Here is a 454,734-nt window from a genome sequence, read left to right on the forward strand (position 1 = left end):
GCCACCTCCCTCAGGCGCGCGATGCCGTAGCGGGCACTCTCGCGGCACTCTCAAACCAGCCTCAGTGCCGGGCCGTGTCCCCTAAATATCCCCTAAACGATCACTAGGGAACCTGCTGGTCATCCCTGGGAAACGCACAAGCCCCCTCCGATGGGTGGAGGCTTGTGCGGTGCCGGGTGTCCGACTAGGCGGCCACCACAACTGTCGGTCCCGGCCCGCCACACTGGCCTCATGGCGGTCCGCTACGGAGTCCAGGCTGATACATAGCGAGTGCCGCCAGGCGCTAGAACTCCTGTGCGCGCGGCTCGGGTTGGCGCCCGCGCTGCTTCCCCGCCTCCTGGCAGACGACCGGTGGATGGCGCGCGCCGTTCCCAAGCCGAAAGCCCCGGTCCATGATGACCGGGGCTTTGACGGGCCGTCAGGGATGGCTCAACCGCGTGTCGAACGACTGCGTGTCAGGTCGCGATCATGTCGGCAGAAAGTAGACCGAGCGCAGGCACCGCTGGATTGGAAGGAGGCGCGGTGCCGGACCGGTTGGCGCGCAATCGCCACTGACTGCCTCACTCCAATACCGTCACGGCAGCGCCCCCGACAACTGAACCTTGCCGGGGGCGCACTGATGTCGAGGCCCACGCTCAGGCGTCGTTCCAGCCCGCCCTGGGGATGCTCGCCCAAGTGATGGGAGGGTCGCTCCCGGCAGTTGAGAGGACCGGGTTCTTCGTCGTCACCAGTGACGAGGTAGCAGTCGTAGGCGTGTTCTGTGAACTGCTGCCACGTGTGGCGGATGCTGCTCTCGTCGATGATGTAGGGGTACTCGACGCGGTGTTCGGGAGAGATCGCCTAGGGCGTTTCTGATGGCTCTTGCCTGGTCGGTTGGATCACGTGGTCGACGGGGCAGCAGCCTCGTATGGTGCGGCGACATGAGCTGACTGATGCGCAGTGGCACGAGATCGAGCATCTGCTGCCCGCCAACGGCAGGCCCGGTGGGCAGTGGGCGGATCACCGTACGGTGATCGATGGGGTGTTGTTCCGGGCGAGGACGGGGTGCCGTGGCCGGATCTGCCCGAGCGGTATGGGCTCTGGCAGACCGTCTATGAGCGGCATCGCCGCTGGTCGGCCGATGGCACCTGGCAGGCGATCCTTGAGGAGCTGCAGATCGAGGCCGATGCCGGCGACCCGGATGGTCAACTCACCCGTGAGCTTGAGCGCGAGGAGTGGGCGGTGAACATCGACGCCACTTCCTGCCGGGCTCACCAGCATGCCGCCGGGGCACCCAAGCGGGAGGCGGCCGACTTCCCGCGAAAGGGGGCGGGACACGCGAGGAGGCGGATGGGCGTGAGGCGCTGGGGCGCTCGCGGGGCAGACTGACCAGCAAGCTCCATCTGCTGGCCGACGACCGGGCCCGCCCGTTGACCTGGCAGACCTCTCCCGGACAACGTGGTGACAGCCCTATGTTCCAACCAGTGCTCGAGGGGCTGCGACTGCGCAGGCGCGGGCCGGGACGGCCGCGCACCCGGCCGGATCGGGTACGTGGCGACAAGACATCCCACGCGGACAAGAGTCAAGCCGCAGCGGCGGAACCGCCGTCGCCGCGGCCGGGCCGGGGGCCGCCCCCCGGCCTTCGACAAGGCCCAGTACCGGCGCCGCAGCGCGGCCGAACGGTGCGTGAACAAGTAGAAGCAGTACCGCGCGGTGGCCACCCGCTTCGACAAGCGCGACTACATCTTCAACGACACCCTCACCGTCGCAGCGATCCACATCTGCCTCAAGGACACCGTCCAAGAGCCACCAGAAACGCCCTAGTCGTGGGCTGTCTTGCAATAGTAGTCGTGGCTGTTCTTGTACAGGCACACACGAGCGGTGACGGCGAAGACATTATTTGCCCAGCCGCTGCCATAGCTCTTGGTGTGGCCCTTGCCAGCAACGTAGCCACTTTCAATATCGGCGATCCTGCCTGATCCGCAGACGCGTCCGCGGAGGTAGACGATGACGCTGTAGCCGTCGGCCCGCGTGTCGGAGACGTTGCCGTCGATGTGCGCGTTGTAGCAGCCGTGTCCGATGGATGTGTAGGTGACGGAGCCGATGGTGTTCCCGCCGTGGTGACTGTCAGTGGTCTGGATGTTGTAGTACCACTGGGCGGCGGAGGCGGGCGCGCCTGCGAGGGCGACTAGGGCGGCGGCTGAGGGCAGTACGACGAGGCCATATTTGGCGCGTCGGCCCAGTTTCGGTGTTTTCACGATTCCCCCTTGCGGGCCGAGGGGTTCGACCCTGTTGGTCGCTTTGAAGGCTGGCAGGGGATCAGGGCATGGCACATACAGCAGGGGGTTGACATCCGGGGTAAACCCTGGCGGTAGCACCGGGCGTGGGCGCTGTGGTGTTCAGCCGAGGCACTCGGCAGCGTGCAGGCGGACAGGTATACGCCTGCGGAGGGCTCTCCTTCACTCCTCGCGGAGATTTGAGGGGAGCTTAGTTTCGGGAGTGATGATTGCCTGCTTCAGTTGCTCCTGAGTGAGGTTGAGACATTTCTCAAGATTCGCCCCGGCTAGATTCGCTCCGTCAAGATTGGCTCCCGTAAGGTTCACGCCGCTAAGGTCCAAGTCAACCATGTAAGCATCGGTGAGGTTCGCACGCGCGAGGGACACATGAGCCAAGTTCGTCTCAATTAGGTTCACTTCACTGAGATTTGCCTCTTCCAGGTTTGCCTCTTCCAGGTCGGCGTGGTAGAAGTCCACACCCGCCAGATTGGCTCGGCTCAGGTCGGCCTGATATATGGCACCGAGCATCATTTGCACGCCCGCAAGGTTGGCCCCGCGCAGATTCAAATATGGCTCGTCGTCTGGAGCGGGCCTCTCAAGGAGCACGGCCATCGCCGCCTTGACATCCTCTGATGCCTCCTCGCTCCCGTGGCGGTCACGCCATGGCTTTTCGGTCCTTACAAAAGCGCACAGCACCTCAATGCAGGTTGCTCGGTCTTTCTCTGAGTCGCGCATGATGCGCCCCAAGGCGTAGATGCCGCCGAGGCGTTCGGTCAGGTTCGCCGATCCGAGGAGTTTGATTGCTTCGACGTAGCGTTCGGTGACTTGTCCTTCGCGGGTCAGCTCGGCCTGCTCGCGATCTTTCTCACGGGTATGCTCGAAGAGCTTTTCGGTCTGGCGGTGACTCTTGTGCGTGTACCAGAGGCCGACTCCTGCGATGGCGCCGGCCGCGATGGCGACGAGCATGGTGCGGAAGCCGGTGACGATGATCCCTGCGGAGGACGTCAACTCGCCTTGCTTGTCGCGGAGGTGGTGGCCTTCGATGATCCAGGGGCCCCAGATGAGAGCGGACACGAACAGGACCGCGGCGGCGGCCCCGCCCGCCCACATCAGCTTGCGCTTCAACTCCGGCTTCATGCCGCGCATCATCGCCCGGCAGGCGGCGGTGGGTGCAGTGAACGGGGAGGTTCAGAGCAGGAGTTGAGGTTGCCCCGCTGCGGCTTGGCCCCGGTGGGAGAGAGTCGGCCAGTCTGGGGCTGGTTTCAGGAGTTGCCGGGCTCGTTGTGTCGCTAGGATTCCCGGGTTGTGATCTTTGTTCTCGGGGGGTGTGGTTGAGGTTGAGGTGGAAGCCGGGGGCCGTCGTCACGCTCGTTGTAGCGGCTGCGGCGGTGAGTTGCAGTCAGGAGTCAGCTCCCGCGAAACGTCCCGCGGCGAAGGCTCCGTCGTCGCCTGTTGGGCAAGACCGTGTGTTGGGGATGCGCGAGGCTAAGGCTGTCCTGCCGGGTGCTTCCGACGTTCCGCGGGGCTGGAAGAAGTCCGGCAGCCATAGCTATGGGCGCCTTCCCGACAATCCGCAGCTTGCCAGCACTTCTCAGGGGTTTCGGGCGTCGGACCTTGAGGGCTACGTCGGCTTCGGCGTCCATACGTACAAGGACCGGAAGGACGCGACGTCCGAGCTTGCTGACTTCCGGAAGAAATCCAAACCGTCACAGCGGGTGCCGGTACGCATTGCTTCCTCTGACGAGGCGTATGCCGTTCTCTCCTGTTTTCAGCAACCACCCAGCTGCGGCACCATGGTTCTCATTCGCGTGGGCAGCGTCTGGGGGTATGTGAACCTCAACGTGGACACTGACCGCCCGACGGACCCGAAGGTTCTCAACTCTGCTGCCCGTGGGCTCGTCGAGCGCATACGTCAGGCTCAGCGCGGCGAGAGGCCGACTGCCAAGATCTCTTGAGCTGCCACGAATGTCTGCCGGTGACTGCTGTCGGCTGAGTGCGCCTGGTAGCGCCGCCCGGCTGGCCAGGGCTTTGCCATGTGCCCTGTCAGCCGTTCGGGCCGCTGCAGCAATATCACGACGATGCACCGGCTCACTGAGCGTCTTTCAACATCGCGTTGAGGCGCGGTGGAGAGCGAGAACGGATGGGCTTGAAGAGCAGCCCCTACGAGACGCCACGAGCCGGGGCCGAGTGTCGGCCGCCGGACTTTGACCTCGCGACCAAAGAGGCAGAGACGCTCACGAGGATGATGCCGACAAGGGAGCCAAGAGTGTTGAAGAGTACGTCATCGATATCCACAACGCGTCCGGCGTTCATGACGAACTGAACCATTTCGATGAACATGCTCAAGCAGAAGCAACCGAAGAGTGTCCTCACGATTGACGGTCTGCGCACTGCGCTATGCCAGAACATAGCTAGCGGAACGAACATCGCAGCATTGGCGATCGACAGTGCCAGGATCATACGCCGCTCTTCTGGGAACAGGTCGGCACTGCCTGCACCAATGAGGCCATCGCCAGGAATCAGCCAGACGTGCCGTGTTCCAGACCCGATGGGCTCGGTGGGGGCAATCGTCGCCGCTAGAACGACCAGCAAGCATACAACGAAAATTCCCTGGGAAACCTTTTGTTTCCTGTATGGGTCTGCTCTTCCCCATACAGCGAATATGACTGAGGCGATAGCGGAAGCCGCGATGAACAAGGAGACCGTAAGTGGGTTAACGTAAAGAACAATCTGCCACACGGTCTTTCCCTGTTCGGTAGATAGAGGCAACTTCGAGGGGGCACGGCGCGATGCGGCTACTAGAGTAGCCGCATCGCGCACTATGGGAAAATAACTAGCAGCGCCACTTGGTGACGTACTTGTGGCCCGAGTGCTTCATCATGCCACGGATGCAGCCCTCATCACCCATGAGCACATACTTCTTGGCACGTGCGATACTGTTCTTCGTCTTCTTGTTGCCGAGCCAGTGGCCTTCGACGATCTTATTTCGACGTTCAAGCTTGATCTCGTATCCAAGATTGACCGTGATTTCGCCACCCTTGAACCGATAATAGCTAATCGTGTACGTACCCTTATTGGGCACGGGACCCTTGATGCACAGTTGCCCGTTACTCAGGTCGCCGCAGCCCTGCGTGGTTGCGCTTGCAGATGGCGCCATCACAAGGCTCGCGATCAGTATGGAAACAATGGCGCCAACTGCGCCAATAACCCGCTTCATTAAGCTAATCTCTCGAAATCTCTAGGTCGTGCATGAAGAGACCAAAGCGGCAGGATTCGAGAAATAGGGTCTTTGCGGCGCATGCGAAACCACCCCTATTTACCCCCCCCCGCGCGATATCGGGCATGGCCAGTGCGCGACATTCCGATTGAGCTTGGTCAGGGCTCAGCCGGTGTGGCGATCACGTTACGCGGCGGATGATCATGCGTCAAAGAGCGGCATGCACTAAGCATTTAACCTAAGGCGTGAAATAGAAGACATATATCAGAATGCCATAGGAAACCAGGCAAATCGGGCCTCTGTGTTCATGCGGGCGGCTTCGCGAGCCAGGGCGGACGGGCCTGCGGGCAGGCGGACGGGACTGCCCAGCGAGCCAGGGGACGGGCTGCCGGAGGTCGGATAGCCGTACACGACAACGCCCCTGCCCGGTGTCGGGGCGGGGGCGTTCGGGTGGTTGGGGTCCTGTTACCACCAGTTGCTGCAGGATCCGTTCCTGCAGGCCCTCATCTTGAAGACTTTCGCCTGCGTGTAGCTCCCGCTCTTCGCGAGGCTCCCTATGATCTCTAGGTCGCGCATGCCTTCGACCTTCACGCCGGAGAAGCTGCTGCTCCATTTCCAGGTGCCGTAGTAGGCGCCGTGTCCGTCGGCGTTCCAGGTTTTGCAGACGTTGACGAGGGCTCCTCCTGGGGCCGTCCAAAGTTTCGTACAGGCGCTGGCTGCGGAGGCTTCCGGCGCGATGGCGATGGCGCCAGCGAATAGGGCGGCGGCTCCTGCGGCGGAGGCTATCGACCGGGTTAGTGCGGTGCGCATGCTGTTCCCCCCTGATGCTCTGCTGGGTTCGCGGTCGCACGAGAACCTAGAGCGGCTGGGGTTGTGGGGCGTACAACATGCGTTTGATGTATGCCGTCAACTTTCGCGGTAGCCGGGGTCAACCATGGCCGTAGCCGCTTCAGGCTTCGAAGTAGGCGATGGTGATGATGGTTCGCCTGATCGTCATGGTGTAGATGATCCGGACGTTGGTTCCGGGGGCGCGGTACTCCCACATGGGCCCGCCGTGTTCGAGCGTGAGGCGGGTGACGCCGATGGTGGGGTCTGCTGCGATGGCGGAGAGGGCGCGGTCGACGGCGATCTCTTCGGCGGGGGTGAAGTCGTCCGCCTGTCTGGCGGCGGTGGGGCCGAGGATGATGCGGGCTCCGGGCCTGCGGTGCTGGGGCGCCATGCCGCCCGATTATGCCGCGCTGCCGCTTACGTCGATGCCGTGTTTGGCATAGAGCTCGACGCGGAGGTCTTCCCAGTCTGTGGTGGGGGTGCTGCCGTCGCGGATGCTTTCCCAGTGGGCGGCGAGTTCCTCGTTGCCGGACTCGCGGGCGGTGGTGATGGTCTCGTCGAGGTCGGCGAGCTCTTCGCTGGTCCACTGCGGCGCGCTCATCGCGGTCTCCCTGCCTGTCATGGCCTAGGCCACCACGGTAGCGGACTTACTCAGGCTGGGCTGTCCTGTTCGCAATGGCCCGTGACCGATCGGCCTCGGCCCGGGTTGGCCTTGGCATGGATGACCTGACTGGCCTGCATTCCACCGCCGGTATCGCCGTGTCGGACGAGTCCGACGAGCTGCTCCCTCTGCTGACGCTCACCGAGGCGCAGGACGTGGTGGAGGTCCTGGCGCGGGTGGCGGTCGGCGAGCGCGCGGATGCGGTGTGGGCGGGCGAGCTCGCGCCGGAGCTCGCCGCCAGGGTGCCGTCGCGGGGTTGAGCAGCAGGTCACGCTACGTACGGGCGCCGCTCCCACAGGTCAGCGATGAGATCCAGGCCCTTGGCCGTCACGTAGGCGACAGGGAACATCCAGCCGTTCCTCGTCTCCGTCTTCACGACGAACAACCCCGAGTCCTGGTGCGGCTTGCGAGGAAGGTTCCGGGCGCCTCCGGACTGCGAAGTCGACCTCCGGAAAATGTTGATCTCGACGAGCCAGGAAGTCAGCACGCGCACATCCACATTGAACAGGTCGGCCATCTCGCGCATGCCGATCAGCCCGTCGGCCGCGAGGAAGCGGTCCCACTTTCCGGCCTTCGGGGCGAGGATCTTGTTGGCCGCTTCCAGGGCTTCCTTGGCTTCGAGAAAGGCGACGAGTTCGCGTGCCATCTCCAGCCTCGATGGCTCCCGGCGGATGACGGTGCGCTTCGAGACGTACTCGTATAGCGCATCGGCGAGTTCGACCTGGGCGAGCTCTATGCTCCTGCGGGTGTTCTCGTCGGCGATACGGCTGGTGGTGATGTTGGCCAGCCACATCGGGACGATGCGCTCGTGGATGAGGAACTGCGGACGGCGCTGGATGTCGCCCGGGACCTGGACCTCCATTACGGAGGTCTTGCCTCGCGACCAAGACTTCCGCAGGATCGCCTTGCGCTGCGGCTCGGGGTCGAGCGTGAGGTTGCGGCAGAGCTGTCCGAAGACAGCCCAGTTGCCGTCCTGGTTGGACACGATGGTGACCGGGTCGCCGTGGAAGTCGAACGATCCGATCTCGAATCGGTCCCCGGGTTGTCTCCTGGCACGGGCAGGTTAGTGTGGAACTGATCCAAGGGTCTTCCCCTTGATCCGTAGCTCTCGGCGGACTAGACCTCCGCGCGAGGGCTGATTTTTGTCCCGGATCCGATCGACATATGCGGATCGGTTAACCCGGCAGTCTACGCTCCGTCACTGACAAACGCGGGGTATGCCTGGGCCAACGCGCGGACACAGCACGGGTGTTGGTCTTGAGCTAGGCCGCGCTCCGCTCGGCCAGCGGGAGCTTCAAGACCTCGGCCCCGTACTGGGTGCTGCACCGGTTGCAGCGCGCGCCGGCCGCCGCCGGGGTGACCTTGAGGACGCCCGCGCAGCCCGGCGTCGAGCAGCACACCGCGAAGCGGATCGGCTCCTGCTCGTCCGGGAGCAGCCAGCGCGCCCGCCCGACAAGCCGCCGCAGCTCATGAGCGAACTCCCGCACCGCAGGGTGCTCGTCGCAGATGACGGTGAGGTTCAGCCGCAGCAGCTCGGCGTACCCGTCGACGGCGGCCTGGACGTTCCCGTACCGGTGCAGCGGCCAGTCCTCTCGCTCGCACAGATCGGCGGCCCATGAGGCGAGCACCCCTTCGATGCCACCGGAGCCCCGCAGGTCGAGGGCAGCAGCGTTGCGCGGGAGCGGCGCGGCGCGGGTGGCGGTCCGTCCGTCGCCGCCGTGCCGTCCGGGCTGCAGGACGTCCTCCAAGTTCCGGTACAGGCGGGGCAGTTCGGTGAGGTGCTCGTTGATGCGTTCGCGGCAGCCGCGGTGTACGCGATCGCGGGCGGACCGGGCGTAGACGGCGCACGGCGAGGTCTGCGGGTCGGCGTCGAGCATGGTGTTCTCCTTGCTGGCGGTGCGGGTCAGGCGAGGGTGGCGGCGATCAGTGCGGCGACGGTGAGGCAGCCGGTCCCGGCGAGGAGGAGGTGCACGGCGTGGCGGATACCGCGCATCTTGCGGGCGCAGAGCCGAGACAGGCGGCACAGCCGTTCGGCCCGCTGGTCCACCGCGAGGTGCTCCAGGACCTGCTCGGGGGTGCAGGTTGCCCAGCGGGGCCAGCCGGCAGGCGCGCCGCCGCTGGTGTTGGGGCGAACGACGAGCAACAGCGTCACGATCGCCGCGAGGAACGCCGCAACACCAGCCCCGCCGATGACCTGCGAGGCGACGGGTAGCTGGTAGTCCCTGACCGCGGCCGCGACGACGGCAAGTCCCGCGCCCGCCAGGCCGATCAGCAGGGCCGCCTTCTGGTCGGCGCGGGCTATCTCGGTGGAGACGTGCGCGAGGTCGGCGTCGAGGGCTAGGTCGGTGCGGTCGGTCACACGTCCTCCTCGTACCGGCGCTCAGTCCAGTGCTTCGCGTCGTCGGCCTTGCATGCGGCGACGGACGGCCCGTCGTGGCCAGGCTGCAGTTCCCGCAGGTGGTGGTCAACGAAGAACAGGGCGACGGCGAGCCCGGCGGCGAGCCCGTTGTGCGGGTTGATCAACGGTTCAGGGTCAGGCTCCCATTCCGCGTCGGCGCGGCGGTTCTTGGCCTGCTCGGCGGACAGCTGGCCGCGGAGGCGGGTCAGGACGGCCATGGCGTCGGGCGGCTGGTTGGTCATGCTGCGTTCTCCTTCTGCCGGTCGAGGGCTGTGGCGTCGAGGATGTCGAGGGTCGGGCACGGGCAGGTCGTCGCGGGGCCACGCCGACGGGTGCCGTCCCATCGGGAGCACTCGCGGCAGATCTGGATGCCGTCTTGCTGCACCGGGGCGTGCAGTTCGGTGAGGTGTCGGCGCATGGTGTTGAGCCGGGTGAACGCGTTGGTGCGGGAGTTCGCGACGAAGGCGAACCGGTTGATGCCGTCTCGCAGCCGCGCTACCTCGTCCGGGGTGAGCCGCCCTCGGCTGGCCCGGTCCCCAATGATCCGCAGCTGCGCGACCGTCGGAGGGCGCCGGATCACGCTGCCTCCGTCGGGTCGATCTCGGGGTGGGTGAACCGGACGGGTTTGCCCAACTCCCGCGCATAGGCGATCTCCGCGCGAGTGCTGTCGCCGACGTAGTCGCCGACGACTAGCACCTCGTCAGCCAGCCGGATCTTCGCCCGGTGCAGGTCGTCGAGCCGCACCTTCAGCGCCTCGGCTTCGACCGGATCAACCCACAGTTCGTGCGGCTGCTTCATGTTGCAGCCCGGCTTGACGACGATCCTTCCGGCCACGGTCTCGCGGACCTCCGCCTCGACCATCTCCGCCATGAACCGCGTACTGCCACAGATCACAACGATGTTCGGGATGCCCAGCCGCTCTTTCACATCGGCCAGGCGCGTCAGAGCGAGAGTTCGGTCGCTGGTCACGTACTACTCCTTCGGGTCGAGTTGGGGTCGTTCAAGGTCTGGTCGGGGTGGGCGGCGACGCGAGGACCGAGGGGCCGCAAGAAACCCTAGGAGGGTCTGGGTCAAGCGAGCGTCCCAGAACGGCGTTGAGGGCCGCAGAACGGTACTCAGGCGGTCACGCGGGGAATCGGGGGCGTGGTTCAACGTGCGGCATCACGCGGCCTCGCCCCTGTGCTCGTCGGGCAGGTCGGCGCCGCAGTAGAAGCCGATCGACAGCATCGGATAGCCATCCGCACTGACATGCTCCTCGACGACCTTCCACACGGCGGTCGCCTTGCAGGCGGGGCGTCCGTCCTGCTGCCGGTGGAAGTTGGTGGTGCACGCCTCCGGGGTCGGCGCCTGGCCCATCGACCAGCCGGTCGCACGGTGGAACACGCGGACCTCAGGGACTGCATCGATCTCCGGCTCCTCCTCGTCGGCGTCGGGCGCGCAGTCGGCCTGGACGTCGGGCGGGTCGCCGGCCTTGATGCCGCAGGCGCAGCACTCCAGGAAGTCGCCGCTCCCGCCGGTAGCCGGGTCGAACCAGCTGGCGCGGGGTATCGGAGTCGCGCGCCGCACGCCGGGCAGCGGCGCACCCTGGCGTGCTCGACCCAGGTAGTGCGGGCGCAGCCGGAGCAGCAGGTCAGCCAGGAGTTGCGCTGCCGGGTGGATGTCCATCGGATGAAGCCGCCGTGATTGCGGACGAGCTTCGCCTTCGCCGCAGGAGGCCAGTGGCGGTAGGTCTCTTCCGCCCACGGGTCTATCGGCACCGGCCGGTGACCGATGATGACCATTTCGCCGCCAGGCCAGGTGCATGCGCAGGAGAAGGGATCGCAGTCGCAGGCGTGCCGGTACAAGAAGCCGGATGGCACGTGGGGCAGCCAGCCCGGCTTCCCCACCAAGACGACCACGGAGAACTGGGGCGACGAGCAGGAAGCCGCAATCCGCGCCGGCCGGTGAGTCGATCCGGACCTGATGCGCAAGCCCTTCGGCCCGTGGGCGCGCGAGTGGATGGCAGTCCAGTCAACGCGCGGGCGCACGGCCATGAACCGGTGGGAGCGGTTGGAAGCCCACATCCGCCCCAAGTGGGAGCACACCCCGCTGATCGCGTTCAACTGGTTCGAGGTGGAGACGTGGGCGCGCACCCTCACCTGTGCGCACAGCACCACTCGGGACACAGTCAGCCTGATCTCTCGCATCCTGACGGGCGCGGTGGACGCACAGCATCTGGCCGTCAACCCGCTCTACAGGCGGCACCTGACCGGGCTGGCGCCACAGAAGGCGGGCAAGCGGAAGACTGACCACGAGGGCATGTGGGCTCCGCCGGATGTGGTGCTGCGACTCGACCGGCGCATGGGTCCGGTCGGTGTACACAAGGAGGTTGGGGCGTTCGCGCAGTACTTCGTGCGCGACGAGAATGGCAAGCGCCGTGCGCACAGGGCGTTCGAGCCGCCGAAGAACCCTCAGAGCGCGCGGGACATAGACGTGCCGCCGTTCCTGGCGGAGCTGCTGACGCAGCACCTGTCGGACTGGCCCCACGACTATGTGTTGACCTCCCCCGAGGGCAAGATGTGGTGGCGCAGCGCGTGGTGCGACAAGCTGCGTAAGGCGGCCGACGGGCGGCAGCCGCATCCGAATGCGCGTGGGGCTGCCAAGGTCGATCCATGGGAGCCGATCATGCCGGGGCTGACGATCCGGGATCTGCGGCACACGCATGACACGTATCAGGCGGAGACGGCGTCAGTCCGGTGCCGGCTTACGAGCAGGCGGGGCACAAGTACCCTGGTATCAAGGGCACGTACCAGCATCCGACGCCGGAGATGCGGCGGCACCGGCTTGACGGTCTGCAGCGGCTGTACGAGCGGGAATGGCGAGCCTGGGGTGCAAGACCATCTGGGAGAGTTGATCTCCTAAATGTCCCCTAGATGACCAGTTGTCGATCACCCGGGATCACCCGGGATCACCGGCCGAGGCTCCCGCCGCAGGTCAGAAGCATTTCCCCTCCTCCTGGGACCCGTTGTTGGTGCCCTGCTACTGGGAGAACCACGAGCGCGGCATGTCCCCGCAGAAGCTCCGCGACGTGCCCGCCTGGCGCGACAGCGACGCCTACACGCCCCAGGAGCGGGACGTCATGGAGTACGCGGAGGCGATGTCCGCGACGCCGCCCACCGTGGACGACGACCTGGCCGGCCGCCTGCTGTCCGCGCTGGGCGAGGCCGCGTTCGTGGAGCTCACCGAGATGATCGCGGTGGAGAACCTCCGCTCGCGCACGAACGCGGCGCTCGGTCTGACGTCGCAGGGATTCAAGGACTCCTGCGACATCCAGCGCCCGCAGACGACCAAGTGAGGCCCGGCAAGGCCGAGTACGCCCGAGTAGCCGAGCAGGGCCGAGTAGGGCGAAGCGAAGGAGGGCCAACTGGCGCCGCCCGGGCGGCGTGTCAGAGCACGGCGAGCCGGTCCACCAGCAACTTCACCCGCTGCTCGGCGTACTCGGGCGGCAGCCTTCCCTCCCGGGTCAGGGTGGCGACGCCGTGCAGGCACGCCCAGAACACCTCCGTGAACAACTCTGGTGCGAGGTCGTCCCCGGCGACCTCGCCCAGGGTCTCCAGGAGTGAGGCGAAGGCGTCCTTCAGCGGCGCCGGGGTTTCCTCCTGCGCGAAGGCGAGGCCGCCGTCGAGCTGGAACAGGGCGTCGTAGACCGCCGGGTTGGCCGCGGCGAAGTCGAGGTAGGCGCGGGCCAGCGCGGTGACCCGCTCGCGCGGATCCTTGACCGCGGAGGTCGCGGCCCGCACCGCCACGGCCATCTCGGACGCGCCTTGGAGGGCGACGGCTCCGATGATCTCCCGCTTGCCGCGGAAGTGGCTGTAGAGGACGGGCTGGCTGTACTCGATGCGTTCGGCAAGCCGGCGGGTGGTGACGGCGTCCCAGCCCTGCTGCTCGGCGAGTTCGCGGGCCGTGGCCACGATGAGGCGTTCACGCTCCGCCCGCTCGCGCTGCTTTCGTTCCTGTACCGACATGTTTCTACCCTAGCACCGCTAGACAAGCGAGCGGCAGTAGTACTAGCGTTGCCTCACAAGCTAGCAACGCTAGGAACTGGAGGGGTCGTCATGCTCAACGCACTCGAGGTCGTCACCACCGTGGTCGTCGGCGTGATGGTGGGGGTGGAATGCGCCGTCCCCTTCTTCATCAACCCGATCATCAACGCCCTCCCCGAGGACAGCGGCCAACTCGCCCGCGCCCACAGCGGCCGCCTCGGCGGCGCCGTCATGCCGTTCTGGTACATCGGCTCCCTCGTCCTCGTCGCGATCTGGGCCGTCGCCGACCGCCACCACGACGGCACCGGCCTCGTGATCGCCGCCGGCGCGCTCCTGATCGTCAGCGTGCTCCTGTCGGTCCTGGTGCTCGTCCCGATCAACAACCGGGTCAAGGCGTGGACCCCCGAGAACCGGCCCGCCGACTGGAAAGAGCAGATGAACCGCTGGGACCGCTGGCACTACGTCCGCGTCGCCGTCATCGTCGCCGCCTTCACCTCCCTGGTCGCCGCCCTCGCCTGAACCGCCACGGTCGCGAGCGCGAGCAGCGCCACGCCCCCGCCGTACGTCATGACCGCCGCCTCCGAGGTGCGGTCGAGGACGGCACCGCCCGCGAGGGCGCCGAGCGAGAAGGTCGCCTGGAAGGCGGCGGTGAACAGGACGGACGCCGCCTCCGGGGACCGCGGCGCGGCGGCGGCGAAGCAGCGCTGCGAGACGACCGGCACGGCGCCGTAGGCGATGCCCCACACGACGAGCAGCGCCACGGCACCCGCTTGCGCGTGCCCCGCAACGGGCAGCGCGAGGGTCACCGCCGCGATGCCGCCCGCCGCGGCCGCGGCCGTGCCCCGCGGCCACCGCGCCACGGCCGCGCCCCCTGCGAAGTTGCCGAGGACCCCGGCCACCCCGTAGACCAGCAGGAACACGGTGATCCGCCCGGGCCCGACGCCGGTGACCCGCTCCAGGAACGGCGTCACGTACGTGTACGTCCCGAAGTGCGCGAGCACCAGCAGGAACGTGAGCGCCAGCGCGTACCGCGTACGAGCGCCCCTCAACAGCCCGCGCAGCACCCGCAGCCGGGTGCCGCCCCGGGGCGGCAGCGGCGGCACGACGGCCGACATGAGCGCGAGCACCGCCATGGTGAGAACTCCCAGCACCACGAAGGCCGTTCGCCAGCCCGCGAGATCTCCGACGAGGGTCCCCGCGGGCACACCGAGCACCGAGCCGAGCGGCACCGCCGAGAAGATCACCGCGGTGGCGCGGCCCACCGACCGCTCGGGCACGAACCGTTCGGCGAGACCGGCCGCGATCGACCAGAAGCCCCCGATGACGACGCCGACCACGACCCGGGACACCAGTACCAGCCAGAAGCCGGGCGCGGCCGCCGCGAGCAGGTCCGCGAGGGCGAGCAGGGCCATGAACCCGCAGAGCATCCGCCGCCGGTCGACCCGGGCCGTCGCGGCCGTGAGCAGCGGTGCGCAGGCCGCGGCGAGCAGCCCCGGCAGGGTCATCATGAGCCCGGCCGTGCCGTCGGAGACCGTGAAGTCGCCGCCGATGGAGGTGAGCAGCCCGATCGGCAGGATCTCGGCGGTGACGATGACGAAGATCCCGAGGGTCACGGAGCCGACGGCGGCCCAACCGCCCTTACGGGTAAGGCCGTTCGGCGACGCCGCGGCCGGTGCGAGAGTGGGTGTGCGCAACATGCGCCCACTCCAGCACCGCCACGGCGCCCGATCCGGCAGGAATGCGACGACGTAGTCCCGGGACCGGCAGAAATGCGACGCCCTCACCCCCACCGGCCCCGCACAATCAACTCCCATGAGACCAGCGCCCGATGAAGTCCTGCACTTCTCCGAGGACCCCACCATCACGGTGTTCCACCCCCACGTCGCCGCGACGGCCCGCCAGTCCGAGCCCTATGTGTGGGCGGTCGACGCCGAGCAGGCCCCCGCGTACTGGTTTCCCCGGCAGTGCCCGCGCGCCCTGGCCTGGGTGGGGCCGGGCACCAGCGACGAGGACCGGCGGACCGTTCTGGGCGCGGGCCGCGAGCGGCGGGTGCACGCCGTCGAGTACGCCTGGGCCGAGCGGTTCCTGACCGCCCGCCTGTACGCGTACCGGCTGCCCGCCGCCGCGTTCGAGCCGTTCGGCGCCCCCACCCCGAACGCCTGGGTGGCCACGGGGAGCGTCACACCGCTCGGCCCGCCCGAGCCGGTGACCGGGCTGCTCGGCCTGCACGCGGCCGCGGGCATCCAACTGCGGTTCGTCACCGACCTGTGGGAGTTCTGGGACGCCGTCACCCGCAGCACCCTCGAGTTCAGCGGCATCCGCCTGCGCAACGCCGCTCCCGCGCGGTGACCGCGCCGGTCAGCGCAGCTCGTACACCGCCGTGACCGTCACCTGGTCCTCGATCTCGCCGGGCGCGACCGGCACGCTCTCCTTGTCGAAGGCGATCGCGGGGACCGGCACCGGGCGGGGGCGGCCGCCGTCGGTCTCATCGAGGGAGACGAGGGGGCCGAGCTTCTTGCCGGTCAGGCGCGCGTACTGGCGGGCCTTCTCGTGGGCGTCGTCGTGCGCGGCCTCGCGGGCGGCGCTGCGCAGCTTCTCCGGGTGGGCGAGGTCGAAGGTGATGGAGCTGATGCGGCCCGCGTCGCCGGTCGCGTCCATCGCGGACTGCAGCACCGCGCCGGTCTTGGCGAGGTCCCGCACCTTGATGGAGAAGCCCTGCGCGGCCTGGTAACCGGTGAGCTTGGACTGGCCGTTGGTCTCCTGATAGACGGCGGTCAGGGCGAGGCTCTCGGTGCGCACGTCCCGCTCGGCGACGCCCGCCTTGCGGACGGCGGTCAGGAGTGCGTCGGCCGCGGAGTTCTGGGCGGCGAGGGCCTGCTTCGCGGTGGGCCTGGTGACCTCGACGCCCGCGGTGACCACCGCGAGGTCGGGCGCGGCGCTCGCGGCACCCGTGCCGGTGACCGTCACGGTCGCGGGCCGCGGGGCGGACGCCGTGGCGAGCGGGGCCGCGGAGGCGGTGGCGGGGGCCGCGAGCGCCGGGGTGCCGATGGCGGTGACGGCGAGGGCGAGCGCGAGGGCGCTGACGGGGCGGGCGGGCAGCTGGGGCAGCACGGGCATGAGAGCGGGTCCTTCCGTTTCCGCCGCCCTCCGAGGGGGCGGTCCGCGGTCATCCCAGCACCGCCCGCCGACCCGCACGCGCGCGTGCCACCGCGCCACTCCGCCCTGTCACCTCACCGGTCGATTCACCGGGCGCCCCGTAAAGCGGTCCGCGGCAGACCACCATGGACAGCCCTCTCCCCTACGGGAGTTCGCGCGCCGTCTTCCCAAACCGGCCCGTCCATGACGTACTCGTGCCGACACGGAGAACGGAGTCACGGTTGTCCCGCTACCAGACCACCCACCGCGAGAGCCTCCTCGACCCGGCCGCCTTCTGGGGCCGCGCCGCCGAGGCCGTCGACTGGTACGAGCCCCCGCGGCAGGTCCTGGATCCGGCCGCACCCGCCGCGCCCCGCTGGTTCGCGGGCGGCGAGCTGAACACCTGTCACAACGCCCTGGACCGGCACGTCCTGGCCGGGCACGGCGACCGGACGGCGCTCATCCACGACAGCCCCGTCACCGGCACGGTCACCCGCCGCACGTACGCCGAACTGCTCGACGAGGTGGCGCGGACGGCCGGGATGCTCACCGCGCTGGGCGTCGGCAAGGGCGACACCGTCGTGATCTATCTGCCGATGGTGCCGGAGGCGGTCGTGGCGATGCTGGCGTGCGCGCGCGTCGGCGCCGTGCACTCGGTGGTGTTCGGGGGCTTCGCCGCGCCCGAGCTCGCCGCGCGCATCGACCACGCCCGGCCGACCGTGGTGCTCTCCACGTCCTGCGGCATCGAGGCCAGCCGCGTCCTCGCGTACAAGCCGCTCCTCGACCGCGCCCTGGACCTCGCCGAGCACCGCCCCGACGCCTGCGTGATCCTGCAACGACCGCAGGCGGAGGCCGAGTTGCTGCCGGGCCGCGACCTGGACTGGCAGCGCGCGCTGAGCACCTCGCCGGGCGTCGCGTGCGTGCCGGTGGCCGCCACCGACCCGCTGTACGTCCTCTACACCTCCGGCACGACCGGCGCCCCCAAGGGCGTGGTCCGCGACAACGGCGGGCACGCGGTGGCGCTGCGCTGGACCATGGAGCACATCTACGACGCCCGGCCCGGCGAGGTGTTCTGGACCGCGTCCGACGTGGGCTGGGTCGTCGGCCACTCGTACATCGTGTACGCGCCGCTGCTCGCGGGCTGCACCACGCTCCTGTACGAGGGCAAGCCCGTGGGCACCCCCGACGCGGGCGCGTTCTGGCGGGTGGTCGAGGAGCACCGGGTGCGCACCCTGTTCACCGCGCCCACCGCACTGCGGGCCATCAAGCGGGAGGACCCCAAGGGCGGACTGGCCGCGCGCCACGACCTGTCGTCGCTGCGCGCCCTGTTCCTGGCCGGGGAGCGCCTGGACCCGGACACCTACCACTGGGCGCGCGGCCTCCTTGACGTCCCGGTGGTCGACCACTGGTGGCAGACCGAGACGGGCTGGCCGATCGTGGCCAACCCCCTCGGCATCGAGCGCCTCCCGGACCGCCCCGGCTCACCGGGGGTGCCCATGCCCGGCTGGGACCTGCGCGCGCTCGACGACGACGGCCGCCCCTGCCCGCCCGGCACGGACGGCACCCTCGCGCTGAAGCTGCCGCTGCCCCCGGGCGCCCTCACCACCCTGTACCGCGACGACGCCCGCTTCGCCGCCTCCTACCTGGAGCGCTTCCCCGGCCACTACCTCACCGGCGACGGCGGCCGGATCGACGAGGACGGGCACGTCTTTGTGATGGGCCGCCTCGACGACGTCATCAACGTCGCCGGGCACCGCCTCTCGACCGGCGCCATGGAGGAGGCCCTCGCCGACCACCCGGACGTCGCGGAGTGCGCGGTGGTGGGCGTCGCGGACCCGCTCAAGGGCGAACTCCCGCTGGGTCTGGTGGTGTTGCGCCAGGGCGCGGACCGGCCGCCCGCCGACGTCGAGGCCGAACTCCGCTCCCTCGTGCGCGAGCGCATCGGCGCGGTGGCGACGCCCAGCCGGGTGCTCCCGGTGGCCCGCCTGCCCAAGACCCGCTCGGGCAAGATCCTCCGCGCCACGGTCCGGGCGATCGCCGACGGCAGGGAGTTCACGGTCCCGGCCACCATCGAGGACCCGGCCGTGCTCACGGAGATCCGTGACGCGCTGCGGGTCCTCACGGTCACGCAGGACTGACGCTCGGGCGGCTCCGGGGGTGCGCCGCTCAGGCGCGCTCCAGGAGTGCGCCCGCCAACTCCCGTACGGAACGGGTGAACCGCCGCGGCTCCTCCGCCGTCGCGACGTGCCGCACGAGGTCGCCGTCGAAGAGCGCGAGCAGCGCGTGGGCCGCGAACTCCCCGTCGAGTCCCGGGCGTTCCTCGGCCAGCAGCGCGCCGAGGTGGCGGTGCCAGAACCGATAGCTGGGGTCGGCGAACTTGTCCTCGGCGCAGGCCCGTTCATGGGCGGACAGGAGCAGGGCGTTGCCCTCGGCGATGGCGCACAGCTCGTCGAGGAAGACGAAGAGCCGCTCGCGCGCGGGAGCGCCGGGGCCGAGCGGCGGCGGGCCGCCGGTGACCGCTTCGCGCAGCGCCCGCGAGCGCTCTTCGAGGAGCGCCTGCAGCAGCCCGGCACGGCTCCCGAAGCGCCGGAACACGGTGCCCTTGCCGACCCCGGCGAGCGCGGCGACCCGGTCGAGCGAGACATGGTCGCCGCCGCCCTCGGCGAGCAACTGCTCGGTGGCGCGCAGCACCGACTCCCGGTTCCGCACGGCGTCGGCCCGCTCCCCGCGCCGCTCACTCGCCACAACTTCCCCTTCCAAACGGTCCGTTGGTCCGGTTACTGTAGCGCCACGCCAACCGGACTGTCAGTCCGTCTAGCCTTCCGTTCAGCATTCCGTACGCGAGGAGCTCACCCATGCCCATGCACGCTCTCGTCGTCGACCCCGCCGCCCCCGGCGCCCTGCGCCGCGGCGACGCACCCGAGCCGGCCCCCGCCCCGCACCAACTCGTCCTGGACGTACGGCACTTCTCACTGAACCGGGGCGAGGTGGCGTTCGCCGCGCGCAGGCCCGCGGGGACCGTGCACGGGTACGACGCGGCGGGTGTGGTCGTGCGCGCCGCGGCGGACGGCACCGGGCCCGCCGTCGGCGCGCGGGTCGCGGCGTTCGGCGCGGGCGCCTGGGCGCAGCGCATGGCCGTCGACACCACCGCGGTCGCCGAGGTCCCGGACGGGGTCGGCCTCGCCGAGGCGGCCGCCGTGCCGATGGCCGGGATCACCGCGCTGCGCACCCTGCGCAGCCGCTCCGTCCTGGGCCGCCGGGTGCTGATCACCGGCGCGGCGGGCGGCGTCGGCCGGTACGCGGTCCAGCTCGCGGCCCTCGGCGGGGCCCATGTCATCGCCTCGGTGGGATCGCCGGGCCGTGCCGCCGGGCTCGCCGAACTCGGCGCCCACGAAGTGGTCGTCGGCCTCGCCGGGGTCGACCGGCCCGTCGACCTCGTCCTCGACAACGTGGGCGGACCGCAGCTCGCCGCCGCCTGGGACCTGCTGGCCCCGGGCGGCGACGTCCAGGTGATCGGCTGGGCCTCCGACGCGCCGGCCGAGTTCGCCCCGTACTCCCTGTTCCACGTCGGCACCCCCAAGTCGATCACCACCTTCGGCGACGTCCACGAGGTCGGACCCGACCTCGCCACCCTGCTCGGGTTCCTGGCGGACGGGCGGCTCTCGGCGGAGGTGTCGTGGCGGGGCTCCTGGGAGCGGGTGGCCGACGCGGCGCAGGCCCTGCTCGAGCGCAGGGTCGCGGGCAAGGCGGTGCTCGACGTCGACGGTGACGGCGAGCCGTCAGGCCAACCGGCCGCCCGCTGACGTCGAACCGTCGGGCCGACCGGCCGCCCGTCGAAGGGACTTGAACCGGCCCTAGGGCGCCTGCACCGGCCCCGAGACGGCCGAAGCCGACGCCCCGACAGGGGACTCCTCGACCGTGATCACCCCGGCCGGGCAGAGGTCCGCGGCCGCGCACGCCGCCTCCGCCGCCTCCCCCGTCGGCGCCGGGTCGAGCACGAGGACGAGACCGTCCCCGGCGTCCTGGTCGAAGACCGTGGGCGCGGTCAGGGCGCACATCCCGGCGCCGCAGCAGTTCTCCCGGTCGATACGGATCCGCATCGGCTACACCTCGTCCCAGGCGACCGGGAGGCTCCACACCCCGTGGAAGGAGTCGTCGCGCATCCGCACCTCGGCCACGGGGGTGTCGAGGCGGAGGTGCGGGAACCTGCGGAACAGGGCGGGAAAGGCCACCCGCATCTCGACGCGGGCGAGTTGCTGGGCGAGGCACTGGTGGATGCCGTGCCCGAAAGCCAGCTGTCCGCTCGCCTGCCTGCGGATGTCGAGGGTGTCGGGGTCGGGGTACTTCTCCGGGTCGCGGTTGGCGGCGTGCAGGGCGACGGCGACCGTCTCCCCCGCCGCGATCAGGTGCCCGCCGAGCTCGACGTCCTCCAGGGCCGTGCGCACCGTGACGGGGCCGACGGTCAGGAAGCGCATCAGCTCCTCCACGGTCCCGTCGGTGAGCTCCGGATCCGCACGCAGGGCCGCGAGCTGGTCGGGGTGGCCGAGGAGCGTGAACGTACCGAGGCCGATCATGTTGGTGGTGGTGTCGAGGCCGCCGCCGAGCAGCAGGAGGGCGATCTGGACGAGTTCCTGTTCGGTGAGGTCCTCGGTGGCCAGGTCGCCGAGCAGGTCGTCGGTGGGCTCGGCGCGCTTGGCCTTGACCAGCGCGCCCAGGAACTCCCCGGCCTCCGACATGGCCCGCCCCATGTCCTCGGCGGTCGCGTCGGGGTCGCTCATCGTCGCCGTGCGCTCCTGGAAGAACTCCCGGTCGGCGTAGGGGACTCCGAGCAGCTCGCAGATGACCAGGGCGGGGAGGGGGCGGGCGTACGCCGGCACCAGGTCGGCCGCCGTCCCCTGGCGCTCCATGGCGTCGAGTAATTCCTCCGCAAGCTCCTCCACCCGGCCGGTGAGCTGACGCATGCGGCGGACCGTGAACTTGCCCGCGAGCAGCTTCCGGTAGCGGGCGTGCTCTGCGCCGTCGGCCCGGATGAACATGCCGGGGTCGGCGGGCGGCATCCGCTCCATCGCGCCCGCCCCGGGCAGCGGGATGTGCATCAGCTCCTGGCGCGAGCTGAACCGGGGGTCGGCGAGGACCTCGCGGACCAGGGCGTGGCTCGTGGCCAGCCAGCCCAAGTGGCCGTCGGGGTAGGAGAGGCGGCACAGGGGCCGCTCCGCGCGCAGCCGGGCGAACTCCTCCGGGGGGTCCCAGGGGCGGTCGGCAGGGCGGGTCATGGGCAGTTCGGGCACGGCGGCAAGGGCGTCGGGCATCTCTGGTTCCGTTCCGTCAGAAACCTTCAGGACTCTGGAAACGCTAAGTTGCGTTCACTCTGCCGTCAAACAATCACCCTCAATTCAAGCCGTTTGCTTGGCTTTTGAGGGCCCGTATTGCAATGACAATGAAGGTGAATGCACCACGTAATCGCACAGGGATTGCAATGAGCTGACGATGAACGCACACTTGTCCCCCTGGCGGAACGCAACAGGAGGGGACCGTCCATGCCGGGAGGCAGACTCAACGACCAGGACCGACGCGACATCGCCGCGGGCCTGGCCGAGGGACTCACGTACACGGAGATCGCCCGGCGCCTGGGGCGGCCGACCTCGACCGTCAGCCGGGAGGTCACCCGCAACGGCGGCCCCGCGGACTACCGCGCCGGGCGGGCGCAGCGGGCCACCGCGCACCGCGCCCGTCGCGCCAAGCCGTCCGGCGCCCCGGCGGCCCCGAACGCGTCGGAGGCACCGGACGCCCAGGACCGCGACGCCGCGTCGGTGCAGGACTTCGAGGAGCGGTTCACCGCGCTGCTCGTCCGGCAGGGGATGCCCCGGATGACGGCGCGGATCCTCACCTGCCTCTACACCACGGACACCGGCACCCTCACCGCGGCCGAACTCGTACGGCGCCTGCGGGTCAGCCCGGCCTCCGTCTCCAAGGCCATCGGCTATCTGGAGTCCCAGGAGCTGGTGCGGCGCCTGCGCGAGGGCGGGCGGCGGCCCGAGCGGTACGTCATCGACGACGACGTCTGGTACCGCGCCTGGGTGGCCAGCGCACGGACCAACGCGATGCTGGCCGAGGTCGCGCGCGAGGGCGCCACGATTCTCGGCGGGGGCACGCCCGCGGGCGCCCGGCTCGGCGAGGTCGGGAAGTTCCTGCACCACGCGAACCAGGACACGTTCGCGGCGGCCGAGCACTGGCGGCACGTCATCGCGCGCGAACGGCAGGCGGCGGCCGACGCCCCCGAGGAGCCGTAGGACACGAAAACCCGGAGGGAGGGCCACCGGACGACCGGTGACCCTCCCTCAGGGACGCGTATGCGGCACAGCCTTCGGCTCAGGTGGCCGACTCCAGCTGCATCTTGATGGCGGTCGGGTCGACGAAGCCCTTCGCCTCCACGTGGTCGCCCGACGACTCCCCGCGCAGCCGTCGCCCGATCCACGGCACCAGGTACTCGCGCGCCCAGTGGATGTCGTCGCGGCGCACCTCCAGGGTGTTTCGCGGGGGCTGCGGCGGCCACGGCTGGTCCGGGTCGGCGGGCACGTCGAGGCCGAGGACCTGGCCGGCCCGCAGCGCCACCCGGGTGTGCCCCTCGGCGGACAGGTGCAGCCGGTCGCCGTCCCAAGCCCTGCGGTCCTGCACGGTCTTGAGGGACCACAGGTCGAGCACCGGGCAGCCGTACCGGTCGGCCACCGCGCGCACATGGCCGTTGTACGTGGCGATCTTGCCGCGCAGATGCTTGAGGACCGGCACGCCCCGGGTGTCGAAGCCGGTGGTGACCATGACCGTGCCGACCGCCGAGGCGAGGTCCGCGACGGCCCGCTCGAAGCGCTCGGCGACCTCGTCCGGGTCGGTGCCGGGGCGGATGATGTCGTTGCCGCCCGCGCAGAACGTCACCAGGTCGGGGGCGAGCTTCTTCGCCTGCGGCACCTGGTCCGCCACGATCTGGTCGAGGAGCTTGCCGCGCACCGCGAGGTTCGCGTACCGGAAGGTGTGCTCGGGGACCCGGTCGTCGAGCAGCACGGCCAGGCGGTCGGCCCAGCCGACGAAGGTCCCGTCGGGCCCGGGATCCCCCACGCCTTCGGTGAAGCTGTCGCCCACCGCTGCGTAGGAGGTGAATGCGGCGCTGTCCGCGCCCTGGTGGGAGGTTGTCGACTCTGCTGTCACAACGTCACATCCTTCACTCCTCTAAGTGACTTACGCCACCGTAGGGAGGGGTTGACGCGGGGTGAGATAAGCCACCCGTCAAGTTTCTTCCAAGCCGGAATAACCCGGAACGTGCGGGTGCGCCCCGCACACGTCCCCCTCACCGCTCCCCCTCACCCATTCCCCCACTGCTCCCGCTCACCGCTCCCGCTCGCCTACGGCTCCCGCTGCCGCCGCAGCCGGAACACCCCCGCGTCCAGATCCCCCCGCAGCCCCGTGCGCAGCCCGTGGTGGAGCAGCACCGCGCCCCGGTGCACCGTCCCGGTGTCCCGGCAGACGTACGCCGCCCGCGGGTCGAGGCCGCGCAGCCGCAGCGGCGGGGCCTGTTCCCCGTACGACTGGCGGGGCAGCCAGGCGAGCACGACCACGTCGTCCCCGTGGACGTAGCTCACCGCGCTCAGCCCTTCACCGCCCGGCGGCCGCAGCCGGTAGAGGTCGCCGAGCTGCACCACCGGCCTGATCTCCTTGTAGAGATCCACCCAACGCTTCGCCTCGGCGCACTCCTCCTCGCTCCACCGGGCGAGGTCGCCGCCGATGCCGAGCACGCCCGCCATCGCGCTCACGAAGCGGAACCGCAGCGAGCTCACGCGGTCGTTGAGCTGGGTGTTGGGGCTGTCGGTGACCCACGCGGCCATGACGCGCGCCGGGTGCACCTGGCTGAGGCCGTCCTGGATGGCGAGCCGGTCCAGCGGGTCGGTGTTGTCGGAGGTCCACACCTGGTCGGTGCGGGCCAGGATGCCGAGGTCGATCCGCCCGCCGCCGCCCGAGCAGGACTCGAAGGCGACGCCGGGGTGCGCGGCCCGCAGCCGGTCCACCAGTCCGTACAGGGCGTGCACATGGCCGTCCCACAGGTGCTGCGGATACTCGGCCCCCGGCCAGCCGGCGTCGCTGAAGCTGCGGTTGAAGTCCCACTTCACATAGTCGATGGGGGCGGAGGACAGCAGCGCGTGGAGCCTCTTCCACAGGTACTGCTGCACGTCGTCCCGGGCGAGGTTGAGCACCAGCTGGTTCCTGAACTCGGTGCGCCTGCGCCCTGTTTGGTGCTGCACCCAGTCGGGGTGGGCGCCATAGAGCTCACTGTCGGCGTTGACCATCTCGGGCTCGACCCAGATGCCGAAGCCCATGCCGAGGGCGTGCACGCGCTCGGCGAGCGGCCGGAGCCCGTGCGGGAAGCGGTCGCGGTGGGGGGTCCAGTCCCCAAGGCCCGCCCGGTCGTCGACGCGCTGCCCGAACCACCCGTCGTCCACCACGAACAGCTCCGCGCCGAGGGCCGCGGCCCGCTCGGCGAGCTCCGCCTGCCGCTCCTCGGAGATGTCGAACCCGGTCGCCTCCCAGGAGTTGTAGAGGACGGGCCGCGGCGTCCCGGCGTCCGGGATCAGATGCTCGCGCTGGTACGCGTGCCAGGCGCGGCTTGCCCCGCCGAAACCGCCGTCGCTCCACAGCCCCGCGAACACGGGCGTGACGATCGAGTCGCCCGGCTTCAGCAGCGCCTGCCCGGAGTCGTCGTGGCCGCTGCCGCCGGTGATCTGCACGGCCCCGTCCGGCAGTTGCTGCACGGCGATGCGCCACGACCCGGACCAGGCGAGGGCGCAGCCGTAGACCTCGCCGTGCTCCTCGCCCGCGCCACCCTCGCCGCCCTCGCCGCCCGGACCGGCCGCGTCGAGCGCGACCCAGGGCAGGTGCTGGTGGCTGGTGTGCCCCCGGCGGCTGCCGATGACCTTCTCCCCGTACGTGAGCGGGGCGCGCACCAGTCGGGACTCGGCCGCCCACCGGCCGTGCAGCTGCGAGAGCCGCCAGCCCTCCCGCCCCGGGAGCGTCCAGGTGGCGGAGTCGGCGCGCAGCAGCTCCAACTCCGGTGAATCCGGGGGCCCTTCGTGCTTCATGGAGACGAAGCGCTCGATGACGTCCCCGCGCATCCGGTAGTACAGCGTGATCCCCAGCTGGTGCAGGGAGTCGGTGAAGTACAGCCACAGTTCGCCGTGGCGCTCCCCCCAGTCCGCGAACCGCCACTCGCTCCCCCGCACTCCCCCGCCGCGCACCACGAGTGCGGGCCGCACGAAGCGCGGGCCTCCCTCGACGGGGTACTCCTCGCGGCCGTCGAGCGGCGACTCGAAGCCCCGTGCGTCGGGCGGGGGCGCGGCGGCGAGCTCCTCCGCGTCGGCGAGCGCGATGCGCGGGCCCCAGTGGAGGTGCACCAGCTCATCGCGGTCGGTGACGTGCAGCGCGTAACTGCTGTGGGGTCCGGAGAGCACCCACGTACGCCCGCCTTTCGCCGCTTCGACGGCTCCGACCGCCTCGACCGCCTCGACCACCAGGAGCCCCCTCCGTCGCCCTGCGTCGCCTGCGCGCCGCCCATCATCGGGCCGGGTCCACCGCCCGGGCAACGGCCCCGCAGCAGATGATTGCCCGAGGAACCCATGTCGTATGGTCGAAGGCGCAGTCATCCGGCGAGCAGCGCCGACACCCCCACCAGGAGGAGCCCCCGTGACGCAGCAGGTCCCGTCGACCGAGCCCGAGCTGGCCGGAGTGCGCAACTTCCGCGACGTGGGCGGGCTGCCGACGATGGACGGCCGCCGGGTCGCGCCGGGCCGCCTCTTCCGCAGCGGGCACCTCGCGCACGCCACCGCGGCCGACGCGACGTTCCTGTCCTCGCTCGGGCTGCACACGATCTTCGACTTCCGCAACGCCGCCGACCAGCGCCTGGAGGGCCCGGACGTCGAGCTGCCCGGCGTGCGGAACGTGAACCTGCCGCTGAGCGACCCGGCGGACGGCGCCGAGTTCTGGACGATGGTGCGCGACGGGAACACGGATCAGCTGCGCTCGATCCTCGGCGACGGCAAGGCCGCGGGCCGGATGATCGAGTCCTACCGGTCGATCGTCACGGAGCGCACCGCCGAGCACAGCCGCGTGCTGCACTCCCTCGCGGACGACAGCGTCCCCGCCCTGATGCACTGCGCGGCGGGCAAGGACCGCGCGGGCCTCTCGATAGCCGTGACGCTGCTGGCCGTCGGCGTCGAGCGCGACGCCATCGAGGCGGACTACCTGGAGTCCAACGCCGCCCACCGCCGCTACAAGGTGCGCCGCCACAGCGACTCGGCCGAGGCGATGTCCCCCGAGATCATGGAGCTCCTGAGCCCCCTCTTCGACGCCCGCGCCGAGTACCTCGCCGCCGCCTTCGACCAGATCGAGGGCACCTGGGGCGACACGGAGACCTACCTCACCCAGGGCCTCGGCCTCTCCGAGCAGACCCGTGAGCGGCTGCGCGCGCGGCTGCTGGACTGACCGGCCCCGCTTTTCCCGCTCGGCCCTTCCGTCTGTTCGCCACTTCTCCTCTTATGCGCTACTTCTCCTCGGACTCCTCGTCGGTGCGCGCACCGGCGAGGACCGAGTCGAGCAGCCCGGGATAGCGGCGGTCGAGGTCCTCACGGCGCAGCGAGAGGAGATTCTCGCGCCCCGAGGGCCGCTGCCAGATGACCCCGCTGTCCCGCAGGACCCGCCAGTGGTGGGTCATCGTCGACTTCGACACATCGCCGATCAGGCTTCCGCAGGTGTGCTCCCCGCCCCCGTCCAGGACCCGGACGATCGCGAGGCGCTTGGCATTGCCGAGCGCGGTCAGGACGTCCTGGATCCGGATCTGCTCGGGCGTGGGATGACGTGACGACATAGTTCCACTGTACCCGGACAATCGAACCCTCCTCCCAACTGCGCCTGCGCACTTGATTGTACGTATGTTGCCGTACGGTCGCATCGTACGTATGTTTACGTACAGTCGACCCGACGGTGGGCCACCGGCCCACGTACTCAGGAGGGGTGTATTTCCGCATGTCTTCCACCACGGCGCCGCCGCGCCGCCTCGGCCTGGTCCTGGCCCTGCTCGCGCTCGCCCAGATGACCTTCTCGCTGGACCTCAACATCGTCTTCGTCGCGCTGCCGGACATCGGCGCCGACCTCGGATTCCCGGGCCAGACCCAGCAGTTGGTGGTGAGCGCCTATGTCGTGCTCGCCGGCGGATTCCTGCTGCTCGGCGGGCGCGCCTCGGACCTCTTCGGGCGGCGCCGGATCTTCGTCCTCGCCCTGACCCTGTACGCGCTCTCGTCCCTGGCGGGCGGCCTCGCCACCTCACCGGCGACCATCATCGCGGCCCGCGCCGTCCAGGGCATCGGCGGCGCCCTGCTCCTGCCCTCGACCCTCGCGCTGATCAACACCCTCTTCGAGGAAGGACCGAAGCGGAACCGGGCCCTCGCGGTGTGGGGCGGCGCGGGCGCCAGCGGCCTCACCCTCGGCGCCCTGCTCGGCGGCGTCCTCACCGAGGCGTTCGGCTGGCCCGCCGTCTTCTACGTGAACGTTCCGCTGGCCGGACTCGTCGCGCTCGCCGCCGTGTTCGTCATCCCGCGCGACGAACTCCGCACCGAGCGGCGCACGTTCGACCTGCCCGGCGCCCTCACCGCGACCGGCGGCTCGACCCTCCTGGTCTTCGCCCTCGTCGAGGGGCCGGAGCTGGGGTGGGGTTCGGCCGCGGTGATCGGCGCACTCGTCGCCGCCGCCGTCCTGCTCGCCGCGTTCGCGGCCGTCGAGTCGCGCACCGCGGACCCGCTCATGCCGTTCCGGCTGCTGCGCAACCGCAGCCTGAGCGTCGGCAGCGCCATCACGTTCCTCTACATGGCGACGTTCGGCACCCTGCCGTACTTCCTGACCGTGCTGCTGCAGACCGTGCACGGCTTCAGCGCCCTGCAGACCGGTCTCGCCTTCCTCGTGCCCTCCCTCGCCATCGCGGCGGGCACCCAGCTCGCCGAGCGCCTGACCGCCCGGCTCGGCACCCGCACCACGCTCCTGTCGGGCCTGGTCGTCGGCGCCCTCGGCACGGTCGCCCTGGCCTTCGGCTTCGACAGCGACGCGAGCTACCTGGCGCTCGTCCCCGGCCTGATCGTCTCCGGCGTCGGCCAGGGCATCGTCTGGACGGGCATGTGGATCGCCGCGGCCACCGGCACCGCCCCCGAGGAACAGGGCATCGCCAACGGCGTCGCCTCCACCACCATGAACATCGGAAACGCCATCGGCCTCGCCGTCCTCACGGCCCTCGCCGACACGGGCACGGACGGCACGTCCGGCGCCGCACTGCGGGCCGCGACCGCCGACGGGGAGTTCCTGGTGGTCCTGCTGACGGCGGCGGGCATGGCGGTGGCCCTGGCCATCGCGCTCCTGCTGCCGCGCTCCGCCCCGGACCGGGTGCACGCCACGGCCCCGGAGCGCGAGCCCGAGCTCACTGGTTCTGGGCGCCCAGCGTGAACAGCAGGTAGATGAAGGCCGCGAAGAGGTGGCCGACGGCGACGTAGATGATCAGCCGGATCCACAGGCCGCGGGGGAACTTCTCCTGCATCGTGTTCCGCGCGGGCCCCGGCACTGGCTCCGGCACGGGCTCCGGCGTCTGGTCCGTCTCGGCCGTCTCACTCATCTCGCATCTCCCTGTTGCTCGAACTCTGCGGAGCCCCGCCCAGGCACAGCGCCGTGGCGGGGCTCTGCAGCAATGTGTGGACGAAGAGAAGGTCGGCGCCGGCCGCGTCCGCCGCGGCGATGCGGTGCGGGGTCAGCGAGTCGAAGTGCGCGCTGTCGCCCGGGGCGAGGAGGTGCGCGGTGTCCCCGAGCCGTAGCCGGAGGCGTCCGTTGAGGATGTACAGCCACTCCTCGCCCGGGTGCACACGCACGATGTCCCCCTGTGTCCCCGACGGCACATGCACCCGCAGCGCCTGCATCCCCCGCCCCCGCGCCCCCGCCTGCCAGTAGGTCCAGCCCCCGGCCGGACTCGGCTCCATGTCCTCGGCACGCACGACGGCATCCCGTTCGGTGACCGTCTCACCGAGCAGCTCCGAGACCGTCGTACCGTAGGCACGCGCGAGAGAGAGCAGCACCGGCAACGACGGCTGGCGCAGCCCGGTCTCGAGCCGGGAAAGATGGGCGGGCGAGAGTCCGATGGTGCGGGCTGCCGCTTCCAGTGTCAGAGAGGCGCGGCGACGCAGCTCACGCAGCTGCGGCGCGACCGCGGGCAGCTGCGGGTCTGCGTCCGGCTCGGCAGGGCTCATGTATGCGATTGAGCCAGAGCCCTGCCTCAGGGGCAAATTTCTTGCCCCTGAGGCAAAGGGTGCACGTTCAGCGGTTGGCGACGGCCTGCTTCACCAGCGTCTTGCCGAAGTCCCACATGAGCCCGCCACCGCTGTGCGCGTCATCCATCACGGCGGTGAACGCCGTCACGAACCGCTCCACCTCCGCCTCTCCCACGGTCAGCGGCGGAATGAGCTTGATCACTTCCAGGTGGTCGCCGGACACCTGCGTGAGGATCCGGTGCTTCTGCAGCAGCGGCACGACGACCATCTGCGCGAAGAGCCCCTTGCGCGCGGCCTGCAGCATGGTCCAACGGCTGCGCAGCTTCAGCGACTTGGGTCGGCCGAACTCGATGCCCACCATGAGCCCGCGACCGCGCACATCGCTCAACAGCTCGTAGCGGCCGATGAGTTCGGTGAGGCGGGACTTCAGAAGCTCACCCGTCGCGCGGGCGTTCTCCACGATCTTCTCGTCCTCCATCACCGCGAGGACCGCGAGCCCCGCCGCCATGGCCTGCGCGTTGGAGCCGAAGCTCGCCGAGTGCACCAGGACCCGGTCCATCGACGAGTAGACCTTCTTGAAGATCCAGTCCTTGCCGAGCGTCGCGCCCACGGGCACGTACCCGCCCGACAGCGCCTTCGCCACGCACACCAGGTCCGGCTCCACGCCCTCCTCGTGCTGGTAGGCGTAGAAGTCCCCGGTCCGCCCGAGCCCGGTCTGCACCTCGTCGGCGATGAGCAGCGCCTTGTGCTGGTGCAGCAACTCCTGGGCGGCGCGCAGATATCCAGGCGGCGCCTCGTGCACGCCCTTGCCCTGGATCGGCTCCAGGATCAGGCCGGCGACGTCCCCCTTCTTCAACTCCTTGCGCAGGGCGTCGAGATCGCCGAGCGGCACCGGGGTGTCGGGCAGCAGCGGCGCGAAGCCGTCCCGGAAGCCGTCCTCGCCGTTGACGGACAGCGAACCCGTGGTCAGCCCGTGGAAGGCGTGCGAGCAGTACAGCACCCTCGGCTTCCCGGTCGCGTACCGGGCGAACTTCAGCGCCGTCTCGACCGCCTCGGTCCCGCTGTTGCCGAAGAACACCCGGTCCAAGTGCGGGCTGTGGCGCAGCAGTTGCTCGGCGAGCAGTCCCGGCAGGGGCTGGCAGTCGAAGCGCGTCAGGTCCGCGAGCGAGGCGTCGAGGACGTCGTGCAGCGCCTTGCGTACGACGGGGTGGTGGCGGCCGAGGCCCATCACCCCGAAACCGGCGAGCATGTCGAGGTAGTCGTTGCCCTCCGCGTCCCAGAAGTAGGCGCCCTCCGCCCGCTCGTAGACCTTGTCGAAGCCGATGGTGTGCAGCATGCGGGGCAACTGGTGGTTCAGGTGCCGCGCGTGCAGTTCGTAGCGCTCGGCACCGCGCTCGGCGAGCAGCCGGCCGAGGTCGAACTCCTTGCTCATTCCTTCTCCTTGACTGGACCGCCCGACGCCGGGGCGCCCGGGTCCGCTTCCGCCTTGGCCGCCAGCGACGCCCCGATCCGCCCCGCGATCTCGACCGGTGTGAGCCCGAGGTCGGCGAGCACCTCGCCCCGCTTGGCGTGCGCCAGGAACTGGTCGGGGATCCCGAACCGCCGTACGGGCACGTCCACCTCGGCCTCGCCGAGCGCGAGCGCCACCGCCGAGCCGACCCCGGCCTCCTTGCTGTTGTCCTCGACGACGGCGACGATCCGGTGGCGCGCGGCCAGGCCCGGCAGCTCTGTGTCGACCGGCTTGACCCAGCGCGGGTCGACGACGGTGCAGCGCAGACCGCGGGCGGCGAGCAGCTCGGCGGCCTGCAGGCAGACGGGCGCCATCACGCCGACGGACACCAACAGCACGTCGGCGTCCGGCTCTTGGAGGAGGACGTCCATGCCGCCGATCCGGTCGACCGCCGGGACCGGGGCGCCCACCGACTCCTTGGGGAAGCGCAGCATCGTCGGCGCGTCGTCGACGTTGACCGCCTCCCGGAGCTGGAGGCGCAGCTGGTCGGCGTCGCGCGGCGCGGCGATCCGCATGCCGGGCACGACCTGGAGGATCGACATGTCCCACATCCCGTTGTGGGAGGCCCCGTCGGGCCCGGTGACCCCGGCCCGGTCGAGCACGAAGGTGACACCGCAACGGTGCAGCGCGACGTCCATGAGGAGCTGGTCGAAGGCCCGGTTGAGGAACGTGGCGTAGAGCGAGACGACCGGGTGCAGGCCGCCCGTCGCGAGCCCCGCCGCCGTCACGGCCGCGTGCTGCTCCGCGATGCCCACGTCCCAGACCCGCTCGGGGAACTCCTCCGCGAACTTGGTCAGCCCCACCGGGTGCAGCATCGCCGCGGTCAGCGCCACCACGTCCTCGCGCTCCCGCCCGATGCGGACGATCTCGTCGCCGAACACCGAGGTCCAGGAAGGGCCGTTGGAGGGGGCGAGCGGTTCGCAGGTCAGCGGGTCCATGACGCCGACGGTGTGGAAGCGGTCGGCCTCGTCGGCGAGCGCCGGTTCGTAGCCGCGGCCCTTCTCGGTGAGGCAGTGGACGAGGACCGGGCCGTGGAAGCGTTTCGCACGTCGCAGCGCCGACTCGACGGCCGCGGTGTCGTGCCCGTCGATCGGGCCCACGTACTTCAGGCCCAGGTCCTCGAACATGCCCTGCGGCGCGAAGGCGTCCTTGAACCCCTTCTTCGCGCCGTGCAGCGACTCGTACAGCGTCCGGCCCACCACGGGGGTGCGCTGGAGGACGTCCTTGCCCCAGGCCAGGACCCGCTCGTAGCTGTCGGTGGTGCGCAGCGTGGCGAGGTGGTTGGCGAGGCCCCCGATGGTGGGGGCGTAGGAGCGTTCGTTGTCGTTGACGACGATGATCAGCGGCTGGTCCTTGGCGGCCGCGATGTTGTTGAGCGCCTCCCAGGCCATGCCGCCGGTGAGCGCCCCGTCCCCGATGACGGCGACGACGTGCCCGCGCTCGCCCTGCACCCGGCGGGCCTTGGCGAGCCCGTCGGCCCAGCCGAGCGCGGTGGAGGCGTGGCTGTTCTCGACGATGTCGTGCTCGGACTCCTCGCGCGAGGGGTAGCCGGACAGGCCGCCCTTGCCGCGCAGCTTGGAGAAGTCCTGCCGGCCGGTCAGCAGCTTGTGTACGTAACTCTGGTGCCCTGTGTCCCACACGATGCGGTCAACGGGCGACTCGAAGACCCGGTGCAGAGCGATGGAGAGCTCCACCACGCCCAGGTTGGGCCCGAGATGACCGCCGGTCCTGGCCACGGCGTGGACCAGGAACTCCCGGATCTCCTCTGCCAGTTCGTCGAGCTCCGCCTCGGTCAGCGCCTTGAGATCGCGCGGCCCCCGAATGGTTTCCAGAATGGTCATGCTCGGGCCCCCTAGCTGGTTGTCCTCAACTCACGGTGACGTCGGGCGCTCCCGACGCGATGCCCGCGTCCTCCATCTGCGCGGCGATCTTCATCGCCTCTTCGATGAGGGTCTCCACGATCTTCGACTCCGGGACGGTCTTGATGACTTCGCCCTTCACGAAGATCTGGCCCTTGCCGTTGCCGGACGCGACGCCGAGGTCCGCCTCACGGGCCTCCCCCGGCCCGTTCACCACACACCCCATGACGGCGACGCGCAACGGCACCTCCATGCCGTCCAGCCCGGCGGTCACCTCGTCGGCCAACTTGTAGACGTCCACTTGCGCCCGCCCGCAGGAGGGGCACGAGACGATCTCCAGACGGCGTTGGCGCAGGCCGAGCGACTCCAGGATCTGGATGCCGACCTTGACCTCCTCGGCGGGCGGCGCCGAGAGCGAGACCCGGATGGTGTCCCCGATGCCCTCGCTCAGCAACGCCCCGAAGGCGACCGCCGACTTGACGGTCCCTTGGAACGCGGGTCCGGCCTCGGTCACCCCGAGGTGCAGCGGATAGTCGCAGGCCGCGGCGAGCTGCCGGTAGGCGTTGACCATCACCACGGGGTCGTTGTGCTTGACCGAGATCTTGATGTCGCGGAAGTCGTGCTCCTCGAAGAGGGAGGCTTCCCACAGCGCCGATTCCACGAGCGCCTCGGGGGTGGCCTTCCCGTACTTCTTCAGGAGCCGGGCATCCAGCGACCCGGCGTTCACGCCGATGCGGATCGGGGTGCCCGCGTCCTTGGCGGCGCGCGCGATCTCCCTCACCTTGTCGTCGAACTGCTTGATGTTGCCCGGGTTCACGCGGACCGCCGCACAGCCCGCGTCGATCGCCGCGAAGACGTACTTCGGCTGGAAGTGGATGTCCGCGATCACCGGGATCTGCGACTTGCGCGCGATCGTCGCCAGGGCGTCCGCGTCGTCCTGGGTGGGGCACGCCACCCGCACGATCTGACAGCCGGACGCGGTCAGTTCGGCGATCTGCTGCAGCGTGGCCCCGATGTCCGAGGTGCGCGTCGTCGTCATGGACTGCACCGAGACGGGTGCGTCGCCTCCCACGGCCACCGGCCCGACCTGGATGCGCCGCGAGACGCGACGCTCCGCGATCGGCCGGACCGGCAGCTCGGGGAGGCCCAAAGAGACGGGCTCTCCAGAGGTCATGACGTCACCGGTTCCCGGCGACGCTCTCGCGGGCCGCGCGGATCGACTCCTTCAGGGAGCCCATCGTGGCGAGGACGGCGGTCGGCTCGTAGCCGCAGTGCGCCATGCAGTTGTCGCACCGCGGGTCCTTGCCCCGGCCGTACTTGCTCCAGTCGGTCTCCTCGATGAGCTCCCGGTACGTGGGCACGTACCCGTCGCTCATCAGGTAGCAGGGTCGCTGCCAGCCGAAGAGCGAGTAGTTCGGGATCGCCCACGCCGTGCACTGGAAGTCGACCTTGCCCTCGAGGAAGTCCAGGAACAGCGGCGAGTGGTTGAGCCGCCAGCGGCGCCGATTGCCGCCCGCGAACGCCTTCTTGAAGAGCTCGCGGGTCTGCTCCACGCCCAGGAAGTGGTCCTGGTCCGGGGCCTTCTCATAGGCATAGGCGGGCGAGAGCATCATCTCGTCCACCTTCAGGTCGTCATTGAGGAAGTTGAGGACCTCAATGATGGTCTGCGGGGTGTCCGTGTTGAAGAACGTCGAATTGGTGGTGACCCGGAAGCCGCGCCGCTTGGCCTCCTTGATGGCCTCCACCGCCTCGTCGAACACGCCCTCCTTCGCGACGGATTCGTCGTGCCGCTCCCGCATTCCGTCGATGTGCACGGCAAACGCGAAATAGGGAGAGGGCTTGAACTTGTCCATCTTCTTGCGGAGCAGCATCGCGTTGGTGCACAGGAAGACATACTTCTTCTTGGCCACCAACTGCCGCACGATCTCATCGATCTGAGGGTGCATCAGCGGTTCGCCGCCGGCGATGGAGACCATCGGCGCGCCCGATTCCAGGACCGCGCCCACGGCCTGCGCCACCGGCATCCGCTGCTTGAGCACTCCGGCGGGGTGCTGGATCTTTCCGCAGCCCTCGCACTTCAGATTGCACGCGAAAAGCGGCTCCAACTCGACGATCAGCGGGAACTTGTCCCGCTTGCGCAGCTTCTGTTCAAAAAGGTACGTCGCGACCTTGACTGACTGGCGCAGCGGCATAGCCATCTGGCTCACCTCCGGGGGAGCAGCGAAGAACGGTGCCATTCGAAGAAAGCGGGAAGCACGGCACGAAGAACGCGGAAAGCTGATATTCCACCGCGCACTGTGCCGATACGGACGAGTTCGTGCTGTGGGGCGTCCACGACCACCCGGACGGCCGCAACGGGGCGGTGTCCGGCGCGCACGGCGCTGCGCAGCGTCGCTGCGGACTCCATGTCCACCGCGATCGCACCCGTGGCGAGCAGGTCGGCGCGCTCATGGCCGCGCACGACGTGGTCGGAGCCGGTGAGCGGCCCGGTGTGCACGGTGCGGCCGGGCACGGCCCGCACCAGCTCCTTGACGAGCAGGTCGGTGCCCTCGCACGGCGTGCGGCCGTGCGGGTCCCGGGTCTCCTCGGCGACCACGAGGTCACCGGGGTGCATCCCGGGGGCGAGCCCGGCACAGAAGCCGGTGGCCACGACGGCCGCGCCGGACAGGGCGTCCCGGCCGAGCGCCGTGGTGACGGAGCGCTCGGCGTTCTTGGGCCCCATGCCGGTACGCAGCACGGTCACGGCCCCAGGCGAGCCGCTGCGGTCACCGGTGCGCAGGGCGAGGTGCTCGATGCCGAGCGCGCAGGCGATCAGCAGCGGCGCGGAGCCGGCCGAGGTTCCGGCCATCAGCTCCCCTTGCCGGAGCAGCCCGTGAACGGCTCGCCGTTGACGTACCGGCCCAGAGCGGTCAGCGGGAACACCTGCCGGTACAGGTGGTAGTTGATGGAGAAGTCCCAGGGGAAGCCGGTCCCGGTGAAGTACGGCTCGTCCCACGAGCCGTCCTCACGCTGGGTCTCGGCGAGCCAGGCGACGCCCCGCTCCACGGCCTTGGAACCGTGCTCGCCGGCCGCGAGGAGCGCGAGCAGCGCCCAGGCGGTCTGCGACGCGGTCGAGGCGCCGTGCCCGATCCACTTCTCCTCGCGGTAGGAGCGCAGGTCCTCGCCCCAGCCGCCGTCCTCGTTCTGCACCGACTCCAGCCAGCTCACGGCCCGCCGGATCGCCCGGTGCGAGCCGGGAAGCCCGGCCGCGGTCAGGGCGGGCACCACCGACCCCGTCCCGTACACGTAGTTGACGCCCCAGCGCCCGAACCAGGCGCCGTTCGGCTCCTGTTCGGCGAGCAGCCACTCGATGCCGCGCCGGGTGCGCGGGTCGTGGGCCTTGCCCTCGATCGCGAGCATCTCCACGACGTGCCCGGTGACGTCGGCGGACGGCGGGTCGATGACCTCGCCGAAGTCGCAGAACGGCAGCTTGTTGGGGAGCGGGCTGGTGTTGTCGACGTCGAAGGCGCCCCAGGCGCCGTTCTTCGACTGCATGCCGAGGTTCCAGCGCACGCCCCGCGCGATGGCGTTCTCCACCCGGTCCGGGTCCGGGTGCTCGACCCGGCGCAGCGCGAGGACCACCTCGGCGGTGTCGTCGATGTCCGGGTAGTTGTCGTTGTGGAACTCGAACGCCCAGCCGCCGGGCTGCAGTTGGGGCTTGCGCACCGACCAGTCGCCGGGGCGCACGATCTGCTCGCCCAGCATCCAGTCGGCGGCCCTCACCAGCTGCGGGTGGTCGGCGGGCAGGCCCGCGTCGGCGAGCGCGATGGTGGCGAGGCAGGTGTCCCAGACGGGCGACTGGCACGCCTCGATCATCCGCGCCCCGTCCTCGCGCCACACGGCGAACCGGTCGAGGGACTCCAACCCGCTCTTCAGGACGGGGTGCTGGAGGTCGTAACCGAGCAGGTGCAGGGCGATGACCGAGTAGACCGCCGGGGGCTGGATGCCGCCCCAGCAGCCGTCGTTCTCCTGCCGCTCGATGATCCAGCGGGCGGCGCTGTTCATCGCCGCCTTGCGCAGCCGGCGCGGCGCGACCTTGTGGTACATGTGCAGCGCCTTGTCGAGGCGCTCGAAGACGCCGTCCCAACTCGCCACCGGCGAAGGGGCCTTGGGCGGGTTCGGCACGCGTACGTCGGTGTGCAGCTCGTCGAGCGGGAACGGCGCCGGGCGGACCGGGCGCTTCGCGGAGACGATGGTGAGCGGCACGATGGTCTGCCGCGCCCAGCACCCGAAGTCGTAGATGTTGAGCGGGAACCACTTCGGGAAGTAGATGAGCTCCGGCGGCAGTTCGGGCAGGTCGTCCCACTTCCACCAGCCGAAGAGGGCCAGCCAGATGCGGGTGAAGACGCGGCTGGCCGCGATGCCGCCCTGCGCGCGCACCCACGCGGACGCCTTCGCCATGTGCGGGGCGTCCGGGGCGTCACCGGCGAGGCGCAGCGCGACGTACGCCTCGATGGTGGTGGAGAGTTCGCCGGGGCCGCCGTAGAAGGTGGCCCACGTGCCGTCGTCGCGCTGCTCGCCGCGGATGAAGAGCGCAGCGGCGCGCGTGGTCTGCTCGTCCCTGATGCCGAGGAACTGGCGCAGGAGCAGGTCTTCGGCGTCCATCGTCACGTTCGTGTCGAGGTCGCCCTTCCACCAGCCCTGGGCGTCCTGCCGGGAGAGCAGGAAGTCTGTCGAGCGTTGTATGGCTCGCTTGGCGGCGTCCTGTGTCCCGGCCGTCTCGGGGGTCGTGTCGGTTGTTTCGGTGGCCGAGGGCGCAGGGGGCGTCACCGCTCCGGTGCTTCCGTCGGTCGTCGCTGTCATGGCTTCCCCTTCGTGCAGCTGCAGTTGGTACCTCTGCTGTGGGTCGACCGTCGGCCGGCGCGCCCCGAAGACGGGTGCGCTCCGGCCGGCGACTGCGAGTCATATCCGCGCGATAGTGATCATCTCTTTCGTACGACGACGAAGTCGGCGAGCGCGACCAGCTGCGCCCGCACCCGGTCCGGCATCTGGATGCTGTCCAGCGCCTCGATGGCGACGGCGTGCTGGCGCCGGGCCTCCTCGGCGGTCCACTCGCGCCCGCCCGCCTCTTCGATGAGAGCGGCGCGCGCGGCGAACTCCTCCTCGGAGAAGTTGTCGAAGTCATTGCTCTTGGCGTCGGCGGCGAGGAGCTCGCCGAGCCGCTCGGAGGCGGGACCGCCCGCACCGAGCGCGGCCACGACCGGCAGGGACTTCTTGCGCTGCCGCAGGTCGCTCCACGTCTGCTTGCCGGTGGCCTCCGGGTCGCCCCAGATGCCGAGCAGGTCGTCCACGGCCTGGAAGGCGAGGCCGAGGTGGTAGCCGTACTTCTCCAGGGTGTCCGCGGTGTGGTCGTCCGCGCCGCCGAGCACGGCGCCGATGGAGACCGCGCAGGCGAGCAGCGCGCCGGTCTTGTTGCCCTCCATCTCCAGGCACTCGACGACGCTGACGCGCTCCCGGTGCTCGTACGAGATGTCCTGCGCCTGGCCGTCGATGAGGGCGCGGGTCGCGGTGGTGAGGCGGCGGGTGGCGCGGCCCGCCTCGACGGTGCCGAGCTCCAGGAGGATCTCGTTGGCGAGGGCGAACAGGGCGTCGCCCACGAGGATGGCCTGCGCGGGGCCGTGCACCTTCCACACGGTGTCGCGGTGGCGGCGCTGTTCGTCGCCGTCCATCAGGTCGTCGTGCAGGAGCGAGAAGTTGTGGACGAGTTCGACGGCGACCGCGCCGGGCACGCCGACCTCGGGGGCGGCACCGGCGGCCTCGGCGGAGAGCAGGGCGAGCGCGGGGCGCACGGCCTTGCCGCCGTCACCGTCGGACGGGTTGCCCGCGGCGTCGATCCAGCCGAAGTGGTAGGCGGCGACGGTGTCCATGGGGGGCGCGAGGCGGTCCACCGCGGCCCGCAGCACCGGGGTGGCCAGCGTCCTTCCGCGCTCGAGCAGTGAGGTCACGTCCACCGTGTCGGCAGCCGTTTCGGCCGAGGGCACAGTCGGCACAGTCTCTCCTCTTGTTCCGGTGCGGGGTTCCTGGGGACCTGACCCCAGGACGTCGAGCTTCACGCCGCCTCCTCGAAAGCGAAGAGATGATCGCGGGGGCGGTCGAGTGTGGAGAGAGCGGCCCTGGCCGCGCTGATGCCACTGCGCACGGCGCTCTCCATGGTCGCGGGCCAGCCGGTGGCGGTCCACGCGCCGGCCAGGTACAGGCCGGGGGCCCGGGTGCGGGCGCCGGGCCGCAGCCTGCCCACTCCGGGTGTGGGCGCGAACGTCGCGGTGCGCTCGCGCGTGACGAAGAAGTCCCGGATCTCGGCGCCGTGCGCCGCGGGCAGCAGGCGCTCCAGCTCCGGGAGATAGCGCTCTCTCAGTGCGGCGACGGGCGCGTCGATCTCGTCCTGCGCGGCCGACTGGGAGACCGCCAGGTACTGCCCGTCGGCCAGGCCCGATGCCTCGGTCCGGTCGAAGACCCACTGGACGGGGGTGCCGAGCGCGGCGAAGAAGGGCCGCTTGAGCACCTTGCGGTCGTACACCACATGGATGTTGAGGATCGGCGCGGTGTCGATGTCCAGGAGCCGGTCGGGCTCGTCGAGGGCGCCGTCCGGCAGCAGGTCGTGGGTCTCGGCCTGCGGCACGGCGAGCACCACGGTGTCGGCCTCGATCCGCTCGCCGGGAACATCGACGCCCCAACTGCCGTTCTCCATACGGGAGATGGAGGTGACCTTTGTCCTCAGTTCCGTGCGTACGCCCGCGGAGTCGAGCGCCTTGCGGGCGAGCCCGTCGTGCAGGTCACCGAGGGGCACACGGGCCCAGCCGATGTCCGCGGCGCCCGGGTCGGAGAGCAGCCCCGTCTTGAAGACCATCGCGGCGAGAGCGAGCGAGGAGTCGCCCGCGACCGCGTTGAGGGTGGCGACGCCGACGAGGTCCCAGAGCGCCTCGATGGCGCGCGGCGACTGCCCGTGCCTGGCGAGCCAGGTCCCGAAGTCCTGGGTGTCCAGGGCGGGGTCGGCGAGGTCCAGGCCCTTGAGGGCGAGCGAGGCGCGGCCCACCTTGGCGCGCTCGGCGAGCGAGAGGTGCGGGTAGGTGGCGAGGCTGGCGGCGAGGTGCAGCGGCACGGGCAGCGCGGCCCGGCGCAGGCGTCCGAGGCGCTTCTTGTCGGCGTCGAGCACGGGTACGTCGAGACGTTCCTGCAGCGGCGCCAGGTGGCGCCCCTCGACCCGGTCGAGGAACCACTGGTAGGCGGTGCAGCAGCGCAGATAGACGTGCTGGCCGTTGTCGACGGTCAACTCGCCGCGCTGGAAGGAGAAGGCGAGCCCGCCCAGGCGCGGGCGTCCCTCGAGCAGCGTCACCCGCATCCCGGCGTCGGCGAGCGAGAGGGCGGCGGTGATCCCGGCGAGACCACCGCCCACGACTACAGCGGCCGTCCTTCCCGGACGGCCCGCACGATCCTCTTCGACCCCGCCGGGCCGCATGTCCTCGCTGCTCATGCACCCTCCCCTTCGGTCGTTGCAGTCTGGGACGCCGCCTCGGCGCGGAGGGTTGCCTGCCGCTGTCCGCGCATCACGTACGTCTCCTGACGGTCTGCCGGGAGACGGAGCGCGCATCGAGTCCGGACAGGCCGCGCACGGCGACGTACGCCTTCTCGCGACCGGGCAGCGAGACCCGGCCCCGCAGCACCGCCTCGGGCTCCCGCTCGATGCGGTCGAGCAGGCGCCGGTAGATCCCCGCCATCGCCGCGACGCAGGCCCCGCTGCGCCGGTCGAGCAGCGGAAGCAGCCGGTAGCCCTCGGCGAACAGGGCCCGCGCGCGCCGCACCTCGAAGTGCACGAGCCCGGCGAAGTCGGAGCCCGCCGGCGGCTCGGAGCCCGAAAAGCCCGCGGAGCAGCCGAACTTGGCGAGATCGTCGGCGGGCAGGTAGGTGCGCCCGCCCTGGGCGTCCTCGCGAACGTCCCTGAGGATGTTGGTGAGTTGGAGCGCCAGGCCGAGCGTGTCGGCATACTCCGGCGCGCGCTCCGCGTTCAGCGCCCCCCGCTCGGTGCCGAAGACGCCGAGCGAGAGCCGCCCGATCGCCCCGGCCACACAGCGGCAGTAGACCTTGAGGTCCTCCCACGTCTCGTAGGTCTCGCCGCGCACGTCCATCAGGACGCCGTCGATGAGCTCGTCGAAGCCGCCGAGCGGGAGCGGGAAGTTCGCCGCGGCGTGCGCGAGCGCGACGGCCACCGGGTCGGTGTCGTCCTCCGCCACGTCCCCCTCGCGGATGCGGGCGAGCAGCGCCCGGGTCTCGTCGAGCCGCACCGCCTTCACGTCCACGGGGAGCTCCCCGTCACCGATGTCGTCCACGCGCCGTGACAGGGCGTAGAGCGCCGACATCGCGCGGCGTTTGGGCGTCGGCAGCAGTCTGATGCCGTACGCGAAATTACGTGCCTGCTGCCCGGTAACGGCCTCGCAGTAGCTGTACGCGGCGAGTACCGGCGCGGACACGTGCGGGTCTCCCTCCACGGTCCGGCTCACCCCTCTCCTCGCAGAACCGCTCCCACCTCGCGCACCAAACGGAGCTTCGTGGGCTTCGGCGGCCTTGGAAGTACGTCGTATCCGGCGGCGGCGATCGCATGGACCGTCGCCCTCCCCCCTGCCACGAATCCGGCCAAGAGCACCTTCAGCCTGCCGTGGACGCTACCCACCAGGGGGGTGCCTTCATTCAGGAGGCAGTGGGCGCGTTCTGCTTCATATGCAACCAGTGCGCGCACCGACGCGCCTGCCGTGGGGACGGCCAGATCCCGCTCCTGGACGTGGAAGCGCTTCATGTCCTGGGCGGGCAGGTAGATCCGGTCCCGGCCGAGGTCCTCGCTCACGTCCTGGAGGTGCTCCACGATCTGGAGGGCCGTGCACACCGCGTCCGAGCGGCGGATGCGCTCGGGGGTCGCGGTGCCGGTGAGGGCGAGGACGAGGCGGCCGACCGGGTTCGCGGAGAGCTCGCAGTAGGCGAGGAGGTCGTCGTAGGTCTCGTACCGGCTGACGAGCTGGTCCTGGCGGTTGGCCTCGATCAGGGCCAGAAAGGGCTCGGGGGTGAGCTCGCGGCGGCGCACCGTGGGGCGCAGCGCGCGCAGCAGCGGGTGGCCGGGCTCCTCGGTGGCGCTGAAGACGCGGCGCAGATCGGCCTCGAAGGCGTCGAGGAGGACGAGGCGGTCGTCGGCGGCCTGCGGGTCCACGCCGAGGAAGCGGGCGTCGGCGCCGCCGGGGGCGAGGTCGCCGTCACCGATGTCGTCGACGAGCCGGGCGAAGCCGTAGACGGCCATGAGGTCGGCGCGCCACGCCTTGGGGAGGAAGAAGGGGGCCACGGGAAAGTTCTCGTCCGCGGCCTTGTCGAGGACGGCTGACGCAGCGTGGAGCTGGAGATCATCCGTAGCCATTGCCGTCACGACTCCCGTTCTACACTGCCGACCCAATACATCCTATTTCGGACACGCCGCTCGGCACCCCGCCTGGCGCAGCAGGCCCCTCCCCCAGGACCCCGTGCGATATCACCCCACTTGCCGCGAATCAGCACCGGTACAGCTTACGTTGTACAACCAACGGCGCTTCGTCGGGGTGTTCTGCACATCACAACAACGCACCGATTGGCGTCAATCTTCCCTGAACTACTGGGAGTTGAGAGGCGGACGGGGTGAATGTCGGCTGAAAAGACGTCAGGGTCCCGCCGGAGGTGATTCCGGTGGGACCCTGACGCTCGGGAAGGACTGGGGAAGGAACCCCGGGGGCTACTTCCCGGTGAACTTCTCGTACTCCTTGATGACCTCGTCGGTCGGGCCGTCCATGCGGAGCTCGCCGCGCTCCAGCCACAGCACCCGGTCACAGGTGTCGCGGATCGACTTGTTGTTGTGGCTGACGAGGAAGACGGTGCCCGCCTCCTTGCGGAGCTCGCGGATGCGGGCCTCGGAGCGCTTCTGGAACTTCCGGTCGCCGGTGGCGAGGGCCTCGTCGATCATGAGGACGTCGTGGTCCTTGGCGGCCGCGATGGAGAAGCGGAGACGGGCCGCCATACCGGAGGAGTAGGTGCGCATCGGGAGCGTGATGAAGTCGCCCTTTTCGTTGATTCCCGAAAAGTCGACGATTTCCTGGTACCGCTCCCGGATCTGCTCGCGGGACATGCCCATCGCGAGCCCGCCGAGTATGACGTTGCGCTCCCCCGTCAGGTCGTTCATCAGGGCCGCGTTGACGCCCAGGAGCGAGGGCTGGCCGTCGGTGTAGACCTTGCCCTTCTCGGCGGGGAGCAGACCGGCGATGGCCCGCAGCAGCGTCGACTTGCCGGAGCCGTTGGAGCCGATCAGGCCGATGGCCTCGCCGCGGTACGCGGCGAAGCTGACGCCGCGCACGGCGTGCACCTTGCGGACCCCGCGCTCCTCGCCGCGCTTGAACATCCGGCTCAGCGCCGCGGTGGCGCTGCCCTTGCCGGTCTTGGCTCCGTTGACGCGGTAGACGATGTGCAGCTCGTCGGCGATGACGGTGGGGATATGGGCGTCGGCCCTCTGCTCAGCCACGGCCGTACCTCTCCTCAGCCTTCCAGAAGTACACGAAGCCGACGACGCCGGTGACGACGGCCCAGCCGAGCGCGAGCGCCCAGACGTGCGGCGGCAGCTCCTGGTACTTGCCGATGTCGTCGATGAGCGCGTACCGCATCAGGTCCATGTAGACCGCCGCCGGGTTGGCGAGGAGCGCGTCCGCGACCCAGGACGGGGCGCTGGCCTTGTCCAGCATGTGGCTCAGCGGGAACATCACGCCGGACGCGTACATCCAGGTCCGCAGGACGAAGGGCATGAGCTGGGCGAGGTCGGGCGTCTTGGACCCCATCCGCGCCATGATCATGGCCAGGCCGACGTTGAAGAGGAACTGCAGCGCCAGGGCCGGCACGACCAGCAGCCACGACCAGGCCGGGAAGTGCCCGAAGCCGAGGAGCACGACCACCAGGACGATCATGGAGAACAGCAGCTGCTGGAGCTGCTGCAGCGAGAAGGAGATGGGCAGCGAGGCGCGCGGGAAGTGCAGCGCCCGCACCAGACCCAGATTCCCCGAGATCGCCCGCACACCGGCCATCACGGAGCTCTGCGTGAAGGTGAAGACGAAGACACCCGTCACCAGGAACGGGATGTAGACGTCGTTGCCCATGCCGCCCCGGCCGCCGAGCAGCAGGCCGAAGATGAAGAAGTAGACCGCGGCGTTCAGCAGCGGCGTGGCCACCTGCCACAGCTGGCCGAGCTTGGCCTGGCTGTACTGGGCGGTCAGCTTCGCCTGCGAGAAGGCGAGAATGAAGTGGCGCCGTCCCCAGAGCTGGCGGACGTACTCGAAAAGTCCGGGCCGGGCGCCGCTGACGGTCAGACCGTACTTGGCGGCGAGCTCGGCCAGGGAGAGCCCGTCATCGGGCGACGGGGGCGCGGTCACCGCAACCCCGCCGTCATGCGTTGTCTCACTCACGAGTGGAAACTTTCGTCTTCAGAAGCGCAGGCCGGTCGGGCATAGGCATGGAGGGCCAGGGACCGGGGTATGGCCCGCATGCTCTCAGATCCGAGCTTGTCAGATGACAGGAGGTCGGCCCAGTCGGGTCAGGCGCCACACCGTACGCCACTTCATGGGGCGGCGCGGACCGCACGGGGTGGCCCAGCCCTCCTTGAAGCCGCCGAACCACGCCTTGAGGGCGGGGCCCGAGGGGCGCCGGGCCAGCGTGAGCAGCATCCAGACGCCGAGGTAGACCGGCACCAGGAGCGCGGGCAGATTGCGGCGGGCCAGCCAGACGCGGTTGCGGGCGACCATGCGGTGGTAGACCGCGTGCCGGGAGGGGGCGGTCGTCGGGTGGAACAGGACCATGTCGGAGCGGTAGTCGATCATCCAGCCCGCGTCGAGGGCCCGCCAGGCGAGGTCGGTCTCCTCGTGCGCGTAGAAGAACTCACCGGGCAGCCCGCCGACCTCGGCGAGGACCTTCGTGCGGACGGCGTTGGCGCCGCCGAGGAAGGTCGTCACGCGCGAGGAGCGCATCGGGTCGGAGGCGCGCAGGCGCGGCACGTGGCGGCGCTGGGTCTCGCCGGTGTCCGGGTCCGCGATGCGGAAGCTGATGATGCCGAGCTTGGGGTCGGCGGCGAACGCCTCGCGGCACAGCTGGGCCGTGTCCATGTTCGCGAGCAGGCCGTCGTCGTCCAGGAAGAGCAGGACGTCGACGTCGGTGCCGCCGGGGCCGAACGCCTCGATGCCGACGTTGCGGCCGCCGGGGATGCCCAGGTTCTCGGGCAGCTCGACGGTGCGCACCCCGGCGGGCACCTCCGGGACGGGGGCGCCGTTGCCGACCACGACCACCTCGACCGGGTCGCCGTCCTGCTTGGCGACCGAGTCGAGGAGGGCGCGCAGCTCCTGCGGCCGGTTGCCCATCGTGATGATGACCGCGCCGACCTTCATCGTCTTGTCCCCTGCCGTACTCACTTGAGCCTGCTCGAGGCCAGGATGGACACGAGGTGCAGCAGGGTCTGCAGGAGCGCGATCCCGGCGAGGACGGCGACGCCGAGCCGCGAGAAGAACAGGTCGCCCCGGATCTGGTCCACGATCGCCAGGACCAGGATCAGCAGGGACGCCTCGATGCCCAGGATCAGGCGGTGGAACTTCAGTGCGGCGGCGGCCTTGCGGGCCAGGGCCATGCCGGAGCCGCGCATCTCGGACGCGGCTTCCTTCACCTGCTCCTTGCCGCTCTGTGCGCGGGCCACGGCGACCAGGTCCGTCTCGGCCTTGATCAGGATGGCGCCGAGCGCGGCGAGCGTGCCGAGGAACGCCCACAGCCAGTCGATCCGGCCCGAGCCCCACAGGTCGGCGGCGCGCAGGCCGAAGCCGACGAGGACGGCCGCGTCGGTGAGATAGGCGCCGACGCGGTCCATCCAGACACCGGCGAGCGAGTACTGCTTGCGCCACCGGGCGATCTCGCCGTCGACGCAGTCGAGCAGCAGATACAGCTGGACCGCGACGACACCGAGGGCCGCGCCCCAGATGCCCGGAACGAGCAGGGCCGGGGCCGCGAGGACGCCGCAGACGGTCATCAGGTAGGTCAGCTGGTTGGGCGTGACCTTGGTGTTCACCAGGTGGCGGTCGATGCGCAGCGAGATCTCGCGCATGTAGAGCCGTCCGCCCCAGTGCTCGCCGCTCCGCCGGTCCTTCACCCCCGCGGGGTGAACGACCGGGCGGAGCTCAGCTACCGATGGCTTTTGCATAGTCGGCGTATGCGTCCCTGATCTGGTCGGTGGAGAGGTCGAGGTGTTCGAGGATCGTGTAGCGGCCCGGACGGGTCTGCGGAGCGAACTCCACGACCTGGACGAACTCGTCCACGGTGAAGCCGATCTCCTCCGGAAGGACGGGCAGTCCGTGCCTCCGCAGGACCTGCGCCATGAACGCCGACTCCTCGTGGGCCCCGCGCAGGTGCATCGCGAAGGCCGCGCCCAGGCCGCACTGCTCGCCGTGGCTGGCCGCGCGCTTGGGGAAGAGCAGGTCGAAGGCGTGGTTGATCTCGTGGCAGGCGCCGGACGCGGGCCGGGAGTCGCCCGAGATCGACATGGAGATGCCGGTGAGGACCAGGCCCTCCGCCAGGACCTGAAGGAAGCCGTCGTCGCCGACGCCGCCGGGGTGGCGGAGCACGGCCTCGCCGGCCTGCCGGGCCATGGCCGCGGCCAGCCCGTCGATGTCCTCGCCGCGCTCGCGGGCGGCGAGCTCCCAGTCCGCGACCGCGGAGATGTTGGACAGGGCGTCACCGATGCCCGAGCGCACGAAGCGGACCGGGGCCTCACGGATCACGTCGAGGTCGATGACCACGGCGATCGGGTTCGGCACCCCGTACGAGCCGCGGCCCGCGTCGTTGTCGAGGGTCGCGACCGGCGAGCACAGGCCGTCGTGCGACAGGTTCGTCGCGACGGCGACCAGCGGCAGGCCGACGCGCGCCGCGGCGAACTTGGCACAGTCGATGATCTTGCCGCCGCCGAGGCCCACGACCGCGTCGTAGCGACCCTTCTTCATGGCGTCGGCGAGCTTGATGGCGTCGTCGAGCGTGCCGCCGCCCACCTCGAACCACTCGGCGTTGGGCAGCGAGGGCGCCAGGCGCTCACGGAGCACCGCGCCGGAGCCGCCGCTGATGGCGATGGCGAGCTTGCCGGTCGACGAGCAGATCCGCTGGTCGGCGAGGACGGTGGCGAGGTCGTTGAGCGCCCCCGCCCTGATGTCGACGACGACCGGCGAGGGGATGAGCCTCGTCAGTACTGGCACGCGATCTCCCGGCCCTTGGCGAGGTCGTCGTGGTTGTCGATCTCGACCCACGAGACGTCGCCGATCGGCGCGACGTCGATCTTGAAGCCGCGGTTGACGAGCTCCTGGTAGCCGTCCTCGTAGTAGAGGTCGGGGTCGCGCTCGAAGGTGGTCTTCAGGGCGTCGGCGAGCTCGTCGGCGGCCTCGCCCTCGATGAGGGTGACGCCGATGTACTCACCGGTGGCCGTCGCCGGGTCCATCAGCTTCGTGATCTTCTGGACGCCCTTCTCGGGGTCCACGATGACCTTCATCTCCTCGTCGGCCAGGTTCTTCACCGTGTCCAGGGCGAGGATGATCTTCTTGCCGTCGCCGCGGGCGGCGAGCAGGGTCTTCTCGACGGAGACCGGGTGCACGGTGTCGCCGTTGGCGAGGATCACGCTGTGCTTGATCGCGTCACGGCCGCACCACAGGGAGTAGGCGTTGTTCCACTCCTCGGCCTTGTCGTTGTCGATCAGCGTCAGCTTGAGGTTGTACTTCGCCTCCAGGGCGGCCTTGCGGTCGTACACGGCCTCCTTGCGGTAGCCGACGATGATGGCGACCTCGGTCAGGCCGATCTCGGCGAAGTTCTTGAGGGTGAGGTCGAGCACAGCCAGCTCGTTCTCGGTCCCCTCGCCCACGACGGGCACCAGCGCCTTGGGCAGCGTTTCGGTGTAGGGACGCAGACGCCGTCCGGCGCCTGCCGCAAGGACGAGGCCGATCATGCGGGTTCTCCTTCATCGTGTACGGCGGGTGCTCCGGAGGACACCCAGAAGCGGATGCTCTCGATGAGCACCACGAGTGCGACGGCCACGGCGAGAGCCGTGAGCGCGACGCGGAAATCTGTGTCGGTCAGCAGGACGGCGGCCAGTGCGACCACCAGGGTCCTGCCCTCTTGCCCGCCGATCGCCCGCACCAGCCAGTGCGGGGGCGCGCCGGCGTTGCCGCGGATGCGGTACACCGTGTCGTAGTGATGGTAGGCGACCGCGGACACCAGGCCGAAAGCCGCGGGCAGCGCCCCGTTCACATCGGCTTTGGCCGCCAGTACCAGTACCGTCCCGTATTCGGCGGCGCGGAAGAACGGCGGAACCAGCCAGTCGAGGGGGCCCTTGAGGGGCCGGGCGAGGGCGAGGCCGGAGAAGGCGACATACACCGCGGCGCCCACCACGACGACGATGCTGCCGTAGGAGTTGGCGAGCGCCGTGCCGATGAGCGCGGCGCCGCCCGCGAAGGCGAACACCGGCGCCCCCTGCATCCGGGGGCCGAGCACGAAGCGCGAGAAGAGCCCGGCCAGCGGGCCGTTGTCGGCGAGGTCGCGCAGTGCCTCGGCGGCCCGGTCGGTGCGGGTCGCCTTGCGGGTCAGCGAGCGCAGGACGCGCCCCGCCGTGGTGTAGCAGGCGGCGATCGCACAGCCGACGAGGAGCACGACGAGGGTGATCCGCGGGGTGGTCAGCGCCGTCAGTACGGCGATCATGGCCCAGCGCTCACCGATCGGCAGCACTATCATCCGGCGCACCCAGACCGTCCAGCCGACGCTGTCGAGCTTGTCCGAAAGGGCCGCGGTGGGGCTGGTGTTGGCGGTCGCGTCGTGGTTCGCCTCGTTGAAGGAGAAGTCCACGACGTGGCGGCAGGTCTGCAGGATCATCGCGCCGAGCGCGAGCGCCCACACGTCGTCGCCGCCGCGGGCCGCGCCGAGCGCGAGGCCCGCGTAGTAGGCGTACTCCTTGGCCCGGTCGAAGGTCGCGTCGAGCCAGGCGCCGAGCGTCGAGTACTGCAGGGAGTAGCGGGCCAGCTGCCCGTCCGTGCAGTCCAGGACGAAGGAGAACAGGAGCAGCAGGCCGGCCGCGACGAAGCCGCCGCGGGTGCCGGTGGCCGCGCAGCCCGCCGCGATCAGGGCGGTGATCAGGGACGCGGTCGTGACCTGGTTCGGGGTCAGGCCGCGCCGGGCGCACCAGCGGGCGATGTAGCGGGAGTAGGGAGAGATGAAGTGCGTGGTGAAGAAGCCGTCGCGCGACTTGACCGCCGTGCGCAGCCGTACGGCCTCCTCGTCGACGGCGTCCACGGCCTGCCGGGCCTCGTTGCGGGCCTGCGGGTCGGAGGGGACGGCGGCGACGAGGGTACCGAGGTCGGGCCGGTGCACGGCGTCGCCCTCGGCCTCCATGGCGGCGGCGAGGTGGTCCGGCAGCGCGGCCTGCGTGGTGACGGTGGTGCCGCTCTCGGCGGGGGCGGCCGCCGCCGCGCGCAGGGCACGCGTCAGCTGACCGCGCGCCTGCGGCTGTACGGAGACGGCGCCGGGCACCGCGGAGGCGTCGAAGCGCGGGTCGGTGAGGCCGAGGCGCAGCGCGTGGACATGGCCCACGAAGCGGGTGTCGACGACCGCGACGCGCTCACCGGCCGGGACGGCGGCGAGCAGGGCCTCGGTGTCCGCCGCGTCCGAGGCGCCACGCACGTCGAAGCCGAGGGACCGCAGATCGCCTTCGAGTGACGAGCCAGGGACCGGCTGACCGGTGAGAATGGCGGTCGACAGACGAACTCACTCCTTGGATCACGGCGCGGCTCGCGCCGGGCACGACCGCGTACGGGGGCACCCCTGGCCGGACACGGCCTGGCGGCATGTCGGCAGAGGCTATCGGATGAATGGAAGCGGGCGTTCATCGCCCGTTCACGGCCCGATCAGCGCGGTCTGCGTGTGCCGCGACCGCCGAGATCATCATTGTCGATCGGGGCCCGACCTCACAAACCGCGGGCGGAACCGCCCCATAGAGGCGCCATAGAGGCCCCATAGGGTGGGCTTCCATGACATGGCTGATCACAGGCGGAGCGGGTTATATCGGGGCACATGTGGCGCGGGTGATGGCCGGTGCGGGAGAGCGCGTGGTCGTGCTCGACGACATCTCGTCGGGGGTGCCGCAGCGGCTGCCGGAGGGCATCCCCCTCGTACGGGGCTCCTCGCTCGACGGGGAGCTGCTGCGGCGGGTGTTCGCCGAGCACGAGGTGACGGGGGTGGTGCACCTCGCGGCGCGCAAGCAGGTCGGCGAGTCCGTGGAGGAGCCGCTGCGCTACTACCGCGAGAACGTGGGCGGCCTGACCACGCTCCTGGAGGCGGTGGCCGAGGCCGGGGTGCGGCGGTTCGTCTTCTCGTCGTCGGCTGCGGTGTACGGCAATCCGCCGGAGGCCGACCTGGTCACGGAGGCCACGCCGTGCGCGCCCGTCTCCCCGTACGGCGAGACGAAGCTGGCCGGGGAGTGGCTGGTGCGGGCCGCCGGGCGGGCGCACGGCATCTCGACGGTGTGCCTGCGGTACTTCAACGTGGCGGGGGCGGCGAGCCCGGAACTCGCGGACACCGGGGTCTTCAACGTGATCCCGATGGTCTTCGACCGGCTCACCCGGGGCGAGGCCCCGCGGATCTTCGGCGCCGACCACCCGACACCGGACGGCACCTGCGTGCGCGACTACATCCACGTCGCCGATCTCGCCGAGGCGCACCTGGCCGCGGCCCGGCGCCTCGCGGAGGACGGCATCGACGGCGATCTGACCGTCAACATCGGCCGGGGTGAAGGCGTTTCCGTACGCGAACTCGTCACCCTCATCGGTGAGGTGACCGGTGACGCCCGTACTCCTCTGGTCGAGCCCGCCCGCGCCGGGGACGCCCCGCGCGCCGTCGCGGACGCGGGCCTGGCCGCCAAGGAGCTCGGCTGGACGGCCCGGCGCGGGGTGCGCGACATGGTCGAGTCGGCGTGGGACGGGTGGCTGCTGCACCACCCGGAGGCGGCGCGCGGCTGAACGCGCCCCGGGCCTCATCCGGGTCGCTCCACTCCCCTGACCTGCAGGGTGTTTCCGCAGGTCAGGGGAGATGACAACGGTGTTCAGTGCCGCGTTGCCAGATACCCCCCACCAGTAGTTCACTGATCCCTCGACCGGCACGGAACAGCGATCGGGAGGAGCTTTCCCATGGGGGCTGGGCACGACCACGGGCATACGCACGGAGGGCCACCGCCCACCGGGACCGCGGCCGCGGCGTACGTGGGGAGACTGCGCGTCGCGCTGTGCATCACGCTCTCCGTGATGGTCGCGCAGATCATCGGCGGCTTCATGGCCGACTCCCTCGCGCTGCTCGCCGACTCGGCCCACATGGCGACGGACGCGCTCGGCCTCGGCATGGCCCTGCTCGCGATCCGGTTCGCGAACCGCCCGGCCACCGGCAACCACACCTTCGGCTACGCCCGCGCCGAGATCCTGGCGGCGCTCGCCAACTGTCTGCTCCTGTTCGGCGTCGGCGGCTACGTCCTCTACGAGGCCGTCCAGCGCTTCTTCCACCCGGCAGAGACGGACGGCGCCCTGGCGATCGGCTTCGCGCTCTTCGGTCTGTTCGCGAACATGGTGTCGCTGTCGCTGCTGATGCGCGGCCAGAAGGAGAGCCTCAACGTGCGGGGCGCCTTCCTTGAGGTCCTCGCGGACACCCTGGGCTCGCTGACGGTCCTGGTGTCGGCGACGCTCATCCTGACGACGGGCTGGCAGGCGGCCGACCCGGTCGCCTCGCTCGTGATCGGCTTCATGATCGTCCCGCGCACCGTGAAGCTGCTGCGCGAGACCCTCAACGTCCTCCTGGAGGCGGCCCCCAAGGGCGTCGACGTGGCGGAGGTCCGCACCCACATACTCGATCTCCCGGGCGTCGAGGACGTCCACGACCTGCACGCCTGGACGATCACCTCGGGGCTGCCGGTGCTCTCCGCCCACGTGGTGGTGAGCTCGGAGACGCTGAACGCGATCGGCAACGAGAAGATGCTGCACGAACTCCAGGGCTGCCTCGGCGACCACTTCGACGTCGAGCACTGCACGTTCCAGCTCGAGCCGAGCGGCCATGCGGAGCACGAGGCGAAGGTCTGCCACTGAGCCCTTTCGCGCTCCTGTCGGACTCCCTCCCCGGGGTCGGCAGCGGGACCACTCTGTGAAGCCAGTGGCCTCGGACCCAAGGGAGTTCCCATGCGTCAGCTCAAGGCCCAGAAGCCCGTGGGCAAGCGCACCTCGCGACGTGCGGACCAGGAGAGCGAGCAGGAGCGGGCGGAGCGCCCCGAAGTCCGGGCGGACATCCGCAGGACGTGGTGGCCGTCGTCCGCCTGACCCGGGACGTACCAGACGTGGCCGTCACCGTGCGTGGTACGGTGGCCAGAGATCTTGAGATGTATGAGGAGGTGGGTTGATGACTGTCGCGACAAGCGCTGCTCCGTGCAGCGGCGACGCACGCATCCCCACTCTCCGGGCTCGCGGCTGACCCTCTCCTTTTTTCCTTGCGTACGTTCTCGTACGCCGTCAGGCCGGGCCCCTCATCTCAAGGGTTTCCCACGTTGACTGAGCACAACGACGACATCACCCACGCCTTCTTCTCCCTGCACCACGGGCTGCCGCGGCAGGGTCCGGGCTCGGACGCCACCACCCGGCACCTCCTCGGGCTCGCCGGACCGCTGCCGAGCCGCCCGCGCGTGCTGGACCTGGGCTGCGGCCCGGGCCGCTCCGCCCTGCTCCTCGCCGCCGAGGCGGGAGCCGAGGTGACCGCGGTCGATCTGCACGAGCCGTTCCTCGACGAGCTGCGGGCGGCCGCACGGGCCCGCGGGCTCGACGGATCGGTCCACGCGGTCAAGGCGGACATGGCCGAACTCCCCTATCAGGATGGTTCGTTCGACCTGATCTGGGCCGAGAGCTCGGCCTACAGCATCGGCTTCGACACGGCCCTGCGCGCATGGCGGCGGCTGCTCGCGCCCGGCGGCACGCTCGTGCTCACCGAGTGCGAGTGGACCGGCCCCGACCCGTCCCCGGCGGCCCGCGCCTTCTGGGACCGGCACTACCGGCTGCGTACGGGGGACGAGAACCTCCGCGCCGCCACGGCCGCCGGGTACAGCGTGCTCGGCGTCCACCACCAGCCGGAGTCCGACTGGGACGAGTACTACGGCCCGCTGCGGGCCCGCGCCGAGGCGGCCGACCCCGGCGCCCCTGGCATGGCCGAGGCACTCGCCGCCACCCGCGAGGAGCTGGCCATGCGGCGGGACCACGGCGGCGAGTACGGCTACAGCGGGTACGTGCTGCGCCCGGCCGACCCCAGCGGCTGGCGCACCCGGCCCGAGACCGGCGCGGACATCTCCGCCGTGCACGCGGTGAACGCCGCCGCGTTCCCCACCGAGGCCGAGGCCGACCTCGTGGACGCGCTGCGGCTCGACGGAGACGCGTGGCTGCCCGGCCTTTCGTACGTCGCGGAGGCGGCGGACGGCCAGGTCGTGGCGCACGCGCTGATCACCCGGTGCCGGGTGGACGGTGCTCCGGCGCTCGCCCTCGCGCCCTGCGCCGTGCTCCCGGACCAGCAGCGCTCGGGGGCCGGTTCGGCCGTCGTGCACGCCGTGCTGGCCGCGGCCCGCGCGCGGGGCGAGGAGCTGGTCCTGGTGCTCGGACACCCCGAGTACTACCCGAAGTTCGGCTTCGTGCCCGCCTCCCGATACGGGATCAGGGCGCCCTTCGACGTGCCGGACGAGGCCATGATGGCGCTCGTGTGGGACGGCGCCGACGGTTCCCCGGCCGTGCCGCAGGGCACGATCAGGTATCCGGCGGCATTCGGCGTCTGACGGTGCGCCGCATGTCCCCCGCGTCCCTTTCGGGGCGCGGGGGACATGCGGCCCCGCAGTGCCCGGAGCGCCGGATACGTACGGCAGACTTGAGGCTCGAAGACCGAAGCGAAGGATGGGTATGCCGATCACACCTGCCACCGCGGCGAACAGCTCGTCGAACGGCACCGGAGAAGCGATCTTGCTCGAACTGGTCGACGAGGACGGCAAGACGATCGGCACAGCGGAGAAACTCGCCGCGCACCAGGCACCAGGGCAGTTGCACCGGGCCTTCTCCGTGTTCCTCTTCGACGAGCAGGGGCGGCTGCTGCTCCAGCAGCGGGCCCTCGGCAAGTACCACTCCCCCGGGGTCTGGTCCAACACCTGCTGCGGCCACCCCTACCCGGGAGAGGCCCCGTTCGCCGCGGCCGCCCGCCGGACGTACGAGGAGCTGGGCGTCTCGCCCTCGCTGCTCGCCGAGGCGGGCACGGTGCGCTACAACCACCCGGACCCGGACTCCGGTCTGGTGGAGCAGGAGTTCAACCACCTCTTCGTGGGGATGGTGCAGTCCCAGTTGCAGCCGGACCCGGAGGAGGTCGGGGCGACGGCCTTCGTGACGGCGCGTGAGCTCGCGGCCCGGCACGAACAGGACCCGTTCTCCGCGTGGTTCATGACGGTCCTGGACGCGGCGCGGCCCGCCATCAAGGAGCTGACCGGCACCTCGGCGGGCTGGTAGCCGCCACCGGGCACCGTACGGGGGTCGTCGACTCCCGTACGGTCAGAGCACGTTGGGCTTGAGGGGCAGGGCCGCCCAGATGACCTTGCCCCCGCTCGCGGTGTGCTCGACGTCGCAGGCGCCGCCCGCCTCGCGGGTGATCTCGCGCACGAGGAGCAGCCCGCGGCCGCCCGTCTGTCCGTGGTCGGCCACCAGGGCGGTCGGGCGGTACGGGTGGTTGTCCTCGACGGAGACGCGCACCCACTCGGCGCCGACCGCCACCTCCACGGCGAGCATCGGCGAGAGCAGGGCCGCGTGCCGCACCGCGTTGGTGACCAGCTCCGAGACGATCAGCAGCAGCCCCTGGACGAGGTCGTCCGCCGCGGGCACGCCCTGCCGGGCCAGCAAGTCCCGTACCGCGTGCCGGGCTTGGGGCACCGATGCGTCGACGGCGGGGGCGGTGAACCGCCACACTCCCTCGTACGGCACCTCTCCGCCGGCCCGAGGGAGTGGGCCGGCGCCCCTCCCGTCGTTCTCCATCGTCCGGTCGCCGCCCTTGCGCTCGATTGTCACCACACGACGAGTGTTGAGAACGCGCTGGTCCGTACCGGAGAACTGACCAGAAGTCAGCGACTATCGACGGCTTTTGATCGCCGGAGTATGACGGCGTCAGTTGTGCGACTGCTCCTGCCCTTCTTGTTCCGCCTTCGCGGTTTTTTCGGTTTGTACGGCCGTGTCCCCCGCGACGAGGCTGACGATGCGGCGCCCGCCGAGGCCGGCCGCGAACAGGCCCAGCCCGTCGAAGAGCAGCGCCAGCGAGAAGAAGCAGCCGATCACGTACTGGCTGCTGCTCGGCCACTCCGCGAGCACCAGGACGCCCAGGAGCAGCCCGAAGGCGCCCTGCAGCAGCGTCACGGGGAACTGCGGGCCGCGCACCACGAGGCTGCCGATGAGCCGGAACACGCCGCCGGTCAGGAACAGCAGCGCGGCGAACATGGTCAGCGCCTCCGCCGCCACGTGGGGCCGCGTGACGACCACGACGCCCGCCGCGATGTCCAGCGCGGCCACGACCACGCCGAGCCAGAAGAAGTTGGTGCCACGGGCCTGGACCGCGTGCAGCAGGCCGACGGTGCCGCCGATGAGCAGCAGCCAGCCGAACAGGAGCATCGAGGTCAGGGTGACGATGCCGGTGTAGAACAGGCCGACGATCCCGGCGAGGACCAGGATCGAGCCGAGGAAGGCGAGCCAGCCGAAGCTGCGCTTGAGCTTGGCGCCCCGGGGGCCCGGGTCCGCGGCGGGGCGCGGGGGCTCCGCCGGGCGGCTGTCGGGTGCCGGTGGACCGTCGGCCTTCGGGTCGGATGCCGGGCCCGCTGTCCGGGCCGCTGTCGGACCCGTTTCCAGGTCCGTACTCGGGTCCGTTCTCGGGTCCGTTCTCGGGTCCGGTCGGTCGTCGGTTTGCTTGGGGTGCTTGTGCAAGAGGGCCATCAACGTCTCCGTCCGTCCGCGTGCGCGTCGCAGAGTCGCCCCCTTCTTGATCGTACGTTCGAGGCGGGCGGATAGCATCCGGCGCATGGAACCGCAGCTGAGGCATGCCGTCACGGGCGGTGTCGCCACCGTCGTCATCGACCACCCGGCCAAGCGCAACGCGATGACCGCGGACATGTGGCGCTCGCTGCCGCCGCTGCTCGACGGGCTCGCCGCGGACCCCGAGGTGCGGGTGCTCGTGCTGACGGGCGAGGGCGGCACGTTCTGTGCGGGTGCCGACATCTCCTCGCTGCGGGGCTCGGCGGGCGAGGCGCAGGAGCTCGCGGTGCGGGCCGAGGACGCGCTCGCCGCCTTCCCCAAACCGACGCTGGCCTCGGTGCGGGGGTTCTGCGTGGGCGGGGGCAGTCAGCTGGCGGGGGCGTGCGATCTGCGGTTCGCCGCCGAGGACGCCTCGTTCGGGGTCACTCCGGCGAAGCTCGGGATCGTCTACCCCGCGTCGTCCACGCGCCGCCTCGTGTCCCTCGTCGGTCCCTCGACCGCCAAGTACCTGCTCTTTTCAGGTGAGTTGATCGGGTCCGAGCGGGCGCTGCGCTCGGGGTTCGTGGACGAGGTGCTGGCAGGGGACCAACTCGACAAGCGGGTGGCGGAGTTCACCCGCACCCTGGTCTCACGCTCCCAGCTGACGCAGGCGGCGGCGAAGGAGTTCGCCGCGGGGCGCCAGGACCGGGACGCGTACTGGGGGGAGCAGGCGCGCGGCAGCGGCGACACCGCGGAGGGTGTCGCCGCCTTCCTGGAGCGCAGGCAGCCGCGCTTCACGTGGACGGTGCCTGCCTCGTCCGGCTGAGCCGTCGGCTCAGCCCTGGGCTCCGTCCTCGCTGAAGCGGCTCTGCTCGCGGAACTTCTCGACGAGGTGCGCGGGCGCCTTCTCGGGGGAGCCCGCGTCGTAGGGCGGCTGCGGGTCGTACTCGGTGAGCAGCTGGACGGTCTGCGCGGTCTCGTCGCCCGCGATCCTGCCGAGCAGGGTCAGACCCATGTCGATGCCGGAGGAGACACCGGCCGCCGTCACGTACTTGCCGTCGAAGACGACCCGCTCCCCCGTCGACTGCGCCCCGAACTCCGCCAGCGCGTCGAGGGCCAGCCAATGGGAGGTCGCGCGGCGGCCCTTGAGCAGTCCGGCGGCGGCGAGGAGCAGCGAGCCGGTGCACACCGAGGTCGTCCACGTGCTGGTGGCGTCGGCGCTGCGCAGCCAGCCCAGGATCGCCTCGTTCTTCATCTGGGGGGTCTGCCCCGGGCCACCGGGGACGACCACGATGTCGGGGTTCGGCACCTCGTCGAAGGTCTTGTCGGCGACGAGCGCGAGGGTGTCGGTGTCCGCGCGGACGGGACCCTTCTGTTCGGCGACGAAGACGAGGTCGGCGCCGGGGAGGCGGCCGAGGGTCTCGTAGGGGCCGACGGCGTCGAGGGCCGTGAAGTGCGGGAACAGGGCGATGGCGATCTGCATGGGGCGGGTTCCTCTCCATGGGTGGCTGGGTGTACCGATGGCTGGCCGGCTTCAGGCGCCGGTGGGGCTGGATGTGGGGCTGGGCTGGAAGCGGCGGCGGTACTCCGCCGGGGCGGCGCCCAGGGTCTTGAGGAAGGCCCGGCGCATCGCCTCGGGGGTGCCGTAGCCGCAGGCGCGGGAGATCTCCTCGACGCCGTCGTGGCTGTCCTCCAGGAGGCGCCGGGCGTGCTCGACGCGGACGCGCTCGACGTATTTGCCGGGTGTCATGCCGGTCTCGGCCTGGAAGGCGCGGGCGAAGTGGCGGGGCGAGAGCCGGGCGCGGGCGGCGAGGGTCTCCACGGAGAGGTCGTCGCCGGGGTGCTCGGTGATCCACTGCTGGACCTCGCGCAGGGGTGCGCGCCGGGCGGTCTGCGCGGACAGCTGGGCGCTGAACTGCGCCTGGTTTCCCGGGCGTCGGAGAAACACGACGAGGTACCGGGCGACGCTGAGGGCCACGTCCCTGCCGTGGTCCTCCTCGACGAGGGCCAGGGCGAGGTCGATGCCCGCGGTGACGCCCGCGGAGGTGGCGATCTTCCCGTCGCGTACGTAGATGGGGTCCGGCTCGACGGTGATGGCCGGGTGCCGGCGGGCGAGGGTCTCGCAGTACGCCCAGTGGGTCGTCGCCCGCCGCCCGTCGAGGAGCCCCGCCTCGGCAAGCAGGATCGCGCCGGTGCACACCGAGACGATGCGCTGCACGTGCGGGGCGTTGGCGCGCAGCCACGCGATCAGGTGCGGATCGGGCTCCCGGCTCCCCGGGCCGCCGGGCACCAGGAGGGTGTGCGGCACGGGGGCGTCGGCGAGCGCGTGGTCCGGGACGAGGGTGAGCCCGCTGGACGCGCGCACGGGTGCGCCGTCGAGGGAGGCGGTGCGGATGCGGTACGTGGCGTCCGGGTCGTCGAAGTGGGCGGCGGCCCCGGCGAACACCTCGACCGGACCGGTGACGTCGAGGCTCTGCACGTCGTCGAAGAGGAGGACGAGGACGGTGCGGGGAGTGTCGCTTCGGCCTCGGCCGTCGGCCGCGCCGTCCTTCCGTCCCTGGCCCTGGCCCTGGCCCTCGCGGCTCTGCTCCATGGCTTCGATTCTTCGCCGGGCCGACGGTGTCTGCAATGACGAGTACCCCACCTTTCCTGCCATCGCGGCAGCCGCGCCACGGTCCGGGGAACGAACGTCAGGGCCCTGCCCGCCCTTCACGTCATACCAACCAGTCGGTAACGTGCAGCCATGACCACCACCACGTCCTCGCCCCAGGCCGAAGCACTGCCCCCGCGCGCGGGGCGGCGCTGTCACAACGTGCTCAACTCCCTGCACTCCACCCACTACTTCTGCCCCGAGGTGGGCGAGGAGCTGGGGGCCCTCGGGGTGAGTGATCCCCGGGCCGTCAACTTCGCCATCCGTGGTGCGGCTCTCGGTGCCGTCGGTCCGGGCACCGTGGCCGCCACCTTCTTCAACTACAAGTACGAGCTCATCGCCCGCCACGTGCCCGCGGTGTGGCAGGTCGCGGCACCGCAGGACGTGCTCGCCGCCCGGCTGCGGGGTGCCGACCGGGCGCTGCGCCGGCTCCTCGGTGACGAGGCCGTCTCCTCACCGGAGATGACGGAGGCCGCCCACCTCGCGCTGCGGGCGACCGAGGCGTGCTCGCGGGCCGGGCGCCCTCTGTACGCGGCCCACGCCGACCTGCCCGTACCGGAGGAGCCGCACCTCGCCTACTGGCACGCCGCGACCCTGCTGCGCGAGCACCGGGGCGACGGGCACCTGGTCGCCCTCATGGACGCGGGGCTCGACGGCATCGAGGCGCTGGTGACGCACACCGCGACCGGCAAGGGCATGACTCCGAAGTGGGTGTTCGGCACGCGGGGCTGGGCCCAGGAGGACTGGGACGCCGCCGAGGAGCGGCTCCGCGCGCGTGGAGTGCTGGACGCGGAGGGCGAGTTGACCGAGGCGGGTGTCGAGCTGCGACAGCGCATCGAGCTGGCCACGGACCGGCTGGACCTGGCCCCGTACGAGCACCTGGGTGCGGCGGGCGTCGAGCGCCTCACCGAGCTCGGGACCGCTTTCGTGGGGGCGGCCCTTCAGGCGGGTGCCTTCCCCGCGGATCTGCTGGGCAAGAAGAGCGCTTCTCAGTAGAGCGGGTGCGAGGAGAGCGGCCGTGAGTTGAGCGGCTGTGAGTTGAGCGGCCGTGAGTTGGGCGGCTGTGAGGAGAGCTGCTCCGAGTTCCGAGTAAGGGCCTTGTCGGGCAAGGCTCCTGCATGAGGTGGCCGCCGCGCGGTACCCGTCCGTCTCCCGGCCGGACCCGATCGGCCGGGAGACGGAGGGAGATTCACGTGTTCCGTGCCATCGCGGACGTACTGCGGCAGATCGGCGGCGCAGTCGCCACCGTCGTGACCCTGCCCTTCCGGGCCCTGGCCCGGATCTTCGGCGGAGCCTCCCGCTCCGGTGGGCGCGCGGGGCGGGCTCGCCGGGTCTGATCCCCCGCTGTCGGTGCCACCTGCCACAATTGCCCGGCAACCTCTGTGAGAAGGCGGTACCGGAACGTGTCGACGACAACGTCAAGTCCTGCGTCCATCGAAGGCAGGATCGCCGAGGAACTCGGCGTACGCGAGCGGCAGGTGAAGGCCGCGGTCGACCTGCTCGACGGCGGCTCGACGGTGCCCTTCATCGCGCGCTACCGCAAGGAAGCGACCGAGATGCTCGACGACGCGCAGCTGCGCACGCTCGAGGAGCGGCTGCGCTACCTGCGCGAGCTGGAGGAGCGCCGCACGGCCGTCCTGGACTCCGTAAGGGAGCAGGGCAAGCTCACCGAAGAGCTGGAGGCGCAGATCCGCGCGGCCGAGACGAAGGCGCGGCTGGAGGACATCTACCTGCCGTTCAAGCCGAAGCGGCGCACCAAGGCCCAGATCGCCCGCGAGGCCGGGCTGGAGCCGCTGGCCGACGGGCTGCTCGGCGACCCGTCGGTGGAGCCGCTCGCGGCGGCCGCCGCGTTCGTGGACGCCGACAAGGGCGTCGCCGACCCGCAGGCCGCCCTGGACGGCGCCCGCGCCATCCTCGCGGAGCGGTTCTCCGAGGACGCCGACCTGATCGGTGAGCTGCGCGAGCGCATGTGGGGGCGCGGGCGGCTGGCCGCGAAGGTCCGCGAGGGCAAGGAGGAGGCGGGCGCCAAGTTCGCCGACTACTTCGACTTCGCCGAGCCCTTCACCGAGCTGCCCTCGCACCGCATCCTGGCGATGCTGCGCGGCGAGAAGGAGGACGTCCTCGACCTCGTCATGGAGCCCGAGGACACCGACCCCACCCCTGGGGTCCCGTCCTCGTACGAAGGCATCGTCGCCCACCGCTTCGGGGTCTCCGACCAGGGGCGCCCCGCCGACAAGTGGCTGCAGGAGACGGTCCGTTGGGCGTGGCGCACGCGCATCCTCGTGCACCTCGGCATCGACCTGCGGCTCCGGCTGCGGACGGCCGCGGAGGACGAGGCGGTGCGCGTCTTCGCGTCGAACCTGCGCGACCTGCTGCTCGCCGCCCCCGCGGGCACCCGCGCGACCCTCGGGCTCGACCCCGGTTTCCGTACGGGCGTGAAGGTCGCCGTCGTGGACGCGACCGGCAAGGTCGTGGCGACGGACACGATCTACCCGCACGTCCCGGCCAACAAGTGGGACGCCGCCCTCGCCAAGCTGGCCGCGCTCGCCAAGGAGCACCAGGTCGACCTGATCGCGATCGGGAACGGCACGGCGTCGCGCGAGACGGACAAGCTCGCCGGTGAACTCATCAGCAAGCACCCGGAGTTGAAGCTCACCAAGGTGATGGTCTCCGAGGCGGGCGCCTCGGTGTACTCGGCCTCGGCCTTCGCCTCCCAGGAACTGCCGGACCTGGACGTGTCCATCCGAGGCGCCGTCTCCATCGCGCGCCGCCTCCAGGACCCGCTGGCCGAGCTCGTGAAGATCGACCCGAAGTCCATCGGCGTCGGCCAGTACCAGCACGACCTCAGCGAGGTGAAGCTCTCCCGCTCGCTGGACGCGGTGGTCGAGGACTGTGTGAACGGCGTCGGGGTGGACGTGAACACGGCCTCCGCGCCGCTGCTCGCGCGCGTCTCCGGCATCGGCTCCGGGCTCGCGGAGAACATCGTCGCGCACCGGGACGCGAACGGCCCGTTCACCAACCGCAAGGGCCTCAAGGACGTGGCGCGGCTCGGCCCGAAGGCGTACGAGCAGTGCGCGGGCTTCCTGCGGATCCGCGGCGGCGACGACCCGCTGGACGCCTCCAGCGTGCACCCGGAGGCGTACCCCGTGGTGCGTCGCATGGCGACGACGGCGGGCGGCGAGGTCGGCTCGCTCATCGGGGACACGGCGACGCTGCGCTCCCTGAAGCCCGCCGAGTTCGTGGACGACGTCTTCGGTCTGCCGACCGTGACGGACATCCTCAAGGAGCTGGAGAAGCCGGGGCGCGACCCGCGTCCGGCGTTCAAGACGGCCACCTTCAAGGAGGGCGTCGAGAAGATCGGCGACCTGGCGCCGGGGATGGTCCTGGAGGGCGTCGTGACGAACGTCGCGGCCTTCGGGGCGTTCGTGGACGTCGGCGTGCACCAGGACGGCCTCGTGCACGTCTCCGCGATGTCCAAGACGTTCGTCAAGGACCCGCGTGACGTCGTGAAGCCGGGCGACATCGTCAAGGTGAAGGTCCAGGACGTGGACATCCCGCGCAAGCGGATCTCGCTGACGCTGCGCCTGGACGACGACGCGTCGGGCGCGGGCGGCGGCGGCTCCAAGCGCGAGCGCGGCGGCCAGGGCGGTGACCAGGGCGGCCGTCCGCCGCGGCAGCGCGGCCAGGGACAGGGGCAGGGCCAGGGCAAGGGCCGTGGCAGCGGCGGCGGTTCGGGCGAGCGCCGCGGTGGCGGTGACCGCCGGGGCGGGCGTGGCTCGGCTCCCGCCCCCGCCAACAGCGCGATGGCGGACGCCCTGCGCAAGGCGGGCCTGGTGGACCCGAAGAGGCGCTGAGCGCACGGCAGTTGGGGGGGTACGCGACCGGCGCGTACCCCCCTTGCTCATACCTCCAGCGCCGTCGGCCCGTCCGTGACCGACTCCGCGTTGCGCCGCGTCTTGGCCCAGCCCGTGCGCCCGCGCAGGATCCGGACGAAGGCGCGGGGCGCCACCGCGAACAGGTGGTACGCGTACAGCCACAGGGCGAAGCCCCACAGGAGGCCGGTCAGGCGGGAGGCGTCCGGGGCGTGGTCGCGGCGGTAGAGCGGGCCCCAGGCCACGAACGGGCCGATGGAGAGCGCCGCGAGGATCAGCGCGAGCGGCCAGGCGCCGAGCGTGCCGAGGCCGCCGAGCACCAGCATGGCCACGCACAGGGCGAGCGTGAGCAGGTGCGCGAGGGGCTGGCCGAAGGTGTAGAGGGTCTCCAGGACGCCGCGCCCGCTGTAGTGGCGCGAGGAGATGATGCGCGAGGCGTAGCGCACGCACTGCAGGTTGCCCTGGGCCCAGCGGGTGCGCTGGGTGAGGAGGCGGCGGGCGTGCGGCAGGCCCTCCTGGGAGACCCAGGTGTCGGCGACGTGGGTGACGCGGTAGCCCGCGAGGATCATGTGCAGGCCGAGTTCGTAGTCCTCCAGGAGGGCGCCGCGCTGCCAGGGGCGGCGCTCGGCGTCGGCGATCCGGTCGAGTGCGGAGAGCCGGGTGAACTGGCCGTTGCCGCCGAGGCCGACCGAGCCGGTGCGGCCGCGCAGCAGCTGCATGCCCGCGTTCGAGACGGCGAACTCCATGTCCTGGACGCGCACCAGGAGCCGGGCGAAGGCGTTGCGGACCCGGCCGTGGTCGGGGAGCGGACGCGGGTCGTCGACGTTGCGCATACGGACGCCGATCTGGACGCCGCCGATCTCCGGGTCGCCGAACGCGGCCTGCCCCGAGACGAGTTCGAGGGCGCGCGGGTCGAGCCGTCCGTCCGCGTCGACGACGCAGACCACGACCCGCTCGCGGTCGGCATCCTCGGGCAGGAACTCGTTCAGCTGCTCGTAGGCGGCGTTCAGGGCCGCGCCCTTGCCGACGCGCGCGTCCGGGCGCACCCGGCGGACCAGGTGGATGCGCCGGTCGTCCTCGGCGAGCTCCGCGACGATCTCGCCGGTGCGGTCGTCGCTGTCGTCGTCGATCACCCAGACGTGGGCGGCCGGGAAGCGCTCGCGCAGCTGCCCGACGGTGGCCCACACGACGGCCTCCTCGTCGCGGCAGGGCACGAAGAAGTGCCAGTCGAAGGCGGCGGGTTCACCGGCTTCGGCGGCAGCGCGGCGCACGTAGGCGTGGCGGGCGCCCGCCCAGTAGAGGAGGAAGCAGGCGAGGAGGGCGAAGGGGAAGAGGAAGATCAGCGGGCTGTCGAGCATGGGGGCCTCGGAGGGGGTGGGAGGGGCGGCAGGGCGGCCTTGGGACGGGGAGGGAGAGGGAGGGGAGGGACTGGACGGGGTGGTCAGGCCCTCCGGCGCCGGGACGGGCAGAGCAGAGGAGACAGGCAGAAGACGTCCACGGGCCCGGTGCTCCGGCGCTCCGGCACTCCGGCGCGCGGCCAGGAGGGGCTGACGGGACGGGCCCCGCGCAAGCGGAAAGGCGTGCTCCGGTACGCAGCACCCGGCACCGCCACCGGCACCCAGCACCCAGCACCCAGCACCCAGCACCCAGCCGGAAACGCCTCGGTCAGGCCGCCTCGGCGTGGGCCGTCTCCGGGGTCGCCTCCGTGGCCATGTGCGTGAGCAGCGCCGCGATGCGCGCCGAGGCGAGGCCGTCGCCGAAGGGGCTGGGCAGGGACTGCAGACGGGCCCGCTCGGCGGGGCCCTGGCGCAGGCGGTGGCGGACGGCCTCGCCGAGCTGTGGGCCCGGGGAGACGAGGGTCGCGAACTCGGCCATGGCTTCGGGGCGTTCGGTGGAGTTGCGCACGACGACCAGGGGGCGGCCGAGCACGGTGACCTCTTCCTGGACGCCGCCGGAGTCGGAGACGAGCAGCGCCGCGTGCCGGGCGAGGGCGAGGAAGTCGCGGTAGCCGAGGGGGCGCGTGATCGTGAGCGGGGCGAGCAGGCCCGCCAGCCCGGCGCGCTCGATGCGGGCGCGGGTGCGCGGGTGCAGCGGGACGACGACCGGCAACGTCCGTGCCAGGGCGGCGAGTTCACTGAGGATGGCGTGCAGGGCGGCCGGGTCGTCGGTGTTCTCCGGGCGGTGCACGGTGGCCAGGACGTAGCCGTCCTCGACCAGGCCGAGCCGGTCCAGGTGCGCGAACCGCTCGGCGGGCTCCGGGAGTTGGCGGTGTACGGCCTCGACGACGGTGTTGCCGGTCAGCTCGACGCGGGACAGCGGGACGCCCTCGGTGAGGAGGTTGGCGCGGTTCTCGGGGGTGGCCGCGCACAGGACGTCGGCGAGCCGGTCGATGAGGACGCGGTTGTGCTCCTCGGGCATGGCGCGGTCGTGGCTGCGCAGGCCCGCCTCGACGTGCACGAGCGGGATGCCGTGGGCGTTGGCGGCGAGGGCTCCGGCGAGGGCCGCGTTGGTGTCGCCCTGGACGACGACGGCGCTCGGCGGCACGTCGGTGAAGAGCGAGTCGAGCTGCTCCAGGGAGCGGGCCAGCTGCACGGCGCGGGGCTCGCCGCCGACTCCGGTGAGGTAGGTGGGCTCGGGCAGGCCCATCTCGGCGATGAAGCGGCCGGAGAGGTCGTCGTCGTAGTGCTGTCCGGTGTGCACGACGTGGGCGGCGGGGCCGAGGAGGCGGATCAGCTCGGTGAGCTTGATGAGCTCGGGGCGGGTGCCGAGGACGACGGCGATGCTGCGGGGAGGCAGGGCGGACACTCACTACTCCTGGGGGCCTTGGGCGGGTATGTCCAAGAGCGTGCCGGGGGTGCGTTGCCGGGTCGGAGGCCCTTCGGTTGCCCGACGGTTGCGGTCGTCCGTCCCGTACGGGATCGGGACCTTCGACCCTGCGAGGGGCGGGGCTTTCGTCCCGGGCGGTCCCAGGCAGTCCACATCCGTCCCGAGCAGCCCGAGCGGTCCCGAGCGATCCCGAGTGATCCCGAGTGATCCCGGGCCATCCCGAGTGATCCCGGGCGGAGTGGGGCCCGTGTCAGGGGCCCCGGCCCCCGCGGGGATCAGGCGTCCTGGTCCCCTCGGTAGCGGTAGCCGAGGCCGCGGACCGCCTCGATCGGGTCGGAGGCGAGGCTGCCGGTGGCCTGCTGGAGCTTGCGGCGGACCCGCAGGACGGCGAACTTCACCCGCTCCTTGCCGATGCCCTGCGGGTCGTCCCACACCTGGTCCAGGAGCTGGTCGGTGGTGACGACGCGGCCGCGGTTGCGGACGAGGACCTGGAGCAGCCGGTACTCGATGTCGCTGAGCCGCACCTCTTCGCCGCGCCAGACCGCGGAGCGCCGCTCGGGCACCAGGCGCAGCGACTCGTCCAGGGCGGCGCCCGCCCAGCGGGCCGGTGCGGCGCGGCGCAGCAGGGCCTCGATGCGGGCGAGCAGCTCGTCGTTGCCGAAGGGCTTGGGGAGGTAGTCGTCGGCGCCCGCGCGCAGGCCGCGCACCCGGTCGCTCTCGGCGCCGCGCGCGGTGAGCAGGAGGACCGGCAGGTCGGTCATGTCGCGGGTGCGCTCAAGGACCTGCCAGCCGTCGAGCTCGGGCAGGCCGATGTCGAGGACGAGGAGGTCGGGGGCGTCGGCGAAGAGGCGGCGCAGCCCCTCGCGGCCGTCGGCCGCGTGCGCCACCTCGTAGCCGGCGCGGGTGAGCAGGACGCGCAGGGCGAGGGCCACGTCGGGGTCGTCCTCGACGAGCAGGATCCGGGTCATCGGTCGCCCTCGGTGGACGGGGCCGTGGGCGAGGCGGTGGACGAGGCGGTGGACGGTGGCCCGGCGACCGGCAGGGTCAGGGTGAAGACCGTGCCGCCGCCGGGCGCGTCCGCGACGGTGAGGTCGCCGCCGTGCCGGCGCACGATCTCCCGGCTGAGCATCAGGCCGAGGCCGGTGCCGGGGTAGCCGCCGCGCTCGGCGTTGGGGGCGCGCACGAAGCCGGAGAAGATCTCCTCGCGGAAGGACTCGGGGACGCCGATGCCGGTGTCGGCCACGTCGACGCGCCAGTGCGGGCCGTCCACGGCGGCGTCGATCTCCACGCGGCCGCCGGGCGGGGTGTACTTGGCGGCGTTGTCGAGGAGGTTGGCGAAGGCGTGCTCCAGGCGGTGCTCGTCACCGCGCAGGGGCGGCCCCTCGGCGCAGCGCAGCACGACGAAGACACCGGCTTCGGCGGTGGCGGACTCCTGGTCGAGGACCGCGTGGGTGAGCATGCGCGGGACGTCCACCGTGCCGAATTCCAGGGGGAGTTCGGAGATCCGCATGCGGGTGGCGTTCATGAGGGTGGTCATGACGCGCTCCATCCGTTCGGCGTTGCGGCGGATCGCGGCGAGGAAGTCGCGCTGGTCGTCGGTGAGGGGGCCGGAGGCCGGGTCGGTGAGGAGGTCGCAGAAGCTGAGGACGGAGGTGAGCGGGGTGCGCAGGCTGTGCGAGGCGGAGGCGAGGAATTCGCTGCGCTGGCGCACGAGCTCTTCCAGTTCGATGTTGTCGCGGTGCAGCGCGTGTTCGCGGCGCCGCTCCTCGGTGATGTCCTCGGCGGTCCACAGCGAGCCGAAGGGCGAGCCGTCCGGCCCGTACAGCGGCTCGACGTCGCGCCGGATGACGCGGCCGTCGGTCAGCGGGATCTCGGCGGCGCGGTGGATCAGGCGGGCGGCGATGGCGTGGGTGGTGTCGACGATCCAGTCGGGGCGTTCGGCGAAGGTCTCCACCACGGCGTCGACGACCGGGCCCAGCGGGGCGCCCGCGGCGTAGTCGACGCGCCCTTCGAGGCCGAACATCTCGACGAAGCGGCGGTTGACGTTGACCACGACGTCGTCGCCGCCCTGGACGATGGCCGCTCTGGGCAGGGCTTCCAGGACGGCTTGAAGCCGGTCGCGCGCACGCTGCATTCACCCACAGTACGCCCGGTTCATCCCGATATCACCGTAAGTCTGACCGCACGGGTCAGTGCTCGGTCACCTTCCCGCCGGCGACCTCCCAGCGCCGCGTCACGCTCACCGCGTCCAGCATCCGCCGGTCGTGCGTGACCAGGAGCAGCGTGCCGGTGTACGCGTCCAGGGCGGACTCCAGCTGTTCGATCGCGGGCAGGTCGAGGTGGTTCGTGGGCTCGTCCAGGACGAGGAGGTTGACGCCCCGGCCCTGGAGCAGGGCGAGGGCCGCCCGGGTGCGCTCGCCGGGTGACAGGGTCACGGCGGAGCGCAGCACGTGGTCCGCCTTCAGGCCGAACTTGGCGAGCAGCGTGCGCACCTCGGCGGGCTCGGTGTCCGGCACCGCCGCGCAGAAGGCGTCGAGCAGCGTCTCCTCGCCGTGGAAGAGGGCGCGCGCCTGGTCGACCTCGCCGACGACGACGCCGGAGCCGAGCGCCGCGTGCCCGGCGTCCAGCGGGACACGTTCCAGGAGGGCGCCGAGCAGGGTGGACTTCCCGGCGCCGTTCGCCCCGGTGATGGCGACGCGGTCGGCCCAGTCGAGCTGGAGGGTGACCGGGCCCAGGGTGAAGGCGCCGCGCCGCACCTCGGCGTCGCGCAGGGCGGCCACGACGGCGCCGGAGCGGGGCGCCGCCGCGATCTCCATGCGCAGCTCCCACTCCTTGCGGGGCTCCTCGACCACGTCGAGCCGCTCGATCATGCGCTGCGTCTGGCGGGCCTTCGCGGCCTGCTTCTCGCTGGCGTCGCTGCGGAAGTTCCGGCCGACCTTGTCGTTGTCCCCGCCGGAGCCGGCCTTGCGGCGGGCGTTCTTGACGCCCTTGTCCATCCAGGCCCGCTGCATCTGGGCGCGCCCTTCGAGGGCGGCCTTCTTGTCGGCGTACTCCTCGTAGTCGTCGCGGGCGTGCCGCCGGGCGACCTCGCGCTCCTCCAGGTAGGCCGCGTAGCCGCCGCCGTAGAGGTTGATCTGCTGCTGGGCGAGGTCGAGTTCGAGGATCTTGGTGGCGGTGCGGGTGAGGAACTCGCGGTCGTGGCTGACCACGACGGTGCCCGCGCGCAGCCCGCGCACGAAGTCCTCCAGGCGCTCCAGGCCCGCGAGGTCGAGGTCGTTGGTCGGCTCGTCGAGGAGGAAGACGTCGTAGCGGGACAGGAGCAGCGAGGCGAGCGAGGCGCGGGCGGCCTGGCCGCCGGAGAGCGCGGTCATGAGCTGGTCGAGGCCGACGCCGAGGCCCAGCGAGCCGGCCGTCTCCTCGGCCCGCTCGTCCAGGTCGGCGCCGCCGAGGGCGAGCCAGCGCTCCAGGCTCTCGGCGTACGCGTCGTCGGCGCCGGGCGCCCCGTCGACGAGGCCCTGGGTGGCCTCGTCCATGGCGAGCTGGGCCGCGGCGACGCCGGTGCGGCGCGCCAGGAACTCCCGTACGGTCTCGCCCTCCCTGCGCTCCGGCTCCTGCGGCAGGTGCCCCACGGCGGCGCCGGGCGGCGACAGCCGCAGCTCGCCGCTCTCGGGGTGGTCGAGCCCGGCGAGCAGGCGCAGCAGGGTCGACTTGCCCGCTCCGTTGGCGCCCACGAGGCCGATGACGTCGCCGGGCGCGACGACGAGTTCGAGCCCGGAGAAGAGGGTGCGGGGGCCGTGGCCTGCGGCGAGGTTCTTGGCGACGAGGGTGGCGGTCACAGGGGGCGATCCTATGCGAGCCGCTGCGCGGGGCAGGGCGCGGTCTCCCGGGGCACCCCGCTGGGGCTGCGCCCCTCCCCCGCATCGGCGCTGACGCGCCTCGTCCTCAAACTCCCCCAAGCTCTCGGCTTCGCTCGAGCAGGGGGGACCCCCTTGACGGGCTACACACCCCCTACCGGCGCCACCAGCACGCTCCCCGTCGTCCGCGCCACCACGAACGACTCCCCCTTCGTCGCCTTCCTGTCGACCACGATGCGGTGCTCGCCGGGTTCCAGGACGCCGTCGTAGAGCTCGTGGACGTGGGTGCGGTAGAGGCGGTCGACGCGGTACGCGGTGAGGGTGACCAGGCAGGTGGAGGTGATCTCGACGTGGGCGGCGCCGGGGGCCGCGGTCAGGGCGGTGAGGCGGCGCTGGGCCACCGGGCTGCGGTCGAGGGCGTATTCGATCTGGGCGACCAGGAGCGGGATGACCGGCGCGAGCCCGTCGACGTAGGCGACGGAGACGCCCGCGGCGTCGAACGCGTCGCGCACCGCCTCGCGCCCGGCCGCCGGGACGGAGCGCCCGAAGGCCACCGCCCCGTACGTGCGCAGCTCCTCCGGCGGCACCCCGGCCGCGTCGTGGGTGATCTCGGCGCCGATTCCGATGGTGCGCAGGGCGGCGGCGAGCTTGGCGAGGACGGCGACGCGGGCGCCGATGAGCAGGACGCGGCGGCGGGCGGCGGGCTCCTCCTCGGTCAGGAGCTGGCCGAGGGCGGAACGGTACGCCTCGCCCTGGAAGCGGAACGGCCCTATGCCGTGGTAGCCGTTGAGCTCCAGATCGGCGCGCTCGCCGGTCTGCCAGGCGAAGTCGCGCCACACGAAGTCGTCGCTGCCGTCGGCGGCCCGCTCGATGACCGCGGTGACGGCGCCGCAGTCAAGGCCCTCGCACTCGGGGCAGCCGTATATGACGTACCGGCCGTCGGCGAGCGGGGCCTCGGCCTCCAGCAGGAGTCTGCGCACATGCGCCGTGAAGATGGCAGGCGGGATGTCGGAGGCGAGCGGGGAGACCGCGTCGAGGTCGGAGAGCTGGAACAGCAGCGGGCGGCCGTTGACGATGAAGTCGACGAAGTCCCGGTGCACTTGGTACTCACCGTTGGCGAGGACTCCACCGGCGCGCATCGCCGGTGCCAGGCCGAAGGTCGCGTACTCGGCAGACATGCTGTGAGTATCCCCACCTCTGGCGTGATGTGAGCACGGCATTCAGGATTCGGCTACGTTCCGGGCATGGACGCGACCGAAGTGATCGTGGTGGGCAGCGGTGTCATCGGCCTGACGACGGCGGTCGTCCTCGCCGAGGCGGGGCGCCGCGTGCGCGTGTGGACGCGGGCGCCCGCCGAGCGCACGACCTCGGCCGTTGCGGGCGCGCTGTGGTGGCCGTACCGCGTCGAGCCGGAGGCGCGGGCCGGAGAATGGTCACTTCAATCCCTTTCCGTGTACGAGGAGTTGGCCTCCTGTGACGCCGCGAGCGGCGTACGCATGGTCGAGGGCGTACACGCCGACACCCGGCTGGACGGGCTCGGACCGTGGGCGGCGCGGGTGCCCGGACTGCGCACGGCGGCGCCGGACGAGTACGCGGGACCGGGCCTGTGGGCGCGCCTGCCGCTGCTCGACATGCCGGTCCATCTCGGCTGGCTGCGGCGGCGGTTGGAGACGGCGGGCGGGATCGTCGAGGAGCACGGGATCGCCCGCCTCGACGAGGCCCTCGCGGCGGCGCCCGTGGTGGTCAACTGTTCCGGCCTCGGCGCCCGCGCCCTCGTACCGGACGGGCACGTGCGCCCGGTGCGCGGGCAGTTGGTGGTCGTGGAGAACCCGGGGCTCACGACGTGGTTCACGGCCGCCGACGCCACCTCGGACGCGACGACCTACTTCTTCCCGCACGGGGAGCGGCTGCTGCTCGGCGGGACCGCGGAGGACGGTGACTGGTCGACGGAACCGGACCCGGCGGTGGCCGACGCCATCGTGAAGCGGTGTGCGGCGGTGCGCCCGGAGATCGCGGGGGCGCGGGTCCTGGAGCACCGGGTGGGGCTGCGGCCCGCGCGGCCCGCCGTCCGCCTGGAGCGTGAAAAGACAGGCGGCGAGGGTGTGTTGGTGCACAACTACGGGCACGGCGGCGGTGGTGTGACGGTCGCGTGGGGATGTGCCCAGGAGGCGGCGCGGCTGGCCGGCGCCGCCTCCTGAAGGCGCGGGCGGTCAGGCCCGTGGACCGGTGGACTCCACCGTCTCCCCTTCGTCCTCCGTCTCGTCCGTGACGGGGCCGATCTGGATCTCGAACTCGCCGTCGTACTGGGCGTGTCCGGCGATCACGGCCTTCTCCACGGCCTCCGTGCCGTGTTCGCCGCGCACGATCAGCGGGTCGCTGCGCAGGTCCCGCATCAGGGCCACGCACATGCCGATCATCACGAGCGTGAACGGGGCCGCGACGAGGATCGTCAGGTTCTGCAGGCCCTGCAGGGCGTTGTCCTCGCCGTCACCGATGAGCAGCATGATCGCGCCGACGGCTCCGGTCACGACGCCCCAGAACACCACGACGAGCCTGCCCGGTTCGAGCGCGCCCTTCTGCGAGAGCGTGCCCATGACGATGGACGCCGCGTCGGCGCCCGACACGAAGAAGATGCCGACCAGGATCATCACGAGGAGGCTCGTGGCCGTGGCGATCGGGTATTCGTGCAGCAGGCCGAAGAGCTGGCCCTCGGGCGTCGTCTCGTCGGCGAGGCCGCCGCGCTCCTTGACCTTCATCGCTGTGCCGCCGAAGACCGCGAACCAGATGAGGCTGACCGTCGAGGGCACGAGGATCACGCCGCCCACGAACTGCCGGATGGTGCGCCCCCTGCTGATGCGGGCGATGAACATGCCGACGAAGGGCGTCCAGGAGATCCACCAGGCCCAGTAGAAGACCGTCCAGCTGCCCAGCCAGTCGGAGACGCCCTTGCCGCTGGACGCCTCGGTGCGCCCGATGAGCTGGGGCAGGTCGCCGAGGTAGGAGCCGAGGGAGGTGGGCAGCAGGTCGAGGACGATGACGGTCGGGCCCGCGATGAACACGAAGACCACGAGCAGCAGCGCCAGGACCATGTTGATGTTCGACAGCCACTGCACGCCCTTCTCCACACCGGAGATGGCGGAGGCGACGAACGCGACGGTCAGGACGGCGATGATGGCGACGAGGAGGCTCGTCGGCACGTCGTCCGCCCAGTCCAGCACCTCGAAGCCGCTGCCGATCTGCAGGGCGCCGAGGCCGAGCGAGGCGGCGGAGCCGAACAGCGTCGCGAAGATCGCGATGATGTCGATGACGCGGCCCCAGGCGCCGTGGGCGTGCTTCTCGCCGATGAGCGGCTCGAAGACGGCACTGATGGTCTGGCGGCGGCCGCGGCGGAAGGTGCTGTAGGCGATGGCGAGGCCCACGACCGCGTAGATCGCCCACGGGTGCAGCGTCCAGTGGAAGAGCGTCGTCGCCATCGACGTCTCCATCTTGGCGGCGGAGTCCGCGGGGTCGGTCCCGGGCGGCGGCGAGCTGTAGTGGGCGAGCGGCTCGCTCACGCCGTAGAACATCAGGCCGATGCCCATGCCGGCGCTGAACATCATCGCTACCCAGGAGACGGTGCGGAACTCCGGCTCCTCCCCCTCCTTGCCGAGGGTGATCTTGCCGTAGCGGCTCATGGCGAGCCACAGCGCGAAGACGACGAAGCCGGTGGCGGCGAGCATGAAGGCCCAACCGCCGTTGTGGATGAGGCCGTTGAGCATCTTCTTGGAGACGCTCTCCAGCGAGTCCGTGGCGGTGGCGCCCCACACCACGAAGGCCAGAGTCAGCACGGCGGTCACGCCGAACACGATCCGGTCGGTCTGGGGCGGCCCTTCGCCCAGGGGGCCCGCGGGTGTGGGCGGGCCCCCTTCGGTGGACGTCTTCTGTGGTTCCTGCGTCACAAAGCGCACCTTTCACGGAGTTAACAGTCAGCTAATCGGTGGTGAATCCATCGACTCTCTGTTCTCCGTTACCCCCTACCACATGTGACGCTCCTCTCACCCCCTCAACAGCCGGTGTCGGGGCGCCCGGTGACGAGGTGATAGGGCGCGCGCTCGTCCAGGAGCAGCGGCACGAGGGCGCGCGCGGACTGCCGCAGCGGCACGTAGGCGGTGCCGTCCTTGCCCCGGTGACGCACCGTCACGCCGTGCAGGGCGAGTTCGTCCTTGACGTCGGCGTACTGGGCGGCGTCCAGCCGGTAGCCGCAGGGCGGGTCCTGAAGGATCTCGGCGGGCTCGGCGGGGTCGTTGTCGGCGCCGCCGAGGTAGACGGGTCCGCGGTCGCGGAACCCGGCGAGCCGGGCCGCCGTCGTGGCCCGCTCCAGGCGGTCGCGGCGGGCGTCGGTGTAGCCGACCAGGCCCCCCAGCGCGGCGAGTTGGGAGTCGACGCGGCGCCGGTTGTTGAGGGCCGGGTCGTTCTTCTCGGCTTCCGTCTTCGGGTCGACGCGGCTCTCGATGAGCAGCCCCGCGGCGTGCTTGATGCCGGAGACGTTGCGCAGGATGCGCTCCTGGCCGTCGCCCGCGGTCTGCTTGATCGGGTCGCCGGTGACGGGGTCGGTCCAGATCCCGTACGTGCCGGTGGTGTACCCGGAGTCGCCCGCGGCCGGGCGGACGTACCCCTGGGAGAGGGTCTGCGCCTCGCGGTGGACGGCCGCGTCGGTGTTCAGGTTGCGGGGCCAGAGGTCGAACAGGTCCTTGTCGTAGTACTGGGGCGTGGCGCCGTACTCGTGCAGGTCGTAGATGACGTCGGGCCGCCGGTCGCGGATCACGGCGGCGACGGCGCGGGCCTCGGCGGTCTTGAGGGCGATGTGGTCGCGGTTGATGTCGACGCCGTCGGAGTTCCCGCGGGTGTCTGCGGCGCGGCCGTCCGGGTTGGCGGTGGGGACGACGAGGAGCGTGGTGCGGCTGAGGAAGCGCCGTGTCTTCTTGTCCGTCGCGTACGCGAGGTCGCGCACCGTCGTCAGACACGCCTCGCGGCCGGACGGCTCGTCGCCGTGCTGGCTGCAGATCAGCAACACCGTGTTGGCGGTGGGCCGTTCACCGATGCGGACCAGCTGGACGGGGCGGTCCTGCTTCGTGGTGCCGATGCGGGCGACGGAGACGCGGTCGCTCGCCTTGTCGATGGTGGCGAGCAGCCGCTGTTCCTCGGGCTGACTGGTCCAGCGGGCGCCGTGGGACTCCTCGAATCCGGTACGGGGCGGGGTCGCCGCCGCCTGGGCGGGCACCGTCAGCAGGGGCGCGGCGAGGGCGACGGCGACGCAGCCCAGGGTGAGGGCGCGGGTGCGGCGTCGCGCCGCTCTGAGCGGGTTCAGGGGTCTCATGCGGTGCTGCCTCCCGGGACATGGCGGAACGGACGCGGCGGGGCCACGCCGTCGAGACGGGACTCGCGGGGGGTGGTGCCGTGCGGGGTGCTCTTGGTGGTGCGGAACGCGTCGGCGCCGCCGACGAGCGGGACCTGCGCGGAGGTACGGGACAGGTCGAGGGTGAGGGTCGGGGTGTCGGCCGGGGGTTCGATGAGGTTCTGGTCGGTGCCCGCGACGATCAGGGCGAGGCGGTGGCCCTTGGGCACGACGTGGTCGCTCGCGGCCAGGTCGAGGGTGATCGTATAGGGCTTGCCGGGGGTGAGGGGGCGGCCCTTGCGGGGGTCGGCGTAGGTGCCGAGGTCGGCCCAGCCGCGGCTGAAGACGGTGTAGTCGACGGCTGCCTTCTTGGCCTCGGTGCGCTTGAAGCAGGAGCTGTCGCCGGTGGTGGAGGCGCCCCAGCAGGTGCGGTCGGGGAGGGTCGTGATGCCCTCGTGGTCATCGGCGTAGTCCCGGATGGTGTCGGGGCCGAGGTCGACCAGGACCGCCGAGAGGTGGGCGGTGCGGGTGGTCGGGGTGGCCGTGACGGTCACCTTCGAGGAGCCGGACAGGCGCAGGTCGCGGGCGAGGGGGCGGGTGGTGAACCCGGCCTTGTCGGGCGTCGACGTGTCGATGGCCGCGGCCCAGTCGGTCTCGCTCCGCTTCGGGTCGTCGGTGAAGCGCTCGGTGCCCTTGCCGCGCTCGGTGCCGAGCGTGCCCACGCCGGGTGAGGTGCCCTTGCCGGGGCGGAGGCCGACGCTCTCGGTGGCGCGCGGCGGCCAGACGCGGTCGGTGGACCACCGGTCGGGGGCTCGCTCGATGTCGGCCATGGGCTCGCGGTCGATGCCGTTGTCGTAGCCGAGGAGTTCGTGGTCGAACCAGCGGTGCAGGGTGTCCACCCAGGCGGTGCGGCGGAAGTCGAAGGGGTCGACGTGGCCGGTCTGGGAGAGCCAGAGCTTGCGCTGGACGCCGTTCTCGGCGAGGGCGTCCCACCACTGGCCGAAGTGCTTGGTGCGGACGTTGAGGTCCTGCATGCCGTGCACGGCGAAGACGCTGGCGCGCACCTTGCCGGCGTCCGGCACGTGGTCGCGCTCGGTCCACAGCGGGGTCCAGTCGCCGCTGCGGGGCGCTCCCTCGACGAGCCTCTTCTGCACGGCGCCGCAGCGGGCGCGGGCCTCGGGGCTCTCCACGGCGTTGGCGAGGCCGTCGGGGCCGCCGTCGTAGAGCGGGGCGCCCTGGGCGAAGTAGTAGTCGTACCAGGAGGAGATGGCGCCGATCGGGACGATGGTCTTGAGGCCCTTGACGCCGGTCGCTGCCACGCCGTTGGCGACGGTGCCGTCGTAGCTCTTGCCGATCATTCCGGTGCTGCCGTCGGTCCAGCCCGTCGCCGTGGCGCGCGCCGTGCCGGTACGGCTGGTGTAGCCCTTCGCCCGCCCGTTCAGCCAGTCCACGACGGCCTTGGCGGACTCGACGTCGGAGCGGCCGCCGACGTCGACACAGCCGTCGGACCGATTGGTTCCGGCCAGGTCGACGCCGACGAACGCGTAGCCCCGGGGCACGAAGTAGTTGTCGTAGAACAGCGGCATCTGGACGACGTGGCCGTCCGCGTCGTAGGTCTTCTTCTGGCTCTCGTTGCCGCGCCCGCAGCAGGAGTAGTACGGGCTGGCGTCCATGATCACGGGTATCTTCCGCCCCTGCTCGGCGGGTTCGCGCGGCCGGACGATGTCGACGGCGACGCGGTCGGTCCGCCCGTCGCCGTCCCCGTCGAGCCGGGTGTCGACCCAGACGGACTCGCGTATCGCCTTCTCGTACGAGTAGACGGGCTGGCTCTCGCGCGGGGCGCGCGGGGCGCCGAGTGCGGCGCCCGGGGACATGAGCGTCGCCATCAGGGCGGCGAGTGCCGCCGTCACCAGGGATCTCCAGATGAAGCGCGTGCGTCGCGCACGTATCGGCATGCGCGGAAGCTACACCGGTCAACTCCCGTGCGACAGAGGGCGAGAAGGGGCGAGAACGGACGCCGGACGGCTCTTGGGACGAAGGGACACATGTCGGCTGAATGGCAATCGTGTGTCATCCGGGGCCATGGACATGACGCGCGCACAGGGGGCTGAATAGGCTCCCAGCAGTCCCAACAGATCTTGTGACCCTAAGACTTGGAGCTTCCGTGTACCGCAGACTCATCGCCCCGGGCGCGTTCGCGGCCGCGCTGCTGCTGGCGATCCCGGCATCGGCCGCAGACTTCACCCCTGGGGCTCCGGGCGCCGGCGACCCCTACTACCCGGCCAGCGGCAACGGCGGATACGACGTCTCGCACTACGACCTGCGCCTGAAGTACCAGCCCGCCACCGACCTCCTGGAGGGCACGGCGACGATCTCCGCCAAGGCCACCCAGGACCTGTCGCGCTTCAACCTCGACTTCGGCCTGAAGGTCAGCGAGGTGCGCGTCAACGGCAAGAAGGCCGCGTTCGCGAAGACCGGCGAGCAGGAGCTGGAGATCACCCCGGCGGCCGGGCTGCCCAAGGGCACGCCGATCACGGTCGTCGTCCGCTACGCGGGCAAGCCCTCCGAGGTGAAGATCAACGGCTACACCGCGTGGGCGCGCACCCCGGACGGCGGCGTGGCCGCGCAGGAGCCGGAGTCCGCCGCGTGGTGGTTCCCCTCCAACGACCACCCGCGCGACAAGGCCACCTACGACGTCTCGGTCTCGGTGCCCGACGGCCACCAGGCGATCTCCAACGGCGTGCTGCAGTCGCAGAGTTCGAAGCTCGGCTGGACCCGCTTCAACTACCGCTCCAACAAGCCGCAGGCCAGCTATCTGACGACGCTGGCCGTCGGCAAGTTCGACATCACGACGGACAAGACGGCCGACGGCCTGCCGGTCCTCAACGCCTACAGCAAGGACCTCGGCGACAACGACGGTGCGGCGCGCGCCAGCATCGAGCGCACCACCGAGGTCGCGGAGTGGCTCGAGACGGTCTTCGGCAAGTACCCCTTCAACGCGCTCGGCGGCTATGTCCCGAACGTGACGAGCGGCTTCGCCCTGGAGACCCAGACCCGCCCCTTCTACAGCCCGAAGCAGTTCGCGAACGGCGCCAACGTCTCGGTCGTCGTCCATGAGCTGGCCCACCAGTGGTACGGCGACAGCGTCTCCGTGGACAACTGGAAGGACATCTGGGTCAACGAGGGCTTCGCCCGCTACAGCCAGTGGCTCTGGTCGGAGAAGGAGGGCGAGGGCACGGCGCAGGAGCTCGCGGACTACGTGTACGCGCAGCACCCCGCGGACGACGCCTTCTGGACCGTCAAGCCGGGCGACCCTGGCGCGGACAAGCAGTTCGACATCGCGGTCTACGACCGGGGCGCGCTCGCCATCCAGGCGCTGCGCAACGCGGTCGGCGAGGATGCGTTCTTCCAGATCCTCAAGGGCTGGCCGAAGGAGCACGCGTACGGGAACGCGAAGGTCGGGGACTTCGTGAAGTACGCGGAGAAGGTGTCGGGCAAGCCGCTGGCCGAGCTGTTCGACACGTGGCTGTACCAGCCGTCGAAGCCGGCGGCGCCCGCCGCGAAGACGGCGGGCGTGCTGCGCTCCCCGGCGAAGGGCGCCGCGGCGAAGGCGCCGGCTCGGCCGAAGTCGTGGAAGCAGATCGCCGCGACGAACGAGGTGCACGCGCACTGAGCCACTGAGCCCACTGAGTCCGCTGAGTCCGCTGAGTCCGCTCGGCTCTCGGTGTGCGGGCCCCGCGTCCGGCGTGTGTGCGCCGGGTGCGGGGCCCTTCGGGGCCAGAACCCCTTCTGATCGGATCATGGGCACCGTTGCCCACTTCTGACCGATTGCTCGATGCCGCTCCCCCCGCTCCATCGGGCTCGTCACACTGAGCGCGCGTGGGTGACCACGCGCGGAGTGACCAGTCCGCGGGGAGAAAGCATGTCTGCACCATCCGGCCTCAGCAGGGGGAACCTCCCCGCCGAGACCACCAGCTTTGTGGGGCGTGGTCCCGAACTCACCGTCGTGGACGGGGCGTTGCGGGACGCACGGGTCGTCACGGTCACCGGTCCCGGAGGTGTCGGCAAGACCCGGCTCGCGCTGCGGGCCGCGGCCGCCGCCCGCGAGCGCTGGCCCGACGGCGTCTGGCTCGCCGACCTGTCGGCGCTGCACAGCCCCGAGCTGCTCGCCCTCACCCTGTCGGAGTCCCTGCGCATCGTGGACCAGACGGTGCGGCCCATGGCGGTGGTGCTCGCCGAGTGGCTCGCGGACAAGGAGCTGCTGCTCGTCCTGGACACCTGCGAGCACCTGGTGGAGGCGTGCACGTCGCTGGTCACCGAACTGGCCGCCGTGGCACCGAAGGTGACCCTCCTGTGCACCTCGCGCCAGCCGCTGCCGGTGCGCGGGGCACAGGTGCTGGAACTGCGCCCGCTCACGGTGCCGGATGGCGGGGACCGGGACGCGGGCAAGGACGGGGACCCACACGGGGCCCGGGACGGGGACAGGGACGGGGGCGGGGGCAAGCCGATGGACACCGACGGACCGTGCGAGGCGCTGGAGCTGTTCACGGAGCGGGCCGCGGCCGCGGTGCCGGGCCTGCGCTTCGCGGGGGCCGACATGGCGGCCGCCGAGGAGGTGTGCCGCCGTCTCGACGGCATCCCGCTGGCCCTGGAACTGGCGGCGGCGCGGCTGCGCCAGCTCTCGGTGACGCGCCTCGCGGCCGAACTGCGCCTGCGCTTCGAGACCCTGGACCAGCAGTACGGCGAGGACACGGCAGGTGCAGAGGGTGGGGAGGACGTGGCCGGTACGGACGCCGGGCTCGACCGGCACCGGACGCTGCGCACCGCCATCGGCTGGAGCCATGAACTCTGCACGCCCCTGGAGCGGTTGCTGTGGGCGCGGCTCGCGGTCTTCCCCGGCAGCTTCGACCCGGCCTTCGTGCGCGAGGTGTGCGCGGGCGGGCCGCTCGGCGCCGACCAGGTGGGACCGGTGCTCGCCGGGCTCGTCGACAAGTCGGTGGTCACGCGCGTGGGCGACCGCTACCGGATGCTCGACACCATCCGCGAGTACGGAGGTCAGTGGCTGGCCGGGCTCGGGGAGGAGCCGGGGGTGCGGCGCCGCCACGCGGAGGCGTTCCTGCGGCTCGCGCGGGAGGCGGACGCCGAGTGGATCGGCCCCCGGCAACGGCAGTGGTACGGGCGTCTGGCCGTCGAACACGCCAACCTGCGGGCCGCGTTGGACTTCCACCTGGCCCGGGGCGACGCGGCCGCGGCGGTGGGGATGGCGGGTGCGCTGTGGTGCTTCTGGTTCTGCTGCGGGGTGCAGCGGGAGGGCTGCGACTACTTGGACCGGGCCCTGGCCCTCGACCCGTCGCCCGGCTTCCTGCGGGGTGAGACCGGGCCGGTGCGGGACCGGGTGCGGGCGGTGTGGGTGCGCGGGTACCTCGCCAACGTCCAGGGGGACTCGACCTTTCCGGAGGAGGCGGCCCGGCAATGCGCCGCGATGGCGCGGCCCGGCGACCGCACGGGTGCCGCGCTGGCCGCCGCGCAGCTGACGGCGGCCCGGCTGACGCTGTACGGGGACCAGCGGGCCACGGTGGCGGCGCTGGAGGGCTGGTCGGCCGAGCCACCCGAGGACTACGCGTTCCCGTTCTGGGTGATGGGCCGCCTCACCCTCGGCTACGCCCTGGCCCAGCTCGGCGAGTTCGACACGGTGAGCGAGCTGATGAGCCGGGTGCGGCAGCAGTGCGGGGCGCGGGGCGACCTGTGGGCGTCGTCGATCGCGCAGTACCTGTGCGCGATCGCGGAGGCGGGCAACGGCCGCTTCGGCCAGGCCCAGGCCCACGCCGAACGGGCTCTCGCGGGCCCGCAGGTCCTCGGCGACACCCTGATGAGCGCGGTCATCCTGGACGTCCTCGCCCCGGCGACCCTGGCCCTCGGCCGGGCGGAACGGGCGGCCTGCTTCCAGGGCGTGGCGGACAGCCTGTGGCAACGCGTCGGCGGCAGCCCGCACTCCAAGTCCCCGCACTTCCAACAGGCCCGCCAGGCATGCGAGGAGGGCGCGCGGCAGGCGCTCGGCGATCCCGCGTACGAGCGGGCGTTCCGGGACGGGGCGGCGCTGGGGATGAGCCGGGGACTGGCGTATGCGCGGGGGGCCGAACTCCCGTCACCGGAAGGCTGATCACCACAGCCCCGCCTTCCCCTCTACGCCTTCCCTTCTCCGACTTCCCTCTTCCCTTCTACGGACCCCACGGGCGCGGGGCGGACGAACTCCCGCCTCCGGACGCCTGATCGCAGCCCGCCTCGGGCGGCGGGCACGGTACGTCGACGGGTGCCGCACGCGGCTCGCAGATCAACAGGGCCAGGTCGTCGGTGAGGGGGCCCGCCGTATGGGCCGCGACGAGGGTGTGGAGGGCGTCGAGGCAGTCGTGCAGAAGCGGTCCGCCGAGCGCCTTCCTGACGCGGGCGTCGAGCGGGAACATCACGCCCTGGGCGTCGCGCGCCTCGCTGAGCCCATCGGTGTAGAGCAACAGCCGCTCGCCGGCCGCGAGGCGGTAGCGCTGCTGGCGCGGGACGGGGTGGAGGCCCAACGGCGGTACGGGCTCCGCCGGTTCAAGGGCTTCGAACCGCGCCCCGAGGCGCAGCGGCGCGGGATGCCCGCAGTTGACCAGGCGCACCTCGCCGGGGGCGAACTCGGCGAGGACGACGGTGACGAAGTCCTCGGCGCCGAGACGGCTGCCGATCGCGGCGTCCACGCGGGCGGCCAGGTCCGGCAGCCGTGGCGTACCGGGGGCCAGGGTCCGGAAGGCGGCGACGGTGGCCGCCGCGAGCCGGACCGCCACGGCCCCATGACCGCGTGCGTCCCCGACGATCACGCGGAGCCCGTACGGCGAGTCGACGATGTCGAAGAGATCACCGCCGAGCACGGCGTCCGGGGAGGCGGAGAGGTAGCGGGTGGCGATGCGGTGGCGACCGATGTGGAGGTCGAGGGGGGCCGGGGGGACGGGTGCGGCTGGGGCGGTGACGTCGGCGGCTGCGAGGGCTGCGGCGGTGGCGCTGGTGGCGGTGCCCTCGGCTGCGGCGGTGATGTCGGTGGCGCCGGTGGCGGTGCCCTCGGCTGCGGCCACGGCAGTTGCTTCGGCGCCGCTCGCGGCCGTGGCACTGTCCCGGGCAGCGGTCACTGCTGCGTCACGGGCTTCTGCGTCGCCTATGGAGTCGACCGGCCGCCTTCCGATGTGACGGCGCCGCGCCAGGCACCCGACAGCGGCGCCCGTGGCCAAGGCCAGCACCACCGCCCCCACCACGAGCCCGAACCCGAACACCACCGCGCCGCCCGCGAAGCCCACACCGACGACAACGAGCCCGACAGGAATCAGGGAGAGCACCGATTCCGACACGACGCGGCGCCGCGCGAGGCACCCGACGACCACGGCGGCCACCGCCAGCACGACCGCACCCGCGACCTTGCCGAACCCCGACACGACCACACCCACCACAACACCCACAGCGACAACAACAACGACAACAACAACGCCGGTGGCGAGCAGGGCACGCTTTCCCGCAGCAGGCACCCGACCCGCCTCCCCCACCGTTGCTCGTCCGGCCTTCACCCCCTGGCCCGCGGCGCGACACCACGGGCCGAACGGCCACTGTCCCGCACGGCCGGGTGCGACAGTCGTCGATGCGTGAAGGTGACGGAAGCTGACCGCAGCTGTCCGGAAGCTTCACTTCCGAGGTGAGGGGCCCGGCTCAGCGGTGTGCGCGGTGTTCCGCCCTGGCCGCCCGCGCGAGCGGCAAGTACCGCGCCCGTTCAGGCAACAGCGGCACCACCACGCGCACCACCCGGCCGAACCGGCGCAGCGCCCGCTCCTGGCGGGCCGTCCACTCCAGACCGATCGCCTCCCGCGCGTCGGGCGGCAGCAGCCCGATCGTGAGGAAGCGGCGGAGACGGGCGAGCGGGGGCAGCAGGAGAGGCCACAGCGCCCGGAGGGCCCACCGCACCGGGCGGGGGCCGAAGTCCGGTGCGGGGATGGCCGGTTCGGGGCTCGTCAGCTCGCGGACCACGGCGTTCGACCGCACCTCGTGCGCGAGCATCTCGCGGTAGTACGGCCAGAACTCCTCGACCGTGCCCGGCATGTCGCGGTCCCGAAGGCCGAGGATCCGGCCGACCTGGAGCCACTCCGCGTACAACTGCCGCTCCTCGCCCGGCGTGAAGGGCCGCCGGCCGACGTAGCGCTGCGCGTGCCGGTAGACGGGGAAGCCGGTGGCGTGCACCCAGGCGTACGCGGCGGGGTCGAGCGCCCGGTAGGGGCGACCGCGGGTGTCGGTGCCCCGGATGGAGCGGTGCAGGACCCGGAGCCTGCGCCCTTCCTCGGCGGCACTCTCACCCCCGTACACCCAGAGGGCCAGCGATCGCAGCGAGCGTTCGCCGCGTCCCCAGGGGTCGGTGCGGAAGACCGAGTACGCGTCCACCCCGGCGCCGACCGCCGGGTGTGCCACCTGCAGGGTCATCGCGGCGGGCAGGGCCAGAAGCATGCGGACGTCGCCCGCGATGCTCCAGAGGATGCCGCCGGGCGGGGGCGGGGCGGGGTTCGAGGGGGCGTCGTGCGACGCGGCGTGAGAGGTCATGGCGCCGTGGGGGTCGGGGGGGGATGGCCGTGGTCCTGATTCCAGTATGCGGCGGTCCGGGCCCGCCCGGCGGCGACGAGGGCGCTAAGCATGGCGAGGACGCTGAGCATGGCGAGAACGGCGAGGACGGCGAAGGTGATGGGGGGCGGCGGGGGTGGTGCGGGCTCAGGGAACGGGCGGGGGCGCCACCGCCGGGAGCGGGTCGTCGACGGCGCGGGACGCCAGCTCCGAGGCCACCTCCGCCACCTGGCAACGCAGTTCGGCCTCGGCGGAGGCGCGCTCGGCCTCGACGCGGGCCTGTCCGGCGGTGCTCACGGCGTCCCGCTCGCGCCGCTCCTCGACGCGGGCGGGCTCGGGCAGCGCGGTGCTCTGTTCCCGGCTCGACCCGGTGGTTTCGGACGCCTCGTACACCTCGGGCGTCTCGAACGCCTCAGGCGCTTCGTAGGGTTCGGGCGCTTCGTAGGGTTCGGGCGTCTCGGCTCCCTCCGCGCGGCACAGCACCTTGCGGAGCAGGAAGTAGCAGAGGGCGAGCAGCGGCAAGGCGTAGGCCCAGTCCTGCACCCTGGGGTTCACCGGGCCCATGTCGGCCGGAACTAAGTGCATGGGGAGTCATTACCCGCTCATCGGCGCGAAGCAACGCACACATGTCACTGACCGTGCGGGGTTTCCGTGCCGGGATTCCTTACGGGGATGGGGAGTTGGGCGCTCCGCCAGAAATACGTGGACGGGCTCGGCAGCCCCTCGTTAGGGTACTGATCGTGAACAGCCCCGAGTCCGACAGACGCTAGCCACCGGCCGTCCGGTGGCTCTCGCGGTGTCGCCGCCCGCGCTCGCGGGTGCGCTGTTCCCTTTCTGCGTGTTCCGCCCCGGACCGCCGCCTCACGGGTTCTCTCACTTTCTCCCGATGTGGTTGCGGAGTTCTGCTGTGCCATTCGCTCTCTACATGCTCGGACTCGCCGTGTTCGCCCAAGGCACCTCCGAGTTCATGCTGTCCGGGCTCATCCCGGACATCGCCGCCGACCTGGACGTGTCCGTCGCGGCGGCCGGTTCGCTGACCTCGGCGTTCGCCGTGGGCATGGTCGTCGGCGCGCCCCTGATGGCGGCCCTGAGTCTGAGCTGGCCGCGCCGCCGCGCGCTGCTCGCGTTCCTGATCACCTTCCTGTGCGTGCACGTCCTCGGCGCCCTCACCACGAGCTATGCGGTCCTGGTGGGCACGCGGGTCGTGGGGGCGCTCGCCAACGCCGGGTTCCTGGCCGTCGCCCTCGCGGCCGCCACCTCGATGGTCGCCCCGGACGCCAAGGGACGCGCCACGTCGGTGCTCCTCGGGGGCGTCACGCTCGCCTGTGTCGCGGGGGTGCCCGCGGGCGCGCTGCTCGGCACGGTGTGGGGGTGGCGGTCGGCGTTCTGGGCCGTGGCCGTCGTCTCGGTTCCGGCGGTCGTCGCGATCGTGCGGTCGGTGCCGGACGGGGATTCCGTGCCCGGGTCCGGGTTCGGCACGTCGTCCGGGGCGGGGTCCGGTGGTGCCGGGCGGGGCGCGGCAGCCGCTGCCCTCCGGGCCGAGCTCGGCGTGCTGCGGCGGCCCCGGCTCCTGGTGACCCTGCTGCTGGGGGCGCTGGTCAACGGCGCGACCTTCTGCACGTTCACGTATCTGGCGACGCTGGCCACGGACGTCAGCGAGTTCGGCGACGCGTGGGTGCCGGGGGTGCTCGCGCTGTTCGGCGCGGGGTCGTTCCTCGGGGTCACGGCCGCCGGGCGGCTCGCGGACACCAGGCCGGTCGCGGTCCTGACGGTGGGCGGTACGGCGCTCCTTACCGGGTGGGTGCTCTTCGCGCTCACAGCGGGAAACCCCGTGGCCGCGGCAGTGCTCGTCCTGGTCCAGGGCACGCTCTCGTTCGCGGTCGGCACGACGCTCATCACGCGCGCGCTGTACGCGGGCTCGGACGCCCCCACCCTCGCCGGCGGCTTCGCGACGGCCGCCCTGAACGTGGGCGCCGCCCTCGGCCCCACCCTCGGCGGCCTGACCCTCGACACGTCCCTCGGCCACCGCGCACCGCTGTGGGTCAGCGCGCTCCTCGTGGGGCTCGCGGTCGTGGTCGGCGGGGCGGCGGAGGCGGTCGGACGCCGTTCGGCGGCGAAGGGCCCGGCGGGCGCGGGCGGGATCGCGGAGCAGGGGGTGACGCGGGTGTCCTGATGGGGCGGTGCGTCGGGGGGGGCTGGCTTGTGGGTATCGGGGGCCGACTAGCCCATAGCCCCCCCGAGGGCGGCTCCCCGGACCCCGGGAACCCGGAACCCGGGTTCCGGGACCCGGACCCCGGGACCCAAGGGGGTCACCCGAAGTCGTACACCGTCACCGCGATCCCCCGCCCGACAAGGCGCTCGGATATCAGCGGCTCGACCCTCGACCACTTGCCGCCCGCGAGGCCGCAGCCGATGCGCGGCATGTGCACGGAGGCGCCGAGCTCGGTCGCCTTGTCCGCGAGCGCGGTGAGGGCGGTGTCGATCGCCTCGTACCGCACGGGGACGCCCTTGCTGCCGGTCTTGATGCCGCGCTGGCCGACCATGTTGGCCACCCAGATGTGGCGGCTCACCTCGACGAACTGGACCGCGCCCAGGCCGAAGTCGTTCTTCGCGCGCTCCCTGTGCCAGCGGCGGAAGGCGGCCTCCGGCTCCGGCCAGCGGCGGGAGACGGCGAGCACGAAGCCCTTTCCCCAGCCTCCCAGGTCGTTGCAGACATGGGCGATCACCTTGACGCCCTTGCCCAACGGCGCGGTGGCGTCACCCCGGACATACGTGATCTCCGACATGACGCCACCGTAAGGGCAGGCACTGACAGCGGGACCGGCCCGCCGTCGCCCATGGCTACTCCTGCGTCAGGCTCTGCGCCTCGCGGTCGACCCGCTTGCGGACGCCGAACCAGCCCACGACCAGGGCCGCGCCCACGATCGGGATCAGGAACAGGGTCTTGCGGCCGATCTCCGCGTCCTTCCACATGAGGCCGAGCACGGCGAGCAGGAACGCGATCGTCACGTACTCCGTGACCCCGCTGCCGGGCAGGCGGAACTTCGGGCGGCTGATCCGGCCGGCCTTGGCGGCGCGCACGAAGGCCAGGTGGCAGACCATGATCGTGATCCAGGTGCCGATGATGCCGAGCGAGGCCACGTTCAGGACGATCTCGAACGCCTTCTCCGGGACGATGCTGTTCAGGCCGACGCCGAGCACACCGATCGAGGCGGTGAGCAGGATGCCGCCGTACGGGACCTGGTTGCGGTTCATCTTCGCCGTGAACTTGGGCGCCGAGCCCGCCATCGCCATCGAGCGCAGGATGCGGCCGGTGGAGTACAGGCCGGAGTTGAGCGAGGACATGGCGGCCGTGAGGACCACGAAGTTCATGACGTCGCCCGCGGCCGGGACGCCGATCTTGGAGAGCACCGTCACGAAGGGGCTCTGGTCGGCCGAGTACATGGCGCCCGGGAGCAGCAGGGCGAGCAGGACGACCGAGCCGACGTAGAAGAGGCCGACGCGCCACATGATCGAGTTCACCGCGCGCGGGACGATCTTCTGCGGGTCCTTGGTCTCGCCGGCCGCGACGCCGACCAGCTCCAGGGACGCGTACGCGAAGACGACGCCCTGCATCACGATCACGACCGGCATCATGCCGTTGGGCAGGAAGCCGCCGTGGTCGGTGATCATGTTCAGGCCCGGCGTCTCGCCGCCCACCTTGTGCTGGGTGCTCAGCAGGAAGATGCCGATGATCATGAAGGCGGTGAGCGCCGCGACCTTGATGATCGCGAACCAGAACTCCATCTCACCGAAGTACTTCACCGAGATGAGGTTCACGGAGAGGACCACCGCGAGGGCGATCAGCGCGAGCACCCACTGGGGTATGTCGGTGAAGAAGCTCCAGTAGTGGGTGTAGAGGGCGATCGCCGTGATGTCGGCGATGCAGGTCGTCGACCAGTTGAGGAAGTACATCCAGCCGGCGAAGTAGGCGCCCTTCTCGCCGAGGAACTCGCGCGCGTACGAGACGAACGAGCCGGACGACGGACGGTAGAGCACCATCTCGCCGAGGGCGCGTACGACGAAGAAGGCGAAGATGCCGCACACGAGGTACGCGAGGGCGAGTGCGGGGCCCGCCGAGTTGAGGCGGCCGCCCGCCCCGAGGAAGAGGCCCGTGCCGATCGCGCCACCGATCGCGATCATGTTGACGTGACGGGCCTTGAGGTCCTTGCTGTATCCGGCGTCGCCCGCGTCCGCGGGGGCCTGGGAGGCGTCGTTGCGGGACGCGTCCACGGCGGCCGTGTCTACGGCTTCCTTGCTCACGTGGTGGATCTACTCTCTGGTCGCCCGGAAGAGCTCCGGGGTCCGGATGTGCTCCGGTCCGCGACACCCCTGACGTGGCGCGGACCGATTGGACACCTTCCCCCAGAGATCACCCACTACGCGGTGGCGCACGTCACATAGCGGTACTTCTCACATGGTGATCAAGGGATGTACAACCGCTGATCAAGGGGTGTACAGGTCGTCGATCGCCTGCTGGTAGCGGTCCCTGATGACCCGTCGGCGCAGCTTCAGGGAGGGCGTGAGCTCGCCGGTCTCGGGGCCCCACTCCTCGCCGAGCAGGCGGTAGCGCTTGACCTGCTCGGTGCGGTTGAGGCGGGAGTTGGCGGCCTCGACGGCGCGGTCGACCTCCGCGCGCACGGCCTCGCTCGCGGTCAGGTCGCCGGTGACGCCGTGCGCGGCGGCCCACGCGGGGGCCATCTCGGAGTCGAGGACGAGCAGGGCCACCAGGTAGGAGCGGCCGTCGCCGTGGACGAGGGCCTGGCCGATGAGGGGGTGCTCCTTGAGGGCGTTCTCGACGAGGGCGGGCGAGACGTTCTTGCCCGTCGAGGTCACGATCATTTCCTTCTTGCGGTCGGTGAGCCAGAGGTAGCCGTCCTCGTCGAGCCGCCCGATGTCGCCGGTCGGGAACCAGCCGTCGGCGTCGACCATGCCGTCCACGGTGCCGTCGGCGCGTACGTAGCCGTCGCAGACCGTCGCACCGCGCACCAAGATCTCGCCGTCCTCGGCGATGCGGACCTCGACGCCGTCCAGGGGGCGGCCCACCGAGCCGAGCCGGAAGCCGGACGGGCAGTTCGTCGTGACGACGCCCGTCGTCTCGCTCAGCCCCCACGCGTCCATGATCGTGATGCCGAAGCCCGCCCAGAACCTCACCACGTCCAGGGGCATGGGCGCCGACGCGCTCGACGTCCACACGAGCCGGTCGAACCCGGCGAGCGCGAGCAGCGGGTCGAGCACCTTCTCCTTGGCCTCCCGGTACGCGGACTCGACCGCGGCGGGCGGCTCCTCGCCCCGTTCCCGGTACTCCACGCGCGCGCGTGCCGAGGCGTTCGCCGCCTCGATCGCGGTGCGCTGCTCCTCGGGGAGGCCCGCGAGCACGGCCTTCACGGAGGCGGCGAGCTTCTCCCACACGCGCGGGACACCGAAGAACTGCGCCGGGTGCAGCTCGCGCACGGTCGCCGCGACCGCCGCCGGGTCCGGGCACAGGTAGACGTGCGCGGCGCGGAACACCGACAGGTAGAGGCCCAGCATGCGCTCGGCTATGTGCGCGAACGGCAGGTAGCAGATGTGCTCGACGTGGTCGGGCAGCTCGATGACGGAGTCCAGGGCGACCGCGTTCAGGAGGACGTTGCGGTGCGTGATGCGCACGCCCTTGGGGTCGCCGGTGGTGCCCGAGGTGTAGACGACGGTGAGCGCGTCCTCGGGGCGGGCCTCGCGCCAGCCCTTCTCGAATCCGTCCGGGTCGTACAGACGGGCGCCGGTCGCGTGCAGCGAGCCGTACGTGCGGTGCGGGCCCGCCTCGGCGGCCTCGGCCACGACGAGGCGCTCCAGGGGCACCGTCCCGTCCGCCAACAGCGGCTCCCAGCGCGCCAGTTCACGGGCGCCCTCGACGATCGCGAAGCGGGCGCGGCTGTGCCGGGCGATGTGCGCGACCTGTTCGGGCGCCGCGGTGCCGTACACAGTGACGGGCACGGCGCCGAGGTGGACCAGGGCGAGGTCGCTCAGCCAGTGCTCGGCGCGGTTGGACATCATCATCAGGACGTGCTCGCCGCGTGCGACGCCGAGCGCGGTGTAGCCGGCGGCGAGCACGGCGACCTTGCGGCGGACCTCGCGCCAGGTGAGGGTCGTCCACTCGGCGGCGCCCTCGTGCTTCCAGGAGAGGGCGGGGCGGTCGCCGTGGTCCTCGGCGTTGCGGAGCAGCAGGGCGGGCAGCGTGAGGTCGGCGGGGTCTCCGGGGAGTCGCAGGATCGTGCTCATGACCGTCTCCTGGTGCCATCGACGATGGGGGTGACAGGTGCGTGACGGAGCGTGTGACAGGCGGGTCCGGGGAAGCAGGGGTGCGTTCCCGCGTCGTTCGGTGCGTGCTCTCGGCGTGCCGGACGAAGGCCCTTGTAGCGGAGCTACTTGGGCCTTTGGCCGGTGCGGCGAGAGTGCGTGCCGGGCGGCGTGGGGATGTGCCCCTGCTTCCCCGGACCCGCCTGGTCCCGGAGGGTTTCACAACTCAGCTGTGCCAGCAATACTGTTACACCGCATTGGTGCACAACCGGGGAGGCGATGCGCCGCCATGACGACGGACACCGAGGAGCCGACGCTCACTGTCGACGAGCTGGCCGCGCGCGCGGGCGTCACGGTCCGCACGATCCGCTTCTACGGCACGAAGGGCCTGCTGCCCCCTCCGGCGATCGGCCCGCGCCGCGTCGGCCACTACGGCCAGGAGCACCTCTCCCGGCTCGCCCTCATAGAGGAGCTCCAGCACCAGGGCATGACGCTGGCGGCGATCGAGCGCTATCTGGAACAGCTGCCGCCCGACCTGAGCGCCCACGACCTCGCCATCCACCGCGCCGTGGTGGCCTCCTGGGCCCCCGACTCGGCCGAGGACATGGCGCTGCCCGACCTCGAGCGCAGGGCGGGGCGCGCGCTGTCGGAGGAGGACCTGGACCGGCTCGCGGCAATGGGGGTGCTCGCGTGGACGGAGGCCCCGGAGACGTTCCGCGTGGACCCGGGCCTGCTGCGGCTCGGCGTGCAGCTCCTGGACGTGCCGATCGCGCACGAGACGATCCTCGCGGCCCGCACGGTCCTCATGGAGCACACTCGCTCGGCCGCTCACGAACTGTCGCGGCTCTTCCGCGACGAGGTGTGGGGGCCCTACCGGGAGCGCGAGTCGGACCCGGAGCACGTGGCGGCGATGCGCTCGCTCTCGGCCCATATGCAGCCGATGGTGGTGCAGGCACTGGTGACCGCTTTCCAGCGGTCGCTGAAGGAGGAGCTGCGGGTGTGGCTCAAGGAGAGCTGAGCCACACCCGTCGGGCCAACAGGGTCACGCCACCTTGACGTTGGCGGCGGAGGCCGTCGGCGTCTCACCGCGCGCGGCCTGCCCGAGGCGCTGCGCGTACACCTTGGCGAGGTCCGCCAGGAGGGGCCGCACGCCGCCCACCGGGTCGTGCCGGCCGCGTTGGGTCAGGGTGCCGATGTACTTGTCGTCGAGGATCACCGTCTCCTGGGTGCCCTTGTGCGCCACGTCCTTGTACGCGAACGTGAGGCTGTCCTGCCCGTATCCGCTGTCCAGGACCTCGCGCAGCTCGCGCTTGTTGTTGCTGACGTACGCTTCCCAGGCCGTGAAGGCGCGCTGCGCGGACCGCGCGTCGCGGTACACGATCACGTCGTAACTCGCGCCCTGCGCCTTGTCGTTGGTGCTGTACCCGGCGGCGCCGTTGGCCACGGCGTTCTTGCACTTGCCGCCGGGGTCCTTGCACAGGGTCGGCGCCTTGGCGCGGCTGTGCGGCTCCGTGGTGACCGTGCGCAGCGCGGCCGGCATGGCCGTCGCGGGCGGCAGGACCGCCTGGGCGCTCCGGGCCCCGGCGAGCGAACCGCCGCCCTTCTTGCGGTGGTTGGCGGCGGACCCGCCGGTCGTCCCGCCGATGGTGCGGGAGTGCGAGGAGGACGACTTCCGCTTCTTGCTCTTCTTGTTCTTCTTGCCCGCGCAACCCGTGAGGGCGAGCGACAGCGCGAGGACTCCGATGCCGAGTCCTCGCGCAGCGCGCGCCGTCCCCCGATGTGTGAACCGCACTGCGGCCCCTTCGTTTGTCGTGATCATGGCTTGCGCAGGATACGACGGTGAAAGGGGGCAGCCGCACGGTCGGCCGGGGTTACCGGGTGTTCGTCACACGCTCCTCACGCGTCGCTGAACTTCTCCCCGCGCTCGGCCTTCTCGACCAGCAGCGCGGGCGGTGCGAACCGCTCTCCGTACGTCGCGGCGAGCTCCCGCGCGCGGGCGACGAATCCGGGCAGCCCGCCTTCGTAGCCGTTCATGTACTGCACGACGCCGCCGGTCCAGCCGGGGAAGCCGATGCCGAAGATGGAGCCGATGTTGGCGTCGGCGACCGAGGTGAGGACGCCCTCCTCGAAGAGGCGGACCGTGTCGAGCGCCTCCGAGAACAGCATCCGCTCCTGCATGTCGCGGAAGGGGATCTCGTACCCGGGCTTGGTGAAGTGCTCGCGCAGGCCCGGCCAGAGACCGGCGCGCTTGCCGTTCTCGTCGTAGTCGTAGAAGCCCGCTCCCCCGCTGCGCCCGGTCCGCTCGAAGTCGTCGATCATGCGGTCGATGACGCCCTCGGCCGGGTGCGACGGCCAGGTGCCGCCCGCCTCCTCGATGGCGCGCTTCGACTCGTTGCGGATCTTGCGGGGCAGGGTGAGGGTCAGCTCATCCATCAGGGAGAGGACCTTCGCGGGGTAGCCCGCCTGGCCCGCCGCCTGCTCGACCGAGGCGGGCTCGATGCCCTCGCCGACCATCGCGACGCCCTCGTTGATGAAGTGGCCGATGACGCGCGAGGTGAAGAAGCCGCGCGAGTCGTTCACGACGATCGGGGTCTTGTTGATCTGGCGGACCAGGTCGAAGGCGCGGGCCAGGGCCTCGGCGCCGGTCTGCTCCCCCTTGATGATCTCGACGAGCGGCATCTTGTCGACGGGCGAGAAGAAGTGCAGGCCGATGAAGTCGACCGGCCGGGCCACGCCCTCGGCCAGCGAAGTGATCGGCAGCGTCGAGGTGTTGGAGCACAGCAGCGCGTCCGGCTCGATGATGTCCTGGATCTCCTGGAACACCTTGTGCTTGAGCGCGGGGTCCTCGAAGACCGCCTCGATCACCGCGTCACAGCCCGCGACGCCCTGCGGGTCCGCGGTGGGCGTGATGCGGGCGAGCAGCGCGTCCGCCTTCTCCTGGCTGGTGCGGCCCCGCTGGACGGCCTTCTCGCAGAGCTTGACCGAGTAGCCCTTGCCCTTGTCGGCGGCCTCCTGGGAGACGTCCTTGAGGACGACGTCGATGCCCGCGCGGGCGCACGAGTAGGCGATGCCCGCGCCCATCATCCCGGCGCCGAGGACGGCGACCTTGCGGACCTGGCGCGGCTCGATGCCCCCCGGGCGGTTGGCGCCGGAGTTGACGGCCTGGAGGTCGAAGAAGAACGCCTGGATCATGTTCTTCGAGATCTGCCCGGCGGCCAGCTCCACGAAGTAGCGGGCCTCGATGGTCTGGGCGGTCTCGAAGTCGACCTGGGAGCCCTCGACGGCCGCCGCGAGGATGTTGCGCGGGGCCGGGTACGGGGCGCCGTTCAGCTGCTTCTTGAGGTTGGCCGGGAAGGCGGGCAGGTTCGCGGCGAACTTCGGGTTCGACGGGGTGCCGCCGGGGATCTTGTAGCCGGGCCTGTCCCAGGGCTGCGCCGACTCGGGGTTGGCGTCGATGAAGGCACGGGCCTTGGCCAGCAGCTCGTCGCGGTCGGCGGCCACTTCGTGGATGAGGCCGTTCTGCAGGGCGCGCTGCGGGTTGTACTGGGTGCCCTGGAGCAGCACCTTCAGGAGGGCGTCGGCGATGCCCATGAGGCGCACGGTGCGGGTGACGCCGCCGCCCGCGGGGAGCAGGCCGAGGGTGACCTCGGGCAGGCCGATCTTGGTCTTGGAGCCGTCGAGGGCGACGCGGTGGTGGCAGGCGAGCGCGATCTCGTAACCGCCGCCCAGGGCCGCTCCGTTGATGGCGGCGACGACGGGCTTGCCGAGGGTCTCGATGCGGCGCAGGTCGCGCTTGATGCCCTGGCCCGCCTCGAAGGCGAGCTGAGCGGTCTCGGGGGTGACGGCGATGAGGTCGCGCAGGTCGCCGCCCGCGAAGAAGGTCTTCTTGGCGGAGGTGAAGATGACGCCCCGGACGCCGTCCTTCTCGGCCTCGAGGCGGTCGGCGACCGCGGTGAGGGACTCCTTGAACGCCTGGTTCATGGTGTTCGCGGACTGGTTGGGGTCGTCCAGGACGAGGGTGACGACGCCGGTCTCGTCCTGTTCCCAGCGGATGGTCGTGCTCTCGGTCATTGCTGATACTCCGTAAAGGGGTGTGCCGGGATGGACGGTCAGAGACGCTCGACGATGGTGGCGATGCCCATGCCGCCGCCGACGCACAGCGTGGCGAGGCCGAACCGCTTGTCCTGGCGCTCCAGTTCGTCGACGAGGATGCCGAGGATCATCGCGCCGGTCGCGCCGAGCGGGTGGCCCATGGCGATGGCGCCGCCGTTCACGTTGACCTTGTCCAGGGACAGGCCCATGTCCTTGACGAAGCGCAGCACGACGGCCGCGAACGCCTCGTTGATCTCGACGAGGTCGATGTCGTCGATGGTCAGGCCCGCCTTGGCGAGGGCCTTGCGGGCCGCGGGCGCGGGACCGGTGAGCATGATGGTGGGCTCGGAGCCGGACACGGCCACGGAGACGACCCGCGCGCGCGGGGTGAGGCCGTAGCGCTCGCCGACCTCCTTGTTGCCGATGGCGACGAGGGCGGAGCCGTCCACGATGCCGGAGGAGTTGCCCGCGTGGTGGACGTGGTCGATCTTCTCGACCCAGTGGTACTTCTGCAGCGCGACCGCGTCGAAGCCGCCGAGGTCGCCGATGTCCTTGAAGGACGGCTTCAGCTTGGCGAGCGAGTCGGCGGTGGTGCCGGGGCGCATGAACTCGTCGTGGTCGAGCACGACGAGGCCGTTGCGGTCCTTCACGGGCACGACGGACCTCTTGAAGCGGCCGTCCTTCCACGCCTCGGCCGCGCGCTCCTGGGACAGCGCCGCGTACTCGTCCACGTCGCGCCGCGAGTAGCCCTCGATGGTGGCGATGAGGTCGGCGCCGATGCCCTGCGGCACGAAGCCGGTGTCGAAGTTGGTCATCGGGTCGGCGAACCAGGCGCCGCCGTCGGAGGCCATGGGCACGCGCGACATCGACTCGACGCCACCGGCGAGGACGAGGTCCTCCCAGCCCGAACGGACCTTCATCGCGGCCAGGTTGACCGCTTCGAGCCCGGAGGCACAGAAGCGGTTCTCCTGGACGCCCGCGACGGTGTCCGGAAGTCCGGCCGCGATGGCGGCGATCCGCGCGATGTCGGAGCCCTGGTCGCCGACGGGGCCGACGACGCCGAGCACGATGTCGTCGATGGCCGCCGGGTCGAGGGTCGGGAAGCGGGCCTGGATCTCGTGGATCAGGCCGACCACGAGGTCGATCGGCTTGGTGCCGTGCAGGGCGCCGTTGGCCTTGCCGCGTCCGCGCGGGGTGCGGATCGCGTCGTATACGTACGCTTCGGTGGTCACGCGAGAGCCTTTCAGGGTGTTCTGGGGGTGGGCCGGAGGGTGGCCGAGGGGTGGCCGGGGGCCGTGGGTCAGCCGAGGAGGGAACGTCCGATGATCTCCTTCATGATCTCGGTCGTGCCGCCGTAGATGGTCTGGATGCGGCCGTCGGTGAAGGCTTTCGCCACGCGGTACTCGGTCATGTAGCCGTAGCCGCCGTGCAGTTGGAGACAGCGGTCCGCGACCCGCTTCTGCAGCTCCGTGGCCCACCACTTGGCCATGGAGGCGTGCACCGCGTCGAGTTCCCCGTTCGAGTGGTCCTCGATGCAGCGGTCGAGGAACGTTCGGGTGACGGCGCACTCGGTGGCCATCTCCGCGATCTCGAAGCGGATGTGCTGGAGCTTGGCGAGCGGCCGCCCGAACGCCTCGCGCTCCTTCACGTACTGGGTGGTGATCTCCAGGAGGTGCTCGGCGGCGGCGATCCCGGCGACGGCGATGCCCATGCGCTCCTGGGCGAGGTTCGTCATCAGGTGGATGAAGGCGCCGTCGAGCTCGCCGAGGAGGTTCTCCTTGGGGACGCGTACGTCGTTGAAGAACAGCTCGGCGGTGTCCTGGGACTTCTGGCCGATCTTGTCGAGGTTGCGGCCGCGCTCGAAGCCCTCCATGCCGCGCTCGACGACCAGGAGGGACAGCCCGTGGGCGCCGCCTTCGGCGGTGGTCTTGGCGACGACGATGACGAGGTCGGCGAGGATCCCGTTCGAGATGAACGTCTTGGAGCCGTTGAGCAGCCAGTGGTCGCCCTTGTCCTCGGCGGAGGTGCGGATGCCCTGGAGGTCGGAGCCCGCGCCCGGCTCGGTCATGGCGATGGCGGTGATGATCTCGCCGGAGCAGAAGCCGGGCAGCCAGCGCCGCTTCTGCTCGTCGGTGGCGAGCGAGGTCAGATAGGGCCCGATGATGTCGTTGTGCAGACCGACGGCGAGGCCGGCGGCGCCCGCGCGCGTGAACTCCTCGGCGAGCACGGCGCTGTAGCGGAAGTCGGCGTTGCCGCCGCCCCCGTACTCCTCGGGCACGGCGAGGCCGAGGAGGCCCTGCTTGCCGGCCGCGAGCCACGCGTCCCGGGAGACGATGCCGTCCTTCTCCCACTGCTCGTAGTGCGGCAGGACCTCCTTGGCGAGGAAGGTGCGGACGGTCTCGCGGAACGCGTCGTGCTCGGCGGAGAAGAGCTGCCGTTTCATCGGTACGTGGCCTCCTGGGACCTGGGGTGCGCGGGACGGTGCGGACGCTAGAGCCAGCTCTTGACGGTGGCGATGAGCCGGGCGGGGTCGGGGCCGACCGGGATGACGTTGAGCATCGTGACGCCCGCCGCGCGGAACGCCTCGACGCGCTCGCGGACGTAACTCTCGGGCCCGCACAGCGACATGAGTTCGCAGAACTCGGCCGGGACGGCGGCCTCGGCCTCCTTCTTCTTCCCGGAGAGGTAGAGCTCCTGGATGCGGGTGGCCTCCTTCTCGTAGCCGTAGGCCACCGCCAGGTCGTTGTAGAAGTTCTTCCCCTTGGCGCCCATGCCGCCTACGTAGAGGGCGATCTGGGGGCGGGCGAGGTCGCGCGCGGCCGCCGCGTCGTCGCCGATGGCCAGCAGTCCGCCCGCGACGGTCTGCAGCGGCCCGCGCGCGGGGTCACGCTTCGCGGTGCCTTCCGCGAGGGCGCCGCCCCACACCTGCCCGGCCTTCTCGGGGATGAAGAGCGTGGGCAGCCAGCCGTCGGCGATCTCGGCGGTCATCCGGACGTTGGCGGGCCCCAAGGAGGCCACGTACAGGGGCACTTCGGGGCGTACGGGCCTGGTGAGGATCTTCAGGGGCTTGCCGAGGCCGAGGCCCTGGTCCGCGGGGAGCGGCATGTCGGTGATGCCGTGGTGGTCGATGACCTCGCGGCGCAGGATGCGCCGGGTCAGCTCGATAGCCTCGCGGGTGCGGCCCAGGGGCTTGTCGTACGCCGTTCCGTGCCAGCCCTCGACGACCTGGGGCCCGGAGGCGCCGAGCCCCATGATGGCCCGCCCGCCGGAGATCGCGTCGAGCCCGGCGGCGGTCTGGGCGATGAGGGCGGGGGTGCGCGAGTAGACGTTGAGGATCCCGGCGCCGATCTTCATGCGCTCGGTGCGGGCCGCCAAATAGCCCATGATCGTGGGCGAGTCGAAGCCGTACGCCTCGGCGACCCAGACGGCGTCCAGGCCCGCGGGCTCCAGGGCGGCGACCGCGTCGGCGGCGGCGCGCGGGTCGCCTGCGTAGGCGAGCGGGGTGGAGAGCTCCATCAGCTGCCGTCCTTCTTGGTGGGGCCGTCGGCTTCCTTGGTGTGACGGTCGCCTTCCTCGCGGTGCCCGTCGGCTTCCTCGGCGAGGCCCGGCACGCCCCAGTCGCGGGCCACCTCTTCGGTGTCGGCGCCGGGCTGGGCGGGTCCGGTGCGTACGGCCGTGGGCGTCGCGGAGAAGCGGGGCGCGGGCGCCGGCTGGGTGATGCCGCCGTGGTCGGTGAAGGTGGCGCGGGCGGCGAGGTGCGGGTGCCCGGGGGCCTCGCGCAGCGACAGGACGGGGGCGACGCAGGCGTCCGAGCCCTCGAAGACCTCCGTCCACTCTTCGCGCGTACGGGACTTGAAGCGGGCGGCGACGGCCTCGCGCAGGTCGCCCCAGGCGGCCAGGTCCTTGCGGGCGGGCGCGGTGTCCGTGAGGTCGAGGAGGGCGATGAACTCGTCGTAGAACTGCTGCTCAAGGGCGCCGACCGCCATGTACTGGCCGTCGGCCGTCTCGTAGGTGCCGTAGAACGGGCAGCCGCCGTCGAGGAGGTTGGCGCCGCGCCGGTCCTGCCAGCCGCCGGCCGCGAGCATGCCGTGGATCATCGCGGACAGATGGGCGGCACCGTCGACGATCGCGGCGTCCACGACCTGGCCGCGGCCGCTCTCGCGCGCGTGGTGCAGCGCGGCGAGGATGCCGACGACCAGATAGAGCGAGCCGCCCGCGTAGTCCCCGACGAGGTTGGCGGGGATCGCGGGCGGCTCACCGGGGTTGCCGATCATGCCGAGGGTGCCGGTGACGGCGATGTAGGCGATGTCGTGCCCGGCGCTCTGGGCGAGCGGGCCCTGTTGGCCCCAGCCGGTCATCCGGCCGTAGACGAGGCGGGGGTTGCGGGCGGCGCACTCCTCGGGGCCGACGCCGAGGCGCTCGGCGACCCCGGGGCGGTAGCCCTCGATGAGGACGTCGGCGCGCTCCACCAGGTCGAGGACGCGGGCGGGCCCTCCGGGCGCCTTCAGGTCGACGATCACGGAGCGTTTGTTGCGGTTGGTGACGTCGTACTGCGGGTTGATGGCGAGCCCGCCGCCACCGGGGCGGTCGACGCGCACCACGTCCGCGCCGAGGTCGGCGAGGAGCATCGCCGCGAACGGGCCGGGCCCGATCCCCGCGAGCTCCACCACGCGCACCCCGGCGAGCGGACCGTGACCGCCACCTTGAACGCCCTTGCCTGGCACTGCCATTGAGCCCCCAGCGCTGCGACCGTCTCCGGCATCTGTGACACAACTGATGTAACACCAGTGATGCTAAGAACGCGTTCCACTCCGCACAAGCCCCTGGCGAGCAAGCGCTTAGACAATTCTCGTACAGCCGTGCGTGCGGATAGCCTCGGCGCATGGGTTCCGTACTGGTCAGCGCGTGTCTTCGCGGGGTGCCGTGCCGTTACGACGGCCGCGACAAGGAGTCGGCTCAGCTGGACGAGGCCGTGGCGGGCCGGGAGGTGGTCTCCTTCTGCCCGGAGGCGGCGGGCGGCCTGCCCACGCCGCGCCGCCCCGCCGAACTGGTCGACGGCGACGGGCACGACGTCCTGGACGGCCGCGCGCGGGTCGTCGACGACACGGGGTGCGATGTCACCGCCGCGTTCGTGGCGGGCGCGGAGCGCGCCCTCGCGGCGGCGCGCAACGGGGGCTGCGGGGAAGCCCTGTTGATGCCGCGCAGTCCGTCGTGCGGGCGTGGGGCGGTGCACGACGGGTCGTTCGGCGGGGTGCTGGTCGCCGGGGACGGGGTGACGGCGGCGCTTCTTGAGCGCAACGGGATCAGAGTGCGGCCGGCACCGGGGGTGTGACAGGAGGTGTGAGCGGGTCGCCGTGCGACGCGCTCTTTGAGACGGCCATGGGTACCTCCTGGTGTCCGGCTCCGCCTCTCACGCTAGCCTCGGCCACCGACAACGGCGCGGCGTACCACGGAGAGGTGCCATGAGCAGTCAGAACGGCAGCGACAAGGGCGAAGCGGGCGCGACGGAGCGCACGTACGACGTGGTCCTCTTCGGAGCGACCGGGTTCGTCGGGAAGCTCACCGCGGAGTATCTCGCCGCGCATGCCCCCGAGGGGTTGACCTGGGCGATCGCGGGGCGGGACACGGCGAAGCTGGAGCGGCTCCGGGAGGGGCTCGCCCGCATCTCGCCCGCCTGCGCGGACCTCCCGCTCGTCCGCGCGGACGTCGGGGACGAGGACTCCTTGCGTGAACTGGCCGCCCACGCGCGCGTGGTGGCCACGACGGTCGGCCCGTATCTGACGTACGGGGAGAAGCTGGTGGCCGCGTGCGCGGACGCGGGCACCGACTACCTGGACCTCACGGGCGAGACCGAGTTCGTCGACCTCATGTATGTGCGCTACGACGCCCGCGCGCGGGAGACCGGGGCGCGGCTCGTGCACGCCTGCGGCTTCGACTCGGTGCCGCACGACCTGGGCGCGTACTTCACGGTCCAGCAGCTTCCCGAGGACGTGCCGCTGCGCGTGGACGGCTTCGTGCGCACCAACGGCCGCTTCTCCGGTGGCACGTTCGCCTCCGCGCTCACCCAGGCGTCGCGCGGGCGGCAGATGATGGCGGCCGCGCGCGACCGGCGCCGTCATGAGCCGCGCGTGGTGGGCCGCAAGGTGTCCGCCCCCGCGGGCACCCCGCGGTTCGCGGCCGAGGTCGGCACCTGGGCGCTGCCGCTGCCGACCATCGACCCCCAGGTGGTGGCGCGCTCGGCGCGCGCCCTGGAGCGCTACGGCCCCGACTTCCGCTACCGGCACTACGCCTCCGTGAAGTCGCTGCCGGTCGCCCTCGGCGCCCCCGCCGCGCTCGGCACCGTCCTCGCGGCGGCCCAAGTGCCCCCGGTGCGGCGCTGGTTGTCCGGGCGGCTCAAGCCGGGCGAGGGGCCGAGCGCGGAGCGCCGGGCGCGCACCTGGTTCTCGGTCCGGTTCGTCGGCGAGGGCGGCGGCCAGCGGGTGTTCACCGAGGTGTCGGGCGGCGACCCCGGCTACGACGAGACGGCGAAGATCCTCGCCGAGGCCGCACTCTCCCTGGCCCTCGACAAACTGCCGCCCACGGCGGGCCAGCTGACCCCGGCGGTGGCGATGGGCGACGCGCTCCTGGAGCGGCTCAGGGCGGCGGGGATGCAGTTCCGGGTGGCATCGGTCCGCTGACCCCTGGTCGGCCTGACCTCTGGTCGGCTTGGCCTCCGGTCGATCTGACGCCTGGTCGTAGGCCCAGCGGAGGTTGCCGTTCCAGGCTCTGGACCGACGTGGGGCCCGGTCTCTTCTCCGTACGGTCGTGATCAAGCGACCCACGAGGATCGACCGCCCCCAGGACCACGCAGCCCGGGCTGTTGACGTGCCGTCGCCCGGCTGCGTGTGTTCCTTCGTCGGAGTTTCCCCATGCTTGTGATGACGGCGGCCCTCGTGCTGCTCTCGTTCGTGATGCCGCTGGCCACGGACATGTACCTGCCCGCCTTCCCCCAGATGACGGGAGACCTCGGCACCGACGCCTCCGGTGTCCAGCTGACTCTCACCACGTTCCTGGTCGGCATGGGCCTCGGCCAGCTGGTTCTCGGGCCGCTCTCGGACCGGCTCGGGCGGCGCCTGCCGATCCTGGTGGGCTCGGCCGCCTGCGTCGTCGCCACCGCCTCGTGCGCGCTCGCGCCCTCGCTCGGCGTGCTGGTGGCCCTGCGCTTTCTGCAGGGTTTCACCGGCGCCGCCGGGGTCGTCATCGGCCGCGCCGTCGTCTCCGACGTGGCGACCGGTGAGAAGGCGGCCAGGCTCCTGGGAATCCTGATGTCCCTGCTCGGTGTCGCCCCGGCCGTCGCGCCGGTGCTGGGCGGCGTCGTGATCGAGAGCGCCGGCTGGCGCGCGGTGTTCTGGGTTCTGGCCGCCACCACGTTGCTCGCCCTGCTCGGGGCGGTGTTCGCGATACCCGAGACACTCCCGCGCGAGCGACGCCGGACCGGCGGCGCCGAAGCAACGATCCACGCCGTACGCGACGTCCTCACCAACCGCCCCTACCTGGGCTACACGCTCTGCTTCGGCATGGCTTTGGCCGTGCTCTTCTGCTATCTGGGCGGGGCGGCCTTCCTCTTCCAGAACCTCCTCGGCCTGAGCGTCGGCCGGACCTCCGCCGCCTTCGCCTCCGTCGGCGCCGTCAGTGTCGTCTCCGGCCTCGGCGTCACCCGCCTCGTCGGCCGCTTCACGCCCAGGGCCTTGCTGCGCACCGGCCTCGTGGTGATGCTGGCAGGCTCCGCCGCCCTGCTGGCCCTCACCCTGGCCGACCGCCTCGCCCTCCCCCTGGTACTGGCCCTGCTCTACGTCACCTTCGTCGGCATCAGCCTGGTCACCATCAACGCCGCCGCGCTCGCCCTGGAACGCATCCCGCACGCCGCCGGAACCGGCTCCGCCCTGCTGGGCACCGTCCAGAGCATCCTGAGCGCCATCGCCGCCCCACTCGTCGGCCTCGGCGGCGACCACAGCGCACTGCCCATGTTCGCGGGCATGACGCTCTCCGCTGCGCTGGCCTTTGTCCTGCTGGGCCTGACGAGGGCGAGCGACCGTGCGGCCACGGTCGCGACCGCACCCTGAACAACCCCTGCCTAGACGGTGATCCAGTAACGCCGCACCGGGCCGTGTTCGGTGTCCTCGATGCCTTCGAAGACACCACCGTGGTGCTCGATCGTCTTCACCGACGCGAGGTTGTCCACTTCGCAGACGAGCAGCACCCGGTCCAGACCGAGCTCCCGCGCCTGGTCGAGCATCCGGCCCAGGGCCCAGGTGGCCAGCCCGCGCCGGCGGGAGGACGGCCGGATCCCGTAGCCGATGTGGCCGAACTGGCGGACGTGGTCGCCGGGCCCGTGGCGCAGCGCGATCCCGCCGTGCACCCGGCCGCCCTCGACGATCCACCGATACGTACACCCCTGGCCGCTCGCCACCGCTTCGGGAGCCGCCGCGCCTGCCAGTCTCGCCACCCAGGCCGCGAACCCGTCCGCCGAGTCGACCTCGTCGCACGGTCCGAGGCCGAATCCGTCCTCGTGGAGGCCGGGACCCCAGTCGGCACGCGCCTCCAGCCAGGCGGAGTGCAAGTCGGTGGTGGGCGCGGTCAGTTCAGGCATCGGCCCGCCCGGTCGCTTCCCGCAGCGCCTCCCTGCACAGCGCGTCCGCCCTCCGCGTCGACTCCGGAAGCCGGTAGCGCGGGGTCAGACGGAGCGTGTGGGCCACCGCGTTGTCCAGGGCGACGCGGTGGCCGACCGACACGAACACCGGCTTCACGCCCTCGCGGGTGCGCACCGCGCGGCCGACCTCCTCGCCCGAGTCCACCAAGGGCGCCGCACTCCCCCGCGCGGCGCCCAACTCCCCGTACGTGAAAGTGAAGGGGTTCTTTGCGACCCCGATCGTGGGCAGGCCCGTGAGCACGCCGAGGTGGCTCGCGAGGCCGAAGCGGCGGGGGTGGGCGAGGCCGTAGCCGTCGCACACGACAAGGCCGGGGTCCGCCGTGAGGGAGCCGAGCGCGGCCAGCACCGTGGGGATCTCGCGGAACGCCAACAGGCCCGGCACGTAAGGGAACGCGACCCGGCCGACCGCGGTCGCCTCCTCGACGACGTCGAGGCTCGCCCCGTCCAGGACCACCACCGCGGCGGCCACCACGTCGCGCTCGTCGTCGTAGGCCACGTCGACCCCGGTGACCGTGCCGGCGCCGGGCAGCGGCCCCGTCTCGTCGCGGATCACGTCCCCGCGCAGTTCGTCCTGGACCACGCGCGCGCGTGCCTCGTCGGTGGGCCAGCCCTCGGGGATCGTCGTGATCGCCGTGATCGTCGTCGCCATGCCGCCCACCCTAGACACGGGCTTCTCTGGACAGGTACGGGGATCATGCCTCTATCATGTAAGTCATGAATAGCATGACTGACCATTACGGCGGCCGTGACTCCTACGAGCTGCGCCCGGGCGTCCCCTCCGTGGAGACCTTCCGCCGCCTGCGCACCGTGGCCGGGCTCTCCGACCGCTCCGCCGAGGCCGTGGCGCTCGCGCTGCCAGGGACCTGGTACGGCGTGGTCGTCCACCACGAGGGCGAGCCCATCGGGATGGGGCGGGTCATCGGTGACGGGGGCACCGCCTTCCAGATCGTCGACATCTGCGTGCACCCGGATCATCAGGGGCACGGCCTCGGCAAGCGCGTCATGGCCGCACTCACCGAGGAGTTGGAGCGCCGGGCGCCCAGGACCGCGTATGTCTCGCTGATCGCGGACGGCGACGCGCGGTTCCTCTACGAGAAGTTCGGGTTCAGGGACACGGCGCCCGAGTCGATCGGCATGGCCCGCTCTCTGTAGCCCACAACCGTGCAGCTCACAGCCGTGCAGCTCACAGCCGTCCCCCGCTCGCCGTGTCCGAGGACAGCCGGTGCGCCGCGTACACCGGCAGGACCGACAGAAGGACGAGGACCACGGCCACCACGTTGACCACGGGGGCCTGCTGGGGGCGGGACATGTTGGAGAAGATCCAGACGGGCAGCGTCTGGACGCCGGGGCCCGCCGTGAACGTCGTCACGACGATCTCGTCGAAGGACAGCGCGAAGGACAGCAGCCCGCCCGCCGCGAGCGCCGACCGCATCAGCGGGAACGTGATGTCGCGGAACGTGCGGAAGGTGTCGGCGCCGAGGTCCATGGCCGCCTCCTCGTAGGACCCGCTCAGCCGGCGCAGGCGCGCCGCGACGTTGTTGAAGACCACGACGACGCAGAACGTGGCGTGGCCGACCACGACGGTGAAGAGGCCGAGACCGATCCCGAGGGGCTCGAGCACTGTGCGGAACGCGGTGTTCAGGGCGACGCCGGTGACGATGCCGGGCAGCGCGATGGGCAGCACCACCGCGAACGACACCGCCTCGCGCCCGAAGAAGCGGTACCGCGCCACGGCGAAGGCGATGAGCGTGCCGAGCACGAGGGCGATCGCCGTCGCACCGAGGCCCGCCTTCACCGAGGTCCACAGCGCGTCCCTGGCCCCGCTGCTGCGCCAGGCGTCGCGCCACCAGCGGAAGGTGAGACCGGAGGGCGGCCACCCCGAACTGCGGTCCTTGTTGAGGGAGTTCACGAGGACCAGGAGCAGCGGCAGGTAGATCACCGCGAAGCCGAGGGCCGCGGCCACGCGCAGCGCGATGCGGGCCGTTCTGGAAAGGTGCATGGGTTGCCGAACCCCTCCGTCACAGGCTGCTGAGCGCGCCCGTACGGCGCACCGCCAGCAGGTAGAGCACGATGATCACGACGGGGACCGTGCCGAGCGCGGCGGCCATCGGCAGGTCCAGCGTGATGTTGGAGTAGACGAGGTTTCCTATGAGTTGGGATTTCCCACCGACTATCTGCACCGCTATGTAGTCACCGAGACTGAGCGAGAACGTGAAGACGGACCCGGCCGCGAGGGACGGCAGCGCGAGCGGCAGCAGCACGGTCCGGAACGTCCGCCAGCTGCGTGCGCCCAGGTCCGCCGAGGCGTCGAGGAGGCTGTCCGGGATGCGTTCGAGGCCCGCGTGCAGCGGCAGGATCATGTACGGCAGCCAGAGGTACGTCAGGACGACGACGGTCGCGGTGAGGCCGTAGCCGGGGCCGCTGAGGCCGAACGGGCCCAACGCCCAGTCCAGCGGCCCCCCTTCGGCGAGCATGACCCGCCAGGCGTACGCCTTGACGAGGTAACTCGCCCACAGGGGCGTGAGGATGGCGACGACGAGCAGCGGCCGCCACCGGGGGCGGGCGACGCGGGCCGTGTAGAACGCGACGGGGAAGGCGATGACGGCGCACAGCAGGGTCACGGCGAGCGCGACGCCGACACTGCGCAGCGCCACCCGCCGGTAGACCTCCGTCGTGAACAGCGCCCGGAAGTTCTCCGCCGACCAGGACCTGACGACATCCGACGTGAACGGGTCGGTGGTCCAGAAGCCGGATGCGAACAGCACCGCGAGCGAGCCGAGGTAGGCGACGACGAGCCAGGTCAGCGGGGCGCCGAGGAGCAGGGCCAGGCGCAGCCGGGGGCGCCGGTGCAGCGTCCCTGCGGCCCGCGCGCGCCCGGCACGGACCGCCCCGCCCCTACGGGCCACGCGTCAGCCCTTGATCTCGGTCCACGCCTGGACCCACTTGGCGTACGGGACGCACTTCACGTCCGTGCGGCCGTCCAGGCACTGCGGAATGGGCGTCGTCCAGAAGTGCACGCGCTTCCAGTAGGCGGCGTCGTCGGCGTGGAAGACGGCGCAGTGCTTCTTGTCGGCGGTCTCGGCGCACGCCTTCTTGTTCGAGGGGGCCTCTCCGAAGTACTCGGCGACCTGGGCGTTGACCTTGGGCGAGACGATCCAGTCGAGCCATTTGTAGGCGCAGTTGGGGTGCTTCGCCCCGGCGGAGACCATCCAGGTGTCGGACCAGCCGGTGGCGCCCTCCTTGGGCAGGACCGCCTTGACGGGGGCCTTCTCTCCTTGTGCGGTGTTCACGATGACCTGCCAGCTGGTGCCCACCACGGAGTCGCCGCTCTTGAAGGCGGACACTTCCTTGAGGTAGTCGCTCCAGTACTCCCCCACATCGGCGTTCTGCTTCTTCAACAGGCCGACGGCGGCGTCGAACTGCTTCTGGTCGAGGGCGTAGGGGTTCTTGATGCCGAGCGCCGGCTCGGTCTTCATCAGGTAGAGGGCGGCGTCGGCGATGTAGATGGGCGAGTCGTACGCGGTGACCTTGCCCTTGTGCTTCGAGGCGTCGTCGAAGACGGCGGACCAGGAGTCGGGGGCCGGGGAGACCTTGTCGGTGCGGTACATGAGGAGGTTGGCGCCGCGCCCGTGCGGGATCCCGTAGGGGACGCCCTTCACGGAGTTGAAGCTCTGCCCCTTCAACCCCGGGAAGATGTCCTTGTAGTGGGGGACGAGTTCGGTGTTGACGGGGGCGGCGTCGCCGGACGCGATGAGGCGCAGGGAGGCGTCTCCGGAGGCCGAGACCGCGTCGTACTGGCCGGTCTTCATGAGGTTGACCATCTCGTCGGAGGTGCCCGCGACCTTGGTGCTGACCTGGCAGCCCGTCTTCTTCTCGAACGGGCTGACCCAGTCCACCTTCGGGTCGTTGGAGCCGTCCTCGGCGTAACCGGCCCAGGCGATGAGATTGACCTTGCCCTCGCCCTTGCCGAGGGACTTCTTGGCGGCGAGCTTCGGCGGCGTGAAGCCCTGGCCGCCGGGCTGCTTGCCGCCGTCCCCGTCGTCGGAGGAGCCGCAGGCGGTGGCGAGGGCCAGGGCGCTCAGCGCCGCCGCGGCCAGGAGGGTGGTACGGGTGAGACGCACGTGAACTCCCGAGGGGTGGAGGGTCAGGGCGCTTGCGTCAGTGCGAAGGTGTGCCGCCGGTGCCAGCGGAGCCGTACCCGCGAGCCGCGCAGGGCGGCCAGGTCCTCGAAGGACGTCTCCAGGTTCTGCCGTACGACGGTGAGGCGGGGCCCGGCGTCGAGGTCGACGAGGATGCGGGTGAGGTCGCCCAGGTAGACGGTGTCGGCGACGCTGCCGGTGGCCGTGCAGACGTCGGCGGCCGCGCCCAGGGGGTCGGTCCCCGTCGCGGCGTCGAGGCTGATCTTCTCCGGCCGGACGCTGTAGGTGCCGGGCTTGCCGACGATCCGCTCGGCGGCCGCCCCGGTCAGCAGGTTCGAGGTGCCGACGAAGCCCGCGACGAAAGGGCTGGCCGGGCGCTCGTAGATCTCGGCGGGCGTGCCCGTCTGTTCGATGCGGCCCCGGTGGAGGACGGCGATGCGGTCGCTGAGGGTGAGGGCCTCCTCCTGGTCGTGGGTGACGAGGACGAAGGTGATGCCCACCTGCCGCTGGAGCGCGGCGAGTTCGGTCTGCATCTGCTCGCGCAGCTTGAGGTCGAGGGCGCCGAGCGGCTCGTCGAGGAGCAGCACGCGCGGCCGTACGGCGAGGGCACGGGCGAGGGCGACGCGCTGACGCTGACCGCCCGAGAGCTCACCGGGCCGCCGCCCACCGAGCCCTTCGAGCCGCACACCCGCAAGCAACTCATCGACCCGCGCGGCCCGTTCACGCCGCGAGACGCCGCGGACGCGCAGCCCGTACGCGATGTTCTGCGCCACGCTGAGGTGCGGGAAGAGCGCGTAGTCCTGGAAGACGGTGGTGACGTCCCGCTCGAAGGGCGCGCTCCGGGTGACGTCGCGGCCGCCGAGCGAGACGGTGCCCGCGGTCGGCGGCTCGAAGCCCGCGATCAGCCGCAGGACCGTGGTCTTGCCGGAGCCCGAGGGACCGAGGAGCGAGAAGAACTCGCCGCCCGCGATGTCGAGATCGATCCCGTCGACGGCGTCGAGGCTCCCGAAGGTCTTGCGCAAGCCCCGTAACGCGATGGCGCTCTCCCCCTTGCCGCCACCCGATGTGCCGTCCTCCGGCTTGCCACCACCCGCTCTGCCGTCACCCGGCTTGTCGCCGCCCGGCTTGTCGCCGCCCGACTTGTCGGCACCTGGCTCGGCACGCTCCATGGGCGCCCCCTTCCACCCCGTAGATCATGCACACTTCAAAGTGACCCACAAGACCCCCGAGGCAACCCCGACAGGACCCACCCACGCCGTTCTCTAGTTCCCACCCCCGCCCTCGTTCTCTTCCTTGCCCTGGTCCGAGGTTCCGGAGCCGTCCTGGTGGACGTGCAGATCGCCCTTCATGACGGTGAAGAGGGTGCCGTGGTCCTTGGCCGTGTTGTTCTGCGTCGGCCCGCTCTCGGCCGGTGCGGGCTCGGGTGCCGCGTGATGGATCTCGACGTGGTTGCCGTCACCGGCCACGACCGGGCCCGACGCCTTGCCGATGCGGACGTTGTTGTGACTCATGGAGGCTCCTTCGCGTTCCGGCGGGCTATGACTGGCGAGTCAGGGTGGTCGTCCCGCAGTTTTCGCACGGTCCCTGGTCGTCGCTGCCGGGCGGCAGCTCGTTGGAGAGCTCGGCGGTGTCTCCTCCGGAGTCGAGCGTGATCGTCACGGTGACCTTGCCGATGAGCGACCCGCAGGAGCCGCTGCTCAAGTCGTACAGGGGCCCGTCACCGGTGTAGGTGCCGTCGCTGCCGGTGAACTCCTCGTTGTAGTCGTTGCCGCAGATGTCCTTGCTGTTCAGCGAGTAGGCCCCCGTGCCGGTCTCCTTGAACTCGTACGTGCCGCCGTTGCCGTCCCGCCACACCCCGGCGAGACCGGTTCCCGAGGACGACGTCGACCCGTTGGAGTCGTCGGAGTCCTGCGCCTGTTGGACGGCGATTCCGCCGATGACGACGGCGACGATGACCGCGACCACCTTCAGCACCGCGGCGGCCGCGACGGACGTCCCCGCGGCGGCCGTTCCCGCCGCTCCGGCGGTGCCGGTGGCCGCCGCGGCACTCATGTGCGGCGCAGCCGCGTGGGCGGCGGCGTGGTGGACACCGGCGGAGTGCACCGCCGTTCCGGGGTCGACCGGTGTCCCGATACTGTGCGCCGCCGTACCCGGGTCGACGGGCGTCCCCACGCTCTGCGCCGCCGTCCCCGGATCCACCGGCGACCCCGCACCATGCACCGCCGTCCCCGGATCCACCGGCGACCCCACACCGTGTGCCGCCGCACTCGGATCCACCGGCGACCCCGCACCATGCACCGCACTGCCCGGATCCACCGGTGCGCCTGCGCCGTGTGCCGCCGTCCCCGGATCCACCGGTGTACCTGCGCCGTGTGCCGACCCGGCGTGCGCCGACCCTGCGTGCGCAGAAGCCGGGTCGGGTCCTCCGCCGCCCGGGGACAGGCTCTGTGCCGCCCCTCCGTCCGTGTGGGGCGCCGTGGGCGGCGAGGCCCCGGAGGGCGGCGGCGCGTACTGCTGGGCACTCGTCGCGGCATGCGCTCCGTGCAGATCGCCGAGCTGGCGCCACAGGACGACGGCCTGCCCCAGCAGGACGGCCGCGATGACCCGGTTGCCGGTGAGCAGCTTGCGGATGCCCTGCTCATGGGTGAAGTACGCCGCGGCCTGCCGGTCGCCGGACCGCTGGGCGGCGGGCAGCCCGAGATCGAGGAGACGGCCCCAGACACCGAAGCGCAGCGAGCGGGCCAGGGCGGGGGATGCGGCTCGGACGATCCGTACCGCGAGTTCGGGCCGCCCGGCCTGCTCGGCCAGTTCGGCGACCAGTTCCAGGGCGCGCGCGTGCTGCGCGACCTGGGCGGCCGTCGTGGCGGGACGGGCGATCCACTCGGTGAAGTGGTCGGAGATCCGCTCGAGATCAAAGGGTTCGAGGCCGCGCTCCTGCAACGCGGGAACGACGTCGGGCACGACGCGGTAGCCCTCCTCCGTGCGCTCGGCCAGGCCGAGTCCGGCGAGCCGGGCGCACAGGGCCGCCGCGTCGGGTGCGGCGCTCAGCGCACCGACGTGGACGGGGTCGAGCACCGCGTCCCGGAAGGTCGCGAGAAGGTACAGCGCACGCAGCGGATCGCCGTCCAGCCGGTCGAAGAGCAGCGGAAGCAGGTCCGCGACCTCGCCGGGACGCGGCAGGACCGCCTCGCCCGCCGGGTCGAGCCGGGACAGGGCCGCGGCGCGCAGCAGCAGCAGCGGGCGGCCGGACGCGGTCTCCCACAGCGCGGCCGCCGTGTCCCGCTCGCCCTCCGGCCCCAGCGCGCGGCCCAACTCCCGTGCCAGCAGCTCCAGTCCGGCCTCCCGGCCGATCCCTGCCAGGCGCAGCGCACTGCCGTCGCCGAGCAGCGTCCTGCGCCGGCCGCCGAGGACGAAGGTGGCGTCGGGGGCCGCGTCCATCAGGGTGCACAGCCCTTCGGCGGTGAGATCGGCGTTGTCGATGTACGCCGTCACCGTGATCCCGCTCATGAGGTGCCGCAGTTCGGGCCCGGACGGGGCGTAACCCCGGGTCTCGTAGCACGCCTCGAAGATGTCCTGGGCGAGGTCCTCCGGTTCCCGCCGGGCGGCGTCGAGGAAGAGCACTCCGTCCGGTCCGGGTTCGAGAGTGCGGGCGGCGTGCCGCAGGAGGGCGCTCTTGCCGACCCCCGCAGGACCCCACACCTGTACGACACCGCCGTCCCGGACACCGGCCGCGAGCCGTTCCAGTTCCGCGTCCCGGCCGAGGGGTGCGGTCTGGCGCCGGGGCAGCAGGGCCACGTGGGGGCGGCGCACCGGCCGGGGCCGCTCGCCCTCCACGAGCAGTGTCACCGTCGACCCGCGGTCGGCGTCCACGACCACGTTGTGGTTGCCGGCGATCACCGGGCCCGAGGCGTCTCCGTCGATGTCGATCCGGTTGCCGGAACGTCCTTCACCGTGCCGCGGCGAGGACGGCGTTCCCCGCCCCTCGTCCGCCGTCTCCTCGTCCGCCGTCTCCTCGTCCGTCGTCGCTGCCGCTCTGTTCTCGTCCTCGTGTGACATCGGGACCCCCCGTCGTGGCGGTCGGGCCGTACGTCCGGCCTCGCGGTGTCACGCTAGCCACGGGCGCGTGCCGGGATTTCATCAAAGTACGGCTTCCGGAATGCTGGTGGATCGTCAACACAGCTTCTGCACAAGCGGGTTCACATGTCGGGGTGGGCGGCGGCGCGCAGCAGGGAGAGGTCGTCGACCCGCACGCTGCGGTAGCCGGTGGACACGGCGCCGAGGGCACGCAGCCTGCGCAGGGCCTTGTGCACGCTCGGTTCCGCCGCACCGCACAGGGTGGCCAGTTCCGGCTGGGTGATCGGCCAGCGGATCACCGCTCCTGCCCCGGCTCGCTCCCCGTAGGTCATCGCCAAGTGGTGCAGTACCCGGGCCAGCCGGGTCGCGACGTCGCATCCGGTGAAGTTGACCCGGTGGGCGTTGGCCGTCCGCAGCTTGGCCACGATGGACCGGTTCACCGCGTCCGAGGCGCGCGGGTCGCGTCGCACGCGGTCGAGGAAGTCCGCGCGGGTCAAGCGGCGGGCCATGACGGGCCCGCAGGTCGTGACCGTGGCGGAACGGGGCCGGGCGTCCATCGCGGCGAACTCGCCCACCAGGTCACCGCCCATCCGGACGGCGAGAAGCGCGTCGCGGCCGTCCTCGGTGCGTCCGGTGGCCTTCACGACGCCGTCGAGCAGGATCAGGACGAAGTCGGTCTCGTCCGCCTCCCGCATGAGGATCCGGTCCGCGGGATAGCGGGCCAACACGCCTGGCTCCCACAGCCGTTCGCGGGCGTCCTGGCCGAGCCCGCCGAGCAGACTCGCCGGCGGCCAGGCCCACTCCTGACGCGGTCGCCGCCCGGCCGGTGCGCGCACAGCACGTTTCGTGTCCATGGCCGAGCCCTCCCTCGCGCAGGCGACACACCCGGCTCTCAGTGTGCGCTGCGGCTCCTCGTGCCGCACCGGCTTCACCGGCCTCAATTTCCGCCGGACCCTGTATTCCTACGGTTTGTGCGCCCCGTGCGTGGTGGACACTGAACTCAGGTCCGGGCTGATCCGGTTGCCCTCCGCCGAGCCGAAGAGGGGCGCATGGAAGCTGAGTTGGAGTACCGAGCGATCCTGGCCGTGGACATCGAGCGGTCGGCGGAGCGCGGCGACGCGGCCCTGATGGAGATCCGCGCGAAGCTGGCGGAGATGCTCCGTGCGGCGTTCCTCGCGAGCGGCATCGACTGGGAGGCGTGCCGGCGGCACGACCTGGGTGACGGCCTACGGGTGACGGCCCCGGCCGGGACCCGTAAGGCGGCGCTGATCCACCCCCTGGTCCATGAACTCGCGCTGCGTCTGCGCACGCACAACCGGGGCGCGGCACCGCGGACGAGGATCCGGGTCCGCATCGCGCTGCACGCGGGCGACGTGCACCTCGCACCGAACGGGGAGGTGGCCGGCAGCACCCTGGAGGCGCTGGCCCGGCTGCTCGACGCTCCGCCCGCGAGGCAGGCCCTGGCCGCCGCGCCCCGGACGGCGCCCGCCGCGCTGCTGCTGTCCCGCCACTTCTACGAGGAGACGGTGCGCAACGGCTATCACGGCCTGTACCCCGAGGACTTCCGCAAGGTCACCTTCACAGTGAAGGAACACACCGCCGACGCATGGCTCCACCTGCCCGGCCGGCCCGCGCCTCAGGAAGAGCAAGAGGAACAGGCACCTGCGCAGGAACCGGCACCGGCACCGGCACCGGCCGGGGACTCCCCCGCGGCCCAGGAACCGCCCGTCGGCGCCAGGATGATCAACAAGTCTTCGGGCCACGGCGTCATCTACGCGACACAGAACGGCACTCAGCACATCAGCATCACCGGCAAGAGGTGAGGGGAAGCCCGTGAGCGACGAACTGGCCGTGCTGGCCGAGGCGGGTGCCGCCGCCGTGGTCGCGGCGATGGCCACCGACATGTGGCAGGAGACCCGGAACGCGTTCGTCGGACTGTTCCGCCGGTCCGGCCGCGAACGCCGGGCCGCCCTTGAGGTCCAGCTCGACGCCAACGCCGCGCTGGTGCGGGGCTCCGAGACTCCGGAGGACGTAGAACGCGCGCTGTTCGCCTACTGGACCCAGGAGTTGGCGGAGCTGCTGCGGCACGACCCCGCCGGCCGCGAGGCCGTCGCGCGGCTGGCCGCCGCCGTCGACACCGGCCGCGGCCCGGGCCGGGCGACCGCGCCCGCACAGACGAACACGGCCCGGGACTCCGCGACCGTGTACGCGGTGCAGTACGGAACCCAGTACGCCTGCGGACCCGGGCATCCCGCGCCGCAGGACCGGGAGTGACCCCGAGCCGACACCGACAGTCGGACCGACGGCCGTGCCGCATGCGGGCCTGGACCTTGCGCGGTTCGAGGCCGGAGGCGATCAGCGCCGCGTCGACGAAGTGCCGCAGATCGTGAGACGCGGCCTCCCGCGGAAGCGCGATCCCCCGCGACCCAGACCTTCTCCTTGGCCGGGTTGAACGCGTGACACAGCGAGCACCCCCGCACCGGCGTCCGGTACTTGGTCACGGTGACCACGTGGTCGTACTCCTGCGGGAACGGGGCCGGCCAGGAGCGAAGCCATGCTTGCCGTCAGCAGTTCATAGCGCGGGGAGATCTCCTCGGCCAGGGCGACGACGGCTCCCCGATCGTGGGCATCCCTGGCAAACGGTCCTCGCGCCACAGGAGTGGCGTGCGGTGTGCGCGACATTCGAAGACGGGCGCGACGCCCACTCGCCCCCAGTGACCCTCGACGCCGTACACCGACTGACCCACCCCCCAGATGGACCGTTGACGCATGCACGCCCTGGCACCTAATGCTCTCCTTACGGAGAGTGGTCGAAGGCTTGGGTTCGGTCACCCTCCGCGAGAAGGGACTGGAAGGCCCATGGCACCTATGGCCGCGTGCGCCGCACGACATTTCCGGCGGCGCGGCGGCGGCCACGTCTCCCTCGCCGGGCAGAGCGTCATCGACGACCCCGACCTGTGGCCCACCAGCTTCGGCATCCGTGTCTCCGCCGACTACAGCCGGCAGCCCAACGCGCTCACCACCACGCATTCGACCCGAAGGCCGCCAGCGGCCATGCGAACGCGTTCCCCTCTTGCTGCTCGGCACCGAGGCCGCTGATGTGACCGCCGGCCGCGCCGCCGTGCTGCGCTCCGCCTGAGACGGCGCCCCTCGCCTCCAGCCCTTCAACTTTCCTCGTGCACAAGGAGATTCCCTCAATGACAGCCAGGACTTCACGGCACGGTTCCCGCGTGCTGCGCGCGTTCTGCGTGTCGGGCCTCGCGGCCACGGTCGCCCTTGGCGCGGCCCAGCCGGCCGAGGCCCATGTGCCCCCGGGCTTCGACTCCGTCGAGGACACCTGGGGCGGCATCGATCCCGCCGTCGATGCGTTCGGCAAGCCCCTCCCGCCGAAGTTGCGGGCCGACTCGTGGCTGCTGCGCGTCAATGGCATCAAGAAGCTGCCCAAGACCCCGCTCATCGAGGCCCGGTATCCCGCGCGCAAGGATGTCCCCGGCCTACGCAGGGCGGGCGACAAGGTGCTCGGCATCAAGACCAGCGGCGTCCCCGTCGGTAAGGTCTCCTCGCACTTCGCCCGCGCCCTCGGCGGCAAGCTGCCCAGCACCAAGCGCCGAAACATCGAACTGGCCGCGCCCGGCGCCTCGTACGCGGACGTAGGCGGCGGCACCCTCGACGTGCGCATCCCGCAAGACACGGGCAAGGACAAGAAGCCCGTGGTCATCGGCGTCCACCTGGAGCGCGCCACGTCGTCGGCGCTGTCCAAGCCGGGGCAGCCGGTGAAGTTCACCAGCAGCATGAAGAGCGGTGCGATCTACGTCGGCCAGAAGAAGGTCGTCGACCTCACCAAGAAGGTGAAGCCGAACACCCGGGTCGTCATCCCCGGCACGGACAAGCGGTCCCCATACGCCGTCGCGACCATCAACGAGATGAAGACGACGACGCAGAACGGCGAGCCCACGAAGACGTGGGACGAGAAGGCCACGAGCGGTTACGCCAACGCCGTGCACCTGACCATCTTCGGCTCGACGGTCACCGACGTCACGATCGGCCACTCCGCCGTCATCGGCGGCGGCGAGGCCGCGGCACCGGCTGGGAAGACGCCCGCCGAGGAGCCGGTGGACAAGACGAAGCCCGCCGCCGGAGAGCACCGCGCCCAGGAGTTCGTCGTCCCGCGGCCCCCGGCCTGTCCCCCGGACGACGCCATCAAGGACGGGTCAGTCGTCCGCGCCCCCCAGGCGCAGTCGTTCAAGGTCGGTATGCTGCCGCCCTTCCCGCCGCCGGAGTGCGTCCCCGTCGACCCCAAGACCCACATGATCAAGGGCAAGCCGATCGACACCACCTGGTGGATCGTCAGGGCCTTCGCAGACGCGTGGAACACCGTGTGGGGCTGGGCCGGCGATGCCGTCAGCTGGGTCGCGCAGGGCGCCTCGGACGTGTGGGACGGCTTCTGGGGCCTGTTCGGTCTATGACCGCCTCCCCACGTCAGCTCACGCACTCCTCCTACGGGCCCGGCCGTAAGTCGCCCGCCGTGGCCGACGTGGCGACCGGGCATGCGGCGGTCCTGCACAAACCGCCCGCCGAGGACTGAGCTCCGCACCGAACGGCCGCCGGGACCGCCGCTCCTCCTACGAAGGTGTCAGCGGTCCTGGCGGTCGAGTACGTCCACCATGTACATCACCGAGGCCCCGGGCGGCTGCACGAGACCACCCCGGGTCATCTTGAAGCCGGGCACGTAGTTCGCCGGAACCGAGATCTGTAGCCGGCTTCCGACACGTACACCCTTGAGCGCCTCGTACATGCCGGGCAGCATCGCCTCCTTCTTCACCACCATGCCGTTGGGCCCGGTGACGCCGTACGTGTACCGGAACGGCTTCGCCTTCCCCCACTCCCAGCCCGAGTACTGCACCACGGCGACGTCCCCGTCCCGCACGACAGGCCCCTTGCCCTCGGTGACCGTGCGTACGTGCAGCTTCTGCGGTTTGGCGGCGCCGGCCCAGCTCACCCGGGCCAGCTTGCCCGCGGGGAAGTCGACGGTCGGCGCGCCCTCGGGCGCACCCGTCGCACCCCCATTGCTCGCGGCCACCCGCTGGTCGATGTCGTAGCCGCCGATCAGGTCGAAGACGAGCACCATGTGGTCGCTGGGCCTGACCTGTGCGGGCGCCATGCCGTTCGGCCCGAAGCCGCTGGTGGCCGGCGTGACCATGAGGACACGGCTGCCGCCCTCGCGGCCGATGAGGGCCTGGTCCCAGGTGCGCGAGACGTGCTCGCCGTCGAAGGAGACCGTCGTCGGCTGGGTCAGTCCCCACGACGACATGAGCTTCTTCTTGCCCTCCCAGATCTTCATCTCGACGTCGGTGACGGCGACTTGGCCCTTCTTCACCGCGGCCCCCGTACCTTCTCTGAGGACCTTCACGCGCGCGTCCTTGGGGGCGGGCCGGTCCGGGATGGTGATGGTGGGGCGGGTGCCGGGCGCACCCGTGACCTCGGGGATGTTCTGGGGCTTGGGGGCGGCGCAGGCCGCGGCCGCCACCGCGGCGAGGGCCAGGGCGGCGCCGGTGCGCACGACGGATGTGGGGTGCACGGGTGATCTCCTGTGGGGTGGGTGTCGTCATGGAGCGTCCCCGTACGACCCTTCGGCGCGGCGGATCCGCGGCCCGACACACCGGTTGCCGTACACCCCACGGGTGTACGGCAACCGGTCACGCGACCTGACGGACTACCAGCAGTTCATGCCTGCGCCGCGCAGCTTGCGGCTGATCTGGCCCTTGGCCTCCTTCGGCGGCGCGAACGGGGCGCAGGACGTGCGCCGGACCGGGTCCGCCGAGGGGTTGGCCTCCTTCCAGATCGTGTCGGCCCGGCGGTCGATCACCCGCTCCGGCCGGGAGGCGTCGCCGGGCTTGCGCAGGGGCGCCCAGCCGCGCTTGCCGCCCTTGCTCGGGAACTTGCTGAGGTCGGTCTTGACCGTGGGCACCGACACCGAGCGCTCGGCCTGCCCGTCCCCGGGGTTGACCGGGTTGAGCTTGTCCTTCACGGCGTACTTGTCGGTGCGCTTGGGGTCGCGGATGACGGCCGCGTGGCCGAGTGAGACGTCGGCGACGTTGCCGCCGAGGACACTGGCGTGGATCGCGTTGACGAACCCGCTGGTGGCCTTGCCGTCGTACCTGTAGTGCTTGTCCTTGCCGACCGTGACGTGCCCGGTCTCGTCCGTGGTGACCTGCTCGTTGGTGAACGCGAGGAGCAGCGGGTCCGAGGTGTAGTCGGACGGGATGCGGGCGCCGAAGTTCGAGGCCCACAGGTCGGGGATGTCGAGGATGTCGAAGCCCAGCACCGAGAAGTAGCCCGAGGCGAGGCCACCCGTGAAGGAGACCGGCTTGCCCGGGCGGGACCAGGCCGAGACCTGGATGGCGTCGACGTGCGCGCCGATCGGCGACAGCTGCGTACCCCCGAAGGGGCTGGCGATGTACGGGATGCCGACGTCGATGGCGCCGAGCCCGGCGTCCGAGTAGACCTCGCCGCGGGCCTCGACGTCCTTGCCGCCCGCGCGGGTCGGTGGCCGGGCGTGGCCCAGCGAACGCGAGTACAGCGCCGAGACCTTGCCGACACCGATGCCGCCGGGGGCCAGGTCGAGGACGCTGTCACCCCCCGCGTGCTGCTTGGGGGCACGCGCGCTGGCCGGGTAGTGCGACTCGAACAGGGCGGTGTTGATCAGGCCGCCGATTCCGCTGACCCGGGCGACCCAGGCGTTGGCCTGGACGCAGTCATCGGTCTTGATGACCTGGCCCCACTGGTCGTCCTTGGTGTACAGGACGTTGTCGTCGACGTCGTAGGCCGCCGCCGGGAGGGCGGCGGAGAACAGTGCGGTCAGGCCCATGCCTGCCGCGATCACGGTCCGCGATCTCTTGATGCGCCACGAAGCCATGGCCATCGTCTCCTTCAATGGTGTCGCTGAGTGGTCTTGGGAGCGGCAGCGGGCGGTCGCGCACCGCTGCCGCTGGGCGGCCGGTTCAGCCGACGGCCGGCTGGCTCCGCTGCGCGCAGAGGGCCCGGTTCTTGATGTAGGCGCCGCAGGCGGCGTCCGCCTTCGGGTCCTTGACGACGACGGTGGTGTCACGGACGACCTGTTCGTTGCGGTCGGAGCCCTGCGTGGTCACCTTGGTCTCGCCCGGGACCGTGGCGGCGGGGCCGTTCTTCGTCTCCACGGTGATCGGCGGGTACGCCTTGCCCGGTTCGAGGGCGTCCTTGCCGGTGCCGGGCCGGGTGCACCGCACGTTCTGGCCGTTGACGGTGCACTTCCAGCCGTCGCCGGAGGCTGCGGTCGGCGTGACGCCGTCGCCGAAGTCACGGGAGACGGTGACCGTGCCGTGGGTCGGGCCCGCGTTCTTGTCGTTGTCCACGGCGATCTTCGCCTTGCCCGGCTGCTTCTCTGCCTGGGCGCCGACCGGCGTGACGTTCACGGCGAGGTTCGGCTCCTCCACCGCGGCCCGGCCGACCGGCAGGATCTCGTTGGTCTTGGTGTTCTTGGCCCTGTTGTTCGGCGTCTCCACGGAGCCGGGGACCTTCATCTCGTGCCCCTTGTAGGTCTTGGGGACGATGGCGCCGATGTGGATGTCCGGGAAGCTGTCGCCCGGGTTGGCGATGTCGGCGCCGGTGCCGGGACGGGTGCAGGTGACGGCCTGCTTGGCGATCTTGCAGCGCCAGTTCGGGCCGTCGGCGGAGACGATCTCGACGCCCTCGGGGAAGGTGCGGGTCACGGTGACCGGGCCGTTGGTGGCGCCCGTCGCCTTGGCATCGTTCTTCGTCTTGATCGTCCAGGCCGCGTTGTCACCGGCCCTCAGCCGGGCATCGTTCGTCATGACCGCGGTGACGCTCGGCTTCTCGTCGAGGTTGACGCGGACGGTGGTCTCCATGGTCGGACCGGGCTTGCCGTCGGGACCGGTCACGTTGCTGGTGATCTTCTGCTCACCCTTGGTGCCCGGCTTGATCTTCGTCTTGATGTGGACCGGCGGCCACTGCTTGCCCGGGCCCAGCTCGTTCTTGCCGGTGCCGGGGTTCGTGCAGGTCACCGCCTGACCGTTGACCTTGCACTTCCAGCCGTCACCCGACGCATCGGTCGGCGTGATCCCCTGGGGGAACTCGGCCCTCGACGTGCGCGGCCCGTCCGTCGGCCCGGCCGCCGGATCGTTGCCGGCCTTGAGGTCGAAGGACGTCCTGCGGTCCGCGGTGATCGGGCCTGCCGGGTCGACCGTGCTGGTCAGCCGGTCGGGGAGGGTCGCTGCCCTGAGGTTCCACACGTCGTGGTACTCGACGCTCGCACCGGTGGAGGCGGCGAGGCCGAAACGGAGGTTCTTCGGCAGCTTCGGCTGTCCTGGCACGTTGTTGAGATCGAAGTTGTCGATCTTGTTCTGGAAGCCCTGCTTGTCGTGGAAGTCCACGGCGACCGAGAGACGCCCGGCGGTCGACAGCCGGACCCGGACCGAACGCACCGCGCTGTTGCGGTCCTTGGCCTTCGGGGCATCGAGGCTGCGGTCCGACGGGTAGGTGTCGACGACCTGGTTGCTCTGCTCCGTCGTGCCGCGCACGGTGACCGAGTTCGCCTTGCGCTTCGCCTGGCCGGGGAAGCCGTCCTGGTTCTTCAGGAAGTTGCCGTAGTTGTCGATGCCGACGCCCAGGTAACCGCCCTTGATGCCGTTGTAGCCGAGCCCGGCGCCGTACGCGCCGGCGCCCTTGGGCAGCGGCACGCCCCCGTCGAGCAGCATGACCGCGATGCCGTCGGCACCGGGGCCGCCCTTCGAGTCGTACGACGCGTAGTCGAGGGTGAGTTCCAGGCCGCGGTCGGCGGGGAACGGGTTCCGCGACACGACGAAACCGTTCTGGTTGAGGTCGTTCGACGTGAGCCGCAGGGCGCCGTGGCCGTCCCGGTCCGGGGTCCCGCCCGGGCACGCCTTGAGCGGGCCCTTCTGGCCCGTGGCCGCCGTCAGACAGGCGTAACCGGTGCCCTTGCTGCCAGCGGAGCTGTACCACTGGCTCGCGTCGATTGAGGTTCCGTTGAACTTTTCCTCGTGGTCGTAGTCCCCTCGCGCCACGGCCGTCGCCGAGGTCAGTGAAGTCGCCATGGTCAGGCCGATCGCTGCGGCGGTGACCAGGCCGAGGGGGGCAGCGAGGCGCGAACGCAGCAGCCCGGCCCTCCGCCCCCGTGCCTGTCTGGTGTCGGTCATTTTCAGGAGCCTTTCCCGGGCGCACCACGCCTGTCGGATGTCGTGCGTGTCGTTGGCTTGCTACGCCCATTCAATTGCGTAGAGTGACCGGTTTCCTCGGAAGCACAACACTGCGTGACGGCAGGCGCGATACAGGAAGGCTAAGCAGGTGACGGGAACATGCGAGTGGACGTGCCGCTCAGGGCCTGGCCACGGGGTGGCAGTGAAGCGCGCTCCCGCGGACCTGCGCCGACTGGGACGTCCAACTCGCCGTCTTCCCTGACCGGGCGGCCGGGCAAGAAGATCACGTACGGCGGTCTCGGAGCTGGTCACCGCACTCGCTCGGCTTCGCGACGACCTCTGGGTCCGGCTGCTGCCGTTTCACATGGCTCCGCCCGTTGTCAAGGACTCCTCGCCGCATGAGGAGGCCGGGCGAGAGAACCGGTGTTCTCATGCATGCGGCGGTCTCCACGAAAGGGAGGCCGCCGCATGTCACGCCGTACGGCGTGGGGTGTGCCGTCTACTTCTTGTCGGCGTCATCGCGCGGGTTGTAGAGGGTGGCTTCGATCCGTTTGGTCTTCTCGGTGATGCGGTACGGCCCGGACACGCGCTTCTCGGGCAACCTGTATCCCTCGGGGACGGCCGTCTCGTAGAGGTAGTACATGCCGTTGGGGACCGTGAAACGGCACTCACCGCGCAGGTCGGTCGCGCAGCCGGAACCGACCTGGGTGTCGCGGCGCGTGCCGGTCCGCTGCAGGCCCGGGCGCCCGTTGGTCTCCCGCCAGATCTGGAAGACCGCGCCGGGCAGGGCCTTGCGGGTCTCGGCGTCCTTCTTGAGCAGGACGATCCGGCCCGGCTTCGGCGGGACAGGCTGGTTCTCCGCAGTGGCGGACACACCCGCGCCCGCGTTTTCTCGGGTCAGGACCAGGGGGCCGAAGACGGCCGGCCTGGGCAGCCTGTACCTGCTCGGCGCCTTGGTCTCCTGCCAGTAGTAGGTGCCCAGTGGCACCGAGACCGTGATGAGGCCCTTGCCGTCGGTGGTGCGGGTGGCGCCGACCTTGGTGTCGGCCGTACCGGTCCGCTGCAGTCCGGCGGTGCCATTGGTCTCGCGCCACAGCTGGAAGTCCGCGCCCGCGAGCGGCTTCTTCGTCTTGGCGTCGACCTTGAGCACCCGTACCGAACCGGAGACCCGCGTTTCCAGGGGCTCGTCCTCGGCGGTGACCTCGACGCCCCCGCGGTAGTTGTCGACGTCCAGCTCCAGGGGGCCGAAGATCGCGGGGTCGGGCAGCCGGTATCCGACCGGGGCCTTGGTCTCCTGCCAGTAATAGGTGCCCAAGGGCTGGCGGACCGCCTTGGCGAGGCCGTCGGCGCCCGTGGTGATGACGCCGTTGACCTTGGTGTCGGGGGTGTCCCCGCCGGTCTGGAGGTCGTCTTCGCCGTTGGTCTCGCGCCACAGCTGGAACTCGGCCCCGGCGACCGGCCTCGTGCTCTTCGCGTCCACCTTCAGGACCCGCACCTCGCCGAAGGGGATGGGCGGATCCTCGGCCGTCGTCTGGACGCCCTTGCGGTAGTTGTCGAAGTCGAGTTCCAGGGGGCCGAAGACCGCGGGGTCGGGCAGCTGGTATCCGGCCGGGGCCTTGGTCTCCTGCCAGTAGTACGTGCCCAAGGGCTGGCGGACCCTCTTGGCGAGGCCGTCGGCGCCCGTGGTGATGGCGGCGCTGACCTTGGTGTCGGGGGTGTCCCCGCCGGTCTGGAGGTCGTCTTCGCCGTTGGTCTCGCGCCACAGCTGGAACTCGGCCCCGGCGACCGGCTTCTTGGTGTCCGCGTCCACCTTCAGGATCCGCACCTCGCCGTCCGGCTGGTTGTATCCGAAGTCGTAGGTGTGGTTGTCCTGGCCCGCGCTGCCGGTGGTGATGGTGTGCTCGGGATACTCACCGCCGGCCGGGACCTTGCCGTCGCTGTCGATGAAGTCGTTGCTGCCGGCGTCGTTCTGGGTGACGGCCCAGCGGTAGAGCGGTCCGCCCTCCGCGTAGTCGTCGGGGTTGTCGATCTTGATCGTGTACTTGGTGTTGAACTTCAGGCCGTCCTTGACGCTGTCGAAGTAGTACTCGCCACGGCTGGTGGTCGTCGTGGTGGCGACGACAGCGCCGTCCTCGTCGTACAGGTTGACCGTCACGCCCGGAACCGGCTTCTCACCCGGGTCCTGGATACCGTCCTTGTCCACGTCGTACCAGACACGGTTGCCGATCTGGATCGGCGCCTCGTCGCACAGAACCTCCAGGTCGGCCATCGCGCCGCCCTTGCCGAAGCTGCTGTTCTGCACGTTGCCCAGGCCCGGTGCCGCGCCGCCGCCCACCCGGTTCACGAAGAGCGTGCCGCTGACGTAGGTGGTTTCGATCGGGTCGATGCCGGAGGAGGCGATGGTGTCCTCGACCTTGGACAGCGCCACACCGGCGAACGCGGCCTCCCGGTGCCAGGTGGTCCGCCGGTCGCCGGGGTAGAACTCCTTGATCCCGGCGACCGTGGAGTTGTTGGTGCAGCCACCGTTGCCGTCCATCACGAACTTGCCGTCCGCACCCGGGCACGCCCGGTTCAGATCACCGCCCGACATGGCCCGGACGAGGAAGGACCCGGTCGCGTCCCGGTGCGTGATGTCCATGCCCGACTGGTCGGCGAAGCGGTCCCTGAAGCCCAGGATCAGGTCTCCGTCGGTGTCCACGATGATGTCGGCGAGCACCGGCTGCGGGTAGCCGATGCGCCCTCCCCTGCAGGTCTTGGTGCCGTCCTGCTTGTTGCGCCAGTCATCCGACCACGGGTACCAGGTGCTGCCCCCGCAGCCGCCAGTGGCGATGGTGTCGGTGGTCTCACGGGGAAAGTGCAGCGGCTGGTCCATCACGGTGCCGGTGAACGCGCCGCCCGCCGGGTCGAACGTCTTGATGACCGCTCGCATGTCGCCCTGCTTCTGGCTCGACTCGCCCGAGCAGACACCGCCGACGTAGACGACGCCGTCCTGGACGCCAAGGCCGAAGGGGCGCCAGTCACCGGCAGCCGCACACCCCGGGTCGGGAATCGGGTACGACGCCTTGGGGGCGGCCGCGGTGGGCTGGGTGGCGTCGTAGCGGTAGAGCTTGCGGTCCTTCAGATTGACTGTGTACAGGTCCTTGCCGTCCTCGGACACCTCCACGTCGCCCAGCGACTCCTTGGTGACCGCCGGGTTGAACCCGAGGTCCATGTCGGTGTCCATCTGGTGCGGGGTGGTGCCGGCGCCGGGGACGGTCGTGAACGGGGCGGTGTCCCCGCTTTCCGGGTCGGTCACATAGATCGCACCCTGCCCGCCGGGGCCGTAGGCGGAGCCGCGCCGCGCCATCGCGCCCGAGAAGATCCGCTTCTTCTGCTTGCTGTAGCCGATGCCGTACACCGCGCCCGTGGTGGCCTTGTCCGACAGGTCCGTCGTCTGATTCCTGTTCCCGCGCGCGTTGTACGGGAACTTGATGAGGGTTCGTGTGTCGCTGTCCGCCGGACCGCCCTTGTGGTCCTTGCGGAAGCAGGCGGTGACCAGCGTGGCGTTCTTCTGGCAGTAATCCGCCGGGTTCCAGAACGCCGTGGTGACCTCGGCGTCGTGGCCGCCCGAGAGATCGACGAACTCCTCGGTGCTGGACAGATACTCCGGGTCGCCGCCCAGCAGGCCCTCGCGCGAGGCGTGCGCCGAGTACAGCACGCCCGGCTTGGGGTTCATCACCTGGACGCGGTACTTATGGCCCTTGAGCGCCGTGGAGGCCGGCGAGAGGGTGACGGTGCCGTCCGTCCCGGTCGTCCCGGAGATGGTGGTGCCCGCGTCGTCGGTGAGGTTCACCTTCACCTTTCTCATACCGGGCTCAAGGACACGGTCCCAACGGCCGTTCGCGTTGACCTCGCGGACCACTCTGATCTTGACGCTGCCGTCACCGGCCTCGGCAGCCCGCGCCACCGGTGCGGCGCCCATGACCACGCCGGAAGCCAGCAGGGGCAACACCACGCCGAGGGCGCCGGCGCGCAAGGGCATCTGTCTGCTGCGCGAGGCAGCAGGAAGGGCCGTCATCAAAATGTCTCCTGTTCGGGGATACAGGCGGGCGGCTCGCTCCACATGCATGTGGAGTGCTCAGGTTCCTGATTACCCGTCAGATATGTGCGGGGTTCGTTCAGGAGTCGATAAGCACTCACCGAGAGGAGCCTTTTCCTCTGTTCGGCGGCGTTTCCGCGCCACCCGCCACGCTGTACCGCTTAACGCCCAGGTCAATGAGGTGCGGTCAGCCACGGCAGCCATCGCCAGGACCCCTGAGACAACCCCGACAGGCCCCTGACTTCCCCCTGAGATGTGTCAGAACAGTGCAGGCACGCCGTGGAACGGGCCCTGAACTGCGGTCATGGGCAGGACGGCCGCCACCCGTGCACATCGCGTGCACTTCCTGGAGGGCGCGGTGAACCGCGGTGGCACCGCCCAGCGCGAGGGACCTGAACCCTTCGTCCGCTCGGACGGCGACGCAGCCATCACCCGCTGCGCCCTCGTCGACAGCGCGAAGAAGCGGGCGGCTGCCGAGTTGTCAGGCTCGTACGGCAAGTTCGCACAGAGCCAGTCCCACTGCAGGGGCTGCACCACCCTCAAGCCGCCGGGCAGCACCGTCTATCCGATGGCCGACTGGCGGCTCCCCCGGCCGCGCACCGGGCTTCGTGGGTCACACCGCCTCACCCGTGTCCCGCAGGCTCAGGGCCAGGTCGTTGGTGACGGTGAAGAAGGGTTTGGCGCGCGTCTCGCCGCGCACTTCGTGCGGCAGCAGGACAGCAGGGACGACATCGGTCTTCTTGCGGTCGACGATGTCGCCACCGATGCGACCGATCGGAATAGGTGGATTGGTAGGCCCTATCTGGAGGCGCAGGTCCCACAAGTCGTGAGGGTTGCTCCGCCGCGCGAGGGCCCGTGAGTAGGGCAGCCTGAAGGTGAAGTGCTGAGGGCCCTCGGCGAATTGAGTGACGGGGACCGCGAAATCGTATGCCTCTCCCTGTCGCGAGACCGCGACCACCGTCGCAGCGCCCAGAGAGCCAGGGGCTCGGGCCGAGAAGAGCCGTGCGGTGACAGTGGCATGGTCGTCACCGACCAAGACGCTTTCCACTTCCGCGTGTGCGGCGCGCTGCCAGGTACGAAGGGCCAGGAACCCGTCGGTGGTGACATAAGGAAGCCATGCTTTCACCTCACCGTCGGCCATGACGGGGGCCCGGCCGACACTGCGCGACCGTTCTGCCAGCGCACCTACGATGCGCGCCTTCTTGCCCGCCGTCCCGGCTGCGCCCACCACGTAACAGTCCCATCGCCCCTCCACCAGGGCATGCTCGGTCGCACTGAGCGTGATGTGGATGTCGTCCGCATGAGGCGCGGTATCGCTGTCGGGGAGGGGAACACGGATGTGTCGGCCCTTGGGGTCACGGCGCAGGCGGGCCAGGAATTCGAGACGTCCAGGCGGCAGGGACGACCGGTCAAGGCGAATACTGATGCCGCCGTCGGCAGCGGCACGGGCGAAGGCGAGGGGGCGCGCGCCGGGCTTCTGTTCAGGAGACAGCGCCGGTGCGGCCGACGGCTCGCTCGACTCGGTGGCCCTGCCCGGAAGTGCGGACCGAAGGCGACTCCACAGGAGGCCGGGGCGCGTGGCCTTCGCCCAGCGGCGGCGACGTGGGGCGGCGCATTCCTCGAACAAGGTCTCGTAGCGCCGGGCGATGGCCGCAGGTGCGTAGGCCATGGCCCGCTGACGCCCAGCGGCGCCCATACGCGCGCGGAGCGACGCGTCGGCCATGAGCCGATCAAGGGCTACGGCATATCCGTCCACCCCGTCTTCCAGGGGCACCAGAACGCCGTTGGTGTCATCGATGATTTCCGCGGGCCCGTGGGGGCAGTTGGTTGCGACCACAGGGACACCGCAGTGCATGGCCTCGACCATGGTCATGCCGAAGGACTCCATGTCGGAGGAGACGGCGGCGATGGCCCCCTTGGCCCACTCGGTCTCGATCGGGGCGACCGGCCCCATGAGGGATACGCGGTCGTACAGGCCGAGTTCGTCGATCTGGCGTCGCAGCTTGGGCCGCTCCGCGCCACGTCCGTAGAGGCGCAGTGTCCAGGTGGGGTGAACGTGAGCGACTTTCGCGAAGGCGTCGATCAGTCGGTCATAACGCTTGACGCCGGTGAGGCGGCCCGCAGCGACGATGATGTCGGAACTGTGGTCGGAGGGTTCAACAGCGGGCTCGGGCACGCTGTTTGGAATGCACAGGATCCGGCTCGGCACGTCAGGCAGAGCCTGACGGTACTGCGCGGCGTCGGCTTCGGACACGGTCACGAACGCGTCCAGGCGCGCGACCGCCGCATTCTGATGCGCGCGCAGGATGGGGTTGTGCGCGTCCAGACTCAGGTGTTCCTGCCCGATGCGCAGGTAGCGGTCCTGGCCGTCACGGGCAAGGTAGCCGTTGAGGTCGGGGCGGGTGGCGATCACCACGTCGGCGTCGGTCTCGCGCAGCCACTGGCCGATGCGCTCGTCCTGGAGCGCCGTGTAGGGCAGGCGTGCGGAGATCGCTGCGGCACCGGTGTCGGGGAACATCGTGCACGGCCTGCGGGTCAGCGGGTGATCGCCCTCGTAGGTGGGGCTGTCCTCGCGCATGTCGATCAGCGAGGTCAGCCGTATCCGCTCGTCGAAGGAGAGGTCGGGTTCATCCTTCAGCCGGTGAACGCTCACGACTTCGACGTCGTGCCTTGCCACCAGCGCGCGGGACAGGTTCGCGGTGGCGCGGATCGTGCCGCCGATGCCATAGGCATTGTTGATCAGGAAAGCAATTTTCATTCGGGTGCCACGCAAGGAGATTTCTTAACTGTTCTTGTGCTTAAGTTCTTTCGCTTCGGACAACGTGAAAGCGCATCGTCCGTGCAGGCATGCCACAGGAGAGCAGATCAATTCACGCGGTCTCGTATCCGGGTTACGCCGCGGTACTGCGAGTGCATGCTCAAGATCCGGCTCAAGGACCGCGGCGCCGCGAGATTCGTGAGCAGTGTCCAGCACTACTCCCCGCACGCGGCCTGAGGTTTCCTCGGTGGGAGAGAACCTCAGGCCGCACGCTCAGGACCTCCGGGTCGGGCGGGCTGCTACTCCGCCGCCAGCCGCAGGAGGTGGGCCATCATCCGGTGCAGCGTCTCGACATACGTCCGGTACTCCTCCTTGAGTTGCACGTCCCGGTCCGTCGGCGCGGGAACCGCGGCCAGGGTGTCCCGGAGAGTGCCGACCTGGCATGCGAGGGCTTCCAATTTCGGGATGTCGTGGGCGCATAGCTCGCCGCTGTCGACACGTTCCGCATACCCCGCCACATGGGTATCGAGCGAAAGCAACTCGGAACCCCATTCCTGGAATTCCTTGGTCTGTGGGCGGCTGGGATAAGGCATGGCACGGAAGATACTGAAGGCGCGCTTGTACTCAAGCGTGCCGTGCCATCTCATACATGAACTCCCGAAATATCTAGAACCGCTGGTGGAACGTCGCAGCCCGAAGGACCTCGTGACAGGCATGGCCGAGCGCCCGCGGAAAAGGGAGCACCCGGTCCGGACGCACTTCTGAGGACCGCTCACGGGCGTCAACTCGGTTGCCTGTGCGGGCGGGTGGGCATCTGAAGGCACTCGCGCCGTCGATAGCAGAACGGATTACGTCTGCGTACGGAGGTGCCTTCTACATACCCCACCCCTAAGAACTGGCAACCGAGAAAAGCCCTCAAAAAGTATGAACCGCCTTAGAAACATATGAGGCGAAGGTGAGGAAATCCAGGCGTCAAAATGCGCTAACTGCCTATATAGGTCATAGCTACTGTGGGGTGACGCACGGTTGTGCCGCCGGAGATCTCGATCATGCAACGACCGCAGTTGCAAACGTGCAGTGCGAGAGTCATGGAGGGTGAGCCGGAGCTGATGGTGGCTCAACTGTTCAGCTGGGCCCGCAGCCACGCATCGACCTCGCCCCCATGCGCGACCACCATGGCGCGTGCCGTGTCCGCGGCACGGCACCATGAGGACGCGGAAGAAGCGAGTGCGCTCGAAGGTGTCCTCTTCCTGATAGTCACGCCAAGCCGGCGCGCGGAACGTCCGTGACGACGGGCCCTCCAAGAATCACCGCCACCGTGTCGTTGCCTGCAGCGAAAGCGAGGTCGCGAGGGATGACCTCCTCGGGGTCGCCCGGCGTCTGAATGGCAACCAAGTACTCACCGAGGCACGCCAGTTGATCGGCTGTGATCCGGATGTGGGCAGCGCCGGTCGGCGCGCGGCCGGACGAGTTGAACCCCGATCTGCCGCAACCGGCCGATTCCACCGCCGCCGTCAACACCAGTCGCACACCGCCCGCGGCTACTTCGGCGGCCCCCACACGTCAGCTACACCGTCGGACGAGACCCTCGGGTATAGCTCCTGGCTCGACACACGCTGAGAGTGTGGTGGGGGACGTAGCGCGGATGGAGCCGTAACCCCTCTCTTCCAATGGATCGGATCTGATCAGTACTCAGCATCCATGCCTGCTCTGGGAGCATCGGCCCCATTGCAACTGGCTCGAACCAGGGCCGCCAACTGCCTCGGCCGACTCGCGCCGACCCTCAGCTCACGACGCAACGACTCAGCCGACACCGGGCGCTGGTGCAACTCGCGATGCCGAGCATCCACTTGACGGGCCCGCACTAGCAATGGATCACTGCCGAAATCCCGCTCACCGCCACCAGCCCCACCACGGTCTTCCTGACATTTGGCGGTGCCCCCCGTCCCTGACACCGGCCGGTGGGCCAGCAACTCGACGGCAAGCAGAAGAGCGACCGGCGGCCACCCCGCCACCAAAACTGACCTCCAGGCGAGCTCCGGTGCAGCGGCGATGTTGGCCGCCAGGGACGCGGCAATGCCCAGCAGGAAACTCAGCCACATCATGACATTGGTCCGTCGCCCACGGCTTCCGCCTGGATGCTTCAGCAGACCCGCCGTCGCCAAGAGAAGCAGCCCGTCGACCGACAACGGCCACAACGTAGCGCTCACCGGATCCGCCCCGCCCTGCCGGGCGAACTCACGCTGATGCACATACGACGCGTACGCCGCCACAGCTGCGACGACCACGCCGCCGATTCGGCGGATCCACAGGTCGGATGCCGACGTGCGGTGCGGTTGAACTTGCGCGGCGCCCCCGGGAAACGCGCCCGTCACAGCCACCCCCTCCCCCGCGCTGCTCGGTGCGCGCCGACGGCCCAGGGCAGGTGATCCGGCAGCCAGGCCAGTGCACATCCCGTGCACACTTGCGCGGGAATTCCCGGGAACTTCCAGGCAGATGCGGGAAGTACGACCAGACCGGTGTTCTCCGCGCCAGAAGGGATGCCCAGGTCAGTGAGGTGCGGCCAGCCACGGCAGTCATCGCCAGGACCCCTGAGACAACCCCGACAGGCCCCTGACTTCCCCCTGAGATGTGTCAGGTTTCTTTGACAGGGCCCGCGCGGGAGCTGTCAGCTATTCATGACAGGTAAGCGAACGGGAGCGGGCAGGAGGCTGCGGCGACGTGACTGAAGAGATGGTGACGGTGGCCGCCGGGGGCGCCGAAGACCTGGTGGGGGCCGTCGGGGCGGGCGGGTTCTTCCTGCTGTCGATCGTGGTCGTGTGGCAGATCGCCGCCACCTGGCGGGCCCGGCTGCTCGCGGCACGCGAGGAGCAGTACAAGAAGCTCGCCCTGAAGTACGCGCAACTCCTGGAGGACAACGTGGAGTTGCACCGGCGCTCGGTCGAGGACCTGAAGCAGACCCGCGAGGAGCTGGCACGAACCCGGCACTCTGTGGGCGCGATGGAGAAGATGATGCGGGAGATCGACTAGGGGCTGCCCGGTGGGTCACACTCGGCCAGGCCCCGATCACGCGGCCGGAACCTCTCCCCTGAACTCGTCCGGCAAGGCTCTTGCCCCTGGCTCATGCCTGCGGTGAAGTGGTCCTGGTGGGAGCGGGAGAAAACGGGACGGAGGGAGGAGGCGGGGCCGACGTGTCCGACGCCAGAATCCTCATCGTCGACGACCACGAGGACAACCTCTTCGCCCTGGAGAGCACCCTCGCGCCGCTCGGCTGCCGCATGGAGCGGGCGAGCAGCGGCGACCAGGCCCTCAAGGCGGTGCTCCGGGGCGGACTGCAGCTCGTCCTGCTCGACGTGGTGATGCCCCAGGTCAGCGGCTTGGACGTGGTGCGCTACATGAACCGTCTGGAGCAGACCCAGGACATCCCGGTCGTCTTGCTCACCGGTCTCGGCCATGACATCGGCCTGGCCGCGACCGCCTACGACCTCGGCGTGGCCGACTTCATCGTGAAGCCGATCGACCCGTGGCTGCTGCGCACGAAGGTCCGCTATCTGCTGCGCGTCCAGGAGCGACTGCGCTGTCTGGAGGGCCAGTTGCTCGCCCTGCGCTCGGACGCCGCCGCGCAGCACGAGCACCACGTGCCCGAACAGCGCCCCCGCGCGCGCCGCCCCCGGCGCCCGGAGGAGACACCGACGTAAGCGGTGTGAGTGGCGGCCGCCGCCGGGGGAGAACCCACCGCCGACGACGGCCGCGGGCGCGTAGCCGCGGTTCCCCTTCACGCGGCCCTCGCGCACACCGTCCCCTCCGGCACTCGAGGCTGCGGGAGTGCCCCGATGACCAGGCCGGGAGGACGAAGGGCCGGAGCCGTGCCGTCGGCGTATGCACGACTCCGGCCGCCCGGAAAGCGGGCTGCCTCGTCGGCCCGGGGTCCGGGGGCCACGTCCGCGTCCCGCGCGTGCCCCGCGCGGGATCGCGTCAACTGCGTTTGCTGTCAGCTACGTTCACTACGGTCCTGTGTTCGAAGCGTACGGCCTGGCGGGAGCGGGTGAAAGACCGTGTGTTCCGGCCACGGCGGCCTGTGCCCGCCGCTCCGTGGCCGGACGGTAGCCTCGCGCTCATGTTCGTTATGGAATTGACCTACACCGCACCCGTCGAGCGCGTGGACGCCGCGCTCGCCGCCCATGTCGCCTGGCTCGACGAGCTCTACGCGAACGGGACCGTCCTCGCCTCCGGCCGCAAGAACCCCCGCGACGGCGGGATCATCCTGGCCGTCGGGGACGACCGCGCGGCCATCGAGAAGATCGCCGCGGGCGACCCCTTCGTGACCGCCGGGGTCTGCGAGTACCGCATCACGGAGTTCATCGCGACGAAGACCGCCCCCGAACTGGCCGGGTACCGGCAGCAGTTGCCCGCGTAGGGGCGCCCTCGGCGGAGGCGGGGCGGGGTCAGCGCGTACCGTCGGCCTCCAGGCGCGCGACCCGGCCCTTCTCGCCGGCCGCCCAGCAGCCCCGCCCACGCGGGCCCGCGCAGTCGGCCGTGTCGTACGAGCCGGTGTCGACGGTCCGCCAGGTGCGGCCGCCGTCGGCGGTGACGTCCGTACCGGTCGGTCCGACCGCGAGGGCCGTGGCCCGGGTGCCGGGGAGCCAGACGACGCCGGAGCGGTAGGCGGGCGGGGGGTGCGCGGCCGTGTGCCAGGTGCGGCCGCCGTCCCGGCTCAGCGCCGCCGCGTCCGGGGACGCCTGGTCGGGCCGGTAGTCGCCGCCGACCGCGAGCCCCTGCACGGCGCGGCCCCGCTCGCGGAAGGCGAGGGCGAAGACGCCGCGAGCCGGGTCGCCCGCCGGGATCGGCGCTTTCGCGGCGCTCCAGGTCAGCCCCCGGTCGGCGGAGTGCAGCACGCGCGCGTGCGCGGCTCCCCCGGTGGCCAGCCAGACGTCACGCGGTCCGGAGCTGACCAGGCACTGGCCGCTCGCCGCGAAGCTCGCCTCGCCCTCCTGCGCGGCCGGCATGCCCTTGTTCGGCAGCACCTTCCAGGAGCGGCCGCCGTCCGCGGTGGCCAGGATGCGGTACTTGCCGTCGACGGGATCGCTCATCGCCAGGCCGTGGCGGCGGTCGAAGAAGGTCATGCAGTCGTAGAACGCCTTCGGGTCGGCGTTGCGGAAGGACTCCGTCCAGGTCTTGCCGCCGTCCGCCGTGCGGTAGATCCGGGACGCCTCGCCCTCGCCGATCGACAGCGCCACCGCATGGCGCGCGTCGTACGCCTCGATGTCGCGGAATTCCACGTTCGAGGCACCCGGGGGCGACACATCACGCCAGTTGGTGCCGCCGTCCGTGGTCCGCAGGACCGTGCCCTTCGTCCCGGCGAGCCACGCCGTGGAGCGGCCCACCGCGGCCAGCCCCCGGAAGCGGGCGTCGGTACCGGTCTTCTTGAGGGCCCAGTGCGCCCCGTGGTGTCCGTGGGCGGACCCCTGGTGTTCCTGGCCGGCCCCCCGCGCCTCCCCCGGCCCACCGGCCGCGCCAGGCGCCGCCTGCGCGGGGAGCGCCGCCGCGAGGGCCACCGCCCCGAACGCCGCCGCCCACAGTCCCACCCGTACCTTGCGTCGCGTCTTCCCCATGCCCCTCATGGCGCGCGAAGCTAGCCCACCCGGCGGGCCGCGTCCAGATGGCCGGATGGCACCCGGGCGCGAACCGTCCGGCCCCTGGCGGCGTCTGTCGGTATGTGCCCGGGGGGAGGGTGCGGCAGCACTGTTTCACCATCGGTGACACAGGTCACTCGGTTCTCGCGTGCACGGATTCCGCTTTTCCTACGTCTATGAAAGTGCCAGGTCCAGCCGTCACCTAAGGGAGCAGGCGTTGTCCACCGTCATTGAGCAAGCCGTTGAGGCCCGCCTGGTCGCCGCCGCGCCACGGATGCCCACCATTCCCGCGACCCTGCACTACGCGCAGTCGGACCCGTACGCGGTCCGCATGAGCTTCCCCGCTCCCGCCACCCTCGAGGGCATCGAGGTGTACTGGACCTTCGCCCGCGAACTGCTCGTCCACGGGGTGGAGCAGCCGGTCGGCGACGGGGACGTGCGCGTGCGCCCGTACGGATTCGACCGCACGGTCGTGGAGTTCCACGCCCCCGAGGGCACGGCCATCGTGCACATCCGCACCGGCGACCTGCGCCGCTTCCTGCACCGCACCCTGGCCCTCGTTCCGGGGGGCCAGGAGCATCTGCACGTGGACCTGGACGGGCACCTGGCCGACCTGATGCGGGACGCGTGCTGAGGCACGCCCGGACGACGACCGCGCACGACCGCTGAGGCACGCCCGGACCACGACCGCGCACGACCGCTGAGGCACGGCTGACACACGGCACCCGCCGCGGGGGGTCAGCCGCCCCCTCCGCCGCCGGAGTCCCGAGCCGCCGACCGCGCCGCAAGTGCCCGCTTCAGCGCCTTGCGCAGATTCGCCAGCGCCTCCGGCAGCCCGGCCCGCTCCGCACCCGCGCGGGCGGCGAGCTCCTCGAGCCGCTCCTTGTACCGCCAGTGGTCCAGGCCCCGCACGAGCGTCCGGATCGCTCCCGTGGACGCGATGACCACGAGTGCCGCGTCGTCCACCGGCACCGCGTCGACCCCTTCGGAGCCCCCTTCGGACCGGCGCAGGACGGCGAGCGCCTCCCCCTGCAGCAGTTCCACGTAGCCCGCCCGCTCCAGCTCGTGGCGGCGCCCGGGGAAGACGCCGAGCCGCTTCACTCGGACCACCCGCAGATATCCCCCGGCCACCAGGCCGTCGCGGACCGCCTCCAGCGTCGCCCTGGACCGATGGGTCATCCAGGGCCGCCATCCCTTCGGGCGTGACTCCTCGATGAGCTCCATCAGCTCGTCGAGCACCGGGTCTCCCGTGCGGGCGCCGAGGACCGGAGTGACGATGCCGTTCACCTCCGCTATGAAGCCGCGCTGGGCGAGCTCCGCGAGAGCGCAGGCGCGCACCACCACGTCGAGGTCCATGCTCGCGCTGACCCTCCCCTTCGCCGGGTTCGCGGCGAGCAGATAGAGCCGCGCGGGCAGCGAGAGCGAGCCGTAGGGCATGGAACCTCCTGCGTGGGCCGGTGGTCAGGACCGGCGGCCACACTATTGCGTTGACGGCGGCGGCCGGTCCCCCCTACGCTGTACAGCGGTTCTGTTGCCGTCGATAGGAGAAGGACGTTGCTCGTCTGAGGTCAGTGGACACCGCGTTGCGCAGCCCTCTTCGCTGCGTGCGTTGCGTGTGACCTCGGCATTCGAGCCGTCCCCCGGCGCAGGGCCTTCTTTCTTTTCCCGGATCCTCCGGCCCCTGCCCGCGGTGTCCCCACGCGTTGCCCTTGATCGCACCGACGCAACCGCGAGGCCCGTATGTCTACCCACCCCACCTCTCTCTCCTGCACGTCGCTCGACTTCTCCTGGCCGGACGGCACCCCTGTCTTCGAGGGGCTGCAGGTCGCCTTCGGCCCCGGCAGGACCGGTCTCATCGGTGTCAACGGCTCAGGGAAGTCAACCCTGTTGAAGCTGCTCGCCGGGGAGCTCGTGCCCGCCGAGGGCGCCGTGAAGGCCATGGGCGAGGTCGGCCATCTGCCGCAGAACGTCACGCTCGACACGGCCGTACGCGTGGACGAGGCGCTCGGCATCGCCGGGGCCCGCGCCGCGCTGCACGCCATCGAGGCGGGCGACGCGAGCGAGGCGAACTTCACCGCCGTCGGCGACGACTGGGACGTCGAGGAGCGCGCGCTCGCGACCCTCGGCGAACTCGGCCTCGGCGCCCTGGACCTGGACCGCACCATCGGCGAGGTCTCGGGCGGCGAGTCGGTGCTGCTCCGCCTGGCCGCGCTGCTGCTGCGGCGGCCCGACGTGCTCCTGCTCGACGAGCCGACCAACAACCTCGACCTGTACGCGCGCCGGCACCTGTACGCCGCCGTCGAAGCCTTCCCGGGCATCCTGGTCGTGGTCAGCCACGACCGTGAACTCCTGGACCGGGTCGACCACATCGCCGATCTCCGCGACGGCGAGGTCACCTGGTACGGCGGGAACTTCTCCGCGTACGAGGAGGTGCTCGCCGCCGAACAGGAGGCGGCCGAGCGGATGGTGCGGGTCGCCGAGTCCGATCTGAAGAAGCAGAAGCGCGAACTGGCCGATGCCCAGGTCAAGTTGGCCCGCCGCAAGCGGTACGGCCAGAAGATGTGGGACCAGAAGCGCGAGCCGAAGATCGTCATGGGTGCCCGCAAGCGGGCCGCCCAGGAGTCGGCGGGCAAGCACCGCATCATGCACCAGGAGAAGCTCGCCGAGGCGAAGGAGCGATTGGACGACGCCGTCGAGGCGGTGCGGGACGACGACGAGATCCGCGTCGACCTGCCGCACACGCTGGTCCACCCGGGCCGCCACGTGCTCACCCTCAGGGAGCTCTCGCTGCGCTACGGGGCGCGCGTGGACGGCGAGTTCTGGCTGCGCGGACCCGAGCGGGTCGCGCTGATCGGCCGCAACGGAGCGGGCAAGACGACGCTCCTGCGCACCATCGCGGGCGAGCTCGAACCGGTCGAGGGCGTGGCCGAGGCACATGTGCCCCTGCGGTTCCTGCCGCAGCGGCTCGATGTGCTCGACCCGGAGCTGACCGTCGCCGAGAACGTGGCGCGGTTCGCCCCCGAGGCCACCTACAACCGGATCCGGGCGCGCCTGGCCCGCTTCCTGTTCAAGGGGGCGCGGGCCGACCAGCGGGCCGGGACCCTGTCGGGCGGCGAGCGGTTCCGCGCGGCGCTGGCGGCGCTGCTGCTCGCGGAGCCCGCGCCGCAGCTGCTCATGCTCGACGAGCCGACGAACAACCTCGACATGGCCAGCGTGAAGCAGCTGTCGTCCGCCCTGGAGTCCTACGAGGGCGCACTGATCGTGGCCAGCCACGACATGCCGTTCCTGGAGTCCATCGGCATCACGCGGTGGCTGCTGCTCGACGGGGAGGTGAAGGAGATCAGCCAGGAGGAGACGAGGGAGATCACTCGGTAAAACACGACAGAAGCTGTCTGGTATGCCGGTTAGCTTCGCGTGTATGCACCAGGACATCCATGGATACATCACCCTCGCCGGAGCCCGGGAGAACAACCTCCAAGAAGTGAGCCTGCGCATCCCGAAGGGCCGTCTCACGGTCTTCACCGGGGTGTCGGGCTCGGGGAAGTCGTCGGTCGTCTTCGACACGATCGCGGTCGAGTCGCAGCGCCAGCTCAACGAGACGTTCACGTGGTTCGTGCGCAACAGGCTGCCCAAGTACGAGCGGCCGCACGCGGACGCCATCGAGGACCTGGCGCCCGCGATCGTCGTCGACCAGAAGCCGATCGGCGGCCACTCCCGCTCCACGGTCGGCACGATGACCGACATCTACGGAGTGATCCGGGTGCTGTTCTCGCGGTACGGAACGCCGAGCGCGGGCGGGGCGACGGCGTACTCGTTCAACGACCCGAGCGGCATGTGCCCGGAGTGCGACGGGCTCGGCAGGACGGTCCGGCCCGACTACGACCGCATCCTCGACCCCGCCAGGTCCCTGGCGGACGGCGCGATCCTGTTCCCGCCGTTCGCCGCGGGGACCTGGCAGGGCCAGACGTACACCAACACCACCGACCTGGACACCCACAAGCCGGTGGGTGAATTCACCGCCGCGGAGCGGGAGTTCCTGCTCCGCGGCGGCGGAAGGGGAAAGGCGGCCGGCAAGGTCAACGTCGACAACACCGGCGGCTCCCGGGACATCGACTACGAGGGGCTCGCCGACCGCTTCGAGCGGCTCTACCTCAACCGCGACCTGTCGACGCTCGCGCAGAGGACCCGGGACATGGTGCACGGCTTCCTGGTGGAGGGCCGCTGCCCGGCGTGCGGGGGCGCGCGCCTGAACGCCGCCGCGCTCGCCGCGCGCATCGACGGGCTCGGCATCGCCGACCACTCGCGGATGGAGGTCACCGACCTCATCCGGGTGCTCGGGCGGATCGACGACCCGGTGGCGGGCCCGATCGCGGCCGCCGCCGTGACCGCTCTCGAACGCATCGAGGCCATCGGGCTCGGCTATCTCAGCCTGGACCGGGAGACGTCCACGCTCTCCGGCGGCGAGGGCCAACGGCTCAAGATGGTGCGGCACCTGGGCTCCAGCCTGACCGGCATGACGTACATCTTCGACGAGCCGAGCGTCGGGCTGCACCCGCGCGACGTGGGCCGCCTGAACGACCTGCTGCTGCGCCTGCGCGACAAGGGCAACACCGTGCTGGTCGTCGAGCACGACCCGGATGTGATCGCGGTGGCCGACCACGTCGTGGACATGGGTCCGGCGGCGGGCGCGGGCGGCGGGCACGTCGTCTTCGAGGGCACGCCGGACGAGCTGCGCGGCGCGGACACGCTCACCGGGCGCGGGCTGCGGCGCACCACGGGCGTCAAGGCCCGCCCGCGCGAGGCCACCGGCGGCCGCTGGGTGAAGGGCGCGGATCTGCACAACCTCAAGGAGGTGAGCGTCCGGGTGCCGACCGGCGTGCTCACGGCGGTGACGGGCGTCGCGGGCTCCGGCAAGAGCACCCTCGTGTCCCGCGCCTTCGTCGGGGCCCACCCGGACGCGGTGGTGGTCGACCAGTCGTCGATCGGCATCTCGGGCCGGTCCACCCCGGCGACGTATCTCGGAATCATGGACACCGTGCGGAAGGTGTTCGCGAAGGAGACCGGCACGCGGGCGGGGCTGTTCAGCTTCAACTCCCATGGCGCGTGCGAGCGTTGCCAGGGGCGCGGGATCATCTACAGCGACCTGGCGTTCATGGACCCGGTCACCACGACCTGCGAGGCGTGCGAGGGCCGCCGCTTCAAGGAGGAGGTGCGCGCGCTGACCGTGCGCGGGCGCTCCGTCGTGGACGTCCTGGAGATGACGGCCGGGCAGGCGCTCGACTTCTTCGCCGAGCTGGGCGACGCGTCCGTACGGCGGCGGCTGCGCGCGCTGCGGGACGTGGGCCTGACGTACCTCACGCTCGGCCAGCCCCTGAGCACCCTCTCCGGCGGCGAGCGCCAGCGCATCAAGCTCGCCACCCAACTGCACCGCACGGGCGCGACGTACGTCCTGGACGAGCCGACCACGGGGCTGCACATGACGGACGTGGACGGGCTGCTCGCGATGCTGGACCGGCTGGTCGACGCGGGCAACACGGTGCTCGTCGTCGAGCACAACCTGGAGGTCGTCAAGCACGCGGACTGGGTGATCGACCTGGGTCCGGAGGGCGGCAGGGACGGCGGCCGGATCGTGTTCGAGGGGACCCCGGCCCAACTGGCCGAGGCGGAGGGCTCGTTCACGGCGGAGCATCTACGGCGCGATCTCGGCCGGGGCACGGCGCGCGCCGCGTGACCGGGGCGTCGCGCTCCGCATGAAGCGCGGGCCGACGGGGTACGGGCGTGCCCGTACGCCCCGCTCCTCCCCTCGCTCACATCGCCCCCATCGCCCCCGTCGAGACGGAGACCGCCCGTGCCCAGTCAGAAGGCCCTCGTCCGCCGCCCGGGACCCCGTCTCCCCGAGGGCCTGGTGACCCACCTCGAACGCACTCCCGTCGACGTCGGCCGGGCGTTCACCCAATGGGAGGGTTACGTCGGGGCGTTGCGGGCGCACGGCTGGGAGACCGTCGAGGTGGAGCCCGCCGACGACTGCCCGGACGCCGTGTTCGTGGAGGACGCGGTGGTGATGTTCCGGAACGTGGCGCTCATCGCCCGCTCCGGCGCCGAACCCCGGCGGGGCGAGGCGGCGGCGGTGGAGGAGACCGTGGGCCGTCTCGGCTGCTCGGTCAACTGGATCTGGGAGCCCGGGACGCTGGACGGCGGCGACGTCCTGAAGATCGGCGACACCCTGTACGTCGGGCAGGGCGGCCGGACGAACGGCGCCGGGATCCGCCAGCTCCGCGCCGTCTTCGAGCCGCTCGGCGCCCGGATCGTGACCGTACCCGTGAGTACGGTCCTGCACCTGAAGTCGGCGGTGACGGCGCTGCCGGACGGGACGGTGATCGGCTACGCACCCCTCGTCGACGCCCCGTCCCTGTTCCCCCGCTTCCTGCCGGTCCCGGAGGAGGCGGGCTCGCACGTGGTGCTGCTCGGCGGCGGCCGGCTGCTGCTCTCGGCGAGCGCGCCGAAGAGCGCGGAGCTGTTCGCGGACCTCGGATATGAGCCGGTTGTGGTGGACATCGGCGAGTTCGAGAAGCTCGAAGGCTGTGTGACCTGTCTCTCAGTCCGGCTCAGAGAGCTCTACGTGTGACCGGGACCCTTTATCGGGGGCTTAACCTACGGCAACGTAACCTACGTGGCCGTAGGTAAGCCGTGCGTACCCGCTCGTGCGCGCGGCGGCGCTCCTGCGCCTGCCGAGCAAGAACTCCCGTCCCCCTGGAGCCCCCGTGACGATCACCTCCGCCCATCTCTCCGCCGCGGACAGCTGGACCGACGCCCGGTTGCTGTACGCGCTGGAAGAAGTGGTCGAGAAGGAGCTCAACCGGCATCTGAAGATCGCCAAGGACTGGATGCCGCACGAGTACGTTCCGTTCTCCGACGCCCGTAACTTCCCCGGCCAGTTCGAGGACGGTGTCGCCTGGGAGAAGGAGCAGTCCCAGGTCACCGAGATCGGCCGGGTCGCCCTCGTCGTCAACCTCCTGACCGAGGACAACCTGCCCAGCTACCACCACGAGATCGCCACGCTCTTCGGGCGCGACGGCGCCTGGGGCACGTGGGTGCACCGCTGGACGGCCGAGGAGGGCCGCCACGGCATCGTGATGCGCGACTACCTGCTCGCCTCGCGCGCGGTCGACCCCGACAAGCTCGAAGCCTTCCGCATGTCGCACATGAGCGAGGGCTTCGAGTCGGACAACCGCCACTCGATGCTGCACTCGATCGCGTACGTCGCCTTCCAGGAGCTCGCGACCCGCATCTCGCACCGCAACACCGGTCACCAGTCGGGCGACCCCGTCTGCGACCGGATGCTGGCGCGCATCGCGACCGACGAGAACCTGCACATGGTCTTCTACCGGAACCTCCTGAAGTCCGCCTTCGAGCTCGCGCCCGACCTCACGATGCAGGCCGTGCGCGACGTGGTCGTCGACTTCCGCATGCCGGGCCACGGCATACCGGGATTCGAGCGGGCGGCGGCGCAGATGGCGATCGGCGAGGTCTACAACCTCCGCATCCACCACGACGACGTGCTGCAGCCGGTTCTCCGCTTCCTGAAGGTCATGGAGATCGACGGCCTGGGTCCCGAGGGGCGGCAGGCCCAGGAGGAACTCGGCCTCTTCATGGGTGGCTTGGACGCCGAGGCGTCGAAGTTCGACGAGCGTCTCGCGGCGCGGAAGGCGCGGATGGCCGCGCGCAAGGCGTAGAGCGCAGCCCTTTCCCCGGCCCCGCCCCTTCTCGGAGGGGTGGGGCTGTCGCCTTGTCGAGGGGGCGGGGCTGCCGCCTTGTCGAGGGGGGCGGGGCGGCTGGATTCGAACCAGCGTGTTCCGGTTTTGGAGACCGGCGCGCCTGCCTCTGCGCTACGGCCCCGCCCTTGCCGCAGACCCTAACCGGTCGGTCCTGGCCGGTCGTTGCCGGCCGGTCGTTGCCGACCGGTCTTTCCTGGCCGCTCAGCGGTGGACGCTGCGCACGGCCGCCACGTCCGCGGGGACCGCCGGAGCCGGGACGTCCGCGCTGAAGGCGGCCAGGCGGCGCTTGATGCTGGCCGCGACGCCCTGCCCGAGCACGAACCGGGTGGGTGTGACGGCCCGTTCCGCCGTGTCGAGGAGCCGGTGCGCCCCGCGACTGCGCAGGCCGGTGTGCGTGAGGACCAGGTGCGCCAGGCGGTGCTCACCGGCGGCGAGCGCCTCGGCGACGGCGGCGGCCGCCCCCGCGTCGACGTGGTTGTCGCGGGCGCCGAGCACCTGGGCGGCGCGGACCCGCCCCAGGTCGAGGAGTTCGGCCCCCGCCGCCGTGGCGGCCTGGGTGAGGCGGGCGGCGGCGCGCGGCCCGATGCCGTTGCTCGCGACGGAGAGGCGGCCGAGCGCGGCGTGCGGCGCACGCGCCAGCCCCTCGGCGAGCAGCAGCGCCCCGCCGTCCCCCAACTGCGCCGCCGATACGTAGAGTTCGGACACCGCGCCCGCGGCGATCAGCTCCGCGAGCGGCGCGGCCCCGGCCACGCCGAGCGGGTTGCCGCCGAGGAAGAGCCGCTCCACGCGCCGCCCGCCGTCGGCGGCGGCGAGCAGCGCGTCGGCGAGGACGGCGAGCCCGGCCGCGTCGAGGCCCGTCTGGACGAGGTCGAGCGTGCGCAACGTCCGTGCGGCGTCGACGAGTCGGGCCGCCGCCCGGCCGCCGTCCGCGCCCAAGGGGTTGCGCTTGAGCCAGACGCCGGTGACAACCTGCGGGGAGGCCCGCAGCTGGTCCGCGATGCGGCAGGCGCCGCCCGCCGTGATGTTGTTGCAGCCGAGGTAGAGCGTCTCGACGCCCCGCACGCCGGTGACCGCGGCGGCGCCCTCGTCGCCGAGGGCGTCGGTGCCGAGCAGCAAGTGCCGTACGGCGAAGTGCTCTTCGGGCTTCCTCCGCCCTGATTCAGGCCCCTGCCCCGCGTCAGGACCACGCCCCGCGCCATGCCCCCGCCCCGCGTCACGCTCCCGCCCCGCGTCACGGAGCGCGGCGGCGACCCGCGCGGCCCCCTCCGCGCCGAGGGCCTGCTTGCACAGGTCGAGCCGCCCGTCCGGCAGGGCGGTGCCCGCGGTGAAGTCGAGCCGCTCCCCCACCGGCCGGCCCCCGCGCAGCCAGTCGAGCAGCGGCTCCAGGTCGGCACCCGGGCGGGGCACGACGCGGGGCACCCCGGCGAAGCCCCCGCCCTGCGGCGATCCATCGTTCACCACGCCGCCTCCCGATAGTCCTTGAGGAACACTCCCGACACCGGCGCCCCCGCCTCGCCCCGCACGATCGGGTCGTACACGCGGGCCGCGCCGTCCACGACGTCGAGGGGGGTGCGGAAGCCCGCCCGCGCGATCCGGTCGCGCCTTGGCTCCGGGTTCTCGTCGGTGATCCAGCCCGTGTCGACGGCGCACATGTGGACCCCCTGTGCGGCGAGTTCGGCGGCGCTGGTGCGGGTCAGCATGTTCAGGGCGGCCTTGGCCATGTTCGTGTGCGGGTGTCCGGCCGTCTTGTTGCGCACCGCGAAGCGGCCCTCCACGGCGGTCACGTTCACGACGTAGCGGCGGGGGTGCGGGGACGCCAGCAGGAGCGGGAGGAGGCGGTCGCAGAGCAGTGCGGGGGCGAGCGCGTTGACGAGCTGGGTCTCCAGGACCTCCGCCGGGTCGAGCTCGCCGAGCCGGGCCGACCAGGAGTTCCGCGGTGCGGGGTCGGGCAGCAGGCCCGCCTCGTCGGCCTCGCGCAGGACGAGGGCGAGCGCTCCCTGGTGGGCGGCGGGTGCCGTGCCCGTGAGCTCGGCCATGGGGCGGAAGCCCGGCGCGCCGCGCGCCCCGGCGGGCAGTTCGCGTGCCTCTCCGGAGGCCAGGAGCGCATAGGACTCGGGCGGCCGTCGCACCGTCTGCGCCGCGTTGTTCACGAGAATGTCCAGCGGTTCGCCCGAGCTCCTCAACTCGGCGCACAAGCCGAGGACTTGGCGGGGGTCGCGCAGGTCCACCGCCAGGATCGTCAGGCGGTGCAGCCAGCGCTCGCTGCCCGGCTCCGCGCGGAAGCGGCGCAGCGTGTCGTGCGGGAAGCGGCTGGTCACGAGGAGCTCCGCGCCGTCGCGCAGCATCATCAGGGCGAGCTGGAAGCCGATCTTGACGCGGCCGCCGGTGAGCAGGGCTCGGCGCCCGGTGAGGTCGGTCGTCAGGGCGCGCATGGCACGGTTGTCGCTCGCACAGTCGGGACAGAGCCGGTGGTAGAAGGCGTCGACCTGTCGATAGGAGGACTTGCAGACATAGCAGGGGCGGGGGCGGCGGAACTCGCGCCCGGGTGGGGCTCCGGGCCCGCTCCCGGCTCCGCCTCCGCGCTCGCCGTCGATGCTCGCCCCCGACGTCGGGGGCGGCGTCGGGGGCGGCACCTGAAGCGGCGCGTCCGGGCGGCGGTCGTGCGCTCCCGTCGCGGTCGCGGCCATCACCGCCGCGTCGGCCGCCGACAGTTCGGCTCCCCGCGCCTTGCGCCGTCGCAGACGCCCGTCCCGGGCGAAGGACGCGGCGACCTGCTCGGCGCGCAGCCGCACGGGGTCGTCGACGGGCAGCGCCCGCAAGGCGCCGACGGTGCGGTGGAAGGCGGCGAGCTCCTCGTCGGTGACACGGCCGGTGTGTACGGCCCCATCGGGCACGGCGGCCCCGGCGCCCGCGTCGGCCTTCGAGCCCGCGCCACCTTCGACGCCCGCGTCGTCCCGCAAGCCCGCCCCGGACTCGACGGCCGCCCCCGCCTCGACTCGCACGCCGGCCCTCTCGACTCCTCCGGCCCTGCCCGACTCGCCGATCCCGCCCATGAGTTACCCGTACGTCCCCGTGTTCCGACTTCTCCGTGCCCAGCGCGCCCGCGCCCCGCACGCTCCGTGGTCCCGACCGGATTCGAACCGGCGTATCCGCCCTGGCAAGGCGGCGAGTCTGCCTCTGCTCTACGGGACACCCACACGCACCACGAGGGCGCGCCCCCGGATCGTATACGTCGTCCGCCCGTCCGGTCGCACCGATTTACGAGCGGTGCCCCCGGTGCCATGTTGGGCCCAGGGGGTGGAACCCATGGCGCAGACCCACGAGTGGATGTTCTACGAGGTCATGTGGCGCGGCTGGGCGGGCAGGGCGCGGGTGCCCTATCCGGTTCCGTGGTGGGCCCAGCAGGCGTTCCGGCGGTGGAGCGACGACTTCGACGCCGGCACGTACGACTCCAAGGAGGCGGCGTTCGCCTCGAACGCGCTGTACCGGTACTGGCACATGGTCGGGGTGAAGGACCACCGGCAGGAGTCCCTGATCGGGCAGGCGGGCGAGATCGAGCCGGTCTACGACAAGTACTGTCTGTCCTTCTTCCTCTTCGACCCGGCGACGGGCGCCCTGCATCTGCCGCAGCTCCTGGACGGCGGTGAGGTCGCCCAGCGCGTGGAGGCGGCGCATCTGCCCGTGGTCCTGACGACGTTCCGCACCGCGGACGGCGTGGAGTTCGTGCAGCGCACCTTCGGGACCGCGATCGGGGCGCGGCAGCGGGACCTCGTGGTGACGCGGCTCACCGTGGGCAGCCCGAGCGGGCAGCCGCGCGAGGGCCTGCTGTGTGCGGCCGTCATGCCCGCGGGGCCGAGCGGCTTCCAGCGGCACGACCGCAACGGGCGGGAGATCACCGACCGGCGGCTCACCTATCTGCGGCATCTGACGCAGGAGGCGCGGGTGGAGACCAACAGTGGCTGGGGCCCGGTCTTCGACACCCCGCCGGAGAGCTTCGGGGTGTACGGGAACGGCGAGTTCGGCACCGACCCGGAGCTATATCTGGCGCACAGCCCGTTCCACGACCTCGTCATGAGCGGCAAGCTGAACGGTGCCGTGGAGGCACAGGACCAGGTCGCGGGGCTGTGCAGCGCGGCGTTCGCGTGGCCGTACCGGGTCGTGGGCGACGAGGTGTTCTCGCTGGACGTGCGGCTGCCCGTCGATCTGTACAGCGGCGCCGCCGACCTGGCCGAGCTGCGCGGAACCCCGGCCGATGAACTGGAGTCCGCCAACCGGGCGTTCTGGACGGACAAGCTTCTCGGGCAGGGCGTACAGCCCGAATTCCCGCCTCCCGTCCAGCACTTGGCGGACCACTTCCGGCAGGCCCGCTCGCAGCTGCTCATCCTCTCCGACAATGGTGAGATCCACCCGGGTCCGACCGTGTACGACTCGTTCTGGATCCGGGACTCCTCGGTGGAGGCCACCGCCTGCTCCCTCGTGGGCGACCAGGCGCTCGCCGAGCACCAGTTGGGCACGCACTACCCGCTGAAGTTCAACCGGGGCGGCGGCCGGATCGGGCCGTGCGCCGAGTACGGCTTCTACGGCGGCCCGCACGAGAAGGACGACCGCGAGTGGGACAGCAACGGCCAGGCCCTGTGGGCCATCGGCCGCTTCGACCGCACGCGGGGCCGGGGCGCGGCCTTCGGCGCGAAGATGTACTCGCCGTACGTCGTGGACGCGGCCCGCTGGCTGCGCGACAACCGCGACCCGTACGGGCTGCTGCACAGCGGCTGGAGCGCGGAGCACCTCGGGGAGCGCGACAAGCCGCACTACTGGGACGACTTCTGGGGGCTCGCCGGGCTGTACGAGGCGGCGCGGCTCGCGGAGCGCATCGGCTCCCCCGACGTGCCCGAACTGTGGGGCGCCTTCGACGACTTGAAGGCCGCGACAGCGGCGAGCGTGCGGTGGGTGCTCGACGAGCAGCGCCGGCGCGGGTCGTGGGAGACGTACATCCCGACCGGACCCGGCGACGTCGGGCGGCTCGACTCGACGATGATCGGCACGGCCGCGTACTTCCATCCGCTGCGGCTGCACATGGGCAGCAAGCTGGGCCCCGATGTGGAGCGGGCGGCGCGGTACACGCTCGACACGATGTACGCGCACTTCGTGACCGGCGGTTTCCGCCACGAGGCGGCCTGGAACGCGTACGGCCCCTACCTCACGATGCAGTTGGCGCACGCGTATCTGCTGGCCGGGAACCCGGCGCGGATGGACGCGCTGCTCGGCTGGACCGTCGCGGCCTCGCTGCCGCGCACCGAGGACCGGGCGGTGGCGCTCGGCGCGTGGAACGAGCAGCACGCGTTCCCGATCGCCTCGGACTTCCACGAAGTGCCCGCGCACCACTGGTACATGGGCGACATCCCGCACGGCTGGGCGGCCGCCGAGTATCTGCTCCTGATCCGCGACATCCTGTTCTTCGAGGCGGACGAGGACCACGACCCGCATCTGTACGTGGCCCCGGGCGTCCGCCCGCACTGGGTGCCGGACGGCGAGTCGGTGGCGGTGGCCGGGGCCCCGACCCTGTTCGGCTCGCCGTTCGGCTACCGGCTGCGGCACGACGCGGGCCGGCGGCGCGTCACCGTCGAGATCGGCGAGGCGCCCGGCCAGGTCCGTTACGTGTATCCGTGCCGCTTCGGCACGGTGCGGGCCGCGACGGCGGACGGACGCGCGCTGCCGGTCTCCGGCGACGACGTCCATGTGCCCGCCGGGACGCGGCAGTTCACGGTGGAGTACGACTGACCCCGATGCTCCTCGCGCTGATCCCTACAGCGACGGCCGGCGTCTGAGGGCGTACCGCTCCTTCTCGGAGAGGCCGCCCCAGACGCCGAACCGCTCGTCGTTGGCGAGCGCGTACTCGAGGCAGGCCGTGCGCATCTCGCACAGCTCGCAGATGAGCTTGGCCTCGCGCACCGAGCTGCCGGGCTCGGGGAAGAAGAAGTCGGGGCCGGTCTGCGCGCACAGCGCCTGCTCCTGCCAGGCGGCTTCGGTCACGGTGGTGATGTCGGTCTGCATGCGGCCGATGCTGACAGGGCGGGAAAAACAATCGATCAACGAACGATCAACGCCGCACCGGCTGCCCGAACGGGCCCGCCCCGCTGACCGTACGGGGCCCGCATCGGCGCCCTCGTGCCCGAGTCGGCTCGGGCTTCGCGTCAGGCGCCATGGTGCCCTTGGCAGCCACAGCCCCGCGAGGCGGCGCGCGGAAGATTTTCCGTGAACTCGCTCTGGGAGAACACCGCGAGGAGGGTCGCCTCCTCGGATCCCTGGTTGGTCAGGGTGAGCTCCTTGCCCGCGGGCAGCATCGCGAAGCTGCCGGGCGTCACCGTCTTCGTACCACAGGCACAGGCCGCCTCGACGGTCCCGCTGACGCCGGTCAGGAGCAGCTCGGAGGCGCCGTGGCTGTGCGCGGGTATCACGCCGTCCGCCGGGACGGTGATGCGGACGGCGGCGAGCTCCTTGAAGGGACCGCTCTCCGGGTCGAGGCGCAGCGCGTGGCCGGACTCGCCGGTCGGCCGGGTGGTGTCGAGGGTCATGCCGAACATGGGTGTTCCTTAGGGGAGTTGAGAGGGGTGAGCCTTCGGGAGGGGGACGGGGGGCGGCTCAGGCGGCGACCGCGTGGGCGCGGCGCCGGAGGCGGTTCAGCGGGGTCACGGAGGCGACGGGCTCCGTGGGGGTGGCGCGCGGCCGGGGGAGGTTGTCGACGAAGTCGCTCCGGGTGAGGACGGCGAGGACCGTGGCGGGGCGGTCGGTGCGGTTGGCGAGCGTGAACATCTCGCCGCGCGGCACCATCACGCAGGCGCCGGGCCCGACGCGGACGGTGCCCCGGCCCGGGTCGCCGACCTCCACCTCGCCGGCGACCGAGGTGAGCAGCACCTCCGACTCGTCGTAGGCGTGGGCCTCCAGGTCGGTCTCGGCCAGGAGCTGGATGCGGGCGGCGGCGAGCTCCTTGAAGGGGCCGCCCTGCGGGTCGATGCGGACGACGGGCATGTCGCCGCGGATGTACTGCGTGCCGATGCTGATGGGGAACACGGCGGTCCTCCTTGTGCGGTGCGGGGGGGGGTGGTTCGGGTGTGGTCGTGCGGTTCTGCTGTGGGTCAGGTGGTGGTGCGGAGGTCCGCGCGGCAGAGCTCGGGGCCCACGAAGGGGCGCAGCTCCGCTTCGGTTCCGGTGCCGTCCAGGAGCCCGTCGAGGACGCCCTGGTGGACGGAGCAGATGACCTCGGGGCGGGCGCGGGCCAGGTCGCGGTAGGGGCAGCCGCGCAACAGGACCCTGCGTGTGCCGTCGGGCGCCGGGGCCTCTTCGGGCTCGAAGCCGCTGCGTGCCGCGTGGGCGAAGACGCGGCCCCAGGTGGTGGCGGGGGTGTCGGCCTGTGCCGGTGCCGGTGCGCCCGACGCCACGAGCGCGTGGCCCCAGTCGCGGCCCGCCGCGCGCGCCGCGGGCTTCGCGTCCGCGTGCGCGGCGAGGGCCTCGGCGAGCGCGGCCGCGAGGTCGTGGTCGGCGTGCTCCGCGGGGGCGACGGGTGCGGCAGGTGCGCCGGGGGCGGCGCGGACGGCCACGTAGCGAAGTTTCGGCCGTCCGCGCCCCGGGCCCGCCACCGTGGTGGCCCTGACCAGTCCGGCATCGGCCAGGGAGGCCAGGTGATGCCGGACGGTCGCGGCCGAAAGACCGGTGGCAGCCGCCAGCTCGTCCACGCCGAGCAGGCCGTCCGCCTCCCGCAGCTGGGACATCAGACGCCGTCTGGAAGGAACGGCGAGCGCACGGTGAACGCGCTCGGCGGCTTCGCTGCCCTTACCGGTCATTTCGGTCATGTCATGAATATACGCGACCCCCATCACGTAAATTCCAGAGTCAAAGGTCAGGGACCAAGGGCCCGGGGGCACCCGAGCCCGAAGCCGGGGGCCTGAGCCGGGGCCCACTGCCGGTCCGCGGACCCCAGTGCTCCCTCAGCCCGCGGGCGCTCCCGACGGGTCCGGCTTGATCAGCGCGAAGCGCGCGCCCTGCGGGTCGGCGAGCTTGGCGATGTCGCCCGCCCCGGGGACGCTCATCGGCTCCGCCCGGACCGTGGCCCCGAGCTCCCGGGCCCTGGCCACGGCCGCCGCGCAGTCGTCGACCGCGAAGTACGGCAGCCAATAGGCGCCCGCCTGCTGCTCGATGGGGTCGTCCGCCACGTCGGCGACGCCGCCGAACATGTCGTCCTGGGTGCCCTCGCCCGGATTCACCGTGGTGTACGTGTACTCCTCGCTCATGCGGACCTCGTACGCGTTCCACCCGAAGACCGAGCGGTAGAAGGCGAGCGCCGCCGGGACGTCCGGGGTGTAGAGCTCGCTCCAGGTGAGGGCGCCGGTCTGCTTGATGACGCCGAGGCCGTGGTTGGTGCCGGGCTGCCAGACGGAGAACGGGACGCCCGTCGCGTCCGTGAAACCGGCCATGCGGCCGAGGTCCGCGACGTCCATGATCCCGAACGTGCCGCCGCCACCGGCCTGTTCGACCGCCTTGGCCGTCGCGTCGGCGTCCGGCGTCTTGAAGTACGTCGACCAGGCGGGGGCGCCTTCCTCCGGGGGAACCGTCATGGCGCCCGCGACCGACTGGCCCTCCAGCTTGAACAGGCTGTAGCCGCCGAACTCGGGGGCGCCCTGCTCGAATTCCCAGCCGAGCAGGCCGCCGTAGAACACCGCCGCCGCCTGGAGGTCAGGTGTGCCCAGATCCACCCAGACCGGGGCGCCCGTGAGGTACGTGGGATTGAGCATGATCGACTCCTTTGTCGCATCTCACTTCCGTGCTGAAGAGTCTGGCACTCGGCACTGACAATGGCGTGACCCGCCATTTTGTAAAGGCTCGAAGTTTCTGAGAGCGCTCTCAGTCACAACTCTTGACGGCACTGCGGGCCCTCGGAACAGTGGGGCACCGCAATCCCCACCCCCCCACATCCCCCCACACTCTTCAGGAGTCCTCCGTGATATCGCGCCGCGCATTCCTGACCGCAACGGCCGCCACCGCGGGCGCCCTCTCCTACCCGGCCTGGGGCAGCGCCCTCAGCCCCGGCGCCCAGGCCGCCCCCGCCACCTGTGAACTCGCCCTGCGCAACGCCTCGTTGCCCGGCCAGGTGCACGCCTATGTCACCGGGCACGAACAGGGCACCGACCGCTGGGTGCTGCTCAAGCCCGACGGCGGCGTCTACCGGCCCGACTCCCCCTCGGCCCCGCAGACCCCGCTGCCCGTCGACTGCGCCATCCCGCTCGGCGCCGCGGGCTCGGACCCGAAGGTCCTGACCCTCCCTCAGATGTACGGCGCCCGCGTCTACTTCGTCCGGGACGACAAGCTCGACTTCTTCCTCAACCCCGGCCCGGCCCTCGTGGAGCCCGCCTTCGCCACACCCGAGGACCCCAACTACAAGCGCACGTGGTCGTTCTGCGAGTTCACCTTCAACCCGCAGCAGCTGTACGCCAACATCAGCTACGTCGACCTGGTCACCGCCCTGCCCATCGGGCTGACCCTGGAGGGCGACGCCACGCACACCGTGAAGGCGCTCCCGGACGGCGCCGTCGACAAGATCGCGAGCGACCTCGCCGCGCAGGCCGCGAAGGACGGCCAGCCCTGGGACAAGCTCGTCATCAAGGGCGACGGCGGCGTGCTGCGCGTCATCTCCCCGCAGAACCTCATGGCGCCCTACTTCGGCGACCCCGACCGCATGCCGTTCCGCGACTACTGGAACGCGTACATCGACCAGGTCTGGGAGAAGTACCGCGGCACCGACCTGAAGATCGACCTCCAGGGCGGGCGCGGCGTGCGCACGGGCCGGGTCAGCGGCGACACGCTCACCTTCGACGGCGGCCACACCTTCGCCAAGCCCACCTCGAAGGACATCTTCACCTGCAACCACGGGCCGTTCGCCAACAACCCGAACGACCCCGACGACAAAAAGGGCCTGCTCGCCCGCCTCGCCGCCGGGTTCAACCGGAGCATCATGCTCACCCACCCCGAGCAGCCGAACGGGACGACGTCCGGCGACTACTACAAGGACGCCGTCACCAACCACTGGTCGCGCGTCGTGCACGCCAACTCCCCGATCGGGTACGCATTCCCGTACGACGACGTGCGCCCGGACGGCCAGCCGGACGTGTCGGGGGCGGCGTTCGACGGCAACCCGCGGCGGTTCACGGTGAGCGTGGGCTCGTAAGAGCCCTCGCTACGCGGAGGCGCGGCGCACCAGCGCCGTCGGCAGCACGACGCCTGCGGGTCCGGCACCTTCCTCCGTGCCGGTCCCCCGGCCCCGCCGCAGCAGTTGGGCGGCCATCAACCGGCCCATCTCCTCGATGTCCTGACGGACCGTCGTCAGTGGCGGGTCGGTCTGCTCGGCGACCGGCAGCATGTCGTCGAAGCCGACCACCGCCACGTCCTGCGGCACCCGCCGCCCGTGCTCCCGCAGCACCCGCAGGGCCCCGGCGGCCGAGAGGTCGTTGGCCGCGAACACGGCGTCCAACTCGGGTGCGCGGGCGAGGAGTTCCCGCATCGCGCGCTCGCCGCCCGCCGGGGTGAAGTCGCCGTGCGCGACGAGTCCGGCGGCCGCGTCCCCGACCACGTCGCGGTACCCGTCGAGCCGGTCGGCCGCCGACGTCTGGTCGAGGGCGCCGGTGATGTGGGCGACGCGGGTGCGGCCGAGGGAGACGAGGTGGCGCACGGCCTCGCGGGCGCCGCCGCGGTTGTCGACGTCCACGTAGGAGGGGCCGGCGGCGCCCGTGGCCCCCGTGGCGGTCCCGGTCTCCGTCGTCCAGCCGGGGCGCCCGCCGAACACAGTGGGCACCCCCGCGGCCTCGATGATGGCCGGAAGCGGGTCGTCGAGGTGCAGCGAGAAGACCAGGGCGCCGTCCACGTGGCCGCCCGCGAGATAGCGCCCGACCCGCTCGTGGTCGGCCCTGCCCTCGGTGAGCAGCAGCACAAGCTGGACGTCGCGGGCCGTCAACTCCTTGCTGATGCCGCGCAGTTGGAGAGCGAAGAACGGATCGGCGAAGACCCGGGTCTCCGGCTCCGCGATGACGACGGCGACCGCGTCGTGGCGCCGGGTGACGAGGCTGCGGGCGGCGCGGTTGGGCACGTATCCGAGCTCCTTGACCGCGGCTCTGACCTTTTCCGCGAGCGACTCGCGCACCCCTTCGTCGCCGTTGACGACGCGGGACACGGTGGCCCGGGACACGCCCGCGCGGACGGCCACGGCCTCCAGAGTGGGTCGCTCCTGCGGCACCTGCGGCTCCTCGGCGGCCGGGGACACGGTCGGGCGCCAGCGTAGCGGCAGGAGGCGGACGCCGAGATCGCCCGGCCCGGAGCCGATCGCCGATCCGGGCCCTGGGCCAGGGCCCGCACGCGATCGACGGGGGACCGGCGCGGGACCGGCGCGACGGCGGGAATCGGACAGCGGGGGCGGCGGAGGGTGTCCGGAACGGACATTGTTGCCGGGGCGGGCGTCATGGAGGATTCATGGGGACATTCCGGGGGACGGCGCGGCTGGTGAGGCCGGGGCCCGTGGGCGCGCGCGGGAGCGTGCCCACGAGTGCAGGATCACGGGGAGTGCGACCACGGGGAGTACGAACGGCATGACGCAAGCAGCGCGGATACCGGAGAGCGTCGCACCGGGCCGGGCCCCCGCGGGATCCCAGGCGGTCCAGCGCGCCCTGGACGTCCTGCACTCCTTCCACGACAACGGCCCCGACCTGAGCGCGTCCGAACTGGCCCGCCGCCTCGGCCTGTCCACGTCGACGGCGCACCGGCTCGCCCGCACGCTCGTGAGCGCCGGGTTCCTGGAGCAGGACGCGCGCACGGCCCGCTACCGCCTCGGCCCCACCGTGACCGAGCTGGGCCGCCTCTCGTACCACCAGCGCGGTCTGCATCTGGCCGCTCCCGAACTCGCCGACCTGGCCGAGCGCACCCGCGCGGCGGCCGAACTGGCGCTGCGCAGCGGGCCGCACGCGGTGATCGTGGCGGGCGGCCCGGTCACCCCCGAGGTGGGGCTGCGCCGCCCGCTGCGCTCGACGGCCCTCGGCAAAATCCTGCTGGCCTGGCCGCGCCCGGGTGACGGCGATGCCGCGCCCGTCGCCGAACCGGGCGCCCTGGAGGCGGAGTTGGACGACATCCGTACGGAGGGCCATGCCCACGCCGTCGGTGAGTCGACCCCAGAGACGCGCACCCTCGCGGTCCCCGTGCTCGACCGCAGCGGCCACGCCCGCTTCGCCCTCGCGGTCCGCGCGGCCCCCGAGCTGCTCACCGACGCCAACACCCCGTGGTTCCTGGCCCAGGCCCGCGCCTGCGCCCGCGCCCTGGAGGTGCTGCTCCTGCCGCCGGCGGAGCGCCGGGCCCCGGAGGCGTGAGCACCGCTCCCCGCACCGATCCGCTCACGGCCGCGCGTCGTCGCGCCACCTTTCCGCCTGGTCGCATTCCTTCAGGCGTACGAAGGGAATCCGCCGCCCCGCGGCCCGGAAGCTCTCGGTCGTGCCGTCCGTCTCGAACCCCATGTAGCCGCACAGGACGCGGGCGGCGCGCGGGTGCCGGGGCGCGTAGGCCGCCATGACCTCGCCGCCCTCCTCCGGGGAGAGGAAGCGGGCGGTGACCGCGCGATAGCGGCGCCCCGTCTGGATGGTGGCCCGTGGGGTGTGCCGCAGGTTCTGGTACCACTGGGCCCGGGGCCCGAAGCCGGAGGCGACCGTCCAGGTGCGGTGCTCCGCGTCGTGGGCCACGACCTCGATGACCACGCGCCGCGGCGCACCGGAGCGGCGCCCGGTGTGCACCAGGAGCAGCAGCCGCTTCCCGAACAGCGGCCCGAGCCCCAGCCGGTACGCGTGGACGGGCAGGCGCGCCACGGCCCGCTTCCATCCGGTGAGCGGTTCGGGCCGCCGTACACCGTCATCCGTGCCTGTCGCGGGCTGCTGCGGTTCCTCTGCCATGCCGGCCTCCTCGCCCATGTCGGCCCCCCTCGCCGAAATCCTCGCCGAAAGTCACCCGGGCGCGCCCGGGGAAGGCCCCGTCCCGCCCCTCGGCGGACCCGGGAGCGGCGCGCGGGGAGCGTGGGGGCGGCCCCCTTCGGCCCCGGGCCCGCGCTCCCCGCAGCGGCCCGTCGAAGCCTTCCGGGCATCCGCCCTGACCTGGGCTTTCACCGGATTCCGGTCTACCTTTCGAGGACTGTTCGAGGACTGTTCAAGGACCGCTCGAGGACTGCGAAAGGGGGCCGGATGGACCGGAACATCCGTACGGTCGACGACGTACTGAAGCTCATGGACGAGCTGTTCGCACCGGAGGCCGACCGGTGGACGGACGCGGGGTCCGACTGGTGGGACGCGTTCTACGCGGACCGCTCCAAGGAGGTCCCGTTCTTCGTGGCGAAGCCCGACGAGAGCCTGGTCTCGTACGGGGAGCGCGGGCTCCTGCCCCGAGGGGGACGCGCCCTCGATCTGGGGTGCGGTCCCGGCCGCAACTCCCTCCACCTGGCCGCCCAGGGCTTCGAGGTCGACGCCGTGGACCTGTCCGCCACGGCGGTGGCGTGGGCGCGGGAGCGTGCGGCGGAGGCGGGTGTTCCGGGCGCAGGGGCGGGCGGGATCCGGTTCCTGCACGGGGACGCCTTCGCGATGTCGGCGAGCGGCGCGCCGTCCGGCGACGGCACGCCGTCCGAGGCCGAGCTGGCCGGGCCGTACGACGTGATCTGTGACTCCGGCTGCTTCCACCATCTGCCGCCGCACCGCCGCGTCAGCTATCTCGCCCTGCTGGAGCGGGTCCTGGCACCCGGCGGGGTCCTTGCCCTGAGCTGCTTCGCTGCCGGGGGAATGGGGTCCGAGCTGCCCGACGCCGCCTTCTACGGCGACGCCCGCCTGCACGGAGGGCTCGCCTACACGCCCGAGTCGCTGCGCTGGATCTTCTCCGGCCTGAGCGAGGTGGAGCTGCGCCGCATGCGCGACGAGGGGCCCGCGTCGGAGCGGTTCGGCGAGCCCTTCCTCTGGGCGGCTCTCTTCCGGCGCGAAAGCCCTCAAGGACGCTGACGTTCCACGGGGGGCCTGCCTTCAGTCGTCGTGGCGCGCCCTGCTCGGCTGGACCCGCTTCGGCTCCCCCGGCATCTTCGGGTACTCCGGGGGATACGGCAGATCGCCGAGGCCCCGGTCGTGCTCGTCGCGGTCGGCGAGTGCAAGGAGGGCGTCGAGGTCGTACGCCTTCTTCTCCATGTCGGCGTGCACGTCGCCGAGCCGGGCGTAGCGGGCGGGCATCGTGGCGATGTCGAAGTCCTCCGGCACGGCGTCGTCGAGCTCGTCCCAGCGCAGCGGGGCCGAGACGGGGGCGTGCGGGCGGGCGCGCACCGAGTACGCGGAGGCGATGGTGCGGTCGCGGGCCGTCTGGTTGTAGTCGACGAAGATGCGTCTCCCCCGCTCCTCCTTCCACCACGCGGTCGTCACCGCGTCCGGCATGCGCCGCTCCAGCTCCCGGCCGCAGGCGATCGCCGCGCGCCGCACCTCGGTGAAGGTCCAGCGCGGCGCGATGGGCACGAAGACGTGCAGTCCGCGCCCGCCGGACGTCTTCGGCCAGCCCTTGAGGCCGCCGAACTCCTCCAGTACGGCGGCGAGTTCATGGGCCGCGCGGACCGCGTCGGCGTAGTCGGTGCCCGGCTGCGGATCGAGGTCGAGGCGGAGCTCGTCGGGGTGGTCGGGGTCGTCGCGCCGGACCGGCCAGGGGTGGAAGGTGAGGGTGCCGTACTGGGCGGCCCAGATGACGGCGGCCACCTCGGTGGGGCAGATCTCGTCGGCGGTGCGGCCGCTGGGGAAGGCGATGGTGCCGGTGGGGATCCAGTCGGGGAGGTTCTTGGGGGCGCGCTTCTGGTAGAAGGACTCGCCGCTCACTCCGTCCGGGTAGCGCTCCAGGGTCGTGGGCCGGTCCTTCAGGGCGCGCACGATGCCGTCGCCGACCGCCAGGTAGTACTGGGCGAGGTCGAGCTTGGTGAACCCGCGCTCCGGAAAGAAGACCTTGTCCGGGCTGGACAGGCGCACCGTCCGCTCCCCCGCCTCCAGCTCCACCGCAGCACCCATGCGCACCACGCTAGGCGCAACGAACAGACAGCGCATACCGGGACAGAGCAGCCCAAGAAATCGGGCGATACCTACCGATACGACAGAGAATCAGAGCATGGATCTGCCGGTGATGCCGCCCGTGAAGCCCATGCTCGCCAAGCCCGTGGCGAAGATCCCGCCGGACATGCAGTACGAGGCGAAGTGGGACGGGTTCCGGGCGGTCGTCTTCCGTGACGGCGACGAGATCGAGCTCGGCAGCCGCACGGGCAAGCCCCTGACCCGCTACTTCCCCGAGCTGGTCGCGGCCCTGCGGGAGCGGCTGCCCACGCGCTGTGTGCTGGACGGCGAGATCGTGATCGCCCGGGACGGACGGCTCGACTTCGACGCGCTCACCGAACGCATCCACCCCGCCGAGTCCCGCGTGACCCTGCTCGCCGAGCGCACCCCGGCGTCCTTCGTCGCCTTCGACCTGCTGGCCCTCGGCGACGCGTCCCTGCTCGACGTCCCCCTGGGCGACCGCCGCGCCCGCCTGGTGACGGCCCTCTCCGACGCCACGGCGCCCGTCCACGTCGCCCCGGCGACCACCGACCGCGACGTGGCGCAGCGGTGGTTCGAGGAGTTCGAGGGCGCGGGCCTCGACGGGGTCATCGCCAAGCCGCTCGACCTGCTGTACCGGCAGAACGAACGCCTCATGTTCAAGATCAAGCACGAGCGCACCGCGGACTGCGTGGTGGCGGGCTACCGCTTCCACAAGAGCGGCCCCGTCGTGGGCTCGCTGCTGCTCGGCCTCCACGACGACCGGGGCACCCTCCAACACGTGGGCGTCTGCGCGGCGTTCCCGATGAAGCGCCGCGCGGAGCTGGTGGCGGAGCTGGAGCCGCTGCGCATGGAGTCGGCGGCGGGCCACCCCTGGGCGGCGTGGACGGACGAGTCCGCGCACGCCTCGGCCCGCATGCCCGGCGCGCCCAGCCGCTGGTCCGGCAAGAAGGACCTGTCATGGGTGCCGCTGAAGCCGGAGCGGGTCTGCGAGGTGGCCTACGACCACATGGAGGGCGGGCAGCGCTTCCGGCACACCGCCCGCTTCCGCACCTGGCGCCCGGACCGGACTCCGGAGAGCTGCACGTACGCGCAGCTGGAGGAGCCGGTCCGGTACGACCTCGGCGAGATCCTCGGCTGAGCCCGTCCGCCGGATCCGGTCAGGGGCTCAGCGGTTCAGCGGCTCTGGGGCTCTGGGGCTCTGGGGCTCTGGGGCTCAGCGGGGCACCTTCTCCCAGCTCTCGTCCGGCTTTCCGTTGCAGGTGTACTGGATCAGCTGCGTGCCCTTCGTGGCCGTCGAGCCGATGGCCAGGCACTTGCCGGAGTAGACGTTGCGCAGAGTCTTGGCGCCGTCGTCGTACCACCACTTCTCGTCGACCGCGCCGTTGCAGGTGTACTGGATCACCTTGGCGCTGTTCGTGAGCTTGGAGCCGACGCCCATGCACTTGCCCGAGTATTCGTTCCGTACGAAATAGGCCGTCTTCCCGTTCGCGTCCTTCGTGTTCTCGAACACCCAGCGCTCGTCACGGGCGTTGGTGCAGCCCCACTGGATGACCGGTGCGCCGTTCCCGATCTTGCTGGCGCCGCCCGCGCACAGGGCGCTGTAGGAGTTGCGCAGGTAGACGCTGTGGTCGGCGGCCCTGGGCTTGAGCGAGAAGACGACGTTGTTGCCGATGTCCTCGTTGATGCCCCAGAGGCGGCCGGAGGACGGCGCGTACGACAGGTTCTGCGTCAGGCTCGGCGAGCGGGTCAGGACGGTGGGGACCTCGCCGGGCTTCGCCTGGTAGATGCAGGAGTACGAGTGGCGGTCGGTCGGGTCGGCGTCGCCCATGTAGCCGGCGGGGCACTGCGCCGACAGGTAGTAGTGGGTGCCGTCCGTGGCGACGCCCTGCAACTGCCGTACGGGCGCCTTGAATCCACCGGTCGCGGTGGTCGAGCCGATCGTGTCGCCGTTGTCCGCGCGCGGCAGGGCGGTGTCCGGGTTCAGCGGCCACCTGGCCACCTGGGCGACCGGGCCCGTGTCGGCCTTGTAGTACTCGCCGGACACGAGGTGGTCCACGCCGCCGCTGCGGTCCAGGCTCAAGGAGCCGAGGCACGCGCGCTTGTCGCTGGGCCCGGGAGGGCAGTAGCGCGCGTTCTTGCCGGGCTCGATCTGGTAGCGGCCGACCATGGGCAGCGCCCACTGGTGCCAACGGGCCGAGGCGACACCGTCCTTGATGCCGGTCCGCCCCTCGCTCGTGCCCATCTTCCACAAGTACTGGAAGTCGTAGACCTGCAGTTCGTTGCCGTTGGCCACGAAGAGCTTGTTGCCGTACCAGACCATGCCGTCGCCGTGGACGTTGGTGACCGGCTTGAAGTCGGCGCCGGCCCCGGAGCCCGTCGGCTGCACCAGCAGCACGTGGCCGTAGCTCCAGTCCTTGCCGGTCGAGTCGAGGAGGGAGATCCTGCCGAACTGGTCCTGCGCCGTCGCATCTCCGTAGAGCCAGCTCGCCACGTACAGGTGACGGCCGTCGACCGTGCCGCCCGGCTGTGCGTCGTGCGAGGCGGTCAGGCCCTGGGGCCGCCAACCGCCCTTGTCCGAGTAGGAGTTGGTGGTGCTGTCGGTCTCGTCCCAGCAGAAGCCGTTGTACTGGAACGTGCCGTTGATGCCCGTGGTGTGGCACAGGGGGCGGCCCGCGTGCTGCCGCGAGAGCGCGACGGACGCGGGCGTCACCTTCTTCACCGCGCCGGACTTCTCCACGCCGCGGATCGCGTCGCCGTACGCGTCGTAGTCCTTGGCGCGGTCGATCTTGAGGTGGAAGTTGCCGTACGTGCTCTTGGACAGCGGGGTCAGCGGGCCCTCCGCGGCGTCCCCTCCGGCCGCCGCGGCGGGTCCCGCGGCGACCAGCGCGAGCGCGGCCGCGACAAGGGCCATCAGCGCGGCGAGCACCGCACGGGGAGCTCCGGCCCATTTCCTCGATTTCACAGATTCCACGATCAAAGACCCTAACTTGCCCCACTGACAGCCAGGCCGAGCCCCAGACCCCGGCGCACCTCACGCCCCCACGCCCCCGCACCCCATCGGACGCTTTCGCGCCAACCTTGGCCGGTGATCGCGTCCGCCTTCCGCCCCATCGGCGCCGACCGTAAGCTCCGCGCCTGATACGGCAGTTACCTCGGGTAAGGGGACGGGAGCATGGGTCGTACGGAGCAGGGGAGCACCACGCGGCGGAGCTTCGTCGCGGGTGCGGCCGCGGTCGGGGGGGCGGCGGCACTCGGGGTGGGAGCGGGGGCGCAGCCGGCGACGGCGGCGACACGGGAGAGCGCCCGACAGGCGGGCGGCGGGCGGCAGTCGGTGGCCGTCCTCGGCGGCGGCGTGGCCGGACTCACGGCCGCGCACGAGCTCGTCGAGCGCGGCTTCGCCGTCACCGTCTACGAGCGCCGGGCGCTCGGCGGCAAGGCGCGCAGCATGGACGTGCCGGAGAGCGCCAGGGGCAACCGCAAGCCGCTGCCCGGTGAGCACGGGTTCCGGTTCATCCCGGGGATCTACCACAACCTCCCCGACACGATGCGCCGCATCCCCTTCCCGGGGAACGCCCACGGCGTCTGGGACAACCTGATCGCGCCGCCGGAGATGATGTTCGCGCGGACCGGGCGCGAGGACCTGCGCGCCCCGATCCCCTGGAAGGACGGCACGCCGCCCGATCTGACGCCGGACGACATCGCCCGCGCGCTCACCGGGTTCATCCAGACCCTCACCAACCTCCCGGCGCACGAGACCGCGTACTTCGTCAATCGCGGCCTGGTCTTCCTCACCAGCTGCGACGAGCGCCGCAACGACCAGTGGGAGTCGACTCCTTGGTGGGACTTCACCAAGGCGGCGAAGATGTCGCAGGACTACCAGCGCATCCTCGCCATCGGCGTCACCCGCAACATCGTGGCGACCAAGGCGGAGGAGGCCAGCACCCGCACGGTGGGCACACTCGGCGAGGCGTTCGTCTTCAACCTGCTCGGCCAGGGCGCGGACGGACCGCCCGACCGGATCCTCAACCTGCCCACCAACGAGGCGTGGATCGACCCGTGGGTGACCCATCTGAAGTCGCTCGGCGTGGAGTTCAGGATCGGGTGGACCGTGCGCGAACTGGGCTTCGGCGGGGGCCGGATCACCAAGACCGTGATCGAGGACCCCGACGGCGTACGCCGGGACGTCGTCGCCGACCACTATGTGCAGGCCATGCCGGTGGAGCACGCGCGCGAGACGTGGAGCGCCGAACTGAAGGCGGCGGACCCGCAGTTGGCGCGCTGCGACAAGCTGGAGACGGACTGGATGACCGGCATCCAGTTCTATCTCACCGAGTCGCCGGACACCGTGGACGGCCACTTCAACTGCATCGACTCGCCGTGGTCGCTCACCGCCATCGCACAGGCGAGGCACTGGAAGGGCCGCGACTTCCCCAAGGACTACGGCGACGGCACCGCCGTGGACTGCCTGTCGGTGGACATCTCCGAGTGGGACAAGAAGGGGATCCTGTACGGCAAGACGGCCAAGCAGTGCACGCGCGAGGAAGTCGCCAAGGAGGTGTGGGCGCAGCTGAAGGCCGCGCTCAACGACACCGGAAAGACGGTCCTGCGCGACAGCACGCTGCACTCCTGGTTCCTGGACCCTGGCGTGGACGGCATCGGCACCCCGCACCCCACCAACGAGGACCAGCTCCTGATCCACCCGGTGGGCACTCTCCACAACCGCCCCTCCTCCGCCACGAAGATCCCGAACCTCTTCCTGTCAGGTGACTACGTGGCCGTCGACATCGACCTGGCGACCATGGAGGGCGCCAACGCCTCGGCCCGCCAGGCGGTCAACGCCCTGCTCGACCAAGTGGGTTCGGACGCGGCGCGGTGCACGGTGACGCCGCTGCACCGGATCCCCGCGATCGAGGCCCTCAAGCGCCACGACCGCGTCCGCTACAAGCTGGGCCTGCCGAACGCCCTCGACCTGGGCTGAACCGACGTGCGGGGCCGGGGCCGAGGCCGGGCCGCACGCATGGGCAGGGCTGAACCAACCGCCTTTCGGGGTAAGCCACTTCCCATGAGGCTTCGCAGCACGGCTCTGGCGACGGTGGCGGCCCTCGCCTTCCTGGCACCCGCCTGCACGCTGAGCGGCGGCACGCACCCGGACGGGGACGTGCCGCCGACCGGCCCCGGGCAGCGCGGCCGGGTGCTCGCCGTGAAGATCGACAACGTCGGCCCGGCGCGCCCCCAGACCGGGCTCGGCGCCGCGGACGTGGTGTACGCGGAGCAGGTGGAGGCGGGTCTCAGCCGCCTGATGGCGGTGTACGCGACGCGCGTGCCGCCCGTCGTGGGCCCGGTGCGCAGCGCGCGCGAGACGGACCTGGAGCTGCTGCGCCAGTTCGGGAGTCCGACGCTCGCCTACTCCGGCGCCCAGTCGAAGCTGCACCCCCTGATCGAGTCGGCGCCCTTGCGCGCGCTGCCGCCCGGCAAGGCCCCCGCCGACGCCTACTACCGCGGCACGGCCAAGCCCGCGCCGCACAACCTCTTCCTGCGTCCTGCCGCCCTGAAGTCCGACCCGGGCGCGGGCGGCCTCGCCGACACCGGCTTCCGCTTCGGCCCGCGCCCGGCCGGCGGCACCCCGAAGACCCGGGCCACGGTCCGCTTCCCCGCGGCCCGCTTCACATTCGACTGGGTGGAGTACGAAGGGCGTTGGCGGGTCTCGATGGACGGGCGGCGAGCGCGCACGACGGACAGCGGCGAACTCGCCCCGGCGACCGTCGTCATCCAGTACGTGACGGTGCGCCAGTCCCGCTTCCACGACCGCTCGGGCAACAACTCCCCCTTCTCCCAGACGGTCGGCTCGGGCCGGGCCCAGGTGCTGCGCGACGGCCGCGCCTACGACGCCCGCTGGGACCGTCCCGCGCCGGACGACGGCACCAGCTTCACGACGCGGGACGGCGAGCCGCTGCCGTTCGCGAAGGGGCAGGTGTGGGTGGTGTTCGCGAAGGCGTGACGCGGCGCGGACTCCGTCGGTGAGGGCGGACTCGGCCGGTGAAGGGTGGACTCGGCCGGTGAAGGGCGGGCTCAGCCGGTGAGGGCCGTGGTGTCGGGGTCGCGCAGCCCCTCCGCCGCGTCGGCCACCCGCTGGATCAGCTCGAAGAACACGGTCTGTTCGGCGGTGGAGAGCGGAGCGAGGAAGATCTGGTTCATCCGGGCGGTGCGCACCGTCAGCCTGCGGTGGGTGCGCCTGCCCTCGGCGGTGAGCCGCAGCGAGAAGCGGCGGCCGTCGTCCGGGTCGCGCACCTTGTCGAGCAGCTCGCGCCGGGTGAGGCGGCCGACGACCTCGGCGACGGTCGAGCGGTCCAGGCCCACGCGCTCGCCGACCGTGCGCTGATCGAGGCCCGGCTCGGCCACGAGGGTGTTCAGGACGGCGAACTGCGGCGAGGTGATCTCCTCGGAGACCATCGTGTTCCACAGCAGGTAGTGCGCCTGCTGCAGTCGCCGGGCCAGGTGCCCGGGGTGGGTGCTGAGGTCCACGGCGGCGGCCACGACGGCCCTCCTTTTCGTTGGTGCACGGAACGATACCCCCTCTTGACGGGCCAACTATCAAGTGACAGCGTGCTGAACGGTTCAATCAAATCGTCAGTGCACTGACTACTTATTGAGGTGCTGCACGGATGGACAAGGTGGTGTCCACGGCCGCGGAGGCGGTGGCCGACATCGGCGAGGGAGCCACGCTCGCGGTCGGCGGGTTCGGCCTCAGCGGCGTCCCCGACGTACTGATCGCGGCGCTGCACGCGCGCGGCGTCGGCGGCCTCGGCGTGGTGTCGAACAACTGCGGGGCCATGGACGCGGGTCTCGCGGTGCTCCTGTCCGCGGGCCGCATCGCGCGCGTGACCGGCTCGTACATCGGCGCCAACAAGGAGTTCGCCCGCCAGTACCTGGCCGGGGAGCTGGAGGTCGAGCTGATCCCGCAGGGCACGCTCGCGGAGCGGCTGCGGGCCGGGGGCTGCGGGATCCCCGCGTTCTACACCCCGGCCGGGGTCGGCACACAGGTCGCCGAGGGCGGACTGCCCTGGCGGTACGACGGCCAAGGCGAGGTCGCGCTCGCCTCACCGCCCAAGGAGGTGCGGGAGTTCGACGGCACCGAGTACGTGCTCGAGCACGGCATCCGCACCGACTTCGCCCTGGTGCGCGCGGCGCGGGGCGACCGGCACGGCAACCTCGTCTTCGCCAGGTCGAGCCGCAACTTCAACCCCCTTGCGGCGATGGCGGGCCGGGTCACCCTCGCGGAGGTGGAGGAGCTGGTCGAGCCCGGCGTCCTCGACCCGGACGAAGTGCATCTGCCGGGGATCTTCGTGCAGCGGGTGCTTGCGCTGACGCCCGAGCAGGCGGCGGACAAGCGGATCGAGCGGCGGACGGTCTCGGCGGTTCCCGCCGCGGCGCCCCCGGCCGGGACGGCTGCGGCGCCCACGAAGGAGAGGACGGTGAGGGCCTGATGGCCTGGACCCGCGAGGAGATGGCCGCGCGCGCGGCGCGGGAGCTGCGCGACGGCCAGTACGTGAACCTGGGCATCGGCCTGCCCACCCTCATCCCCAACCACCTGCCCCCGGGCGTCGAGGTGGTCCTGGAGTCGGAGAACGGCATCCTCGGCGTGGGCCCCTACCCCACCGAGGACCAGGTGGACCCCGACCTGATCAACGCGGGCAAGGAGACCGTCACGGCCCTGCCCGGCGCTTCCTGTTTCGACTCGGCGCTCTCCTTCGGGATGATCCGCGGCGGCCACATCGACGTCGCCGTGCTGGGCGCGATGCAGGTCTCCGCGCGCGGGGACCTCGCCAACTGGGCCGTACCGGGAAAGCTCGTCACCGGGATCGGCGGCGCGATGGACCTGGTGCACGGGGCCCGCACGGTCATCGTGACGATGACGCACACCGCGAAGGACGGCTCTCCGAAGCTGGTCGAGGAGTGCGACCTGCCGCTGACCGGACGCGCGTGCGTGGACCGGGTCATCACCGACCTCGGCGTCCTGGACGTGGTCGCGGGCGAGGGGCTGGTGCTCGTGGAGTGTGCGCCGGGGGTGAGCGTGGCGGATGTCCTCGCGAGGACGGCGGCTCGGGTGCGGGTCTCCGTAGAGGGCGATTTCGGGGGTGATTTCGGGGGCGGCGCCTCCGTGGAGGACGTATTCGGCGGCGATGTCTCCGAAGAGAACGGCTCCCGGGGTGCCGCCTCCGAAGAGGGCGGCTCCCGCGATGCCACCTCCGAAGAGAACGGCTCCCGCGATGCCACCTCCGAAGAGAACGGCTCCCGCGATGCCACCTCCGAAGAGAACGGCTCCCGGGGTGCCGCCTCCGAAGAAGCCCGCCACTCATCCTCCGTCCACGAAGGGAGCCCCCAGCTGTGACCGTTCCCACCACTCCCCTGCCCGAGGGCCTGGGCCAGCAGGCGATCGACGACGAGGTGGCCAAGGTGGAGGCCGCCGCCCCGGCCGGGCGCCCGCACCCGCCGCGCGACTACCCGCCGTACCGCAGCAGCCACTTGCGCCACCCCCACCAGCCCCTCGTTCCGCTGCGGGACCCCGAGGCGGTGGAGCTGACGGGACCCGCCTTCGGGGTCACGGACGTCACCGCCCTGGACCGGGACCTGACGCGCCAGCACCCGGGCGAGCCGCTCGGGGAGCGCATCACCGTGTCCGGGCGGGTCCTGGACCGCCAAGGACGCCCGGTGCGCGGCCAGTTGGTGGAGCTGTGGCAGGCCAACGCCTCCGGCCGGTACGCCCACCAGCTCGACCAGCACCCCGCGCCCCTCGACCCGAACTTCACCGGGTTCGGCCGCTGCCTCACCGACGACGAGGGCCACTACGCCTTCACCACGATCAAGCCGGGCGCCTACCCGTGGCGCAACCACGTCAACGCCTGGCGGCCCGCGCACATCCACTTCTCGCTCTTCGGCTCGGCGTTCACGCAGCGCCTCGTCACGCAGATGTACTTCCCCGGGGACCCGCTCTTCCCGTACGACCCGGTGCTGCGCTCCGTCACCGACGCCTCCGCGCGCGAGCGCCTCGTCGCCGCCTACGACCACGACCTGTCCGTCCCGGAGTGGTCGCTCGGCTACCGCTGGGACATCGTCCTCGACGGCCCGTCCGCGACCCTCTTCGAGGAAGGCGAGCACCACTGATGCCGTACGTCCCCGCTCCCCCCACCCCCTCCCAGACCGTCGGCCCCTTCTACGGGTACGCGCTGCCCTTCCCGCGCGGCGGTGAGGTCGCCCCGGCCGGCCACCCGGACACCATCACGCTGCACGGGTACGTGTACGACGGCGCCGGAACTCCCGTACCGGACGCGCTCATAGAGACCTGGCAGCCGGGCCCCGACGGCTCGCGTGCGGGGGCGCCCGGCTCGCTGCGGCACGACCCCGTCACGGGGCGGGTCGTCGGCCGGGACGGCGTCGCGTTCACCGGCTTCGGCCGGGTGCCCACGGACGCGGACGGGCACTGGGCGGTGCGCACACTGCCCCCGGGCGGCTGCTCGTACATCGCGGTGGCCGTCTTCGCACGCGGGCTGCTGCATCACCTGTACACGCGCGCGTACGTGGTGGACGAACCAGGAGACGCGCTGCTGGCCTCCCTCCCTCCGGAGCGCCGCGCGACGCTCGTCACCCGCCCGGAGCCGCTGCGCGCGTACCGCTTCGACATCCGCCTCCAGGGTGCGGACGAGACGGTCTTCCTGGAGTTCCCGTGAGCACCGGGGCGGTGATGAGCGGCGGGCTCCTCGGCCCCGGCTGGGCGGGGTCGGCAGCCGACGCCGCGACGGCCGATCCCGCCTTCCTCCAGGCCCTGTTGGACGCGGAGGCGGCCCTGACGCGCGCCCAGGCGGCGGTCGGGAGCGCCCCCGCGCAGGCCGCGCGGGCGGTCACCGAGGCGGCCGACGCCACCCGCTTCGACGCCCGCGACCTCGCGCTCCGCGCGCGGGACGGCGGCAACCCGGTGATCCCGCTGGTCGCCGACCTCACGACGGCGGTCCCGGCCGAGGCGGCCCCGTATGTGCACCGGGGGGCGACGAGCCAGGACATCGTCGACACGGCCCTGATGCTCGTCGCGCACCGTGTCCTCGGCCCGGTCCTCGCGGACCTGGCCCGCACGGAACAGGCCCTGGCCCGGCTCGCCGCCCGCCACCGGGACACCCCGATGCCCGGCCGCACGCTCACGCAGCACGCGGTGCCCACGACCTTCGGGCTGAAGGCGGCGGGCTGGCGCTCCCTGGTCCTGGACGCCCGGGACCGGCTGACGGCGGTGCGGGACGCTCTGCCGGTGCAACTGGGGGGTGCGGCAGGGACGTTGGCGGCCTTCGAGGCGTACGGGACGTCCGCGGCGCACCGAATTTCCGAGGGGCACGGGAGTCTTGAGGCAGACGAGAGTCTTGAGGTGCACGGGAGCCTTGAGGCAGACGAGTGCCTTGAGGTATCCGGGAGTACCGTGCCCGACGGCGGCGGCGTGCGCGGCACGGACCTCCTCGCCGCCTACGCCCGCGAACTCCCCCTCGCCGAGCCCGCCCTGCCCTGGCACACGCTCCGTACGCCCGTCGCGGACCTCGCCGCCGCTCTGGCGTTCACCGCGGGCGCCCTCGGCAAGACGGCCGCGGACGTGCTCACCCTCTCCCGTACGGAGATCGCGGAACTGTCCGAGGGCACCGGCGGCGGCTCCTCCGCGATGCCGCACAAGGCGAACCCCGTCGGCGCCGCCCTCATCGCCGCGGCCGCGCGCCGGGCCCCGCTCCTGGCCGCCATCCTCCAGGGCTCGCTCGTCGCGGAGGACGAACGCCCGCCGGGTGCCTGGCACGCCGAGTGGGAGCCGCTGCGCGACCTGCTGCGCCTCGTCGGCGGCGCGGCGCAGACGGCCGCGGGACTCGCCGAGGGCCTCCAGGTGCACGCCGACGTGATGCGCGAACACCTGGACCTCACCCACGGGCTGATCGTCTCGGAGCGGCTGGTGGCGGAGCTCGCGCCGGTCCTCGGCCGGGCGCGGGCCAAGGACGTGGTGGCCACGGCCGCGCGCAGGGTGCGCGCCGAGGGCACGCCGCTGATGGAGGCGCTCACCGGTGCGCCGGAGCTCGCGCACGAGGACCTCACACACCTGGACCTCGCCGCACTCACCGACCCCACCCACTACACCGGCGCGGCGGGAGCACTCACCGACCGCGCCCTGGAGCGACGTTGACCGTGCTGCCCCGTCTGCCCTGCCTGCCCCACCACCACGCCCAGGGCCCGGCCACGGCCCCGCCCCTGCTCCTCGGCCCCTCGCTGGGCACCTCCACGGCCCTCTGGGACGCCGTCGCACCCCAACTGGCCCCCGCCCACCGGGTGGTGTGCTGGGACCTCCCCGGCCACGGCGGGTCGCGGGCGGACCTGATCACCGCCGGGGCGACGGTCGCCGACCTCGCCGCCCTGGTTCTCGCGCTCGCCGACGACCTGGGCCTGGCGCGCTTCGTGTACGCGGGGGTCTCGCTGGGCGGTGCCGTGGGCCTGTACCTGGCCGCCCACCACCCCGAGCGCGTCACCCGGCTCGCGGTGCTCTGCTCGTCGGCGCACTTCGGCGGCGAGGCGCCCTGGCGGGACCGTGCCGCGACCGTACGCGCCGAGGGCCTGGACGCCCTCGCGGACTCGGCGCCCACGCGCTGGTTCACGCCCGGCTTCCCCGAGGAGCAACCCGCGCGCGTGGAGCGCCTGGTGGCGGACACCCGCTCAGCCGACCCCGGGGCCTACGCGGCCTGTTGCGACGCCCTGGCCGCGTACGACATCAGGAAGTCGCTGCCGACGATCACCGCGCCGACGCTCGTCGTCGGTGGCGACCAGGACCCCGCGACGCCCCCCGCCCACGCGCGCGAGCTCGCCGCCGAGATCCCCGGCGCCCGCCTCACCCGCCTCCCGGACGCGGCACATCTGGCCCCGGCGGAACGCCCCGAGGCGGTGGCGGCGGCGCTGCGCGCCCACTTCACGATCACGCCCTGATCCGGACGGACGATCACGAACTGATGCGGACGGACAATCACGCACTGATCCAGGAGGCGATCTCGTCGGCCGTCGCGACGCGCGCGAAACCCTTGCGCAGGACGGCGAGTTCGGGCTCCTGCCGGGACTCGTCGTCGGTGGCGGTGACGTCGGAGCCGACCACGACGTGGTAGCCGCGCTCGTACGCCTGGCGGGCCGTGGTGCCGCAGCAGTAGTTGGTGAGCGTGCCCGTGACGACGACGGTGTCGCGGCCCAGGTTGCGCAGGATGGTGTCCAGCGGAGTGTCGTAGAAGGCTCCGTAGGACGGCTTGCGGATGAGCACCTCGTCGGGCCGGTGCCCCAACTCGCTCCACACCCGGGCGGCTTCAGGGCGCCGCCAGTCCGTGTCCCCGTGGGGGAGGTGGCGCAGCGCGTGCGGCCGGTCGAGCCCGAGGTGGGTGTCGTCGAAGACGGTCCAGACGACGGGGACGCCCGCCGCCCGGCAGGCGTCGACGAGCCGCCGCAGCCGGGGCACCATGCGCGTCGCACCCGGCACCCAGAAGGGGCTCCAGCCGGGCCGGACGAACTCGTCCTGCATGTCGACGACAAGGAGCGCCGTGCGCCCGGCGTCCACTTCGAAGTCCGCGCATCCGCCCTCATACGCGGCACGCGCGCGTGCCGTCACCCACTCCTCGGTGTAGCGCATGACCGACCCCTTCCCCTGACCACTCTTCGAGTCACCTCTATTCGAGGCATGAGAAGGCAGAGAGTAGCAGGAGGGAATGATCAAGGCTGAGCGGGGAGTTGAGGGATCATGACGACGGACCAGCGCACGATCACCAACCCGCGGACCCTGCACGACCCGACGCCCTTCGGCTACAGCCACGCGGTGTCGGCACCGGGCGAACTCGTCTTCATCGGCGGCCAGTACGCCTCCGACGCCGACGGCTCCCCCGTCCCCGGCGACTTCGCCGCCCAGGTGGAACTGGCCCTGGACCGACTGCGGTCGGCACTGGAGGGGGTGGGTCTCGGCTATGAACACGTGGTCCGCCTGGGCACCTTCATCGTCGAGCACGACCACGACAAGCTGGTGGCGCTCGGCAAGGTCCTGCACGAGCGCTTCGGCGGCCGCCTCCCGGCCCAGACCCTGAGCGGCGTGGCCTCGCTGGCGCTGCCGGGGATGCTGTTCGAGGTGGACGCGGTGGCGGTGCGCCCCTGACGACCCCGCCCCGCCCCCGCCTCCTCGCCGCTCGATCCTCCGGCCGCCGACCCCGGCACGCTGCCCGCTGCCCGACGCCCGCCGCCCTCTGCCCGCCGCCCGCCGCCCGCCGCCCGCCGCAGTCCCGCTTCCCACCATGCGTGATACTGCACTCCAGCCGGGCCGACGAGGCGGCCCACGCGACAGGGGGTGTCGGTGCGACCGCTGGCAGCGGATGATCCGCGACAGATCGGCCCGTTCCAGATCATCGGGGTGCTGGGCGGCGGCGGCATGGGGCGCGTCTACCTGGGCCGTACGGCGGGCGGGCGGACCGTCGCGGTGAAGACGGCGCACCGCGAGCTGGCCGACGACCCGCACTTCCGCACCCGGTTCGCCCGCGAGGTGGCCGCCGCACGCCAGGTGGGCGGGCCCTTCGTCGCCCCGGTCGTGGACGCGGAACCGCATGGACCGGCCCCGTGGATGGCGACCGACTACGTCCCCGGCCTCTCGCTCACCGATGCGGTCAGCGGCGAAGGGCCGCTCCCGGAGCCGTCGTTGCGGCTCCTCGCGACGGGCCTCGCCGAGGCGCTGTCCGCCATCCACGCCCAGGGCCTGGTCCACCGCGACCTGAAGCCGTCGAACGTCCTGCTGACCGCCGACGGCCCCCGCGTCATCGACTTCGGCATCGCCCACTCGGCCGTGCACACGGCGCTCACCCAGACCGGTGCGGCGCTCGGCACCCCGGGCTACATGGCACCGGAACAGGTCAGCGCGGCGGGCCCGGCGGTCACGGGCGCGGCGGACGTCTTCGCGCTCGGCGGCGTGCTCTTCTACGCGGCGACGGGCGGGGGCCCGTACGGCGCGGCTGACCCGCAGATCCTCCTGTACCGCACGGTCCACGAGGAGCCGCGCCTGGACCGGCTCCCCTCCTCCATGCGCACGTTCACGTCCGAGTGCCTGGCGAAGAACCCGGCCGACCGCCCCACAGTGCCCAGCATCCTGGCCGCGCTCGGCCCCGCGGGCCCGTACGACGGCTGGCTGCCGGCGGCGGTGACCAACCGCCTCCTGCGGCTCTCGGCGACGATCCTCGGCTCGGAGCACACGGCGACGGCCCCCGGCACACCGGCCGCTCCCCCTGCTCCCCCCACTCCCCCGCCCACGACCGCACACACGGAGCGGCCCCCGTCGCCGGGCAGCCCTTCCGCTCCGTTCCCACCCCCGGCCCAGGCCCCGACCCCGGCCCCTGCCCCGGTATCGACCCCGACCCCCGTCCCGGACCCGGTCGACAAGACGCAGACGGCCGCCGCCGCCCCGCCCCCGCTCCGTCAACCACCGCCCGCCGCCTACCCGTTCCCGACCACCCCGTCCGCAGCCCCTTCACCCGCACCTCCACGCCCCGCCCCGCGCGGCCTCTCTCGGCGGCGCGCGTTGATAGCCCTGTCCGTGACGGGAGTCGTCGGCGGGGGCGGCGCGCTGGCCTGGGCCATGCGCCCCGACGACGACCCGAAGGGTGACCCCAAGACCCCGGCGGGCAGCGGCAAGGGCTCCGGCTCCGGCGGCTCCGGGTCGCTCTTCGCGAGCCTCCCGGAGCACGTCCGCGAGAAGAGGCGCATCGCGGTGGGCTCCGACATCGCGTACGCACCCATGGAGTTCACCGGCAAGAACGGCAAGGTCACCGGCTTCGACGTCGACCTCGCGAACGCCCTCGGCAAGCACCTGGGCGTGCGCTTCGAGTTCGCCACGTCAGCCTTCGACTCCCTCATCCCCTCCCTCAACGCGCGCAGGTTCGACGTGGTCCTGTCGGCGATGGTCGACACGGAGGAGCGTCGGCGGGGCATGTCCAGCGGCAAGAAGACGGGTCCGGGAGTCGACTTCGTCGACTACCTCAACGCGGGTGTCGGGATCCTCGTCATGAAGGGCAACCCCGAGAAGATCTCCACCCTGGAGAGCCTGTGCGGCAAGAAGGTCGTGGTGCAGCGCGGCACCACCGGCCAGGACGTCGCCACCAGCGCGAAGGAGTCCTGCGGCAAGCCCCTCACGGTGACGGTCCGCGAGCTGGCGGACGAGGCCGTGAAGATACTCCAGTCGGGCGCCGCCTCCGCCTTCCTCTGCGACTACTTGTCCGCCGCTCACCTGGCTTCCACGACGAGCCCGGCCGGTGAACTCCAGGCGCTCCGGCAGCAGTTCACCCCCGAGCCCGTCGGCATGGCGGTCCGCAAGGACGACACGGCCCTGCGCGACGCCCTCAAGACCGCGCTGGCCCGCGTCATCAAGGACGGCACGTACGCGAAGCTGCTGGACCGCTGGGGGATCGAGGCGGCGGGAGTGGAGCGCGCGGCGATCAACGGCGGCTAGGGCGCGGTCAGCCTCTCGCCACCGCGACGATCACCAGGAGGAGCAGGAGGAACAGGAGGAGCGGCAGCCGGAGGTTCGGCAGCAGGAAAAGCACGATCTCCTCAAGGGCGCTCAGCGGCACGGGTGTTCCCCGAGCCATGCGGCCGCCGCGGCGGACCGCTCGGCGTGCCGTAGCCCGAGCCTCTTGAGCTTTCGACGGACCCGCTCACCGTACGGCGCCGGGAGTCCGGCCTCGGCCGCGGCGTGTGCCCAGGCGTCCCCGGTGCGAGCCCACAGGAGAGCCACGGCCTCCTCCGGCGCCCTCAACTGCCGTAACACCGTGACGATCCGCGGGTCGAAGAGCTCGGCCGCCAGCACGACGTCCTCGGGACTGTCGGCGCCCACGAGCAGATCGCTGAGGATCAGTCCCTCGCCGACGGCGCTGCCGAGGAGCGCGGTGCGCTGTCCGCGGATCCTCCGCTCCCACAACGGCTGTTGCAGCCGGTGCTCGGTCTGGATGTCGCGCCTCAACAGGCCGACCAGGGTGGGGGTGTCGGCCACGCCGCCCCCGAGGACGTGCACCCACTCCCCCAGCAGGGCCATCTCCACGGCCGCCCGCCATGCGACGGGGCGGGCCAGGCCCAGCCAGCTGCCGGCGAAGGTGTCCACGAGGGCCGCATCGCCCTCGATGGCGGCGTTGCGGGCCCGCAGGGCTTCCCTCATGGCGGAGCGGTCCGGCCAGGTCGGGCAGTGCCGCAGCGTCTCGGCCAGGTCCAGGAGGATCCCGGCGAGGCCGCTCGCACCGAGGAGCAGGCACTCCTGGCAGTCGGCCGCCCCCGACTCCTCCATCGCGTCCCGCACGCTCTCCACCGCACCCAGGGCTCGGGCCATCGCGGAGCTGAAGGCTTCCCCCTGGGTCTGGTGCCAGAAGTGGAGCAACCCGTGCACGTGCCTCTCACGGTCCTCGTGGGAGGGGCGCTGACGGGCGGCCTCGCAGGCACACAGGAGACACAGGCGGGCCGACTGCAGGTTGATCACGGGCGTTCCCCTCACGTGGCGACGAGCCTTCTCTCCTTGGGCCCGGCCAGGCAGCGGAACGGCAAGAAATCTCAGACCGGTTCTACCGCGCCCCGTACACCCTCCCCGGCGCCTCCGCCCCCGCCAACAGCTTCAGCGTCGTCTCGCCCGCCTCCGCCGGGGTCCAGCGGGCGCCCTTGTCGGCCGTGGGGCCGGGGCGCCAGCCCTCCATGACCGTGATGCGGCCCGCCTCCGCCTCGAAGACGCGGCCCGTGACGCCCGTCGATGCCTCGGAGCCGAGCCAGACGACCAGGGGGGAGACGTTCTCGGGGGCCATCGCGTCGAAGGCGCCCTCTTCAGGGGCGGCCATCGTCTCGGCGAAGGTGTCCTCCGTCATGCGGGTGCGGGCGGCGGGGGCGATGGCGTTGACGCGCACTCCGTAGGCGCCCAGTTCGGCCGACGCGACCATCGTGAGGCCCAGGATTCCGGCCTTGGCCGCGCTGTAGTTGCCCTGCCCGACGCTGCCCAACAGGCCCGCCCCGGAGCTGGTGTTGATCACACACGCGCGCGGGGTGCGGCCCGCCTTGGACTCGGTCCTCCAGTACGCGCCCGCGTGCTTCAGCGGCAGGAAGTGGCCCTTCAAGTGGACGCGCATCACGGCGTCCCACGCGTCCTCGTCGAGGTTGACCAGCATGCGGTCGCGCAGGAATCCCGCGTTGTTCACCAGGGTGTCCAGGCGGCCGTAGGTGTCGAGTGCCGTCCCGATCAGGCTCGCGGCACCCTCGGTCGTGGCGATGTCGCCGCCGTGGGCCACCGCCTCGCCGCCCGCCGCGCGGATCTCGGCCACCACGTCGTGCGCGGGGCCGCCGGACTCCCCCGAGCCGTCCGGCCCCACCCCCAGGTCATTGACGACGACGCGGGCGCCCTCGGCCGCGTACGCGCGCGCGTGCGCCCGCCCCAGCCCTCGGCCCGCCCCGGTGACGATCACGACCCGGCCTTCACAGATGCCCGGCATGGGGGAACTCCTTTGCTGTAGTCAGTGGTTGGCCGTCGCCGCGTCCAAGAACGCGGGGCGCTCTCCGCCGCCGTGCAGGTGCAGGGACGCGCCGCTGATGTAGCCCGCGGCGGCGGACGCCAGGAACACGCAGGCGTCGCCCACCTCTTCGGGGGTCGCGAGACGGCCCAGCGGGACCGTCCTCGCGACGGCCGCCACGCCCTCCTCGTCGCCGTAGTGGAGGTGCGCGCTCTCCGTGCGGGCCAGGCCGAGGACGACGGTGTTCACGCGCACCTCGGGGGCCCATTCGACGGCCATGGTGCGGGCCAGGTTCTCCAGGCCCGCCTTGGCCGCTCCGTACGGGCCGGAGCCCGGTGAGGGGCGGGTGCCGCTGACGCTGCCGATCATGGTGATGCTGCCGCCCGCCTCCTGTGCGCGCATCACCTCGCGGGCGGCGAGCGAGGCGTACAGCGGGGCCAGCAGGTTCAGTTCGACGATCTTGGCCTGGCGTGCGGGCGGGGTGTCGGCGAGGAGGCCGAAGGGGGTGCCGCCCGCGTTGTTGACGAGCGCGTCCAACCGGCCGTGATCCGCGGCCACTTGCGCGAAGAAGGCGTGTGTCGCGTCGGCGTCACGCAGGTCCAGTGCCCGGAACTCGGCCTCGGCGCCCGCCGCTTCGACCGGCTTGTCGGGCGGTCTGCGGGCACAGACGACGACGTGCGCGCCCGCGGCGAGGAAGCGCCGGGCAATGCCGGCGCCGACGCCGCGGGTGCCGCCGGTGACAACGGCCACCTGTTGCGTGTCAGTCATCGCTGCTACCTTTCCGAGTACCCAACTAACAAATGTTTGGTTGATGGCGCTCGGTTGAAAGGTAGCGGATCCGCTGATGTCTGTCTCCACCTCGACCCCGGACAAGGGCGTCGCCGTCGTCACCGTCGACTACCCACCCGTCAACGCCCTTCCCGTACAAGGGTGGTTCGACCTCGCGGACGCGGTGCGCGCCGCAGGCCGCGACCCAGACGTGCGCTGCGTGGTCCTCGCCGCCGAGGGGCGCGGGTTCAACGCGGGCGTGGACATCAAGGAGATGCAGCGCGACACCGGGCACCAGGCCCTGATCGGCGCCAACAGGGGCTGCTACGAAGCGTTTTCGGCGGTCTACGAGTGCCAGGTCCCGGTCATCGCAGCCGTCAATGGGTTCTGCCTGGGCGGCGGCATCGGCCTGGCGGGGAACGCGGACGCGATCGTGGCGAGCGACGACGCCACCTTCGGCCTCCCGGAGCTGGACCGCGGCGCCCTGGGCGCCGCGACGCACCTCGCGCGCCTCGTCCCGCAGCACCTGATGCGCGCCCTGTACTACACCTCGCGCACCGCGACCGCCGTCGAGCTGCACCAGCACGGATCGGTGTGGCGCGTCGTGCCGCGCGCCGAACTGCGCGCCGCGGCACTGGAGTTGGCCCGCGAGATAGCCCGCAAGGACGGGACGCTGCTGCGCTTCGCGAAGGCCGCGATCAACGGCATCGACCCGGTGGACGTGCACCGCAGCTACCGCTTCGAGCAGGGCTTCACCTTCGAGGCCAACCTGAGCGGCCTCGCGGACCGCATCCGTGACGGCTTCGGCAAGGAGGCGGAGGAGAAATGACCACCGACAAGACGATGTCACCCGAGGAGATCGTCGGGCGCCTGGAGAGCGGGATGACGCTCGGCATCGGCGGCTGGGGCGCGCGCCGCAAGCCGATGGCCCTGGTCCGCGCCCTGCTCCGCTCGGACGTCACCGACCTCACCGTGGTGTCGTACGGCGGCCCTGACGTGGGCCTGCTCAGCGCCGCCGGAAAGATCCGCAAGCTCGTCACGGCCTTCACCACGCTCGACTCGATCCCCCTGGAGCCGCACTTCAGGGCAGCGCGCGAACGGGGCGCCTTCGAGCTGGTCGAGCTGGACGAGGCGATGTTCATGCAGGGCCTCACCGCGGGCGCGCAGCGACTGCCGTTCCTGCCGATCCGCGCGGGCCTCGGCTCGGACGTCCTGCGGGTCAACCCGCAGCTGCGCACGGTCACTTCGCCGTACGCGGACGGGGAGGAGCTGCTCGCCGTGCCCGCCCTGCGCATGGACGCCACCCTGGTCCACCTCAACCGCGCCGACCGCCGGGGCAACGGCCAGTATCTGGGGCCCGACCCCTACTTCGACGACCTGTTCTGCGAGGCCGCGAGCGCCGCGTACGTTTCCTGTGAGCGTCTGGTCGAGTCCTGGTCCGACGAACCGGCCGCGGCGCCCCAGACGATGCTGGTGTCGCGGCACGCGGTGACGGGGGTGACCGAGACGCCGGGGGGCGCCCACTTCACCTCCTGCGTCCCGGACTACGGGCGTGACGAGCCCTTCCAGAAGGCGTACGCCACCGCGGCGGCCGACCCGGAGGCGTGGGCGGCCTTCCACGAGCGCTTCCTCGGCGGCAGCGAGCGGGACTACCAACTGGCCGTCCAGACCTGGCAGAAGGAGGACCACTCATGACCACTCCCGCCACCACCCCCTCCGGCGGTCTCTCCGGCGGCCCCTCCAGCGCTCCCTCCCCCGCCTCCCCCACGCCGACGCGCGCCGAGTACTGCGTGATCGCCTGCGCCGAGGCATGGCGGGACAACGGCGAGGTCCTGGCCTCGCCCATGGGCACGGTCCCCTCGATCGGCGCCCGGCTCGCCCGGCTCACCTTCGCGCCCGACCTCCTTCTGACGGACGGCGAGGCAATGCTCATCGGGGACGTGCCGGCCGTCGGGGCGCCCTCGGAGATGACGGAGGGCTGGCTCCCGTACCGCCGTCATCTCACGATGGTGATGGGCGGGCGGCGGCACGTGATGATGGGTGCGAGCCAGATCGACCGCTTCGGCAACCAGAACATCTCGTGCATCGGCGACTGGCGGCGCCCCAAGCGGCAGCTGCTCGGTGTGCGCGGGGCGCCCGTCAACACCCTCAACAATCCGGTGAGTTACTGGATCCCCCGGCATTCGACGCGGGTCTTCGTGGAGAAGGTCGACATGATCAGCGGGGTCGGCTACGACAGCGCGGCCGCCGCCGGTCCTTCGGCGACCCGCTTCCACGATCTGCGCCGGGTCGTCTCGGACCTCGGCGTCTTCGACTTCGCGACACCGGACCACGCGATGCGCGTGGTGTCCCTGCATCCCGGCGTGACGCTCGACCAGGTGCGGGAGGCCACGGGCTTCGCGCTCGTCGCGCCGGACGGCGAGGTCCCGGCCACGCGCGAGCCCACCGCCGAGGAGCTGCGGCTGATCCGCGAGGTGGTGGACCCGCGCGGCCTGCGCGACCGCGAGGTGCGGACATGACACCGCCCGCGCCGGACATCGAGCCGGACATCGAGCCAGGCATCGAGACGGCGCTCACCCGGCTCGTCGGGGTGCGGCACCCGATCATGCAGACCGGCATGGGCTGGGTCGCGGGCCCCCGGCTGGTCTCCGCGACGGCCGAGGCGGGCGCGCTCGGCATCCTCGCGTCGGCGACGATGACGCTCGATCAGCTGCGCTCGGCGGTACGTGAGGTCAAGTCCCGTACGGACGCGCCGTTCGGCGTCAATCTGCGGGCGGACGCCGGGGACGCCCGGGACCGGGTCCGGGTGATCATCGAGGAGGGGGTGCGGGTCGCGTCGTTCGCGCTCGCGCCGTCGAAGGAGCTGATCGCCGAGCTCAAGGACGCGGGGGTCGTCGTGATCCCCTCGATCGGCGCGCGGCGCCATGCCGAGAAGGTCGCGGCGTGGGGCGCGGACGCCGTCGTCGTGCAGGGCGGCGAGGGCGGCGGCCACACGGGCGAGGTGGCGACGACGGTGCTGCTGCCGCAGGTCGTGGACGCCGTCGACATTCCGGTGATCGCGGCGGGCGGCTTCCACGACGGCCGGGGCCTGGTCGCGGCGCTCGCCTACGGAGCGGCGGGCGTCGCGATGGGCACCCGCTTCCTGCTGACCTCGGACTCGACGGTGCCGGACCCGGTGAAGGCCCGCTACCTGGCGGCGACGGTCAAGGACATCACGGTCACCACGCGCGTGGACGGCCTCCCGCACCGCATGCTGCGCACCGAACTCGTCGCGTCCCTGGAGAAGTCGGGCCGGGCGGCGTCGCTGGCCCGCGCGGTCCGCCACGCGGCGGCGTTCCGCCGGATCTCGGGCCTCAGCTGGCTCCGCATGGCCCGCGACGGCCTCGCCATGAAGCACGGCAAGGACCTCACCTGGAGCCAGGTCCTGCTGGCCGCGAACACCCCGATGATGCTCAAGTCCGCGATGGTGGACGGCCGTCCGGACCTGGGAGTGATGGCGTCGGGCCAGGTGGCGGGCCTCTTGGAGGACGTGCCGTCGTGCGCGGAGCTGATCGGGCGGATCATGCGGGAGGCGGGTGAGACGAGGGAGCGGCTGTGCGGGCTCGCCGCGCCCGGGAGCTGAGGGGACGGCCCGGGAGAGAGCGGCCGTACGCGGGGGCCGCGGGTTCTGCGGGTTCTGCGGGTTCTGCGGGTCCTGCGCGGCTGCCGCGTCCCAGAGCCGAGAGCGCACCCCACGACTCAGCGCGCATCGGTCCCGGGTACGCCCCCGGCAGTGCGGCAGCCCCCCGGCAGTGCGGCAGCCCCCGGAAGCACGGCGCGCCCCGGTGCCAAGGCCCGCCTCGCAGCCGACGCCCCGGGCCAAGTCGGCCCTGGACGACCGGCCGCGTGCCTCTCAGCCGTCGAGGAACTCCCGTGCCCGTGCCGCCAGTCCGTCCGCCCCGCACGCCTCCGCGAGCGCGAGGCCCCGGCCGACCTCCGGTTCCGAGCGTGCCGCGATGCCGTATTCGACGCGGGCCACCGCGTGTTCGTACGCGCAGGGTGATGCCTCCAGGTAGGCGGCGGCTCGGGCGTAGAGGGCGACCGAGCGGGCGCCCGTGTCGAGGGCGGCGGCGCAGCGCAGGGCCTCGCCGATCGCCGTGTCCGTGCCGAATCGTTCGGCCTGGATGCGGGCGTCGGCGACGAGTTCGGCCGCGCGGCGCGGGTCCTCGTGGGCGAGGGCGCGGGCGAGGTCGTAGGGCCAGGGGGCGAGCACGGTGTTGTACTGGCCGCGGGCGGTCAACGCCTTGGCGGTGGCTTCGAGTTCGTTCAGGCCCTCCTCGGTGCGGCCCAGGGTGAGGAGGAGGCGGCCGCGTACCGATGCGGCGTCCGGGACGTAGATCGTGGACGCGGACGGCGGGGCGAAGCCGTAGCGGTCGGCGATCTCGCTGGCCGCCTCGGCGTGGCCGCGGGCCAGGAGCGTGTCGATGAGCATGCTCGCGGCCTCCCAGTGCATGGGCAGGCCCTGACCGACGCGGTCGGCGAGGCGCAGGCTCTCGCGCAGGGAGCGCTCGGCCTCGACCAGGCGGCCGCGGCGGCGGTTCACATAGCCGACGAGGGCGTGCGAGAGGGCGAGGTGGCCGCCGCTCCAGCCCGCCGTCTCGTAGGCCCGCACCGCCTCGGTGAAGAGGCTCTCCGCGCGGTCGAGGCGGTCCGTGAAGGCGTACGAGAAGCCGAGCATCAGACGGAGTTCGAAGGTCCACTCCGTGTCGGTCCAGCCGAGGCCGGGTGCGAGGCGGCCGTTGACGAGGGCGCGGTCGCAGAACTCGACGACCTCTTCCGCGTTCTCCCCGCGGGTCATGGCGTCGAAGGCGCGGAGGATGAGCAGGGCGCGCTCCGCGTTGTCCCGGCCGGTGAGGGGGCCGGCGAGCGCGGCCAGGCGGCGGGACCTGCCGGGCGAGTCCTCCTCGCCCGCGTGGATGCCCTCCCACATGTAGCGGACGGCCTGGAGGCGCATCCGGTCGGGCCCCTGGGCGAGGCGGGCGGCCTCGTCGTCGATGGCCTTGAGGCCCTCCTCCAACTGGTCGTTGTGGACGAGCGCCTGGGAGAGGCGGCAGACGGCGTCGACGCGCAGCGACGGGTCGAGGCCGCGCATGGACAGGGCCTCGCGCAGGTGCCCGACGGTGGTGGCGGGCGAGGTGAGGAGGGTGGCGCAGCCGAGTTCGTAGAGCACGCGCGCGTGGGTCTCGGGCAGGGGCGGTTCGCGCAGGGCCCGCTCCAGGCAGCGGCGGGCCGCGTCCGGGGCGCCCACCGCGAGGTGTTCGGCGGCGGCCGCGCGCAGCTGGCTGACCAGATCGGGGTCGTCGTCCGGGTGGACTTCGAGGAGGTGGCGGGACGCGGCGGCGGGGCCGAGCCCGGACTGGGTGACGGCCCAGGCCGCCTGGCCGTGCATGGCGGTGCGGGTGGCGGACGGGATGGCGCGGTAGACGGCGCTGGCGATCAGCGGATGGACGAACTCGAGCCCGGCGTCGTCCCCGACGAGGATGCGGGCGCTGCGCAGCCGGTCCGCGCACCGCTCGGCGTCGTCGCGGCGCAACCCGGCGAGCTGGGCCGCGAGGTCGAGGGAGATGTCGCTGCCCAGGATGGCGGCGGCCCAGGCGAACCGCGTGACATCGATGCCGAGACCTTCGAGCCGGTCCACCAGACCGCGGCCGCGCGCCGAGCGGTTGAGGGCGCGCAGCTCGCCCGCGGAGCCGTCCACCGGCTCGATGCCGCTGTCCTGGACCTTGGCGAGGAGCTCCACGGACTCGTACGGGTTGCCGCCGGTGACGGCCCAGACCTCGCGGCAGAACGGGTCGTCGGCGTGCTCGCCGAGGGTGGCGCGGGTCAGGCCCGCGGCGGCGGCCGGGGTGAGGGCGCGCAGGGTGGTGAAGGGGCGGGCGGCGGCGCCGACGGCCGCGAGGTGGCGGGCGCTGTCGCCGGTGGCCTCGCCGGGGCGGTGGGCGACCACGACGAGGACCGGGAGCGCGTCGAGGACCTGGGCGAACGCGGCGAGCCAGTGGAGGGTCTCCTGGTCGGCCCAGTGCGCGTCGTCGATGAGGAGGACGAGGGGCCAGTGCAGCCGGGCGAGGCGGGACACCGCTTCGACGAGTCCGTCGCAGACGCCCTGCGGGTCGGCCTGGCCTCCGCCGGGTTCGACTATGCCGAGGGCCGGGCCCGCGATCTCGTAGCGGTCGCCGAGGTATTCGCGGGCCTCGTCGGCGGTGAGGGAGACGAGGGCGGGCTGGAGCAGCTGCCGCACCACGTTGAACGGGACCGAGGTGACGGTCTCGCCGCCGCGGGCGGACCAGACGGTGGCGCGGCCGTCGGCGATGCGGCGGACTTCGGCCAGGAGGGCGGTCTTGCCGATGCCCGCCTCTCCGTTGAAGACGAGGAGGCCGCCGGAGTGCCTCGCCCCCGTCCCTTCCGAGCAGAGGTCGTCGACGGCTCGGGCGACGGCGTCGAGCTCGTCGTCACGCTCCCACAGCGGGGCCCAGGCGGTGCCTGCGGGCCGTCCCTGTGTCATCGCGCTACCTCCCGGGGTCGCTCATTCGACGTACAGACCTCGAGACTAGCCGGGCCGGGGCCGTCGCGGAGCACGGTCTGCCCAGCTGACGCCGCAAGGGGTGAAGGACTTGACGGGCCCTCACCGAGTGGTGTCGCCGAGCGGTCCGCGACGGTCGGCACGGTGCGTGGAGCGCCCCGAAAGAGTCAAAGTCGCTCAATGACGGTCACGTTGGCCTGACCTCCACCCTCGCACATCGTCTGGAGTCCGAACCGGCCACCGGTGCGCTCCAATTCGTGCAGGAGCGTGGTCGTCAGCTTGACACCGGTGGCGCCGAGGGGGTGGCCGAGGGCGATCGCGCCGCCGTTCACGTTCACCTTCTCCGGGTCGGCGCCGGTCTCCTTGAGCCAGGCGAGGACGACGGGCGCGAACGCCTCGTTGATCTCCACGAGGTCGATGTCGTCCAGGCTCATGCCGGTCTTCTTGAGGGCGTACGCGGTGGCGGGGATCGGCGCGGAGAGCATGCGGATGGGGTCCTCGCCGCGTACGGAGAGGTGGTGGATGCGGGCCCGCGGGGTCAATCCGTGTTCCTGGACGGCCCGTTCGCTCGCGATCAGCAGCGCCGCGGCGCCGTCGGAGACCTGCGAGGAGCAGGCGGCGGTGATGGTGCCGCCCTCCATGACGGGCCGCAGGCCCGCCATCTTCTCCAGCGTCGTGTCCCGGCGCGGTCCCTCGTCCGTCGTCACCTCGCCGTACGCGACGAGTTCGCGGTCGAAGCGGCCCTCGTCGATGGCGCGCAGCGCGCGCTGGTGGGAGCGGAGCGCGAACTCCTCCATGTCGAGCCGGGATATGCCCCACTTCTCGGCGATCAGCTGGGCGCCGTGGAACTGGTTGACGGGCTGGTCCCCGTAACGGGCGCGCCAGCCCGAACTGCCCAGGTACGGGCCCTCGGTGAGGCCGAGGGGCTCGGCGGCCTGCCGGGAGGCGAAGGCGATGGGGATCATCGACATGTTCTGCGTGCCGCCCGCGACCACCAGGTCCTGGGTGCCGGAGAGGACCCCCTGGGCGGCGAAGTGCAGGGCCTGCTGCGAGGATCCGCACTGCCGGTCCACCGTCACGCCGGGCACCTCCTCGGGCAGTCCGGCCGCGAGCCAGCAGGTGCGCGCGATGTCACCGGCCTGCGGGCCGACCGTGTCCAGGCAGCCGAAGACGACGTCCTCGACGGCGGCCGGGTCGACTCCCGTGCGCTCGACGAGCGCCGTGAGGACGTGCGCCCCCAGGTCGGCGGGGTGGACCGCGGCGAGGCCCCCCTTGCGCCGCCCGACGGGGGTGCGGACCGCTTCGACGATGTAAGCCTCGGCCATGACGGATCCCTTCCGTGGTCATGTGCTCATGTGGTCATGTCGCGCGAACGGCGATCCCGTCCAGGACCATCGACAGGTACTGGCGGGCGATCTCCTCGGGGCTGTGCTGTCCGCCGGGCCGGTACCAGGAGGCGGCCACCCACACGGTGTCGCGCACGAACCGGTAGGTGAGGCGGATGTCGAGGTCGGCGCGGAAGACGTGCTCCTTGACGCCGAGCTCCAGGGTCGTCAGCCACGCCTTCTCGAACCGGCGCTGCGAGGCGGCGAGGAACTCGAAGCGCTCCTGGGCGACGAGCTGCTTGGACTCCTTCTGGTAGATCGCGACGGCGGCGCGGTGCCGGTCGATCTCCCGGAAGGACTCGGTGACGAGGGCCTCCAGGGTTTCCCTGGGGCCGAGTGCGGAGTCGAGCACGGTGTCGTAGCCGGACCACAGCTCGTCGAGGAAGGTGCGCAGGATCTCCTCGAGCATCGACTCCTTGGAGTCGAAGTGGTAGTAGAGGCTGCCGGCCAGCATCCCGGCGTGGTCGGCGATCTTGCGGACGGTGGTGGCGTTGTAGCCCTGGGCGGCGAAGACCTCGGCCGCGGTGTCCAGCAGTTCTCGGCGCCGCTCGGGTGAGGCGGTCACCTGGGGCTTCTTCTTCGTAGGCACGAAACCATTGTGGTCCTAGGCGGGTGGCGGCAGTGCGGTCAGGCGTGCTGGCTGCTGACCGCGACCGTCTCCCCCGTCATGTACGAGGAGTAGCCGCTGGCCAGGAAGACGATCACGTTGGCTATCTCCCACGGCTCCGCGTAGCGCCCGAACGCCTCGCGCGCGGTGAGCTCTTCGAGCAGCTCGTCCGAGGTGACCTTGGCGAGGTGGGGGTGCATGGCGAGGCTCGGCGAGACCGCGTTGACCCGGACACCGTGCGGGGCGGCCTCGATGGCGGCGCAGCGGGTGAGGGCCATGACGCCGGCCTTCGCCGCGGCGTAGTGGGCCTGGCCCGCCTGGGCGCGCCAGCCGAGCACCGAGGCGTTGTTGACGATCACTCCGCCCTCGCCGGTGGCGTACAGCCGGCGCAGGGCCGCTCTGGTGCAGCGGAACGTCCCGTTCAGCGTGACGTCCATGACCTTGTCCCACTGGGCGTCGGTCATCTCGGTGAGCTCGGCGGTGCCGCCGAGGCCCGCGTTGTTCACGACGATGTCGAGGCGGCCGTGGCTCCGCTCCGCCAGCTCGTACAGCTCCTGGACCTGCGCCTCGTCCGTCACGTCGCACGGCGTGCCCGCGACGCGGTCGGCGCCGAACTCGGCGGCTAGCGACTCCACCGACTCCTTGGTGCGGCGCGGGTGGGCGTCGCCGATGACGACGCGGGCGCCCTCCTCCAGGAAGCGGCGCGCGGTGGCGCCGCCGATGCCCGCTCCGGCGGCGGCGGTGATCACGGCGGTGCGGCCGGCCAACAGGCCGTGCCCCGGCACGTATTCGGGCGCTCCCACGGGCGGCACTCCCCTTTCTGCCTTCCTCACCCTCGAAGACCTTCGACGACCCTCGACGGCTGACCCGACCCACGGTAATCTACCAAACACTTGTTAGGGAAGAGCCGGGCCGAGCGAAGAGGTGGGCCGCTGATGGACCTCGACTTCACCGCCGAGGAAGGGGAGTTCAGGCTGCGGGCGCGCGCCTGGCTCGCGGAGCACGTGCCGCCCGGGCCGCTGCCCTCGCTGGAGACCGCCGAGGGCTTCGCCGCCCACCGCGCCTGGGAGGCCAAACTCGCCGCGGACCGCTGGTCGGTGGTGTCCTGGCCGCGGGAGTACGGGGGGCAGGGCGTCGACATCGTCCGGTGGCTCGTCTTCGAGGAGGAGTACTACGCGGCGGGGGCGCCGGGCCGCGTCTCGCAGAACGGGATCAATCTCCTCGCCCCCACCCTCTTCGACTACGGCACCGAGGAGCAGCGCGCCCGGGTGCTGCCCCCGATGGCGAGCGGCGAGGTGATCTGGGCGCAGGCGTGGTCCGAGCCCGAGTCCGGCTCGGACCTCGCCTCGCTGCGTTCCACGGCCCGGCGTACGGAGGGGGGTTGGCTGCTCAGCGGCCAGAAGACCTGGTCGTCGCGGGCCGCGTTCGCCGACCGCGCCTTCGGCCTGTTCCGCAGCGACCCGGCCGTCGCCCCCGCCCGGCCGCACCGCGGGCTCACGTATCTGATGTTCCCACTCGACGCGGAGGGCGTGACGGTCCGTCCCATCGGGCGCCTGGACGGCAAGCCCGCCTTCGCCGAGCTCTTCCTGGACGACGTCTTCGTGCCGGACGAGGACGTGATCGGCGAACCGGGCCAGGGCTGGCGGATCGCGATGTCGACGACGGGCAACGAAAGGGGCCTCACCCTGCGTTCACCGGGCCGCTTCCTCGCGACGGCGGACCGCCTCACGCGCGCGTGGCGGGCGCAGGGCGACCCGGCGGACACGGCGCTGCGCGACCGGGTGGCCGACGCGGTGATCGGGGCGCGCGCCTATGAGCTGTTCACGTGGGCGAACGCCTCGCGGTTCGCGGCGGGCGAGACCATCGGTGCCGAGTCCAGCCTGAACAAGGTCTTCTGGTCGGAGTACGACATCGCGACGCAGGAGACGGCGCTCGACCTGCTGGGCGCGGACGGCGAACTGGCCGACGGCGAGTGGGCCGAGGGCTATGTCTTCTCGCTCGCCGGACCCATCTACGCGGGCACGAACGAGATCCAGCGCGACATCATCGCCGAGCGCCTGCTCGGCCTGCCGAAGGGACGGCGCTGATGCGATTCCTCCTGGACGACGAGCAGCGGGAGTTCGCCCGGTCCCTGGACGCGATGCTGACGGCGGCCGACACCCCGACGGCCACACGCGCGTGGGCCGCCGCCGACCACGCCCCTGGCCGGGCCCTGTGGGGGCGCCTCGCGGAGGCGGGCGTCTTCGCCCTTGCCGTGCCCGAGGAGCACGACGGAGTGGGGCCGCTCCCCGTAGAAGTGGCCGTGGCCTTCATCGAGTTGGGACGTCACGCGGTGCCGGGCCCCCTGGTCGAGACGGTGGCGGCCGCGGCGCTCCTGTCCCGTCTCGCGGACCTCGGCGAGCAGGAACCCGCCAAGCGCCTCCTGCCCGCCCTGGCCTCCGGCACCGCCACGGCCACCCTCGCCCTCCCGGGGACGAACGGCCCGTACGCGCTGGACGCCGACGCGGCGACGCACCTCCTGGTGGCCGCCGACGGCACACTGCGCCTCGCGCCCGGCCCCGAGAGCCTGCACCACTCCCTCGACCCCGCCCGCCGCCTCGCCGTCCCGCTGCCCGGCGGCGAACTCCTCGCCACCGGGCCCGCCGTGACCGAGGCCGCCGGCAGGGCCGCCGACTGGGCCGCGCTCGCCACGGCCGCGCAGGCGCTGGGCGTCGGACGGGCGCTGCTGGACAGGACCGTGGCGTACGTGAAGCAGCGCACCCAGTTCGGTACGGCGATCGGCACCTTCCAGGCCGTGAAGCACCGGCTGGCCGACGTCCTCGTACGGCTTGAATTCGCCCGGCCCCTGCTCTTCGGAGCGGCCCTCTCCATGGAGGGTGCCGACATAGCGGCGGCCAAGGCGGCCGCGGGCGAGGCGGCCTATGGGGCGGCGCGGGCGGCGCTCCAGTTGCACGGCGCGATCGGCTACACCTCGGAGTACGACCTCTCCTTGTGGCTCACCAAGGCCCGGGCGCTGCGCACCGCGTGGGGCGATCCGCCGGCGTGCCGCGCGCGGGTGCTCGCCGGGAGGGAGTGAGCGGAGCCTCCTTGAGCGGGCCCGGCGCGCGCCCACCCATGCCCCCGTCCACGGTCCGCCCCCGAACGCGCGGGTGCGCAGGCCCCGCCCTCGCTGCGATCATGGGACGTACGGGGCGGACGGGATCGGTGATTCGGGAACGGCGAACGGGCCGAGGGCGGCCGAGAAGGAGGCCACACGTGCGCGTGATCGGGCTGATGTCGGGAACTTCGTACGACGCGATCGACGCCGCGGCGGCCGACTTGACGATCGACGGGGACCGGCTGCTGATGTCACCGCTCGGCCTCATCAGCCGGGGCTACGACCCGGAGCTGCAGCGTGCCCTCGCGGCCGCGCTGCCGCCCGCCGCGACCTCGCTCGCCGAGGTGTGCCGCCTCGACACGCTCATCGGCCGGGCCTTCGCCGCAGCGGCCGTCGAGGCGGACCGCGAACTGTGCGACGGGCGCGCCGAGTTGGTCGCCTCGCACGGCCAGACCGTCTACCACTGGGTCGAGGACGGACAGGTGCACGGCACCCTGCAGATCGGCCAGCCCGCGTGGATCGCGGAGGCGAGCGGGCTGCCCGTGGTCGCCGACTTCCGGCCCCGGGACATCGCGGCGGGCGGCCAAGGGGCGCCGCTGGTCAGCCTGTTCGACCAGATGTGGCTGCGCGGCAGGCCCGGCGCACCCGCCGCCCTGAACCTCGGCGGCATCGCCAACATCACGGCGCCGGACGGCACGGCGTTCGACACGGGCCCGGCCAACGCCCTCCTCGACGCGGCCGTGCACGACGGCACCTCCGGCCGCCTCACCCACGACCAGGACGGCGCCCTCGCCGCCCGCGGCCGGCCCGACGCGGGACTGCTCGAACTGCTCCTCGCGGAGCCGTACTACACGCTGCCCGCACCCAAGACGACCGGCAAGGAACTCTTCCACCTCGCCTATCTGCGCGCCGCCCTGGCACAGGGCTACGAGCAGCTGCCGCTGGAGGACGTCGCCGCGACGCTCACGCTGCTCACCGCCCGGACGGTCGCGGACGCGGTGCGCTCGGTGCGGGCGAGCGAGGTCGTCGCGTCCGGGGGCGGCACGCGCAACCCGACGCTGATGAGGCTGCTGCGCGCGGAGTTGGACGGCGGCGCGGCGCGGGGCGGGGCCGAGGTCAGGTCCGGTGGCGGGGCGGAGGGAAGGACCGGTGGCGCGGGCGGGATTCCCGTCCGTACGTCCGACGAGCTCGGCCTCCCGTCGGCGGCGAAGGAGGCGTACGCCTTCGCGGTCCTGGGGTTCCTCACCGCGCACGGGCTCGCGGGGACCGTGCCCGCCAGCACGGGGGCACGGCACGCGAGTGTGCTCGGGTCGATCACTCCGGGGCGGCGCGGGGTGCCGTCGCCGGGGCCCGCCGCGGTGGCGCCGGTGCGGCTCGTCGTGGCCGGGTGACCATGGCCGTCGTGGCCGGGTGACCTCGGCCGTCGTGGCCGGGTGGCCCCGGAGCGGCGAAGCCGGGTGAAACCGGAGCGGCAAGGCGAATCCGCCCCCCTCTCATCCCCCTTTCACGGACGGCTCTTAACCTGGCGCCATGACGCAGGCGACTCCTCCCGGCTGGTATCCCGACCCGGGGCAGACAAGCGACGGACCGCGCACCGAACGCTGGTGGGACGGACAGACATGGACGGACCAGGTGCGCGCCGCGGCGGGCCCGCCGGCCGGCCCGCGCCGGGGAGCCCGCATCGCGATAGCGGCGATCGTGGGGGTCGCCGTTCTCGCGGGCATAGGCGGCGGGGTGTACGCGCTGACATCCGACGACGACGGGAACGGCGGCAACGGCGACAGCGCCAAGCCCCCGGGGTCCAGCGCGCCTTCGGCCCCCGGCGAGGACGGCGGCGACGGCGGCAACGGCGGCAGGGGTGGTGACGGCGGCGGCAACGGCTCGCCGGAGGAGCCGAACGCCCCGGAGCAGTCCCCCGGCGGCCCCTCCCAGGGACCCGAGCCGGAGAAGGGCTTCGTCGCGGACCCGACCAACGGCATCAGCCTGCCCACGCCGGACGGCTGGCGCGGCGGCGCCACCGACAAGGGCGCCGCCGTGACGACGGCCCCCTTCCCGTGCCCGGGCAACGCCTCCGAGCAGTGCACCCGGGGCGGCGCCTACTCGGCGCCCGCGACGGCGTACAAGATCGACGCCAAGTCCGCGAAGGCAGCGGCCCGGGCCGACATCGCGCCCAACGCGAAGGACGCCTTCGGCGGCAAGACGTACGGGAAGATCACCTCGCACAAGGAACTGGAGTCGAAGGCCGTCACCGTCGCGGGCCAGAAGGGATACCTGGTCCGCTGGAAGGTCGTGACGCAGAAGAGCGACGACGGCTATGTGCAGTCGCTGGCGTTCCCCTCACCCGTAGACAAGGACCGCATCGTCATCGTCCGCTTCGGCCTGGACATCAACGACGAGGCGCCGAAGCAGTCGGTGCTCGACGAGATCACCCAGGGCATCAAGAAGGCGCCGGACGGGGCCGGCGGGGGCAACGGTACGGAGGTCTGAGGAGGAGCCGACCCCAGGACCGCTGCTCAACTCCCAACTCCCAACTCCCGGCTCCTGGCCCCCGGCTCCCGGCTCCCGCAGTCGCCCGGGGGCTAGCTCGCGGAAAGCTCTCGCAGCGCCGCGCCGATCGCCGCCACGCCCTCGGCGACGAGGCCCGGCGGTGTGGCCGCGTAACCGAGGACGAGTCCGGGCCGCCCCGGCACCTGACGGTGCCACGACAGGGGGTGGCACTTCACGCCCCGGGCGAGCGCGGCCGCGGCGAGCTCGGTGTCGGGGACGTCGGCCTCATAGGTGACCGTGAGGTGCAGCCCGGCCGCCGCGCCGTGCACGACCGCTCCCGGCACCTCCTCGGCGAGGGCGGCGATCATGGCGTCGCGGCGGCGCCGGTGGCGGCCGCGCAACAGCCGCAGATGGCGCTCCAGTTCACCGGACTCCATGAGCCGGGCGAGCACCAGCTGCGGCAGCGCCGCGTTGCCCAGGTCGGTGAAGCGCTTGGCCTGTGTGAGCGCGGCGCGGTGGCGGGGCGGCGCCACCATCCAGCCGATGCGGAGCGCGGGCGCGAGCAGCTTGGAGACGCTCCCCAGGTAACACACCTGGTCCGCGAGCAGCGAGCGCAGAGCGGGCACGGGCGGCCGGTCGTAACGGTGCTCGGCGTCGTAGTCGTCCTCGATGATCAGGCGGCTGTCGTACGTCGATGTGTCGCCGCCCGCCGCGCCGTCCAGCGCCCAGCGCAGCAGCTCACGGCGGCGCTCGCCGCTCAGCACCACTCCCGTCGGGAACTGGTGCGCGGGCGTCAGCAGCACCGCGCGCGCACCGGTGGCACGCAGGGCGTCCATCCGCACCCCGTGCTCGTCGACCGGCACGGGAGGGGTGAACAGGCCGCCGTTGAGCAGATGTTGGCGGGTGCCGAGCGACCCGGGGTCCTCCACGGCGACGGTGTCGATGCCGTCGGCGCGCAGCACGGGGTGCAGGAGGGTGAGGGCCTGCGCGGTTCCGGCGACGACGAGCACCTCGTCGGCCCCTACCTGGATGCCTCGGGTGCGCGCAAGCCAGTCCGCGACGGCCCGGCGCAGGGGTGCGACGCCGCGCGGATCCCCGTACCCGAGGTGCTCCGCCGACGCCCCGTCGAACACGGCACGTTCGGCCCGCAGCCAGGCCGCGCGGGGGAAGGCCGTGAGGTCCGGTTTGCCGGGGGTGAAGTCGACGCGGGCGGGGGCGGCGCGCAGGGCGTCGAAGATGTCGGGGCCGGGGGCGGGAGAGAGGCCGGGGCTGGGAGTGGGGCCCGGACTGTGAGTGGGGCTGAGGCCGGGGACGGGACCGGGGGCGGGACCGGGCACAGAGCCGGGAGCAAGACCGGGACTGGGAGCGGGCACAGCGCCAGGAGCGAGACCGGAGCCAGGGCCAAGTCCGGGACCAGAGCCAGGAGCAAGACCGGAGCCGGAGCCAAGGGCGGGAGTAAAACCGGAACCGGGACCGGGACCGGGACCGGGCACGGAGCCGGGGGCGGGACCGGAGCCGGGGCCAGGACCGGAGGTCAACGGCCCGCCGGGCGCGCCCGGTTCAGGGTGGGAGGAAGAGGGAACGGGCGGAACGCGAGGTGAGCCCCGGCCCAAGGGCGCCGCCAGCACCACCGTTCCGCCCCGCCGCCGCCCCTCGACCTGCCCGTCCTCGGTGAGCCGCCGGTACGCCTCGGTCACCACCCCGCGCGAGACCCGCAGTTCGGCGGCGAGCACCCGGGTCGGCGGGAGGCGGGACCCGATCGCGAGCCGCCCGTCCGCTATCGCCTGCCGCAGCTGCGCCGCGAGCCAGTCCGCCTTGCCCCCGGCCGGGGCGGCGCCGATGTCGAGCTGGAGGAAGTCGGAGCCGTACGACGGCAGTTCGCCATCCACTTCTGCATCCGCCTCTGCATCCACCTCACCATCCACCCCCCTCGCCACCGTTCCCGCCGCTCCCCCGCTGCCCCGTTCCCCCGCTGCCACCCGCCCATCCTGGCACGATCACGCCAGCGCGAGCCGGGCGCTCAGCCCCACGAAACCTGCCGCGAACGCCCGCCGCATCCCGGTCATCACCCGCGGCCGGGCCAGCACCCGGTCCCGAACCGCCGCGGCGCACAGCCCGTACACCGCGAACACCACGAACGTCAGCCCCATGAAGACCGCGCTGAGCTGCAGCATCACGCCGAGGGAGCCGGGCTCGTCCTGCGGGACGAACTGGGGCAGGAACGCGACGAAGAACATGGTCAGCTTCGGGTTGAGCAGATTGATCAGCACACCGGAGCCGATGACCCGCGCCGCCGACCGCGGGGCGCCCCCGTCCCCGTCCGCGACCAGCGCGTCCTTGTCGCGCAGCGTCGCCCACGCCATGTAGAGGAGATAGCCGACGCCGAGGTACTTCACCACCTCGTACGCGACGGAGCTGGTGTGCAGGAGGGCGGCGAGCCCCGTGATGGTCGCCACCAGGTGCGGCACGATGCCGAGCGTGGAGCCGAACGCGGCGACCACGCTCGCCCGCCGCCCGTGGGAGAGCCCGGCGGCGATGGTGTAGACGGCTCCGGTGCCGGGAGTGGCCACCACGAGGAGCGTGGTCAGCAGGAACGCGATGCTCAAGGGGTACCTCCGCGAGGCTTCGGGGTGGATCAAGTCCCTTCACCCTGAAGCCCCGTTGGCCTCGCGAACAGAACCAAAGAGAGTCCGCTCGACAGGTCCAAAAGACGCGCCCCGGAGTCCGGAGTCCTCGACGCGGCGCCCTTAGGACCCCAGAACCTCAGAACCCCAGGGCTCCTCAACAGCACATGGGCCGGACGAACGGCCGGAGCACCGCCGTGCTCCGCCGCCCGTCCGGCCGCAGTACGCCGCCCCCGTCCCCACGGTGCGGCGTGGCAGGCCCGGACCCCGGTCATCCGGCGGGGTCCGGCCCACGATCAAGGCGCGCTCGCGGCCTCCAGGCCGAGCGCGGGAAGCACCGCCGCCTCCACGAAGCGCGTCAGGTACTCCACGTCCGCGTGCTTGCCCTCCAGCATCGGGCGGGCCCGGATCACGCCCATGAGCTGGGCCGCCACGAACTCCGCCGCCGGGTGGCCCGCGGGGATCTCGCCCCGCGCGACGCCCCGCCGCAGCATCTCCTCTATGCCCGCGATCTCCGGTTCGACCAGCGCGTCCCGCAGCGCCTGCTTGAGGTCGCCGTCCTGCAGGATCGCGTGGCTGAGAGCCTGCATGAGGAGGGTGTCCTGGCCCGACCACTCGGCGGCGGAGCACGCGGCGGCGCGCAGGTCGCCGGCGAGCGAGCCCGTGTCGATGCCCGCGAAGCGCACACAGCGGTTGGCGCGCAGGGCCGCCGCCACGAACAGGGGCTTGGTCTTCCACTGCCGGTAGAGCGTGGACTTGCTGCACTTCGTGGCCGCGGCGACGCCCTCCATCGTCACGGCCTCATAGCCGTGGTCGCGGAGCTGGTCGAGCACGGCCTCGTAGAACTCGCGCTCGCGCTCGGGCGTGATCTTGGAGCGCCGGGATCCGGCCTCGCGCTGCCGAACCGCCTGCTGCCGAACCTCCTGCTGTCGGACCTCGCTCTGCCGGACCTCGCCCTGCTGTGCCTGGTCCCCCGACGTCATTGCTCTGTCTCCTCGCTACGGCGGCCTTCGAAGCTCTTCAAAGCCTACCGATACGCCAGTGTACCGGTACGGCCGCGTATCGGTACACTTTCGTTTCGGTACACTGGCGTATCGATGAGTGGGGCGGACTCTCACTCACCACCGCACCACCCACTCATCACGCAAAGGGGTCGGGGATGGAAACCCGAACCGAGCCTGCCGACCAGCAGCCGGGCATATCCGACCGGCAGCCGAGCCCAGCCACCCGCACGGTGGCCGCCCGACCGCCCCTCGTCCGCGAACTCCTGCTCATCGCGGGCCTCTTCCTCGTCTACAAACTGGGCCGGCAGCTCGCCAACGGCCACACCGAGGAGGCGTTCGGCAACGCCCACCACGTGTGGAACGCCGAGCGCGACCTGCACCTGCCGGGCGAGGGCCTCGTCCAGCAGCTCCTGCTGCACAACGAGACGCTGATCCACGTCGCGAACACCTACTACGCGACGGTGCACTTCCCCGCGACGGTCCTGTTCCTGGTCTGGCTGTACGTGCGCCGCCCCGGCCACTACGTCTGGGCCCGCCGCGTCCTCGCCGCCCTGACCGCGGCCGCGCTCGTGCTGCACCTCACGTTCCCGCTGGCCCCGCCCCGGCTGCTCGGCGCCGCCCACCTCGTGGACACGGCCCAGGTGTACGGGCCCTCCGTGTACGCCTCGACGCCGGAGACCGACTCGATGGCGAACCAGTTCGCCGCGATGCCGTCGCTGCACTTCGGGTGGGCGCTCATGGTCGCCATCGGCGTCATCGTGGCCACGAGATCGCGCTGGCGCTGGCTGTCGCTGCTGCACCCGCTCCTGACGCTGCTCGTGATCGTCGGCACGGCCAACCACTACTGGCTCGACGCGATCGTGGCGGCCGCGCTGCTCGGCATCGCGCTCGCGGTGATCCGGCAGCCGTCGACGGGCCGTTCCCTGGTGGTGCGCAGGTCCGCGCCCGCGCCCGTGCCCGTGCCCGTGCCCGCTCAGGACTCCACGCCCGCCCCGTCCGCCGCCGGACTCGCCTCCTCGGGGGTGGACCGGTGAGCGCCACCGTCGTCGCCGTCCTCCTCTCCCTCGTCTCGGCCGCCGCCTACGCCGCGGCCGCCGTCGCCCAGGAGCGGCTCGCCTCCCGGCTGCCGGAGAGCGGCGGCGGGTCCGGCGCGCTGCGGCTGCTCGGCAGCGGCGCCTGGTGGTCGTCGGTCGGACTGAACGCGGCCGCCGCGCTGCTGCACGTCGCGGCCCTCAAGTACGGGCCGCTGACCCTCGTCCAGCCGCTGGGCGCGCTCACCCTCGTCGCGGCCGTGCCGCTCGGGGCGCGCATCGCCGGGCGGCGCGTGACGCGCCTGGAGTGGCGCGGCACCGGCCTCACCCTCATCGGCCTCGGCGCGCTGCTCCTGACGGCCTCCGGGCCCGCTCCCGACGACTATCTGAAGCTGCCCGAGGCGCTCGCCGTCGCGGCGGGCACGATGGCCGTCATCGGCCTGCTGTCGCGTCCGGGCACCCGGCCGGGGCTGCGGCACGCGACCGCGTCCGGGTTCGCCTCGGGGGTGGCGTCCGCGCTCACGCAGACCGTGACGGTCGCGGCCACGGACCGTTCGGGCCCGGTGCTCAGCGCGCAGGTCATCGTGGTGGCGCTGCTCGTCGCCGCGTTCGCCGTGGGCGGCCTGCTGCTCTCCCAGACCGCCTACCGGGGCGGCCTCGGGGCGCCGCTCGCCGTGGTGACCCTGGCCAACCCGGTGGCCGCGTCCGTGATCGGCCTGAGCCTGCTCGGCGAGCGGCTCCAGGGCGGGGCGGGCGGGGTGCTCCTCGCCGTGACGGGCGCGCTGGTCGCCGGGTACGGGGTCGTGGTCCTGACCCGCTCGCCGGCCACGGCCGCCGCGCGTCCGGAACCCGTCGCCGGGGGCGGGCCCAGGGCGGCCGACGCCGAACCCGGCATCGCCGACTACCTGCCGTCGATCCCGGGCCAGCCGGAACCGCCGGTGCTGCACCTGTCCCGCCCGTAAGCCCGCACGCGCACACGCAACGCGCACGAAAGCGACGTCGGCCGCGCCCCTTCCCCGGGGCGCGGCCGACGTCGTCGTACGGATGCGTGGCGGGCGGACGGCTCAGCCGAAGCCGCGCGCGTCCTGCTTCAGCGCCGTGTCCACCGTCAGCGCCGTCGCGACGACGAGGCTCAGGAGCGGCTCGGGCAGCTGGAAGTGGATCTGCAGGACGTAGTTGTCCGCGGTCGTGAACATGGTCTTGGCGAGGCCCTCCCAGGTCTTGGTGATCCGGGCGACCTCGTTGTCGGCGTGGTCGACGATGGAGAAGTTCCACGCGCGCCAGTTCTCCGCCTTGATCGCGCCGACCTGCTGGCCGTTCACGTTCATCGCGAAGTTGATCTTGCCGATCATGTTCTGCTGGACGATCTCGCCGACCGGCTGGCCGTCCGGGCGCTCGACGATGACGCGCGACTTCATGAACTTCTTCGGGCGCGTCATGATCAGCTGCGGCTGGCCGTACGCGTCCCGGATCTCCAGCTTGTGCGTCATGAACTGGTCGAGGCTGGAGACGAAGCGCGCGACCTTCTTGAGCGTGCTCTGGCCGACCTGGACGACCGAGCCGATCTGGTTGCCGGACTGGTCCATGACCGAGTACTCGTTGGTCAGCTCGATCAGCTTGGCCTTCTGGTTCACCACCAGGACCGGCTCGGTGAACAGGCTGCCGCCGCCCTGCGCGGTGGGCGCGACCCCGGCCTGCTGCTGGACCTGACGCTGCACCTTCGAGGGGTCCGCCGACTGCTGCGGCACGCCCTGCTGCGGCATCCCGTAACCACCGGCCGCCTGCCCCTGCTGACCGAACTGGCCCTGCAGATGGGCCTGTTGGCCCTGCTGGGCCTGCGGCTGGCCGTACTGGGCCTGCTGCTGGGCGGGCTGCTGCTGCGCCGCCGGGGCCTGCTGCGGGACCTGCTGGGCCTGCGGCTGCTGGGCGGGGCTGGTGTTCTCGGTCCACTGGGAACCGTCCCACCAGCGCAGGAGCTGAGGATTGCCCTGCGGGTCCGGGTACCAGCCTGCAGGGGTGTTCGAATGCGTGGTCACCGAAGCACACTATCCCGACGCACTGGACAGTCCACCACCCCTTGGCAAAGCCTGTGACGTCCGCCTCACCGCTCCCCTTCGGGCAGCGTGACCGCAACGGTCAGGGCACCCGCCCCTTCCCGCAGTTCGACGGTCTCGATGCGACCGGCGGACCGCAGATCCGCGACCGAGGGCGCGCACCGGTCGAGGACCGCGCGCGGCGCCGTCAGGACCGCCGCCGACACCGGGGCGCGCATCGAGAGCCGCGCCTGGGACTTGGCCCTGCGGACGGCCGCGATGACCTCCGAGGCAACCTCGAGGAGCTCCTGGTCGCCGCCCGCGGCGCGCAGCGGCTCCGGGTCCGGCCAGGCGGCGCGGTGCAGCGAGCCCTCACCCCGATACCGGGATCCCTCACCCCGATACGGGGATTCCTCACCCCGATACGGGGGTTCCCCGCCCCGCCACCACGACCAGACCTCCTCGGTGACGAACGGCAGGACCGGCGCGAAGAGCCGCAGCAGGGTGTCCAGTGCCGTGCGCAGCGCCGCCCGCGCGGACCCGGTGCCCGCCGCCCCGCCGTGGTCTCCGTAGGCGCGGGCCTTGACCAGCTCCACGTAGTCGTCGCAGAAGTGCCAGAAGACGGACTCCGAACGCTCCAGGGCCCGCGCGTAGTTGAAGTCGTCGAAGGCCGCCGTGGCGTCCTCGACGGCGGCGGCGAGCTCGGCGAGCAGTGCCCGGTCCAGGGGCTCGGTGACCGCGTCGGTGCCGGGGTCCCGCCCGTCCTCCTCGTCGAGGCTCAGGATGAACCTCCCCACGTTCAGGATCTTCGTCGCGAGCCGTCGGCCGATCTTCATCTGGCCGGTGTCGAACGCCGTGTCCGTGCCGGGCCGGCCGCTCGCCGCCCAGTAGCGGACCGCGTCGGAGCCGTACTGCCTGAGGAGGTCGAGGGGCGTGACCGCGTTGCCCTTGGACTTCGACATCTTCTTGCGGTCGGGGTCGAGGATCCAGCCGGAGATCGCGGCGTGCCGCCAGGGCAGCGTGCCGTGGCCCGCGTGGGCGCGGACGACCGTCGAGAACAGCCAGGTGCGGATGATCTCGTGGGCCTGGGGCCGCAGGTCCATCGGGAAGACCCGCGCGAACAGGTCCGGGTCCGAGCGCCGTCCGCCCGCGATCTGCGGGGTGAGCGAGGAGGTCGCCCAGGTGTCCATGACGTCCGGGTCGGCGGCGAAGCCGTGCGGCTCGCCGCGCTGCGCCTCCTCGTAGCCGGGCGGGGCCTGGACGCTCGGGTCGACGGGGAGCGCGGCCGGGTCCGGGAGGAGGGGCCGCTCGTGGTCGGGCAGGCCCGCGCCGTCCAGGGGGTACCAGACGGGGATCGGGACGCCGAAGAACCGCTGGCGGCTGACCAGCCAGTCGCCGTTGAGCCCGTCGACCCAGTTCTCGTACCGGACCCGCATGTGCGGCGGGTGCCAGGTCAACTCGGCGCCCCGGGCGAGGAGTTCCGCGCGCAGGTGCTCGTCCCGGCCGCCGTTGCGCAGGTACCACTGGCGGGTCGTGACGATCTCCAGGGGCTTGTCGCCCTTCTCGAAGAACTTGACCGGGTGCGTGACCGGCCGCGGCTCGCCCTCCAGGTCGCCGCTCTCCCGCAGCAGGCCGACGACGCGTTCGCGGGCGGTGTGCGCGGTGGCCCCGGCGAGCCGTGCGTAGCTCTCGCGCGCGTGGGGCGCGTCGAGTCCGGGCGGCGGGGCGGCGAGCAGGCGGCCGTCCCAGCCCATGACCGGGCGGGTGTCGAGCCGCAGTTCGCGCCACCACGTGACGTCCGTGGTGTCCCCGAACGTGCAGACCATGGCGATCCCGGTGCCCTTGCCGGGGTCGGCGAGCGGATGCGCGAGGACCGGGACCTCGGCTCCGAAGAGGGGGGTGCGGACCTTCGTACCGAAGAGCGGCTGGTAGCGCTCGTCGTCGGGGTGGGCGACGAGGGCGACGCAGGCGGGCAGGAGCTCGGGGCGGGTCGTCTCGATGGGGACGCGCTCGCCGAGCGGTCCGTGGAAGGCCAGACGGTGGTAGGCGGCGGGCCGCTCCCTGTCCTCCAGTTCCGCCTGGGCGACGGCCGTTCGGAACGTGACGTCCCACAGCGTCGGCGCCTCCGCGACGTACGCCTCGCCGCGCTCGAGGGCCTCCAGGAAGGCCAGCTGGGACATGGCGCGGGCCTCGGCGCCGATCGTCTGGTACGTCCGCGTCCAGTCGACCGAGAGCCCGAGCGCCCGCCACAGCTCCTCGAAGGCCCGCTCGTCCTCGACGGTGAGCTGCTCGCACAGCTCGATGAAGTTGCTCCGGGAGATGGGCAGTTGGCGCTTGCCGGGCTCGGCGGGCGGGGTGAAGTCCGGGTCGTACGGGAGGGCGGGCTCGCAGCGGACGCCGAAGTGGTTCTGGACGCGGCGCTCGGTGGGCAGGCCGTTGTCGTCCCAGCCCATCGGGTAGAAGACTTCCTTGCCGCGCATGCGCTGATAGCGCGCGACGGTGTCGGTGTGCGTGTACGAGAAGACGTGCCCGACGTGCAGGGAGCCGCTGACCGTGGGCGGCGGGGTGTCGATGGAGAAGATCTCGGCGCGCGTGCGCGAGCGGTCGAAGGCGAATACACCCGACGCGTCCCAGCGCCGCGACCACTTCTCTTCGAGCCCGTCCAGGACGGGCCGCTCGGGGACGCCGGTGGGGCGTGGGGTGTCTGCCATGGTTCAGCTTCTCAAGAGGGACGGGGAGGGGGCGACGGAATTTCCGCCGCCCCTTCCCCCTCCGCGTGCCTCAGCCGGTGATCAGCGCCGGGTCGCTCACGCCCGCCTGGCCGTTCTCCACGCGCCCGGCGAAGCGCCGCAGGAACGCCTTGTCGGTGTCGGCGACGACGCTGATGTCGTACCAGCGCTTGCCGGCGCGCAGGTCGACGGTGTGCTGCACCGTCGCGCCCGGCTTGACCTTGAAGGTCTCCTTGGTGCCGCCGTAGGCGTTGGTGACGGTGAGGTTCACCTCGGCCGAACCGGCGTTGGTGAAGGTCAGCTTGAGGTTGCCGGTCGCCTTGTCGTGGCGGGCGGTGACCTCGGGGCCCGCGGTCTTGCTGGCGCCCTTGAAGACGCGCAGGAAGCCGTTGGGCCCGTACACCCACAGGTCGTGGACGTTGTTCGAGTACGCCCCGTTCCAGGAGTCGGAGATCGTCTTGCCCGCCTCCGTGGTGTACGTCCAGGGGCTGTCGGTGCGGTTGCCGGAGCGGACGTGGAAGCAGACGCCCGCGTCGGGGCCGCCGCCGAAGGTCAGCTGGTACTTGCCCGCCGCCACGTCGGCCCTGCCGTCCACCAGCGGGGCGTAGGGCAGGGCGCGCGAGGGCCGGGAGCCCTTCTCCTGCTTGGGCAGGGCCGGGTTGGCGGGGGCGTGCGGGACGTAGTCCGGGTGGCGCTCGTGGTCCGGGGGCCGGTAGCCGTCGGTGTCGGGCAGGTCGGCCGGGTCGGTGTCCTTGCCGCTGAAGTCGAACGCCGAGGTGAGGTCGCCGGCGACGGCCCGGCGCCAGGGCGAGATGTTGGGCTCCTTGACGCCGAAGCGCTTCTCCATGAACTGGAGGATCGACGTGTGGTCGAAGACCTGCGAGTTCACGTAGCCGCCGGTCGACCACGGCGAGACGACGAACATCGGGACGCGCTGCCCCATGCCGTAGTGCCCGGCCGCGTAGCTCGCGTTGCCCGGGAAGTAGTCGAGCGTCGTGTCGACGGTGGAGAGGCCCTGGTTGGCGTCCTTGGGGACGTACGGCGGCACGACGTGGTCGAAGTAGCCGTCGTTCTCGTCGTACGTGATGAACAGCGCCGTCTTGGCCCACACGTCCGGGTTGGAGGTGAGGGCGTCCAGGACCTGCGCGATGTACCAGGCGCCGTAGTTGGTCGGGAAGTTGGGGTGCTCGGAGAACGCCTCGGGCGCGGCGATCCAGGAGATCTTCGGCAGCTTGTCCGCCTTGACGTCGGCCGTCAGGACATCGAAGTAGCCGTCGCCCGCCTTGGCGTTGGTGCCGGTGCGGGCCTTCTCATAGAGGGCGTCGCCGGGCTTGGCGTTGCGGTACTTGTTGAAGTACAGCAGGGAGTTGTCGCCGTAGTTGCCGCGGTAGGCGTCGTCGATCCAGCCCCAGTGGCCCGCGGCGTCCAGTCCGTCGCCGATGTCCTGGTAGACCTTCCAGGAGACGCCCGCCTGCTCCAGGCGCTCGGCGTACGTCGTCCAGTCGTAGCCCGCCTCCTGGTTGCCGAGGACCGGGCCGCCGCCCTTGCCGTCGTTGCCGACGCCGCCCGTGAGCATGTAGTAGCGGTTGGGGTCCGTGGCACCCAGGAACGAGCAGTGGTAGTCGTCGCAGATCGTGAACGCGTCCGCGAGGGCGTAGTGGAACGGGATGTCCTGCCTGGTCAGATACGCCATCGTGCGCTCGGACTTGGCATTGATCCAGTTGTCGTACCTGCCGTCGGCGAAGGCGCTGTGGCCGCCCGCCCAGTCGTGGTCGAGGCCCGCGATGAACTGCATGCCGAGGTCCTCGGCGTCCGGGTGGAAGGGCAGCACTTCCTTGCCGCCGCCGACCTGATTCCACACCGGCTTGCCGCTGGGCAGCGTGACCGTGCGGGGGTCGCCGAAGCCGCGTACGCCCTTCATCGTCCCGAAATAGTGGTCGAAGGACCGGTTCTCCTGCATCAGGACGACGATGTGCTCGACGTCCTGGATCGAACCGGCGCGGCGCCGGGCGGGCAGCGAGGCGGCTCGGGCGATGCTCTCGTTGAGCATCGCGAACGCGGCGGTGCCGCCGGCGAGTTGCATGAACCGGCGCCGATTGATTTCAGGCATGGGTGATGTGACCTCGTGTCATGGGGGGCTCAGGCGGGTGAAGTGTGCCAAGGGGAGCAAGTGTGTGGGAAGAGGTGGTGACTCGAATGTGAAGAGAAGTCCAACCCCTGGTGAGAGGGACACAAGTCCTCTGCGATTCAGGACCAAAGTCCCACATTTGACTTTTATCGCCCCAGCTGCCTCACTTGGCCGTGCACCCTTCGGTGGTGCATTTCTCTGTCCCGCGACGGCAAGGAGGTGTTCGGGATGAGTCCCGAAGGAAGTCCTTGCGTTGTCGGCACGTTTCACTGACGCGCCCGAGCCGTTTCACTGACGCGCCCGAGCCGCGTTTCTCCAGCGACTGAGCTTCGCTGATCTCACTCTTCTTCTTTCACCGGCGCATGCCGCCCGAATTCGCCTTGCGCGCTCCGGCATGCCCCTTACGTCCCTGTGCGCGGACGTGCTTCGTCATGCCCGTGCGCGGAGGGAGGTCTGCCATGAACAAGCTGATTCCCCAGGTACGCCCGGACCACGCTCCGGGCGCGCACCCCAGCAACCCCCACCCCCACCCCAGCAGCCCCGCCCCCACCACTCCCCGCCCCTCTGGCAAGCGCCGCGAGCGCAAGGCCGCCGAGCTCGACGCCCGCACCCGTGAGGTCGGCGCCCGCCTCGCCGACCTGAGCGCGCGCCCGGCCCGCGAGGTCCTGCGCGACGTCGAGGCGAGCACCCGCGGACTCCGGCAGGACCAGGTCCTGGACCGGCTCGAGCGGTTCGGCGCGAACGTCGTGGCCCATGAGCGGCCGACGCCGTGGCCGCTGCAGCTGGCCAAGTCCTTCTCGAACCCCTTCATCGGCGTCCTGGTCGTCCTCGGCATCATCATGTACGTGCAGGACCCGGCCGACCCCGGCGTCGTCATCCTCTCCACGATGGTGCTGATCAGCGGGCTCCTCCGGTTCTGGCAGGAGTACCGCTCCACGAAGTCGGCGCAGTCGCTCAAGGCCCTGGTCACCACCTCGTGCGCGGTGCAGCGCCGGTGGAGCGAGCACACCGGCACCGAAGAGATCCCGATGGCGGAGCTCGTCCCCGGCGACATCGTGAAGCTCGCCGCCGGCGACATGGTCCCCGCCGATCTGCGGGTGCTCACCGCCAAGGACCTGATGGTCAGCCAGGCCGCCCTGTCCGGCGAGTCGCTGCCCGCCGCGAAGGCCGACACCCGCGCGCACGACTTCGGCCAGCGCGCCACCACCGACCCCGTCGAGGCCGACAACCTCTGCCTGATGGGCACCTCCGTGACCTCCGGCACGGCGACCGGCGTGGTCGTGGCGACCGGCACCGGCACGTACTTCGGGTCGATGGCGGGCGCCCTGGTCGGGGACCGGCCGCAGACCGCCTTCGACCTCGGCGTGAAGCGCGTCAGCTACCTCCTGATCCGCTTCATGCTGGTGATGGTCCCGGTGGTCTTCGCCATCAATGGCTTCACCAAGGGCGACTGGGACCAGGCGTTCCTGTTCGCGATCTCCGTGGCGGTCGGGCTCACGCCCGAGATGCTGCCGATGGTGGTCTCCGCGAACCTGGCGCGCGGCGCGGTCGCGATGTCGAAGCGGCACGTCGTCGTCAAGCAGCTCAACGCGATCCAGAACCTGGGCGCGATGGACGTCCTGTGCACCGACAAGACGGGCACGCTCACCGAGGACCGCATCGTCCTCGACCGCTACCTGGACACGCGCGGCCAGGAGGACCGGGAGGTCCTGGAGTACGCGTACCTCAACTCCCACTTCCAGACGGGACTGCGGGGCCTCATGGACCAGGCGGTCCTGAACCGCGTGGACGAGGCCGAGGAGGTTGTCGTCGACACCCGCTTCACGATGGTCGACGAGATCCCCTTCGACTTCGCACGCCGGCGCATGTCGGTGGTCCTGAGCCGCAACGAGTTCACCGAGAACGCCGTCGGCTCGCCCGCGCAGAGTGTGGAGACCACGCAGACCGCGGAGCCCCAGGAGCACGTCCTCATCACCAAGGGCGCCGTCGAGGAGGTCCTCGGCCTCTGTGACCACGTCATGGACCGGGGCCGCCGGGTCCGGCTCACCGACGACCGGATCGCGCACGCCCGCCGGGTCAGCGAGGACCACAACCGCGAGGGCATGCGCGTCCTGGCGGTGGCGACCCGCTCGCTGTCGGCGACGCGCACCGCCTACTCGGTCGCGGACGAGCGGGAGTTGACCCTGGTCGGCTTCCTCGCCTTCCTCGACCCGCCGAAGAAGGACGCGGGCGCCGCGCTGCGTGCCCTCGACGAGAACGGCGTGGACGTCAAGGTCATCACGGGCGACAACGAGCTGGTCGCGGCGCGGGTGTGCGCCGATGTCGGCCTGGACGTCGGCGAGGTGGTGACCGGGTCCCGGATCGACGAGGTCGACGACGTCGAGCTGGTCGAACTGGCCCGTGACACCACGGTGTTCGCGAAGGTCAACCCGGTCCAGAAGGCCCGGATCGTGCGCGCGCTCAAGGCCGAGGGGCACACCGTCGGCTTCCTCGGCGACGGCATCAACGACGCCGCGGCGCTGCGCGAGGCCGACGTGGGCGTCTCGGTGGACACGGCGGTGGACATCGCCAAGGAGTCCGCGGACATCATCCTGCTGAAGAAGGACCTGATGGTCCTGGAGCAGGGCGTGTTGATGGGCCGTCAGACCTTCGGCAACACCATCAAGTACATCAAGATGACGGCCTCGTCGAACTTCGGCAACGTCTTCTCCGTCCTGGTGGCCTCGGCGTTCCTCCCCTTCCAGCCGATGCTCGCCATCCAGCTCCTGATCCAGAACCTCTGCTACGACATCAGCCAGCTGTCCATCCCCTGGGACCGGATGGACAAGGAGTACCTGCGCAAGCCGCGCACGTGGGACGCGAAGGGCATCGGCCGGTTCATGATCCGGATCGGCCCGATCAGCTCGGTCTTCGACATCACGACGTTCCTCGTCATGTGGTACGTGTTCCAGGCCAACTCTCCCGCGCACCAGACCCTGTTCCACACGGGCTGGTTCGTGGAGGGCCTGCTCTCGCAGACGCTGATCGTGCACATGATCCGCACCCGCAAGATCCCCTTCATCCAGTCGCGGGCCTCGGTCCCGGTGCTGGTCATGACGGGTGCGGTCATGGTGTTCGGCCTGTGGCTGCCGTTCTCGCCGCTGGCGGCGACGTTCTCGATGCAGCCGCTCCCGATGAGCTACTTCCCGTGGCTGATCGGCACCCTGCTGGCGTACTGCGCGCTCACCCAGGGCGTGAAGTCGTGGTACATCCGCCGGTACGGTGAGTGGCTCTGACAGACCGTCAGAGCAGACCGTCCGAAGGAGCCCCATGACGACGCCTCCTCCCTCCGTCCACGGCACCTGCGCCCCTGGATTCGAGGGCGTCCGCGAGGAGTTCGAGCGGAACTTCCGCGAGCGCGGCGAGCTCGGGGCGGCGGTGGCCGTCACGGTCGACGACGCCTTCGTGGTCGACCTGTGGGCGGGGTCGGCAAACCTGTCCGGCACCCGCGCCTGGGAGCGGGACACGCTGGTCAACGTCTACTCGACGACGAAGGGCCTCACGGCGCTCTGTGCCCATCTCCTCGTGGACCGCGGGGAGTTGGACCTGGACGCGCCGGTGGCCCGGTACTGGCCCGAGTTCGCCCAGGCGGGCAAGGGCGACATCCCGGTGCGGTGGCTGCTGAGCCACCGCACCGGTGTGCTCGCCCCGCGCGAGCCGATGCGGCCGGAGCAGGTGCAGGACTGGGACACGGTGTGCGCGGCGCTCGCGGCGGCCGAGCCGTGGTGGCGCCCCGGCGAACGGCAGGGCTACCACGCGGTGGCGTACGGCTTCCTCGTCGGCGAGGTGGTGCGCCGGATCACCGGGGTGTCGCTCGGCACGTTCCTGCGCACGGAGGTGACGGCGCCGCTGGGCGTGGACTCCTCGGTGTACGTGGGCACACCGGCGTCCGAGCACGCCCGCTGCGCGGACATGATCCCACCGGGCACGACGGACGAGAACGCCGAAAAGGACACAGAAGGCACCCTGTTCGGCGGCGCCCCGGAGCCCCCCGTGGCCGGACTCGACGCCCACCCCCTGGCCCCGCTCACGCTCGCCCTCAACTACCTCCCGATGGGCGAGGTCAACAGCGCGGCGTTCCGCACCGCGGAGATCCCCGCCGCGAACGGTCACGCGACGGCCCGCGGACTGGCCACGGTCTACCGCGAGTTGGCGAACGGCCGCCTGGTCACTCCCTCGACCCTGGAGGCCATGCGGACCCGGCAGAGCGGCGAGGACGAGCCGGACGTCGTCCTCGCGGCGGGCACGGCGGTCTCCTCCGCGTGGTGGTGGGGCCTCGGCTACATGCTCAACCAGTTCGGCATGGCGGGCACGAACCCCCGCGCCTTCGGGCACGGGGGCGCGGGCGGCTCGTTCGCGTTCGCGGATCCGGAGGGGCGGGTGTCGTACGCGTACGTCATGAACCGGATGGACGGCGGCACGTCCGGGGAGGACGTGCGCAGCTGGAAGCTGGTGGAATCGCTGTACGAGTGCCTGGGCAAGTCCTAGCCGCACCTGGCCCTAGCCGCACCTGGCCCTGGACGCGCCTGGGCAAGCCCTAGAAGCCGGCGCGCTCCACGAACAGACTCCGCAGATGGGCGAGGCCGCGCCCGGCGAGAGGACGCAGGGTGTCGGCGACGGCACGGGCGTCGCCGCGCAGCCGGCCCACGGCGTCGGGGCCGAGCGCGTGGGTGGCCTCGGCGACGAACGACGGCTCACCGAGCCACTCGTCGAGGAGTTCGGGCGTGACCTCCAGGTGGAACTGGAGCCCCCACGCGACCGGACCGGCGCGGAACGCCTGGCACTCGGTGCTGTCGGTGCGGGCGAGTACGCGGGTGTCGGGTCCGGGCACGATGCGGTCGCCGTGCCAGTGGAGCACGGCGGGGGCATCGGCGAGCGGCCCGACGACGGGGTCGTCCCGGTCCACACCACGCAACGGCGCCCAGCCGATCTCCCCGTCCCGCCCGAGCTCGGCCCCCGACCGCACGGCCAACCCCTGCGCACGGGCGAGCAGTTGGGCGCCGAGGCACACTCCGAGAGTCGGCACCTCGGCGCGCAGGGCGTCGACAAGAAGGTCCCGTTCGGCCTTCAGTGCGGGATGCGCGTCCACGTCGTCGGCGCTCATGGGCCCGCCCATGACGACGAGCCCGGCGAGCTCGTCCACCGCGGGCAGCTCACCCGCGGCGCCCGGCGCCGGTTCCCCGTCGAGCAGATTGCGCACCACGACATCGAGGCCACTGCCGTCCAGGGCGTCGAGAATCAGACCGGGCTTCTCGACGTCGACGTGCTGGAGGATCAGGACGGTGGTGCGGGCGGGCATGGGGGCCTCCTCGGCCTCCTCGGCGAAATCACGGTGAAATCACGGCGGATCTCACCCTAACGCGCAGGTCAGAGCCCCGATGAGAGGGGTGCGGTTCAATGGTCGGATGCCCATCCGATCCCGCCGGTCCCGCCACTCCCCCGGTTCGTACGCCGCCGCCGACCCCCGGCGTGCGCAGATCCTGGCCGCCGCGCTCGCCCGGTTCGCGCAGAGCGGGTATCTCAACTCCTCGCTCGCCAAGATCGCGGCGGAGGCGGGCACGTCGGCGACCCTGATCGTGCACCACTTCGGGTCCAAGGAGCGGCTCCTCATGGCCGTGCTCGAGGCCCGCGAGGAGCGCACCCGGAGCGGGTTCGGGCCGCTGCACGCCGCGGCGGACAGCGACGACGTGCGCGACCTGTTCCGCGCGCTGCTCGCCCTCGCCGCCTACAACCTCACCCAGCCGGGCCTCATCCAGCTCTACACCAAGCTCGCCGCCGAGGCGGGCGGCGACCGGGAGCACCCGGCGCACGCGTACTTCGCGGAGCGGTACCGGCGGGTGGCCGGGGATGTGGCGGCGATGCTGCAACGCGCCCTGGACGCGGGCCAGTTGCAGCCGGACACCGATCCGCACCGCACCGCCGTGGAGATCCTCGCCGTCTCCGACGGCCTCCAGATGCAGTGGGCCATCGCGGAGGGCGACCTCGACTTCGTGGGCGTGTACCGCGCTCATCTCGACCGGCTGGCCCGGTCCCTGACCGTGGACGGGGTGGGGCTGGGTGAGCCGGGTGAGCCGGGTGATCCGAGTGAGGAGCGGCTCGCCGACTAGGGAGAGGGCCGTGCTCAGAGATCCGTCACGCCCGGGTAGTGGCAACGGAGTTCGCTGAGCACGCGGTCATCGGCGGCCGTGACCTCCCACAAGGAGCTGTCCACTTCGGTCAGGACGACCACGAGCGCGTCCTCGGCGAACCCGCGCACCTCGGCGTCGATCAACCGGAGCCCCGGGGTCGTCAGCGACAGCAGCGCCGGCGTGTCCATACCGGCTCCGGCGGACCGCCACTCCATCTCGGCACAGCGAGGGTCCACGATCTCCTCGCACTCCACCCGCCAGGTCAGCCCCAGGCCGAAGCTGCCGAGGCGCACCAGCAGTTCGGCGAGGGTGACGTAGTGGCTGCCGTGCCAGGCAGGGAAGGTGATCCCCTTCATGGCTGCTGACCCTAGTTGACGGCGTCGGCCTTGCTCAGCCGGATGTCCCGCGACGACGCCCCCACATACAGCCCCCGCCACCCCCGCGTCCGCGTCCACGCGCCGCGCTCCGTGTTCCAGTACGAGAGCTGCCGTGCCGTCACCCGGATCCGCACCCGCCGGGACTCGCCCGGGGCGAGTTCCACGCGCTCGAAGCCCGCCAGGGTCTTCACCGGGAGTTCCACCTCCGCGTCCCGGGGCGCGCCCACGTACACCTGGGGTACCTCCGCGCCTGTGCGCCGGCCGCGGTTGGTGACCGTGAAGGACGCCTCGTAGCCGTCGCCCGTCCGGCGCACGGAGAGGGCGGAGTAGCCGAACTCCGTGTAGGAGAGGCCGTGTCCGAAGGGGAAGAGGGGGTCCGTGCCCGCCTTGTCGAAGCCGCGGTAGCCGGTGAAGATGCCCTCGCTGTACGTCACCACGCCGTCGACGCCGAAGTAGCGCTCCGGGTGGGCCGGGTCCAGGGTCGGGTGGTCGGACTCGCGCTTCGGCCAGGTCATGACGGACTTGCCGCCGGGGTTGGCGCGGCCGGTGAGGAGGTCGGCGGTGGACCAGCCGCCCTCTTGGCCGACGTATCCGGCGTGCAGGACCGTGCCGACGCGGTCGAGCCAGGGCAGGAGGGCAGGGCCGCCGGTGTTGAGGACGACGATCGTACGGGGGTTGGCCGCGGCCACCGCCTCGATCAGCTCGTCCTGGTGGGCGGGGAGCGCGAGCGTGGTGAGGTCGCCGCTGCCGCCGAGCGCGCCGCCCTCTCCGTTGTGGGCGAAGACGACGGGCGTGTGGACGCGGCGGGCGAGGCGGGCCGCGCGGGAGATGCCCGCGCTCCGCTGCTCCGGGGTGACCCAGGCCAACCGGACCTGGACCGGGCCACGTTCGGCGACCGACGCGTCCCAGCCGGTGGCCGTCACGCGCAGCGCGTAGGCGCGTCCGCCGGTCAGCCGCAGGGGCGCCGCCCGGCCGTTGTCGAGGCCGTCCGTCGTCGGGACGATCGAGGACCACTTGCGCGTGAAGCTGTCGCGGACGCCGGACGCCGTCGCGATCTCCTTGCCGTCCAGCATCAGCGAGACGGCTCCGCCCCAGCCCTGGATGTTCAGGGCGTACTCGCCGGTGGTGGGCGGCACGAGGGTGCCCGTCCACTCGGTGGCCGTGCCCTGGGGCAGTGCGCGGTCGCCGGTGAAGTCCACCGTCCTGTCGGTGCCGCCGCCCTTGCGGGCCATGCCCTTGGGGAGGGCGGAGGACGGGATCGCCGTGCCGGTGAGGTCCACCCCCACCTCGTACGCGATCTTCCGGCCGGTGCTGCGGCGCAGCGCGTCGAGGGGGCTGACCATGCGGTCCTCGAAGCCGTAGGCGCGCTCGCCCGCGACGGAGACGGCGACCTGGCCGGCGGTGGGGCCGATGAGGGCGAGGTCGTGGAGCGCGGCGCGCGAAAGCGGGAGGCCGCCGTCGTTGGTGAGCAACACCGCGCCCTGCGTGGCGACTTCGCGGGCGACGCGGGCCCCGGCCTCGACGTCGATGGACGTGCGCGCGGGTACGCGGCTGCCGTCGAGCATGCCGAAGGCGTCGTACCGGCCGAGGATGCGGGAGACCGCGGTGTCGAGGGCGGCGAGCGGGACGGAGCCGTCGGTGATCGCCTTCTTGAGGGGTGCGCCGAAGTGGGAGCCGTCCCACATCTGCATGTCGAGGCCGTCCTCGATGGCCGACGGGGAGTGGGTGGCGCCCCAGTCGGAGGTGACGAAGCCAGGGAAGCCGAGCTCGCCGCGGAGGATGTCGGTGAGGACGGTCTTGTTCTCGCTGTTCCACTCTCCGTTGAGGTGGTTGTACGCGGACATGACCGAGGCGACCCCGGCCCGCACGACCGCCTCGAAGGCGGGCAGGTAGAGCTCGTGCAGGGTCCGGTCGTCCACCACGAAGTCGTAGGAGTTCTCCGGCTTCTCGCGGTCGAACTCGTGCAGCCGCTGGTTGTTGGCGAGGAAGTGCTTGGCCTGGGCGAGCATGCCCTCGGCCTGGACGCCCTCGACCTGGGCGGCGCCGATCAGGGCGTTGAGGAGGGGGTCCTCGCCCGACTGGTCCTTGTTGCGGCTGAAGAAGGGGGTGCGGGAGAGCTCGATCTGCGGGGCGAGCAGGACGTCCATGCCGAGGGTGCGTCCCTCGCGGCCCATCACCGCGCCGTAGGCGCGGGCCAGTTGGGGGTTGAAGCTCGCGCCGAGCGTGGAGACGGGCGGCAGGCCGGTCGCGGACCGGGTGACGTTGACGCCCGCCGGGCCGTCGGTGAGGCGCAGCTCGGGGATGCCGAGGCGGGGGACGCCCGGCAGGTACCCGGCCTGGCCGAGCCGGCGGGGGTCGGTGGCGCCGTGGACGAGGCTGATCTTCTCGTCGAGGGTCAAGCGGGCGAGGAGCCGGCGGACGCGCCGGCCTGCCTTGGAGGCGGAGGCGGAGGTGGGTGCGGAGGCGGAGGCAGGTGCGGAGGCAGCCGACGCCGGTGCGGCGAGCGGGCCCGCCGCGGCCACGAAGGCGAACGCGGCCGCGGTGCCGCCGAACTGCTTCAGAAGTTCACGACGAGTGCTGGCAGGCATGGCGAAACGGCCTCCGTGACGCGGCTCGGGGCAAGGGGGACTGGCCTCCGGTCGCCAAGAGCTGAAGGCGGCAACCGCGCCAGTGCGGGAGTACGGGGCCTGAGTCTTGATTGGTTGAACACTGAAGGTCAAGGGTCGGGAAAAGGAAAGTTTCAGGGGTGTTCAGTTTTCTACGGGCTCGTGAACACGCGGCCGTCCCGGGCCGTGCCGGGAATAGCGGGCGGATCATGGCGTTCGAGCTAAGTGGACCCGCGTGCGGTCAGTGGACCGTGGCCCCACTTCCACCAGAGGAGACAGCGAGATGCCCAAGGCGTACGTCTACACGCGACCCGGCGGCCCCGAGGTCGAGGCCCTCGTGGACCGGGAGGTGCCGGAGCCGGGACCGGGGCAGCTGCTCATCGCGGTGCGCGCCGCGGGCGTGAACCCCGTCGACTGGAAGCTGCGCTCCGGCTACCGCAGGCCCGGCCAGCCGCCCGCCACCTACCCCGAGGTGCTCGGCAGCGAGGCCGCCGGAGTGGTCGAGAAGGTCGGCCCGGACGTCGAGGGGTTCGCCGTCGGGGACGAGGTCTTCGGCACGGCGGTCGCGGGCGGCTACGCCGAGTACACCCTGCTCCCCCAGGCGATCGCCGCGCACAAGCCGAAGGGGCTCACCTTCGCGGAGGCCGCCGTGCTCCCGGTCGCGGCGGCGACCGCGTACGACGGTGTGCAGCAGCTCGCGCTGCCCGCCGGATCGACGCTCCTGATCATCGGGGCGGGCGGCGGCGTGGGCGCACCCGCCACCCAGCTCGCCCGCCACCTGGGCGTGCGCGTCATCGGCACCGCGAGCGAAGCGAAGAAGGAGTTCGTCGAGTCGCTCGGCGCGGTGCACGTGCCGCGCGGCCCCGGCCTCACCGAGCGGGTGCGCGCGGCGGCCCCCGACGGCATCGACGCGATCTACGACCTGGTCGGCGGCGACGACCTCGTGGAGCTCGCCCGACTCCTCGACGACCGCAGCAAGTTGATCACCGCCGCGGCCAAGCAGACGGTCGCGGAACTCGGCGGCGCCCCCGTGGCCCGAGCCCGCACCGGAGCGGTCCTCGACGAGGTGGCGCGCCTCGCGGCGGCCGACGTGCTGCGCCCCCACATCACCGGCCGCTACCCCCTGGAGCGGGCCGGGGAGGCCCTGCGCTCCGTGGAAGAGGGCCACACCCGGGGCAAGGTCGTGCTCGAGGTCTCGGCATGACGGAGACGCTCTCCACCCCCGCCCCGCTCTCCACCCCCGCCCCGGCGCCCGTGGCGTCGACGCACCCCCTCGACAACCCCGCCCACGCCTCCCTCACCGGCCCCCACGCCCACCTCGCCGAACGCCACGGGCGGATCCTGCGCTACCCGCCCGACGTCTCCCCGTGGCTCGCCCTCCCCGACGCGCCGGCCCCCGCCGACTGGGCCCGCCTCGCCTCGCTCTACGGGCCCGGCGAGGAGGTACCGCTGCCCGCCGTGGCCGGTCCCCTGCCCGACGGGTGGGAGATCGCCTTCGAGACGGACGGTGTCCAGCTCGTCGACTCCGGGGTGGCCACGGCGCCGGACCCCGAGGCGGTGCGGCTCGGGCCCGGCGACGTGCCGGAGATGCTGGACCTGGTCGCGCGCACCCGGCCGGGCCCGTTCCTGGCGCGCACCGTCGAGATGGGCACGTATCTGGGCATCCGCAGGGGCGGCGCCCTCGTCGCGATGGCGGGCGAGCGCCTGCACCCGCCGGGCTGGACGGAGATCAGCGCCGTCTGCACCGACAACGCCCACCGCGGCCAGGGCCTCGGCACCCGGCTCGTGCTCGCGGTCGCCCACGGCATCCGGGAGCGCGGCGAGACCCCGTTCCTGCACGCGGCGGCCCGCAACACGAACGCGATCCGGCTCTACGAGTCCCTGGGCTTCACGCTGCGCCGACGGCCCGTCTTCCGGGCGGCGCGGGCGCCTCAGGCCGGCTGACTCCCCTTCTCCACTCGGGGGTTGACCACCTGAAGCAACAGGGTCGGCGGGGGCTCGGCGATCCCGGGCCCGCCCGCCGCCACCCAGTCGAGGATCTCGTCGAGGGACGCGTCGTCCAGGGTGAACCCCACCCAGACGGGCCGGCCACCCCGCCGACGGCCCTCGCTCGACGGCTGCACGACCACGATGTTGGCCTGCCCGCAGGGGCCGAGGCACTCGCTGGTGCGGACGGTGAGGCGGTTCCCCGAGTCGGCCGCCGCCGCCCGCAGGCGCGCCAGCTGCCCCGCATGGTCGGTGCCGGGGTGCTTGGCCGCGTCGCCGCAGCAGCAGCCCCGGCACACGACGAGGCCGCAGGGACGGGACGGGCGGGATATCGGTGCGGTCGTCGGGGAGTTGACGGAGTCGGTGGCGGTCACCCGAAGATCATCGCAGGTATGCCAGTCCGGGGTGCGCCCGCTTGTACCCGTCGACGAGCCTGCGCGCGACGTTCACCGAGTCGACCAGCGGGTGCAGCGCGAACGCCTTCACGGCGGTGGCGCGGGAGCCGCTGTCGGCCGCCGCGAGGACCTCGCGCTCGACGGCCTTCACCGAGCAGACCAGGCCGGTGGCGTGCCCGGGCAGCGGGTCTACCGCCATCGGGTGGGCGCCGTTGGCGTCGACGGAGCAGGGCACCTCGATCACCGCGTCGGCGTCGAGCACCGAAAGCGTCGTGCGGTTGCGGACGTTGAGGATCAGCGTGGCCCGCTCGTCCCGCGCGATGGCCCGCATGATGGCAAGCGCGACCTTCTCGTAACCGCCGGACTCCATGTCCTCCGCGGCGCGTTCGCCCGCGCCCGCCGCCTCCCGGCTCTCCGCCATGTACGTGGCCTCACGCTCGGCCCGGGTCGCGTCCCAGGTCCGCCACGCGGGGGCGTCGGGGCGCGCCATCTTCTCGTAGAACCTGGCCTGTTGGTCCCGGAGGAAGGCGCCGCGGGTCTGCTCGGCCTCCTGGTAGCCGCGGACCGTCTCGCGGTTGAAGTAGTAGTAGTGCAGGTATTCGTTGGGAACCGCGCCGAGGGAGCGGAGCCACTCCGCGCCGAAGAGCTTGCCCTCCTCGAAGGATTCGAGGAGGGCCGGCTCCGCGAACAGGCGCGGCAGCTGGTCGACGCCGCCGATCCGCAGACCGCGCAGCCACCCCAGGTGGTTGAGGCCCACGTAGTCGATGAACGCCTCGTCGGGGTCGCCGCCGAGCACGCCTGCCACCCGGCGGCCGAGGCCCACGGGCGAGTCGCAGATGCCGATGACGCGGTCCCCGATGTGCCGGGACATCGCCTCGGTGACCAGGCCCGCCGGGTTGGTGAAGTTGATGACCCAGGCGTCCGGGGCGAGAGTGCGCACCCGGCGGGCGATGTCGACGGCGACGGGCACCGTGCGCAGCCCGTACGCGATGCCGCCCGCGCCCACGGTCTCCTGCCCGAGCACGCCCTCGGCGAGGGCGACGCGCTCGTCGGCGGCGCGTCCCTCCAGGCCGCCGACGCGGATCGCGGAGAACACGAAGTCGGTGCCGCGCAGCGCCTCGTCGAGGTCGGTCGTCGTGGTGACCGTGGGCGCGTCCGGCACCCCGGTGGCCTGTTCCGCGAGGACCCGGGCGATCGCGCCGAGCCGCGCCGCGTCCAGGTCGTGCAGGACGACCTCGGTGATCCGGCCCTCCGCTCGGTCGCGCAGCAGCGCCCGGTACACCAGCGGCACCCGGAATCCGCCACCGCCGAGAATCGTCAGTCTCACGTCTGAACTCGCCTTCTGTCGCTGCCTTGCCGAGGGTCGCGGAGCGGCTGTCGCGGTGCGGAGCCGGGACCAGGGTCACATTGTGCGCAACTCCCGCCTGCTCCCCGATCACCGTACGTACGATGGCGCCGCCGCGGCGACCGCCCCGCACCCCTTCCCCCACGGAGGTAGCAACCAGATGAACCCCCTCAAGGCTTCCGCCGCCCTGCTCGGCGCCCTGGCCCTGGTGGCCGTCACGGGGCCCGGGGCGAGCGCCGAGGCCCGACTGCCCGGCGGCTGGGCGGAGTCCGGCAGCTCGTCGGTGAACTCCCTCACCGGCAGCCAGGGCCTGGCGAGCCGCGCCGACGGCGGCCTGACCTACCGGGGGCTCGGGTCGGTCCCGCTGGCCCTGCGGATCAAGGGCTGGAGCCACATAGGCGACCCGGACATAGCGAAGGGTCACACCTTCGACGCCTATCAGGGCGGCGACGACGCGAAGTCGAAGATGTTCGCGGTCACCACGCCGGAGGGCAAGCGCTACCTGTACGAGCACCGGCTGGACGCGGGCGAGAAGCTGAACAACTCGTTCGCCGCCGTGTCGCCGGACGCCCAGTGGCTGGTCTCCGGGGAGTGGGGCGACCAGAGCCGCCTCCAGGTCTTCCCCGCCCCGCTCCTCAACTCCTCGACGCCGCCCACCGGGGGCGCGCTCGCGCAGGCCGGGCAGATCACCCTGGACAAGCCGGTACGCGACATCCAGGGCTGCGACTTCGTCGCGGACACCCGGCTGGTCTGCTCCTCGAACGACGCGTCCAAGGAGCTGTTCCCCGAGGACCGGCCCGTCCTTCAGGTCGACCTGGAGCGCGCCCTCGACGGCAAGCCGGTCACCGGCCACGTCACCAGCCTCTTCGCCGCGCCCCAACGCAGCCTGTGCTCGGGCACGTTCGAGACGGAGGGCGTCGACTACGACAGCGCGCGGCGCACCCTGCGGGTCGAGGTGGTGCCGCCGGCGCCGTGCCTGGTGATGACGTCGGTGTACGCCTACAAGCCGACGACCGGCTGAGGGCCCGCTCTCCAGGGCCCGCCCTCAAAGGGCGCGGCCGAGCAGCTCCAGCAGCCGCTCCCCGAAGATGTCCATGTACATCAGGACGCCGGGACACGGGCCGCCTTCGGCGGGGAAGGCGGCGAAGGCGTCGGCCGTGCCGTCGGCGGTGGGGATCTCCAGGTGCGCCGTGCGGGTGCTGAGGCTCATGCGGGCCCACCCTGGTCACGAGACCCGGCGGCGGCGCGCTGCGCAGCATCGCCCTTCATGCCATGCGGCGTCGGGGCGCCGCGTGCTTCGCGTCGCCCTGCTGGACTGTCTGTTCGGGGCGCCCCGTGTCACGCCGACGGGGTGTCCAACGTCCCGGCCACTCCCAGGAGTTCCTGGAGCAGATGCGACGCGGTGATGACTCCGACCAGGTGCGTACCGTCCTTGGCCCGCTCGGCGACCGCCACCAGGGGGCTGCGCACCTGCGCCATCAGCGCCGCGACTTCGAGCGCGGTGTCGTCCGGGGCCGCGATGGGGGGCGGGGTCGCCTTGCTGGAGAGGCACTCTCCGACGGTGCGGCCCTTGAGGACGTGGCAGAGCCGGTCGGCGTGCCGCTCGTCGACGACCGCCGCGAGCGTCGGGTCCTCTATGACGTATGTGGGAACGATCATCTTGATCAGCTGGGAGGCCGGCAGGATCGCCTTGGGCTCGCCCTTGCCGTCCAGGACGAGGAGGCCGGGCAGTTTCTGTTCGGCCATCAGTCGGGCCGCCGCCATGGCGTCGCTGTCGACACTCACCGATTCGTATTCGATCGCCAGATCCCGTGCGCGCACGACCCGCTCCTCGCCTGGTGGAGAGTTCCTGTCCTCAGCGTCGTATGCGACCGTGACGCGGGCCAGTTCATTGACGCGAAAGATACGCGGCGGCCCACACAGTGTGCGGGCCGCCATGCGGAGAGTGCGTCGGCGTCAGCCGGTGATCTTGATCTGCCCGTTGTCCGATGCCGTTGCGGGCGCCGGGTCCGACGGCTCGCCTCCGGCAGTGATGTTCTTGAGGAGTGCGGGGAGGTCGACTCCCGTGGTGGAGTTGAGCAGTTCGACGCCCTGGGCGACGTTGTCGGCGACCGTGCGGGAGAGTCGGCTCGCCCCGTCCGTGGAGATCACCGTCATCTTGTCCACGGCGGACAGCGGCTCCGACGCCTTGGCCACGACCTGCGGCAGCACCTCGACGAGCATCTGCAGGACGGCGGCATCCCCGTACTGCGCGAAGGCGTCGGCCTTCTTCTGCATCGCCTCGGCCTCGGCCGAGCCCTTGGCCCCGATCGCGGCGGCTTCCGCCTCGCCCTCGATCCGTACGGCCTCGGCGAGCGCCGCCCGGTGTGCCTTCTCGCCCTCACCGGTGAGACGCGAGCGCTGGGCGTCCGCCTCGGCCTGCTTGACCAGGGCGATACGGCGGGCCTCGGCCTCCTGCTCGGCCTGGTAGCGGGCGGCGTCGGCGGGCTTGCGGATCTTGGTGTCCAACTCCCTGTCCGTCAGGGCTGCTTGGCGCTCGGCCACCTTCTCCTGCTCGGTCAGCACGTCCTGGCTGCGGGCGGCCTCGGCGAGCGGTCCCGCCGCGTTGGCCTGGGCGGCGGCCTGGTCCGTCTCGGCCTTGATCTCGGCCTGCCTGAGCGCGAACGTCCGCTGGGCGACCGCGATCTCCTCCTCGGCCTTGAGCCGGGCCTGCTCGGAGGCGCGGCGTGCGACGGCCTCGGCGATGTCGGCCTCCTGCTTGGCGCGGGCCGCCTCCGGGCGCCCCAGGTCCTCCAGGTAGGAGCCCTCGGTGGTGATGTCCTGGATCTGGAAGGCGTCCAGGACCAGGCCCTGCCCGGAGAGCGAGGCTTCGGCCTCCTCGGCGACCTGGCCGGCGAACGCCGCCCGGTCACGGATGATGTCCTCCACCGACATACGGCCCACGATGGAGCGCAGCGCGCCGGACAGGACCTCCTGTGTGAAGCCCACGATGCCGTCCTGCTGCATCAGGAAGCGCTGGGCCGCGGCGCGGATGGAGTCCTCGGTGCCGCCGACCTTGACGATCGCGACGCCTTCGAGGTGCGCCTTGACGCCCCTCAGCGTGACCGCACCGCGTACGGCGATGGGGATGTGACGGGAGGAGAGGTCGAGCGTGAATCTCTGCTGGACGAAGGGGACGACGAACACGCCACCGCCGACAACGACCTTCTGGCCGCTGTTGTCGGTGAAGATCCGTCCGGTCTCCGGGTCGGTGGACTTCTTGCCGCGCCGGCCGGTGATGATGAACGCCTCGCTGGGCCCGGCGACCTTGTAGCGGGTGATGACGACGAGCGCCAGGAGCACGAGGAGTACGACGACCCCGGTGACGGCTATGACGACTGGACTCATGGTGGATTCCCCCTCTGCCTCCCGGAAGGACGCAGTTGGTTCAGTGATCGGTGTGCGGTTGAGTGGTTGAGTGGCTCAGTGGTCGATGGGTGGGACCGTCAGCGTTCGACGGAGCGCACCGCGACCGAGGTGGGCGAAAGCACTTCGTCGACCCAGACGTCGGCTCCCCGGGCAAGCGCCACCTGGCTCTTCGCCGCGAACTTCATCGGCTGACCTGCCAGTTGGAGAAGGACCTCGCCGTACCCGTCGGCCGGGATGGCGGTGACGACGTTGCCCGACGTACCCACGAGGTCGTCGCCGCGCGGTGTCGGAGCCGTCTGGTCCCGGATCAGGGCGCGGCTGAGTTTCCATGTCAGCCAGCCCGCCGCGGCACCAGCACCCGCTCCGACGGCGGCGGCAGGCCCGGCGCCGAGCCCGGTGGTGCCGAGCACGATGGCACCGCCGAAGCCGAGCATCGACACGAAGCCCGCGATGACCGGCAGCGACAGCAGGCCGTCGAACAGTCCGTCCAGTACATCGGCGCCGCCGAAGAGCCCTTCGAGCACTCCGTCGAAGATCAGGGAGAACAGCAGCAGGACGACGCCTGCGATGCCGAGACCTAGAAACAAGGCCACTGTGGACACCTCCCTCAACTTGACTCTCACCTCGGCGGGTGAGGATCGTCGCACGCGGTGACCGCCTCGCACATTGCCGTCTTCCGGCAATCTTTACGCGTCTTTAATGCCTGCATTCTCGCTGTGGCTCGTGTCCGGCTACGACCCGGCCGGACCACCTCTGAGCTGCGATCGGCGGCCGAGGATTTCGGCGAGGCCCTGGCGCGTCGCGGCGAGGACCACGCGGTCGGTGGGGCGCAGCACGTAGCAGGGGTCCAGGTTCCAGACCAGGCCGGGCGGATGCGCGGGGTCGTCTTCCCCCGGAGAGGCGGCGAGGTCGGGCAGCCGTTCGTCGGGGGCCGTGGAGTCGACTGCGAGCACACGCCAAGCGCCGGCCCGGAACGACTCGGCGACCGTTCGCCCCTCCAGTGGTGGGTGACCGGCGACGTCGAGGGCGGCGAAGAGCAGCACCTTGCGCTCGACGGGGATCGCACCGAGGACCCGGCGGCCCATCATGGCCCCGGCGAAAGCCGGCGCGGCGAGCGTGGAGACGCTGCGGCTGCGGGTGAGGGCGCGGGGGTGGGCGGCGCGCAGGGTGCGGTAGACGGCGGTGGCGAACGCGTCGTCGTACAGACGCAGGCCCACGCGCAGATCGGGTTTGACGGAGCGGGCGTACAGGGCGGCTTCGAGGTTGGTGGTGTCGTGGCTGGTGAGAGCGAGCAGGGCATGGGCGCGGTGGATCTTGGCGGCTTCAAGGGCGCCCTCGTCGCGTACGTCGGCGATCACGGTCGGCACACGCAGGCTCCGGGCGAGCGGAACGCCACGCGCGTCAGGGTCCTCCTCCACGCAGACGACGGGGACGCCGAGTTCGTGCAGCCGGGCCAGGACGCGGGTGCCGACCTTGCCGAGGCCGAGCAGGACGACATGGCCCGCCAGGCCGCGCGGTGGGCGGCGCAGCGTGGAGGCGGTGCGGAAGGTACCGAGCGCTTCGAGGACGGCGGCCAGCATGACGGGCAGGAGCAGCAACCCGGCGAACCCTGTGAGGAGTTGGAGGATCTGGCGGGCTGCGGGCTCGCCGACGGCGGGGTCGTCAATGGCGAACAGGTCGAGCAGAGTGAGGTATGCGGCGCGAAGCGGGTGGGGGTCGGTGGTGGCCCAGGTGGCAAGGGCCAGACCGAGGACGCAGATCACGAGTCCGGCCAGCGACCAGCGCAGGCGGCGGGAGAAGAGCGAGCCGAGCGGCAGCCCGCGTCCCGCGAGTCGACCGGGTGGCGCGGCTGGTCCGGCGTACGTGACGGTGTCGAGGACCACGGCGCCGCGCCCGGTGGCCGCGGCGACGGTGCGGTCGTCGGGCAGCAGCAGCGGCCCCTCCTGCCCTGAGGCGTCCGAACCCTCGGCCCCCGCTGGGTCGCTGGTCGTGGAGGACAAGAGGGCGAGCGTGCACAGTCCGGGATCGGTGACCTCGCCCCGGCCGGGCGGTGTGCGCTCGGCGGCGCGCAACAGCAGTCCGTCCGCCTGGACGACCTTGCTGGTGCCGGCGACGGCGGTGGCGGCAAGGGCGGGCGCGGCGGTGTCCGCGTCGGACAGGACGGTGGTGGAGGTGTCCAGTGCCTCCAGGTCGAGACCGGGCTGGGCCGGCACGGCGGCCTGGTCGAGGAGTTGCGCCAGGTGCTGGCCGAGCCTGCGGTCATAGAGCCGGATGACGAGGCGTAACCGGGGGTTGAGGCGTCGGGCGGCCAGGGCGGCGTGGATGTTCGTCTCGTCGTCGTCATACACGAGAGCGAGGGCGGCGGCGCCCCGCGCCCCGGCCTCGATCAGGGTGCTCTCGTCGGGTTCCGCTGCCTCCAGGACGCGGGGAGCGCGCGCGGGGGCCGCCCCGTCGACGCTGTCCGCCGCTCCGGCGGCCCGCATCAGAGCGGCCTGCATCCGGCCGAGCAGGGCCGCGGCCCGGGCCCGGGCCGCCGGCCCGCCACGCGCACCGTCGGCCGCACGGACGGTGGGCACGATGGCCGTGACCCGCTCGCCGTACACGGAGCGCAGCTCGGCGGCGAGCCGCTCGGCAAGCGCGTCGTCGCCGCACACGATCATGTGACCCTGGGGCAGCGGGTGTTGGGCCTGCTGGGGCAGTGCGGACATGGTCCCTGAAGTGCTCCCGTTCCGTGGCACGTTCCGCCCGTTCCGGTTCACCCTGGTCACGGGCGCGACCTGTCGCCGAAGGGCGTCGTGGAATGACGAACGGCACCCGCTCCGTACGTCGTGCGGTCGGCACGCGCCTGAGCGCGCCGCCGCTGCTCGATGAGCAGGCCGTCGGCGTTCTCCGTACGCCTGTTGCCTCGACGCAGCAGGACCACGATCAGGAGCGTCGCCACGGCCGCCAGCAGGCCGAAGAGGGTCAAGAGGGCGAACACGACTGTTTCCTCCGCATGCTGTCGATGGTTCTACTGGTCGTCGGTACGCCGTGGATGACCGCTGTCAGGCCAGGGCGAAGTAGCGCAGCCACACGTACAGGGCCGAGGTGGCCACGGTGACGGCGGTGACGACGAGGCCGTACTTGGTGAACTGCCAGAAGGAGATGGGCTGTCGGTTGCGTTCGGCGATGCCGAGGACGACGACGTTGGCGCTGGCGCCGATCGCGGTGGCGTTGCCGCCCAGGTCGGCGCCGAGGGCGAGGGCCCACCACATGACGTGGTCCCCGGCGCCGCCCATGTCGTGGACCAGGTCGGCGGTGATGGGCGCCATGGTGGCCACGTACGGGATGTTGTCGACGATGCCCGACAGGACGGACGAACCGCCCAGCAGGGTCATGGAGCCGCCGAGTTCGCTGCCGCCGATGACGTCCGCGAGGGCCTTGGAGACTTCACTGATGACGCCGGTCTCGATCAGCCCGCCGATCATGACGAACAGGCCCGCGAAGAAGGCCAGGGTCGGCCACTCGACCTCGCCGAGCACCTCACCGGTCTCCACAGTGGAGACGGCGATGAGCAGGCCCGCACCCAACAGGGCGACCACGCTGGGCTCGTAGTGCAGCACGGGATGGAGCACGAATCCGACAACGACGAGAGAGAGGACCACGAGCCCCTGAACGAGCAGGCGCGGGTTCTTGATGGCCTCGCGCTCCTCCAGGGCCATGACCTCGTCGGCGCGCTCCTCCTCGTACACGAACGCCTTGCGGAACATCACCCGGCACAGCACCACCAGGACGACGGTCAACACGGCTGACAACGGCGCGAGATGGACCAGGAAGTCGTTGAAGGTCAGGCCCGCGCGGCTGGCGATGATGATGTTCGGCGGGTCACCGACCAGGGTGGCCGCGCCACCGATGTTGGACGCGAACACCTCGGCGATCAGGAACGGTGCCACCGGGAGCGAGAGCCGCTCGCACACCAGGAGCGTGACCGGAGCGATGAGCAGCACGGTCGTGACGTTGTCGAGGAGCGCCGAGGCCAGCGCGGTGATGACGATGAGCATCACCATCACACGGAATGCTTTCGCACGGGCCCGCTTGACCGCCCAGATCGCCAAGTACTCGAACATGCCGGTCTTCTTGAGCACACCGACGATCATCATCATGCCCATGAGCAGGAAGATGACGTTCCAGTCGATGCCGGACTCCTCGGAGTAGAAGGCCGACGTGTCGTCCGTCGCTCCGATCGCCAGCATCAGGCCGGCGCCGCCGAGCGCCGCGGCGACCCGGTGGATCTTCTCGCTGATGATCAGCGCGTACGCCCCGACGAAAACGACGATCGCTGCCCAGCTGTGCCAGTCGTTCACGGTCCTCCGGTCTCTTCGGTGAGTCGTCCCGTCAAGCGGGTCCTCCCGCCGTCGTGGTCGTGGTCGCGGACGGCAGGGCCCTCCGGCACGCCGACGAGGTCCTCGACGTCGAAGAGCCGTGCGATGGGCACGTCGGTGCTGCTGTGCGCGATGACCGAGAAGGCGATGCAGACGGCGATGAGTGGTATGCCTGTTCGCCCTGTGGAATTCCGGCCCGCAGCACCAGCAGTCCCCCGAAGAGGCTCGGTGTCAGGAGCGAGCCGAATACCAACAGGGCCGCGAACTTGGCGAGTTCCGCAAGCGCCTCGCCCAGGGGTTCGAACGCCGCCTTCGCCTCCACCGAGCATGCCGTGAGTACCGCGCCGGCGGAGAAGGCAGCAAGGTAGGGGTTGGCGTGTGCCAGATGGCAGGTGGCGTAGAGGATGACGCCGAAGGCCAGGCCGAGGACCGGTTCCAGGCCGATCTTCGACAGGGACGCCTCGGCGTGGCCCGAGGCGGGGCCTGCCGCCGCGATGAGAACCAGAACGACCGGGAGCGCGAGCCCGTCGTTGATGCCGCTCTCCACGTTCAGCAACTGCCGCAGCTTCGCCGGGACTTCCTTGCGGCCGACGATCGCCGAGGCGAACACCGGGTCCGTGGGCGCGAGGACCGCGCCGACGACGAAGGACGTCGTCCAGTCCAGGCCGACGAGGTAGTGCGTGACCGATCAGGAAGAGGAAGGAGGTGGAGAGCACGGTGCGGGCCGCCAGACCGGACAGCAACACCGCGATGAGCAGGGCCACTCCGCATACCGCGATGAGCACCATGGCCGTAATCCCCGTTCGGCGAAGAGACTTGTAGCAAGACCGCCGACCAGACTTCCCGGCACACCGCGGGGAACCCTACATGTTCTTTACGCGGCGTTGACAGGTTCTTGATGGGCATTCAGGCGGATACAAGATTGCCGGGTCCCGGCAGGGAGACGTGTTCGCGACGCTCGCCCGCGTCACCCCCGCGAGGCTGCACACGACGAGGCCGAACCTCACCGTTGCGGGGGCAGAGCGGGACACACCGTCTGCCGTCAGCCGCCCTCACCCGGCACACCGGCACCACCTCACCCGCGCCGCACCACGCCGGTAGGGCCACCGGAGCGAGAACGATCCGCTTGCCCTCACCACCGGGAAGGCGCACTCCATCTCGTCACCCATCGCGGCGAAGAACGCCCGCCCGCTCGCGGACTGCCGCGAGGTCTCCCATACGTGGCCGGGCGCCCGCTCCATGGCCAGGTGCAGGGCATCCCGGGCCAGTCCCCTCCCCTGCAGCGACGGGGCGACCCAGACCGTGTCGATCCGGCCCGTACAGCACGCGTCGCAGACTCGGTACTCGACGAGGCCGACGAGCACCCCACGCTCGTCCTCGGTCGCCACCCGTCTCGTACCGCCGGGCTCCGCCGGCTCCAGCCGGCGCATGCGGACAGTCGGCGCACCGCGGCGTCGGCCGCCGTGTCCGGGCAGTCCCCACATCACACGATCTCGCCGCCACTGCCGCGCAGGGACCGATCCAGGCCGATCCCGCGCATCGTGGACCGTGCTCCGTCGTCGGCGTGAGTGAACACCAGCCGGGTGCCGACCGCGCGGACGGCGGCAAGGGCCCGGAAGAACCGGACCACCTCGTGAGCACGGGAGTGTTTCGAAGCGAACGGCCGGGCGGACGGCCGATGGGGCCGGAAGTTGGGCATCCAGGGCTCCGAGGCAGGGGGAAGCGACCGCCGACCAGACTTCCCGGCACACCTGGCAATGAGGCTATAGGCGGGATGAGAGAGGCGCCTACCGCCCGGTGCTCGCCGATGAGCACGACAAGCGGGGTCGGATTCCGGCATCAGTAGTCGCCCTTCGGCATCAAGAGAGCGTCAAGACTGCCGGATCCCGGCAGTGCGACACGGTGTGGATCCGCGCCATGATGACGGCGGCAGGAACGGGGGCGAGGTCTCGGTGCCGGGCCCCGCTACGGGCGTCCGGCACCGAGGCAGCGGCGGCAAGGGCGAAGAGCCTCAGACGTCACCGAACTGCGAGCAGGAGCCGCGCACACGCGTTGGCGGCGCCCCGATCCCCCGTCGGGCCGCCCCGGCCCCACATGGCAGAAGGCTCACAGGCCCCGTGCGCCGACCCACGCGAACTGCCGCTCTCCGGCAACCCACCGACCCCGCCGCCTGCCTTCACCCCGACTTGCGCTAAGAAGGCGTTATCAGCACATCAAGATCCGGGGGCGAGCGTGGCAGCAGCGACAGAACGGGACATACCCGAGGAGTACTTGGACGGGTACGTCGGCATCCTCGCCGACGCCTGCGCGACCGGACGCCGACTGACCCGCGATGAACTCGACTCCCGGCGCACGCTCGGAGAGCTCGCGGCCGACGCGGGGCTGGGCCTGCGCGCCCTTGTCGCCGCACACCTGGCCTCGGCCCGCGCGCACCTGCCTGGCACCGGCGCGGACACCGACAGCGTGCTCGCCGTGGCCGCGCAGGCCGTCGACGCGTTCGCCGAAGGCTACGAGCGGGCCCAGCGCCACGCCGTACGCCAAGAGGAGGCGGCGAGGCGGGAGTTCATCGACGACCTCCTCTACGGCCGCAGCGACCTGGGCCAGCTGGCCGAACGCGCCGAACGGTTCGGCCTGCGCCTCTCCTACGAGCACGCGGTCGCAGTGGCGCAGGGCGAGAACGCGTACGAGGAGAGTGACCCGGCCCCCCGCGAGGTCGAGCGCGCCCTCATCGCCCGCTTCGGCGACCGCAGCATCCTGCTCACCACCAAGGACGGCCGCCTGGTCTGTATCGCCCCCGGCGACCAGACCGATGTCCTCACCTTCTTCGCCAAACAGGCCCATGCCGCCACCGACGGCGGCCGGGTCGCCATCGGCCGCCCCCAGCCGGGTCCCGGTGGCGTCGTCCACTCCTACGAGGAAGCCTTGAACGCCCTCGACCTGGCCCAGCGACTGGACCTCGACGCCCCCGTCCTGCACGCCGCCGACCTGCTCGTCTACCCCGTCCTCACCCGCGACCGCCAGGCCATGGCCGACCTCGTCAGCAGCACCCTCGGCCCACTGCAGAGGGCCCGCGGCGGCGCCCAGCCTCTCATCGACACCCTCACCGCGTTCTTCGACGCGGGCTGCGTCGCCACCGAGGCCGCCCGCCGCCTGACCCTGAGCGTGCGCGCCTTCACCTACCGCCTGAACCGCATCCACCAGCTCACCGGAGCCGACCCGTCCGATCCCGTCCAGCGCTACACCCTGCAGACCGCGGTGATCGGCGCCCGGCTTCTGGACTGGCCCACGCAGCAGTTCTGAAACGGATGCAACTACTCCCGCGGGAGTGGCGCAAAGACACTTCGCCCGCCTGCCGCCCCCGCCTCTCTCCCGCCGCTTGCCGCTCGCGTCGCGGTACCGGATGAAGGAGGGGTACGGGCAACGAGTGGACCGGCTGCACGGGCACGTCTTGGCGAACGCGCCCCTGCCGCGGGCGAGGTGCCTGGTTGACGGCTATATGAAAACTCCGTCAACCCTCGCGTGAGCAGGGCCTTTCCTGGGAAAAGGTCAGGATCATGACACAGATGATCACGACCTCCACCCGCCCTGCTCACCCGGTACGCCAACTCCTCGCCGCCTCGGTCGGCAACGCCGTCGAGTGGTACGACTGGTTCTCGTACACGGGCAGGCGGTCAGCATACGCCCTCACCCCGGACCAGCCACTTTGCAGGTCAGGCCACATTCTTGCGCGAGGCCACCGAATGCAGGTGCGACAGGGTTCGATCACCTCTGGCAGTCTCCATGCTGACCGCTTGCTGACTTTGCTGACGACCCATCAGGAAGATGGTGACTCTCGCCATAGGACGCTCCGCACAGCCGACACGGCAGCTCCGCCCACCGGCGAAATCAAGAACAAGGTGCGATCACGCAAGATCCCTACGACGCGCAACGTCCTTTAAAGCGTGTTGCACAAGGCCGTGAGCTGGGCATCTCCGGTGTATGGCTGGGGTGTTGAGGGCCGAGCGGGTGTGGGTGGAGACGTTCACCGGGCTGTCGATGGATCAGTTCGGGCGGCTACTGAAAGTGGTCCGGGACCGCGGCGGCAACGGCACCTTGCGGGGCCGACCATGGAGCCTTCGGCTGGCCGAGCGGGTCCTGGTGGTGGCCGTGTACTACCGCACGAACCTGACCATGCGGCAGCTCCGGCCGCTGTTCGGGATCTCCTCCTCGACGGTGTGCCGGGTGATCCAACGACTCGGCCCGCTGCTCGCATTGGAGCCCGTTGCCCGACCGGCCGATGCGGCCGACCGGTTGTGGATCGTGGACGGCACCCTGGTCCCCGTCCGCGACCGCAAGGTCGGATCCTCCTCACGTAACTACCGGTTCTCGGCGAACGTGCAGGTCATCGTGGACGCGGACACCCGCCTCGTGATCGCGGCGGCCCGGCCGGTGCCGGGCACCACCGCGGACGCCCATGCCTGGCGGGCCTCCGCCCTGGCCGAGCAGTGCCGGGGCGTGACCCTGCTGGGCGATGGCGCCTACCTCAACTGCGGGATGGTCACCCCGCACCGCAAACGCCCCCGACGGGCCCTGCTGGCGGGCGAGGAAGACGACAACGCGGCCCACCGCACGGTCCGCGCGAGGGTGGAGCATGTGATCGGCCGGATGAAGAACTACAAGATCCTCCGCGACTGCCGGCAGCACGGCGACGGCCTCCACCATGCGGTCCAGGCCGTCGCCCACATGCACAACCTCGCCCTCGCATCATGACCAGAGAACCGTCTCAACGGGCCTGACCTGCCCGAACACGGCCTTGTGCAACACGCTTTAGGGCCTGTTTGAGATGTGTTCGGTCGGCTCACCGGTACTGGCGTATCAAGGTGACCTGGATGGTGGCCTCGTATCGGCAGGCGAGCTTGATGCCCCTATGGATGTCAAGCGGCCAAAGCTTGCTCCTGGTGCGTCGTGTGGGCTCGGATGATGATCGTGTAGAGCTCTCGGGCGACGTAGCGTTTGAGGCAGCGGATAGCTTCGCGTCGTGTCTTGCCTTCGGCGATGCGTCGCTCGACGTAGTTGCGGCTGCGGGTCTCCCACCGAAGACGGGCTAGGACGATGGTGTAGAGGGCCGAGTTGGCCTGTCGGTCACCGCCTCGATTGAGCCTTCTGCGCTGCGTCTTGCCCGAGGAAGCTTCGACCGGGCTGACACCGCAGAGTGAGGCGAATGAAGCCTCGCTGTGGAGTCGCTCGGGGTTGTCGCCTGCAGCGATGAGGAGCGTTGCCGCGGTGTCTGAGCCAACTCCGTAGCACTCAAGTAGTTGAGGTATATGCAGGGTGATCACGTCGGTGATCTGCTGTTTCAGTGCCATGATCTCGTCGTCGAGTTCCTCGACGCGGCGGGCCAGGAGCCTCAAGGTGAAGACAGCCGCTGCTGCGGCCGTGCCGGCCGCGGCCTTCGGCAGTGCGATGCAGGCTCGGACGAGCTTGGGAATGGTCAGTCCGTCCAGAGGCTCTCGTAAGTCTGGGCTCGCCGTCACAAGGACGGCTCGGAGCTGATTGATAGCCTGGGTGCGGGCGTTGACCGCAGAGACCTTGGCCATCTTGAAGAGCCGGAGTGCTTCGGCCGGGCCGTCCGCGAGCTTCGCCGTCGCAGTGGCCCTGCCGGACAACACAGCATGCGCTGCCGCCTCGGCATCGATGGTGTCGGTCTTGCCTCGCCGGCGCCGAGTGGCCTTGTCTGGCTGGTTCACCTCGATCACCGCCAGACCGTTGCCCTGCAGGAAACGACTCAAAGCCGCTCCGTAGGAGCCGGTGCACTCGACTCCCGCTCGATCGACCGTGCCGTGCGAGCGGGTCCAGTCCAGCAGTTGCTGGTAGCCGTCGGCCGTGGTGGGGAAGCTGCGGGTGTCGATCAGCTTGCCGGTAGTGGAGACGACGGCTGCCACGTGTGTGTCCTTGTGGGTGTCGACGCCAAGGACGACCTCTTGGTGGCGGTCACGGTGCAATCGGGCCGGATGGGCCACGCTGGCACTGGTCATCGGTCTCCTGCCATCGAACCGGAGCTGGCGGCCGTCGCCGGGGTGGCCGGGTGGTCAGGACTGTGACGGTGCCTGTCGCGAAGGCCCCTATCGGGACACACCCTTCTGCCTGGCGGCAGCGAGTGCCGCCCCAGACAGAGGTCGACAGATCAAGACGCAGGACATGACAGTCAGTCGTAGCGCGGGTCAGACCACCGCCGAGACGGCTCCGCCATCCTCACAGTCGTAGCGCGTCGCTACGCCTCGGGCCTGCTTCATTCAACAGCTCAATCCGGCACTCGACCTTGTGCCGGGCTTTGTATCGCTCCGCGTCGAAGCCGGGAAGTCGTCCGCCAGCCGAACCGCGCCGGAGGCGATGTCCGGCCTGGTCCTGCTTCTCCGGGATCGTGTGCGCGATGCCGCGGCGGCGCAGGTCAGAGCGAATCGCGCGTGAGGAATAGGCGCGGTCGGCCAACACGTGGTCGGGCCGGGTGCGTGGGCGTCCACCGGCCGGGCGGCCCACACGGATGCGTTGCATCAGGGGTAGGAACTGTGGGGCGTCTCCGCGCTGTCCGGCGGTGACGATGACGGCCAGCACGTGCATCGAGGCGGTGACCGCTAGGTGGACCTTGCGGGTCAGGCCACCGCGGGAGCGGCCGAGACCGTGGTCATCGGGCTCGACGCTCACCAGCGATTCCGGCACCGCGGGCGCGCTGGCTGCCCCCTTTTTGCGGGCTCCGGCAGCGTGCTGATGCGCCCGGCAGACGGTGGAGCCGATTGACACTTCCCAGTCCAGGATCCCGTCGGCGTCGGCGGTAGCGTTCAACGCCTCCAGGATTCGGGCCCAGGCACCGTCGCGCTGCCAGCGGCGAAAGACTGCGTATGCACTCGCCCACGGTCCGTAGCGCTCGGGGATGTCACGCCACGGCGAGCCGGTCCTGGACCGCCACCAGATCGCGTTGAACACCTGGCGGCGGTCCCTGGGCGGGCGTCCCATCGACGGTATCGGCGGCAGTAGCGGCTCCAGATGCCCCCACTGCTGGTCTGTCAGGTCTCCACGGCTCACCGGGAGATGACGCACCGGAGGTGATCAACGCCCCGAACCGGCCCTCGCATCTCCCGTCGGCGTCAGGCGGGTTGCTCGGGTGCGGCCCCCAGGGCCCCGATCGCGAGATCGATCGCGGTGGTCATGCACTTCAGATCGTGTCCTGCGCGCTCCCGCACCCGCAGGCCGAGCACCGTCGTGAACAGCAATTCCACGGCGCCGTCGATGTCGAGATCGGTGGTCAGCTCACCTCGCTCCCGCCCCTCGGCCAGCACCGCATGCAGGGCCTGCCAGGTGACCGCGAACGCAGCCTCGGTCCGCTCCTGAACCTGGGCGTCAGTGGTGCCGAGTTCGGTGGTGGTGTTGACCACGAAGCAGCCGCGGCCCGGCTTGCCGTCGGCTGGGCAGGTCACCAGCCACAGCATCCATTCCCGCAGCACCTCACAAACTGGGCGGTCACTCGCGTCCAGACGCTGTCGGGCCTGCGTCGACTCGGTGGCCCGGTAGTGGTCGAGCGCGCGTAGGAAGAGCGTGTGCTTGTCCGTGAACGTCCGGTACAGGCTGCTGGGCGTGAGCTTCAGCTCGTCGCCCAGGTCGCGCACCGACGTGGCGTGGTAGCCGCGCCGCCAGAACAGCTCGGTCGCCGAGGTGACTGCGTTCTGCTCATCGAACTGCCGGGGACGTGCCATGACTTCACCTTACCCAACTTGTGGAGCGTTCGCTCCCATACTAGGGTCCCGGTTCGGGAGCGAACGCTCCCGAACTGTTGGAGGAGGATCCGTTGACGACCGCAGAACAGACCCCCACCCAGACACAGGAACCAGGGACCCCGGACAGGAGTCGCTGGCTGGCGGTCTCCGCGGTGACTCTGGGCACCTTCCTGCTGGTGACCGCCGAGCAACTGCCGATCGGCCTGCTGACCTCCGTGGGGTCCGCGCTGTCGGTCTCCGAGGGGACGGCAGGGCTGATGGTGACGGTGCCCAGCATCGTCGCCGGGTTCGCGGCACCGCTGGTCCCGATGCTCGTCGGGTCGCTGGACCGCCGCATCCTGCTGCTCGGACTGATGGCCCTGATGACCGTCGCGAACCTGGGCTCCGCCCTGGCGCCGAACTTCGCGGTGCTGGTGGGCTCCCGGGTGCTGGTCGGCATAGCGGTCGGCGGCTTCTGGGCGGTCGCCGCCGGCCTGGCGGTCCGGCTCGTTACCCCCGCGGACGTGCCTCGCGCCACCGCGGTCATCTTCGGCGGCGTCGGAGCCGCGAACGTGTTCGGCGTCCCGCTCGGCACCCTGGTCGGCGATCTGACCGGCTGGCGCACCGCCTTCGCTTCGCTCAGCGCCCTGGCACTCGTGACCCTGATCGCCCTGCTGGCCGTACTGCCGAAGCTGGTCGCCTCCCAGACCATCCGCGCCAAGCTGCTGGTGGAGCAGTTCCGCAACCCAGGCGTGCGCGTCGGCATCACCGCGACGGCGCTCCTCGTGTTCGGACACTTCTCCGCCTACACGTTCGTGAGCCCGGCCTTGCAGCAGCTGTCGGGGATCAACGAGCGCTACGTCGGTCCGCTGCTGTTCGGCTTCGGCGCGGCCGGCATGATCGGAAACTTCGTTGCCGGTGCGGCGCTTTCCCGCCGCGTCCACCGCAGCGTGCTCACCATCGCCGTAGCCATGACGGCCACCATGCCCCTCTTCCAGCTACTGGGCCAGACCGCGGTCAGCGGCGCCATCCTGCTGATCGTCTGGGGTCTGGCCTTCGGCGGCGTGTCTGTGGGACTCCAGACCTGGATGATCAAGGCCGCTCCGCAGGCCGTGGAAGCTGCCTCCTCGCTGTGGGTGGCGGTGTTCAACCTCTCCATCGGCTTCGGCGCACTGGCCGGCGGCATCATCGTCGACACGCTCACGCTCCAAGGCGTGCTCTGGCTCGGCGGCGCCTGCGCCTTGCTCGCAGCCCTGGCGATCTGGACCGCCCGCAACAACGACGCCGTACGCTGACCGAGATCCACTCGGGCTGGCCGGGCACCGGCGAAGGACTTCCGGTGCCCAGGCAGCCCGCACTTCCGAAATCAACATTCCAAACAGGCCCTAGTTGATCAAGTCTGTGCTGAGCGGCGCTGAGCTGCGCCTTCCTGCCGGGCAGCCGCGCGGATGGCCATGGCGTACGGAGCGTCGAATGCGCGTGTCTCGGGATCAAGGTCGTGGAAGGGCACGAGCGCCGTGTGAGTGTCGTCCACCGAGCCCATCCAGGCCGACCAGGCGTCATGAACGTCTTCATCGGTGACCTGCTCGCCTTTCGCTCTCAGGAGTACGGCGTAGATGCGGAACAGGCCATCGGAGTCCTCGGGCGGCTCGGCGCTCGCAGGCAGACAGGATCGGATCAGGCTGGCGAGGTCGTCTATGTAGGTCACAGGCTCAGTCTGCCGACGAAGATGAGCAGGTGCGCTCCGACGAACACCACGGGGATGGTCCGCTCGGAGGTGCCCAGCTCGGCATACCGCTTGCGCCAGGCAGGGATCGGATCGTTCTTCAGCTCTTCCCACTCGTCACCGAAGATCTTGACGGGGAGCCCTTCCTCCATCTTGATGATGCCTTTGAACTTCGCCGTGTTGAGGTCGCGGTAACTGCGCAGCTGCATCCACCACGCGGCCGACAAGGTGAGACCGGCTAGGGCCACTGCCAGTGAAGACCACCAGGGCGATGCGGAGAGCTTCGGGAACCCTAAGCCGATCAGGGCTACGAACGTGGTCTGCACCGTCAAGAAGAACGCGTTGGCGGTCCCACGGCGAGCGGAGACGCGGTCGGCCATCTCCACAGCGAGCTTGTACAGCTCAAGAATCTCCCCCCGGTCGCGCTCCTGGGGGCCTTCGGGGGGCGGACTCACCTTCCTCCTCCGACGAGGATCTTCAGATGCTCCCAGGTCCACCGGTAGACCTTGTCCGTCGGCTTGGCGGTGCCCGGCTTCTTGCCTGTCTTGTCGGAGTACCCGTTCAGGAGGAAGTAGGCGATCCCTTCCTCCTGGGCCATGGACAGCTCGATGGCAACGCCAACCGCAGTGTTCGTGTGCTCCCCGCATACGACGATGACGATGTCTGAGCGTCTGATCCGGGCGCGGGCCTTGTCCTTCCAGTCCGGCGACGCCTCCTTGATCGACCAGTCGTGGATCTCAAACGGCGAGTCCGGGTGCCTGGCCTGCCCGACCAAAAGGTCCTTCAGCGCCTTGTCGTAGTCGTAGTCGAAGCTGACGAACACTCGCTTGGCCATGCTGTCTCCCCTACCCAAGTGGCCTTACCTGGCCGCATGTTAGACCCGCCTGCTGGCACTCGATGGGTCCGATGAGCCCCGACCGTGCACACGTCGGTGCTTTCGTCGGCTCGCTGCTCGACACGGCGAGTTGTCCGACGGGGCCATACCGGATGGCTGACGCATCGAGCACACTCGTCTGAGTGCACGACCGCGATGAGGAGCCGCGAGTATCGGTGAGCACCAGACCCACGCTCTCGGCTCCGTATATCTGGGAGCCAGGGAAGGTGTGCAATGTCGCGAGACGACCCCAGGGCCAAGACGATTGAGCTGATGACATTCGCTATCTACACCATCGTGCTACTAGGCGGTCCGGTTCTTATTTCTCTCGGCGAAAAGAAGAACCTCATCGTGCTGGGGTATATAGGCGGGGCCTGGGCTCTCTTCGTGTTCGCCGAAGACCGCCACTTCAAGGCGAAAGCAAAAAGGAAGAGCAAGGAGCGGGAAAGGAGTCCGCAGAAATATGATCGACACTCCAGCCACACCCCGGAGGAGGCGGCACGTCGAAGGTCCGCAGGCGTCTTGAGCCTGTCTGGGTACGCGTTTCAGATTTGCTCAGTGGCGATGCTGGCAGGCTATCTGACGGCTATTATTCTGCGAGTTGACGCACCCACGATCTACTTTGATCTATTCATCGCCTTCGTCTGCGGGGCCGTTTTCAATCTCGGTAGCAGACTTCACCGCAAGGCATTCGAACGATCTTCCGACATTCGAGCGCTACAGCAAAGTTACGGGCTGACTCCAGGACGCCTCGAAGACCTGCCCGTCAAGTCGCACCTCGAAGAGGAAAGCAGTCTGGCCCGCAGTAGCCGGAAGCAGTTTCTTTTCTACCTTCCAGTATCGCTACTTTTTATCCTTTTCCCAGTAGGGCTCATCTACTCTGAGCTGCGGCGGGGAAACCCGCATCTGGTAATCGTAGGGGCGAACCTCGTTTCTCTCGCGGTGGGGGTTCATCTACTTACCCGTTCCCAGCGCTTCATGCGTGCCTACATGGGGGCGGTGCAGCCGCTGCTCGACCCTGCCAAGCCCCTGGCGACCGGAAGCTATTCCCTGCTCCTGAGGCCCTTCGTGGAAGATCGAAAGATGTCCAAGCCGAGCCCCATCCCGTCACTCTTCTCCACTCTCTTCGGATACATCAACATCGGGCAATCCGATTTTGGCGCGTCGGAGGAGAAGAAGATGGCGGGGGCGTTCTCTTGGACCGGTCCGCTCGTAGCCGTCGGAGCTCCGGGTGAGAAGCTACCCCCCTTGGGGGCAGTCAGAACCTACATGCCGAGCAGTCACTGGAAAGTTCCGGTCCGTAAACTCATGATAGAAGCACGCGTAGTCTTCCTCATCTTAGGCAAAGGTAATGGGACCATGTGGGAACTGCGAGAGGCATGGAAGATCCTTCCCCCAGAGCGTTTAGTTTTACTTGTTCCCATGAACCGGACAGAGTACAATTCTTTCCGTTCGAAGTTCGGACGCGACTTCTCCCTCCCGGAAAGCCAGCCAGAGACCGGGAAAGCGTTAGACCGGAAGGCGCGAGGGAGTGAATCTCGACGACCCCCTATGCTGCCAGAGTACAAAGATGGGTCTTCGGTGAGACTCTTCAGGAAAATCTTCTTCAATGTCCGGTGCCAAGGGGTGGTGTACTTCAACTCGGCATGGGAGCCTACTTTCGTTCCTCTGCCCTACATGTTCGGATACCAGCACAAACTGGCCAGGTCGCTGGATAAGGCAATGCTTCCAGCTGCGCGGCAGATCTTCGAACGCGAGGTTCAACGGACGTGACGCCGCTGAACTTGGCCTTCCGCCACGATTGCAGTTCTCTCGGGACCGTGTGTGGTTGTGCCACGCGCGCGCCTACGCCCTGCACCAGTCAACGGCGGAGAACTGTCTGCCGCGACAGCAGTTGGCAGAAGCCAGCGGCGTGGTTCGGCTGCTGCCACCAGCGGTTACTGCATATTCGACGATGGAGCCGTCTGCTTGGCCATGAGAAGCCGGCGCACGAGATCCAGTGCAGCGGAGAGGTCCTCTGACCAAACGGCTTCAGCGCCAGATCCGGCCTCACCAGAGTGGGGGCCTTCCACCCGTGGCAGGCCATCGAGCCCCGGCGGTGGGAGTGGTAATGAGGGCAGCAACGACGGCGGAGTCCATGACCGATGGTCCTGCCGCGGCTCACAGGCTTCCGTCCGTCATTCTCAACCACCGTCAGAACCGTTGAGGTGGGCGGCAGCACAGCCTCACCACTGCCGGAATAAACGCCTCCCGGCTTCGATTGTTCGTTCGCAGCGATCAAGGCGGCAAGACGGGGGACGAATGAGCAACCTGAAGGTCTTCAAAGTGACAGGCGGGCAAGTCTCCGAGGTCGCCGGAGCCTCGGTGAGTGTCGAGGTCGAGCTGCAGCGGCTGATCGAAGCCAACATGGAGACCGTGCTCGGCATCCGCTTCCTGGCCACCGAGTACCGCACAGGCCGTCACGGAGGCCGGATCGACTCCCTCGGGATCGATGACAACGGCACGCCGGTCATCGTGGAGTACAAGAGAACCAAGGACGAGTGCGTCATCGTCCAAAGCCTGTCCTATCTGTGCTGGCTCGGCGACCACCACCACGAGTTCGAGAACCTGGTCCGGGACAAACTCGGTAATGAGGCCGCCAAAGAGATCGACTGGAACGCCCCTCGAATCGTTTGCGTCGCCGGCTCCTTCACCCGCCACGACACGGCGGCCATCGAGATGATCAAGCATCGCATCGACCTCGTGACGTACAAGGTGTTCGACGACGCGCTCACCCTGCAGCTCATCGCCGCCAATGGCGGTTCGGGGACGTCAGCGCGGAGCGGGACCATGAGCCTCTCGCGTGCCCCGTCGGCTCCGAAGTCGGTCGAGCAGTACCTCGACGGCGCGTCCGACGAGCTCAAGGAGCTCTACGCCGAACTCGACGAACTGCTGCTGGCACACCGCGATGTACGCAAGGAGCCCCAGCTCCACTACGTCGCGTACCGGCGGATCCAGAACGTCGCCACGGTGCGCGTGCAACCCCGTAGTCGGCGGCTCGTGGTCAACCTGAAGCTGGATCCGGGCACGGTGGAGCTGCGTGACGGCTTTTGCCGGGACATGCGCGGCGTGGGGGTTCTCGGGCTCCGAGGTGGGGTCGAGGTGCGGATCGGCTCGCGTGAGGATCTCGTCTATGCGACCCCGCTGATCCAGCGCAGCATCGACGAGTCGTAACTCCTCCTACGAGGGAGGGCGGTTGCTCCACCACCACAGTGGAGCAACCGCCCTGCCTACAGTCTGCTCTCGCCGTTCGATCCCTCTTGTTCTCATTCTTCGGGACCGGCGAGCTCGAAGTCGTCCTGCGTGAGTGAGCCACGCAGCCGTTGTTCTGCGATGTCGGCGTAGTGGTCGGACAGTTCGACGCCGATGAAGTTGCGGCCTTCCTGGAGGGCTGCGACTCCAGTGGTGCCACTGCCGGTGAATGGGTCCAGAACGGTTCCGTCTTCGGGGCAGACCTGAACAAGCTTACGCATCACCTCGACGGGCTTCTGTGTGATGTGGACGCGGTCCTTGCGCGGCTGTGAGGCGACATAGTGGCCGGGCAGGTAGATGTTGCGTGTCCTGTCGAGGGTGCCCTTGACGCCCCAGATGATGAACTCTGAGTCCTGCTTGGGGCCGCCCTTGCGGGGCCGTGAGGCGGGCTTGATCCACGGAAGGATGCCGTTCCAGGTCCACCCCGCCAGCTGCAGCGCGTCCGTCGTGGTGGGTGCCTGCCGGTAGTCCGTGAAGACCATGGCGATGGCGTGCTCGCGGCTGGCGCGGTACGACTCGGTGAGCAGTTCGGTCAGCCACCGCAGGTAGGAGCGCTGATCCCGGTTCTCCCCGGGGAAGTTGGCCAGGTCGTGGGCAGCATCGCCGGAGGTGTACTTGGCCCGTGCGCTGCGGGACGTGCGCTCGCTGCTGGTACGGCCGCCGCTGTTGTACGGGGGATCGGTGATGACGGCATCGACGCTCTCGTCGGGTAGGCCGGCGAGCACGGTCAGCGCGTCACCTCGGTGCAGGGTGTACGCCATTGCGCGGTTCTCACTTTCCGATGGGCCTTGTGCGGCGGCACGCGGTCGCGCGTTTGCGCCTATCGCGCACATCGGCCGGGGCGGCTCCGTGGTGGCTGCGGAAAACAGACGCCCGGATGGGGACTGTGCTGGAGGTTAACCGGGCTTTCCGGCCGCGCCTAACGGCATGCCGCTGCACGGAATCAGATGGCTCTCGTCGCTCGGAGAAGAGTCGTTTGGAGCGGCCGGATTTCGTCTCTACAGTCTCGCCATGTTCGCAGGACAGGGCCTGTCCCGGTACCTGGTGAGCCACGCTGATGCGTGTTGTCCCGCCCAGACAGGACGCGCCTTTCGCAATCAGCGACAGCCCGCTCTGCAGCGGAAGGGATTCTCTATGTGGCGCAAGAGATTACGAGCGCGGCTGGCTGCCGCTTCTCAGTAAGGGTCTTCCAGGGGCCGCGAGTTGGCGGCTTGCGGCCCCTGGTCCTCACGCCCCCGCCTTCCGGGGTGCGCATTCATAACTGGTGCGGCACTGGCGGCCTTTTCGACGAGAACGCCTGTGCCGTTCCGCCTACGAGCAAGGAGCTGCAGATGCGGCATGCCCATACACGTCTCTCCCCCGGGGCTAACTCGCCTACCCGGCACGTGACGTTCGGCTCTCGACCGTGAAGGCGTTCGCGGGCATAGCCGGGGCCGTGGTGCTCAGCCCGGTGCTATTGATCTCGCCGATTGCTGTCGCGCTCGCGGGTGCGGGTGGCGCTGAGGCCGCCTGCGTCGACGATGGTGCGTCGGGTGTGGATTCCGCTGCCGTCGCCAAGCAGGTGAAGTCGATCCTCAAGGGTGGCGGCAAGGGGTCGGTGTCGGTTTCGGGGCTGGATGATCCCAAGGAACAGATCCCCAATGCCCAGAAGATCCAGGCCACAGGTGTCTCCATGAAGGTGCCGGCGCGCGGGCAGGTCATGGCGTTGGCAACGGCTCTACAGGAGTCGGGGCTGCGGAATCTCGACTACGGGGACCGGGATTCACTCGGTCTCTTCCAGCAGCGGCCCAGCCAGGGCTGGGGATCGGCGGAGCAGGTCCGCGACCCTGTGCATGCCTCGAAGAAGTTCTACCAGGGGCTGCTCAGGGTTTCGGGCTGGCAGTCGATGACCGTGACGCAGGCCGCGCAAGCTGTCCAGCAGAGTGGTTTCCCCGATGCCTACGCCAAGTGGGAGCCGCTGGCTACGGCTCTACAGAAGGCGGTCGCCAAGTCGTTTTCCAAGGGCGCGGATTCCGGCAAAGAGCAGGACAAGGACGGCGGCGCCAAGGACCAGGCGCAGGGCGGGGGACCCGCGGGGTGCGGGACGGGTGGTGAGGACGGGGCCGCGTTCGGCCCGATCCCCGCCGGGTCCGTGCCCAAGGGGTACAAGATCCCGGCGGATGCTCCCAAGTCGGTGCGGACGGCGATCCGTTGGGGCCTGGGACAACTGGGCACCCCGTATCAGTGGGGTGGCGAGTGCACGGATCCGCGCGGGCAGGATCCGATGGGCCGGTGCGACTGCTCCTCGTTGATGCAGGCGTCCTACAAAGCCGGTGGCGTCTCGATCACCCGGACCACCTACACCCAGGTCAACGAGGGCAAGGCGGTGGCCGTCGATGCCCTCAAGCCCGGTGATCTGCTGTTCACCCGCGGTACGGCCGAAGTCCCGGAACACGTCGGGGTGTTCATCGGCGGGGGTCTGATTCTGCAGGCTCCCCGCACCGGCGACGTGGTCAAGATCTCGACCCTCGCTGACTGGCGGCCCGACATTCTCGCCGCCCGCCGAGTCGTCTGACCGGCCCCTCCTCCCCCTCTTCATCCTCCGCTCCGCCCTCACGGGTTCTCGCATGCCCGTATCCGAACTGGAGTTCCACATGAAGCTCATGCAACACGCCCAGTACCTGGCGTACAACCCCGGTGTCACACCGAAGGAGGGCGGCCTTCCCGGCCTCGACGTGCTGAAGAACGTGATCTCGTCGATCAACCTGTTCGGGATCATCGCCGTGGTCGGGGCCCTGGCCGTCAGTGCCCTCGTCTGGGCCTGGGGCCACCACAGCGGCGGCCACCAGGCCGAGGCGAACGGCAAGAAGGGCACGGTGGTTGCCGCCGGATGTGCCCTGCTGCTGGGCGCCGCGAACGGCATCGTGGCGTTCTTCAGCGCGATGGGGACGCAGGTTCACTGATGCTGAAGAAGCGTTCCTCGTCCGCCAATCGGCGCCCACTCGAAGCACCGCCCGCCGTGGCCCGGCGCCTACTCATCGCCGGCACCGTCCTGGCCGTGCTGACGGCTCTCGCCGGTCTCCTCGCGTACCTGACGCGTGAGGAGAGTCCGACGCCCACCCCTGCCAGGGATGCCGAGCCGTCCGCCTCCACACCGGCTTCGCCCTCTCCGCCGTCGGCTCCGGCCCGAGGTGTGGCGGTGGCAGCGCCGCCGAAAACCAGCGATCCGATCGCGTTCGCCAAGGCGGCCACGAAGGTGTTGTGGACCTACGACACCCGTACCTTCTCGCAGGCCGAGCACCTGTCGGGGCTCAAGCGCTGGATGACCGGCGAGGAGAAGTACTCGGACTTCACGTCGGTGAAGCAGCAGGTGCCGAACCCGGTGCTGTGGTCGCGGATGAACGACAACCGTCAGCACGCCCGCGCCAAGGTCGGCGAGGGTCACTTCCCGCAGGCGTTCAAGACGGCGCTGGCCAAGGACCCCGGTGCGATCACCGAGGCGTACGTCTACGCCGTCACGGTCACCGGAAAGCAGGCCATCGCCTGGAAGGGCTCGGGGGCTGGTGCCGAGTCCCGCTCCACGACCCTCGCCGTGCAGTGCCGCCCTCATCACGACTGCGCCCTGGTCGGTGTCCTTCCGCAGGTCGCGCCGTGAGCGCCCGTAACTCCGCAGAGAGGGAGGTGTCCTGATGGGTGCCTGTGACCTGCCACTGATGAACACGGTGTGCGACGCCGTCGGCGGTGTCGTCAGCGAGACCGGTGAGGCGGTCACCGACGGCATCGGCGCGTGGATCGCCAAGTCGATGGGTGAGATGGCCCAGTCCGCGGCTGACCTCGCCTCCAAGGCCGTCGACAAGACCACCGCTATCGATCTCAACGCCGGGTGGTTCCGCGACAACTACGAACTGCTGCTACCGATCGGGCTCGTCCTGACCGTCGGCACATTCTGTCTGCAGCTGGCCCGCGCCGCCTGGCGCCGTGATGAGCGCGCCCTCGCACAGGCCATGACCGGCACGGTGGCCGGGATCATCTTCGCGTTCGCCGCTATCGCCTGCACCACCGTCGCGCTCACCGTGGTCGACGCGCTCAGTGCGGGGTTGTTCAAGGCGGCGGGCAGCTCGCTGTCAGATGCGGTCCGCCGCATGGTCAAGGTGAGTTCGCTGGGCTCCATGTACGGGATGGGCTGGGCGGTTGCCGCCTTCGTCGCCCTGACCTGCGCGGTCGGCTCGTTCTTGTTCTGGGCGGTGATGGTCGCCCGCAAGGTCGGCATCCTGGTCCTGGTCACGCTCGCGGTGTTCGCGGGTGCCGGAGGCGGCTGGGAGGTGGCCAGGCGCTGGCGGCGCGGCTGGATCGAAGCCACCGGCACGCTGATCGTCAGCAAGCTGCTGATGACGATCGTGTTCCTCCTGGGCATCTCGGCGCTCGGCAAGTCCGACGCCAAGGACGGCCTGGGCACCCTGTCGGACGCGATGGCGGGCATCGTCGTAATGGTGCTCGTGCTGCTGTGCCCGTATGTGACGTACAAGTTCGTGCACTGGGCGTCCGACAGCGGCGGCCAGGACGATCTCCATCGCTCGGGTGTCGCAGGGCTCGCGGTCGCCGCCGGGGCCGCGAAGACCGCGGGCAAGCTCGGGATGCAGGCGGCGACCGGCGTGCCCGCGCCTCAGGGGCCAGCCAAGGTTCCCGGACAGGGCGCGGACGGGGTCGCCTCGGGGATCGATCCGAGCGGGGGCTCCGGAGGCGAGCCGAAGCCGACGCACTTCCGCTTCGGCGAGGACCCCAACGCCACCGGGGACAAGGGGCAGTCGCTCATCCGCCGCCCTCCCACGGACGGTGACCGGGGTCAGGCGTTGATCCAGCGTCCCGGTCAGGGCGGTGAGGCGGAGGCCGACTCGGCGCCTGTGTCCTCCGGGCCGACGCCCGAGGGCGCGCATGTTGCGCCGCCGCAGGTGACGCGACTGGATACGCCGGCGGCACGCCGCAGCGCACCGCCTTCGGGTAACGGCCCCTCCCCACAGGGCGGGAGCACGCCACCGCTGTGGGTCTATCCCGAGCCCCCAGGTGATTCGAGTTCGTAGCCCCCAGCTGACAGGGGTGGGCTGGCCCAGCGGCCCGGCCCGCCCCCGTCCCCCTCTCCTTCTTCTCCACGTTCCAAGGACGGCTCCCCCATGCTCAACGACACGTCTCATCCCGACGGCCCGGCCACGATCAAGTTCCCGCACCGCTCACGACGGGGTGTGCTGCTCGGCCTCTCGGCCCCTCAGCTCATCGCGGTCACCGTCACCGGCCTGCTCCTGCTCGCCGTGCTCCTGACCTCCGGCGTCACCGGGGCGCTCAAGCTGATCCCCCTGTGGGCCGTCATCCTGGCGGCGGTCTTCGTCCGCCATCACGGGCGCTCGCTCGCCGATTGGTCGCCCATCGCCACCCGGTACGCGCTGCGCCGTCTGCGCGGCCAGCTGATCTGGCTCACCCACCCCTCCACCCGGCCGCAGCACGAGGGCCTGCTCCATCTGCCGGGCACCGCCGCCTCGTTGCGCGTGGTTACCTCCCCCGACGGCCGTCTCGGAGCCGTGCACGATCCGCACAACGGCACGCTGACCGCCGTCGTGAAGGTCTCCTCGCGTGCCTTCGCCCTGCTCGACCCGGCCACCCAGACCGGCAACGTGACCGGCTGGGGGCGCACCCTCGCCGCCTTGGCGCGCACCGAGCACATCGCCCGGATCCAGGTCCTGGAGCGGACCGTCCCCGACTCCGGAGACGCGCTCAACCGCTACTGGCACGAGCACGGCAACGCCGAGACCCACCTGGCCGGACCCATCTACGCCGATCTGCTGGCCGCCGCAGGTCCGGCCGCAGCCCCGCACGAGGCGTACGTCGCGCTCGCCCTCGACCTCAAGGCGGCCCGCCGCCTGATCAACCAGGCCGGGGGCGGACTGACCGGCGCGTTCACAGTCCTGGCCCAGCTCACCTCCACCTTCGACCAGGCCGCCCGCAACTCCGGCCTCGCACCGAGTCCTTGGCTGGCAGCGCGTCAGATCGCCGCCGTCATCCGTACCGCCTACGACCCCAAGTCGTCCGCCGCCCTTGACCAATGGTCGGCGTCTGGCCGGCCGCAGGCCGAGGCGTCGTCCGCGGGCCCCGTGGTCCTGGTCGAGAAGGCCGACCGCATCCAGACCGACTCGGCCCACCACGCCACCTTCTGGATCGAGAACTGGCCGCGCATCGAGACCAGCCCCGGCTTCCTGCACCAGCTGCTGTTCACCTCCGGGGTACGCCGCACGCTCTCGTTGACATACGCGCCCAAGGGTCTGGACGCGGCCCTCAAGGACGTACAGCGCCGCAAGGCCACCGTGATCGCGGACGCCGCCGAGCGACAGCGCAAGGGCCAGGTCGACTCCGAAGAGGACTCCGTGGAGTACGCCGACATCAAGCAGCGCGAGCGCCAGCTGATCGCCGGGCACGCCGATGTCGCGCTCACCGGGCTGCTGACCGTCTCGGCTGACACCGACGAGCAGCTGAACGCCGCCTGCGCGGCCATCGAGACGGCCGCCGTCGCCGCCCTCGTCGATCTGCGCCTGCTCACCTGGCAGCAGGCCGAAGCCTTCACCAGCGCCGCCCTGCCCCTCGCCCGCCCGTAGCGCACCCGCTCTACCACCCCGCGCTCTACCGAAGGGCACAGCATGCCGACCGAGCCCCTGCCCGAACTGGCGGCGGACTTCATCCCGTTCGCCACCGCGGCGCTCGACTTCCACCGCGCGATCAACATCCCCCTCGCGCCGGTCGCCGCCAGCCGCACCGAGCTGGACTCCCTGCACGCCCACCTCGTCGCCCTGTACGGGCTGCTCGATACCCACGCCGCCCGGACCACCCCGGTCGCCGCCGCCGAGGGCGACCATCTGCGGGCTTGCCGGATCCGGCTGTGGCAGGCAGCCGAGCACCTCCACGCCGCCTTCCACGCGGCTCCGCATCCGGGCACCGGCCGCCTCCCCGAGCGGGAGGCATGCCGGGCCCGCACGCCCGAGGGAGCACCCGAGCTCACCGTGTGCCAGCGCCACCTGGCCACCGCCACGCACGTCCGCCGTGACCACACACCGGCCGATCTCCGCGACCCGTTCACCGGCCTCACCCGCCACTGACCGCCAGGAGCACCATCACCATGTCCTCCCGCGCCCGCGCCAGCGCCAGCCCGCTGTTCGTCCCTCGCAAGAGCGACCGTCGTACGGCCCGCGCCGCCCGCGACCAGTTCGCCACCGCACGCGACAAGGCCCGCCACGCCACACGCCCCAACACCCGCCCCACCGCGCCCGGCACCGATCCCGAACTGCGTGCCACCTTCCCCGCTACCGGCCGCCCCGGCCCGGCCTCCGCACGCGGCGGAAAGCTCAAGCTCCCCGCCCACCGCATGACGACCGCCACCGCCTCGGGGGCGTACCCCTTCCTCGCCGAGGGCGGCCTCGGGGCGCAGGGCATCTACATCGGGCGCGACGTCCACGCCGAGGCCGCCTTCACCTACGACCCGTTCGCCCTGTACGGCAAGCTCGACGGGTTCACCAACCCCAACATCCTGCTCGCCGGGATCATCGGCATGGGCAAGTCCGCCCTGGCCAAGTCCCTTGCCCTGCGCGCCGTCGCCTTCGGCTACCGCATCTACGTCCCCTGCGACCCCAAGGGCGAGTGGACTGTTGTCGCCCAGGAGTTGGGCGGGCACACCATCGCCCTCGGCCCCGGACTGCCCGGCCGCCTCAACCCCCTCGACGCCCCCGCCAAGCCCCACGGAACCAGCGAGGAGGACTGGACAAGCGAGGTCCGCAAGCGACGCCTGCTCCTGCTGGGCTCGCTGGCCAAGACAGTGCTGCGACGCGACCTGCACCCCATGGAACACACCGCGCTCGACGTGGCACTCGACCAGGTCGTCGCGCACGCCCAAGCGGCCAGCACCACACCGCTGCTGGGTGATGTGGGCCGCGTCCTGGGCTCGCCCGAACGACTCGACACAGCCCTCGGCGAGCTGTCCGGACGGCTCGGCCAGGCCGCCGAGGACCTGGCTCACGCCCTGCGGCGGCTCGTACACGGTGACCTGGCCGGGATGTTCGATGCGCCCAGCACCGTCGCCTTCGACCCGAACGCGCCGATGCTCTCCATCGACCTGTCCCGCCTGGGCGGTTCAGGCGACGACACCGCACTCGTCCTCGCCATGACCTGCGCCTCAGCCTGGATGGAGTCCGCCCTCGCCGACCCCACCGGGGGACGGCGCTGGGTGATCTACGACGAAGCATGGCGCGTCATGCGGCACGTCGCCCTCCTCGAACGCATGCAGAGCCAGTGGAAGCTCAGCCGAGGGCTCGGCATCGCCAACCTCATGGTCATCCACCGGCTCAGCGACCTGCTCACCGCCGGCGACGCCGGATCCCGCGGACGTGCCCTGGCCGAGGGCCTGCTCACCGACTGCTCGACCCGCATCATCTACCGGCAAGAAGCAGACCAACTCAGCTCCGCTGCCGCCCTGTTGGGCCTGACCGGCGTCGAGACCCAGGCGGTCGCCGCCCTCACCAAGGGACGCGGGCTGTGGAAGGTCGCAGGCCGCAGCTTCATCACACAACACCTCCTTCACCCCCGCGAACGCGAGCTGTTCGACACCGACGCCCGCATGCACGCCAACCCTCGCGAGTTCACTCCCCCTGACGGTTCCCGCGCTCCAGAGCGGGCCCGTGAGGCTGGAGCCCTCCATGGCTGAGCGGACGGGCCTTGCCGTGTTCGCCGGGGAGCTTGCGGATCGGCTGCCCGGCACCTGGGCTGCCGCTGTAAACGAACACACCTCCCACGCCGATCAGTTCCAGGTTGCCGAGCGGGTCTGGAGTCGCGGCACTGTGGGGTGTGTCTTCGACGAGTTCGCAGTCAACAGGCACGCCGTGCTCACCAGTGACTCCCATACTCACCTGGTCGTCATCGACCGGCCCCAGCGCACACGCGAGTTCCTCGTCGCCGCGCTGGAGCCCCGCGGCAGCGGTTTCGCCGCGCTCGGCCTGGCGCCCGACGGCATCGCCGTCAGTGGCGATCCGGTACGTGCGGCGTCCCGGGTCGAACGCCGGCTCCTACCCCGGTACGAACAGGTCCTCCGCGACGTCCTCATCGACCGACTTGCTGGAGCCGTGCGGACCGGAGAGCGGGTCCTGGCCGACTGGGACGCCGTCTCGGACAGCCTTTGCGACGCCGAGGGCTGGCCGCTCGATGATCGCTATGGCCTGCGTCAGCAGCAGCGGGACGCCGACATGTGGGCCCAGTTCGCTCCCTTCCTCGATCACGGCCCGGCGCTGGTCGACCACGCTGAGCAGACGCTTCCCCTCTTCACTGCCGCTGATCGTGCGGCCGGACGCTGGCCCTCCCGGCTCCACACACTCCGCGAAGCGCTGAGGGGCGGTGCGGAAGTCGAGTCCCTCCACCAGGAGGCCGTACAGGCGATCCTGCCCGACCACCCTCGCAGCGCCGAGACGTACGCCAACGCGATCGCCCTGCGCAATGCCGAAGGGTGGCACTACTCCCTCACTTGGATGGACAACGCCAGCGTCCTGGTCGAAATGGCGCATGCCGAGAAGGAACTGCCCACTCCATCAAGTCGTCCGGCTGGTCGAGTCCAGGGCCCGTCAGCGCGGACCGAGGCTGCCCGTGCCTGGTCACCGTATGCCCTGCGCGTGATCAACGCGGCGATCGAGGAAACGGTTCTCGGCTCGCCGCCGATGCGGCCCTTCAACTCCGCCCGGCCACCGCGCTCGCGCTGACTAGCACAGCTTTCCGGCCGCACCAAATCCGGGTTCCGGCCACACGCTCGCCCCTCCGAACCACCCCAACTTCTGCGAGGTGCATGTCTCGTGGCGGAGATACGTCCACACATCACCATCGGACGCCACAACGACTACGGCATAGTGGCAGCGGCGTCGCACGAAAGCCCCGCCGCCGAACACATGCTGCGGCAAGTCGGCTTCGAGCGCCTGCCTGACAGCGATCTGTACGCCCTGACGGAGCCCCGCCGCGATCCCATTCATCGTGCGCAGCGGGCAGTTCACTCCCTGCGCGCCGCGCGGTACAGCGTGACGTCCGACGCCGCGTATGACCTCCCGTCGCCCACCGGGCAGACCAGCGGCCCAAGCTGTTCCGATCACCTCAAGGGCACACTGGTACCCGAACCCTCCGCTCTTGAGCGTGGGGCGTTTGCCGCCGCCCGCGCGCTCGACGCCGACATCCAGGCCGCCCGGATCGTCGTCCACGACCAAGTACGGGATCCCGAGGGCACGTTGCGCGCGGTCGGCACCGACATGCACACCCGGGAAGGCGTACTCCTCCACGGCGAGGGCCGTCTCCGGTACGTCGAGGCCCGGCTGGCCACCACTGACCTCGCCTTCGACGCCTTCTCCTACGTCCGCGGCAACGGGCGTCCGGACCCGACTCCGGCGACCGCCCAGCACCGCGCCCAGGCCGCCGCCTCGATCTCTCCTGCACGTGCAAGGGCTTCCCCACCTCTGCGCCCCGGCAGCGACATCAACGACCGCCTGCCTGCCGCGGCTTCGCGGCAGGCGGTGCGCACCCGCTGAACCACGCACGTCCAAAGAGCCTTGCGATGAATCTTCACCTTGAGCCCGACGTCGCCTTCGGCGCCCATCCCGACTTCGGCGTAACTGCCGCTGTGGCGGACGACCGGCCGTTCCTCGACGAAGTCCTGCGCCAACACCACTTCCGTTACAGCAAGTACCTCGATGTCTACCTGCTGGCACTCGACACCCCGCACAACACGGCGGTGCGCACGGTGGCCCCCGCCACCCGGATCTTCCAGAACGCCGGCCTCTCGGTCGCGGCCGATCCGCGGATCATGCTGCCGCCGCCCATCCCCACGCCCGACGGCGTCCCGGCCCGGCAGACCGCTCCCGGACAGTCCTTGACCGCCCTGACCGGGGAACTGCACCAGCTGCGCCGCGCTGCCGATGTCGCCGACGTCCTGGAGCAGATCCTCGACGAGCACCACGGGGTGGTCGGCGACCTGGAGGAGTTCATCGACACGGCTGCCGCCTGGTGCGAGCGGCTCGGCACGCCAGGGGGCCGTGACCTCGGTCTGCATCTGCGGACCATCGCGCACCACTTGGCCTTCCTCGGCGACCAGCTCACCGACGCCCAGCTCGACCTGGCCGTGATGCCGGAGGTGACGCCGCAGGGCGCCCCGCCACTGGCCGAGATGCCGCTCCCGGCACGGCACCAGTTCCTCCCCGTCGCGCAGACGGCCCGTGCTCGCGCCGCCACCGAGCCCTCGCCGCAGCGTCCCGCCGGCACGACTTCGCCACCCGAAACAGCGGCCAACCACCCGCCCCACCAGCCCAGTTCACACCGCAAGCGCTGACCTCCCCCTGACCGATCGCTGAAGGAGTCCGGCTCATGGCCGTCAAGAAGCTCTGGACCATCGACCACGCCTGCGGTCACACCACCGAGGCCGACCTCTCCGACCGACCGGCCGACCGGCGTGCCGGGTACGCCCGCTGGCTCGCCGAGCGCGACTGCACCGACTGCTGGCGGGCCTCCCGCCAGGACGACGGCGAGTCGAAGACCGAGTGGCTGGCGGCACAGCGGGCCGCTGAGCAGGCGGAAGCCGAGGCGTGGTCGCAGCAGTACCGGATGCCCGCGCTGGAGGGCACCGACCGCGCGGTCGCCTGGGGAATCCGCTGCCGCCACCAGCTCGTCTCCGCCGCCTACACCGCCCTGGTCGTTGAAGGCACCACGAGCGAGGCGGCGTGGGAGGCCATCGAGAATGCCGGACGCCCTCTGACCCGTGCCGGGTGGTGGATCGACCAGCGTGATGCCGACCCTGCCGATCTCCCCGAACTCCTCGAAGCCGCGTCCGAGAGCGACCGGCCCACCGAGAACCCCCACTTTTAGATCCTTTTCGGAGGTCTCATGCCCATCACTCCCGATGTCGTCATCACCCGTAAGCCTTCTGGCAACGTCATGGCCGAAGGCGGCGATCAGCTGGCGCTCACGCTCCTCAAGCGGGCGGGTTTCGTGATCGAGACAGTGCCCAACGGCTTTTGGTATCGCCTGCCCTGGGACATGGGCGAGAAGAACGAGAACGAGATGGCCAGCCACGCGGCCCGCATGCTGACCGCCGTCGGTTACCACGTCGATCTCGACCCCAGCCTGCGTGTCGGCCCGATCACCACGCCCTCCGACCCTCGCGGCACACGCGTCTACGGCCACCAGATCCTCGCGCTCATCGATCAGCTCAACGGAGCCGACACGTACGAAGTCGCCGCCACGGCAGCCGAGCACGTTCTCGACCCCGACGACGGTGTCCTCGTGCGCCTGGCCGACTTCTTCGAGAGCGCCGCCGAGCAAGCTGACTCGGCTGCCACGGAGTCAGGTTGGGCTCTGGCCTATCGCTTCGAAGACGCCGCCGCGGCGCTCTCGGACATCGGCGAGGACCTGCGCGAGGTCAGCGGCGAGCTGCGCGCGCTCGGCCCCACGCCCACACCCGCCCACGCCCCCGCCTGGCAGGAGCAGGTCGCGGACTACCTCACTGCCACCAGGGCCCGGCACACGAAGTCGACACCGCCCACGCCTCCCCCACCGACGGCTGCCCCACCGACGCCGCCACCTCGGCCCGGCCGCTCCCGCTGATCGGCCACTACACCGCCTCACCACCCTCTCAGCCAAGGAGTCCCCACGTGATCACCAGAACAACTCCCGGCCTCACTCCCCCAGTTGATGTCGCACACCCCGGGACCCCGTCTTGTCATCTCCACGCCACACCACGCCCTCGACCACCACCGGCGCCGACTTCCTCCTCTACCTCCTGATCGCCCTCGCGGGACTCGGCATGGTCGGAGGATCTCTGGCCTGGCTGTTCGGCAACCTCACCAACGCCGTCGTCGGCAGCGATCCGTGGGCCGCCTACCAGCCGACCGAAGCGCTGCTCCACCCGGCACAGGTGTGGCCTCATCTGCCCCGGCCCGCCGTCCTCATCGGCTGCTACGTCCTGCCCGCCCTCGCCCTGGCGGCCGCCACCGTCCTCGGCGTCAAGCTCTGGCTGCGCCTTCGCGGCAACCCCAAAGGGTTCGCCAACCAGCGGGACCTCACCGATCTCCTGCCACGGAAGAGCGCGGCCAAGGCGATCGACCTGCGCCCCAGCCTGATGGGCACCAAGTCCAGGGACATCGCCCCGGACGACCGCGGTGTCCTGCTCGGCACTCTGAACCCCGGCAACAGCGAGGTCCGTTCCTCCTGGGAGGACGTGCTCCTCGCGATCATGGCGCCCCGGTCCGGCAAGACCTCCGGCCTCGCCATCCCCGCGATTCTGCGCGCCCCCGGCCCGGTGCTGCTGACCTCCAACAAGGCGGCTCGCGACGCGTACACGGCGACGCTCGACGCCCGCGCCGAGGTCGGCACGGTGTGGACGCTGGACCCTCAGCAGATCGCACACGCTCCGCAGACGATGTGGTGGGACATCCTCGCCGACGCCCGCGATCTCGCCGGAGCGCGGCGTCTGGCCGGACACTTCGTGACCGCCTCCGTGGATGAGTCCAGCGCGGGCGACTTCTGGTCCACCGCCGCCGCCAACACCCTCACCGCGCTGTTCCTGGCCGCCGCCCGCGACGGCCGTCCGATCACCGACGTGCTCGCCTGGCTCGCCTCCCCCGCCGACCGCACCCCCATCGACGTGCTCCAGGACGCCGGCCTTGACGCGGTCGCCGCCCAGCTCCAGGGCACCGTGGCCGGAGCCGTGGAGACCCGCGACGGCATCTTCGAGACCGCCCGGCAGTACGCGAGCTGCCTGCTCGACCCGGCCATCGCAGCCTGGGTCACCCCGCCGAAGCGCCTGGGAAAGATGCGGGAGTTCAAGCCGGAGGCGTTCGCGACCAGCAAGGACACCCTGTTCCTGCTGTCGAAGGACGGCGGTGGCTCCGCCTCGGCGATCATCGCGGCCGCCGCCGACGCCGTGATGCGCGCGGCCGTCATCCAGGCCGAGCGGGACGGCGGGCGCCTGGACGCCCCGATGCTGGCGATCCTGGACGAGGCCGCGAACGTCTGCAAGATCGCGGACCTGCCGGATCTCTACTCCCACCTCGGCTCCCGGGGCGTCATCCCGCTCACCATCCTGCAGTCCTACCGCCAGGGCGTACGGGTGTGGGGCGAGGCCGGGATGGACGCCCTGTGGTCCGCGGCCACCATCAAGCTGGTCGGCTCCGGCGTCGACGACGCCGACTTCGCCGACAAGCTCTCCCGCCTCGTCGGCGATCACGACGTGCGCACGGTGTCGGTGTCCACCAGCGAGTCGGGCAAGTCGACGTCCGTCTCCCTGCGCCAGGAGCGCCTCCTTCCGGCCGACGCGATCCGGGCCCTTCCCAAGGGCTCCGCGCTGCTCCTGGCCACTGGCGTGCGCCCCGCGCTCCTCGACCTCAAGCCCTGGTACCGCGAGCCGGACGCGGACCGGCTCGGCGCCGCCTCCGCCAAGGCGACTGCGGCCATCACCGAGCGCGCTCTGGCCAAGACCCTGCACCGCGACGACTTCGGCTCGGCCGCATGAACCCGCTGCCGCCGTATCGCCCGCCAAGCAGACCCCCTCGCCCGGTCTCGCCCGACTTCACGTCCCCGGGCCGCCGCCCGCACCGGCACTCGCCTTCCCCCTTCCTCGCGAGGTGTTTCCCATGTACCACCCCATCCCGTCCTGGGCTTCCGCCCGCCGCTCGGAACGACTCGCCGGCACTCCTGCCGTGCGGCGCGGCGCCCACTGGTGGCTCGTGAGCCCAAGCGGCGCTCTGCTCGCGTCGGACCCCGCCGTCACCGGTGAACTGAACCGATTCGCCGCCGACATGGCCGCCGCCGACCGTGCCGTCGCTGAGCTGCGGGCCGAACGCAAGACGGTCCGCAAGGCCCGGCTGTGACTCCGCTCGTCAAGGCCGAACAGGCGGTACTGGGGGCGGTGTTCAGCGCTCCCAGCCAGCTCGACCGGCTCGCGCCGTGGCTGCGACCCGAACACTTCTCGCGTCCGGTGCACGCAGCCCTGTACGCAGCGATGCTCAAACTCCGCACCGAGGGCCACCCCGCTCTCAAGGCGCCATCCGGCGGGCCCGTGCCGCTGGCGTGGCTGACCGACACCCTCACCGAAGCGAGCAAGGACACCCGGGGGCTCACGGCTCCCCTGCCCCACCAGCTCGTGTCCGCGTGCCCAAACGCCATGCATGCCCCGGTCTACGGGCGGATGGTCCTGGAGGGCGCCATCCACCGTAGCGTTTCCCGGCACGCCACCCGGCTGCACCAGGCCGCTCGCACCGACGCGCTCCATCGCGGTGTACAGGAGTCCATCCACCATGCCCAGATCCTGTCCGAGGTCCTGGCCGATCTCGCCCGCCGCTGGGGCACCGAGCCTCGTGCGATGCAGCCACCGTCACCCCCGGCGGTGGCACCGGAGCCTCACCAGCCGGTGGACGAACTCCTCCTCGCCGACGAGGAGTTCCTGCTCGGCAGCCTCAGCGCCCGGCCCCATCAGCTGCGCGACATCGTCGGCTGGCTGCGCCCGGACGACTTCGCCGATCCCGGGCACCAGCAGCTCTACCACTCGCTGGGGGCCCTGCACCACCGGGGCGAGCCCATCGACCAGCTCACCGTGCTGTGGGAGACGCAGCGCCGCGGCGCCCTGTGCGACGGAACGCTCAACGCCGAACGCGTCCTGCGGATCTGTGACCCCTTGGCCGTCGACGGCGCGGCCGAGCACTTCGGCGAACAGGTCCTCCGCGCCTCCCTCGTGTGTACTGCGGCCGCTTCCGCCCGGCACGTGCGGGCCCTCGCCGACGAGGAATCCCTGGCCCCCGGGCAGTTGATCGGCTACGCCCTGCACGCCCTTGGCCCCCTGGATGAGGTCCATCGCCGCTGGCGTATCGCCTCGGGCGCCGAACCCGAGCCACCCCACTCCGCACGCAGCCCAGGCACCACGCCGCCTGCGGGCCGCAGTGACGCGGCCCGCTCCCGCAGTCGTCAGTACGACGCTGTCACCGCGTCCTCCTCGACTCCAACCGCCACCTCACCAGCCGCGCGTCCCGGCCGTCCCACCCACCGGAGTCCGACATGACCGATCACACCGGCCGCGCCAGCCTCGAACAGCACGAGCTGTACGCGGTGGCCCGGGAGTTCGAGAAGCTCCGCGGCGAGATCACCCTCTCCTACACGCCCGACTCCCTGCCTGACCTGGTCACCTCCTGCACGCACCTGGCCACGCTGACGGGCTTGGTCAAGGATCTGTCCATCGAGGTGCTCACTCGTACCGTCGACACCGACCCCGGGATCGACCTCGGCCGGGTCATCTACGGCTACGCCACTGCTTCCGTCCCGGCGGGCCGCGCCATGAGCGCGTACACCGAAGCGTTCGAACAGCTCGGGTTCCTGCGCCGCTACACGAATGCCCCCGACTCACCGGATCTGAACGACGCCCGCCAGGCTGCATCCCGCGTCGTCCAAGACCGGCTCGACCACGTCGTTAAGGAACTGCGGGAGACCACCGACTCGCTGCGCGGCTCGGCCGACCTGATCGACGGCACCCCTCCTCGCATTCTCGCCGCCCTCAGCCGCTCGGCCCGACCACGCAATTCCATCTACCGCCTCCCCGAGGAACCGGCCACGCCCGCACAGACACCCGGCCGCCTCGCCTACACCCCGGCACCCCGCCATGCCCACTGACCTGAGCGGTACGGCGCCGGGCCTCTCGATCGGCAGTCTGTGTTCCGGGTACGGCGGACTTGACCTGGGCGTCCAGTCCGCCCTTGGCGGCACACTCGCCTGGCACGCCGAGATCGATCCCGGCGCGTCCCGGATCCTGTCCCGGCACTGGCCCACCGTGCCCAACCTCGGCGACATCTCGGCCGTCAACTGGGCCGATGTTCCCGGAGTCTGCGTCCTCACGGCGGGCTTCCCTTGTCAAAGACGTCTCGGTCGCCGGCCGTCGGGCCGGACTGGCTGATGGCACCCGGTCCGGCCTGTGGCACCACGTCGCTCGCGCCATCGAAGCCCTCAACCCGTGCCTGGTGGTGATCGAGAATGTCCGGGGCCTGCTCACCTCGCCCGCCTCTTCCCCTGGCGACGTGGAACTCTGTCCGTGGTGTGTGGGAGACCACGCAGATCAGCCTCCTCTGCGAGCACTCGGTGCCGTTCTTGGATCCCTGGCCGACCTCGGGCTCGATGCGCGCTGGTGCGTGCTTCGCGCCGCTGATGTCGGAGCCCCACACCATCGTGCCCGCACCTTCGTCGTCGCCTGGCCTTCCCGGCGGACCACCGCTGCTCAAGACCCCGACCAGCAACCTCGCCAAGATCGGTGGGAGCCAGCACCCGGAGAAGCGCAAGCAGGGCGGGCACGGGCCGAACTTGGCGGACGAGGTCGAGTGGCTCCTGCCCACTCCCAAGGCGACCGACGGAACCAAGGGATCGCCCAATCAGCGCCATGGCAACGGGGACTTGACGCTTCCCTCGGCGGCGGCGCGGTTGCTGCCGCAGGCGGGCGCCACGCGCACGCCGGAGCGCCGCCCGGGTTCGGCCCCGCGGACAGCCCGGTCAGGGACTGCTCTCCCCCTGTTCACCGACTCGGCCCCAGCGCCGAACACGGAGGCTCGCTGTGGGGACCGTATGCCGCCGCCATCGCCCGATGGGAGACCCTCACGCGCCCGGCACCAAGGCCGACCGATGACGCGGGCCGCCTCAGCCCACTGTTCGTGGAGTGGATGCAGGGCCTCGACCACGGCTGGGTGACCGGCACACCCGACCTCGGCCGCCCCTCCCAACTGACCGCTCTCGGCAACGGAGTTGTGCCGCAACAGGCCGCGCGCGCCCTGCAGATCCTGGCGCCGCCGATCACCGCCTGCCCGCACCGCGCACCGCGCTGAGCCGCGCCTTCTACACCACCTTTCCGGCCGGGCCAAACCCGGACTTCTCCGGAACCTCGACACCCCCACCACCAGATCACGCGAGGGGTAACCATGCCTGACCCCGCACACGACAGCGAACCGGTACGCATACCGGATCACGACCTGGACGACCTCGTCTCCACCGTCAACCAGCTCGTCACGCAGAGCCGCAAGCAGGGCGAAACACTCGCCCGGCTTGCCGACGAACAACCTGCGCCACACCCCAACGACCAGCCGAGCCCCGAGCCGAGCAGCGGCGAAACACCACCAGCTGCGGACATGGCCCCGGCCGAGGCGGGCCCGTCCTCCATCTTCATCCTCGCGCTGGACGGACCCGCGTACACCGAGGAACTCGCTGCCCTGACCCGCTGGGTGCACGCTCTGCTCCTGCCGGTCTACGGACGGGAGATCACCACCGGCCGCCCCTGGTGCCAGAAGTGGCAGGAGCACCCCGAAGCCGTCGCCCGGCTCCACGCGCTCTGGCTCGCCTGGCAGCAGCTCACCGACGTCGAGGCCGGCCTCACCGGCCCCTCGACGTGGCACCGCGATCACCTCGACCCCACCTGGCTCCAACTGCGCGCGCCTGACGGCCCGTTCGGCGCGTGCACCACCAGTCCTGCCCGCCCCCATCACCGGCTCCTGGCCTCGCCCGGGCCCACCGGAGCCTGACATGACCGACGCCGACGAACTGCCCACGCCCCACTACCGGATCGACGGCTACGAGCCCGCCAACGAGCGGATCGAGGACGACTTCTACTTGGTCACCTCCTCCGACACCATGTTCGTGCCGCTCGCCGACCACCACAGCACCGACGGACGCCACAGCTACCTGGTCTGCTACGACGCCAGCGCAATCTGGGACCTCCCCGGCACCGCGGAGTACGTCGCCTTCCACATCACACGCGACATCGCGCAGCGGACGTTCACCTTCGACTACGCACGCCACCCTGTCGCCGCACTGGCCCAGAACTGGCTCATTCACGAAGGCTGCCCGCCAGAAGCCATTGAGCTGACTGACCCCAACGGGCCCCGGCCCGCCGACGCGTTGACCACGCGCCTGGAGGACCAGCTCAGGGCCAACCGCGACGGCCGGTACACGGTCATCGACCACTACACCGACAACCCGGCCTCCCTTGACGTCGGGGTCGAGGTGCGTGCCTTCGTCCACGACAGCCACCCTGATTCCGCCAGCGCCCCGTACCGTCTCTTCCTCGAAGAGACCGCCAAGGACCTGCGTTCCTACACCCTGCGTGAGGGCGCCTTCGCGACCGCCGAGGCGGCGGACGACTGGGCCATGGAGCGCAGTTCGCCGCTACCTCTCGCCCCCGCCCCGCCCAGCGATGCCGAGCGCCGGGCACAAGCCGCCCGAGCCCGCTCGACGCTCAAGGCCCCCGGCCTCGCCGCACCCCCGGCCCCTGTGGCACCGCCACGATCACCAGCGCCCACTGCGAGGCACCCCCGACGGGGCACTCCGTGAGCCGGGCCCGGTACGCGTTCGCGGCCCACCCTGAGGCCCTCGCCGACCTGCGCTCCATCCCGGAGAACATCCGCGATCTGGCGCTGGTGGAGCTGCAGCACCTGGTCCACGGCAACGAGCGCGGCGCCGCCCTGACGCGCGAACTGGCGGGCTGCCACAAGGTGTACGTAGATCCGGAAACCCGCTGGCGCCTGGTCATCCAGTATCGGGACGCACCCGCCTCCTCCCAACACAGGCGAGAGATCTACCTGTTGGCGGTGGGCGAGCGGCAGGACCACGCCGCGTACAACGCCGCGGCCCTACGTCTGGAGCGCGAACGGCAGGCCACCGCTCCCGAGGCATCCGCGCAGGCACGCCGGGCCCAGGCAACCAGGGCCCGCTCTCCTCGAAGCGGATCACACACGGCCACAGCAGCGCCTCCTTCCGCATCCACCACACACACCACCCCGCAGCGTTCCCGCCACGTGCGCTGACGCCTCCGACTCCTCCAAGGACCTGCCGTGACGTTCGACATGACCGCAGAGAAGTGGCGCGAGTACTACGTGACCCCTCGCTATCTCGCCGGATTGGGCGGCGGCATTGAGGACCCGGCGTTCGCTCCGGTCGCCGACTGGCCGCACCACCACATCGACGACGGCCCCTGCCAGCTGCTCGTCACCTCACCCGACCACCGGATCCGCATCGGCTGGTTCGGCGATGACTACGACGTCCTGAAGATCACCGCCGCCCAGGACGCCACGTCCGCACCCCAGTGGACGGCGGTCTTCAACCAGAACACGCCCACCGAGATCGCCGCCGGCCTGACGGGCGCCCTCGTCCGCGACTGGACCGACGGCAACGACCGGTTCCTCGCACGTCCGTCCCCGCACTGGTCCGATTCCATCGAACCGCTGCTCACCGCTGGCTGGACGCGGGAGCCGGGCACAGACCTCAAGCCCCAAGTCATCGCACCGGACCGGCAAGCCGGAGCCCTGATCAACCTGCACACCCGGACTCCGAGCCAGATAGCGGTGACCCTGTGGGGTGGGCCTTTCGGCTGGGGCACCAGGGCGGAGGCCCTCTTCACCACCCGGACCCCGAGCCACCTGATCGCCGCCACAGCAGCAGCGATGGCCGACCCCGCTCCGGTCATACGCGAACGCTGGCAGATCCACGACCTGGTGGAGGGCCTCGTCCGCCTCACCCCCGTCGAGCAGGACACTGCGACGGCCTCACACGCCCCCACGCCGCTCGACGTCCGCCGCACCGCCGTCACCGCCGCTCTCCAACGCGCCACACGCGACCAGCGCGATCGGGCGCGAGCCAGCGCAGCCCGTATCCGAACCCCGGTGCCCGTGCCCTCCCCCGCGAGGCCACGTTCGACTCCGCCGTCTCACACCGGAACCGCTGCCGTGCGCACCTCCGCAGCCCCGCCATCCCCCGCACCCGCAGTCCACGCGGTACGGGCCCGCTGATGCCCACCCCTCCCCTCGGCGACCTCTCACCCGACGCTGAGGTCCTCGTCACGCCGATCCATCTCGCAGGCCCCGGCACGAGGGACGTCGTGTTCAACATCCTTGACAGCGCTGATGGTTGGACGAAGATCATCGCCTTCGGCACGGACACCTACTACACGAGCCCCTGCCAGCGCGTCCGCATCGCCAATGCCCTGGAGAGCCGCTACGGCGGGTGGACCGTCACGTACGCCGAGGACCCGCTCGGCGTACCGGACTGGATCACCACCTTCGACCGCAACACCCCCCACGAAGTGGTCGGTGCCTTCACCGAGACGCTCGTTCCCGGTCTGCCCAACCACTTCCGGGACCACCTCAGCGGGGGCCTCCAGCACACCGAGGCCAGCCCGGAGGATGTCCTACGCCAACACGGCTGGGAACACGTCCGAGGCAGCCGCCCCGCCGTGGCGCTCGCACCGGATGGCCTCGCGGCCTGGCGCACACGCGACCGATGGCTCCACGAACACACCGAACTGCTCACCCCGGAGAAGTCCATGTGGCGGCTCTCCGCCGGCGCGGATCCCATCCATGTACCCGCCTGGCGCGCCTACTTCAGCACCTACACCCCTCAACACCTCCGCACCGCCGCTGCCACCGCGATCGCTCATCCCGACCCAGTGCCCCGCCGCGCCGGCGACGTACCCGAACGACACCACACCCTGATCGACGTGCATACGCGCAAGCCGCCGGACTCCACCGCGCGAGCCCAGGCCGCCACCGCCCGAAGCCCCCACGCCGAGCACGCCCATACCGGCGAAACAACGGTGCCCAGCCCTCCACCCTCGCCAACCGCCTACGGCCGACCGCGCCGCCAGCGATGACAACACCCCCACTCTCACTGGGAGGTTGCCGTGCCCCAGATCCATCTCATTCCAGCCCACACGGGGCGCTCCGAGGAGACGGGCTCATGAACGTCTCCTCCACCCCCACCGTGACCGGCCAAGCCAACCCGCCCACCTACGCGGCGTGGCCCGGGGCAGTCGACGCCGAACTCGCCGCCCGCCTTCGCAGCGCGGTGCTCGCACTTCTCGACGAGCTCCCGTCCGTCATGGAGGACATGAGGATGCCCTTCTCCCAGGCTGTCACCGGAGGAGGAGAGATTGCCTGCGAATCCGCACAACTCGACGCCTCTTGGGCCCAGTTGAGCGAGACTGATGCCATACGACTCGTCGCCAATGCCGCCGGAGATCGCTCCCCGTCCCTGTTCTCCCCCACCATGCCGCGTGTGATCGCGACGGTCGACGGGTGTCCGCTCTCTGCTCAGTTCCGCGTCATCGGCTGGGCCGCCGAGCGCCTCGTCTCCGACCAACGGCAGGCGTCCAGCCACCGCTCCATCGCAGCCGTCTCACGGTCACCCCAGCGACAGGGAAGCCCTCGCTCCACCGCGATCGCCGAAGCCAGCGGTCGTGCCTCTACTCACCTCTCATCAGCAGAGAGTCGCCGCGCCCGCTGACCCGCCCACGCACCCAGCCCGCCGCTGGTGCTATGGCCGCCAGGTGGGGCAACACCCGTGCCGGCTCCGGACCTGTTTCGTCTCGTATGCCAGGGCATCAGTCTGCGTCGGCTACAGGATCTCCTGTGGCAGACGTGGCGTGATCAGGGCCCACGGCCCGAGCGAGGTCCTCCACGCCCATTTCGATCCTTCGGCCATCCGCCATACGAGCTCGCCCCAAGGACGCTGCGACCGCGTCGTCCACGGTTTCCGCGTAGGTGTCCAGGCCCTCGTTCGACATGCCCTTCATACTCCTGATCTCGGTCGTCCCGGATGCTGCTACAGCCTCCGGGACGACCGATTCATTCCCCCATGCAGTGACAGCATCCGCTCGCCGCTCGGGGCCAGTTCGCCCACGGCAGACGCACACTGCCGCAACGGACTGGAGACCACGTGCCAGGCCATGCCAATGTACGACGGCACGGAAAACCCGCAGGTCAACGAAGGGATGTATTCCGTGACTCTCCCTACCGCCACACCGCTCGTCGGACGGCCCCGGCGCTCCACGCAAGCCCTGCCCTTCAACGTGCCGAGCTGCCCCATCCGCACACCACGATCCGCACCGCTGTCCCAGGAGGGTTGCGTGTCATACCAGTTGACCGTCCGCCAGCTCATCCATCGTCTCCAGACCGTCGATCCCGACCTCCCCGTGTTCCTCGCGATCAACCCGGACTGGCCTTACGCCCACCGTGTGGGCCAACTCGTCGAGATCACTGCCACGGGAGGCGCCGTCTACATTGCCGAGGACGGCCAGCACGAGGTGTTGCCCTCGGCGGTCCGCACGCAGCTCAACTGGGCAAACGTGTGAGCCTCCAGTCTCGTTCGTCACGTGCGGCGGGTGCGGCCACTGTGTCGCGCCTGCCGTTGGTCCTCGGAGATCTGGTCCAGCGTCCGATGCCTGTTGGCGTCCGTGGAGCCGCCATTCGCACGGTGCCTCCCATGGTCACCACGCCGATAGCGGCGTCCTGGCTGTCCGCACAGGACGCCGCTCCCCTTCGGCCCGGGTCCGTCCTTCTGCGGTGGGAGCCCGCGCATCACGGCGCAATGAACGTCAACGCGCATCTCGGTCTGGCCTCATCCGAGGTGCTTCTCGCGACGTGGCCGAACCTGCACGGGGACTGGACCTCCATCGTCCACCCCACGCTGCTGGAAGTCGTCGGTCTCCACGCCGCGCTGTCCGTGGCCATCGGCGCTCTCGACCTCGCCAACCGCCTGGCCGACACCTGACGTCACCACACGCCGAACGTCGAGAGGCTGCCCCAACCGGGGACAGCCTCTCCAGCTGTTGGGCCGTCGCACCCGAGCGACTCCCTCGCAGGGTCAGGGGCGTTCGGTCCCCAACGCTTCCCGCGCGGCCTTCTGGAAGGCCCTGTCCGGGATGCGCTTCGCTTCCGCTGCCTGCTTGAAGTTCCGGTAGTGCACGTCAAGGCGACCATGCTCCTCACGCAGCGCGGTCGCGAACCACTCCATGCCCGCGACATCAAGGTCATACAGCGCCTGACGCAGGGTGTCGGCCGCCTCCACGACGGATCGCGGACCGGCGATCGTCACGGCGGCGATGTCGGCGCTGAACTCGGTCCACGCATCGTGGGCGTCGGCGAAGGCGGATCGCCACTCGTCCGTTGTGCTGTCCTGTTTCCAGAGACAGTCGGAGAACTTCCACCAAGACGCCGATAGCCGCTTCGCGCTGCCGATGCACGCGTTGTAGGCGTCGCGCCGTAGTTCATCCCGCCATCGTTCGCGCTCGGCCTCGCGCTGGCCTCTCTGTTGACGCCCCTGCCCGAACACGGTGAGCCATCCGCCGCCAAGGCCGCCGAGGGCTCCTAACGCCGCGCCCATGACCGCGGCCACGCTCGCGTCCATGGGCGGGTATTACACCGGACCGGCCCCGGCCGCACCAGGGTGCGTCGTAGTGGCCGAGCCCACTCCTACTCGGGCCGGGGTTCGCTCAGGTAAGTGCCGGCCAGCGTGCCGTCGTAGCCGGTGGCCCGAGCGGCGGCCTCCAAGCTCGGGTAGTCCTGGCCGCCGGCATCGATCATCGCCTCGTAGTCGGCGCGGGTCAGCTCTCGCTCGGCCCACTGGTGTGCGCAGCGGCAGCGGACGCTGATGTCGTTGCCGTCGCAGATGACCATCCAGTCGCGACGGGCGCCGCACTTCGGGCACATGACGAGGATGCCGGTGATGCGGATTTCCTCGGGATGAGTGGTGGCCCGCAGGTGTACGGGGCCGTCGGTGAGCTGCGTCTCGTGCTGGAGGCGCAACAGGGGGTCGTCCGTCGGGGCCGGGAGCGGCACAGTTCTATGGGTCTGGAGGTCTTGGCTGAGCATCGGCATCGTCTCCTCGTCCTGTGTGATCAGCCGTAGCAGGCTTCCGTCTTGCCTGTCCAACCCTTTGCGGTGCTGGTCAGCGGTGCAGCTTCGGCTTGCGTGACGGGCTGGCGCTGTTCCTAGGCGTGGTCGCGGGTGCCTGTAGCTGCGCGGGGTCAGTCCGTTGGGTGGCTGTCCGCGGGTGTGTGCGGGTGGTGCGGGAGGGGTTCGTGGTCACGGGCAGCTTTCCGGTTCGGCGCAGGCGCCAGACCAGTACGTCGGTGACGTTGTCGGCGGTGTCCAGTTCGCGCCATTCGATGACCTTCTTGAGCAGCGTCTCGGGGTCGTGGCCCGCACGTTCCGCTTCGGCGAGCGTGGCGGCTAGGGCGTGCCAGCCGGGCTCGCGCAGGATGTGCTCGGCCTGGTCGCCCAGGGTGGCTTCGACGGTGCGGGCGTATCGGCCTCGTGTCGGTGCGGGAAGGCGTCGGCCTTGTTCTCGCATGCCGCGCATGGGGGTGGCGGCAGCAGATCGGTAGGCGCTGCGCAGGTGTTGAGCGGCTTGTTGGGCGGCCGCGGCTTGTTGGGCGTGTCCGCGGGCGGCGTGCCAGCGGATGGCGGCGATGGTGACGAGGACCAAGCTGGACAGGAGCATGGCGGTGGTACCGCCGTCCTCGCCTTTACCGAGGGCGTCGCCGGCGCGGACGATGCCGCGTGCGGCGGTGCGCAGGCCCCGGGTTTCGGCCTGCTCAGCTCGAATGTGGGAGCGGGTGGCGCGCTCGAAGGCGCGCGCGGCGTCGGCGAGTTCTTGGCGGGTGGACGCCGGCGAGGTCTGCACGACGGCGTCGAGCAGCTCGCCGACGCCGACGAGTTGAGCGGCGGCCTCGTCTTCGTCCCTGCTGAGCTGGGTGAGGGCTCGCTCAGCGGCCGAGGCGGCGTCACGTCGGGCTTGGGCGGGACGGGCGGTCCGCCGCAAGGCGTCCGTCTCGGCGCCCAACTCCTCGTCGGGGGTTGCAGCTTCGAGGCGTTGGCGGATCTTGGGAAGGGAGAGATCCGGGGCGAGCCGGGATCCCGGGTACCAGATGGGGTCTCCGTGGCGGTTGCGGTCGCCGGGGAGGGCGACCTTGTATCCGAGGGTGTCGCCGGAGGGCGCGAGGCGCTTGTCGACCCGGAGGCCGGCCTCGGCCATGCGGCAGAAGAACTCGCCTTCGTCCGCAGCTCCGGCCAGGGCGTGGCGAACCTGTTCTCGCAGGGTTTCGCGGGGTGGTTCGATGCGGCCCATTCGTTCGGCCTTGGCGCGTTCCGCGCTGGTGGGGCGCTGAGCTGCGGTGTGGTCACCTTCGTTGAGGATCTGCAGGCCGAACTCGGCTTCAATCCTTCGGCATTCGACCTGGGCCCGATTGGCGTCGCCGTGGCGGCGAGGGCTGCGTCCGTCTTCGCGTTTGAGCGTGGCGACGATATGGATGTGGTCGTCGGCGTGGCGTACGGCGATCCAACGGCATGCCTTGTCGTCGCCTTCCTCGGCGATGCCGGTGGCGTGCACGACGCGGCGGGCTACCTCGGCCCACTCGGCGTCGGTCAGGTACCGGTCGCCGGGGGCTGTACGGACGGGGCAGTGCCACACGTGCCGGGCAGGGCGGCGGTGCTTCGGCACGGCTAGGACGGGCAGGTCGAGCCGGTCGGTGAGCTGCTTGAGGGTGGCGGCCGGGTCGCGTCCTGGGTCTGGCGCCAGCTCCGGCATCCAGGCGGCGACCATGTGCGGGTCGATGTGTTCGTCCCGGCGGCCGGGTCCGTAGAGGTAGGCGAGGAGTCCGTACGTACGGCTGCCGGTCGAGATGTCCGGGACCACGGCTCAGCGCCTCGCGATCTCGATGGCGGCGGCCTCGACCCGGGCGGCGGCGCGCAGGACGCGGGCGACGGCCTCTTCGGCGTAGTCGACGTGACCGCCGGAGTTCAGGATGCGGGCGATCTGGTTGAGGTTGTTGCCGACACGGGCAAGTTGGGTGCTCGCAGCCATCAGCTCTTCGACCCGGCCGCGCTGGTCCAACATCCTTGCCTGCAAGCTGCCTTGGCCTTGGGTCCGTGCGACCGCGACTGCGGCATCGGCGATGAACCCGGAAGTCTTCAGACCGATGGCTTCGGCGGCTCGCTGCACGAGCACGAGTTCGTCGTGCGTCAGACGGAGACTGCGGAACTGGTCTCGACGTACGCTCTGGCGCAGGCGGGGGCGTGTGCGTGGCGTGGCGGGTGCTTCTTCTGTTTCCCCAGGCTGCGGTCCGCCCTCGGTCGCTGCTACAGAGCCCGGCGCCCCCTGGTGCCGGGCCTCCTCCGCCTCCCCTGGGGCGGAGGCAAGCCCTTCCGTGACACTTCCGCAGCCTATGGCTGCGGAAGTGTCACGGAAGGTATAGCTTGCTCGGCCTCGTGTCGGGCAGTGACCTTCGCCCAGGTCACAGGGCGCGAGGGGCGGCTCGTTGGGGGTCATTGGGGTAGTCCGGGGGCGTTGCGGCGAACGTCGTGGAGGACCTCGGCGACGAAGTCGAGGGTGAGGACCGGGTGGTGGAGGGTGCGCGGCGTGCTCGTGGGCGTGCGCTGCACGGTCCATACCTCGTCGGGCCCCGGTTCGGCGCTGTGGAGGTGTCCGTACTTGGTGAGGACGGCGATCCAGGCATCGGCTTCGGCTTGGGTCGCCGGGGTGGTGCGCATAATGGCGGCTCCGGTGCGGATTCGGTTCAAGGGGGCGGTGCGGTACGGAAGTGCGCCGGCCTGGTACGTGGACCGGCACACTTCCGTTTGGTTGTCCGGTCAGCCGGTCTGGGTGTCCGGGCCTTCTTCGGCCTCTTTGCGGAGGTGCTCCATGAGGCGGGTGAGCCGGTCGTTGCCGAGGCCGTGTCCGTCTCCCCGGATGGCGTCCGCGACGATCTTCCGGGTCAGGCCACCGACCTTGATGACCGCAGTGCGGGCGATGGCGAGGAGCTGTTCGTCGGTGACCGGAGTGGCCTCCCGGTCACCGGTGTCCGGCTTCTTGGCCGGGGCAGTGACCGGGAGTTTGGCCAGGTGCAGACGGGCGGCCCGGCGGGGTCTGAGGTCAGGGTCTCCGCCCTGGTCAGTGCTGGGGCCAGCATGCTCCGGCTCGGGCTCGGGGAGCGTGTTCGACCGTCCGGCCCCGGTGTCCGCAGCGGCGGCGCGCAGAGTGTCCTGCCCGTCGGTGACCGCCGGGCAACCGCTGTCCGGAGCAGGCAGGTTGGGCTGCTGCCTGGAGGTGACCGGGGCGGTCGCGTGCCCGTCTGAGAGGAGGCGAGTCTCCTCGCGGTCATCGCTGACCTGCTCGGTCCGCGCGTCCATCACCTGCACGTCGCTGGACAGGGCAGCTTCGGTGACCCGGCGGGCGATGAGGATGTACAGATGGACAGCCCCAGCCAGGGCGAGCGGGGCGAGGGTGGAAAGCACCCCGACGGTCAGGTCCCCAAGCCGCAGTCCGCCGCCTACTGGCTGCTGCTGGTTGAGCCGGACAGCGTGCAGGGCGTTGGCCCAGATACTCGCGGCCGTCGCGGTGCCGAAGAGGAACCACACGTAGCAGCGGGACGCGAGGGGGGCGGTGCGCAGGACCAGGAGGGCTCGGACTCCGTAGGCGATGAACCCGTCGATGACCAGAGGGAAGAGGAAGGTCAGGAGTCCGCGGATGTGAATGGCGGTCGCCATCTGTTGCAGGGCGTCGTAGGAAAGGGCGCATCCGGCGCCGCCAAGGGCGACGATGGCCGCGCGGTCCCAGCCGCTGATCCGGGGCAGTCGTGGCACCATGTAGCTCACGCAGCCGTCCCGAGGTCGTCGCGGATGGTGAGCTTGGCTTCGGGGGGATTCAGCGCCTGGGGCTTGCTCTTAGCCACCTTCTTCGACTTACTCTCCTTTGCCGCGACGGCACGGTTTCGGATCTCACGGCGAGTACGGCGGTACAGCTTCTTGGCATGTTCCTCCGTGACCTTGAGCAGGATGGCAAGTCGCTCGGGAGGCAGTTCCGCCTGGTAGGCGGCGCGGGTCACGGCTCGGCGCTCGTTCCTGGTGAGGAAGATGTCTCGCCCGCTGAGGACCTCGTTGACGCGGGAGTAGTCGAGGCGATGCTCCATCTTCTTGTGCAGGGGCTCACGCTCCTCCTCGGTCATGCCGCCCCAGATGCCGATGCTGTCGCCGTTCTGGAGAGCGGAATCGAGGCAGACGTTACTGACGGGGCACTGAGCGCACAGGGCCTTGGCGGCGTGGATGCGGTCCATCTCGTCGGGTTCGGGGAAGAAGAGCTCCGCCTCGACCTGGTGGTGGGCGGTGGTGCGGCAGGCGGCGCGGTCTCGCCAGGCGTGGTCGCCGAGAGTGCGCGGCGTCACTTGCTTGGTGCTGTGCATGGGGTCTCTCCGTATCCTCCCGGGGCGTTTGGGCAGGCGCGGCCCGGGAGTTGGTGCGTGAAGGAGGTGGACCGGTGGCGGCGGTCGCGGGGGGGGAGGGAGGTCAGACCGTGGCGGCGCTGCGTCGGCGCTCGGTTGCGAGGGCACGTCTGCGATCGGGGCCGTCGAGGATGACCTTGTCGGTCATCTCGGCGAGGCGGGAGGCGGCGCGGTCGCCGATGTGGGCGCGCAGGTCAGTCATGCCGAGGTTGGTGGTGATCAGGGTCGGGAGCATCTCGTTGTAGCGGCGGTTGATGAGCCGCTCGGTGATCTCCTCGGTCCACTCGCTGCTCTTGGCCGCACCGAGGTCGTCGATGATCAGCAGGGGGCAGCGGGCCAGGGTGGTCAGCTCGCGTTCGCCGTCGTGGCCGGGGCGGGGCCGCAGGGTGGCGTACAGGTCGGCGGCGGTGGTCGCCGTCCAGCGCAGCCGGACTCCGGCGATGATCAGGGAGCGGACCGCTCCGTACGCCTGGTGGGTCTTGCCGGTGCCGGTGGTGCCGACGATCAGCAGCGAGCGTCCCTGGGCGATGCCGGGTGCTCCCCCGGGGCCGGGGCGTCCCGCACGGGCGACCTGGCGCACCCAGGCGGTGACCGCCGGGTGGTCCGCGACGGCGTCCCGGTAGCGGGCGGGGATGTGCGCCTCGGCAGCTTGGAGGGCGGGGAGAGGCTCGGTTCGGTCGACAGGCGTGGTGGTCGGGTCGATGCCCCGAGCGGAGAGGGTGCGGGCCAGGCGGCGGGCGATGCCGCCGAGGGGCTGGGCGTCGTGGTCGCGCATCACAGCTCCTCGGCGTAGGCGGTGGCGGGATCGGCGGGGTTGGCCCAGGCCCGGTGACCGGGCAGGTTAGGACGGGATTCCGGCCGTACCAAACCGCCGGGGCTGGCATTCATCGCCTCATGGACCAGGCTCGGCAGGGTGCTCGGGTGCAGCCCCTTGGCCCGGTGGCGTGCCAGCCCGGCGCGGATGTGGTCGGGGGCGATGCCCTCGGCCAGCAGCTTGGCGATCTCGCGGCCGAGGTGACCGAGAACGCCGCTGGGCGGGCGATGGGTGCAGGCGACGGCGTACTCGCTGATGAGCTGCTGCGTCGAGATGGTGCTCGGTGCGGGGCCGCTGGCGCCCCCCGAAGGAGTGGTTCCTAGATCCAAGTTCCTAGGTCCTAGATCCGGGCCGTGAGGGCTCACGGAGCCCTCAGTGAGTTCTCTGCCAGAGCTCACCGTCGTCTCGCGGAACGCCCTCTGAACTGCAGGTTCTCCGCTGACCGAGAGGGCAGGCGTTGCGAGTGAATCCTCAGTGAGTCCTCCCTGAACCTTCACGGCGGTCTCCGGGAGAGCCCCCTGCGTCGTCGCTGAGGCCGTATCCGGACGACCGCCCTCGTGCCGGGGGCAGGCAGGGTGGCGGACGCCGCTGGGCCGGTTGATCCTCTGGTGGAGGCTCCAGGTGACGATGTGCAGGTACCGCTTGCCGTCGTCGCCTTCGTAGCGGCAGATCAGGCTCTGGGCAGCGAGCTGGTTCAGGTCGTCCTCGACGTCGACGGGGCCGTGCTCGGCGCGCAGGGACCACAGAAGCCCGGCGATGACTGCGGGCTGGTCGCGGAATCGGCCGTGGTCGTCAGCCTGGGTGAGCAGGCCGAAGAAGGTTCGTTCGGCGGCGACCGAGACGGCGGCGAGTGACTCCGAGGCGAAGGCTTCGGGCTTGATGGTCCGGATCCGGGCCACGGTCAGCGCCTCCCGTCCGTCGTGACGTATGCCTCGACAGCGGGCCGGAGCGTCGCGGCGGCAAGGTCGAGGTCGTAAGCCCCGTCCCAGGGCACCTCGGGGTGCGCTCGGATGATCCATCGGGCGGCGGTCACGCCCTGCGCACGGTTGAGGCGGATGAGCTCGCCCTGCTTGTCGAACGCGCGGGCGTAGGGGCTCGGCCAGGCATAGCCGGGCTCGCGCAGCGATACGCGGATGATGCAGGCTCCGGGCACCATCTCGGCCAGCAGTGTGGCCAGGCGCCGTTTACGGGCTCCGACGGCGGGTGCGGGCTCCTCGGAAGGCTGAGAAGTGGCCGCCCTTCCGTTCCAGGACTTGGACATGCGAGAATTCCTCACTCGTAGGTGGAGTGGGTCGGCCGTTCTCGTCGAAAAGGCCAGCCGATCCGCTCCGGTTATGAATCCGCACCCTTCGGGTGTCGGGCCGGCGCCTGGAAGCCGCTAACTTCTGGGCGCCGGTTTCATTTCTCCTGGGAGAAGCGCGTCCGTGGCGCTGGCTGCAACTCCTTTCCCTCTCCCTACTGTTGAGCCTGGCGTCGACCTCTACGCCGATGGACCAGCAACATATGCACACCCACCTTCCACGCTCCAGCGGATAGCCTCTACTGATCGAATCCGAGCCCAACTCGACACACACGCATGGCCGATGAGTGTCTGGCCGTGTTCACACAGCACTCGTCGTACATGCGGCACGGCGACGGCGAGCACACACGGGCCCTACGACGCCCTTAGCGCAAGGGCTCCACGCAAGCCAGAAACGGAAAGCCGACACCCGAGCGCCCGTCGGGAGGAGTGGCAGATCTCAGCACGCCGGGTAGTCGGCGCGCTCCGGGATCCCCAGTGCTGATCTTCACGGCGAGCATCCCTCCCGCGTCTCACGCAGAAACATTTTGTTGAATCTGCTGGTCGGATGGATTTAAGCCAAGCCGACACGAGACCGTCAACGCCGACCATCCGCCCGATTTGCCCATATAGATCACTCGGTGGCATGCAGCTGCCCAATGACCCGCCGACCCCCAAGTCGCTTGCCTCGCAAGCAGATTGAGGTATCCAGACCAGCCGAACCCTCGACCACCCGATCCGCTACAGACCAGCCGTTCCTGATCAGCACGAAAAGCGGCAAACATTTGCCGCTTCCGCAAAGCGATCATGGTGTGCCTTGAAGGTCACCAGATCAAAAGCAATGGTCAGTAGGCGATCCCGTCAGCGATGGAGACTTGGCGACACCACGAGACGCATGTCCTCCAAACCGCAGGCAGTCAAGATCGCTAACATCTTGCGTATGATTTTAGTGGGACACAGCACAGCAGGGGGCCAGCGATTGCGCTGACCCTCCTTTTTCATGCCCGAAAGCTGCTGTCGCCCCACCCGAACGAAAAGGGAGCATCCCGTGGCCGCTAAGGAATCCACCCCTGACAGCAACGGATCCCCAGAGCAGAAGACTTCCGCCAAGGAGCGTGAAGGGCAGCTCGCCGGCCAGATCATGGGCTTCGGCGCCATGCTGAAGCGGTGGCGTAAGGCCGCCGACGTCACGCAGCCGCGAGCCGCACGCATCCTGGGCATCAGCGAGCGCAAGTACCGCAACGTCGAACGCGGAGCGACGCCACGCTTCTCGCAAGAGCAGTGCGACGCCCTGGCGAAGCTGTTAAAGCTCGATTCAGACGAACGCCACGCGATGCTGCTCTACAACGTGGGCAGCTATCTTCGTCCGGCTCCGACCGAAGGACAGCCCAAGGTCGGTCAGGCCCTGCGCTTGCTCATCGACCGGCAGATGCCCAGCCCCACCTACCTGTCCGATCGAAACTGGAACATCATTGCCTACAACAGGGCCATGGCTGAGCTATGGCCCTGGGTGATGGAGCCCCGGGCCAATTTGATCCGCTGGGCTCTCACGACCGCCGAAGGGCGAGCCACTTACCACGACTGGCACAAGCACGCGACAGTCTTCGTGAGAATGCTGCGCTTCGCACAAACCACTCACGGCGACGACGCCGACCTGCAGGAGTTGATCGAAGACGTCAAGAAGAATCCAGATGTCAGGCACATCTGGGAGTCAGACATCGATCTGGTTGAACATCGCGATGGGCATGTCTTCCTCGCTACCGTGCCTACCCTCAATTACCGGACGATCGAGATCGTCAGCCACGTCGCGTATCCCGCGCTCATGCCCGACTGCCGCTTCGTCGTCATGACGTGGGTGGAAGCCGAATCGTCTACCCAACGCGATGCGCTGGGCGGCCGCCGCAACGCCTGGGCGGACGAAACGAACAACACCGCGCTGGAGCGCGACCGCGCCCACGAGCGACTCGCCGAAGCCGACCGCCTTCGGGCCAAGGACGTCCATACCGCCCGACTCGTGGTGAGCAGCGCAGAGAAGGCAGCAGCGCAGGCCGGTAGGGATGGCATCGCCTTGCCGGCTCTCAGCCCTCTCATCGGACCTGACACCCAGTTGACACTCGCACCGTCCAAGCGCAGCGTGGTCTGGGCCGTAGAGGAGACGGCCGGGCAATGGGGCGTCACGGAGGTGTCTCCGGCCACGGTGATGGCGCGGATCCCGTGGCAGGAGTTGTCCGGTGAGCGGCTCACCGAGATGAAGCACCTCATGCGGATCGGTCTGCCTGCTGAAACCAAGGCCGCCGCCGCTCGCATCGAGCATCTCGTCCGCGAACGCGATGTGGAGCAACGCCTGCTCCGCGAACTTCTGGAAGAGCTGCCTGAAGCCACTTCTGCTCCCCCGAAACCGTAAGGAGTGGCCGACGGAATCCACATCGCCCGCTCGGTCTCGAGCCACCCCGCCACACCTCGAACGGCTGGCAGCAAGCGCTGCGCCGCTGTTGTTCCTTCTCCCCCGGTCTGCCGCACAGAGGAATCTTGATCGTGCACAAGTACACCTACCACTGCCCTCTGCGCTGGGCTGACGCTGATGCGTACGGGCACGTCAACAACGCGATGTTTCTTCGGTACATGGAGGAGGCGCGGACACGTATGTTCCAGGATGTCCTCCCCTCTGATGAGGAAGGTCGCCGCCGACATGCGTTCGTCGTGAGCCGCGCCCTCGTCGACTACCGAGCTCCGCTCGACTACCGGGATAGCCCCGTGGACGTAAACGTCTGGGTCTCCAAGAGCGGTGCCGCCACTTTCGAACTTGCTTATGAAATCCGCGACGCCGATCGCGAGTACGCCACGGGCGCCACCACGATGGTGGCCTACAACCTGGACAGCGGTCGTCCCCGCCGCCTCTCGGACGCCGAACACTCGTTGCTGGCCGGGTACGCCGAGCTCTGATCGTCAGGCGTCGTGCGTCGATACGGTGGTCGGCGTATTGGCTACCGCCCCCGCCGCGACGGCCTTGGCGACAGCGCCAAGGCGGCCGTCAGGCCGGGGCGCAGCGCCATGCCGATGACCGAATCGAGGAACTAGCCGTCGCTTCCTTTTCCATCGATCCATCCAGTACGGCCGCGGCAACTGGCCCAGCGTTTCGGGGGCACCCAACATGTTCACAGACGGTGAGCGACCCTCGCGGATGCCTCTGCCGCTGAACCGCTTCCACTAAAGCGTGTTGCACGAAGCCGTGTTCGGACAGGTCAGAGCATGCGGGGACGCTTCTCTGGTCGTGATGCGAGGGCGAGGTTGTGCATGTGGGCGACGGCCTGGACCGCGTGGTGGAGGCAGTCGCCGTGCTGCCGACAGTCGCGGAGGATCTTACAGTTCTTCATCCGGCCGATCACATGCTCCACCCGGGCGCGGGCCGTGCGGTGGGCCGCGTTATCGGCCCCCTCGCCCGCCAGCAGGGCCCGTCGGGGGCGTTTGCGGTGCGGGGTGACCATCCCGCAGTTGAGGTAGGCGCCATCGCCCAGCAGGGTCACGCCCCGGCACTGCTCGGCCAGGCCGGAGGCCCGCCAGGCATGGGCGTCCGCGATGGTGCCCGGCACCGGCCGGGCCGCCGCGTCACGAGTCGGGTGTCCGCGTCCACGATGACCTGCACGTTCGCCGAGCATCGGTAATTACGTGAGGAGGATCCGACCTTGCGGTCGCGGACCGGGACCAGGGTGCCGTCCACGATCCACAGCCGGTCGGCCGCATCGGCCGGGCGGGCAACGGGCTCCAATGCGAGCAGCGGGCCGAGCCGTTGGATCACCCGGCACACCGTCGAGGAGGAAGTCCTGAACAGCGGCCCGGTCAGTCGTCAGGCCAGCGCGTGCGCCAGGAGCCTCAGCAGATCGCCCGTGGCGTCTGCGGCGAAGAGCGCCGCGAGAGCACCAACGGTGAGGACAGCGGCCGCAACGGGGCGCAGGTATGGGGGCGGAGTCCTCTGCAGGGCGGCGATGCGGCGGGTGACGGCGCGATCGGAGAAGCTCAATCCGCTGGTGGAGTGTGAGCTGTGGGCGACGAGGGCGGCGCGGGCTAGGGCGCGGGCGGTGGTGTCGCGGTCTCCCACGGTCACGGCGGCGTGTTCGTCGGCCCAGCGTTCCACGAGGTACGTGACCGTGGTGCGGACCGGAGCGAGGAGAGGGTTGAGCGCTGCGGCGAAGGCGAGAGTGTAGGCGTACAGGGCGTGGCGGTGGGTGAGGTGGGCTCGTTCGTGGGCCAGCAGGACGCGGCGCTCGGCGGGGGTGAGGGAGCTGAGCATGGCCGCGGTGACCACGATGTGGCCGGGGGCGTCCGCGGTGGCGGGGACGGCGAAGGCGCGCGGTGACGGTGACGCGGCGACGATGAGTTCCGTTTCAGGTGGGTGGCCCTCGCACAGGCGGCGCAGCAGCCGCCGGGTGGCGTACTCGCTGCGGATGGCGTGGCAGAGGCGGTAGGTGAGGGCGGTGAGGGTCACCAGAGCGGCGAGGGCGATGACTTCGGGGACCGGCTCCGGCAGGTACCGTCCGTCCTCGCGGGCATCGGCGGCGACGGGCGGAGCCGCGCTGACGAGGGTGGCGGACAGAAGGATCAGAGCCCATGTGGTCGCGGCCGCGGTGAGGGCCGCCGCGCCGGTCAGGGCACGCGTCGCGAGCGAGGGTGCCAGGTGTCTGCCGACGGCCGGGCTGACGGCGGCCAGCAGCAGCGACAGGACGAGCGGGGCGTAGACGTCGATCCTCATGGGCTCCCCCGGGGATTGCCGTGTGCGCGGCCCGTCGGCCGCCTTTCCTGACCGGCTCGTCAGCTGTCGTCACCGCTCAGCATGCGGCGCAGGGCGGCTCCCTCTTCGGGGCCGAGACCGGTGACGAACTGCTGGAGCGAGGCGATCGGGTCTGGCCCGCGGCCAAGGGCCTGGTGCATGGCGTCGGCGGTGTGCTCGGCGGCGTTCTTCGCGGGGCGGTAGGCGCCGCGCCGGCCGTCGGCGTCACGCAGGACAAGTCCCTTGTCGTGCAGGCGCTTGAGGATGGTGTGCACGGTGTTGTACGCGAGCTCGCCGCCCAGTTCGGCCTGGACCTCGGCAGGAGTCAGGGCCTGCTCCGTCGCCCAGAGGGCAGCGAGGACCTCGCTCTCCAGCTCCCCCGCGCTGCGCCGCTCGGCTCGGCCACGCCCCGTGCTGTTGTCGCCTTTCATAGGTGCCACCTTACGGCGTGTAGGGCCTGGTGGGGACAGGGTCAAGACGGGCCTTCGGGGCCTGCTCCTTGGCTGCTGTGAGGCTGTCCAGGAGGGCCTCCCAGTGGGCGCGGATGCGGCCGGGGTGGTAGCGCAGGGCGGACAGGGCGGCTGCGTCGCCCATGGCCTTGCGCGTCCGCGGGTCCTCGATGAGGTGGCGGAGCGTCTTGGTGAGGGCGGTGGTGTCGCCGAGGGGGACGAGGAAGCCGTCGTCGTCGCTGGTGATGATCTCGCGGGGGCCGTTGGGGCAGTCGAAGCTCACCGGCGGTACGCCGTGGCTCATGGCCTCGGCGAGGACCATGCCGAAGCCTTCGTGGCGAGAGGCGAGCGCAAAGACGGAGGCTTTCGCGAGTTCGGTCTCCAGGTGGGGTGAACTACCCATGAGGTAGACGTGGTTGTAGAGGTGGCTTTCATTGATCAGGGCGCGCAGGCGGTGGTGTTCGGCGCCGGATCCGTAGATGCGCAGCTGCCAGTCGGGGTGCTCGCGGGCCAGCGGTGCGAAGGCCCTGATGAGGTCGGCGAAGCCCTTGGCCTTTACCAGGCGTCCGGCGGAGACGATCAACGGCCGGTCGAGGGTGGAGCGTTGAGGGATGGAGTCGGGCAGGGGGTTGGGGATCTTCTCGACGCGCACGCCGCTGCCGTTGAGGCGCGCGGCATAGATCTTCCGGTCGGCGTCGGTCAGGACGCTCACGGCGTCGAGCCGCCGGTACCAGAGGTCGATCTGCTGTGCCAGGGCGGGTTTGTGGTGACCGTGGTGCAGGTGCTCCTGGCCGACGGTGACGACGGAGGCAGGGGTGAAGCGGGCGGAGAGGAGGTTGAGAGCGGGGCGTGTGGTGATGAGGACGCCGCCGTCGAGGGAGCGCAGGTAGCGCGTGATGCGGCGGTCGGTCAGGCGGCTGAACCGCCCGTACCGGACCTCCGTGCCCGGCACGAGCCCGCTCGGACGTCGGCCCAGCCACGCCTCGACGTACCGCTGCCCCCAGGGCACGGTGTCGGTGGCGTCGACGAGAGCGCGCAGCCTGACCTCCGGGTGCAGCGGCAGGGCGGGGGTGGGCCGGTGCCGGTGGACGCTGACGATCTCCACGTCGTGCCCGGCGTCGGCGAGCGCACCGGCCTGGTTGAAGACGGCGCGGACGGTGCCGCCGACGGCGAAGGCGTTCAGCAGCAAGAAGCGGATGGTCACGCGGACTCCCGGGCGCAGCGGATGGACAGGTTGTCCTTGACGGTGAAGTACGGCTGGATGCAGGCTCCGGCGGCGTGCTGTGTGGGGTAGACGAAGATGTTCTTCTTGCCGGTGATGTCGTCCAAGTGCCGCCCCACGCGCAGCGGTTCGGCGGCGCAGGGGGCGGCGAGGTACAGGTCCCAGACCCAGTCCCGGGTCGCGGAAGAGGCGGTCAGTGCCTCCAGTGGGACGTGGACCGCGAAGTCGTGGCCGCTCCCCTCGGCAGCCAACAGCACTTCTGTTGCGTCATCGCGCTGCCTGAGCACGAGCGTGCTCTGTGCCGCCTCGGCTCCCACCAGTTCGAGGCGCAGCAGGATCTGACCGTCGCGCGGCCAGACCTCCAGGACCTCGGCCATGTGTGTTCGGGTGGTGTGCGGCTTCTCGTCCATGGCTGTTCTCGCCCTTCCCCGCTCAACCCTACGCTCTGTAGGGTTGCAAATACCCTACAAGATGTAGGGCTTGAGAGTGGTGATCACGGACGAAGTGCTCTCCCGGGCAAGGGAGCGGAGGGCGGAAGCCCTTGTCGCCAGCCCGCCGCGACGCGAGGCCGGAAGGCCGTGGCTGACTGCGGTGGCGTCGACGTTCGTCTTGGCTCAACTCGCCCTGGTGGGAACGGGCCTGGGTCTTGGCCGGGACGAGACGGTGTACGTCAGCCAGCTCAGCGCCCACGCTCCTGCGGCCTACTTCAGCGCCCCGCGCGCCCGGGGCATCTCCTTCCTGGTGGCGCCGGCCACCACATGGTCGACGTCCACGGCCTTGCTGCGCGGATACCTGGCACTCCTTTCCGGGCTCGGGCTCTACCTGGCTCTTCGAGCATGGCGCGGCGTGCTCCCGGCCCGCGTCGTGGTACTCGCCGGAGCCCTCTTCGCATCCCTGTGGGGCACGGTGCTCTACGGGCCACAGGCCATGCTCAACTCTGGGTGGCGCTGGGGGCGTTGGCGGCGGTCGGCTGCTTCCTGCGGGCGGTCGGCGATCGGGCGGACCGGCGTGCGCCGTGGAGGCTTGCGGCGAGCGCCGCGCTGATGGCCGTGATGCGGCCCGCCGACGCGGTGTGGGTGACGCTGCCGCTGTGGGCCGCGCTGGTCGGCGTACGCGGGCGGCAACGGCCACGGCTCTTCCTCGTGCTCGGCGCGGGGCTCGCATCCGGGGCCGCCGAGTGGGGCATCGAGGCATACCTCCGCTATGGCGGCCTCGGTGCACGCCTCGACGCGGCGTCCCGCGTCGAGGGCGGCATGGGCCCGCACCTCGCCGTCGATGACCAACTGCGCAGCCTGGGCGGCCGCTTGCTGTGCCGTCCATGCACGGCGGCCGCGCCGGACGCGCACATAGTCATCTGGTGGTTCGCCCTGCCACCGGTCGCGCTCACCGGACTGGCCCTCACGGTGCGGGCCCGGCGCACGGCGACCGTTCTGGTGCCAGTGGCGTGCGCGGCGACGGTGCCCTACCTGTTCCTGATCGACTACGCGGCCCCGCGCTTCCTGCTGCCCGCGTACGCGCTGCTCTCGGTACCGGCGGCCACCACACTGACCCACCTGGTCACCGCACCACGCGGCCGTGCAGGGGTCCTGGACCGGGCTGTGCGCCACGACGCCGCCGGGAGCCGCTCGTACGCCCGCGCCGCCGCCGAGCTGCGGCGCCTCGGGGTGTGACCACCGTGCCTGATCACCGGTGAAGAGGCCATACCGGTCGCCTTCTACGCGGGCTGCGCCTCGGCGCGCGTCCATGGCCACAACGCCAACATCACCCCCTCCCGACTAGCCGCCACCACGCGGCGCATCCCCGTCCCCGCCCTGAGCGAGGGCGAGAGCCACCGGCCGCGCTACGCCCGCAGCCGGCATCCGTACCGCCTGGACGGCCCGCGGGGCTCGGAGAGCCTGCGCGCCTCCCTCGTCCGGCGCCCCGGCTGACGTCAGCGGGCGCCACCGCGCCCGGCGAGACGGATGAGCAGGGGAGCGATGAGCACCATGGTGAACAGGCGCAGGCTCTGCACGCTGGAGATCAGCGACACGTCGCCGTGCGTGGCCACGGCGGTGGCCAGGACGGCGTTGATACCGCCGGGCGTGGTCGCCAAGTAGGCGTCGGACAGAGGGATATGGGCGGCAGTCGCGAGCAGCCAGGCCAGGCCCGCGCAGGCGGCGCTGACCGCGAGCGTCAGTGCCAGCGCGAGCGGCAGCAGGCGGCGCGCACGTGTGACGGCGGGGCGGGTGAAGCGCAGGCCGATGTCCAGGCCGACGGCGGTGAACAGCGCCGCCCGCAGCGGCCCGTCCGGCGCGAACCCGCTCGCCGCGCCGGTCGCCGTGAGGGCGGCCGTCAGGAGCATGGGCCCGAGGAGTGCGTGACTGGGCAGGTGTGCGCGAGCACCGAGCCACGCGCCGAAGGCGGCGACGACCGCCAGGGAGAGCAGGCCGAGGCGCTGATCGGCCCCGGAGACCAGGTGCCACACGCCCGGCCCTCCCTCGGACCGGCCCCCGCCGGACTCGGCGGTGAACAGCCAGTGCACCAGCATGGGAGCGGTGGCGGCGACGAGCACCACGCGCAGGTACTGCAGGAAGGCGACCAGGCGCGTGTCGGCCCCCAGGTCCTCGGCGCAGGAGACGACGGCCGCCGAACCTCCCGCGATCATGCCGAGCGTGGCGCTCGCACGGTCCACCCGGCCGATCCGAGTGAGGGCCGCGGCGCCGGCCAGGCTCAGCGCCAGGGTCGCGGCGGTGACCGAGGTCAGGGCGATGACGCGCCCCGACGCCTGGTGCAGGGTGTGCGGGGTGAGGTAGCTGCCCATGAGGACGCCCAGCAGGGCCTGGGTGGAGCGGTTCACTCGTACGGGTAGCTTTCCGGCGCTGAATCCAGCGGCCGCCACGGCGAGTCCGGCGAGCAGGGGGACCAGCAAGTGCGGGGCAGGCAGGACGGGTTCGGCGACCTCCCCGGCCGCGTACGCGGCCAGAACCACGGCCGTCCACGACGCCCACAGCCAGCGCTTGCCGGGAGAGGGAGCGGACGGCACGGCAGGTGAAGCGGGTGACTCGTGGATCACTGAACACACACTACAGCATGTAGTGTTTCGCGTACGCTTCGTCACATGCCGGAACGTGAGCGCGGACTCGTCTCCGCCGCAGCATGGCGAACCCTGTGCCACCCCGATCAACTGCCCCAGCAACTACGGGCGATGCTCGGCAACGCCGACGTCAGCTGGCACCCACCCCGACCCGCAACCCCCGCACACACCCCAGTCGGCAGCGGTCCGCAAGGGCTCCGCCTGCGCGACCCGGCGGGCGGGTTCCTGACCGCACACCGATGGGCGGACCGCATCACCACGACGCAACGCTTCGCCGCGCACCTGCTGGCCCTCCTCTCCCGCCGCCCAACCCTGCCGCGCACCCACCGCCGTCGGGTCCGGCTCGCGGACGGCACACCCCTCGCCCTGCGCCTGGCCACGCCGCGGGACCTGCCCAAGGTCGCAGCCCTGCACGCCTTGTGCGCGCCGCTGTCGCAGCCAGAGCCATACAGGATTCCCTGTCGCGCGGAGCTGCCCCATCTGCTGCACCCCCGGGTGGGGCGCAGCCTGCTCGCCGAAGCGCCGGGCCGGCGACCGGTCGGCTGGGCCTCGCTGGCCTGGGACGGACTGGGTGCCGACGTCTTGCTGCTGGCCGCCGAGGCGTGGCAGGACCGTGGCGTGCTCACCGTCCTGCTGGCCGCCCTGGTCGATGAGGCCAGGGAGTCCGGCTGCCGGATGCTGTGGGTGCAGGCATCTCCCGGCGCGGCCGTGGACCGGGCAGTGCGGGCCATCGGCCCGCACTGCTCCGTCGAGCCCGGCACCGACGCGACGGCCGTCACGCTCACGCTCACGAATCCGCCGGAGGCCGGTCGGCCGCCCGGCCCCAGAAGCCTCGCGCCCCATCGGGCACCGGGATTCAGGAACACCTGAGTTTCCCATCCCCTGACACCCACATGACAGCGGTCCCGATAGGAAGCCGCTCTGCGTGGAGCAGGATGTGCGGTGGCGCTCTCTGGTCGAGCGGACGAGGAACAATCGTGCCTTGGCCCGCGAGTTGGCACGGACGAGCCGCCAACTGATCGAGGAGAGCCACCGGCTCCTGGCCGAGCGCCGTCAGCTCACACTTCAGCTTGTGCGCCACGTGACAGCGAACCGGCAAACCCCCGAACCTGCTCGTCAGTTGACCGCATCCGACCGCTCGGCCTGAACCAGCAGCGTGAAGATCGTCGGGGCGACATCCGCCAGGACCAGCCCGCCGCCCGCGGCCTCGGCCAGGTCCTTGGCCAGTGCCCATCCGATACCGGAGCCCGCTCCGGTGGTGTGGCCGCGGTCGAAGACGCCTGCGAGGTCACCGCGGATGCTGCCCTCGTCTCTCACGTCGAGTGCAGTGGCGTCGCCGAGAGACCGAGCCGTCACCTCGGTCCTGCCCCGACCGTGCTCGCGGGTGTTGTCGAGGAACACATCGAGGATCTGCCCGACGGTCCGGCGTAGTACGGGGGCCGCCCTGTTCCGGACTCGATAGCGGCGCCTAGTCGGCGGCCCTCGGCGTGCGCCGCTGACCCCGCACGCGGCCACCACGCCGCATCCCTGTCCCGGAGCACCTCATCACCGACGCACCTACCCACGAATGGGCCGGAGTCCCAACTCACTGACACAGCCAAACCCCAGCCTCAGCGGAGCAGCCCGGGTACCGCCCCGGCGCCGTACAACTACAAGTACGACGTGAACGATGCCAGGACCGAGCTTCACCACGGCCGGGAGGAGGCGGGCAACGAATCCGGGCGCGTGGAAGGCTCCTACTACGTCCTACTCCCCGACAATCGCGTCAAGACCGTGAGCTATTACGTCGACGGTGAGTCGGGCTTCGTTCCGCAGATCTCCTTCGAGGAGAACGCGCTCTAGCCCGGGAGCCTGTCGTGGCCGGAGCGCGGCGAGTCCCCCGTGGTGGCTGCTGCCTGTGGCTGACTGGGCAGCAGCCGTACCACGCCGCCGCGTTCGGCCAGTTGTTGGCGCAGCAGATGGTTCTCCGCCATCGACTGGTGCAGGGCGCCGACGCCTGGGCCACAGCCAGCATCAACAGGGCCGGATAACCCCACGAAACCCGCGAAAGCCGAGGGGTGAGAGGCAGGTAAGAAATCCCGTTCGCCCGGGCCCCGGGCAGGCCGCGCGGAGGCAGTTGTTGGCAGACTGCGGCACGTGCCCCACACCGTGCTGCTTGCCGAGGACGACCGCGCCATCCGGCATGCCCTGCAGCGTGCCTTTACGCTGGAGGGCTACGAGGTGACGGCGGTGTCCGACGGCATCGCGGCCCTGACCCACGCCCAGGAGCACAAGCCGGATGTGCTGGTTCTGGACGTGATGATGCCGGGAATCAACGGGCTGCAGGTCTGCCAGGTGCTGCGCGCGCAGGGCGACCGGGTGCCCATCCTGATGCTGACCGCGCTGGTGGAGACCGCCGAGCGGATCGCCGGTCTGGACGCGGGTGCGGACGACTACGTGGCCAAGCCGTTCGACGTCGAAGAGGTCTTCGCGCGGCTGCGTGCCCTGCTGCGCCGCATCGACACGGAGTCGGCCCGGGCACCGGAGCAGGCCGACAGTGGCCCGCTGGCGGTGGCGGGGCTGCACATCGACCCAGGGGCGCGCCGAGCGTGGCGCGGTGAGCGGGAACTGGAGCTGACCCGCACGGAGTTCGACCTTATTGAGCTGCTGGCCCGCAACGCGGGCATCGTGATGGAGCACGCCACGATCTACGACCGGATCTGGGGCTACGACTTCGGCCCCCGCTCGAAGAACCTCGCCGTGTACGTGGGGTACCTGCGCCGCAAGATCGACGGGCCGGACGGTCCGCCGCTGATCCACACCGTGCGGGGTGTGGGGTATGTGCTGCGGGAGCCGTGAGCATGCGGGTGGTCCCGGTGAGCCTGCGCACCACGTTCACCCTGGCGTTCGCGATGATCGCGGCCGCGGTGACGCTCCTGGTGGGGTTCCTCAGCTACGACGCGGCCGCCCGTCTGGTGCGCGTCGAGCAGAAGTCGGTGTTCAACGAGGTCGTGCACGACCTGCAGCGCCAGGTGCGCGGCCAGGTCCTGGACCCCGGGGACTATTCCTCCGCCGATCCCGACCACGACGGGCCGCGTGACGATCTGATCCGCCCCACCCACACCGTGGTCCAGGTACTCGGGCCCGGCGGCCGCATCGCCGACCACGGCAGCCCGCCCATGCCGGTGACTGCCGAGGACCGGGCCCGGGCCGACGCCGAGGACGCCGGGCGGGTCATCCGGCGTAAGGTCGGTCAGGGCGGGCAGGACTACCGCCTTGCGACCGTGTCCCTGGGCGGCCGACGCGGCGCGGTGCAGGTCGCCCAGCAGTTCAGTGACACCGAGGACCTGCTGAAAGAACTCCAGCAGCGCACCGTGCTGTTGGTCGCCGGGGTGATCGTCAGCTCTGGGCTGGCCGGCTGGTGGCTGGCGCGGCGGATCACCGGCCGCCTGATCCGGCTCACCACGGTCGCCGAACAGATCGCGCGAACCGGCAGGCTGGGCCCGTTGGTGCCGGTCTGCGGGCACGACGAAGTGGGCCGCCTAGGCCGCGCCTTCGATCGGATGCTGGCCCGCCTGACCCGGTCCCAGGAGGACCAACAGCGCCTCGTCCAGGACGCCGGGCACGAACTGCGCACCCCGCTGACCTCCCTGCGTACGAACATCGCGCTCCTGCGCCGGATCAGCGAACTGCCCCCTGCCGCCCGCGAGGAACTCATCGCCGACATGGCCGAGGAATCCAAGGAACTGAGCGACCTGGTCAACGAGTTGGTGGAGCTGGCCGCCGGACAGGCGGACGACGAGCCGCTCACCGAGATCGGCCTGGCAGACCTGGCCGAGGACACCGCCGCCCGCACCCGGCGCCGCACCGGACGCACTGTCGTCGTGCGCCCCCGGGACCCGGCGACGATCGAGGGCCAGACGGCAGCCTTGCACCGGGCCGTGGCCAACCTCCTGGAGAACGCCGCCAAGTTCGACGGCTCCGGCGCCCCGATCGAGCTGGAAGTCACCGGCGCCCGCATCACCGTCCTGGACCGCGGACCGGGCCTGGGTGAGGCCGACCGCAGCCGCGTCTTCGACCGCTTCTACCGCGCCCCGGACGCGCGCAGCCTGCCCGGCTCGGGCCTGGGGCTGTCCATCGTGCGGGAGGTAGCCACCGCCCACGGCGGCACCGTGTTCGCCGAGCCCCGGCCGGGCGGAGGCGCGGCCATCGGGTTCGACCTCACCGCAGCGACACAGGACGGCGAGGCGACTGGCAACGATCCGGCGCCGTCCGGCACCAGTGGCGGGCGGCGAAAGCCCAGGTAAGAGCGCGGTGACAATTTCCGCGACCTCGGTGAGAAACGGTGCCCGGGCCGTCACCAACCTCTGCCGGCACTCGACTGATCACGCGCAGGTCCGCCTCCTCCCTCCCACTGCCCGGAGCCACTCATCGTCACTGACCCCGCCGGGTCGGCCGCCGACAACCCGCCTATGCCCGAGCCGAGTTCCGTACCCTCCATCTGGTTCAGCGGCACTCCTCTGGTCCTCGGCTGCCCGTGGTGCCGTCGCCGCGGCTGGGTGTGGCACGAAGCGGCCGGGCAGTGGCAGCGCACCGACGGCGAGGCACTGACCGGCGCGGTCGTCGCCCCGGTCACGGACGGCTGGCTGCCCTCGCAGATCCTGTGCCGCGCCTGCGGCGGCGTCTCCACCCCTGTCGATTGAAGGCACCCGTGGCGTCCTCGTTCACGCTCGCCTGCGGGATGAACAACAGCAGCGCGAGCGCCGTCCTGCTGACCACCGCACTGCCCGACAAGCCGCATCTGCTGCTGCCGGTCCTCGCATACGGGCTGCTGCAAAAGACCGCCGCGAACTGGGTCGTACGCCTGCGAGTTCCGTCCCGGCCCTGCGCCGGGGCGTAAGACGTAAGACCGCCGGCTCAGTCCGGCCGTCCGTCTCCACCGGCGCGGTCCTCACGCCTGCGGAGTGGTCTGTGGCCGCCAGATCCACGGCCTGGTGTCGAGTGACATTCCCACCACCGACACGTCGTGTCCGCGCGGGGCCAGGAGTGAGGGTGTGCCCACGATGGCCGGGCGGCCTGGGGCGGTCAGCGGGCGGGCGTCGGCGGTAGTTCCGTACTGGATCTGAGCCTGGCCGCCGTCGTTCACAGCGAGCAGCACGAGTGTGCCCTTCCCGCCGTCGGTGCCTGCGGCCAAGCGGGCGGTGACGAGACCGTAGCCGGTGAAGTGCGGTAGGGCAGTGCGGGCCGCATCAGCTGAGGTGCCATATGCGTATGGCGCAGTCGCGGCCGGGGCGCGGTAGATCAGCGCGACGTGTCCGTCCGGTTCGAGCACCGCGGCCGTCGCGTCGGCTGGGACCTGCGAGCTGGCCGGCGGACGGGCGGTGACCGGTCCGCCCGGCCGGTCCTGGGCCCAGTGATGCACACCGTCATGGCCTGCGGCGTAGACATGGATCCGTCCTGCCGCATCGAGGATCACGGACAGTCCGTCCTGGACCTGTCCTCCGCCCAGATGGCGCCAAGGCCCCCACCGGCCGGAGGCTTCCCGTACGCGTGCGGCCAGGTCCTGGGCGGCCGTGCGGGCGAAGAGGTGGACGCGGTGATCCGGGGTGGCCACGGCTACCGGGCAGCCGACCCGTCGCCCCCGCTCGGCACCGGCGTCGGGAGTGCCAAGTCGTCGCCAGGGCCCGAAGAGCCCGCCGGCCCTGCGCTGCTCCAGCACGACGATCTCCCGTGTGTCGGCGCGGCCCTGGCCGTCCAACGCGGAGAACCGGAGCGCGAAGAGCAGGTGGCGCGCGGACGCGTCGGTCACCGCGGACAGAGCCGGTGCCAGCGGTCCGCCCCCGAGGTTCTGCGGGGCGCCGAAGCGTTCGCTGCCGGGGGCGGTCTCGTGCCAGCGCACGGCCTGGGTGCCGAGCACTCCGTAGGCGACGATCCGGCCGTCCCTGTCGGTGACGGGCGCGGGCAGTGGGCCCGGGTAGCGCGGATGAGTGCTGCGTGCCCAGCCCTTGCGGCTGGTCAGGGCGTGGGTGCCGCCCTGGCTGTAGTCGCCGCAGCCGGCGGGGTCGTTGCACTGCCAACCCGGGTCGCCGCCGTACGCCGCGATGTAGCGGACCTTCTGCGTGAGGACGGCGGGCGGAAGGTTGCGCGGCCACCGCTGGTTGTAGTAGCCGCGGAAGGCCATGGTGGTGAAGCGTGGGGTGTGCCCGTCGCGCCGCTCGGCGTCGGCCACCCACTGGGACAGCGCCTTCCAGGTGAACAGGGCCGTCGGGGTGTGGTCCCGATGGTCGGAGAAGTGCGGCTGATCGCTGCCCTTCGGCTGGCGGGCATCGTGCACTTGGTAGTCGGGGTCGGGATCCATGGTGTGGACGACCGTGGGCCGGAAGCGGGCCATGAGCCAGGCCAGCACGTCGACCAGGGTCTGGTGGTCGTAGGCGTACGTCTGGGAGACCGTGGAGTCGGTCGCCTCCACGGTGCGTATGACGGTGCCTGGGGTGTCCCACAGGACTGGCATGCGCACGCCTCCGTCACCGCGCATGGCGATGTTGAGGAAGATCAGCCGCGCCTGGCGATCGCCCACCGCAAGTCCATCCGTCTCCGCTCTCGCTCCGTGCGGCAGGGCCAGGACCGTGCGCTGCCAGGGGGTGAAGCGGTCCAGGCCGAGCATCTCGGCGTACGCCTGCCGCATGCCTTGTTGTCGGGCGCCGGAGTAGTCCGGCTTGTCGGTGACCACCGGGGCGAGCCGATGGGGCAGGCGGTTGCGACCCGAGGATTCCCCGGCTGTGACCACGACGGTGACCACCGGCACTCCCGCGGACAGCAGTTGGTGGCACTGCGGGTTCATGAAGAACAGGTCGTCGTCCGGGTGGGCGATGACTTGAAGCAGCAGCCCCTTCCCGGCCTCGGCGAAGGGCCCGGTCGCGTTCGGGTCGACGGCATGGACCGGAGCCACCGGGGCACGGGAATGGCCGCCGGGACTGCACCCGGCAACCGTGGCACTGGCGAGTGTACCGAGGCCGCCTGCGAGTATCTGTCGCCGAGTCGCCGCATACGGCATGCCCGGCCCCACTCCGTCATCCACCACGGCCCCCGAAGTAATTCTACAGCGCAAACGGATGTCATCGGTCATGAATGCAGGACGAGTGAATGCAGGAACGGCGAACTTACCCTTTTCTCAAGAGCTCTTCGGGCCTGCCGGGCGCAGGGATCAATACGGCACCCTGTCGACGGGTGTGCACAGTCCCAGAATTGATGGCCCAACGGGCGATCAGGAACGAGAAAGGTGTGACGAGTACACCCGTGAGCAGCGCCGTGATGTTCTTCCCCATTTCCAAGTAATGCACGCCGAGGAAGAGCAGTGCACCACTGGACACCATATTGACGAGGCTCGACAGCGGGAAACGGAAGAAGGCCCGCCAGGTCGGCCTCGTATGGCAGGTGAGATAGGTATTGAGCAGGAACGAGCCGACGACACTGACCGCGAAGCCGATGACATGAGCGACCAGGTACGGGGCCCGACGGTTGAGCGAGACGTACACTCCCATATACACCGCGGTGTTGACGATTCCGATCGACGCGAAGGCGAGGAACTGCCGCAGCGTGCGCAGTCCGACGGCGGGTTCGGGAACCGGGACCTTTGTCCGCTCCGCCGACCCTGCGGTGGGAGGTGGGCTGCTTTCGGCGGCGGGGAGAGGGTGCACCCGGTGTGCGTCCTCGTCGGTCTCGCGCACCACATAGAGCGGGCGGCGTTTCGTCTCCCCGTAGATACGTCCGACGTATTCACCGATGACGCCGAGCGTCGCAAGCTGGATTCCGCCCAGGGCCACGATGGCGATCAACAGGGTGGCGAATCCCGGGACTTCCACCCCGTGCGCGACCACTTCTGCGGCGATCCACAACGCGTACGCGAACGCCGTGAACGCGAGGGCGAGTCCGGCGTAGATGACCAGGCGCAGCGGGCGGCTGTTGAAGGAAATGAGGCCGTCGATACCGTAGTTGAGGAGGCGTCGGCCGCCCCACTTCGAGCGCCCGGCGACGCGGCTGACGTTGTGATAGGTGAAGCTGACGGTATCGAAGCCGATCCAGGAGAAGATCCCCTTGGAGAACCGGTTGGCTTCAGGGAGAGCGAGCACCGCGTCGACGGCCCGGCGTGACAGGAGCCTGAAGTCCCCTTCCCCGTCGACGACATCGACGTCCATGCACCGGCCCATGGCGCGGTAGTACGCCGAGCTGACGGTCCTGCGCAGCACTCCCTCGCCGGAGCGGTCACGGCGGGCGACGACTTGATCGTATCCGTGTTGCCGCAGTTCCAGCATGCGGTGCAGAAGTCCGGGCGGGTGCTGCAGATCGGCGTCCATGAGGGCCACGGCGGCGCCGCGCGACATGCGCAGCCCCGCGAGCATGGCCGCTTCCTTGCCGAAATTCCGGCTGAAGGACAGGTAACGCACCCGCGGGTCCGCAACGGCGAGGGTGCGCAGTTGGGCTCGGGTCGTGTCGTGGCTTCCGTCGTCGACGTAGCAGATCTCGAAAGATCTCCGCGTCTCAGCAAGAACCGACATCAGCACGGAGTGGAAGGTGTTGATCACGTCTTCCTCGTTGAAACACGGCACGACGACCGAAATCTGACACTCTTCCATTCGCCCCCCAGCAGCTGTGAGTGCGGCCTTGTCAACCGCGGCCACCACGATTCCACGTTCCCTTAAGAGCACTTCAAGGAGACGGTAAGAAGATGTTGTGCGTCGACGTCAGACCTGTATGTGCGAGGACGGGACGGGGGAAGCTATTCCTTCATTGGATTTCATCGACCGATGGAGGAGGAGCAGCCTGTGGTGCACGCGCCAGAAACGGCTGTCCAGGGCCAGCGCACCGGAGGCGTTCCGGATACCCGTGCGATGTGGCGGCGGGCCCCCGCCTGGCTGGGGCTTCTCTCACTCCTGCCGCTCGCCGTGTTCGCCTTCGCGGTGTGGAACGCCCGGTGGGTGCGTCCCGGCGGAGACGACTGGTGCTTCCTGCCGGTGGCGCGCGACGGCGGACTCTCCGCGATGGTGGGGAAGTTCTACCTCCACGACAACGGACGCCTCGTCAACGCCGTGCTGGTGTGGGCCTATGCGCGGTTCGGCGATGCCGGGCAGCAATGGTTCGCACCGGTCAGCGGCGTAGTCGTGCTCGCGCTCCTGTGGGCCCTGGTCACCACGGTGCTGCGCGCGACACGCATCACGACCCCGCGGGCAGTGCCGCTCCTGGTGGCATCCATGGTGACGGCCCTGTTCCTGTTCGGCTCGCCCAACACCTACAAGACGTTCTACTGGCCCGCCGCCTCCGTCTCACACACCCTGCCCCCGGTGTTCGCCTGCGCGGCGGCCGTCCCCGTCCTGCGCGCGGCATCCCGGCGGGCGAAGATCCTGGCCCTGCTCGCCGTCGCCGGCACGGGAGTCTTTGTGGGACTGCTCTCGGAGGAGACCAGCGTCGTCGTCTCGGTCACCCTGGCGTGCGCGCTGCTGATCAGCGGCCACGCCTTCCCGAAAGCCCGCCGCCGCTTCCTCAGGGTGTGCTGCGCCGCCGGGATCACGGGCATCGTCATCGGCAGTCTGATCCTCTACACGTCGCCGGGCGCCCAGCACCGGCGCGAGCGCAAGCACGCCTCGACGATGTTCACCCCCGACTCGCTCCTCGCCTCCTTGCACGGTTTCGGCGAGATCGCCTCCCAACTTCTGTCGACCTGGCCGTACTTGGGCGCCATCACGGTCGGAGTGGTCCTCGGCCTGCTGAGCCGCGCCCCGCAGGGACGTCTCACCCCCGGACGGACGGACGCGCTGGTGGTCGGGGCCGGCGTCTGCGCCCTACTCGTCTCCGGCTACATCTGCACCGTGATCACCTACCCCGTCTTCAAGGAAGCGGTGGTCACATCGACACGGCTGTGGAACGACTACCTGCTGCTCTACGTCCTGCTCCTCGTGTACGTCGGCGCCCTCACCGGCCGCGCCCTGCGAAGCCAAGTCCGCCGCACCGGGCCGGCCCTGGCCGCCGGGGTCATGGTCTGCGCTGCCGTCTGCACGGCCCTCACCGCCTCGCTCGCGGACCTCGAATCCGACATGGTCGCTCACGCCCACCGATGGGATCGTCAGGATCGCTGGATGCAGAGTCAGGCCGCGGCCGGCGTCCACGTCCTGCCGTACAAGCGGCTGCCCCTCAGCAAGATGACCGAGCCGTTCCGCCACGGCGGGCACGCGAAGTGGCCCGCCTCCTGCATCGCCGACTACTACCGGGTGCAGCACATCACTCAAGCCTCCAGGCTGCCCTGATCACCGACGGCCGCCACCGGTCCAACGCAGATTTTTGCTCGGCATGAAGCGGCGCCTGGGCATCGCCGCCGCCCTGCTCGGCGACCCGCCTGTGCTCATCTTCGACGAACCCGCCAACGGCTTGGACCCAGAGGGCATCAGATGGATTCGTGACCTGATGCGGTCGCTGGCCACCGAAGGCCGCACCGTCCTGGCCTCCACCCACCTGATGAGCGAAATGGCCCTCACCGTCGACCACCTTCTCGTCATCGGACGAGGACGTCTGCTCGCCGATATCCCGATCACCGACTTCGTTCCCGCCGGCGCCTCACTGGAAGACGCCTACCTCGCCCTCGCCGCTTCTGCCGTGGAATACCGGACCGAAGGGACGGGGGCCGATGATGCCGACCACGCTGAGAGATGCCACGACCGGCGAGGTCATCAAGCTGCGTTCCCTCCGCCCCACCTGGGTCACCGCCCTCGTCGCCGTGGCATTCGGCCTGACGCTGAGCGTCATGGACGTCGCGCACATCGCCGACGCCTGACCCGGATGACGACGGCCGAGCGGGCCCAGTTCGACCCGGCGGGCTACTCGCTCTCCGGTTTCTCCTTCGCCGTCCTCGCCTTCGGTGTCTTCGGCCTACTGGGCACCAGCAGTGAGTACACCACGGGGCTGATCCGCTCGACGCTGACCGCGACACCCCGGCGCCTGCTCGCCTACACCGCCAAGACCCTCCTCATCGGCGGATCCGCCCTGATCCTGGGTGAACTGGCCGCGTTCACCAGCTACTTCATCGGCCAGCCGTCCTGGCCAGGCAGCATCTCGACGTCGGTCCTGGCACTCCCGGTGTGCTGCGCGCCGTGTCCTGCGCCGGGCTCTACCTGTTCGTCGTCGCCGTCGGGGGCTAGGGCCTCGGGGCCGTCATCCGGCACACCGCCGGAGCCATCGCCGCGCTCTTCGCCCTGGTCTACCTCGGTTACGGCGCGGCCAAGGCCGTCGAGGGCTGGTCCTACCTGCCCAGCAAGCTCATGCTGAGCAACGCGGCGGACGCCCTCGGCCAGCTCCACCCGCACCCCCTTCACCCGGAACGCGTCCTCTCCCTCTCCTTCGCCCTTGCCCGCCTCGCCCTCTACCTCGCACTCGCCCTTGCCTGCGGGGCCTGGCGCTTCACACGCGATGCCTCATAGAGGTTTGTACGGTCTGTCAACCCATGTCCGTCAGGAGGGCGTTCAGTTCCGTCTCCTGCTGCGAAGGCGACATCGGCGGGTTCGAGTGATCGATGCCGAAGGTCTTGAGCACCTTGTCCATCTGAGCGTCGATGGAGGTCCAGCCGGTGTTGTCCAGCGGCTGCAACGACGCCTGGTCGGCGTCCCACAGGTCACGCAGCGACTGGGCGGCCGCGTGTGCTCCCTTCGCGTTCCCCAAGCGGGCGTCCTTGAGCGAGGTCGAGGCGAGGGTCCGCAGCTTGGAGACCTTGGTGGGCGGGAACTTCTTCACCGCCTCGCCGGGAGCCATCTGGACGACGGAGGTGTTGTCCTCCTCCGGCGCCGGGCCGGTGTGCGGCTGGCCGTGGGCCCAGACCAGTAGGCCCGTGGCCGCGACGGCGAGCAGTCCGAAGCCAGCCAGCGCGACGCGCTCCTTGCGCGGGTCGCCGGTGGCGTGTTCGGCGTGGGCCGCCTCGTAGGTCTCGGTCACGTCCGAGCGTGTCACCGTCAGGTAGATCACCGTCGCCAGGATGAGGCCGAGGAAGATCAGGCTGGTGGTGAACGTGCCCAGGGCGAGACCGGTCGGCTCGCCCGGCTGAGCGACCTTCGGGGACGCGAGCCAGTCGCCGATGTTGGCGCCCAGCGGGCGGGTCAGGATGTAGGCGAGCCAGAAGGACAGCACCGGGTTCGCGCCGAACTTCCACAACAGCGTGATCGCCGCGATGAGACCGAGCGGCAGCAGTACCGAGGCGCCCGGGCTCCAGCCCGTGAGCTCGAGGGTCCAGTCGCCGGTCGCGGTGCCGAGTGCGAAGGTGACGAGAACGGCGAGCCAGTAGAACGACTCACGTGGCAGCGTCGTGACCGAGTGGATCGAGAGAGTGCGCTCGCGCAGCCACCACACGCCGAAGACCACGGCGAGCAGGACCGAGAACACGGCGGAGCTGATCCACAGCGGCACGTTGAGCTGGTCGGTGAGGATGTCGGTGTACAGCGTGCCCGTGACACTGACAACGACCACGGTCAGCCAGTAGGGGAACGGGACGTACCGCTTCAGCCGCAACTGGACGGCCAGGACCACCACGAACACCGCGGTGAAGATCCAGGCCGTGTTCACCAGGCCGACGCCCAGCTTCATGTTGATCCAGTCGGCGAAGCTCTCACCCACGGTGGTGCACAGGATCTTGATCACCCAGAACCAGATGGTGACTTCGGGGACCTTGTTGAGCATGAGGCGCCCGCTGCGCGTGCGTACTTCCGTTGTCGATGTCATGCGGGAAGTTCTACGGGGGTAAACCTGCAAGCAACCTGACTACGTGGCCGCACGCGCGGCCGGAAGGGTCACCTCGACGTGACCGCGGCCGTCCGCGATCGCGCGGACCTCCACACGGGCCGAGGCGGCGATGCGCCGGACCACCGGCAGCCCAAGACCGTACCCGTCGCCGCCGGTCACACCCGCTTCGAAGACCCGCTCGACGTCCGCGGGATCGAATCCGGGACCGTCGTCCAGGACATCGACCACGACGGCCTCGCCCTGGTTGCGCGCGGTGATCCACACCCGTGACCGCGCGTGCCGCAGGCCGTTCTCCAGCAGGGGTGACAGCAGTGACACGGCCACGTCGGGCGCCACGGCCACCTCGACCTTCGCCGGGAAAGCGACCTCGACCGCGCGGGAGCCGATCGCCTGTCGCGCGGCGGAGCGCAGATCGCACCGGGCCGCGTCATCGGCCCGTGCGCGCGCGGCGCGCAGAATCGTCGTGATCGCCGTATCGAGGCGGTCGACCTCGCTCAACACCGCCTCCGGCGGCACCGGATCGCCGGACAGCTGCGCCAACTGCGCCTCGCCCCGCAGGACCGTGAGCGGGGTCCGCAGTTCGTGGGCGATCTCGTCGGTGAGCCGGCGCTCGTCCGCCAGCGCGTTGTCGACGCGCTCCAAGAGGCGGTCCAGGGTCTGTCCCAGTTCCCCGAACTCGTCGTGTGGGACTCCGAGGTCGAAACGGCGTCCGGGTTCGTGATGGCCCCAGTCGTCGGCGAGGGCGGCCATCTCGTGCACGACCCGCAGCGCGCGGTGCACCACGAGGTGCGCGACACCACCGGCGAGGACGATCGTGAGGCCGCCCAGGATCAACGACAAGGTCAGACTGCGCTGCTCGGATGTCTCGTAGGGCGCGAGGTCCACCCGGACAACCACCATGACGTGGTGGCCCTCGATCGGCACCAGCCGCGCGTACAGGAGGTAGTCGCCCACCGTCACGGTCTGCGATCGCCCCGAGTCCGCCAGCTCCTCGACGCGACCGACCACGCTTGCCGGTACGTTCCCGTCGATCAGGCGGCCGTCGGCATATACCCAGGCGACGTCGTCCAGCGCCTCGCTGCCGTTCTCCGTCAGTACGACACGGCCGCCCTTGGCGGTGACGTTCGCCGCGACCGCCTCGGCACGGGTCCGGGCCAGATCGTGCGCGTCCGCGTCCGTCACCCGGCTCAACAGCACGTGCGAGACCACGACCAGGACAGAGACCACGGCGGTGGCGATCAGTACGGTGAGCGCGACGACCCTGCTGCGGAATCCCGTCACTGCCATCGGTAGCCCACGCCGCGGACGGTCACCAGACGCTCGGCCACGCCCAGCGGACCCAGCTTGCTCCGCAGTCGGCGCACGAAGGAGTCGAGGGTGTTCTCGCTGACACGCGCTCCGTGCGGCCAGCCGGCGGCGATGAGGGCGTGGCGCCTGATCGCGTCGCCCTGCGAGGCGATCAGGCGGCCCAGCAGCCGGAACTCGGTCGGGGTCAGGCTCTCGCTCACCGAGCCGTAGGTCACCACGTGCTTCGCCGGATCGAGGACGACCTCGCGCGTTGCGGGCGCCACGGTGGCCCGGCGCAGCAGGGCCCGGACCCGAACCAGCAGTTCCGGGACGTCGAAGGGTTTGGTCATGTAGTCGTCGGTGCCGGCCTCGAAGCCGCCCACCTTGTGATGCAGGCCGTCCAACGCGGTGAGCATCAGCACCGGCACGTCGACACCGCGAGCCCGAAGGGCCAGGCAGACGTCGCGGCCGTCGGCGTCCGGGAGACCGAGATCCAGGACGACCAGCTGGGGTGCCGGTGCGAGCTGCCGCAGCAGGCTGTCGGCCGTGGCGGCGACCGAGACGGTGTGGCCGTCGTACTCCAGGGCGCGCTTGAGGACGCCCCGGACCGCCGCATCGTCTTCGCACACCATGATGAAGGCCACGTGCTGACCCTAGATACTCCCGTCGCAGTTCTCCATCTGCCCTGATCAGCCACCTGACGGTCGTGAAAGGCACTGGCGCCGCACGGGCCTGCTCGCCGTAGCGCACGCAGGTGTCCGTCGCTGGGTCGTCAGCCGCCGTCCTGCGGTTCGCCGCCGCGCACGGGCACCAGCAAGGTGAACGTGGTCGGACGGCGGCCGGAGAGGATGAGCCTGCCGTCGAGGGAGACGGCCAAGTCGCGGGCGAGGGCCAGGCCGATGCCCGCTCCCTGGCCGCCGTCGCTGTGCCCTCGGTCGAAGAGGTATGACGGGTCTCCCTCGATCCCGCCTTCGTCCGTCACGTCGAAGGCGAGCGCGTCCTCAAGGTCGCGCACCGTCAGGCGCACGGTGCCCCGGCCGTGCACGCCTGCGTTGTCCAGCAGGACGCCGAGGATCTCGGCGAGAGGAGCGCCCGGGACCCGGACGTCGTCGTCGACGCCCTCGGTCACGCACTCAAGTCGTCTGCCGTCGCGAGCGAGCAGGCCGTGCCAGCGCCTTTCGATGTCGCGTACGAGACGGGGCACCGCCACGTCCGGGGCGACGGCATGTGGGAGGCCGCGGGAGCGGGACAGGCGCAGCACCTCCTCCACCGTGCCGTGCAGGCGGCGCGTGGTGCCCAGGGCCTCCTCGACAACAGGGCGCAGCCGAGCCTCGTCCTTGGCGAGGCCCGCTTCCAGGGTGAGCTGGAGACCGGCCAGCGGGGTGCGCAGTTGGTGGGAGGCGTTGGCGGTGAAGTCCCGTTCGTGACGCAGGAGTTCGGCGAGGCTGTGCAGCATCTCGTTGTGGGTGCGGGCCACTTGGTCGATCTCGCCGATGCTGCTGGGGGCGGCCCGCGCGCTCAAGTCGCCGTCCGCGACGGCCCGGCAGTGGCGGGAGAGGCCCTCCAGCGGGGCGGCGAGGGCTCGCGCCAGGCGGCGGGCGAGCAGGACGGCCGCGCCCAGGGCAAAGGCACAGGCTCCCGCGAGCGCGGCCCATGCGGCCAGGACCCGGTCGCGTACGGCGTCGGCGGGCGAGGAGGCGCGGACGACGCCGATGACCTGTTCAGCGTGCGGGACCGGCACCGTGACCGTCAGGTCGCCGCCCGAGTCGGCGCGCACCACCGTCCCGCCGAGGGCGCGGCGCGCGGGGGCGTCGCCGGTCGCCGGACCGTCGCCCGCCCGTAGCCGCAAGTGGGTGTCGTACAGGCCGAGGTGTCCACCGCCCGGCGGCGCGGGCAGTTCGGCCGGGTCTCCGCTCAGGTAGTCGGGGTTGACCCGCACGGCACCTGCCAGGGCGGCGCGCTCCAGGGCGTCGCGCTGGTCGGCGTAGAGCGAGGTCCGGATGACCAAGGCCAGCGGGACGGCGAGGAGGACCACGGCGACCAGGGCGGCGGTGAGGGCGACACGCACCACACTCTGTCTCATGCCCTCATCCTGCGGGCCGTGCGGGGGTTCCGGGGCCGGTGCGCCACGCGCTTTTGCCGTCGGCTAACCGTCGGCGTGCCGGGCCTTAACCGGTCGCTCTCTAGCGTCGGTGGCATGACCGAAGCGACATCCGCTCGCACGCTCGCCGGAGGGCAGTGACCATGGCACTCGCACGCACGTCGGCCGTCGGTCTGGCGCTGGTCGCGGCGGTGGCCGCCGGGGCCGCCGGATGTTCCGGGTCGTCCGGGACGCACTCGGGCTCGTCCCCGTCCGCCCGCCCCTCGTCATCCTCTCCGGTCAACTCCCCCTCGGGAGGCGTAAGTTCGCAGGCCAACCCGGCGCCCACCGAGTCGAATCCGCCGGGCGACATACCCGACAACCAGGTGTTCGTGGCGTACCGGCCCGGCAGCGCCTTCACCGGCTTCTCGGGCTTTTCGGTCAAGGTGCCCGAGGGCTGGGCGCGTACCGAGAAGGGCGCGACGACGGTGTTCACGGACAAGCTGAACACGGTGCGGATCACGTCGGCCGCCGCCAAGGCCCTGCCCTCGGTCGCCTCCGTCACGCACACGGTCGTGCCCCAACTCCAGGGCCAGGTGGCGAAGTTCGCGAGCCCGAAGGTGGCCGAGGTGAGCCGTCATGCCGGTCGCGTCGTCCAGCTCACCTACCAGGGTGACTCCGCGAAGGACCCGGTCACCGGCAAGGTGGTGCGGGACGCGTTCGAGCGGTACGCCTTCTTCCGGCAGGGGCACGAGGTCGATGTGACGCTGTCCGGTCCGCTCAACGCCGACAACGTCGATCCGTGGCGGATCGTCAGCGACTCCTTCGCCTGGCGGTGAGTGCCATGCCCGCCCGACAGTCGTACCAAGACGAGGTGGCCGCCGAAGACGCGCTGTCCGCCCGCGAGCTGTACCGCTTCTACCGGGCGGGCGAGGAGGAGACCCTGGCGCTGCGAGGGGTGTCGCTGCGCGTGCGGCGCGGTGAGACCGTCGCCGTCGTCGGCCCGTCGGGGGCGGGCAAGTCCACCCTGCTGGCGTGCCTGGCCGGGCTCGACGAGCCGTCGGGCGGCGAGGTCAAGGTGGCCGGGTTCCGCATCAGTCACCGGTCGGGCCCCGAGCGGGACCGGCTGCGCGCCCTTCACATCGGCGTCCTGCTGCAGGGCCGCAACCTGCTGCCGCACCTCACCGTGCGCGACAACATCCGCCTGGCCCAGCGGGCCGTACGCGGGCGCCCCACAGCAAGTGCGGAGGCGCTGCTCGACCAGGTGGGTCTCGCCGACCGGATCCGGGCCCTGCCGCGCCACCTGTCCGGCGGTGAACTGGCCCGGGCCGGGCTCGCCGTCGCCCTCGCCAACTCTCCCGCCGTGCTCCTGGCCGACGAGCCGACCGGTGAACTCGACGGAGCTGCCGAGCAATTGGTGCTGCAGATGATCCGCGAGCGGGCTACGAGCGGCTGTGGCGTACTGATCGTCACGCACAGCCCGGCGGTGGTCCGCGGCGCCGACCGGGTCATCGCCCTGGACGACGGCCGGGTCGGCGAGGCGTCCGCCCGGGGCGGGACGCGGGAGGCTGACGATGTCCGCCCGTGACGCCCTCGTCGTCTGCTCGGACACGGCGCTGACCTTCGGCCGCGGCCCCACGGCCGTGGTGGCCGTGCACGGCGCCGACCTGAGCATCATGCCCGGCGACCAGCTGGCCGTCGTGGGCCCCTCGGGGTCGGGAAAGTCGTCGCTGCTGCATCTGCTGGCCGGGCTCGAACACCCCACCAGCGGCACCGTCACCTGGCCCGGCCTCGCCGGGAGGGCCGACATCGGCATGGTGTTCCAGGCCGACAGCCTCATCCCCGCCCTCGACGTCACGGAGAACACCGCGCTGCCCCTCGCCCTCGCCGGGCGCCCACCGGCGCAGACCCGACGGACGGTCTCCGATGCCCTCGCCCTGGTCGGCGCGGCCGACCTGGCCGACCGGCTGCCCGAGGAGATATCCGGCGGCCAGGCCCAACGCGTCGCCGTGGCCCGCGTCCTGGCCCAACAGCCGAGCCTGATCCTCGCCGATGAGCCCACCGGCCGCCTCGACCACGCCACCGGCGCCCGCGTCCTGGACGCGCTCCTTACGGTCGCGGACCACACCGGCGCGGCCCTCGTCGTCACCACCCACGATCCGGCCGTCGCCGCCCGGCTGCCCGTGCGCCGCGTGATGCGCGACGGTCGGCTGCTCGCCCCGCAGGACCCGACCGACACAGCGGACACGGAGGACTGCTCATGATCACCTCGTGGGTGGGTAGCCTGCTCCGCCACCGCCCCGGACGCCTGCTGGCCGCCGTCGCCGGCATCGCGCTGGCCGTAGCTCTGATCGCCTCCCTCGGCTCCTTCCTGACCGCCTCGAAGGCGACCATGACCCAGCGTGCCGTCCGCGCGGTCGCCGTGGACTGGCAGGTCGAGGTGCAGCCCGGTGCCCACTCCGCCACCGTGCTCCATCAGGTCCGCACGGAGCCCGGCACGCGCGCCGCCCTCCCGGTCGGCTACGCCCGCACCATGGGCTTCACCGCCCGGGTCCAAGGCAGCACCCAGACCACCGGACCCGGCATGGCCCTCGGCCTCCCGCCCGGTTACCAGAGGCTGTTCCCGGACGCGATCCGCCTCCTGTCCGGCTCGCCCACCGGCGTCCTGCTCGCCCAGCAGACCGCCTCCAACCTGCACGCCGCCCCCGGCGACAGGGTCGGCATCCAGCTGGCTGGCATCGGAGCGCGGCAGGTCCGGGTGGACGGTGTGGTCGACCTGCCGCAGGCCGACTCGCTGTTCCAAAAGGTCGGCGCCCCCGCCCAGTCCCAGCCGACCGCGCCCCCCGACAACGTCATCCTGCTGCCCGCCGACCGGTTCGCTTCCCTGACCCGGGGCGCGCGTGACCTGAGCACCCAGATCCACGCCGCCCGCGACTCCCGTCTGCCCGCCGACCCGGCCGCCGCCTTCACCACGGTCACCGGCGCCGCCCATCACCTGGAGGCCCAGGCAGCGGGCACGGCGCTGGTCGGCGACAACCTCGGTGCCGCCCTCGACTCCGCACGCCAGGACGCCCTCTACGCCCAGATCCTGTTCCTCTTCCTCGGCGTTCCCGGCGTGGTCCTGGCCGCCGCGCTGACCGTCGCGGTGGCATCGGCCGGAGGCGCCAGGCGCCGTCAGGAGCAGAGCCTGCTGCGGCTGCGCGGACTGCGGCTCCGCCAGATCACCGTGCTCGCCTCTGTGGAGGCCGCCCTGGTGGGTATCGCGGGCGGGCTCGTCGGCCTGGGCGTCGCGGTGCTGACCGGGCATCTCGCCTTCGGCGCCGCGTCCTTCGGTGCGGGCGCGGGCAGCTGGGTGCTGTGGTTCGGGCTCGCCTTCGTCCTCGGCATCGTCGTGGCCGCCGGCGCGGTCCTCGTTCCGGCCGTACGCGATCTGCGCTCGGTCACGGTCGCCGACACCCGCAAGGAAAGCGGCGGGCGGCCTGCGCGCTCGCCCTGGTGGCTGCGCTACGGCCTGGACTTCCTCCTGCTCGCCGGCTCCTGGCTGGTCTTCCGCGCCTCCTCGGGCAACCAGTACGCCCTCGTTCTCGCCCCCGAAGGCGTGCCCGCCCTGTCCGTCTCGTACTGGGCCTTCCTCGGCCCGGCGCTGCTGTGGATCGGCGCCGCGCTGCTGGTCTGGCGCCTGACGCTGCTCGCCCTCACCTACGGCCGCCCGGTGATCGCCCGTCTGGCCCGCCCGCTGACCGCCACCCTCGCCGACACCACGGCAGCCGTCCTGGCCCGGCGCCGCCGCACACTGGCCCGCTCGGTGGTGCTGCTGGCCCTCGCGGTGTCCTTCGCGATCTCCACGGCCGTCTTCAACGCCACCTACCACCAGCAGGCCGAGGCCGACGCCCGGCTGACCAACGGCGCCGACGTCACGGTCACCGAGCCGCCCGCCGCCCGCGTCCCGCCCGGCGCGGCCGACGCCCTGAAGGTCTCCGGCGTACGCCACGTCGAGCCGCTCCAGCACCGCTTCGCCTACGTCGGCCCCGACCTCCAGGACCTCTACGGCGTCCGCCCCGCCACCATCGCCCACGCCACCTCCCTCCAGGACGCCTACTTCTCCGGCGGCACCGCCCACCAGCTCATGCGGCGCCTCGCCCAGCGCCCGGACAACCTCCTGGTCAGCGTGGAGACCGTGCACGACTTCCAGCTGTCGGTCGGTGACACCGTCAACCTGCGCATCCAGGACGCCCGTACCAAGTCCCTGCGCACCGTGCCCTTCCACTACGCGGGCATCGCCAAGGAGTTCCCCACCGCACCCAAGGACAGCTTCTTCGTCGCCAACGCCTCCTACGTCGCCCAGGCAACCGGCAGCGACGCCATCGGCGCGTTCCTTCTCGACACCGGCGGCACCCACCAGAAGCAGGTCGCCGCACACCTGCGCCGGCAACTGGGCACCCGCGCCACCGTCACCGACCTCACCCAGACCCGCGGGACCGTCGGCACCAGCCTCACCTCCGTCGACCTGGCCGGCCTGACCCGGATCGAACTCGCCTTCGCAGTGCTGCTGGCCGCCGGAGCGGGCGGACTCGTGCTCGCCCTCGGGCTCGCCGAACGCCGCCGTACCTTCGCCATCGCCACCGTGCTCGGCGCCCGCCGCGGCCAGCTGCGCGGCATGGTCCTCACCGAGGCGCTGCTGCTGATCACCGGTGGGCTCGCGGGTGGTGCGCTGATCGGCTGGGCCCTGTCGCAGATGCTGGTCAAGGTCCTCACCGGTGTCTTCGACCCGCCGCCCGCCTCGCTCTCGGTCCCGGCCGCCTACCTGGCCCTCACCGCGAGCGCCGCCGTCGCCGCCGTGCTGGCCGCCGCCCTCAACGGGATCCGTCGCGCGCAACAACCGGCCGTCGAGGAGTTGCGCGACCTGTGACCGCGCCGTACCCGCGCATCAGGCCGTCCGCTCCTACGCTGTCGGCCATGCCCACGCCCGCCATCCCGGACTCCAGCCGCCCCCGCGTCCTGATCGTCGAGGACGACGACACCATCGGCCGCCACCTGGTGACCGGCCTGCGCGGCAACGACTACCGACCCACCTGGAGCCGGACCGGCTCCGCCGCCTTGGCCGAGGCCGCGCAGTCCGCCTACGACGTCCTCCTCCTCGACCTGGGCCTGCCCGACATGGACGGCCTCGACGTCGCCCGCGCCCTGCGCGCCCGCCGGCCCGACCTGCTGATCGTCGTCCTCACCGCCCGCACCGACGACATCGACGTGATCGCCGGTCTGGATGCGGGAGCCGACGACTACCTCGTCAAACCATTCAGCCTGTCCGTGCTGCTCGCCCGGCTCCGCGCCCACCTACGCCGCCGCACCGTCCCGGCACCGCCACCGGAACCGGTGCGCCTGGCCGATCTCGTCCTCGACGTCTCCGCCCGCCGCTGCATCCTCGGCGGCGACGAAGTCGCCCTGCGCCCCAAGGAGTTCGACCTGCTGGCCGTCCTCGCCCAGCACGCGGGGGACGCCGTCTCCCGGGAGACGTTGATGGCTGAGGTGTGGGACGAGAACTGGTTCGGCTCCACCAAGACCCTGGACGTCACCATGGCCGGTCTGCGCCGCCGTCTCGCCCAGGCCGCCGGCGCCCGCACCCAGCTGCCCAGCATCACCACGCTGCGCGGACACGGCTACCGCCTGGAGCCCTGAGCCCCCATGATCACAGCACACGGCGCCGCGCCATCCACGCCCAGACCACCAGGCCCGGCAACAGCGGCAGCCAGGCCGTCAGGAACCGGTAGCCGAAGACCGCCGACAGGGCCACGGTGCCGGAGGCCCCGGCCGCGGTGCGCGTCAGCACGAGCGAGCCCAGGCCGCCCAGCGTGGGCAGCAGCACGGCGACCCCCGCTGGCCAGTAGGTAGGCAAGCATGACGTGCCCGGCTGGCACGGAGACGTCAAGGGCACGCACCACGGCGATCAGCACGGCGGCATGCAGGAGGGCGAAGCCGAGCGAGCCTCCCCACAGGGCGCAGACCCGGGACGGCTTGCCGTGCACGGCCCGTACGTCGGCAAGCACCTGTCGGCCCGTCTCCCGCACCCGGCGGCGCACGGGCCCGCACAGGACCAAGGCCAGGGCGGCGAGGACAGCGCAGCCGACAGCCCCCTGCGCGAGAGTGGGACGGGGGACACGCGGGGCGAGGCCAGCAGGAGCAGGATCGCCAGCGCGAAGCGGACCGGGCCGCCGACGGCGGCCTTGACCGCGAGTGCGGTGGCCGAGCGGGTGGTGGAGAGCCCGCAGCGGGTGAGGAAGCGCAGGTTGACCAGGCCCGCGCCGTCCCCTTCGGGCAGTACATGGTTGGCCGCGCACGCCGCGAACTGTGCGGCCACCAGACGCCAGGCGGGCAGGCGTTCGGCCACCGCGCCCTGCTGAGTGATCGCCGCGCACAGCCAGGTCGCCAGCGTCGCCGCCGCAGCCGCAAGCAGCCAGTCCCGGTCGGCACCGGCAAGGTGGTCGGCACCGACATCCATCGTGCGGCGGTGGACAGTCAGGCCCCAGGCGACCGCGGCCAGCACAGCAATGGTGACGGCGAGTTGCCAAGGCGGGCCGAGCCCACGGGAAGCGGCCCGTCGGCCGCATGCGCCGTCATCTAGCCGCTTGTCGGAGCCGCGCCGGTCATGACGTGTTCTCGCCCTGGGCGACCTCGACCGCGTGGTGGAGGGCGACGGCACCGGCCGCTCCGGCGGTGACGGACACGGCGGTGCAGGCCACGAGGAGGAGCGCGGCGCAGCGCGTGGCACGGGAGTGCCTCGTGGGCGGCGTGAGCAGGGCGGCGACCCGCTGCGGAATGGGGCCGGCCGTCGCCGCGGGAGCGAAGTCCGGGCGGGTCGAGGGGGCGGTGTGCCCGGCGAGGGCGGCCCGGGCGATGGCCGTGGCGATCAGCCGCCGGTCGCCGACGGCGGTGGCGGCGGCCTCGTCGGCATCCCGCTCAGCGGCGAGCCGGATGGTCCCGCGCACAGCGCGCAGCGCGGGATGACAGTGGGCCGCGAATTCCGCGATGGCCAAGAAGTAGTGGTGCCCGGCCCGGTTGTGCGCCCGTTCGTGGGCGAACAGGGCCTCGCGCTCGGCGGCGTCCAGGCTGCGCAGCATGCCGGTGGTGACGACGATGCGATGCGGGCGTCCGGGCAGGGCGTAGGCGTCCGCATGCGACGAGTCGACCACGCACAGATCGCCCGCGGCGGGGTGGATCTCGGCCTGTGTACGGGCGACCCGTAGGGCGCGGACCTGCCGGACGGCCGAGCGGACAAGCATCAGCGCGCCGAGGGTGAGCACGCCGGTCGCCGTGGTCGCCACGGGAAGGACGACATAGCCCGACCAGGTACGCAGGGGGTGAACGAGGTTGCCCACGGCGGCGAACGCGGGGACCTTGAGCAGCCCCGTCAGGACCAGAGCGCCCAGGGACACAACACAGGACACCGCCAGTGCCAGGGCGGAGACCGTGATCACCCGCAGCGCGACGACAGGGGCGAAGCGGTCCAGGGTCCGGCGGGCCAGCGGCGGCGCGAGGAAGGCCAGCACCAGGGGAATGAGCAGCACAGCAGTCATCCCTCGTCGCCCTCCAGGAGCCTGCGAAGGACTTCCTCGTCGCCAGGGGCGAGCTGCGAGACGAAGCGGGCCAGGACCGTCTCCCGGTCGGTGTCCCGGTCGAGTTCGCTGTGCATGCGCCGCGCCGTCAGTCCCGGAGCGTCCTGTACAGGCGCGTAGGCATAGCCGCGCCCCTGACGCTCCCGGCGGACGAGCCCCTTCTCGTACAGGCGGCTCACGATGGTCGCCACCGTCGTACGGGCAAGGCCGAAGTCGAGTTCGCTCTGCAGTCGACCGGGCGTGAGCGGAGTTCCGGCCGCCCACAATGCCGCCATGACGGCGGTCTCCAACTCGCCCGCAGGCCGCCGCTCGTCCCTCGCCTCGGTCATGGGAACGCTCCTCACCGCCCAAGCGTCTACAGTGATGTAGACCGTCTACAGGATTGTAGTCACTGGCCGGGTGCTACCGCACCGGACACATCCGGCGCGACGCACCATGAAGGAGCCCTCGGCAATGACCCCAGCCGTGCACCTATCGTCGCAGCTCGCCGTCAATGTGCTGGACGCGCGCTCCCTGCTGTCCACGTTCGGCGCGGTGGGTGTGGGTGTGGTGCTGTTCGCCGAGACGGGGCTGCTGATCGGCTTCTTCCTGCCGGGCGACTCACTGCTGTTCACGGCGGGGCTGCTGTGCACCGGCAGCGCAGACCGCGGCCTGAAGCTGTCCCTCGCCCCGCTCCTGGTGGCCGCGGCGGTGGGGGCACTGGCGGGCTCGCAGTGCGGCTATCTGCTGGGCCGCAGAGCGGGCGGCGCCCTGCTCGCGCGCAGCCGCTCAGCCCGGCTGCATGAGGGGGCCAAGCGGGCCGAGGAACTGCTCGCGCGCTACGGGCATGCGAAGGCACTCGTGCTCGCCCGCTTCGTCCCGGTGGTACGCACGGTCCTGAACCCGATGGCGGGCGCCTTGCGGGTCCCGGTGCGGACGTTCAGCCTCTGGCAGGTCATCGGCGGACTGGTGTGGAGCATCGGCCTCACCCTGGCCGGCTATGCCCTGGGCTCCTCCGTATCCAACGTGGACCGGTACCTGCTCCCACTGGTCGCGGCGATCGTGGCCCTGTCGCTCATCCCGCTTGTCTCCGAAGTGCTCCGCTCGCGCCGGAAGGCACGCGCAGCCCGGCAGCACGCGGCGGAGAAGGAAGCCCTGCGATGATCATCGCCTTCAACGGCTCGTCCCTCGACGGCTCGTCCGCCACCGCCGTCGTACGTATGGCCCGGCATGCTCCGTCGTGGCTGAACGACACCGTCACGGCGTGGTCGACGTACGGGCTTGCCCTGTTCGCCGTCCTCATGGTCATCGCCTGGTGGCGGGCCCGGCGGGTGAGCGCGGGCGCGGCGGCGACGGCGCTTGCCGTGCCACTGGTGGTGATGGCGGCCTTCGCTGTGGACGCGGCGCTGAAGCTGGTGGTGCGCGAGGACCGACCCTGCCAGAGCCTGCACGTCACCACACTGGAGGCGTGCCCGGCGCCCGGTGACTGGTCCTTCCCCAGCAACCACGCGGCCATCGCCACCGCTGCGGCCGTCGCCCTGCTGTTCGTGTCCCGCAGACTCGGCGCCGTCGCGACCGTGGCCGCGGGCGTCATGGCGGTTTCCCGCATCTGGGTCGGCGCGCACTATCCCCACGACGTGCTGGCCGGTGTCGTGGTCGGCACCCTCACCGTGCTGCTCGTCCTGCCGACCACACGCAGGCGTGCACAGCTCCTGGCGCCCCGACTCGCGGCCACCCGCCTGCGTCCGCTGCTGGCGACGTCATGAAGCGCCGCGACGTCTCCAACCTCGCCGGCAGCTGCGGCCTGGGCGCGTGGATGGCGTTCAGCCTGCTGACCATGGTCATGATGGGCCAGGACGGCACACCGCTGTTCGCGGACCACGACCTTCTGGACTGGTCCGTGAACCACCGCAGCAACGTGGTCTTGGCACTCGCCCGCGGGCTGACCGCCACCGGAACCGCCGTCGTCCCGTACGCGCTCGCCGCGCTGGCCGGGATCATAGCCGGGCACACGCTGCGACAGCGCGCGCTCGCCGTCACGCTCTGTCTGGCCTGTCTCGGAGCGGGCCAGGCGCTGCGCTACGGGCTGATGAAGTTCGTCGAGCGGCCCCGCCCGCCCCAGGCCGACTGGCGCACCCACGCCTCGGGATGGGCCTTCCCCTCCGGGCACACCACCACGGCAGCCCTCACCGCAGGACTGCTGATCATCGCCATCCTCGTACGCGGCCCGCGGGGCAAGACCCTGCTGTGCGCGGCCATCGGCTGCTGGGGGGTGCTGGTCGGACTGACCCGTGTCTACCTGGGCGTGCACTGGGTCACCGACGTCCTCGGCGGCTGGCTGCTCGCCCTCGGCTGGCTGGGCGTGTCTCTGGCGGCCACGGCCCACTGGCTGCCCGAACGTTGGACACCCCGTAGGACGGCGGCGGACACGATGCCCAGCGAAGCCGCTCGCCCCGCCGGTACGGAACCAGGCCGAACGACCCCGGCATGGAAACAGGAAGAGGACCATGCGCCCGACGATCCTGGTCGCGGAAGACGATCACGGCCTGCGTGACGTGCTGATGCGCGGGCTGCGCGACGAGGACTTCGACGCCGTCGCCGCACCGGACGGCACCACCGCCCTGCGCCTCACCACCACCGGCATCGCCGCCGCCGTCCTCGACATCGGGCTGCCCGACGCCGACGGGCGGGATGTGTGCCAGGGGATGCGCGCGAACAGATACCTTGCCCCGGGCACCTTCCTGACCGCTCGTCACCAACTCGCCGACCGGCTCGCCGGATTCGCGGCCGGAGGCGACGACTACCTACCAAAGCCCTTCCGCCTCACCGAACCCACCGCACGCGTTCTCACAGCCCGCTATGAGCGGGGGCGCACCTGTGGCTACTTGACCAGGTGGAAGACCTCCCGGGCCGCGTAGCGTTTGAGGCACCGGACGATTTCGCGACGGGTCTTGCCCTCCTTGATCCGGCGCTCGTAGTAGTCCTGGGTGCGCGGGTCGACCCTCAGCCGGGTGAATACGATCCGGTGGAGCGCGGCGTTGGCTTGACGGTCGCCGCCGCGGTTGAGGCGGCGGAACTGTCGGCGCCCCGAGGAACGCTCGACAGGGCTGACCCCGCACAAAGCGGCGAAGGACGCCTCGCTGTCCAGGCGTTCAGGGTTGTCCCCCACTGTGATCAGTAAGGCGACGGCCGTGTCGGGCCCGATGCCCACCACGTCGAGCAGCTGCGGGGCATGGCATTTCACGAGGCGGGCCAGACGATCGTCCACATTGCGGATCTGCTCGGAAAGCTGGCCGATCCCGTGGGCCAGCAAACCCAGCGTGATCCGAGTAGCCTGCAGCACGCACTCCTCACCGGCCTCCTCGTGACTGCTCACTTCGGCGAAGCCTGCGCAGGTACGGAAGAGTTCGACATTACTCAGTCCGGTCAGTTCTTCCCGCAGGGTCGGGTCGGCAGTGATCAGGACAGCCTTGAGCTGGTTGATGGCCTGCGTGCGGGCTTTGACGGCCGACACCTTCGTCAGCTTGTACATCCGAGCGATCTACACCGGCCCGTCACCCGCCTTGGCCCGAGCGCGCACCCGCCCACTCAGCACCGCCCGCGCCGCGTTCTGGGCATCGAGCGGATCCGACTTGCCACGCCGGCGCCGATCCGTGCGGTCGACCCGGTTCACGTCGAACACCTCCACGCCCTGGGACAGCAGGAAGCGAGAGAGCCGCCCCGAAGGAGCCCAGGCGGTCCGCTCTGCATCGGGCCTCGTGATCATGATACTGGGAGGGACGCATTGGCATGGAGGCGGCTCGCTGTTCGGTGTCGCGCAGGTTCGAGGAACACTGCATGGTCATGTCCCGGGGTGCCGTGCGCCAGAGCCCAACGTCCCGTACAGAGAGCACGGATCTTCTCCCTCAGGGGCGAACCGTGTGCCTGCCTGGAGCGCGGGCGGGCCCTGGCCGAGTGATGGGGCAAGAACGCGAAAGCTCCCGGCACGCAGGGGCCTTCGCGTGTGAGCGGTCAGTTCGGAAGCTGAACGTCGCAGGCGTTGAGTACCGAGCAGATCGCGAAGTAGTTGATGGTCAGGAATACGGCCGAAGCCAAGCCGTCCTGACCGAGAACACCCACGGCCGTGTTGTACAGCGGCTCAGTGGTCACGCCGCCCCGCACAAGAGCCGACGCCACATCAGCGGCAACCTTGGCGTCCAGGTCGAGCCCCTCAGGCCGCTCACCGGCACACAGCGTCGCCATCTGCTCCTCGCTGAGCCCGGCCTTGGCGGCGAGGCCGGCATGGGCGTACATCTCATAGGCCGCGTTGTACCGTCCATCAACGGTCAGAATCACCGTCTGAGCTGCCGGACCAGACAGGCCGGGACGGTCGTGGAGAGCGTCAGCGAGCTTGTGAAAGCCGCCGCGAACTGCGGATAGCGCACCAGGACGCCCCACGGCCCCAGATAGGCAACGTCATCGTCCTTGGCCTTGAAGCCAGTGAGCCCGTTGTCGCGATCATCCGGCCAAAGGCTTCGTAAGCCGTCTCTTGGCCGTCAGTGAGCTGGCTCGGAGTGATGAGCGGAAGCCTCATAAGGTGATGCCCTCCTTGCGAGCGGGTCTTGTTACCGGTGAGCGCCTTTAAGGTGTGGTCTAGACCACACCATCGGGCCTGGATCACGACTGTGCGGTCCCGCTAACAGCCCCTTTGAGAGCCCGGACGCTGACGGAGTCGATCGCGCACCGTGACCAGTCCGGTTCCGGCCCGGGAACCGAGTTCGTCCACGATCAGACGGTGGAGCTTGGCCCACACCCTGGCCTCGGTCCGCTCGGTGAATCGGCAGAAGGCGGTCACGCCAGACAGCCCGAAGCGACTCCACCGGACAACCCCGGCCCACCACCGTGTACACCGTCATGTCCGCGTCCTCATGCGACTTCGTCGCCGGCTCCACCGCCACCACCACCCGTCGCAGATCCGGCAGATGCTCACGACGCGGCCTGAACAACGTCCTCAAGCTGCTCCCCAGACAGCTCCTGCCGTCCCAGGCGGGTGCCGGCGTACTCCTCCTCCAACTCCGCGCGGGCCGCCGACGACAAGTTTGCATCGTTTCTCCCGCATGTGCTCCATGTGAACACCCCCTGCGGGCGCTGCCCGAGTATCACGCGGGCCTGGACACCATCGGCAGGTCAAGAACCTCTCGAATCATCCTGATGCTCAGTCGCACTGCTTCGACGAGTTGAGATCCCTGTTCAGCGGGGAGCATTCCGGTCTCAAGCCCGCAGGCGCTAACAAGTCGACGGCACTCCTCCACCTCCTCATCGGTGGCCAACTCTCGGGCGAGAGGGTGCAACAGGACGCACCGAGCGGCGTAGCCGTCGGCAGACTGCCTCGCGCGGTGGTGCAGCTTGGCGACGACCTGTCGCGCTGCCGAGTTGGTAGGTGAGTCGATCGTGTCGAGTACGACAAGACCGAGCCTGGTGTGGAACACGGTCGGGCCCTCCAGGGCCGAGAGGTCCAGATAGGTGGTCACGAGGTTCTGGAGGGGGCGCCACCACGGCCGCCCAGCAGCGCGGAGGCACTGGATGGTCAGGCAGTCAGTGACGGCGGCTTCCCATGCTTGTCCGGGGCTCGTGTGGACCAGGAGGTGGATGGCGTGGGCGGTGTCCGCCCTCATGACGGCAGCCAGAACAGCAACTTGGCGGCCGTCGAGCATCCGTTTCCCGAGCCCGTGATGTCGTTGGACGTGGGACAGAGCATCACTCCAGCGTCCGGCGCGTGTCAGGGCGCTGGTTCCGTCGGCGAGTAGGACCGTCCAGAGCCATGTGCCTACCTCTCGGCGGTCCTCCGAAGTGGCCACGAGGCCGGAGGGGATAGTGATGGCCTCGATCGTTGCGGGCTTGCCGGTGGTGATGGCCTGGAAGAGGTCTTCCAGCTGGCGGTGCACCACGTCGGTTCGGCTGGCGCGGAGTTGGATCCTTATGAGGTTGACTACGGGTTCCAAAGCACGGATTGCGTCTCCGGCGGACAAGGGGACGGCGTTGAGGTAGGCGGTTGCGTGCTCTCGGCACGCGGCACGGGCCATGCCTGTGTCGCCGACGTCGGAGGCGATCAGTGCGGCGTGGTTGGAGACCGTGGAAGCAACCTTCAGGTCGCTCTGCTTCACCGCGGTGTGGGCCAGGTCGAGCAGCTCGTGGACGCGTTGGGGCAGGGGAAGGCAGGCGGGCCGTGGGCGGGCAACGAGTGGGAAGCGCCGAGCCGTGGCGTCAGGGAGTTTCCACATGGCTCTCGGTGCTCCTCTCCAGGGTGGGGTCGGGGCCGAAGATCACGGTCTTGGCTGCGGCGGTGAGGGTGGCCTGCGTGGCGTAGGGCAAGCCGATCCGGTTCCAGGAAAAGAGCGTGTGGTGGGCCAATACGTCGCGCAGGCCCCTGTGGAGCCGCCCGGTCTCGTTGAGGTAGGCCAGTTCGTTGCCCGCTTCGACGTAAGCGCGTGCCCATTCAGCAGCGTGGGCCATGGGCCCACCCGGTTGCATCGCGTACTGCGGGTCCACGGAGATCAAGCGACGTACGGCAGTGTGAAGTTGATCGTTGCACTCCCCCGCGGCGCCCGGGGGCGCAGCACGGTGGGCGGCGACGCGGGCCCAGACATCGCCTTGCTCGAACCAATCCAGCCTGGCGGAGCGCATCATCAGACTGCAGAGCATGAGGGCGGTCTCGCGCCGGTATCTGCCTGCGTCGCTCCGGAGAGCACTGATGAGTTCACGGGTGTCGCGGTGGAAGAAGCGGTGGGCGGCGGCCATGGCTTCGTCGCCGCCGAAGGCATCGACCTCGGGTTCGTAGATGATCTCTGTCCACGCTTTGATGTAGCCGTCGGCGACGAGTTCGTCGAGGCCGTTGCCGAGGCGATCCAGCCCTGCGGACGTGGTCGTGTAGCGGACGCGCCAGCAGGGGCGCTTGCGGATGATGAACCAAGTGCTGACGAGCCCTTCATCCTCTGCAGTCCTTAAGAGTGGGGCGAGTTGGGTCAGGGCGGTGGTCTCGGCATGTCCCCAGTTGGGGAAGGTGACGTTAGCCTGGCACCAAGTGGGTGGATTCATGAAGTGGGCCTCCGGAGTGTTCACGCCAGGGCAAGGAAGGTGTCCCAGTACGGGGCGGGCGTGTGACCCGTGCCGAGGGTGTGCAGGGCGAGGGCCGCACCGGCCATTCCGTCGAGGAGTTCGGGGTCGTGGTCACCCTGCTCAAGCGCAGCAATCAGGCGCTCGGAGAGGTGGGAAAGCTCCGCCGTGATCTCAGGGTTGCCGGTCTCGGTGGCCATGCGCCATGCGGCGTGCATCAGCCCGGCCATGCCGTGACACAGTCCGATCCCCGGTAGTTGGCCGAGTTGAGTGAGATCGCGCAGGGCGTCGAGGATCGCGTTCTCAGCTACGCGTACGCGGTGTGGGTCGCCGAGCGCGAGCCCGGCTAGTTGCTGGGCGCGGGCACTGCCGCTGACTCCGTAGCACCACGAGGGGCGAGGGCGCAGAGCGGCAGGGACGTGCCCGTCAGATGCTTGTTGCACGGTGATCTGGCCAGGCCACCAGGGGCGGTTGTCGTCACCTTGGCGCCAGCGGTCGGTCCATACGCAGATCCGCTCGACGGCGTCGATCATGCCGGGCACTTGCACACCGTGGAGCAGCGCCTGTGACAGGACGGACAGGGCAGTGCCGATGCCGTGGGCGAGTCCGAAGTTGCCGTGTCCACCGGGGTAGTTGAGCTCAAGCGCACCGCTGGGCCCGGTGTTCATCCACCAGGGAGGCAGTCCGGCCGGGTCGGGAAGAGGTTCGGTGAGTCGCACTAAGTAGGCGAAGGTGTCGAGGGTGATCTTGTGGTGGGGATGGCGGCTGAGGTGGTAGGCACCGAGCCCGGAGAGGCCCTGGATCAGGTCGAACTCTTCCATCGGAGGGCGATCGGCGTGGTGAAGGCGCTGGTGCGCTGCGGTGAGCCGTTTACGCGTGATGGTGAGGGTGGCGGCGTCCAAGCGTTCCAGAAGCGGTTCGTAGCGGTATAACGCGCTGGCTGCACGGTGTGTGATGAACGCGAGGGCGGGAGCGCCGAAGTACAGGTTCGCGTTGGGAGCGGCGCTGATCTCGCCGCGTACGGCTGTGGCCAGCCAGGCGTGCGCGGTGTTCCAGTCGCCTCGGCCGGTGCGGGCCCGTTCGATGTGAAGCAGGGCGATGCCCGAGGCTCCGCCGGCGAGTGACTGGGGCCAGGCGCGTCCACCGTCGGGGGTGCCGTTGGGCCACGCGGTGCTCGGGTCGGCCAGGAGGTCCGCCAGCTCGTCGGCGGTCGACAGCGCGATGGGGGCGAAGGCCGTCGCGGTCACGATGTTCTCCTTGCTCGTGCCGTCCAGCTCAGGGCGGCGGCTCTGGCCAGGTGAAGGTGCGTGCGCTCCTCGGGCAGGCCCGGCCCCTGCATTCGTACGTGGTGCAGGTGCAGCAGGTCAGGCAGCACGGCTTCGGAATTCGTGTTCGCCTGGGTGAGCGCGCGACCGTAGTCGGTCAACGCCCTTCGCCGCTCGGACCAGGCTGTGAGTGTTGATACGTCCAGGCCGGCGGGATGCGCGTGCACCAGGTCGACGGCCTGGCGGTAGACCGTGCGGGACGGGGCGGTCGGGGCCGTGCGGGTGTGTTCAATGAGCCACCGCATTGCCTTGGCCCGGTCGCCGAGCAAGCCGGTGGCGATGTCCACCAGGCTCGCGGCGATCAGCGCCCGGCGATCCAGGGCGCCCTGCGTTTGGAGGACGGCGAGTTGAGTCAGAGCGGCAGCGGAGTCGGCCGCGAAGTACTCCTCGGCCGCATCGATCGCTGCTGGGCCGCCGAACCGCGCGGTCTCCGGGTGGTAGGTCTCCACGGTGGTGTGGGTGATCAACCTGTGTTCACGAAGCCTCTCGGTCCACGCACCGATGCGCTCGAAGAGCGCGCCGAGAGTGCCAGGCACACAGACAAGACGCAGGCGCAGGTGGTCCGGGGGCTCCGGGTAGCGAACGAACCAGCAGCGGAGGGCGCCTGGTTCGCTCATTAGGTTTGGCAAGTACCGCATCAGGATGGCGTCTTGCTGGTCACTGCGTCCGTGAAGCGTGAGGGAGAGGCGATCTCCGTTGCCGGGCAGATGGCCATGCTCGCGTTCAGCAACGTGGGTCCCTGTCCGTACGGGTGCGCGGTTCTGCTCTGCGATCAGAGGGATCACGGCTTCGTGGGCTCGGCCGTTGATCCAACCCAGTGCCTGGGGCGCTGGGGCCGGGTGCAGGATCGCCTGAGCGGAACGGTCGAGGTGGGCGCGGAGCAAGGCCCGGTGGGAGGGTTCGGTCAGGTCCAGAGCAAGGCGCTGGTCGGCCTCGCTCAGGTACACGTGCTGGGGAAGGTGCATGTCGTTGCACCACCGGGTCAGGGCTTCATCCCACGCCGGCCACGGTGCCGATGCGTCGGGCAGGTCGTCGCGGTCGAGGAGCCACCGAGCCGGGGACAGGACGGTGCGGCCGTGGCGCAGCGCGGGCAGGAACGGAAGGTTCGAGGCCGCCGTACCCCACAGGAAGCCGGTGCAGGGTACGACGAGCGCGACCGGTGCCTCGGCCAAGAATCGCGTGAGCGGATGAGAGTGCAGCCCCAGGTCCACGGCGTTGAGCAGCAGTGTGTGCACCGGGCGGCGGCGGGATAACGAGACGAGGTGGAGCTGTTCGACATCGGCGGTGACAGCGAGGTCCGTCACCGGCACCAAGTGGGTGTCCCGGCCCATGTATTCGCCCAGTGAGATCACCAGATCCGTCGTCTGCGGGGCGCGTGCGACGTTCTCCGCATGCACAGATAGAGGCACCGCACTGATCTGGGCCGTAAGTGCGCCGCGGTGCACCCCCGGAAGCCGGGCGTACACATCGGTCATGCGACGTCGGTCGGCATCGGGCAGCAGGTTGAGAAAGCGGCCGGTGGTGGCCCCGGCTGATCGCGCCACACCGACGACATGCAACGTGAACTCGCCCCTCTGGAGGGCGACGACGTCACCGGCTTCGATGCGTACGGTCATCTCGGTGCTGGGTTGGACAGGGTGGCCGCGTTCGGTGGTGGCTAGGTCCTCCAGCCCAGTGTCTTCGAGCACGACCTCAGTGCGGCCTTGGACGGCGGCGGCGTGGGCGAGCTTGATGAGGCGGCCGTCCCGATCGGGCAAAGGGGACAGGGTCGGCGCAGCGGTGGCGCCGAGGTAACCGGGCGGGTATCCCAACGCGTCAATGGCGTCCAGGACGGGGACAATCGCCCGCGGACCGTACCGGTCGAGGAATCGGGCGTGCCATTCGGACCAGCCGGTCAGCGCACCGCGGGGCGCGAGTCGGGTGAGTGCCTTCGCCGCCTTTGCTGCTTCGTCGGCCACCGCGTCCGGGATGGTCAGGTCCCAGTCCAGGCGAAGGTCGATCACGGAACGGCGAGTTTCATCAAGCTCGCCGTTCTCGGCAGCGGACAGGTGAAGTGCGTGGGCGCTAAGGCCGGCGAGCGGGTCTGGCGTCGTCATCGCGGGACGCAGACTGGTGAGCAGGATCCGTTGCTCGACCAGGCCCGCGAGGAGCTCGTCTATCGCTGTGGTTGGGGTGCCAGGGAAGTCAGCGGCGAGCTTCGCCACGAGGTCACTCCACAGGGTCGGCGTCCGCGCGCCGTCCAGGGCCTTGCGTACCGGCCCGGTCCTGCGTACCCGTACGTGCTCGGGGCCGGCATCGTGCTCCACACTGGGCCGGTAGTCGATCACCACTTGGGCGTCGCGTTCGACGGCAAGGGTGGAGGTGCGCAGCATCAAATGCGGTTGCAGCGCGGGGTGTTGCTCGAAGCGAGCAATGAGGTTCTTGCTGTGCGCGGCGTCTGCTCTGGCAGCCGTGTGGTGCGCGGAGCCTAGACCTAACGCGGGAGCGGCACCGATGCGCGCAGCCGCGACGCCGGCAAACAGCCCGAACGGCGTGGCGCGCGTGCGGGCACGCAGCAGGTAGCGCAGGACGGCGAGCACCGTGCGCCGCACGATGGCGTCTGGAAGCGGCTTGTCGGCGCAGACTTGTTCGACGCGGCTTGCGAGGTCCGGACTGGCAGCCGTGACAGCGGCGGCGAACTCGCCGCCCTGCCAAGTCTGTTGGAGCCAACATCGCCACGACGCCGGTTTCGCGGTCGTACTGACGAGGTCCGGCCAGACGACCTCCTGGTCGGGGTGTCCGGCAGCGGCCCGGATCAGCGCTGCATCGGCGTAGCGGTACATGTGCCCTCCTCTGGCCGCGTGGTGTCCGGCCGCGCCCGTGGCAGGGCACGGCCGGACACCACGATGAGTGCGCTCGGTGCGGTTACGGGCAGCTCACGCACGCCGTGGCGCACGTCGAGTTGCAGCCGTCGTTCGTCAGGCGGATGAGCTGGTCTGCGGCGGGGCCGCCCTCGACGATCGTGACGTCGAGCTTCCAGGCCGCCTCGTCGCCAGACGACTCGTCGTCCAGCTGCTCCGGCGTCTGCGGATGCTCCATCTGTACGGTCATGCATGCCTCCTTGAAGAGTGATGGGTGGTGCATGGTCCCGAGGGCATAGGGCCTCGGTGTCTCTCAGGCCCAGGTCGCTGTGAGGATGCCGTGACGGCGCAGCACGGCGTTCTCCGGCAGAGGAGCGGGAGCTGGACCCGGCAGGTAGCGGAAGGTCGCGGCTCCCCGACGGCGGTGGTTGTGCGCCCAGCGGCGGAGCAGGTCCGCGTACTCGTCAGCGAGCGCCTCGGCCTGCGGTCCGTGAGCGATCACGCCACTTTCGTAGCCGCCGATCTCGGCGTTCTCACGGCGGATGCGGTAGGCGAAGCTGTCCCTCCTCACCAGCGCGGGCACGCCCTTGAGTGCGGACGCGTCGACGAGCCCGCTGTCGACGGCAGCCGGGGCCGCGTGGAGACGAGCCGGGCTGCGCAAGTTGAGTGTGAGGAACAGCTCGAGCTCGTCGGGCAGGTCGTACGCGGCCCCAGACCAGTGCGCCACTCGGGATGTGTCCAGGGCAGCGTTGAGCGCTGGGGCCTCCAGTGGCACCCGGACGTCATCGGTCTGCAGGGCGATGCCCTTACGCAGCATCACCTTGCGTTCCTCGGCGGCGCCCGCGCCTTGCATCGGCACGAAGTGAGCCAAGTTGTAGGAACGGCTGACCAACTCGTCTCCGTCACGGTCAAAGGCGATTGAGCGGGTCGCCCCGCACACCGTCAAAGGGACGACGAGCCGCCCCTTCTCCGTGAGTTCGTCAATCCAGGCCGGGGGCACGTCCCATGCTGCGGCGGTGACAATGATGCGGTCGTACGGGGTGCCGTTGGGCACGCCGTGCTCAGCGTCAGCGAGGACCGTCTTGACCTGGGTGTAGCCAGCGGAGTCGAGGCACTGGCGGGCCTGGTCGATGACGTCGCGATCTCTGTCAACAGTGGTGACCTCGCCTGTGTCTCCGACCATTTGCTGTAGGTAGGCCGCGAAGACTCCACCGGAACCGACCTCAAGCACGTGCATGCCGGGCTGGACATCGGCCTGTTCCAACATGACGGCTTGGATGTGAGCTGCGGACATGACGCTGGTGTCCATGCCGTGCTCGTCCTTCTTCACCGGCACGGTGCGGTGAAGGTCGTACACGAGCTCCAGAGGTGCCTCCGGCGCGAATCGGTGACGAGGCACTGCGGCGAAAGCAGCGGCAACGGGCTCGGACTTGATTCCGTCTTGCTCACGGAGCGCATGGAGCATGTCTGCGCGCAGCCGGTCCGGATCGCGAACACTTGAGGGGTCAATTGAGGTCACTTTATGGCCTATTCCTAGCGAGGAGGTTGTCGTAGAGGAAGCCGGAACGCATCAGCGGCGATGCCGCTAACCCGGTCCGCGCTTTGTGCGTGCGGCTGTGCGCCGTTGAGTCGGAGCTGGGGTATCTGTCGATCCATGTGTCCTGTGTTCCTGAGTTGGGATTCGCCGGGTGACAGGGTGAGTTCGGGCCACCGGAGAGTGGCGTGTTGGGCCAGTGCGACCGTCGCCGACACCTGCGTCAGACAGTGCTGGGGTGTATCGCAAGCTGGACGGTGCTTCGGATCAGTGAGTCGATTCCGGGCATGGCCTGGGGGGGATGCTGCATCAGGCACGCGTACGAGCCGTCCGCCGTGGTGTCGCGCCGCACGGGCTCCCAGCCCCAGCGAACCAACCGGTCTCGCAGCCGCGCGTGCGGCACAGTGCACCGCACCCATTCACAGTCGCTGCCGAGGCTCGCGGCGTGATTCAGGGTCCAGCAGGCCATCAACCATGCCGACTGCCTGCAGGAGGCATTCGTCCTGGTAAGTACAAAGTCCACCGTCACCGTCGGCTCAGCCCGCTCGGCATCGGTCCACGCCATGGATCCGGATACCCCTGAACGAACAGCCATCCAGCCCATGACTGCCTCCTCATCCGCGAGGACAAGGAGCGTGAGGTCCGTGGGATTGAAAAGGCGCATTCGGGCGGTGCCCTCGAGGCTGAGGCGTGGCGTAAGGCCACGTGCCGACAAGAACAGCTCTCGCTCACTGGCGATGGCGAGCAAGGACTCGCGATCAGCGACCTCAGCTGGTCGTAAGTCAAACAACGTGAATCTCCAAGTGATTGAAATGCAGGGACGGAAGGGCCACACGAAATGGTCGACACAGAGATGGGCCGAGCAGCAGCGGTGGCATCGCTCATCGCGGCACCGTGCCGAATGACGAGTGGCGTGCCAGAAGCTGGCTTGAAACAAGGTCGTCTCGCGGGCCTGCTCCGGTGCCATGCGCCGTGGAGAAGCCCGGCAGGAGGGAGAACCGGGGTTCGCCCAGTGCACGCCAGCACAAGCGTTCTCCGGTGAAGGCTCTCCGCCCGTGCAGCCATCGCGCGTTGTCGACGAGATAGCCCTGGCCTTCAGCGAGGGCCAGCTTCCACTGGGAGTTGACGAGTGCCTGGTGGAGCTGCGGCAAGTGAGGTGAGATGACGGGGCTGAAGCGGGCACGGCCCTCATCCATGCGCAACCGCATGGAGACTCGGTGACCAGGGTGCGGGGTGAAGATCTGGGTGGTGTGGCCGTCCCCGGCCCCGAAGTAGGCGGTGTTCGGCTGGGAGAGGGCCGTGCAGGCGTCGGGTGCGCCAGCCAGGAGGTCGGCGTGTACGGCCCGGCCGTCGTAGAGGAGGCTCTCGCCACCAGTGGCGGCTGGCCGTGCGTTCACGAACATCATCAGGCGTGGTGGGTGCGGGGTGCTGGAGCGGTCGGTGTGCGGTGCGAGTTCGCCGGAACTGAAGCCGGCGAAGCCCGCACCGAGCGCCTCCCGCCTGCTGGCGCACACTGTGGTGAGGCCGTCCGTGTCGCTGTCCCGGTGCCAGGTGATGGTCATGAACTGCCGGACGAAGTCGAGCATCACAGCCCGGGATGTGATCCCTTCCACGGTCACGAGCCCGGTGTCCCGCAGCTGAAGCACAATCTTGTCGACCGCGCCCGGGGACGCGATGTCGACCAAGTGGTGCGTGAACAACTCGCGGGTCTGGGGCGGGACAGCTGACATCGCGTGACTCCTTGGTCGCATGGCGGTGCTCTCAGCGTCGGCAAGTGGAACCCGCGGCGTAAAGCGACTGTTTGTCGACTCGGACAAAACCCTCGTAGCCGCAGGGTGTTGAGGGATGCGTGCTACGTTCCGAAGACCCCAGCCGCACACCGAACGAGGACCGCGATGACATACACGCCTCCGCTCTGGCCCGTGTCGGTCAAGGGTGTTGCCCTCGACGCCAGAGACCGCGTGCTGCTGCTCAAGAACGAACGGTCCGAGTGGGAGCTGCCCGGAGGCAGGCTGGAGATCGGCAATGCCTCCACTGACCAAGTACCGGACCCGAGTTGCGAGTCTGCGCTTGAGCGGGAGATCAACGAGGAGACGGGCTGGCGGGTGAAGTCGGGACCGCTCCTTGACACCTGGATCTATCAGCCGATTCCCGACCGCCGTGTCTTGATCGTCACGTACGGATGCCAAGTCCTGACCCCGGACGCCACCCCCGTGCTGAGCAACGAGCACAAGCAGCTCGGCCTCTTCGACGCCGCCGAGGTCCCCACGCTGAACATGCCGGACGGTTACAAGCAGTCCATCGCCACCTGGTACGCCCAACTCGCCACGGGCCGGAACCACTCCTAGGGGGAGTGACCTGCCATGGCCGAGCCCCAGCCTCGGCACCTTCCAGCTCTGCGCCCCACCTCCCAGCACGCCCAGTGGCGCTGGGCCACACCCCAGGGCGAAGCCACGCTCGCCGGCGGTGACCTTGGAGCGATCCTCCTCTTCCACCGTGAGGTTCACGGGCTGACCCAGACTGAGCTGGGAGACATCCTCGGGTACGACAAGACCTACATCTCCGCGCTGGAACTCGGCCGCCGCACTCTCAAGGACGTCGACTCGCGCCGCCGAGTCGCAGGGCTGCTGGCCCTGCCACCCCACGTCCTGGGCGTCACTGACCCGGGCGTGACTGACCATCGCGCCATGCTCCAGTTCGGCGAAGGCGTCGTCCGGCTCGCCGAGGTAGCCCGCCAGTCCGGGCACGCTTCCGACGCCGTCGCCGAGCTCTGGCCCCTCGTCGCCCGCCTGGAGGCCCGCCTTGAGGACGGACACGCCGAGCGCGAGGTCCTCTACCTCCTCGCGCGCGCCCGAGTCGGTCTCGGCGTCGCCCTCGGCAACGTCCTGCCCGAGGAGAGGCTCAGTACCGCCGCTCATTGGACCGCCAAGGGGCTCGCCATCGCCAGGCACTTCGACGACCCAGCCTTCGCCTCGTACGTCCTGCGTATGCACGGCAACGAGCTGCGCAAGGCTCAGCTCAGTGGCTCCGCCGTCGACCGCCTGCGCCATGCCGCCGCCTTGGCCCCCGACGACGACACCCTCGCCGCCGTCCTGCCCCTGCTCGCTCGCGCCGCCGGACAGCTCGGCGACGGCGATCTGTTCGACTCCGTGTTGCGTGACACCGACCGACTCCTCGACACGGTCGAGCACACCTCGCTCGCCAACCCGTACGCCCTGCACGAGATTCACCTTCGGGGTCTGCTGGCCACCGGCCGACCTCAGCACGCGGTGCGGCTCGCCGAGTCCGGTCCGGCGCCCACCACGTCCGTCGCCCCGCAATGGCGCGTCATCGAGTCGGTGACCGCTGCCCGCGTTCGGATGATTGCCGGGGACCAGGGCGGCGCGGCAGAGTCGCTGCGGTTGGCGGTCCGCGAAGCGCTCATCCAGCGGTTGCCCCACCAACTCCAGCGCGTGATCCGGATCGCCGGAGACCGGCTCGGCGCGGAACGGCACGCGGCGGAGCAGGCCCTTGCCGTCCTGCGACAGCAGATGGCGGCCTGACACCGTCCCTGTCGAACGCAACACGGCTGCGTTGTTCACACCGCCCCCAGGGTTCCCGGACGGAACTCGGCCCAGACGTCCTTGCCCTCGCCGGTCGGCGTCGCGCCCCACGCGTCAGCGATGGCGCTCAGCAGTAACAGCCCGCGGCCGCCCTCCACGAGCGATTCCGGCTCACGGACGACGGGGAGTTCCGCGCTGTCGTCACTGACAACGACACGCACCCCAAGGGAAGAGTTCTGCAGGAGGAGCACGCAGTCGTCGGACTCGGCGTGCTCGCGAACATTGGTGATCATCTCTGACAGGCAGAGGCTGACCGCGTCGGTCAATTCATCCAGGCCCCAGAGGCGCAAGTGAGCGGCGACGATCCGGCGGGCCTGGCCGACGGCCTCCGGGTGAGCGGTCAGCCGCTGTTGGTACTCATGCGTACCCGTCCTTGCGACGGCAGCCATGGCTCCTCCAGCGCGCCGAGAGCGAAATCCATCAGAGACCCAATGCCACGTCGGCTCGGCGTCGAGCACGGAGTGGCGAAGGGGGACCAAGATTGCCGCCGAGACGGACACACCGCCATGTCACGGCGCATATCACCTCATGCGGACAGGGGTGACACCTGCATCATCGGCATGTCATCTGCATGCCACTTCTCCTAACGCCTCTACTAGCAGCCGACGTTGGGCGATAGTCGAGTACAGGAACCTGCGCCGCCACACCGTGAGCGGGGACGGCACATAACGAAAGGAAGCAACGGCCATGGACGCGCGGACGCTGCTTCAGGTGCTGGTACGCGAACGAGGCTGGACCTACGAGAGGTTCAGGCGGGCCTACGAGCAGACGGCTCGCATTCTCGCCTCCGAGACCGACAAGTCCCCTTTCCCTTCCACCGCGACAGTGGAAGAGCAGACCTTCCGTCGATGGACGGCGGGGCGAGTGAGAGGACTCCCGAACCAGCCGGCGCCAGAGGTACTGGAGCGCATGTTCGGCTACAGCGCCCCCCAACTCTTACGCACCCCAGCCGAGCTCCCTCCGCGACCGGGCCCTCACCTGCCTGCGCTCGACGAAAGTGAACTGGCCATGACTGCTAGGGACGCTGCCGCGCACGCCGGCGATGCCGCCTCTCTCAACGTCCCCGATCTGACCCTCGACCAACTGGACGACGACATCCTGTCTCTCGCCCGCGGCTACAGCAGCACGTCGCCAGTTGAGGTGTACCGGCGGGCGAAGGAACTCCTGAACATCGCACAGTCCTTGCTGGAGAGAACGCAAGTCCCGCGACAACGCACCCGCGCGTACCTCGCCGCAGGTCAGTCATCCGCTCTCCTCTCCGCGATCTCGTTCGACCTGGGGTCCCTGCCCTCCGCCGTAACGTTGTCGCGGACAGCCGCGCTCTACGGAAAGGTCATCGAGCACGGACCGTTGCAGGCATACTCACACGGGGCGCTCGCGTTCCTGGCGTTCTGGGGCGGACGCCCGTCCGAGGCCGTCCGGCTCGTGCACATGGCCCAGCAGTTCGGAGGGCTCGGAGACACCGCGCTCACACGGCTGTACGTCATCGAGGGCCGCGCGTATGGGCATCTCGGCAACAGCCATGAAGCCGAGCACGCCGTGCGTCGTGCCCTCGAACAGGACGGAGGCGGACGCGATGAGCTCCACGACGACATCGGGGGTGAGTTCGGCTTCTCCGCCGATCGCGTCGCCATGAGCAACGCGACGACCTATCTCCTGCTACGCGATGCCCAGGGCGCCGAGGCGGCAGCGAGTGGAGCCCTCCATCTTCTCAACTCCAGGCCGGAGGACGACCGGCCAATGCTCATCTCGACCCAGGCCGCGGTAGATCTGGCCCGGGCCCGGCTACTCCGACGAGAGCTCGATGGCGCCATGGAGGCGTTGGAACCTGTCTTTTCCGTGCCGACCGAATGGCGCGGAGCCGGAACCTTGGAGCGTTTGGCCGCAGTCCGCACCGAGCTCTGCCATCCCGACTTCCAGAGCGCAGCGCAAGCGGGCGCACTCGGCGACCGGATCGAGGAGTTCAGTACGGCAGCCACCGCGCACAAGTTGGGCCCGAGTGCACCACTCGCGATCGAGAGCTGACCGTCAACTGGTCAGCTTGGCCAAGATCTCCGCTTCCTTCTCCCCCGAGATGCCGTGCTCAGCCCAACGGGGATGATCGACCGGCATGCCCCCGCCCCTCAGCCACTCCCACGTATCGGCGACGGTTTCGGCGAGCGGCCGACATCGCAGCCCCGCCTCCTGAGCCTTGGCGGAGTCGATGTTCCACACACCGGCATGCGTTCGCCACAGCGGGAGCTCGGTCCACTGCCGTACACCGTGCTCGACCAACAGGTCGTCGGGCGCCCAGACGAGATGCCCCGCTCTGCCGGTGACGTCCAGGCAGGCGTTGAGGAAGCCGCCCATCGTCTCGTGGCCGATGGGGGCGGTCACGTTGTACGCCCCTCCAACCTCGGCGGCGGCCTGGTTCAGGGCGAAGTCGGCTACGTCTCGGACGTCCACCGGCTGGATCCCCTTGTCCGGGGAGCCCGGCGCGAGAACCGCCCCACCCCGCTCAGTCCGGCGCAGCCACCACGGCAGACGGCCCACGTACTCCCCCGGCCCCAGGATCACGCCGGGGCGGAGAATCGTGACGCGCTCATCGCCGAAGGTTTCCAACGACGCCCGCTCGGCACCCGCCTTCTGGCGCCCGTAGTACCAGTCCGGGCCGTCCCAACCTTCGGGTAGACGGCCGTAGTTGACATCTGCATCGGCGGGGCCGTCCAAGACTTCCGAGGATTCCGTAAGCGGCTCGTCCGGCCAGCCCCGGTAGGCGTTCACTGTCGAGATGTACACGTACCTGGTGACGACCGGCTCTAGTGCCTTGGCACCGGCCAGTACGTCACGGGATGCAAGCTCAGATGCGGAGGTATCGATCACGGCATCCCACGGGCCGTGGAGGGCGAGCTTGGAAAGGTCGTCGGCGACCGTGCGGTCGCCGTGGACCTCTCGTGTTCCTTGAGGGGCAGCCCCGGACCTTCCCCTGTTGAAAGCGGAAACCTCCCACCCTCGTTCCAGTGCTGCCTGCACGACAGCTCGACCCAAGAACCACGTTCCGCCCAGCACAAGAATCTTCATGCCCGCGATCCTGCCCGCCGTTCGCCCGAACGCGCCATGCCACATCTGTCATCTGGGAACGATCTGTGGTTCGCCCCAATCAAGACGTGAAGTTCTCCCCGCCGACGCGGGGTGTTCCGTCGAGGCTCTCGCATGCCTTGCCGGAGGAGCCGTTTGTCCCGCAGTCCCCGTCTTCCCTCGCCACCGGGTGAGATTGCTCCGGGTGACGAGAGTGTCGAGACGGTAGGGACCCAGCACCCATATCTGCTCGACCAGAGCTCTTCGAAAGTGGTTCGACGTGTGGTCCGGTGCCACCGTTCTCAGCCCGACTTCCGGGCCTATCTACCACTCCATTCACGGCACAGCCAAATCGCACATCGGACACACACTGGCCTCCCACGCCCACCTGGAGGTCCCATGCCCCCGCAGTTCATGGATGCCAAGCAGACCGCCGAATACCTCAACATGTCCATCACGTGGGTCTATCGCGACGCGCCTCGACTGGGCCTGGCCGCCTACAAGTTCGGTACCGGACGGAACGCAAAGTTGCAGTTCAAGGTCTCCGACGTGGACGCGTGGGCTCGACAGCAACGCCTTGGCTGACACGGAGGCCCGGAACAAGGGCCTGGTTCTTGCCTGAACGCTCTCGCCCCATCGGGCGTCGCTGCACAAGAACCAGGCCCCTTTCGTTCCCCGAGCCGTTCTCAGGCAGCGAGGTCGTGAAGACCCTGATCGAGGAGCCTCGCCGCCCGCCCGATCGACGCCGGCATCAGATGCCGGTAGATCCGGAACGTCACCTCGATGCTCTTGTGCCCCATCCACTCGGCGACATCCGTGATGGGGATGTTGTGTGCCAGGCAGTTCGCCGCGAAGAAGTGCCGGTTCCCGTAGATCGTCATCCCCTTGGGGATGTCCACGTCCTTACCGGGCAGCTTCCGGTACCAGATGGCGTTGATCGTGCTGTGGTTCATGTGCTTGGCACGGGTCCCTTGGAGGACATAGCCGTCCGCGGTGGTCCCGTGCTTCTCGACGAAGCGCTCGATCTCTTCCCGGATGCTCCGCGGCAGCGGGACTTCGCGGAACTCCCCCGGCTTCCTGTGCTTGAGCTTCTCCAGCTTCTTCGTCCGGTAGTGGACCTGCTCCGTGACCCGGTAGACGTCGTCCGCCACGATGTTGTTCACGTTCAGGGCCAGCGCCTCTCCGTTGCGCAAGCCACAGCCGGCCATCATGTCCACGAACATCGAGAAGCCGTCGTGGTCGGCAGCCGCCTTGATCCCGACGATCTGTTTCTTGGTCGGTACGACGGCCCGATCTGCCTCGTACTGCGGCGCGTCGACGTCTTGCAGTGGATGCTCGCTGATCGCTCCCTTGCGGTGGGCGTCGAGCAGGAGCGTCTTGAGGAGGACGTACACCTTGAACTGGGTCGGGTCGGGCGTTCCGAGGCGGTCCATCGTCGTCAGGAAGTTCTCCACCACCATCGGGCTGAACGTCTCCACACGACGTGATCCGAGCTCCGGGATCAGGTGGTTGCGGGCGAGGTGCTCGTATTCGTACGCCGTGCCGTACGAGAGCCGTCGCTGTCGGCCCATGTAGTCGCCGACGAAGTCCTCGAACCGCATCTGCCCGTAGCGGCGTATGAGCTCGGCCTTGGACGCAGGGGTGTTGGACTTCCGTGCGTACAGCTCGACGAGCCGCTCCTTGGCGGCGTCCTGCGTGCGGAAGCCGGTCTCCTCCCGCTGCTTGCCGCTCGCGTCGCGGTACCGGATGAAATAGGGATGCGGGCAGCGGGTGGGCTGGCTGCACTGGCACGTCTTGGCGAACGTGCCCATGCCGCGGGCGAGCTGCTTGGGTATGGAAGGCAATGTACTGACCTCGGGCTCGTGCTGACTTTTTGCTGACTCAGCGCCCGTGATTGTGGTTCCGATCTTCGGCCGCACCAAACGACAGCATCGGCCGACCGCGGCGGTGCGGCTTGGTTGACGGGTATATGAAAACTCCGTCAACCCTCGCGTGAGCAGGGCATCTCCTGGGGAAAGGTCAGGATCATGACACAGATGATCACGACCTCCACACGTCCTGCTCACCCGATACGCCAACTCCTCGCCGCCTCGGTCGGCAACGCCGTCGAGTGGTACGACTGGTACGCGTACACCTTCCTGGCGACCTACATAGCCCGGGAGGTCTTCCCCAAGGGGTCCGGCAACTCGCTGGTGCCACTGCTCTCCACGTTCGCCGTCTTCGCGGTGGGCTTCTTCATGCGGCCCGTCGGCGGGCTCCTGATGGGCGCGGTCGCCGACCGGCGCGGGCGCAGGGCCGCCCTGACCGTCACCATCCTGCTGATGGGCGGCAGCAGCCTCCTCGTGGGGCTCACCCCGACGTATGCGGCCGCGGGCATCCTCGCGCCGGTCGTCCTCGTCCTCGCCCGGCTGCTCCAAGGGCTCTCCGTGGGCGGCGAGTTCGCGGCGTCCACGACCTTCCTGGTGGAGTCCGCGGGGCCCGGCCGGCGCGGGCTCTTCTCCAGCTTCCAGTACGTCTCCACCAGCGCGGGCCAGCTCGCCGCGTCGGGCCTCGCCGCGCTCCTGGTCGCCACCCTCGGCGACGGGCAGATGGACGGGTGGGGCTGGCGGCTGCCGTTCTTCGTCGGGGCGCTGCTCAGCCTCGTCGGTTTCTGGATCCGGCAGGGCGCGCACGAGACGCACCGGGCGCCCGAGGACGAGGCCGCGCGCCCGGGCCTGTTCGACGCGCTGCGCAAGCACCCCCGGCAGTCGCTGCTGATCTGCGGCATCACGGCGGGCGGCACCATCGCCTACTACACGTGGACGTCGTACCTGCCGACCTACGCCGAGCTGAACACGGACATCAGCAAGAGCCAGGCGCTGCTCGCGGGCACGATCTCACTCGGCTTCTTCGCGCTGCTCCAGCCCCTCGGCGGGCTGCTCTCCGACCGGTTCGGGCGGCGCCCGCTGCTGCTCTTCTTCGGTATCGGCTTCGCCGTGCTGAGCGTGCCGCTGCTCAAGTCTCTCACCGGTTCGTTCACTTCCCTGCTGCTCGTGCAGTGCGCGGGCATGGTGCTGCTCACCGGCTTCACCGCGATCTCGGCGGCGGTGAACGCGGAGGTGTTCCCTGCGCGGGTGCGGGCGGCCGGCATCGGCTTCCCGTACTCGCTGACGGTCGCGCTGTTCGGCGGCACGGCCCCGTACATGGGCACCCTGTTCAAGGAGATCGGCTCTCCCGGGCTCTTCCCCTGGTACGTGGCCGTGCTCTGCCTCGCGTCGTCGGTGGTCTACCTGCGGCTGCCGGAGACCGCGCACAAGGAGCTGGACTGAAGGGCCCGGCCGGGGCGGGCCCGGGTCAGGAGGTGAGCACGGAGACGACCCGTTGCGTCATGTCCTCGGCCGCGGCCACGGGCGTCGGGGTATAGGCAAGCACGAACCTCAGCCGCAGGTCGCGGGTGGCGAAGACGCGGGTGCGGTAGCCGAAGGTCTCGCCGGTCTTGCCCCACAGCGTTACGCCGTTCACCGTGGCCTTCTGTAGGCCCAGGCTGTAGCGGGCCGGGCCGCCGTCCAGCATGCGGACCGAGTCCGGTGGCAGGGTGAAGAGCTTCTCCGTCGCCCGCGGTGGCAGCAACACTCCTGTGAACAGGGCCTCTTGGAAGCGCGTGAGGTCGTCGACCGTCGAGACCAGTTCGCCCTCGCCCCAGGAGCTCGACTGGTCGTAGACGGTGACGTCGCTCAGCGATCCGTCGGTCATGCGCAGATAGCCGTGCACGTGGGAGCCGTGCAGCCGCGGGTCGGCGCCCGGTATCGACGTCCCCGCCAGACCCAGGGGGCGCAGGACGCGGGAGTCGATCGCGGCGCCGTAGCTCTGCCCCGTCAACTCCTCGACCAGCAGGGCGAGCAGCACGTAATGGATGCCTCGGTACTCCTGCCGGGTGCCGGGGCGGAACTTGAGCGGGTCATGCGTCACCGTGCGGACCAGCTCGCGCGGGGTCCAGCGGTCGGACCGGTGGCGCAGGACGGCCTCGGGCGTGCTCAGGTCCGGCAGGCCGCGGTGGTCGGGGAGCCCGCTGGTGTGGTCGAGCAGCTGTGCCACGGTGATGCGGGCGGAGGCGGCGGGCAGCAGACCGGGGAGGTACCGCCCGACGGGGGCGTCGAGGTCCACGCGGCGCTCCGCCCACAGCTGCAGGACGACGGTCGCCACGAACGCTTTGGTGACGCTGCCCGCGCGGAACCGGTCGCCGGGGCGCGGGCCACGCCCGCTCGCCGTGTCGGCCGCCCCCGCCGTCCCGTACCAGCGGTCGGTGTCACGGACCGCCCGGAGCTGGGCCGAGGTGGACTCCGGGTGCGCGAGGTCGCAGACGGCTGCCCGCAGGGCGCGGGTGTCCAGTGGGCGGCGGCCCGCGCCAACCGCCGTGTGCGGCACGGCACTTCCCGCTGCCGCCAGCGCCGCGCCGGCCAGCGATCCGCGCACGAGCGAACGCCGTGAAAGCCATGAAGAGGTCATGGATCCCATGCTCCTCAGCGATCACGACCCGCTCATCCGGGATGCCCCGGAGACGCACCCGGAGCCGACCCCGTACGCCCCTCAGGGTGTTCCCACTGTCACCGTCCTCAGGGGGTCCCCACCGCCACGATCGACCGCCCCGCCCACTCCGGCGCCGCCTCCACGCGCGCGGTGAGCCGCTCCCGTACGTCGTCCGGGAAGGGGGCGGAGCGGCCCGCCGTCTGGTCGACGTGGAGCGCGAGCAGCTCGGTGGTGGCCACCGGCGCGGCGTCCGGCGCGGGCTCGGTCGCCGCGTCCTCGACCACGTACATCTCGTGCGCGAAGCGGGCCTTCTTGGCGTCCGCGCCCAACAGCCGGGTGCGGACCGCGAGATGGGCGCCCTCGGGGACGTCGTTCAGGTACCGCACGTGCGCCTCGACCGTGTAGAGCGAGCAGCCGGTGGACTCGCGGTAGCCCGCGTGCAGGCCGGTCTCGATCATCATGGCGTCGGTGGCGTAGCCGAAGACGAGCACGTAGAACGCCTCGCTCATGTGGCCGTTGTAGTCGATCCACTCGGGGCGGACCTGCTGTCGGAGCAGCGGCAGGGGCTCAGCGGGCGCGGTCACTTCGTGCCTCCGTTCAGGCGTCCGGTGGCGCGCAGGACATCGATGACGCCCTGGTCGCGCTCGGCCACGAGGTCGGCGATGGTGCGGCCGTCCGCCGCCTCGTCGCAGCCCGCGACCACGGCGTCGTAGAGCTGCTTGTCGAGTTCGGGGGCCTGAAGGCGCGTCCACGGGGACTTCAGGGACGGGCCGAAGTGGTCGAGCATGTGCGCCATGCCGCCCTCGCCGCCCGCGAGCGCGAAGGTGAGCATGGGGCCCATGAACGCCCAGCGCAGCCCCGGCCCCTCGGTGATGGAGTCGTCGATCTCCTTCACGGTGGCCTCGCCGTTGGCGACCATGTGCAGGGCCTCCCGCCACAGGGCCTCCTGGAGGCGGTTGGCGATGAAGCCGGGGACCTCGCGGTCCATGGTGATGACGGACTTGCCCGCCACCTCGTAGAAGCGCGACGCCCAGGCCACGGCCGCCTGGTCGGTGCGCTCGCCGCCGACGACCTCCACGAGCGGGATGAGGTAGGGCGGGTTGAAGGGGTGCCCGACGACGAGGCGCCCGGGGTCGGCCGCCTCGGTCTGCATGTCGGTCATCGGGTAGCCGGAGGTGGAGGAGGCGATGACGGTCCCGGCGGGCGCGGCGGCCGCCAGCTGCGCGAGCAGGTCGCGCTTGAGGTCCAGCTTCTCGGGGGCGCTCTCCTGCACGAACTGGGCGTCGGCGACGGCCTCTTCGAGGGTCGGGGCGACGGTGAGCCGGTCGCGGGAGGCACCGTCGGCGAGGCCCAGCTGGGTGAGCGCGGGCCAGGCGGCGTCGACGAGGCGGCGCAGCTTCTGCTCGGCGTCGGGGACCGGGTCCCAGGCGGTGACGTCGTAGCCACGGGCCAGGAAGTGGGCGACCCAGCCGCCGCCGATGACTCCGGCGCCTATGCAGGCGACGCGGCGGACTTCTTCAGGGGTGGTGCTGGTCATGGTGCGGTCCTCCGCGGGGTTCAGGAACGGGGCTTGAGGCCGAGCTTCTGGCGGGCCTCGTCCGGCGTGGCGACGCGCGAGCCGAGGTTCTCGGTGATCTGCACGGCGCGCTCGACGAGTTGGGCGTTGCTGACCTTGTTGCCCTTGCCGAGGTAGAGGTTGTCCTCCAGGCCGACGCGGACCTGGCCGCCGAGCAGGATGGACTGGGCGACCCACGGCATCTGCATGCGGCCGAGAGCGAAGCTGGCCCACTGGGCGCCCTCGGGCAGCATGTTGACCATGGACTGCAGGACGCCGGGGTCGGCGGGCGCGCCCCACGGGATGCCCATGCACAGCTGGAAGACGGTAGGGCTGTCGAGCAGCCCTTCGGCGAGGAGCTGCTTGGCGAACCAGAGCTGCCCGGTGTCGAAGATCTCCAACTCGGGCCGCACGCCCAGCTCCTGGATGCGCTTGGCACCCTGGCGCAGCATGTCGGGCGTCGAGATGTAGAGGTTGTCGCCGAAGTTGAGGGAGCCGCAGTCGAGGGTGCAGATGTCGGGCAGCAGGTCCTCGACGTGCGGGAGCCGGTCGAGGCCGCCGACGAGGTCGGTGCCGGGCAGCTCGCCGAGGTCCTTCAGGGGCTGGACGGGGTCGATGACGAGGTCGCCGCCCATGCCCGCGGTGAGGTTGATGACGACGTCGGTGCCGGTCTCCTTGATCCGCTCGACGACCTCGCGGTAGAGCCTCGGGTCGCGCGAGGGGTCGCCGGTCTCGGGGTCGCGGACGTGGATGTGCACGACGGCGGCGCCCGCCTCGGCGGCCTCGACGGCGGAGCCGGCTATCTGCTCGGGCGTGACGGGCACGTGCGGGCTCTTGCGCACCGTGTCGCCCGCGCCGGTCAGGGCGCAGGTGATGATGACGTTCTCGTTCACAGGCATGCGGAACTCTCCCTCGGGGGTGGGGTGTCGGGTGTGTGCTCGGGGTTCGCGGCCGGGTGTGCCGGTCGTTCTCGTACGGGGGTCAGCGCGCCGTCAGGGTCGCGTCGACGTACTGGATGAGGGCCTCGTGCATGTCGTCGGGGCGGGTGCCGGGGGCTTCGGGGCCGCCGGCGAGCACCTGGGCGGCGAGGCCGTCGATGAGCGCGGTGAGGCGCAGCGCCGCGGCCTGCGGGTCGACGCACCGGAAGGCGCCGTCGGCGACGCCGCGCCGGATGACGTCGGCGACCGTGGTGCGCCACTGGCGGTAGTAGTCGGCGTGCAGGCGCCCGACGGCGGTGGAGCGGGCGGCCTCCGCCCACAGGTCGAGCCAGACGCTCCACTGCGCCCGCTGCTGCTCGGTGCGCGGGATCTGCAGCTCGATCAACTGCCGCAGTTCGTCGGCCACATCGGCGGCCTCGGCGATCCGTACGGCTCTGCGGGCGGTGTCCTCGTCCATGCACCAGCGCACGGCGGCCTCCAGGAGGTCGTCGCGGCCGGGGAAGTGGTAGTGGATGGCGGCGGTGCTGGTGGCGCAGGCGGCGGCGATGTCCTGGACGCGCACGGCGTGGAAGCCGCGCTCGGCGATGAGCCGGACGGTCTCGCGCACGATCTGCAGAGCGCGCCCGCCCTCGGGAGCGGCGCCCCCTGGGGCCCGCGCGCCCTTGCGTACCGCGGCCGACTCCGGCCCTGCACTTGCCCCCGTCCCAGCCCCGGTCCCGGCCCCCGGGGCGCTCCCCACGCCGAGCAGCCAGCCCGCGTCCACGCCGCCCTCGCCGGCGATGCGGGCGAGCTCGGCCGCGGTGAAGCGCCTGCTGCCGCCGAGGGAGCGCGAGAGCTTCGACGGATCCATGACGATCCGCCGCGCGAACTCGCGCTGGCTCACACCGGCGGCGGCGATGACCTCGCGGACGCGGACCGGGACCTCGGAGTCGTGCTGCATGGTCGGCCACGCTAGCCGGGCATTGCGCTGAACGCAATGCGAGGTCCACACTCCCCTTTTGCAGCAACAGATTGTGCTGCTGACTGGCGCATCAGTCAGTAGCTCATCAACGGGTACGTGCAGGCGCCCCGTACCCTGGCCGCGTGACCAGGCACCAGGCCGTCGGCGTGCGCGTCGACGCGATGATCGAAGACCTCAGGACGCTCGTCGAGATCGAGTCGCCCTCGCGCGACCTCGGCGCCCTCGCCGCCTCCGCGAAGGCCGTGGCCAAAGTCGTCGAGAGCCGTCTCGGCGGGCGGGCGACGCTGGTGGAGAGTCCGGGCGGGACACAGGTGCGCTGGTCGGGCGGCGGGGAGCCGAAGGTGCTGATCCTCGGCCACCACGACACGGTCTTTCCGCTCGGCACCCTGGAGCGTCGGCCGTTCACGGTCGCGGACGGCAAGGTGACCGGGCCCGGCGTCTTCGACATGCTGGGCGGCCTCGTGCAGGCGGTGCACGGGCTCGCCGCGCTCGACGACCTGTCGGGTGTGGAGATCCTGGTGACCGCCGACGAGGAGGTCGGCTCCCGTGCCTCCCGCGCGCTCATCGAGGAGCGGGCCCGCGCGTGCGGCGCGGTGCTTGTCTTCGAGGGGGCCGCCGACGGGGGCGGCCTGAAGACCGGGCGCAAGGGGTGCGGGACCTTCGAGGTGACCGTGACGGGGCGGGCCTCGCACGCCGGGCTCGAACCCGAGGCCGGGGTCAACGCCCTGGTCGAGGCGGCCCGTCAGGTCCTGGACATCGCGGCGCTCGGGCGCCCGGAGATCGGCACGACCGTCACCCCGACCGTCGCGTCCGCGGGGACCCTCGACAACGTGGTGCCCGCGGCGGCGGTCATCGTCGTCGACGTGCGTGTGGAGTCGGCCGCCGAGAAGGACCGGATCGAGGCCGCGTTCGCCGCGCTCACCCCGCACCTGGACGGCGCCCGGATCTCGGTCGAGGGGTCCGTGGGGCGGCCGCCCATGCCCGAGTCCGCGTCGGCCGGGCTCTTCGCGCTGGCCCGGCGGCTGCTGCCGGGCATCGAGGGCGTGGCCGTCGGCGGCGGCAGCGACGGCAACTTCACCGCCGCGCTCGGCGTGCCCACGCTCGACGGGCTCGGCGCGGTCGGGGGCGGCGCCCACGCCGACCACGAGTACCTGGTGGTCGACGCGATGACCGAGCGGGCGGACCTGGTCACGGGTCTTGTTCGAGCGATCCAGAACGAAGATCACGCAATGGTGTGACAAGCGGGCGCCCGCGGTATCGACGGGTTGCGCGCGGGACATGCTCGGGGCTGCCCGTTCGCCACCACGCCCCGCGAGGAGAGACCGCGACATGTCGCAGCCCTTCGAACTGCCCGACTTCTACCTGGTGCACCCCGCCCGCCTCAACCCCCATGTGGAAGAGGCCCGGCAGCACTCCACGAAGTGGGCGCGCGACATGGGGATGCTGGAGGGGTCGGGCGTCTGGGAGGAGCGCGACCTGGACGCGCACGACTACGCCCTGCTGTGCGCGTACACCCACCCCGACTGCGACGGTCCCGCGCTCTCGCTGGTCACCGACTGGTACGTGTGGGTCTTCTTCTTCGACGACCACTTCCTCGAACTGTTCAAGCGCAGCCAGGACCGCGCGGGCGGCAAGGCGTACCTGGACCGGCTGCCCGCGTTCATGCCGATGGACCCGGGCACGCCCGTGCCGGAGCCGGAGAACCCGGTCGAGGCGGGCCTCGCCGACCTCTGGGCGCGCACGGTCCCGCACATGTCCCCCGCCTGGCGGGCCCGGTTCGCCCGCAGCACGGAGAACCTCCTCAACGAGTCGCTGTGGGAGCTCTCGAACATCAACGCGCACCGCGTGGCCAACCCGGTCGAGTACATCGAGATGCGCCGCAAGGTCGGCGGCGCCCCCTGGTCGGCGGGGCTGGTGGAGTACGCGACGGGCGCCGAAGTCCCGGCGTCCGTGGCCGGATCGAGGCCCCTGCGCGTCCTCAAGGACACGTTTTCGGACGCGGTGCACCTGCGCAACGACCTGTTCTCGTACCAGCGCGAGATCGAGGAGGAGGGCGAGCTCAGCAACGGCGTGCTCGTCCTGGAGACCTTCCTCGGCTGCACCACGCAGGAGGCCGCCGACACCGTCAACGACATCCTGACCTCGCGCATGCACCAGTTCGAGAACACGGTGCTCACCGAACTGCCGCCGCTCTGCGCGGAGAAGGGCCTTGCGCCGCACGAGTGCGCGGACGTCCTCACGTACGCGAAGGGGCTGCAGGACTGGCAGTCGGGCGGGCACGAGTGGCATCTGCGCTCCAGCCGGTACATGAACGGCGGTGGCGCGGCGGCGGGTTCGGGGCTGCCCGCGCTCACCGGTCCGGGCACGTCCGCCGCCGACGTACGGGCGCTGCTCGCCACGGTCGGCGCCGAGCGGCTGCGCGCCCACACGCACACGCCCTTCCAGCGCGTGGGCCCCTCGCAACTCCCGGCCTTCGACATGCCGTTCACGACCAGGCTCAGCCCGCACCTGGACGCCGCCCGCCCCCGCTGCGTCGCGTGGGCCGACGCGATGGGCATGCTCCGCCCCCAGCCGGGCGTGCCCGCGTCGGGCGTCTGGGACGCGCACAGGCTCGCCGGGTACGACTTCCCGCTGTGCGCCGCGGGCCTGCACCCCGAGGCCGACCCGGCGGCGCTCGACCTGGGCTCGCAGTGGCTCACCTGGGGGACGTACGGGGACGACTACTACCCGGTGGTCTTCGGCAGGACCCGCGACCTGGCGGGGGCGAGGCAGTGCAACGAACGGCTGCTGCTGTTCATGCCGTTGGAGGCGTCCGGCGGCGAGTCCGGCGTCGGGGCCGCCACGCCGCTCAACGCCCTGGAGCGGGGCCTCGCCGACCTGTGGGCGCGCACCACGGCCACCATGGACTTGGCGGCGCGCCGCGCCTTCCGGGAGTCCGTGGAGGTGATGCTCGACAGCTGGCTGTGGGAGCTGGACAACCAGGCGCAGCACCGGATCCCGGACCCCGTCGACTACATCGAGATGCGCCGCAGCACCTTCGGCTCCGACCTCACACTGAGCCTCGCCCGCCTCGGCCACCCGGTCGGGATCCCGCCGGAGGTGTACGGCAGCGGCCCGGTCCGGAACCTGGAGAACGCGGCGATCGACTACGCGGCGCTGTCCAACGACCTCTTCTCGTACCAGAAGGAGATCGAGTACGAGGGCGAGCTGCACAACGGCGTCCTGGTGGTGCAGAACTTCTTCGGCTGCGACTACCCGACGGCGGTCGGCGTCATCGACGACCTGATGCGCTCCCGGATGAGCCAGTTCCAGCACATCGCGGCCCATGAACTGCCGCAGCTGTACGAGGACTTCGGCCTGTCCGAGGAGCACCGCGCCGCCCTGGACGGCCATGTGCGGCAGCTGGGGAACTGGATGGCCGGGATCCTCACCTGGCACCGCAGCTGCCGCCGCTACCGCCCGGAGGACCTCGGCCACGGCCCGCTGCCGCTGCCGTCGGGCCCCGGCACGGAGGTGGTCCGCCCGGCGTGGCTGCGCCAGTGGGGCGACGCCTCGGAGCAGCTGTCCGTGTGAGGCCCGGTGAGGCGCCGCCCGGGTCTGCCGCTCACGCGCGGGTGTGCAGCGGCAGGCTCTTCACCCCCGTGAGGTGCTCGGCCTGCATGAAGGTGGGCGGCGTCGCCGGGTCCGTGCGCAGCACCGGGAAGCGGTCGAGGAGGATGTCCATGACGATCCGGCCCTCGAGTCGGCCCAGGGGCGCGCCCAGACAGAAGTGCACGCCGCGGCCGAAGCCGAGGTGGGCGTTGGGCGTCCGCGACGCGTCGAAGACGTCCGGGCGCTCGAACTGCCGCGGGTCGCGGTTGGCCGCCGACAGCCAGAGCATGATCATCTGCCCCGGCGGGATGCGCCGGCCCCCGACCTCCACCTCCTTGGTGGCGCCGCGCAGGGCGAGCGTGAAGGGGCTCAGGAAGCGCAGCGACTCCTCGATGACGCCGGGGAGCCGCGAGCGGTCCGCGCGCAGCAGGGCGTCCTGTTCGGGGTTCGCGTCCAGGCAGAGGACGGTGTTGCCGATGAGCATCGTGGTGGTGATGTGCCCGGCGACCAGGAGGACGTTGGCGAAGTTCACCACCTCGTTGTCGTTGAGGCGCTGCCCGTCGATCTCGGCCTCGACGAGCTTGCTCAGGAGGTCCTCGCGGGGGCTCCTGCGGCGCTCGACGACGTGCCCGCGCAGATAGTCGAGGAGCTTCATGGACTCTTCCATCTGCACTTCGAGGGCGCGCTCCTGCTCCTCGCCCCGCTCGTTCTTCAGGAGTTCGTCGGAGCTCTCCATGGCGCGCTCGACCCAGCCCCGGAAGAGGTCGCGGTCGGAGGCGGGCACGCCGAGCAGCTCGGCGATGACGATGACGGGCAGCGGGTAGGCGAGGTCGCCGACGAGCTCGATCCGGTCCTGACCCTGTACCTGGTCGAGGAGTTGGTGGGTGAGCTCGGTGATCCGCGGTTCGAGGGCGGCGATCATCTTCGGGGTGAAGGCGCTGCTGACCAGCTCGCGCAGCTTCTGGTGGCCCGGCGGGTCCATCTGCAGGACGTTGCCCTCCATCAGGGCCGGGTCGACCTCGACGGAGAGGAGCCCCGCCGTGTTGGACGAGAACGTCACCGGGTCCGCGAGGATCTCCTGCACCTCGTCGTAGCCGTAGACGTTCCACATCCGGGCCTGCTCGTCGAACTGGACGGGGTGCTCGGGCCGCCTGCCGTGCAGCCAGGTGTGGTGGGGGTGGATGGCCCACTGTTCGGCGAGGGAGGTCATCGGGCTTGCCCTTTCATGCGTGCGGTACACGAGGGGGCGAACGCCGTGCGGACGTGCGCACAGCGTTGCATGTGCGGGCACCGTACGAGAGAGGCATGCACGTGCGCACGCCTCGCAAGAAGGGAAAGTTGATTTCCGGACAGCCGAATCCCGGGGTCGCTCAAGGCGGCCCCGGGAACGGCCAGTTGGGGCGGATCCGGCCAGCCGGCGTCATGGCCGGATCCGCACGCTGGGGCGAGCCTCCTGCCCGCTGCGCCGATCCGCCTACGCGGTCGTGATCAGCGGCAGGTGTTTGGCGCCCGTCATGTGGTCGGCCTGCAGGAAGGACGGCGGCGTCGCGGGGTCCGTGCGCAGCACCGGGAAGCGGTCGAGGAGGATGTCCATGACGAGCCGCCCCTCCAGGCGGGCCAGCGGCGCCCCGAGGCAGAAGTGCACGCCGCGGCCGAAGCCGAGGTGCGGATTGGGCGCCCGCGTCGGGTCGAAGACGTCGGGGCGCTCGAAGCGGCGCGGGTCGCGGTTGGCCGCCGACATCCAGACCATGATCATCTTGCCGGGCGAGATCCGCTGCCCCGCGATCTCCACCTCCTCGGTGGCGCCGCGCAGGGCGAGCGTGAAGGGGCTCAGGAAGCGCAGCGACTCCTCGATGACGCCCGGCAGCCGCGAGCGGTCCGCGCGCACCAGCGCGTCCTGCTCCGGGTGGGCGTCGAGACAGAGCACCGTGTTGCCGATCAGCATCGTGGTGGTGATGTGCCCGGCGACCAGCAGGATGTAGGCGAAGTTCACGATCTCGTTGTCACTGAGCCGCTTGCCCTCGCCCCCGGCCTCGACCTGGACGAGCCGCGACAGCAGGTCCTCACGCGGGCTCTTGCGGCGCTCGGCGACGTGGCCGCGCAGATAGTCGAGGAGCTTGTTGGTCTTGTCCATCTGCTCCTCGTAGGCGCGGTCCTCCTCCTCGCCCCGCTCGGTCTTGATCATCTCGATGGAGTTCTCCATCGCCGCCTCGACCCAGCCCCGGAAGAGGTCGCGGTCGGAGGCGGGCACGCCGAGCAGTTCGGCGATGACGATGATGGGCAGCGGGTACGCGAGGGCGCTGACCAGCTCGATCCGGTCCTGCCCCTGCACCTGGTCGAGCAGTTCGTTGGCGAGCCGGACGATCTTGGGCTCCAGGTCGGCGACCACCTTCGGGGTGAAGGCGTTGCTGACGAGCTTGCGCAGCCTGGTGTGGCCGGGCGGGTCCGTCAGCATGATGTTCCCCTCCATCAGCGAGGCGTCGACCTCGACGGAGAGGAGACCGGTCGTGTCGGAGGAGAACGTCATCGGGTTGGTGAGGATCTCCTGCACCTCGTCGTACCCGTAGACGTTCCACATCTGGGCCTGCTCGTTGAAGACGACCGGCTGCTCGGGACGCTCCCCGCGCAGCCAGGTGTGGTGCGGGTGAATGTTCCACTGGTCTACGAGGCTGGTGACGGTGGTCATCGGGCAGTCCCTTCCGTACGTGCGGAGAACGAGAGGCCGAACACTGCACGCCGATGCGCACACGTTCATTCCTGGTGGAGCCGCTGTACGGGACCGTAGGCCGCCTCGTACACCACGCCGGACGGACAAAACAGACTCGGGACAGGAAGCGAAAAGTCCGGATGAAGGCCCGTGGCGGGCAGGTCCGGGGCGCGGCCCGCGTCGCAGCCCGGAGGCCGCGGACCGCGCCCTGCGGACGAGGTCTCAGGCCGAGCCGCGCTTGTCCCGGAGGATCTCCAGGGCGTCCGCGACCGAGCGCAGGAAGCCCGCGTACGCCGCCTCGCTGGGCGGCAGTTCGGGGTTCCAGGGCTCCAGCGGCGAGCGCGCGGTGAGCTCACGCCACGCGGGCAGCTCCTCGAGCTCGGCGGGCGGCGTCGCGTTGCCGCGGCTGTCCGCGAGGACCAGGTCCGCGCCCAGGCCGAGGGCGCGGTCCCACGTCGTCGTCAGCCAGTTGACCCCGCCGCCGGGGCCGGGGTCGGCCAACCGGACGCCCAGGCCCGCAAGATGGCGCAGCTCCGGCCAGGCTTCGGGGCGCGCCAGGTGCACCTGGTCGCCGCCCGCGGCCGAGAGCACCAGGACGCGCGGCGACCGCGTCCCGGAGGCCGCGGCCCGCACGGCGTCCTCGGCGGCGGTCAACTGTGCGCGGCCGCCCGCGACTTGGGGCTCGCCGGGCTCGCCGAGCGCCGCCGCGAGCTCGGCGAAGCGGGCGAGCACACCGGTCAGGGTGACGTCGCCGCCCACCGCGAGGGCGAGGACGGGCAATCCGGCGGCGCGGGCGGCGTCCTCGTTCACGGCGTAGGTCCGCTCGCCGTCATAGGTCACGTCGACCACGAGGTCGGCGTCCGCCGCGCGCAGAGCCGCCGCGTCGAGCGCGGCCCCGGCACCGAGATACGGAACCCGGCGCGGCCCCATCTCGCCCGCCTTGACGGGGTCGGGTCCGGCCCCGTCGTGGCCGGACCCGTACACCCCGGCCGGCGGCCGCCCCAGGTCCCACAGCGCCGCGCCCGCCCGTATGTAGGCCAGGACCCGTTCGGGGCGCCGCACCGTGCGCACCGCCTGCCCCCGGTCGTCGGTGAACTCCCACGTCGTCGTCGCATCCGCCATCAGCAATCGCCTCCCGGACCGGCACCGTTGAACGTCGAACTCACCGTATCCGAACGGCACTTGGGTAGGTGACCGCTACACCGTCCGCCGCCCCGGGCGCCCCGGCCGCCCCGGCGCAGGGCGGCCGCCTGCGACGACGGCCGTGCCCGCGCGGGCGCGCCGCCGGGAACCGCCGCCCCCGCTGCGGCATCTTCGACCATGTGTCCTCCGCTACCGCACTCCCCCCGCCCCGCGCCCCGCTGCCCCTGACCGGGCACATGGTCGTCTGCGGCGCGGGCGCCCTCGCGCACCGGCTCGCCGCCGAGCTGCGCGGGGTCTACCGCGAGCAGGTCGTGCTCGTCGTGCCACCCGCGCGTCCCGCCCCCGCGGCCGGGCGGGCCCGGCGCACCACCACGACCGCGCTCCTCGGCCGCATCACCGCCGCCGTCACCGCCCGCACCACCGGCAACGGGAACGGAAGCGGAACCAGCGGCGGCGAGAGCGCGGACGAGCTCGCGCCGCGCATCATGGAGGCCGTCGAACTCTCCGACGACGTGCTCGCCGAGGCCGGGCTCGCGCAGGCCGCCGCCCTCGCGCTGGTCCACGACGAGGACGAGACCAACATCCGGGCCGCGCTCGCCGCCCGCCGCATCAACCCCCGGCTGCGCCTGGTGATCCGGCTCTACAACCGCAAGCTCGGCCAGTACCTGGAGGAGCTGCTCGGGCAGGCCGCCGCGGTCGCGGGCCTGGACGTGGGCGACGCCTCGGTCACCGTCCTGTCCGACGCGGACACGGCGGCCCCGGCCCTCGCGGCGACCGCCCTCACCGGGACCCACAAGGTCGTGCACGCCGACGGGCTGCTGCTGCGCGCCGTGGAGCAGCCCCCGCCGACCGCCGCGGGGCGTGGCATGCCGGGCATCGCGACGCTGGCGCTGCTCTCGGCGACCGCCAACGACCCGGCGGGCGCGGAGGGTTCGGCCGACCCGAGCGGCGACACCGGCCCCCGGCTGCTCCCCGACGACGCGACGGTGGCCGCCGACACGACCCGGGGCGCCCTGGTCCTGCAGACGGTCGCGTACGAGACGCCCTCCTCGGGCGGGGGCCGCTTCGCGGGCCGTGGCGTGCCGTTCGGCTCGCTGTTCTCGCGGCGCCTGCGCTGGTCGCTCGCCGGGCTCGTCGGCGCGGTCCTCGCGATGGCGATCGCCTCGATGGCCACGGCGGGCGACAACCCGCTGCACGCCACGTATCTGACGCTGCTCGACTTCTTCGCCATCAACGACCCCGCGAAGGACGAGGACGCCGCCCGCAAGGTGCTCCAACTCCTGTCCGCCCTCGTCGGGTTGCTGCTCCTGCCGGTCATCTTCGCCGCCGTCCTGGAGGCGCTCGGCACGTTCCGCTCGGCGTCCTCGCTGCGCCGTCCGCCGCGCGGCCTCTCCGGCCACGTGGTGCTGCTCGGCCTCGGCAAGATCGGCACCCGCGTCCTGGCCCGGCTGCGCGACCTCGACATCCCCGTGGTGTGCGTGGAAGCCGACCCGGAGGCGCGCGGCGTCTCGCTCGCGCGCCGGCTGCGCGTGCCCACCGTCATCGGCGACGTCACCGAGGAGGGCGTCCTGGAGGCGGCGAAGATCCACCGGGCGCACGCGCTGCTCGCCCTCACCAGCGCGGACACCATCAACCTGGAGGCCGCGCTGATCGCCCGCTCGGTCAGGCCCCGGCTCCGGGTGGTCCTGCGCCTGTACGACGACGCGTTCGCGACCGCCGTCTACCGCACCCTGCGCGCCGCGCACCCGCACGCCCTCACCCGCAGCCGCAGCGTGTCCACGCTCGCGGCCCCGGCGTTCGCGGGCGCCATGATGGGACGTCAGATCCTGGGCGCCATCCCGGTCGAGCGCGCGGTGCTGCTCCTCGCGGCGGTCGACTGCGCGGGCCAGCCGTCCCTGGTGGGCCGCAAGGTCTCCGAGACGTTCCGGCCGGGCGCCTGGCGGGTGCTCGCCCTGGACACCTCGGAGCGGGACGCGGCCGCCGAGCACTCCCGCACCTCGCCCCGCTCCCCCGGTCTGACCTGGCAGCTCGACCCCGACTACGTGCTGCGCCCGCAGGACCGCGTGGTGATCGCGGCGACGCGCCGGGGCCTGGCCCAGCTGCTCGCGCACCGGCCGGAGACGACGTCGCGGCAGGACTCCGGCCAGTAGTACGGGAGTTGGGGCACCTCGGCCGCGGGGGCGTCAGTCGTTCCAGCGCGCCCCGGCCGGGAGCGCGGGCAGGATCGGCCGCAGGCCCGGCTGCGGGTGGCGCTCCCGGCGCCACTCGCGCGGGTAGCCGACGGAGACCTCCTCGAAGCGGACACCGTCGTAGCGGGTGCGCCGGGGGATGTGGAGGTGGCCGTAGACGACCGCTTCGGCGCGGTACTTCAGGTGCCAGTCGGCGGTCAGTTCGGTGCCGCACCAGAGCGCGAACTCGGGGTAGTGCAGGACGTCGGTGGGCTCGCGCCGCAGCGGCCAGTGGTTGATCAGGATGCTGGGCAGCTCGGGGTCGAGCCCGTCGAGCCGCTCCTGGGTGATCCGCACCCGCTCACGGCACCAGGCGTCCCGGGTGGGGTGCGGGTCGGGGTGGAGCAGGAACTCGTCGGTGCAGACCACGCCGGACTCGTGGGCCGCCGCCAGGGCGTCCTCCTTGCCGTGCGTGCCGGCGGGCCGGAACGTGTAGTCGTAGAGCAGGAAGAGCGGCGCCACGGTGACCGGGCCGCCCGCGCCGCGCCACACGGGGTAGGGGTCCTCCGGGGTGACGGCGCCCAACTCCCGGCACAGTGCGACGAGATGGCGGTAGCGGGCCTCGCCGCGCAGCTGGACCGGGTCCCCCTTGGGCGTCCACAGCTCGTGGTTGCCGGGCACCCACACCACCTTCGCGAAGCGGCTCGTGAGGATCCGCAGGGCCCACTCGACGTCGGCCACGGTCTCCGCGGTGTCACCCGCGACGATCAGCCAGTCCCCCTCGCTCCGGGGCCGGAGCGTGTCCAGGAACTTCTTGTTGTCGTCGTAGGCGACGTGCAGATCGCTGATGCCGAACAGCGTCGGCTCCTGCGGGGAGTCGCCGTGCCGTCCCGGTCCGTCCGCTGCGTCTCTGGATGCCATCACCCTTGCGAGGCTATCCCGATCACCGCCCCGGTCAGTGGTGAGGCCCCTCACCCCGGTGCAACTGCAGGTACTCCTCGGCGGTGGGCTTGGCCACCTGGGCGCCCGGTCCGTACATGGCCTTGGCGAGGCGGGCTCGCAGCCGCATGGCCCGGGTCACCGGGCGGGCCACGCCGTGCTCGTCGACGAGCGGCCCGACCTCGTACGGCGTGATCTGCTCGTGTGCGGTCAGGGTGTACAACTCGGCCTGGGTGAGCGGCTCGTGGACCTCCACGTACTCGCCGTGCGGCAGCCGCTTGACGATGCCGCTCTCCCGGCCGTGCAGTGCCTTCTCGCGGTCGCGGCGCTGCAGGCCCAGACAGAACCGGTGGGTGAGGAAGAAGGCGAGGGCGGGCGCGACGAAGACGGCGATGCGCACGAACCACGTGATGGTGTTGATGGAGAGCCGGAAGTGGGTGGCCCACAGGTCGTTGCCGCCGCCGATCATCAGGACCCCGTACAGGGTCAGCCAGGCGACGCCGATGCCGGTGCGGACCGGGGCGTTGCGGGGCCGGTCGGCGATGTGGTGCTCCCGTTTGTCGCCGGTGACCCATGCCTCGACGAAGGGGTAGACGGCGATCGCCGCCATGATGAGCGGGAAGAGCATGAAGGGGATGAAGACCCCCAACTCGGCCGTGTGGCCCGCGATGTTGATCTCCCAGCTGGGCATCACGCGGATCAGCCCTTCCGAGAATCCCAGGTACCAGTCGGGCTGGGCGCCGGTGGAGACGAGGTCGGGCCGGTAGGGCCCGATCGCGAACACCGGGTTGATGGTGGCGACCGCGCCCATGATCGCGAGCACCCCGAAGACCAGGAAGAAGAAGCCGCCCGCCTTGGCGATGTAGATGGGCAGGAAGGGCGCCCCGACCACGTTCTTCTCGGTCCGGCCGGGCCCGGCGAACTGGGTGTGCTTGTGGTAGAAGACCAGGATCAGATGGGCCACCACGAGCCCCAGCATGATGCCGGGCAGCAGCAGGACGTGGATGGGATAGAGGCGCGAGATGATGTCGTGCCCGGGGAACTCCCCGCCGAACAGGAACATCGCCAGATACGTCCCCACGACCGGGATCGACAGGATGGCGCCCTGCGCGAAGCGGATGCCGGTGCCGGAGAGCATGTCGTCGGGGAGCGAGTAGCCGGTGAGCCCGGTGATCAGGCCGAGCATCAACAGGGTCCAGCCGAACAGCCAGTTGATCTCGCGCGGCTTGCGGAAGGCGCCGGTGAAGAACACCCGCATCATGTGCACGAGCATCCCGGCGACGAAGACGAGGGCGGCCCAGTGGTGGATCTGCCGGATGAGCAGCCCGCCGCGCACCTCCATGCTGATGTCGACGGTGGACTCGTAGGCCCGCGTCATGGTGACGCCCTTGAGCGGGACGTACGAGCCGTCGTAGACGACCTCGACGCCGCTGGGCTCGAAGAAGAGCGTGAGGTAGATGCCGGTGAGGATGAGGATCAGGAAGCTGTAGAGGCAGATCTCGCCGAACATGAACGACCAGTGGTCGGGGAAGATCTTGCGCATCTGAGCCTTGGCCAGGGAGTTGATCCCGAGGCGGCCGTCCGCCCAGTCCGCGAGCCGCTCCCCCTTTCCTGGCTTTCCCGGCCTCCCGCGCCGCCCGTCACCCGCCCCGTGGGGCTGCTGTGCACTCCGGCTCCGCTCGCCACGTCCACTCATGCGACCCCCTCAGGCGACCCCTCAGGCGGCTTTCAGGGTAGGTCCGCCGGGCGGCCGGGCCAACAGGGCGTGCGCCAGGGATGGTTGGACCTCGGTTCCGCGCGGGCCGCGCTCACGCGGACTCCTTCACCACGCTCCAGCCGCCGTCCACGAGGAGGCTGGTGCCGGTGATGTACGAGGCTTCGCCGGCCGCGAGGAACGCGATGGCGGCCGCGACCTCCTCGGGCGTGCCGAAGCGCCGCGCCGCCGTCCCGGCCACGCTGCGCGCCCGGTCCGCCTCCGGGACCTCGTCCCAGGCGGCGGTCAGGATGGGGCCGGGCAGGACGGCGTTGACCCGCACCCGGGGCCCGTACTCGACGGCGAGCTGGCCGCAGAGCGAGAGCAGCGCGCCCTTGCTCGCGGCGTAGGCGGGGTGGCCCGGGATGCCCTTGTGGGCGTGGACGGACGAGGTGAGGACGACGGCGCCCTCGTGGGCCGCCAGGTCGGGCAGGGCGGCGCGGAAGCCGAGGAAGCTCCCGGTGAGATTGACGTCGAGCTGCCTGCGCCAGGAGTCGGGGCTGAGCTCGTGGGCGGGAGCGACGTCCTTGGTGAAGGCGTTGCTGACGAGGACGGAGACGGGCCCGAACTCATGGGCCGTGTCGATGAGCCGGTCCCAGTCGTCGGCGGCCGCGACGTCGGCCCGTACGGACAGGGCGCGCCCGCCCGCGTCCCGGATCCGGGCCGCGACGGCGTCACCGCGCGCGGCGTCGAGGTCGGCGAGGACGACGGCGGCGCCCTCCTGGGCGAGGCGCTCGGCGGTGGCGGCGCCGATGCCGGAGGCGGCGCCGGTGACGACGGCGACGCGGTCGGTGAAGCGGTCGGCGGGGCGGCCTTCGGTGGGCATGGGGCGAGCTCCTGGGTGGGGCGGGGGCGCTGCTGACGCCCGAACTCTGCCAAACGGATGGCCCGGTGACTCAGCGAGTCACCGGGCCATGCGTTCACCTCACCTGCTCAGTGAACGGGCTCGCGGTAGCGCTCCTGCTCGGGCACCACCCAGTGCTGCCCGCCGTGCGCCGCGCCCTGCGGCGGGTCGAGGCGGCGCAGCCCCTCGCCCTCCACGTCGACGTTCGGCAGGATCGCGTTCACCCAGCGCGGCAGCCACCAGGCGCCCCTGCCGAGGAGCGCCAGGACGGCGGGCACGATGGCCATGCGGACCACGAACGCGTCGAAGAGGACGGCGATCGCGAGGCCGAAGCCCATCATCTTGATCGTGTCGTTGTTCTCCATGATGAAGCCGGAGAAGACGCTGATCATGATGAGCGCCGCGGCACACACGACGCGCCCGCTGTGGCCGAAGCCGGTGACGATCGCGTCCTTGGGGTGCGCCCCGTGCACGTACGCCTCCCGCATCCGGGTCACGAGGAAGACCTCGTAGTCCATCGCGAGGCCGAACATGACGCCGATCATGAAGATCGGCATGGTGCTGACCACCGGACCCGGCTGGTCGACGCCGAACACGTCTTGCAGCCAGCCCCATTGGAAGACGGCCACCACGGAGCCGAGCGCGGCGGCCACCGACAGGATGAAGCCGAGCGCCGCCTTGAGCGGGACGAGGATCGACCGGAAGACCAGCATCAGGAGCAGGAAGGCCAGGCCGACGATGAGGCCGAGGTACGGCAGCAGCGCGTCGTCCAGGGTCTTCGAGAAGTCGATGAACAGGGCGGTCTGGCCCGTCACCAGGATCTCGGAGCCGGTCTTCGCCTCAAGGGCGCCCGCTTCGGAGCGGATGGACTTGACCAGGTCCCGCGTCTTCTCGTCACCCGGCGCGGTCTTCGGGACCACGCTGATGATCGCGGTGTCACCGCCCTTGTTCACCTGGGCGGGGGCGACCTGCTGCACCCCGTCCCGGGCCGCGAGCGCCTTGCCGACCTGGTCCGCGGCCTTGGCGGCGCCCTTGCCCGCGGTGTCGACGGTGACGGTCAGCGGACCGCTGAACCCGGCGCCGAAGGAGTCGGCGAGGATGTCGTACGCCTTGCGCTGGGTGGTGTCCGGCGCATAGGTGCCCTCGTCCGGGAGCCCGAGTTCCAGGCTGGCCGCGGGCACCGCGACCGCGCCGAGACCGACGACGCTGAGGAACAGGATGGACAGCGGGCGCCGCACCACGAAGTCCGCCCAGCGCGCGCCGAGCACCGGCTTGGTGCGCGCGGCGGCCTTGGCGAGCTTCCGCTGCTGGCGCGCCGAGAGCGGCTTGCCCGCGTACTTCTTGCGGTCCCTGCGGCGCAGCACCTTGAAGCGGGCCATGCCGAGCAGGGCCGGGACCAGGGTGATGGCGATGAGCACGGAGACGGCGACCGTACCCGCGGCCGCGAGGCCCATCTTGGTGAGCAGCGGGACGTTGACGACCGCGAGGCCCGCGAGGGCGATGACGACCGTGAGGCCCGCGAAGACGACAGCGGAGCCCGCCGTTCCGGTCGCCCGGCCCGCGGCGTCCTCGGGCTGGCGGCCCTCGGCGATCTCGGCGCGGTAGCGCGAGACGACGAACAGCGCGTAGTCGATGCCGACCGCGAGCCCGATCATCATGGCGAGCGTCGTGGTCGTGCTGGACAGGCCGAGCGTGGAGCCGAGGGCGGTGATGCCGCAGATGCCGACGCCCACGCCGATCAGGGCGGTGATGAGCGGCATGCCCGCGGCGACCAGCGAGCCCATCGTGAGCAGCAGGATGACGAAGGCGATGCTGACGCCGATCTTCTCGGCATTGCCGCCCATGGCCGCCTCGACCTCGACGGCGTCACCGCCGGTCTCGACGGTGAGACCCGTGCCGCGGGCCCGGTCGGTCGCCTTGGTGAGCGCCTCGTGCGCCTTGTCGGTCAGCTCGGTGCCGAGGACCTTGTAGGTGACGGAGGCGTACGCGGTGGTGCCGTCCTTGCTGACGGCCTTCGCCGCGAAGGGGTCGGCGACACCGGAGACCTGCGGGCCCTTGCCCAGCTCGGCGACGAGCTTGTCGACCTTGGCCTTCTGCTCGGGAGCGGTGATCTTCTCGCCCTTGGGCGCGCGCACGACGACGCGCGCCGTGCCGCCGTCCGCGCTCGCCGCCGGGAACTTCTTCTCCAGGAGGTCGAAGGCTTTCTGGGATTCGGTGCCGGGCATCGCGAAGGTGTCGGCGGGCGGGGCGGGCGCGGCGGAGGCCGCGTAACCGGCCCCGCCGAGGACGAGCACCCACAGCAGGAGCATCAGTTTTCGCCGCCGGAAGGCCAGGCGGCCCAGTTTGTACAGGAAGGTAGCCACGACGAATGGACTCCCGTCGATCGTGGGGAAACGGGCATGAGCAAACAACGAGAGCACGCTAACAAACCAGCATGCCGGTTTTATAGACAGAGTCCCGACAGGCCGCCGAAGATGGCTGATTCACCAGGGCCTCATGGCGGATCTCGCCCCCGCCCATGCCACCGAAAGGGTGTCCCGCCGGAGCCGCCTCGCGGGACGGGCCGCCGCCCGCACCGATCCTGCGGGGGTGAGAGACGACAGCTTGCAGGAACAGCAGACCGGCCGCGGTGCGTGGCTCGCGGCGGAGATGGCCCGGATCGACGCCCGGCAGCGACGGCGCCGCGTGTTTCTGGTCGCCGCCGGAGTGGCGGGCGCCCTGGGCCTCGGCCTGCTGACACTCGCGTACGGGGGCAAGGGCGGCGACGACACGGAGCAGGAGGCCGGGACGAGCGCGACACAGCAGATCTCGCCGCCCGGCGGCGCCGCGGGCAAGGACGGCTCACTCATCCCCGTCGGCAGCCCCAAGGCTCCCGCGACGCTCACGGTCTGGGAGGACTTCCGCTGCTCGCCCTGCGGGGACTTCAACAAGACGTACCGCAACGTCCTCCACGAGCTGGAGAACAGCGGCCAGTTGAAGACGGAGTACCACCTCACGTCCCGCACGGACGCGGGGCAGGAGGCCCGCGGGGCGCTGCGCGCCGCCAACGCCGCCGCGTGCGCCCAGGACGCCGGGCAGTTCACGCCGTACCACGACATCCTCTTCGCCAACCAGCCCGCCGAGGCCGCGGGCGCCGCCTACGACAATCCCCAACTCCTGCGCTTCGCGGGCATGGTGACCGGCCTGACCAACGACAAGTTCACCCGGTGCGTCAACGAGGGCGCGCACAACGGCTGGGTGACGAAGTCCAACGAGGCTCCCGCACATGGGAGTTCGGCCACCGGCCTGACCGTGCTGCTCAACGGGGAGCCGGTGCACCCCGCGCGGGCCGGTGAGCCGATGACGCCGGACAGCCTGCGGCAGTGGGTCACCGAGGCCGGCCGGCGGGCGGGCGGCGCGCACTGACGGCGCGCACGGCGACCCCGCCCCGCCTTACCCGGGCCCTTCGCACCCCTCATTTCCGTACCGCGCGGTCTAGTCTCGCAGATATCCCATAGATGGATCCGCGATCACGTCGCGGATCTCGGCCTAATCCAGCATCAGGCGGCCCGCGTCGCCCAAACATGGGATGTTACGTTGATGGGCATGCCTCAAAGTGCCAACCGATCCGCGCCCGCCGCGGGTGCCCCGCTGCTCGCGGCGGGTGTGCTGCTCATCGCCATGAACCTGCGTCCGGGCGTCGTCTCGGTCTCGCCGGAGCTGGACACGATCCGCCACGAGACCGGCCTGAGCTCCTCGCTCGCAGGTCTCCTCACGACGCTGCCGATCCTCTGCTTCGGCCTGCTCGCGCCGCTCGCCGCGCGGCTGGCCCGGCGCATCGGCATGACCCGGGCCCTCGGCGCGCTGATGCTGCTGCTCACCGCGGGCATATCCCTGCGCCTCGCGCCCGGCATGGTCGCGCTCTTCGCGGGCACGACGCTGCTCGGGGCGGCGATCGCGCTCTCCAACGTGCTGGTGCCGAGCGTGATCAAGCGGCACTTCCCGGAGCGGACCGGCCTGATGATGGGCCTCTACTCCGTCGCCCTGTTCTGCGGCGCGGCGCTCGCCGCCGGGGTCACCGTGCCGGTCGGGGACGCGCTCGGGCTCGGCTGGCGGGGCGCGATCGGCGTCTGGGCGGTCCTCGCGGCCCTGGCGTTCCTGCTCTGGCTGCCCCAACTGCGCCACGGGCGCGCGGAGGAGGCCCCGCTCCCTGCCGCCGCCCCGGCGGCCTCCGCTCCGGCGGCCGGGCGGCCGCCGCTGCGCCGCTCCCCGCTGGCCTGGCAGATCACCCTGCTCATGGGCCTGCAGTCGCTGGTGTACTACGCCTGCGCCGCGTGGATCCCGGCGCTGCTCACCGACAAGGGCATGGCGAGCGCCGAGGCGGGCTGGATGCTCTCCCTGATGAGCCTCGTCGGCATCACGGGCTCGCTGGCGTTCACGGCACTCGTCGGCCGCGTCCGCTCCCAAGTCCCCTTCGCCGTCTGCGGATCCACGCTGTTCGCCGCGTCGCTCGTCGGCCTGACGATCGCCCCGGTCGGCGGCGCGTACGCCTGGATGATCATGCAGGGCTTCGGCAGCGGGCTGCTCATCTCCACCGCGCTCGCCGTCATCGTGCTGCGCGCCCCGGACAGCGCGCGGGCCGCGGAGATGTCCGGCATGGCCCAGGGCGTGGGCTATCTCCTCGCCGCCGCGGGCCCGTTCCTGCTCGGCGCCCTGCACGACGCGACGGGCGGCTGGACGGTGCCGCTGGTGCTGCTCACGGTGCTGTGCGTGCCCATGGGGATCGCGGGGGTGGGCGCGGGGCGGGTCCGCCACCTCGACGGCGGACCGGCGGCGGGCGCCGGGGAGCCGTGCGCTTCCGGCACTCCGGACGCCGTAACTTCCGTACCCTCTGGGGGTGTTAGGCAAGTGCCGTGAGGGCAGGCGGCCATTGTCGAGGGGGATGCGTCATGTACGTACGACTGTCGGTGCACGGACCGGACCCCACCCAGCAGGCGCTGGAGTTCCGGTCGCTGTGCCGCTGGCTGACCGACGACGGCGGACTGCGCGGCACGGGGATCACGGTCAAGGAAGTCGGCGACGAACCCGCGCCCGGAGAAATGGGCGGCACCTTCGAAGTGCTGCGCCTGCTGGCGGAGCACGGGCCGAACTGGGGCGCGCTGGCCGTCGCCGTCGTCTCCTGGCGGGACGCGCGGGCGGCGCGCGGAGCGCTCCGGGTCGCCCGCGAGGACTCCGACACCGACAGCGTCACCCTCACCGCCGCCGACCTGCGCGACCCGGACGCCCTGCGCCGCGCGCTCGAACGCCTCGAAGAGCTCGCCCGGGAAGAGCGGGCGGGGCGGGAGCGGCGGGAAGGGGAGGACACGCCCCCGGAGGGGGACGCGTGAGCGCCTCGGACGAGGAGCGCCTGCGCCGCGCGAAGGCGTCCGCCTGCGTCCTCATCGGCGTCGACGCGTACAACCACCTGCCCGGGCTCCCCGCCGTGCAGAAGAACGTGGCCAGGCTGAGCGAGCTGCTCGCGGACACCGACATCTGGGGAGTGCCGCAGGCGCAGATCACGCCGGTCCGGAACCCGGAGTCCTCCGGCGCCGTGATCGACGCGATCCTGGCGGCGGCCGAGCAGGCCACCGACACGCTGCTCGTCTACTACGCCGGTCACGGGCTGCTCGACATCCGCAGCGACCAGCTGTACCTCGCGCTTCCCGGCTCGCAGCGCGGCCGCCGGGAGAAGGCGCTGCAGTACGACACGCTGCGGACGTACATCGAGGAGCAGAAGCACTCCGTGAAGCGCCGGATCATCGTGCTCGACTGCTGCTACAGCGGCCAGGCGGCGAACGGCACGACGCTGGCGGCCGACAGCGACGCCCCCGAGGAGAGCCTCATCGCCATCGAGGGCTCCTACATCCTCACGTCGACGGGCAGCGACCTCAAGGCCCAGGCCGAGGGCGAGGGCGGCTTCACGGCGTTCTCCGGCGAGCTGATCCGCCTCCTGGAGCGGGGCGACCCCCGGCACCCGGACCGCGGGCACCTCTCGCTCGACCAGATCCACCACACGCTGCGGCGCTCCCTCACCCGGAAGAAGTTCCCCGAGCCCAGGTGCCACGACGACGGCAGCATCGGTGAACTGGCCTTCGTACGCAACAACTTGGCGCCGCCCGTGCCCGACCCCGAGCCGGCGCACCGGCGCTGGACCCGGCGCCGGCTGACCGCGTGGGCCGCCGTGGTCGCCGCGGCGGGCGCCGCCGCCGGAGTGGGCGGCACCCTCCTGCTGGCCGACGAGGGCACGCACGACGACAAGCCGCGCGCGGCCGCCCCCGCCGCCATCCCCGGCCCCTGCGGCAAGGGCGGCCGCGCCACGCTGCTCGACGTCTCCGACCGGCTGGACCAGACCGCGTACCAGGGAAAGCAGATCGACGGCCTCTCCGCCCTCGCGCTCACCACGCTGCAGGGCGGCGTGCAGCAGGCGCTCGCGGTCCGCGACGACCAGCCCGCCGAGCTGTACCGCATCTCCCTGGGCACCCCCTACGACCTGCGGCCCGAGGTCGAGGACGTGCAGGGGCTCTACCACTCCGACCACAGCAGGTTCCCCACGTTCGACGCCGAGGGCCTGGTCGTCGAGAAGGGCGGCGACACGGCGCTCGTCAGCACCGAACTCGGCCCCGACATCCGCCGGTTCCGCCTCGACAACGGCCGGCAGGTCGGCGCCGGCCTCCCCGTCCCCGAGGAGTTCCGGCCGCCCGACCAGGGCGGCGAGGCCGACCACACCCGCAGCCTGGAGTCCCTCACGGCCACCCCCGACGGCAGGCACCTGTTCGCGGGCATGGAGGGGCCGCTGCTCCGGGACGACGACCTGCACGGCCGCCACCAGCTGCGCATCGAGCGCTACCAGGGGGCGCCTGGCGGCGCCTACGCCAAGGACTGGCAGTACGCGTACCAGACCGAGGAGGGCCTGTACCTGAGCGAGCTCGTGGCCCTCGACAAGGACCATCTGCTGGCCCTGGAGCGCGGCTACATCAGCCAGCTCGGCAACGGCATCCACGTCTACGAGGTGGACCTCACCAAGGCCGAGGACGTGAGCCGCGACGACGCGCTCGACCGGGACGCCACGGACGCCCTCGTCCCCAAGAAGCTCCTGTTCAACCTCGGCACCTGCCCCTCGCGCGGGGTCCACTCGGACGAGATCCAGCCCAATCCGGTCCTCACCAACGTCGAGGGCATGGCCCTCGGCCCGAAGCTGTCCGGCGTGTACGCGGGGCGGCGCGCCCTCTATCTGATCGCCGACAACAACGCCCGCCCCGCACAGTCCACCCGTGTCTACTCCCTGGCCGTGCGGCTCGGCTGACCAGCCCGGATAAGCTGCTGGGTGGATCATTTGTCCCCCACCCCCGACCCAGGAGAGACCCCGGTGACCGTAGCGATCGACCCGTCCGAAGAAGCCGTCACAGCCGTGGAGCCGGCCCAGGAAGCCAAGGACGCCCCGGAGGTGGAGCTTCCCGCGCAGGAGAGCGGCGTGCACGAGACCGTCGCGCGGGACGCCCGGGACTTCGGGGCGTACGCCCGTACCGGCGGGTGGGCCTTCGGGCTGAAGGTGGCGCGGAGCGTGCGGCCCGGCGGGGAGGCCGCGGGGGCGTCGGACAAGGTGTCGGCGAAGGAGTTCAGCGAGCTCGCCGGGTGTTCCGCCGAGCGCGTGATGCGCTACTACAAGGCGTGGGACCGGGCCGCCGACGACGGCCTCGTGCCGCACTTCGAGGCGCTCGCGCCGGGCCAGGACGTCGAACTGCCCGACGCCGACGTGTGGTTGACGTACTACGTCTCGCGGTCCAGCGCCTCCTCCGTGCGCGGCACCGCCATCAGCGCCGCCGCCGAGGCCGAGGGCATCAAGCCCACCAAGGCCCTGGAGGTCGCGGAGAACCCGACCGCGCTGCGGGCCGCGATCCTCGCCGACCCCTCCACCGCGCAGGCCGCCCGGCACGCCCTCCTCGACCGCCTCAAGGAGGACCCGGAGCTGCAGACGGAGCTGGCCCGCGACATCGCCCGCACCGACGAGCTGAAGAAGGCCGTCGCCAGCGAGTCCCGCGCCGCCGACCGCATCGGCTACGTGCGCCAGATCGCCGAGACCGGCGAGTTCAAGTCCCCCGCCGGGCAGACCCTCGACGCGCCCGCCGAGCTGCGCGCCGAGGCCGAGCGGCACCTCTCCCTCATCGACGAGCTGGACGACGACGAGGACGCGGGCGAGTGGGCCGGAGAGGCGTACGACACCATCAAGGGCCTGGTCGTCGAGACCGTCGAGACCGATCCCGAACTGCGCGTCCAGGAGCGGCGGACGAAGTTCTACAGCAGCCTGCAGAAGGCGACGAAGGTCTTCGAGGAGCTCACCTTCGACGACGCCGAGATGGATGACATCTACGAGGACGACATGCTGCAGCGCCTGGAGGAGCTCCAGGCCGCCCTCAGCACGTGCATCACCGCCCTGCGGCGGGCGTCGGAGCCTGCCGCCCCGGCGGCTCCCGTGACCTTCGACGACGACCCGGCCACCGTCGTCAACGCCGTCGTCGACGCCATCGGGACCGAGTGAGGCAACTCCCCTACTGCGTGGCCCTGTTGGCCGACACCACCAGGGCCACGCAGTGGTCGGTCAGGCGCCGCCGGTCGACCGCGAGGGTGCCGTCGAGGTGGGCGATGAACAGGTTCGTGAGCGCGCCCACCAGGCCGAGGGCCGCCATGTGGCGCTCGGCCGGGTCCGTGACCGCCGAGAGCTGGTCGTGGACCAGCGCGACGAAGGCGGGGACCAGCGCCAGGCCCTGGCCGCCGAGCACCGGCTCCCGCAGGGGGGCAAGGAGCAGGACCCTGGCCGTCTCCGGTGTCTCCACGAGGAGGTCGACGAACGCCTCCACGGCCGCGCGGGCCACCTTCTCCGGATCCGCGGCGCCCTCCCCGCCGTGCGCGTCGCGCACCGCCCCCGCCAGGACCTCGTGGGCGACCGCGCCCACGTGCGCGTACACCTCCCGCACGAACGCGTCCCGGTCGCCGAAGCTCTCGTAGAAATAGCGCTCGGTGAGCCGCGCCCTGCGGCAGGCCGCCCGCACCGTCACGCCCGGCCGCCCGGGGGCGCCCAGCAGGGCGACGCCCGCCGCGAGCAGGTCGGCGCGCCGGGTCCGGCGCCGCGCGTCGAGCAACTCCCCTTCCGGTCCGCTCACTTGACACCTCCTGGGGGTCTTCTTAGCGTGACAACGCACGTTGTCAGTACCACATCTTGACCGGCCGTACGCGGCGTACGGCGTGACGGGAGCTGACGCGATGACGGACGACCTCCTCGGACCCTCCTCTCTGACCTGGAAGTACTTCGGGGACTGGCGCGGGATCCTGCAGGCGCTGTGGGCGGGTTCGATGCAGAACATGCACCCCAAGCTCGGTGCCGCCGTCGAGCAGCACTCGGACTTCTTCAGCGAGCGCTGGGAGCGGCTGTACCGCTCGCTCTACCCCATCGGCGGCGTCGTCTTCGACGGCGAGCACGCCGAGCGGACGGCGCGCGAAGTGCGCGACTACCACCGGGAGATCAAGGGCGTCGACGACCGGGGGCGGCGCTACCACGCGCTGGATCCGGACGTCTTCTACTGGGCGCACGCGACCTTCTTCTACGGCACGGTCCTCACCGCCGAGCACTTCTGCGGCGGCATCACCGAGGAGGAGAAGCGCTGGCTCTTCGCGGAGCACCGGGCGTGGTACGCGCGGTACGGGGTGAGCATGCGGCCGGTGCCGGAGACGTGGGAGGACTTCCAGGCGTACTGGGACGACATGTGCCGTCGCGTCCTGGAGGACAACAAGGCCACGCGCGACGTCCTCGACATCGCCCGGCTCGACCGGCCGCCGTCGGCTTGCTGGTTGCCGATGCCGTTGTGGCGGCTGGTGCGGGGGCCCGTCGGGCGCGGCTTCCTCTGGCTGACCGTGGGGCTCTACGACGAGGCGGTGCGCGAGCGCCTCGGGTACGCGTGGTCGCGGCGGGACGCGCGGCTGCACCGGCTGGTGGGGCGGGCGGTGGGCGGGGTGTTCCGGCTGGTGCCGCCTCGCCTGCGCAAGCATCCGCGGGCCCGGGACGGGCTCGACCGGGTGCGGGGGCGGGTGCCCGCGAGCGCGCCGCTGCTCCACACCCCCGTACGGAATCTGCCGCCGCCCTCGGAGCGGGGCAAGGCGATGCACTACTGCCCGGTGCATGCGGAGCGGCGGGCCTAGGCACCCGGTCAGCGGCTGAACACCGCGACCGTGCGCGCGGGCACCGTGAACGTTCCCGAACTCCGCTCGTACGAGGACGACTTGACCACCGGGTCGGAGCCCTTCGCCTGCGCCCGGTGCAGCGCGTACCGCGCGCCCTTGACGGCGTCGACCGTCTGGGACTGGCTTCGCGGTGTCGCGTTGAAGACGACGACGAGGTGGCCCAGGCGCATAGTGACCACGCCCGGGGTCTCGGCGGGCGTGCCGGAGAGCGGGAACGACAGCTCGGACTGGACCTGGGCGGCGGTCGCAAGGGAGAACGCCGGGTCCGTGGCCCGCAGTCGCGTCAGGTCCTGGTAGGCAGCCGACGCGGCGTTGATCTCCGTGCAGCCGGGGGTGAGGTGCGGGGAGGTCAACAGGGGCTTCGCATAAGGCCACTTGTCCTTGTTGTCGGCGGCCATGGGCAGTCCGCGGCCGAAGCCGTTGCCGTCCCGGCAGTCCCAGTGGATGGCGTTGAACCAGTCGCCGCTGTCGAAGGAGTTGCGGTCGAGGGACTTGGAGCGCAGCAGGTCCGTGCCCGCCTGGGAGAGGGACGGGCCCTGGGAGAGCGTCGCCGTCGCCATCGCGAGGACCTGCATGCGGGCCCGTTCGGCGGGGGTCCTGGCCGGGGGCAGCCTGTAGGCGAGGGCGTCGTAGAGGGTCTCGTTGTCGTGCGCGTCGGCGTAGGCGAGGGCGTCGCCGGGGGCCTTCGCGTATCCGGCGGGGGCGCCGTTGTAGTCGACGTCCGCTCCGGTGACGCGGCGGCCGGACGAGTCCGTGAAGGCGTAGTCCGCCAGGTTGCCGGTCAGGCCCACCTTGAGCAGGTCCTGGTAGTGGAGGAGGCGGGCCTTCTGCTCGGCCGGAGTGCCGTTCGCCTTCGAAGAGTTGGGGTCGGTGGCCAGGCCGGTCGCGAAGCCCTGGACGCCGGGGTCCGCGTCGAAGGGGGAGCCGCCGCGCACCGCGTCACGCGCCCGGTCGGAGAAGGTCGCGACGCCGGTGCCCGCCATGTGGCGCTGGGTCGCCTGCACGAAGCGGGCGTCGTCCGCGATCTCGCCGAAGTTCCAGCCCTCCCCGTAGAGGATGATCTTCTTGCCGTCGACGCCGTCCTGCTCCGGGGTGAGCGCGTCGAGGGCCTCGCGGACCGCGAGGATGTTGGCCTTGGGGTGGTGGCCCATCAGGTCGAAGCGGAATCCGTCGACCTTGTACTCCTTGGCCCAGGTGACGATCGAGTCGACGACGAGCTTGCCCATCATGGCGTTCTCGGGCGCCGTGTTCGCGCAGCAGGTGGAGGTGGCGACCGTGCCGTCGGCGAGGAGCCGCTGGTAGTAGCCGGGCACGATCCTGTCGAGGACGGAGCGGTCGGCCTGGCCGCTCGCGGCGGTGTGGTTGTAGACGACGTCCATCACGGTGCGCAGGCCCGCCCGGTTCAGGCCCTGCACCATCCGCCGGAACTCGACGGTGCGGCGCGGTCCTTCGGGGTCGACTGCGTAGCCGCCCTCGGGGACGGTGTAGTGCAGCGGGTCGTAGCCCCAGTTGTAGGCGTCATCGGCCGCCGTCTTCGCCACGCACTTCTGCTGCTCCTCCGAGTCCGGGGGCAGGGCCGCCAAGTCGCAGTCGGGGGCGGCCTGTCCGGCGGCGCGCTCGGGGACCGTGCTGAAGTCGAAGGCGGGCAGGAGGTGCACGTACGAGGTGCCGGAGCGCGCCAGCGCACGGAGGTGCTTCATGCCGTCGGAGCGGCTGTCCGTGAACGCCAGGTACTTTCCCGGGTGGTGGGAGGTGCGGTCCTCGATCGAGAAGTCGCGGACGTGCAGCTCCTGGATCTGCGCGTCGCGCAGCGGGGTCGCCCGTGGCTTCTTCAGGCGGGCCCAGCCGGCGGGGGCCAGCTTCGGGTCGCGGAGGTCGACGAGGAGGCTGCGGGCCGAGTCGGCGGTGAGGGCCGTGGAGTAGGGGTCGGTGACCTTGTTGGTGACGATCTTCTGGACGCTGGGCGCCCACACCTTCACGACGTACCGGTACGGCTTGCCCGCCCAGGAGGCGTGGCCCCGCACGGACCAGACGCCGCTCGCGCCGTCGCGCCGCATCGGGACGCGCTCGCCGTCGAGTTCGAGGGCGACGGACTGCGCCGTGGGGGCCCAGACCGAGAGCGAGGGGCGGTCGGCGTCGCGGAAGTCCGGGCCGAGGGCGGCACGGGTCGCGGCGGGCGCGTACAGGTCGTCGAGCACGCCCTGGGTCTGGACTCCGGTGGCGGTGAGCGGGGTGCCGTCGGCGGCGCGGCGGACGGCGACGAGCTGGCCGGTGAGGGCCTCGCGGACCCGGTCGCGGTCCTTCGGGTCGACGGAGTAGGCCGCGTAGTCCTTGAGGTGCGGGTACTGCGCCCGCTGGGCGGCGGTGAGTCCGCCGGGGACGGGAGTGAGCCCGATGCGCCGCCCCTCGCCGGTGAGTTCGCCGTCCTTGAGCGCGAGGCTGCCGTCCGCCGAGTACCTCAACTCCTGGGTGGCGACGGCGCCTTGGGCGTCCCAGGCGACGGTGTCGCGGTCGATCCACTGGGCCCGCGCCTTGGTCAGGTCGAGGGGGGCGGGGGCCGCGGCGGCGCTCGCCGCGGGCGGGGCCTCGGCGGCGGCCGGGGAGGCGAGGGGCGCCGCGGCGGCGAGTACGGCGAGGGCGATGGTCGCCGCGGTGCGGCGGGGCGTTCTGGTCACGGGGGCTCTCCTTGCGGCGAGGGTGCGGTGCGGTATCGCTCTCGATCAATCGCAAGCTCTTACGCAAGACCTTGCGGCGGTGTTACCTTCAACCACGCTCCGGTCCGGACGGCCGGGGGACCCGTCCAACGGGCCCCACGCGCCCGGCCGTCCGGACCGGAGTTCAGCTCGACTCGGCTCGCTTCAGCCGCGCGCCTGCGCCGTGGAGCCGCGCACCACCAGCTCCGGCTGGAAGACGAACTCCGTGTGCTGCACGGGGTTTCCGTGCATCTCCTCCAGCAGGGCGCCCACCGCGGCGGTGGCCATCGCCTGGACGGGCTGGCGCACGGTGGTGAGCGGCGGGTCGGTGAACGCGATCAGCGGGGAGTCGTCGAAGCCGACGACGGAGACGTCACCGGGCACGCTCAGCCCGCGCCCGCGCGCCGCGCGCACCGCTCCGAGCGCCATCATGTCGCTGCCGCACACCATCGCCGTGCACCCCTGGTCGAGGAGCGCCCCGGCCGCCGCCTGGCCGCCCTCGACGGTGAACAGGGTGCGCTGCACGCGCAGTTCGGCCTCCCCCTGTGCCAGGCCGAGCATGCTGTGCAGCGCCGCCGTGAACCCCTCGGCCTTGCGCCGCGAGGGGACGTAGCGGGTGGGGCCGATGGCCAGCCCGATGTGTTCGTGGCCCAGGTCGACGAGGTGGCGCACCGCCATCCGTGCGGCCGCCCGGTCGTCGGGCGAGACGAAGGACACCGGGATGTGTTCGTTGTAGCCGTTGATGAGGACGAACGGCACGCCCCGGCCCGCGAGTTCGAGGTAGCGGGTGGGGTCGGCGGTGGTGTCGGCGTGCAGCCCGGACAGGAAGACGATGCCGCTGACGCTGCGCTCCTCCAGCTGCTCCACCAGCTCGTCCTCGGTGGCCCCGCCCGGCATCTGCGTGCACAGCATCGGCGTGTAGCCGTGCCCGGCGAGGACCTGCTCGATGACCTGCGCGAAGGCGGGGAAGATCGGGTTGCTGAGCTCGGGCACGACCAGGCCGACCAGGCCCGCGCTGCGCCGCTTCAGGCGCAGCGGCCGCTCGTAGCCGAGGACGTCCAGGGCGGCCAGGACCCGCTGCCGGGTCGTGGTGGCCACGCCCGGCTTGCCGTTGAGGACCCGGCTCGCGGTGGCCTCGCTCACCCCGGCCTGGGCGGCGATGTCCGCGAGCCGGGGCGCACTGCGCTCCCCCGGTGCCGCACCGCGCTCCCCCGGCTCGCCCGTCCGCGGCAGGGAGACGGTCACACCGCCCACCAGACGGTGGAGTCGGCCCCGAGGAGGGCCTGGTCGCCCTCGACCGCCACCTCGCCCGCCGTCAGCAGGACCCGCCCCGGTACGGGGACACCGACCGCCGCACCCGTCGTGTTGGCGGTGCACGCGAAGCCGCCCTCGCGCCGGAAGGCCAGCACGCCGTCGGGGGCGTCGAGCCACTCCAGCGCGTCGCCCGCGCCGAGACCGGGCTGTTCGCGGCGCACCGCGAGCGCGCTGCGGTACAGCTCCAGGGTCGAGTCCGGGTCGCCGGTCTGGGTGCGCACGCTCAGCTCGCCCCAGTTCGGCGGCTGGGGAAGCCAGCTGCCGCCCGTACCGAATCCGAAGCTGGGTCCTTCGGGGGTCCACGGGAGGGGCACCCGGCAGCCGTCGCGGAAGCCGTCCTGCCCCTGGGCGCGGGTGAACGACGGGTCCTGGCGCACCTCGTCGGGCAGGTCCGTGACGTCGGGCAGGCCGAGCTCCTCGCCCTGGTAGAGGTAGGCGGAGCCGGGCAGGGCCAGCATCAGGAGGGTCGCCGCACGGGCCCGGCGCAGGCCGAGCTCGCGGTCGCCGGGGGTGCGCAGCTGGGTGCCGAGTCCGGGCGGGTTGGCGAAGCGGGTGGCGTGCCGGGTGACGTCGTGGTTGGAGAGCACCCAGGTGGCGGGGGCGCCGACGGGGCGCATCGCGGTGAGCGAGGCGTCGATGACCTCGCGCAGCTCGGCGGCGTCCCAATGGGTGCCCAGGTACTGGAAGTTGAAGGCTTGGTGCATCTCGTCGGGGCGGACGTAGTGCGCGGTGCGCTCGACGGTGGGCGTCCATGCCTCGGCGACGAGCACCTTGTCCCCCGCGTACTCGGCGAGGACCGTGCGCCAGCTCCGGTAGATCGCGTGCACGCCGTCCTGGTCGAAGAACGGCATGACCGCGTTGCCGAGCAGCTGCAGCTGGTCGTGGTGGCCGATGTCGGGCAGGCCCTCGGCCTTGACGAGTCCGTGGGCGACGTCGACGCGGAAGCCGTCGACGCCGAGGTCCAGCCAGAAGCGCAGGATGGAGCGGAACTCGTCGTGGACGGCGGGGTGTTCCCAGTTGAAGTCGGGCTGTTCGGGCGCGAAGAGGTGCAGGTACCACTCGCCGTCGTCGACCCTCGTCCAGGCGGGGCCGCCGAAGATGGACTCCCAGTCGTTGGGCGGGAGTTCGCCGTGTGCGCCCTTTCCGGGGCGGAAGTGGTAGCGCTCGCGCAGCGGCGAGCCGGGGCCCTGGGCCAGGGCGCGCCGGAACCAGTCGTGCTGGTCGGAGGAGTGGTTGGGCACCAGGTCCACGATGATGCGCAGGCCCAGGTCGTGGGCGTCGCGGATGACCTCGTCGGCGTCGAGGAGGGTGCCGTAGGTCGGGTCGATGGCGCGGTAGTCGGCGACGTCGTAGCCGCCGTCGGCCTGCGGGGACGCGTAGAACGGGCTGAGCCAGACGGCGTCGACGCCCAGGTCGCGCAGGTAGGGCAGGCGGGAGCGGATGCCTTGCAGGTCGCCCGTGCCGTCGCCGTTGCCGTCGGCGAAGCTGCGCGGATAGACCTGGTAGATCACCGCGCCGCGCCACCAGTCCGTGCGGGTGCCGCCTGCGGTGGTGGTGGCGGAGGCGGCGAGATGCTGGGTCATGTCTTCCCTGGGGTGGTGAAAGGGGCGGGGAGGTCAGGACTTCGTCGCGCCGGCGGTCAGGCCGGAGACGAGGTGACGCTGGACGAAGCCGAAGACGACGGCGGCGGGCACCGCGACGATCACGGCGGCCGCCGTCAACGAGCCCCAGTCGCTGGTGTATTGGTTGACGAAGGTCTGCAGTCCGCCGGCGAGCGTGAGGTTCTCCTCGCCGGTCAGGAAGGCGGAGGCGTACGCGACCTCGGCCCAGCCGGTGATGAAGGTGTAGAAGCCGGTCACGGCGAGGCCGGGCTTGGCGAGCGGCACGATGAGCCGCCAGAAGGTGCCGAACGGGTTGAGCCCGTCCACCCGGCCCGCCTCGTCGATCTCCACCGGGATGGTGTCGAAGTAGCCCTTCATCATCCAGGCGCTGAACGGCACGGCGATCGTCAGATACGTGAGGACGAGGCCGACCGGCTGGTTCAGCAGACCGAGGCTCCCGAGGAGGTTGTACAGCGGCACGATGAGCACCGCGACGGGGAACATCTGCGTGATGAGCAGCAGCCACATCAGCGGCCGCATGCCGGGGAACTTGAAGCGGCTCACCGCGTACCCGGTGGTCGCCGAGATGAGCACGCCGACGACCGTGGTCAGTCCGACGACGAGCAGTGAATTGCCCACCCAGTCGAGGAACTTGGTGTCGTTGACGACGTGGTCGTAGTTGCCGAGCGTGAAGTCCTTCACCAGGTCGGTGGAGAACGCCTCGCTCTGCGGCTTGAACGAGGTGACGAGCAGCCACAGCGGCGGCAGCACCGCGACGGCGCTGGCGAGGAACAGGGTCACGTGCAGGGCGACGGAGGCGAGCGGCCCGCGCTCGCCGCGCGGCCTGACCTTCTGCTTCTTCACGGTCTCTGAGGTCGTCGAGGTCACGGTGGTCACCACACCTCTCCTTGCTTGCGGAGCGCGCGGCGGTAGGCCACCGCGATGAGCGAGAGGAGCAGCAGGATGAGCACGCCCCAGGCGGCCGAGCCCGCGAAGTCGCGGGGGCTGACGACGAACGAGAGCCGGTAGGCGTACGTCACCAGGATCTCCGTCGCGTCACCGGGTCCGCCCCTGGTCAGGAGGTAGATGACCGGGAACATGTTGAAGGTCCAGATGCCGCTGATGAGGATGACGGTGCTGCTCACGGTGCGCAGCCCCGGCAGGGTGATGTGCCGGAAGCGCTGCCAGGCGTTCGCGCCGTCCATCTCGGCGGCCTCGTACAGCTCGCCCGGGATGGACTGGAGTCCGCCGAGCATGGCGACGAGCATGAAGGGGACGCCCAGCCAGACGTTGACGGTGATCACCGAGATCTTCGCCCAGGTCGGGTCGTTGAGCCACGGGACCGCGTCGATGCCGCCGCCGGCGAGGATCTTGTTGAGCAGGCCGCTCTTCTCGTTGAAGAGCAGCCGCCAGGTGAAGACGGAGACGAAGGCGGGCACGGCCCACGGCAGGATGAGCGCCATCCGGTACAGGGAGCGCCCGGCCAGCTTGCGGTTGAGCATGTTCGCGAGGATCAGGCCGAGCGTGAAGGACAGCGCCACACAGGAGACCGTCCAGACGACAGTCCAGGTGAGGCGGTCCCAGAAGACGCTGTCGGAGAGGATCGACTGGTAGTTGTCGAGGCCGACCGACTTGTACGTCGCCGGGATGTCGTTGACGCCGATGTGCCGCTCGACGTTGGCCTCGTTGGCGTCGGTCGTCGACAGGTAGGCGCCGCGCACCAGCGGGTAGCCGATGATGACGCCGATGACGATCACCACGGGGGCGACCATGCTCCACGCGTACCAGTGGGTCGAAAGGGCCCTGCGCAGCCGCCCCGGAGGGTTCTTGCTCTTGCCGGTCGGGAGGCCGCGGCCGCGGACGCTGCGCGCGTCCGCGGCCTTGGCCACCGACTGGCCGGTGTCGGCCGTCATCTACTTGTAGTCCTTGAGGAGCTTGCGGTACGCGTCGCCGACGCCCTGCGCGGCGCTGTCCGGGGAGGTCTTGCCGGTGAGGACCTTGCCCATCTCCAGGCGGATCGGCTCGAAGAGGGAGTTGGCCTCGGGGATCCACGGCCGCTGCACGGACTTGTCGACGGCGGGCTTGAAGAACTGCACCATCTGGTTGCCCTTGACGGACTTCACGTCGTAGACGGAGGTGCGGGTCGGCAGCAGGCTGAGCTTCTCGGTGGTCTGCTGCTGGACCTTGGCGGAGCTCATGTACTTGATGAACTCGTAGGAGGCGTCGAGGTTCTTGGAGCCCGCGTAGGCGGAGAGGTTCCAGCCGCCCTGCGGGGACGCCTGGCGCGCGCTGCCCGCCGGGACCGGGGCGACGCCGAGGTTGCCCTTGTCGTTCTTGAACTGCTTGCCCTGCAGGGCGCCTTCGATGGACCAGGGGCCGTCGATCGCCATCGCGACGTCGCCGCTCTTGAAGGCGTTGAGCTGGTTGTTGTAGCCGTCGCTCGCGTCGGTGGTGGCGGCCTTGGAGTCGACGAGGTCCTTCATGACCTTGAAGGCGGCGGCGCCGGGGGCGTCGTCGACGGTGACCTTCTTGTTCTTGGTGTCGAGGAGGTCGCCGCCCTCTCCGTAGAGATACGGGAGGTAGTAGTACGGGTCGTCGCCGCGCAGGTAGAGACCGGTCTTGCCGGACTTCGACTTGATCTTCTTCGCGGCGGTCTTCACCTCGTCGAAGGTGGTGGGGACCTTGACCCCGGCGTCCTTCAGCATCTTCTTGTTGTAGAAGAGCGCGAGGGAGTCGATGGTCTGGGGCGCCGCGTACGTCTTGCCCTTGAACTTGGTGCTCGCGACGGCCTGCCCCAGGTAGTCGTCGGGCTTGTCGAGGGCGGGCGTGCCGTCGAGCGGGGCGAGGTAGCCGAGGTTGGCGAAGTCGGCGACCCAGGCGACCTCGGTGCGCATCACGTCGGGGGCGCCGGAGTTGCCGCCCGCGGCGTTCTTGAACTTGGCGTTGGCCTCGCCGAACGCGACGTTCACATAGTTGACCTTGACGCCGGGGTGGAGCTCCTCGAAGCCCTTGGCGAGCTTCTGGTACGTGCCCTTCTCGGCGTCGTTCGAGGTGTCCCAGAAGGTGACAGTGCCGGACAGTTTGCCCGAGCCGTTGCTGCCGCTGTCCCCGTCGTCTCCACCGCACGCCGCCGCCGTCAGGGCCAGGGCGGCGACCAGTGCGGTGGCCGCTATGCCACGCCGCATGTGAACTCCTTCAACTGATCCCGGAACAAGGGGAGGCCGGGTTGCCAGGGAACGTAACAGGATTGAAAAGCGGCCGAAAGACCTTGCGGGAAATTTCTGCAAGAGGTGCAGCCGATCGTTACCGGCGCGTATCCAGGCGCCGGGGACGGCCCGGGACAGCGGGGGCCGGACCTGCAAGTCCCCTGCGGGGCGGCCGTCTTGCGCAAGTTGCCGCAGCCGGTGGGCAGGGCGTGGGCCGACGGGTACAGTCCAGGCCATGACCGCACGGCTCGTCGACATCGCAGCCCAGGCGGGGGTCAGCGAAGCCACCGTGAGCCGGGTGCTCAACGGCAAGCCGGGGGTGGCGGCGGGCACCCGCGAATCCGTCCTCGCCGCCCTTGACGTGCTCGGCTTCGAGCGGCCCGTGCGGCTCCGCCGGCGCGGCAGCGCCGGACTCGTCGGCCTGATCACGCCCGAGCTCAGCAACCCGATATTCCCCGCCCTCGCGCAGGTCATCGGGCAGGCCCTGACCCGCCAGGGCTACACCCCGGTGCTCGCCACCCAGACCCCCGGCGGCTCCACCGAGGACGAGCTGACCGAGATGCTGGTGGACCGCGGCGTCTCCGGCATCATCTTCGTCTCGGGGCTGCACGCCGACACCACCGCCGACATGGAGCGCTACGACCGGCTGCGCGCCAAGGGCGTGCCGTACGTGCTGGTCAACGGCTTCTCGCCGAAGGTACGCGCACCCTTCGTCTCGACGGACGACCGGGCCGCGGCCCGCCTCGCCGTCACCCACCTCGCCTCTCTCGGCCACACCCGCATCGGACTCGCGGTCGGCCCGCGGCGGTTCGTGCCCGTGCTGCGCAAGATCGAGGGCTTCCGGCGGGCGGCACAGGAGCGGCTCGGACTCACGGCCGAGGAGTCGGAGGAGCTGATCGAGCACTCCCTCTACACCCTGGAGGGCGGGCAGGCCGCGGCCGCGACGCTGATCGAGCGGGGCTGCACGGCGATCGTGTGCGCCAGCGACATGATGGCGCTCGGCGCCGTACGGGCCGCGAGGGAGCGGGAGTTGACGGTGCCCGGGGACATCTCGGTGGTCGGCTTCGACGACTCGCCGCTCATCGCGTTCACCGATCCCCCGCTGACCACGATCCGCCAGCCCGTCGAGTCGATGGGGCAGTCGGCGGTGCGCACGCTCCTGGAGGAGGTCGGCGGAACGCCCGCGCCGCACAGCGAGTTCGTGTTCATGCCGGAGCTCGTGGTGCGGGACTCGACGGCGGCGCGCGCGGGCGGGCAGCGGGACAGGGAGCGGGGTCGGGCCCGGCGTTCCGCCTGAGGGGCATGGGACCTGAGGGCCGCTCACCCTCAGTTCACCGGCTTGCAAGTTTCTGGTTGCTCTTGCAGAAATTCTTGACGCGTCCCTGAGGGGGCGGCACTCTCTGACGCGGACAGACACCCGCACTCTGTCCGTCCCCCCACGGCAGCCTGGCGCGTGGCTGCCTTCGAGGGCACAGCTGTGCCCGCACACCGAAGGAGCCGCACGATGTACCGTCGATCCCGCCTGCTCGGCGGAGGGTTGGCCGGCGTCCTGACCGCCGCAGGGCTCGCCGCGCTCGCGCCCTGGCCGTCCGAGGCGACACCCCCCGGCGACAAGGCCGTCACCGCCACCCTCTTCGAGCGCCCCTACAAGGACGTCGCCACGGCCTGCACCGACCAGCTCGGCCCGGCCGGTTACGGCTACGTCGAGGTCTCCCCCGCCACCGAGCACATCCAGGGCGGCCAGTGGTGGACCTCGTACCAGCCCGTCAGCTACAAGATCGCCGGGCGTCTCGGCGACCGGGACGCCTTCAAGGGCATGGTCGACGCCTGTCACGCGGCGGGCGTCAAGGTCATCGCGGACGCCGTCATCAACCACATGAGCTCCGGCTCCGGGACGGGCACCGGAGGGACCAAATACAGCAAGTACGACTACCCCGGCACCTTCCAGGACCACGACTTCCACACCTGCCGCAAGGACATCAACGACTACACCAACCGCGACAACGTCCAGAACTGCGAACTCGTGGGCCTCGCCGACCTGGACACCGGCAGCGACGCCGTCCGCACCACCATCGCGAAGTACCTCGGCGACCTGCGCTCGCTCGGCGTGGACGGCTTCCGCATCGACGCCGCCAAGCACATGGCGGCCGCCGACGTCACCGCCATCAAGGGCAAGATGAGCGACCCCGGCTTCTGGGTCTCCGAGGTCATCCACGGCAGCGGCGAGGCCGTGCAGCCCGACGAGTACACGGGCATCGGGGACGTCGACGAGTTCCGCTACGGCGGCCACCTCAAGTCCGCCTTCCAGGGCGGGAACATCGCCCAGTTGAAGTCGGTCGCGGACGGCAAGCTGGGCAGCGGCTCGGCCCGTACGTTCGTCGACAACTGGGACACCGAGCGCAACGGCTCCACGCTCACGTACAAGGACGGCGAGCGCTACACCCTCGCCAACGTCTTCATGCTCGCCTCGCCCTACGGCTCCCCCAACGTCTACTCCGGCTACGAGTGGAGCGACAAGGACGCGGGCCCGCCGAGCGGCTCCGACGGCTGGACGGACGTGCACGCCCGGCAGGCAGTCACGGGCCTGGTCGGCTTCCGCAACGAGGTGGGCTCCGCCGAGCTCACCGACTGGTGGGACAACGGCGGCAGCGCCCTCGCCTTCGGCCGCGGCAGCAAGGGCTTCGTCGCCCTCAACAACGGCGACGGCGAACTCGCGCAGACCTTCTCGACCTCGCTCCCGGCCGGTACGTACTGCAACGTCGCCAAGGCCAAGCCCGACGACTGCGCGGGCGACACGGTCACCGTCGGCGCGGACGGCAAGGTCACGGCGACCCTGCCCGCGCGCGGCGCGCTCGCCCTGCACACTGGAGCCCGGACCAGCTGACCGGGCCCCGGCCCGACCGGGCCCAGTGAGGGAGAGCCATGACCGCCGCTTCGACCGACATCCGTACGAGCCACCTGTTGTACGGGTGCATGGGGCTCGGCGGCAGCCGGGACACCGACGTGTGCACCGCCGAGGACATCGCGCACGCCGAAGCGGCGGTCGAGGCCGCCCTCGCCGCCGGGATCACGGCGTTCGACCTCGCCGACATCTACCGCGGCGGCAAGTCCGAGGCGGTCTTCGGCGAGGTCCTCGCCCGGTCCGCCGGGCTGCGCGAGCGCATCCTCGTGCAGTCCAAGTGCGGCATCCGGCTCCCCGACGGCGACCGGCCGGGCCACTACGACCTGCGCGGGCCGAGCATCCTGCAGCGCGTCGAGGAGAGCCTGACCCGGCTGCGCACCGACGTCCTCGACGTGCTGCTCCTGCACCGCCCGGACCCGCTGTCGGGCCCCGAGGAGATCGCGAAGGCACTCATGTCCCTGCACGAGCAGGGCCTGGTGCGCCAGTTCGGGGTGTCCAACATGAGCGCGGCCCAGATCGCCCACCTCCAGGCGCACCTCGATGTCCCGCTGGTCGCCAACCAGTTGGAGATGAGCCTGGCCCGGCGGGACTGGGTGGAGGCCGGGGTCCTGGTGAACACCCCGGACGCGGCGGCGAACGGCTTCCCGCACGGGACGCTGGAGCACTGCGCCGAGCACGGCATCCAGGTGCAGTCCTGGGGCTCGCTCGCCCAGGGCCGCTACACCGGCGGCACGGGGGACGCCGCTTCCGCCGACGACCGGGACGCGCCCGCCGCGCGCCTCGTCGCGGAGCTCGCCGAGCGCAAGGGCACGACCCCGGAGACGATCCTGCTGTGGTGGCTGCGCCGCCACCCCGCCCGCATCGCCCCCGTGATCGGCAGCAGCCGCCCCGAGCGCATCCTCGCCTGCCGCGACGCCGCGGTCCGCGAACCCGACCTCGGGCACGAGGAGTGGTACGAGCTGTGGATCGCGGCGCGGGGCGAGCGGCTTCCCTAGTTCGCTGCCTGGTGGACGGCGAGGCCCGTGCGGCCCGGGGCCAACTCGGGCCGCAGCACCATGTGTTCGTCGTAGTCGGCGTTCTGGTGGCGGAAGGACAGCGGCTCCGCGGTGTCCAGGGTGCGCAGGCGCTCGCGCAGGGCCGCCCGGTCCCGCGCGTAGCTCGCGTCCGTGGAGCGGTCCGCGCTGTACACCGCGAGCGGGGGCAGCGCGGTCATGCCCGTGTACCAGAACGTGCCGTGCAGCATCGGGAAGAGCACCTGGTCGAGCTGGCCGTTGATGCCGCGCGGACCGAAGGCGGACTCCCGGCCGCCGACCGAGGTGACGATCAGGGCGCGCTTGCCCGCGAGCGGGCCGTCCCCGTACCGCATGACGCGCCCTTCGGAGTCATGGAGCCCGAACGCGAACCCCTGCAGCAGGACGCGGTCGAACCAGCCCTTCAGGATGGCGGGCGGCCCGAACCACCAGAGCGGGAACTGGAAGACCAGGGCGTCCGCCCAGGTGATCTTCTCCTGCTCGGCGAGGATGTCGTCGCTCAACTTCCCTTCCTTGTAGGCGCGTTCCTGCTCGTCGCCCACGAAGAGCCGCTCGGTCGACTCGCGCCGGAAGTCGTCGGCGTCCACGACGGCCTTCCAGCCCATCGCGTACAGGTCGGACGTGCGGTGCTCGTGCCCGGACTCCTCCAGGGCGCGCAGCCCGTCGGCCGTCAGGGAGCCGTTGAGGGAGCGCTGATCGGGGTGCGCGGAGATCCACAGAATTCTCATGCGTCCGAGCTTGCGGCGTGCGGGTCGCGGCAACGAGTGGCTGGAGGGACAGGGCCCGCAAGGATCTCGCCACCGGGGAAATATTCCCGTGCCCTCGCCCTGCCTTGATCCCTACACTCGCAACGCGCCGCATGCCGCGGCGCGTGTTCCGTCGAGCGAAGGGAGCCTGGCCGTGCCTGATCACCGCACCGCCGCGAGCGCTTCCTGGACGCGATTCGACGTGATCCTGGTGTCTTCGCGCGCCCAGTGCCGGCTGCGCGGCCGTCACTGAACTCCCGCGACGCACACGTGACTTGTCCCTGATCCAGCACGGGTCCCTGTCCCGCGTCCGGGTATCGCGCTGCCCTCTCACAGACTCAACGCATCGAAAGGCCCTGGGCCATGCGCAGCACCATCCACCCGTCGAACACTGTCCGAAATCTCGGCATCCTCGCGCACGTCGACGCCGGCAAGACGACGCTCACCGAACGGATCCTGTTCCGCACCGGCGCCACCTACAAGCGGGGCGAGGTCCACGACGGCACGACCGTCACGGACTTCGACACGCAGGAGCGCGACCGCGGGATCACCATCTTCGCGGCGGCGGTGAGCTGCGACTGGGAAGGCCACCGGATCAACCTGATCGACACCCCCGGCCACATCGACTTCGCCGACGAGGTGGAGCGTTCGCTGCGCGTGCTGGACGGCGCGGTCGCCGTGTTCGACGGCGTCGCCGGGGTCGAGCCGCAGAGCGAGTCCGTGTGGCGGCAGGCCGACCGGTACGGGGTGCCGCGCATCGCCTTCGTCAACAAGCTGGACCGCGCGGGCGCCGACCTGGACGCGGCGGTCGCCTCGATCCGGGAGCGCCTGCACACCGTGCCGCTGGTGGTGCAGCTGCCGATCGGGCGCGAGGACGCGTTCACGGGGGTCGTGGACCTGCTGGCGATGCGCGCCCTGGTCTGGCCCCCCGGCGCGGAATCGTACGAAGTCACCTCCGTCCCACCAGAGTTGGCGGACGAGGCCCGCCACCGGCGCCGTCTCCTGGAGGAGGCCGTCGCGGAGCTCCATCCGGCCGCGCTGGAGGAGTACTGCGCGACGGCGGCGCTCTCCGAGGCGACGCTCGCCACGGCGCTGCGCGAGCTGACCGTCGGCGGTGAGGGCACGGTGGTGCTGTGCGGTTCCGCGTACCGCAACCGCGGGATCGAGCCGCTCCTGGAGGCCGTGGTGGCGTATCTGCCGTCGCCGCTGGACGTGCCGCCGGTGCGCGGCACGCTCGGCGACACGGAGCAGGAGCGGCCCGCCGACCCCCAAGTGCCCTTCGCGGGGCTCGCGTTCAAGGTGAACGCGACGCCGACGGGCCGCATGACCTATGTACGCGTCTACTCGGGCACGCTCACGAAGGGAGACACCGTCATGGACGGGGCCACGGGCCGCACGGAGCGCGTCGGCCGGATCCTGCGCGTGCAGGCCGACCGGCACGCGGACGTGGACCGGGCGGTGGCCGGGGACATCGTGGCCGTGATCGGCCTGAAGACGGCCCGCGCGGGCAGCACGCTGTGCGCGCCGTCGGCGCCGCTGGTCCTGGAGCCGCCGGTGGTGGCCGCGGCGGTGGTGTCCGTGGCGGTCGAGGCACGCCGGTCCACCGACACGGGCCGCCTCTCGACCGCCCTGTCCCGCCTGGTGGAGGAGGACCCCTCCCTGTCGGTGCGGACCGACGCGGAGACGGGCCAGACGGTCCTGTCCGGCATGGGCGAGCTGCATCTGGAGGTCGCGGTGGAGAAGATCCGCCGCGCCCACGGCCTCGACGTCGGCGTGGGCCGCCCCCAGGTGACGTACCGCGAGACGGTCGTCCGCGGCGTGTCCGGCTTCGTGTACCGGCACGTCAAACAGGACGGCGGGCCGGGGCAGTTCGCGCAGGTGGTCGTCGACGTGGAGCCGCTGACGGACACCGGGCCCGCCGGTGCGGGCGACGTCGCGGATGACGGCGGCTTCGTGTTCCGGTCCACGGTCGTCGGGGGCCGGGTGCCGCAGGAGTACGTGCGGGCGGTCGAGGCGGGCTGCCGGGACGCGCTGGCGCAGGGCCCGCTGGGCGGCCACCCGGTGACCGGCGTCCGCGTGACGCTCACCGACGGGGCGACCCACCCCAACGACTCCTCGGAGGTGGCGTTCCGCACGGCGGGCCGCTTCGCGCTGCGCGCGGCTCTGCGGGCCAGCGTCGTGGAGCTCCTGGAACCGGTCGTCGAGGTCACGGCCACGGTGCCGGACGACGCGGTCGGCGGCGTCCTCGGCGACCTGGCGGCGCGCCGCGGCCGGGTCTCGGGCACGGTGGTGCGCGGCGGCACGACAGTGATCACCGCGACGGTGCCACTGGCCGAACTGTTCGGCTACGCAACGAGGTTGCGCAGCCGCACTCAGGGTCGCGGCACGTTCACGACGCGGCCGGTCGGGTACGCGGGGGTGCCGGTGGCGGTGTCGTCGGTGGTGCTGGGGCGGTAGTACGCCTGGTAGTACGTCTGGTAGTACGCCTGGGCGCTCCGGATGCCCATCGGCCCGCCCCACTGGTTCACGCCGGTGGGGCGGGCCCTTCACTTGGAGGATGCGGGGGTGTGGGGTGCGGCGGCGCGGGGCGCGGGGGCATGGTGTTGGGGGGGCGCGGGACGCGGAGGCGCGGGGATGCGACGCGGGCTCGAAGCCACGCCGTCCCCGTCCCGTCGCCCGGCGCCCCGGCGCCGCCGTTCGGCCCGGGTGCCCAGGGCGCCCCAGGTGATCACGTATGCCACGGTCCACGTCCCGCCCCGCGCCACCGAGTCGGGCCACCACGGGTCTCCCGAGACCGGCTTCATCACCAGGGCGAGGACCGAGCCGGTCGCGGCGGCCGAGAGCGCCAGGACCGCCCACTGCCGCCTCGTCATCAGCGGACCAGCAGGTAGCGCTGCTCGCTCGCCCCGCTCGTGCAGTCCATGCTCGCGCAGTCGGCCTTGCTCGCGGTGAAGACGATCCAGACGTAGCGGCCGGGGCCCGGGGGTGTGTAGGAGTAGCTGGAGCCCTTCATCCAGGGCTGGTGCCGCCAGCTGCCGTCGGGCTGTTGCACGGCGACCCGGGAGACGGGGCCCGTCGCCTTCCAGGTGAGGGTGACCGGGCTGTCCGCGGTGGCGGTGGCCCGGTCCGCGGGGGTGAGCGGGTGCGGCGGGTGGGGGCGCTGGACGCGGGGCTCGCCGGTCGGCTCGTCCTTCGGCGTGACGACGAAGTAGCGCTGTTCGCTCCAGACGCTGCCCGTCTTGCCGCGCCCGGCCTGCGCCGTGCTCACCGACCAGCGGTAGACCCCGGGGCGCGTGGGCGTGAAGGCGCAGCGGTCCGTGTGCATGCGCTGGGTGCGCGCCCAGTTGCTCTTGTCGTCGAGGTCGAAGGAGATCTCGGAGACCTCGCCCTTGGTGTCCCAGTCGAACGTGATCGGCTTGCCGACGACGAACGTGGCCTGGTCGGCGGGTGCTGTCTGCACGGGTGAACGGGGCACGCCCGTGGGCAGCATGCCCGGCTCGGCGGAGGCTCCGGCGTCGGTGTCCTTCTCCTCTCCTTCGCTGTCGGACTTCTTGTCCGGGAAGCAACTCGCCACCGTGTCATGGCCGTTGGCCTTGGAGAGCAGGAGCGGCACGCTCGCGCCTATGGCGCCGACCACGGCGAGGCCCGCGAGGGTCAGGACGATCGCCGTCCTGCGGCGCCGGGAGGCGGGGCGGCGGGCGGCCGGGGCGGGCGGCCCGGTCATGGTGACCATGTGGTCGACGGGCGACGCGGGCGGAGCCGAGGCGGCGGGCGGGGCAAGGGGGGCTGCGGCGGTCGGTGGTGCGGCGGCAGGTCGTGAGGCTGCCGCTGCCGCCGCCGCGGGCGACGACCCCGCCGGAACCGCGTCCGACGGCTCCGGCTGCGGCTCCCCCGTCGGCGCCACCAGCGTCCGCTGCATCTGCGGCGGCAGCCACGGCCCCGGGGCGCCCGCCGGTCCCCCGTGCGCGGGCGCGAACCGCTCGATGAGCGACGCGGGCGTCGGCCGGTCCGCCGGGTCCTTCGCGAGGCAGGCCGCGACGACCGGGCGCAGCGCCTCGGGCAGCCGGCGGAGGTCGGGCTCGGTGTGTGTGACGCGGTACAGCAGGACCTGGGGATCACCCTTGCCGAAGGCCGCGAACCCGGCGGCGTGGCACAGCACATGGCCGAGGCTGAACACGTCGCAGGCCGGGCCGACGCGGGCGCCGGAGATCTGCTCGGGCGCCATGAACGCCGGTGTCCCGACGACCATGTGGGGGCGCGTGATCCCCGTACCGTCGAGGGCGCGGGCGATCCCGAAGTCGATGACGCGGGGGCCGTCGTCGGCGAGCAGCACGTTCGACGGCTTGAGGTCGCGGTGGACGAGGCCGACCGCGTGGATGGCGTCGAGGGCCTCGGCGAGACCCGCGCCGAGGACCCGCAGGGCGGACTCGGGCAGCGGTCCGTGCGCGGAGACGGCCTCCGCGAGGGACGGTCCGGGGATGTACGCGGTGACCATCCAGGGTGGATCGCCGTGCGGATCGGCGTCCACGACGTCCGCGGTGTGGAAGCCGCCGACGCGCCGGATCGCCTCCATTTCGTGGGTGAAGCGGACCCGGAACTCCGCGTCGACCGCGAGCTCCCGGTGCACGCACTTCACCGCGACGAGCCGCCCGCCCGGGGACCGCCCCAGGAACACGGCGCCCATGCCGCCGCTGCCGAGCCGCCCCAGAATCCGGTACCGCCCCACCACCGTGGGATCGCCGTCGCGCAACGGATCCACGTCCACTCCCCCGCCCCCACCAAGTGCCTGAACCGGGCCAGAGTACCGAGGCCACGACGCACCGGTCCCCCCGATCCGCCTGCTCGCCTACCGTCCGATCCGCTTCTCGAACCAATGGTCGGCATACGGCTCGTCGTTGAAGGCGGCGACCTCCTCGAAACCGGCGGCGTGGTAGAGCCCGATCGCGGCGCTCAAAGCCTTGTTGGTGTCCAGGCGCAGGGCCTCGTGGCCGTGCTCGGCGGCCCGCTTCTCCAGCTCGGCCAGGAACCGGCGGCCGAGCCCGAGTCCGCGGGCGGCGGGTGCGACCCACATGCGCTTGATCTCGGCGGGGGCGCCGGGCGGCAGCTTCAGTCCGGCGCAGCCGATGGCCTCGCCGTGCAGCCGGGCCACCAGGAACTGGCCGCGCGGCGGCCGGAGTTCGCCCGCGTCGGGCAGCAGGCTGCGGGCGGGGTCGAAGCCGCTCTCGAAGCGTTCCTGGATCTCGGCGAAGTACGCGCGCAGGCAGGCGGCGGCGTCGGGGTGGTCCGGGTCGACGGTGTCCAGCGTGACCGTGGCGGCGGTGAGCAGCCGGTCGACCTCCGCCATGGCGGCCACCAGGCGGGCGCGCTGGCGGGAGTTGAGCGGCTCCAGGAGCGAGGCGGCGAGCTCGTCGCTGAGGCCGTCGACGAGCTGGCGCTCGGCGCGGCCCGCGCGGGTGAGGCGGACGGTGCGCACCCTGCGGTCCTCGGGCCGCTGCTCGACGGTGACCAGGCCGTCGCCCTCCAGGGCGCGCAGCAGTCGGCTGACGTACCCGGAGTCGAGCCGCAGCCGCTCCCGCAGGCGCCGTACGTCCTGGCCCTCCTCACCGATCTCCCACAGCAGCCGGGCCTCGCCGATGGGGCGGCCGCGGCCGAGGTAGTGGTCGTGCAGCACGCCCACGCGCTCGGTGACGGTGCGGTTGAACCGCCGCACCTGGCCGACCTGTTCGGCGCGCTCCTCCGTCGTGCTCGTCTCCGTCATGGCTCGTCCGCACCCCACTCGTTCTCTGACTCGGGTCAGAGAAGCATGTCCGGGGCGGGACGGCAAGGTGCGCATGCCGTCTGGTGCTCGGCGCAATGGGCTGCGAGAGTACGGGATTCCGTATTCCGTTTCAGTGAGGAGCGCTCGATGACTCAGTACGACTCGCTCGCCGCACGGCTCGCCGATATCGGGGAAACCATCGGTTTCTATCGGGAGAACGTGGAGTTTCATTCGTTCTTACGCGCCCTGGGGCAGGTGCGCGGAAAGCGCGTCCTCGACGTCGGCTGCGGAGACGGGGTCTACGCCAGGATGGTCGCGCAAAGGGGCGCCGGGCCCGTCGTGGGAACGGATTCTTCCGGCGAGATGATCCGGTTGGCCGAAGAGGCCGAAACGGCGGCGCCGCTGGGAATCCAGTATCAGGTCCATGACGTGGCGACCATGCCGGAACTGGGCTCGTTCGACCTGGTCGTCGCCGTCAATGTGCTGCACTACGCGGACAGCCGGGCGACGCTGGACGACATGTGCCGGCGCATGGCGTCGAACCTCGCTCCCGGCGGCAGGCTCCTCGCGTACGTCGGGAACGCGGAGGTGGACGCCGACGCGGCCAGGGAGTTCGGCTTTCTCGTGGAACGCCCGGCCGACGCCCGCGAGGGCGACTCCTACACCGTCACGATCCCCGCGACCCCGCCCGCCTCCGTAGAGGTGCGCCACTGGTCGGCGGCGAGTCTCGCACGGGCGGTGACGTCCGCGGGGCTCACCCGGGTCGGCTGGGAGGAGATCACTCACGCTCCCCTGGGACCCGACGACGCCGCGCGCCGGGAAAGTCTGGAACGCCTGCTCAAGAACCCGCCGAGTCTGCTTCTCAGCGCGTACAAGGAATGACCCGGTAGAGCGGTCGGATAGCCGCCCGTCAGCCCGGAAAACCGTTTGGTTTGTCAGAAATCCTTGCGGTGGGCGACTTCTTGACGGGCGGCGCCGGCTCCCCCTAGCCTCATGCCGATCATCGTGATCAATCTGCTGAAGAAGCATGGGGAAATGGATGACTAAGGTCCACTTATGGAAGTCCAGCGTAGGAACCCTCTTCGACCGTAGGGCAGAAACGGGAAAGCCTATGGCTTTCCGTCTCAGTCGGCCGCTGGACATCGATCCGTCAGGCCAGACTCTCTTGGATGTGCAGGAAATCGCCCAGTGCGTGCGGAAGACCGCGGGGGCGCTGCATACGGCCGGACTCCGTTCCGGGGACCGTTTCGCCGTGTACAAGGACAATCACTTCGACTGCCTGTTGCTCGCCGCCGCCGGAATCAGGATCGGCGCGATTCCCGTCATGCTGTCGGGGCTGCTCCCGTACGACTCGATGCGGCCGCTGCTCCAGCGCGTCGAACCGAAGCTCCTGGTGAGCAGCCGGCGTCTGCTGGCGAGCCGGGGCGACGACGGGAACCCGCTCTCCGCGTTCGCCGAGCGGACCCTGAGCCTCGACGGCGGGGCCGAGGACGCGCTGGCCTTCGCGGACCTCTACGGAAGCGCCGATCCGGCCCCTTCTCCCCGGGGCGACGACGAGTTGATGATGCTCACCCACACGTCGGGCACCACCGGCATTCCGAAGCTCATCATGTACACCCCGGCCAAACTCCAGGGCCAGATGGCCCGGCTGGAGTGCCGTCACCTGCCGCCGATCACGTTCCGGCGGAACGACACGGTCGCCATGTTCACCCCGTATGTGCACGCCCGCGCCTTCACCTGGATCTACTCGGTGCTCACCCTGGCTCCCGCCAAGGTGCTGCTGATGAGCGACAGCGACCCCGAGGTGGTCGGGCCGCTGTTCCGGCAGCAACGCCCCACCGTCATCGAGGGGTTGCCGATCGACTTTCTCCAGATGGAGGAGCTCGCCAAGGAGCGTGGCCACAACGCCTTCTCCTCGGTGCGCATGTTCGTGGGCAACTTCGACGCGGTGCACTGGTCGACCATCCGCACCTTCCTCAATGCCTCCCGGCACCGCTTCCCCCTGTGGCGGGAGGGGTACGGGCAGTCCGAGACCGGCGGCATGGGCATGACCGTCATCACGCGCCAGAAGGCGAACAAGCGGCGCGACGCGCTGCCGGGCCCCCGCCCCGTGGGCCGGCCGATGCCGGGCTTCGTCCAGCTCAAGGTGGTGCATCCGGAGACCTTCGAGCCGGTGCCGAACGGTCGGCCGGGCCTGGTGCTCGCGCGCACCAAGGCACGGTGCATCGGCTACTACCGCGAGCCCGAACGCTGGGACGAGAAGGCCACGGGCGACTGGTGGAACACGGGCGACATCGGCATCAAGACGAAGAGCGGACAGCTCAAACTGCTCGATCGCGAGATCAACTACTCGCCGGGAGCGAGCTGCCTGGAGCTGGAAGACATCATCGTCGACTATCTGCCGGCACGGCACGACGTGGCCCTGCTGCCGCTGCTCGACGGGCCGCCGGTCCCCGTCGTCGCCACCCCTGACGGTCAGCTCGACCAAGCACGGTGGCGCAGGGCGGTCCGCGGCCTTCCCCCGCTGGCCGAGCCGATCGTGATCGAGTTCAAGGACATGCCCCGCACCGGAACCGGAAAGATCATCCGTGCCGAACTCCGCGCACGCCACCTCGACGAGGCCCGGCACCCCGGAACGGGCCGGTGGATATGAGCGCGGCACGCGGTGGCGCCGTCGGCCTCGACCCATCCCGAATACTCCGGCAAGGCCCCTTCACCGTCGAGCCGTTCACCGAGGGCTGCCGTGCGATCTGGGAGCGCCGGGAGCACGTCGTCCTCGGGGTCAGCCCGGGAAACAGCTACTTTCACGTCACGCTCCTGACCGAGCTTCTCGGCTGGCTCTGCCAGGAGTTCGAGCGCGTCGACGTCATCGTCCCGGACTCGGCGCTGGAGCACACCTACTCCGCCCTCGGCTATGACCCGCAGCGCGCCGCGAAGAAGGCGCGTGGCGAGATCAACGTGCTGCGCAACCGCGTCGCGCGGGCATGGCAGCCCCACGGCGGACCGCGGGCGGCCGACGGTCTGCACCGCATGTCGGAGCTGGAGTCCTGCGCCGTCTACCGCGAGCGGCTCACGGAGTGCGAACGGGCCCTTGACGAGGACGGCGCCCTCCGGGAGACCTGCGCGGACATGAGCAGAGAGGTGCTCGCCGCCAGAGGGTACGAGGGGCCGTTCACCCCGGAGCGCGTCGAACGGGCCATGCGCTATCTGATCGCCGAACTCCCCTTCTTCCTGGCGTCGAGTGAGATCTTCGGCGTGCCGTCGTCGCTGAACTTCTACCACCGGCCGCTCCCGCTGGCAGAGCTCGTCTTCTCCGGTACGTCCCTGCTCCGGACCTCGCCGGGGCAGGGGTACGCCACCATCCGGCCCGCCCCTTGCTGACGCCGTGTTGACCAGATCCCGGCAGGAGAGCACTCTTCCTCTCGCGCACAACGCTCCGCACCGCACAGCCAGGCACCGCAATGCCAGTCCGGCTCGTCCCCCACCGCGGCAGAAGGAGACACGCGTGAGACGTCAACGCACCGCCACAGCCGTCCTGTTGTCGGTCGGCGCCCTGCTGGCCGGGGCCCTGTCCGCCACCACGGCGGCCGCCGCCCCGGCTCCGGCACCCGCCCCGGCCGCCTCGTTCACGCAGACCCACCAGGCCAAGGGCTACTGGACCGCCGAGCGGATGCGCTCCGCGAAGCCGCTCGACGTGCTCGACCTGAAGAACCCCACGACCGGCAACGTGCCCCGCCCTGAGGGGAAGCGCAGCGTCGTCGCGCCGACCGCCATTCCGCAGCCGGGAGGGCCCTGGACGGGCAACGGAGCGGTGGTGAAGACCACGGGCCGCGTCTTCTTCACCTTCCAGGGCAAGAACGCCTCCTGCTCCGGCTCCTCGGTCACCAGCCAGAACGGCTCGACCGTGATCACCGCCGGGCACTGCGTGAAGTACCAGGGCTCCTGGCACACCAACTGGACCTTCGTGCCCGGCTACCACGACGGCCAGGCGCCGTACGGCACGTGGTCCGCGACCAAGACGCTCGCCACCGACCAGTGGGCGGCGAGCGAGGAGATGAACTACGACGTGGGCCTCGCCGTCGTCGCGCCGCTGAACGGCAAGAAGCTGGCGGACACGGTCGGCGCGCAGGGGCTCGAGTTCAACGGCGCGTACAACAAGCCGATGTACGCGTTCGGCTACCCCGCCGCGGCCCCGTACGACGGCAGCAAGCTGATCTACTGCAGCGGCACGTCGGGCAAGGACTTCCTGCTCACCAAGGACCACAGCCTCGGCTGCAACATGACGGGCGGCTCCAGCGGCGGCCCGTGGTTCCGGTCGTTCAACGAGTCGACCGGGACCGGGCTCCAGTCCTCGGTGAACAGCTTCGGCTACACGTTCCTGCCCAACACCATGTTCGGCCCGTACTTCGGCAATGAGGCGAAGGCCGCGTACGACAAGGCCCAGACCTCCTGATCCGGTCCGGTGCAGGCTGAGTCAGGCCGGTTCAGGCTGATTCAGCCTGCGAACGGAGTCGACGGCAGCCCCTGGCCCGCGTCCGGCAGCACCAGGACGGAGCCCGCAAGCGGGTGGGGTTGCCGGAGGCCCGTACGCGCCGTCGTGATGTAGAGGTCGCGCAGCCCCGGACCCCCGAACGCGCAGGCCGTGGGGCGGCGCACGGGGAGCTCGACCACGCGGTCCAGGGCCCCGTCCGGGGTGTAGCGGCGGACCTGGGCGCCGTCCCACAGCGCCACCCAGACGCAGCCGTCGGCGTCGACGGTGAGGCCGTCCGGGAATCCTGCACCCTCCTCGATCGCCGCCAATGGGCCGCGGTCCACCGGGAGTTGGCCGTCCATGCGGCAGACGTCGACGCGGCGCGTGGGGCTGTCCACGTAGTACATCCGGGTGCCGTCGGGGCTCCAGCCGGTGCCGTTGCTGACGGCCACCGCGTCGAAGACCTCCGTGTGCGTGCCGTCGGGGGCGAGGCGGGTGAGGGTGCCGCCGCCGGGCTCCTCGTCGTAGCGCATGGTGCCCGCCCAGAGCGCGCCGTCGGGGGCCACGGCCGCGTCGTTGCCGCGGCGGCCGGGCACCGGGTCGTGCAGCAGCCAGGAGAAGGCGCCGTCCGCGTCGTAACGGCCCACGCCGTCGCGGAGGTTGACCACGAGACCGCCGCCCGCGCGGGGCTTGGCCGCGCCGACGTGCTGCTCCGTCGCCATGACCGTGCGGCGGCCGGTCGCCGGGGCGTAGGTGTGGACGCGGGAGGCCAGGATGTCCACCCAGATGAGGCGGTCCGTGGCCGGGTCCCAGGTGGGGCCCTCCCCGAGGGAGGCGAACTCCCTTACTGCGAGCTCCACTTCGCGTCGTGCGCTCATCGGCGGCCGCCCCGGTGCCCCAGGCGCGCGGAGAGGTCGGCGGCGCCCTTCGCGGCCAGGCCGGCGAGCTCCGCCTCGCGCTCCTCGGTCCAGCGGATCATCGGCACCGAGACGGAGAGCGCGGCGACGACGCGGCCCGAGGCGTCCCGGACGGGGGCGGCGACGCAGCTCACGTCCGGGTTCGACTCGCGGTGTTCGGTGGCGATGCCGCGCTCGCGGATCACGGCGAGGGCGCTGCGCAGGGCGTCGGGGTCGGTGATGCTGTTGTGGGTCATGCCGACGAGCTCGCCGCCCTCCTCCTCGATGCGCAGGTCCAGCTTGTCCGCGGGCAGCGCGGCGAGGAGCATCTTGCCGACCGAGGTGCAGTGCGCGGGGAGGCGGCGGCCCGCGGCCGAGACCATGCGGACCGCGTGCGTGGAGTCGACCTTGGCGATGTAGATGACGTCCAGGCCCTCCAGGATCGCGACGTGCACGGTCTCGTCGCAGGTCTCGGCGACCTCACGGGCCACCTCCCGGCCCTCGGCGGCGAGGTCCAGCTGCTCCCCGTACCGGCTGCCGAGCTGGTAGGCGCGGACGCCGAGGCGGTAGCGGCCGGGCTGATCGGGCAGCTGCGCGAGGTAGTTGCGCGCCGCGAGCGTGGTGACCAGCTCGTGCACGGTGGTGCGCGGCAGCTGGAGCCTGCGTGTGATGTCGGGGGCCGAGAGCGCGCCCTCGCTCTCCAGGAACAGTTCGAGTATGTCCAGCGCCCTGGTCACCGCGGGGACGAGACGTCCCATGGTCCTCACCCACCCTGATCGTTCGAAACTCCGACCAATGGCCGGTATCACGAACACAGGCTAGCCACAGCCTCGTTCACCCGGCAATGGCCCCGCGAAGACGACCACGGCCCCTGCGAAAGTAACCGCCGCACGACCCATTGACACCCCCAGCGACGGCTGTTTACGGTCACGCCACCATTTCGAACGTGTGACGAAATCTCGAACGCAGCCCACGAACCCTACGAACCTCAGGGGCAACTGCCGTGCGCATCACGGGAATCAGCACTCATGTCGTCGGGACGCCCTGGCGCAACCTCACCTACGTCCTCGTCCACACCGACGAGGGCCTGACGGGCGTCGGCGAGACCCGCATGCTCGGGCACACCGACGCCCTCATCGGGTACCTCCGCGAGGCGGAGGCCAACCACATCTCCGGGTCCGACCCGTTCGCGGTCGAGGACCTGGTGCGGCGCATGAAGTACGGCGACTACGGCCGGGCCGGCGAGATCGTCATGTCCGGCATCGCGGTCGTCGAGATGGCCTGCTGGGACATCAAGGGCAAGGCGCTCGGCGTGCCCGTGTGGCAGCTGCTCGGCGGCAGGGTCACGGACCGGGTCAAGGCGTACGCGAACGGCTGGTACACCACCGAGCGCACCCCGGAGGCGTATCACGAGGCGGCCCGCGAAGTGATGGCGCGCGGCTACCGCGCGCTGAAGATCGACCCGTTCGGGACCGGGCACTACGAGCTCGACCACCAACAGACCCGTGACGCCGTGGACTTGATCGAGGCGGTGCGGGACGCGATCGGGCCCGAGGCCGAGCTGATGCTGGAGATGCACGGCCGGTTCAGCCCCTCGACGGCGGTGCGGCTCGCCCACGACCTCGCCCCCTTCCGGCCCGCGTGGCTGGAGGAGCCGGTGCCGCCGGAGAACCTGAAGGCGCTGAAGAAGGTCGCGGACAAGGTGGACCTGCCGGTGGCGACCGGCGAGCGCATCCACGACCGGATCGACTTCCGCGAGCTCTTCGAGTCGCAGGCCGCCGACGTCATTCAGCCCGACCTCGGCCACATCGGCGGCATCCTGGAGACCCGCAAGCTCGCCGCGACCGCCGAGACCCACTACGTGCTGGTGGCCCCGCACAACGTGGGCGGCTCGGTGCTCACGGCCGCCTCGCTCCAACTCGCCGCCTGCACCCCGAACTTCAAGATCCTGGAGCACTTCAACGACTTCGCGGACGCGGAGATCAAGAAGGTCGTGCGGGGCGCCCCGCAGGTGGACCCGGAGACCGGCTGCTTCGAGATCTCGCACGCACCCGGTCTCGGCGTCGAGTTCGACGTGGACGCGGCCGCGGAATTCCCGCAGCAGAAGGCCCGGTTCGACCTGTGGGCCGAGGGCTGGGAGCAGAGGTCACCGAAGTGAGCCGGTCCCTGGTGATCGACCGGCCCGGCGCGCACCGCCTGGCCGTCGGCCAGGTGCCGGAGCCGGGCCCCGGCGAGGTCCTGGTGCGGGTCGCCGCCGCCGGGATCTGCATGAGCGACCGGGAGGTGTACGACGGCCGCCGGGACGCCGCCTACGTCCGCTATCCCGTCGTGCCCGGCCATGAGTGGTCCGGCACGGTGACGGCGGTCGGCGACGGCGTGGACCCCGGGCTCGTGGGCTGCAGGACGGTCGCCGAGGGGTTCCGGGCGTGCGGGGTGTGCGAGCGGTGCCGGTGCGGCGAGACGAGCCTGTGCACCGGCGGGTACGCGGAGACAGGCTTCACCGAGCCGGGTGCCTTCGCGGACCATCTCACCGTCCCCGCACGCCTGTTGCACCTGCTGCCCGACGACGCCGACCTGCGGGCCGCGGCACTGCTGGAGCCCGCCGCCGTCGTCGCGGCGGCGGTACGGGCCGGACGTCCGGCTCCGGGCGAGCGCGTCGCGGTCGTGGGGGCCGGGACGCTCGGGCTGCTGGCGGTGCAGCTGCTCGCCGCGGTCTCGCCCGCGGAGCTGGTGGTGCTCGACCCGCGTGCGGCGCGCGGCGAGCAGTCCTTGAGGTTCGGCGCGAGCGCCGCGCACTCCCCCGTCGAACCCCCCGCCCTCGCGGGGCACTTCGACCTCGTGGTGGAGACCGCGGGCGCCCCGTCCACGGCGTCCGACTCGTGCCTGCTCGCCCGCAGGGGCGGCCGCGTCGTGCTCACCGGGATGTTCACGCCGGGCGCGGCCGGGATCGACCCGGTGCATCTGTCGCTGAGCCAGCTGGAGATCCGCAGCGTCTTCGGGGCGCCGTCGTCGGCCTGGACCGCGGCGGTACGGGCCTTCGGCCTCGGGCTGCTCGACCCGGCGCCGCTGATCACGCACGAGTTTCCGCTGGAGCGGTTCGCGGAGGCGGTCGACCTGGTGGGCGGGGGTGACCCGAAGACCGGGAAGGTGCTGCTGCGCCCGTGAGAAGGGGGCTGCTGCGGCCCTGAGAAGCGTGTTGCTGCGGTCGTGAGAGCGGGTGGTGACGGTACGGGGGGGGGCGACGACCCCTCCGTACCACCGCACGCACTTCGATCCCGGCGTGCGCACACCCATCAATCCGAACGCCGTCCGAAATCTCGAACATCCCCCTCACCCGAACCCCCTGGGAGTCCCATGACCACCCCCTCACCGCCCCGCCGCCCCGGTGCCGACGCCCTCGCCCGCATCGGCCACGCCGTCCCCCGCGCCGACCCGGCCGACGCGTCCCCGCACGCGTTCCCCGACGGCGGCACCTGGCGCACCGAGATCCCCTCCGTGGAGGGCCCGGAGGCCCTGTCCGTCGTACTCAAGGAGAGCGCACGCCTCGACGTGCCGGTGCACCGGATCAGCCAGGGCAGCGGCGTGTGGATGCTCACCGACGTCGAGATCACCGAGATGACCGAGGCGTGCGCCGAGCGCGACATCGAGCTGTGTCTGTTCACCGGGCCGCGCGGCACCTGGGACATCGGCGGCTCCACGCGCAGCGACTCCGGCGGCGCCGGGCTCCGCGCCCGGGGCCACGACGCGCTCGCCGGGTGCGTCGAAGACGCCCTGCGCGCAACCGAGTTGGGGGTGCGCTGCCTGCTCGTCGCGGACGAGGGCGTGCTGTGGACGCTGCACCGGCTGCGCGCCGCCGGGCTGCTCCCCGCCGGCACCACCCTCAAGCTGTCCGCCCTCACGGGCCCGGTGAACCCCGCCTCGTACGCCGTCTACGAGCGGCTCGGCGCCGACTCCCTCAACGTGCCGTCCGACCTCACCGTGGACCACCTCACGGAGATCCGCCGGATCAGCCGCGCCCCCATGGACATGTACGTGGAGGCGCCCGACGACCTCGGCGGCTACGTCCGGATGTACGAGGCGGCCGAGCTGATCCGGCGCGGCGCGCCCCTGTACCTGAAGTTCGGCCTGAGCAAGTCGCCCGGCATCTACCCCTACGGTGCCCATCTGCGCGAGCACACCCTCGCCACCGCGCGCGAGCGGGTGCGGCGCGGCCGCCTCGTCCTCGACCTCCTCGCCCGGCACGGCGCCGACGGCGGGATGTCGCCGCTCGGCGCGCGGCTGCCGGGCGAACTGAGCCGTTTCCCCGTCCCGGAAGGGGACTGATCCCATGCGTACCCGCAGATTCCGTACGACGGTGAGCGCCGCCCTCCTCGCCCTCGCGCTCCCCCTCTCCCTCACCGCGTGCGGCCAGGAGGCCAAGGGCGGCAGCCGCTACCGGCCCGACGACGGCAAGGGCGGCACGATCGGGCTCGCGATGCCCACCAAGTCGTCGGAGCGCTGGATAGCCGACGGCAAGAACATGGCCGAGCAGTTCAAGAAGGCCGGTTACAAGACCGATCTGCAGTACGGCGACGACAAGGTGGAGAACCAGGTCGCCCAGCTGGAGAACATGATCACCAAGGGACACCGGCTGCTCGTCGTCGCGGCGATCAACGGCTCGGCGCTCACCGAGGTGCTCCAGCGCGCACACGACGCCGGGATCCCCGTGATCTCGTACGACCGGCTCATCCTCGGCACTCCGTACGTGGACTACTACGCGTCCTTCGACAACGAGAAGGTCGGCCGCCTCCAAGGGCAGTACATCCTCGACCGGCTGAAGCTGAAGAAGCCCGAGAAGGACTCCGGCGAGCACTACAACATCGAGCTGTTCGCCGGCTCGCCCAACGACAACAACACCAAGTACTTCTGGGGCGGGGCCATGAAGGTCCTGCGGCCCTACTTCGACTCCGGCCAGCTCGTCGTGCGCAGCAAGCAGACGAGGATGAACCAGGCCACCACGCAGGACTGGAACGGCGGCATCGCGCAGAAGCGCATGGACGACCTCATCAGCAAGAGCTACGGCGACGAGAAGGTCGACGCGGTCCTGTCCCCGTACGACGGGATGTCGATCGGCATCATCTCCGCGCTGAAGAGCGCCGGTTACGCCTCCAAGGACCTGCCCGTCGTCACGGGGCAGGACGCCGAGCTGGCCTCGGTGAAGTCCATCATCCGGGGCGAGCAGACGCAGACGGTCTTCAAGGACACCCGCAAGCTGGCCGCGCAGGCGGTGGCGATGGGCGACGCGGTCCTGGGCGACCGCAAGCCGAAGGTCAACAACACCACGGACTACGACAACGGCAAGAAGACCGTGCCCGCGTATCTGCTGAAGCCGGTCAGCGTCGACAAGAAGAACACGCAACTCCTCCTGGACGAGAAGTACTTCACGGCGGGACAGCTGAAGTGAGCGCGGCGCAGGGCATTCCAGGGGCCGGGCCCGTCCTGGAGATGCGCGGCATCACCAAGACCTTCCCCGGCGTGCGCGCCCTGTCCGACGTCACCCTGAGCGTCCGGGCCGGGGAGATCCACGCGGTCTGCGGCGAGAACGGGGCCGGGAAGTCGACCCTGATGAAGGTCCTCAGCGGGGTGCACGCGCACGGCTCGTACGAGGGGGAGATCCTCTTCGACGGGGAGCCGGTCGCCTTCAAGGACATCCGGGCCAGTGAGAAGCGCGGCATCGTGATCATCCATCAGGAGCTGGCGCTCGTCCCGTACTTGTCGATCGCGGAGAACATCTTCCTCGGCAACGAGCAGACGTCGGCGGCCGGCTTCGTGGACTGGAACGGCACGCTGCGGCGGGCCCAGCAGCTGCTCAAGCGGGTGGGTCTGCGCGAGAACCCGCAGACGCCGGTGGCCGACATAGGCGTCGGCAAACAGCAGTTGGTGGAGATCGCGAAGGCGCTGTCCAAGGAGGTGCGGCTGCTGATCCTCGACGAGCCGACGGCCGCCCTCAACGACGAGGACAGCGCCACGCTCCTCGATCTGATCGTGGAGCTGCGGGAGCAGGGCATCGCCTCCATCATCATCTCCCACAAGCTGGGCGAGATCCGGCAGATCGCGGACGCGGTGACCATCCTGCGCGACGGCCGGTCCGTCGAGACCCTGACGGTGCGCGAACACCGCTCGTCCGCCCCGGAGTTGAGCGAGGACCGCATCATCCGGGGCATGGTCGGGCGCGACCTCGACCACCGCTTCCCAGAGCGGACGGCGTACGAGGGCGAGCCGGAGACCGCCCTGGAGGTCTCCGGCTGGACGGTCCGGCACCCCGTCGACCACCAGCGCACCGTCGTCGACGACGTGTCGCTGACCGTGCGGCGCGGCGAGATCGTCGGCATCGCGGGCCTGATGGGCGCGGGCCGCACCGAGCTGGCGATGTCGGTGTTCGGCCGCTCGTACGGCATCTACGAGGCCGGCACGGTCGCCGTGAACGGCAGGGCCGTGCAGACGAAGACGGTGCCTGCGGCCGTGGCGGCGGGGATCGCGTACGTCACCGAGGACCGCAAGCGCTACGGCCTCAACCTCATCGACACCATCCACCGCAATGTCTCCCTGGCGTCCCTGTCCGGGATGACGCGGCGCGGCGTCGTCGACGAGCACCACGAGCGGTCGGTCGCCGAGCGGTACCGCACCTCCATGAACATCAAGGCGCCCACGGTCTTCGAGCAGGTGGGCCGCCTCTCCGGCGGCAACCAGCAGAAGGTCGTGCTGAGCAAGTGGATCCACGCCGACCCGGAGGTGCTGATCCTCGACGAGCCGACGCGCGGCATCGACGTCGGCGCCAAGTACGAGATCTACACGGTCATCGACCGGCTCGCGGCGCAGGGCAAGGCGGTGGTGTTCATCTCCTCCGAACTGCCCGAGCTGCTCGGGATGTGCGACCGGATCTACACGATGGCCGAGGGGCGGTTCACCGGTGAGGTGGAGCGGGCCGACGCCACCCAGGAAGTCCTGATGCGCCAGATGACCCAGACCAGAAGCTGAGGCCCCGCGATGACCACGACGACCACTCCCCCCAAGGACACTCCGCCAACGACCGCCGCCGGTAACGCCGTTCATTCGGCGGGGGCGGTCCTCCTCGACAGCGTGCGCGCCAACATGCGCCAGTACGGGATGCTGATCGCGCTCGCCTTCATCGTCGTCCTGTTCCAGATCTGGACGGACGGCACGCTGCTGCTGCCGGGCAACGTCTCGAACCTGATCCAGCAGAACGGCTACATCCTCATCCTGGCCATCGGCATGATGATCGTCATCATCGCGGGCCACATCGACCTGTCGGTGGGCTCGCTCGTCGCCTTCGTCGGCGCCATGGCGGCGGTCATGATGGTGAAGCACGACCTGCCCTGGGTGCTGGCCCTCGTCCTCTCCCTGCTGATCGGCGCGGTGGCCGGGGCCTGGCAGGGCTTCTTCATCGCGTATCTCGGCATCCCGTCGTTCATCGTGACGCTCGCCGGGATGCTGCTGTTCCGCGGCCTCACCCAGATCGTCCTGGAAGGGCAGTCCCTGGCTCCCTTCCCCGACGGCTTCCAGAACATCGCGAAGGGCTTCATCCCCGAGATGGGCCCGTACACGCAGTACCACAACCCGACACTCGCCCTCGGCTTCGTGGCCGTCGCCTTCCTCCTGCTGCGCGAATGGCGGGACCGCAAGCGCCAGTTGGCGTACGAACTGGACGTGCTCCCCGCCGGTCTGTGGGCGGCGAAGTGCGTGGCGATGACGGCGGCGGTGGTGGCCTTCACCCTCACGCTCGCCAGCTTCCACGGCGTCCCGGTGGTCATGCTCATCATGTGCGGCCTGCTGATCGGGCTCGGCTACGTGATGCGCAACGCGGTCGTGGGTCGGCATGTGTACGCCCTCGGCGGCAACAAGGCCGCCGCGAAGCTGTCCGGCGTGAAGGACCAGCGGGTCACCTTCCTCGTCTTCGTCAACATGGGCGTCCTCGCGGCGCTCGCGGGCTGTGTCTACGCGGCCCGCCTCAACGCGGGCACCCCGCAGGCGGGCCTCAACTTCGAACTGGAGGCCATCGCCGCGTCGTTCATCGGCGGCGCGTCGATGAGCGGCGGCGTCGGCACGGTGATGGGCGCGGTGATCGGCGGACTCGTGCTCGGGGTCCTCAACAACGGCATGTCACTCGTCGGCATCGGCACGGACTACCAGCAGGTCATCAAGGGGCTCGTGCTGCTGGCGGCGGTCGGGTTCGACGTCTGGAACAAGCGGAAGGTGGGCCGCTAGGCCCGAACGGTCCCCTTTTCCCCAGCCCCGCCCCTTCCCGAAACGGCGACTCCGTCGCCCTGGGGCACCCATATCGGCCTTAAGGGATCGCCCTCAAGGCGATACAGGCCCACCCCGGGCCGCGGAGCGGCGATTCGGGAAGGGGCGGGCTTGGGGAAGAGGAAACAACTCCCAACCCAGGAGCCACACATGGAAACCAGCAGACGCACCGTGCTCACAGCGGCCGCAGCCGCGGGACTCACCGCAACCGCCACCGGCACCGCCCGCGCCACCACCGACAGAAGGCCCCCGGTCAAAGAACCCTTCGGGCGGATGCCCGACGGCACCCGGGTGGACCGCTGGACCCTCAGCAACGGCGGCACCCGCCTCAAGGTCCTCTCGTACGGCGGAATCGTGCAGTCCCTGGAGCTGCCGGACCGTCACGGCCGGTACGCCAACGTCTCGTTGGGTTTCGACAACCTCGACGACTACCTGTCCGCCACCACCTTCTTCGGCGCCCTCATCGGCCGCTACGGCAACCGCATCGCCAAGGGCCGCTTCACCCTCGACGGCACCACGCACCAGCTGTCCGTCAACGACGGCGAGAACAGCCTGCACGGCGGCGCCAAGGGCTTCGACAAGCGCGTGTGGGACGTGCAGCCCTTCACGGACGCACGCGGTGGCGTCGGCCTGGTCCTCACCCGCGTCAGCGGGGACGGCGAGATGGGCTACCCCGGCACGCTGCGGGTCAAGGTCACGTACACCCTGACTGCGCGCGGGGACTGGCGCATCGACTACGCGGCGACGACCGACAGGGCGACGGTGGTCAACCTCACCAACCACACGTACTACAACCTCGCGGGCGAGGGCAGCGGAGACGTCCTCGCACACGAACTGCGCCTCGCAGGCAGCCGGTTCACGCCCACCGACAAGGGCCTGATCCCGACCGGCGAGCTGGCCCGCGTATCGGGCACGCCCTTCGACTTCCGCCGGGGCAAGCGCGTCGGGGACGACATCCGGGCGGCGCACCCGCAGCTGGTGACGGCCCAGGGCTACGACCACAACTGGGTCCTCGACAAGGGCCTCACCCGCTCCCCCGAGCCCTTCGCGAGGCTGCGTGACCCGGGCTCGGGGCGGACGATGACCATCGCGACGACCGAGCCGGGAGTGCAGTTCTATTCGGGCAACTTCCTGAACGGCACGCTCACCGGGACCGGCGGCCGGGTGTACCGGCAGAGCGACGGGCTGTGCCTGGAGACGCAGCACTTCCCGGACTCACCGAACCACCCGTCGTTCCCGTCGACGGTGCTGCGTCCCGGTGCGGTCCACCGCTCGTCGACGGTGCACGCCTTCTCGGCGCGCTGAGGGACCAACCGGCCCCCACGGGCCGCGGCACGGCCACCGCCCCCTCCCACGGCGGCTCCCTTCAACACCGCTCTGCGGGTCAACACCGCTCTGTGGGCGCGCCGTTGAGGGAATGGTCCATACCTGGGCCTCCTTTCGGACGTTCTGAAGGAGAGCGCGGGGAGAGCGGTGGGTCAGTACGCGACAGGTCGGCCGCCGCTCCCGTTCAGGAGGTTGACACCGGACTTCGGCGCACCGCGGCCACGAGCTGCACCCCGCGGCGCCGGGCGGCCGCCACCGCATGGCCTCGCCAACTCCCCTTTCGGCCAATGCCGTTGAACCGGCAAGCGGTTTCCGAAACCACAGTCCACTGACAGACAGACCACAGGAATCGCCTCTACATTTCCATGCCCATGACAGACTTCTCGGAGAAGAACCGCATCGGCCGCCGGACCGTCCTGCTCGCCGGCGGCGCCACCGCGGCCGCGCTCACCGTCGGCAGCAGAGCCGTGGCCGCCCAGCGCGAGGCATCACCGGCCCCCGCTGTCTGCACCCTCACCAAGGAGCTGACCGAAGGCCCCTACTACCTCGACGGCGCCTTCGTCCGCGCCGACGTCAGCGAAGCCAAGGCCGGCATCCCGTTCCGGCTCACCCTCACCGTCGTCGACGACGACACCTGCGCCCCTCTGGACCGGGCCCTGGTCGAGGTCTGGCACTGCGACGCGCTCGGCGAGTACTCCGGGTTCGTCGGCGGCAACGGCCATGACGAGCCCGACAACGGCACGTTCCTGCGCGGCGGTGTCCTCACCGGACCCGACGGCGTCGCCGAGATCACATCCATCTACCCGGGCTGGTACCGGGGCCGCTGCGTCCACATCCACCTCAAGGTGCACACCGATGTCACGCTGACCGACGACGGCCACTTCGAAGGCGGCCGGCAGCTCCACACCGGGCAGCTCTTCTTCGACGAGAAGGTCACGGAGGCGGTCGCCACCGTGCCCGCCTACGCCGCCAACGAAGTGCCGCGCACCACGCTCGACCAGGACTCCATCTACGACGGTGCCGGTGCGGCCTCCGGCCTGCTGACGCTGACCGCCCTCGGGGACACCCCCGCCGACGGGTACGCGGGGTCCCTGACGGTCGGCGTCGAGAGCGGCTGACCAGCCACCCGCTCACCCGCTCACCCGCTACCGCACCGTGACGTGCTCCGGCCGCAGGTCCGCGATCCGCTCGACCCCGAGCAGCTGCATCGTCCGCAGGATCTCGGTGCGCAGGATGTCGACGGCCCGCTCGACGCCCCGTCGGCCGCCCGCCATCAGCCCGTACAGGTAGGCGCGGCCGACCAGGCACAGGTCGGCGCCCCGTGCGAGGCCCGCCACGATGTCGGCGCCGGACAGGATGCCGGTGTCCAGCCAGACCTCGGCCTCGCCCTGGACGGCGTCGACGGTCTTCGGGAGAAGCTCCAACGGGGTGGGGGCGCGGTCGAGTTGGCGGCCGCCGTGGTTGGAGACCACGACCGCGTCGGCGCCGTGCTTGACCACGTCGCGGGCGTCGTCGCTGTTCTGGATGCCCTTGACGACGAGTTTGCCGGGCCAGGCCGCGCGCACCCAGTCCAGGTCGTCGAAGTCGAGCGACGGGTCGAACATGGCGTTCACCAGCTCGGCCACGGTGCCGTCCCAGGAGGTGAGGGAGGCGAAGGTGAGCGGCTCGGTGGTGAGGAGGTTCGCCCACCAGGAGGGGTGCAGGGCGCCGTCGAGGAAGGTGCGCAGGCCGAGGCTCGGGGGCAGGGTCAGGCCGTTGCGCACATCGCGCAGGCGGGCCCCGGCGACCGGGGTGTCCACGGTGAGGATCAGCGTGTCGTACCCGGCGGCGCGGGCCCGGTCGATGAGGTCGCGGCAGGCGGCCCGGTCCCGCCACACGTACAGCTGGAACCAGCGGCGGGCGTCGGGCTCGGCCGCGGCCACGTCCTCGATGGACGTCGTGCCCATGGTCGACAGGGCGTACGGGATCCCGCCCTGCCGGGCCGCCGCGACGACGGCGCGCTCGCCCTCGTGGTGCATCATCCGCGTGAACCCGGTGGGGGCGAGGGCGAAGGGCAGCTCCGAGCGCTTGCCCAGGACGTCCACTCCGAGGTCGACGTCGGCGACGCCGCGCAGCACGTGGGGGTGGAACTCGGCCCGCGCGAAGGCCCGTCGGGCCCGCCGCAGGCTGATCTCGCCCTCGGCGGCCCCGTCGACGTAGTCGAAGACCGCGCGCGGGCACCGGCGGACGGCGAGGCGCCGCAGGTCCGCGATGGTGTGGGCCTGCGCGAGGCGCCGTTCGACCGGATCGAGAACCGGCCTCCTGGGCCGCAGGATCTCGGCCAGCTCCCTGGGCCGGGGCACCCGACGCTCGACCACGTGACTCCCTTCGACGGCGTCTCGCTTCTCGGCGCGGCACATGAGTGCTTCGCGCCGTCCGGCGAGATTCTCACGTCCGGCGGGGCGAGGGCACCCGCTGTCTGAAGTCGCCCTGAAAGCGCCCTCGTCGACCGATCGGCAGCAGTCCCGCCGGGAACCCTTGCAGGCCGCCTCCCCGACCGGTTACGGGAATTCCCTGGATGTTGCGCACCTCCGCACTCCTCCGTACTCCCACCGGAGTACGGGCTGACGCCCTGGACAGTACGGTCACCAGGTCGTCACTCTGGGTGAGTTGATCGCGGGGAGATCCACTCATCGGGAGGGGGCCGCACATGGCCTGGGAGAGCAATGAGCCGGAGTCCTCGGACAGCATGCAGACGTTCGGGGCGTTTCTGCAGGGGCTGCGGGAGCACGCGGGGCTGACCCGCGAGGAGTTCGCACCGCTCGTGCATCTGTCCAAGCACACGGTGGAGTCGATCGAGTTGGGCCGGAGGATGCCGGACACGAAATTCGTGGAACTGGCCGAGTCGGCGACCGGTAACACGGGGGCACTGCGCAAGGCGTTTCGCAGGGTATGTCGGCAACCCGGCTTCGCAGCATGGTTCCGCAGGTGGGCCTGGCTGGAGAAGCAGGCGATCAGTCTCGATACGTACGAATGCAGGCTGGTACCTGGGCTGCTCCAGTCGGAGGGGTACATCCGCGCCGTGTACGACAACTCGATTCCGCCGATCACCGATGAGCACCTGGAGTCCCAGGTGCTCATCCGGCTGGAGCGTCAGCGCATCTTGCAGGAGCGGCCCAACACATCGTTCAGCTTCATCATCGAAGAGGCGGTGCTGAGACGCCAGTTGGGCGGCCCCGAGGTCACTCGCGACTTGCTCGACCACATGATCAGGTGCGCGCAGGCGCGGAACGTGGTGCTCCAGGTGATGCCGCTGGAGTGCGAGCGTCACGCCAGCCTGGCGGGTCCCATGCAGCTGCTGGAAACCCCGGATGGACAACGGTCCGCATACTCGGAAGGGCAGAAGAACGGCCGGTTGATCTACGACCCGAAAGAGGCTGCTGAACTCCATCAGCGGTATGCGACACTGCGCTCGCAGGCCCTTACTCCCGCAGACTCCTTGGGCCTGCTGGAGCGACTGCGAGGAGAGCTGTGAGCACTGCCGAACTCGCCTGGTTCAAGTCCAGCTACAGCAGCGACCAGGGCGACAGCTGCATCGAAGTAGCCCTCGACTGGCACAAGTCGTCGTACAGCGGCACCGAGGGCGACGACTGCGTAGAGGTAGCCACCTGCCCCACCCTCATCCACGTCCGCGACTCCAAGGACACGGCCCGCCCCCACTTCACCTTCACCCCCGGCGCCTGGCGCGCCTTCCTCGACCACGCCAGGCGCTGAGCGGCCGCGGGATCAGTTGAGGTTCAGCAGGTCACCGACCTTCTGCGGGAAGCGGAGGACGGGGGCCTTGGGGAAGGTGCGCACGTCGAGTGCCGCGGTGAGGCACGCGTTGCGCAGACGGCCTTCGGGGGCGAGGTAGGCGAGCTGGGTGAGGGCCTTGACCTGGAGGTCCTTGGCCGCGGACAGGGCCTTGTCGGAGACGGCGAGGGGGATCGTGGAGGCGGCGAGGACCTGGTCGGTCAGGTCCACGACCCGTACATAGTCGGGCGTGGCCGCGTCGTAGGCGTCCCGCGCCGCGGCCACTGCCTTGTCGGTGCCACCGTGGGCCACCAGCGCCGTCTTGGCGCTCACGGCGAGCTCGGCGGCGCGCAGCGGGGTGTCGGCGAGGCGGGACCAGACCTCGCGCACGGTCCGGGCGGGGGTGCCCGCGTAGCCGGTGGAGGTGAACAGGCCGGCGAGCGGCCCGGCGTCCAGGCCCGTGGCGGCGGCGTCCCGTAGGGCAGTGAGGTGGTCGGCGACGCTGGGGCCGGAGAGGACGTCGCCCTCGTACTGGATCCAGAAGGGGAACTCGTAGGCACCGGCGACGATTTGGGCCTGGGCTGCGAAGGCGGCCTTCGCCTCGCCCGGGGAGGCGGTGGCGGCGGCGCGGGAGCTGCCGAGCAGGCCCGGACCGGGCAGGTAGACGGTCTTGAGGGCGGGAACGTAGAGATTCATCTGCGCCGGGGAGGCGGTGACGGGGCCGGTCGGCTGGAACACCAGCCAGATCCCGGCGACTTGGAGGGCGTACAGGCCCTCGCGCCAGGCGATGCCCGTCTCCTGCGGCCAGTTCCTCTCCGGGGTCGGGCGCTGCAGGGGGCCGCCGATGATGTCGGTCGGCGGGATGAGGGTGGCCTCGCCCAGGGACACGGTGCGGCCCAGGGTGGAGTCGACCAGGCCGATGGGGCTGGCATCAAGGCGGGTGCCGTAGGCGTAGTCGACGAGGCGCGCCGTGGTGGCGCCCTGGGTGACGTGCCGCAGCGTGGCGTCGGCGAGGAAGCCCTCGGGGGCGAACACCTTCAGGTCGGCGGGCACCTCGCCGCCATCGAACAGGCCGCGCGCGCCGCCGAAGTGGTCCACGCCGCTCTGGGTGTACACGATCGCCTTGACCGGCTTGGCCGGCTGGCCCTCTTCCCTCGTCGCGCGGTACCGCTGGAGAGCGGCGCGCGCGGTCTCGTAAGAGCCGACCGGGTCGACCACGACGAGGCCGGAGTCACCGACGATGACAGTCAGGTTGGCGAGGTCGCCGTTGCGCTCCTGGTACATCTGCGCCGTACCGGCGGCGGTGACCTGGAACAGGGTGCCGACAGAGTGCAGTACGGCTCGGCGCCACACGGCGGGATGGACCGAGTCGGGGGAGAGCTCACCGTCTGCCGTGAAGTCGAAGGCGACGAAGTTCCAGGCGACTTCCTTGCCGTCGCGCGTCGGGACCACGGAATTGTCGGGCACCGCGAGGAGGTTCCGGTTCGCGCACGCGAAGTCCTGCTCATTCGTCGGGGGCTGCGAGGCGGCGTCCTTGTTCGTCCGGGCTACGAACTCGGTGGGGTACACGGGGTCGAAGTCGCTGGTGTCCATCGGTGTGTCCTCCCTCAGGGCATGGACCCGCGCCGGGGGTGCGGCCCTCGGCGCGGGCCCCTGAAGCTAGGAACGGCCCGGCCGGGCCCACAACACCACCTCTGCTGTGGATGGCTGATCACGTACGCGGTGTCGGTCGGCGCCCCGTCAGTGCTGCTGTCCGGAACCCGCCGCCCGCCCGCAACGGGCTTCACCGAGCCCGGACCAGGTCAGCACGACGACTCCTCCTCCTGTGGCTGAGACCGCGCCCACGACGACGCTCACGAGACGTCCGAAAAGGATGAGCGGGCGCCCGGCGCCTTTCCGCAGAACTCCGCCTCGATCACATCCGTGTAGAGCGAACTCTTGGCCAGCCAGTCGCCGTTGATGTTGAACGTCAGCTGGTGCTTGCCGTCGGGCGTGCCGACCATCGCGGAGAGCGAGCCGTTGGCACGGCCGGTCTTGCCCACGACCTGCACTCCGCACGTCAGTTGAGCGAACTCGACGCCGAGCCCGTAGCCGACGCCTTCCCCGAACGGCACTTCCTGGAGCATCTCCTTCATCTGGGCCTTCGGCAGCAACTGCCCTCGCATCAGGGCGCCCTGAAAGCGATTCAGGTCCCCGGTGGTGGAGACGATGTCGCCCGCGGCACCGAGCCAGGTCATGTTCTGCTCGGTCGCGTCGACGATGGGGGCGTCGGGGGCGTCCTCGTGGAGACGGGAGTACGCGACGGGGTGCGGGGCCGGCATCCGGGGCGACACACCGGGGAAGGACGTCTCGCGCAGCTTCAGCGGATTGATGAGGCGCCGGGTGACCTCCTCGGCGTAACTGCGGCCGGTGACCTTCTCGATGACCATGCCCGCGACCACGTAGGCCGTGTTCGAGTAGACGGGGTGCTTCTGCGGGTCGGGGTGCGGCGGGTGCTTCAGGGCGACCGCCACGAGCTCTTCGGGGGTGTGCGTGTCGTAGCGGTGCTGCTCGAAGCCGGGGCCCGCGGCGCCGCGTATGAAGTCGGCGTCGTCGGTGTGGTTGGCGAGGCCGCTGGTGTGGTTGAGGAGCTGCCGCAGGGTGATCGCGTCACCGTCGTACCCATTGCCGTGGATGAGTCCGGGCAGCCACCGCTCGACGGTGTCGTCCAGGCTCAGCCTCCCCTCGGCCTCCAACTGGAGCAGGACGGTGGCGATGAAGGTCTTGGTGACGCTGGCCCCGCGGAAGTGGTCGTCGGCCGACCTCTTGCGGCCCGTGGCGGTGTCCGCGTATCCCGCCGTCCCATACCAAGTCCCGTTCCGGTCACGGACCTTGGCGGCGACGCCGGGCAGGTCGCCCTTCTCGACGAGGGCGCGCAGAGCCGCCTGGGTCGCCTTGTGCCCTCTCTCCTTCGGGGCGTCCTGCGCCGCCGCCGACGGGGCGAGGGCGCCGACCGCCAGGGTGGCGCTCACGGCCAGGGCGACTGAGCCGGTGAGTGCGGTCCGCTGCTTCATCGTTGCTGCCTCCGAGTCACGGTCACGGAAGGGGCCGAACTCGCCCCTGTGGTGGGTGTGACGCCGAACCTAGACAGCCGAGTTGAGCGCCGGGAAGGGAACCGATCAAGGTGGAGACCGTGGTCGTACGGCGGCACTTCGCGGTCGTACGGCCTCGTCCGCAACGTAGTACCAGGGCATGATCCGCCGGGCTCATGCCCTGGGGTAGGCGTTCCCCCTGAGCTGGCTGTTTCGGGTACGCCCGAAGAGCGTCGCCCACGGCACCGCGCGCCGGGCAAAGTGACGTGTGCACGGCGGGGAAAGGAACCGCTGGCGCGTCATCCCAGAACAGCACCGACACGGGGGACACATGAGCATCGCAAGCATCCGGAACACCGGGATCAAGCACCGCATCGCGGGGGTGGCCGTGGCCGGCGCCGCGGTCCTTGCCGTGGGCGGCGCCACGACGGTGTCGGCCCAGGCGCAGAGCTCGGCGTCGACCCCGGCGTCGGCCGAGTCCTCGTCGGCGGCCGCCTATCGATGCCCCTCGGGGGCGATCTGCGTGCACGGCTACAAGTGGGTGGACGGCCACAAGAAGTACTCGTGGAAGTCCCCGAAGTTCTCTTGCGTCGACCACGGCCCGTGGACGAAGTGGTACCCGACGTCCTACATCAACAACCAAAGCCGTGGCACCGTCGCGAAGTTCAAGGACAAGCACCACCGCACGATCCAGAAGAGCAAGCCGGCCAAGAGCAAGGGCAAGGTCAAGTCCCCCAGGAAGACCTTCTACGTCAGGCCCTGCTGATATCACTCCACCCGTACGGGCCGCCGGAACGTACCGGCGGCCCGTACCGCTGTCGCGCCATCTCATGCCTCCCCAGCCATGAGTCCATAGCAATATTCGTCTTGGACGCTATGACTGGCGCTCTCTAGCGTCGAGGTGTTCGCAAGGACGACCACCCCGAGGAGGAAGCACCATGGTCACGCTGAGGAAGTTCTCCGCCCTGTCGCTGGTCCCCGCGCTGATCGGCATCTGGGCCGTGGGCAGCGCGAGCGCCGACACTCCGAAGAGCCCGGCGAACTCGACGAGCCAGACGAACTCGGCGAAGAGTCCCGTCGAGGTCCTCGAACTCAAGATTCAGAACGACCAGTTCACGGCCACCGACCTCGGCCCGGCCGGGCCCAGCCTGGGCGACATGGACGTCTACTCCGGCATCGCGCTCGACAAGGACGGCCGCAGAGCCGGACTGGGGGGCGGGACGTGCCAGGTCGTCCGCATGGAGGACAAGAAGCGGACGACGCACTGCCTGATCACGATCGAACTCGACCGTGGCTCCCTGACGATGCAGTCGCTCTGGACGAGCGGGTCGACAGCCCCGCTCGACATGGCCATCACCGGTGGCACGGGCGCCTTCAGCAACGCGCGCGGCACCGCCACCTATTGGGACATCGGCACGGAGAAGGAGCGGATGCGGGCCGAGATCCAGCACTGAGAGCCGCTCCGACGCTCGGCCGACGCCGTCCCAACTCTCAGTCGATGCAGAACTCGTTGCCCTCGATGTCCAGCATCGGGATGCACGCGTCGTTGCCGTCGTACAGCGTCTGCACGTGCACCGCGCCGAGCGGAACCAGCCGCGCGCATTCGGCCTCCAGCGCGGCGAGGCGCTCCGGACCCACGAGTCCGGTGCCGACCCGCACGTCCAGGTGCACCCGGTTCTTGACCGCCTTCCCCTCGGGAACGCGCTGGAAGTACAGGCGCGGGCCCACACCTGAGGGATCACTGCAGGCGAACCAGGAATCCCGCTGCTCGGGCGGCGGCTCTGCGACGTACCCCAGCACCTCGCACCAGAAGCGCGCGAGACGCTCGGGTTCCGCACAGTCGAAGGTGACTTGGAACTTCTTGATCGCAGGCATCGGCGCACCATAACAGGGGGCTTCGCCGCTCCCTCAGGGGCAGGCGCCCGCTTGAGAGGCGATTGACGAGACCTTGAGTCCCGATCAACAATCCCGGCTGACGCTTCATCGAGACCGCCGGGCCCGCATACGGAGAACACCCATGAGCACGGAGACGACGACGCCCGACGAGATCACAGAGATCGCGGGGATACGGGTACCTACGGGCCCGGCGGCGCGAGCGGCGCGCCTCGTGTGCGAGGAGTACGCGGGCGAGGCGCTGTACCACCACTCCATGCGGTCGTACGCCTTCGGCGCGGCGTGGGCGGAGGCGCGCGGACTCGACTTCGACCGTGAACTGCTGTTTGTCTCGGCGCTGTTGCACGACATGGCGCTCGCCCCGCCCTTCGACAGCCACACCCTCCCCTTCGAGGAGGCGGGCGGTCATCTGGCGCGGGTCTTCACCGCCGGTCTCGGCTGGCCGCGGGCGCGGCGGGACCGGGCCGCGGAGCTCATCGTGCTGCACATGCGGGACGACGTGACGCCGGAGGAGGACCTGGAGAGCCGACTGCTGCAGGTGGGCACCAGCGCGGACGTGTCCGGGTCGGGCCTCGACGCCTTCGACCCCGACTTCGCCGCGGCGCTCGCGGCCGCCCACCCCCGCGAGGGCTTCGCCGCGTCCTTCGTACGGGCGTTCCGCGACCAGGCGGACCGGAAGCCGGACTGCGCGGCGGCGCACCTGGTGGCGGGTGACTGGGCGGAGCGCACCACCGCCCATCCACTCGACCGGGCCTGAGGGCGAGCAGGCCGAGGAGAGACGAAGAGAGACGAAGAGGGAAAGGCCGGTTCGGCGCGCCGCGCGCCGAACCGGCCCTTCCCTCAACGGTGTTCGGTCGGTCAGTCCGTGCCCGACTCCATCGCGGCGCGGTCCAGCGCCACGTCCTCGTCGGACGCCTCACCGCGCGAGGCGATGGCCTGGGCGCCGCCCTCCGGCATGGCGCCGATGAGGCCGGTCGCGGCCGCCTGGGCGGAGCCGACCGCGGAGTCGCCCGCGCCGAGCAGACCGAGGCCCGCGTACTGCTCCAGCTTGGCGCGGGAGTCGGCGATGTCGAGGTTCCGCATGGTGAGCTGGCCGATCCGGTCGACCGGGCCGAAGGCGGAGTCCTCGGTGCGCTCCATGGAGAGCTTGTCCGGGTGGTAGCTGAAGGCCGGGCCCGTGGTGTCGAGGATCGAGTAGTCCTCGCCGCGCCGCAGCCGCAGGGTGACCTCGCCGGTGATGGCGGCGCCGACCCAGCGCTGCAGGGACTCCCGGATCATCAGGGCCTGCGGGTCCAGCCAGCGGCCCTCGTACATCAGCCGGCCGAGGCGCCGGCCCTCGATGTGGTACTGGGCGAGGGTGTCCTCGTTGTGGATGGCGTTGACGAGGCGCTCGTACGCGGCGTGCAGGAGGGCCATGCCCGGGGCCTCGTAGATGCCGCGGCTCTTGGCCTCGATGATCCGGTTCTCGATCTGGTCGGACATGCCCATGCCGTGGCGGCCGCCGATGGCGTTGGCCTCCATGACCAGGTCGACGGCGGAGGCGAACTCCTTGCCGTTGATCGTGACCGGGCGGCCCTGCTCGAAGCCGATGGCGACGTCCTCGGTGGCGATCTCGACCGAGGGGTCCCAGAACTTCACGCCCATGATCGGCTCGACGGTCTCCAGGGACACGTCGAGGTGCTCGAGGGTCTTGGCCTCGTGGGTGGCGCCCCAGATGTTGGCGTCGGTGGAGTACGCCTTCTCGGTGCTGTCCCGGTACGGCAGGTCGTGGGAGACCAGCCACTCCGACATCTCCTTGCGGCCGCCGAGCTCGGTCACGAAGTCCGCGTCGAGCCACGGCTTGTAGATCCGCAGGTTCGGGTTGGCGAGCAGGCCGTAGCGGTAGAACCGCTCGATGTCGTTGCCCTTGAAGGTGGAGCCGTCGCCCCAGATCTGGACGTTGTCCTCGAGCATCGCCCGGACCAGGAGCGTGCCGGTGACGGCGCGGCCGAGCGGGGTGGTGTTGAAGTAGGCGCGACCACCGGAGCGGATGTGGAACGCCCCGCAGGTCAGCGCGGCCAGGCCCTCTTCGACGAGCGCCGCGCGGCAGTCGACGAGACGCGCGATCTCGGCACCGTAGGTCTTCGCACGACCGGGCACCGAGGCGATGTCGGCCTCGTCGTACTGACCGATGTCAGCGGTGTAGGTGCACGGGACGGCGCCCTTGTCGCGCATCCACGCGACCGCGACAGAGGTGTCGAGGCCACCGGAGAAGGCGATGCCGACGAGCTCGCCGGCCGGGAGGGAGGTGAGGACCTTGGACATAGGAAGAGTATGCATGAAGACGCATGGTCATGCAAAGCCGGATTCCCGAGAGTAGACAGTGACAGGGGCAGTACGCAGAGTGAGGAGAGGGTGCGGAGGAGGAAAGGGAGGAGGGGGAGGAGGGAGAGGGGCGGTCCGCCGCCTCGCGGGTTCAGCCCGCGTACGGTTCCGGTGTCTCGCCCGGTCTGGACAGGAATGCGAAGTCGCAGCCGGTGTCGGCCTGGGTGATCTGTTCGTCGTAGAGCGCGCCGTAGCCGCGCGCGTACCGCTGGGGCGGTGGGGTCCAGGCGGCACGGCGTCGGGCCAGTTCCTCCTCCGGTACGTCGAGTTGGAGGCTGCGCGCCGCGACGTCCAGGGTGATCGGGTCGCCGGTGCGGACGAGGGCGAGGGGGCCGCCGACGTGGGACTCGGGGGCGATGTGGAGCACGCAGGCCCCGTAGCTCGTGCCGCTCATGCGGGCGTCGGAGATCCGCACCATGTCGCGCACGCCCTGCTTGAGGAGGTGCTCGGGGATCGGCAGCATCCCGTACTCGGGCATGCCGGGGCCGCCCCTGGGGCCGGAGCCGCGCAGCACGAGCACGCTGTCGGCGGTGATGCCGAGGTCCGGGTCGTCGATGGTGCGCCGCAGGGTCCGGTAGTCGTCGAAGACGACGGCGGGGCCGGTGTGCCGGAGCAGCCGGGGCTCGGCGCTGATGTGCTTGATCACGGCGCCGTCCGGGCAGAGGTTGCCGCGCAGCACCGCGAGGCCGCCCTCGGCGGCGACCGGGTGCGCGCGGGTGCGGATCACGTCGTCGTCGTGGACGCCCGCGCCCGCGAGCTGGTCGCGGAGCGAGTCGTGCGCCACCGTGGGACGGTCCAGGTGCAGCAGGTCCGGGATCCGGGAGAGGAAGCCGGGCAGTCCGCCCGCGAAGTGGAAGTCCTCCATCAGGTACGGGCCGCCGCCGGGGCGCACGTTGGCGAGGACCGGCACGGTGCGGGCGATGCGGTCGAAGTCGTCGAGGGTGAGCCGCACGCCCGCGCGTCCGGCCATCGCGATGAGGTGGATGACGGCGTTGGTGGAGCCACCCAGGCCGAGGACGGTCAACGCCGCGTCCGCGAAGGCGTCCGGGGTGAGGAGCTCACCCAACGTACGGTCCCGCCAGACGAGTTCGACGATCCTGCGGCCGCTCGCCGCCGCCATCCGCTCGTGCTCGGAGGCGACGGCGGGGATCGAGGAGGCGCCGGGCAGCGTGACGCCGAGCGCCTCGGCCGCCGCGGTGAGCGTGGAGGCCGTCCCCATCGTCATGCAGTGGCCGGGCGAACGCGCCAACCCGGCCTCCAGCTCGGCGAGTTCACAGTCCCCGATGAGCCCGGCCCGCATGTCGTCCCAGTACTTCCACATGTCGGTGCCGGAGCCGAGTACCTTGCCCCGCCAGCGTCCGGGCAGCATCGGCCCGGCGGGCACGAAGACGCCGGGCAGCCCGGCCGACGCGGCACCCATGAGCAGGGCGGGGGTCGTCTTGTCGCAGCCGCCGAGGAGGACGGCGCCGTCCACCGGGTAGGAGCGGAGCAGCTCCTCGGTCTCCATGGCGAGGAGATTGCGGTAGAGCATCGGGGTCGGTTTCTGGAAGGTCTCGGAGAGCGTGGCCACCGGGAATTCGAGGGGGAATCCCCCGGCCTGCCACACGCCCCGCTTCACCGCCTGGGCGCGGTCGCGCAGATGCACGTGGCAGGGATTGATGTCCGACCAGGTGTTGAGGATCGCCACGACCGGCTTGCCCAGGTGCTCCTCGGGGAGGTAGCCGAGCTGGCGGGTGCGGGCGCGGTGGCTGAAGGAGCGGATGCCTTCGGTGCCGTACCACTGGTGGCTGCGCAGCTCCTCGGGCCGCTTCCTGCGTTCTGCGCGTCCCGTCTGGCTCATATGCACCACCCGGTAGCGATGGCGGCGACCTCGGCGCACCGGTCGTCGGGCAGCACCTTGCCGGGCGGGCGGACGTCTCGGCGGCAGAGGCCGAGGGCGGCGAGGGCCTCCTTGACGACGGCGACGTTGTCGGCGGAGGCATGGGCGGCGCGCAGCTCCTCGAAGCGGCGGATCCGCTCCCAGACCTTCATGGCGGCCGGGTAGTCGCCGCGTCGAAGCGTTTCGATCATGCGCAGGGAGAGGTGCGGGGCGACGTTCACGAGCCCGGAGGTGAAGCCGGTGGCCCCGGCGGAGAAGTACGAGGGCGCGTACGGCTCGGCGAGGCCCGCGACCCAGACGAAGCGGTGCAGGCCCGCGTCGCGCGCGAAGGCGGCGAACCGGGCCGCGTCCGGGACCGCGTACTTCACGCCGATGACGTTGGGGCAGTGGCCGGCGAGCTCGGCCAGGCGCGCCCCGGGCAGGCCGGGGTCGCGGAGGTAGGGCACGACGCCGAGCTCGGGCACGGCCTCGGCGATGGCCCGGTGGTAGTCGACCCAGCCGGACTGCGAGACATACGGGTGGACGGGCTGATGCACCATCACCATCCCGGCGCCCGCCTCACGGGCATGCCGGGCGGCGGCGACGGCGGTGGGCAGGTCATGGCCGACGCCGGCCAGGACGGTGGCGCGCGCCCCGGCCCCGGCCGTCGTCAACTCGGTTGCCTGGAGCCGCTCTTGGGGGCTGAGGGCGTAGAACTCGCCGGTGTTGCCATTGGAGGTCAGGGTGCGGACGCCGCCGTCGAGGAGGCGGTGCAGCAGGGCCCGGTGGGCGTCCCGGTCGATGGTGCCGTCGGCGGCGAAGGGGGTCACCGGAATCGCCACGACGTCGGCCAGGGCCGCGCGTCGGTCGTCGAAGGCCGCGTCGCTCACGTCCGCGCCCCCTCGTCCGGGGCCTCGGGGAAGGCCCGCCGTACGAAGGAGGCGATGTGCGCGTGGAGCGCGGCGCCCGCGCCGTCCGCATCGCCGTCCAGGGCGAGCCGCAGGATCTCGCGGTGCTCGGCGGCCTCCCGCTCCCACGAGGGCTCGCCGGCCCAGGCGACGGCGGAGACGAGGGCGGCCTGGTCGCGCACCTCGTCGAGCATCCGGACGAGCAGCGGGTTGCCGCACGGCAGGTAGAGGGAGCGGTGGAACTCCCGGTTGGCGAGGGAGCGTTCGGCGGCGTCGGCGGCCCCGTCGGCGCGGGCGAGGGCCGCGCGGGCGGAGTCGAGGGCCGCGTCGAGAGCGACCCCGGCGCGCACCACCCGGCGCACCGCCTCGGGTTCGAGGAGCAGCCGCACGTCGTACACCTCGCGCGCCATCGCCGCGTCGACCCTGCGCACCGTCGCGCCCTTGAACTGGCTCATCACGACGAGACCGGTTCCGGCGAGGGTCTTGAGGGCCTCACGGACGGGGGTCTTGGACACCCCGAACTGCTCGGCCAGTTCGGTCTCGACCAGCGCCTGACCAGGTGTCAACTCCCCGGTCAGGATGCGGTGTTTGATCGCGTCCTGCACGAACTGGGTGCGGGACGGGATCGGGACGGGGACGGCGGTCATGCACACCTCGGCGGCTCACATATGGCGTCTCATATATGACGTACGAAAGGTAGGAAGCAACTGGCGCTCCGTCAACACCCATGCCAGGCACGCCAGTTGGCCTGATTCAATCTGAGCGTTCCTGTCCGATCCTGTTGACGCGTGCGCGATAACGGTTGAGACTCGGGAGCCGGTTCGCCCCGTACGGCCACGTGACTCACACCCCCACCTGGAGTGCTCCCCATGGAGAGACGCACGTTCCTGGCCATCACCGCCCTCACCCCGGCAGCGGGAGTGCTCGCCACCGCCGGACCGGCGGCCGCGGCCGCGGCCGACCACACCTTCGGCTTCTCCGCCGACGGCAGCCAGTTCCTGCTCGACGGGAAGCCCTTCCAGATCCGCAGCGGCGAGCTCCACCCGTGCCGCATCCCGGTGCCGTACTGGCGTCACCGCATCCGCATGGCCAAGGCGATGGGCATGAACACCATCGCCCTGTACCTCATGTGGAACTACCTCGAAGAGCGGCCCGGCGTCTTCGATCTCACCACCGACCGGCGCGACTTCGCCGCGTTCATCAGGCTGTGCCAGGAGGAGGGCATGTGGGTGCTGCTGCGCCCCGGCCCGTACGTGTGCGCCGAGTGGGACCTCGGCGGGCTGCCCTCCTGGCTGCTCGAGGACCCGCAGGCGAAGCTGCGCGTGCGCACGGAGCAGAACCCGGCGTACATGGCGGCCGTGCGCCGCTACATCAAGAAGATCGCCCCGGTCGTGCGGCCGCTCCTGGTCGCGGGCGGCGGCCCCGTCCTGATGGTGCAGATCGAGAACGAGTACGGCTCCTTCGGCGACGACTCCACCTATCTGGACGAGATCCGCCAGACCTGGATCGACGCCGGGATCCCCGGCCCCTTCTACACCCAGGACGGGCTCGGCCAGGTCAAGGGCAACCACACCAACGTGCCCGGCGGGGCCATCGGCCTCTCCGACGGCGACGCGGCCGCCATCGGCGACTGCCGCGGCAGCTTCCCCGCGGTGCCGTCCTTCATCGGGGAGTCCTGGGCCGGGTGGTTCACCGCCTGGGGCGACCCCGTCTTCGGCGGGATCGGCAAGGACAAGTCGCCGGTCCTGCGCGGGCTCATGGAGTCCAAGCTGTCGTTCAACATCTACATGATCCACGGCGGCACCAGCTTCGGTTACTGGGCCGGGGCCAACGCCAACGACGACGGCAGCCACTACACGCCGGACATCACCAGCTACGACTACGCCGCCGCGATCACCGAGCAGGGCCGCCCCTCCGAGAGCTACGCGACCTACCGCGACCTCATCGCCGCCCACCTCGACGAGCCGCTCCCCGACATCCCCGCGCCCGTCCCCACGATCGCCCCGGGTCCCGTCACCCCCAAGGCGTTCGCGTCGCTGTGGGACAACCTCCCCGACGCGCTGCCCCCGGCCCAGACGGTCACCGCCCGGCCGATGGAGAGCTACGGCCAGAACTCCGGCTTCATGCTCTACCGCCGCGCACTGCAGGGGTACGCGGGCGCGACCCTGAACATCACCGGCCTGCACGACTACGCCACCGTCCACCTCGACGGCGCCTACCAGGGCGGCTTCAGCAGGCCCGCGCTCCCCGCCCCGTACACCGAGCCGCTCAGGGTGACGACGGGCAGCAGCCTGAAACTCGGCTCGGCGGATGCGGATGCGGACGGGGATGCGGATGCGGATGCGGATACAGACGCGGACGCCGACGTGACCCTGGACGTCCTGGTGGAGGGCCTCGGCCGCATCAACTTCGGCCACGCCATCGCCGACCGCAAGGGCATCACCGGCGAGGTCTCCCTCACCGACGCGGGCGCCCTCAACGGCCCGCTCACGCACTGGCAGACGTACGGGCTGCCCGTCGACGAGAAGTTCGTGGCGGGCCTGCGCCCCAGGATCAGCGATCCGCACCGAGGGGGCCAGTTCTTCCGCGCCACGCTCACCCTCGACAAGGTCGGCGACACCTACCTGGACCTCGCCGCCTGGACCAAGGGCGTGGTGTGGGTCAACGGCCACAATCTGGGCCGGTTCTGGTCGGTGGGCCCGCAGCAGCGCCTGTACTGTCCGGCACCCTGGCTGAGGAAGGGCCGCAACGAGATCGTCCTCTTCGACCTGCACCAGACGTCGGCGGCCCCCATCGCCTTCGCGGGCACCCTCCAGGCCCGCCACGTCCTGACCAACCGCAAGAGCGGCAAGGTCCTCGACGTGCCCGACTCCTCGACCGCCCAGGGCGTCCAGCTCGTCCAGTGGACCCGGGGCGACGGCGCCAACCAGCAGTGGTGCCTGGCCACCGGCGCCCACGACCGCAGCACCCTCGCCAATGTCCGCTCCGGCCATGTGGCCGACGTCCAGGGCGCGTCCACGGCCGACGGCGCCCCCGTCGTGCAGTGGCCCTCCAACAGCGGCGCGAACCAGCAGTGGCGCGTGGTGAACGCGGGCGGCGGCCACGTGAAGCTCGTCAACGTGCACAGCGGCAAGGTCCTCGGCGTCGAGGGCGGCTCCACGGCGGACGGGGCGAAGGTCACGCAGCAGCCGGACAGCGGCGCGGCGAGTCAGCAGTGGAAGCTCAACCAGCCGTAGCCACGGTGGTGTTGAGGGCGCGCTCGATCTCCGTGGCGGGGAACGGCGTCTGCTTGCTCCGCGTGAGCAGGCTCCGGTGGAAGCCATGGAGAACGAGCGTGTGGTGAGCGTGCCGGTCGAGGATCCCGGCGGCCTCGGCGGTCAGACCGTCGGGCCTCCGACCGGCGATCCACTCCCTGAGGAAGACCTCGGGGTCCCTGTCACCGAGGACCCCGTCGAGCAGATGGTGCCGGATCAGGTGGCTCACGGTGTGGGACCGGTCGTAGAGGAGGTGCCGGTCGAGGAACTCCCTTTCTCCCGCACCGAGTTCGAAGCGGGAGCTCAGGGCGAGACCGAGGTCGGCGAAGCAGATCCGGTGCCCGTCGGTCAGGACGTTCGCGAAGTGGGCGTCGAAGTGGACGAAGCCGTTCGCGCTCATGAAGGCGGTTCCCCGCCCCAACTCCCCTTCCGCCCACGCGTATCCGCCGCGGTGGCGGCGCAGTGACTCCGCGAGCGTGTGCGGCACGTGCTCCAGGAAGAGCACCAGGCTCGACGACGCCGAGCCGATGGCCTCCAGGCGCCGCCGCACCGCCCGCGACCCGTCCCAGTGCGCGACGGCACCTTCCACGCCCCCGAACTCGTCGACGAACCCCTCGGGCGGCGCGTCGGGCAGCACCCGCCAGTGGTGGAGCAGCGGGAACCCGGCATACGCGTCGCCGAGCACCCAGTTCGTCGTCATGACGTGCGCGGCGAGCTCCCGCCACGCCCCGAACCCGGCCGAGCCCACGCCGTACTGGTAGCACATCGGCAGCCCGAAGAGGTTGGCGGTCGACCGCACGTGGGCGGGCTCCAGTTCGAGGTCCGTCAGCGGCACCCGCTTGACGAAGACCCGCACCCCGTCGACGTCCAGCTCCCCCGCGCGGCCACCGATCCCGGCCCCGAGCGGGACCGCGGCGGCGACGCGTTCCGCGAGGCGCCGGTCGCTGAGCAGGGAGAGGTGGGTGCCCACGGTGCGGTGTGCGGCACCGCGTGCGCCCAGAAACCCGAATGCGCTCACCTGTCCCCCTCTGCCACGATCCCCCTCATGGTCCACCCTCTCGAACTCGAACAGCTGGTCATCCGCCACACCCACCGCATCCCCTCTCCCGCCGGCCCGGCCGGGGAAGGCGACGTCGCGGCACGGCAGTTCGACGCCGCGCTCCTGTCCGTGGGGTTCAAGCTCTCGGGAGAACTGCTCGCGCACCTGTCCGGCCTGGCCGCGAACGTCGTCGTCGACACGGCCGAGCGCACCCTGCGCACCGTCCGCGAGCTGGTCGGCGACCACGTCCGGCACAACGCCTACTTCATCGACTTCCCGGCCAACGTCCCGGACACGTACGACTTCTGGATGAGCTGCATCGCCGGGGCGCTCGCGGACGAGAGCACGCGCGCGAGCACCCGCGCGCAGCTGGAGACCGGTGTCGTCGATCTCCTGACCCTGCCGTCGTACGGCCGCTACCAGCACACGTACGAGGAGATGCTCGCCGCCCACGACGGGCTGATCGCCGCCGCCGGTGACCGCGTGACGGTCCTGCACCTCGGCGGCGCCCGGGACGACGAGGTCCGCGACCTGTACCTGGCGCTCGCCGGGAGCGGCACGCCGCTGGGCGAGGACCATCTGCGCGACCTCGCCGCCCTGGCCGGGCACTGCGTGGACGGGCCGCAGCCCGAGGCGATCCCGGTGCGGGAGAGCCGCGCCGTCATCAACCACGCCCGTCTGTCCGCCGGTTCGGGCCTCCTTCTCGACACCGTCACCGACGTGCTGCGCCTGGCCTGTGCGCTCTCGGACGGCGACGTGACCCTCCAGGAGCCCACCCGTTTCCGTGCACTGCGCCGCCCGGTCCGCCGCGCCCTGCTCGCGGGCCTGGACGCGGTGGTCGCCGCCGCTCCCGCGAAGCTCGCCGACGTCCAGGTGCACCGTGAGCCGTTCAAGCGCCTCGGGGAGCGGCTGCACCCGCACGAGTTCGCGGGGCGCTGGCCGCACGCCGCCGACGTGTTCGCCGTCGCGCGGGGCGAGAAGTCCGCGCCGTCCTTCGACAGCCAGGTCGAGAAGCTGCTCGACGGGGGCGAGGTCCTCGCGGCCGTGCGGCTCCTCAAGTCGGCGCCCGGGAAGCTGTTCCGGTCCCTCGACCGGCTGCTGCGCCTGGCCGGTGACGAGGTCGAGCGCGAGGCCGTGGCGGCCGCGGCCGAGGAGGTCGCGCCGCTGGTGGCGGGGCGCGTCGTGCTGTCGGTGCGCGAGCACCTCCACAACCGCGCGACCGAGGCCGGGACCGGGGCCGAGACCGGGACCGGGAGCGAGGCCACGGACGGCGGCGCGCGGCGCGTCTTCGTCAACCGGCTCGGCCGGGCCTGGGTCGCCTCCGACACGCGCGTGCCCGTACCGGCGCGGGAGCGGGAGCGGCTGATCGCCGCGCTCGACGCGGAGACACGGCGCCGACTCCCTTCCCCCGCCCGCCTGTTGATCGACCCGGACGTCCTGGACATCGCGCTGCCGCTCAGCGGCAAGGCCACCGCGGCGGGCCTCGGCGTGCTGCCCCGCGGCTCCCTCTCGCCCGTGGACGGCGAGCTGCTGCGCTTCTTCGTGTACTGGAAGCAGACCGAGTACGACACCGACTACGACCTGTCGGCGCTGCTGCTCGACGCGGGCTACGGCACCGTGTCGTGGCTGTCCTACACCGCGCTCTCCGATGTCGAGGGCGAGCACTCCGGGGACCTCACCGAGGCGCCGGACGGGGCCTCGGAGTTCATCAACCTGCGGCTGGGGGCGGTGCGCGGGACCTTCATCGTGCCGCAGGTCAACATCTTCTCGGGCGAGGGCTTCGAGGAGACCGAGGAGTCGTTCTTCGGCTTCATGCTGCGCGGTGCCGACCAGCAGGGCCGCCCGTTCGAGCCGCGGACGGTGCGCATGAAGTCGGAGCTGCGCGGTCCGGGCCGGGTGGCGCTGCCCCTGGTGTTCCTGCGCGGGCGGGACGGCCGGTGGCGGGCGAAGTGGCTGCACCTCTATCTGAAGGGCCGCCCCGAGGCCAACCGGGTCGAGGGCAACCAGGTGTCGGTCGCGACGCTGCTGCGCGGCGTCGTGGAGCGCGACTACCTCACGGTGCGCCACCTCACGGACCTGATGGCGGCGGACGGCGGCACGGTCACGGAGCTGTGGGACGGCAGGACGGTCCCGGACGCCCCGGTCACGTACATCGGCCTGGAGCGCCCCGACGGCCTGCACCCGGACTCCCGGATCCTCACCCCGGAAAATCTCCGCGACATGATCCCGGAGTGACTGCTAGGTTCAGTTCGGGCGAGGCCATGAACGGGCTTCCTTCTCACACTCCTATGACGCTAGTCCGTTCGCTCTCCTCGCCCCAACTTCCTTCCTTCCAGGGGCGGGTGCGGTATCCGTAGGGGCATGTCCGCGCCCCCGCCGTCACCGCACCCGAGCCCGCCGCCCGCACGCGACTGCGAGGGGGACGGCCCCTCCCCCTGTCCGGGCCGCGTGGTCGAGCCGTACCGCGCGTGCCTCGCCCACCTGACGGCACAGCAGGCGGGCGACCACTTCGCGACCCTGTCCGCGGGCAGCGACATCGACCACCGGGGCACCCGCTTCACCGCGGACCTGCTGACGCGGCTCGTCCGTTCGCTGCGCGACCAGGCGACCGATGCCCCGAAGGCCGGCTCCGCGTCGTTCGACGGTGCGGTCTTCACCGAGGCCGCCGACTTCGAGGGAATGCGATTCACCGGTACGGCAAGCTTCGAGGGCGCGACCTTTCACGCGGAAGCGAACTTCATCGGCGCCGCCTTCGAGGCGGCCGCCTACTTCAGGCGGGCGAAGTTCATCGATTCCTGCGACTTCGCCGGAGCGGTCTTCGCGCGGTACGCGGGGTTCAGTGGCGCGGAGTTCGGCGGAGAACACGCCAATTTCTACTGGACCACCTTTCACGGGGTCGCCGGATTCGTCTCCGCCGTCTTCAGCGCACGACTGGACGCGGCGCGCGCCTGGTTCTACAGCGACCTGCTGCTGCGGAAGTCGGAGTTCGTCACGCCCCAGGTGGTCGGGCCGCTGGTCTGTGCCCAGACGGTCGACCTGCGCGGAGCGGCCTTCAGAGAACAGGCCCTGCTCGCCCTGTGCGCCCCGTACGTGAACTGTCAGGACACCCGCTGGGACGCCCCCTGCTCCCTGCGCCTGCGCTATGCCGTGGTGAGTCTGAACATGGCCTCCCTCGCGGCGCCTTGCGCGGTGGGCAGACAGCGGCGCCCCTTCAAGGTGTGGGGAGAGGACGTCCGCGAGGATCCCGTCCGCGGGGTGACCGACGACGTCAAGGTGCGCGGCGTCGGCTCCGTCGACGCCTCGCTTCTGCGCCTGATGAACGTCGATCTCTCCGAGTGCCAGTTCTCCGCGTCCTTCAACCTCGACCAGATCCGCATCGAAGGCGCCTGCAGATTCGCGTCGACCCCACGGGGCTGGGTGAGACACCACGGATTCGTCCCCTTCCACTGGACGAGACGCCAGATCATCGCTGAAGAGGGAATTCTCCGCAGGCGTGCGGGTCGCGGTCACCTCGCGGGCGGTCGGCGGAACACCGCCCGGGAATCACGGCACCGGGACTTCGCGTTGGCGGCCGCCATCTACCGAAGTCTGCGGAAGGCCCTCGAGGACGCCAAGGACGAACCGGGCGCCGCCGACTTCTATTACGGCGAGATGGAGATGCGCCGGCACAGCCGGAAGTGGAGCGAGGCGGAGCGCTGGCTCCTCCAGGCGTACTGGCTGCTGTCCGGGTACGGGCTGCGCGCCTCGCGCGCCCTGGGCTGGCTCGGCCTCGCGATGATGAGCACCGTCGTGCTGATGATGGGCTTCGGTCTGCCCCAGGACTCGCCCCGACAGGAGGCCACCGGCACCGTCCCGGCCGGCGGCGGCAAGGTCACCTTCGTGATCGACGAGGACGACCCGGAGAACCCCTCCGGCGAACGGTTCACGACGCAGCGCTTCGAGAAGGCGCTGAAGGTCACGTTGAACTCGGTCGTCTTCCGGTCGAGCGAGCAGAACCTGACCACCGCGGGCGACTACATCGAGATGGCGTCGCGGTTCTCCGAACCGATCCTGCTGGGTCTCGGGGCCCTCGCGGTCCGGGGGCGGGTCAAGCGGTGAGCAAGGCGCCCGGTCCGGGAGGACCGGGCGCCTTGTCGTGGGGACGGGCAGGCTTACGAGGCGTCCTTCACCTTCCCCGTGAACTCCGGCCCGCCCGGCAGCGGTTCGTAGTTCTGGTCGAGCGGGCTCAGCCGGGCGCGCAGCGACTCCGCCGGTTCGCGGACGCGGTCCTTCGCGGTGGGCACCGAGACGTCGACGCTGGTCTTCCCGGCCGGGACGGACACGAAGAGCGTCGGGTCGTCCGGCATCGCCGACAGGGCGCGCTCCGGGTCGGGCTTCTGGCCGAGGTTGTCGCGCAGCCAGGTGCGGTCGACGTCCTTCGTGGAGAGCTCGGCTCCGCTCCGTACGGGAAGGAAGCCGATCTGCCCCTGGATGTCCACGTCGACCGGGTGCGCCAGGGTCACCCGCCACTTCAGGCGCTTGCCCTCGACGACGGTCCCGGCGACCGGCTTCACGGTCAGCCTGGGCAGCGGGTCGTCGTTCAGGACGGTCACGCCGCCCTGGTAGGAGCCGACGACGGCGCCGCGCACGGCCTTGGCCCCCGCGGAGTACGTGACGTCGTAGCCGTAGCGCTTGTCGCCGCGGACCTCGACCGGCACGTCGAGGGCGTGGGAGCCGGGGCGGACCGTCACGGTGCGGGACGTGGTCCGGTCCGAGCCGGGCTCGGGCACGAACAGGCGGACGCGGCCCACGCCTTGACCCGATACGCGGACGGGCATCCGGTAGGTGCGCACCCCGGAGTCGCCCTCCTTGACCTTGAGGCGGCCGAAGTCGACGCGCGGCAGGGCGGCGGTCGTGACGGCCGGGGTGCCGGGGCGCCAGCCCCACGCGTCCATCAGCCACGCCGTGCCCTTGGCGCTGCGCGGGGTGAGGCGGAGGGTCTTGAGGTGCCCCAGGTCGACCTTCGCCCCGACCGACGCCGACACCGGGACACGGATCTCGCGGCCCCAGTAGGCGGCGATCTGCCGGCTGCCCGGGAGTCCGTCGACGGTGGTCTTGCCGAGGGTCGCCGTGCGGCCGGACGCGTCGGTGACGGCGACGTCCAGCTTGGTGCCGGTGGTGTTGGGCGGCACGATCACGCGCAGCGCCAGCGCGTCGGCGCCCGCGAGGGAGAAGGGACGGGCCGGGGTGATGCGGGTCGCCGAGGGCGCCCCCGCCCGCGTCCACTTCATCGCCACCGCGTCCCGGCCGGGCTCGGGGACGACGTCCCAGGCCGCGAAGTGCGGGGAGGAGCCGATCGCGTCGGTCCACAGGCAGGACCTGGTACGGCTGTTGCTCACCTGGGCGCAGAGGCGGCCGCCGCCGCGCACGGAGACCGAACTGCCGGGCAGGACGGCCGTCGTGCGGTGGCCGCCGACCGCGTGGGTCAGGACGCGCGCCGGGCCGGCCGAGGGCATGCTGCGCCCGGTGCCGTCAAGGAGCGGCCGCGCCCGGTCGTCGCCCGCGACGAACAGGCGGGCGGCCGCGGCGATGTAGGCGTTGCCCACGGTCTGCTGCTGGGTGGCCTTCAGCCGGGTCGGCTTGCCGACCGAGCACACCGGGTCGCGTCCGGCGCCGAAGTCGTCGTCGGCGGGCGCCTGGGACTGGCCCGGGGTCCACTCGCTGTTGAAGAAGTTGTGGTTCGCGCCGACCACGTAGACCGAGCTGTGCAGAGCCCGGCCACGGCTGACGCCGCGCGTGCCGTCGGTGTAGAGCTCGCCCTGGAGGTCGTTCACGTCGCCGTCGCAGCCCGGCAGGATCGTCACGGAGGGCACGTCGGGGGCCGGGTTCTGCCCGAAGATGGTGGGGCCGATGAGGACGTTGCCGCGGATCTTCCAGCGCACCGGACCCGGGGCGCCGTCCTGGTCGACGGGCGGCTTGTACTGGCTGTCGAGCGCCGCCCGGTTGACGCCCTCGCCGCCCCGCGAGTGGCCGACGAGCAGGACCTGGTCCAGGTCGGCGGGGGCGACGGCGCGCACCGCGTCCGGCGCGCCGCCCTGGTCCTTGGCCCAGTCCGCCCAGCGGGCCAGGTGCCGGCGCACCAGCGAGGAGCGGGCCTGGGCGCCGCCGTCGGGCACGTCGCCGTCCTGGGCGTTGATGCCGTTCGCGGAGATCGACACGGTGACGTAGCCCTGGGAGGCCAGGAGCTTCTGGGCACCGAGGTAGCCCTCGTAACTGGGCACGGGCTTGGCACCCGCCTTGCAGGGCCAGCCGAGATCGCTCCCGTCCCCGTCGCCGGAGCCGCCGTAGCAGGTGTAGTGGCGGCCGTGCAGGAAGAGCGCGAGCGGCCGCTTGCCGGGGGCGTCGACGGGGCCGATGACGCGGGCCTGCATCTCCACGGGCGCGGGGAAACCGGGCAGGCGCACGGACTTCAGGGTGTACTCGCCGCTCGCCGTGCGGTAGTCGCCGGGCTTTCCGGGATCAACGTCCGCTGCGCTGCCGCGAGTCGGGGGCTTCGCGGACGGGGCGAGACCGGGGGTGCGGGCGTCCGGCTGCCCGGCGGCCGCGTCGAGGCGGCGCCCTCCGGCCAGGGCGCGCAGGTCCTTGGCCGGGCCGAGGCCGGCGCCGTGCAGCGGGAGCCGGTACGTGCGCCGGTCCGGGGCGGCGACGGGCTGCCCCAGCAGGTCGTTCCCGGCGTAGAACTCGACGCGGGAGTTCCCCACGGGCTGCGGCTTCGGTGCCGTCCACACCAACTGCCGCGCGGCGCCGCTGCCTTCGATGTCCCAGCCGGCCGGCAGGCCGTCGCCGGTGTCGGCGGATATACGGCCCGCCGCAGGGCCGGTGGCGGGCTGCCCCTGCGCAAGCCCTGGAGACACCGCGGCGAGCGCGAGCACCACCAGGGCCGTCGTCGCCACTCTTGAGCCACGTCTCAACGTGGTCCTCCTCTTCCTTCATCAGCCGAAGGCACCTGAGGGCACCTGAGACGAACTCACGTGCCCCTCTGCGTCCACGAGGACGTCAACTGCGGCCCTCCCGTTGCCTCTTGTCATGAGATGGCGCGAAGTGTGGCGCGAAGGCGGGCACTTGTTACTCGCGCACTTCTTGAAGGCAAGACCAGGACAACTCCCGCTTCAGGAGGGGAAGTTGTGCCGGAACTCTTGACGCGGCGTTCACGCGGATGAAGCATTCAGCGGCGAGAGAGCGCTCTCACAACCCCCACCGTTCACTTCCTGAACCAGGAGAGCCGCCCCATGTCCCCTTCTCCGTCCCGCAGGACCGTGCTGGCAGGAGCCGCAGCGGCGGCGACGGCCGCGACCGTAGGCACCGCCGCAGCCACCACCGCCCCCGCTTCCTCCTCCACCTCCGCCCCCGCCCGCCGCAGACCCCGCGCCCTGCCCGGCGGCGGCGACCTCGGCCCCAACGTCCTCGTCTTCGACCCCGGCACGCCCGGCATCCAGGGCAAGCTCGACGAGATCTTCAAGCAGCAGGAGTCGGCCCAATTCGGCCCCGGCCGCTACGCGTTGCTCTTCAAGCCCGGCACCTACAACGGCCTCAACGCACAGCTCGGCTTCTACATGTCCATCGCGGGCCTCGGCCTCTCCCCCGACGACACCACCTTCAACGGAGACGTCACCGTCGACGCGGGCTGGTTCAACGGCAACGCCACCCAGAACTTCTGGCGCTCCGCCGAGAACCTCGCCCTCGTCCCCGCCAACGGCACCAACCGCTGGGCCGTCGCGCAGGCCGCGCCCTTCCGCCGCATGCACGTGCGCGGCAGCCTCAACCTCGCGCCCGACGGCTACGGCTGGGCCAGCGGCGGCTACATCGCCGACAGCCGTGTCGACGGTGAGGTCGGCCCGTACTCGCAGCAGCAGTGGTACACCCGCGACAGCGCGGTCGGCGGCTGGCGCAACGCCGTGTGGAACATGGTGTTCTCCGGCATCGAGGGCGCGCCCGCGCAGAGCTTCCCCGACCCCCCGTACACGACGCTCGACACCACCCCGGTCTCCCGCGAGAAGCCCTTCCTCTACCTGGACGGCTCCGACTACCGCGTGTTCCTGCCCGAGAAGCGGACCAACGCGCGCGGCGTCACCTGGGGCAACGGCACCCCGCGCGGCACCTCACTGCCCCTGACCGACTTCTACGTGGCCAAGCCCGCCGACTCCGCCACGACCCTCAACCAAGCGCTCGCACAGGGACTCCACCTGCTCCTCACCCCCGGCATCTACCACCTCGACCAGCCCCTCCAGGTGAACCGCGCGGGCACCGTCGTCCTCGGCCTCGGCTACGCCACGCTCGTGCCCGACGGCGGCGTCACCGCTCTCAAGACCGCCGACGTCGACGGGGTGCGCCTCGCGGGCTTCCTCATCGACGCGGGCTCCGCCAACTCCCGTACGCTGCTCGAAGTCGGCCCCGAGGGCGCGTCCGCCGACCACTCCGGGAACCCCACCACCGTCCAGGACGTGTTCGTGCGCATCGGCGGCGCGGGCGCGGGCAAGGCCACCACCAGCATGGTGATCAACAGCAGGCACACCATCGTCGACCACACCTGGGTCTGGCGCGCCGACCACGGCGACGGCGTCGGCTGGGACACCAACCGGGCCGACTACGGCGTCGTCGTGAACGGCGACGACGTCCTCGCCACCGGCCTGTTCGTGGAGCACTTCAACAAGTACGACGTGCAGTGGCACGGCCAGCGCGGGCGCACCATCTTCTTCCAGAACGAGAAGGCGTACGACGCCCCGGACCAGGCGGCGATCCAGAACGGCTCCGTCAAGGGCTTCGCCGCCTACAAGGTCGCCGACTCCGTCACCGCGCACGAGGCGTGGGGCCTGGGCAGCTACTGCTACTACAACGTCGACCCGACGATCGTGCAGCACCACGGCTTCGCGGCGCCGAACGCGCCGGGCGTGAAGTTCCACAACCTGCTGGTGGTCTCGCTCGGCGGCAAGGGCCAGTACGAGCGCGTCATCAACGACACGGGCGCCCCGACGTCGGGCACGAACACGGTGCCGTCGACGGTGGTGTCGTATCCCTGACTCACCGACTCCCTGCCGCCGGGCGGACCTTACGGAGCGGTGACGTGACGGCCGTGGTCCTGGGGTGGGGCGGGGCGCCGCCCTACCTTGGGCCCCATGAAGGTCATGAGGGTACTGGTCACCGGCGGTGCCGGGTTCATCGGGTCGCAGATCGTCGAGGCGCTGGCGGCGCGCGGGCACGAGCCGGTCGTGTTCGACGTGCGCGCGGACCCGGCGGCGGACGTGCGCGACCGGGCGGCGGTCGCACGGGCTCTCGCCGGGGTGGACGCCGTGTGCCACCAGGCGGCGATGGTCGGCCTCGGCACCGGCTTCGCCGACGCGCCGGAGTACGTCTCGCGCAACGACCTGGGCACCGCGGTGCTGCTCACGGCCATGGCGGAGGCAGGGGTGCGACGGCTGGTCCTCGCCGGGTCGATGGTGGTCTACGGGGAGGGGCGGTACGCCTGCGCGGAGCACGGCGTGGTGCGGCCGGGCCCCCGCTCGGCCGCGGACCTGCGCGCGGGCCGCTTCGAGCCGAACTGCCCTTCCTGTGGACGGGAGTTGACCCCGGGCCTGGTGGCGGAGGACGCCCCGCTGGACCCCCGCAATGTGTACGCCACGACGAAGCTCGCCCAGGAACACCTGGCCGCGGCGTGGGCGCGCGCGACGGACGGCACGGCGGTGTCGCTGCGCTACCACAACGTGTACGGCCCCGGGATGCCCCGCGACACCCCGTACGCCGGAGTCGCCTCCTTCTTCCGCTCGGCGCTGGCCCGGGGCGAGGCCCCGCGCGTCTTCGAGGACGGCGGCCAGCGACGGGACTTCGTCCACGTACGGGACGTGGCGGCGGCCAACGCGACGGCTCTGGAGGCGGACGGCCCCCACGGCGTACTGACGGCTTACAACACCGGCAGCGGAGACCCGCACACGGTGGGCGAGATGGCCGGGGCACTCGCCGCGGCACACGGCGGCCCGGCCCCCGTGGTGACGGGCGAGTACCGGCTGGGCGACGTCCGCCACATCACGGCGGACTCGGCCCGCCTGCGCGCGGAGCTCGGCTGGAAGGCGGAGGTCGGATTCGCGGAGGGGATGCGGGAGTTCGCGGGGGAAGCGGGGTTGCGCGGGGAGTGAGGAGGGGACGCCCCTGCTCTACCCCACGGGCAGCGTGACCTCGAAGCAGCAACCCCCGGGAATGTTGCGGACCGTGGCGCGGCCCTCGTGGGCCTCGACGATGCCGCGGACGATGGCGAGGCCGAGGCCCGCGCCGGCCGGGGGTGTGCGGGCGTGGGTGCCGCGCCAGCCCGTGTCGAAGACGCGGGGCAGGTCCTCCTCGGGGATGCCGCCGCAGCCGTCCGAGACGGAGAGGACCACGCCGTCGGGGGCGCGCTCGGCGGTGACGGCGACCGTGCCGTCGGCGGGGGTGCGGCGGATCGCGTTCACCAGGAGGTTGCCGAGGACGCGGCTCATCTCCTTGCCGTCCACGTCCACGGGGACGGGCTCGACGCGGTCGCCGACGAGTCTCACCCCGTGCTCGCGGGCGAGCGGGTCCGCCCCCGCGAGGGCGTCCCCGACCAGGTCGTACAGGGAGATCCGGGAGGGGACGAGGGCGAGGGCGCCCGCGTGTATGCGGGACAGTTCGAAGAGGTCGCCCACCATGCCGTTGAGGCGCTCGACCTCGGTGCGGATCTGCCGGAGGTAGCGGTCCGGGTCGGCGGCGACCCCGTCCTCCAGCGCCTCGGCCATCGCCCGCAGACCCGCGAGCGGCGTGCGCAGGTCGTGCGAGATCCAGGCGACGAGTTCGCGCCGCGAGGTCTCCAGGAGACGCTCCCGTTCCCGGGACTCGGTCAGCTTCGCGCTGGTCGCCGCCAACTCGCGGCTGAGCGCGGCCAGTTCGGCCGTCGCCGGGCCGGAGGGGGCCGTGAAGCCGCCCTCGTCGCCGAAGGAGCGCGCGGCGAGCGTCAGGGCGCGGCTGCGGCCCACCACCCACCGGCCGAGCAGCAGCGCGGTGACCAGCGAGACGACCGCCGCCATGGCGACCACCGTCGTGACCACGGTGAGGTCGTGCGACGAGAGGAACATCGCCTGCGCCACCGCCAGCGTGCCCGCGAACATCGCGCCCACGGCGACGGCGGCCACGACGGCGAGCGAGGCCGTCAGCGAGCGGCGCCGCAGCAGCCACAGCGCCCCGGCGCCGAGGAGTCCGGCCGCGGCGGCGCCGAGGAAGGCGAACAGGGCGATGAGAAGGGTGTCGCGCACGGTCAGGCCACCTCCGGGCCGGCGGCGCCCTCGGGGTCGAAGCGGTAGCCGACGCCCCACACCGTCTGGATGAGCCGGGGCCGGGCGGGATCGTCCTCGACCTTGTTGCGCAGCCGCCGGACGTGGACCGTGACCGTCGACAGGTCACCGAAGTCCCACCCCCACACCTCCCGCATCAGATCCTCTCGGCTGTACGCGCGGGCGGGGTGCCGCAGGAAGAAGGCGAGCAGGTCGAACTCGCGCAGGGTGAGGGCGAGTTCGCCGCCGTGCTTGGCGGCGCGGCGGGCCTCCGGGTCGAGGGTGAGCCCGGCCGCGCCGAGGGGCCGGGCGCTCGCGTGCGCGCCCGCGTCCCTGGCGGACGGGCGGGTGCGCCGCAGCACCGACTCCACGCGGAGCACCAGTTCCCGGGGGCTGAAGGGCTTGGTCACATAGTCGTCCGCGCCCACCTCCAGGCCGAGGATCCGGTCGTCCTCGTCACCGCGCGCGGTGAGCATGATGACCGGGACGGGCCCCCGCGCACGCAGCCGCCTGCACACCTCCAGCCCGTCCATCCCGGGCAGCATCAGATCGAGCACCACGAGGTCCGGCCAGTGGGCGGCCGCCCCGTCCAGCGCCCCGGGTCCGTCCCCGGCCCGGTCCACGACGTACCCGGCGCGCTCGAGGTAGCCGGTGACGACTTCGGCGACGGTGGGGTCGTCGTCGACCACGAGGATGCGGGCGGGGTCCGGGGCGAGGCTGGGGTTGGGGTTGGCGTACTCGGGGTCGACGGGGACCCCCTCCACATCGTGCTGCTGCTCCATGCCCCCAGCCTCGCACCCGCCGCCGCACCGCGTCGGCCACCGGCCGCCCGTACGGACCGACGTCCGTGTTTCGTAAGGAGCCGTAGTCCGGTATGCGGTTTTTGCGTTCGTAGGGTGAGAGCCGTGATGACCTCTTCCCCATCCGATTCCCCATCCGAGGGCCCCGGATCCGAGGGCGCCGGGTCGCAGGGCGCCGGGCCCGAGGGCGCCGACGTCGTCGACCTCGTCGACCTCGTCCTCCCCTGCCTGAACGAAGCCGAGGCCCTCCCCTGGGTCCTCGAGCGGATCCCGCCCGGCTGGCGCCCCCTCGTCGTGGACAACGGCTCCACCGACGGCTCCCCCGACCTCGCCCGCGAGCTCGGCGCGACCGTCGTGCACGAGCCGAGGCGCGGCTTCGGCGCCGCCTGCCACGCGGGCCTGACCGCCGCGACCGCGCCCATCGTCTGCTTCTGCGACTGCGACGCCTCCCTCGACCCGGGCCTCCTCGTCCCCTTCGTACGCGAAGTGCAGTCAGGACAGGCCGACTTGGTGCTCGGACGGCGACGCCCGCAGGGCCGGGGCGCTTGGCCCGCGCACGCCCGCGCCGGGAACGCCGCGCTCTCCCTGATGCTGCGCCGCCGCACCGGCCTGCGGCTGCGCGACCTCGGCCCGCTGCGCGCCGCCCGCCGCGAACCGCTGCTCGCCCTCGGGCTCACCGACCGGCGCAGCGGCTACCCGCTGCAGATGGTCGTGCGCGCCGCCGACGCGGGCTGGCGCGTCACCGAGCACGACGTCCCGTACCTGCCGCGCTCCGGCGCCTCCAAGGTGACCGGCACCTGGCGCGGCACCTGGCAGGCGGTGCGCGACATGAGCCGCGTCCTGGCCGAGGAGCCCGACGGGGCTCCGGAGCTCGACGCACCCCCCGAACCCGGCGCGAACCCGAAGCCCGACGCGACCCCCGTCACCTCACCCCACCCCACGAAGGAACCGCGCCGATGACACCCCCGCCAGTCACCCCGCCAGTCACCCCATCGGTCAACCCACCGGTCGCCCCTCCTGACACTGCGCCTGACGCTCCGCCGGCCACCCCGCCCGCTCTCCCGTCCACCACCTTGCTCGTGATCGCCAAGGAACCGCGGCCGGGGCGGGTCAAGACCCGGCTCACACCGCCGTTCACCCCCGAAGAGGCGGCGGAGCTGGCCGAGGCCGCGCTCCGCGACACGCTGCGCGCAGTCGCCGCCACCCCCGCCCGCCGCCGCGTCCTGGTCCTCGACGGAACGCCCGGCCCCTGGCTGCCGCCCGGCTTCGACGTCGTCCCGCAGTGCGCGGGCGGCCTCGACGAACGCCTCGCCGCGGCGTTCGCGGCCTGCGACGGCCCCGCCCTGCTGATCGGCATGGACACCCCGCAGGTCACACCGGACCTGCTCACCGTGGACTTCGCCAACGGCCAGCACGACGGTCGATACGGCGACCGGTACGACGGCGGGTACGGCCGCGGGTACGACGCCTGCTTCGGCCCGGCCGAGGACGGCGGCTTCTGGGCACTCGGCCTGGCCGAGCCCGACCCCCGGCTGCTGCTCGGCGTCCCGATGTCGGCGCCCGACACCGGCGCCGTGCAGCGGGCCCGGCTCGTCGCCGCGGGCCTTCGCGTGCGCGACCTGCCGCGGCTGCGCGACGTGGACACGGCGGCGGACGCGACGGCCGTCGCCGCGACGGCCCCGCACGGCCGGTTCGCCGCGGCGCTGGCCCGGCTCGGGGCGGTCGGCGGGCGGACCGGCCGATGAGGACGGCGAGCGAGGTGCGGGCCCCCGCCACCAGCCAGAACCCCACCGGCCGCGGCAGCACCGGGCCCGACAGCACGGGACCCGACAGCACCGGACCGGTCAGCACGGGCCACAGCAGCACGGGCCACAGCAGCACGGGCCACGGCAGCACCGGACCGGACGCCACGGGACCCAGCTGGGCCGCCGACCCCTACTCCGATGCCCTGCGAACAGGCCGCGGCCCCCTCTTCCTGCGCCGCGGCGACGGCTGGCTGCTGCCCCTGGACGTCGAGCGCTGGTGCGCCCGCGCCGACGCGGTGGACCTGGAGCTCCTGGACCGGTGCGAGGGCGCCGTCCTCGACGTCGGCTGCGGGCCGGGCCGCCTCGTCGCGGAGCTCGCCGCCCGGGGCGAGGCCGCGCTCGGCATCGACGTGAGCGAGGCGGCGGTGGCCCACACCGTCGGGCTCGGCGGACACGCCCTGCTGCGCTCCGTCTTCGCGCCCCTCCCCGGCGAGGGCCGCTGGGGCACGGCCCTGCTGGCCGACGGCAACCTCGGCATCGGCGGCGACCCGGCCGCCCTCCTCCGCCGCCTGGCCCAACTCCTCGCCCCAGGCGGCCTGTTGATCGCCGAAACGGCACCCGCGGACATCGACGAGCGGGCAACGGTCCGCCTCGTCGGCCCCCTTGCAGGGTCCGGGTCCGGACCCGAGCCCGAATCCGCCCCCACGCCCACCGCCACCCCCACTCCCACCCCGAGCACCCCCTTCCCCTGGGCCCGCCTCGGCACCCCGGCCCTCCTCCGGTACGCCCGCCCCCTCGGCTGGTGCCCCGTGGATCAGTGGGCGGCCGGCGACCGCCGCTTCGTGGCCCTGCGCAGCCGCAGCGAGCGCAGCGACCGCACCACCCACAGCAGCGCGGAGCCACCGAAGAGCACGGCCGTGATCAGCAGCCAGCGGGCGAGGAACCCGTCCCCGGACAGCCCGGTCGACGACGCGTAACGGTCCGCCACCCGGCCGCTGATCAGCGGGAACCAGACGAGCAACAGAAGACCCGAGAAGGCGGCCGGGACACGGACGTACATCACCCACTCGCGGCGCCCGACCGCGCCGAACACCTCCGTGGCCGCCCGGTCCACCGCCGCGTACAACGGCAGCAGGACGAGGTCATGGATCAGCGCCGCCCCCACGAACCACAGCGCGACCTGGAACCAGTCCCCCTCCAGGAGCCGCACCCCCGCGTACGCGGCCAGCGCGAACGAGCAGCACAGCAACAGCAGTTGAAGCGGGCTGCCCGCCTTCGGATGCCGCACCTGACGTCGCATCACAGTCCTCCTCGCCCTTGCCCGGCCGGATCACCGAAGGTCAGCCGCGACACCCACTTCGTGTTGAGCACACCCGGCAGTGCGGGCACGATGATCCGGGCCGGGTAGCCGTGGTCCGGGGTCAGCGGCGCGCCGTTGACGTCGAGCGCCAACAGGGCACGCGGGTCGCGTACTTGGTTGGCGCGCAGGGCCGCCCGCCGGAACGAGCCGCGCCGCTGCAGCGACTCCACCAGCACGCCCGGCGCCGAGCCCGCCTCGTAGCCGACGAGCGCGGCCAGGTCACGCAGCCGCACGCCCCGCCACGCCTGGTCGGAGGTCGACCACCCCTCCACGCAGGCGATGGGCAACCCGGCCTCGTGCTGCGGCAGTTCGAGCAGCTGCGCCCGGCTGAGCCGGACGGTCCGTCCGCGCGGCCCTTCGACGACGAGCCGCCACGCCTCGTCGCTCGTCTCCGCCGCGCTGATCCCCCGGGACGCGGCCGTCTTGTTGATCTGGAAGCCGCCGGGCCCGCTCCCCGGATCGGCACCGCCGTGCGGCGCGAGCAGCGCCGTCCGCCGCAGCGGCCCGTCGAAGCTCCGTCCCACCGTGGTCGCGAACAGCAGCAGCGAGCCGCCCCCGACGAACCACAGCGCCCCGCGCCGCGACACGGTGGCGCCCGCGGGCCGCGGCGACACCAGCGAACCCTCCGCCTCCGCGGCCTCTTGGGGGGACCCCGCCCGCATCTCCCGCAGATTCCGCACCGCGGCAGGCACCCGCAGCACCGCATGCGCGACGAACGCGGCGAAGAACACCCACGCCCCGTAGAAGTGCAGCGGATAGAAGGAGCCCGGGAAGACGTAGTCCAGCTGGACGTTGAGCACGCCCGTCGTGAACTCGAACAGCGCCCCGCCGACCAGCAGAAGCAGCGAGAGCCGCTCCAGCGCGTGCGCGAGCGAGCGCGCGGGCGGCAGCGCGAACAGCTTGGGCACCACGGACCAGAGCTTGGCCAGCAGTACGGGGATCAGGGTCACGCCGAGCGTGACGTGCACGCCCTGGGTGAGGCGGTAGAGCCAGGACGGGCGGGTCGGCCAGGGGAAGAGATAGAAGCCGAGCAGCCCCTTGTCCGGTGTCTTGTCGTTGACCGGCGACAGATCGGGGTTGTACGCCGCGTACGACAACAGGCCCGTCAGGAACAGCACCGTGATCCCGAGGAGCAGCACGACGCCGAGGACCGACGTGAACCACGGACCGCGCAGCGGACTGCGCCAGAAACCCGGGGACGAGGGGGAGAGCGAAGACGCGGACGAGGACGAAGACGAAGACGAGAAGAGCCGACTCGACAACCGTGACATGCGCCGACCGTAGGCCGGGCGGACCCCCGAAAGGGCTCCGGAACACATGACGAAACACTGACATCCGCACGTGTGGCCCCCGTCAGCCCCCTCTCGCGTCCTAGCGTTCCCCCGTGCCCCACGATCTTCCCCGCCCCGTCCCCGAAGCCTCCGACACCCACACCCCTGACACCCCAGGCGCCCGCTCCCGCGACCTGGCCCGCGACCTGTGGGCCGCGGCGGTCGCCGTCGCCCTCGTCACGACGGCCGCCCTCGTCGGCACCGCGATCGAACGCCGCGACGGCACCCTGCACGTCGGCTGGCCGCCCCTGTACGCCAATTGGGGCCCGCACGTCGGTCCTGGCACCCCCGCGGCGGTCCTCGTCGCGGCCGCCGTCGTGGCGTACGGACCGCGCCTGGCGGCCCGGCTCCCGTGGCGCCCGCTGCTCGCGGTCGCCTGGGGCACGGCCATGGCGTGGACCTGGTCCCTGGCGCTCATCGACGGCTGGCGTCGCGGCATCGCGGACCGGCTCACCACCAGGTACGAGTACCTGCAGGTCATCGACCGCTTCCAGGACATCCCCGGGACCCTGCGGGGCTTCACCGGCCACATCCTCCTGAACTCCCCCGACCACTGGCCCCCGCACGTGGCGGGCCACCCTCCGGCGGCGACGCTCACGTTCGTGCTCCTGGACCGCGTGGGGCTCGGCGGCGGGGCGTGGGCCGGGGTCTTCTGCATCACCGTCGGGGCGTCGGCGGGCGCCGCGGTCCTGGTCGCGGTCCGCGCCCTCGCCGGCGAGGCGCTCGCACGCAGGGCGGCGCCGTTCCTCGTCCTGGCGCCCGCAGCCGTGTGGATGGGCACGTCGGCGGACGGCTACTTCACGGCGGTCGCGGCGTGGGCGGTCGCGTTCCTCGCGCTGGCCGTGACGGGCCGCCGCCCCCGCCTCACCGGATGCGCCGCGGGCCTCCTCTCCGGCCTCACCTGCTACCTCTCGTACGGGCTCACGCTCTTCGCGGTGATCGCCGCCGCCACGCTCCTCCTGGGCGCCGGCGCCCACCGCCTGCGCGCCCTCCCGTACGTCCTGGCCGGACTGGCCGTCGTGCCGCTGGCGTTCACGCTCGCGGGCTTCAACTGGTGGGAGGCGTACCGCCTGTTGGTCGACCGCTACCACCAGGGTGCGGGCGGCATCCGCCCCTACGGCTACTGGGTGTGGGCCAACCTCGCCTGTACGGCCCTGCTCGTGGGCCCGGCGACGGCGGCCGCGCTCCGCCGCACCGCGACCAACCTGCGCATCCCGCTGTCCTCCCCCGAGCGCCGTCTGGCCGTCCTGGTCGCCGCGGCGGCCGTGGCGCTGCTCCTGGCCGACCTGTCCGGGATGAGCAAGGCGGAGACGGAGCGGATCTGGCTCCCGTTCGCGGCGTGGCTCCTGGCGGCGGGCGCGTTCCTGACGCACCCACGCGCCTGGCTGGCCGCGCAGGCGGCACTGGCCCTGCTCCTCAACTCCCTGCTGTTGACGGGTTGGTGAGAAAAGTGATCAAGATGTCCCACAGACCCGCACACCCGCCGGCGAAGGGACAGAGAAGATGACCACGGCGAACAGCGCGCTCCTCGTCATGGACGTGCAGCGCGACATCGTGAGCATCGCGGACGGCAGCCCCGGCGCGGACCCCGGTCTTCTGCCGCGCCTGCGCCGGGCGATCGACGCGGCCCGCGCCCACCGCATACCCGTGATCTACGTGGTCATCGAGCTGCGCCAGGACAGCCGCGTCAGCCCGCGCCACCAGGGGCTCACCTCGGCGCTGCGGGCCGGGCTCTTCAAGGCGGGCGAGCCCGGCACCGCGGTCCACGACGCGATCGCGCCGCAGGAGGGCGACACCGTGGTGGCCAAGAGGCGCGGCAGCGCGTTCTCGGGCAGCGACCTGGACCTGGTCCTCAGAACGCACGGCGTCGACAGCCTCGTCCTCGCGGGCATCGCCACCAGCGGCGTGGTGCTGCACACCGTGTGCCAGGCCAACGACCTGGATCTCGGCCTCACGGTCCTGGAGGACGGCTGTCTCGACCTCGACCCCGGGACGCACCGCTTCCTCACGGAGCAGCTGTTCCCGCAGTGGGCGGACGTCGTCTCGGTCGACGACTGGATCAAGGCCCTCTGACCGGCTCGCTAGCCGACGACCTGGTCCCCGTCCGGCACGTCCTGCACCGAGACGCGGCCCTCGGGCACGCCGAGCCCCTTCGCCACCGCACCCGCGATCCCGGCGGCGTCATGGCCCTTGGGGACGGGGACCTCCTCGCCCTCCCCATAACTCTCGATCGCCTTGGTGAAGTAGCTCGGGTGCCAGGCGCCGACCGCTCCCCTGACCTCCACCGCGGCGACCGGACGCGCACCGACCACGTTCTTCTCACGGCTCAGGATCTGGTCCGAGCGCAGCTCACCCGGCACCTGGAACAGACTCGCGTGCGCACCGACCAGGCCGCCCCCGCTCAGCCGGACCGTGACGGTCAGACAGCTGGTCACGCTGGGATACCGGATGGTCCCGTGCGGACCGGCCTCCTTCACCTGCCCCTCCGTCACGGTCACTTCCGCCGCGTACGCCGGGGCGGACACGGCCAGGCAGACCACGGCCGCAAGTCCCGCCGAGACCGACACGGACACCGACGGCTTACGTATGCGCACAAGAAGCTCCTGCCATGAGGGTGCGGGAATGTGAAAGGGCAACTGTACGTACGGCGAGCACGAGTCAAGGAAGGCGAATGCCCGATTTGATACCCCCCTGGGTATAGCTGATACCCTCGGGGGTATAGAGTCGATCCAAGTGAGCCAGGAGGCACCCGTGAAGGTCGTGGTCATCGGAGGTGTGGCGGGCGGCATGTCCGCGGCCACGCGGCTGCGCAGGCTGGACGAGCAGGCGGAGATCGTCGTGCTGGAGCGCGGCGCCCACGTCAGCTACGCCAACTGCGGACTGCCGTACTACCTGGGCGGGGTCATCGAGGAGCGGGACGCCCTGCTCGTGCAGACCCCCGAGGCCCTGCGCGCCCGCTTCCGGCTCGACGTGCGCGTCCGCCACGAGGCCGCCGCCGTGGACCCGGCCGCGCGGACGGTACGGGTGCGGGACCTGACGACCGGCGAGGAGTACACGGAGACGTACGACCGTCTCGTCCTGAGCCCGGGAGCCCGGCCCTTCGTACCCCGACTTCCGGGCGTGGAGCGGGCGTTCACCCTGCGGGACGTCTCGGACACCGACCGGATCGCGGCCGAGCTGGACGGGGGCGCGCGCACGGCCGTCGTCGTCGGCGCCGGTTTCATCGGCGTGGAGGCCGCGGAGAACCTCCGCCACCGCGGCCTGGACGTGACCCTCGTGGAACTCGCCGACCAGGTCCTTCCCCCGCTCGACCGGGAGCTGGCGGCCCCGCTCGCCGCCGAGCTCCGCGCGGGCGGCGTCCGGCTCGCCCTCGGCACCCAGCTCAAGGAGGTCCGCGACGGCGAGGTCCTGCTGGACGACGGCCGGGCCGTGCCCGCCGACCTCGTCCTCATGGCGATCGGGGTGCGCCCGGACGTGGACCTCGCCCGCGCCGCCGGACTCACGATCGGCCCGCGCGGCGGCATCGCCGTGGACGAGACGGGCCGCACCAGCGACCCCGCCGTCTACGCGGTGGGCGACGCGGCGGAGAAGCGCGACGGGCTGAGCGGCGAGAGCACCCTCGTCCCGCTGGCGAACCTCGCCAACCGGCACGGCCGCCTGGTCGCCGACGCGATCGCCGGCCGCCCGGTGACGGCCCGGCCCGCCACCGGCACGGCGGTGGTCCGGGTCTTCGGGCTCACGGCCGCGGCGACCGGCTGGAACGAGAAGCGGCTGCGCGCCGCGGGCCGCCCCTACCAGGCGGTCCACCTCCACCCCGGCTCGCACGCGGGCTACTACCCCGGCGCCTCCCCGATCGCCCTGAAGGTCCTCTACGACCCCACCGACCTCCGCATCCTGGGCGCGCAGGCGGTCGGCGCCGACGGCGCGGACAAGCGCATCGACGTCCTCGCGACCGCCATCGCGGGCGGCCTCACCGCCCCCGACCTGGCCGATCTGGAGCTCGCCTACGCACCCCCTTACGGCTCGGCGAAGGACCCCGTCAACATGGCCGGGATGATCGCCGAGAACATCGCCACCGGCACGGACCGCACCGTCCAGTGGCACGAGCTGGCGGCGGTACGGGACGCGGGCGCGACCGTCGTCGACGTCCGCACGCCCACCGAGCACGCCCGGGGCGCGATCCCGGGCGCCGTGAACATCCCCCTCGACGAACTGCGCGAGCGCGCCACCGAGCTGCCGGACGGCGACCTGGTCGTCCACTGCCAGGTCGGTCTGCGCGGCCACACGGCGCTGCGCCTGCTGGCCGGGATGGGCCGCGACGCGGCGAACCTGGACGGCGGGTACGCGACGTGGGCGGCCACGCAGGCGGCGTAACCGGAAGCACACCACCACCACATGTCTGGAGCCCCAGAAACACGATGAGCACCACAAACACCAGGACCACCAAAACCACCAAGAACCCGGCGAACACCACGACCCTCGCCCCGGCGGAGCTGAAGGCCCGCCCGGCCGACGGCACCCTCGTCGTCGATGTGCGCACCCCCGCCGAGTACGCCGCCGGGCACGTCCCCGGCGCGGTCAACGTGCCCGCCGACCACCTCGACGACCTCCTCCCCGACCTGCGGGCGGCGGCCGAGCACCGAGGCATCGTCGTGGTCTGCGCGGCCGGCCAGCGCTCGGCTGCGGCCTGCGCGAAGCTGGCGGAGGCGGGCGTGGCGGCCGTCGGACTGGCGGGCGGCACGCAGGCGTGGACCGCCGAGGGACTCGCCGTCGACACGGCACCCCGCCCCGGCCGCGCCGCCTGGGCGATGGACCGCCAGGTCCGCTTCACCGCGGGCTCCCTGGTCCTGCTGGGCCTCGCCCTCGGCAGCCGCACCCCGAAGGGCCGCCTGCTGGCCGCCGGGGTCGCGTCCGGCCTGGTCTACTCGGGCGTGAGCAACACCTGCGGCATGGCGGCGCTCCTCGGCAAGCTCCCCTTCAACCGCCCCGAGCCCGGCGCCCTGGACACCGCCCGCGCCGCCCTGCGCTCATGACCGGCAACGAGGAGGCCATGGACGCGGTCCTCAAGCGACTGCGCCGCGCGCAGGGCCAGCTGGCCGGGGTGATCGCGATGATCGAGGCGGGCCGCGACTGCAAGGACGTGGTCACGCAACTCGCGGCGGTGTCACGGGCGTTGGACCGCGCGGGCTTCAAGATCATCGCCTCGGGCATGCGGGACTGCATGAACGCGACGGACGGCGAACAGCCCCCGCTGACCGAGGAGGAACTGGAGAAGCTGTTCCTGTCACTGGCGTGAGCCCGGACGCCGCGCGGCGCTCAGAAACCCCGGAAGACACCGTCCTCATCGGCGGACTCGGCGAACTCGAAGAAGTCCATGTTCGCGAGGGACAGATTGTTCTCGATGCCCCACAGTTCGGTGGCGACGACGCGGACGGTGCGCCCGCGCTCCTCCCACAAGTCGACGACGAGCAGGGGCAGTTCACCGGAGGCGAGGGCGACGGTGTCGGCCACGACGAGGATGGGGTGCGCGTACCCGTGCCGCACCCCGCCCCTCTCACCGTCCCCGTCACCGTCTCCCTCAGGGTCGTCCCCGGGTTCCTCGGGCACGAGTGCGAGGAGCTCCGCCACGGTCAGGTCCCGATAGCCCGGATCGTCGAGGAACTCCACTCCGGGCAGGAAGCCGTCGGCGCTGGGAGTCGCTGTCACGGAGCGGACCGCGTTCCAGGCCGCTGGACGCGAGAAGTCGGTGCGAAGGACCAGGGTTTCGGCGGTGCGGGGCAGCATGTTCACCCGGGGACCTTACGGCAACTCCCGCCCCCGACAGGCCAAAAAGCCCGCTTCGTCAACCAGTTCCCGCACCCGCGCCCCGCTCCCCTCAGGGCCGTTCCTCCTTCGCCTTCCCCACCGGGTCGTCCACCTTCAGCTCGTCCCCCGTATCGGAGACGAAGACGACCAGCAGCCTCGCCCGCTTCGTGCGGCTGACGTTCTGCGTGGTCACGTGGTGCGCCCCCGGCTGCTCGGTCCAGGTCTGTCCCCGGCGGTACGTGTGCGCAGGCTCGCCCTCGAGTCTGCTGCGCACGGTGCCGTCGAGGACGTAGGCGTAGACGAACGCCTTCCCGTGCCGGTGCGCCGGGGCGCCGCCGCCGGGCGGGAACTCCACGATCCGCGAGGTGAACGTCTTGCCCTTCACGTTCGGGAGGGCCTGCTGGACCAGCGGCGCCGGGGGCTTCGACGTGGCGGACTCCGCCGCGGAGCCCGCGGGCCTGGCGGCACCGGATCCACTCCCTTCCTCACCCCCGCACCCGGCGACCGCGCCCACCACACCGGCCACCAAGAACACGGCAGCGGTCCACGTACCGATCGCGCCGATTCCACGTCTGGTCACGGTTCGGACACCAGTACCCGCTTCAGCGGGCTGCGCTCTCATCATGATCTCGACCGTAGGCGCAGGGCGGCCCCTGCCCATGGGCCACTTTCACGGTGAATCACTGGGCAATTCACCGGAGTTGAGAGAAGCGAAGAGAAGAGAAGCGAGGGGGAGTCAGGGGATGGGGAGCAAGGAGACGGGGAGAAGCATGCGGCGCATGAGCGCCACGCTCCTGTGCGTGGTGGCGGCTGCCGTCGCACTCACCGCGTGCTCGGGCTCGGGCTCGGGCGAGGAAGGAGCCCCCGAGGACGAGGGCGGCTCCACCGTGGTCACCGGTGGGGCACCCCGGGCCGTGCCGTCCCCGGACACCGATCAGCAGGAGATGCTGCTGCACGACCTCGAGGCAGTGGACCCGAGAATCGTCGCCGACGAGGGGCAGGCCGTCGAGGGCGCCCGACAGGTCTGCCTGAAGATCAGAGGCATCGAGGCCGACGCGGGGGACGTCGCGGGCCGGAGCTACGCGACCCGCAGGTTCGGGGTGACGTACGAGCAGGCCGATCTGATCGTGCAGTCGGTCAAGAGCACGTTCTGCGACGCCTAGGACCTGTCCGGCGGGTCAGGCCCTGGGAGGCCGCGCGGCCGGCTCCGCGCGGTCGGCGGCTCCTGGCCGGTCGGCCGGGACGCACCCGGACGACCGGCCCAGCCGGAAAGGGTCACCGATCAGGCGGCGACGACCCCGCTGTCGTCGATGACGATCTTCTTGGCCGTGGAGCCCGACCGGCTGCCCAGCTTCTCGATCGCCTTGACGACGTCCTCGCCCTCGACGACCTCGCCGAACACGACGTGCTTGCCGTCGAGCCACGGCGTCACGACGGTCGTGACGAAGAACTGCGAGCCGTTGGTGGCCGGGCCCGCGTTGGCCATGCTCAGCAGGAACGGACGGTCGTGCTTGAGCTGGAAGTTCTCGTCGGCGAAGGTCTCGCCGTAGATGCTCTTGCCGCCGGTGCCGTTGCCGTTGGTGAAGTCACCGCCCTGCAGCATGAACTCGGGGATGACGCGGTGGAAGGGCGAGCCCTTGTAGCCGAAGCCGTTCTGGCCGGTGGCCAGCTCGCGGAAGTTGCGGGCCGTCTTCGGCACGACGTCGTCGTACAGGCGGAAGACGATGCGGCCGAGGCTCTCGCCGTTGGCGGACACGTTGAAGTAGACGTTTTCACTCATGCCCCCGATTCTCCATGATGCTCGCGCCCAGGTCACAGAGGCCCCGGCTCCGGCGCCGGGGCGCGTCGCGAGGGGCCCGTGGGACGGGGCGCCCCGCCGCCGCCTCCGCTCCGCCGACCGCCGTATCCGCCCCTGCACCACCCGGCCCGTACGACACGGACGCCAGGCCCCACCATCAGGTCAACTCTCGTCTGTTCACGGACAATTGAGGGCCCCTGCACGCACCCCCTCCTACCCGTCGGCCGCCCCCGCCGCGACAGTCGGTGCGGCCCACATCGGGCCCATCGGACCCAGGGAGGGGGCACCCGTGCCCGACATGACCCGACGCAGACTCCTCGGCAGCACCGCCGGCGCGATCGGCGGTGCCGCCACGCTCTCCCTGCTGCCGCCCAGCGTCCAGAAGGCGGTGGCGGCCGGCCGGCCACGGCACGGCTCGCTGCACGACATCGAGCACGTCGTCCTGCTCATGCAGGAGAACCGCTCCTTCGACCACTACTTCGGCACCCTGCGCGGCGTACGGGGCTTCTCCGACCCCGACGCCCTGGAGCTCCCCGACGGCCGCCCGGTGTTCTACCAGCCGGACACGGAGCACCCCGACGGCTACCTGCTGCCGTTCCGCCTCAACACCCACCGCACCAGCGCCCAGGCCATCCCCTCCACCAGCCACGCCTGGCGCGTCCAGCACGAGGCGCTGAACGGCGGCAAGATGGACCGCTGGCTGCCCGCGCACCGAGCGGCGGACGGCGTCAACGGCCCGTACGTGATGGGCTACCACACCCGCGCGGACATCCCCTTCCAGTACGCCCTCGCGGACGCCTTCACCCTCTGCGACAACTACTTCTGCTCGGTCCTCGGCCCGACCTGGCCGAACCGCCTGTACTGGATGACGGGGACCATCGACCCGAGCGGCACGCTCGGCGGCCCGGTGATCAACAACACAGCACCGAAGCCCTACCGCTGGACGACGTACGCGGAGCGCCTGCAGCAGGCGGGCATCAGCTGGCAGGTGTACCAGGAGGAGGACAACTACGAGTGCAATCTGCTGGAGGAGTTCCAGCAGTTCCGGGACGCGCAGCCCGGCAGCCCGCTCTACGAGCGCGGCATGCGCCGCCGCCCCGCGGGCACCTTCGAGGACGACGCCCGCAGCGACCGGCTCCCGGCGGTCTCCTGGATCATCCCGACCAGCTACCAGTCCGAGCACCCGGCCTACCTCCCGGCCGCGGGCGCCGACTACGTGGCGAAGAAGATCGAGGCCATCGCCGACAACCCGAAGGTGTGGCGCAAGACGGCCTTCATCCTCAACTACGACGAGAACGACGGCCTGTTCGACCACGTGCCCCCACCGTCCCCGCCGTCCGGCACCCCGGACGAGTTCGTGCGCGGCCTCCCCATAGGCGGCGGCTACCGCGTCCCGTGCCTGATCGTCTCGCCATGGACGGTGGGCGGCTGGGCGTCCGGGGAGCCCTTCGACCACACCTCGGTACTCCAGTTCCTGGAGCGCTGGACCGGCATAGAGGAACCGAACATCAGCGACTGGCGCCGGGACACCTTCGGCGACCTCACCTCGGCCTTCGGCTTCGGCTCCCCCGCGCACCGCCCGCCCTGGCTCCCCGACGACACGGAGGAAGAGCTGGAGGAGGCGGAGTGGGAGGTCGCGCACCTCCCGAAGCCCACGTTCCCGGGCCCCGGCCAGCACCGCCCCCGCCAGGAGCCGGGCGGCCGCAGACGCCGCTGAGCCCCGAACACGAAGAAGGCCCCTCAAGAGGGGCCTTCTTGCTGGTGTCCGAGGGGGGACTTGAACCCCCACGCCCGATAAAGGGCACTAGCACCTCAAGCTAGCGCGTCTGCCATTCCGCCACCCGGACTAGGTGTGTGTCTCCGCCGGGTCTTCCCTGCGGTGTTCCCCGCGGCGACATGGACAACAATACCAAGCTTTCGGAGTGCCTTTCACCTGCGTATCCCGGCGCCCGGCGACGGCTCCGGGGCGGGCGCGGGAGACCGGCCTACAGTCTCACCATGAGTGACGGGTTGCTTACCGGATCGCTGGGTGACGTCAAGGTGCGCAGGCCGCGGATGCTGTCGCCGCTGCGGGAGCATCTGCGGGACACCATGTGGTTCGCGCCGACCGCAGGGCTCGTGGGCGCCCTGCTGCTGTGGTGGGTCGCCGAGGGCGTCGACGCCGAGATCGTGCGGGTGCTGCAGGACAGCGAGGACTACGAGAGCGTGAAGACGCTCATCGGGGTCTCCGAGGACACCAAGACGGTCATCAGCACCATCGGCTCGGCGATGATGACCTTCATCGGTGTGGTCTTCAGCATCTCCCTGGTGGCCGTGCAGATGGCCAGCGGACAGTTCAGCCCGCGGGTGGTGCGGATCTTCGTCCGGTCGCGGATCACGAAGAGCACGCTGACCGTCTTCCTCGCCACCTTCCTGTTCTCCCTGATGACGCTCACGTCGTTCGACAGCGAGAAGGACCCGAAGCTCGTCTCGAACGTGCCGCTGGTCGAGGGGATCCTCGCGGTGGCCCTGGTGCTGCTGAGTCTGCTGCTGTTTGTGGCGTACGTGAACGGGACGCTGCGGATGATGCGGGTGGGGTTCGTGATCGACCGGATCGCCCGGGAGGCGGCCCGGGTCGCCGTGAAGCAGCCCTTGGAGCGCGCGGACGACGGCGCGGAGCTCGGGCCGGAGACGGGGCGGATCACGCACCAGGGGCGGGCCGGGGTGCTGCGGGACGTGAACATCGCGCGCCTGGTGCAGGCCGCGCGGCGGCGCGGGGTGGTGCTGCGGCTGCTGCCGCGGATCGGGGACTTCGTGGTGCCGGGGACGCCGGTGTTCACGGTGCACGGCGGGGCCGCCCCGTCCGTCCGGGCGCTGCGTTACTCGGTGTCCGTGGGGGTGGAGCGGACCTTCCATCAGGATCTGGGGTTCGGGCTGCGGCAGCTTTCGGACATCGCCCTGCGGGCGCTTTCTCCCGCGGTGAACGACCCGACCACCGCCGTGCAGGCCCTTGACCGCATCGTGCAGTTCCTCGCCTCCCTCGCGCCGTATCCGCTGGGGGCGCTGCCGCACCGGGACCGGCAGGGGGTGGTGCGGCTCGTGCAGCCGGTGCCGGGGTGGACCGAGCTCGTGGATCTGGGGTTCGCGGAGATCCGGGGGTGCGCGGTCGGCAGTCCGCAGGTCACCCGGCGGATGCTGGCCGGGCTCGACGATCTGCTGTTGCTGGCGCCGCAGGAGCGCAGGGCACCGCTCGTACGGCATCGGGAGCTGTTGGCGCAGGCCGTCGAACGCACGGTCCCGGAGGCCGCGGACCGTGCGTTCGCGCTGCTGCCCGACCGGCAGGGCATCGGCTAGCCGACGGACGCGCCGGTCGGGCCGTGAAGGTCAGGCCATCAGGTGGTAGCTCGGGAAGTTGCCCGGTGGCCGCTCCCCCGCCGCGCCCTGGGTGACGGCGCGCACCAGGAGCTCGCCGCCGACGAAGGCGCCGCGCCAGGACGCGCCGAAGCCGCCGAAGAGCTCCTCGCGGTCGCCGCGCGAGCGGGGCTTGCCGCGGCCGGTCTTGAAGGCGCGGATCTGGGGTGCGAGGCGGTCGAAGGTGGCCGGGTCGTCGGTGGAGAGGGTGCTGACGAGGGCGCCGTTGGACGCGTTCATGGCGGCGAGGAGCTCCGCCTCGGTGTCGACCAGGACGATGGTGTCGACCGGGCCGAAGGGCTCCGCGTGGTGGAGGGGCGAGGACGGCGGCGGGTTGAGGAGGGTGACCGGCTGGACGTACGCGGCGGTGTCCTGGCCGGGCAGGAAGCGGTCGGCCGACGCGGTGGCGCGGTACAGGGGCACGGCGCCGCGGTCGACGGCCTCGCTGACCTGGTCGGTGAGCTCCTTGGCCTTGGCCGCGTTGATGAGGGGCCCGAAGTCGAGCTCGGGGTACGGATCTTCGGGGTGCCCGACCGCGAGGGGGTGGCCGACGCGGACGGTGCGGACGGCGGGCAGGTACGCGGCGAGGAACTCGTCGAAGAGGGCGCGCTGGACGACGAAGCGCGGGTAGGCGGTGCAGCGCTGCTTGCCGTAGTCGAAGAGCTTGGGGACGACGGCGGTGAGCTCGTCCCAGTCGCTGTAGTTCCAGATGCCCCAGGTGTTGAGGCCCTCCTGTTCGAGGATGTGGCGCTTGCCGAGGTCGGCGACGGCCGTGGCGACGGCGGCGCCGGTGTCGCGGCCGCCGACGAAGGAGACGCAGCCGATCTCGGGGGCGCGGACGAGGGCTTCGGAGAGTTCGCCGCCGCTGCCGCTGACGAGGGTGACGGGGATCCCCTCGCGGGCGGCGAGCGCGCAGGCCAGGGTGAGGCAGGCGACGCCGCCGTCGGTGGGGGTCTTGGCGATGACCGCGTTGCCCGCGAGGGCCTGCACCAGCAGGGCGTGGACGAGCACGCTCATCGGGTAGTTCCAGCTGGCGATGTTGGACACCGGGCCGTCGAGGGGCGAGCGGTCCTCGACCATGGCGTCGATGCCGTCGACGTACCAGCGCACGCCGTCGATGGCCCGGTCGACGTCGGCCTGGGCAAGCCGCCAGGGCTTGCCGATCTCCCAGACGAGGAGGAGGGCGAGGAGTTCGCGGTGCCGGGTGAGGGCGTCGAGGGTGGCGGCGACGCGGGCCCGGCGTTCGGGCACCGGGATGTGGCGCCAGGCCCGGTGCTGGTCGAGGGAGGCGCGGACGGCCGCGTGGGCGGCGGTGGCGTCGAGCCGGGGCGGGCCCGCGATGGGGCGGCCGTCGACGGGGCTGGTGGCGGGCAGGGGGCGGCCGTCGGCGTGCCAGGTGCCGGCCCAGAGGTTGAGGACGCGGTTGTCCTGGAACGCCTCAGGCGCGACGGCGAGGCAGCGCTGCCAGGCGTCGGTCCAGGCGGTGCCGGACTTGAGGGTGAGGGTGGGTGACGTGGGTGCCATTCGGGTGTCTCCGCTCACGGTGCACAGTCGGGGCGGGGTGCATGGCTCTGGTCGCTCGGGCACGGGAGTCCGTCCGCGGGAGGGCGGGGACTCCCGTACGCGTCGGTAGGGGACGCTAGTTGAGGGGAGGGACATCACCTATGAGTGACGTCACGTGGAGCGGCGGGCAGGGGTCGCTCAGTCTTCCCCGAGGCGCTTGAGTACCAGTTGAGCGGCTTCCGAAGGGGTGTTGCCGACGCGGACGCCGACGGCCTCCAGGGCCTCCTTCTTGGCGCGCGCGGTGCCGGAGGAGCCGGAGACGATGGCGCCGGCGTGGCCCATGGTCTTGCCCTCGGGGGCGGTGAAGCCCGCGATGTAGGCGACGACGGGCTTGGTGACGGACTCCTTGATGTAGGCCGCGGCCCGTTCTTCGGCGTCACCGCCGATCTCCCCTATCAGGATGATGAGCTCGGTCTCCGGGTCTTCCTCGAAGGCGGCGAGGCAGTCGATGTGGGTCGTCCCGATGACGGGGTCGCCGCCGATGCCGACGCAGGTCGAGAAGCCGATGTCGCGCAGCTCGTACATGAGTTGGTAGGTGAGGGTGCCGGACTTGGAGACCAGGCCGATGCGGCCCGGCTTGGTGATGTCGGCGGGGATGATGCCCGCGTTGGACTGGCCGGGGGTGATGAGCCCGGGGCAGTTGGGGCCGATGACGCGGGTGCCACGCCTGCTCGCGTACGCGCGGAAGGCGACGGCGTCGTGCACGGGCACGCCTTCGGTGATGACGACGGCGAGGCCGATCCCGGCGTCGGCGGCCTCGACGACCGCGGACGAGGTGAACGCCGGGGGCACGAACACCACGGTGACATCGGCCCCGGTCGCGGCCGTGGCCTCGCGCACCGAGCCGAAGACGGGCACGGCGCGGTCGTCGAAGTCGACGGTGCGGCCCGCCTTGCGAGGGTTGACGCCGCCGACGACGTCGGTGCCCGCGGCGAGCATGCGGCGGGTGTGCTTCATGCCCTCGGCCCCGGTCATGCCCTGGACGAGGACCTTGCTCTCCTTGGTGAGGTAGATGGCCATGTCCCGTCTCCTTATGCGGCGTTGGCGAGGTCGGCGGCGCGGCGGGCGGCGCCGTCCATGGTGGGGGCCTGTTCCACCAGGGGGTGGGCACGGTCGTCGAGGATGGCGCGCCCGCGCGCGGAGTTGTTGCCGTCGAGCCGGACCACGAGGGGCTTGGTGAGGCGCACCTCGTCGAGGGCCTGGACGATGCCGTCGGCGACCGCGTCGCAGGCGGTGATCCCGCCGAAGACGTTGACGAAGACCGACTTCACACAGGGGTCGGAGAGGATGACGGAGAGGCCGTCGGCCATGACGCGGGCGGAGGCGCCGCCGCCGATGTCGAGGAAGTTGGCGGGCCGGGCGCCGCAGCCGGCGACGACGTCGAGGGTGGACATGACGAGCCCGGCGCCGTTGCCGATGATGCCCACGTCGCCGTCGAGCTTCACGTAGTTGAGGCCCTTGGCGGCCGCCCTGGCCTCCAGTTCCTCTTCGTGCGGCTCGGCCTGCTCGCCCCAACGTGCCTGCCTGAAGCGGGCGTTGTCGTCGAGGGTGACCTTGCCGTCGAGGGCGAGGATCTGGCCCTGTGCGGTCTGGACGAGCGGGTTGACCTCGACGAGGAGGGCGTCCTCGCGCTTGAGGACGTCCCAGAGGCGGACCAGGACGTCGGCCGTCTGCGGGGGCAGTCCGGCGGCGTCGGCGATCTCGGCGGCCCTGGCGGAGGTGACGCCCTCGGCGGGGTCGACGGGGATGCGCGCGACCGCTTCGGGGCGGGCCGCGGCGACCTCCTCGATCTCCATGCCGCCCTCGGCGGAGGCGATGGCGAGGAAGCGGCCCGCGGCGCGGTCGAGCACGTAGGAGACGTAGAACTCGCGCTGGATGTCGACGGGTTGGGCCAGCATCACCGTGCGCACGGTGTGGCCCTTGATGTCCATGCCGAGGATCTGGCGCGCTGTGATCTCTGCGGCGGCCGGGTCGGCGGCGAGCTTGACTCCGCCGGCCTTGCCGCGGCCGCCGGTCTTGACCTGGGCCTTGACGACGACGCGGCCGCCGAGGCGGCGGGCGATCTCGCGGGCCTCCTTGTGCGCGTCGGTGACCTCGGCCCTCGGCACCAAGATGCCGTGTTCTTCGAAGAGTTGCCGTGCCTGGTGTTCGAACAGGTCCATTTCGGCTCCTGACTGAAAGTGCCGCACGCCCCCTGGACACCACCCACCGGATGCGGGATAACAAGCTTCATACAGTATTCGTCGACTGTATGCAATGTACTGCGAGAGCGCTCCAACCCCCTACGAAGGGACAGGACTTCGCCATGCCCGACGACAACAGTCAGGACCTGATTTCCGGTGGGCATCTGGTCGCCAAGGCACTCAAAGCGGAGGGCGTGGAGGTCATCTACACGCTCTGCGGCGGCCACATCATCGACATCTACGACGGCTGCGCCGACGAGGGCATCGACGTCGTCGACGTACGCCACGAACAGGTCGCCGCGCACGCGGCGGACGGATACGCACGCATCACCGGAAAGCCCGGCTGCGCCGTCGTCACCGCCGGTCCTGGCACCACCGACGCCGTCACCGGCGTCGCCAACGCCTTCCGCGCCGAGTCCCCCATGCTGCTGATCGGCGGCCAAGGCGCCCACACGCAGCACAAGATGGGCTCACTGCAGGACCTGCCGCACGTCGACATGATGGCGCCCATCACCAAGTTCGCCGCGACCGTGCCGGACACCGCGCGCGCCGCCGACATGGTGTCGATGGCCTTCCGCGAGTGCTATCACGGCGCCCCCGGGCCCTCCTTCCTGGAGATCCCGCGCGACGTCCTGGACGCCAAGGTGCCCGCCGACAAGGCGCGCGTGCCGAAGGCCGGCCAGTACCGCGCCTCCACCCGCTCCGGGGGCGACCCCGAGGCCGTGGAGAAGCTCGCCGACCTCCTCGTGCACGCCGAGAAACCGGCCATTCTTCTGGGCAGCCAGGTGTGGACCACCCGCGCCACCGAGGCCGCCGTGGAACTCGTACGGACCGTCAACGTGCCCGCCTACATGAACGGCGCCGGACGCGGCACCCTGCCGCCCGGCGACCCGCACCACTTCCAGCTCTCGCGCCGCTACGCGTTCTCCAACGCCGACCTCATCGTCATCGTCGGCACGCCCTTCGACTTCCGGATGGGCTACGGAAAGCGCCTCTCCCCCGACGCCACCGTCGTCCAGATCGACCTCGACTACCGCACCGTCGGAAAGAACCGCGACATCGACCTCGGGATCGTGGGTGACGCCGGGCAGATCCTCACCTCCGTCACCGAGGCGGTGTCGGGGCGCATCAACGGAGGTGCCTCCCGCCGCAAGGAGTGGCTCGACGAGCTGCGCGCCGCCGAACAGATCGCCATCGAGAAGCGGTTGCCGAGCCTGCGCTCGGACGCCTCGCCCATCCACCCGTACCGCCTCGTCAGCGAGATCAACGACTTCCTTACGGAGGACTCGATCTACATCGGCGACGGCGGCGACATCGTCACCTTCTCCGGGCAGGTCGTCCAGCCCAAGTCGCCCGGCCACTGGATGGACCCCGGCCCGCTCGGCACCCTCGGCGTCGGCATCCCCTTCGTGCTCGCCGCCAAGCAGGCACGGCCCGACAAGGAAGTGGTCGCCCTCTTCGGAGACGGCGCCTTCAGCCTCACCGGGTGGGACTTCGAGACCCTCGTCCGCTACGACCTCCCCTTCGTCGGGATCGTCGGCAACAACTCCTCGATGAACCAGATCCGTTACGGCCAGAAGGCCAAGTACGGCGAGGAGCGCGAGCGCGTCGGCAACACCCTCGGCGACGTCCACTACGACAAGTTCGCCCAGATGCTCGGCGGCTACGGCGAAGAGGTCCGCGACCCCGCCGACATCGGCCCCGCGCTCCGGCGCGCCCGCGAGTCCGGCAAGCCCTCGCTCATCAACGTGTGGGTCGACCCGGACGCGTACGCCCCCGGAACCATGAACCAGACCATGTACAAGTGAGGAGCCCTGCCGCCATGACCAAGGCTCTTGAGGGCATTCGCGTCCTCGACATGACGCACGTCCAGTCCGGCCCCTCCGCGACCCAGCTGCTCGCCTGGCTCGGCGCGGACGTGGTGAAGCTGGAGGCACCCTCCGGCGACATCACCCGCAAGCAGCTGCGCGACCTGCCCGACGTCGACTCGCTCTACTTCACGATGCTCAACTGCAACAAGCGGAGCATCACCCTCAACACCAAGACCGAGCGCGGCAAGGAGCTCCTCACCGAGCTGATCCGCCGCTCCGATGTGATGGTCGAGAACTTCGGGCCCGGCGCCGTCGACCGGATGGGCTTCACCTGGGACCGCGTCCAGGAGATCAACCCGCGCATCGTCTACGCCTCGATCAAGGGCTTCGGCGAGGGCCCGTACACCAACTTCAAGGCGTACGAAGTGGTCGCCCAGGCCATGGGCGGCTCCATGGCGACCACCGGCTTCGAGGACGGTCCGCCGCTCGCCACCGGCGCGCAGATCGGCGACTCCGGGACCGGCATCCACGCCGTGGCCGGGATCCTCGCCGCGCTCTTCCAGCGCGAGAACACCGGCCGCGGGCAGCGCGTGAACGTCGCGATGCAGCACGCCGTGCTCAACCTCTGCCGGGTCAAGCTCCGCGACCAGCAGCGCCTCGCCCACGGGCCGCTCGCCGAGTACCCGAACGAGGACTTCGGGGTCGAGGTGCCCCGGTCGGGGAACGCCTCCGGCGGCGGACAGCCCGGGTGGGCCGTCAAGTGCGCTCCTGGCGGCCCCAACGACTACGTGTACGTCATCGTGCAGCCCGTCGGCTGGCGGCCCCTCACGGAGCTCATCGGCCGCCCCGAGCTCGCCGAGGACCCCGAGTGGGCCACCCCGGAGGCCCGCCTGCCGAAGCTGGGCAAGATGTTCCAGCTCATCGAGGAGTGGTCCGCGACGCTCCCCAAGTGGGAGGTCCTGGAGCGGCTCAACGCCCACAACATCCCCTGCGGGCCGATCCTCTCCACCAAGGAGATCATCGAGGACGCCTCGCTCGTCGCGAACGAGATGGTCGTCGAGGTGCCCCACCCGCAGCGCGGCACCTTCACCACCGTGGGCTCCCCCCTCAAGCTCTCCGACTCCCCCGTGGACGTCGTCAGTTCGCCCCTTCTCGGCCAGCACAACGAAGAGGTGTTCATCGGCGAGCTCGGCCTCGGCGACGAGGAGCTGCGCCTGCTCAAGTCGAACGGAGTGATCTGAGTTGATGGCCGAAGACCGCGCGAAGCGGGTCCGCGAGCTGCTGGACTCCGTGCGCGCCCAGGGGCGTACGTCGCTGACGGCGCCCGAGGGCAAGGTGATCGCCGACGCGTACGGGATCGCCGTCCCCGGTGAGGAGCTCGCGACGGACGTCGACGAGGCGGTCGCGTACGCGGCGCGCTTCGAAGGGCCCGTCGTCATGAAGATCGTCTCCCCGGACATCCTGCACAAGACCGACGCGGGCGGCGTCGTCGTGGGAGTGGAGGGCGCCGCGAAGGTGCGCGAGGCGTTCCACGAGATCGTCGACAACGCGCGCGCGTACGCGCCCGAAGCGCGCATAGAAGGCGTACAGGTGCAGGAGCTCCTGCCGTCGGGCCAGGAGGTCATCGTCGGGGCGGTGACGGACCCGACGTTCGGGAAGGTCGTCGCCTTCGGGCTCGGCGGCGTGCTGGTCGAGGTCCTCAAGGACGTCACCTTCCGGCTCGCGCCCGTCGACGCCCACGAGGCGTCCGCCATGCTCGACTCGATCCGGGCGGCCGAGGTGCTGCGCGGGGTGCGGGGCGGGGCGGCCGTGGACCGGTGGGCGCTCGCCGAGCAGATACGCCGGGTCTCCGAACTCGTCACCGACTTCCCGGAGATCGCGGAGGTCGACCTCAACCCCGTGATCGCCACGGAGCGTTCGGCGGTCGCGGCGGACATCCGCGTCATCCTCTCCGAAGGGGCGCCGAAGCAGCGGCGCACCTACACGCGCGCGGAGATGCTGTCGTCGATGCGCCGCCTGATGCAGCCCCGCTCGGTCGCGGTGATCGGCGCCTCCAACGAGCAGGGCAAGATCGGCAATTCGGTCATGCGCAACCTCATCGACGGGGGCTTCTCCGGCGAGATCCATCCGGTGAACCCCAAGGCCGATGACATTCTGGGCCGCAAGGCGTACAAGAGTGTCACCGACGTTCCTGGTGAGGTGGATGTGGCGGTCTTCGCTATCCCCGCGAAGTTCGTCGCCAGTGCCCTGGAGGAGGTCGGCCGCAAGGGCGTCCCGAACGCCGTGCTGATCCCCTCGGGGTTCGCCGAGACCGGTGAACAGGCCCTCCAGGACGAGATCGTGGCGATCGGCGAACGCCATGGGGTGAGGCTGCTCGGGCCGAACATCTACGGCTACTACTCGACGTGGCAGGACCTGTGCGCCACGTTCTGCACCCCGTACGACGTGAAGGGCGGCGTCGCCCTCACCAGCCAGTCCGGCGGCATCGGGATGGCCATCCTCGGCTTCGCGCGCACCACGAAGACGGGTGTCTCGGCCATCGTGGGGCTCGGCAACAAGTCGGACCTGGACGAGGACGACCTGCTGACCTGGTTCGGTGAGGACCCCCACACCCAGTGCATCGCCATGCACTTGGAGGACCTCAAGGACGGCCGCGCCTTCGTGGAGGCAGCCCGCGCCACGGTGCCGAAGAAGCCGGTCGTCGTCCTCAAGGCGGGGCGCACGGCGGCGGGCGCGAAGGCCGCGGGCTCGCACACGGGGGCCCTCGCGGGCGACGACGCCGTGTACGACGACGTGCTGCGCCAGGCCGGGGTGATCCGCGCTCCCGGGCTGGCCGAGATGCTGGAGTACGCGCGCGCGTTGCCGGTCCTGCCCACTCCGAAGGGCGACAACATCGTCATCATCACCGGCGCGGGCGGCAGCGGCGTGCTCCTGTCGGACGCGGTGACGGACAACGGCCTCCAACTGATGGACATTCCGGCCGACTTGGATGCCTCCTTCCGGACGTTCATCCCGCCCTTCGGGGCCGCGGGCAACCCCGTCGACATCACCGGCGGCGAGCCCCCGTCCACGTACGAGGCGACGATCCGGCTCGGCCTGGAGGACCCGCGCATCCACGCGCTCGTCCTCGGCTACTGGCACACCATCGTCACGCCGCCCATGGTCTTCGCCGAGCTGACCGCGCGCGTGGTCGCGGAGTTCCGCGAGCGCGGCATCGAGAAGCCCGTGGTCGCCTCGCTGGCCGGGGACGTCGAGGTCGAGGAGGCGTGCCAGTACCTGTACGAGCGGGGAGTGGTCGCCTACCCGTACACGACGGAGAAGCCGGTGGCGGTGCTCGGCGCCAAGTACCGGTGGGCGCGCGCGGCCGGGCTCCTGGGGGGCGATGGATGAGGTGACCTTCGACGGGTCCGGCCGGCGGTGCGCGCCGGCCGGGTCCAGGACCCGTGCGCACACGAAAGCCATTTGGACAGGGGGCGCTGGCCAAGTCTTTCGATGCAAGGGGTGCGACCGTCATGACCACAACCGAACTATCGAGTTCCGTCCCCCACAGGGAGGTGACGGACGCCAACGGCCGGGTGTACCGGGTTGGCGAGAGCGACGTCGACATCATGGGCCGCAAGCGCAAATGGATGGTGATCCTGCCCTGGGTGGGCATGATGGGGATCTCCTCCGCCGAGTACGCGTTCGCGTCCGCGGAGGACACCCTCCACACCGCGCACAGCTGGAACAACGACCACATCTTCTGGATGATGACGGTCTGGGTGTTCTTCCAGGCCGCGGTGGCCTTCCCCGCGGGAAGACTGCGGGAGAGCGGCCGGCTTCCGGCCCGCTGGGCGATGATGCTCGGCGCGGCGGGCACGCTGCTCGGCTATCTGTCGCTGGCCTACGCGCCGCACGTGATCGTGGCCTACATCGGCTTCGGCATGTTCAGCGGCATGGGCGCGGGCATGGTGTACGCGACCTGCGTCAACATGGTCGGCAAGTGGTATCCGGAGCGGCGGGGCGGCAAGACCGGCTTCGTCAACGGCGGCTTCGCCTACGGCTCGGTGCCGTTCGTCTTCCTGTTCACCGGCTTCATGGACCTCACCAACTTCCGGTGGGTGCTGGTCTCGGCCGGTCTCTTCCTGGCCGCGACGGTCGCCGTCGCCGGCTTCTTCTTCAAGGACCCGCCGAAGAACTGGTGGCCCCAGGAAGTCGATCCCCTCAACCCTCCGAAGGACCCGCGGGCCCGCCGTTCCCTGCGCAAGAACCCGCCGGCGGTCAAGCAGTACACCCCCAAGGAGGCATGGCAGACCGGCCGGGTGGCACTGATGTGGTTCTGTCTGGCCTGCACGTCCTGCGTGAACATCTTCGGCATCGCCTTCCAGGTCGACCTCGGTGACGAGGCCGGCTTCGCGGGCGGCATCGTGGCCACGGCGATGTCGCTCAAGGCGGTCGTCAACGGCACCGGGCGCGGTGTCATCGGCTGGCTCTCCGACCTCTACGGCCGCAAGCAGTGCCTGCTGGTCGTCTGCGCCATCCTGGGCGCCGCCCAGTTCGGCGTCCTGTGGTCGGCACAGGCCAAGAACCTGCCCCTGTTCCTGATCTTCTCCGCGATCTCCGGCTTCGGCGGCGGCGCCATCTTCCCGATGTTCGCGGCACTCACCGCGGACTACTTCGGCGAGAACAACAACGCGTCCAACTACGGGATGGTCTACAGCTCCAAGCTCGTCTCCGGTCTCGGCGCGGGCATGGGCGCCGTGGTCGTCGACGCGTGGGGGCACTCCGGTGCCTTCACCCTGGCGGGCTGCATCTCGTTCTTCGCCGGCTGCATCGCCCTCTTCCTGTCCCCGCCCGGCAGGCCCAAGTCCCGTGGCATACGACCCAATCCACAACCCCTCGGTGAGGAGATGGCCTAAATGACGGCGGAGCCCATCGCCGCAGGAAGTACGGCGCCGGCCACCGGCGCGAAGTACCGAGAGATCACCGACGAGCACGGCCGCGTCTATCGCGTGGGCGAGACGGACCGCGACATCCTCGGCCATTCCCGCAAGTTCATGGTGTACCTGCCGTGGATCGCGATGATGGCCATCAGCGTCTCCGAGTATGCGTACGGCTCGGCGGAGGACACCTTGTCCAGCGCCCACGGCTGGACGCAGTCCAACACCTTCTGGATCCTCAGCGTCTGGGTGTTCTTCCAGGCGGGCATCGCGTTCCCGGCCGGCTGGCTGCGGGAGAAGGGCATCGTGTCGGCCCGCCGGGCCATGACGATCGGCTCCTTCCTCTGCCTGCTCGGCTTCCTCGCGCTGTCCCATCTGAGCAATGTGTGGCTGGCGATCCTGGGGTTCGGGGTGATCGGCGGCCTGGGCTCCGGTCTCGTCTACTCGACCTGCATCAACATGGTCGGCAAGTGGTTCCCGGAGCGCAAAGGCGGCAAGACGGGATTCGTCAACGGCGGCTTCGCGTACGGGTCCCTGCCGTTCATCTTCATCTTCAACTACGCCTTCGACACGTCGAACTACCACCGTGTGCTCGACATGATCGGCGTGTACGTCCTGGTCGTGGTCCTCGCCTGCGCGTTCTTCTTCCGGGACCCGCCGAAGAACTGGTGGCCGCACGACATCGACCCGATGGAGAAGTCCGGCTCGGGCAAGAGCGCCAAGTCCCTGTCGAAGAACCCGCCCGCGGTACGGCAGTTCACGCCCAAGGAGGCCATCAGGACGGGGATGCTGCCGCTGATGTGGCTGAGCCTGGTCCTCACGGCCGGGGTGTCGATCTTCGGCATCTCCTTCCAGGTGGACTTCGCCAAGGAGGTCGGCTTCGGGCCCCTGGTGGCGGCCTCGTCGATGGGCGTCATGGCGGTCATCAACGGCGTCGGCCGCGCCGTCGTCGGCTGGCTGTCGGACATCTGGGGCCGCAAGCTCAGCCTGGTCTTCGTGATCGTCGTGCTCGGCCTCGCGCAGTTCGGCGTGATCTGGGCGGGCGACCTCCACAGTGAGTGGCTGTTCCTGTTCTTCGCGTTCCTGTCGGGCTTCGGCGGCGGCGCGTTCTACCCGATGTTCGCGGCGCTGACCCCGGACTACTTCGGCGAGAACTACAACGCCACCAACTACGGCCTCGTCTACAGCGGCAAGCTCATCAGCGGCCTCTTCGGCGGCGGCCTCGGCTCCATGGTGGTCGCGGCCTGGGGCTACAACGGCGCGTACGCACTGGCCGGGGGGATATCGATGCTGGCGGCGGCGGTCGCGCTGCTGCTGCGGCAGCCGGGGAGCGAGAAGAAGGGGGCGGAGGTGGGAGCGGTCGCGTAGGGGGCGCGTCGCGAGTCGCGAGGGGTCCGGCCGGGGGGCCGGGCCTCTCTGCGTGCCCGCTCCCTCGCTCCCTCGCTCCCCTGCTCCTCCGCTCCCCTCTTGGCACCTGGCCAGCCTCTCGGGGCCCCTGGCCGATTCTCCCGGGACCCAGGCCCCCGTCGCCTAACTCTCCGCGTCCACCGCCGCGTCCACCCACCGGCACAGTTCGTCCAGCGCCGAGCGAACCCGTTCCTCGTCCCCCGTCGCCAGATGGTCCGCCTGCAGGCCCGCGAACGCGCCGTTCAGGAGCGTCGCCGTGACCAGGGCCCTCGCCTCGGGGACGCCGCGCAGCGTCAGGCACGACGCCACGAACTGCGCCCTGCCCCGTACGAAGTCCGGTACCGCCACCGGCAGCCGGTCCGCCGCCGACAGGCCCTCGATCTCACGGATCAGGCGGGTCATCGCCAGCTCGTCCGCCCCGAGGTTGCGCTCCCACGCCGACCGTACGACCTCGCTGACCGGGACCGCAGGGTCCTGCCAGCCCGCCGTCGCGCGCAGCGCGTCGTGCTGCCGTTCGTCCAGGCGGTGCATCACGGCGACGAGCAGCTCCTGCTTGTCCGCGAAGTGGTGCGTCAGAACGCGGGTGCTCTGTCCCAGGGCCGCCGCGATGCCGCGCAGGGTGAACTGTCCGATCCCCGTGCGGGCGAGGTGCCCGATCACGGCGTCGAGCACCTCGCGGCGGCGGTCCGGATTCACCGGTCTGGGCACGGGGTCGGTCCTCCTGTCTCGGCGGTCCCGGGGTGTTCCGGTGTTCCGGGGGCCCGGTGTGGCCGCCACCGTCTCACACCGGCACCCGCTCCACGTTAGGGAAACATCTGTTACCTTAATGGGGTGAGTGTGCCCTTCCGTCAAACACCCGTCTGGCTCTACGCGTTGACGCTCGCCGCCTTCGCGGTGCAGACCGACGACTTCATCATCATCGGCGTCCTCCCCGACCTCGCCCATGACCTGCACGTCGGCGAGGGAGCGGCCGGACAGCTCGTCACCGTCTACTCCCTCGTCTACGCCCTGGCCGCCCCGGCGTGGGCGCTGCTCCTCGCGCGGATCGACCGCAAGCGGGCCCTCTGCGGGGCCCTCGCCGTGTTCACCGCGACCAATCTCGTCGTCCCGCTCGTCACGGCCTTCCCCGCGCTGATGGCGCTGCGGGTCTCCGCCGCGCTCGCCGCGGCCGTCGTGCTGCCCGCCGCGCTCGCCGCCGCCACCGCCGCGGCCCCGCCCGACCGGCGCGGGCGCTATCTCGCCACGGTCATGACCGGGCTGACCGGCGCGGTCCTGATCGGCGTCCCCACCGGTACGTACATCGGTGACGCGGCCGGCTGGCAGGCCACCTTCGTCTTCGCCGGGGCGCTGGGCGCCGTGGCTCTCCTCCTGGCCCTCGTGACCGTGCCCCGCACCCCGACCGCGGCGGAACCGGCCGCCGGGGCACGGGAGTTGCTGCGCCCCGTCCTGCAGCGCGCCGTGCTCGTCGTCCTCCTCGTCACCGTCGTGACCGTCGCGGGCAACCTCGCCTTCCAGACGTACCTCGCGCCCTTCCTGGCCGACCTCGCCTCCGTGACCAGCAAGCAGCTCGCGGTGCTGCTGGTGCTCGCCGGAGCGGGCGGCCTCGTCGGGACGCGCCTCGCGGGGCGGATCGTCGACCGGTACGGGTCGATGCGCGCCCTCGTCGCGGCGGGCGGCCTTTTCTGTGCGGGGATGGCCGCGTTCTGCGCGCTGTGGCTCGCCCGGCCGGTCCCGCTCGTCGCCGTCGCCGCGCTGCTGATGTGCTGGTCGGCGGCGGCCTGGGCGGTGCCGCCCGCCATCCAGGCCCTGATGGTCGACCGGGTCGGGCCCGAGGGCGCCACCCAGGCGATGGCGCTGCACTCCAGCTCCGCCTATGTCGGAGCCGCGATCGGCGGAGGTCTCGGCGGTGTGCTGGTGGTCGTCGACCCCGGCCTGCTGCCCGCGGTGGCCGCCGTACTGGTGGGCCTCGCGCTGGGCGCCGTCCGCTGGGCCGTGCGGTCCGCCCCGACCGCGGGGTCCGGAGGGGCGGGCGTCTTGGGAGGGGCGGTGTGCGAGGAGTTCGGGTGCGGGGCCGATGGCGGGTCGGGGGCGGGGGTCGAAGCCGAGCCGGGGGCCGCGGTCGAGGCCGGGGCCGGGTCAGGGGCCGAGGTCGAGACCGGGTCAGGGGCTGGGCCCCGTCCCGGTCGGCGACCGCGCCCGAGTCCGTGAGCCCGCCGGAGCAGGGGTCGGCGCGGCGGGGCGCGGCGGAACCGGAAGTGGCGCGGCAGAGCTCGTCGGACGGCGCCATCCGGACGGGGCGGGCCGACCCGCGGTGAAGGCGGGGAGGCGGCGGCCTGCGGTGAAGGGGCGTGCAGCGGACCGGGGGACGCCGGGCAGCCTCCCCCGCTCCCGCTCCCTCGCTCATCCCCTCCGCTCCTGCCGAACTCCAGCGGGCACAGCCCCTCGTGGGGCGCCGGGACGGGTGGGCGGCGCGGTGCGAGACGGGCGGAGCGGGGTGAGTCGGGTGCGGTCGACCACCCCGCCACGCACGGTGCTCTACTCGCCGCACCTCTCCCGCAGCCCGTGCAGGTGGTCGCTGGACTTGCGGGCGAAGGCGAACGACTCGACGGGGTTGTCGTGTTCGGTCTGCCAGTGGTGGTAGCGGCGCCCGTGGTGGGTGCGGCCGACCCGGGAGAGGAACGTCTTGTAGTCGATGTCGCCGTCGCCCACGTCGACCATGCGGTAGCCGTCGGGGGCGGTGTCGTCGCGGATGCCGTCCTTGACGTGGAACAGCGGGTAGCGGTGCGGCTGCTTCAGTACGTAGTCCAGGGGCTCGAAGGGGGCGGGGGTGCCGTCCGGGCGCTTGGAGAAGCGGAACTGGGCGGTGTAGGCCCAGTAGATGTCCATCTCCAGGAAGACCAGGTCCGGGTCGGTCTCGGCGAGCAGCACGTCGTAGAGCCGCACGTCGGGGCGGTCGGTGGCGAAGGAGAACTCGTCGCCGTGGTTGTGCTGGTAGAACTTCATGCCGCGCTTCCTGGCCGCGGCGCCGTAGGTGTTGAACTCCTCGGCACAGCGCTTCCAGCCGTCGACGGTCCTGCCGTAGCGCCAGGGGCCGGACGCGGTGCCGATGTGCTTGAGGCCGAGCGCCTGGGCCTCGTCGAGGACCTTGTTCAGGTTCTGGGCGAAGGTGTAGGCGTTCGGGTCGCCGTCGGCGTAGTAGCCGACGTGGCTGCCGATGGGGTTCAGGCCGTGGTCGGCGGCGAGCCGCTTGAGCTGGGCGAGCGTGATCGGGCCCGCGCTGCCCTGGGTGTAGCCGGCGAACTCCACCTCGTCGTAGCCGTACTTGGCGAGCTCGGCGAAGACCGGCGCGAAGCCGAGGGTGGAGACCTTGTCGCGCAGGCTGTACAGCTGGATGCCGAGCCGGCCCGGAGGCAGTACGGGGCGGCCACCACGGCCGCGGTCGCGGCTTTCGGCGCCGTCCGTCGCGGGGAGTGCGGCGGCCGGGTTCGCGGCGGCGCCGACGACGGCCGCGGCGGAGGCTCCCGCGGCGACGCCGAGCATGCCGCGGCGGCTGAGTCTGCGGCCGAGTTCTGGGTCCTGGGGTGTGCGGGGCATGCGGGAACTCCTTGTGGTGGCGGGGCGTTGTCAGTGGTGTCTGGTTCAGTTGGCTGTGGTCGGCGGGGGTGCGAGGCCGGCCAGCTGGAGCAGCAGTGACTTCACATCGGTGGCCCGCAGGGGGCCGGTGAGGGCGTGGGGGGTGGAGCACAGGATGAGCGGACCGTCGTTCGGGTCGTCGGGGAGCCGGCCGTGGCTGCCGCGAATAGGTGAGGGATCCAGGGGCACCACCGCCATGCGGTAGCGCATCCCGAGCTTCTTGCGGGCGAGCGCGCCCGCGGCCTTCACCTTGACGTAGGGGTCGTGCGGGTCCATGAAGAGCTCGACCGGGTCGTAGCCGGGCTTGCGGTGGATCTCCACGAGCTGCGCGAAGTCGGGCGCGCGGGCGTCGTCGAGCCAGTAGTAGTACGTGAACCAGGCGTCGGGTTCGGCGAGGGCGACGAGCTCGCCCGAGCGGGGGTGGTCGAGCTGGTGGGCCTTCTTCCCCTCGTCGTCGAGGAGTTGCTCGATGCCGGGCAGGTCGGCGAGGGCGGCGCGGGCGGCGTCCAGGTCCTCGGGGCGGCGGACGTAGACGTGGGCGATCTGGTGGTCGGCGACGGCGAAGGCGCGCGACGTCATGGGGTCGAGGTACTCCATGCCGTCCTGGGTGTGGACTTCCAGCAGGCCCGCCCGGCGCAGGGCTCGGTTGATGTCGACGGGGCGGGAGACGCGGGTGATGCCGTATTCGGAGAGCGCGACGACGGTACGGCCCTGGGTGCGCGCGTCGTCGAGGAGCGGGGCGAGTGCGGTGTCCAGGTCGGCGGCGGCCTGGTGGGCGCGGGGGTCGTCGGGGCCGTAGCGCTGCAGGTCGTAGTCGAGGTGGGGGAGGTAGGACAGGGCCAGGTCGACGGGGCGGGTGGCGAGGATGTGCCGGGTGGCGTCGATGATCCACTGGCTGGAGACGATGTCGGCGCCGGGGCCCCAGAAGTGGAAGAGGGGGAACGTGCCGAGTTCCTCGGTGAGTTCGTCGTGCAGGGCCGGGGGCCGGGTGTAGCAGTCGGGTTCTTTGCGGCCGTCGGCGTAGTAGACGGGGCGGGGGGTGACGGTGATGTCGGTGTCGGCGCCCATGGCGTACCACCAGCAGATGTTGGCGACCGAGTAGCCGGGGTAGGTGCGGCGGGCGGCGTCCCACAGTTTGTCGCCGGAGACGAGGCCGTTGTGCTGGCGCCACAGCAGGACGTCGCCGAGTTCGCGGAAGTACCAGCCGTTGCCGACGATGCCGTGCTCGGCGGGCATGGTGCCGGTGAGGAAGGTGGACTGGGCGGCGCAGGTGACGGCGGGCAGGACGGTGCCGAGCGGCGCCCGGGAGCCGGACTGGCCGAGGGACTTGAGGTGGGGCATGTGGTCGAGGAGGCGGGGGGTGAGGCCGACGACGTCCAGGACGAGGAGAGGAGTGGGCTCGCTTCCGGGTGCGGTCATGGGAGTTCCTTGAGGCCGAGGTCCGTCAACAGGTCGCGGGCGAGGGTGAGTTCGGCGGCGATGCCGTCGATGAGCTGGGGCCGGGTGCGGGGGCGCAGCTCGGGCGGCAGGGCCTGCCAGGTGTAGGTCTCGACTTCGAGGTGGCGGGTGCGCGGGTGCGGCTCGCCGACGAGCCGGGCGAGGGCGTCCTTCAGGACGGGGAGCGTGGAGGTGAGGGGCGGGGCGGGGGCCGCGTGCAGGGGGACGTGGAAGTGGGCGCGCCAGGGGGCCGCGTCGGGCAGGGCGTCGCGGGCGAGGGCCTCGCCGAGGTCGTCGGTGCCGTGGAGTCCGTCGGGGGTGCGGGTGCGGGTCTGGTGCAGGAAGCGGGGTTCGTCGAAGGCGGCGAGTGCCTCGCGTACGGCGGCGAGCCGGGGGTGGGGGGCGTGCAGGGCGGCGGAGAGCTGGGTCTTGACGACGGGGATGCCGGCGGCGGCGAGGGCGTCGAGCGCTGTCCCGGGGTCTTCGAAGGAGGTGGCGAGGTGACAGGTGTCGACGCAGAGGCCGATGCGGTCGTGGCCGATGGCGGTGAGCGGGGCGATGGCGTCGGCGGTGGTCTCCACGGTGCAGCCGGGTTCGGGTTCGAGGCCGACGCGGAGGGAGCGGCCGGTGAGTTCGGCGAGGGCGTCGAGGCGCTGTCCGAGGGTGAGCAGGGCGGTGCGGGCCGCCTCCGCCCGGCCGCTGTCGAAGGGGGTGCGCCAGGCCAGCGGGAGGGTGGAGATGCTGCCGTCGCTGACGTCGTCGGGGAGGAGCGCGGCGAGCAGGCGGGCCAGGTCGGTGGTGTGGGAGAGCCGTTCGGGGTCGGTCCAGTCGGGCTTGTACACGCGGTACTTGACCTCTTGGGCGCCGAAGCCTTCGTAGGGGAAGCCGTTGAGGGTGACGACTTCGAGGCCGCGCCGGTCGAGTTCGGTGCGCAGGCCGCGCAGGGCGGCCGGGTCGGTGACGAGGGCGTGGGCGGCGTCCTTGGCGAGCCACAGGCCGATGCCGAGGCGGTCGCGGCCGAGGCGTCGGCGCACCGGCTCGCAGTGGTCGCGGAGTTGGGCGAGGACTCCGTCGAGGGTCTCCGCGGGGTGGACGTTGGTGCAGTAGGCGAGGTGGACGGTGGAGCCGTCGGGGTGGCGGAAGCGCATGGGCTCACGCCCCGCCGCGCAGGATGGAGTTCCCCTCGTGGGTGGCCGCGTCCGTTTCCTGGACGTCGAGTCGGAGGCGGCCGCTCAGTCCGTAGAAGGCGACGGGGTTGCGCCACAGCACGAGGTCGACGTCGTCCTCGTCGAAGCCGTCGGCGAGCATCGCGTCGGCGACCTTGCGGGTCTTGAGGGGGTCGCTCTTGCCCCAGTCGGCGGCGGAGTTGACGAGGACCTTCTCGGGGCCGTAGGCGCGCAGGATCGCGACCATCCGCTCCTCGTCCATCTTGGTGTCGGGATAGACGGAGAAGCCGAGCCAGCAGCCGCTGTCCTTGGCTTCCTTGACGGTGGTCTCGTTGAGGTGGTCGACGAGGACCCGCCCGGGCGGCAGCGCGGACTCCCGTACGACGTCGAGGGTCCGGTGCAGTCCGGTGAGCTTGTCGCGGTGGGGGGTGTGCACGAGGGCGGGCAGCGCCTGGTCGGCGGCGAGCTGGAGCTGGGCGGCGAGCGCGGTGTCCTCGGCGGGGGTCATGGAGTCGTAGCCGATCTCACCGACCGCGACGACGTTGTCCTTGACCAGATAGCGGGGCAGCTCGTCGAGGACGGGCGTGCAGCGCGGGTCGTTCGCCTCCTTGGGGTTGAGGGCGATCGTGCAGTGGTGGGCGATGCCGTACTGGGCGGCGCGGAAGGGCTCCCAGCCGAGGAGGGAGTCGAAGTAGTCGTAGAAGGACGCGGGCGAGGTGCGGGGCTGGCCGAGCCAGAAGGAGGGTTCGACGACGGCGCGGACACCGGCGGCGTGCATGGCCTGGTAGTCGTCGGTGGTGCGGGAGGTCATGTGGATGTGCGGGTCGAAGATGCGCATCAGGACTCCTCTGCCTCAGGTGCCCGTTCCCCCGTCGCCCGGTCGGGGGCGGGCGTGGTCAGGGCCAGGACGCGGTGCAGATCACCGGGGACGGGGCGGCCCGCGGCGGTGCGCTCGTGCGCGAAGTCACCGAGCATCCGGGCGAGTTCGGCGTCTCCGCGGGCACGGCGTGCGAGGCCGGCGACGGCATCGACGGGCACGCCGGTGAACAGGCACTTCAGGACGGCGTGCCGCCAGTCGTGCGGGGCGAGGTGCGCGGCGGTGTAGGGGCCGAGGGCGGCGGCGACGAGCGTGGTGTCGTTGGTGCGCAGGGCGTCCTCGACCAGCGGCAGGGCTTCGGCGTCCGGTACCAGGTGGGGCAGGGCGAGCAGGACGGCACGGCGTTCGGCGGCGGTGCCCCGGGAGTAGAGGCGGTCGAGCGTCGTGGTGTCGGCGCGGGCGGTGTGCAGGAGGACGACGCGGGCGGCGTCCGCGTGCTCGGCTCCGCAGCGCCGCCCGGCCTCGGCGAAGCGCAACTCCCAGGAGGGTACGGGTCCTTGGCCGGGGTCCTCGTGGTGGGCTGCGGCTTCGTCGGTGGCCTGGTCGAGCCAGGCGCGGGCGGCTCCGGCGAGGGCGGCGTCGAGATGGGCGCGGAGGGGGGCGACGGGAGGGAGGTCGGTCACGGGGCTCCTCCTTCGGCGGCCGCGACGACGGCGACGGGGGCCTGGGCGGCGGCCGGGGCGGGTGCGGGGGCTTCGGCAGCCTCCGCGGGTGCGGCGGCTTGGGCGAGCCGGGCCGCGCGCCGCAGGAACTCGATGGACTGGGAGGCGAGTTGGGGACCGGCGTGGGAGTGGCGGGGCAGTTCGACGACGGTGAGCCCCTGGTAGCCGGTGGCGGCCAGGGCGTGGAGCACGGAGGGGAAGTCGATCTCTCCGTCGCCGAAGGGAAGGTGTTCGTGGACGCCTCGGCGCATGTCCTCGATCTGGACATGCCGCAGCCAGGGTGCGGCGGCGCGCACGCAGTCCGCGGGAGAGAGGGGTTCGAGGCACTGGCAGTGGCCGATGTCGAGGGTGAGGCCGAGGGCGGGGTGGTCGCCGAGTGCGGTGCGCAGGTGGTGGAAGTCGGCGAGGGTGGCGAGGAGATGGCCGGGTTCGGGTTCGACGGCGAGCGGCACGGCGCTGTCGGTGGCAACGTCGAGGACGGGGCCGAGGGCGTCGGCGAGGCGCTCCCACGCGGTGGGTTCGTCGGTGCCGTCGGGGGTGATGCCGCTGAAGCAGTGCACGGCGTGGGCGCCGAGTTCCGCGGCGACGCGTACGGCGGTGGTGAGCAACTCGACGCGGGCGGCGCGCTGTTCCGGGTCGGGGTCGAGGAGAGAGGGGCCGTGCTTGCGCCGTGGGTCGAGGACGTAGCGGGCGCCGGTCTCGATGGTGACGGAGAGGTCGAGCCGTTCAAGGAGCCGCCCCACGTGCCGGGTTCGGGCGGCGAGGTCGGGGGCGAGGGGGTCGAGGTGCATGTGGTCGAGGGTGAGCCCGACGCCGGAGTAGCCGAGGTCGGCGAGGAGGTGGAGGGCGTCTTCGAGGCGGAGGTCGGTGAGGCCGTTGGTGCCGTAGCCGAGGTGGAGGGGGCGCAGGGGTCCTCTCGGGCCGTGGCCCAAGGCACCGCCTGTGGCGCCGCCTGTGCCACCGCTCATGTCGTCGCTCGTGCCACCGCTCATGTCGCCGCTCCTGCCACCGCTGCTGTCACCGGTCACGTGACACTCACCTTCTTCGCGAACTTCCGGGCCGCCGGGGCGAGGGCGGCGGCGAACAGGGCCGTGCGGGGTGCTCCGGCGCGGGCGCAGAGCGCGGCCTGGAGCGGGATGAGGGCGCGGATACCGCCGCCGACCGCGCGTTGGGTGAGCGGGGGTGAGGGGTTGAGGGCGGCGTGGAAGAGGGGCCGGGCGGCGGTCGCCGCGTAGCCGGCGGCGAGGGCCTCGCGCAGGGCGGGGCGGGTACCGAGGGTGGTGATGCGTCCGGGAGTCCCGGCGGGCCGTTCGGGCGGGCCGCCCCGGCCGATGAGCTGGGCGAGGGCGGCCGTCGTGGCGAGCGCGGCCAGGGGTGGTGCGGAGGAGCCGCCCTGGGTCTCGCGGCGGGAGACGGCCGTCACGGCGAGGGTGTGCACGGCCATGGCCGCGGCGGCGGGGAGGGCGCGCCGAACGGGGAGTGTGGCACTCCCCGCCCCCGTCGGGGGTGCGGTGCTGCCCGTCCCCACCGCGAGTGCGGGGCCACCCGACCCCACCGGGCGTGCCGGGCCACCCGACCCCACCGGGCGTGCGGCACTCCCCGTCCCCGCCGCACCCAGCACCACGTCCAGCCCTCGCGCCGCCCCCATCGCCACCGGCCCCGCCCAGGTCCGCTTCAGGCCCAGGTCGTACGCCCACACCGTGGCCGCCAGGGTGGTGGCCACCGCCAGGGCGGGGCGGCCCGCGCGGGCGGCCACGGCCAGGCCCGCCCCGGTGAGAGCCGTGGCCGCCGCGAGGGCCGCGGCGGGGGCGATGCGGCCCGAGGGGATGGGCCGCTCGGGGCGGTCCACGGCGTCCTCGGCGCGGTCCGCCCAGTCGTTGAGGGCCATGCCCGCTTCGTAGAGGCAGAGGGAGGAGGTGAGGGCGAGGAGCGTACGGCGGTTGGGGCGCAGTCCCGTCGCCGCGGCGCCGACCAGGGCGTCGCCCGGCACGGTGAACAGGGCGGGCAGGCGCAGGAGTTCGGCCCAGGCGCGAGCGCGCCCACGGACACGACCACGGTCACGCCCCTCGCCACGGGCTCGGGCGCTCATCGGGACGCCCACGCCGAGCCCGACCCCGAGCCCGACCCCGACTCCGGCACCGCCCCCGCCCCCGACTCCGGCACCGACCTCGACTCCCGCTCCCGCTCCGGCTCCGACCCGGGGTCCGCCCCGGGATCCGCACTCCCCCGCAACCGCCCCGCGAACCGCACCAACTCCGCGTACTGGTCCCCCAGTCCGGCGGGGGCGCCGGGGTCGGGGTCCTTGAAGTAGAAGCCGAGTTCGGGGCGGGGCCCGGTCAGGCCGGTCTCGTGGGCGCGGGAGAGGAGGCGGGCGAGGTCCAGGATCAGCGGGGCGGCCAGGGCCGAGTCGCAGCCCTGCCAGGTCGTCTGGAGGATCATGCGGGCGCCGAGGAAGCCGTCGAAGGCGATGTGGTCCCAGGCGGTCTTCCAGTCGCCGAGGGCCGGGACGTCGTCGATGTGAACCTCGCCCTCGGGCGCGGTTCCGGTGCCGAGGGTGTCGACGAGGACGCGTTCCTTGCCCGCGTTCTTGGCGGCGGCCGCGGCGGGGTCGGCGAGGGCCGCGCCGTCGCCACCGCCCAGGAGGTTGGTGCCCGACCAGGCCCGGACGGCGAGGGCGCGCTGGGCGAACATCGGGCCGAGCACGGAGCGGAGCAGGGTCTGGCCGGTCTTGCCGTCGCGGCCCGCGTGGGGCGGGGCGGAGGCCGTCGACACCCCGGCCAGTCCGGTCGGGCCGAGCAGGGAGGGGTGGTGGAGGCCCGTGGAGGGGGTGAAGTTCACGTAGGAGCAGCCCGCCTGAAGCGCGGCGGCGGCATAGAGCGAGCTGGCGGGCAGCCGCGCGTCCGGTCCGGCGGTGGCGTCCGGCGCCGGTGCCGGTGCTGGTGCCGGTGCCGGTGCTGGTGCCGGTTCCGTCGAGGCCACGTTCACCACGACGGTGCGCGCGAGGCCCCGGCGGCGGGTGAAGTCCCGTATGTCGGCGGCGAAGGCGGCGATGAGTTCGGCGTCGGGGCGGGTGTCGTCGGGGTGGGGGCCGCCGGGGCGTATCTCGGCGTCGGCGGCGGCGAGTTCGGCGTGCAGGGCGGCGGGCAGGGCGTGCGGGAGCACTCCCCCGGCGGCGAGGGCCTCGGCGCGTTTGGGCAGCGGGCAGTCGGTGGTGTCGTGGCCGCCGAAGACGAGGGAGGTGAGGGCGGGCAGGCCGCAGTCGGTGAAGGCCGGGGTCTCCGTGACCATGCCGGTGGGTGGGTGGAGTCCGGCGGCGACGGCCGCGCAGCCCGCGACGGCCGTGGTGGCGACGGAGCCGCGCGCGCCGATCAGCCAGACGCCGACGGGAGGGACGGAAGGAGGTGAGACATCAGTGGAGGGCGGGGTGATGACAGTGGACACGGATGCCTCCCGTGCGGCCGAAGCGGGTGGTGGGAAGGGGAGCGGCGTGAGACGGCGGGCGGAGGTCCGGCGTCCTCCGCCCGCCGCCGCCCTAGTGGCCCCCGGAGCCCGGGGCCGTGGCGGAACCCGGCTCCGACGGCAGGTCCTTCACCCTGATGTCGCGGAAGGAGACCTGGTCGTCGGCGCCGTGGTTCTGGATGCCGATGTGGCCCTGGAGCAGGCTGCGCGCCGGATCGGTGTTCGTGTAGTCGTTGATCTGCACGCCGTTGAGATAGATGCGCAGGCGTTCGCCCTCGACTCTGATCTCGTAGGTGTTCCACTGACCCGGCGGGTTCAGCGCCTTGTCGCGCGCCTTCAGGTCGGCGGACTGGAAGCCGTAGACGGAGCCGGTGGTCTTCTCCGGTACGTCGGTGGCGTCGATCTGGATCTCGTAGCCGTTGTCGACGGCCGACCACGGGTCGTCGGAGGGCGGGAAGCCCACGAAGACACCGGAGTTGTCGTCGCCCTCCATGCGCCAGTCGAGCTTCAGGGAGTACGAGCCGAGCTCGCGCCGGTCGTACCAGAGCATGCCCATGCCGCCGGTGGTCGTGAGCGTGCCGTCCTTCAGCTCGAAGGAGCCGGGTCCCGCCTGCTTCCAGTTCCCCAGCGACTCCGCCGTGCCGTCGAAGAGCTTGGTGTAGCCCTTCTCCGGGCGGCAGTCGGCCTGGGCCGCCCCGATCGCCCAGCGCACCCCGCCGAGCAGGTGCTGCCGGAAGGCGGGGTCGGCGTAGGACTCCTTGGTGTGGCCGCCGCCCGTGTAGAAGGAGCGGCCGCCCTCGTACTCCTGGCACCAGGCGATGGGATGGTCGCCGGACATGGTGCCGCCGGTGTAGGAGGACTCGTCGAGCGAGGCGAGCACCCGTGCGCGGTCCCGGGGGTTGGAGCGGTAGTTGTACCACTCGTCGGTGCGGTTCCAGACGTCGCCGAGGTGGGCCGTGGCCGGGTGGGCGTGGTCCTCGACGTTCACCTTGGCGGGCTGGATCGCCGGGTGCGACTGGAACCAGGCGCCCGCGAGGCCGCCGTAGAAGGGCCAGTCGTACTCGGTGTCGGCGGCGGCGTGCACCCCGACGTATCCGCCGCCGCCCCGGATGTAGCCCTCGAAGGCGGTCTGCTGCGCGGAGTTGAGGACGTCGCCGGTCGTGGAGAGCCAGACGACGGCGGCGTACTTGCCGAGGTTGGCGTCCGTGAAGGCCCCGGCGTCCTCCGTCGCGTCGACGGTGAAGCCGTTCGCGGCGCCCAGGTCCTTGACGGCGGCGATGCCGTCGGGGATCGAGTCGTGGCGGAAGCCCGCGGTCTTGGAGAAGACCAGGACGCGGGGGGCGTCCTTGCCGGGCTTGCCCGGCTTCCCCGGGCCCGGCCTGGAGGCGGCCGGGCCCGAGGTGCAGCCGATGAGCAGGGCGGCCGCCGCGGCGGCGGTGACGATTCGTGTGTGTGCGCGCATCGTGGTCACTCCTCTCGCTCAGCCGGTGGTGAGGGTGAAGTCGTCGACGTCGTAGAGCGCGCCCGTGCCTTCGCCCTTGAAGACGAGGAAGAGCGTGGTGGTGCCCTTCGGGGGCGCGGTGAGGGGCGTGCTGACGTCCTTGAAGGTCTCCCAGCCGCCGGTCGGGTCGACCTTGGCGCTGCCGAGGAGCTTGCCGTCGGCGGCGCCGCTGCGGATCTCCAGGGTGCCGCCCGATCCGGCGGAGGAGACGCGGGCGGTCAGGGAGGTGGCGTTGCCGAGGATGTAGGGCTTGAAGGAGACCCAGTCGCCGTTGTTGATGTCGCCGACGGTCTTGCCGCCGTGGGCCGGGGCGTGGTTGATGACGGAGACGCCCTTGGAGTCGCCGTAGTGCTCGCCCTGGCGGTGCTTGGGCTGGACGATGTTCTGGTCGTGGGTGGTCAGCGCGGGCTGGCCGCCTGCGCCCTTGTCGGTGTACTCGGCGTCGAAGACCCCGAAGATGTTCGCGTTCGGGTCGTGCTCGCCGTCGGCGGAGGTCTGGATGGTGCCCTCGCAGCCGTTGGCGGACGTCACCGGGTGGCCGTGGCTGTCATGGCCGAGGATGTGGGTGACCTTCACCTTCGCGCAGTCGATGGTGCCGTCCTCCGGGTCGGTCACCTTCACCTTGAAGGGCACCTTGTCGCCGAAGGTGAACAGCTGTCCGTCGCCGGGGAGTTGCAGGGTCACCTTGGGCGCGGTGTTGCCGACGGTGACGTGGGCGCTGGCGGTGCCGGTGCGTCCCGTCGTGTCCTTGACGGTGACGGTCGCCGTGTAGGTGCCGTTCTTCTTGTACGTGTACGTGGGGTTCTGCTCGGTGGACTTGCCGCCGTCGCCGAAGTCCCAGGCGTAGCTGAGCTGGTCGCCGTCGGCGTCGGTGGCCTTGGCGGTGAACTTCGTCTTCAGGGGCGCCTGTCCGCTGGTCACGGAGGCGGCGGCCTCGGCGACCGGGGAGTGTCCTTCGGTGGCGTTCTCGATGCGGTAGAGGGCGGAGTTCTCGTCGCCGTTGAAGTAGCCGGTGCCGTAGTCGAGGACGTACAGGGCGCCGTCGGGCCCGAAGGCCATGTCCATCACCTGGGTGCCTTTCCAGGGGAAGGCGTTGATGGTCTTCACGGTGCCGTCCGTGCCCTGGTCGATGCGCTTGATCCAGCGCCGCCCGAACTCACCGGCGAAGAAGTTGCCTTCGTACGCCTGCGGGAACTTGACCTTGGAGTCGGAGTTCGCGTCGTAACGGTAGACGGGGCCGCCCATCGGCGACTCGGAGCC

Annotated in this window: 402 protein-coding genes, 3 tRNA genes and 12 pseudogenes (1 of these 417 only partly in view); 184 read left to right on the forward strand and 233 right to left on the reverse strand. The window is 71.2% G+C overall.

The genetic code is table 11. The features are described from left to right. Positions 1–907 precede the first annotated feature (907 nt). Positions 908–1,803, forward strand: a pseudogene (locus ACQB60_RS06135) (IS5 family transposase). Here the strand turns inward: ACQB60_RS06135 and ACQB60_RS06140 are convergent. Continuing rightward, on the reverse strand, positions 1,800–2,237 hold the full coding sequence (locus tag ACQB60_RS06140) for a hypothetical protein (protein WP_496924795.1): 438 nt from the start codon (positions 2,235–2,237) through the stop codon (positions 1,800–1,802). The pseudogene ACQB60_RS06135 and the gene ACQB60_RS06140 overlap by 4 nt on opposite strands. A 201-nt stretch (positions 2,238–2,438) precedes the next feature. Then, positions 2,439–3,392 carry a pentapeptide repeat-containing protein gene (locus tag ACQB60_RS06145; RefSeq protein WP_496924796.1) on the reverse strand — a complete coding sequence of 318 codons (954 nt, stop codon included), beginning with the start codon at positions 3,390–3,392 and terminating at the stop codon, positions 2,439–2,441. A 338-nt stretch (positions 3,393–3,730) separates the two neighbouring features. Between ACQB60_RS06145 and ACQB60_RS06150 the strand changes: the two genes are divergently transcribed. After that, complete coding sequence (locus ACQB60_RS06150; protein WP_496924797.1) at positions 3,731–4,210, forward strand: hypothetical protein; 480 nt, start codon at positions 3,731–3,733, stop codon at positions 4,208–4,210. 205 nt (positions 4,211–4,415) lie between these two features. Here the strand turns inward: ACQB60_RS06150 and ACQB60_RS06155 are convergent, their stop codons facing one another. The 5 genes from ACQB60_RS06155 to ACQB60_RS06175 form a co-directional block, all read right to left on the reverse strand. Continuing rightward, complete coding sequence (locus ACQB60_RS06155) at positions 4,416–4,847, reverse strand: VanZ family protein (RefSeq protein ID WP_496924798.1); 432 nt, start codon at positions 4,845–4,847, stop codon at positions 4,416–4,418. 241 nt (positions 4,848–5,088) lie between these two features. Next, positions 5,089–5,472 carry a hypothetical protein gene (locus ACQB60_RS06160; protein WP_496924799.1) on the reverse strand — a complete coding sequence of 128 codons (384 nt, stop codon included), beginning with the start codon at positions 5,470–5,472 and terminating at the stop codon, positions 5,089–5,091. A gap of 465 nt (positions 5,473–5,937) precedes the next feature. Then, positions 5,938–6,282: a hypothetical protein gene (locus ACQB60_RS06165; protein WP_496924800.1), complete on the reverse strand. Its 345-nt coding sequence runs from the start codon at positions 6,280–6,282 to the stop codon at positions 5,938–5,940. Between the two features lie 139 nt (positions 6,283–6,421). Next, positions 6,422–6,691 (reverse strand): hypothetical protein, encoded by a 270-nt coding sequence (locus tag ACQB60_RS06170; protein WP_496924801.1) that lies wholly within the window; start codon positions 6,689–6,691, stop codon positions 6,422–6,424. 9 nt (positions 6,692–6,700) lie between these two features. Further along, positions 6,701–6,922, reverse strand: coding sequence for a hypothetical protein (locus ACQB60_RS06175; protein WP_496924802.1), 222 nt, complete (start codon positions 6,920–6,922; stop codon positions 6,701–6,703). 95 nt (positions 6,923–7,017) lie between these two features. On the opposite strand from ACQB60_RS06175, the gene ACQB60_RS06180 reads away from it, so the two are divergent. Continuing rightward, positions 7,018–7,221 carry a hypothetical protein gene (locus ACQB60_RS06180; protein WP_496924803.1) on the forward strand — a complete coding sequence of 68 codons (204 nt, stop codon included), beginning with the start codon at positions 7,018–7,020 and terminating at the stop codon, positions 7,219–7,221. An 8-nt stretch (positions 7,222–7,229) separates the two neighbouring features. On the opposite strand, the gene ACQB60_RS06185 is transcribed toward ACQB60_RS06180, so the two are convergent. The 7 genes from ACQB60_RS06185 to ACQB60_RS06215 form a co-directional block, all read right to left on the reverse strand. Beyond that, complete coding sequence (locus ACQB60_RS06185) at positions 7,230–7,985, reverse strand: phage antirepressor KilAC domain-containing protein (RefSeq protein WP_496925614.1); 756 nt, start codon at positions 7,983–7,985, stop codon at positions 7,230–7,232. Positions 7,986–8,223: 238 nt separating this feature from the next. Further along, positions 8,224–8,838 carry a hypothetical protein gene (locus ACQB60_RS06190; protein WP_496924804.1) on the reverse strand — a complete coding sequence of 205 codons (615 nt, stop codon included), beginning with the start codon at positions 8,836–8,838 and terminating at the stop codon, positions 8,224–8,226. A 26-nt stretch (positions 8,839–8,864) separates the two neighbouring features. After that, the gene (locus ACQB60_RS06195; protein WP_496924805.1) at positions 8,865–9,320 is read right to left on the reverse strand and encodes a Pycsar system effector family protein; all 456 of its coding nucleotides are present in this window, start codon (positions 9,318–9,320) and stop codon (positions 8,865–8,867) included. Beyond that, the gene (locus ACQB60_RS06200; protein ID WP_496924806.1) at positions 9,317–9,601 is read right to left on the reverse strand and encodes a hypothetical protein; all 285 of its coding nucleotides are present in this window, start codon (positions 9,599–9,601) and stop codon (positions 9,317–9,319) included. The genes ACQB60_RS06195 and ACQB60_RS06200 overlap by 4 nt, the downstream gene beginning before the upstream one ends. After that, positions 9,598–9,939: a hypothetical protein gene (locus tag ACQB60_RS06205; RefSeq protein ID WP_496924807.1), complete on the reverse strand. Its 342-nt coding sequence runs from the start codon at positions 9,937–9,939 to the stop codon at positions 9,598–9,600. The genes ACQB60_RS06200 and ACQB60_RS06205 overlap by 4 nt, the downstream gene beginning before the upstream one ends. After that, positions 9,936–10,328: a hypothetical protein gene (locus ACQB60_RS06210; protein ID WP_496924808.1), complete on the reverse strand. Its 393-nt coding sequence runs from the start codon at positions 10,326–10,328 to the stop codon at positions 9,936–9,938. Before ACQB60_RS06210 ends, ACQB60_RS06205 begins: the two co-directional genes overlap by 4 nt. 192 nt (positions 10,329–10,520) lie before the next feature. Then, positions 10,521–11,024, reverse strand: coding sequence for a hypothetical protein (locus ACQB60_RS06215; protein WP_496924809.1), 504 nt, complete (start codon positions 11,022–11,024; stop codon positions 10,521–10,523). A 108-nt stretch (positions 11,025–11,132) separates the two neighbouring features. On the opposite strand from ACQB60_RS06215, the gene ACQB60_RS06220 reads away from it, so the two are divergent. From ACQB60_RS06220 to ACQB60_RS06230, 3 genes are all read left to right on the forward strand, one after another. After that, the gene (locus ACQB60_RS06220; protein ID WP_496924810.1) at positions 11,133–11,306 is read left to right on the forward strand and encodes a hypothetical protein; all 174 of its coding nucleotides are present in this window, start codon (positions 11,133–11,135) and stop codon (positions 11,304–11,306) included. Between the two features lie 15 nt (positions 11,307–11,321). Then, positions 11,322–12,260 (forward strand): site-specific integrase, encoded by a 939-nt coding sequence (locus tag ACQB60_RS06225; RefSeq protein ID WP_496924811.1) that lies wholly within the window; start codon positions 11,322–11,324, stop codon positions 12,258–12,260. Positions 12,261–12,402: 142 nt separating this feature from the next. After that, positions 12,403–12,693: a carboxymuconolactone decarboxylase family protein gene (locus ACQB60_RS06230; protein ID WP_496924812.1), complete on the forward strand. Its 291-nt coding sequence runs from the start codon at positions 12,403–12,405 to the stop codon at positions 12,691–12,693. 91 nt (positions 12,694–12,784) lie between these two features. On the opposite strand, the gene ACQB60_RS06235 is transcribed toward ACQB60_RS06230, so the two are convergent. After that, the gene (locus tag ACQB60_RS06235) at positions 12,785–13,363 is read right to left on the reverse strand and encodes a TetR/AcrR family transcriptional regulator (protein ID WP_496924813.1); all 579 of its coding nucleotides are present in this window, start codon (positions 13,361–13,363) and stop codon (positions 12,785–12,787) included. A gap of 90 nt (positions 13,364–13,453) precedes the next feature. On the opposite strand from ACQB60_RS06235, the gene ACQB60_RS06240 reads away from it, so the two are divergent. Beyond that, positions 13,454–13,900 (forward strand): anthrone oxygenase family protein, encoded by a 447-nt coding sequence (locus ACQB60_RS06240; protein WP_496924814.1) that lies wholly within the window; start codon positions 13,454–13,456, stop codon positions 13,898–13,900. On the opposite strand, the gene ACQB60_RS06245 is transcribed toward ACQB60_RS06240, so the two are convergent. After that, positions 13,840–15,075 carry an MFS transporter gene (locus ACQB60_RS06245; RefSeq protein WP_496925615.1) on the reverse strand — a complete coding sequence of 412 codons (1,236 nt, stop codon included), beginning with the start codon at positions 15,073–15,075 and terminating at the stop codon, positions 13,840–13,842. The genes ACQB60_RS06240 and ACQB60_RS06245 overlap by 61 nt on opposite strands. 118 nt (positions 15,076–15,193) lie before the next feature. Here ACQB60_RS06245 and ACQB60_RS06250 point away from each other — a divergent pair, with 118 nt between their 5' ends. Next, the gene (locus ACQB60_RS06250; protein WP_496924815.1) at positions 15,194–15,730 is read left to right on the forward strand and encodes a DUF6886 family protein; all 537 of its coding nucleotides are present in this window, start codon (positions 15,194–15,196) and stop codon (positions 15,728–15,730) included. Positions 15,731–15,739: 9 nt separating this feature from the next. Here the strand turns inward: ACQB60_RS06250 and ACQB60_RS06255 are convergent, their stop codons facing one another. Continuing rightward, a complete protein-coding gene (locus ACQB60_RS06255) occupies positions 15,740–16,498 on the reverse strand; it encodes an SIMPL domain-containing protein (protein WP_496924816.1) in 759 nt (252 codons plus the stop codon). A 260-nt stretch (positions 16,499–16,758) separates the two neighbouring features. On the opposite strand from ACQB60_RS06255, the gene ACQB60_RS06260 reads away from it, so the two are divergent. Continuing rightward, positions 16,759–18,654: a propionyl-CoA synthetase gene (locus tag ACQB60_RS06260; protein WP_496924817.1), complete on the forward strand. Its 1,896-nt coding sequence runs from the start codon at positions 16,759–16,761 to the stop codon at positions 18,652–18,654. A 28-nt stretch (positions 18,655–18,682) separates the two neighbouring features. On the opposite strand, the gene ACQB60_RS06265 is transcribed toward ACQB60_RS06260, so the two are convergent. Continuing rightward, positions 18,683–19,261 carry a TetR/AcrR family transcriptional regulator gene (locus tag ACQB60_RS06265; protein ID WP_496924818.1) on the reverse strand — a complete coding sequence of 193 codons (579 nt, stop codon included), beginning with the start codon at positions 19,259–19,261 and terminating at the stop codon, positions 18,683–18,685. 116 nt (positions 19,262–19,377) lie between these two features. Between ACQB60_RS06265 and ACQB60_RS06270 the strand changes: the two genes are divergently transcribed. Beyond that, positions 19,378–20,319: a zinc-binding dehydrogenase gene (locus ACQB60_RS06270; RefSeq protein ID WP_496925616.1), complete on the forward strand. Its 942-nt coding sequence runs from the start codon at positions 19,378–19,380 to the stop codon at positions 20,317–20,319. Positions 20,320–20,370: 51 nt separating this feature from the next. Here ACQB60_RS06270 and ACQB60_RS06275 read toward each other — a convergent pair whose 3' ends face one another. Together ACQB60_RS06275 and ACQB60_RS06280 are read right to left on the reverse strand one after the other, a co-directional pair. Then, positions 20,371–20,616 carry a ferredoxin gene (locus ACQB60_RS06275; protein ID WP_496924819.1) on the reverse strand — a complete coding sequence of 82 codons (246 nt, stop codon included), beginning with the start codon at positions 20,614–20,616 and terminating at the stop codon, positions 20,371–20,373. Positions 20,617–20,619: 3 nt separating this feature from the next. Further along, complete coding sequence (locus tag ACQB60_RS06280; RefSeq protein WP_496924820.1) at positions 20,620–21,825, reverse strand: cytochrome P450; 1,206 nt, start codon at positions 21,823–21,825, stop codon at positions 20,620–20,622. Between the two features lie 228 nt (positions 21,826–22,053). On the opposite strand from ACQB60_RS06280, the gene ACQB60_RS06285 reads away from it, so the two are divergent. Then, entirely contained in the window at positions 22,054–22,806 is a 753-nt protein-coding gene (locus ACQB60_RS06285) for a GbsR/MarR family transcriptional regulator (RefSeq protein WP_496924821.1), read from the forward strand. Positions 22,807–22,885: 79 nt separating this feature from the next. On the opposite strand, the gene ACQB60_RS06290 is transcribed toward ACQB60_RS06285, so the two are convergent. Both ACQB60_RS06290 and ACQB60_RS06295 read right to left on the reverse strand, forming a co-directional pair. Continuing rightward, on the reverse strand, positions 22,886–23,716 hold the full coding sequence (locus tag ACQB60_RS06290; protein ID WP_496924822.1) for an SGNH/GDSL hydrolase family protein: 831 nt from the start codon (positions 23,714–23,716) through the stop codon (positions 22,886–22,888). A 194-nt stretch (positions 23,717–23,910) separates the two neighbouring features. Next, positions 23,911–26,067, reverse strand: a complete 2,157-nt coding sequence (locus tag ACQB60_RS06295; RefSeq protein WP_496924823.1) for an alpha-galactosidase — start codon at positions 26,065–26,067, stop codon at positions 23,911–23,913. Positions 26,068–26,239: 172 nt separating this feature from the next. Here ACQB60_RS06295 and ACQB60_RS06300 point away from each other — a divergent pair, with 172 nt between their 5' ends. Then, on the forward strand, positions 26,240–27,037 hold the full coding sequence (locus ACQB60_RS06300) for a tyrosine-protein phosphatase (RefSeq protein WP_496924824.1): 798 nt from the start codon (positions 26,240–26,242) through the stop codon (positions 27,035–27,037). A 58-nt stretch (positions 27,038–27,095) separates the two neighbouring features. On the opposite strand, the gene ACQB60_RS06305 is transcribed toward ACQB60_RS06300, so the two are convergent. Further along, a complete protein-coding gene (locus tag ACQB60_RS06305) occupies positions 27,096–27,419 on the reverse strand; it encodes an ArsR/SmtB family transcription factor (protein ID WP_496924825.1) in 324 nt (107 codons plus the stop codon). Between the two features lie 158 nt (positions 27,420–27,577). Between ACQB60_RS06305 and ACQB60_RS06310 the strand changes: the two genes are divergently transcribed. After that, a complete protein-coding gene (locus ACQB60_RS06310; protein ID WP_496924826.1) occupies positions 27,578–29,041 on the forward strand; it encodes an MFS transporter in 1,464 nt (487 codons plus the stop codon). On the opposite strand, the gene ACQB60_RS06315 is transcribed toward ACQB60_RS06310, so the two are convergent. From ACQB60_RS06315 to ACQB60_RS06405, 19 genes are all read right to left on the reverse strand, one after another. After that, positions 29,016–29,132 carry a DUF6126 family protein gene (locus ACQB60_RS06315; protein ID WP_384830816.1) on the reverse strand — a complete coding sequence of 39 codons (117 nt, stop codon included), beginning with the start codon at positions 29,130–29,132 and terminating at the stop codon, positions 29,016–29,018. The genes ACQB60_RS06310 and ACQB60_RS06315 overlap by 26 nt on opposite strands. Positions 29,133–29,199: 67 nt before the next feature. Beyond that, a complete protein-coding gene (locus tag ACQB60_RS06320) occupies positions 29,200–29,832 on the reverse strand; it encodes a helix-turn-helix domain-containing protein (protein ID WP_496924827.1) in 633 nt (210 codons plus the stop codon). Positions 29,833–29,899: 67 nt separating this feature from the next. After that, a complete protein-coding gene (locus ACQB60_RS06325) occupies positions 29,900–31,285 on the reverse strand; it encodes an aspartate aminotransferase family protein (protein WP_496924828.1) in 1,386 nt (461 codons plus the stop codon). Beyond that, a complete protein-coding gene (dxs, locus tag ACQB60_RS06330; RefSeq protein WP_496924829.1) occupies positions 31,282–33,204 on the reverse strand; it encodes a 1-deoxy-D-xylulose-5-phosphate synthase in 1,923 nt (640 codons plus the stop codon). Before dxs ends, ACQB60_RS06325 begins: the two co-directional genes overlap by 4 nt. 25 nt (positions 33,205–33,229) lie before the next feature. Continuing rightward, positions 33,230–34,396, reverse strand: a complete 1,167-nt coding sequence (gene ispG, locus ACQB60_RS06335; RefSeq protein WP_496924830.1) for a flavodoxin-dependent (E)-4-hydroxy-3-methylbut-2-enyl-diphosphate synthase — start codon at positions 34,394–34,396, stop codon at positions 33,230–33,232. A gap of 4 nt (positions 34,397–34,400) precedes the next feature. Further along, the gene (gene hpnH, locus ACQB60_RS06340) at positions 34,401–35,420 is read right to left on the reverse strand and encodes an adenosyl-hopene transferase HpnH (protein ID WP_384830274.1); all 1,020 of its coding nucleotides are present in this window, start codon (positions 35,418–35,420) and stop codon (positions 34,401–34,403) included. 5 nt (positions 35,421–35,425) lie between these two features. Then, positions 35,426–36,070: a phosphorylase family protein gene (locus tag ACQB60_RS06345; protein WP_496924831.1), complete on the reverse strand. Its 645-nt coding sequence runs from the start codon at positions 36,068–36,070 to the stop codon at positions 35,426–35,428. After that, positions 36,070–38,064 carry a squalene--hopene cyclase gene (shc, locus tag ACQB60_RS06350; RefSeq protein WP_496924832.1) on the reverse strand — a complete coding sequence of 665 codons (1,995 nt, stop codon included), beginning with the start codon at positions 38,062–38,064 and terminating at the stop codon, positions 36,070–36,072. The genes ACQB60_RS06345 and shc overlap by 1 nt, the downstream gene beginning before the upstream one ends. Positions 38,065–38,183: 119 nt before the next feature. After that, positions 38,184–39,314, reverse strand: a complete 1,131-nt coding sequence (locus ACQB60_RS06355) for a polyprenyl synthetase family protein (protein WP_384830283.1) — start codon at positions 39,312–39,314, stop codon at positions 38,184–38,186. Continuing rightward, positions 39,311–40,717: a hydroxysqualene dehydroxylase HpnE gene (gene hpnE, locus ACQB60_RS06360; protein WP_496925617.1), complete on the reverse strand. Its 1,407-nt coding sequence runs from the start codon at positions 40,715–40,717 to the stop codon at positions 39,311–39,313. The genes ACQB60_RS06355 and hpnE overlap by 4 nt, the downstream gene beginning before the upstream one ends. 88 nt (positions 40,718–40,805) lie before the next feature. Next, a complete protein-coding gene (gene hpnD, locus ACQB60_RS06365; protein WP_496924833.1) occupies positions 40,806–41,756 on the reverse strand; it encodes a presqualene diphosphate synthase HpnD in 951 nt (316 codons plus the stop codon). Further along, complete coding sequence (gene hpnC / locus ACQB60_RS06370) at positions 41,753–42,655, reverse strand: squalene synthase HpnC (protein WP_496924834.1); 903 nt, start codon at positions 42,653–42,655, stop codon at positions 41,753–41,755. Before hpnC ends, hpnD begins: the two co-directional genes overlap by 4 nt. Positions 42,656–43,003: 348 nt before the next feature. Further along, a complete protein-coding gene (locus ACQB60_RS06375; RefSeq protein WP_384830292.1) occupies positions 43,004–43,783 on the reverse strand; it encodes an ABC transporter ATP-binding protein in 780 nt (259 codons plus the stop codon). After that, complete coding sequence (locus tag ACQB60_RS06380; RefSeq protein ID WP_496924835.1) at positions 43,776–44,714, reverse strand: ABC transporter permease; 939 nt, start codon at positions 44,712–44,714, stop codon at positions 43,776–43,778. Before ACQB60_RS06380 ends, ACQB60_RS06375 begins: the two co-directional genes overlap by 8 nt. 99 nt (positions 44,715–44,813) lie before the next feature. Continuing rightward, positions 44,814–45,686, reverse strand: coding sequence for a glycosyltransferase family 2 protein (locus ACQB60_RS06385; RefSeq protein ID WP_496925618.1), 873 nt, complete (start codon positions 45,684–45,686; stop codon positions 44,814–44,816). 20 nt (positions 45,687–45,706) lie between these two features. Beyond that, entirely contained in the window at positions 45,707–46,486 is a 780-nt protein-coding gene (locus ACQB60_RS06390) for a CDP-alcohol phosphatidyltransferase family protein (RefSeq protein ID WP_384830298.1), read from the reverse strand. Beyond that, the gene (locus ACQB60_RS06395; protein ID WP_496924836.1) at positions 46,464–47,528 is read right to left on the reverse strand and encodes an iron-containing alcohol dehydrogenase family protein; all 1,065 of its coding nucleotides are present in this window, start codon (positions 47,526–47,528) and stop codon (positions 46,464–46,466) included. Before ACQB60_RS06395 ends, ACQB60_RS06390 begins: the two co-directional genes overlap by 23 nt. Further along, positions 47,516–48,268, reverse strand: a complete 753-nt coding sequence (locus ACQB60_RS06400; RefSeq protein ID WP_384830305.1) for a phosphocholine cytidylyltransferase family protein — start codon at positions 48,266–48,268, stop codon at positions 47,516–47,518. Before ACQB60_RS06400 ends, ACQB60_RS06395 begins: the two co-directional genes overlap by 13 nt. Next, positions 48,265–50,070: a DUF5941 domain-containing protein gene (locus ACQB60_RS06405; protein ID WP_496925619.1), complete on the reverse strand. Its 1,806-nt coding sequence runs from the start codon at positions 50,068–50,070 to the stop codon at positions 48,265–48,267. The genes ACQB60_RS06400 and ACQB60_RS06405 overlap by 4 nt, the downstream gene beginning before the upstream one ends. Before the next feature lie 269 nt (positions 50,071–50,339). On the opposite strand from ACQB60_RS06405, the gene galE reads away from it, so the two are divergent. The 5 genes from galE (at position 50,340) to idi (ending at position 54,869) form a co-directional block, all read left to right on the forward strand. After that, complete coding sequence (gene galE / locus ACQB60_RS06410; RefSeq protein WP_496924837.1) at positions 50,340–51,326, forward strand: UDP-glucose 4-epimerase GalE; 987 nt, start codon at positions 50,340–50,342, stop codon at positions 51,324–51,326. A gap of 168 nt (positions 51,327–51,494) precedes the next feature. Then, entirely contained in the window at positions 51,495–52,436 is a 942-nt protein-coding gene (locus ACQB60_RS06415) for a cation diffusion facilitator family transporter (RefSeq protein ID WP_496924838.1), read from the forward strand. A 90-nt stretch (positions 52,437–52,526) separates the two neighbouring features. Further along, positions 52,527–52,664, forward strand: coding sequence for a hypothetical protein (locus ACQB60_RS06420; protein WP_496924839.1), 138 nt, complete (start codon positions 52,527–52,529; stop codon positions 52,662–52,664). Between the two features lie 224 nt (positions 52,665–52,888). Continuing rightward, on the forward strand, positions 52,889–54,154 hold the full coding sequence (locus tag ACQB60_RS06425) for a bifunctional class I SAM-dependent methyltransferase/N-acetyltransferase (protein ID WP_496924840.1): 1,266 nt from the start codon (positions 52,889–52,891) through the stop codon (positions 54,152–54,154). A 121-nt stretch (positions 54,155–54,275) separates the two neighbouring features. Next, positions 54,276–54,869 (forward strand): isopentenyl-diphosphate Delta-isomerase, encoded by a 594-nt coding sequence (idi, locus tag ACQB60_RS06430; protein WP_496924841.1) that lies wholly within the window; start codon positions 54,276–54,278, stop codon positions 54,867–54,869. 42 nt (positions 54,870–54,911) lie between these two features. Here idi and ACQB60_RS06435 read toward each other — a convergent pair whose 3' ends face one another. Both ACQB60_RS06435 and ACQB60_RS06440 read right to left on the reverse strand, forming a co-directional pair. After that, positions 54,912–55,388: an ATP-binding protein gene (locus ACQB60_RS06435; protein ID WP_496925620.1), complete on the reverse strand. Its 477-nt coding sequence runs from the start codon at positions 55,386–55,388 to the stop codon at positions 54,912–54,914. A 129-nt stretch (positions 55,389–55,517) separates the two neighbouring features. Then, on the reverse strand, positions 55,518–56,249 hold the full coding sequence (locus ACQB60_RS06440) for an HdeD family acid-resistance protein (RefSeq protein WP_496925621.1): 732 nt from the start codon (positions 56,247–56,249) through the stop codon (positions 55,518–55,520). Between the two features lie 169 nt (positions 56,250–56,418). Between ACQB60_RS06440 and ACQB60_RS06445 the strand changes: the two genes are divergently transcribed. Continuing rightward, positions 56,419–57,177 carry an enoyl-CoA hydratase/isomerase family protein gene (locus ACQB60_RS06445; RefSeq protein WP_496924842.1) on the forward strand — a complete coding sequence of 253 codons (759 nt, stop codon included), beginning with the start codon at positions 56,419–56,421 and terminating at the stop codon, positions 57,175–57,177. A gap of 9 nt (positions 57,178–57,186) precedes the next feature. Here ACQB60_RS06445 and ACQB60_RS06450 read toward each other — a convergent pair whose 3' ends face one another. Together ACQB60_RS06450 and ACQB60_RS06455 are read right to left on the reverse strand one after the other, a co-directional pair. After that, on the reverse strand, positions 57,187–57,834 hold the full coding sequence (locus tag ACQB60_RS06450) for a DJ-1/PfpI family protein (RefSeq protein WP_496924843.1): 648 nt from the start codon (positions 57,832–57,834) through the stop codon (positions 57,187–57,189). A 51-nt stretch (positions 57,835–57,885) separates the two neighbouring features. After that, positions 57,886–58,944: a GlxA family transcriptional regulator gene (locus ACQB60_RS06455; RefSeq protein WP_496924844.1), complete on the reverse strand. Its 1,059-nt coding sequence runs from the start codon at positions 58,942–58,944 to the stop codon at positions 57,886–57,888. A 150-nt stretch (positions 58,945–59,094) separates the two neighbouring features. On the opposite strand from ACQB60_RS06455, the gene ACQB60_RS06460 reads away from it, so the two are divergent. From ACQB60_RS06460 to ACQB60_RS06470, 3 genes are all read left to right on the forward strand, one after another. Next, positions 59,095–59,997, forward strand: coding sequence for an SCO6745 family protein (locus ACQB60_RS06460; RefSeq protein ID WP_496924845.1), 903 nt, complete (start codon positions 59,095–59,097; stop codon positions 59,995–59,997). Positions 59,998–60,194: 197 nt separating this feature from the next. Then, on the forward strand, positions 60,195–60,338 hold the full coding sequence (locus tag ACQB60_RS06465; protein WP_496924846.1) for an LPFR motif small protein: 144 nt from the start codon (positions 60,195–60,197) through the stop codon (positions 60,336–60,338). 66 nt (positions 60,339–60,404) lie between these two features. Continuing rightward, complete coding sequence (locus ACQB60_RS06470) at positions 60,405–62,855, forward strand: Tex family protein (RefSeq protein WP_496924847.1); 2,451 nt, start codon at positions 60,405–60,407, stop codon at positions 62,853–62,855. A gap of 47 nt (positions 62,856–62,902) precedes the next feature. On the opposite strand, the gene ACQB60_RS06475 is transcribed toward ACQB60_RS06470, so the two are convergent. The 6 genes from ACQB60_RS06475 to ACQB60_RS06500 all read right to left on the reverse strand — a co-directional run bounded on the left by ACQB60_RS06475 (position 62,903) and on the right by ACQB60_RS06500 (position 70,731). After that, positions 62,903–64,231 (reverse strand): XrtP-associated glycosyltransferase, encoded by a 1,329-nt coding sequence (locus tag ACQB60_RS06475; protein ID WP_496924848.1) that lies wholly within the window; start codon positions 64,229–64,231, stop codon positions 62,903–62,905. Between the two features lie 307 nt (positions 64,232–64,538). Beyond that, complete coding sequence (wecB, locus tag ACQB60_RS06480) at positions 64,539–65,678, reverse strand: non-hydrolyzing UDP-N-acetylglucosamine 2-epimerase (RefSeq protein WP_496924849.1); 1,140 nt, start codon at positions 65,676–65,678, stop codon at positions 64,539–64,541. A 296-nt stretch (positions 65,679–65,974) separates the two neighbouring features. Further along, positions 65,975–66,667, reverse strand: coding sequence for a response regulator transcription factor (locus ACQB60_RS06485; protein ID WP_496924850.1), 693 nt, complete (start codon positions 66,665–66,667; stop codon positions 65,975–65,977). After that, on the reverse strand, positions 66,664–67,833 hold the full coding sequence (locus ACQB60_RS06490; protein ID WP_496924851.1) for a PAS domain-containing sensor histidine kinase: 1,170 nt from the start codon (positions 67,831–67,833) through the stop codon (positions 66,664–66,666). Before ACQB60_RS06490 ends, ACQB60_RS06485 begins: the two co-directional genes overlap by 4 nt. Positions 67,834–67,888: 55 nt before the next feature. Next, positions 67,889–69,535, reverse strand: a complete 1,647-nt coding sequence (locus ACQB60_RS06495; RefSeq protein ID WP_496924852.1) for an ABC-F family ATP-binding cassette domain-containing protein — start codon at positions 69,533–69,535, stop codon at positions 67,889–67,891. Positions 69,536–69,696: 161 nt separating this feature from the next. Continuing rightward, positions 69,697–70,731 (reverse strand): oxidoreductase, encoded by a 1,035-nt coding sequence (locus ACQB60_RS06500; protein ID WP_496924853.1) that lies wholly within the window; start codon positions 70,729–70,731, stop codon positions 69,697–69,699. Positions 70,732–70,797: 66 nt separating this feature from the next. Here ACQB60_RS06500 and ACQB60_RS06505 point away from each other — a divergent pair, with 66 nt between their 5' ends. After that, on the forward strand, positions 70,798–71,751 hold the full coding sequence (locus ACQB60_RS06505) for an FAD-dependent oxidoreductase (protein ID WP_496924854.1): 954 nt from the start codon (positions 70,798–70,800) through the stop codon (positions 71,749–71,751). 12 nt (positions 71,752–71,763) lie between these two features. Here the strand turns inward: ACQB60_RS06505 and ACQB60_RS06510 are convergent, their stop codons facing one another. From ACQB60_RS06510 to ACQB60_RS06520, 3 genes are all read right to left on the reverse strand, one after another. Next, entirely contained in the window at positions 71,764–73,491 is a 1,728-nt protein-coding gene (locus ACQB60_RS06510; protein WP_496924855.1) for a BCCT family transporter, read from the reverse strand. Between the two features lie 104 nt (positions 73,492–73,595). Then, positions 73,596–74,909, reverse strand: coding sequence for a M14 family metallopeptidase (locus tag ACQB60_RS06515; RefSeq protein ID WP_496924856.1), 1,314 nt, complete (start codon positions 74,907–74,909; stop codon positions 73,596–73,598). Beyond that, complete coding sequence (locus ACQB60_RS06520; protein WP_496924857.1) at positions 74,906–76,882, reverse strand: Xaa-Pro dipeptidyl-peptidase; 1,977 nt, start codon at positions 76,880–76,882, stop codon at positions 74,906–74,908. Before ACQB60_RS06520 ends, ACQB60_RS06515 begins: the two co-directional genes overlap by 4 nt. A gap of 209 nt (positions 76,883–77,091) precedes the next feature. Here ACQB60_RS06520 and ACQB60_RS06525 point away from each other — a divergent pair, with 209 nt between their 5' ends. Together ACQB60_RS06525 and ACQB60_RS06530 are read left to right on the forward strand one after the other, a co-directional pair. Next, positions 77,092–78,600, forward strand: coding sequence for a M1 family metallopeptidase (locus tag ACQB60_RS06525; protein ID WP_496924858.1), 1,509 nt, complete (start codon positions 77,092–77,094; stop codon positions 78,598–78,600). A 249-nt stretch (positions 78,601–78,849) separates the two neighbouring features. After that, entirely contained in the window at positions 78,850–81,087 is a 2,238-nt protein-coding gene (locus ACQB60_RS06530; RefSeq protein WP_496924859.1) for an ATP-binding protein, read from the forward strand. Between the two features lie 58 nt (positions 81,088–81,145). Here the strand turns inward: ACQB60_RS06530 and ACQB60_RS06535 are convergent, their stop codons facing one another. From ACQB60_RS06535 to ACQB60_RS06545, 3 genes are all read right to left on the reverse strand, one after another. Beyond that, positions 81,146–82,477, reverse strand: coding sequence for a PP2C family protein-serine/threonine phosphatase (locus tag ACQB60_RS06535; protein WP_496924860.1), 1,332 nt, complete (start codon positions 82,475–82,477; stop codon positions 81,146–81,148). Between the two features lie 178 nt (positions 82,478–82,655). Next, complete coding sequence (locus tag ACQB60_RS06540; protein WP_496924861.1) at positions 82,656–83,534, reverse strand: oxygenase MpaB family protein; 879 nt, start codon at positions 83,532–83,534, stop codon at positions 82,656–82,658. Between the two features lie 165 nt (positions 83,535–83,699). Further along, positions 83,700–84,137, reverse strand: coding sequence for a hypothetical protein (locus tag ACQB60_RS06545; protein ID WP_496924862.1), 438 nt, complete (start codon positions 84,135–84,137; stop codon positions 83,700–83,702). A gap of 322 nt (positions 84,138–84,459) precedes the next feature. On the opposite strand from ACQB60_RS06545, the gene ACQB60_RS06550 reads away from it, so the two are divergent. After that, complete coding sequence (locus ACQB60_RS06550) at positions 84,460–85,725, forward strand: Cmx/CmrA family chloramphenicol efflux MFS transporter (protein WP_496924863.1); 1,266 nt, start codon at positions 84,460–84,462, stop codon at positions 85,723–85,725. A gap of 136 nt (positions 85,726–85,861) precedes the next feature. On the opposite strand, the gene ACQB60_RS06555 is transcribed toward ACQB60_RS06550, so the two are convergent. The 3 genes from ACQB60_RS06555 to ACQB60_RS06565 all read right to left on the reverse strand — a co-directional run bounded on the left by ACQB60_RS06555 (position 85,862) and on the right by ACQB60_RS06565 (position 89,849). After that, positions 85,862–86,338, reverse strand: coding sequence for a macro domain-containing protein (locus tag ACQB60_RS06555; protein ID WP_496924864.1), 477 nt, complete (start codon positions 86,336–86,338; stop codon positions 85,862–85,864). 55 nt (positions 86,339–86,393) lie between these two features. Continuing rightward, the gene (locus ACQB60_RS06560) at positions 86,394–87,854 is read right to left on the reverse strand and encodes an amino acid permease (RefSeq protein ID WP_496924865.1); all 1,461 of its coding nucleotides are present in this window, start codon (positions 87,852–87,854) and stop codon (positions 86,394–86,396) included. Between the two features lie 183 nt (positions 87,855–88,037). Further along, entirely contained in the window at positions 88,038–89,849 is a 1,812-nt protein-coding gene (locus ACQB60_RS06565) for an AMP-dependent synthetase/ligase (RefSeq protein WP_496924866.1), read from the reverse strand. A 307-nt stretch (positions 89,850–90,156) separates the two neighbouring features. Between ACQB60_RS06565 and ACQB60_RS06570 the strand changes: the two genes are divergently transcribed. Then, positions 90,157–90,885 (forward strand): MerR family transcriptional regulator, encoded by a 729-nt coding sequence (locus ACQB60_RS06570; protein ID WP_496924867.1) that lies wholly within the window; start codon positions 90,157–90,159, stop codon positions 90,883–90,885. A gap of 24 nt (positions 90,886–90,909) precedes the next feature. On the opposite strand, the gene ACQB60_RS06575 is transcribed toward ACQB60_RS06570, so the two are convergent. The 6 genes from ACQB60_RS06575 to ACQB60_RS06600 all read right to left on the reverse strand — a co-directional run bounded on the left by ACQB60_RS06575 (position 90,910) and on the right by ACQB60_RS06600 (position 98,689). After that, positions 90,910–91,686 carry a hypothetical protein gene (locus ACQB60_RS06575; RefSeq protein WP_496924868.1) on the reverse strand — a complete coding sequence of 259 codons (777 nt, stop codon included), beginning with the start codon at positions 91,684–91,686 and terminating at the stop codon, positions 90,910–90,912. Between the two features lie 77 nt (positions 91,687–91,763). Then, entirely contained in the window at positions 91,764–93,938 is a 2,175-nt protein-coding gene (locus ACQB60_RS06580; protein WP_496924869.1) for a 3-hydroxyacyl-CoA dehydrogenase NAD-binding domain-containing protein, read from the reverse strand. 38 nt (positions 93,939–93,976) lie between these two features. Next, positions 93,977–95,191 carry an acetyl-CoA C-acetyltransferase gene (locus ACQB60_RS06585; protein ID WP_496924870.1) on the reverse strand — a complete coding sequence of 405 codons (1,215 nt, stop codon included), beginning with the start codon at positions 95,189–95,191 and terminating at the stop codon, positions 93,977–93,979. A gap of 68 nt (positions 95,192–95,259) precedes the next feature. Continuing rightward, positions 95,260–96,402 (reverse strand): acyl-CoA dehydrogenase family protein, encoded by a 1,143-nt coding sequence (locus ACQB60_RS06590; protein WP_496924871.1) that lies wholly within the window; start codon positions 96,400–96,402, stop codon positions 95,260–95,262. 47 nt (positions 96,403–96,449) lie between these two features. Next, positions 96,450–97,475, reverse strand: a complete 1,026-nt coding sequence (locus tag ACQB60_RS06595; protein ID WP_496924872.1) for an LLM class F420-dependent oxidoreductase — start codon at positions 97,473–97,475, stop codon at positions 96,450–96,452. Then, positions 97,475–98,689 carry a CaiB/BaiF CoA transferase family protein gene (locus tag ACQB60_RS06600; RefSeq protein WP_496924873.1) on the reverse strand — a complete coding sequence of 405 codons (1,215 nt, stop codon included), beginning with the start codon at positions 98,687–98,689 and terminating at the stop codon, positions 97,475–97,477. Before ACQB60_RS06600 ends, ACQB60_RS06595 begins: the two co-directional genes overlap by 1 nt. A 152-nt stretch (positions 98,690–98,841) precedes the next feature. Between ACQB60_RS06600 and ACQB60_RS06605 the strand changes: the two genes are divergently transcribed. The 3 genes from ACQB60_RS06605 (at position 98,842) to ACQB60_RS06615 (ending at position 102,061) form a co-directional block, all read left to right on the forward strand. Then, positions 98,842–99,291 carry a 2-thiouracil desulfurase family protein gene (locus ACQB60_RS06605; protein WP_496924874.1) on the forward strand — a complete coding sequence of 150 codons (450 nt, stop codon included), beginning with the start codon at positions 98,842–98,844 and terminating at the stop codon, positions 99,289–99,291. A 130-nt stretch (positions 99,292–99,421) separates the two neighbouring features. Continuing rightward, entirely contained in the window at positions 99,422–100,636 is a 1,215-nt protein-coding gene (locus tag ACQB60_RS06610; RefSeq protein ID WP_496924875.1) for a saccharopine dehydrogenase family protein, read from the forward strand. Between the two features lie 231 nt (positions 100,637–100,867). Continuing rightward, positions 100,868–102,061: a multidrug effflux MFS transporter gene (locus ACQB60_RS06615; protein ID WP_496924876.1), complete on the forward strand. Its 1,194-nt coding sequence runs from the start codon at positions 100,868–100,870 to the stop codon at positions 102,059–102,061. A gap of 11 nt (positions 102,062–102,072) precedes the next feature. Here ACQB60_RS06615 and ACQB60_RS06620 read toward each other — a convergent pair whose 3' ends face one another. Together ACQB60_RS06620 and nfi are read right to left on the reverse strand one after the other, a co-directional pair. After that, on the reverse strand, positions 102,073–102,588 hold the full coding sequence (locus ACQB60_RS06620) for a GNAT family N-acetyltransferase (RefSeq protein WP_496924877.1): 516 nt from the start codon (positions 102,586–102,588) through the stop codon (positions 102,073–102,075). Then, positions 102,581–103,297 carry a deoxyribonuclease V gene (gene nfi / locus ACQB60_RS06625; protein WP_496924878.1) on the reverse strand — a complete coding sequence of 239 codons (717 nt, stop codon included), beginning with the start codon at positions 103,295–103,297 and terminating at the stop codon, positions 102,581–102,583. Before nfi ends, ACQB60_RS06620 begins: the two co-directional genes overlap by 8 nt. 65 nt (positions 103,298–103,362) lie before the next feature. Here nfi and ACQB60_RS06630 point away from each other — a divergent pair, with 65 nt between their 5' ends. Continuing rightward, a complete protein-coding gene (locus tag ACQB60_RS06630) occupies positions 103,363–103,800 on the forward strand; it encodes a GNAT family N-acetyltransferase (RefSeq protein ID WP_496924879.1) in 438 nt (145 codons plus the stop codon). Between the two features lie 31 nt (positions 103,801–103,831). On the opposite strand, the gene ACQB60_RS06635 is transcribed toward ACQB60_RS06630, so the two are convergent. The 7 genes from ACQB60_RS06635 to ACQB60_RS06665 all read right to left on the reverse strand — a co-directional run bounded on the left by ACQB60_RS06635 (position 103,832) and on the right by ACQB60_RS06665 (position 111,715). Then, on the reverse strand, positions 103,832–104,647 hold the full coding sequence (locus ACQB60_RS06635) for an ABC transporter permease (protein WP_496924880.1): 816 nt from the start codon (positions 104,645–104,647) through the stop codon (positions 103,832–103,834). 19 nt (positions 104,648–104,666) lie between these two features. Next, positions 104,667–105,554 (reverse strand): ABC transporter permease, encoded by an 888-nt coding sequence (locus ACQB60_RS06640; protein ID WP_496924881.1) that lies wholly within the window; start codon positions 105,552–105,554, stop codon positions 104,667–104,669. Between the two features lie 3 nt (positions 105,555–105,557). Next, entirely contained in the window at positions 105,558–106,769 is a 1,212-nt protein-coding gene (locus ACQB60_RS06645) for an ABC transporter substrate-binding protein (protein WP_496924882.1), read from the reverse strand. A 23-nt stretch (positions 106,770–106,792) separates the two neighbouring features. Continuing rightward, positions 106,793–107,956: an ABC transporter ATP-binding protein gene (locus ACQB60_RS06650; protein ID WP_496924883.1), complete on the reverse strand. Its 1,164-nt coding sequence runs from the start codon at positions 107,954–107,956 to the stop codon at positions 106,793–106,795. A gap of 93 nt (positions 107,957–108,049) precedes the next feature. Continuing rightward, positions 108,050–108,298 (reverse strand): hypothetical protein, encoded by a 249-nt coding sequence (locus tag ACQB60_RS06655; RefSeq protein ID WP_496924884.1) that lies wholly within the window; start codon positions 108,296–108,298, stop codon positions 108,050–108,052. 25 nt (positions 108,299–108,323) lie between these two features. Next, complete coding sequence (locus tag ACQB60_RS06660) at positions 108,324–110,843, reverse strand: ATP-binding protein (RefSeq protein ID WP_496924885.1); 2,520 nt, start codon at positions 110,841–110,843, stop codon at positions 108,324–108,326. A 140-nt stretch (positions 110,844–110,983) separates the two neighbouring features. After that, positions 110,984–111,715, reverse strand: coding sequence for a Crp/Fnr family transcriptional regulator (locus ACQB60_RS06665; protein ID WP_496924886.1), 732 nt, complete (start codon positions 111,713–111,715; stop codon positions 110,984–110,986). 195 nt (positions 111,716–111,910) lie between these two features. Here ACQB60_RS06665 and ACQB60_RS06670 point away from each other — a divergent pair, with 195 nt between their 5' ends. The 4 genes from ACQB60_RS06670 (at position 111,911) to ACQB60_RS06685 (ending at position 115,446) form a co-directional block, all read left to right on the forward strand. Beyond that, a complete protein-coding gene (locus tag ACQB60_RS06670) occupies positions 111,911–112,684 on the forward strand; it encodes a nucleotidyl cyclase domain-containing protein (protein ID WP_496924887.1) in 774 nt (257 codons plus the stop codon). A gap of 10 nt (positions 112,685–112,694) precedes the next feature. Continuing rightward, on the forward strand, positions 112,695–113,135 hold the full coding sequence (locus ACQB60_RS06675; protein ID WP_496924888.1) for a hypothetical protein: 441 nt from the start codon (positions 112,695–112,697) through the stop codon (positions 113,133–113,135). 923 nt (positions 113,136–114,058) lie between these two features. Beyond that, positions 114,059–115,327, forward strand: a complete 1,269-nt coding sequence (locus ACQB60_RS06680; RefSeq protein WP_496924889.1) for a hypothetical protein — start codon at positions 114,059–114,061, stop codon at positions 115,325–115,327. Then, positions 115,324–115,446, forward strand: a complete 123-nt coding sequence (locus ACQB60_RS06685; protein WP_496924890.1) for a hypothetical protein — start codon at positions 115,324–115,326, stop codon at positions 115,444–115,446. The genes ACQB60_RS06680 and ACQB60_RS06685 overlap by 4 nt, the downstream gene beginning before the upstream one ends. Positions 115,447–115,494: 48 nt before the next feature. On the opposite strand, the gene ACQB60_RS06690 is transcribed toward ACQB60_RS06685, so the two are convergent. The 8 genes from ACQB60_RS06690 to ACQB60_RS06725 all read right to left on the reverse strand — a co-directional run bounded on the left by ACQB60_RS06690 (position 115,495) and on the right by ACQB60_RS06725 (position 129,362). Further along, positions 115,495–116,439, reverse strand: coding sequence for an FKBP-type peptidyl-prolyl cis-trans isomerase (locus tag ACQB60_RS06690; RefSeq protein WP_496924891.1), 945 nt, complete (start codon positions 116,437–116,439; stop codon positions 115,495–115,497). 135 nt (positions 116,440–116,574) lie between these two features. Next, on the reverse strand, positions 116,575–117,777 hold the full coding sequence (locus ACQB60_RS06695) for a hypothetical protein (protein ID WP_496924892.1): 1,203 nt from the start codon (positions 117,775–117,777) through the stop codon (positions 116,575–116,577). Between the two features lie 85 nt (positions 117,778–117,862). Then, entirely contained in the window at positions 117,863–120,073 is a 2,211-nt protein-coding gene (locus ACQB60_RS06700) for an L-type lectin family protein (RefSeq protein ID WP_496924893.1), read from the reverse strand. A 499-nt stretch (positions 120,074–120,572) separates the two neighbouring features. Then, complete coding sequence (locus tag ACQB60_RS06705) at positions 120,573–124,130, reverse strand: SpaA isopeptide-forming pilin-related protein (RefSeq protein WP_496924894.1); 3,558 nt, start codon at positions 124,128–124,130, stop codon at positions 120,573–120,575. Between the two features lie 634 nt (positions 124,131–124,764). Further along, positions 124,765–126,909, reverse strand: a complete 2,145-nt coding sequence (locus tag ACQB60_RS06710) for a glycosyltransferase (RefSeq protein ID WP_496925622.1) — start codon at positions 126,907–126,909, stop codon at positions 124,765–124,767. 299 nt (positions 126,910–127,208) lie between these two features. After that, the gene (locus tag ACQB60_RS06715) at positions 127,209–127,556 is read right to left on the reverse strand and encodes a hypothetical protein (RefSeq protein WP_496924895.1); all 348 of its coding nucleotides are present in this window, start codon (positions 127,554–127,556) and stop codon (positions 127,209–127,211) included. Positions 127,557–128,166: 610 nt separating this feature from the next. Next, positions 128,167–128,439: a hypothetical protein gene (locus ACQB60_RS06720; RefSeq protein WP_496924896.1), complete on the reverse strand. Its 273-nt coding sequence runs from the start codon at positions 128,437–128,439 to the stop codon at positions 128,167–128,169. Positions 128,440–128,594: 155 nt separating this feature from the next. After that, on the reverse strand, positions 128,595–129,362 hold the full coding sequence (locus ACQB60_RS06725; RefSeq protein WP_496924897.1) for a DUF2637 domain-containing protein: 768 nt from the start codon (positions 129,360–129,362) through the stop codon (positions 128,595–128,597). A 268-nt stretch (positions 129,363–129,630) separates the two neighbouring features. On the opposite strand from ACQB60_RS06725, the gene ACQB60_RS06730 reads away from it, so the two are divergent. The 3 genes from ACQB60_RS06730 (at position 129,631) to ACQB60_RS06740 (ending at position 131,326) form a co-directional block, all read left to right on the forward strand. Further along, positions 129,631–129,939, forward strand: coding sequence for a hypothetical protein (locus ACQB60_RS06730; RefSeq protein ID WP_384830652.1), 309 nt, complete (start codon positions 129,631–129,633; stop codon positions 129,937–129,939). A 161-nt stretch (positions 129,940–130,100) separates the two neighbouring features. Continuing rightward, a complete protein-coding gene (locus ACQB60_RS06735) occupies positions 130,101–130,607 on the forward strand; it encodes a response regulator (protein WP_496924898.1) in 507 nt (168 codons plus the stop codon). A 419-nt stretch (positions 130,608–131,026) separates the two neighbouring features. Further along, positions 131,027–131,326, forward strand: coding sequence for a YciI family protein (locus tag ACQB60_RS06740; protein WP_496924899.1), 300 nt, complete (start codon positions 131,027–131,029; stop codon positions 131,324–131,326). Positions 131,327–131,354: 28 nt separating this feature from the next. On the opposite strand, the gene ACQB60_RS06745 is transcribed toward ACQB60_RS06740, so the two are convergent. Next, the gene (locus tag ACQB60_RS06745) at positions 131,355–132,530 is read right to left on the reverse strand and encodes a WD40/YVTN/BNR-like repeat-containing protein (RefSeq protein WP_496924900.1); all 1,176 of its coding nucleotides are present in this window, start codon (positions 132,528–132,530) and stop codon (positions 131,355–131,357) included. 229 nt (positions 132,531–132,759) lie between these two features. On the opposite strand from ACQB60_RS06745, the gene ssgD reads away from it, so the two are divergent. After that, positions 132,760–133,176 (forward strand): spore wall synthesis regulator SsgD, encoded by a 417-nt coding sequence (gene ssgD, locus ACQB60_RS06750; RefSeq protein WP_496924901.1) that lies wholly within the window; start codon positions 132,760–132,762, stop codon positions 133,174–133,176. A gap of 104 nt (positions 133,177–133,280) precedes the next feature. On the opposite strand, the gene ACQB60_RS06755 is transcribed toward ssgD, so the two are convergent. Continuing rightward, positions 133,281–133,979, reverse strand: coding sequence for a GOLPH3/VPS74 family protein (locus ACQB60_RS06755; protein WP_496924902.1), 699 nt, complete (start codon positions 133,977–133,979; stop codon positions 133,281–133,283). A gap of 303 nt (positions 133,980–134,282) precedes the next feature. Here ACQB60_RS06755 and ACQB60_RS06760 point away from each other — a divergent pair, with 303 nt between their 5' ends. The 4 genes from ACQB60_RS06760 to ACQB60_RS06775 all read left to right on the forward strand — a co-directional run bounded on the left by ACQB60_RS06760 (position 134,283) and on the right by ACQB60_RS06775 (position 140,275). Continuing rightward, a complete protein-coding gene (locus tag ACQB60_RS06760) occupies positions 134,283–135,917 on the forward strand; it encodes an ABC-F family ATP-binding cassette domain-containing protein (RefSeq protein WP_496924903.1) in 1,635 nt (544 codons plus the stop codon). Between the two features lie 43 nt (positions 135,918–135,960). Further along, the gene (locus ACQB60_RS06765; RefSeq protein WP_496924904.1) at positions 135,961–138,273 is read left to right on the forward strand and encodes an ATP-binding cassette domain-containing protein; all 2,313 of its coding nucleotides are present in this window, start codon (positions 135,961–135,963) and stop codon (positions 138,271–138,273) included. 117 nt (positions 138,274–138,390) lie between these two features. Continuing rightward, positions 138,391–139,167, forward strand: coding sequence for a dimethylargininase (gene ddaH, locus ACQB60_RS06770; protein ID WP_496924905.1), 777 nt, complete (start codon positions 138,391–138,393; stop codon positions 139,165–139,167). 136 nt (positions 139,168–139,303) lie between these two features. Further along, positions 139,304–140,275, forward strand: coding sequence for an acyl-ACP desaturase (locus ACQB60_RS06775; protein WP_496924906.1), 972 nt, complete (start codon positions 139,304–139,306; stop codon positions 140,273–140,275). Between the two features lie 89 nt (positions 140,276–140,364). On the opposite strand, the gene ACQB60_RS06780 is transcribed toward ACQB60_RS06775, so the two are convergent. From ACQB60_RS06780 to ACQB60_RS06795, 4 genes are all read right to left on the reverse strand, one after another. After that, positions 140,365–140,440 (reverse strand) — tRNA-Trp (locus tag ACQB60_RS06780). Positions 140,441–140,518: 78 nt separating this feature from the next. Then, complete coding sequence (locus tag ACQB60_RS06785) at positions 140,519–141,775, reverse strand: leucine-rich repeat domain-containing protein (protein WP_496924907.1); 1,257 nt, start codon at positions 141,773–141,775, stop codon at positions 140,519–140,521. After that, the gene (locus tag ACQB60_RS06790) at positions 141,772–143,211 is read right to left on the reverse strand and encodes an SDR family oxidoreductase (RefSeq protein ID WP_496925623.1); all 1,440 of its coding nucleotides are present in this window, start codon (positions 143,209–143,211) and stop codon (positions 141,772–141,774) included. The genes ACQB60_RS06785 and ACQB60_RS06790 overlap by 4 nt, the downstream gene beginning before the upstream one ends. 226 nt (positions 143,212–143,437) lie before the next feature. Beyond that, positions 143,438–143,508 (reverse strand) — tRNA-Gly (locus ACQB60_RS06795). 115 nt (positions 143,509–143,623) lie between these two features. On the opposite strand from ACQB60_RS06795, the gene ACQB60_RS06800 reads away from it, so the two are divergent. Then, positions 143,624–146,095 (forward strand): prenyltransferase/squalene oxidase repeat-containing protein, encoded by a 2,472-nt coding sequence (locus tag ACQB60_RS06800; protein WP_496924908.1) that lies wholly within the window; start codon positions 143,624–143,626, stop codon positions 146,093–146,095. A gap of 24 nt (positions 146,096–146,119) precedes the next feature. Here the strand turns inward: ACQB60_RS06800 and ACQB60_RS06805 are convergent, their stop codons facing one another. The 5 genes from ACQB60_RS06805 to ACQB60_RS06825 form a co-directional block, all read right to left on the reverse strand. After that, positions 146,120–146,368 (reverse strand): WhiB family transcriptional regulator, encoded by a 249-nt coding sequence (locus ACQB60_RS06805; RefSeq protein ID WP_496924909.1) that lies wholly within the window; start codon positions 146,366–146,368, stop codon positions 146,120–146,122. Positions 146,369–146,508: 140 nt separating this feature from the next. Next, positions 146,509–146,898: a cupin domain-containing protein gene (locus ACQB60_RS06810; RefSeq protein WP_496924910.1), complete on the reverse strand. Its 390-nt coding sequence runs from the start codon at positions 146,896–146,898 to the stop codon at positions 146,509–146,511. Positions 146,899–146,956: 58 nt separating this feature from the next. After that, on the reverse strand, positions 146,957–147,385 hold the full coding sequence (locus tag ACQB60_RS06815) for a hypothetical protein (protein WP_496924911.1): 429 nt from the start codon (positions 147,383–147,385) through the stop codon (positions 146,957–146,959). 65 nt (positions 147,386–147,450) lie between these two features. Next, entirely contained in the window at positions 147,451–148,164 is a 714-nt protein-coding gene (locus ACQB60_RS06820) for a helix-turn-helix transcriptional regulator (protein WP_496924912.1), read from the reverse strand. 135 nt (positions 148,165–148,299) lie between these two features. Then, positions 148,300–149,103: a VOC family protein gene (locus ACQB60_RS06825; RefSeq protein ID WP_496924913.1), complete on the reverse strand. Its 804-nt coding sequence runs from the start codon at positions 149,101–149,103 to the stop codon at positions 148,300–148,302. A 206-nt stretch (positions 149,104–149,309) separates the two neighbouring features. Here ACQB60_RS06825 and ACQB60_RS06830 point away from each other — a divergent pair, with 206 nt between their 5' ends. Continuing rightward, positions 149,310–150,533 (forward strand): glycoside hydrolase family 64 protein, encoded by a 1,224-nt coding sequence (locus tag ACQB60_RS06830; RefSeq protein WP_496924914.1) that lies wholly within the window; start codon positions 149,310–149,312, stop codon positions 150,531–150,533. A 9-nt stretch (positions 150,534–150,542) separates the two neighbouring features. Here ACQB60_RS06830 and ACQB60_RS06835 read toward each other — a convergent pair whose 3' ends face one another. Next, positions 150,543–151,595: a LacI family DNA-binding transcriptional regulator gene (locus ACQB60_RS06835; RefSeq protein ID WP_496924915.1), complete on the reverse strand. Its 1,053-nt coding sequence runs from the start codon at positions 151,593–151,595 to the stop codon at positions 150,543–150,545. A gap of 349 nt (positions 151,596–151,944) precedes the next feature. On the opposite strand from ACQB60_RS06835, the gene ACQB60_RS06840 reads away from it, so the two are divergent. Then, complete coding sequence (locus tag ACQB60_RS06840; RefSeq protein WP_496924916.1) at positions 151,945–152,715, forward strand: IclR family transcriptional regulator; 771 nt, start codon at positions 151,945–151,947, stop codon at positions 152,713–152,715. 24 nt (positions 152,716–152,739) lie between these two features. Here ACQB60_RS06840 and ACQB60_RS06845 read toward each other — a convergent pair whose 3' ends face one another. Further along, on the reverse strand, positions 152,740–153,288 hold the full coding sequence (locus tag ACQB60_RS06845) for a nitroreductase family deazaflavin-dependent oxidoreductase (RefSeq protein WP_496924917.1): 549 nt from the start codon (positions 153,286–153,288) through the stop codon (positions 152,740–152,742). A 285-nt stretch (positions 153,289–153,573) separates the two neighbouring features. Here ACQB60_RS06845 and ACQB60_RS06850 point away from each other — a divergent pair, with 285 nt between their 5' ends. After that, the gene (locus ACQB60_RS06850) at positions 153,574–154,374 is read left to right on the forward strand and encodes a class I SAM-dependent methyltransferase (RefSeq protein WP_496924918.1); all 801 of its coding nucleotides are present in this window, start codon (positions 153,574–153,576) and stop codon (positions 154,372–154,374) included. A gap of 21 nt (positions 154,375–154,395) precedes the next feature. On the opposite strand, the gene ligD is transcribed toward ACQB60_RS06850, so the two are convergent. Continuing rightward, on the reverse strand, positions 154,396–155,409 hold the full coding sequence (gene ligD, locus ACQB60_RS06855; protein ID WP_496924919.1) for a non-homologous end-joining DNA ligase: 1,014 nt from the start codon (positions 155,407–155,409) through the stop codon (positions 154,396–154,398). A 97-nt stretch (positions 155,410–155,506) separates the two neighbouring features. Here ligD and ACQB60_RS06860 point away from each other — a divergent pair, with 97 nt between their 5' ends. Beyond that, the gene (locus ACQB60_RS06860; protein ID WP_496924920.1) at positions 155,507–156,568 is read left to right on the forward strand and encodes an ATP-dependent DNA ligase; all 1,062 of its coding nucleotides are present in this window, start codon (positions 155,507–155,509) and stop codon (positions 156,566–156,568) included. Positions 156,569–156,643: 75 nt separating this feature from the next. Here ACQB60_RS06860 and ACQB60_RS06865 read toward each other — a convergent pair whose 3' ends face one another. Then, entirely contained in the window at positions 156,644–158,392 is a 1,749-nt protein-coding gene (locus ACQB60_RS06865) for an RICIN domain-containing protein (RefSeq protein ID WP_496924921.1), read from the reverse strand. Positions 158,393–158,602: 210 nt separating this feature from the next. Between ACQB60_RS06865 and ACQB60_RS06870 the strand changes: the two genes are divergently transcribed. Both ACQB60_RS06870 and ACQB60_RS06875 read left to right on the forward strand, forming a co-directional pair. Continuing rightward, entirely contained in the window at positions 158,603–160,408 is a 1,806-nt protein-coding gene (locus ACQB60_RS06870) for a hydroxysqualene dehydroxylase (protein WP_496924922.1), read from the forward strand. Positions 160,409–160,492: 84 nt separating this feature from the next. Further along, on the forward strand, positions 160,493–161,428 hold the full coding sequence (locus ACQB60_RS06875; protein WP_496924923.1) for a DUF3048 domain-containing protein: 936 nt from the start codon (positions 160,493–160,495) through the stop codon (positions 161,426–161,428). Positions 161,429–161,499: 71 nt separating this feature from the next. On the opposite strand, the gene ACQB60_RS06880 is transcribed toward ACQB60_RS06875, so the two are convergent. Then, a complete protein-coding gene (locus ACQB60_RS06880; RefSeq protein WP_496924924.1) occupies positions 161,500–161,964 on the reverse strand; it encodes a MarR family winged helix-turn-helix transcriptional regulator in 465 nt (154 codons plus the stop codon). Between the two features lie 128 nt (positions 161,965–162,092). Here ACQB60_RS06880 and ACQB60_RS06885 point away from each other — a divergent pair, with 128 nt between their 5' ends. From ACQB60_RS06885 to pcaD, 6 genes and pseudogenes are all read left to right on the forward strand, one after another. Next, positions 162,093–162,914, forward strand: a complete 822-nt coding sequence (locus ACQB60_RS06885) for a CoA transferase subunit A (RefSeq protein WP_496924925.1) — start codon at positions 162,093–162,095, stop codon at positions 162,912–162,914. Further along, positions 162,914–163,546: pseudogene (locus tag ACQB60_RS06890) on the forward strand (CoA transferase subunit B); the annotation flags it as partial. The gene ACQB60_RS06885 and the pseudogene ACQB60_RS06890, both read left to right, overlap by 1 nt. A gap of 302 nt (positions 163,547–163,848) precedes the next feature. Then, on the forward strand, positions 163,849–164,592 hold the full coding sequence (gene pcaH, locus ACQB60_RS06895) for a protocatechuate 3,4-dioxygenase subunit beta (RefSeq protein WP_496925624.1): 744 nt from the start codon (positions 163,849–163,851) through the stop codon (positions 164,590–164,592). Beyond that, positions 164,592–165,155 carry a protocatechuate 3,4-dioxygenase subunit alpha gene (gene pcaG, locus ACQB60_RS06900; RefSeq protein ID WP_496924926.1) on the forward strand — a complete coding sequence of 188 codons (564 nt, stop codon included), beginning with the start codon at positions 164,592–164,594 and terminating at the stop codon, positions 165,153–165,155. The genes pcaH and pcaG overlap by 1 nt, the downstream gene beginning before the upstream one ends. Positions 165,156–165,169: 14 nt before the next feature. Beyond that, positions 165,170–166,630 (forward strand): class-II fumarase/aspartase family protein, encoded by a 1,461-nt coding sequence (locus tag ACQB60_RS06905; protein ID WP_496925625.1) that lies wholly within the window; start codon positions 165,170–165,172, stop codon positions 166,628–166,630. 14 nt (positions 166,631–166,644) lie between these two features. Then, a pseudogene (gene pcaD, locus ACQB60_RS06910) lies at positions 166,645–167,406 on the forward strand (3-oxoadipate enol-lactonase); the annotation flags it as partial. A gap of 52 nt (positions 167,407–167,458) precedes the next feature. On the opposite strand, the gene ACQB60_RS06915 reads toward pcaD, so the two are convergent. Next, entirely contained in the window at positions 167,459–168,106 is a 648-nt protein-coding gene (locus tag ACQB60_RS06915; protein ID WP_496924927.1) for a cysteine hydrolase family protein, read from the reverse strand. A 108-nt stretch (positions 168,107–168,214) separates the two neighbouring features. Between ACQB60_RS06915 and ACQB60_RS06920 the strand changes: the two genes are divergently transcribed. Both ACQB60_RS06920 and ACQB60_RS06925 read left to right on the forward strand, forming a co-directional pair. Then, positions 168,215–168,619, forward strand: coding sequence for a RidA family protein (locus ACQB60_RS06920; RefSeq protein WP_496924928.1), 405 nt, complete (start codon positions 168,215–168,217; stop codon positions 168,617–168,619). Between the two features lie 195 nt (positions 168,620–168,814). After that, on the forward strand, positions 168,815–170,953 hold the full coding sequence (locus ACQB60_RS06925; protein WP_496924929.1) for a bifunctional serine/threonine-protein kinase/transporter substrate-binding domain-containing protein: 2,139 nt from the start codon (positions 168,815–168,817) through the stop codon (positions 170,951–170,953). Between the two features lie 111 nt (positions 170,954–171,064). On the opposite strand, the gene ACQB60_RS06930 is transcribed toward ACQB60_RS06925, so the two are convergent. The 3 genes from ACQB60_RS06930 to ACQB60_RS06940 all read right to left on the reverse strand — a co-directional run bounded on the left by ACQB60_RS06930 (position 171,065) and on the right by ACQB60_RS06940 (position 173,750). Beyond that, positions 171,065–171,970 carry a hypothetical protein gene (locus ACQB60_RS06930; RefSeq protein ID WP_496924930.1) on the reverse strand — a complete coding sequence of 302 codons (906 nt, stop codon included), beginning with the start codon at positions 171,968–171,970 and terminating at the stop codon, positions 171,065–171,067. An 82-nt stretch (positions 171,971–172,052) separates the two neighbouring features. Continuing rightward, a complete protein-coding gene (locus ACQB60_RS06935) occupies positions 172,053–172,964 on the reverse strand; it encodes an SDR family oxidoreductase (protein WP_496924931.1) in 912 nt (303 codons plus the stop codon). A 21-nt stretch (positions 172,965–172,985) separates the two neighbouring features. After that, positions 172,986–173,750 (reverse strand): SDR family oxidoreductase, encoded by a 765-nt coding sequence (locus ACQB60_RS06940; RefSeq protein ID WP_496924932.1) that lies wholly within the window; start codon positions 173,748–173,750, stop codon positions 172,986–172,988. Positions 173,751–173,826: 76 nt separating this feature from the next. Here ACQB60_RS06940 and ACQB60_RS06945 point away from each other — a divergent pair, with 76 nt between their 5' ends. From ACQB60_RS06945 to ACQB60_RS06960, 4 genes are read left to right on the forward strand one after another with little or no spacing between them, the layout of a single operon-like run. Then, positions 173,827–174,579: an enoyl-CoA hydratase family protein gene (locus tag ACQB60_RS06945; RefSeq protein WP_496924933.1), complete on the forward strand. Its 753-nt coding sequence runs from the start codon at positions 173,827–173,829 to the stop codon at positions 174,577–174,579. Beyond that, the gene (locus ACQB60_RS06950) at positions 174,576–175,445 is read left to right on the forward strand and encodes a CoA transferase subunit A (protein WP_496924934.1); all 870 of its coding nucleotides are present in this window, start codon (positions 174,576–174,578) and stop codon (positions 175,443–175,445) included. Before ACQB60_RS06945 ends, ACQB60_RS06950 begins: the two co-directional genes overlap by 4 nt. Next, positions 175,442–176,269: a CoA-transferase subunit beta gene (locus tag ACQB60_RS06955; protein ID WP_496924935.1), complete on the forward strand. Its 828-nt coding sequence runs from the start codon at positions 175,442–175,444 to the stop codon at positions 176,267–176,269. Before ACQB60_RS06950 ends, ACQB60_RS06955 begins: the two co-directional genes overlap by 4 nt. A gap of 41 nt (positions 176,270–176,310) precedes the next feature. Further along, complete coding sequence (locus ACQB60_RS06960) at positions 176,311–177,372, forward strand: NAD(P)H-dependent flavin oxidoreductase (RefSeq protein WP_496925626.1); 1,062 nt, start codon at positions 176,311–176,313, stop codon at positions 177,370–177,372. Between the two features lie 270 nt (positions 177,373–177,642). Here ACQB60_RS06960 and ACQB60_RS06965 read toward each other — a convergent pair whose 3' ends face one another. The 4 genes from ACQB60_RS06965 to ACQB60_RS06980 all read right to left on the reverse strand — a co-directional run bounded on the left by ACQB60_RS06965 (position 177,643) and on the right by ACQB60_RS06980 (position 183,104). Continuing rightward, positions 177,643–180,291: an ATP-binding protein gene (locus ACQB60_RS06965; RefSeq protein ID WP_496924936.1), complete on the reverse strand. Its 2,649-nt coding sequence runs from the start codon at positions 180,289–180,291 to the stop codon at positions 177,643–177,645. 185 nt (positions 180,292–180,476) lie between these two features. After that, positions 180,477–181,634: an acetyl-CoA C-acetyltransferase gene (locus ACQB60_RS06970; RefSeq protein ID WP_496924937.1), complete on the reverse strand. Its 1,158-nt coding sequence runs from the start codon at positions 181,632–181,634 to the stop codon at positions 180,477–180,479. 34 nt (positions 181,635–181,668) lie between these two features. After that, positions 181,669–182,283: a TetR/AcrR family transcriptional regulator gene (locus ACQB60_RS06975; protein WP_496924938.1), complete on the reverse strand. Its 615-nt coding sequence runs from the start codon at positions 182,281–182,283 to the stop codon at positions 181,669–181,671. A gap of 38 nt (positions 182,284–182,321) precedes the next feature. Continuing rightward, positions 182,322–183,104, reverse strand: coding sequence for an SDR family oxidoreductase (locus ACQB60_RS06980; RefSeq protein ID WP_496924939.1), 783 nt, complete (start codon positions 183,102–183,104; stop codon positions 182,322–182,324). Positions 183,105–183,236: 132 nt separating this feature from the next. Here ACQB60_RS06980 and ACQB60_RS06985 point away from each other — a divergent pair, with 132 nt between their 5' ends. The 4 genes from ACQB60_RS06985 (at position 183,237) to ACQB60_RS07000 (ending at position 187,885) form a co-directional block, all read left to right on the forward strand. Then, positions 183,237–184,388: an acyl-CoA dehydrogenase family protein gene (locus tag ACQB60_RS06985; protein WP_496924940.1), complete on the forward strand. Its 1,152-nt coding sequence runs from the start codon at positions 183,237–183,239 to the stop codon at positions 184,386–184,388. Next, entirely contained in the window at positions 184,388–185,377 is a 990-nt protein-coding gene (locus tag ACQB60_RS06990) for an acyl-CoA dehydrogenase family protein (RefSeq protein WP_496924941.1), read from the forward strand. Before ACQB60_RS06985 ends, ACQB60_RS06990 begins: the two co-directional genes overlap by 1 nt. Positions 185,378–185,556: 179 nt before the next feature. Then, positions 185,557–186,789: an anhydro-N-acetylmuramic acid kinase gene (locus ACQB60_RS06995; RefSeq protein ID WP_496924942.1), complete on the forward strand. Its 1,233-nt coding sequence runs from the start codon at positions 185,557–185,559 to the stop codon at positions 186,787–186,789. Positions 186,790–186,928: 139 nt separating this feature from the next. Beyond that, a complete protein-coding gene (locus tag ACQB60_RS07000; RefSeq protein ID WP_496924943.1) occupies positions 186,929–187,885 on the forward strand; it encodes a DUF2510 domain-containing protein in 957 nt (318 codons plus the stop codon). A gap of 92 nt (positions 187,886–187,977) precedes the next feature. On the opposite strand, the gene ACQB60_RS07005 is transcribed toward ACQB60_RS07000, so the two are convergent. The 3 genes from ACQB60_RS07005 to ACQB60_RS07015 form a co-directional block, all read right to left on the reverse strand. Further along, entirely contained in the window at positions 187,978–189,678 is a 1,701-nt protein-coding gene (locus ACQB60_RS07005) for an aminotransferase-like domain-containing protein (RefSeq protein ID WP_496925627.1), read from the reverse strand. 204 nt (positions 189,679–189,882) lie between these two features. Next, the gene (locus tag ACQB60_RS07010; RefSeq protein ID WP_496924944.1) at positions 189,883–190,491 is read right to left on the reverse strand and encodes a LysE family translocator; all 609 of its coding nucleotides are present in this window, start codon (positions 190,489–190,491) and stop codon (positions 189,883–189,885) included. A 314-nt stretch (positions 190,492–190,805) separates the two neighbouring features. Beyond that, the gene (locus ACQB60_RS07015; RefSeq protein ID WP_496924945.1) at positions 190,806–191,492 is read right to left on the reverse strand and encodes a TetR/AcrR family transcriptional regulator; all 687 of its coding nucleotides are present in this window, start codon (positions 191,490–191,492) and stop codon (positions 190,806–190,808) included. A gap of 176 nt (positions 191,493–191,668) precedes the next feature. Here ACQB60_RS07015 and ACQB60_RS07020 point away from each other — a divergent pair, with 176 nt between their 5' ends. Together ACQB60_RS07020 and ACQB60_RS07025 are read left to right on the forward strand one after the other, a co-directional pair. Next, a complete protein-coding gene (locus ACQB60_RS07020) occupies positions 191,669–192,547 on the forward strand; it encodes a phosphatase PAP2 family protein (protein WP_496924946.1) in 879 nt (292 codons plus the stop codon). Then, a complete protein-coding gene (locus ACQB60_RS07025) occupies positions 192,544–193,506 on the forward strand; it encodes a DMT family transporter (protein ID WP_496924947.1) in 963 nt (320 codons plus the stop codon). Before ACQB60_RS07020 ends, ACQB60_RS07025 begins: the two co-directional genes overlap by 4 nt. A 102-nt stretch (positions 193,507–193,608) precedes the next feature. Here the strand turns inward: ACQB60_RS07025 and ACQB60_RS07030 are convergent, their stop codons facing one another. The 3 genes from ACQB60_RS07030 to ACQB60_RS07040 all read right to left on the reverse strand — a co-directional run bounded on the left by ACQB60_RS07030 (position 193,609) and on the right by ACQB60_RS07040 (position 199,416). Beyond that, positions 193,609–194,580, reverse strand: coding sequence for an LURP-one-related family protein (locus ACQB60_RS07030; RefSeq protein ID WP_496924948.1), 972 nt, complete (start codon positions 194,578–194,580; stop codon positions 193,609–193,611). Between the two features lie 65 nt (positions 194,581–194,645). Beyond that, complete coding sequence (gene valS / locus ACQB60_RS07035) at positions 194,646–197,288, reverse strand: valine--tRNA ligase (protein WP_496924949.1); 2,643 nt, start codon at positions 197,286–197,288, stop codon at positions 194,646–194,648. A gap of 70 nt (positions 197,289–197,358) precedes the next feature. Next, complete coding sequence (locus tag ACQB60_RS07040) at positions 197,359–199,416, reverse strand: phosphocholine-specific phospholipase C (protein WP_496924950.1); 2,058 nt, start codon at positions 199,414–199,416, stop codon at positions 197,359–197,361. Between the two features lie 476 nt (positions 199,417–199,892). Here ACQB60_RS07040 and mgtA point away from each other — a divergent pair, with 476 nt between their 5' ends. Together mgtA and ACQB60_RS07050 are read left to right on the forward strand one after the other, a co-directional pair. Further along, on the forward strand, positions 199,893–202,709 hold the full coding sequence (gene mgtA, locus ACQB60_RS07045; RefSeq protein ID WP_496924951.1) for a magnesium-translocating P-type ATPase: 2,817 nt from the start codon (positions 199,893–199,895) through the stop codon (positions 202,707–202,709). Between the two features lie 34 nt (positions 202,710–202,743). Next, positions 202,744–203,961, forward strand: a complete 1,218-nt coding sequence (locus tag ACQB60_RS07050; protein WP_496924952.1) for a serine hydrolase domain-containing protein — start codon at positions 202,744–202,746, stop codon at positions 203,959–203,961. 49 nt (positions 203,962–204,010) lie between these two features. Here ACQB60_RS07050 and ACQB60_RS07055 read toward each other — a convergent pair whose 3' ends face one another. Then, a complete protein-coding gene (locus ACQB60_RS07055) occupies positions 204,011–204,772 on the reverse strand; it encodes a type 1 glutamine amidotransferase (protein WP_496924953.1) in 762 nt (253 codons plus the stop codon). Between the two features lie 106 nt (positions 204,773–204,878). Between ACQB60_RS07055 and ACQB60_RS07060 the strand changes: the two genes are divergently transcribed. Continuing rightward, a complete protein-coding gene (locus tag ACQB60_RS07060; protein ID WP_496924954.1) occupies positions 204,879–205,580 on the forward strand; it encodes a TetR/AcrR family transcriptional regulator in 702 nt (233 codons plus the stop codon). A gap of 14 nt (positions 205,581–205,594) precedes the next feature. Here ACQB60_RS07060 and ACQB60_RS07065 read toward each other — a convergent pair whose 3' ends face one another. Further along, entirely contained in the window at positions 205,595–205,957 is a 363-nt protein-coding gene (locus tag ACQB60_RS07065; RefSeq protein ID WP_496924955.1) for a hypothetical protein, read from the reverse strand. A gap of 11 nt (positions 205,958–205,968) precedes the next feature. Continuing rightward, the gene (locus ACQB60_RS07070) at positions 205,969–208,566 is read right to left on the reverse strand and encodes a glycoside hydrolase family 3 protein (protein ID WP_496924956.1); all 2,598 of its coding nucleotides are present in this window, start codon (positions 208,564–208,566) and stop codon (positions 205,969–205,971) included. Between the two features lie 301 nt (positions 208,567–208,867). Between ACQB60_RS07070 and ACQB60_RS07075 the strand changes: the two genes are divergently transcribed. Both ACQB60_RS07075 and ACQB60_RS07080 read left to right on the forward strand, forming a co-directional pair. Beyond that, on the forward strand, positions 208,868–209,788 hold the full coding sequence (locus tag ACQB60_RS07075; RefSeq protein WP_496924957.1) for an NADP-dependent oxidoreductase: 921 nt from the start codon (positions 208,868–208,870) through the stop codon (positions 209,786–209,788). After that, entirely contained in the window at positions 209,785–210,528 is a 744-nt protein-coding gene (locus tag ACQB60_RS07080) for a GNAT family N-acetyltransferase (protein ID WP_496924958.1), read from the forward strand. Before ACQB60_RS07075 ends, ACQB60_RS07080 begins: the two co-directional genes overlap by 4 nt. Here the strand turns inward: ACQB60_RS07080 and ACQB60_RS07085 are convergent. Further along, a complete protein-coding gene (locus tag ACQB60_RS07085; protein ID WP_496924959.1) occupies positions 210,516–210,944 on the reverse strand; it encodes a (2Fe-2S) ferredoxin domain-containing protein in 429 nt (142 codons plus the stop codon). The two genes, ACQB60_RS07080 and ACQB60_RS07085, sit on opposite strands and share 13 nt — an antisense overlap. Before the next feature lie 7 nt (positions 210,945–210,951). Beyond that, positions 210,952–212,292, reverse strand: coding sequence for a 6-phospho-beta-glucosidase (locus ACQB60_RS07090; RefSeq protein ID WP_496924960.1), 1,341 nt, complete (start codon positions 212,290–212,292; stop codon positions 210,952–210,954). Positions 212,293–212,470: 178 nt separating this feature from the next. Between ACQB60_RS07090 and ACQB60_RS07095 the strand changes: the two genes are divergently transcribed. Next, complete coding sequence (locus ACQB60_RS07095; protein WP_496924961.1) at positions 212,471–213,331, forward strand: hypothetical protein; 861 nt, start codon at positions 212,471–212,473, stop codon at positions 213,329–213,331. Between the two features lie 24 nt (positions 213,332–213,355). On the opposite strand, the gene ACQB60_RS07100 is transcribed toward ACQB60_RS07095, so the two are convergent. The 10 genes and pseudogenes from ACQB60_RS07100 to ACQB60_RS07145 form a co-directional block, all read right to left on the reverse strand. Further along, on the reverse strand, positions 213,356–213,520 hold the full coding sequence (locus ACQB60_RS07100; RefSeq protein ID WP_496924962.1) for a hypothetical protein: 165 nt from the start codon (positions 213,518–213,520) through the stop codon (positions 213,356–213,358). Between the two features lie 128 nt (positions 213,521–213,648). Then, complete coding sequence (locus ACQB60_RS07105) at positions 213,649–214,131, reverse strand: CBS domain-containing protein (protein WP_496924963.1); 483 nt, start codon at positions 214,129–214,131, stop codon at positions 213,649–213,651. Positions 214,132–214,266: 135 nt separating this feature from the next. Beyond that, positions 214,267–215,697 carry a flotillin family protein gene (locus ACQB60_RS07110; RefSeq protein WP_496924964.1) on the reverse strand — a complete coding sequence of 477 codons (1,431 nt, stop codon included), beginning with the start codon at positions 215,695–215,697 and terminating at the stop codon, positions 214,267–214,269. Positions 215,698–215,795: 98 nt separating this feature from the next. Beyond that, entirely contained in the window at positions 215,796–216,311 is a 516-nt protein-coding gene (locus ACQB60_RS07115) for an NfeD C-terminal domain-containing protein (protein ID WP_496925628.1), read from the reverse strand. Positions 216,312–216,449: 138 nt separating this feature from the next. Next, positions 216,450–218,426: a potassium channel family protein gene (locus ACQB60_RS07120; RefSeq protein ID WP_496924965.1), complete on the reverse strand. Its 1,977-nt coding sequence runs from the start codon at positions 218,424–218,426 to the stop codon at positions 216,450–216,452. A 56-nt stretch (positions 218,427–218,482) separates the two neighbouring features. Beyond that, positions 218,483–218,698 carry a hypothetical protein gene (locus ACQB60_RS07125; protein WP_496924966.1) on the reverse strand — a complete coding sequence of 72 codons (216 nt, stop codon included), beginning with the start codon at positions 218,696–218,698 and terminating at the stop codon, positions 218,483–218,485. Between the two features lie 64 nt (positions 218,699–218,762). After that, positions 218,763–220,061, reverse strand: a complete 1,299-nt coding sequence (locus ACQB60_RS07130) for an ArsB/NhaD family transporter (RefSeq protein WP_496924967.1) — start codon at positions 220,059–220,061, stop codon at positions 218,763–218,765. After that, positions 220,058–220,867: pseudogene (locus tag ACQB60_RS07135) on the reverse strand (cation:proton antiporter domain-containing protein). The gene ACQB60_RS07130 and the pseudogene ACQB60_RS07135 overlap by 4 nt, the downstream one beginning before the upstream one ends. 264 nt (positions 220,868–221,131) lie before the next feature. Beyond that, positions 221,132–221,509 carry a GNAT family N-acetyltransferase gene (locus tag ACQB60_RS07140; protein ID WP_496924968.1) on the reverse strand — a complete coding sequence of 126 codons (378 nt, stop codon included), beginning with the start codon at positions 221,507–221,509 and terminating at the stop codon, positions 221,132–221,134. A 53-nt stretch (positions 221,510–221,562) separates the two neighbouring features. After that, positions 221,563–221,709 (reverse strand): hypothetical protein, encoded by a 147-nt coding sequence (locus tag ACQB60_RS07145; protein WP_496924969.1) that lies wholly within the window; start codon positions 221,707–221,709, stop codon positions 221,563–221,565. Positions 221,710–222,311: 602 nt separating this feature from the next. Here ACQB60_RS07145 and ACQB60_RS07150 point away from each other — a divergent pair. Then, positions 222,312–223,379, forward strand: a complete 1,068-nt coding sequence (locus ACQB60_RS07150; RefSeq protein WP_496924970.1) for a PucR family transcriptional regulator — start codon at positions 222,312–222,314, stop codon at positions 223,377–223,379. Between the two features lie 678 nt (positions 223,380–224,057). Beyond that, positions 224,058–224,828 carry a transposase family protein gene (locus ACQB60_RS07155; protein WP_496924971.1) on the forward strand — a complete coding sequence of 257 codons (771 nt, stop codon included), beginning with the start codon at positions 224,058–224,060 and terminating at the stop codon, positions 224,826–224,828. Positions 224,829–224,992: 164 nt separating this feature from the next. Here ACQB60_RS07155 and ACQB60_RS07160 read toward each other — a convergent pair whose 3' ends face one another. The 3 genes from ACQB60_RS07160 to ACQB60_RS07170 all read right to left on the reverse strand — a co-directional run bounded on the left by ACQB60_RS07160 (position 224,993) and on the right by ACQB60_RS07170 (position 227,806). Then, complete coding sequence (locus ACQB60_RS07160) at positions 224,993–226,093, reverse strand: IS110 family RNA-guided transposase (protein WP_496924972.1); 1,101 nt, start codon at positions 226,091–226,093, stop codon at positions 224,993–224,995. 217 nt (positions 226,094–226,310) lie between these two features. Further along, positions 226,311–227,153: an IS5 family transposase gene (locus tag ACQB60_RS07165; RefSeq protein ID WP_496924973.1), complete on the reverse strand. Its 843-nt coding sequence runs from the start codon at positions 227,151–227,153 to the stop codon at positions 226,311–226,313. 47 nt (positions 227,154–227,200) lie between these two features. After that, positions 227,201–227,806, reverse strand: coding sequence for a TetR/AcrR family transcriptional regulator (locus ACQB60_RS07170; protein ID WP_496924974.1), 606 nt, complete (start codon positions 227,804–227,806; stop codon positions 227,201–227,203). A gap of 92 nt (positions 227,807–227,898) precedes the next feature. Between ACQB60_RS07170 and ACQB60_RS07175 the strand changes: the two genes are divergently transcribed. Further along, positions 227,899–229,101 (forward strand): MFS transporter, encoded by a 1,203-nt coding sequence (locus ACQB60_RS07175; RefSeq protein ID WP_496924975.1) that lies wholly within the window; start codon positions 227,899–227,901, stop codon positions 229,099–229,101. 98 nt (positions 229,102–229,199) lie between these two features. Here ACQB60_RS07175 and ACQB60_RS07180 read toward each other — a convergent pair whose 3' ends face one another. Genes ACQB60_RS07180 through ACQB60_RS07190 form a run of 3 tightly spaced genes read right to left on the reverse strand, consistent with a single transcriptional unit; the run spans position 229,200 to position 230,367 of the window. Beyond that, entirely contained in the window at positions 229,200–229,514 is a 315-nt protein-coding gene (locus ACQB60_RS07180; RefSeq protein ID WP_496924976.1) for a DUF7701 domain-containing protein, read from the reverse strand. Continuing rightward, positions 229,511–229,987, reverse strand: a complete 477-nt coding sequence (locus ACQB60_RS07185) for a RipA family octameric membrane protein (protein WP_496924977.1) — start codon at positions 229,985–229,987, stop codon at positions 229,511–229,513. The genes ACQB60_RS07180 and ACQB60_RS07185 overlap by 4 nt, the downstream gene beginning before the upstream one ends. Then, a complete protein-coding gene (locus ACQB60_RS07190; protein ID WP_496924978.1) occupies positions 229,984–230,367 on the reverse strand; it encodes a TIR domain-containing protein in 384 nt (127 codons plus the stop codon). Before ACQB60_RS07190 ends, ACQB60_RS07185 begins: the two co-directional genes overlap by 4 nt. 273 nt (positions 230,368–230,640) lie before the next feature. Between ACQB60_RS07190 and ACQB60_RS07195 the strand changes: the two genes are divergently transcribed. Next, positions 230,641–232,179: a hypothetical protein gene (locus tag ACQB60_RS07195; RefSeq protein WP_496924979.1), complete on the forward strand. Its 1,539-nt coding sequence runs from the start codon at positions 230,641–230,643 to the stop codon at positions 232,177–232,179. 528 nt (positions 232,180–232,707) lie between these two features. After that, a complete protein-coding gene (locus ACQB60_RS07200; protein ID WP_496924980.1) occupies positions 232,708–233,619 on the forward strand; it encodes a DUF5655 domain-containing protein in 912 nt (303 codons plus the stop codon). 92 nt (positions 233,620–233,711) lie between these two features. Here ACQB60_RS07200 and ACQB60_RS07205 read toward each other — a convergent pair whose 3' ends face one another. Next, complete coding sequence (locus ACQB60_RS07205) at positions 233,712–234,458, reverse strand: DNA-methyltransferase (protein ID WP_496924981.1); 747 nt, start codon at positions 234,456–234,458, stop codon at positions 233,712–233,714. Positions 234,459–235,102: 644 nt separating this feature from the next. Between ACQB60_RS07205 and ACQB60_RS07210 the strand changes: the two genes are divergently transcribed. From ACQB60_RS07210 to ACQB60_RS07340, 27 genes and pseudogenes are all read left to right on the forward strand, one after another. Next, on the forward strand, positions 235,103–236,251 hold the full coding sequence (locus ACQB60_RS07210; RefSeq protein WP_496924982.1) for a C40 family peptidase: 1,149 nt from the start codon (positions 235,103–235,105) through the stop codon (positions 236,249–236,251). Positions 236,252–236,330: 79 nt separating this feature from the next. Next, on the forward strand, positions 236,331–236,639 hold the full coding sequence (locus ACQB60_RS07215; protein ID WP_496925629.1) for a DUF6112 family protein: 309 nt from the start codon (positions 236,331–236,333) through the stop codon (positions 236,637–236,639). Further along, positions 236,639–237,331 carry a hypothetical protein gene (locus tag ACQB60_RS07220; protein WP_496924983.1) on the forward strand — a complete coding sequence of 231 codons (693 nt, stop codon included), beginning with the start codon at positions 236,639–236,641 and terminating at the stop codon, positions 237,329–237,331. The genes ACQB60_RS07215 and ACQB60_RS07220 overlap by 1 nt, the downstream gene beginning before the upstream one ends. Before the next feature lie 34 nt (positions 237,332–237,365). After that, positions 237,366–238,754: an SCO6881 family protein gene (locus ACQB60_RS07225; protein WP_496924984.1), complete on the forward strand. Its 1,389-nt coding sequence runs from the start codon at positions 237,366–237,368 to the stop codon at positions 238,752–238,754. A 90-nt stretch (positions 238,755–238,844) separates the two neighbouring features. After that, a complete protein-coding gene (locus ACQB60_RS07230; RefSeq protein WP_496924985.1) occupies positions 238,845–240,314 on the forward strand; it encodes an SCO6880 family protein in 1,470 nt (489 codons plus the stop codon). A gap of 42 nt (positions 240,315–240,356) precedes the next feature. Beyond that, entirely contained in the window at positions 240,357–240,812 is a 456-nt protein-coding gene (locus ACQB60_RS07235; protein ID WP_496924986.1) for a DUF6238 family protein, read from the forward strand. Between the two features lie 20 nt (positions 240,813–240,832). Further along, positions 240,833–242,410, forward strand: a complete 1,578-nt coding sequence (locus tag ACQB60_RS07240; RefSeq protein WP_496924987.1) for a putative type IV secretion/conjugal transfer ATPase — start codon at positions 240,833–240,835, stop codon at positions 242,408–242,410. Continuing rightward, positions 242,403–243,452 (forward strand): hypothetical protein, encoded by a 1,050-nt coding sequence (locus tag ACQB60_RS07245; RefSeq protein ID WP_496924988.1) that lies wholly within the window; start codon positions 242,403–242,405, stop codon positions 243,450–243,452. Before ACQB60_RS07240 ends, ACQB60_RS07245 begins: the two co-directional genes overlap by 8 nt. A gap of 90 nt (positions 243,453–243,542) precedes the next feature. Beyond that, a complete protein-coding gene (locus tag ACQB60_RS07250) occupies positions 243,543–244,262 on the forward strand; it encodes a hypothetical protein (protein WP_496924989.1) in 720 nt (239 codons plus the stop codon). Positions 244,263–244,288: 26 nt separating this feature from the next. Continuing rightward, entirely contained in the window at positions 244,289–245,059 is a 771-nt protein-coding gene (locus ACQB60_RS07255; protein ID WP_496924990.1) for a hypothetical protein, read from the forward strand. A 35-nt stretch (positions 245,060–245,094) separates the two neighbouring features. After that, positions 245,095–245,592, forward strand: coding sequence for a hypothetical protein (locus ACQB60_RS07260; protein WP_496924991.1), 498 nt, complete (start codon positions 245,095–245,097; stop codon positions 245,590–245,592). An 18-nt stretch (positions 245,593–245,610) separates the two neighbouring features. Then, positions 245,611–246,330 carry a hypothetical protein gene (locus ACQB60_RS07265; RefSeq protein WP_496924992.1) on the forward strand — a complete coding sequence of 240 codons (720 nt, stop codon included), beginning with the start codon at positions 245,611–245,613 and terminating at the stop codon, positions 246,328–246,330. A gap of 112 nt (positions 246,331–246,442) precedes the next feature. Continuing rightward, on the forward strand, positions 246,443–248,236 hold the full coding sequence (locus ACQB60_RS07270; protein WP_496924993.1) for a type IV secretory system conjugative DNA transfer family protein: 1,794 nt from the start codon (positions 246,443–246,445) through the stop codon (positions 248,234–248,236). 121 nt (positions 248,237–248,357) lie between these two features. Further along, positions 248,358–248,594 (forward strand): hypothetical protein, encoded by a 237-nt coding sequence (locus ACQB60_RS07275; protein ID WP_496924994.1) that lies wholly within the window; start codon positions 248,358–248,360, stop codon positions 248,592–248,594. Further along, positions 248,591–249,778, forward strand: a complete 1,188-nt coding sequence (locus tag ACQB60_RS07280) for a DnaB-like helicase N-terminal domain-containing protein (RefSeq protein WP_496924995.1) — start codon at positions 248,591–248,593, stop codon at positions 249,776–249,778. The genes ACQB60_RS07275 and ACQB60_RS07280 overlap by 4 nt, the downstream gene beginning before the upstream one ends. Next, complete coding sequence (locus ACQB60_RS07285; RefSeq protein WP_496924996.1) at positions 249,775–250,383, forward strand: hypothetical protein; 609 nt, start codon at positions 249,775–249,777, stop codon at positions 250,381–250,383. Before ACQB60_RS07280 ends, ACQB60_RS07285 begins: the two co-directional genes overlap by 4 nt. Continuing rightward, the gene (locus ACQB60_RS07290) at positions 250,373–250,663 is read left to right on the forward strand and encodes a DNA cytosine methyltransferase (protein ID WP_496924997.1); all 291 of its coding nucleotides are present in this window, start codon (positions 250,373–250,375) and stop codon (positions 250,661–250,663) included. The genes ACQB60_RS07285 and ACQB60_RS07290 overlap by 11 nt, the downstream gene beginning before the upstream one ends. Beyond that, positions 250,581–250,910 (forward strand): annotated as a pseudogene (locus ACQB60_RS07295) (DNA cytosine methyltransferase); the annotation flags it as partial. The gene ACQB60_RS07290 and the pseudogene ACQB60_RS07295, both read left to right, overlap by 83 nt. A gap of 498 nt (positions 250,911–251,408) precedes the next feature. Continuing rightward, complete coding sequence (locus ACQB60_RS07300; RefSeq protein WP_496925671.1) at positions 251,409–251,579, forward strand: hypothetical protein; 171 nt, start codon at positions 251,409–251,411, stop codon at positions 251,577–251,579. A 93-nt stretch (positions 251,580–251,672) separates the two neighbouring features. Then, a complete protein-coding gene (locus ACQB60_RS07305) occupies positions 251,673–252,269 on the forward strand; it encodes a DUF4913 domain-containing protein (protein WP_496924998.1) in 597 nt (198 codons plus the stop codon). Between the two features lies 1 nt (position 252,270). Then, positions 252,271–253,077, forward strand: coding sequence for a hypothetical protein (locus tag ACQB60_RS07310; RefSeq protein WP_496924999.1), 807 nt, complete (start codon positions 252,271–252,273; stop codon positions 253,075–253,077). Continuing rightward, a complete protein-coding gene (locus tag ACQB60_RS07315; RefSeq protein ID WP_496925000.1) occupies positions 253,074–253,550 on the forward strand; it encodes a type II toxin-antitoxin system RelE family toxin in 477 nt (158 codons plus the stop codon). Before ACQB60_RS07310 ends, ACQB60_RS07315 begins: the two co-directional genes overlap by 4 nt. A gap of 27 nt (positions 253,551–253,577) precedes the next feature. Continuing rightward, positions 253,578–254,531 (forward strand): SPDY domain-containing protein, encoded by a 954-nt coding sequence (locus ACQB60_RS07320; protein ID WP_496925001.1) that lies wholly within the window; start codon positions 253,578–253,580, stop codon positions 254,529–254,531. Beyond that, entirely contained in the window at positions 254,531–255,391 is an 861-nt protein-coding gene (locus ACQB60_RS07325) for an SPDY domain-containing protein (RefSeq protein ID WP_496925002.1), read from the forward strand. Before ACQB60_RS07320 ends, ACQB60_RS07325 begins: the two co-directional genes overlap by 1 nt. Positions 255,392–255,477: 86 nt before the next feature. Continuing rightward, complete coding sequence (locus ACQB60_RS07330; RefSeq protein WP_496925003.1) at positions 255,478–256,023, forward strand: hypothetical protein; 546 nt, start codon at positions 255,478–255,480, stop codon at positions 256,021–256,023. Positions 256,024–256,471: 448 nt separating this feature from the next. After that, positions 256,472–256,870 (forward strand): hypothetical protein, encoded by a 399-nt coding sequence (locus ACQB60_RS07335; protein ID WP_496925004.1) that lies wholly within the window; start codon positions 256,472–256,474, stop codon positions 256,868–256,870. 131 nt (positions 256,871–257,001) lie between these two features. After that, the gene (locus ACQB60_RS07340) at positions 257,002–257,289 is read left to right on the forward strand and encodes an esterase (protein WP_496925005.1); all 288 of its coding nucleotides are present in this window, start codon (positions 257,002–257,004) and stop codon (positions 257,287–257,289) included. Positions 257,290–257,382: 93 nt separating this feature from the next. On the opposite strand, the gene ACQB60_RS07345 is transcribed toward ACQB60_RS07340, so the two are convergent. The 10 genes from ACQB60_RS07345 to ACQB60_RS07390 all read right to left on the reverse strand — a co-directional run bounded on the left by ACQB60_RS07345 (position 257,383) and on the right by ACQB60_RS07390 (position 264,870). Then, complete coding sequence (locus tag ACQB60_RS07345; protein ID WP_496925006.1) at positions 257,383–257,925, reverse strand: hypothetical protein; 543 nt, start codon at positions 257,923–257,925, stop codon at positions 257,383–257,385. A gap of 65 nt (positions 257,926–257,990) precedes the next feature. Next, positions 257,991–258,389, reverse strand: coding sequence for a hypothetical protein (locus tag ACQB60_RS07350; RefSeq protein ID WP_496925007.1), 399 nt, complete (start codon positions 258,387–258,389; stop codon positions 257,991–257,993). Positions 258,390–258,465: 76 nt separating this feature from the next. Next, positions 258,466–260,214: a relaxase/mobilization nuclease domain-containing protein gene (locus ACQB60_RS07355; RefSeq protein ID WP_496925008.1), complete on the reverse strand. Its 1,749-nt coding sequence runs from the start codon at positions 260,212–260,214 to the stop codon at positions 258,466–258,468. A 3-nt stretch (positions 260,215–260,217) separates the two neighbouring features. Next, entirely contained in the window at positions 260,218–260,586 is a 369-nt protein-coding gene (gene mobC / locus ACQB60_RS07360; RefSeq protein ID WP_496925630.1) for a plasmid mobilization relaxosome protein MobC, read from the reverse strand. A gap of 257 nt (positions 260,587–260,843) precedes the next feature. Next, on the reverse strand, positions 260,844–261,068 hold the full coding sequence (locus ACQB60_RS07365; protein WP_496925009.1) for a hypothetical protein: 225 nt from the start codon (positions 261,066–261,068) through the stop codon (positions 260,844–260,846). 99 nt (positions 261,069–261,167) lie between these two features. After that, positions 261,168–262,163, reverse strand: coding sequence for a DUF2637 domain-containing protein (locus ACQB60_RS07370; protein WP_496925631.1), 996 nt, complete (start codon positions 262,161–262,163; stop codon positions 261,168–261,170). A 5-nt stretch (positions 262,164–262,168) separates the two neighbouring features. Continuing rightward, entirely contained in the window at positions 262,169–262,756 is a 588-nt protein-coding gene (locus ACQB60_RS07375; RefSeq protein ID WP_496925010.1) for a WhiB family transcriptional regulator, read from the reverse strand. A 103-nt stretch (positions 262,757–262,859) separates the two neighbouring features. Beyond that, a complete protein-coding gene (locus ACQB60_RS07380; protein ID WP_496925011.1) occupies positions 262,860–263,570 on the reverse strand; it encodes an ATP-binding protein in 711 nt (236 codons plus the stop codon). Continuing rightward, a complete protein-coding gene (locus tag ACQB60_RS07385; protein WP_496925012.1) occupies positions 263,570–264,508 on the reverse strand; it encodes a hypothetical protein in 939 nt (312 codons plus the stop codon). The genes ACQB60_RS07380 and ACQB60_RS07385 overlap by 1 nt, the downstream gene beginning before the upstream one ends. 2 nt (positions 264,509–264,510) lie before the next feature. Beyond that, positions 264,511–264,870, reverse strand: coding sequence for a hypothetical protein (locus ACQB60_RS07390; RefSeq protein ID WP_496925013.1), 360 nt, complete (start codon positions 264,868–264,870; stop codon positions 264,511–264,513). A 1,066-nt stretch (positions 264,871–265,936) separates the two neighbouring features. Here ACQB60_RS07390 and ACQB60_RS07395 point away from each other — a divergent pair. Continuing rightward, positions 265,937–267,292 (forward strand): helix-turn-helix transcriptional regulator, encoded by a 1,356-nt coding sequence (locus tag ACQB60_RS07395; RefSeq protein ID WP_496925014.1) that lies wholly within the window; start codon positions 265,937–265,939, stop codon positions 267,290–267,292. Positions 267,293–267,423: 131 nt separating this feature from the next. Continuing rightward, a complete protein-coding gene (locus ACQB60_RS07400) occupies positions 267,424–267,831 on the forward strand; it encodes an acyl-CoA thioesterase (protein ID WP_496925015.1) in 408 nt (135 codons plus the stop codon). A gap of 299 nt (positions 267,832–268,130) precedes the next feature. On the opposite strand, the pseudogene ACQB60_RS07405 reads toward ACQB60_RS07400, so the two are convergent. From ACQB60_RS07405 to ACQB60_RS07425, 5 genes and pseudogenes are all read right to left on the reverse strand, one after another. Then, positions 268,131–268,732 (reverse strand): annotated as a pseudogene (locus ACQB60_RS07405) (transposase family protein); the annotation flags it as partial. Further along, the gene (locus tag ACQB60_RS07410) at positions 268,733–269,635 is read right to left on the reverse strand and encodes a M48 family metalloprotease (protein WP_496925016.1); all 903 of its coding nucleotides are present in this window, start codon (positions 269,633–269,635) and stop codon (positions 268,733–268,735) included. Positions 269,636–269,694: 59 nt separating this feature from the next. Further along, the gene (locus tag ACQB60_RS07415) at positions 269,695–270,084 is read right to left on the reverse strand and encodes a BlaI/MecI/CopY family transcriptional regulator (protein ID WP_496925017.1); all 390 of its coding nucleotides are present in this window, start codon (positions 270,082–270,084) and stop codon (positions 269,695–269,697) included. Positions 270,085–270,094: 10 nt separating this feature from the next. Then, positions 270,095–271,306 (reverse strand): glycosyltransferase family 4 protein, encoded by a 1,212-nt coding sequence (locus tag ACQB60_RS07420; RefSeq protein WP_496925018.1) that lies wholly within the window; start codon positions 271,304–271,306, stop codon positions 270,095–270,097. Next, positions 271,303–271,734: a hypothetical protein gene (locus ACQB60_RS07425; RefSeq protein WP_496925019.1), complete on the reverse strand. Its 432-nt coding sequence runs from the start codon at positions 271,732–271,734 to the stop codon at positions 271,303–271,305. The genes ACQB60_RS07420 and ACQB60_RS07425 overlap by 4 nt, the downstream gene beginning before the upstream one ends. Positions 271,735–271,828: 94 nt before the next feature. Here ACQB60_RS07425 and ACQB60_RS07430 point away from each other — a divergent pair. Next, a pseudogene (locus tag ACQB60_RS07430) lies at positions 271,829–273,252 on the forward strand (hypothetical protein). A gap of 2 nt (positions 273,253–273,254) precedes the next feature. Here the strand turns inward: ACQB60_RS07430 and ACQB60_RS07435 are convergent. Then, positions 273,255–274,376 (reverse strand): AbrB family transcriptional regulator, encoded by a 1,122-nt coding sequence (locus ACQB60_RS07435; RefSeq protein WP_496925020.1) that lies wholly within the window; start codon positions 274,374–274,376, stop codon positions 273,255–273,257. 45 nt (positions 274,377–274,421) lie between these two features. Between ACQB60_RS07435 and ACQB60_RS07440 the strand changes: the two genes are divergently transcribed. Then, entirely contained in the window at positions 274,422–275,267 is an 846-nt protein-coding gene (locus tag ACQB60_RS07440; protein ID WP_496925021.1) for a GNAT family N-acetyltransferase, read from the forward strand. A 246-nt stretch (positions 275,268–275,513) separates the two neighbouring features. Here ACQB60_RS07440 and ACQB60_RS07445 read toward each other — a convergent pair whose 3' ends face one another. Beyond that, positions 275,514–275,915 (reverse strand): ATP-binding protein, encoded by a 402-nt coding sequence (locus ACQB60_RS07445; RefSeq protein WP_496925022.1) that lies wholly within the window; start codon positions 275,913–275,915, stop codon positions 275,514–275,516. A 9-nt stretch (positions 275,916–275,924) separates the two neighbouring features. On the opposite strand from ACQB60_RS07445, the gene ACQB60_RS07450 reads away from it, so the two are divergent. From ACQB60_RS07450 to ACQB60_RS07470, 5 genes and pseudogenes are all read left to right on the forward strand, one after another. Then, entirely contained in the window at positions 275,925–276,239 is a 315-nt protein-coding gene (locus ACQB60_RS07450; RefSeq protein ID WP_496925632.1) for a chitin-binding domain-containing protein, read from the forward strand. Positions 276,240–276,533: 294 nt separating this feature from the next. Continuing rightward, positions 276,534–277,235, forward strand: coding sequence for a response regulator transcription factor (locus ACQB60_RS07455; protein WP_496925023.1), 702 nt, complete (start codon positions 276,534–276,536; stop codon positions 277,233–277,235). Positions 277,236–277,237: 2 nt separating this feature from the next. After that, positions 277,238–278,683, forward strand: coding sequence for a sensor histidine kinase (locus ACQB60_RS07460; protein ID WP_496925633.1), 1,446 nt, complete (start codon positions 277,238–277,240; stop codon positions 278,681–278,683). 165 nt (positions 278,684–278,848) lie between these two features. Continuing rightward, on the forward strand, positions 278,849–279,079 hold the full coding sequence (locus ACQB60_RS07465) for a hypothetical protein (RefSeq protein WP_496925024.1): 231 nt from the start codon (positions 278,849–278,851) through the stop codon (positions 279,077–279,079). After that, positions 279,073–279,276 (forward strand): annotated as a pseudogene (locus ACQB60_RS07470) (bile acid:sodium symporter family protein); the annotation flags it as partial. The gene ACQB60_RS07465 and the pseudogene ACQB60_RS07470, both read left to right, overlap by 7 nt. A gap of 51 nt (positions 279,277–279,327) precedes the next feature. Here ACQB60_RS07470 and ACQB60_RS07475 read toward each other — a convergent pair. After that, positions 279,328–281,325, reverse strand: a complete 1,998-nt coding sequence (locus tag ACQB60_RS07475) for a PIG-L family deacetylase (protein WP_496925025.1) — start codon at positions 281,323–281,325, stop codon at positions 279,328–279,330. A gap of 211 nt (positions 281,326–281,536) precedes the next feature. Beyond that, complete coding sequence (locus tag ACQB60_RS07480; protein WP_496925634.1) at positions 281,537–283,009, reverse strand: glycosyltransferase; 1,473 nt, start codon at positions 283,007–283,009, stop codon at positions 281,537–281,539. Between the two features lie 192 nt (positions 283,010–283,201). Here ACQB60_RS07480 and ACQB60_RS07485 point away from each other — a divergent pair, with 192 nt between their 5' ends. The 3 genes and pseudogenes from ACQB60_RS07485 to ACQB60_RS07495 all read left to right on the forward strand — a co-directional run bounded on the left by ACQB60_RS07485 (position 283,202) and on the right by ACQB60_RS07495 (position 285,841). Beyond that, on the forward strand, positions 283,202–284,674 hold the full coding sequence (locus ACQB60_RS07485) for a DUF6056 family protein (RefSeq protein WP_496925026.1): 1,473 nt from the start codon (positions 283,202–283,204) through the stop codon (positions 284,672–284,674). Positions 284,675–284,705: 31 nt separating this feature from the next. Further along, positions 284,706–285,047 (forward strand): annotated as a pseudogene (locus ACQB60_RS07490) (AAA family ATPase); the annotation flags it as partial. A gap of 635 nt (positions 285,048–285,682) precedes the next feature. Further along, positions 285,683–285,841, forward strand: a complete 159-nt coding sequence (locus ACQB60_RS07495) for a hypothetical protein (protein ID WP_496925027.1) — start codon at positions 285,683–285,685, stop codon at positions 285,839–285,841. A 16-nt stretch (positions 285,842–285,857) separates the two neighbouring features. On the opposite strand, the gene ACQB60_RS07500 is transcribed toward ACQB60_RS07495, so the two are convergent. From ACQB60_RS07500 to ACQB60_RS07515, 4 genes are all read right to left on the reverse strand, one after another. After that, a complete protein-coding gene (locus ACQB60_RS07500; protein WP_496925028.1) occupies positions 285,858–287,129 on the reverse strand; it encodes a COG4705 family protein in 1,272 nt (423 codons plus the stop codon). A gap of 39 nt (positions 287,130–287,168) precedes the next feature. After that, entirely contained in the window at positions 287,169–288,437 is a 1,269-nt protein-coding gene (locus ACQB60_RS07505) for a sensor histidine kinase (protein ID WP_496925029.1), read from the reverse strand. After that, positions 288,428–289,081, reverse strand: a complete 654-nt coding sequence (locus tag ACQB60_RS07510; protein WP_496925030.1) for a response regulator transcription factor — start codon at positions 289,079–289,081, stop codon at positions 288,428–288,430. The genes ACQB60_RS07505 and ACQB60_RS07510 overlap by 10 nt, the downstream gene beginning before the upstream one ends. Positions 289,082–289,209: 128 nt before the next feature. Next, positions 289,210–290,520, reverse strand: a complete 1,311-nt coding sequence (locus ACQB60_RS07515; protein WP_496925031.1) for a HAMP domain-containing sensor histidine kinase — start codon at positions 290,518–290,520, stop codon at positions 289,210–289,212. A 161-nt stretch (positions 290,521–290,681) separates the two neighbouring features. Here ACQB60_RS07515 and ACQB60_RS07520 point away from each other — a divergent pair, with 161 nt between their 5' ends. Genes ACQB60_RS07520 through ACQB60_RS07540 form a run of 5 tightly spaced genes read left to right on the forward strand, consistent with a single transcriptional unit; the run spans position 290,682 to position 296,193 of the window. After that, the gene (locus ACQB60_RS07520; RefSeq protein ID WP_496925032.1) at positions 290,682–291,356 is read left to right on the forward strand and encodes a hypothetical protein; all 675 of its coding nucleotides are present in this window, start codon (positions 290,682–290,684) and stop codon (positions 291,354–291,356) included. 5 nt (positions 291,357–291,361) lie between these two features. After that, positions 291,362–292,105 carry an ABC transporter ATP-binding protein gene (locus tag ACQB60_RS07525; protein WP_496925033.1) on the forward strand — a complete coding sequence of 248 codons (744 nt, stop codon included), beginning with the start codon at positions 291,362–291,364 and terminating at the stop codon, positions 292,103–292,105. Next, positions 292,092–292,781, forward strand: coding sequence for an ABC transporter ATP-binding protein (locus ACQB60_RS07530; RefSeq protein ID WP_496925034.1), 690 nt, complete (start codon positions 292,092–292,094; stop codon positions 292,779–292,781). Before ACQB60_RS07525 ends, ACQB60_RS07530 begins: the two co-directional genes overlap by 14 nt. Beyond that, positions 292,778–295,426 carry an FtsX-like permease family protein gene (locus ACQB60_RS07535; RefSeq protein WP_496925035.1) on the forward strand — a complete coding sequence of 883 codons (2,649 nt, stop codon included), beginning with the start codon at positions 292,778–292,780 and terminating at the stop codon, positions 295,424–295,426. Before ACQB60_RS07530 ends, ACQB60_RS07535 begins: the two co-directional genes overlap by 4 nt. A 47-nt stretch (positions 295,427–295,473) precedes the next feature. Beyond that, positions 295,474–296,193 carry a response regulator transcription factor gene (locus tag ACQB60_RS07540; RefSeq protein ID WP_496925036.1) on the forward strand — a complete coding sequence of 240 codons (720 nt, stop codon included), beginning with the start codon at positions 295,474–295,476 and terminating at the stop codon, positions 296,191–296,193. Positions 296,194–296,203: 10 nt separating this feature from the next. On the opposite strand, the gene ACQB60_RS07545 is transcribed toward ACQB60_RS07540, so the two are convergent. The 4 genes from ACQB60_RS07545 to ACQB60_RS07560 form a co-directional block, all read right to left on the reverse strand. Further along, a complete protein-coding gene (locus ACQB60_RS07545) occupies positions 296,204–296,380 on the reverse strand; it encodes a hypothetical protein (protein WP_496925037.1) in 177 nt (58 codons plus the stop codon). Positions 296,381–296,461: 81 nt separating this feature from the next. After that, on the reverse strand, positions 296,462–297,013 hold the full coding sequence (locus ACQB60_RS07550) for a lysylphosphatidylglycerol synthase domain-containing protein (RefSeq protein ID WP_496925038.1): 552 nt from the start codon (positions 297,011–297,013) through the stop codon (positions 296,462–296,464). A 145-nt stretch (positions 297,014–297,158) separates the two neighbouring features. Further along, positions 297,159–298,088, reverse strand: a complete 930-nt coding sequence (locus tag ACQB60_RS07555) for a M48 family metalloprotease (protein WP_496925039.1) — start codon at positions 298,086–298,088, stop codon at positions 297,159–297,161. Then, positions 298,085–298,456, reverse strand: a complete 372-nt coding sequence (locus ACQB60_RS07560; protein ID WP_496925040.1) for a BlaI/MecI/CopY family transcriptional regulator — start codon at positions 298,454–298,456, stop codon at positions 298,085–298,087. Before ACQB60_RS07560 ends, ACQB60_RS07555 begins: the two co-directional genes overlap by 4 nt. Positions 298,457–298,580: 124 nt before the next feature. Between ACQB60_RS07560 and ACQB60_RS07565 the strand changes: the two genes are divergently transcribed. The 4 genes and pseudogenes from ACQB60_RS07565 to ACQB60_RS07580 all read left to right on the forward strand — a co-directional run. After that, entirely contained in the window at positions 298,581–299,270 is a 690-nt protein-coding gene (locus tag ACQB60_RS07565; protein WP_496925041.1) for a DedA family protein, read from the forward strand. Beyond that, positions 299,267–299,872 carry a phosphatase PAP2 family protein gene (locus ACQB60_RS07570; RefSeq protein WP_496925042.1) on the forward strand — a complete coding sequence of 202 codons (606 nt, stop codon included), beginning with the start codon at positions 299,267–299,269 and terminating at the stop codon, positions 299,870–299,872. Before ACQB60_RS07565 ends, ACQB60_RS07570 begins: the two co-directional genes overlap by 4 nt. Next, entirely contained in the window at positions 299,869–300,660 is a 792-nt protein-coding gene (locus ACQB60_RS07575; protein WP_496925043.1) for a phosphatase PAP2 family protein, read from the forward strand. The genes ACQB60_RS07570 and ACQB60_RS07575 overlap by 4 nt, the downstream gene beginning before the upstream one ends. Beyond that, positions 300,614–300,961 (forward strand): annotated as a pseudogene (locus tag ACQB60_RS07580) (response regulator transcription factor); the annotation flags it as partial. The gene ACQB60_RS07575 and the pseudogene ACQB60_RS07580, both read left to right, overlap by 47 nt. Before the next feature lie 26 nt (positions 300,962–300,987). Here ACQB60_RS07580 and ACQB60_RS07585 read toward each other — a convergent pair. The 10 genes and pseudogenes from ACQB60_RS07585 to ACQB60_RS07630 all read right to left on the reverse strand — a co-directional run bounded on the left by ACQB60_RS07585 (position 300,988) and on the right by ACQB60_RS07630 (position 312,627). Then, a complete protein-coding gene (locus ACQB60_RS07585) occupies positions 300,988–301,638 on the reverse strand; it encodes a transposase (protein WP_496925044.1) in 651 nt (216 codons plus the stop codon). 479 nt (positions 301,639–302,117) lie between these two features. Next, positions 302,118–302,441: a carboxymuconolactone decarboxylase family protein gene (locus ACQB60_RS07590; RefSeq protein ID WP_496925045.1), complete on the reverse strand. Its 324-nt coding sequence runs from the start codon at positions 302,439–302,441 to the stop codon at positions 302,118–302,120. Between the two features lie 336 nt (positions 302,442–302,777). Next, positions 302,778–302,955 (reverse strand): annotated as a pseudogene (locus tag ACQB60_RS07595) (IS5/IS1182 family transposase); the annotation flags it as partial. 289 nt (positions 302,956–303,244) lie between these two features. Then, a complete protein-coding gene (locus ACQB60_RS07600; RefSeq protein WP_496925046.1) occupies positions 303,245–304,249 on the reverse strand; it encodes a hypothetical protein in 1,005 nt (334 codons plus the stop codon). 100 nt (positions 304,250–304,349) lie between these two features. Beyond that, the gene (locus ACQB60_RS07605) at positions 304,350–305,204 is read right to left on the reverse strand and encodes a thiopeptide-type bacteriocin biosynthesis protein (protein WP_496925047.1); all 855 of its coding nucleotides are present in this window, start codon (positions 305,202–305,204) and stop codon (positions 304,350–304,352) included. Beyond that, a complete protein-coding gene (locus ACQB60_RS07610) occupies positions 305,201–306,445 on the reverse strand; it encodes a lanthionine synthetase C family protein (RefSeq protein WP_496925048.1) in 1,245 nt (414 codons plus the stop codon). The genes ACQB60_RS07605 and ACQB60_RS07610 overlap by 4 nt, the downstream gene beginning before the upstream one ends. Next, a complete protein-coding gene (locus tag ACQB60_RS07615; RefSeq protein ID WP_496925049.1) occupies positions 306,442–309,345 on the reverse strand; it encodes a lantibiotic dehydratase in 2,904 nt (967 codons plus the stop codon). The genes ACQB60_RS07610 and ACQB60_RS07615 overlap by 4 nt, the downstream gene beginning before the upstream one ends. Positions 309,346–309,427: 82 nt before the next feature. Continuing rightward, on the reverse strand, positions 309,428–309,613 hold the full coding sequence (locus tag ACQB60_RS07620) for an FxLD family lanthipeptide (protein ID WP_496925050.1): 186 nt from the start codon (positions 309,611–309,613) through the stop codon (positions 309,428–309,430). A 63-nt stretch (positions 309,614–309,676) separates the two neighbouring features. Continuing rightward, a complete protein-coding gene (gene fxlM, locus ACQB60_RS07625; RefSeq protein WP_496925051.1) occupies positions 309,677–310,882 on the reverse strand; it encodes a methyltransferase, FxLD system in 1,206 nt (401 codons plus the stop codon). A gap of 896 nt (positions 310,883–311,778) precedes the next feature. Continuing rightward, positions 311,779–312,627, reverse strand: coding sequence for a TauD/TfdA family dioxygenase (locus ACQB60_RS07630; RefSeq protein ID WP_496925052.1), 849 nt, complete (start codon positions 312,625–312,627; stop codon positions 311,779–311,781). A gap of 165 nt (positions 312,628–312,792) precedes the next feature. Here ACQB60_RS07630 and ACQB60_RS07635 point away from each other — a divergent pair, with 165 nt between their 5' ends. Both ACQB60_RS07635 and ACQB60_RS07640 read left to right on the forward strand, forming a co-directional pair. Next, positions 312,793–313,245 (forward strand): NUDIX hydrolase, encoded by a 453-nt coding sequence (locus ACQB60_RS07635; RefSeq protein ID WP_496925053.1) that lies wholly within the window; start codon positions 312,793–312,795, stop codon positions 313,243–313,245. Positions 313,246–313,260: 15 nt separating this feature from the next. Continuing rightward, entirely contained in the window at positions 313,261–314,439 is a 1,179-nt protein-coding gene (locus ACQB60_RS07640; protein ID WP_496925054.1) for an XRE family transcriptional regulator, read from the forward strand. A 35-nt stretch (positions 314,440–314,474) separates the two neighbouring features. On the opposite strand, the gene ACQB60_RS07645 is transcribed toward ACQB60_RS07640, so the two are convergent. Next, a complete protein-coding gene (locus ACQB60_RS07645) occupies positions 314,475–314,888 on the reverse strand; it encodes an ATP-binding protein (protein WP_496925055.1) in 414 nt (137 codons plus the stop codon). A gap of 298 nt (positions 314,889–315,186) precedes the next feature. Between ACQB60_RS07645 and ACQB60_RS07650 the strand changes: the two genes are divergently transcribed. Then, complete coding sequence (locus tag ACQB60_RS07650) at positions 315,187–316,524, forward strand: NsdA family TPR-like regulatory protein (RefSeq protein WP_496925056.1); 1,338 nt, start codon at positions 315,187–315,189, stop codon at positions 316,522–316,524. A gap of 3 nt (positions 316,525–316,527) precedes the next feature. Here ACQB60_RS07650 and ACQB60_RS07655 read toward each other — a convergent pair whose 3' ends face one another. Next, positions 316,528–317,559 carry an NAD-dependent epimerase/dehydratase family protein gene (locus tag ACQB60_RS07655; protein ID WP_496925057.1) on the reverse strand — a complete coding sequence of 344 codons (1,032 nt, stop codon included), beginning with the start codon at positions 317,557–317,559 and terminating at the stop codon, positions 316,528–316,530. Between the two features lie 396 nt (positions 317,560–317,955). Here ACQB60_RS07655 and ACQB60_RS07660 point away from each other — a divergent pair, with 396 nt between their 5' ends. Further along, positions 317,956–318,141 carry a helix-turn-helix transcriptional regulator gene (locus ACQB60_RS07660; RefSeq protein ID WP_496925058.1) on the forward strand — a complete coding sequence of 62 codons (186 nt, stop codon included), beginning with the start codon at positions 317,956–317,958 and terminating at the stop codon, positions 318,139–318,141. A 101-nt stretch (positions 318,142–318,242) separates the two neighbouring features. Here ACQB60_RS07660 and ACQB60_RS07665 read toward each other — a convergent pair whose 3' ends face one another. Then, entirely contained in the window at positions 318,243–319,400 is a 1,158-nt protein-coding gene (locus ACQB60_RS07665; RefSeq protein WP_496925059.1) for a tyrosine-type recombinase/integrase, read from the reverse strand. 183 nt (positions 319,401–319,583) lie between these two features. Between ACQB60_RS07665 and ACQB60_RS07670 the strand changes: the two genes are divergently transcribed. Next, a complete protein-coding gene (locus tag ACQB60_RS07670; RefSeq protein WP_496925060.1) occupies positions 319,584–320,864 on the forward strand; it encodes an MFS transporter in 1,281 nt (426 codons plus the stop codon). Positions 320,865–320,889: 25 nt separating this feature from the next. On the opposite strand, the gene ACQB60_RS07675 is transcribed toward ACQB60_RS07670, so the two are convergent. The 5 genes from ACQB60_RS07675 to ACQB60_RS07695 form a co-directional block, all read right to left on the reverse strand. Continuing rightward, positions 320,890–322,041: a serine hydrolase domain-containing protein gene (locus ACQB60_RS07675; RefSeq protein WP_496925061.1), complete on the reverse strand. Its 1,152-nt coding sequence runs from the start codon at positions 322,039–322,041 to the stop codon at positions 320,890–320,892. Positions 322,042–322,148: 107 nt separating this feature from the next. Further along, positions 322,149–322,646, reverse strand: a complete 498-nt coding sequence (locus ACQB60_RS07680; protein WP_496925062.1) for a thioesterase family protein — start codon at positions 322,644–322,646, stop codon at positions 322,149–322,151. Next, a complete protein-coding gene (locus tag ACQB60_RS07685; RefSeq protein WP_496925063.1) occupies positions 322,643–323,599 on the reverse strand; it encodes a 3-hydroxyacyl-CoA dehydrogenase NAD-binding domain-containing protein in 957 nt (318 codons plus the stop codon). Before ACQB60_RS07685 ends, ACQB60_RS07680 begins: the two co-directional genes overlap by 4 nt. Positions 323,600–323,619: 20 nt before the next feature. Then, on the reverse strand, positions 323,620–324,516 hold the full coding sequence (locus ACQB60_RS07690) for a beta-keto acid cleavage family enzyme (protein WP_496925064.1): 897 nt from the start codon (positions 324,514–324,516) through the stop codon (positions 323,620–323,622). Positions 324,517–324,598: 82 nt separating this feature from the next. Next, positions 324,599–325,495, reverse strand: a complete 897-nt coding sequence (locus ACQB60_RS07695) for a TetR/AcrR family transcriptional regulator (protein ID WP_496925065.1) — start codon at positions 325,493–325,495, stop codon at positions 324,599–324,601. Positions 325,496–325,677: 182 nt separating this feature from the next. On the opposite strand from ACQB60_RS07695, the gene ACQB60_RS07700 reads away from it, so the two are divergent. Then, entirely contained in the window at positions 325,678–326,754 is a 1,077-nt protein-coding gene (locus ACQB60_RS07700; protein ID WP_496925635.1) for a M20/M25/M40 family metallo-hydrolase, read from the forward strand. Between the two features lie 91 nt (positions 326,755–326,845). Continuing rightward, positions 326,846–329,089 (forward strand): terpene synthase family protein, encoded by a 2,244-nt coding sequence (locus ACQB60_RS07705; protein WP_496925066.1) that lies wholly within the window; start codon positions 326,846–326,848, stop codon positions 329,087–329,089. 31 nt (positions 329,090–329,120) lie between these two features. Here ACQB60_RS07705 and ACQB60_RS07710 read toward each other — a convergent pair whose 3' ends face one another. The 3 genes from ACQB60_RS07710 to ACQB60_RS07720 form a co-directional block, all read right to left on the reverse strand. Then, a complete protein-coding gene (locus ACQB60_RS07710) occupies positions 329,121–330,317 on the reverse strand; it encodes a cytochrome P450 (protein ID WP_496925067.1) in 1,197 nt (398 codons plus the stop codon). Positions 330,318–330,581: 264 nt separating this feature from the next. Next, positions 330,582–331,793 (reverse strand): cytochrome P450, encoded by a 1,212-nt coding sequence (locus ACQB60_RS07715; RefSeq protein ID WP_496925068.1) that lies wholly within the window; start codon positions 331,791–331,793, stop codon positions 330,582–330,584. A 243-nt stretch (positions 331,794–332,036) separates the two neighbouring features. Continuing rightward, a complete protein-coding gene (locus tag ACQB60_RS07720; protein ID WP_496925069.1) occupies positions 332,037–332,936 on the reverse strand; it encodes a substrate-binding domain-containing protein in 900 nt (299 codons plus the stop codon). Positions 332,937–333,193: 257 nt separating this feature from the next. On the opposite strand from ACQB60_RS07720, the gene ACQB60_RS07725 reads away from it, so the two are divergent. Next, positions 333,194–335,107, forward strand: a complete 1,914-nt coding sequence (locus ACQB60_RS07725; protein WP_496925636.1) for a potassium channel family protein — start codon at positions 333,194–333,196, stop codon at positions 335,105–335,107. 33 nt (positions 335,108–335,140) lie between these two features. Here ACQB60_RS07725 and ACQB60_RS07730 read toward each other — a convergent pair whose 3' ends face one another. From ACQB60_RS07730 to ACQB60_RS07745, 4 genes are all read right to left on the reverse strand, one after another. Further along, entirely contained in the window at positions 335,141–336,046 is a 906-nt protein-coding gene (locus tag ACQB60_RS07730) for a metallophosphoesterase family protein (protein WP_496925070.1), read from the reverse strand. Positions 336,047–336,080: 34 nt separating this feature from the next. After that, positions 336,081–337,760 carry a cytochrome bc1 complex cytochrome b subunit gene (gene qcrB, locus ACQB60_RS07735; protein WP_496925071.1) on the reverse strand — a complete coding sequence of 560 codons (1,680 nt, stop codon included), beginning with the start codon at positions 337,758–337,760 and terminating at the stop codon, positions 336,081–336,083. Positions 337,761–337,872: 112 nt separating this feature from the next. Then, positions 337,873–338,643, reverse strand: a complete 771-nt coding sequence (locus ACQB60_RS07740; RefSeq protein ID WP_496925072.1) for an SDR family NAD(P)-dependent oxidoreductase — start codon at positions 338,641–338,643, stop codon at positions 337,873–337,875. A 107-nt stretch (positions 338,644–338,750) separates the two neighbouring features. Continuing rightward, positions 338,751–341,024 carry an MMPL family transporter gene (locus ACQB60_RS07745; RefSeq protein ID WP_496925073.1) on the reverse strand — a complete coding sequence of 758 codons (2,274 nt, stop codon included), beginning with the start codon at positions 341,022–341,024 and terminating at the stop codon, positions 338,751–338,753. A gap of 226 nt (positions 341,025–341,250) precedes the next feature. Here ACQB60_RS07745 and ACQB60_RS07750 point away from each other — a divergent pair, with 226 nt between their 5' ends. The 5 genes from ACQB60_RS07750 (at position 341,251) to ACQB60_RS07770 (ending at position 347,215) form a co-directional block, all read left to right on the forward strand. Next, a complete protein-coding gene (locus ACQB60_RS07750) occupies positions 341,251–342,066 on the forward strand; it encodes a DsbA family protein (RefSeq protein WP_496925074.1) in 816 nt (271 codons plus the stop codon). A 180-nt stretch (positions 342,067–342,246) separates the two neighbouring features. Beyond that, the gene (locus ACQB60_RS07755; protein ID WP_496925075.1) at positions 342,247–343,557 is read left to right on the forward strand and encodes a CynX/NimT family MFS transporter; all 1,311 of its coding nucleotides are present in this window, start codon (positions 342,247–342,249) and stop codon (positions 343,555–343,557) included. A 32-nt stretch (positions 343,558–343,589) separates the two neighbouring features. Continuing rightward, on the forward strand, positions 343,590–344,027 hold the full coding sequence (locus ACQB60_RS07760; protein ID WP_496925076.1) for an effector-associated constant component EACC1: 438 nt from the start codon (positions 343,590–343,592) through the stop codon (positions 344,025–344,027). Continuing rightward, positions 344,024–345,982 carry a caspase, EACC1-associated type gene (locus ACQB60_RS07765; RefSeq protein ID WP_496925077.1) on the forward strand — a complete coding sequence of 653 codons (1,959 nt, stop codon included), beginning with the start codon at positions 344,024–344,026 and terminating at the stop codon, positions 345,980–345,982. Before ACQB60_RS07760 ends, ACQB60_RS07765 begins: the two co-directional genes overlap by 4 nt. A gap of 63 nt (positions 345,983–346,045) precedes the next feature. After that, positions 346,046–347,215 carry a hypothetical protein gene (locus ACQB60_RS07770; RefSeq protein ID WP_496925078.1) on the forward strand — a complete coding sequence of 390 codons (1,170 nt, stop codon included), beginning with the start codon at positions 346,046–346,048 and terminating at the stop codon, positions 347,213–347,215. Between the two features lie 10 nt (positions 347,216–347,225). Here ACQB60_RS07770 and ACQB60_RS07775 read toward each other — a convergent pair whose 3' ends face one another. Beyond that, positions 347,226–347,837, reverse strand: a complete 612-nt coding sequence (locus tag ACQB60_RS07775; RefSeq protein WP_496925079.1) for a TetR/AcrR family transcriptional regulator — start codon at positions 347,835–347,837, stop codon at positions 347,226–347,228. 100 nt (positions 347,838–347,937) lie between these two features. Between ACQB60_RS07775 and ACQB60_RS07780 the strand changes: the two genes are divergently transcribed. Next, a complete protein-coding gene (locus tag ACQB60_RS07780; protein WP_496925080.1) occupies positions 347,938–348,870 on the forward strand; it encodes an oxygenase MpaB family protein in 933 nt (310 codons plus the stop codon). Positions 348,871–348,878: 8 nt separating this feature from the next. Here ACQB60_RS07780 and pulA read toward each other — a convergent pair. The 6 genes and pseudogenes from pulA to ACQB60_RS07810 all read right to left on the reverse strand — a co-directional run. Then, a pseudogene (gene pulA, locus ACQB60_RS07785) lies at positions 348,879–351,467 on the reverse strand (pullulanase-type alpha-1,6-glucosidase); the annotation flags it as partial. Positions 351,468–351,770: 303 nt separating this feature from the next. After that, on the reverse strand, positions 351,771–352,859 hold the full coding sequence (locus ACQB60_RS07790; RefSeq protein WP_496925081.1) for a LacI family DNA-binding transcriptional regulator: 1,089 nt from the start codon (positions 352,857–352,859) through the stop codon (positions 351,771–351,773). Then, complete coding sequence (locus ACQB60_RS07795; RefSeq protein ID WP_496925082.1) at positions 352,847–354,502, reverse strand: glycoside hydrolase family 13 protein; 1,656 nt, start codon at positions 354,500–354,502, stop codon at positions 352,847–352,849. The genes ACQB60_RS07790 and ACQB60_RS07795 overlap by 13 nt, the downstream gene beginning before the upstream one ends. A 33-nt stretch (positions 354,503–354,535) precedes the next feature. Continuing rightward, positions 354,536–355,420 carry a sugar ABC transporter permease gene (locus ACQB60_RS07800; protein WP_496925083.1) on the reverse strand — a complete coding sequence of 295 codons (885 nt, stop codon included), beginning with the start codon at positions 355,418–355,420 and terminating at the stop codon, positions 354,536–354,538. Next, positions 355,414–356,433, reverse strand: a complete 1,020-nt coding sequence (locus ACQB60_RS07805; RefSeq protein WP_496925084.1) for a carbohydrate ABC transporter permease — start codon at positions 356,431–356,433, stop codon at positions 355,414–355,416. The genes ACQB60_RS07800 and ACQB60_RS07805 overlap by 7 nt, the downstream gene beginning before the upstream one ends. Further along, on the reverse strand, positions 356,434–357,705 hold the full coding sequence (locus ACQB60_RS07810; RefSeq protein ID WP_496925085.1) for an extracellular solute-binding protein: 1,272 nt from the start codon (positions 357,703–357,705) through the stop codon (positions 356,434–356,436). A 256-nt stretch (positions 357,706–357,961) separates the two neighbouring features. On the opposite strand from ACQB60_RS07810, the gene ACQB60_RS07815 reads away from it, so the two are divergent. From ACQB60_RS07815 to ACQB60_RS07825, 3 genes are all read left to right on the forward strand, one after another. Continuing rightward, entirely contained in the window at positions 357,962–359,023 is a 1,062-nt protein-coding gene (locus ACQB60_RS07815) for a LacI family DNA-binding transcriptional regulator (protein ID WP_496925086.1), read from the forward strand. A 207-nt stretch (positions 359,024–359,230) separates the two neighbouring features. Then, positions 359,231–360,610: an alpha-amylase gene (locus ACQB60_RS07820; RefSeq protein ID WP_496925087.1), complete on the forward strand. Its 1,380-nt coding sequence runs from the start codon at positions 359,231–359,233 to the stop codon at positions 360,608–360,610. 89 nt (positions 360,611–360,699) lie between these two features. Then, on the forward strand, positions 360,700–361,623 hold the full coding sequence (locus ACQB60_RS07825; protein ID WP_496925637.1) for an aldo/keto reductase: 924 nt from the start codon (positions 360,700–360,702) through the stop codon (positions 361,621–361,623). Here ACQB60_RS07825 and ACQB60_RS07830 read toward each other — a convergent pair. Beyond that, entirely contained in the window at positions 361,620–362,387 is a 768-nt protein-coding gene (locus ACQB60_RS07830; RefSeq protein ID WP_496925088.1) for an NAD(P)H-dependent oxidoreductase, read from the reverse strand. The two genes, ACQB60_RS07825 and ACQB60_RS07830, sit on opposite strands and share 4 nt — an antisense overlap. Positions 362,388–362,768: 381 nt before the next feature. On the opposite strand from ACQB60_RS07830, the gene fusA reads away from it, so the two are divergent. Continuing rightward, the gene (gene fusA, locus ACQB60_RS07835) at positions 362,769–364,862 is read left to right on the forward strand and encodes an elongation factor G (protein ID WP_496925089.1); all 2,094 of its coding nucleotides are present in this window, start codon (positions 362,769–362,771) and stop codon (positions 364,860–364,862) included. An 89-nt stretch (positions 364,863–364,951) separates the two neighbouring features. On the opposite strand, the gene ACQB60_RS07840 is transcribed toward fusA, so the two are convergent. From ACQB60_RS07840 to ACQB60_RS07850, 3 genes are all read right to left on the reverse strand, one after another. Continuing rightward, positions 364,952–365,278, reverse strand: a complete 327-nt coding sequence (locus ACQB60_RS07840) for a hypothetical protein (RefSeq protein WP_496925090.1) — start codon at positions 365,276–365,278, stop codon at positions 364,952–364,954. Then, entirely contained in the window at positions 365,278–367,164 is a 1,887-nt protein-coding gene (locus ACQB60_RS07845) for a serine/threonine-protein kinase (protein ID WP_496925091.1), read from the reverse strand. Before ACQB60_RS07845 ends, ACQB60_RS07840 begins: the two co-directional genes overlap by 1 nt. Before the next feature lie 87 nt (positions 367,165–367,251). Further along, positions 367,252–368,163, reverse strand: coding sequence for a GNAT family N-acetyltransferase (locus tag ACQB60_RS07850; RefSeq protein WP_496925092.1), 912 nt, complete (start codon positions 368,161–368,163; stop codon positions 367,252–367,254). Positions 368,164–368,310: 147 nt separating this feature from the next. Between ACQB60_RS07850 and ACQB60_RS07855 the strand changes: the two genes are divergently transcribed. The 4 genes from ACQB60_RS07855 to ACQB60_RS07870 all read left to right on the forward strand — a co-directional run bounded on the left by ACQB60_RS07855 (position 368,311) and on the right by ACQB60_RS07870 (position 372,616). After that, entirely contained in the window at positions 368,311–369,045 is a 735-nt protein-coding gene (locus tag ACQB60_RS07855) for a class I SAM-dependent methyltransferase (RefSeq protein ID WP_496925093.1), read from the forward strand. A 229-nt stretch (positions 369,046–369,274) separates the two neighbouring features. After that, positions 369,275–370,816 (forward strand): class I adenylate-forming enzyme family protein, encoded by a 1,542-nt coding sequence (locus ACQB60_RS07860; RefSeq protein WP_496925094.1) that lies wholly within the window; start codon positions 369,275–369,277, stop codon positions 370,814–370,816. Continuing rightward, positions 370,813–371,544: a tRNA-dependent cyclodipeptide synthase gene (locus ACQB60_RS07865; protein ID WP_496925095.1), complete on the forward strand. Its 732-nt coding sequence runs from the start codon at positions 370,813–370,815 to the stop codon at positions 371,542–371,544. The genes ACQB60_RS07860 and ACQB60_RS07865 overlap by 4 nt, the downstream gene beginning before the upstream one ends. A gap of 124 nt (positions 371,545–371,668) precedes the next feature. After that, the gene (locus ACQB60_RS07870; RefSeq protein ID WP_496925096.1) at positions 371,669–372,616 is read left to right on the forward strand and encodes a trypsin-like serine peptidase; all 948 of its coding nucleotides are present in this window, start codon (positions 371,669–371,671) and stop codon (positions 372,614–372,616) included. Between the two features lie 41 nt (positions 372,617–372,657). Here the strand turns inward: ACQB60_RS07870 and ACQB60_RS07875 are convergent, their stop codons facing one another. Both ACQB60_RS07875 and ACQB60_RS07880 read right to left on the reverse strand, forming a co-directional pair. Then, entirely contained in the window at positions 372,658–373,512 is an 855-nt protein-coding gene (locus ACQB60_RS07875; protein WP_496925097.1) for an SMP-30/gluconolactonase/LRE family protein, read from the reverse strand. Continuing rightward, a complete protein-coding gene (locus ACQB60_RS07880; protein WP_496925098.1) occupies positions 373,509–374,288 on the reverse strand; it encodes an IclR family transcriptional regulator in 780 nt (259 codons plus the stop codon). Before ACQB60_RS07880 ends, ACQB60_RS07875 begins: the two co-directional genes overlap by 4 nt. Before the next feature lie 245 nt (positions 374,289–374,533). On the opposite strand from ACQB60_RS07880, the gene ACQB60_RS07885 reads away from it, so the two are divergent. From ACQB60_RS07885 to ACQB60_RS07920, 8 genes are all read left to right on the forward strand, one after another. Beyond that, the gene (locus tag ACQB60_RS07885; protein WP_496925099.1) at positions 374,534–375,688 is read left to right on the forward strand and encodes a mandelate racemase/muconate lactonizing enzyme family protein; all 1,155 of its coding nucleotides are present in this window, start codon (positions 374,534–374,536) and stop codon (positions 375,686–375,688) included. Then, complete coding sequence (locus ACQB60_RS07890) at positions 375,685–376,695, forward strand: zinc-dependent alcohol dehydrogenase (RefSeq protein WP_496925100.1); 1,011 nt, start codon at positions 375,685–375,687, stop codon at positions 376,693–376,695. The genes ACQB60_RS07885 and ACQB60_RS07890 overlap by 4 nt, the downstream gene beginning before the upstream one ends. Before the next feature lie 189 nt (positions 376,696–376,884). Next, positions 376,885–377,853, forward strand: a complete 969-nt coding sequence (locus ACQB60_RS07895; RefSeq protein WP_496925101.1) for a hypothetical protein — start codon at positions 376,885–376,887, stop codon at positions 377,851–377,853. Between the two features lie 4 nt (positions 377,854–377,857). After that, positions 377,858–378,973 (forward strand): multiple monosaccharide ABC transporter substrate-binding protein, encoded by a 1,116-nt coding sequence (chvE, locus tag ACQB60_RS07900; protein WP_496925102.1) that lies wholly within the window; start codon positions 377,858–377,860, stop codon positions 378,971–378,973. A 41-nt stretch (positions 378,974–379,014) separates the two neighbouring features. Then, positions 379,015–380,547, forward strand: coding sequence for a multiple monosaccharide ABC transporter ATP-binding protein (gene mmsA, locus ACQB60_RS07905; protein ID WP_496925638.1), 1,533 nt, complete (start codon positions 379,015–379,017; stop codon positions 380,545–380,547). Between the two features lie 9 nt (positions 380,548–380,556). Beyond that, positions 380,557–381,795: a multiple monosaccharide ABC transporter permease gene (gene mmsB / locus ACQB60_RS07910; protein ID WP_496925103.1), complete on the forward strand. Its 1,239-nt coding sequence runs from the start codon at positions 380,557–380,559 to the stop codon at positions 381,793–381,795. 189 nt (positions 381,796–381,984) lie between these two features. Then, complete coding sequence (locus ACQB60_RS07915) at positions 381,985–383,139, forward strand: aldose epimerase family protein (RefSeq protein ID WP_496925104.1); 1,155 nt, start codon at positions 381,985–381,987, stop codon at positions 383,137–383,139. A gap of 386 nt (positions 383,140–383,525) precedes the next feature. Continuing rightward, a complete protein-coding gene (locus ACQB60_RS07920; protein WP_496925105.1) occupies positions 383,526–384,278 on the forward strand; it encodes an intradiol ring-cleavage dioxygenase in 753 nt (250 codons plus the stop codon). Between the two features lie 27 nt (positions 384,279–384,305). On the opposite strand, the gene ACQB60_RS07925 is transcribed toward ACQB60_RS07920, so the two are convergent. Beyond that, complete coding sequence (locus ACQB60_RS07925) at positions 384,306–385,517, reverse strand: alpha-hydroxy acid oxidase (RefSeq protein ID WP_496925106.1); 1,212 nt, start codon at positions 385,515–385,517, stop codon at positions 384,306–384,308. 332 nt (positions 385,518–385,849) lie between these two features. Here ACQB60_RS07925 and ACQB60_RS07930 point away from each other — a divergent pair, with 332 nt between their 5' ends. After that, positions 385,850–386,674 (forward strand): helix-turn-helix domain-containing protein, encoded by an 825-nt coding sequence (locus ACQB60_RS07930; protein WP_496925107.1) that lies wholly within the window; start codon positions 385,850–385,852, stop codon positions 386,672–386,674. Then, positions 386,671–386,913: a DUF397 domain-containing protein gene (locus ACQB60_RS07935; protein WP_496925108.1), complete on the forward strand. Its 243-nt coding sequence runs from the start codon at positions 386,671–386,673 to the stop codon at positions 386,911–386,913. The genes ACQB60_RS07930 and ACQB60_RS07935 overlap by 4 nt, the downstream gene beginning before the upstream one ends. 12 nt (positions 386,914–386,925) lie before the next feature. Here ACQB60_RS07935 and ACQB60_RS07940 read toward each other — a convergent pair whose 3' ends face one another. Together ACQB60_RS07940 and ACQB60_RS07945 are read right to left on the reverse strand one after the other, a co-directional pair. Further along, positions 386,926–388,524 (reverse strand): MBL fold metallo-hydrolase, encoded by a 1,599-nt coding sequence (locus ACQB60_RS07940; RefSeq protein WP_496925109.1) that lies wholly within the window; start codon positions 388,522–388,524, stop codon positions 386,926–386,928. 260 nt (positions 388,525–388,784) lie between these two features. Then, positions 388,785–389,984, reverse strand: a complete 1,200-nt coding sequence (locus ACQB60_RS07945) for a serine hydrolase domain-containing protein (protein ID WP_496925110.1) — start codon at positions 389,982–389,984, stop codon at positions 388,785–388,787. A 349-nt stretch (positions 389,985–390,333) separates the two neighbouring features. Between ACQB60_RS07945 and ACQB60_RS07950 the strand changes: the two genes are divergently transcribed. Continuing rightward, positions 390,334–390,768 (forward strand): hypothetical protein, encoded by a 435-nt coding sequence (locus tag ACQB60_RS07950; RefSeq protein WP_496925111.1) that lies wholly within the window; start codon positions 390,334–390,336, stop codon positions 390,766–390,768. Positions 390,769–390,940: 172 nt separating this feature from the next. Next, positions 390,941–391,456, forward strand: coding sequence for an allene oxide cyclase barrel-like domain-containing protein (locus ACQB60_RS07955; RefSeq protein WP_496925112.1), 516 nt, complete (start codon positions 390,941–390,943; stop codon positions 391,454–391,456). A 37-nt stretch (positions 391,457–391,493) separates the two neighbouring features. Here the strand turns inward: ACQB60_RS07955 and ACQB60_RS07960 are convergent, their stop codons facing one another. Then, positions 391,494–391,877 carry a VOC family protein gene (locus tag ACQB60_RS07960; protein WP_496925113.1) on the reverse strand — a complete coding sequence of 128 codons (384 nt, stop codon included), beginning with the start codon at positions 391,875–391,877 and terminating at the stop codon, positions 391,494–391,496. Positions 391,878–392,019: 142 nt separating this feature from the next. Between ACQB60_RS07960 and ACQB60_RS07965 the strand changes: the two genes are divergently transcribed. Then, positions 392,020–392,652 carry an HD domain-containing protein gene (locus ACQB60_RS07965; protein ID WP_496925114.1) on the forward strand — a complete coding sequence of 211 codons (633 nt, stop codon included), beginning with the start codon at positions 392,020–392,022 and terminating at the stop codon, positions 392,650–392,652. A gap of 101 nt (positions 392,653–392,753) precedes the next feature. On the opposite strand, the gene argG is transcribed toward ACQB60_RS07965, so the two are convergent. The 4 genes from argG to ACQB60_RS07985 all read right to left on the reverse strand — a co-directional run bounded on the left by argG (position 392,754) and on the right by ACQB60_RS07985 (position 397,672). Beyond that, positions 392,754–394,199 (reverse strand): argininosuccinate synthase, encoded by a 1,446-nt coding sequence (gene argG, locus ACQB60_RS07970; RefSeq protein WP_496925115.1) that lies wholly within the window; start codon positions 394,197–394,199, stop codon positions 392,754–392,756. A gap of 151 nt (positions 394,200–394,350) precedes the next feature. Beyond that, on the reverse strand, positions 394,351–396,099 hold the full coding sequence (gene araD / locus ACQB60_RS07975) for an L-arabinonate dehydratase (protein ID WP_496925116.1): 1,749 nt from the start codon (positions 396,097–396,099) through the stop codon (positions 394,351–394,353). After that, positions 396,096–397,007, reverse strand: coding sequence for a dihydrodipicolinate synthase family protein (locus ACQB60_RS07980; RefSeq protein ID WP_496925117.1), 912 nt, complete (start codon positions 397,005–397,007; stop codon positions 396,096–396,098). The genes araD and ACQB60_RS07980 overlap by 4 nt, the downstream gene beginning before the upstream one ends. Further along, positions 397,004–397,672 carry a GntR family transcriptional regulator gene (locus tag ACQB60_RS07985; protein WP_496925118.1) on the reverse strand — a complete coding sequence of 223 codons (669 nt, stop codon included), beginning with the start codon at positions 397,670–397,672 and terminating at the stop codon, positions 397,004–397,006. Before ACQB60_RS07985 ends, ACQB60_RS07980 begins: the two co-directional genes overlap by 4 nt. 222 nt (positions 397,673–397,894) lie before the next feature. Between ACQB60_RS07985 and ACQB60_RS07990 the strand changes: the two genes are divergently transcribed. After that, on the forward strand, positions 397,895–400,261 hold the full coding sequence (locus ACQB60_RS07990; protein ID WP_496925119.1) for a beta-galactosidase: 2,367 nt from the start codon (positions 397,895–397,897) through the stop codon (positions 400,259–400,261). On the opposite strand, the gene ACQB60_RS07995 is transcribed toward ACQB60_RS07990, so the two are convergent. Then, positions 400,248–401,297 carry a protein kinase family protein gene (locus tag ACQB60_RS07995; protein WP_496925120.1) on the reverse strand — a complete coding sequence of 350 codons (1,050 nt, stop codon included), beginning with the start codon at positions 401,295–401,297 and terminating at the stop codon, positions 400,248–400,250. The two genes, ACQB60_RS07990 and ACQB60_RS07995, sit on opposite strands and share 14 nt — an antisense overlap. Positions 401,298–401,324: 27 nt before the next feature. Between ACQB60_RS07995 and ACQB60_RS08000 the strand changes: the two genes are divergently transcribed. Both ACQB60_RS08000 and ACQB60_RS08005 read left to right on the forward strand, forming a co-directional pair. Next, entirely contained in the window at positions 401,325–403,553 is a 2,229-nt protein-coding gene (locus tag ACQB60_RS08000; RefSeq protein ID WP_496925121.1) for a TerD family protein, read from the forward strand. Positions 403,554–403,679: 126 nt separating this feature from the next. Further along, complete coding sequence (locus tag ACQB60_RS08005) at positions 403,680–405,416, forward strand: pentapeptide repeat-containing protein (RefSeq protein WP_496925122.1); 1,737 nt, start codon at positions 403,680–403,682, stop codon at positions 405,414–405,416. Positions 405,417–405,469: 53 nt separating this feature from the next. Here ACQB60_RS08005 and ACQB60_RS08010 read toward each other — a convergent pair whose 3' ends face one another. Then, on the reverse strand, positions 405,470–408,268 hold the full coding sequence (locus ACQB60_RS08010) for an alpha/beta hydrolase (RefSeq protein WP_496925123.1): 2,799 nt from the start codon (positions 408,266–408,268) through the stop codon (positions 405,470–405,472). Positions 408,269–408,586: 318 nt separating this feature from the next. Between ACQB60_RS08010 and ACQB60_RS08015 the strand changes: the two genes are divergently transcribed. Together ACQB60_RS08015 and ACQB60_RS08020 are read left to right on the forward strand one after the other, a co-directional pair. Then, a complete protein-coding gene (locus ACQB60_RS08015; protein WP_496925124.1) occupies positions 408,587–410,374 on the forward strand; it encodes a pectate lyase-like domain-containing protein in 1,788 nt (595 codons plus the stop codon). A gap of 105 nt (positions 410,375–410,479) precedes the next feature. Next, positions 410,480–411,484, forward strand: coding sequence for an NAD-dependent epimerase/dehydratase family protein (locus ACQB60_RS08020; RefSeq protein WP_496925639.1), 1,005 nt, complete (start codon positions 410,480–410,482; stop codon positions 411,482–411,484). 18 nt (positions 411,485–411,502) lie between these two features. Here ACQB60_RS08020 and ACQB60_RS08025 read toward each other — a convergent pair whose 3' ends face one another. Next, on the reverse strand, positions 411,503–412,609 hold the full coding sequence (locus ACQB60_RS08025) for a sensor histidine kinase (protein ID WP_496925125.1): 1,107 nt from the start codon (positions 412,607–412,609) through the stop codon (positions 411,503–411,505). A gap of 2 nt (positions 412,610–412,611) precedes the next feature. Continuing rightward, the gene (locus tag ACQB60_RS08030) at positions 412,612–413,409 is read right to left on the reverse strand and encodes a response regulator transcription factor (RefSeq protein ID WP_496925126.1); all 798 of its coding nucleotides are present in this window, start codon (positions 413,407–413,409) and stop codon (positions 412,612–412,614) included. A gap of 126 nt (positions 413,410–413,535) precedes the next feature. On the opposite strand from ACQB60_RS08030, the gene ACQB60_RS08035 reads away from it, so the two are divergent. From ACQB60_RS08035 to ACQB60_RS08045, 3 genes are all read left to right on the forward strand, one after another. Beyond that, positions 413,536–414,387, forward strand: a complete 852-nt coding sequence (locus tag ACQB60_RS08035; protein WP_496925127.1) for a glycosyltransferase family 2 protein — start codon at positions 413,536–413,538, stop codon at positions 414,385–414,387. A 119-nt stretch (positions 414,388–414,506) separates the two neighbouring features. Further along, the gene (locus ACQB60_RS08040) at positions 414,507–415,172 is read left to right on the forward strand and encodes a TIGR04282 family arsenosugar biosynthesis glycosyltransferase (protein WP_496925128.1); all 666 of its coding nucleotides are present in this window, start codon (positions 414,507–414,509) and stop codon (positions 415,170–415,172) included. Continuing rightward, positions 415,169–416,149: a class I SAM-dependent methyltransferase gene (locus ACQB60_RS08045; protein ID WP_496925129.1), complete on the forward strand. Its 981-nt coding sequence runs from the start codon at positions 415,169–415,171 to the stop codon at positions 416,147–416,149. Before ACQB60_RS08040 ends, ACQB60_RS08045 begins: the two co-directional genes overlap by 4 nt. A 322-nt stretch (positions 416,150–416,471) precedes the next feature. Here ACQB60_RS08045 and ACQB60_RS08050 read toward each other — a convergent pair whose 3' ends face one another. Beyond that, the gene (locus ACQB60_RS08050; protein ID WP_496925130.1) at positions 416,472–417,803 is read right to left on the reverse strand and encodes a molybdopterin-dependent oxidoreductase; all 1,332 of its coding nucleotides are present in this window, start codon (positions 417,801–417,803) and stop codon (positions 416,472–416,474) included. A 113-nt stretch (positions 417,804–417,916) separates the two neighbouring features. On the opposite strand from ACQB60_RS08050, the gene ACQB60_RS08055 reads away from it, so the two are divergent. Together ACQB60_RS08055 and ACQB60_RS08060 are read left to right on the forward strand one after the other, a co-directional pair. Next, entirely contained in the window at positions 417,917–419,308 is a 1,392-nt protein-coding gene (locus ACQB60_RS08055; RefSeq protein WP_496925131.1) for a hypothetical protein, read from the forward strand. Between the two features lie 58 nt (positions 419,309–419,366). Next, positions 419,367–419,936 carry a cysteine hydrolase family protein gene (locus ACQB60_RS08060; RefSeq protein ID WP_496925132.1) on the forward strand — a complete coding sequence of 190 codons (570 nt, stop codon included), beginning with the start codon at positions 419,367–419,369 and terminating at the stop codon, positions 419,934–419,936. Between the two features lie 8 nt (positions 419,937–419,944). Here the strand turns inward: ACQB60_RS08060 and ACQB60_RS08065 are convergent, their stop codons facing one another. Continuing rightward, entirely contained in the window at positions 419,945–420,457 is a 513-nt protein-coding gene (locus tag ACQB60_RS08065) for a hypothetical protein (RefSeq protein WP_496925133.1), read from the reverse strand. A 157-nt stretch (positions 420,458–420,614) separates the two neighbouring features. Here ACQB60_RS08065 and ACQB60_RS08070 point away from each other — a divergent pair, with 157 nt between their 5' ends. Genes ACQB60_RS08070 through ACQB60_RS08080 form a run of 3 tightly spaced genes read left to right on the forward strand, consistent with a single transcriptional unit; the run spans position 420,615 to position 423,159 of the window. Continuing rightward, complete coding sequence (locus ACQB60_RS08070) at positions 420,615–422,237, forward strand: FAD-dependent oxidoreductase (RefSeq protein WP_496925640.1); 1,623 nt, start codon at positions 420,615–420,617, stop codon at positions 422,235–422,237. A gap of 44 nt (positions 422,238–422,281) precedes the next feature. Next, the gene (locus ACQB60_RS08075; RefSeq protein WP_496925134.1) at positions 422,282–422,896 is read left to right on the forward strand and encodes a rhodanese-like domain-containing protein; all 615 of its coding nucleotides are present in this window, start codon (positions 422,282–422,284) and stop codon (positions 422,894–422,896) included. Further along, a complete protein-coding gene (locus tag ACQB60_RS08080) occupies positions 422,893–423,159 on the forward strand; it encodes a metal-sensitive transcriptional regulator (protein ID WP_496925135.1) in 267 nt (88 codons plus the stop codon). The genes ACQB60_RS08075 and ACQB60_RS08080 overlap by 4 nt, the downstream gene beginning before the upstream one ends. A 20-nt stretch (positions 423,160–423,179) precedes the next feature. Here the strand turns inward: ACQB60_RS08080 and ACQB60_RS08085 are convergent, their stop codons facing one another. Together ACQB60_RS08085 and ACQB60_RS08090 are read right to left on the reverse strand one after the other, a co-directional pair. Beyond that, a complete protein-coding gene (locus tag ACQB60_RS08085) occupies positions 423,180–423,647 on the reverse strand; it encodes a DUF6924 domain-containing protein (protein WP_496925641.1) in 468 nt (155 codons plus the stop codon). A 91-nt stretch (positions 423,648–423,738) separates the two neighbouring features. Then, the gene (locus tag ACQB60_RS08090; RefSeq protein WP_496925136.1) at positions 423,739–424,248 is read right to left on the reverse strand and encodes a cupin domain-containing protein; all 510 of its coding nucleotides are present in this window, start codon (positions 424,246–424,248) and stop codon (positions 423,739–423,741) included. Between the two features lie 199 nt (positions 424,249–424,447). Between ACQB60_RS08090 and ACQB60_RS08095 the strand changes: the two genes are divergently transcribed. After that, positions 424,448–424,831, forward strand: a complete 384-nt coding sequence (locus tag ACQB60_RS08095; RefSeq protein WP_496925137.1) for a hypothetical protein — start codon at positions 424,448–424,450, stop codon at positions 424,829–424,831. A gap of 119 nt (positions 424,832–424,950) precedes the next feature. On the opposite strand, the gene ACQB60_RS08100 is transcribed toward ACQB60_RS08095, so the two are convergent. Next, positions 424,951–425,448: a peptidylprolyl isomerase gene (locus tag ACQB60_RS08100; RefSeq protein ID WP_496925138.1), complete on the reverse strand. Its 498-nt coding sequence runs from the start codon at positions 425,446–425,448 to the stop codon at positions 424,951–424,953. 307 nt (positions 425,449–425,755) lie between these two features. Between ACQB60_RS08100 and ACQB60_RS08105 the strand changes: the two genes are divergently transcribed. Continuing rightward, on the forward strand, positions 425,756–427,183 hold the full coding sequence (locus ACQB60_RS08105; RefSeq protein ID WP_496925139.1) for an alkaline phosphatase family protein: 1,428 nt from the start codon (positions 425,756–425,758) through the stop codon (positions 427,181–427,183). A gap of 42 nt (positions 427,184–427,225) precedes the next feature. Here ACQB60_RS08105 and ACQB60_RS08110 read toward each other — a convergent pair. After that, positions 427,226–427,313: transfer RNA gene (locus ACQB60_RS08110), tRNA-Leu, on the reverse strand. A gap of 151 nt (positions 427,314–427,464) precedes the next feature. Here ACQB60_RS08110 and ACQB60_RS08115 point away from each other — a divergent pair. Then, positions 427,465–428,799, forward strand: a complete 1,335-nt coding sequence (locus ACQB60_RS08115; protein ID WP_496925140.1) for a DUF2254 domain-containing protein — start codon at positions 427,465–427,467, stop codon at positions 428,797–428,799. A gap of 30 nt (positions 428,800–428,829) precedes the next feature. On the opposite strand, the gene ACQB60_RS08120 is transcribed toward ACQB60_RS08115, so the two are convergent. From ACQB60_RS08120 to sucC, 3 genes are all read right to left on the reverse strand, one after another. Then, a complete protein-coding gene (locus tag ACQB60_RS08120; protein WP_496925141.1) occupies positions 428,830–430,380 on the reverse strand; it encodes an aldehyde dehydrogenase family protein in 1,551 nt (516 codons plus the stop codon). A gap of 177 nt (positions 430,381–430,557) precedes the next feature. Further along, complete coding sequence (sucD, locus tag ACQB60_RS08125) at positions 430,558–431,439, reverse strand: succinate--CoA ligase subunit alpha (RefSeq protein ID WP_496925142.1); 882 nt, start codon at positions 431,437–431,439, stop codon at positions 430,558–430,560. 11 nt (positions 431,440–431,450) lie between these two features. Continuing rightward, a complete protein-coding gene (sucC, locus tag ACQB60_RS08130; protein WP_496925143.1) occupies positions 431,451–432,581 on the reverse strand; it encodes an ADP-forming succinate--CoA ligase subunit beta in 1,131 nt (376 codons plus the stop codon). A gap of 143 nt (positions 432,582–432,724) precedes the next feature. Here sucC and ACQB60_RS08135 point away from each other — a divergent pair, with 143 nt between their 5' ends. From ACQB60_RS08135 to ACQB60_RS08155, 5 genes are all read left to right on the forward strand, one after another. Then, positions 432,725–434,410 carry a thiamine pyrophosphate-binding protein gene (locus ACQB60_RS08135; protein ID WP_496925144.1) on the forward strand — a complete coding sequence of 562 codons (1,686 nt, stop codon included), beginning with the start codon at positions 432,725–432,727 and terminating at the stop codon, positions 434,408–434,410. A 14-nt stretch (positions 434,411–434,424) separates the two neighbouring features. After that, positions 434,425–435,654, forward strand: coding sequence for a formyl-CoA transferase (gene frc, locus ACQB60_RS08140; protein WP_496925145.1), 1,230 nt, complete (start codon positions 434,425–434,427; stop codon positions 435,652–435,654). 4 nt (positions 435,655–435,658) lie between these two features. Further along, positions 435,659–437,803, forward strand: a complete 2,145-nt coding sequence (locus tag ACQB60_RS08145) for an acetate--CoA ligase family protein (RefSeq protein ID WP_496925146.1) — start codon at positions 435,659–435,661, stop codon at positions 437,801–437,803. 122 nt (positions 437,804–437,925) lie between these two features. Further along, positions 437,926–439,311: an OFA family MFS transporter gene (locus tag ACQB60_RS08150; protein WP_496925147.1), complete on the forward strand. Its 1,386-nt coding sequence runs from the start codon at positions 437,926–437,928 to the stop codon at positions 439,309–439,311. Beyond that, positions 439,312–440,700 carry an OFA family MFS transporter gene (locus ACQB60_RS08155; protein WP_496925148.1) on the forward strand — a complete coding sequence of 463 codons (1,389 nt, stop codon included), beginning with the start codon at positions 439,312–439,314 and terminating at the stop codon, positions 440,698–440,700. It begins immediately after the preceding gene. A 162-nt stretch (positions 440,701–440,862) separates the two neighbouring features. Here the strand turns inward: ACQB60_RS08155 and ACQB60_RS08160 are convergent, their stop codons facing one another. Then, positions 440,863–441,447, reverse strand: coding sequence for a TetR family transcriptional regulator (locus ACQB60_RS08160; protein ID WP_496925149.1), 585 nt, complete (start codon positions 441,445–441,447; stop codon positions 440,863–440,865). Between the two features lie 123 nt (positions 441,448–441,570). Here ACQB60_RS08160 and ACQB60_RS08165 point away from each other — a divergent pair, with 123 nt between their 5' ends. Beyond that, positions 441,571–442,947, forward strand: a complete 1,377-nt coding sequence (locus ACQB60_RS08165; RefSeq protein WP_496925150.1) for an MFS transporter — start codon at positions 441,571–441,573, stop codon at positions 442,945–442,947. 327 nt (positions 442,948–443,274) lie between these two features. On the opposite strand, the gene ACQB60_RS08170 is transcribed toward ACQB60_RS08165, so the two are convergent. The 10 genes from ACQB60_RS08170 to ACQB60_RS08215 form a co-directional block, all read right to left on the reverse strand. Continuing rightward, entirely contained in the window at positions 443,275–444,333 is a 1,059-nt protein-coding gene (locus tag ACQB60_RS08170; RefSeq protein WP_496925151.1) for a sugar phosphate isomerase/epimerase family protein, read from the reverse strand. A gap of 45 nt (positions 444,334–444,378) precedes the next feature. Next, entirely contained in the window at positions 444,379–445,791 is a 1,413-nt protein-coding gene (locus ACQB60_RS08175) for an alkaline phosphatase family protein (RefSeq protein WP_496925152.1), read from the reverse strand. After that, the gene (gene eboE / locus ACQB60_RS08180; RefSeq protein ID WP_496925153.1) at positions 445,788–446,957 is read right to left on the reverse strand and encodes a metabolite traffic protein EboE; all 1,170 of its coding nucleotides are present in this window, start codon (positions 446,955–446,957) and stop codon (positions 445,788–445,790) included. Before eboE ends, ACQB60_RS08175 begins: the two co-directional genes overlap by 4 nt. A gap of 4 nt (positions 446,958–446,961) precedes the next feature. Next, positions 446,962–447,813 carry a TatD family hydrolase gene (locus ACQB60_RS08185; protein WP_496925154.1) on the reverse strand — a complete coding sequence of 284 codons (852 nt, stop codon included), beginning with the start codon at positions 447,811–447,813 and terminating at the stop codon, positions 446,962–446,964. Continuing rightward, complete coding sequence (locus ACQB60_RS08190) at positions 447,813–448,475, reverse strand: EboA domain-containing protein (protein ID WP_496925155.1); 663 nt, start codon at positions 448,473–448,475, stop codon at positions 447,813–447,815. Before ACQB60_RS08190 ends, ACQB60_RS08185 begins: the two co-directional genes overlap by 1 nt. Continuing rightward, a complete protein-coding gene (locus tag ACQB60_RS08195; RefSeq protein ID WP_496925156.1) occupies positions 448,472–449,506 on the reverse strand; it encodes a sugar phosphate isomerase/epimerase family protein in 1,035 nt (344 codons plus the stop codon). The genes ACQB60_RS08190 and ACQB60_RS08195 overlap by 4 nt, the downstream gene beginning before the upstream one ends. A 32-nt stretch (positions 449,507–449,538) precedes the next feature. Beyond that, a complete protein-coding gene (locus ACQB60_RS08200; RefSeq protein ID WP_496925157.1) occupies positions 449,539–450,603 on the reverse strand; it encodes an SCO3242 family prenyltransferase in 1,065 nt (354 codons plus the stop codon). Next, positions 450,600–451,955 (reverse strand): inositol-3-phosphate synthase, encoded by a 1,356-nt coding sequence (locus tag ACQB60_RS08205; protein WP_496925158.1) that lies wholly within the window; start codon positions 451,953–451,955, stop codon positions 450,600–450,602. The genes ACQB60_RS08200 and ACQB60_RS08205 overlap by 4 nt, the downstream gene beginning before the upstream one ends. Before the next feature lie 91 nt (positions 451,956–452,046). Further along, on the reverse strand, positions 452,047–453,435 hold the full coding sequence (locus tag ACQB60_RS08210) for a ThuA domain-containing protein (protein ID WP_496925159.1): 1,389 nt from the start codon (positions 453,433–453,435) through the stop codon (positions 452,047–452,049). A gap of 18 nt (positions 453,436–453,453) precedes the next feature. Further along, a protein-coding gene (locus tag ACQB60_RS08215; RefSeq protein WP_496925642.1) for a PQQ-dependent sugar dehydrogenase crosses the window boundary here: on the reverse strand, positions 453,454–454,734 show its 3' portion. It continues 1,188 nt past the right edge of the window; 1,281 of the gene's 2,469 nt are visible here — the last part of the coding sequence; its start codon lies beyond the right edge, outside the window; the stop codon is at positions 453,454–453,456.

It is taken from the genome of Streptomyces odontotermitis (assembly GCF_050510915.1).
Classification (GTDB): domain Bacteria; phylum Actinomycetota; class Actinomycetes; order Streptomycetales; family Streptomycetaceae; genus Streptomyces.

What these genes read in the sequence shown, in the direction of transcription:
- ACQB60_RS08150 (WP_496925147.1), top strand. Translation starts at nt 437,926, where the DNA reads ATGACCACAACCGAACTATCGAGTTCCGTCCCCCACAGGGAGGTGACG.
- ACQB60_RS06415 (WP_496924838.1), top strand. Translation starts at nt 51,495, where the DNA reads ATGGGGGCTGGGCACGACCACGGGCATACGCACGGAGGGCCACCGCCC.
- ACQB60_RS06615 (WP_496924876.1), top strand. Translation starts at nt 100,868, where the DNA reads ATGCTTGTGATGACGGCGGCCCTCGTGCTGCTCTCGTTCGTGATGCCG.
- ACQB60_RS06435 (WP_496925620.1), bottom strand. Translation starts at nt 55,388, where the DNA reads ATGGAGAACGACGGGAGGGGCGCCGGCCCACTCCCTCGGGCCGGCGGA.
- ACQB60_RS06600 (WP_496924873.1), bottom strand. Translation starts at nt 98,689, where the DNA reads ATGGCAGTGCCAGGCAAGGGCGTTCAAGGTGGCGGTCACGGTCCGCTC.
- ACQB60_RS06985 (WP_496924940.1), top strand. Translation starts at nt 183,237, where the DNA reads ATGGACCTCGACTTCACCGCCGAGGAAGGGGAGTTCAGGCTGCGGGCG.
- ACQB60_RS06610 (WP_496924875.1), top strand. Translation starts at nt 99,422, where the DNA reads ATGAGCAGTCAGAACGGCAGCGACAAGGGCGAAGCGGGCGCGACGGAG.
- ACQB60_RS06655 (WP_496924884.1), bottom strand. Translation starts at nt 108,298, where the DNA reads ATGAGTCACAACAACGTCCGCATCGGCAAGGCGTCGGGCCCGGTCGTG.
- ACQB60_RS07340 (WP_496925005.1), top strand. Translation starts at nt 257,002, where the DNA reads ATGGTCACCACGCCGATAGCGGCGTCCTGGCTGTCCGCACAGGACGCC.
- ACQB60_RS06885 (WP_496924925.1), top strand. Translation starts at nt 162,093, where the DNA reads ATGGACAAGGTGGTGTCCACGGCCGCGGAGGCGGTGGCCGACATCGGC.
- ACQB60_RS07345 (WP_496925006.1), bottom strand. Translation starts at nt 257,925, where the DNA reads ATGGACGCGAGCGTGGCCGCGGTCATGGGCGCGGCGTTAGGAGCCCTC.
- ACQB60_RS06165 (WP_496924800.1), bottom strand. Translation starts at nt 6,282, where the DNA reads ATGCGCACCGCACTAACCCGGTCGATAGCCTCCGCCGCAGGAGCCGCC.
- chvE (WP_496925102.1), top strand. Translation starts at nt 377,858, where the DNA reads ATGCGTACCCGCAGATTCCGTACGACGGTGAGCGCCGCCCTCCTCGCC.
- ACQB60_RS06765 (WP_496924904.1), top strand. Translation starts at nt 135,961, where the DNA reads ATGCACCAGGACATCCATGGATACATCACCCTCGCCGGAGCCCGGGAG.
- ACQB60_RS07670 (WP_496925060.1), top strand. Translation starts at nt 319,584, where the DNA reads ATGACACAGATGATCACGACCTCCACACGTCCTGCTCACCCGATACGC.
- ACQB60_RS06145 (WP_496924796.1), bottom strand. Translation starts at nt 3,392, where the DNA reads ATGAAGCCGGAGTTGAAGCGCAAGCTGATGTGGGCGGGCGGGGCCGCC.
- ACQB60_RS06715 (WP_496924895.1), bottom strand. Translation starts at nt 127,556, where the DNA reads ATGAGATGGCACGGCACGCTTGAGTACAAGCGCGCCTTCAGTATCTTC.
- shc (WP_496924832.1), bottom strand. Translation starts at nt 38,064, where the DNA reads ATGACAGCGACGACCGACGGAAGCACCGGAGCGGTGACGCCCCCTGCG.
- ACQB60_RS07585 (WP_496925044.1), bottom strand. Translation starts at nt 301,638, where the DNA reads ATGTACAAGCTGACGAAGGTGTCGGCCGTCAAAGCCCGCACGCAGGCC.
- idi (WP_496924841.1), top strand. Translation starts at nt 54,276, where the DNA reads ATGCCGATCACACCTGCCACCGCGGCGAACAGCTCGTCGAACGGCACC.
- ACQB60_RS06680 (WP_496924889.1), top strand. Translation starts at nt 114,059, where the DNA reads ATGACAGCCAGGACTTCACGGCACGGTTCCCGCGTGCTGCGCGCGTTC.
- ACQB60_RS06970 (WP_496924937.1), bottom strand. Translation starts at nt 181,634, where the DNA reads ATGGCCGAGGCTTACATCGTCGAAGCGGTCCGCACCCCCGTCGGGCGG.
- ACQB60_RS08095 (WP_496925137.1), top strand. Translation starts at nt 424,448, where the DNA reads ATGAGCGCCACGCTCCTGTGCGTGGTGGCGGCTGCCGTCGCACTCACC.
- ACQB60_RS07060 (WP_496924954.1), top strand. Translation starts at nt 204,879, where the DNA reads ATGCCCATCCGATCCCGCCGGTCCCGCCACTCCCCCGGTTCGTACGCC.
- ACQB60_RS07945 (WP_496925110.1), bottom strand. Translation starts at nt 389,984, where the DNA reads ATGAAGCAGCGGACCGCACTCACCGGCTCAGTCGCCCTGGCCGTGAGC.
- ACQB60_RS07480 (WP_496925634.1), bottom strand. Translation starts at nt 283,009, where the DNA reads ATGGAAGAGTGTCAGATTTCGGTCGTCGTGCCGTGTTTCAACGAGGAA.
- ACQB60_RS07570 (WP_496925042.1), top strand. Translation starts at nt 299,267, where the DNA reads ATGATCATCGCCTTCAACGGCTCGTCCCTCGACGGCTCGTCCGCCACC.
- ACQB60_RS07530 (WP_496925034.1), top strand. Translation starts at nt 292,092, where the DNA reads ATGTCCGCCCGTGACGCCCTCGTCGTCTGCTCGGACACGGCGCTGACC.
- ACQB60_RS07205 (WP_496924981.1), bottom strand. Translation starts at nt 234,458, where the DNA reads ATGGCGTACACCCTGCACCGAGGTGACGCGCTGACCGTGCTCGCCGGC.
- ACQB60_RS06520 (WP_496924857.1), bottom strand. Translation starts at nt 76,882, where the DNA reads ATGCCGATACGTGCGCGACGCACGCGCTTCATCTGGAGATCCCTGGTG.
- ACQB60_RS06760 (WP_496924903.1), top strand. Translation starts at nt 134,283, where the DNA reads ATGTCTACCCACCCCACCTCTCTCTCCTGCACGTCGCTCGACTTCTCC.
- ACQB60_RS08035 (WP_496925127.1), top strand. Translation starts at nt 413,536, where the DNA reads ATGACCTCTTCCCCATCCGATTCCCCATCCGAGGGCCCCGGATCCGAG.
- ACQB60_RS07215 (WP_496925629.1), top strand. Translation starts at nt 236,331, where the DNA reads ATGAAGCTCATGCAACACGCCCAGTACCTGGCGTACAACCCCGGTGTC.
- ACQB60_RS07240 (WP_496924987.1), top strand. Translation starts at nt 240,833, where the DNA reads ATGTCCTCCCGCGCCCGCGCCAGCGCCAGCCCGCTGTTCGTCCCTCGC.
- ACQB60_RS06285 (WP_496924821.1), top strand. Translation starts at nt 22,054, where the DNA reads ATGCCGGGAGGCAGACTCAACGACCAGGACCGACGCGACATCGCCGCG.
- ACQB60_RS07065 (WP_496924955.1), bottom strand. Translation starts at nt 205,957, where the DNA reads ATGAAGGGGATCACCTTCCCTGCCTGGCACGGCAGCCACTACGTCACC.
- ACQB60_RS06700 (WP_496924893.1), bottom strand. Translation starts at nt 120,073, where the DNA reads ATGACCGACACCAGACAGGCACGGGGGCGGAGGGCCGGGCTGCTGCGT.
- ACQB60_RS06320 (WP_496924827.1), bottom strand. Translation starts at nt 29,832, where the DNA reads ATGAGCCCTGCCGAGCCGGACGCAGACCCGCAGCTGCCCGCGGTCGCG.
- ACQB60_RS07380 (WP_496925011.1), bottom strand. Translation starts at nt 263,570, where the DNA reads ATGCGCGACCACGACGCCCAGCCCCTCGGCGGCATCGCCCGCCGCCTG.
- ACQB60_RS06590 (WP_496924871.1), bottom strand. Translation starts at nt 96,402, where the DNA reads ATGAAACGGCAGCTCTTCTCCGCCGAGCACGACGCGTTCCGCGAGACC.
- ACQB60_RS07705 (WP_496925066.1), top strand. Translation starts at nt 326,846, where the DNA reads ATGTCGCAGCCCTTCGAACTGCCCGACTTCTACCTGGTGCACCCCGCC.
- ACQB60_RS07635 (WP_496925053.1), top strand. Translation starts at nt 312,793, where the DNA reads ATGACATACACGCCTCCGCTCTGGCCCGTGTCGGTCAAGGGTGTTGCC.
- ACQB60_RS06500 (WP_496924853.1), bottom strand. Translation starts at nt 70,731, where the DNA reads ATGTCTGCCGAGTACGCGACCTTCGGCCTGGCACCGGCGATGCGCGCC.
- ACQB60_RS06270 (WP_496925616.1), top strand. Translation starts at nt 19,378, where the DNA reads ATGCACGCTCTCGTCGTCGACCCCGCCGCCCCCGGCGCCCTGCGCCGC.
- ligD (WP_496924919.1), bottom strand. Translation starts at nt 155,409, where the DNA reads ATGGGTGCTGCGGTGGAGCTGGAGGCGGGGGAGCGGACGGTGCGCCTG.
- ACQB60_RS06860 (WP_496924920.1), top strand. Translation starts at nt 155,507, where the DNA reads ATGGATCTGCCGGTGATGCCGCCCGTGAAGCCCATGCTCGCCAAGCCC.
- ACQB60_RS07855 (WP_496925093.1), top strand. Translation starts at nt 368,311, where the DNA reads ATGACTCAGTACGACTCGCTCGCCGCACGGCTCGCCGATATCGGGGAA.
- eboE (WP_496925153.1), bottom strand. Translation starts at nt 446,957, where the DNA reads ATGCGCTTCCGCCACCCCGACGGCTCCACCGTCCACCTCGCCTACTGC.
- ACQB60_RS07810 (WP_496925085.1), bottom strand. Translation starts at nt 357,705, where the DNA reads ATGCGGCGTGGCATAGCGGCCACCGCACTGGTCGCCGCCCTGGCCCTG.
- ACQB60_RS07070 (WP_496924956.1), bottom strand. Translation starts at nt 208,566, where the DNA reads ATGCCTGCCAGCACTCGTCGTGAACTTCTGAAGCAGTTCGGCGGCACC.
- dxs (WP_496924829.1), bottom strand. Translation starts at nt 33,204, where the DNA reads ATGACCATTCTGGAAACCATTCGGGGGCCGCGCGATCTCAAGGCGCTG.
- ACQB60_RS08060 (WP_496925132.1), top strand. Translation starts at nt 419,367, where the DNA reads ATGACCACGGCGAACAGCGCGCTCCTCGTCATGGACGTGCAGCGCGAC.
- ACQB60_RS07055 (WP_496924953.1), bottom strand. Translation starts at nt 204,772, where the DNA reads ATGCCCGCCCGCACCACCGTCCTGATCCTCCAGCACGTCGACGTCGAG.
- ACQB60_RS07795 (WP_496925082.1), bottom strand. Translation starts at nt 354,502, where the DNA reads ATGACCCAGCATCTCGCCGCCTCCGCCACCACCACCGCAGGCGGCACC.
- ACQB60_RS06150 (WP_496924797.1), top strand. Translation starts at nt 3,731, where the DNA reads ATGCGCGAGGCTAAGGCTGTCCTGCCGGGTGCTTCCGACGTTCCGCGG.
- ACQB60_RS06950 (WP_496924934.1), top strand. Translation starts at nt 174,576, where the DNA reads ATGACCACCGACAAGACGATGTCACCCGAGGAGATCGTCGGGCGCCTG.
- ACQB60_RS07675 (WP_496925061.1), bottom strand. Translation starts at nt 322,041, where the DNA reads ATGACCTCTTCATGGCTTTCACGGCGTTCGCTCGTGCGCGGATCGCTG.
- ACQB60_RS06740 (WP_496924899.1), top strand. Translation starts at nt 131,027, where the DNA reads ATGTTCGTTATGGAATTGACCTACACCGCACCCGTCGAGCGCGTGGAC.
- ACQB60_RS06915 (WP_496924927.1), bottom strand. Translation starts at nt 168,106, where the DNA reads ATGCGCTACACCGAGGAGTGGGTGACGGCACGCGCGCGTGCCGCGTAT.
- ACQB60_RS06325 (WP_496924828.1), bottom strand. Translation starts at nt 31,285, where the DNA reads ATGAGCAAGGAGTTCGACCTCGGCCGGCTGCTCGCCGAGCGCGGTGCC.
- ACQB60_RS07260 (WP_496924991.1), top strand. Translation starts at nt 245,095, where the DNA reads ATGGCCGTCAAGAAGCTCTGGACCATCGACCACGCCTGCGGTCACACC.
- ACQB60_RS07840 (WP_496925090.1), bottom strand. Translation starts at nt 365,278, where the DNA reads ATGACGAGGCGGCAGTGGGCGGTCCTGGCGCTCTCGGCCGCCGCGACC.
- ACQB60_RS06175 (WP_496924802.1), bottom strand. Translation starts at nt 6,922, where the DNA reads ATGACAGGCAGGGAGACCGCGATGAGCGCGCCGCAGTGGACCAGCGAA.
- ispG (WP_496924830.1), bottom strand. Translation starts at nt 34,396, where the DNA reads ATGACCTCTGGAGAGCCCGTCTCTTTGGGCCTCCCCGAGCTGCCGGTC.
- ACQB60_RS06170 (WP_496924801.1), bottom strand. Translation starts at nt 6,691, where the DNA reads ATGGCGCCCCAGCACCGCAGGCCCGGAGCCCGCATCATCCTCGGCCCC.
- ACQB60_RS07895 (WP_496925101.1), top strand. Translation starts at nt 376,885, where the DNA reads ATGACCACCCCCTCACCGCCCCGCCGCCCCGGTGCCGACGCCCTCGCC.
- ACQB60_RS07140 (WP_496924968.1), bottom strand. Translation starts at nt 221,509, where the DNA reads ATGCGCCGGCTGGAGCCGGCGGAGCCCGGCGGTACGAGACGGGTGGCG.
- ACQB60_RS07725 (WP_496925636.1), top strand. Translation starts at nt 333,194, where the DNA reads ATGGTCGTCTGCGGCGCGGGCGCCCTCGCGCACCGGCTCGCCGCCGAG.
- ACQB60_RS07650 (WP_496925056.1), top strand. Translation starts at nt 315,187, where the DNA reads ATGGACGCGCGGACGCTGCTTCAGGTGCTGGTACGCGAACGAGGCTGG.
- ACQB60_RS06800 (WP_496924908.1), top strand. Translation starts at nt 143,624, where the DNA reads ATGGCGCAGACCCACGAGTGGATGTTCTACGAGGTCATGTGGCGCGGC.
- ACQB60_RS06190 (WP_496924804.1), bottom strand. Translation starts at nt 8,838, where the DNA reads ATGCTCGACGCCGACCCGCAGACCTCGCCGTGCGCCGTCTACGCCCGG.
- ACQB60_RS06810 (WP_496924910.1), bottom strand. Translation starts at nt 146,898, where the DNA reads ATGTTCGGCATGACCCTCGACACCACCCGGCCGACCGGCGAGTCCGGC.
- ACQB60_RS06745 (WP_496924900.1), bottom strand. Translation starts at nt 132,530, where the DNA reads ATGAGGGGCATGGGGAAGACGCGACGCAAGGTACGGGTGGGACTGTGG.
- ACQB60_RS06820 (WP_496924912.1), bottom strand. Translation starts at nt 148,164, where the DNA reads ATGACCGAAATGACCGGTAAGGGCAGCGAAGCCGCCGAGCGCGTTCAC.
- ACQB60_RS06725 (WP_496924897.1), bottom strand. Translation starts at nt 129,362, where the DNA reads ATGTGCACTGGCCTGGCTGCCGGATCACCTGCCCTGGGCCGTCGGCGC.
- ACQB60_RS06595 (WP_496924872.1), bottom strand. Translation starts at nt 97,475, where the DNA reads ATGGAGCTCTCCACCCCGCTCGCCTACGCAGGCGACCCGCGCGCCGCC.
- mmsA (WP_496925638.1), top strand. Translation starts at nt 379,015, where the DNA reads ATGCGCGGCATCACCAAGACCTTCCCCGGCGTGCGCGCCCTGTCCGAC.
- ACQB60_RS06990 (WP_496924941.1), top strand. Translation starts at nt 184,388, where the DNA reads ATGCGATTCCTCCTGGACGACGAGCAGCGGGAGTTCGCCCGGTCCCTG.
- ACQB60_RS07015 (WP_496924945.1), bottom strand. Translation starts at nt 191,492, where the DNA reads ATGACGTCGGGGGACCAGGCACAGCAGGGCGAGGTCCGGCAGAGCGAG.
- ACQB60_RS07200 (WP_496924980.1), top strand. Translation starts at nt 232,708, where the DNA reads ATGAGCAACCTGAAGGTCTTCAAAGTGACAGGCGGGCAAGTCTCCGAG.
- mgtA (WP_496924951.1), top strand. Translation starts at nt 199,893, where the DNA reads ATGAACAAGCTGATTCCCCAGGTACGCCCGGACCACGCTCCGGGCGCG.
- ACQB60_RS07740 (WP_496925072.1), bottom strand. Translation starts at nt 338,643, where the DNA reads ATGCCCACCGAAGGCCGCCCCGCCGACCGCTTCACCGACCGCGTCGCC.
- ACQB60_RS07805 (WP_496925084.1), bottom strand. Translation starts at nt 356,433, where the DNA reads ATGACGGCCGACACCGGCCAGTCGGTGGCCAAGGCCGCGGACGCGCGC.
- ACQB60_RS06255 (WP_496924816.1), bottom strand. Translation starts at nt 16,498, where the DNA reads ATGCCCGTGCTGCCCCAGCTGCCCGCCCGCCCCGTCAGCGCCCTCGCG.
- ACQB60_RS07860 (WP_496925094.1), top strand. Translation starts at nt 369,275, where the DNA reads ATGGCTTTCCGTCTCAGTCGGCCGCTGGACATCGATCCGTCAGGCCAG.
- ACQB60_RS07000 (WP_496924943.1), top strand. Translation starts at nt 186,929, where the DNA reads ATGACGCAGGCGACTCCTCCCGGCTGGTATCCCGACCCGGGGCAGACA.
- ACQB60_RS07540 (WP_496925036.1), top strand. Translation starts at nt 295,474, where the DNA reads ATGCCCACGCCCGCCATCCCGGACTCCAGCCGCCCCCGCGTCCTGATC.
- ACQB60_RS07780 (WP_496925080.1), top strand. Translation starts at nt 347,938, where the DNA reads ATGACGGACGACCTCCTCGGACCCTCCTCTCTGACCTGGAAGTACTTC.
- argG (WP_496925115.1), bottom strand. Translation starts at nt 394,199, where the DNA reads ATGTCCAAGGTCCTCACCTCCCTCCCGGCCGGCGAGCTCGTCGGCATC.
- ACQB60_RS08015 (WP_496925124.1), top strand. Translation starts at nt 408,587, where the DNA reads ATGTCCCCTTCTCCGTCCCGCAGGACCGTGCTGGCAGGAGCCGCAGCG.
- ACQB60_RS06805 (WP_496924909.1), bottom strand. Translation starts at nt 146,368, where the DNA reads ATGCAGACCGACATCACCACCGTGACCGAAGCCGCCTGGCAGGAGCAG.
- ACQB60_RS07110 (WP_496924964.1), bottom strand. Translation starts at nt 215,697, where the DNA reads ATGAGTCCAGTCGTCATAGCCGTCACCGGGGTCGTCGTACTCCTCGTG.
- ACQB60_RS06555 (WP_496924864.1), bottom strand. Translation starts at nt 86,338, where the DNA reads ATGTCGGAGATCACGTATGTCCGGGGTGACGCCACCGCGCCGTTGGGC.
- ACQB60_RS07285 (WP_496924996.1), top strand. Translation starts at nt 249,775, where the DNA reads ATGACCGATCACACCGGCCGCGCCAGCCTCGAACAGCACGAGCTGTAC.
- ACQB60_RS07850 (WP_496925092.1), bottom strand. Translation starts at nt 368,163, where the DNA reads ATGACGGAGACGAGCACGACGGAGGAGCGCGCCGAACAGGTCGGCCAG.
- ACQB60_RS06940 (WP_496924932.1), bottom strand. Translation starts at nt 173,750, where the DNA reads ATGACTGACACGCAACAGGTGGCCGTTGTCACCGGCGGCACCCGCGGC.
- ACQB60_RS07655 (WP_496925057.1), bottom strand. Translation starts at nt 317,559, where the DNA reads ATGAAGATTCTTGTGCTGGGCGGAACGTGGTTCTTGGGTCGAGCTGTC.
- ACQB60_RS06305 (WP_496924825.1), bottom strand. Translation starts at nt 27,419, where the DNA reads ATGTCGTCACGTCATCCCACGCCCGAGCAGATCCGGATCCAGGACGTC.
- ACQB60_RS07050 (WP_496924952.1), top strand. Translation starts at nt 202,744, where the DNA reads ATGACGACGCCTCCTCCCTCCGTCCACGGCACCTGCGCCCCTGGATTC.
- ACQB60_RS07930 (WP_496925107.1), top strand. Translation starts at nt 385,850, where the DNA reads ATGGCCTGGGAGAGCAATGAGCCGGAGTCCTCGGACAGCATGCAGACG.
- ACQB60_RS07230 (WP_496924985.1), top strand. Translation starts at nt 238,845, where the DNA reads ATGCTCAACGACACGTCTCATCCCGACGGCCCGGCCACGATCAAGTTC.
- ACQB60_RS07825 (WP_496925637.1), top strand. Translation starts at nt 360,700, where the DNA reads ATGGGGCTCGGCGGCAGCCGGGACACCGACGTGTGCACCGCCGAGGAC.
- ACQB60_RS06400 (WP_384830305.1), bottom strand. Translation starts at nt 48,268, where the DNA reads ATGATCGGCCTCGTCCTTGCGGCAGGCGCCGGACGGCGTCTGCGTCCC.
- ACQB60_RS07875 (WP_496925097.1), bottom strand. Translation starts at nt 373,512, where the DNA reads ATGAGCGCACGACGCGAAGTGGAGCTCGCAGTAAGGGAGTTCGCCTCC.
- ACQB60_RS06620 (WP_496924877.1), bottom strand. Translation starts at nt 102,588, where the DNA reads ATGCCTGAACTGACCGCGCCCACCACCGACTTGCACTCCGCCTGGCTG.
- ACQB60_RS06490 (WP_496924851.1), bottom strand. Translation starts at nt 67,833, where the DNA reads ATGCAGCGTGCGCGCGACCGGCTTCAAGCCGTCCTGGAAGCCCTGCCC.
- ACQB60_RS07535 (WP_496925035.1), top strand. Translation starts at nt 292,778, where the DNA reads ATGATCACCTCGTGGGTGGGTAGCCTGCTCCGCCACCGCCCCGGACGC.
- ACQB60_RS07220 (WP_496924983.1), top strand. Translation starts at nt 236,639, where the DNA reads ATGCTGAAGAAGCGTTCCTCGTCCGCCAATCGGCGCCCACTCGAAGCA.
- ACQB60_RS07120 (WP_496924965.1), bottom strand. Translation starts at nt 218,426, where the DNA reads ATGTCCGCACTGCCCCAGCAGGCCCAACACCCGCTGCCCCAGGGTCAC.
- ACQB60_RS06160 (WP_496924799.1), bottom strand. Translation starts at nt 5,472, where the DNA reads ATGAAGCGGGTTATTGGCGCAGTTGGCGCCATTGTTTCCATACTGATC.
- ACQB60_RS07720 (WP_496925069.1), bottom strand. Translation starts at nt 332,936, where the DNA reads ATGGCGGATGCGACGACGACGTGGGAGTTCACCGACGACCGGGGGCAG.
- nfi (WP_496924878.1), bottom strand. Translation starts at nt 103,297, where the DNA reads ATGGCGACGACGATCACGGCGATCACGACGATCCCCGAGGGCTGGCCC.
- ACQB60_RS07660 (WP_496925058.1), top strand. Translation starts at nt 317,956, where the DNA reads ATGCCCCCGCAGTTCATGGATGCCAAGCAGACCGCCGAATACCTCAAC.
- ACQB60_RS07245 (WP_496924988.1), top strand. Translation starts at nt 242,403, where the DNA reads ATGGCTGAGCGGACGGGCCTTGCCGTGTTCGCCGGGGAGCTTGCGGAT.
- ACQB60_RS06825 (WP_496924913.1), bottom strand. Translation starts at nt 149,103, where the DNA reads ATGCTCAATCCCACGTACCTCACGGGCGCCCCGGTCTGGGTGGATCTG.
- ACQB60_RS06955 (WP_496924935.1), top strand. Translation starts at nt 175,442, where the DNA reads ATGACCACTCCCGCCACCACCCCCTCCGGCGGTCTCTCCGGCGGCCCC.
- ACQB60_RS07310 (WP_496924999.1), top strand. Translation starts at nt 252,271, where the DNA reads ATGACCGACGCCGACGAACTGCCCACGCCCCACTACCGGATCGACGGC.
- ACQB60_RS08195 (WP_496925156.1), bottom strand. Translation starts at nt 449,506, where the DNA reads ATGAGCGGTGGCACGAGCGACGACATGAGCGGTGGCACAGGCGGCGCC.
- ACQB60_RS07375 (WP_496925010.1), bottom strand. Translation starts at nt 262,756, where the DNA reads ATGCACAGCACCAAGCAAGTGACGCCGCGCACTCTCGGCGACCACGCC.
- pcaG (WP_496924926.1), top strand. Translation starts at nt 164,592, where the DNA reads ATGCCGTACGTCCCCGCTCCCCCCACCCCCTCCCAGACCGTCGGCCCC.
- ACQB60_RS07565 (WP_496925041.1), top strand. Translation starts at nt 298,581, where the DNA reads ATGACCCCAGCCGTGCACCTATCGTCGCAGCTCGCCGTCAATGTGCTG.
- ACQB60_RS07690 (WP_496925064.1), bottom strand. Translation starts at nt 324,516, where the DNA reads ATGCCTGTGAACGAGAACGTCATCATCACCTGCGCCCTGACCGGCGCG.
- ACQB60_RS06580 (WP_496924869.1), bottom strand. Translation starts at nt 93,938, where the DNA reads ATGACCGAGAGCACGACCATCCGCTGGGAACAGGACGAGACCGGCGTC.
- ACQB60_RS08100 (WP_496925138.1), bottom strand. Translation starts at nt 425,448, where the DNA reads ATGAGTGAAAACGTCTACTTCAACGTGTCCGCCAACGGCGAGAGCCTC.
- ACQB60_RS06240 (WP_496924814.1), top strand. Translation starts at nt 13,454, where the DNA reads ATGCTCAACGCACTCGAGGTCGTCACCACCGTGGTCGTCGGCGTGATG.
- ACQB60_RS07370 (WP_496925631.1), bottom strand. Translation starts at nt 262,163, where the DNA reads ATGGTGCCACGACTGCCCCGGATCAGCGGCTGGGACCGCGCGGCCATC.
- ACQB60_RS07820 (WP_496925087.1), top strand. Translation starts at nt 359,231, where the DNA reads ATGTACCGTCGATCCCGCCTGCTCGGCGGAGGGTTGGCCGGCGTCCTG.
- ACQB60_RS07700 (WP_496925635.1), top strand. Translation starts at nt 325,678, where the DNA reads ATGATCGAAGACCTCAGGACGCTCGTCGAGATCGAGTCGCCCTCGCGC.
- ACQB60_RS07305 (WP_496924998.1), top strand. Translation starts at nt 251,673, where the DNA reads ATGCCTGACCCCGCACACGACAGCGAACCGGTACGCATACCGGATCAC.
- ACQB60_RS06685 (WP_496924890.1), top strand. Translation starts at nt 115,324, where the DNA reads ATGACCGCCTCCCCACGTCAGCTCACGCACTCCTCCTACGGGCCCGGC.
- ACQB60_RS07755 (WP_496925075.1), top strand. Translation starts at nt 342,247, where the DNA reads ATGCCTCAAAGTGCCAACCGATCCGCGCCCGCCGCGGGTGCCCCGCTG.
- ACQB60_RS07335 (WP_496925004.1), top strand. Translation starts at nt 256,472, where the DNA reads ATGTACGACGGCACGGAAAACCCGCAGGTCAACGAAGGGATGTATTCC.
- ACQB60_RS07730 (WP_496925070.1), bottom strand. Translation starts at nt 336,046, where the DNA reads ATGGCATCCAGAGACGCAGCGGACGGACCGGGACGGCACGGCGACTCC.
- ACQB60_RS06475 (WP_496924848.1), bottom strand. Translation starts at nt 64,231, where the DNA reads ATGCTCGACAGCCCGCTGATCTTCCTCTTCCCCTTCGCCCTCCTCGCC.
- ACQB60_RS06385 (WP_496925618.1), bottom strand. Translation starts at nt 45,686, where the DNA reads ATGAAGGTCGGCGCGGTCATCATCACGATGGGCAACCGGCCGCAGGAG.
- ACQB60_RS06220 (WP_496924810.1), top strand. Translation starts at nt 11,133, where the DNA reads ATGACCATTTCGCCGCCAGGCCAGGTGCATGCGCAGGAGAAGGGATCG.
- ACQB60_RS07080 (WP_496924958.1), top strand. Translation starts at nt 209,785, where the DNA reads ATGACGGAGACGCTCTCCACCCCCGCCCCGCTCTCCACCCCCGCCCCG.
- ACQB60_RS06200 (WP_496924806.1), bottom strand. Translation starts at nt 9,601, where the DNA reads ATGACCAACCAGCCGCCCGACGCCATGGCCGTCCTGACCCGCCTCCGC.
- ACQB60_RS07520 (WP_496925032.1), top strand. Translation starts at nt 290,682, where the DNA reads ATGGCACTCGCACGCACGTCGGCCGTCGGTCTGGCGCTGGTCGCGGCG.
- ACQB60_RS06705 (WP_496924894.1), bottom strand. Translation starts at nt 124,130, where the DNA reads ATGACGGCCCTTCCTGCTGCCTCGCGCAGCAGACAGATGCCCTTGCGC.
- ACQB60_RS07460 (WP_496925633.1), top strand. Translation starts at nt 277,238, where the DNA reads ATGCGGGTGGTCCCGGTGAGCCTGCGCACCACGTTCACCCTGGCGTTC.
- ACQB60_RS08045 (WP_496925129.1), top strand. Translation starts at nt 415,169, where the DNA reads ATGAGGACGGCGAGCGAGGTGCGGGCCCCCGCCACCAGCCAGAACCCC.
- ACQB60_RS06635 (WP_496924880.1), bottom strand. Translation starts at nt 104,647, where the DNA reads ATGCACCTTTCCAGAACGGCCCGCATCGCGCTGCGCGTGGCCGCGGCC.
- ACQB60_RS06485 (WP_496924850.1), bottom strand. Translation starts at nt 66,667, where the DNA reads ATGACCCGGATCCTGCTCGTCGAGGACGACCCCGACGTGGCCCTCGCC.
- ACQB60_RS07160 (WP_496924972.1), bottom strand. Translation starts at nt 226,093, where the DNA reads ATGACCAGTGCCAGCGTGGCCCATCCGGCCCGATTGCACCGTGACCGC.
- ACQB60_RS08175 (WP_496925152.1), bottom strand. Translation starts at nt 445,791, where the DNA reads ATGACCGCACCCGGAAGCGAGCCCACTCCTCTCCTCGTCCTGGACGTC.
- ACQB60_RS06280 (WP_496924820.1), bottom strand. Translation starts at nt 21,825, where the DNA reads ATGCCCGACGCCCTTGCCGCCGTGCCCGAACTGCCCATGACCCGCCCT.
- ACQB60_RS08135 (WP_496925144.1), top strand. Translation starts at nt 432,725, where the DNA reads ATGCCCGACGACAACAGTCAGGACCTGATTTCCGGTGGGCATCTGGTC.
- ACQB60_RS07560 (WP_496925040.1), bottom strand. Translation starts at nt 298,456, where the DNA reads ATGACCGAGGCGAGGGACGAGCGGCGGCCTGCGGGCGAGTTGGAGACC.
- ACQB60_RS08120 (WP_496925141.1), bottom strand. Translation starts at nt 430,380, where the DNA reads ATGGCACCCACGTCACCCACCCTCACCCTCAAGTCCGGCACCGCCTGG.
- ACQB60_RS08185 (WP_496925154.1), bottom strand. Translation starts at nt 447,813, where the DNA reads ATGCGCATCTTCGACCCGCACATCCACATGACCTCCCGCACCACCGAC.
- ACQB60_RS07985 (WP_496925118.1), bottom strand. Translation starts at nt 397,672, where the DNA reads ATGACCGCCGTCCCCGTCCCGATCCCGTCCCGCACCCAGTTCGTGCAG.
- hpnC (WP_496924834.1), bottom strand. Translation starts at nt 42,655, where the DNA reads ATGGCTACGGATGATCTCCAGCTCCACGCTGCGTCAGCCGTCCTCGAC.
- ACQB60_RS07255 (WP_496924990.1), top strand. Translation starts at nt 244,289, where the DNA reads ATGAATCTTCACCTTGAGCCCGACGTCGCCTTCGGCGCCCATCCCGAC.
- ACQB60_RS07020 (WP_496924946.1), top strand. Translation starts at nt 191,669, where the DNA reads ATGGAAACCCGAACCGAGCCTGCCGACCAGCAGCCGGGCATATCCGAC.
- ACQB60_RS07500 (WP_496925028.1), bottom strand. Translation starts at nt 287,129, where the DNA reads ATGACATCGACAACGGAAGTACGCACGCGCAGCGGGCGCCTCATGCTC.
- valS (WP_496924949.1), bottom strand. Translation starts at nt 197,288, where the DNA reads ATGGCAGACACCCCACGCCCCACCGGCGTCCCCGAGCGGCCCGTCCTG.
- ACQB60_RS08210 (WP_496925159.1), bottom strand. Translation starts at nt 453,435, where the DNA reads ATGCGCGCACACACACGAATCGTCACCGCCGCCGCGGCGGCCGCCCTG.
- ACQB60_RS08000 (WP_496925121.1), top strand. Translation starts at nt 401,325, where the DNA reads ATGGTCCACCCTCTCGAACTCGAACAGCTGGTCATCCGCCACACCCAC.
- ACQB60_RS06605 (WP_496924874.1), top strand. Translation starts at nt 98,842, where the DNA reads ATGGGTTCCGTACTGGTCAGCGCGTGTCTTCGCGGGGTGCCGTGCCGT.
- hpnH (WP_384830274.1), bottom strand. Translation starts at nt 35,420, where the DNA reads ATGGCTATGCCGCTGCGCCAGTCAGTCAAGGTCGCGACGTACCTTTTT.
- ACQB60_RS08080 (WP_496925135.1), top strand. Translation starts at nt 422,893, where the DNA reads ATGACCGGCAACGAGGAGGCCATGGACGCGGTCCTCAAGCGACTGCGC.
- ACQB60_RS06420 (WP_496924839.1), top strand. Translation starts at nt 52,527, where the DNA reads ATGCGTCAGCTCAAGGCCCAGAAGCCCGTGGGCAAGCGCACCTCGCGA.
- ACQB60_RS07290 (WP_496924997.1), top strand. Translation starts at nt 250,373, where the DNA reads ATGCCCACTGACCTGAGCGGTACGGCGCCGGGCCTCTCGATCGGCAGT.
- ACQB60_RS07865 (WP_496925095.1), top strand. Translation starts at nt 370,813, where the DNA reads ATGAGCGCGGCACGCGGTGGCGCCGTCGGCCTCGACCCATCCCGAATA.
- ACQB60_RS07425 (WP_496925019.1), bottom strand. Translation starts at nt 271,734, where the DNA reads ATGGACGAGAAGCCGCACACCACCCGAACACACATGGCCGAGGTCCTG.
- ACQB60_RS08030 (WP_496925126.1), bottom strand. Translation starts at nt 413,409, where the DNA reads ATGGAGCAGCAGCACGATGTGGAGGGGGTCCCCGTCGACCCCGAGTAC.
- ACQB60_RS06945 (WP_496924933.1), top strand. Translation starts at nt 173,827, where the DNA reads ATGTCTGTCTCCACCTCGACCCCGGACAAGGGCGTCGCCGTCGTCACC.
- ACQB60_RS06515 (WP_496924856.1), bottom strand. Translation starts at nt 74,909, where the DNA reads ATGAGACCCCTGAACCCGCTCAGAGCGGCGCGACGCCGCACCCGCGCC.
- ACQB60_RS07190 (WP_496924978.1), bottom strand. Translation starts at nt 230,367, where the DNA reads ATGGCCAAGCGAGTGTTCGTCAGCTTCGACTACGACTACGACAAGGCG.
- ACQB60_RS07365 (WP_496925009.1), bottom strand. Translation starts at nt 261,068, where the DNA reads ATGCGCACCACCCCGGCGACCCAAGCCGAAGCCGATGCCTGGATCGCC.
- ACQB60_RS07685 (WP_496925063.1), bottom strand. Translation starts at nt 323,599, where the DNA reads ATGACCAGCACCACCCCTGAAGAAGTCCGCCGCGTCGCCTGCATAGGC.
- ACQB60_RS06180 (WP_496924803.1), top strand. Translation starts at nt 7,018, where the DNA reads ATGGATGACCTGACTGGCCTGCATTCCACCGCCGGTATCGCCGTGTCG.
- ACQB60_RS06505 (WP_496924854.1), top strand. Translation starts at nt 70,798, where the DNA reads ATGGACGCGACCGAAGTGATCGTGGTGGGCAGCGGTGTCATCGGCCTG.
- ACQB60_RS06545 (WP_496924862.1), bottom strand. Translation starts at nt 84,137, where the DNA reads ATGCACTTAGTTCCGGCCGACATGGGCCCGGTGAACCCCAGGGTGCAG.
- ACQB60_RS08115 (WP_496925140.1), top strand. Translation starts at nt 427,465, where the DNA reads ATGAGTGACGGGTTGCTTACCGGATCGCTGGGTGACGTCAAGGTGCGC.
- ACQB60_RS06315 (WP_384830816.1), bottom strand. Translation starts at nt 29,132, where the DNA reads ATGCAGGAGAAGTTCCCCCGCGGCCTGTGGATCCGGCTGATCATCTAC.
- ACQB60_RS07275 (WP_496924994.1), top strand. Translation starts at nt 248,358, where the DNA reads ATGTACCACCCCATCCCGTCCTGGGCTTCCGCCCGCCGCTCGGAACGA.
- qcrB (WP_496925071.1), bottom strand. Translation starts at nt 337,760, where the DNA reads ATGAGTGGACGTGGCGAGCGGAGCCGGAGTGCACAGCAGCCCCACGGG.
- hpnE (WP_496925617.1), bottom strand. Translation starts at nt 40,717, where the DNA reads ATGCGGCCCGGCGGGGTCGAAGAGGATCGTGCGGGCCGTCCGGGAAGG.
- ACQB60_RS08145 (WP_496925146.1), top strand. Translation starts at nt 435,659, where the DNA reads ATGGCCGAAGACCGCGCGAAGCGGGTCCGCGAGCTGCTGGACTCCGTG.
- ACQB60_RS07040 (WP_496924950.1), bottom strand. Translation starts at nt 199,416, where the DNA reads ATGCCTGAAATCAATCGGCGCCGGTTCATGCAACTCGCCGGCGGCACC.
- ACQB60_RS08075 (WP_496925134.1), top strand. Translation starts at nt 422,282, where the DNA reads ATGAGCACCACAAACACCAGGACCACCAAAACCACCAAGAACCCGGCG.
- ACQB60_RS07550 (WP_496925038.1), bottom strand. Translation starts at nt 297,013, where the DNA reads ATGGATGTCGGTGCCGACCACCTTGCCGGTGCCGACCGGGACTGGCTG.
- ACQB60_RS06455 (WP_496924844.1), bottom strand. Translation starts at nt 58,944, where the DNA reads ATGGAGCAGAGCCGCGAGGGCCAGGGCCAGGGCCAGGGACGGAAGGAC.
- ACQB60_RS06845 (WP_496924917.1), bottom strand. Translation starts at nt 153,288, where the DNA reads ATGGCAGAGGAACCGCAGCAGCCCGCGACAGGCACGGATGACGGTGTA.
- ACQB60_RS06935 (WP_496924931.1), bottom strand. Translation starts at nt 172,964, where the DNA reads ATGCCGGGCATCTGTGAAGGCCGGGTCGTGATCGTCACCGGGGCGGGC.
- ACQB60_RS06390 (WP_384830298.1), bottom strand. Translation starts at nt 46,486, where the DNA reads ATGCAAAAGCCATCGGTAGCTGAGCTCCGCCCGGTCGTTCACCCCGCG.
- ACQB60_RS08085 (WP_496925641.1), bottom strand. Translation starts at nt 423,647, where the DNA reads ATGCTGCCCCGCACCGCCGAAACCCTGGTCCTTCGCACCGACTTCTCG.
- fusA (WP_496925089.1), top strand. Translation starts at nt 362,769, where the DNA reads ATGCGCAGCACCATCCACCCGTCGAACACTGTCCGAAATCTCGGCATC.
- ACQB60_RS07620 (WP_496925050.1), bottom strand. Translation starts at nt 309,613, where the DNA reads ATGACCGTACAGATGGAGCATCCGCAGACGCCGGAGCAGCTGGACGAC.
- ACQB60_RS07630 (WP_496925052.1), bottom strand. Translation starts at nt 312,627, where the DNA reads ATGTCAGCTGTCCCGCCCCAGACCCGCGAGTTGTTCACGCACCACTTG.
- ACQB60_RS07195 (WP_496924979.1), top strand. Translation starts at nt 230,641, where the DNA reads ATGTCGCGAGACGACCCCAGGGCCAAGACGATTGAGCTGATGACATTC.
- galE (WP_496924837.1), top strand. Translation starts at nt 50,340, where the DNA reads ATGACATGGCTGATCACAGGCGGAGCGGGTTATATCGGGGCACATGTG.
- ACQB60_RS06235 (WP_496924813.1), bottom strand. Translation starts at nt 13,363, where the DNA reads ATGTCGGTACAGGAACGAAAGCAGCGCGAGCGGGCGGAGCGTGAACGC.
- ACQB60_RS07830 (WP_496925088.1), bottom strand. Translation starts at nt 362,387, where the DNA reads ATGAGAATTCTGTGGATCTCCGCGCACCCCGATCAGCGCTCCCTCAAC.
- ACQB60_RS07155 (WP_496924971.1), top strand. Translation starts at nt 224,058, where the DNA reads ATGGCTGGGGTGTTGAGGGCCGAGCGGGTGTGGGTGGAGACGTTCACC.
- ACQB60_RS06850 (WP_496924918.1), top strand. Translation starts at nt 153,574, where the DNA reads ATGGACCGGAACATCCGTACGGTCGACGACGTACTGAAGCTCATGGAC.
- ACQB60_RS06650 (WP_496924883.1), bottom strand. Translation starts at nt 107,956, where the DNA reads ATGGAGCGTGCCGAGCCAGGTGCCGACAAGTCGGGCGGCGACAAGCCG.
- ACQB60_RS06670 (WP_496924887.1), top strand. Translation starts at nt 111,911, where the DNA reads ATGGAAGCTGAGTTGGAGTACCGAGCGATCCTGGCCGTGGACATCGAG.
- ACQB60_RS07645 (WP_496925055.1), bottom strand. Translation starts at nt 314,888, where the DNA reads ATGGCTGCCGTCGCAAGGACGGGTACGCATGAGTACCAACAGCGGCTG.
- ACQB60_RS06920 (WP_496924928.1), top strand. Translation starts at nt 168,215, where the DNA reads ATGACGACGGACCAGCGCACGATCACCAACCCGCGGACCCTGCACGAC.
- ACQB60_RS06695 (WP_496924892.1), bottom strand. Translation starts at nt 117,777, where the DNA reads ATGGCTTCGTGGCGCATCAAGAGATCGCGGACCGTGATCGCGGCAGGC.
- ACQB60_RS07325 (WP_496925002.1), top strand. Translation starts at nt 254,531, where the DNA reads ATGCCCACCCCTCCCCTCGGCGACCTCTCACCCGACGCTGAGGTCCTC.
- ACQB60_RS06530 (WP_496924859.1), top strand. Translation starts at nt 78,850, where the DNA reads ATGTCTGCACCATCCGGCCTCAGCAGGGGGAACCTCCCCGCCGAGACC.
- ACQB60_RS06570 (WP_496924867.1), top strand. Translation starts at nt 90,157, where the DNA reads ATGACGACGGACACCGAGGAGCCGACGCTCACTGTCGACGAGCTGGCC.
- ACQB60_RS08200 (WP_496925157.1), bottom strand. Translation starts at nt 450,603, where the DNA reads ATGAGCGCCCGAGCCCGTGGCGAGGGGCGTGACCGTGGTCGTGTCCGT.
- mmsB (WP_496925103.1), top strand. Translation starts at nt 380,557, where the DNA reads ATGACCACGACGACCACTCCCCCCAAGGACACTCCGCCAACGACCGCC.
- sucD (WP_496925142.1), bottom strand. Translation starts at nt 431,439, where the DNA reads ATGGCCATCTACCTCACCAAGGAGAGCAAGGTCCTCGTCCAGGGCATG.
- ACQB60_RS06755 (WP_496924902.1), bottom strand. Translation starts at nt 133,979, where the DNA reads ATGCCCTACGGCTCGCTCTCGCTGCCCGCGCGGCTCTATCTGCTCGCC.
- ACQB60_RS06310 (WP_496924826.1), top strand. Translation starts at nt 27,578, where the DNA reads ATGTCTTCCACCACGGCGCCGCCGCGCCGCCTCGGCCTGGTCCTGGCC.
- ACQB60_RS07495 (WP_496925027.1), top strand. Translation starts at nt 285,683, where the DNA reads ATGCTGAGCAACGCGGCGGACGCCCTCGGCCAGCTCCACCCGCACCCC.
- ACQB60_RS08020 (WP_496925639.1), top strand. Translation starts at nt 410,480, where the DNA reads ATGAGGGTACTGGTCACCGGCGGTGCCGGGTTCATCGGGTCGCAGATC.
- ACQB60_RS07265 (WP_496924992.1), top strand. Translation starts at nt 245,611, where the DNA reads ATGCCCATCACTCCCGATGTCGTCATCACCCGTAAGCCTTCTGGCAAC.
- ACQB60_RS06565 (WP_496924866.1), bottom strand. Translation starts at nt 89,849, where the DNA reads ATGAGCACGATCCTGCGACTCCCCGGAGACCCCGCCGACCTCACGCTG.
- ACQB60_RS07410 (WP_496925016.1), bottom strand. Translation starts at nt 269,635, where the DNA reads ATGAGGATCGACGTCTACGCCCCGCTCGTCCTGTCGCTGCTGCTGGCC.
- ACQB60_RS06575 (WP_496924868.1), bottom strand. Translation starts at nt 91,686, where the DNA reads ATGATCACGACAAACGAAGGGGCCGCAGTGCGGTTCACACATCGGGGG.
- ACQB60_RS07505 (WP_496925029.1), bottom strand. Translation starts at nt 288,437, where the DNA reads ATGGCAGTGACGGGATTCCGCAGCAGGGTCGTCGCGCTCACCGTACTG.
- ACQB60_RS06540 (WP_496924861.1), bottom strand. Translation starts at nt 83,534, where the DNA reads ATGACCTCTCACGCCGCGTCGCACGACGCCCCCTCGAACCCCGCCCCG.
- ACQB60_RS07525 (WP_496925033.1), top strand. Translation starts at nt 291,362, where the DNA reads ATGCCCGCCCGACAGTCGTACCAAGACGAGGTGGCCGCCGAAGACGCG.
- ACQB60_RS08170 (WP_496925151.1), bottom strand. Translation starts at nt 444,333, where the DNA reads ATGCCCCGCACACCCCAGGACCCAGAACTCGGCCGCAGACTCAGCCGC.
- ACQB60_RS07965 (WP_496925114.1), top strand. Translation starts at nt 392,020, where the DNA reads ATGAGCACGGAGACGACGACGCCCGACGAGATCACAGAGATCGCGGGG.
- ACQB60_RS07760 (WP_496925076.1), top strand. Translation starts at nt 343,590, where the DNA reads ATGTACGTACGACTGTCGGTGCACGGACCGGACCCCACCCAGCAGGCG.
- ACQB60_RS07465 (WP_496925024.1), top strand. Translation starts at nt 278,849, where the DNA reads ATGCCCGAGCCGAGTTCCGTACCCTCCATCTGGTTCAGCGGCACTCCT.
- ACQB60_RS07350 (WP_496925007.1), bottom strand. Translation starts at nt 258,389, where the DNA reads ATGCTCAGCCAAGACCTCCAGACCCATAGAACTGTGCCGCTCCCGGCC.
- ACQB60_RS07075 (WP_496924957.1), top strand. Translation starts at nt 208,868, where the DNA reads ATGCCCAAGGCGTACGTCTACACGCGACCCGGCGGCCCCGAGGTCGAG.
- ACQB60_RS07615 (WP_496925049.1), bottom strand. Translation starts at nt 309,345, where the DNA reads ATGTACCGCTACGCCGATGCAGCGCTGATCCGGGCCGCTGCCGGACAC.
- ACQB60_RS07170 (WP_496924974.1), bottom strand. Translation starts at nt 227,806, where the DNA reads ATGGCACGTCCCCGGCAGTTCGATGAGCAGAACGCAGTCACCTCGGCG.
- ACQB60_RS07715 (WP_496925068.1), bottom strand. Translation starts at nt 331,793, where the DNA reads ATGACCACCGTCACCAGCCTCGTAGACCAGTGGAACATTCACCCGCAC.
- ACQB60_RS07955 (WP_496925112.1), top strand. Translation starts at nt 390,941, where the DNA reads ATGGTCACGCTGAGGAAGTTCTCCGCCCTGTCGCTGGTCCCCGCGCTG.
- ACQB60_RS07095 (WP_496924961.1), top strand. Translation starts at nt 212,471, where the DNA reads ATGAACCCCCTCAAGGCTTCCGCCGCCCTGCTCGGCGCCCTGGCCCTG.
- ACQB60_RS06225 (WP_496924811.1), top strand. Translation starts at nt 11,322, where the DNA reads ATGCGCAAGCCCTTCGGCCCGTGGGCGCGCGAGTGGATGGCAGTCCAG.
- ACQB60_RS06275 (WP_496924819.1), bottom strand. Translation starts at nt 20,616, where the DNA reads ATGCGGATCCGTATCGACCGGGAGAACTGCTGCGGCGCCGGGATGTGC.
- ACQB60_RS07225 (WP_496924984.1), top strand. Translation starts at nt 237,366, where the DNA reads ATGGGTGCCTGTGACCTGCCACTGATGAACACGGTGTGCGACGCCGTC.
- ACQB60_RS07100 (WP_496924962.1), bottom strand. Translation starts at nt 213,520, where the DNA reads ATGAGCCTCAGCACCCGCACGGCGCACCTGGAGATCCCCACCGCCGAC.
- ACQB60_RS07575 (WP_496925043.1), top strand. Translation starts at nt 299,869, where the DNA reads ATGAAGCGCCGCGACGTCTCCAACCTCGCCGGCAGCTGCGGCCTGGGC.
- ACQB60_RS06870 (WP_496924922.1), top strand. Translation starts at nt 158,603, where the DNA reads ATGGGTCGTACGGAGCAGGGGAGCACCACGCGGCGGAGCTTCGTCGCG.
- araD (WP_496925116.1), bottom strand. Translation starts at nt 396,099, where the DNA reads ATGAGCCAGACGGGACGCGCAGAACGCAGGAAGCGGCCCGAGGAGCTG.
- ACQB60_RS08005 (WP_496925122.1), top strand. Translation starts at nt 403,680, where the DNA reads ATGTCCGCGCCCCCGCCGTCACCGCACCCGAGCCCGCCGCCCGCACGC.
- ACQB60_RS06345 (WP_496924831.1), bottom strand. Translation starts at nt 36,070, where the DNA reads ATGGCCGGAACCTCGGCCGGCTCCGCGCCGCTGCTGATCGCCTGCGCG.
- ACQB60_RS06710 (WP_496925622.1), bottom strand. Translation starts at nt 126,909, where the DNA reads ATGAAAATTGCTTTCCTGATCAACAATGCCTATGGCATCGGCGGCACG.
- ACQB60_RS07640 (WP_496925054.1), top strand. Translation starts at nt 313,261, where the DNA reads ATGGCCGAGCCCCAGCCTCGGCACCTTCCAGCTCTGCGCCCCACCTCC.
- ACQB60_RS07815 (WP_496925086.1), top strand. Translation starts at nt 357,962, where the DNA reads ATGACCGCACGGCTCGTCGACATCGCAGCCCAGGCGGGGGTCAGCGAA.
- ACQB60_RS06840 (WP_496924916.1), top strand. Translation starts at nt 151,945, where the DNA reads ATGACGCAAGCAGCGCGGATACCGGAGAGCGTCGCACCGGGCCGGGCC.
- ACQB60_RS07880 (WP_496925098.1), bottom strand. Translation starts at nt 374,288, where the DNA reads ATGGGACGTCTCGTCCCCGCGGTGACCAGGGCGCTGGACATACTCGAA.
- ACQB60_RS07330 (WP_496925003.1), top strand. Translation starts at nt 255,478, where the DNA reads ATGAACGTCTCCTCCACCCCCACCGTGACCGGCCAAGCCAACCCGCCC.
- ACQB60_RS07960 (WP_496925113.1), bottom strand. Translation starts at nt 391,877, where the DNA reads ATGCCTGCGATCAAGAAGTTCCAAGTCACCTTCGACTGTGCGGAACCC.
- ACQB60_RS07940 (WP_496925109.1), bottom strand. Translation starts at nt 388,524, where the DNA reads ATGGACACCAGCGACTTCGACCCCGTGTACCCCACCGAGTTCGTAGCC.
- ACQB60_RS07915 (WP_496925104.1), top strand. Translation starts at nt 381,985, where the DNA reads ATGGAAACCAGCAGACGCACCGTGCTCACAGCGGCCGCAGCCGCGGGA.
- sucC (WP_496925143.1), bottom strand. Translation starts at nt 432,581, where the DNA reads ATGGACCTGTTCGAACACCAGGCACGGCAACTCTTCGAAGAACACGGC.
- ACQB60_RS07415 (WP_496925017.1), bottom strand. Translation starts at nt 270,084, where the DNA reads ATGAAAGGCGACAACAGCACGGGGCGTGGCCGAGCCGAGCGGCGCAGC.
- ACQB60_RS06905 (WP_496925625.1), top strand. Translation starts at nt 165,170, where the DNA reads ATGAGCGGCGGGCTCCTCGGCCCCGGCTGGGCGGGGTCGGCAGCCGAC.
- ACQB60_RS06875 (WP_496924923.1), top strand. Translation starts at nt 160,493, where the DNA reads ATGAGGCTTCGCAGCACGGCTCTGGCGACGGTGGCGGCCCTCGCCTTC.
- ACQB60_RS06250 (WP_496924815.1), top strand. Translation starts at nt 15,194, where the DNA reads ATGAGACCAGCGCCCGATGAAGTCCTGCACTTCTCCGAGGACCCCACC.
- frc (WP_496925145.1), top strand. Translation starts at nt 434,425, where the DNA reads ATGACCAAGGCTCTTGAGGGCATTCGCGTCCTCGACATGACGCACGTC.
- ACQB60_RS06965 (WP_496924936.1), bottom strand. Translation starts at nt 180,291, where the DNA reads ATGACACAGGGACGGCCCGCAGGCACCGCCTGGGCCCCGCTGTGGGAG.
- ACQB60_RS06630 (WP_496924879.1), top strand. Translation starts at nt 103,363, where the DNA reads ATGAATAGCATGACTGACCATTACGGCGGCCGTGACTCCTACGAGCTG.
- ACQB60_RS06450 (WP_496924843.1), bottom strand. Translation starts at nt 57,834, where the DNA reads ATGCAGATCGCCATCGCCCTGTTCCCGCACTTCACGGCCCTCGACGCC.
- ACQB60_RS06665 (WP_496924886.1), bottom strand. Translation starts at nt 111,715, where the DNA reads ATGGACACGAAACGTGCTGTGCGCGCACCGGCCGGGCGGCGACCGCGT.
- ACQB60_RS06230 (WP_496924812.1), top strand. Translation starts at nt 12,403, where the DNA reads ATGTCCCCGCAGAAGCTCCGCGACGTGCCCGCCTGGCGCGACAGCGAC.
- ACQB60_RS06215 (WP_496924809.1), bottom strand. Translation starts at nt 11,024, where the DNA reads ATGGACATCCACCCGGCAGCGCAACTCCTGGCTGACCTGCTGCTCCGG.
- ACQB60_RS08155 (WP_496925148.1), top strand. Translation starts at nt 439,312, where the DNA reads ATGACGGCGGAGCCCATCGCCGCAGGAAGTACGGCGCCGGCCACCGGC.
- ACQB60_RS08050 (WP_496925130.1), bottom strand. Translation starts at nt 417,803, where the DNA reads ATGTCACGGTTGTCGAGTCGGCTCTTCTCGTCTTCGTCTTCGTCCTCG.
- ACQB60_RS06460 (WP_496924845.1), top strand. Translation starts at nt 59,095, where the DNA reads ATGACCACCACCACGTCCTCGCCCCAGGCCGAAGCACTGCCCCCGCGC.
- ACQB60_RS07390 (WP_496925013.1), bottom strand. Translation starts at nt 264,870, where the DNA reads ATGTCCAAGTCCTGGAACGGAAGGGCGGCCACTTCTCAGCCTTCCGAG.
- ACQB60_RS07710 (WP_496925067.1), bottom strand. Translation starts at nt 330,317, where the DNA reads ATGACCTCCCTCGCCGAACAGTGGGCCATCCACCCCCACCACACCTGG.
- ACQB60_RS07440 (WP_496925021.1), top strand. Translation starts at nt 274,422, where the DNA reads ATGCCGGAACGTGAGCGCGGACTCGTCTCCGCCGCAGCATGGCGAACC.
- ACQB60_RS06660 (WP_496924885.1), bottom strand. Translation starts at nt 110,843, where the DNA reads ATGTCACACGAGGACGAGAACAGAGCGGCAGCGACGACGGACGAGGAG.
- ACQB60_RS07555 (WP_496925039.1), bottom strand. Translation starts at nt 298,088, where the DNA reads ATGACTGCTGTGCTGCTCATTCCCCTGGTGCTGGCCTTCCTCGCGCCG.
- ACQB60_RS06445 (WP_496924842.1), top strand. Translation starts at nt 56,419, where the DNA reads ATGGAACCGCAGCTGAGGCATGCCGTCACGGGCGGTGTCGCCACCGTC.
- ACQB60_RS07920 (WP_496925105.1), top strand. Translation starts at nt 383,526, where the DNA reads ATGCCCATGACAGACTTCTCGGAGAAGAACCGCATCGGCCGCCGGACC.
- ACQB60_RS07990 (WP_496925119.1), top strand. Translation starts at nt 397,895, where the DNA reads ATGGAGAGACGCACGTTCCTGGCCATCACCGCCCTCACCCCGGCAGCG.
- ACQB60_RS07695 (WP_496925065.1), bottom strand. Translation starts at nt 325,495, where the DNA reads ATGCAGCACGACTCCGAGGTCCCGGTCCGCGTCCGCGAGGTCATCGCC.
- ACQB60_RS07950 (WP_496925111.1), top strand. Translation starts at nt 390,334, where the DNA reads ATGAGCATCGCAAGCATCCGGAACACCGGGATCAAGCACCGCATCGCG.
- ACQB60_RS07515 (WP_496925031.1), bottom strand. Translation starts at nt 290,520, where the DNA reads ATGAGACAGAGTGTGGTGCGTGTCGCCCTCACCGCCGCCCTGGTCGCC.
- ACQB60_RS07235 (WP_496924986.1), top strand. Translation starts at nt 240,357, where the DNA reads ATGCCGACCGAGCCCCTGCCCGAACTGGCGGCGGACTTCATCCCGTTC.